This window comes from Hahella sp. KA22 (assembly GCF_004135205.1).
In the GTDB taxonomy this organism is placed as follows: domain Bacteria; phylum Pseudomonadota; class Gammaproteobacteria; order Pseudomonadales; family Oleiphilaceae; genus Hahella.
The window spans coordinates 1,855,434-2,316,806 of record NZ_CP035490.1 but is presented as its reverse complement, the minus strand read 5'-3'; the positions used below and the strand labels follow the sequence as shown (position 1 = coordinate 2,316,806).

The window sequence follows — 461,373 nt, the reverse complement described above, 5'->3', positions numbered from 1 at the left end:
ACGCCTATATCGCCGAATGCATGCCTATCGCCAATAAGTTCACGCCGGCGCTGTGGGATTCCGTCGTGCGTAAAGTGCTGGTGGCGGGCGAAGCGCAGTCCATGGAATTACACACCCGCAACACTGCGGTCCTGATATCCCTGGCGCCCATGCGCTTCACCCATTTGAACGCCAACGGCATTATCGTCAACTTCTCCGATATCACACCCATACATGAGGCCCAGCAAAAACGCCTGGAGACCATTCACTTCATCTCTCACGACCTGCGCGCGCCGCTGGCCTCACAGCTGGCGTTGCTGGACACCCTCAGCGCAGCGCTGCCCGACGCCAAACTGGCGTCCAAGATTGACGCCGCCCGTGAACTGACGCAAAAAAGCCTGGGCATGGCGGAAGCCTTCCTGCAACTGGCGCGGGTGGAAGCGGCGGACCACATTCATTTTTACGACTGCGAGCTGTTGGACATCGTGGATAACGCAGTGGACTCCATCTCACCCAGCGCTCTCACCCGCGGCATTGCGGTGCAGGTGTACTGCGAAGAGGACTCATTGCCCATCAAAGCCAATGCGGACCTGCTAGAGCGAGCCCTGGTCAACCTGTTACAGAACGCGGTCAAATTCACGCCGCAGAACCACAGCATTGAACTGAAGCTGGTAAAAGCCGACGCCAGTACTCTGATTCATTTGCGCGACCAGGGGCCAGGCATCGCCGCCTCAGAAATCCCCTACCTGTTTGAACGCTTTCGTCGCACCCACGCCTCAGAACAACAGGGCGTGCAAGGCAGCGGTTTGGGCTTGCGATTCGTCAAACTGGTTATCGACCGCCATGGCGGCGCGATCCAAGTGAATAGCGCACTGGGCGAAGGGACGGAATTCGTGATCGAGTTGCCTGACGCAGAGTGACGTCAGCGCACATTTGACAGTGTTTCACAGCAGCCCGCTTCCGTATTGGGCGTTTTCGGAGATACTTGAGGGAACTCTCCTGCAAACAGCGCTTAGATACACATAGTGTCAGCGCCAGAAAGCCCTTTTATGATCCGATTTTCGTTTTACAAAGCGGCCCTGATAGGTCTGTGCTTCATACTGGCGAGCGCCATCGTGTCCAAACTGCAGGGAACGCCGCCTATCAAGGAAAAGAGATACGATTTCAGCCTGCCTCAGGTGAACCTGGAAAAAGCGACGCCGGTCAGCGCCGTCTCGTCGATATGCGCGTATTCTGAAACCTGCAGTGAAGAAATGAAGTGGTCGCGCACGCCGACAGTCGCCCAATCAACGCCAGCCCAACCCATCAAAGCCGACAACGCCATCCGTTAGAAATACGGCGCGACGTCTGTTAACCCCACGCCGCGCCATTATCAGCTTTGCAGCAGTTTTATCAGTTCCGTCATAGCGCGGCTCAACTCATCCACCGCACTTTTGTTTTCTGTGATCATCAGCCATTTTTCATCCTGATTTTCAGGATTCCACAGCCAACAGGCGCGCTGATTCAAATCACAGCCGGTGCGAACATAGGGATCGACGCCGAACACTTTAAAGCGGGAGACATTGTGGCTGACGTTCGCACTCAGGTAATTGGTTTCCTGCAGGACGATTTCGTTCCGTGAATTAACGCTGACGCGATAAACGATGCCTTCTTCTTCATTCAGCTTGCGTATGCGGGAGGGAATGTAGACATTGGCGGCCAACAGACTGTTGATATGCTGCACCAGCGCGCTCTGATCAGATCCCGCCAGGTAAAGTCCACGCAACTTCTGCAGGTATTCGCCGCTGCCGTTCTCCACCACTTTACTCCAATCAATGGAGGTGGACTCCGCCGTCTGTTTGGGCGGCTTGAGCTGGTCATCCAGACGCGTAATGGCGCGCAGGCTCTCCTCGTAGTAATCGCCGTCACTGCCGGCGAGATTGACGTAACGAACAAAGGCTTCACGCGCTTTCTCGTATTCGCCCGATTTCATCGCCACCCGCCCCCGGTAGAAATAGTATTGGACCGTTGGCGTAATGTTGAGCTCAGCAACTTTATCCAGCGCCTCCTGCGCCTGGGCGAACCTTTCCGCTTCGATGCTCTCTTCGGCGACAAATAACAATCTGCGCATTTCATGCTCCGGCGCCAGGGAGTCCGCGTTAGCCTGACAGGCGAAGCTGAGCGCTAAAATCAATAACGTCCGACGAAACATTCTATACACCTCATACACACTTACTACCGAATTATAAGCATAGTTACAGATCGGCGGCTAAGGTTTAACGCAAATTTCATTCTATCGGACGATTACGTCACAGTACTTTCATGATTACAGCATAGGCTCTACCCTTTATTGAAAGGATGCGACGCCGCTTTCACCCTGACGACGGCGTTGCAACGCTTGGCGGACGCCTGACTGAATGGGACCCCTCAGCTTTATGTATCCGAAAATTCATTTTCCGGTTAATGAACTGAATAAAATCCAGCAGTTAATTGAACTCGGCGGCGGCAATGTCCAGCACGAAATCCTGGATACCGTTGAGTTCCGCGGCTACCGACTGCCGCTGTACCTGATCAAAGTCGGCGCCGCCGGCCCTGATAAACCCGCGCTGGCCCTCACTGGCGGCGTGCACGGTCTGGAGAAAATAGGCACGCAGGTTATCCTGGCCTTTATGGAATCCTTGCTGAAGCAGCTGATCTGGGATGAAGGACTGAAGGAAGAACTGAATCACCTGCAACTATATTTTCTTCCCGCCCTTAACCCGGCAGGCATGATGCGCAAGACCCGCGCCAACGGTAATGGCATAGACCTGATGCGCAACGCGCCGGTGGACGCGGAAGCCCGCGTCCCGCCCCTGCTGGGCGGCCATCGTCTGACCACGCGTATCCCCTGGTATCGCGGCCAGAAGGGACAACCGATGCAGAAAGAGGCGGTGGCTCTCTGTGATTTTATTCGGGAACGTCTGTTTCCCGCGCCGTTCAGTATGGCGCTGGACTGCCACTCGGGCTTCGGTTTCAACGACCAGATCTGGTTTCCCTACGCCTACAGCAAAGAGCCGATTTATCACCTGCCGGAGATCTTCGCGCTGCGCAACCTGCTGTTCGAAACCTATCCCAACCATGTCTACACCTTCGAACCGCAGTCCAGGGTCTACACCTCCCACGGCGACTTATGGGACTACCTGTACATGGAGGCGAAAGCCGGCAACCGCCTGTTCCTGCCTATCACCATGGAAATGGGGTCCTGGCTCTGGATCAAAAAAAATCCGCGCCAGCTTATCCAGTTACTGGGTTTCTTCCATCCCGTGCTTCCCCACCGGTTGCGCCGCGTACTGCGCCGCCACCTTATCTTCATCGACTTTCTGAAAAACGCCGTGCGCTCTTACGGCAATTGGCTGCCGGACAAACACCAGCGCAAACACTATGAACTGGCGGCGTTATCCCTGTGGTATGAGTCCTGACGATGAACCAGGCCCATGAGTTTCCGGCGCGAAATCAATATGACTTGATCCTGCTGCGGGGATGGATGCGCGACGGACGTCATTGGGAAGGCTTTGACGCCTTGTTGCAGGACGCCCTGGACGCAAAGGGTCTGGACGTTCGCGTGCACACCCTGGATATTCCCGGCAACGGCGTTCGCAACCAGGAGACCACCCCCGCCACCATCGCCAGTATGATCTCCGACCTGCGAGAACACTGGGAAACAAAGCGCCCTCTGGTGCTGGTGGGATTATCCATGGGCGGTATGTTAGCCACGCAATGGACCTATAATCATCCTGAAGATGTCGCGGGACTGGCGCTGATCAACGCCAGCATGCGTCCCTATGGCGCGCCGTGGAGCCGTCTGCGGCTGCGGGTATGGCCCAAGGTGCTGAAAGGCGTCGGCGTCACCACTGCCCGCAGGGAGAAACTGATTATGCAGCTCACGCTATCTCCTTTACTGCGTACTCGTGAGCGCTTGCGTGTCTGGACCGGCTGGAGCCGTAAGCGCCCAGTGCGCACAATCAATGCTCTGCGTCAGCTGGCGGCGGCGGCGCGTTTCAGTTGCCCATTTGATTTCGCGCCGAACCGGCCCTGCCTGATTGTGTGCAGTCTTGGCGACAAACTGGTGGACCCGGAATGCTCTATCGCCATGGCGCAGGCCTGGCAAACCCGTTGCGTCACGCATCCTACAGCCGGGCACGATCTGCCGGTGGAAGACCCGCACTGGTTGCGGCTGCAATTGCTCAATTGGCTCACACCTTTATGTGCGCCGGTGGAGCCCACGCGACTCCGTACTTGAGTCAGCCTATAGACAGCCTAAACAGGACACCCGCCATATTTGGCCATGATTCGTCAGCGCATTGCCCTGGAGGGCCCATAGCCGCGCCTGATTTCGTTGTTGTAATGACAATCACAAGGCAACAACAGAACAGGACAGAGACATGAAACACCCCGTACTGAACCCGAATAAATTCACCCGCATCAGCGCCACTCTGTTTTCCGTGGCCATGATCGCAGCCTGCAGCTCGCAAAATCTAACGCCTGAGTCTTCACCTTCCGAAGACTTTGCTGTAAAGTCAGCGGCCCATAACGTGGAAGTCGCCGACAATAATAGGGATGTGTCAACTTCGGAAGCCGATGAGCTGTATAGCTACGGTTTATCCCAGGCCGATGACAACCCAGAAATAACGACATCGAACGCCGCTGAAACAATAAACGCTGCAGGAACAACCACTGACAGCACAACAACCGAAGTAACAAGCGCCTCGACCACGGAGGGAAATGATATGACTGTTCTAGTACTTGACGACGCAACAGCCGCAGCCCTGGAAAAAGAGTATGGCGGCGCGAACCAGTTCGCTGGCGTCGAACCACCTCAACCCCGCGTTATCTTCTACCCATTGGAAAAATCCAATCTGAACCAGGAAGATATGTCGGCGCTGAAACAGCATGCGGATTTTCTTAGCGTGCATCCTAACTATCAAATCCAAATACACGGACATACTGACGCATCCGGCCAGGCCACCTACAACGAGCGGCTGTCTGAAGAGCGTGCGCAGCGTGTAGCGGATTACCTTTTGAACAACGGCGCCCGTCCCGAGCAGGTGGAAGTTTTCGGCTGGGGAAGCCGCGAGCCGTTGCTGACCTCCTCTCATCATGAGAAGAACCGTCGCGTCGAGTTGATTTACCTGAACGATCAGGTGGCGGTGTACGGCGCGCCCCAGATCATGGAGCATAACTCTGCGGAAGTCAGCGAAACATTCTAAGGGCTGATTGACGGAAACTGGCGGTCATCATTGGCCGCCAAAATCCACACCTTTCAACTCCCCTCGCTTTTTGTAACCGGCCCCATGGGTTGAGGTCGGTCATAGAAAAAGCCCTGCAAGACTGGAATCCCCAGCTTCACCATGCGACAGGCGATATCCCGGCTTTCCACACACTCGGCAATACAATGCATATTGCGTAAGCGGGCGATTTTAACCAGAGACTCAATCACGATTTCCGCAGAAGGGTCTTCCAGCACCCGACGCACAAAACCGCCATCCAGCTTGACGTAATTCACCGGCAATTCGCTCAAATAACCATAGCTGGCGGAACCGCTGCCGAAATCATCTAACGCAAAGCGGTACCCCTTCTGCGCCATGCTGCGGATAATCTCCCGCGTCTGGGCGATATCGGCCAGCGCTACGCTTTCAGTCACTTCAAAGCAGACACGGGAACGATCAATGCGATATTTCTCCGCCCAGCCTTCCACCTCTTTGAAGAAGCCATGGTCGTTAAATGTAGCGCCACTCAGATTTACGTTATAGATAAACTCCAGCCCCACGCTGTTGGACATACGCCGGAACAAGGTTTCCGTCACCCAGCGGTCGATGATGGGCATAAATCCAAAACGCTCCGCCACCGGAATGAAGCTGCCAGGACTGACCATCTCATCCTGTCGACGCAGGCGAATCAACACTTCACACCCCGGCATGTCCACCGCATCGCCGTTTTCATCCACACAGAAGATGCCTTGCTGGTAAAGCTCAAACTGTCCCATCTGGATAGCGTTTTTTAACTGCGACAACCACTCCAGTTCGCCGTGATAACGCAGCATAACGGTATCGCCGGCATGGTAAACCCTGACTCTGTCGCGCCCGCTTTCCTTGGCCTGATAACAGGCGATATCGGCGCGGGACAGCACGGCCTGACGGCTGTTGTCCTGATCTGTGATAAAGGTGACGCCAATGCTGGCGCCCACGGAAAACACTAAGTCTTCGTAGGCCAACTGACAGTGTGAAATGGTCTGTCGCACCTGCTCCGCCACCGCCAGCGTTTGCGCCTCCGTGACGCCCTCAATCACCAGCGCGAACTCATCTCCGCTGATGCGCGCCAGCATGCCGCGCTCCGGCGTATTCTTGCGCAGCAGGGACGACAACTTCTTCAGCAAGAGATCGCCCACCTCATGGCCGCAAGTGTCATTAATCAGCTTAAATTGGTCCAGATCGATGTACAGCAGACCCGATACCAAATGTTTGGTGTTCTCGCACAACAGCCGGTGCAGATAATTGTCCAGAGCGCGGCGATTGGGTAAGTCAGTCAGCGGATCATGCAGCGCCTGATGCTCCAATTGCCGGCGCAACCGCACTTCATCGCTGATATCCCGCAATACAATTACTGCGCCGTTGCTGAGCCTATCGCCCCGCCCTCCGCCGCCAACGACGCGGCGAATGCGAATTTCCAATGTGCGGGCGCCATCATCGGCGGACTCGAAAGCATAACTCTCTATCTGCGCATCGCGCTGCGTCTGCGCCAGGAAAAACTCCACCGGATTTGCGGGATGTCTGGGCTCTTTCAAAGTTTTGAGAGGACAGATCACCACGAATGGCTTCTCCATGGCCGCGCGCTCACTCCATCCGGTCAGCTGCTCCGCCATGGGATTCATGAACACTACATGGGCGCGCTCATCGACTTTAATGACACCGTCGCTGATGGACATTAGAGTAGTCCGCAGCCGATTACGCTCCGTGGCCAGCATACTGCGGATGGTGCGGTTGGTTTCAAAATTGGCGGTCACCACATAGGCCAGCAAAGTGCAGGTTCCAACGAACGCCATTTTCACGCTGATCATAAAGTCGCTGGAGACGCCTTGCGCGCCCTCGCCCAACACCAGCGCCGCCAGCGCAACCAGACTCAGGCTTGCGCCCTGCTTACCCAGGGTGATGGAGGTGTAGACGACATAGGGGAGCAACAGAAAAAACAATGTCCAGGCCTTGTCGGGAATAATCACGAAGGCCGCGGTGAAGAACATGGCCACCCAGGAAGTCTGAGTCAGCCAGCGCAATACCAGACGATAGCCGGACGGCGGCTCAATCCACCAGAAGCGAATCAGCGGGGTGACAATCATGATGCCGATGGAGTCGCCCAGCCACCAGGTCATCCAGGTCGCGCCGGCCTGTCCGGGAGTGATCAGCCCACTGGAGAGTTGTCCCGCCACGCCTAATCCCGCGCCGAACAGCGGCGCCAGCAAGGCGGCCAGACCAATGAAGCGCAGGCTGTCGCCGACGCTGCTGAGATAGGGGGTAATGCCAAAGTAACGGATCATCAGCATCGCGCAGGCGACTTCGCTGAGCTGGCCAATGCCGCCGATAACGCCGTTGAGAATCGACTGATGCAAAGTCATCGCCGACAGCAATTCGCCTACGATGATGACCGGCGCCCAGCGCCAGCCGCTGAACCAGATCATCGCCAGCGCCAGCCCTGAAGGCGGCCATAAAGGCGTCACGCCGCCGTAGTACACATCCAGCAGTAACCCCAGGCGTCCCCCCAGGTAATACAGCGCAAGCAACAGGACAAAGTTGATGGAGTAGCGAATTAGCTGCATGAGCCGTTGATTTCTTTCCCCGGGAAAATCATGCGTTATAAAAACTATATGTCATAAAGCCAACTTTTCTAACTTTACGCTCCCTGTTTCTGCAGTCTGCGAAAAATCATTGCAAGCTCAGCCGCAACAGGCCGTAGATTTACATAGCGGCAAGCGCTGCTCAATAGGCCATTTTGTGGTGGCGGGAAGGATAATTTTCGTCTATCTGTTAAAGACGCGCCCTTTGAAAAAAATCAAAAAGACGACAATGCTCCAAACCAACCGGACATCACTTCGGGAGACTTCTGCATGGAATTCAACCAGTATCTGACCGTTCTGGCCAAGAATGACGGGTCCGACCTCTACCTGAGCACCGGCGCGCCGCCCTGCGCCAAGTTTCACGGTAAATTGAAGCCCATCGATAAGACCCCCATTCCGCCGGGCAGAATTATGGAAATCGCCAACTCCATCATGGATGAAGAACAGCGCGAGCAGTTCGCCCATGAGCTGGAAATGAATCTGGCGTACAGCATCCCTCAGGTTGGCCGTTTCCGGGTCAACATCTTCAAACAGCGCAATGAAGTCTCCATCGTCGCCCGTAATATCGTGACCGATATTCCCAACGCTGACAGCCTGGGGCTGCCCCCTATCCTGAAAGAAGTATTGATGTCGAAACGGGGCTTGATTCTATTCGTCGGCGCTACCGGCTCCGGCAAGTCCACCTCTCTGGCGGCGCTGATCGATCACCGCAACAGTAATAGCGGCGGTCATATCATTACTATCGAAGACCCGGTGGAGTTCATTCACAAGCACAAGAAAAGCATCATCAACCAGCGGGAAGTGGGCGTCGATACGCGCAGTTACCATAACGCGCTGAAAAACACCCTGCGGCAGGCGCCGGACGTCATTTTGATCGGCGAGATTCGCGACAGGGAAACCATGGAGCACGCGCTGGCTTTCGCAGAAACCGGGCACCTGTGTATCTCCACGCTGCACGCCAACAACTCTAACCAGGCGCTGGACCGCATCATTAACTTTTTCCCGGAAGAACGCCGCAACCAGTTGCTGATGGATTTGTCGTTGAACCTGCGAGCCTTCGTCTCACAACGTTTGGTGCCGACGATTGACGGTAAGCGCACCGCCGCCATCGAGATCCTGCTGGGTACGCCCACGGTCAGCGAATTGATTCTGCGCGGCGACATCGACGGCATCAAAGAGATCATGCAGAAGTCGGAAAACATCGGCATGCAGACCTTTGACGCAGCGCTGTTCAAGCTGGTGCAGCAGGAAAAAATCAGCGTGGAGGAAGCCCTGAAAAACGCCGACTCCGCCAACAACCTGCGTCTGCGCATCAAACTGCACGCCGGGGTGGAAGTTCCCACCAGCCTGGGCGATGAAAAAGTTGAGGACGCCGGCCCCGAAGAACTGGCGGCCAAGAAGCCCAGCAGCGGTTTTTCTCTCAGCCTGCAGGAAATTGAAGAGGACGACGAGGAGGACAACGACCCCTTCAAACCTAAAAGTTGACCCTCAGCCACTCTCCCGTTTTCCCGCAAGCGAGATACAGCCGCTTGCGGGCTGCGATAGCAGTTGTCAGCCGTTCCGGCTTCCGCCAAACTGAACCGCCTCAAAGACTTAGCTTTAACTCCAGGGTTAGCTACGGGCTTTGAATTTGCATAACAACTAAAAAGCACATCACACCAGGAAGTAGACGTTATGACCCCACTCAGTCCAGTCGACCAGATATTCCTCTGGCTGGAAAAGCGCCAACAGCCTATGCATGTCGGCGGCCTTCATATTTTCAGTTTCCCTGACGACGCCGACGCCAAATACATGACAGAGCTGGCGCAGCAAATGCGCGATTACGCTACGCCGCAGCCGCCGTTCAACCGCCGCCTGCGACAACGTTGGGGGCGTTACTATTGGGATACTGACGCCCAGTTTGATCTAGAGCACCACTTCCGCCACGAGGCGTTGCCCAAGCCCGGCCGTATCCGGGAGCTGCTGGCGCATGTTTCCGCAGAACACAGCAACCTGATGGACCGTGAACGCCCCATGTGGGAATGCCACCTGATTGAAGGTATTCGCGGACGCCGCTTTGCGGTGTACTACAAAGCGCATCATTGTATGCTGGACGGCGTCGCCGCCATGCGGATGTGCGTGAAATCGTATTCTTTCGATCCCTCCGCGACAGAGATGCCGCCGATCTGGGCGATATCAAAAGACGCCAGACCGGCGCGTGACGCTCACGCCCCCACCACTGGCGACTTGGTTCACAGCCTGTCGCAACTGGTGGAAGGGGCCAGTAAGCAAATCGCCACAGTCCCCACGCTGGTCAGAGAGCTGGGCAAGAACCTGTTGAAAGCCCGTGATGACAGCGACGCCGGCCTGATCTTCCGCGCACCGCAAAGCATTCTCAATCAACGCATTACCGGCTCACGCCGATTCGCCGCCCAGTCCTACGCGCTGGAACGGTTTAAGGCGATCGGCAAGGCGTTCCAGGCCACGGTCAACGATGTCGTTCTGGCGGTATGCGGCAGCGCGTTGCGTAATTATTTACTTAGCCGTCAGGCGTTGCCCGATCAGCCCTTGATCGCCATGGCGCCCATGTCTATCCGCCAGGATGACAGCGACAGCGGGAATCAAATCGCCATGATTCTGGCCAACCTCGGCACCCACATCGCTGATCCGGTGCGGCGTCTGGAATTAACACAGGCGTCCGCGCGAGAGTCCAAAGAACGCTTTCGCCAGATGACGCCGGAAGAGGCAGTCAATTACACCGCGCTTACTCTGGCGCCCTCCGGCTTGAACCTGCTGACGGGGCTGGCCCCCAAATGGCAGGCCTTCAACGTGGTGATTTCCAATGTGCCAGGCCCGGACAAGCCGCTGTACTGGAATGGCGCGCGTCTGGAAGGCATGTACCCGGTGTCGATCCCAGTGGATTACGCCGCATTGAACATCACGCTGGTAAGCTACCGCGACCAACTGGAGTTCGGCTTCACCGCCTGCCGCAGAACCCTGCCGTCCATGCAGCGGTTACTGGACTATATCGAGCAAGGCATCGCCGAGCTGGAGAAAGCAGCGGGAGTCTGAGCCGCGATTAAGTGAAGGCGACGCAGTTGGCGCGCGCCTTCGCTTCGGTTAACCTATGCGCTCTCATCGCCGGTTAAATTCGGCAGTAGGAGAAATATTAATCCGGCAGACAAATAGCTTCCTTCTATTTGTCTGCAACGACAGGGCCTGCACAGGTCAGGCCCTGTCTCCCGCGGCTTGTCGCCGCGCAGGCGCGTCCATGCGCCTAGTGATTAACATGCCAATATCATTGCCATGTTAATCACTACATCACTAAGGAAGTGAATAATGAAAATCAAAGATATTAAAACCACACCCTACCTCGAACAGACCTCTCTCTGGCCCGCCAGCGGCAGACATATTCTGGCGCATCAGGATCAAGATACACTCATCGTTTATCAGGCTTATCGACCGGAAATCGGCGAATACGCCATCAAGAATGGTCGTTTCGGCGGCGCGTACAGTTACTCCCGCATGAGTTGGATAAAACCCAACTTCCTGTGGATGATGTATCGTTGCGGCTGGGGTTTAAAGGAAGGCCAGGAGGTGGTGCTGGGGCTGAGAATACGCAGACAGTTCTTCGAAGATACCCTGAGTCAGGCGGTTCCCTCTTCCTACAATCCCGAGGAGTTCCCAACTCAGGAAGCCTGGAAGGAAGCCGTGCAAAATTCCAACGTGCGCCTGCAATGGGACCCGGACCATGCGCCGGACGGCGCTAAATGCGAGCGACGCGCCATTCAGTTGGGACTACGTGGAGATATGCTCGCCCGCTACGGCAAAGAGGAAATTCTGGAAGTCATCGACTTCAGAGAGTTCATCGCCGAGCAACGCGCTCACGCCGCCCCGGAACGCTATGCGGAGCTGATGACGCCACAGGAACAGGTGTTTATTCCCTCTGACGCCGAAGTCAGCGCCCGTTTGCGTCTGGACTCGCCAGACTGACCCACGCTTGCCGGCAGTCACGCCGCAAGCGCCCCCTTCACCCTTCACCCTTCACCCTTCGAAGCAAAATACCAGCAACAGATTGTTCGCTGGCAGCCGCTTGAGAGTCTTCAGCTTGAAACCATAGCGCAACGCCAGCGCTTCAATGTCCGCCAGATCTTTCAGTCCTGCGTCTGGATCACGGGTTTTCACCCATTCATCCAAACCCTGATTGCCTGGACTGGTGAAGACTCCGTTTTCATTAAACGGACCATAAACGCAAAAGGGAGAACCCGCGCGCAAGCGCTTGGCGACGCCCGCAAACAACGCTTCCACAGGCGTCCACCCGACAAAATGCAAGGTGTTTGACGTATAAGCCGCATCAAAGGTTTCAGACAACTCCCAATCCCCAGTCGTCACATCCAGCGCTTTTGGCGGTAAGAGATTATCCAGGCCCGACTCCTCCACCCAGGCGCAGATCCCCGGCAAGGCCTCCGCCAGATCCGTCGGCAGCCATTGCAGATGGGGCATACGCTCAGCGATATACACCGCGTGCTGCCCGGTGCCGGCGCCGATTTCCAATACCGTTTTTACATAGGCGAACGGCTCTCGCACCGCTTCGGCGATCGGGGCCTGATTCCGCAAGCAGGCTTCAGCGACAGGTTTCACAACTGGGTCTCCTTAATGTTTTATCCGGGTTGAATCATTTCCAAATCCACCGGATATTGCAACCAATGCCGTTGGATAGAAAAGCGACAAGCAGTCAGTATAAAAAACACACTGATCATAAATTACCAAAATCTCCGCAATCCCTACAAAACAAAGGGCTCCCATCGTTTTCCAAAGAGATATCCACAGGATGTGTGGATATCTGAACTGCATTTTCAGATCGAAAATAAATCAACTCTGTCGTAATACGATCAGTCTCTCAGACGCCAGGCCGCGAAATTTAGAGGTGGAGCAACGCTGTCAGCGTCGGTATGCTTCGAAGAAGCTACTCAACTATTGAGGTCAATGTGAGTAATGGAGGTCGATGTGAGTAAACCCAAAATTCTCGTCTTCGCCGGCAGTCTGCGCAAAGAGTCCCTGAATAAAAAGCTGGCGCGCGCCGCCGGTCGTTATGCGGAAGCGGCGGGGGCCGAGGTAACCTATCTGGATCTGGCGGATTATCCCCTGCCCATTTATGACGGCGATATAGAAAGCGCATCCGGCCTACCGGAGAACGCGCTCAAGCTTAAGCAGATTCTCGCGGCCCATGATGGATTCATCCTGTCTTCCCCCGAATACAATGGCGGCATCAGCGGCGTTTTAAAGAACACTATCGACTGGGTGTCGCGCCCGCTGGAAGGCGAGCCTTCCATGGCGGCGTTCAAAGACAAATGGGTGGCGCTACTGGCGGCCTCTCCCGGCGCTCTGGGCGGCATTCGCGCTCTGCCGATGGTCAGAACCATATTGTCCGGCATCGGCTGCGTGATGATGCCCGAGCAAGTGGCGCTTGGACAGGCCAACAAAGTGATCAACGCGGAAGGCGCCATCACGGATGAAGCCGCCGCCTCACGGGTGCAACGCCTCAGCGAACGCCTGGTCCGCTTCGCCGCCAAATAACCGCATCGCGCCTTGTATCCTTTGCGGGGCGTCCCCATCTCCCTGGTGAACCCTCCATTCATTAAGGATACAAGGAGCACATCATGGCTCACGTCGTCATTACCGGCGCCAATCGCGGCATCGGCTTGGAACTGGCGCGTCTTTTCAGTCAACGGGGCGATAAAGTCACCGCTATCTGCCGACGCGCTTCCGACGAGTTACAAAAACTGAACGTGACCGTTTTGACCGATATCGACATCAGCCAGGACGCATGCGTGGAACAGATTCGCCAGGCGCTGACGGGACAAACCGTCGATATTCTCATCAATAACGCCGGCCTGCTGCACCATGAAACACTGCCCAGCCCCAACTGGGACACCATGCGCGCGCAATTCGAAATCAATACCCTGGGCCCGCTGCGCGTCACCAGCGCGCTGCTGGAGAACCTGCATAAGGGAGCCAAAGTCGGACTGATCACCAGTCGTATGGGGTCAGTGGAAGACAACAGCTCCGGCGCTTATTACGGTTACCGTATGTCTAAAGCGGGTCTTAACGCCATAGGCAAATCTCTGGCGCTGGACATGAAAAGCCGCGGCGTGGCGGTGGCGTTGCTGCACCCTGGCTATGTTATTACGGACATGACCGGACATTCCGGCGATATCACTCCCGACGTATCGGCGAAGGGGCTGGCCGCGTGCATAGACGAGCTGACGTTGGAGAACTCAGGGAAGTTCTGGCATGCGAATGGGGAATTGTTGCCCTGGTAAGCCGGACAAAAGCATAAGGCCGGGCGAGCATCGCCCGATGAGCTTGCCCTGTCCCGCAGGATGCGCAAGACAGGGCTCAGACAGCGAGCGGGTTCAGGGCAAAGAGTAAGCGACTCCTTCCTGCCGCGCTTCATGGATATCATCCGGGGTATCCACATCGCACAGCACCCCGCGATCCTCCACGTCCAAACGCAATAACGCATCACTGTATCGCTGCAACACCGACTTCGCTCCGGCGTCGCCGCCCAGAGCCATCAATTGCGGGTAAAAGCGGCGTCCGAAAATCACCGGATGTCCCTGCCGCTCGTGATAGAAAGGCGCGACGATGCGCTCTTCCTCTCCACGCTCATGCAGCGCAGCCAGCGTGCTTGCGCGAATGTAAGGCATATCCGCCAACGCCACGCCGCAAAACATCCAGTCCCGTACTTGCGACACCCCCCATGCCAATGAAGCGCCCATACCCGCCTCCGCGTGGGGACAAACCGTATAGGGAACGTCAAGGCGATCTAACAATGCAGTGACGGCGTTGTGTCCGGGTCTGACCACCACCAGCACCGGCTGCTCCGTCGCCGTCAACGCCGCCAGAGTGTGCGCCAGCAGCGCACGTCCGTCTCTCATTTTAGCCGTCAGTTTGTCCGCGCCGAAGCGGCGGCTCTGTCCTGCGGCCAGCACCAACCATCCCATAATTATTATAATCTCCCGGCTATATTCATGTTTTCAGCCGCAACGGCAGGTCGCGCAAGCGTCGTCCGGTCAGCCTGAATACGGCGTTGGCCACCGCCGGCGCTATGGGCGGCGTTCCCGGCTCTCCTACTCCGGTGGGAGCGGCGTCACCACCAACCAGAACCACATCAATTTCCGGGGTTTCATTCATGCGCAATACCGGATAATCGTGAAAGTTTGACTGTCTCACCGCACCCTGAGTATGGGTTATCTCCCCATACAGAGCTGCTGTCAAGCCGAAAATGACGCCGCCTTGCATTTGTGCGATCACCGTATCAGGATTCACCGCCAGTCCGCAGTCAACGGCGCATACAACCCGATGCACACGGATGGCGTCGTTTTCCACGGACACTTCCGCCACCTGCGCGACATAGGTTCCAAAGCTTTTATGGCAGGCCACGCCCCGCGCTCTGCCCGGCGCCGGCGGACTATTCCAGTCCGCCTTCTGCGCCGCCGCTCGTAGCACTCGCAGGTGGCGTGGATGGTCACGCAGCAGTAGTTCTCGATAGGAGACAGGATCTTGCCCCGCGTGATAGGCCAACTCATCCACAAAGCTTTCCACCACGAAAGCATTGAAAGAGTGGCCGACCGAGCGCCAATAACTGATAGGTACTCCAGAGTCCGCCTTCATATGGCGCACGCGGATGTGGGGAATCGCGTAAGGGACATCCTCCGCGCCTTCGTAGGCGCTCTGGTCCGGCGTGACCATTTTCGCCACGCCTGCGGCCATGCGCACCATGGCTTGCGGCGCCCATGTCGGAGCGACCGCCCCTGCGGCTTCCTTCGCATAATGATCGATAACCCGCGGCGCGGCGATGTCATGAGTCCAGGCGAGAGCCTCTCCCTCTGGCGACAACGCCGCCGTCAGCCGGTGCAGCGAAGCGGGACGAAATAAATCATGCTGAATATCTTCCTCTCGCGACCAGATTAATTTCACCGGACGATCAAAATGTTGCGCAATGGAGACCGCTTCGCCGACGAAATCCTGGCTCAGGCGACGCCCGAACCCACCGCCGATAAAGGTGGTGTGAATATGAATGTCGGCGGCGGATAGGCCGCATTCTCTGCGCGCCACCGCCCGCGCCACATCGGGCCCCTGGGTGGGCGCCCATACGTCGCAACGCCCGTTCCGAAACCAGGCCGTACAATTTTGCGGCTCCATAGTGGCGTGGGCGAGAAACGGAGCGCGGTACTCCGCCGTCACTCTTTGGGAGGTTGACGCCAATGCGCTCTCGACATCGCCTTCGCTGCGAACCGTATCTCCGCTTTGCGTCGCCAGCGTTCGCCGGTAAAGATCGAATACAGACTCCGTATCCAACGCCCCCAGCTCGCCGGTATTCCATTCAATCTTCAGCTTGTCCCGGGCCTGACGGGCGCGCCAGTATTTATCCGCCACAACGGCGACGCCCCGGGGAACCTGTATGACCGCCACCACCCCGGGCATACTCCGCGCTTCCACATCATCCAGTGCACGCACAGTTCCTCCCGCCGCCGGAGCGCGCGCCATCACCGCATACAACATACCCGGCAATTGCACATCGATGCCAAAGTCTGCGCGGCCGAAGCTTTTCAAAGAAGCGTCCAGACGCTGGTTGTACTTGCCAATGTAGCGGTACGCTTCCGGCGACTTTAGCGTGATGTTAGCTGGCGCGGGCTGCTTCGCCGCCAGTTCCGCCAGCTCGCCATAACTCAGCGATGGGCCGTCTTCGTGCAGCCGGCAGACGCCATTCTCAGCGAGAACCGACGATACCGGGACACTCCAGACCTGGGCCGCGGCGGCGACCAGCATGGCCCGCCCCATAGCTCCCGCCTCCCGCAATCGCACCCAGTTGCTACTCAAACTGGTGCTGCCGCCAGTGATTTGCAGACCGAAGTCAGGTTGTTCGTAGGCGGAGTCCACCGGCGCAAACACTACCTCTATGGAGGCAGGATCGACATCCAGCTCTTCCGCCAGCAGCGTACACATGCCCGTGTAGGTTCCCTGCCCCATTTCCACCCGGTCCAGGGTCAGAATAACGCGATTGTCCGGCGTGACCTCCAGCCAAGCGTTGGGTCGCAGCGAATTCGTCTCCATCCCTTGCGGCAAGGACGCGCAACCAGGCAACTGCAAAGCTACCATCAGTCCGCCGCCAGCACTGAGGGAAGCCCGAAGCAAGTCTCTACGGGATAATGCAATGGTCTCCATAACCCCTTCCCCCTCTATTTCTGGTTTGAGTTCTGATTGATTTGCGCCGCCGCTTGATGGATGGCGGCGCGAATGCGGGGGTAGGTTCCGCAGCGGCAAATGTTGCCGGACATGGCGTTGTCGATGTCCGCATCCGACGGCTGGGGATTTTTCGCCAAAAGGGCGCAGGCGGACATGAGCTGCCCGGATTGGCAATATCCGCACTGGGGGGTATTCAGCTCCACCCAGGCGCGCTGCAACGGGTGAGGCTGTTCGGGATCGCCAATGCCTTCGATCGTAGTGATCTTACGCTCCTGGGCCACAATCGCCGGAGTAATGCAGGAGCGAATGGGCTCTCCATCCAGGTGCACGGTGCAGGCGCCGCACAACCCCATGCCACAGCCGAATTTGGTTCCCGTCAGTTGCAACTCATCCCGGATCACCCAAAGCAATGGAGTATCCGGCGTCACATCCACTTCTCTTGGTTCGCCGTTCACGGTTAATTTCATAAAGACGCCCTGCTCGTATTTTGTTGTTATGATGCCCGAAAGACTAAATGACCCACGGTCATTTGTCTATGTAGTAACCGAAAGCGCTGGAGTTCACATGTAGGCGCTTACTTTCGCTCTGCGCGCTTATAACCGTGGCGCCACACAAAACTTTTCCTTATAGTTCGCGTAGTTAAAACATAATGTTTTGTCAGGTAGACCTTTGCGCTAAGGGAGTTCGCTGAGCATGAAGCCGACGTTGGCAATCAAGCGGTTTGTCTTTGTCTGTATCACATTATCCCCAGGACTCGCCTTCGCCGAGCGCCTGTCCATGACGCCGGATTTTCTGGACTATTTCTCCGTCAATCCCCCACGCACCACGCTGCCTTCCGCATCGGAAAGAGAGCTGCTGGAGCGCTATAAACCCCGTTTTTTTGCAGCGGAAGGACAGACGTTATTCATCGATTTTTATCGCGACTACATCGCCAACGGCCGTCTGTATGACAAACACGGCGCGCTGATCAGCGAGGACGTCAGCCCGGAAACCCTCAACAAATTCACCTACAATCCAGACGTCTGTTTTTTTTATGACGGCGATGGCGACACGAGTCGACAGGTCGCCTACGGCCGGGTCGACTACGACAATGTCGGGCTTGAAGACGCCAAGACCTGGACCTTTCTCACCTACAACCTGACTTTCGCTTATTCCGGACTGCCGGTAGGCATGCCGGGCTGGAAGTCCATCATGCTGAACCTGCTGGGGGATACCCGTCACTGGCGCAGCCCGGACCAATATGTCTCCGCCACCATCGCGCTGAACGACCAACAACGCCCTATCGCCATCACCTTGCAGCAGCATGATTACCTGACCACGTACATTCTGAACCAGGATCTTGAGCTGCCGGAGGATGGCCGTATCAGGCTGGACATCGCCAAGTATTCCAACGAACTGTATCCCCACTCGCCCTCCGAAGAGAGACGCCGCGCAGCCACTGCGTTGACGCCGGATGACGCGGAATATCTGATCTATGGCGCAGATCGCCCCTTTCTTGGCGGCATGGATGTGACGCACGGCCAGATAGAGATCGAATACACACTGACAGCGCTGCCGCCGGACGACGCCTTCTATCAATTCAAAGGCGAGCTGGGCGAATCTCACATGTTATGGAACCGCGATGCGCCCTCCGGCGCTGACTACAGCACCGCGCCCGCCCTGAAGCCCAAGTCCATCGCCATGGCGGCGGGATACCGACGCGAAGACGATCAAGAATACCTCCAGCTGCTGCAGGACTGGCGGGACAGCGGTTACGGCAAGCTGCCCGACCATGTCAAAACGGCCTTCATGCGCCGCTTCACCGAAGATCTACCGGCGCCATGACTTGCGCCGGACGCTATTCCACCGGATTTGTGGGCAACGGAAATACGAATTCGCCTTCCACCGGGAAGTGATCCGATAGATCCCAGGTCGTCCAGTGCTCCCATTCGATGAAACGGGGAATGCGCACTCGATTGTGGGAGTATACCGGCGCGACATGCGCGTTCGAGGTCAACACGTAGTCCAGATATTCCGTGTACTTGGAGTCTGCGAAGGTATTCACGCCGCCATCGTAGGTATGCGGATACTGGCTCTGTGACGGCGGATCAGCAACGTCCAGAATCGCCAGCATATCCTGATGCTCCACCGGAAAGTTGAGCTTATCCACATTGAGATCGCCTGCGATGATGACCGGCTCATCCGCCGCCGCCCCTTTGCTGTCGACAAAGGCTTTGTACTGCTGCAAATGCCAGCGCCGCAGAGCGACATCCTCTTCTCCGGTATAGGCGTGGGTGTGCGTGCCGAACAGATGGTAAATCTGTCCGCCCTTATCGATTTTGGCGTAATTGGCCCCTTTCGAGGCGAAGCATCCGTCATTGCGACAGCCTTCGTAGACCATCGTGTCCTGCTCCAGGATCGGCCAGCGGCTGGCGATAAAACTGCCTCCCGTCAAAATGCGCCCGAGTTTGAAGGGTATCTCCGTCAGGTACGGATACTCGGCTTGCAGGTCACTGCGAAAGCGCGCGGTAAGAATGGGGTCGAACACCTCCTGAAACACCACGGCGTCATAGCCTTTCACGGCTTCCGCCATGGTGGCGAGTCGGTTGGAGGTATTCTTTGACATCAGCCCCGGCAACAGCGCCCAGGCATTATAGGTAAGCACTTTGAGGTGATTGCTTTGCGGAACGCGCTCGCTGAGGGTCCAGTCATTGTTGATGACGTAGTAAACGTCGTCTCCGCCGGGTCTGGCGTATTGCGAGCGATACGCCAAGTGGCTGTCCACCCCGTCAAACTCTCTTGGGATGGCGTGAATGTCGCGGTCATAACGCCAGGGGTCGTCGTCCGCCGCAATCCACATTTTGCTGAAATTCCAGGTTCCTTCGAGTTTCTGCCGCAGCAGCGCCGTGCTATTGCGCCCCATTACAGTGGTGTCGAAGAAGTAGGTTTTACCCCACTTGATGCCCTGGTCACGGTTGAAGCGCAGAATTTTTACCGTGGCCAGGGGCGGAATCTCCGTCTCCAGCCGGTCCCATTCCACACCCTCCCGGATGTTGTCGTAACCGCTTTGCGCGGTGCTCAGAGTGACTGTCTCCATCGTGCTGTTGGTCAGGTAGATATAAGTCTCCGCCCAGGACCATCGCGTCAGCAGTAACAACATCGCCGCTCCCGCCAGCCATTTATATAATCGCCGCATCTCCGTCCTCCCAAGATTGTTATTTTTATCGTCTCTAAGAAGTCAGTGAGCGGAATGTAACAGAACGTCATTAACATAATCGGACCTGAATCACAGATTTAACCCCGTTAAATTAACATTAAAATGAAAACGGAATAGCCTCTGTCATGGCGTACAACACCTGAAAACATAAAAAAAACCATGTGAGACAATATGACCAGCTTCCACACCCCCATTCTTATTGGCGAGGACGGCCAACCTGCATGGGGCCGTTTTTCCCAGCCAGTCGGGCAGATCAACTATTGGGATTATGATCTGCGCACCCCCATGGACCAGGCCGTCGGCCCTTTCTTCAAGGAAAAGAGGTTCAACCAGTTTCAATTCTTCGGCCTGCTCAGTCAGGATTTGATTATCGGCGTCGCCATCGTTGACCTGAAATGGGTCTCCAACGCCTTTCTCTACTGCTTTAACGGCGCCACCGGCGAATATGAGGAATTCAGCTTCCTGCAGCCGCTTGCTCGTAAGACTCAGTTTAGCGTCACCCCGGACAACGGCGACGTGAGTTTCGGCAACGGCAAAAGCGAGTTCTACTTCAATAACTTTCCTTCCGGACACAAACTCGATGTCGTACTGCAAAGCGGACTGCAACTCTCCGCCTATCTGGATTTCGGCGTGCGCCAGGACCCACTGCGTCTGTGCTGTCCCGCCGGATACAACGGCTGGGTCTACACCCAGAAAAGCGCCGGGCTGCCAGTCAGCGGCCACCTGATCTGGAAAGGCCACAAGTACCTGCTGGAGCATATGGGCATGATGGGCTCTTCCGACTGGTCCTGCGGTTTCATGCGCAGAGAAACCGTATGGAAGTGGGCCTGCGTGAGCGGCGTGGACTCCACCGGCCGTCGTCTGGGTCTGAATCTGGCCAATGGCGTCAACGAAACCGGCATGACGGAGAACGCCATGTGGTTGAACGGCATGATGCATCCACTGGAGCCGGTGCGTTTCCGCTTCAACCGCCGAGAGCCTTTCCAACCCTGGCGAGTTTACTCTGAGAGCAAAAAAATCGACCTCACGTTCACCCCGCGAGGATGCCGCCGCGACAAAATCAATCTGTGGTTGCTGGCCTCTAATTTCCGGCAAATGTTCGGCAGCTACAACGGCCGCATCATCACCGCCCAGGGCGAAGCTATCGATATTATCGATCAGCCCGGATTTGCTGAAGATCACTATGCGAAATGGTGAGAAGAAGCGGGGTCGGCGCGAGATAGACTGAAAACACAACGCCGGCTCCTGGCCGGCTGCGTTTTCTCAAAGATTAGCGGGAGCCGAAACGTTCCCGATTATTTTGCTTTTCACGGTCGCTTTTGCGCAGCAGCACATAAACCGCGCCGGAACCGCCATGCTGTTTTTGCGCGCTGTGAAACGCCAGCACTTCATCGAATTCCCGCAACCAGCGATTTACATAACTCTTAATAACCGCTTCCTGATTCTGATTACGGTCGCCCTTGCCATGCAGGATGATCACCGTGCGTAAGTCGTAACGCAGACAGTCGCGCACAAACTGGAACACCTCTACCCGCGCTTCCTCCACCGTCTTGCGATGCAGATCCAGACGCGCTTCGATCTGGTACTGGCCGAGCCGGAGCTTTTTATACACCCCATGCTGTACGCCATCTTTTTTGTATTCCAGCAGATCGTTGCTTTTCAGTATCTCGACATGATCGTCGGAGCTGAGAAAATTAAGATCCAGCAGCTTGTGCCTGACGGCGGCTTTGCGGCGAGCTTCCTGTCCGGGCGTAGCTTCCTTGGCTTTCTTGACGTCCGCCTGATTATGGCGGGGCAACGGCTTGACCCCTGACATCTCTTCGGCAAAAAGATCATCTTTATCTTCTTGCATGGTACTACCCTCTTCTACTGTTAAGCCTGCGCCCGCATCCCTTCAGCGCCATCTTGTTTCGTTCTAACATCTTCGCGCGCGCCAGCGCAAGCCGTCCACAATACGTAGCCCTCAGCAGGGCGACTCCAGGCCGCCCACGGACAAAGAAACGGCGATGCGTTAGCGGTTCAGGAACCGTTTACTTCAGAAATCTGGTCATTCAGGGTCCAGAAATCATAAAGGATGCCCAAACCGAGCAAACCGCCGGTCAGCAGATACAGCAGACCAGTCAACCATTTGCCCATGTAAAAGCGGTGTACGCCGAAAAAGCCCAAAAAGGTCAAAAGAATCCAGCTTGCCGTGTAGCTGGTGGAGCCGTCTTTAAAGCGACGATCCGCTTCGCGGTCCATAGAGGGGATCAGGAAAAGGTCAATAATCCAGCCAATGCCCAACAGGCCGAGAGTGAAAAACCAGATAGTGCCGGTAACGGGTTTGCCGTAATAAAAACGGTGAGAACCGGTAAACCCGAAAATCCACAGGATATATCCCATGGCTTTGGAATGCGTGTCATTTTGCATATGCGTCATATTTCCGCTGTAAAGTGGATTTCCATGTTAATGAGACTGGTTAATGGGGTCGGAAGCCCATATATCAACCGGACCACCGTATTTTTACATACCTGACGACGAGACCGCCAAACGCATTGTAATCCCGTCCAGCGCCGTTAGCGGTTACAATGCCGGCAGCAGATTTGAGAGACCCCGTTCCCGATGACAGAACATGCTTCCAACCCCAACCTGTGCATGCACCCGGCGCTGGAGTTGCAGTACCAACTGCTGCGTTCCTCGCGCCGTAAATCCGTAGTGATCGAAGTGCACCGGGACCAGAGCGTCAAAGTTCGCGCGCCACTGCGCGTCAGCCAACGGGACATTCATCGCCTGCTCGGCGAAAAAATTCGCTGGATTCGCATGCAGCAGCACAAACAGGCGCTGCTGCCGCAGCCTCAACAAGCCCCAGGTTACGCCGCAGACAGTCGCCATTATTTCATGGGCGCGGAGTTCAGGCTGGCGTACCAGTCTGATTTACGCACCCTGGCGTTGACGGAGGACGGACGCATTTGTCTGCCCAGTCGCTATCAGGAAAACCCGGTCCAGGCGGAGAAATACCTGAATGTCTGGTATCGCAATCAGGCGCAGACGCTGTTGGAAGAGCGCCTGGCTATATGGAATGAGCGTATCGCCGCCTGGAATGTGGTTCAGCCCACCCTGCGCCTGCGCTTCATGCGGCGTTATTGGGGAAGCTGTAATCGCAAGGGGATGATCACGTTGAATGTGAATCTGGTGAAGATCCCACTGTCATTGGTGGATTATGTGGTGACCCATGAGTTGTGTCACCTGCGGGAAATGAACCACAGTCCTCGTTTCTATGCGCTACAGGAACAGTTATTGCCGGATTGGCGCAGTCTGCGCAAAGAAATCCGCCTTTGGGAGCAGCGGGTTTTACCCTGACGCACCTGCTCTTCAGCGAAGATCGATTTTCGTCACTCCAGCCTCTATTTCACCTTCATCGCCTTCACCAGACGATCCAGCGTATTGGCCTGAGTGTGAATGGATTTGCTGCTGGCCGCGACTTCTCCGGCGATCTGTGAGGTGTCGCGAGTGAGATTGCGCATTTCCTGCAGGTTGTCATTCATGGCGCCGACTGTCGCGCCCTGCTGTTCGACGGCGGTGGCGATCAGGGTGTTCTTCTCCAGAATATCCCGCACCAGTTCTTTCACGCCGGTCAGCAATCCGACTGTATTTTGCGCGCCGGCAAGGCAGCGTTCCGCATCTTCCCGCCCCTCCAGAATGCCCTTCTCTACTTTCTTCTCCAGATCCTGAATGGCGTTGACGATGGAGTCGATGCCCTCGCTGGCGGTGTAGGCGCGGGTAGCGAGGGTTCTCACTTCGTCCGCCACCACAGCGAAACCTCTTCCCTGCTCACCCGCTCTGGCCGCTTCAATAGCGGCGTTCAGCGCCAACAGGTTGGTTTGTTCGGAAATACTGGTGATCTCCCCGGTGGAGGACTGGATTTTCTGCGTATCCTCGTTGAGCTGATTGGTCAGGTCGACCAGCGAGTCCACTGACTTGGCCAGTTTAGCGATGGCGACTTTGGAATCCTGCGCCTCTTTCAGGCCGGATTCGGTTTTCGCGTCGGCGTTGCCTGACATCTCCCGCGTTTCATCCGCGTACTGCGCCACCTGCTGCGCCGCGTCCAGCATCTGCTGCATGGAGTCCGCCACGCTTTCGGTCTGGTTGGCCTGACGGGACATCTGATCGCGGGTTTTTGTGGAATACTGCGCCAGCAATCCCACTTCCTGCTGCAGCGTAGCGACAGCGTTATGAATCTGCAACACTGCTTCCTGATAGGTTTGCTGCATCTGATTGAAGGCCGAGGCCATTTGCCCCACTTCATCCTCACATTCGATCGGCACACGTAGCGTCAGGTCGCTCTGACTCTGCGCCTGCAGCATGATGGACTTGAGTCGGTTGACGTGACGCTCCACGAAAGCGATCAGTAATTGCGACGCCACCAGCAGCAGGCACATCAAAACAAAGACAATCCCGGCGAACGCGGGCGCCTGATCCTTGAATACTTTCCATAAACTGGGCGCAGCGCCCAGAGCCACTTTTACCTTACCGCCATCACGCAGGTAGGCCACTACCTTGTCAGGTTCCTCCGACAGAAAGGCCTCCGCCGACTGAGTCAGCGTTCGCGGTTGCGCCGCCGCGTCGCTGGAAATCGTGCGCAAGACGTCCCGCTGTAGTGTATTAGGCGGCACTTTATCTAATTCATACACGCGCAATGGACCAGCTACCTGCCCCGCCGGAGCGCGCACCGCCACCTTCAACTCGGACGCAAGCAGCTCAATACCACCGTTATGAGACAAACGCATGGAGGCCAGCACCAACGCCAGCATGATGCCGAACGAAACCGCATTGACCAGCCAAAATTTATATCTAAGACCGACATTTGTGAGCCAGGACATTCGTACCACACTTGGTTATTAGTTTTACAATCGGCCGCGCACGCCTCCGCCTGAGGCAAAAACAACGACCTCGTAGCAAGTGTAGTACAAAGGTAAAAAATTTTTTTGATTCAAGCCGTTAATCAGATTCCTTAGCGCAGCGCCATAGATAGAGCAACCCCGATCGCTGCTTCAACCAACGCCCTCCCAACCCCAGACTAACCCCGTGCGCTTACAAATAAGTTTACTTGTATTTTTAAATTAAATTATCAGCCCTTGGATATAACCTTAAATTAAATTTCAATTATTTATACATTTTCATAAATTAATTCTGAACTTTTCCCAACTATAAAAGTCGTAACCAAAGTATTAATTCCCCATTTCGACGGGAACTAATCTCAAAGATAAAAGTTAAACAAAAAGTTAAATATATAAAGAAACGGAGAATATTCGCCGCTTCACCTAATCCATTTGTTTTACAACGATCATAGTCCATTGACATCAGGCGAACCGAGGCTTGAAGGGTTGCTTTCGCCTTGTCAAAAGATAAATAGAAGGAGAGACTTATGAACTTCACCGCTTCCGTCATTCAAAAATCAGAACTTTCCCAATCTATACAGAAGTTTCGTTTAGAACCTCTGCAAGGTTTATCTCCAAAAGATCAAATAAAATTTATTCAATATGGCCAGGGCGAATATAAGAAACCGCCCTTTAGCAATATATATTTAGCCATAGAACAAAGCATGAAAACCTATGCAGATAAAACCGCCGTCGAGCACATGGGCGACAAGATCAGTTACGGCGAGCTGCAAAAACAAGTGGATTTTCTTGCCGGTGTATTGATATCCGCAGGCGTGAAAAAAGGAGACCATGTCGCTCTGTTTGTACGTCGCTCCATCCCCATGGTCGTTGGCGTTCTGGCGACGCTCAAGGTCGGTGCGGCTTACGTGCCGCAGGACGTAAAAATCTGTCCAAAAGAGCAATTAAAACTCGTCGCGCAATCCTCCGCCGCCAGGGTGATGCTGACCCTTTCTGAATACCATGACAGCGTGCCGATTCCTCCAGACTGCGAGCGCCTGTGTATCGATGAAATCCTAAGTCGCCGGACACTCGCCGATAGCGCCCCTGTTCCTCCGTCTTTTCCGACTGTAGAGGAAGATGACGCCTGCTTCGTGCTGTTCACCTCCGGCACCACTGGAGCGCCCAACGGCGTCAAAGTTACTCATGGCAATGTCTGCAACCTGCTTTTGACCGCGCCAGGCAACCTGGGCATTCAACCCGGGGAAAAAGTCGCGCAGATTTTGAATATCGCCTTCGACATGGCCGCCTGGGAGATTCTGACAACCCTCGCCCACGGTGGAGAATTAATTATCCGCGGCTGCGGTTTTCAGGAAACGGTCAGCCGCGCCAATGTGGTGATCGCGACCCCCAGCATTTTGAGTAAGCTCGATCCCGCGGCATGCCCCGACCTGCGGGCGGTCGCAGTCGCCGGGGAAGCCTGCCCGGAGCCGCTGGCGAGAAAATGGGCGACCCATTGTGAGTTCTATAACTGCTGCGGCCCCACTGAAGTCACCATTGTGAACACCATGGGACGCTACCTGCCGGACCAGGGTCAGCTGAGTATCGGAGCGCCCACGCCGAACAATACGGTCTACATCTTAAACGATTCACTAAAACCCTGCGCCATCGGCGAAGTGGGCGAAATGTGGGCCGGCGGCGCTTGCGTCACCGCTGGCTACATCAACAACGACGTGCTTAATGAAGACCGCTATCGCCACGATCCCTTTCTGGATAACGGCGGCAAAATGTTCCGCACCCGCGACCTGGGGCGCTGGCTGGAAAATGGCGAACTGGAGCATTTGGGCCGCACTGACGATCAGGTCAAAGTGCGGGGTTTCCGGGTTGAGCTGAACTCGGTTTCCTGCGCCATAGAGGCCTTGCCAGGATGTCAGCAGGCGGTGGTGATCAAACACACCAGCCGCGATCTCGCCGCATTCGTCAAACCCGCCAGCGTCAATCCTGTGCAGGTAAAACAGGCCGTCGCAGCGAAGCTCCCTTACTACTGTATCCCCGATAAAGTCATTGCTCTGGACGAGTTCCCCATGACGCCGCGAGGCAAGGTCGATAAGAAGCGCCTGGAGGAAATGCTGGCGAATATCCCCGCCTCGCAGGAGGTTCCGGCATGACAGCCTCTTTATCCAAGACGGCGTTGCAATATGCGCCCAAGGCGCCGCCGCAGAAAAAGCACATTGACCTGTCCCGCATCAAGATGCCGCCACAACACCCCTGGCACAAGTGGGCCCGTCATCCGAAGGTGATGCCTTATAACCGTCTCGCCATACTGATGACCGCCTTCAATATCGGCGCACTGTACTGGCTGACAAATGGCGGCTGGCGCATAGACCAGCTGCCGATGGAAACCGTGCTGAACGGCGCCCTTGTCAATTTCACCATCGCCATTCTGATTCGACAGCAGTATGTCGTTAATGCGCTGTTCGCCATCGCCACCAGCATACCTCCCCACTGGCCGCTGAAATGGCGCTGGGCCATGGGCAAGGTGTATCACTTTGGCGGAATCCATGTTGGAGGGTTCTTTTGCGGTACGTTGTGGTACGCCGCATTCACAGTTTTCAGCCTGCTTGGGAGCTATACCGCTCTGCCCTCGTCGGTTCCCATATTGGCGTCTGTTCATCTGAGCATACTGACTCTGATGATCATTCTGGCGTTGCCCGCCCTTCGCGCCAAATATCACGATCAATTCGAGTTCTCCGCTCGCTTCGGCAGTTGGGCGTCTGTCCTGCTGTTTTGGGCGCAGACGCTTATTCTGAGCGCGGCGGCGCACCCTGTCAGCGAGCTGCCGTCTGCGCTGGCGACCTCACCTCAGGTGTGGGCGTTGACGGCGGTGACCCTCAGCATCCTGGCGCCCTGGCTGCGCCTGCGCAAAGTGGAAGTGACCATCCACAAGCCTTCGAACCACGCCGTCATCGCCGACTTCAACTATGGCGTGACGCCCTTCGCCGGCTCATCGACGGATCTCAGTTTGAATCCGCTGTTTGAGTGGCATGCGTTCGCCAATATTCCACTGCCGGGTCGGGAAGGTTTTCAGTTGGCTATATCCCGTGCTGGCGACTGGACGGGGGCGTTTATCGATAACCAGCCCCGCAAAGTGTGGGTCAAGGGTATTCCAACCGCAGGGGTCGGCAATATCGAAACCCTGTTCAAAAAGGTGGTATGGATCGCCACGGGCAGCGGCATCGGCCCCTGTCTGCCGCACCTGGTTGCGCAAGGCGTGCCGGCGAAGCTGGTGTGGGCGACGCGCAATCCGCGCAAAACCTACGGCGATGAGTTGGTTGACGACATCAAAGCGGCTCACCCAGACGCCTTGATCTGGGACACCGACACTCATGGTAAACCTGACCTCGCCAGACTGGCCTATCTGGCTTATCGCGATACCGGCGCTGAAGCGGTTATCTGCATCTCAAACAAAAAGGTCACCTGGAACGTTGTCTATGAACTGGAAAGCCGCGGCATTCCCGCCTTCGGCGCCATCTGGGATTCTTGAGGAGATTGATTATGACTGCACTAATACAACAAACCAGCGTCAACGGCGTCACGACCTTGACGATCAACCGCCCGGATAAACTGAACGCCTTATCGCCGGCGCTTTTTGTCGAGCTGAAAACAATTTTGCTGCGCCTGCAGGAGCCGGGTTTTCCTGTTCGCGGCGTGATTCTGACGGGCTCCGGCGAAAAAGCGTTCATCGCTGGCGCGGATATCGCCGCCATGCAGCAAATGTCTCCTGAAGAAGGCGAACGATTCGCCGCCCAGGGACAGGAAATCACCGCATTACTGGAGGCGCTCCCTATCCCGGTTATCGCCTGCGTGAACGGCTACGCCCTTGGCGGCGGCTGTGAGCTGGCCATGGCCTGCGATTTCATCTATTGCACCGAGCGCGCCCAGTTTGGACAGCCGGAAGTCTCCTTAGGCCTGACGCCATGCTTTGGCGGCTGCGTGCGTCTGAGCCGTTTCGTCGGCGTCGGACGCGCCCGCGAACTGATCTACACCGGCCGTCGCATCGACGCTGGCGAAGCATTGCGAATAGGTCTGGTCAACCGCGTGTTCTCTGACGCCGACGCCATGCTGGCCGCCGCCCGGGATATCCTGCTGCAATGTAAAAGTCAGTCACCTGTGGCTATTTCTCTGTGCAAACACACCATCAACGCCAGCTACGGGCGCACCACTGCTGAAGCGCTGGAAGTCGAGAAAAACGCCTTTCGGCGCACTTTCGAAAGCGCTGACAAGCAGGAAGGCGTGCAGGCGTTTGTTGAAAAGCGTCCCGCCGTTTTTCCTGGCAGGTGAAAGAAAAGAGAGGAGTAACGGCGGATTAGCCTACTAGTGGAAACCAGTCGATCTAACGAGGCGCACGCAGTCCCGGCGCGCCTCTTCTCTCCCTCTCGCTCATTTTGTGGTCTACACTGATAAGAAGTCCGCGTAGGCCCGACATTCATCCGCAGCGAGCCCAAGGTTTTTATGAGTAGAGAAAAGCGTTCCTCCCCCCGCATCAAAGCTAACTTCCGCGTTGAGCTTTCCAGTCCGCAATTGGGCATCATTGAAACCCGGACCCGTGATGTTTCAGATAGCGGAGCCTTCGTCATCATCGCCGAAGAAACCACGCCGGAGCTGCACATGAAAGTGCAGATTCGCGTACTGGATCTGCCCGGAGAACCCGGTCAATCGGTGGAAAGCGAAGTAGTGAGAATTGAGAATGAAGGGGTAGGATTGCGATTCATTCCGAAAGACTGATTTTGCAGCCTCTCAGTTACGAGGCGGGCTCTTCAGGCGGTTCGTCCAGTTTGTTCTTTTTGCTCTTCTTGTCTTTATTCTTGCCCGGCTTGTAATCCGTCTCCGGCCATGCGGACTTAATTTCCGCCGCTTGCTGGGAGGCGGAGAACTCCTCCCACAAAATGCCGTTGCAGTCTTTATCGCAAGTGAAAAATTTGGCCTCAGAGTCTTCCCAGCCCAGGTGACGTAAACGTCCGCCTTCGCCTGGCGCAGTTTTACGAATTGAGAAGTTCAGCTCCTTGGTGCGCCATAGCGCATATTCACCCGGTACTACAACATCAGCGGGACGCCCCAGCCTTTCGTTGTACTCCTCCACCGATTGTTCGATATCGATGACGGAAATGGCCAGATGAAATTTTTTGCTCATACAATGAGGCTCCTTCACTTACAAAAATTCGAGACGTCAGTGTGATAATACAACACCGACGCACATCCAGGGTTGAACCCGCGCTGATTCCAGTAATGACAGGGGGATAATAGAACAACGGAAGGGAAGCATACCGAAAAAAATACCGGGCGGCCAGCGGAGACTCCACCTGCCTGTCCCGGTTTAACATGGACAATAACGTCCATCACTCAGCGTTCACACACCATTGAAGGTCGTTCCCGGTAGTGTCTATACGACCGGGGCACAAAAAGAACCTTGATCACTCAAGGCCCTCCCTATGCTCGCGGGAATAGCCCAGCTAGTCCCGTCGTTATAGTAGCAAAGGCCCCATACCGTAAAACCCCGACCTTAGTCTAAACCTTGGCCGGCCCAATATTTCGATCCGGTCGCGTTGCGCCATTACCGTTTTTCTCATGCAAATTGATCTGCGCCAAGCCTGGCGGCGGGACGCAGTACAACTAAAGACGTATAGTTTAGGAACACGCGCCTATTTATAAATAAGTTTAAAAAAAGGTCGCCCTATGTCCGATTCATCCCCTGACAACACGCCCAACGGACTTTCCCGGACGTCGCTGGCGGAAGCCTCTGGCTCAGACAACGCCCTCCCTCAGAACATCCGTTCCCTGATGAATTTTCTGCGCGCATTCGCGCCTTTCAAACAGATGGACGACGGCCCGCTGGCGACGCTGCTGGAAAAATCCAGCATTGAGTTTTTCCCCGCCGACGCGCAGATCATCGGACCGGACGATGGCGCGCCAGAGAAGTTCTATATCGTGAAGCAGGGGTATATCGTCGGCGAACGCGACAGCTACCGCCACGCCAACGAACTCCCTACCTTCGACATCGGCCCCGGCGCCTGTTTCCCGGTAGCGGCGCTACTTGGCGAACGCCCTACCCGCACGCTGCACAAAGCCCAGGAAGACACTTTTTGCATTACCTGTAGCAAAGAGCACTTTTCCCGCATGCTGGCGATCTGCCCGGTATTCCGCGACTTCTGTCTGCGCGGGGTCAGCAGTCTGTTGGACCAGGTCAACCGGCAGATACAGGCGCAAGCGCAGTCCACCCTGGGCGAAGACTATTCTCTCAATACGCCGCTGAGCCAGTTTATTGAACGTCAGGCCGTACATTGCGAGCCGACGCTAAGCATTCGCAAAGCGGTCAGGATTATGGATGAACGAGGCGTCGGCTCCATGGTGGTGACGGACGCCAACCGCAAGCCCATCGGCATATTTACGTTAAGAGACTTGCGTCGATTTATCGCCGGTCCCGGCGCGGACCTGGATGCCCCCATTTCCAGTCGCATGAACGCAGACCCGATTTCCTTGTCGCCGGACGCTACCGCTTTTGAAGCGGCGTTGATCATGGCGAAACATCATTTCGCCCATGTTCTGATAGCAGAGAATGGCAAACTGGTGGGCGTTGTCTCCGAACGCGATCTGTTTTCCCTGCAACGGGTCAACTTGGTGCATATCGCACGCACGCTGGCCAACGCGCCCTCGGTAGATGCTTTGGCGGCGTTGCAAAGCGATGTGGCGCGTCTGGCGGAAACCATGATCGCCCACGGCGCCAGCGCCGAGCAGCTCAACCATATTGTGACCCTGCTGAACGATTACAGCACCCGTCAGGTCATCCGGCTGATCATCAAAGAGCAAGGCGACCCTGGCGTAGCGTTTAGCTGGATCACATTCGGCAGCGCCGGCAGACGCGAGCAGACCCTGCTGACGGACCAGGATAACGGCATCATCTTCGAGCTGGAGGATTCACGCCTGTGGGAGTCGGCCCGTCAGCGTTTGCTGCCCCTGGCCTCCCGCATCAACGCAGCTCTGGATCAGTGCGGTTTTACCCTCTGCAAGGGCAACATCATGGCGGGCAATCCCAAGCTGTGCCTGAGCGCGCAGGAGTGGGACCAGCGCTTCAATGGCTTTATTGAAGCCGCGACGCCGCAGAACGTACTCAACTCCTGCATCTTCTTCGACCTGAGAACGCAGTGGGGCGATGCGACGCTGGCGAGCCGCATGTTCGCCCCTATCCGCCGCCGCATTCAACAACACACGCTGTTCCAACGCATGCTGGCGACAGCGGCGCTGGAACATCGGCCGCCACTGGGCTTATTCAAAGGTTTCGTCACCCGCAAAGAACATGGCCAGGAAGGCGTGGATCTGAAAAAGCAGGGGCTGACGCCCTTCGTCGACGCCGCCCGGGTTCTGTCCCTCGCGCACGGAGTGGAAGCCTCCAACACCATTTATCGGCTGCGCCAGCTCAGCGAAGCCAATGTTCTGGAAACCCGGGATGCACGCGCCTGGGAAGAAGCGTTCGACTTCATTCAACTGCTGCGCCTGCGACATCACCTGCAATGCAAGCGGGAAGGCAAGGAACTGACCAACCTGGTGGCCCCCGACGCGCTCAACGATCTCGATCAGCGCATTCTGAAAGAAGCGTGCCGCCAGGCCCAACGACTACAAAGGAAGCTCGCCTGGAGTTATCAATTATGACCCTGGATCAATTAACGGACTTTTTTTCCATGGACGCCAACGTCAAAGCTCTCTCTCGCTGGTCCCCGCCTCCGCCGGGGCAGGCGCTTGAAGACATACGCTGGGTGACGGCGGATGTAGAGACAACCGGCCTTAACACCAAAAAAGATGTGGTAATCGCTATCGGCGCGGTGGAAATCGATGGTCTGAGCATTTGCCTGGAACAGACATTCGAACTGGTGATCAATGCTGACGCGCGCCTGGAACGCGACAATATTCTGATCCACGGCCTGTCTCAGCAAACTCTCAGCCAGGGCGTACAGCCCAAAGAAGCGATTCACTCCTTTCTTAGCTATGCGCACGGCGCCGTCCTGCTCGCCTTTCATGCGCCCTTCGACAAGGCCATGCTGGAAAAAGAAGCCCGCGCGCATATGGGCGTCAGTTGCCGGCTGCCATTCTACGACGTGGCGGAATGGCTGAAAGCGCTCTGTCCGGAGGCGCCTTCCCATCTGCGCAGCCTGGATGACTGGTCCCACTATTTCGGCCTCTATAACGATCAACGCCATCATGCCGCCTGCGACGCCATGGCCGCCGCTGAATTGGCGTTAATCTGCCTGCAAAAAGCCCGCAGCCAGGGCGTGACAACCTGGAAAGGACTGCAGGATAAAGTCGCTGCGCGGATCAAACTGGAAAAAATGCGCGCTCATTGACAAAAAGCGAACAGGAAACAGATCCCCAGCAGTGATACCATAACGCCCTTGCGCCGGACTGCGCCTGTTCGTCACCGCGCGCCGCCCGCAATCAGTATCCGTTGCGTCATGGGAGAGCCTACGCGCCCTCTCCCGCCACAACGGACGCACACCGTTAAATACAGCGAGAATGAGTAAATTGAGTACCACGAATTTTGTGATCGGCCAGCGCTGGATCAGTAACACTGAGCCTGAACTAGGCCTCGGCATCATCACCGAAAACGATAATCGCAGAATCACCATCAGCTTTCCCGCCGCCACCGAGCAGCGCACCTATTCCGCCGCCAACGCGCCCTTGAGCCGCGTGCAGTATCAGGTAGGCGATAACGTCAGCGATAACGACGAAAAGAAATACACCGTAGCCGGGGTGATTGAGCAACAAGGCTATCTGATCTATGAGGCGCTTGACGAAAAAGGCCGCAAAGTCGAACTGCCGGAGCTGGAATTAAGCAGCTTCGTCCACTTCGTCAGCCCGAAAGATCGCCTTTTCTCCGGCCAAGTCGACAAACTCAGCAGTTATCTCCTGCGCCAGGAAACCCTCGGCTACCAGACTCGCCAGCAGGCGACCCAGGGCTACGGCCTGATGGGCGCGCGAGTGCAACTTCTCCCCCACCAGATGTACATCGCCAACGAAGTGGCGCACCGTCATGCCCCCAGGGTCTTGCTGGCGGACGAAGTCGGCCTGGGTAAAACCATTGAGGCGGGCCTGATCCTGCATCACCAGCTGTTGAGCGGACGCGCCCAGCGCGTGCTGATCGTTGTGCCGGAGAGTCTGCTGCACCAGTGGCTGGTGGAAATGCTGCGTCGCTTTAATCTTCAGTTCTCCATCCTCGACAACGAGCGTTGCGAAGCGCTGACCGAGTCCGGCGAGGAAAATCCGTTTGAATGTTCTCAGTTGGTGCTCTGCAGCCTGAACTTCATCACTGACAACGATCAGTGGCGCGAACACGCACTGAACGCCCAGTGGGATATGCTGGTTGTGGATGAGGCGCACCATCTGAAGTGGTCCCCGGAACAACAGAGTCCCGCCTACAGCCATATCGAAGCACTGGCGCAGAAAGCGCCCGGCCTGTTGCTGCTGACCGCAACACCGGAGCAGCTGGGACTGGAAAGCCACTTCGCGCGTCTGCGCTTGCTGGACCCCGCCCGCTATCATGACCTGGAGCGGTTCCGGGAAGAGGAAAGCCAGTATCAACCAGTCAACGACCTGGTCAAAGAGTTGTTGGGTGAAAGCGGTCCGAAGCGTCTGTTGGACTCCAAGGATCTGCAGGAGAAACTGGCCGGCTACCTGGGACAGGATGCGGTGGACACGCTACTGACGGAGCTACAGCAATTCGAGGTCGACGCCGATGAGGACAGCCGGGAAGAAGCCCTGCACCGGGTCGAGCGCGCTGTACGCAAACTGTTGGATCAACACGGCGTAGGCCGGGTGCTGTTCCGCAATACCCGCTCCGCAATCAAAGGCTTCCCACAGCGCGTCTTGCATTTACATCCTCTGCCCCAGCCGGAAGAGCTCGCTGCCCTGGCCGCCTCCGCAAACCTGGAGCAACGGCTGCATCCAGAGCGCCTGCTGGGCGCGGAATGGGTTAAAACCGATTCCCGCGTGGAGTGGCTGGCGCAGTGGCTGAAACAAAATCGTCTGGAAAAGGTATTGGTGATCTGCGCTCATGCGGAAACCGCCCTAGATCTGGAAGACTTCCTGCGTTTACGCGGCGGCTACCGCACAGCGGTATTCCATGAAGGTTTGTCTTTGTTGGAGCGTGATCGCGCCGGCGCTTATTTCGCGGACGATGAATACGGCGCCCAGGCGCTGATCTGTTCAGAAATTGGCAGCGAAGGCCGTAACTTCCAGTTCGCCAGGCATGTGGTGTTGTTCGACTTGCCGCAAAATCCAGACTTGTTGGAACAACGCATTGGCCGACTGGATCGTATCGGACAGCGCCACGACGTGAATATCCACGTTCCGTTCTTCGAAAATTCCGCTCAGGAACGCCTGCTACGCTGGCATAACGAAGGCATCAACGCCTTCAGTCGCCCTTGCCCCGCCGGAGCGGCGATTTACCAGCGCTTTGCCGAGCGCCTGGAAAGCGAACTGGAGCAAACGGATGATCGGGATGAATTCAATCAATTAATCGCCGACACCCACCAGTTCACGGAAGAAACGCTGCAGGCGCTGCAACAAGGCCGCGATCCACTGCTGGAACTCAACTCCTGTGATCCGCTAAAAGCGAACGACCTGGTTGAGCAGATTGCAGAAGACGAGCGCCGCAAAGAGCTGGAAGACTACATCGAACGTGTATTCAGCCAATATGGCGTGGACCAGGAGCAGCACAGCGAACGCGCGTCTATCTTCCGCCCTGGGGATCATATGCAGTGCAGCCACTTCCCCGGATTGCCGGAAGACGGCGTCACCGCCACTTTCCATCGCGATCTGGCGTTAAGCCGCGACGACATGCAGTTCCTGACCTGGGAGCATCCCATTGTGACTGGCGCCATGGATATGATTCTGTGCGGCGAGTTCGGCAACACCGGGCTATGCACCATCAAGCTGCCGCCGTTGCAACCAGGAGCTCTGATGGTGGAGACCATTTTCCGCCTCAACTGCCCGGCGCCGAAGGCATTGCAGCTTTATCGCTTCCTGCCTAAAGAACCGGTGCGCCTGCTGATCGACAGCAGCGGCAAAGAGCTGGGCAAAATCCTGACTGCCGCTCACTTGCAGCAGCTGGGGGAAAATGTGCCCAAGCGCACCGCTCAGGATCTGGTGCGTCATGCCCGCCCGCAAATAGAACCATTGATCACCCAAGCGGAAAAAACCGCCGCAGCGCAGAAAAGCGAGCTGGTAGAGCGCTCTATAGCCGTTATGCTGCAATCCCAGCAAACGGAAATTGAGCGTTTGAAAGCGCTGGCGGAGGTGAATCCGAATATCCGTCAGGATGAGATTGATTTCCTCGTCCAGCAAACGGAAACACTGGAGAAGTACCTGAAGGGCGCGCAGCTGACGCTGGACGCCGTACGTGTGGTGATCGCCACCTAAGGCGGCAATCGCAGGAATGCACACCCGGCTGTCGGATCGCTCCGCAGCCGGGTTCTTACTGTTTACATATCGTCCCAAGCACTTTTCAGCACTTCCAGAACTTCCTCAAAGTCCGCTTCCGCCGGATTGAAGATAATAGACCCATCGTCCATCGCCACATCCGCGATTTTCGGCAGCAGATCCAGACTCACTTTGCCTGTTTCCTTCAATGTTCGCGGCAGCTTACAGCGCTCGAACAGCTCATCGCGCAACTCTCTGATCGCAGCAACCGCCCGTCTCGCACGTTGTTCCGGCGGCGTATTCGCGTATACCCGCGCTCCCGCCAACGGCAGCAACAACTCCGCCAACGGCTCGCGAATTTTGCCTTTACGCAGGTTGTATTCCAGCACATAAGGCAGAAACAAACTCATGCACATTCCATGAGGCAGATGACAAATAACTCCCAGCGCATGCCCCAGCGCATGCACCAATCCGACCATGGAATTGGAGAAAGCGATGCCAGCCATAGTTGAAGCTTGCGCCAACTCCAAACGCCCCTGCGGGTCTTTCGGGTTGTCCATCACTTCCAGCAAGTGCTCACTGATTTTTTTAACGGCGGAAACAGCATAAGCGTCGCTGAGCGGATTCTTGGCCATGCAGGTGTACGCTTCCACCGCATGAGTGAGCGCATCCATCGCCGTGGCGGCAGTGATGTGCGCGGGCAATGTCAACGTCATGCGCGGGTCGATAATCGCTGCATTAGGCAGTAGAAAGGGTGAGCCGAAAGGCAGCTTAACGCCCTTTTTCCGATCGGCGATCACCGCGACAGAAGTGACTTCCGACCCGGTGCCCGCCGTCGTGGGGATGACGAAGAAGGGCTTGAGCGGACGCTTCAGCACACCGGCGCCGGAGTACTTGGCCAAATTGTCGCCCCCTTCGGAAACCAGAATGTTAACGGCTTTTGCAGTATCGATTACCGATCCGCCGCCCACGGCGATGATGGAATCCGCCCCCTGCTCCCGGTACACCGCGGCGATACTGCGCACCACCTCAGTTGACGAGTCTGGCGGCACATCGTCAAAGATAGACGCCATCTCCACACCGCCTTCGCTGCAGGCGGTAATCACATAATCCGACAGTCCCGCGCCACGCACGCCTTTGTCAGTAATCATTAATGGATTCGATACGCCCAATGCACTGAGTTCAAAAGGAATATGCTCCAGCGCAGCCTCGCCCGCGATCACTTTGACCGGGCAAAAAAATTCGTAATACCCTTTGCTCATGCTGCTTTCCTCTGCTCAGACAAAAAGTTGGTCGCCACACGCAGATATATCCGCGCGCCCTGAATGAGTTTCTCCGGGAGTGTAATAGACGGATACTCTTTGATCGCCATCTCCGCCAGCAGTTTCGGCAAGATAAAGGCCTCCAGACGATTCAAGGCTCGCACCATTCGCACCGCGCTGGAAATATCGCCATCCACCACCATACGGTCATTGGCGAACGCGGTCGCTGTGCTTTCCTGAAATGAGAGCATGCGGAAGGCGTGCTCTATGTGTTTGATATAGATGGTTAAGTCCGCTTCGCCTTCGGAGTCGGACAAGAAGTTGAATGAGCCATCCGCCGCTTTGCGCAACATCAGCCCCGGCCCTGACGGCAATACCTTCATGGCGAAGGTGAAGTTTTCCGGAAAAGCCGACAATTCCCGCTGGATTTCATTATCTTCCTGGGAAATCGCCTGCAACGCACGGCCAACCACCTGCATCATGGTCGCCACATACAGCCGTTTGGCGCGGCTGATCGCCTGACTCTTGAGTTGCTGAATTCTCACGCTCCACCCACCCTGAGTTGTTGTTATACCGCTGCTTGACTACGCGTATGGCTTAAACCGGACGAGACTGCATTTTCTAGGCAAGCCATAACGTAACAAACGAGTTAGAGCTTTTACTCTAGACAGAAAGCCCGTTTCCGTCAATAGAAGGCGGTGAAGCGCAATGAAACCGACCTAAAGCCCTTCGCAATGGCTGCGCCAATAGGCTTCAGTGGCGTCATCAAGAGGAAAGAAATGTTCGATGCGAATGTCTCTGACCGTGATATCCAAGGGCGCGCCAAAGCTGGAGATTGAGCTGAACATTCTCAGCTTCACGCCGTCCAGATTGATATTGAAGTTGATGACAGGAGTATCCAGACTCTCAAGGTTGCGCTTTTTCCAGTCAGAAGGAATGCCTTCGATGCTCAACAATTCGTAAATAAACGCTTCATCCTCCGCAGCACCCGCCTCCAACGTATGCTCTCGCCAAATACGCTGGAGCATATGACAGGCCAGCAACTCCCAATCATCAACAAAAGGCCTCAGCCCATCCTGAGCCAGAAAGACCTTCATGAAATTCGGCGTCTCGCTGATCGCCATGCCGGCAGCCATAAGTCGTTGCATCATAAATTGCTGGGCAGCGTTCGCCTGAATCAGGTTGTAATGTCGATCCAACACCACAGCGGGATACGGCATGTGCGACTGCATCAGCTGCGCCAAAGCCTTGCGCACTGGGGCCATGGATGCCGCATCCAGACGCCGCTCACCAAACACCTGGCTGTATCCAGCCAGCGTCAGCAAACTATTGGTCGTCGTCATGTCCACTCCCAATATTCGCGCCATATGCAACACCATCTCTCGACTGGGCTTGGAGCGACCCGTCTCCATAAAACTGATATGTCGCGAAGACACCTCTGCTTCCAAAGAAAGCTCAAGCTGACTGAGCCGTCGCGCTTCTCTCAGCTCCCGTAACTTCACACCAAATGCGCTCATAACTATGACTCCCGACACTGATTTCTCTAAGGCCACCCTTTCACCCGCCTCAATTTGGCCAATATGCCCGCCAGAAGCAACTACCCGCCATTACCTCAGAGGTAATTGTTTGGCGTTAGTCCCTGCTTCAAAAATAGACCCGCAGACACTTCAATCAGGAGAAGAGTTATGACCCAAGTAAAAAATCGCCAATTGCTGGCTAAAACACTTTACGTCAATGCAGCCCTTTCACTGCTTCTGGCGATCGATCTGATACTGTTCCCATCCTGGTTCGCGGCCAAGGTAGGAGGACTGGCGACAGAGGTTTACATAGGATTAGGTATAGGGCTGGCGATATGGGCGGTGGATGTTTTTCTCGTTGCGCGCTCTCCCGCCTGGCAGGATAAGTTTTCAAAGTGGATTGTTTATCTCGATTGGGCCTGGGTGCTGGCCAGCGTGCTGTTGGTTGCGGTATTCAGCAGCAGCTTCTCGGGGCTTGGCTTGTTTCTGATTGTCGCGATCGCGCTAGCGGTGACGATACTTGCGCTGCTGGAGCAGACCGCAATTGGTAAGAACGAGGCAGTAGGGAGTGTTGGAGCCTAAAGACAATAGCCGCAATTAAAACGCAGAAAGACAAAAGGCGCAGCCTCCCAGCCGCGCCTTTCGTATATCCCTATAATCCCTGACCGCTTCCTGCGGTGAAGACATCATCCTTGTTGCATCCTTGCTTCCCAATCCTTGGGTGTTCGCTTTCGTCTCCTTACGATTCACATAATACGGATTCTCGATGGGCCACAAAATAAGCTTTCTCTGCTTGGCTTGTGAGATATTCGCCCAAGATCGAAGGAAAAACATCTCCGCCCCAAAAACAAAAGGCGCAGCCTCCCAGCCGCGCCTTTCGAATTTCCCTATTTTCCCTGACCGCTTCCTGCGGTGAAGACATCATCCTTGTTGCATCCTTGCTTCCCAATCCTTGGGTGTTCGCTTTCGTCTCCTTACGATTCACATATTACGGATTCATGAGGCGCCACAAAATAAGCTTTCTCTGCTTGCCTTGTGAGATATTCGCCCATGTATCATAAGACGACGCCGTTTTTCTCAATTGCGTCCTTAAAACGCAAGAAGGCGCAGCATTCCTTGCTGCGCCTTGAGATTTGAACGCTTCCCTTGCCGATTCCTATGGCTGTTCATCGTCCTTGTCGCTTCCTTTCCTCGCATCCTTACGTCCGTCTGTGCATCTTGCGGGTTAAATATTAGTAATCTTGAGAAGCGAAAAAAATACTATATGTCTGCTCTGCGTGTAGGAAATATCTCACAAGCCTAGAAAGACCCCTTCAGCGGGTTTCAATGACTTTTGTACAGGCGGCTTTCGGCTCAGGGTTGTTCAGCTCCAGACACATACGTTTGCACCTGACGCTGGTCGCCACCGCCGGCTCGCTCTCGCAACCAAAGGTCACCGCCACAGCAGCGCCGACAACCTCTCCAACTCGATGTTGGCCGCCTTCGAAAAAGAGGGCGCCAGCGCCAGATACGTCGATAATCGCCCACTGCTGCGGTTTGTCTATCGCCAAGACGGTGGCATAACCAGAGGAAAACTCTCCAGCATAATAAAACTGAGGTGATATGGCCCATTCGCCTTTATTGTTGATATACCCCCACAATGTATCCGAGCGAGCGGGAGCCAACCCATCAGAAAAGCGACCCGCAACCTGAATCTTGCGCGGTACGGAAGCCACACGTAAGCCTTGCTCATTAATGATCCAACCAGGCTCAGTGATATCCTCGCTCTCCGTCTCCACATAGGCCAGGCCTTCGCTAAAACTGGTGATGCGTGAGAACTGAGGCGCCAGCAGCAGGCGATCTTCATCCAGGTTAAAAAATCCCCATTTACCGTTGTAGTTGACGGCGACGATTGCACTATGAGGAGTAATTTCTATGTGGTCATACACCAGCGGAATAACAATCTCGCCGCTATGGTTAATCGCACCACACCCCAAGCGCCCCATTTGCCCTACTAGACATACCTGCGCATAAGCGCCAATAAAACCGTCAACGCAGCGATCAAACCAACGGTCGCCAACTGGCAGCCCCTCCAGGGAACGATATCTGCAGCGACCTTCACGCAGTTCTTGCTCATACCTCATATCGAACTGAATTTTGTCGTCACAACGAGGCGCGCCGTCTTTGACTTCGCATTGCAGCGTGGAAACATCCACCACAGAGGGCGCAGCCCATGCCTGAGAACATACGCTAGTCGCCAACAAGGCGGCCAGGCCGATATAGGACAAGACCCTCTTCAACATGATCACACGCTCGCCAATACCAGATTTATCCGACGATTACCCTTGCCTTTATTTTCGATTTTCCCTATCACAACAGGGCCAATTTCAGCGGTGTTCTTCACATGAGTGCCGCCGCAGGGCTGTAAATCAACGCCGTCTACGTTCACCAGCCTCACCTGGCCCGCCCCCCTTGGCGGCTGCACGGACAGTGTTCGGACCAGCTCTGGCTGAGCGTCCAGTTCTTCATCGGTAATCCAACGATAACTGACAGGATAAGCCGCAGAGACCAATGCGTTAATTCGGCGCTCCAAGTCTTCCTTGTCGGGAGAGTAATCCAGATAGAAGTCCAGACGACCTTTGTCCGCAGATATATTGCCTCCGGTTACAGGCGCGTCTATCAGGGAACACAATAAGTGCAGGCAAGTGTGCATCCGCATGTGCGCATAGCGGCGCTCCCAATCGATGCGAAGCGTCAGTTCCATGTCTTCCTTCAAGCCCTCTGAGCTGTCCAGAATGTGCAAGATTCCTTCGCCGTCCGGGTCTTTGCGGGAGTCTGTCACTTTCCAGATCCGAGCATCCTGGCTTTCCAACTCTCCCGTATCGCCGGGCTGCCCACCACCCAGAGGATAGAATATTGTCTTATTCAGTAATACTGCGTTTTCCTTGATCGCTACCACCCTGGCGACACACTCTTTTGCGTATGCGTCCTCTCTGAACAGCTCCTGCGTCATCATTATCACCCTGCGCTACGTATATGTTTTTCCTGCTTTTCCGTTACCAATGCCTGCGTTTTTCTCTATAACACTCAGGCGGGCTTATCCTGCACCAGCACCCAAGGCGCTACAACAACCGCCCATAGTTCATAGCTTTCGTCATGCCAACGCTGCGCAGTCTCCGCCGTCACGCCGCCCAGCTCGCCGGATTTGATCCAGGCTTCCACCTTTTGTTTGTCGTCCTGGGCCACCGCTGCAGCCGTTTCTATCAGATCAAGCTCTGTAGACACCAGTACGACCTGCCCCTTCGCATAAAAACGCTCCAACTCGCGCCAATTAATTCTCGCTGTATCAGACACCAGCTTCGCACGTAGTTCATCAGCGGGAGACAAGGGTTCGCCAGCGTTATTAATCTCTGTCATCAATCATTCTCTAATCAGTTAACTTTCAGAATGTCAGGCTGGCGGACATTATCAGAAATGCATGGAGCAATATCCACTCCTACGGTCCGGACATGTCATTGGGAATAGTTAACAGTGACGGCTTACAGGCCAAACGCGGGGAAATAGAAACTGGGTATAAGAATTAAAACTGGAAAATATAGTAACGGGGAAAGAAGGGGGAGGGATGAGGCGGATAAGAAGTAGTCGAGTAGGGATGAGTCGTACCGAGGGAGTTGAGAAAACGGCGGAATGAGTTAACGCCACTCCCCGGCAAGCTGCCGGGTGTGGCGTTTTTGCGCAGCGCGTTTAGCGCCAGCGCTTTTCTCGTGAATACCTCCTTTACGCATCAAGGGATTAATAGCATGGGGATTTCTTGCTTTCACAATAGCCTTGCGGCCAGTTTTTTTACTCATGATTACATTCTCCAAATAACCCAAATTGGGTTTACAGTTTTCGCTTATCCTTTGATGCAGATAAGCTGTTTAAGTTCATGAACCACTTCGACCAAGTCCGACTGATTCTTCATAACTTCATCAATGTCCTTATATGCCGAGGGGATTTCATCTAATACCCCCTTATCCTTTCTGCATTCGACGCCAGCAGTTTGTCGCTCAAGATCTTCGCGAGTGAAGCGTTGACGCGCTTGCATACGACTCATTTTACGACCTGCGCCATGGGCGCAAGAGCAAAAAGATTCCGGATTTCCCTTGCCTCTCACAATGAAGGATCTGGCGCCCATACTTCCTGGAATGATGCCAAGCTGCCCCTCCCTCGCACTGATCGCACCCTTGCGGGTGACATATACGTCCGCGCCATAATGCCGCTCTTTTTGCACATAATTGTGGTGGCAGTTAATCGCCTCACACGTAGTCGTAAACGACGGCAAAAACGGCTGCATGGCTCTTAACGTCAAACCAAGCATTTCCTGCCGATTCACTCTCGCGTATTCCTGGGCCCATTCGACAGCCTCCAGATAAGCCGCAAAGTGAGGGCTGCCTTCCTCAAAGTAGGCCAAGTCCCGGTCTGGCAGATTGGCGATATGTCGAGACATATCTTTACGAGCGCGCTCGATAAAATAGCGCCCGATCACATTACCGATTCCGCGACTGCCGGAGTGCAGCATCACCCAAACATCCTGGCTTTGATCAACGCACACTTCTATAAAGTGATTGCCGCTTCCCAGGGTTCCAAGTTGTCGCACCCAGATTTGTTGCGCCCGCGGCAGCATTTTGCTCAGTTTCGGATGCCGTTCCAGCAGCCTGTCCGCCCCTGAAGCCAGAGTTTTACATGCAGCAAACCGGGACGAGACAGAGGAATGCGCGCGCTGCCCGACAGGTACTGCACGCTCAATCGCAGAACGTATCCGACTTAAATCGTCCGGCAGTTGCGACGCTTTCAGCGACAATCTGACAGCATTCATGCCGCATCCGATATCCACTCCCACTGCGGACGGAATAATCGCGCTACGAGTAGGAATCACCGAGCCGACGGTGGCGCCAATGCCGACATGCACATCCGGCATCGCCGCAATGTGAGAATGAATGATTGGCAGACGCGCCAGATTCTTCAATTGGGACATTGCTTGATACTCCACCTCTGCAGTGAAAATCTTCACCGGTGCGGAGCCTGTGCCCCCAGATTTATTTAACTCAATAAAAACAGGCATAAATTTCCTGCGCCGACACTAACAATCTAAGGGTCGACGTCCTTATATGACCTCACTTGCCCACGCCAACGCGCCGACAAGAAGGCCTTCTTCATGGAAATGAGCCAAAACGAGAGGGGGTAAAACGCAAAAACCCCGATCAACGTGAGTCGACCGGGGTTTTCGTATGGAAGGTCCCGGCTCGAAAGGCTCTATTTATTCGCCTTTCAAGCCAACGCACTTGAAAGGCTTCTAGTCTGATTTTTTGCTCTGACTGATCAACACTTTCAAATGCCTCCTTAAATTCTGGTTTCTAGATGGCTTTCTAACTATTTTGAACACAACAGGCTGTGGCCGTGTTCCCAGCGAAAGCCGCTTAACTGGGAACTGAGCGCGGCATGATACGGCATGAAATCACCCTACGCAACAGCAAAGTTACCCTAGGGGAACTCTGTGATGAATACCTTATCTATCTGTGCAAAACTCAGATTGATCCTATAGATAAAAAGCCCAACAAGATAAAGAGGATGACCGCATGTTCGATTTCACTGACATAGCACACTGGGTTCAACTGCTATTGGTGCTGGGAACTGCTTTTTCAGCTTACTTTTTACTGTTGTTCATATTAGAACAAGGGACCATTAAAAGAGGAAAACTCAAGCCTCTAAAAAACACCGACTGGGATGACGTTCGCCAGTTGCGGGATCGGGGCCAGCTATACTGGGCTATACGCCGCTTGCGCCAACTGAAGCGAAGGAAAGGGGTCCGATTAAACTACGAGGACGCCTGGAAAGCTCTGAATGACCTATAGTCAATTCGTAACCCTCTATTTCTTTGCCGATTCTCGTACTTCTGTCACAAACTGACGTTAAATGTCACTTCGCACCTAACGCCCCTAACAACAAACCTAATAACATCTTGTTTTTATTGAAAAAATAAAATTGGCACGTAAATAGCTTATTAGATGGCAAGGATTTTTCTGGAGCGCGTTAGATGGCTAAATCGACAAAAGTTATCCACATCAGCAATACCCGACCCTCGTCGGCGCTGAATGCGCTCAACCGTATTACAGGCCTGGACTGGGGCAGAATGCCCAAATCACTGGTAAATGATATTGCGGAAGCAGCGCAGCAGGAATGTGAAGAGGAGCCCAATCGGGCGCAACCCAGCCTCATGAATACCATGAAAGCCGGGTAACAAATCAGGAATGTCTTAGGAAATATCAGGCGGAGCGTTGGTTGGTCGCCGCTTGCTCGCTGGCGTGACGTTGTACGTAGAGCTCTTCCACCGCAAAGGTTTCACCGTCCCGGGTTCCACCGCAGCAGGCTTTCATATAGGTGATGTCACCCTGCACTTCCAGCGTCACACAGCCTGAAAGCATAGTTGATGTACTAGTGCTCAACTTCGCCTCGTCGACCATTACTGCAAACTCGCCACGATCATCACGATACATGATCCACAGAGAAACGGGCTGCTCTGGGGGCGTTAAAAAACGCAACCATACGGCGGCGTTAAATGTTTTCTTTACTTTGGGAGCCCGCTTTGGCGTTGGCGCTTCCGCCTTGGCGCTCTTGCGCAGCATGCGCACGAAATCAAGCCGCGAGCCTTTGTCCAGCGATCTGCTTTGTTTTGACGGATCTACGTACTCGGTACGAGGCACATCCGCCAAAACCTTCAACTTCAATAACTTGCTTGGCATCGCCGAAGACATTCCCACCTCCTGTTCATCATTGCTCTACTTTAATCATTCGGCCATCGACAAAGAGTGAGCATTCTCCCCCGCAACCTGCCCATCAGCGCACACTTTTACCAAACAAAACATGCCGCAACAGAACGTTACAACCCTGTGTTATACTGCCTCTCCATTTTTGGAGAAATAACCATGTTGAAGGTAAATGAGTATTTTAACGGCAGAGTAAAATCCATCGCTTTCCAAACAGCGACTCTGCCGGCGACGGTCGGCGTCATGATTCCTGGAGACTATGAATTTTCCACCAGTCAACATGAGACGATGACCGTTGTAAGCGGAGCCTTGAGCGTCAAGCTGCCCGGAAGCGAAAGCTGGACGCGATTCAATGCGGGCGACCGTTTTGAGATACCGGCAAACGCCACATTTAATCTGAAGGTTGCAGTTGACACCGCTTATCTGTGCACTTACGGGTAAAAGCGTATATACAGTAGCCGCCCAATACGCCCTAGGACACCCTTTTTTTTCATTTTGAAACAAGTCGTTAGCCAAGCTGGCAACATAGCAAAAATGCATTAGGGTTGAAATCGTCCATATGGCCGCCATCTAATAAAGTTAATATTCAAAACCAACCAATTCGGGACAAGACAAAATGAATGAATCTCAATCCCCCGAGATGACTATGGACGTCAATAATCTGTATCTGGAAGAAGTGATCACAGATCAGAAAATCGGCGCTATCAGACGCCTGACGCCAGTCGACGCCAACGGCGCCAAGGATGAGTCGCGCAAAGTACTGTACTACGGACAGACCCAAATGATGACTCCAGCCGGCGCCCTGCCTCTGAACTTCGAGCTGGAAGCGGACTCCCTGGAACAAGCCGTAAACATGTTCTCCGAAGCCGCGAACAAGGCTATGCACCAGACTATCGAGGAACTCAAAGAGATGCGCAGACAAGCCGCCTCTTCCATCGTTGTTCCCGGTCAGGAAGGCATGGGCGGCATGCCCGCCGGCGGTAAGATTCAGCTACGCTAAGCCGTACTTTTAAGTCAGCAGACTTTGCCCAATAAAAAAGCGCCCGAAGGCGCTTTTTTATTGCTTAATTAACTTGCCAATCAGTGACCAGCCACTGGCGCCACAGCGCCTCTGGGCACGCGAATATCCTCCACCAGATCCTGAATATGGGCGGGCGGTTCCGCAGTCATCTTCGCGACCACTGTGGAGACGACGAAGTTGAAGACCATACCCAGCGTACCGATGCCTTCCGGTGAAATACCGAACCACCAGTGCTCCGGCGTATTGGCCGCAGGATTCACGAACTTGAAGTAAACGATATAGCTGAAGGTGAATATCAGACCTGTCAGCATACCCGCAATCGCGCCCTCTTTGTTCATGCGCTTGTAGAAGATTCCCATAATGATCGCCGGGAAGAAGGACGCCGCCGCCAGACCGAAGGCGAACGCCACTACCTGAGCGACAAATCCCGGCGGATTAATGCCGAAATAGCCCGCTACAGCAATGGCCGCCGCCGCCGCAATACGCGCCGCCAACAACTCCTGCTTCTCCGAAATATTCGGCATCAGGTTGCTCTTCAGCAAGTCGTGGGAGATTGAAGTTGAGATAACCAACAACAAACCCGCCGCCGTGGACAACGCCGCCGCCAAGCCGCCCGCCGCAATTAGCGCCACCACCCAACCAGGCAATTGCGCAATTTCCGGGTTAGCCAGCACCATGATGTCACGGTCGACATACAGCTCATTGGCGCTTTCCGTCGGAGCATTAGTGAGTGAACGCTCACCGTTGACGCCGCGTTGATCTGCTGCGAATTCCGGTTTCCCCGCAAACGGAGCGCCGGCGGAATACTGAATCTTGCCGTCGCCGTTCTTATCCTGCCACGCCAGCAAGCCCGCATTTTCCCAATTCTGGAACCACCCCGGCAGCTGCTTATATTCCGCATTGTTAACCGTCTGCACCAGATTCAATCGAGCGAATGAGGCCACCGCAGGCGCAGTGGTGTACAGAATGGCGATGAACAACAACGCCCAGCCTGCGGACAAGCGCGCGTCGCTGACTTTAGGCACAGTGAAGAAACGCACGATAACGTGCGGCAGCCCCGCTGTTCCCACCATCAAAGCCAGAGTGATTGCGAACGTATCGATAGTGGATTTGGACCCGCTGGTGTATTCCGCAAACCCTAGATCAATCGAAATCTGGTTCAGCTTGTCCAGCAGATAGGTGTCCGTTCCCTGCACGGTATCTCCGAACCCAATCTGAGGAATGGGATTGCCAGTCACCAGTATGGAAATGAAGATGGCCGGGATCATATACGCAAGAATCATGACGCAGTATTGCGCCACCTGGGTGTAGGTGATGCCTTTCATGCCGCCGAGCACTGCATAAATAAACACAATGCCCATGCCGATCATGACGCCAAGGTTGATATCCACTTCGAGATAACGGGAGAACACAATGCCTACGCCGCGCATCTGCCCTGCGACATAAGTAAAGGAGATAAAGATAACGCAAACGACCGCCACCATCCTCGCCGCTTGAGAGTAGTAACGCTCTCCCACGAACTCAGGCACGGTGAACTTGCCGAACTTGCGCAAATAGGGCGCGAGACACATCGCCAGCAGCACGTAACCACCGGTCCATCCCATCAGATAAACCGAGCCGTCGCGACCAACAAACGAAATAATGCCCGCCATAGAAATAAACGACGCCGCCGACATCCAGTCGGCGCCAGTGGCCATGCCGTTCGCAATCGGGTGCACACCTTTGCTTGCGACATAATATTCACTGGTAGAACCGGCTCTGGACCAGATTGCTATCCCGATATAGAGAGCAAAGGTCGCGCCGACGACAATATAAACTAAAACCTGGGTATCCATTTAGGCCTCCTACTACGTTTATTCTTCGTGTACGTCATGTTTGCGGTCCAGCTTGTTCATACGCCAGACATACACAAATATCAGTACAACAAAGGTGTAGATGGAGCCCTGTTGGGCGAACCAGAAACCTAAGGGGAAGCCACCGATTTTGATGGTGTCCAGGGCATCCACGAAGAGAATGCCGCAGCCATAGGAGACGACGAACCAAATCGTCAATAGTGTAAACAGTAGTTTCAGGTTGGCGCGCCAATAAGCGGCCTTGGCCGAAGCTTTTTCACTCGACATACCGACTCCTCCGCGTTGTTATTTTTATCGGTGTAATCAAGATAACACCGCCGCTGCGCGAGAAAATCTAGACCTTGGTATAAGTATTTTTGCCTATAAATTTCAGGATGTTACGTATAAAGGTCAAAGACATTTCCGACCAAAGTCTACACAATTAGACATAGGTATAAACCGAAATAAATACCCTTGCGCAGGGTCAAAATAACTACACAAGTAACGAAGCGGCGCAATAAATTTCAATATACAGATAAATGCACAAGGGAAAGGAAAACTTAGAAATATCCCCCTTGCCCGCTTATCATTGAAACCCGTGCTACTAATTTCCCGCAACCAAGATAAGTCTGCTGATGATTAACGGTTTTTTGCTTTTTACGGTTTCTATTGCTTATATCGGCTTACTGTTCGCCATCGCCTACGTGGGAGATCAGAGCCCGCGCATGTATGTGAACGAGCGCACCCGGGTGGCGGTGTATAGCCTTTCATTAGCGGTTTATTGCACTTCCTGGACATTTTTTGGCGCGGTAGGATCAGCAGCGGCGACGGGGCTTGGGTATCTTCCCATCTACATCGGCCCCATGCTGGTTTTGATTTTCGGGGCGCCGCTGTTATCACGCATTATTCGCATCAGTAAACGCCACAACACTACTTCCATCGCCGACTTTATCGCCACGCGCTACGGCAAGTCGCAGACTCTGGCCGTCATGGTCAGCATTATCGCTATCGTTGGCATCCTTCCCTACATCGCCCTGCAACTCAAGGCTGTATCAACGGGATACAATGTGCTCACTGAAGGCGCTTTGCAGCCCAACCGCGAAGCACTGCCTCTGTTTCAGGACACCGCTTTATATATAGCCGGGGTGATGGGGCTGTTCACGATTTTGTTCGGCACCCGTCATATCGATGCGACCGAGCATCACCGAGGCATGATTCAGGCAATCGCCTTTGAATCCATTATCAAATTTATCGCCTTTATCGCTGTAGGCATTCTGGTGTGCTTTGTGATGTTCGATGGTTTGGGCGATCTAGTTCAGCGACTGGAGCAGTCAAAGCAGGATGGCGCCTTCAGCTTCGGCGCCATTTCACCCAGTAACTTTCTGGTGCAGACATTACTGGCGGCGTTCGCCATCATCTGTTTGCCGCGCCAATTTCACGTTACGGTGGTGGAGAACTATGAGCCTCGCGATATCTACACTGCGCGCTGGGCGCTGCCGCTGTATCTGTTTTTCCTGATACTGTTTGTCATACCTATCGCTGCGGCGGGCATTCTGACCTATCCCAACGGCGCCGTCGACCCGGATATCTTTGTGCTCAGCTTACCCGTGGTGGCGGGTCATGAATGGTTGGCGGTACTGTCGTTCATCGGCGGGGGCTCCGCCGCCACCAGCATGGTGATTGTATCCACCGTCACGCTCAGCACTATGTTTTGCAACGAAATTATCGTGCCGTTGTTGCTACGAATACAGGCGCTGGACCTGTCTCGTAAAAAGAACGTGCATTTCTGGCTGTTAAACATTCGCCGCGCCACAATTTTAGTCACGCTGTTGGCGGCTTTCGGCTACTACCGCATGATGGGCAGCCACTTCTCTCTTGCGTCTATCGGATTGCTGTCTTTCGTTGCGGTAGCGCAGTTCGCCCCAGCATTAATTGGCGGTATTGTCTGGCGACACGGCAACCGCCAGGGCGCCATTGTGGGCCTGATTTTCGGCTTCGCCGCCTGGATCTACACCCTGTTGATTCCCTCATTGATCAGCGTCAACCAGATTGATTCCGCCTTGATCAGCACTGGCCTGTTCAGTATGGAGTGGACTCGCCCCACCGCCCTGTTCGGCCTCGAAGGCATGGATACCATTACCCATGGGGCCCTTTGGAGCGTAGGCATAAATCTGTTTCTCTATATCACCGTCTCCCTGGCGACCACACAACGGGTCATTGAAAAAATCCAGGTAGCTTCGTTTTTCGACAGCGCACAGGACGCCGGCGCCAGCCCCACCACCTGGTTGAGCGAGGCCACTATCGAAGATATCGGCGCCTTGTCGGAGCGCTTTCTCGGCGAGGAACGCACGCGCGAAGCATTGCGCGACTTTTCTCGCCGTAACCGGGTCAAACTTTACCCCTCCAAGCCCGCCAGCGTGGAGCTGATCAAACATATCGAAAAACATCTGGCCAGCGCTATCGGCTCCTCGACTGCACGGGTGGTATTGAACTCCGCCCTCAAAGGGCAGGAGATGCAGATTGAAGACGTAGTGAGCATCGTCGATGAAGCGTCACAGGTCATCAAGTTCAACCGGGAATTATTGCAGGCCGCCATAGAGAACATGAACCTGGGGGTGTCGGTCGCGGATAAGTCTCTCAATCTGGTGGCCTGGAACAGCCGCTATGTAGAGATCTTTAACTACCCCAAAGGCTTTATGCGCGTCGGTCGTCCCGTGGCGGACCTGTTGCGTTATAACCTGCTGATGAACCATGTCCCCGCTCGACGGGCGCAGAAAATTGTTGAGCGACGCCTGCAAATGATGGCGGAAGGGCGCCCCCATGAGTACGAGCGCACGCGCCCGGACGGCACAGTCATTCTGATCCAAGGCAGCCCCATGCCGGACGGCGGCTTCGTCACCACCTTTTCTGACATCACCGGCATGCGCCGCACTGAGTTGGCGTTAAAAGAAACCAACACCTATCTGGAGCAACGCGTCAAAGAACGCACCGAAGAACTGTCCAAGCTCAACAAGCAGTTAGTGAAAGCGAAGTCCGTAGCGGAAAACGCCAACCTGAGTAAAACCCGGTTCCTGGCGTCGGCGAGTCATGACCTGTTGCAGCCGCTCAACGCTGCGCGCCTGTTCTCCTCCGCGCTCTCCAACAAAGTGAAAAACAATGAGGAATACAGCGAGCTGGTGAGCCATATCGACAGCTCTCTCAACGCCGCGGAAGAGATTCTCAGCACCTTGCTCGACATCAGCAAACTGGACGCCGGAGCCCTGGAACCGCACTTCACCACCTTCAGTATCAACGAGTTGTTACGCCATCTGAACACAGAGTTTACGGTCATCGCGGCGGAGAACGGCCTGACTATGCGCACACTGCCCAGCAACTGTTACGTTTATTCCGACCACCAATTATTGCGCCGGGTAATTCAGAACTTCCTGACCAACGCGATTCGCTACACCCGCCAGGGACGCATCGTCCTGGGCTGTCGTCGCCTCAAGGATCACGTGCGGATTGAAGTCTGGGATACCGGCCCCGGCATTCCGAAAGACCAGCTGGAGTCTATCTTTGAGGAATTCAAGCGCCTCAATCACGGACAGACGGAAAAGAAAGGCCTTGGTCTGGGTCTGGCGATCGTCGACCGGATCTGCCGCATGCTGAATTATCCGGTGGAGGTGCAATCCTGGGTGGGACAAGGCAGTAAGTTCGCCGTGACTATTCCGCTCGGCGTCAAACCCGCCGAGAAGCCCGCTGACGCCGCCAAGCCGACTCGCGCGCTGGGGAGCCTGAAAGGCGTCAACATTCTCTGCATTGATAACGAGCAGGTGATTCTTGACGGCATGCGCGCACTACTTGAGGGCTGGGGATGCACGGTGCGCACCGCGCGGGCTCCCGAAGCCGCCAAAGCGCTTTGCGCAGAGCAAGCGCCGGACATCCTTCTAGCGGACTATCAATTGGACGATGGTGAGAACGGGCTGGATACCATGGACATGCTGCAGGAAACCATGCCGACACAGCGGCCAGGCGTATTGATTACGGCGTTAAATACCGATGAGGTGAAGCAGGATGCGAAGGACAGGGGTTATCAGATTTTGCACAAGCCGGTGAAGCCGGCCGCGTTAAGAGCGATGATCAACAAAATGCTGGCGCGGGCCTGAGACTTGACTCAAACCCGCACTGGCAATTGCATTAGCCGGAGTGAGCGGCCTGTTGCTGCTGCTCCACTTCCATCTGCTGCACCGCGATGACCGCTTGAGTGCGGTTACGTACGCCCAGTTTGCGGAATAAGGCGGTGATGTGCGCTTTGACGGTGGCTTCCGATACATCCAAATCGTAGGCGATCTGTTTGTTCAGCATGCCTTCCGTCAACATTCCCAGCACCCGGAACTGCTGCGGCGTCAGTGTGGCCAGACGTTCGGAGAAGTCCGAGTGTTCCGCCTTGACGGAATCGATCTTGGCGGCGACATCCGCCGGCAGCCAGACTTCGCCATTCAGCACCGCCTGGATCGCCTGGGAAATCTCGTCCAACGGCGCCGACTTGGGAATAAAGCCGGAGGCGCCGTAATCGATAGCGCGGCGAATCACTTGCAGCTCTTCGCTGCCGGAAACGATCACCACAGGCAGGCCCGGATATTGTCCACGCATGAACACCAACCCGGAAAAACCGTGTGCGCCCGGCATATTCAAATCAAGCAAAACCAGATCCGCATCCGGATTGGCCACCACCGCATCCTGCAGGGTTGCGATGGATTCCACCTCCACCACGTCCACAAACCGCACCGCCTGAGTGACCGCTTGCTTGAGCGCGGCGCGAAACAGCGGATGATCATCGGCGATGATTATCTGTTGCGACATTAACATGAGCCCCCTCTTTCATTGCTCAGTTAAGAATTTCTGATCTATGTGCTTTTCATAGTCCTGCAACAGGGATAACGTCAACGCCGATATCATCCGGAAGACACGACGCTATGGCGCTCCGACACGATTGGCGATCAGCTCGTCAACGACGGACGGATCAGCCAGGGTCGATACGTCGCCCAGGTTGTCATGCTCATCGGCGGCAATCTTGCGCAGAATGCGCCGCATTATCTTTCCAGATCGGGTTTTCGGTAATCCCGGCGCCCACTGTATAACGTCAGGCGACGCCACAGGACCGATTTCTTTTCTCACCCACTGTCGCAACTCTTCCTTCAGGGCGTCAGTCGGCGCTTCGCTTACATTAAGCGTTATGTATACATATATGCCCTGCCCCTTGATGGCGTGCGGATATCCGACCACGGCCGCCTCCGCCACTTTGGGGTGAGAAACCAACGCACTCTCCACTTCCGCGGTTCCCATCCGGTGCCCGGACACGTTGATGACGTCATCCACTCTGCCGGTTATCCAATAGTACCCGTCTTCATCCCTGCGCGCACCATCTCCGGTGAAATAGGCCGCGTTAAAAGTAGAGAAATAGGTCTTCACAAAGCGGTCGTGATCGCCATAGACGGTGCGCATTTGCGCCGGCCAGCTATCTTTGATGATCAGATTGCCCTCGCCTGCTCCGGAGATCTCATTGCCTTCGTTATCCACCAGCGCCGGCTGCACGCCAAAAAACGGTCGTGTCGCGGAGCCGGGCTTAAGATCGTTCACCCCGGCGATAGGCGTGATCATGATGCCGCCGGTTTCGGTTTGCCACCAGGTATCCATGATCGGGCAACGGGTGTCGCCCACCACCCGATAGAACCACTCCCAGGCTTCAGGATTGATCGGTTCGCCGCAGCTGCCCATCACCCGCAGAGAACTGCGGTCCGCCGCCTGCGCCAACTCATCCCCCGCCGCCATGATGGCGCGTATCGCCGTCGGCGCGGTGTAGAACAGGTTCACTTTATGTTGCTCGACAATTCGCCAGAAGCGGGACAGGTCCGGATAGTTCGGCACGCCCTCGTACACCAATGTGGTGGCGCCGTTGCTCAACGGTCCATACAACACATAGCTATGGCCGGTGATCCAGCCAAAATCGGCGGTACACCAGAAAACATCGCCTTCCCGGTAATTAAAGACGTATTGGTGAGACAGCGATACATAGGTCAGATAACCGCCCGTGGTGTGCAACACCCCTTTGGGCGCGCCGGTGGAGCCAGAGGTGTAGAGAATAAACAGAGGATCTTCCGCATTCATCACTTCCGCCGGACAATCGTCGGACGCTTGCGCCATGACCTCCTGGTAACACAGATCGCGACCTTCCCGCCACGCCACGTCTGCGCCAGTGCGTTTGACCACAATCACCTTCTCCACCATGTCCAGATCTGGACGCGCCAGCGCTGCGTCCACATTGGCTTTAAGCGGAATAGTTTTACCGCCGCGCAACCCCTCGTCCGCCGTGATCACCAGTTTAGAGCGGCCATTCAATATACGACTCGCCAACGCTTCTGGAGAAAAGCCGCCGAACACCACAGAATGCACCGCACCGATACGGGTGCAGGCCAGCATGGCCACCGCGGTTTCCGGGATCATAGGCATGTATAGGGTCACCACGTCACCTTTAGCGACGCCCTGGGCTTTCAGTACATTAGCGAACCGGCACACCGCCGCATGCAATTCGCGATAGCTGATATGCTTGCTCTCGTTGGGATCGTCTCCCTGCCAGATAATCGCCGTCTGGTCGCCGCGCTGCTCCAGATGACGGTCAAGGCAGTTATGGGAAACATTCAGATAGCCGTCCTCAAACCAGCGTATATGCACGTCCGGCGCTTGAAAGGAGGTATCTTTGACCTTGCTGAAAGGTTTAAACCAGTCAAGGCGTTGCGCATGCTCGGCCCAGAACTTTTCCGGCTCCGTAATCGATTGCCGATAAAGGTCCTGGTATTTCTGTTCATCAAGAAAGGAATGTTGGATGACGTCCGCTTTGGACGGATAGATAGTAGACGCACTCATAATCTTGCACTCTCTGCTTTTATTATTGTTAAACCAGTATGTGTTGAGGCCTGAAGCCTTCTTTTTTCTACTCCCGCGAATCATCCCTCTGTATTAGACCTTGGTATATCGGCTTGCGATAAACAGCCAAATGCAAAGGCATTCAATAGATTGATGCCGTTACGACCTAAGTATTAAGCAGAGAATTTAAGATAACAGGCGGGAAAAGATCGGAAGATAGCCGGTCTGACTCAACGATATTTCAGCCAAATCTCGGGGGAGTCGCCTCCCCCTTTCAAAGACGCTTTACGCAGCGCGGCTGCGAGGTTTTGCCGCAGGCGGATTCATCTTCACCACCTTCGGCCGCAACGCGTACTTGTTCAGCCCCGCCACATGTACTTCTCGCAGGTAGTGCGCCCAGTCATAGATCCCGGCATTCACGGGGAACTCACTCTGGTCGTATTCGCCAAGACGAGTGGACAGCTCCTGCAGGCGACGGTTGCTGAAGGTATAGTTGGGAGAGGTATAGAAAGAAAACACCTTGGATAATTTCATGGTGGTTTCCATGTTGCTCAGCTTGCGCCCGGACGCTTTACGACCGAACAAGCCTTGCAGACGCGAACTCCATTTCAGCATGTGGAAGCTGATCGCCATCAAGGCATGAAACACAGCCCCTGGAATCATTACAAAGGGTTTCTTCGGCTTGCGGTAAAACAGTTTGTCGTGAGCCTGATAATTATGTTCCGCCTCCTGCTGCACATGACCGATCACCTCGCGAATCTTGATCGGGTTAGCTTCACTGCTGCAGCACTGGTAGATGCGGTGCGCGCCGGAATCCAGCAGCGCTTCCGTGGCGCTTAATATGATGCTGTTGGCCACAAGGTCCGCCGGAATGATATCGATAACCGCATTCTTCTTACCGGGAAACAAAGACACTTTTTCTCTGGCGTAAGCAAGAATAATAGCGTCCGCCACCTTCACGCCCTCAATCCAGCCTGGCGCAGGTCCCTGCAGCGTACTTTCAACGATAGAAGGACGCAGGATGGTGAGGGTTTTGCCATGCAGCTCCTTCATCAGTAACTGCTCGCCCATCCATTTAGTGAAGGTATAAGTGTCATTCCAACCGTATTTATTGGCTTCTTTGATGCCCAGGTCGATCAGATCCTTTTCCCTGCTATGGTCATCCGCCGCCGCAGCGGATACCTGCTCTACATCCTGCAGCAAACGCGCAATCAGCGGCTCAACTTCATAATAGCCGCGCTCTGAGCGCTCAATACGCTCTCCCGCAGGGTTGACGATTTCCTCTTCCATCACCCCCTTGTTAAAGCCATTGACGTAGCAGGTGGATACCTGCACAACCGGACAGTCCGCCGCGCGCCGCGACAGTTCAATGATATTTTTTAGGCACAAGGTATTGATGGTGAGAGCCTGATCCAGCGCTTCACGAAAGTTAACGCTGGCGGCTGAATTGATAATGATGTCGATGTCCGCCGCCAGATCGGTAAAGTCCTTCTCCGACAAACCAAACAGAGGTTCTGTCACCTCTCCGGTAACGCAGTGGATGCGGGTTTCGCACAACTCGTCGAAACGACTTCCCTGCGATGCCTTGAGAGTATCGAAAATAGATGAGGTCGCGATCTCATTCTGGAACCGCTTTCGCGCTGTCGGGTTCTTTGAATTACCCCGTATCAGCAAATAAATCTTCCCAATTGTCGGCACGCTGCGCAGCAGCTTCTCCAGTACCACCTTGCCGACGAATCCCGTTGTCCCCGTGATCAGTACATTCTTATTTGCAAAAGCAGTTAACGTAAGTGATTGCTTCATATTCGCTTAGACCTCTCTCTCCTTAAACACATTGCCGCTTGGCGTCCCAGCTTATGCGAGTCTTTTGATAATGATATTTACATTAGGTTACATCTGTATGTGTGACTGTCTCCGCAATTTCCCTAACGAAGGAGCCCCGCAGCGTACCCCGTGATATATCTCACAGCAAAAATCTGACCACCTTTACAACTTGGTCACTGATTGTTTTACAATCGATCGGCGAACCAATCACAAGCCAATCGGATAATCTCTGCTTTCTTCTTGTCCATATGTCCTACATGACCGCTGTCAGCGACAATATGCAGCGCTTTGGTTCCCCGCAGGCTGTCATATAAAAGCTTGGCGCTGGCGGGCGGATCAACGCGGTCCTCCGCGCCATGAATCACACAAACGGGGCACTGTACATTCTTTGTGCGCCGAAATGTGTCAACGATGAAGCATTCAATGGCGCCGGGAACGGGTAAACCTGAGTATGCCTGCACCAAATAGGGGTCGCCGACGACGGCGTCATTGATGCGCGGGTCCACCGCAGCGGGAACCGACTTCAGCGCAAAGGCGAGCGGCAGCCTGAGATCGCCAAATCCCAGGCGACGCTTGAATGAACCGACCAGATTGGCGGTTTTAAAAAACGGCCACTGCCACCAATTCAGCACGTTGCGCACGGTGGCGCTCAATGTCACCAAAGCGCGCAGAGACGCGCCCTGCGCCGCCGCTTCCAATACAGCCGTACCGCCGGAAGAAAAGCCCAAAGCGCCAATTCGGTGAGATTCTATTTCGCGGCGCGATTGCAGGTATTCCAGCGCCGCCACGACATCAGCCCGCCATGCTTGCATGTTCACATGAAAGCGGGGACCCGCCGACTCGCCATGACCGCGCATATCCAGGGCCAAAGCCGCTACGCCGCGATGCGCAAGCGCTTCCGCCAGTTCATAAAAATGTTCTTTGTAGCCGAAGGCGCCATGACAAATAATCGCCGCAGGAAAGCGCCCTTCCCTGGCGGGCAGGAATAAACGACCAACCAGCTCATCTCCCTGGGAGGAGAATTGCACCGGCTCCTGCTGCACAATCGGGAGAAGGTTCTGCATATCCATGCTTAAAACTTACCGTCTGGGCTGTTCGGTTGGCGGACATATGCGCAGAGACCGTCGTCAGTGAAAACCGCTTCCGCGAGTCGACGACATCGGAAACAAAAGACTGCATCATTCCCTGACTCAATCATCTGCAAACAGGATTGTTCGCACCGCTGGTTCGACTTCCAAGCCGCTGACCTTCATCAGCACCTTCAAACCAATACGGGCGTGGCTATGTTAAGCCCTCGCCGGTAAATATTAAATAAGTTAATTAGAGCACTTACTCTTAAATGCAATACGCCAAAAGTCGCACCCACTTAGATGCATGTGAACTCGCGCACACCTCTCGCTAACATTGTCTTACAATCCAATTTAACCATTTGAATTTTTATGGTTTTCAGCCTCATTTCGTTAATTCACGCAAGGTAAAAGTGAGGCCTGACGCACAGTCTTGTTACGATAAGTTAATTTAGTATTCCCCCATAACAATAACTAACAAGGGCGAAACACAACATGTCCACCAACGCAGTTGGCGTAAAGAACGCCAGGGATAAATATCGTCTCATCGGTCCGGTCTACGACTTCCTCAGCGCGCTGTACAGCGGCAAATCCATACACCAGTGCAAGATCGGCATGATCAATCCGGAGAACGTCAAACCCGGAGATAAGATCCTGTTCGCCGGCGTCGGACACGGCAAAGACGCCATCCACGCCGCCGAGCTCGGCGCGGAGGTCACCGTCGTTGACCTGTCCGCCACCATGCTCAACAAGTTTCAGGATGGCCTGACTGCATCCGGCAAGCAGCACCTGAAAATCCGTCAGGTTCACAGTGACATTTTCAAGTTTAACGAGGCGGAACACTACGACATGGTGGTCGCCAACTTTTTCCTCAACGTCTTCAGCGAAAACATGATGGAAGAAGTGTTGCGTCACTTGATTGCGCTGGCCAAACCGGGCGCCGCGATTGTGGTCGGCGACTTCGCCTTTCCTACCGGTAATATCGTTTCCCGCGCGTTCAAACAGGCCTACTGGTACGTCGCAGTGTCGCTGTTCTGGCTGATGGCGAATAACGCCATGCACAACATCTACAACTATCCCGAGTATATGGAGAGACAAGGACTGGATATCCGCAGCAAAAAATTCTTCAAGCTCCTGAACATGAATTGCTACTGGTCCGTCCTCGGACGCAAACAAGCCTGACCCGATTGTAAGGGTTACAACCCCCGACGCCGGCAACATACAAAATAACAACGAAGGAGTCAGGAAATGAGCAACCAGGCGATCGCGCTGGACTCGCTCGGCGAGTTAGGCGCAGGCAACTTTACTTTCTCTGAACGCGTTAATTACCTCAAAGAGTTCGGCTCCCATTCACAGGCGTTCTCCACTCTGCAACCGGATATGCAGTATTTCGATATCCGCGGCGTGGGCTACATCGCCTACATGCGCAAGTGGGGCCGGATATTCGTGTTGTCCGATCCGGTATGCGCGCCGCACAACTTCGAGTTGATGCTGACCCGTTTCCACAATCGTTTTCCACACGCCAATCACGTTCAGGCGACCAAGACAGTAGTGGATATTCTGCATCGTCGCTTCGGCATGTATGGCACCCAGTTTGGCTCCGAGTCGCGCATTGCGTTGAAAGACTGGAGCCTGAGCGGCAAGAAGAAACAGGTGCTGCGCACGGCGCTGAACCAGGCGGACAAGCAGGGCGTGACCGTGAAGGAGCGCTTCAGCGACGATCATACTCGGGAGATTTCCGAAGCCTGGATCAAGACCCGCAAGTGCAAGAGTAATGAAATCCGCTTTCTGATTCGTCCGATGGAGATGAACTACAAAGAAAATGAACGCCATTTTTACGCGTACCAAAATGGCGAAGCAGTGGGCTTTATTTATTTCGATCCCATCTATTACAAGAATGAGATCATCAGCTACGTGCCCAACATTTCCCGCGCCAGCGCCAATTTCAAACAGGGGCTTTTTTACACCATCATGGCCCACGCCATGGACGTGTTTAAACAGGAAGGCGTTCCCTATCTGGATTTGGGCTTGATCCCGTTGATGCTATCTGCGGATGACGAGGTTCAGGAAGCCAGGTTGCTGAAGAAGATGCTGCGACTTGTCTACGCCAAAGGCAACTTTCTCTATAACTTCAAAGGCTTGGAGTTCACTAAAACCCGCTTCCGCGGCGAGGTGGAGAAAACGTATTGCTGCCACCACAAGGCGACGCCGCTGTTGGAGTTTTTTTGTATATTCAAGTTGACCCGGCTATTTTAAGCCCGATCGACTTCACTTCGTTGACGCATGGATCGCGTCGTTCTTCTCCCGCCACCTTTTACAATACAATCTGTTCCGCGGAAGAAAAGCCTAACGCCGCGGCGCCCCGCTCCCATTCTCTATCCTGGTTAGCGCCAGAATAAAACGCTCGATGGCTCGTCGACCCTACGCCTCTTGACTCTATTCCTCTCGCCCCTGCTCTATCGCCGCCCTGTTGCGACTGAAGAAGGTAAGCCACCCTACGCGCAATGGCCTCGCCGGAGTCTACCCAGTTGATATCCGGAGCCAGTTGGCGAAGAAACGGTTTCAATAAAGGAAAGTGCGTGCAGCCAAGCACCACCTGATCCGCCTCCGCATCCAGAAACGGCTGGATGATGGCGCGCAGTCGCGCCATGTCCGGACTATGTCCGCGAACCCAGTCCTCTCCCCACTGCACCAGATCCGGCGCGCCAACTTTAATAACCTGACAATGGCTGGCGAAGTCCCGAATCAGTTCGTCGGTATACGCCCGGCGTACGGTTCCCTGGGTCGCCAGCAAGCCTATGACCTGCTTTTTGGTGTGCGTCGCCGCCGTCTTGATCGCCGGCACCACGCCAACCACTGGCTGCTCGAAGCGGGCGCGCAAATGATCCAGCACAACTGTGCTGGCGGTATTGCAGGCGACGACAATCAACTGTGCGGGGTAACGTTCGCTAACCTGCTCCACAATATGACGCACGCGGGTTTCTATCTCCTGCTCGCTTTTATCGCCATAAGGATAAAAGCCGAAGTCAGCGAGATACAAGGTGGGTAGCCAGGGCGTGTGGCGACGAATATGCCCCCAAATAGAAAGACCCCCGCTGCCGGAGTCGATAATCAACGCCGGCGCGATGGAGCCTGTCATATCATGCGCGTTCGCCGTCATTTCAGGCGATCACCGGAACTTGGCCACATAAGCGTCGATCAGGCGACCGGCGATGGTTTTCATCGGTGAGACCGCAGGCAACTGGTCAACTTTGAACCAGGCCGCTTCTTTCAGCTCCGTCGTGTCGATATTGAGGTCGCCGGACACATAACGGGCGTGATACCCCAGCATCAACTGATGAGGGAATGGCCAGGCCTGGGAGGTGACATACTCGATATCGGACACCAGTACCCCGGACTCCTCCATCACTTCTCTGACCACCGCTTCTTCCGCGCTCTCTCCCGCCTCAATGAATCCAGCCAGACAGCTGAACGTAGGCAGTTTGCTGAAGGAACGATGAGAGCGCGCCAGCAGAATCTCGTCACCGCGGTGCACCACCACGATGACACAGGGAGCCACCTTAGGATAGGAAATGTAACCGCAACCATGGCAGCGCAGGCCACGGTCTTTTTCGTTGAAGCTCAAACGCTCCCCGCAGCGGCTGCAGAAGTTTTGAGTGCGTAGCCAGTAGAGCAACTGAGAGGCGGCGTTAACCACCCGAAAATCTTCAATGTCCGCGCAGCCAAGCAGGTAGTCCCGCAAGCCCACCTCTGTCCATCCAGCCGGCGTCTGCTTGAGACTGCCGACACTGCAACTGACGCCGTCGACTTCTCCTAACAGAAACACCGGGCCTTCCGGGTTATCGACTTCTTCCGCATCCCAGGGCTGAGCATCCGGCGCGGGCAGCAATAGCTTGTCGTCGTGAAAATAAATATGGCGACGGGCGCCGCTTTCCAGACCGCTCACCAGCGCAGGATGATAACTAAACGAAACCGCCACCGCCTGTCTCCTTCAACTTCCGATATTTTATTAAACGCTTTTTTTGACGCCGCGTCTGCGCCACAACATCACGATCAATGCGAGAACCGTTAACGCCAGCGGTGCCATCAGGATATTGACCAGCTTCAACTGCCGTCCGAGATCATCGATATCTCGATCCAGGTTATGTTGCACATCCCGCAGCGCTTTGCGAATACGCAGTTTCTCCTGCTGGAAGTCCTGCAGCGCCTTTTCCTGTTCCGGCGTCAGCAATACGCCGCCGCCGGCTTCGTCGCCACCCTGTCGCGCCTGTTGCAGCTCCGCCAGTTGCTCCTCCGTTTCCGAGAGACGATCCTGCAGTTCACGCTGTTGATCTGCGAACTTCTCCTCGGCAGTGCGACGCAGCTCATCCACTTTCTCAAACGGACGGGTAAAACGTCCCCGCGAGCGGATATTGATTAAGCTGGGGTTGCCAGCCAAATAGTCCAGCGCATTCACCACCAGATCGCCATTGTTCGCCCAGGGGCTGGCGATGCGTTGTCCAAAAAACTCCTGCACCTGCACCCAGAGACGATCCGTCAGGATGTCCGTGTCGGCGATAACGACAACATTGATGTTATCGCTTTGAGTGACGCCGGGGGCGACGTGCCGAGTTACGGTTTTGGGCTCAGCAGGAGCGGCCTCTTCACCCTCAGCGCCATTTTTCGTCGGATCATCCTGCGCCGCTTCGTCTTTTACTTCTTCGGTAACGTCGATACCGTCAGGAAACGCCGTCTTGGCCGGCCCTTCCACTCGGGCGGCCATGGCGTATTGTTCACCAGTGGCTTTGAACTTTTCGAACAGCGACTCAGGGTTCTGTAAATTGGCGAACGCGCTTTCTTCAATCGGCGCGGACTCGTCGCTGGAAGTCAGCAAAGGCTTGAAGCTTGTGCTCGCGCCTTCGACTTTCTCCAGTATCCCTGGCGTGGAGACGTTAATACTCTCCAGACCCGCCAGCATAATGTCGCTCTCAGTCATACTGTCTTCCGCCAGCCCCAATAACGCCAGGTGCCGCACCGGCGTACGCGCCTGACCGACGCCAACCACCATGCTGTTTTTGAAGTCCGCCAGCACCGCGTTCTCTTTCAGACTGACGCCCCAGGCTTTCAGCAATGAATCCAATTGGCTGCGCCGAGGCATATTCGCCGCCATCATTGGCATACCAGGTTGATCCTGCTCTGCATTAGGATCGACGAACACCAGAGCGCGCCCCCCCTTCAACACAAACTGATCGATAGCCAGTTGCGCCTGCTGGGACAAGTCTTTGGGATGCACGATCATGAGAACGTCCACATCCTCATCAATCGCGTCGAAATCCTCCGGCAGCCAGCGCACGTCGAACAAGTCTTCAATCTGTTGCATGACAATCCAGGCCGGTTGCTGGGATTGCTGATACATATCGAAGCCGCCGTTGATCTGCAGGCTGGAAATGACGCCGACAACCGGCGGCTGCGCGCGATCCAGGTTGTAGATCAGCTTGCTCAGTTCATACTCAAGAAACTGCTCTTTATTAGGCTGGAAGAATGCAATGATTTCTTCTTTGTCGCCGGCCTTGCCCACCAGTCCGAAAAAGACATTATCCCCCGCCACGCCGACGGGAATCGCCTGCAGGCCTGCGGCGGTGGCTTCGTCCTCTTCTTCCGAGAAGGGAACCGGATCGACTTTCTTCAGGGTGATTTTCCCACCGCTGAGTTGCTCAAATTCTTCCAGCAGCTCCTGCACCCGACGCGCGTAGGCGCGTAACGCCGGCAGATCCTTGGAGGCGCCTTCGGAGTAGTACACCGTCAATTCGATGTCTTTGGAAAGCCCGCCCAGAATGGAGCGCGCGCCATCCGACAGGGTGTACAGACTGTTTTCAGTGAGGTCCCAGCGGAACCCGCTCATGCCCCGCTGCACCGCCAGATTAAACAGCGCCAGGGCGGCGATCACAACGATTACGACAAAACCCGCTCGCTTCATGACGTCTCCTTAGTTTGATGCCGTACGCTTGACCAGATGCGCCGTGGCCCAGACGCCCAGCACAATAATCGAGCCGAAATAAAGCACATCGCGCAGATCGATGACGCCTCGGGAAATGGCTTCGAAATGACGGAAGAAACTGAGGTCCGCCACCAGATCCAGTACGCTATTCGGCGCCCAGGCGGAGAAGAAGTCCTGCACCATGGGGAAACCGGACGCCACCAGCAGGAAGCACACCACCAGCGTAAGGATAAAGGCGATCACCTGATTCTTGGTGGCGGCGGAAAACATGGAGCCCAGCGCCAGAAAGCCGCCCGCCATAAACCAGCTGCCGATATAGCCGGCCAGAATGGCTCCGTTATCCGGGTCCCCCAGATAATTGACGGTAAACCAGAACGGCGTGGTCAGCGCCAGCGCGCCGGCCAAATACACCCAGGCCGCCATGAACTTACCCAGCACCCACACGAAAGGCTGCACGGGTAAGGTCAACAGCAATTCAATCGAGCCCGTGCTGCGCTCCTCCGCCCATAAGCGCATGGTCAAAGCCGGCACCAGCACTACGAACAACCAGGGGATGTAGTTGAAAAAGGCTTCCAGATCCGCCTGTCCGCGCTCAAAAAAGTGGCCCAGATAGAAGGTGAAGATGCCGCTCAACACCAGAAAAATGACCGTAAACAGATACGCCAGTGAGGTCGAGACGTAACTCAGCAGCTCACGTTTGAAAACAATGCCTACGCCGTTCATGCCGCCTCCATGGTCAAGCGACGGAATACGTCATCCAGTCTGCCGCGTTCTACGTGAAGCTCCTCCACATCCCAGTTGCGGGAGTGGATAAGCTGATTGACGGCGTGCAGCGGCGCTTTATCCGGCGCTGCGAAAAGCAGATAGCTCGCATCGTCCACCTGTTCAACACTGCCGACTTCCGGCAACGCCTCCAGCGACGCCAGCGCCTCATAGGCCTGGGAGAAGCGCAGGAATATCGCCTTGTGGAAACGGGACTGCGTGGCCAGTTCGGCCGGCGTGCTATTGGCGACGATACGACCCTTGGAAATGATCACCACGCGGGAGCACAGCGCATCGACCTCTTCCAATATGTGTGTGGAGATCACCACAATCTTGTCTTTGGAGAGATTCTGGATCAGTTTGCGCACTTCGTGCTTCTGGTTGGGGTCCAGTCCGTCCGTGGGCTCGTCAAGAATCAGCACCTGCGGATCATGAATCAGCGCCTGCGCCAGTCCGACGCGACGCTTGAAGCCCTTGGACAGGGTTTCAATCGGTTGTTGCATGACGTGCTGAAGGGAAACCTGAACGACTACCTGCTCTATGCGCTGTTTCAGCTGCGCCCCGCGCAGACCGCGCACCTTACCGACAAAATTCAAGAAGGCCGCCACGGTCATTTCCCCGTACAAGGGCGCGCCTTCCGGCAGATAGCCCATAATTCGCTGGGCCTGTTGCGGCGCCTGGGCCACATCAACGCCCATCACGCTGACGGAACCGCCGCTGGGTTGCACATAACCGGTAATCATCCGCATGGTGGTGGTTTTGCCCGCGCCGTTTGGACCTAAAAAACCTAAAACTTCGCCAGGAGCAATATCAAAAGAAATGCCGGATACGGCCTGAATATCGCCGTATTTCTTTTCCAGATTCTGAATTTTTATCATTGAAGGGTCTCGCGTTCGCTATATAAAGGAACGAGCGCCAAAGAGGCGGCGCATAAGTTGTTTAAAACACACCTTGCCACATTCCATTCGCCAATAATCCAGTCCTCACAACAGATTGAAGTTAAATGAAATGTTTGAAAGTTAAGCCGCAACAGGAGGACGCAAAGAGAAAGAAGAATAAGGAGTCACATCCCGCTTTGCAAGATTCCCATTTCGCTTCTACATTACATTGCAGAAAGTTTGCGCAAACCCAATCCTCGCGGAATATAGCCACTGAAAATCAAGCATTTCCGAGCTTTGCCAGTCTATGGCGGAGTCGTTAAACTAGCGGGCACTTCGCCAGGGCTAAACGGTATTTTACATGCTCGGAATCACTTCTTTTTTCTTTAACCTGCTCCGCAAAGTTCTATTTTTATGGGTCAGGACGGATGTTATCGGCAACGACGCCAAGCAGTTGGGGCTGGACCCGGAGAAACCCGTGGTCTACGTCCTGCAGCACAGTTCGCTAAGCAGTCGCCTGGTGCTGGAGCAGGAGTGCCGCCTCGCCGGCCTGCCCTCCTCCCAGGCGCCGCTGACATTGCGGGACGCGGTCCTATCGCGCAGCCACTTCTTTTTATATGAGAAGCGCGGGCAGATGTTTCGACGTCGCCATACCCCAATAATCACAGAGCGTCTGAAGCAATTGGTAAGCGCTGCACAGAAAGACCCCGGACTGGACGTGCAGATCGTGCCGGTCTCTCTGTTCTGGGGCCGGACGCCTGAGAAAGAGCGTTCCCTGTTCAAGCTGATGCTGGCGGACACCTGGTCCATCGCCGGCCGTTTGCGCCAGTTCCTCACTATTATGATTCACGGGCGCAATACTTTTATTCAGTTCAGCAAACCAATTTCCCTGCGCTATATCGTTGACGACACCCAGGACCCGCAACGCGCCAACCGTAAACTGGCGCGCTTGCTGCGCGTTCACTTCCGCCGCATGCGTCAGGCGGTGGTCGGTCCTGACCTGTCTCACCGTCGCACCCTGGTGTCCACGCTGATTCGCAGCCCAGCCGTCAAGGACGCTATTCGGGAAACCGCCCGGAAAGAAAACATCCCCCCTCAGAAAGCGAAAGAGCGGGCGCGTAAATACGCGGACGAAATCGCCTCCAACGTTTCCATCGCCGCGGTGCGTTTTCTCGACATCATCCTGACCTGGGTCTGGAACAAGATTTACAACGGCGTCAACATCAACAACATTGACGCCGTGAAAGAAGCCGCCAAGTCCAGCGCGGTAGTCTATGTGCCCTGCCATCGCAGTCACATCGACTATTTATTGCTCTCTTACGTGCTGTACAGAAATGGCCTGATGGTGCCCCATATCGCCGCCGGCATTAACCTGAACATGCCGGTAGTGGGACCGATCCTGCGTCGGGGCGGCGCCTTCTTCATGCGCCGCAGCTTCAAGAACAACAAGCTGTACACCGCCGTATTCAATGAATATATGCATTCCATGTTCACTCGCGGCCATCCAGTGGAGTATTTCGTGGAAGGCGGGCGCAGCCGCACCGGGCGCACGTTGCAGCCGAAAGCAGGCATGTTGATGATGACCGTGCGCAGCTATCTGCGTAACTACAAAAAGCCGATTACCTTCGTGCCGGTATATATCGGGTACGAGAAAATCCTGGAGGCGCGCTCTTATCTTGGCGAGCTGCGCGGCAAGAAGAAAAAAGACGAAAACATTTTCGGCCTGTTCAAATCCCTGCGTAACCTGCGCAACTCCTTTGGACGCGTCAGCGTCAACTTCGGCGAGCCCTTCGCACTGTCCGATGTGCTCGATAAAGTACAGCCGCACTGGCGCGAGCAGGCCTACGATCAAGAAGCGCGTCCCAAGTGGCTGCCGCACATGATTGACGAACTGTCGGAAATGGTGGCCACCCGCATCAATAACGCAGCGGCGCTCAACCCCATTAACATAGTCGCCACCCTGTTGCTGGCCACGCCTAAACAGGCGATGGACGAAAAAATGCTGGCGGACCATTGCGACGCGGTGGTGTCGCTGCTGCGTATGCACCCCTACAGCAACGAAATGAGTTTCCCGGAAGGCTGCGGCGCGGACTGGGTCAAATACACCGAAAGCATGGGTCTGGCGCTGCGTCAGAATCAAAAGCTGGGCGACATCATCAGCCTGGAAGGCTCCAGCGCTATTTTGCTGACCTACTATCGCAACAACATTCTGCACTTCCTGGCGCTGCCCGCGCTGGTCGCCAGTTTGTTCCAGAACAACAGCACCATGGATCGCACCAAGCTGGTGTGGCTGGTGAGTTCGATCTACCCCTACATCAAGTCAGAGCTGTTCCTGCGCTGGCACAAGGATGATGTGGACCCGGAAATCGAACGCTGGATAGAGACGTTGTGTGAAAGCAACCTGCTGCTGAAAGACAAGAACAACCTGTATCGCCCCATGGCCGGCTCCCGCGAATTCGTTCTGCTCAACGCGCTGGCGAAAACCATCATCCCGACTCTGGAGCGTTACTACATCGCCATCGCTATTCTGCGTCGTCATGGCAAAGGCGCGATCACCGCCAATGCGCTGGAGGAGCAGAGCACGTCTATGGCGGAGCGCATGTCCATCCTGTATGGCCTCAACGCGCCGGAGTTCTTTGATAAAGCCTTGTTCCGCAACTTCATCAACAATCTGAAAAGCAACGAAATCATTCAGGTGGATGAAGAAGGACATATCGTTTACGACGAAGACCTCGACAATATCGCGGAAGATGCGCGCCTGGTGCTGAATGCCGAGCTGCGCCAGAGTATTCTGCAAGTCGCCATTGAAACACAATCGACTCAGGCGCCCGCCGCCTGACGACATCCCGCCATCCCAGGGCGCGCCTTATGCGCCCTGGGGCCCTCGTCCTTTCTCCTACAGGGCGCGCCACACAAACCGATGCGCTCAATGACTACTCTCCCGCATCCCATTCTGTTCCCAAAAACTAGCAATCGTTCACTGTTCAGGGTTTTTATCGGCGTATAATTTTTGGTTCATAACAAAAAGAAACGGCGCCAAACGGCGCAGGGAGAGTCAACGTGAGCATAAGCGCCTCTTCAGCGGTATTTGTACCAAATCATCTACGGGTCCTGGTGATTGACGATCACCAGCTTGTTATCGACGGCCTGCGCGTCGCCCTCACCGCCCAACAGGTTCCCATTGACCTGGTGAACGCCTTCAACTGTCAGGCGGCGCAGACCTTGCTGGAAACCGACCAAAGTTTTGACCTGATACTACTGGATCTTTCACTGCCCGACGGGCGCGGATTCAAATTTCTCCGCTACCTGACCTGTAAGCGTATTTATATCCCTGTGGCCATTCTTTCCGCCTCTGAGGATATCGAAGATGTGGAACTGTCCCTGCGCAGCGGGGCCATTGGTTTTATCAGCAAGTCCTCCAGCGCCATGGAGATCAATCTGGCGATTCGTCAGATTCTCAACGGCAAACAATACGTGCCGAACTTCTATATCCATCGCAACCAAACGCCGGTTCAGGACAGCCAGTTGCGTCTCGACTCCATTACTCCCCGGCAAATGGAAGTGCTGCAATTGCTGGCCAAGGGGTTACCCAACAAAAGGATCTGTTCGGAGCTAAGCTTGACGGAAGACACGGTGAAATCACACTTAAAGGCATTGTTCATGCACCTCAACGTGCACAATCGGACGGAGTGCGTCAGCGTGGCGACGCGACTGCATCTGGTGGACGCCTGACGCGTATTTATTCCGCTGCGTTCTCAACCACAGCGCGAGCGGACTCCCGGCTCAGAATCAGATACAGGCGCGCCGGTGTTACTGGCTTGGCGACGAAAATAATGCTGGGATAACGTCCGGCCTCCACCTGCAGCATTTCCACATCGGCGGAAATAATCACCGCGGGAATGTCGCGCCCGCTTTGGCGTCGCAACGACAGCACTACATCCAGCCCTGAAATAGCGCCGCCCAGACGATAGTCCGACAAAATCATATCCGGCGTTTCATCATGCAGCCTGCCCATCGCAGTTCTGGCGTCAGCGAACGCCGCCACCTGCACGCCCCAGGCGTCCAATAGCTGCCGCATGGCTTCCCGACTGGGTTGATCGTCTTCCACCAGCCACACAGACATGCCGCCAAGAGTTCGAGTTTCCGGATAGGCTTCTGGTTGCGGAGCCACCAGGTGGGCGCGCCCGCACGCAATCGTGAAACTGAAATCCGCGCCGGCGCCGGGAGAAGACTTCACCGACAACGCGCCGCCCAGCAATCCCGCCAGTTGCCGCACAATCGCTAACCCCAGACCAATGCCCGTACGCGGTCTGCCTTCCTCATCGCCGCCCTGTTGAAACTCTTTAAATATGCGCTTGATGTCTCTGGAGGGAATGCCGACGCCATCGTCAACCACATGGATTTCAAGCACATTATTGAGCCGGCGGCAGTTAACCCGAATCGCTTTGGCGTCGGCATGCTGCAGCGCATTAGTGATCAAGTTGCGCAGCATGCGCTCCAGGAGGATAGGATCAGAATAGGCGACCAGCTCTTCATCGCATTCCGTTTCTATACGTTCCGGACGGGATGATGGGATGTCTATGGCGTCAAACTCCATCGCCACCCGACGCACCAGCTCATGTAGATAAAAATGACGCGGGTTCGGCTTGACCACCCCCATGCTGAGTTGCGACATGTCCAGCAGCGATTTGAACAAATCGCTCAACTGACTGAGCGAACGACGCAGTTTGCCGACAATAATCCCCTCTTCCGAGTTGCGGTCCATCTTGGCGGATAAACTCTCCGCCAGCATACTCATGGCGTTCAGAGGTTGCCGCAAGTCATGACTGGCCGCGGCCAGAAAACGGGTTTTAGAGCGATTCGCGCGTTCAGCCTCGCGCTGCGCAATTTTGACCAGCTGCAGGTTCAGAAACAGCGTCCTTTGCGCATGTTCCTGAATGTATGAGCCCACGGCTCCGATCAGGTTGGCGCCAAACAGAAAGAACGCGTTAAATCCTAGCGTCGCGCCGTCCATACCGACATCCAGCTCCACTAACAGATAGGCGCCGTATATCAGCGTGGAAATCGTCGTGGCGACATAGAAAGGAATCGCCATAAGAAAGTAACCGTAGATCAATACCAGGAACAGGCCGTCGTAGGGCACCATGACGCTTTGCGAATGCGCAATCCAGATAATCGCCACCACGCTCAGCCCTCCCAGCGCATAAGTGCCGTTATAGAGAGGCATAAACCAACGCCGCGGCCAGGAATGCATGCCCGCAAATAACGCCAGTGCGATAATCGGGCATACCAGAAACAGGCGAATGGGAATAGTCCAACTGGCGATCTGCTGAGGGAACAGATAGTAATCGAGCAAAGAATAAATGATGATGAACGCCAGCGCCGTCGCATGCACGAGGGGCAGACGCGCTTGTACACGCTGATTGTGGAAGGCGCGATAAGCCTCCTCCACAGGAGGGGCGAACTTAAGCCACTTAAAACCGCGTTGTAATTCTTGTTGTATCAGTTTTTCGTCCATGGGCTTTAGATATATACATCAGCCTCCTAACAAGCAAGCTTTGCTTTCACGCTATCTAATCCATGTCACGTATTTGTTGCGGGCCTTGCCCCGCCTGCAAGTCATACAGCGCTGGCGGCGCATTCGGGCTGATTCCAGACAGCAGTCCGGGGCGATTGAATTCAAGCTCCATAGAACGATGCATCCATAACCAAATAGCCATCGCCAGCATAATAAAACAAAGCGCCAACGTGGCCCGATATAGAGTCTTGCGCAACATGCTTTTCTACTATGTCTTACATGATGGAAGTGTTTGAGGAAATTGACGCCGCAGCAGCGTCTACCGCAGTCCGTTAACGCTTCAGCATCGCTGCGTTCTCCGCGAAGCGCGAGCCAAAATCGCAATGGACTTCGGGAATTATGCAAGGAAGGGAGAGTCTTGAAATCACCTGTTTGGGTGAATAATACTTGGCGGAAAGCCTCAGGAACGAGGCCCTCCGCCATGAGGCTCAGACGGGATATCGCCTAGCGCCGGGTTTAACCGGGCTACTGCGACCCTGCGCGAATTAATCCACCCAGTCCATGTTGATCCAGCACTTCATTCAACATGGCGCGAATCTCTTTCTCATTGCGCATGCGCGAGGCCTTTTTCCACAGTTTCTCCGCCGTCTGATGAGAGACAGAGCGAATGACCCACTTGGTTTTCGGCAGGTTGTAAGCGGACAGGCTGAGCATCTCCACCCCCATGCCCAGCAACAACAATACCGCCGCAGGATCGGACGCCATTTCGCCGCACACGCTGACAGGAATATCGTGCTTTTTCGCCACTTTCACTACGCGGCCAATGGAGCGCAGCACCGCCGGGTTCAGCCAGTCATAGAGGTCAGACACTTTGGCGTTGTTACGGTCCACCGCCAGCATGTACTGGGTGAAGTCATTACTGCCGATGGAGAAGAAATCCACCATCTGCGTCAGATCCTCCAACAGCACCATGGCCGAGGGAACTTCAATCATAGCTCCGACTTGCGGCTCATCGACGTCCACGCCGGCTTCTCTGAGCTGCCCAATCGCTTCTCGCAGCAGGCTTCTGAAGCTTTCGATTTCGTCCAGGCGGCTGACCATCGGCAACAAAATCTTCAGGTTGCCGAGGTAACGCCCGGCTTTCAGCATGGCGCGAATCTGGCTGATGAAAATACCGGTGTTATCCAGGGTGAAGCGGATTCCCCGCCATCCCAGAAACGGATTTTCCTCGGTAAAGCTGAAATAAGGCAGGTTCTTATCGCCGCCGATATCCAGGGTGCGCATGTACACAGGTCTTGGGGCGTAGGCTTCCAGCACTTTGCGATAGATCTGCACCTGTTCTTCTTCCGAGGGGAAGGACTCGTGCACCATAAATGGAATTTCCGAGCGATACAGGCCCACGCCTTCCGCGCCGCGTAAAAGTCCTGGGGAAATATCCGCCAGCAACCCTGTATTGGCGAACAGTTTGACGCGAAAGCCATCCGGGGTTTGCGCCGGTAAATCGCGCAGCTCGTCCAGCCCTTTGATCAGCTTCTTCTCTTGCTTGGCAAGGCGTTTGAATTCTTTGCGCAGGGCGTCCACCGGGTTGAACACCACCACGGCCCGATAGCCGTCCACCACCGCTTCCGCGTTTTCGATCAGCGCGGGCTTGATGTCGCCGATCCCCATGACGGCGGGAATCCCCAGCGCATTCGCCAAAATCGCGATGTGCGACAAGGAAGAGCCGCTGGTGCATACCAGTCCCGCCAGATATTCCGGCGGAAACTGGGCGACGTCGGTAATGCTGAGGTTGTTCCCCACGATGATAGTGGGCTCGCTGACGGCGATAACGTCCGGGCTGTCGACGCCACGCAGGTTGGCGTAAATGCGATTGCCGATATGACGGATATCGTCCGCCTTGGCGCGCAAATAGGCGTCGTCCATTTTCTCGAATACGCGGGCGTGCGCTTCGACGGTTTTACGCAAGGCGGAAGAGGCGCACAACCCGGAGTGAATGTGATTGACGGTTTCGGTGGTCAGCTCCTGATCTTCCAGGATCATGCGATACACGCCAAACAGCGCCAGCACATCTTTTGGCAGCGTGCCCGCCATACGCTCGCCGCTGGCGTTCAGTTCCTCTTTCGCCAGCTCTAATGCCTTGCTGAAACGGGCGATTTCCAGTTCGGCGTCTTTACCTTCCCGATCCGGCGCTGACGCCAGGTCATGGCCTTTGCCAATCCAATGCACGCGCCCAATCGCCATTCCCGCGGCGCCTTTGACGCCACGAAATTTCAGATTCGCTTTGAACTTATCACGGCATACTTCGCGGTCAAACACGCCGTCCTGCTGCACCCATTGGCTTAATGGGCCGGCCAATTGGGCGGCGATCGTCACGACGAACGCTTCCTGCTCATCACTGAAGTAGGCGGCTTCTTTCTTTTGCACCGCGATCACGCCGATATTCTTACGGAAGTTGATAATCGGCGCGCCCAGAAAAGCTGAGAAGCGTTCTTCGCGGGTTTCCGGGAAATATTTGAAGTTAGGGTGCTTTTCCGCGCTGTCCACGTTCATCAAAGACTGATGCTGCGCGATATAACCCACCAGCCCCTGCCCGACAGGCAGGCGCACGCGTCCCACGGATTCAGGGTCTAACCCCCGAGTCGCCATCAACACCAATTCCTGGGAGGTTTCATCCAACAAATAAATACTGCATACATCCGCCCGCATAGCGGACTGCACACGGTCGACAATCAGTTCAGACAGGTCTTTGGCGGCGTGTAAATCAGCAGCCTCCTGAAATATTTCCCTAAGAATTTTTAATGGCTCAAGCATGGCAATACTCTGGAGAATCAAGCTACGGCAAACTTAACTAGCTCACCAGTGGTAAACAGGCAGGGATAACTATAAGCGCCAGCCCGTCATATTACCAAGAGGGAATTTCCACTGTTTTCGCATATTTGACATAAATCGGCTTATATCCTGCATGCTGTTTGTTACGATCACGTCATCTCCGACCAAACTTACCCAATACCCACTGGATTACAGTCTAAACTTGCCATAGGCGTCGCCATTACGCTGAGGCTGCTATGTGTGGAAGATTCAACGTCACCGACTCCCCTGTCGTGATCGCCCTGATGGACTCGCTCGGATTCGACACCACCGGATTGAAGTCGCATTTTTACCAGGATGATTTGCTCAATATCGCTCCCACTGAGGAAGTGATGGTGGCGGTGCAGGAGGAGCTGAAGAATTTTTTCAGGGGCATGCGCTGGTGGCTGACGCCAGGCTGGGCGCCGGAGCCAACCGCCAAGTACAACATGTTCAACGCCAAGGCGGAGACCATTGAAACCAGCAAGGCCTTCAAAACATCATTCCAGCGCCGCCGCGCCATTATTCCCGCCAGCGGTTTTATCGAATGGAAGCTGGAAAACGGCGTCAAGCAGCCTTATTACATCAAGCCGGAATCCGGGCGCTGCTTTTTCGGCGGCATCTGGGATATCTGGAGCAAAGGCGACGTCTACCTCGAATCCTGCGCCATCATCACCACCGAAGCCTCTCCCTCGTTACAGGCATTACACCACCGCATGCCCGTGCTACTGACGCCAGACCAGTTTAACGCCTGGCTGAACGCCGACACGCCGCTAGTAGATATCCGCCCGATGCTGGCGCCGCGAGAGCTGACAAACTGGGTGTATTATCCGTTGAGTAGGGCTGTTAATAACGTTAGAACTAAGTCACGCCAGGCAGTGGAACCCGCTGACTCGCCCAAACTACTAACGGATAAGTGATCAGATCTTCCCCCTCAGCGGTGCTGGGCAAGATCATATGGTCGCAGGACAGGTTTTGACATTTCACACGCGCAGTCATGACTGGGACTCTCATTGCAGTTGATAAAGAAAAGGAGCTGCAGCTCGCTTTTGTTCTTCATGGCGGAAAACTGTAATCTGGCCGCCGGCTCCTGACACAATGCTGTCAGTAGCAGACAGGTAGTATTGTCGTGTCGGGGTTAAAGCTGTGACGAAACCAAAGCCGTTGCAAAACATACGATAAAACCAAGTAAAAGTCAGAGGGATACTACATGAGCGAAAGCAAGACTATCGCCGGACCATTAACCGGCCAATGCCTGTGCGGCGCAGTGAAAGTGGCCGCGAGAAACGTTAATCCTGAATACCATGCCTGCCATTGCGGTATGTGTCGGCGCTGGAATGGCGGACCTTCCATGGCGATCTCCGCGCAGGAAGCCGTATTCGAAGGCGAAGACAGCATCACCGCTTACGATTCATCGGAGTGGGCGCAGCGGGCGTTCTGTAAACACTGCGGAACCAACCTGTACTATCACCTGAAGCCAACGGGCGAGAAGTATCTCTGGAGCGGTCTGTTCGATGACCAGTCGCAGTTCAAAATGGCGGGCGAGATTTATATTGACCACAAACCTGCGGGCTACGCCTTCGCGGGAGATCATCCAAGAATGACGGAAGACGAGTTCTTGAAGTCCATTGGCATGAAATAGCCGCCCTTCGCGCACGATGACCGCGTGTTTTCATCGTGCGCTCCATTCCCCCCTCAACGCCTAGCCCATGGGCTTCATCAAATACTTGCCTAACCCTTCCCCGCCACGCTATGGTGGAGCGGCGAACGCTTTGCAAAGAGCTAAAGGACTGAACTCACACTACGAGCATAAAGCGTATGACTGCCCCGATAAAAGAAGAAACCAACGCCCTCACCCTTGCAGACAAGGCGAATTTTCCTTTCCCGACGCCTGAAGGTCTCGTCTACGAAGCGCATTTCACCCGAGACCAGGAATATCTGGCCTTCTTCAGCGAAGATTGCCCCTACGAAGAAACGCTGCATATACAACACCTCGACAGCAGCGGTCACGTAAAAGAAGAAGTCACGCTCTCCGCCGAATACACTGGGGGTGTATTTCAATTCATTGACGCAGGCGCCAATCACATCGATTTCATCTTCTGGCCGGGTCTCAAGATCCGGGCGGAGTGGTTACTGGAGCCGCGCTTTTTGTGGAAAGCCGAAGCGGTTCCCGGAGTTCAGCGCTCCGACAAATTTTTCCGACGCACACAGATAATCATTACTCGACGCGACTAAGCGACTAAGCGACTAAGCGACTAAGCGACTAAAAGGAACCTAGTATGCCGGACACTCAATCCAACAATAACAGCGCGCATGACGCCATCAGGCAGTTTGAAATCCAGGCCGTCAATTTCGGGCAACGCTTTATCCAGGACAGCAACGTCCGCCGGATGTACATGGAGAAAACCAAAGCCTACGCGGAATCGTTGAAAGATCTCGTCAACAGTCGCCAGATGAGCCCCAGCGAAGCGGCGCAAGCCGCCAACCAGATGCGTAATGAAATCATGGAGTGGGCCAGAACCAAATCCAGCGACATCGGACGCGCCAAAGCCCGCGCCCTCAAAGCGAAAGGTCTGGATTTGGATGTGCTGTGCGACAAGTACGCCAAGCGTCTGTTCAGCAAATCCTTCTCGCAGCTGAGCAAAGCAGACCAGGATCACGTCTTTCTGCAGATTGTGGAAAGTTCCGGCAGAGCGAACCCCAAGGTTTCGGCGAAAGCCATTCGCCTGGGTAAAGCCGGTCGCGCCCTCTGGTTGTTAAGCGCCGGGATCGCCATCTACAACATCGCCTCCGCCGAGGACAAAACCCGGGCGACAGGCAGAGAAGCAGCCAATCTTGGCGGCGGCTTCGCCGGCGGCGCAGCGGGAGGCGCGGTGGCGGGATTGTGGGCGGGCCCGGTGGGCGTCGCCATTGGCGCCGTAGTCGGAGGTGTTCTGGGCTCCATTGTTGCAGACGAAGCCTACATTGAAGTCGCCGCCTCCAACGATCCGTTCGTGAAAACCTTTCTGGATAAACATACACAGATGTTCAACACCGACGAGGAAGCCATCGCCCGCGACCTGGTGGAAAAGTGCAGCTACGAAATGGACAAAGTTTACAGTGTCTTCAAAGAGCTGGACTGGGCGTACAACTCGGATGCGGACGACGTGGCGTTGCTGTACGTCAACCGGGTGCGCCGATCGACGCCCATCATCAAAAGCAGCCTGAAAGCGCATACGCCGCTGCGCAACTTGCTAACGGCGATATTGGAAGACGGCTGGACCACGTCCAACGAACGCGACGCGATCCGTTACGTGCAACAACTATAACCGCCCTATTTTCCCTTCATAGCAGGCCGACTGCTTCTTTGCGGTCGGCCACAGAGCCACACGATAGCCACTTTCTAAACTCTCAGCCTAAACCAAAGCTTAGTCGCCGCGCATACAAAACAGTCTCTCACTTCCTTTATAATCGAACTCTGATCTCATCGCTGTAATCACGTTTGCAACCCCATTCAGGACTGGCGGCTCGCCTAAAACAGGAAGGAGTGATTATGTCGAAGCCTTCGCCCACGGAACCACATTCGTTTCTCTCTGGATCAAAAACTATCAAATTGTTCGCCACCGTCGTCTCTATCCTCGCCGGCGTTGTGACGATCATCTTCAGCATCAGCCGCGACCCGACCGCCAGTCAGCACAACAGCGGCGACAATAACGTTATGGTCGGCGGCAATGTAGGAGGAGATATCAGCATCCGCCAGGAGGACTCGCCTTCCTATCGTGTCGACATCATCGGCGAAAAGATGATCAAGCCTGGGGAAAAAGTCTTGGTGAAGCTGGACGCGGAACGTCGGCAGCATCTGAGCGGGATGACCTGCCACTGGCAGGTGCTCGGCAAAGAGGGTTCAGTGTTGAAGCAGACGCCGGATAATTGCCAGATGGAATTGACCCTTGTATCGATCAGTGAAGCGACCGACTTCAGTCGGGTCAGCATTGTGGTGGAGGCCACCAGTTCCAACGGTAAACGCTACAGCGCCGTCAACGAGCTAATGATCAGACCAGATCCGAATTCCAGCCAGTACATTGAACAGCAGCAGGAGACACTGCGGGAAAATATGACCAAAATGTTCAACGCCACCGGCGATACAGTGAACAGTGCGCAGGCTGACGCGATGAAGTTGAAGGACAGGCTGCAACAGTTTCAAACCGACGTACGCCGCAACGGGCTTGCCAGCAAACTGGAACGCCGGCCGGATAGAGTGTTCGAGTGCTCCCCGGGCGGCTGCAAGGTGGATGCGCGTGAACTCTGCGACGCCCAGGCGGCCGGGCTGGCTTTCGGCCTCACGCCGAGGGAGCGCTTATTTCAGATGTCAATTGACTGTCGCGACGTGGAGGCAGGCGGCGCCAGCGAGCTTTGTCTCACGCCGCCGTTTGACATTATCGGACTGAAACCCGGCGCCGAATTGTATGGCGATATCCTCTTTGCAGACGCCGCACCCATACCATTCAATATCAAAGTCAGTTACAACGCAGACAGTTACGATCATCAGGACCCCAGTTGGACGCCGCTGCGCGCCCAAGGCGCAAACGCCGCCAAAGCGCCATTCGCCGCGCTTAAATTCGAAGCATATGGCAGATCGTTTCAGCTGTTCCTGGGAGCGTCCGCCGCTCAGTGTTATGGCTCCAGACCCAATCTGGAGATCGCCTACGACTCCGATGGAAAAGGTTTCATCAATACCTCCCAGGAAGGACAAACGCAAAATGTCTTTGCCATCGTTCCGCCTCAGGGCGACGCGATTAAGGTGCGAGTCAGCCATAATGGCGAATCCAGGGAGTTCAGCTACGCCTTCAATCTGGACCAGATCATACGTCAAACCGCCGCCAACCTGGGGCGCCCACAATTGAATTGCCACCGCAACGCCGATGTCATCGGCTGCGCCTTGCCAGACCAGGACCCGCTGGTGATTTGGGCGAACGTGCAAACGATTCGCTATAGCGCCAATAGCGACCAACTCGAAAACAGCCTGCCCGTGAGCATCAACGGGAAACAGATCTTTGAGAAAAACCCGCGAAATATTCTCAGCGCATACCGATTTACCGTACCGGGCGACTGGAGCGACATATTTTACCAACTGGAGTTCAAAGACGGCCGTTTAGGCAATGTAGAGCGGATTCCGATGTGGCTGAGCGTTTGTAACTTGGGAGTATGTCGCTCATTACGTCGGTAATTTTTACAAAAGCAAAACTTAACGCAAGAAAGACAGCAACGAATGAATACATAATGCGGCGTCTTTTATTTATAATTGACGTTCGCTTACTTGAGTGTCGGGACAACATGTACTACGGCGGTATGGGTTCAGATAGCAAAGACAACCGCAAACGCCGTGGAGTTGCTCCAAACGTCAGCAATGTTTACAAAAATATAAGTTGCTGTAGATTGACCTCACAGATAAAGCCTATGCCGACAGGGAATATGGAAGATGGCACGCATTATGCGTAACACGTTGAATTAAAGGGTACTTTTTACAAGGAATTCTCATGAAGAAAGTTTTGCTTTTCTTAACCGTCCTAACGCTTTCCTCCGCGGTTCGCGCCACTCCCATTACCTATCAGTTTTTAGGAAGCCTTGAAGACGTCAGTAATGTATTTGACCCTTCTTTTCCGGAAAGGGATTTTCCCAAAATTGGGACCTCTATGCTTGGCAGCTTCACTTATGATCTCAAAGGACCGCCTGAAGATCGCAAAATTGTGATTAGCGCCTGGAATCTAAAGGTAGGCGATTATGCTTTTGGTCAGTCAGGAGAGAGTACAACCCCTGCTTTTGAAATGAAGGCCAATATCACGAAAAATAGCTTTAGTTTCATTGATGAAGTGCCTGCGGATAATATTCCTTATTTCTATTTTGATGTTGCTGACATTGAACTTAACTTCGGCGCAACTCTATCTCCGCTCTTATTCCAGTTACCCATCGACATATTCGACTCAGGCAGTTTGACGCTTGATGGCGCTGCTACAGTGAAGTTCAATATAGCCAGCATCCAAAAGGTTCCCGAGCCAGCCACTCTGGCCTTATTCGGCGCAGCGCTTTTGGGACTGGCGGGAAGAGCGCGACGCAAATCTTAGTCGTTTAACCTTTCCGCGCTTTCTTCATCACGCCCTGACAAAAACGGCTGATCTTGAAGATCAGCCGTTTTTGTTACTGCCATACAATCAACATCAGGAGAATATCTTCTGCCGCGTTTCGTGCTTGGATTGCTCGATAGCGGACAGCTTGGATCTCACGTCGTCCATGATTTCTTTCATGGTCTGAATGAAGTCCTTGGCTTCGTCGATATTCGCCGAATGCTTCTCGGATTCAGCTTCGTACTGCTTCTGCTGCTCCAGATCAAGCTTGGACTCATAGGTCAACGGCGCCGAAATGAGCGTGCCGGCGCCACCCGCCATCTGGGTGAAGGTCTGTCCCAGGTTAGTCAGGTTCTGTGGCACCTGCAGTTTCAACTGTAACTGCGCAGAATCAAGCTTGGTGTCTTTCATCAGCGCACTTGTCTGCTGCGTCGACTTAATCGTCAGTTTTACAGAAACAGCGCCGCCTGCGATCTGCAATGCGCCCTGCACCAGCGACGCAGCCAGCTCTTTACCGGCGGAGTCGCGCAGTTCCTTACCTGCGCTTTCCAACGACTGCCACTTCTGCTGATACTCGCCGTGACGAATGTCGCGGGCGCCTTTCTTCTGCGTCTGCGCCAGTTCGTGGATCAGGCTCATGATGGCGAAAATATCCACTTCCAGGGTCGCTTTGGCTTCCGACAACTTCCCGTCAAACTGCTTGCCTGGCGTTCCGGCTTTGCTGTCAGGACTCTCCAGTTGCGGCTGGTAGGTCTCGCGACTGAAACGTATCAACGGCACATCATGCTTGCCGTCGCTGAGCACCAGAGAAGCTTCCTGCTTGGGACCTTTGACCGGAGCGGAGCCCTCCATATCAATAGAAAAAGCGAATGTATTATTCGCTTCGTTTATCGGGTTAACACTCATAAAAAGTCTCCTATACCATATTCCTGCTGATCTGCATGCGGGTGCTGTGGTCGTTCCCCATGATCTGCAGGATGCGACTGACTCCCTCATTCAGCTTGGAGATGACTTCCTTCAAGCGATCCTGCTCCGCTTCCATGGCGGCCTGCAGTTTGGCGAGTTCCTTCTTCATGTCCATTTGATTGGCTCGCGCATCGGTCGCCTGCTTCTTGTATACGCCAGTGGTTATCTGGGACGCGCCGCCGCCGATTGCAGAAGTTCCAGCGGTGGCCGAGGCGACGTTCTTCACCTGAGCCCCAGCCACTTGAATCTTCTGCATCTGCTCCGGCGAAGACGCCAGTCTGGTGATCAACCCTGAACCCGCTTTGGCGGCTGACGCCATACTGGCGCCCACGCAGACAGCGATCGTTACGGCCGCGGTGACGACGCCAGCAACAATGTTGGCGACACTCTCGTCCATTCCCATGGCCTGTAACCCCTTGGCTATACCTTTGGTCATCTCGCCCATCAGGCTGTGACCGGTGGCCGCACCCACCATTGAATCCACCGCCAACGCCAACATGGCTGCGCCCGCAATGGCTCCCACCCCAGTTGCGATCATGACCGCGCCGGCGATCGCCGTCGCGATGTTGGCTATCCATCCGAAAATCTTGCCGAATAAACCGCCTTTTTTGGCTTTGTCACCGGCTTCAATGGACTTCTGAATTTGCTCCATCATATCCGCATGCTTTTGATCTTGTTTGGTCCTATTCAGCTCAATATCCTGCTGGGAGGAAGCAATCTGCTCATTGCTGGATTTGGACTTTATCGTTAATAACAACGCCACCAACTCATCGGATGAGCGGGGTTGCGGCCGCTCCAGGTCGGGAGCAAAAGACTTGCCCGATGTATTTTGCGTTGAGCCGGACTGCGGGTCCTGCAGGTTAAATGAGACCTGCGGGGAACCGACCCTTTTCTGACCAGGCCCCTGAATGTCCTGATCTTCTGAGTTGCCTATCGGATAATTGAAAGGTTGATTTTCAACCGCCGTTACCATTGGCCAGGCCCTCCTTTTTCTGTTGCAGTACCGAGCGTAAAAGCTCAGCCTTGGCGCGCACCTGGGAGTATTGCTCCTTATCGCCCGCCCAATGCAACGCGGCTTCAATACCGCTTTCCGCCTTCTCCAGATCGTTCAAAGCCAGATAGCAAAACGCCGCATGCATAGGGGGATGAGGATTCTCTACATCCAGAATGGCCATGTATGAATACGCCTGCACAGCTTCCTCATACTTCTGCTGTTGTTGCAGACAGGCGCCCAGCCCCATCCAGAACCGCTTGTCTAAATGCCCATACAGGCACAGGAAACGGAACAATTTCTCCGACTCCCCATTGCGATTCTGTCGATACAGGTTGTACGCCACCGTGTAGACCGCCTCCAATTCATTGTCGGTGATCCCCTTGATCTCGCCCAAGGTTGCGTGACCATGCACCACCGACTCCACCAGGGCTTCAAAACGGGCCTCGGCGTCCGGTTGTATTGCTTGTGCTGATTCAGCCACGGAATGTCTCCTTTACTGATTAAGTTCTGTGAGTTCAGAACACACTCAGGCCATCAGTTGATCTTGTTGATGGTCGCCATGATGGTGTCGTGCTCTTTCTTCTGAATGTTGGTCATCAACTGATAAGCCTGCTGCTGCTTGTTGATCAGGCCCTGCAGGCGAATCATTTCCATCTGAGAGTCGTTATTGAACCCGTCCCGCTTTTGTTTCAGGTCTTCCGCAAAAGAGTTGAGCTGCGCTTTGGTAACTTCTTTACCGGGTACATCAACTCCCTTCGCTTTAAGTTCCGTCACCATCTCTTCCGACAAGGTGACCTTGCTGTCGTCTTTCTTTAGCTTCGCTGCTTCAGTATTCACCTTGGAAATGGTGCTTCCGTAATCCTTAATATTGCTATTAATACTCTGCATCTTTTCGCTTTGGGATTTAACCTGGCCATCCAGTAAACCAACGCGCTCTTCCTGCAGCAGCATGATTCGTGTAAATGGGTCCATATTGGCGTCGTCGAATTTAGACGCATTCTTGGGATCGCCGGTCGGCGTGGCGCTCTCATATGGGTTGACGCTTGGGTTGTAGCTTGGGGTGACTGTACTCATATCAATTTCCTCGTATTAAATTTGTAAGACCGAAAAAGCTGAGGGCTAAATCGCCAGATAATTACGGTTGGACTTTTTGCGTTTGATGGGAGTCGTGGTACGGCTACCGGTCTTCATGATCTCGGTAATTTCATCCCGCCATTCCTGTAGTTGCTCCATTCCCTGCTGCTTGAACCCTTCGGAAGCCAATGGGTGATTCAATATCTTCTGAGCGCTGCCTCGGGGAATTCCCAGGGATTGAAACAACTTGTCTCCCTGCTCACGCATATTTTCCGCTTTACGGATCAACGCTTCGGACTCCGCCAGCGTTTTCTCCACCTCTACATCCGTAAATGTCTGGCTCATAGCTTTAACCTCACTTTGATTTAGTCATGAATACCCCTCTCGCCACGCCGCTTGGGGATCACCGTCGCGACTAACGGAAAGGATCATTAGTTGAGTAACGGAAAGACGCAAAAAGTCGCTGTTTTTGGGAATATTTGCGTCTAATTTGGGAATTGCGGCGCGGCTTGGGCGAGGTGGGAAGAGGTTGATGTGGGGAGAGGTTAAAGCAGAAAGAAAAAGAGCGCTGGAGGAGTTCCACCGCTCTCGGTAATCAGCTCGAGGAGGATTACAGACAAATACGGCTGATCGGTTGCACCGTGATGTCCTGGGTGAGTTCTTGATAGGACAGCACGCACAGCTCGAAGAAATCGCGCTCGATCATCTTTCTGACATAACGTCGAATGTCCATGGACACCAGCAACACCGGTTTATGCGGCAATGCGTCCAGGTCCCCGACTTCCCGATGCAGTTCATTGATGAAATTCTGCGTGGTGTCCGGGTCGAGGGCCAGATAAGCGCCGGAAGAGGTCTGCCTGATGCCGCCGCGAATGGATTCTTCCAGATCCTGATCCAGCATATAGGCGGGCAAGACATTCTGACCGTTGCAGAATTTATAGCTGATGTAGCGGCTCAGACTCTTGCGTACGTACTCCGTCAGCAACACCGTGTCTTTTTCCTTTTGGCCCCATTCCACCAGCGCCTCCATGATGGCGCGCAGATTACGGATGGAGATATCTTCCGACACCAGTCGCTGCAGGATCTCCGCAATGCGCTGAATCGGCACCACACGCTGCACCTCTTTCACCAGATCGCCATATTGCCCTTCCATCTGATCCAACAGATAGCGGCACTCCTGCAAGCCGATAAATTCGCTGGCGTAGCGCTTCAGAATAAAAGACAAGTGGTAAATCAACAGTCGCGGCGCATCCAGGTATTCAATACCCGCGTTTTCCATGGCGGGAGCATGGGTCTTTTCCACCCAGTAAGGGTTGGCGGACATCGCCAGCTCGCCCTGTTGATGAGGGATGCCAAGAATGTCCAACTGCTCCTGGTCCTGCAGCACCACGACCTTATCCGCCGGCAAACGTCCCTGCGCCACGGGCACTTCGTGCATCAGAATAGTGTACTCGCCATCTTTCATGCTTTCGTTGAAGCGCAGGTGAATGCCGGGAAACGGAACGCCGAGATCCAGATACAGGGCGCGCCTCACTCTGTATAGCTCAGCGTTCAGTTCAGAGGGTTTCAGCATTTGCTGGCAGGACGCCGCCACGTCCAGCAACAGGGGCACCGTCGGAGAAAAGTCATCCTTCTCTGGCGTCTTGCTCTGAGCTCGAGTCTGCCCCGCCGCCGCCATAGCGGGAATATCGTCATCATCCGTCTCGGAATGTTTGGCTTTGCGACTCATGATGAAGCCGACGGAGCTGATCAGCCCCGCCAGCACCAGGAACGTCATGGTTGGGAAACCAGGGATCATGGCGAAGCCCAGCAGCAAGGCGCCGCCGATAAATAACGCCTTCGGCTGCGCTCCGATCTGGCCGCCGATATCGCGCCCCAGGTTTTCCGACTCGTCCGTGGACACGCGGGTGACGATAAAGCCCGCGGTGATCGAGATAAACAGAGCAGGAATCTGCGCCACCAGACCATCGCCGATGGTCAACACCGAATAGATGGCGGCGGCGTCGCCGGCGCTCAGGCCATTTTGCGTCACCCCAACCAGGATACCGCCGAGAATGTTAACCGCGGTGATGATCAAGCCCGCAATCGCGTCGCCTTTAACGAATTTCATGGCGCCATCCATGGAACCGTATAGCTGGCTCTCCTTCTCCACTTTAGCGCGTCTGATGCGCGCCTCGTCCATATCGATAACTCCGGCGCGCATGTCGCCGTCGATACTCATTTGTTTACCAGGCATGGAGTCCAGAGAGAAACGCGCACTGACTTCCGCCACCCGCTCGGAGCCCTTGGTGATCACCAGGAACTGCACGATGGTCAAGATAAGGAAGATAACGCCGCCCACCACCAGGTTACCGCCAACGACGAAGTTACCGAAGGTGTAAACGATCTGCCCCGCATCCGCCTGCAGCAGAATCAAGCGCGTGGTGGTGATCGACAGCGCCAGCCGGAACATGGTCGTGATCAGCAACATGGAAGGAAACACGGAGAAATCCAGCGGCGATTTGATATACAGCGCCAGCATCAGAAGTATCACCGATACCCCCATGTTGAGGGCGATCATCACATCCACCAGCATGGTAGGCATGGGCAAGATCATCATAAAGATGATGCCCACCAGGAAAATCGCCAGCACCACGTCGTTGCGCTGGCTGAGCGCGCTCAGGACAGAAGCTCCTCTACTCATACGACAGAGTTCCTTGTTAGTTGATGATATTTCTTCAGGCTTTTACGCGCTTCCTCCGGACGCTCCAGCGCCCACAGCGCGTGACTGCGTATCAATAGAAACGGCGCGGTCTCCTGTTTCACGCCCAGCTCCCGCAGGCTACGGTCGCTCAGAGTCAGCGCATCCTTGTAACGCGCCGCCTTCAGGCAGGCGAAAGCGAGTCCGCGCGTCACATAGGCGTCCTCAGGACAAAGTTTGGCGGTGGCCTGCAACAGGGTCAGCGCCTTTTTGTGATGATTCTGCTGGAGATACACGAACGCCAGCGCCAGCAACCATTCACGGTTGGCGGGACTGAGGGAGAGTGGCTCGCTCATCCGTCTAGGCCTCGATTAATGCATTGCGGTACTGGTTGAGGTAACGGATATCGTCCTGATTATCCCGCAAGATCTTCTCCGCCTTGCTGAACAACTCACGATCCTCCGGGGACTGCTGCGCCAGCTTTTGGAACAGCCCGCGCACTTCCCCGTACTGACGTTCAAAATCCACCGGCGACAACAGGCTTTCCGAGCTGACCCGGGGGCGGATGAATGAATCCAATAAAGAGGATTCTTCCCCTTTGCTGTACAACTGGCGCAGATGCGACACCACCTGACCGCCGGCGGGGGTGAATTTCTTATGCGACGGCAGCTGACGTTCGTCCGCTGCGTTATAAAGGGAAAGCCCTTCAATATTGGAGCGCAAAGAGATGTTGGTCATGCGACAGCCTCCTCGTCCGTCCCGTTTTTAAACCAGTGGTCGAGCCCGGTCAGTCTGAGCGCCTCCAGCAGATTTTCCTGCGCGTCGATCACCCGCCATTGAGGCGGCCCGTAGGGCGCCAGGTGGGCGATGTTCAGCAGCAGCGTCAGCACCCGGGTGGAAGGATGCGGCGTCTCATCACAGCGGATAAGCACCCGCTCTTCGCCCTGCTCCGCCAGCTCGCGGCAGCGCATCAGAAACGCTTTCTCCGCTTCTGGGCGCAGGGGCCAGGGCATGCTCAGAATGACATCCATCAGAGATTACCCAGCTTGCCGGTCAGTTCCTGATAGCGATAACGCAGTCGGCGGATAGCGCCGTCCAGGAAGTCAATGGACGCCTCAGAGACACTCATGCAAATCGTCATCACTAGACGTCTTTCCCCCATCAGACCAGGCTGGATCTGATAATCCGTAGACGTTTGATAGTGGGTCAGTTGCAGCAGCTTTTCGGCGACTTCGTCCACTTCAAACTCCGGTAATTCATAACTGAGCGACACCGCCAGACAATCGTCGCGCTGGTCCAGGGTGATGCGCTCGCCGGTTTCGTAGCTCAGTGCGGTGACGCCTTCTCCCACGCCATTGACGCCCATGCTGCGACCATAGGCGTTCAACATGTTGTGAATCGCATTCATTATGTCGACTTACTCCTGTTCTGAATTGATCGTCGCCCCGCTCTCATTCTTCCTGCTCCTTGATAAACAGCTGCTCAAGGGCTTCTCTGGAAACGCCCAGCAGGCGTTCCCGGTCGGCGGGGTCGTTGTAGGTTTTTTCGGGAATTTCGCGAAACACCGTGTCCACTTCCCGTAACAGGTAGATCTGGTTTTCAATGCCCAGCACATTCATTTCCATCGGGATGGAGGCGATCTGGGACGGCTGCACCCAGTCCATGTCCTTGATGTCCAGCACTTTTCCCATCAGGTCCTGGCCGTCTTTACAATCGCGCTGCTCGTAGATATCGCGCATGGTTCCCATGATGTCGCAGCATTGCTCATGCACGCCGCCCAACAGCTTGAGCGCATACATGTCATCCATGATGGCCTTGAGGCGCGACGGTTCAATGGAAGGCCCCTGCGCGTTGTAATCGGCGCCCAGGGCTTTCATCAGGAACTTGCGCACGGTTTCAAAGGGACGCCCTTTATGACGCTCGACAATGGTGCGATAGGTCTGGGTAATGCCGCCGTAGTTCAACACCGCATCGCGATAGGCGTCCCGCAGCATCTGGACGTCCGTTTTCAGGCGGTCGGCGAATTCAGACGCAGTGAGCGAGACGTTCAGTCCCGCTCGCACCGACTCGCCTTTAGTGTTCATCAGTTCAGTAGCGGCGCTTTGAATCAGCTTCAACTGCTCCGCTTTATCCGCGCCGCCGGACTTGGCTTCTTTCTCCAACACCTGCAAGGCCACGAACTGCAATGTCGGGTCTTTGGAGAACTCCTCCAGCCGCCGCATCAATTGCTGTGGGGTGGAAGGAAAATTACTGGCCATGCGCTCAATGAGCACTTTCATTTTGACGTTCTTCAGCAAGTCGGGAACCTGATCCATCATCTCCCGAATTTTCTCGATCAGAATCTGCTGAGTGTTCTCTTTCTTGCCGGTGGACATTTCCCGCCGCGCCAACGTTTTCTCCGCTCGCTCCTTGAACAGAAGGGTCACTTCCTCTTTGGCGTCTTCCAATAAAGAGGACGCGCTCTGCTTCACCTGCACATTTTCCCCGTGCAGCTTGCCCTGTCGGGTAACCGCTTCATTCGTGGACATCGACCCGCTCTGCAGGACAGGAGCGCTGGTTCGGTTGACGATTTGCTCACTCAAGTTTGCGATCTCCGGCAATTGAACATGCAACTTTCTCCCTGTTGGTAACACCCATAAGAAGAAAGTTTTTCCGCGAAAGTTAATTTCCGCTTAAAGGAGTCAAACGTGAGCCAGTTGAGCCATGTGTTATCAGACCTGCGCTCGGCCATCGCCGAGGTGCAACCGGTCGGCCTGCGCGGCCGGGTGACCAACGTGGTCGGCACCATCATCCGGGCGATCGTTCCCGGCGCGCAAATTGGCGAGCTTTGCTATCTGGAGTCCGAAGGCGCCCCGAGATTGCTCGCCGAAGTGGTGGGGTTTCAGGAAAAAGAAGCGCTGTTGACGCCGATGGGAGACATGCTGGGCATCTCCACCGCTACAGAAGTGATCACCACAGGACAATCCCATCAAATCGCCGTCGGCCCCCACCTGCTGGGACGCGTACTGGACGGCATGGGCAATCCGATGGACGGTAAAAACGCGGATTTTCCATCCGACCTGCAACATTATCCGGTCTACGCCGATGCGCCCTCCCCCATGATGCGCCGTATGATCAGCGAACCACTCAGCCTCGGCGTGCGCGCCCTGGACGGCTTGCTCACCTGCGGCGAAGGCCAGCGGATGGGCGTATTCGCCGCCGCTGGCGGCGGTAAGAGTACGTTGCTGTCCATGCTGGTCATGGGGGCGGACGTGGACGTTATCGTTATCGCCCTGATCGGGGAACGGGGCCGCGAGGTGCGGGAATTTATTGAACACAACCTGGGGCCGGAGGGTCTGGCCCGTTCAGTGTTGGTGATCTCCACGTCGGACCGCCCTTCCATGGAGCGCGCCAAGGCCGCTTACGTAGCCACTACCATCGCCGAATATTTTCGCGACCAGGGCCAGAGAGTGTTGTTGCTGATGGATTCAGTAACGCGTTTCGCCCGGGCGCAACGGGAAATCGGTCTGGCGGCGGGCGAACCGCCCACCCGACGCGGTTTTCCGCCTTCCGTGTTCGCCACCCTGCCCAAGCTGCTGGAACGAGTGGGCTTCAACGACAAGGGCTCCATTACCGCGCTCTATACAGTTCTGGTGGAAGGGGATGATATGTCCGAACCCATCGCCGACGAGGTGCGCTCCATTCTCGACGGCCACATTGTGCTCTCGCGCAAACTGGCCTCAGCCAACCATTATCCCGCCATTGACGTGCTCGCCAGCACCAGCCGGGTAATGACCGCCATCACCAGCCTGGAGCACCGTCAGGCGGCGGGCAAGATGCGCGAGCTGATGGCCAAGTATGTGGATGTGGAGCTGCTGGTGAAAATCGGCGAATACCAGCGCGGCAGCGATCCGCTGGCGGATGAGGCCATCGCCAAGATCGACCGCATCCGCGGCTTTCTGAAACAGGCGACAGATGAAAAATGCGATTTCCAAACCACTCTGAACGCCCTGGCGCAAACGGTGTAAACCATGCTGTCAGCACTGGCCGACATTAAAAAGCTGCGCGAGCGCAACGCACAGGCGGAGGCGCTAAAAAAGCGTCAAATGCTGGCGCAAAAGCAGGCGCAGGTAGAGGAAGCCACACGCGACCTGCAGCAGTTTGAGATATGGCGAGTACAGGAAGAGCATCGTCTCTACGACGGCATTATGGGGTCGGAGGTCGGCCTCAAGGAAATCGACAAAGTCAAACATCAGATCGGCATGCTGCGCTTGAAGGAAGTCTCTCTGGCGGAGCAGGTAGAAAACGCAAAACAAGAGCAAAAACAAGCGGAAGCGGCGTTGCGTCAGGCGGAGCACGCCCTGGCGGAAGCCGGCAAAGCCGTAGAAAAGTGTCAGATGCTTATTGAGCAGGTGACTGCCGAAGCCAACGCGGAAGCCCAGCGACTCGAAGACCTCGAGCTTGAGGAAGCCAGCGAAACCAATTTTTCACGCCCCCAAAACTAAACACAGAAATCCAGAATTATTATGAGAATATCCAATCGCACGTCAGGTTCCTCAGACAGGGAAAAAGAGTCGGAAGCGGTCGCGGAAAGCTCCCTGCAACAATTCAGCAAATTAATGGAGACCAAGTCCGTCAACCCGGATAAGTTCCGGCAAACGGAAGAGCAGTCACAGGAAAAACCGGTGCCGGATAAAGTTCGCAACGCCATGATTGAAATGGTGAAAAATGCGTTCAAAGCGACGGAAAACCTGGCGCAGCCCTCCAAGCCCGGTCAGATGGAACCCAAGACCTCCATCCCGTCTTTGACGCAGACTTTCGCCCAGAAATCCCCGACCGGAGAAAAAGGCGGACTTCTGGATAAACCCGAGCTGGCGCAGCCCAAGCAATCATTGCCGCAAGAGCAAACGCCAAGGGAGCTCAGCCTTTTCGCCTCCCAAGACAACAATGGCGCTGAACTCAGCCAGCTCGGCGCGTTACAGAACAAGCTGCCTGGAGATAAACCGGAGCTTTCCCCACCCAAAAACGATGAACAGTTCGGTCAGCTCAAGTCGGAAACCACCGTCCCGGAGTACGCCAAGTCGAACCCTGACGCTCAATCTTCACCCTTACCAAATAACCCGGATAAAACCATATCGGAATCACCTCGGGCCCCCAAAAGCACGCTGCATGAAGCCAAGCCCGACTCATCCGGGCGCAAACCCGCTCAGCTTGAAGGCGACCAAGTCCAAGCCAAACTTGAGACCATCAATGACCCCAAAGTCGCCTCAGACAAACTACCGCCGAAGTCGGAAGCACAACCCAGGCTGGAAGAGCCGGTTAAGTCAGAGTCCGCACAATCCAAACTGGACGCCAAGGCCGAACAAAACCCAATCGCCAAGGAGCCATCACCAACCAGGAGGGAAAACAAAGCGGACAACCAGCCTAAGTCTGAGGTAACCAACAAATCAGAGCCTGCTCAGACAAAGCCCGAGAACACGCCGCATAAAACGGACGGTCAGGCCAAGACCGAGCCTACTCAGGCTAGTCGCGATACCGCCCAACCGAAACCGGATAGCAAAGCGGATACTCAGCCCAAGCCTGAGGTGACGAACAAGTCAGAACCAGCACAGCCAAAGCCTGAAACAACTCCGTCTAAAACAGACGCCCATGCTAAAACTGAGCCGACACAGCCAAACCGTGATCCCACTCAACCGAAGCCAGAAAACAAAGCAGACGCCCAAGCTAAAACTGAGCCAACGCAGCCCAACCACGACCCTGCTCAACCGAAGCCAGAAAACAAAGCAGAGACTCAGCCCAAGCCTGAGGTGACGAACAAGTCGGAACCAGCACAGCCAAAGCCTGAGACTACTCCGTCTAAAACAGACGCCCACGCTAAAACTGAGCCAACGCAGGCTAACCGCGACCCCGCTCAGCCGAAACCGGAAAGCAAAGTAGATACTCAGCCCAAGCCTGAGGTGACGAACAAGTCGGAACCTGCTCAGACCAAGCCTGAGACCACTCCGTCTAAAACAGACGCCCAGGCTACAGCTGAGCCAACTCAGCCCAACCGCGATACCGCTCAACCGAAGCCGGAAAACAAGGCGGATATCCAGCCTAAACCTGAGGTAACGAACAAATCAGAGTCTGCTCAAACCAAGCCTGAGAACACGCCGCCTAAAACAGACGTTCAGGCTAAAACTGAGCCAACTCAGCCTAACCGCGATCCCGCTCAACCGAAGCCGGAAAACAAAGCAGACACTCAGACTAAACCTGAGGTAGCCAACAAGTCAGAGCCAGCTCAAACCAAGCCCGAGAACACGCCGCCTAAAACGGACGGTCAGGCTAAAACTGAGCCAACTCAGTCTACCCGTGATTCGGCTCAATCGAAGCCGGATAACAAAGCAGATACTCAGCCCAAATCAGAGGTAACCAACAAGTCAGAGCCAGCTCAAACCAAGCCCGAGAACACGCCTCCTAAAACGGACGGCCAAGCTAAAACTGAGCCCACTCAGCCAAACCGTGATCCAGCTCAACCAAAGCCGGAAAACAAAACAGACATTCAGCCCAAACCTGAGGTGACTAACAAGTCCGAACCAGCTCAGACAAAACCTGAGAACACACCACCCAAAACGGACGGCCAGGCTAAAACTGAGCCGACGCCGCCAAACCGCGACCCCGCTCAACCGAAGCCAGAAAACAAAGCAGACACTCAGCCTAAAACCGAGGTAACCAACAAGTCAGAACCAGCTCAAACCAAGCCTGAAAACACGCCGCCTAAAACGGAGGTCCAGGCTAAAACTGAGCCGACTCAGCCTAACCGCGATCCCTCTCAACCAAAGCCGGAAAACAAGGCGGATATCCAGCCTAAACCTGAGGTAACGAACAAATCAGAGTCTGCTCAAACCAAGCCTGAGAACACGCCGCCTAAAACAGACGTTCAGGCTAAAACTGAGCCAACTCAGCCTAACCGCGATCCCGCTCAACCGAAGCCGGAAAACAAAGCAGACACTCAGACTAAACCTGAGGTAACCAACAAGTCAGAACCAGCTCAAACCAAACCTGAGAACACGCCGCCTAAAACAGACGCCCAGGCTAAAACTGAGCCGACGCAGGCTAACCGCGACCCCGTTCAGCCGAAGCCGGAAAGTAAAGCAGACACCCAGCCTAAACCTGAGGTGACAAACAAATCAGCGCCTGATCAAGCCAAACCTGAAAACACGCCGTCTAAAACAGACGGCCAAGCCAAGACTGAGCCCGCACAGCCTAATCGCGATCCCGCTCAACCGAAGCCGGATAGCAAAGCGGATACTCAGCCCAAATCTGAGGTAGCCAACAAGTCAGAGCCAGCTCAAACCAAGCCCGAAAACACGCAGCCTAAAACGGACAGCCAAGCCAAAACAGAGCCGACACAGCCTAACCACGATCCCGCGCAAACCAGGCCAGAGAGCAAGACTGATTCGTCGTCAAAAGGCGATCTTCAATCTAAAGCGGAAACACAGGCCAAGGTCGATCATATCCGTCCACAACAAGCGCCATCACAGGCCAACCCGGATGGGCATAACAAACCTCAATCCCATGTCAAATCCGGGCTGCCGCAAGAAAAAAGCGCTTCGCGCCAGCCTGTAAACGGTCCACCTGAGCATCCTGCGTCAACGCTGAAGAAGGTGGATAAAACAGGCCAAGGGCTTGAGCCCGCCGCGAAGTCAGGGGCTCAACATGGCGACCCGGATTCATCCGAGCGCCAGTCAACCGTCATAAAAACGGGAGTCCCGGGCTCAGAGGGCGATAAGTCGCATAAAGCGGCTGCGTCCGGTCCTCATCAGGTTGATCAGAAAGCGGATCAGCCCGGACTTACCACCGAGCACGCCAGCAAGACTCAACCGACGCCCCACTCCAAGGCCTCCCCCATAGACTCCAGTGTGCTTCAGGCGGAGAGCAAAGCAGAGCCGAAAAGACAGGAAGGCGGCGTTCACAGCAAAGTGGAAACAGGCAAACCTGAGCTGCACGCCGGCGAGTTCCAGCGTCCAGGCAGCCATCTCGCCAACAAAGTGACGAGCAAGGGCTCCGCCTCCTCCGACCATCAGGAGCGCCGCGAGAAGCCCTCAGCGCCGCAGAAAAACAAAGAGAAAACAGAACAACCACAGGAGCGTCGCGAAGGTCAGGTGGAAAGCTTCCAGGTGCAGCCAGCACAGCAGAACCCGTCCCGCGACCCCGTCGCCAACGCCAGCGCAACGGAGACCAGCAAGGTCTCCACGCAGGAGAAAGTGGCGGAAATGCAGAAGATCGTCGATCAGATCGTGAGCCGCGTGATGATCAGCAAACCGGGCTCGGGGCAGCCGGAAGAGCTGCGTCTGATGCTGAGTTCCGGACCGCTGAAAGGCACGGAAATCGCCATCATGCGCAAACATGGCGACATTCAGCTGAGCTTTAATACTCCTAATCCTGAAACTCAGGCCTTCCTGGTGTCACTAAAGGGAGAGATGAGCACATCCCTGAGGAGCAAGCTGCCTAATGAACGTTTCGAGGTCAGGATTCAAGAAAGCAAAAAAGCCAGCCCATACGGTAAGGCGCCGGTGCGCCGCGCCAAAGGCCAGCAGCAATGATTAAGCCGCTGAAGCTACCCCGGCTGGGGCGAACGCAGGTGGATCTGGATAACCTGATCTGCGCCCGCCGCCGCCCGTTTGCGGCGCAATTGCCTGAGCATACCGCCCAGGTCAATCTGCGCCGACTGGAGATGCTGGAGACCTACGCCAGCATCGCCTTTTACGCCGAGGGGCGTCGCGGCCATCTGCATTTGGACATCCGCGCCGTCAGCGCGCTGCTGGGAGAGAATCAGGACGCCTCCGTCTATCCGGAGCCCCTGCTCTCAGCCTTACTGGCGGCGCAACTGAATGGTCCTCTGCAGGCGCTTTCCTCTGTATTACAGACTGAGCTGGAACTGGATGAAATCAGCCAGGACAGCACCATGGTTCTGGCCGGCGTCCGTATCGGCATGCAAATTAGCGCCCCCGGCAATACTGGGCTGGGGCTGTTGACGCCGCCACCGCACCTTGCCGAACGCATCGCTGCATTGCTCGCCACCCTGCCCGCCGAAACAGCGCCAGCGCCGATCACGCCATTGGCGTCGGCGCAACTGCTGCTGGCGGAGCGCCGGATGTCTCTCAACGACTTCAAAGGCCTGGAGTCCGGAGACGTGTTGATGCTGCCGCCAGGCGCGTCAGCGGATCTGGTGACGCTGCGCCTGCCCGGATACGGCGCCTGCCGCGCCCGCTTAGATGATCACAAATTAGTACTGGTGACGCCCATGACTTCAGAAACACAATACACTTCCGAACCTCTCGACGCCCCATCCGAACTGGGCAATCTGGAATTGAAGCTGGAGTTTCATCTCGGCTCTCTCAACCTGACCTTGGCCGAGCTTTCGCAAATGACTGAAGGCGCCGCCTTTGATCTCGGCCTGAGCCTGGAAGCGCCAGTAGCGATGAAGGTTAACGGACAAACCCTGGCCCGCTGCGAGCTGGTGGAAATCGATGGGCGTCTGGGGGCGCGCGTAGTACGGTTGACCGGCGGCGACAGCGAGGTCGGCGGGCATGACTGATATACAGGCGATTCCTCTTATCGGGACACTGGTCCTGCTGTCGCTGATCCCGTTCATCGCCATCATGACCACCTCCTTCATCAAGCTCGCCGTCGTGTTCAGTTTGCTGCGCAACGCTCTCGGCATCCAGCAGATTCCACCCAACATGGCGCTGTACGGGCTGGCCATTGTGCTGTCGATCTACATCATGGCGCCGGTGGGCTATCAGATTGCGGACACCGTGAAAGAAAAAGGCTTCGACATGAGTCAGTCGGAGTCGCTCAAGGAACTGGCCAACAGCGCCATTAATCCCATGTCCGACTTTCTGACCAAGCACTCTTCCGAAAAGGAGCGCGGGTTCTTTCTGGAAAGCGCGGAAACCCTGTGGCCGAAAGAATATGCGGCGCGCCTCGACACCAACAGCATGCTGGTGCTGGTGCCGTCTTTCACCATCAGCGAGCTTAAATCCGCATTTGAAATCGGCTTTCTGCTGTACCTGCCCTTTATCGCCATCGACCTGATCGTCTCCAACATCCTGCTGGCCATGGGGATGATGATGGTGTCGCCGATGACGATCTCCCTGCCCTTTAAATTACTCCTGTTCGTGCTTCTGGACGGCTGGACCCGATTAACCCATGGCCTGGTGTTGAGTTACCAATGAGCGAAGCGGAAGTCATTCATTACGCCAGTCAGCTGCTGATGTTGGTGCTGGTGCTGTCGATGCCCACCGTCATCGTCGCGGCGGTGGTGGGCACGCTGGTGAGCCTGGTGCAGTCGTTGACCCAGATTCAGGATCAGACCCTGTCCTTCGCCATCAAGCTGATTGCGGTGTCCATCACCATCATGCTCACCGCGCGCTGGCTGGGCATTGAAATCTACCATTTTTCCATGAACATCCTTGACCACATTGAGTTGATCGGCCCCTCATGATGACCCATCTGATGAGCGACACGCTGACGCTGTTCATGTTCACCGTGCCGCGTCTGCTGGCGGCCATGTCGGTCATGCCGTTCCTGAGCAAAAGCTTCTTCGGCGGCACCTTGATCCGCAACGGCGTAGTGCTCAGTTTATCCCTGTTTCTGTTTCCAATAGTGGACGAAGGCTATAAGCCGGAAACCATGGAGCCGTTTATGTACGCGCTCATTATTTTCAAGGAAGTGATCATCGGATTCTGTCTTGGCTGGCTGGCGGCGCTGCCGTTCTGGGCGCTGGAGGCGGTGGGGTTCTTTATCGACAACCAACGCGGCTCCACCATGGCCAGCGCCATGAACCCGCTGACCGGTTCTCAGGCTTCCCCTGTAGGCATTCTGTTCGTACAGACCTTCACCACCCTGTTTTTTCTGGGAGGCAACTTCCTCACGCTGATGGGCGCTATTTACGCCAGTTATCACGCCTGGCCGATCTTCTCATTTTTCCCAAGGATCGAGCTGTCGGCGGCGGGCTTTTTCTTCGCCCAGCTGGATTACTTCATGAGTATCGTGGTGTTGTTCGCCGCCCCGCTGATCGCCTGCATGTTTCTGGCGGAGTTCGGCCTGGGCCTGGTCAGCCGCTTCGCGCCCCAGCTCAATGTTTTCTTCTTGTCCATGCCGGTAAAAAGCCTGGTGTGCATGGTGATGCTCACTTTCTATGTGGGCGTGTTGATGCGTATTTTCGACGAACGTTATCTGCGCACCTTTGATCTGTTCAAGCAGCTCAACGTGCTATGGGGGTCATGACGCATGAGCGATGAAAAGACCGAAAAGCCCACCCCCAAAAAGCTCCGCGACGCCCGTAAAAAAGGCCAGGTCGCCCATAGTAAAGACGTGGTGTCCACCGCCACTATCTGCGCGATGTTTCTGTTGCTGCTGGCCACCTCCGACACCTATCTATCGCACTTGAGCGTCCTGATCGAACTGCCCGCGCAATACATGGACAGGCCATTTCTGGAAGCGCTGCCCATGGTGGTCGACAATGTGCTGCATGAGCTGATTTATCTGACGCTGATGCCCATCGGCGTGGTCATGGTCTCCGCTATTCTGGCCAACTTTCTGCAAGTCGGCGCGCTGTTCGCCGTGGAGTCGCTAAAGCCCGACCTCAAGAAGCTCAATCCGGTGGAAGGCTTCAAGAAAATCTTCTCCGTTAAAAACCTGATCGAGTTCGTCAAATCGCTGATCAAAGTGGGCGTGTTGTCCTATCTGGTCTATATGCTGATCAAGGAAAACCTCAATGACTCCGCCCGATTGCACTACTGTGAAGTGGAGTGCATCCCGAACTTTGTCGGGACATTGCTGAAACAGCTCATTCTGTATTCCGCCATTACTTTCATCGCTCTCGCGGCGGCGGACTTTTTCATCCAGAAACAACAGTTTATCAAGCAGCAGAAAATGAGTAAGGACGAGGTCAAACGGGAATACAAACAGATGGAGGGCAGCCCGGAAATCAAGGGCAAGCGCAAACAGATTCACCGTGAAATGATGAACACGTCTATTCCGGCGCAGGTGAAGAAGTGCTCCGCCATCGTCACCAACCCCACCCACCTGGCCGTCGGCATTTACTATGAAAAAGGCGTGGAGGACGTGCCCAAAGTCATGGTGAAAGGCGCGGATCAAATGGCCAAGGTCATCCGTAAGATCGCCGAAGAAGAAGGCATCCCCATGATGGAAAACGTGCCGCTCGCCCGAGGACTATGGAAACGAGCCCAGGTCAACGACTACGTGCCTCCTGACCTGTTTGAAGCCGTTGCGGCGGTACTGCAGTGGGTGGACAGTCTCGATCAGCAGAAACAGCAACGCTGATATCTGAAATAGCTAAAACAGCTGAGTATGCATTTTCACGCCCTAACTATTGGGCGCCTTGCAGGATTCCTTCTAAACTTAATTAACCAACCTCACTGATGTAGCTGCGTCATGTCCAAGTCCACCGTCCTGGCTATTGGTCTGCTGCTGTTACAAGGATTGTGGACGCCAGCCGCACTTGCGGAGCCGCCGCCCATTCGGATCTGCTATGAAATAGATCCCATGCCCCCCTATTCTCTATCCGATGCGGACGCCCTGCGTGATCGGGCTGGCGTCTTGCCGGAGCTGATTCATCTCGCTGCAGAGCGAGCCGGTCTGCAGTATAAGTTTTACCGCCGTCCCTGGAAGCGCTGCATTCGCGATCTGGAAGAAAACCGTCTGGATGCGCTTTTCGCCGCCATCTGGCTGAAAGAACGGGAAGCCTGGGGCGTTTACCCCAACATCAATGGCGAGCTGGACGCCAACCGACGCCTGTGGAGCTCTATCTATCCCATTTTCATCGCCAATGACAGCAAACTCCAATACAGCAATGGGGAGTTTCGGGGACTCAAGTTTGGCGTCGGCGCGCCTGTCGGCTACGTCGCTTATCAAAAGCTGGAAAAGATGGGCGTTCTGGCGCCCAGCAGCCTGACGCCAGATATCGGCTTCGAGCTTCTCACCCGTAACCGGCTCGACGGCTATGTCATCGACCAGTCCATTGGCCGCACCCTGGCGAGAAACATGGGGCTCAGCGACGCGATCACGACCCTCCCGGAACCCTTTCTCATCTCCGACTGGTATCTGGTCACCTCCCACAAATTCTACGAAGAACGCGGGCAGGACGCTGAAGCCCTTTGGAACTCTCTGGCGCAATCACGGGAGGAAGCGGGAGATTATCTGCTGGAGAAATACATGCGGGATGAATAAGCGACGCAGAAATGTCTGGACAGTAGAATAGGAGCCCCTGACAACAAAAACACGTCCTGCACTCGTGAAAACATTGCTCGCTTATTCCCCTCACTACGATTTTCAGCTCCCAGGCATCGCCGCGCTGCATCCATTTGACGTCAAAAAATACAGCCGGGCCTGGGGCGTTCTTATACAACGCTTCGGCGACGATCTCGCCAGAAACAGGCTCCAGATCAACGCGCCGGTTTCACTGGAAACACTCGGTCTGGCGCATTCTCACGAATATCTGGCGTCCCTGAATCAGGCAGCCGCTATCAGCAGAGTGGTGGAAAGTTCACTGGTGCAATGGCTGCCAGCCTCACTACTACAAAAAGGCTTGCTCACCCCCGCCAAATACGCCGTGGCGGGAACCATCACCGCCGCCCGTAAAGCCATTGAGGAAGAGGCAATTGTTTTCAACTTGGGAGGCGGCTTCCACCATGCCTTCAGAGATTGTTACTCAGAAGATCGTGAACACGTTCTGAGAAAATAAAGCCTGTACTCGGCGTTAGCCGGACAGGCCTCAGGGAGTGGTCCTACTGGTTGGGCATCATTGAAGAGATATTAGGTGAAACGTGGCAAGCCCAGAGATGGGCATTTGCCGTTCATCCTATCCATAACTCGACTAGACCGAATGGGAGGAAACAAGGCTAGCCCCGGTCTTTATTCTTCGCGTCCGCGTCGGATTGCTTCTTTTCCTCTTCCGGCGGCACGTCCATAAATTGAGCGAGTTCTTCGGCGGTAAATTCAACCATAAGCGGCTTAGCATCTGGATTGTTCCTCTCCTCTTCCATCGCCTGCTCCATCAGTCGAGTAAGCTCTTCCGCCGAGGCGTTCATCAACTTCTCTTCCAGCGCCCTCACTTCAGGCTTGTTCCCTTCCTCTCTTATTTCCTTAAAACGCTGCTTTCTTTCCGCTTCCTGTCTTTGATATTCCTCCCACTCGGCGTCTTGCTCCGGCGTACTCCATTTCAGGGGCTTGACATCCTGGCTCAGTTTGGAGTCGGGGTAACTCCGCTTTATTTTTTCGATCTCTTCCCTCAAGGACGCAGAAGGCTCCAAGGTGATGCTGTTGATGATCTGCCAAGTCAACTCGTAAAGAGGTTCGGGAGAAATCGCAGCGTCCTTTTGAGAAAGACTTCCGGGCTCATACTGACCAAACCCGAAATTAAATAAAACGCAAACATCGTGATCAAGGGAAAACTCAAAGTACACTCTTCGAGAATGATCAGGGCCCATCACTGGACGCAACTCGTAACTCATAGAGGGAACAGGCAGATGGTCGTGAACTTGCCAGTTGTATGGCGCTTCATAGGTACTTTTACCGTGATAAAAGTCATGACCATAATTTCTTGTAATTTCACTCAATACATAGCTTTCAAACGCACAGGGAATTAAAAGCGACTTATCCCGAGCGCAGGGGGGGCGCTTCTTGACGGTCACCGCCAATTCCAGGTGGCCAACATAGCTGGAAAAAACCGCCTTCCGAAACTTCCCGCACCACGTCAACAGCCGAAAGTATTCAAAATCAGAGGCAATTTCCTTCTTGTACGCCGCATCGGTAAATATGTTGTAGCTCTGTTTTGGCTTTACTTGTGGCTCGGAAGGCACGATTGGCGTATGCCGGTTCAAGCAAACCGACAACTTCGAGCCGGACAAAAGCGTGCTTTCCCGCTTCGCGCTTTTAAAATTAGGCCCTATGGGAATACAAGGCCCGCTTTCTTTTTGCTTCCGATTGAAAAAACCCATCGTTACATTCTCCCGCCTATCATAGCGTTAGGCGTTACTTTCTAAATCCTGCTATCCAGGCTTCCAGTTTCGGTTTGACCATCCCCTCAATCGCCGCCTGATTGCTCGGCCATTGCGCCATCGAGCGCATATTGTCGACAAGGAAGGGCACCGTCACCCCTGCGCCTGCACCAACGGCTGTGACGACAGCCGAGAGGCCGCCATAGTACGCGGCGACGCCGGAAGTCACCGCCACGCCTATTTTCCACACATTACCGGCGGAGCCGATCGACCCCCATACCTCTTTACAGTAGTCGAAAGCCTTGTAGCTGTCGTCTTTCCTCAGGCGCTTGATGCTGGTGGTAACGCCCCAAAGATTTCCCGCCCCGGCCGCCAGCTCATTCAGGTTATTGAAGTTGTTGTGGGAAAGCTTGGCGTTCAACGTCATGCCCAATTCCTGGCTTAAATTGTAGGCTTTGTCCGGGTTGGTCAAGGGGCGACTCAGGTAAATGGTTTGCTTGCTTAACATAAGCCCGCGACTGCGGACGATGCTCATGGCCTGAGTGAGATAGGCCGAGCCGGCTTCGTGGGAGACCCAAGCGACCTTGACGCCCGCTTTTTCCGCCTGCTGCATTGCATCGGCAAGTATATAGGACGTTTCCATCAGGCGCTCGACATACTCGGGATTCAGGGCCTCCCTGAGGCTAATGCATCCGCCCACTTTTCCTTTGTCCCCTGTGCCTGGGGTATACATCAAGTTGAAGCCGTAGTCACCGACCTTGTTGTCGTTGAAAGGGCTGTTCTTTATATGAGCCAAGCCCAGATCTACCGCAGTCAAAATTTCTTCTTCGGGCGCGCCAATACTCACCAGGGCGTTATCAGCGGCATCCATGGAATGGGAATTGGGCAATCCGGCCTGCAGATTGAAAATACGATCCTTAATGGCGAGCTGAGCTTTATTAAGAAACTTGAATGCCCAGGTACTGTCTGGCTTTTTATAGGCATAATGCATTCCGGGCTTAGCGCCCTTTTCCTGAAGCGCAAAGTAATCGTCATTTACTTCAAGATGCGCAATGTAATAGCCGCCGGGAAGCTCTTTAACCGTCGCCTCACAGCCGGGCAACTTGAGGAAAAAGGTCTCCACTCCACCGGGAAAAGTCTGGCGCTTGACGTAAACATGGTTGTGTCCCAGCTTGCCGGATGTCAGCCGAACAAGTTCATTCTGCACCATGGTGGCCCAGTAATTGCCCTTTTTACACAGTTCTTGTATATCAACATAAGCACGGGCGGCTCGCCCGACGGCATAAACCGGTTTTCCCGCGCCAGGAACGCCGACCCGGGTAAAGTTGGAAGAGGCTTGACTCATAATTAATCCTTAAAATTCCTTGTGTCATATTGATAGTTGGTCTTCAGCCCAACAGGCTCCCCGCTCCGGCAAACAGGCGAGGGCACCCAGCGGCATAGAGCCGGGACGAGGTTATGGTGGCGGCGAATAGTATTGAGTTGTGCGCAATGAAAATTGCTTATAGCTGAAACAAAAGTTAACAAAGCCGACTCCCCTACACAAGGCGCCAGAGGGGTTATGCCATGTGGTCTACGGGGGAGTCCTTGGGTAATTATTACTGTTGAATCATCAGTCCTGATAAATCTGGCGGTGGAAGCGCGCCATCTCTCCCAGAGGCATTTCTTCCCATTGAATTGGCGTCCCCTCCCAATGAAAGGCTGCTTCCGTCATTTCCCTGATGAAGGAAACACTTGTTAGGGGTTTGCCAGCGGCGATACCGGCTGCGGCTTGCCTTAACAATTCGATTTCTTTCGGACTTTTCGACTGTTGTTGAAGGAAGTACGCGGACAATAGGAAACGCTCCCGCCATATATCCCGCTGAGCCTCAAAGCGCTCCTCGATCAACGCCTCGCTGGAGGGGTGTTCTCTGGTCCACTCGGGTCTTATCCATGAATGAGCCAGCTGGCGCATATCCTTGGCGAAGTCCCACTGATCAGCGGGCAGTTCTCCAACATCTTCCAGAGCATCCGCTATCTCCTCACAGTTCATTGACTCTGGCGACGACCACTCTCCCTCTACATGACTGATCAACCAAAGTAGCTCAGGGGCTGGTAAGCTTCCAGATTCTCTGTTATACAGCAGAAAATGACGGAGAACGGCTTGTATCGTCTTGAGTGGCGTCGTCTCCAGACGCAAATGGCGGATACCATGCGCAATCTGTCTGTCCAATTCCTCACGGTCAGGGAACGTCAGCAAGCCGCCCTTAGTGACCCCTTCTCCCTGCTGTAGACGGGCGCTCCAGATTTTCCAGCTTCCTTCAAACCACAGCACAAGCGATATATAAAACGCACCCAGTGAGTCGAATGGCGATACGTAACACTCGCACACCTGAGCCTTTGTCGTTTGTGCGACTATTCCGCCTATGCGCAGGCGTTGCAGGTCTTTGATGATGGCGTCGACAAACTGCCTTTCAGGTTCTGGCAACCACTTCCTAGCCGCAACCAGTCGCGCCAGATCAGCTTCGTTGGCGAGCGCTTGGCACTCCTGCTGCAGCCATGCGCCTATGGCGCTTTCCCGAACTTTACGAACGGGATCTATGGTGAGCATGACGGCGCAATCCCGCCATGGCGCTTCAAGGTGCAACAGGGCTCCCACATATAGAGCCGCCGCCCCTTCCGGCATTTGAGCGCCTAAGTGGGTCAGCGTATGCAGCAGGTCCCATTCGGTCTGGCACTGATTATCCCTAATGATCATACGCATCGCCTCGATCAGCGATTTCATAGTGGGGGTTCCAATGACGGGCGGATAATCCTGGCTCACTCTACTGTTTAATTGCGCAATGACTTCTTCGCCTATTTCGAATCTGGCGTAGGTGGCGCATTGAATGACTTTGCGAATCAGCGTTACGTCAACATCGTCCTGGAGCGCGAGCATCAAGCGACCGTCAATCCATTGATTTATCTCAACAAATCTGTCACGGGCTGGACAATTGTCGGCCACAACGTTCAGGACGGCCAAAAGCGACATGAACAGAATATTGGCGATCGCTTCGCTTTCGTAAGGCAGATTAGTTACAAGCGAAATGTCCACCAGTTCCTGAAGCAGATGCCTCTCGTTGTCTGCGAGTTGCTCCAACGCGTGAAGCGTCTGAATAATTTCGTATTGGCTTCCTTCCTTTTCTTGTTCCTCGGCGGAAGCTCTGAAGATATCGCAAATGAGTTCTTGAATGAGTTTTTGTTGAGAGTCTGTCACGTATGTGTTCCGGCGCTTGATTCTGAGACTGGAGACCATAATCAAGCGGGAACGGCGTTGCAATAGACAGGGAGCGTCCACCCTTGTGAGCAGACAGCCTTCTTTGAACCAAGCTATAGAGGGTCGATCTACCATCTTCAAGTATGGCTCCGCTTCAATAGCTGTCAATCACGTTGCTTTCACAAACGACTGACTCACGGAAAGAAGCTTCTCTCCGCTTCCCACCTTGGATATCCCGCCCTGGTAATTGCGCCTAAGAACGTGTTCACGATCTTGTTTGTATCTGAGAAGATGAACGGATGCGAACCAAGAAACACCCGAGCGACATCAGTCGCGAACAATTCGAGAAGATTCAGCCGTTGCTGGAGCAGGCGCGGCGCAAAACCAAGCCTCGAACGATAGATTTGTATGAGGTGTTTTGTGGGGTGCTGTATCTGCTGCGCACCGGTTGCCAGTGGAGGGCCCTGCCCAGCGACTTCCCCAAGTGGCGCACGGTGCACTCGTACTTTGCCAAGTGGAGTGAACCTGATGAAACTGGAGTGAGCCTGCTTGAGCGGGCGTTAAAAAAATCAGGTTGGCGAGAAACGGGAGCGCAACGCCTGCAGCACGCTCTTGATCGTGGACGCGCAGAGCGTGAAGAACACGGACACGACAACCGTCAAAGGCTATGACGCAGGCAAGAAGGTTTCGGAGATCAAGCGCCACATTGCGGTTGATATGCAAGGGCTGCCGCATGCCGTGGCGATCAGTACGGCCGAGGTGACCGACCGCAAGGGGGCGTTGCAGGCGCTCGAGCGCTGCAAACCGGGTCTGAACCGCGTGCAAAGTCTGTTGTGTGACAGCGGCTACACAGGGGAGCCCTTCGCCCAGGGAGTACGAGACATACTGGATGAGCATGTCACAGTGCAAATCGCCAAACGCAGCGAATTACACACCTTCAAAGTCATGCCCAAGCGCTGGATTGTAGAGCGCAGCTTTGCCTGGCCCGACAAAAATCTGCGGCTGTGGAAAAACTGCGAGCGCTGGCTTAACACCAGTCTGCAGTTCGTCCATTTGGCGTTCTTGGTCTTGTTACTCAGAAGATCGTGAACACGTTCTGAGAGAAGAACTCCCTCGTCTCTTTAACCATGTCAAACAGCCCAAGCTGGCTTTTTACAATGCAGGAACGGATATATTGAAAGGCGACAAACTGGGTGGCCTGAGCGTTGATTATAACGGGGTGAAAGCGCGGGACCATTTCGTTCTGGACATGCTGGCCACACACAAGATTCCAACGGTCATTATGACCAGCGGCGGCTATTCCAAAGATTCTTACCGGCTGATCGCAGATCTGGCTCAGCACTTATTGGAAATGCCTTAATGACTCGCATGCGAGGCGAATGTGTCCCCCGCCGCTCAGGTAGAGAATGAGCCGCCATTGCAACGGCTCGGCTTCGCCTACAACTCGATCGTCATAAACAAGCTATTGGGATCTTCGATATAGTCCGCAAACGGGCCGCACAGAGTAAAACCATAGTGCGCGTAGAGTTGGTGGGCGGGTTGAAAGGCCGCCATAGAGCCGGTTTCCAGGCTGACGCGACGGTAATTACGCTGACGCGCTTCGTCTAGAATATGACGCAACAAATGAGAGGCGACGCCTTTGCGAAGGTGGGTAGTCGCCGTGCGCATGGATTTCAACTCGCCGTGCCCCGCGTCCAGCTCTTTCAGCGCTCCGCACCCCATCAACTCAGCGCCGTCCCAGACAGTCCAGAAGGTTACCTCAGGCTTTTTAAGGCCCGTCAGATCCAACGCATGAATGCTCTCCGGCGGCGAATTCTCCGCCATTCCCCGAAGATGTTCCTGTAACAACTCAGCCACTTCAGGGCCGCTTAGATCATCAATCCTGATTTCCATAACAAACCATTGCATTAAGTGGAAAACAACGCAGGCGCAATCGCCGGCAGGTTATACAACCCTGTACGCTCGGAACATGTGCAGAAATTTATGATTATTGCGACGGGAGTTTAATATAGCGTCGCGCATTTGGCGACGCTGCAGGGCAAGAACGCTCGATTCAGCGTTGAAGTGGATTACAAAGTCTGACTTTCCAATATTCGGCTGTTCATCGCCTGAGTCAGCGCTTCCATTTGATCGTCCACATTGGCGCGGATGACGCCGAAGTTGCTTTCGATCTGGCAATCGCCGTCGCCCAGGTTTGGGTCGGCGATGACTTCGAACTTTTCCAGGCCCGGGTAGAACTCCAGCGCCTCCTTGATCTTGGCGCGTACTGGCGCCGCCACGTCGGTGGCGATCTTGACCGTTACCTGCGCGCCTTCGCCAATGTGGTAGAGCGCTTTACGCACCACCTGATAGGCAAGCTCTTCTTTGTCGAATTCATTAAGTATCTTGCGCACGGACTCAATCACCAGATTGGTCAGCGTCTGCTCTATTTCCTGATAGGAGTGAATGATTTGCGCGGCGTTAGCGAGCATCAGCTCCACTTGCTTATGACGCGCCTCGCGCAGACCTTCCTCGAAGCCTCGCTTTTTCTCTTCCTCATAGGCTTCCCGCGCCTGCTGCATAATCATGTCAGCCGAATGCCGCGCCTCAAGTATGGTCTGCTCAGCATCTCTTAGCTGGCGATAATCCTCTGACTTGAGTACACCTGCGGGGCCAAAGTCAGCCTGGGAGTCGTTCAATCGAATAACAGAAAGCATGATGGGTCAATCTCCCGGTAGAGTTTAAGCATGAGGCGTTGCGCTTCCTGAATCTGCTCAGGCGCAGCCTGTCGCATGAATGCCGCGTCGCACATGCCGCTAACTGCATGAGGTAATTTCAACGCCAGACGTTTGACAACGGATTGGGGAACGCCGGTCAGCGCACAGGCCAGCATATTCAGGCCTGCGGAGCGCAGTCCTTGGGACACGGCTTGCTGATCCATCCAGTCCGCAATCCCGAGATCAATACAAAAGGCCGGCGCATTTCTGGCCAGAAACGGCGCTTTCGACACCGCGAAACGATGCAGTTCCGTCGGCGCCGCCACCGCTTCTGCACGTTTGGGAATGCGCGCCGAATAGGCTAAGGCGCCCCCCAGCATGATCATGCGTTGCAACGCCTCCCCCGCCAGCAAAGGCAGTCTCTGATGAGAGGCGGCGAAGTCACAATCCATGGTTTTGACCAGCCCGCAACGCTGCAGAATATAGTCGGACATAACTTTGCGGCTGTCCGGCCGCCGCCACAGGCGCTCAATCGCTTCCCAATGCGGATCATCGCTCAGCCAACTGGAATCCAGATAGTCCGCCGGGTAGCGATAAAAATCATGGACCTGTCGCAACATCAGGTTACGGTAACGGGCCGAGGTGGGAATAAGGTCGATCATGCCAGTTTCTGGATGGCCGGAGTCTGAATTTTACGAGGAATCCAACCCGCTCTCACCGCGTAGTACAAGGCGCCGACAAGCAGCAGCACCAGCAACGCGCCGATACCCGCCCACAAATACATCATGCCGCCATTGGATACTTCCTCAGGAGACGTGATCCGCTTCAGGCTCGATGGAAACAAAGCGACGGAGACTTGGTCGTAATCCAGGCCGAGAATACTGTTGGAGACCAGCGCCTTAATCTTCGGCGTCAGGGTTTCGATTGGCGCATCCTCGACGTATTTGATAAATACCGAGGCAGTGCTGGGCTTGGGATTCTTGTCGAATTTATCCCCTTCCTGCATCACCACATGCACCCTCGCCACCAACACGCCGTCGATGTTCGACAATGTGTGCGACAACTCCTGGGAAATGGCGTAGATGAAGCGCGCTTTCTCTTCAGTGGGCGAAGAGATCAGGCCGTCTTTAGCAAAGATATCCCCCATGGTGGCGAAATGCTGCTTTGGATAGCCTTGTCTCTGCAACACGCTGATGGCGCGGGCCACCTGCTGCTCAGGCAGCTTCAGACGCACGTTCTGGTCTTTACCGGCGCCCAGCACTTCCATCTCCACGTTAAATCCCGTGGAACGGAGAATCGCATACATCTCATTGCCTTCCTGCTGGCTCAAACCGCTGTACAGCTCGGTCTTGCAACCGCCCAGCAGCAGTAACAGCAAACACAGTCCGGACCGCCAAATCTGTCGCTTTTTCATAGCATACCCTTCAGTCTATTGCGCTCTTAACAGGCTTTCCGCATTTTTGTTGACCTTACTGGTCACCGCCAACGCCATCTGCTGCTGAATGGAAATCTGACTGACTTCAAAGAACAGCTTGTTGGCTTCCGCCGGCGAGCTGACAGGCTGATTCATACGTTGCTCCAACGCGTGAATACGATCCTGATAACCCTTACCCATGGCCTGCAATTTGTTCAGAATAGTGTCGCCCAGGCTGATGAACGGTTTTTCCGCGTTCTGAGTAGCATAGGTTTGATGCACCACCTGCACATTGCTCGCCGCATGCGGACGTCCTGCTTCCATTACCTCTGTAAAGCGGGCGATTTCATGAGCGTTGGCGCCGGAGCTGACCGGTTGCGCAAAGTCTTTCTGAAGCGCCTGATCCGGCGCAACGGCGGCTATTGCTGCATCCATCGCTTACCCCTCCGCCGCCAGCAGAATTTCTTCCGCCAGGGAACCCTTGAAGTCAGGGTTAGAGGTCAGACGAGGTATCAGCTCTTCCGCATCCTGCGTGCGCCCGGACCGTTTCATGGCGAACACCAGCAGCGCCAGCGCATCCATGTTTTCATAGTCCAGCGCGGCCAGATTATCGGACAGCAGCTTGACGCCGCTTTCAAAATCGCCGCCGGCGATCTTGGTCGCCGCCATACCCAGTCCTGCGGCAGTATGACTGGTTACGTCGTCGGCGATCGCCGCCACGCCGCCGAAAATCACTTCAGCGTCCTGTAACCTGCCCTGCTCACAAGCCAGTACGCCGATTTCCGACACCCGCTTGATGAGATTTTCAGGATATAACATAAGCAAATCCTCTCAATTTTCCTGATATTCCCGCCGCCACTCTCATCAGAAAGCCTGCGGCGGGGATAACCGGGCCCAAAATAAGCCGGGCCCGAGAATCGGATAGCGTTAAGCTGCCTGACCGATCTTTTTGATGGCGTCCATGATCAGCTTGTGAATCAAAGACAGAATTTCTCTTTCCATCGCATTCTTCTCAGCCTGGGCATACAGATCCTTCAGCATGGCGTTCATCGCTTCAGGAGAATCCGGCACAGCGAAGTTGGATGCGTCGTCAAGAGTCATGCTGGTGAAGTTATTGCTTACTTCCGCCATAGTGTTTTCCTCACTAAATATTCAAGTTTCTATCGAGATTACTCTTCGCCCGGTAGGGCTTGTGCTTCAACAAACGGTCTTCCAGACCGTCTAACGCTGAAGTTTGGACCAGGTCTGCTCCAGCACGACGATGGCGCGGTCAATACTTTCTTTAAAAGCATTGTGGCGTTTGAAGTCGTCCTGATTCAGACCGGAGTTCAGTTTGCGCCGCACGCTGGCGGACGCATTGGTTAATTCATTGATCACGTTTCTCAGCATGACTCCGCCAGAGTCCTTACTGATATTTTCCGCATTGATTTCGGTGTCTACGGGTTGATTTCTTAACATCGGATTTAACATGCCTAGTCCACTCCTAATCGATATTGGATCAGTTTGTCTCCTCTGCGGAGCTGCAACATATGAGGGGTGATTTCCTCCACGCGGTAGCCATAGTTGAGCTGGCTGCCGACGAAGTACTTTTCCCCGTTGCTGAGTACGAAGAACGGGGTTTTGCCCATGTAAATGCCTTTCACCACCAGATTGGGCAACGGCGCCAGCGCCATCTTGGTGTCTGCGGTGACCAGGTCTTCGAACCCGATAACCCCTGGCACGTCCACTTGCAAACGTCCACGGTTCTTTTTCCACGCGACGTCATCGTCCACGTTGCCTTTCAGCACCAGAAAGCCGGGGCGGTCCCCCTTGAACACAGACACGTTGGAGTAGCCAAGGGCGGTCAGCGCAATTTCGGCGCCTTTAATCAGCTCATCGGTCACTTTCACCTTGAGCGTGGCCTGTAGTTTTTTCGACTCCAGCCAGCGCGCCAAGCGATTTAACTCTCCGGCGTCGTTCACGTAGCCTTCCACCAGCCAGCTCATCCCATCCGCAAGCGCGAGAACTTTCACATTGGACAATCCCAGTGTTTGCGACAGCTCGCTTTGCAGGTTGGCGCGGTCAGCGGCGACAACGCCTTCTTTGGATTTCTCCGCATTGGACATGGAGCCTACCGCCAGCATCATCAGCAGACCGGCGCAGGCGCCCATCACGCCCAGCCCAACCTTCATGCGATTGAAGGTTTCCGACCAGCTGCGACTGGGCAGCGGCGTTGTTGGCGCACTGGCGGGAGCATCCGCAGCAGCTGCGCCAGACGCGGGCTTAGGCTGCGCCGCCGGCGCTGCGGGGACCAACGGTTGCGGCCATTCCGCCGGACCGTTGGCGACGGCGAACTGGAAGTCATCGACAGCGACCGGAGTCACTTCTTCCACCACCAAATCTCGTTGCTCGGACACTTCGCCATTCAGTAACAAGCGGCTACCCTCCTGCAGCAGAGTCAGGCGTATTTGCTGTTCTTCGACTTGCAGTGAAAAGTGCGCCGCGAGCAGGTTAGGCTCCTGAAACACCAGATCATCGTTATCGTCGCTACCACACACATACTTGCCAACGACCAGATCCAGTTCGCTTCCTGCGTGAGCTCCGGAGAGAATTTTCAGCTTCCAGTCAGACATACGCGCTCTTACCAGTTATTTACCTGTTGCCGGTCAGTTCACTGCTTGCAGTCACTTAACCGTTGAATCGCTCATTCATTCCGCCGTTCCGCCGCGCCCGTTGTATCAACGGGTCAGCGGGTGGCAGCTGTTAATCATGCTGGCGTCGCCTTTCAATGCGTCAGGGAACGCCTTCGCTACTCTTTGAGTGTCATCGCAGCGGGAATAGTTTCCGATGGCGACGGAATAAATTGGCTTTTCTCCGTTTTTCTCGACTTCCATCTGAGTAGGGAAACCGCGCGAGTCGAAGTACTCACGAATCGCCACCGCGCCTTCTTTGTTGGAGCTGCCCACCTGGAAGGCGTAGCCGTAGATCTTGCGGCCGTTAGAAGCCAGTCCGCCGGTAGGAATATCGATGATCTTTGGCGTCATCAGGAACAGCTTGACCATCTTCTTGCGGTTATGGTTGGTGGTGCGGAACAGCATGCCCAACAGCGGGATATCCTTAAGCAACGGCACGCCACCGACGGACTCGCTCTCATAATCCTGGAAGAAGCCGCCGATCAGCAGACTCTGCCCCAGCCCCACCACGGTTTGCGTATTGATGCTGCTGGTCTTGATGACGGGAATTCGATCCACCTCTTCACCGGTTTGCTGCCCGTCTTCAATGGTGACTTCCAGGTTGATGCCTTTCTGTTCCTCACCACGCTGAATATGCGGCGTCACACGCAGAACCGAGCCCACCGTGACAGGAAACAGATCGACCTGTTCATTACCCTGCACACGCACATGGAAGGTCGTGCTATCGTCCAGCACCGCTTCCAAATGCTCGCTGGTGACCACGGAGGGTCTCGACACCACCTGCGCATCGCCATCCTCCACCAAGGCGTTTACCTTGGCGATGAAGTAATCCAGGCCGGAATCCAAGACCGTGGAGAAAGTCGCGTCGGCGCCGCCCAGGATCGCCAGCTGGTTTTTGTTTGGCGCGGGAGTCTGCTTGTCGATGCCGCCGTATCCGAATTCGCCCAGCTTCCGGTCGCGGGCCTGCCAGCTCACTCCCAGCTCTTTCAGGTTGGTGGCGCTGACGCTGATAATGGAGACATTCACTTCCACCTGTTCAGAAGGCTGATCCAGATTGCGCACCAGAGCCTTGTACATGGGCATGCGCTCCAGACGGTCGTACACGATGATGGAGTTAGTGCGGCCATCCGCCTCTACCCAGGCGCGCTCGCCGGTGCCCGGCATATCCGACGTCACCGGGCTGGATGTTCTCTTACCTTCCAGGACGCCAACAGGCCCGCCAATGCTGGTTTCTCCGCTTTTACCCTGCCCTGCGGCCAAAGCGCCCCGCAATACGGAAGCCATCCCGGGGACCACCACTTCTTTGCCGCGATAGCTTTGCACACGATCCGCCGCCGTGGCGTAGCGCAGACGGAACATCTGCATGGAGTACTGATCGCGACGGGGCATCGTCACCACCTGGCTTTCCAGCACAGAGGCGGTTTCCTGAATCAGATCCACCATGGAGGACGGGCCGGAGATATAGACCATGCCTTTGTCCGGCATCTCCTTCCAACTGAAGCGTTCGTCCCAGATGCCGACTTTCTCCACCGCACTGCGTAGTTGCGACGTTTTGATGTTAGTCAGCGTAATGATGCGGCTGACGATCTCATCACCGCGGAAAAAGTGCAGCGTCGAGCCGTCGTAGTACCACTCAAACTCAAAGGATTTGCCCAAGATGTCCAGGAACTGACGCGGCGACTCTCCTTTGAAACTGCCGTTAACCGTCCCTGCGATGCGGGAGCTCACCGTTACCGGAATACCGTAACTGGCGGCGAAGTTCTTCAATACGTCCGTCAGCGATTCACCGTTGGCGTACAACTCATAAGGCGAATTGTTCCAGCGGGGTTCAGCGGCGAATGCGCCGGAGCAAACCAATGTCAGCAACAGAGCGATCAAGCCTTTAAATTTCATGCCTTACTTCCATCAATGTCTTTAGTTACTATTTTTCAGGAAGACAAATAGCTTCCTTTTATTTGTCTACAACGACAGGCCTTGTCTCCCGCGGCTAGCCGCCGCGCAGGCGCATCCATACGCCTGATTATTCTGAAGTCATTCCATTCAGAACCGGGTATGCGGGGCCAGCACAGGAATATCTCGGCGAGCGTAGCCGCCAATAGCGCCGGTAATCTCAGTCATGCAATCCAATGCGTGCATGAAGGACTCCAGCAGTTTTTCAAAATCGAACAGGGACAATTCTTTCGACGCCATACAGCGATACAGACACAACGCATCCTGATTGACGTCGATATAGAGGGATTCACGATGGGAGTCGGCATTGGCCAGCGCCGCCTTCAATGCGGTTCTGACGCACTCGCCGCGCTCTCGCTTTTCATCCGGTAGCTTGCGCACCTGGGCGGCGACGTAGATCTTGCCGGCGGACTCAAAAAACCGCACCGGATTGGCGTCCACATACCATTCAAAATGGCCTCCCGGAGTCTGCTCCAGATCCGGCATGCCGTATTTCTTCGCAAACTCTGCAATCAGTTTGTTGAGTGTCGTGCTCATAGTTCTGTCCCGTTTCGCCTGATGCCTTAGGTCTATCGGATTGGTAACGGCTAATCGCGAACGGTTGCGAAAATTTTTACACGACCACTTTTTCCTGATCTCTGCGCAACTTCACCGGCGCAGTGGTTACTCACCTTGCGGAAGCAGTTGTAACTCCAAACGGAATATCTAACCCATGACAGGTCGGGTCCGCAGGTATTTGATGCAACAGCGGTCCGGCATTACTTGCTAAAGGCCGCTTTTATGAATATCGATACTCTGATCGCCGACCTGGCGAAACAGCTGCAGTTAGAAGATTCACTGCAACTGGACGAACATGGCTACCTCTCTCTGGAAGTGAACGACACCCTGGTTGTGAATCTGCAGTGGCATGCGGCGGACGAGCATCTGATCATTTTCTCCCCTTTGTTCAAACTTCCTGACGACAGCGAAGAACCTGAGACGCTAAGAAAGCAGAACGCCCTATTGAAAATGTTGCTGGGCGCCAATTTGTTCTGGCAGGGGACGGAGGGAGGAACCCTCTCTCTGGACAATGATTCCGGCTGGCTCTGGTTAATGGACAAGTATCCGTTCAGCGTCATTGCGCCTCCCGGCGTGTTGAGCCAACGCCTGCTCCAGCATATTGAAACGGTGAAAGCCTTCGCGGAAAAAGGCCATGATCCGGCGCCCACGCGCAAACAGGCTGGCGATGACTCTCAGGCCAACAAACAGTGGATTCAGGGTTAAAGGAGCAGGAAATGGAAGTCAACCGTCCCTCCGTACCCGTCCCCCAGAATGTTGGCCCAGAGCAGATACCATCACAAAACACCACCTCCGTCCCCGTATGGCTCGGGGAAAACACCATTCGTCCCGCCTCCGCCGAATCTGCTCCGACTCTAACGACGCCAGAGAAATTCAAGGCCTGGGCGGAAAATCATGACCTAAACCTGACCGGCTACCCGCAGGCAAAAATAGAACGCTACAGCGAAATTATCATTCAGGATCTGGAGCGAAAAAATCTTGCAGAAGTGCTGGAGCAACCAAAGTCCTCCGCTGGCAATGAAGCCATTGTTAAGAACCTTTTCGAAAAGCTTAATCTGCAAGAATTCATGGGCAAAACGCCAGACCCAGGTCTGGATCTCTCCACGCCCAAAGAAATTGGCAAACTCACGCAAGCGTTACAGGACATCTTGGCCAGTAAGCTTGATGAGCCGCAGCGAAGGGTCTTTAACGAAAAGTTCAACCCTCCCCGGGAAATCCAGACCGCCACGGATCACCTGGAAGTGCTGAATCAGATGAACTTCGCGCTGAAAGAGGTCAACCAGCTCATTCCGTCCAGGTTCAGCGTAGAAACCGCTGCAGTGACCAAGCCACTCGCCAAACATGTCGCCAACCGCATCGTCCAGCAAGAGCGCGAAAAAATAAAAGAAGAGGTGCTGGATAAACTGAAATACCTCAACAATTCCGGCGCCAGCAACAATCTGGCGGTGGAAATGGATTTGGGCGTGAATATTCTGCACACGCCGCTCAAAGCAACAGTCAACCTCAGTCACAAAGAGACAGCGCAAACCTCACAGGCGCTTGGCGTGCTGCGGGAAAGAACCGATGCAGGCAAGTTCGGATTTGAAATCAAGCTGCCAATCATTGAGGCGGGTCCATCCGTCGGGGCGACAGTCAACCTGTCCCGCACCTCAGGCAGAGGGTTCGATAACGTCAGCGACTTTGTCGATCACTTCACTAACAGCGTGCTGGATCTCACTTTGAGTTCTCCTGGGGCGGCCAAGTCAGCCAAAGCGCTCAAGAAAGCCGTGGCCAGCGATAGTGATATTCTCACTCAAAGCGATCAAATGAAGCTGAAATTGCAGGACTTCCTGAGAGCTCACGGCGAGGGCGCATCCAATTTAGACGAGTTGCGAGACTGGCGTAACGGATCAGTCGAGCTGGCTTTGCCGGAACCGCGCAGCATACCCGCCTCTGCGGCTTACAAAGTCAATTCTCTCTCCTACGGCGGCTTCGGCAAGCTTGGATTCAAGGCCGCGGATGTGAAAGTCAATTATGAGCACAAACATACTCACATTCATGTCAAAGGAGAGACCTCGCTAACCAAAAAGATGATGGAAGACGAGGATCTACTCAAATCCCGAACGGAAAAGTTTGAGAATCGCGCTCAAGACGACTTTTTTGAGCGACTTGGCGCGCTTAAAGAGCACATATCCCGTATTGAAAACGCTTCCACAACCTCAGAAGAAACTCATACTCAAAACCCGGTCAACGCTCTGCCTCTCACTGCAGCAAATCTTGAATTATTCGGAAGGTCTCTGAATCGCAGCCCTTCCGCCGCCTCCGAAGAAAGCTTTCACACCGCGTTGCAGGAGCCCCCTTCCCCGGGCAGCCTTTCCGGCAGAGCCAGCTCGGAGTCGCTGAACTCCATGGATGCGCTGAGCAACAACGAAGTAATCGTCAATCGCAGTCCAACCGTTGTAAGCGGGGAGTCCTTTTACACCGCCAGCCAGGGCGGCCCTTCGGTCATCAGTGAAACCAGTTCTATTGCGAGCTCAGAGGAGCGGCCAGCAATCGATCTGGTTCGCGATCAACTCAAAGACATGGCCTTGGAAAACTTTGACAAATTACTGCAGTACGAAGGAAATACACGCTCACATGACACGTTGACCAAGGGCTTCGGACGCGTTGAGCATAACCTGCGCAAAGTGGTTGGCATGGGGCCCAAGCATCTTGAATCTGCAATCAAAAGAGAGATGGAGAAAGAAGTCGGCGTAAAAGGCAGAGCTTCCCTGGTGGAAGGCCTAACCGTTCGTCACGCCAATATCTTCAACGAGTTCGTCAAAACTTATCGAGAGGAGGCGGGGGAAGCGCCGGAGACTACACTGAAGAAAGCGCGTGAACAGGCGCCGGAAACCATCATGGCGTTTGAGACCATCAGCAAACACCTGGAAACGCCGCAAATGAAGTTCAGCAAAAACGACTTCGCGCAAATTCGTGCGCTGGAATACAGCCAGCCAAAGGAAACAAGCCACAAAACCACCCTCACCCTGGACATCGCCTCAACTGCTACAGCCACAATCGAGCATACCCGTCGTAAAATGCGCAATAACGCCAATATCAACTACAACGGGGCTTTTCACGACATAAAAATCACCATCAAGGGCAGCGTAAGCCCGGATGCTATAGAGAAAATCAAAGAGCTCGCCAGTAAAAAGGCGCCAGGATTAGAAGACGCGGAAGTCACGGAGATACTTTCCAACGCGGCGGAATCAGCTTCAGGCGCAGCGACGGGTTCTGGAGCCGCCACAGTTTCAGCCTACTTTGAACTGAAAGACGGGGGCATGAGTTTCGGGAGGGTGCTGGTCGGCGGCGAGCTGAAGGTCGGCGGCAAAGCAACGATTCCTACAGACACGGTAACTCTGGAGGTAGGCGGCAGCGTCGCCGCGACCCACGAACGCCCCATCAAAGAGTTCATTGGCAAAGACAACCTCAATTACTTCAAAACCCAGTTTGACGGCCTGGTAAGCCGTAAGACCATAGCGGAAACGCCTCGTACGGGCGATGGCTGGGAGGAACTCACGAAAAAATTTGATGGGCATCTGGACGCCATGATGACCAATATGGCGACCCCCACCAGCAAAGTGCGAAAACAGGTGGATGAGCTATTTGCAACCTGTCAGCCTCATGCTCAAAAAGAACATATGGAAAAAGCCGAAAAGGCGCGGGATGAATTCTTTGTCGCATGCGAAAAAATGGCTCAGGGAGCGCAGGAAGGCTCATCTGCGACAGCGGACGACTTGAAAAAAGAAGCTTTGAGCGCTTTCCGTCTGTTCCTCTATGACTTCAAGGATGGCGTTCAGAAAGATTATGAAAAAGCAGTCAAGAAATTGAGTTAAGGCGCCTTAGGTCTCACAGGGTGATCCCGCGCCCATGATCGCGGGATCACTTGTCTCCTAAAAGGGGAGCTTACATTAGCGGCATTACCGATTCCTTCAGCGACGTCCGCGCCCGAAACAGGCGGCTTTTCACACTGGGAACAGTGATGCCCAGTTCATCCGCAACGCGCTGATAGGGATAGTTTTCAATCGCCACCCATTCAACAATCTGCTGTACGTCCTTCGGCAACATGCGAATGCTGTATTCCAACTGCTTGATGCGATGCTCCTGCTGCAGACTGGCTTCCGGCGTGTCGGATTCGTTGTGCGCCTGATCCAGCACATCATCGGAAACAAAGTCATATTTGTACTCGGGAGAGCGATTGTAGTGATTGCGAATCAGGTTGTTGGCGATCCCCAAAATCCAGGTGGAGAATCGGGATTTTCCTTCAAAAGAACCGAGTCCCTGCTGCGCCCAAAGGAAGGTATCCTGCACCAAATCTTCGATATCCTCCTGGCGCGACACCCGGTTGCGGATAAATCTGTGCAATTTGGGACGCTGTTCACGAAAAAGCATATCCAATGAATTCGGGCAACCGCTTCTGGCCTGACTAACTAACTGATTGGTCTCATCGTATTTTATTTCCATCGTTCCCATTCCTTTTGTTGACGGGGGGTGATGGAAACGATGGTCGGTCACACGGGCTTTTGAACCAGTTTCAGATAAGCGTCAGATTCGACGCAGATGCATCTGATCCCTTGAACTGAACCGATCTGACACTGACGGTTCATTTATTCAATAAAAAGTGAACCTGACATAATGAACTTAATCCGATATACGCGCGCAAAGATATAAATGACTGTCGGTCAGTGTTAGAAAATATATCGAAAACTCAAACTTCAATTAAAACCGGCATGCATTTAACTTTTTGTAATTAAAAAAGAAAAAACATTACCGCCATATTATTAATATATTTCTTAAGTAACGCGAAACCCCGCGAAGTTTCTGGGCCGTATAGATATATGGTTAGTACGATAGACTTAAATGGCCTAACCAGTGGACTATTTGCATAGGCCAAATTAAGCATTTAAATAATCTCTCTGAGGGATAATCCTATGGCTTTGTAACGGAATGTAAGGCCGACTTCGTATAAAAACGTATTTTTCGCCTTTTGTATCCTAAGTAACTTGATGTACTGTTAGGTTTCGTTACACAAAGAAGGTCTGTTGTTTCGAACGATAACAGGGAGCGCATTCATACGATCTCTGTGCGGCGTTGATGTCTGGAACTCTATTACTCGCGTCGCTTTACACTGGAACAGCCACACTCCGCCTTCTGTAAAACAGATAGAAAAAATAGCGGAAAGCTAAGCGTTATCAGCGCCTCATACAGGCGCATTTCGAGGCGCAACTCTGAAAAATATTGATAGTTTTTATTGAAAGAGAACATCTGAAAAGTCAATGACGTTTTTGTTGTTCTCGTGTCGCTTACCCTGATAACTTCCGAATGAAAGCGTATTCATAAAAAGCTCGGAAGCCAGGATAAAAGTCCCTGAAAACAATGGTGTATGGGAATTTCAAGCTCACAAAAACAGGAAGCGTTTGAGGTGATTCGGAGAGAGACCGAACAGCAGTCGTCAGCGCTCAACGTAGTAAAGGATAACAATATGCGCCAGAGTTGCAGACCCGGCAGGGTCCGTTTGCATCGAAACCGCTTGTTGGAGCTTAGACAAGGCCTGGGACTGAGTCAGGAACAGGTCGCTGACGAATGCCAACAGCAGAGACTGTACGTGTCCGTTTCATCCCTGAAGCGGGCGGAATTGCAGCGCTATGTATTGCTGCGCACAGCTCATAACCTGTCACGCTTCTACAACGTGCCAGTGGAAGAGCTGATTGTCGCGGAAGACGCCTCTGAGCCGGAGACGCCAGCCTCCCCCACAGAAACGCCAGCCGTGGTTCAGCGTGAAAGTTGTGATCCAGTAAGCATGCCCATTCACAGGAAAGTGCTTGGTTTGTGCCTCGCGGGCGAGCTGGACCTCAGTAGTCTCGCTCCCATGATGGATGAGCTGGACGTCGCTGTGCACTATTCTTCGCCGTCATTCCATGTGTTACTGCTGGGCGCCGCAAACGCCCATCAGAAGCCAACCGCTTATGCGATGCGAGTCATCCGCGCCATCGCCCGACGCCATCCGGATATTGTCGCGCTGGTGAAGCCCATCCAGGCCGAATTCAGCCATCACGGAGCCCTGCATTGCCAGGCGCGCCTGCCGATGAGCGAACGCCTTGGCATTGAACGCTTCGCCAAGCAGCAGTTATCCGGCGTGGTTCTGGTGCACAGCGAGTTGTTTCATTGCAGTCGCCTGGAATACAGCTTTGTCTATAAATCCAATCCGGCCTACGCGCCCGGACCATGGTATGCGCTGACGGAATCCGCGCCGCCGGTGCTGCATACCATCGGTCGCGATCAGGAACGGGCGTATTTTCAGTCCCTGCTGACCCAGCTAAAAGCAGAGGGCGAAGGCGCCTGGTGCAATATCAGCGGCGTGGCGGGCATTGGTAAAACCCACTTGGCGTTAGCCTTCGTGGAAGAGGCCGCCAAACAGAATCTCAGTCGCGTCGTTCTGCGCAACACCTGTGATGACAAGTCCAAGCTGCATCCAGGCGCAGAGTTGATCCGCCGACTGGCGAACTTGCAGGAGGTGGACGAAAACAGGCTGCTGAACCTGTTGGTCAATTTCTGTATCGATAGCCACTGGTATCCGTTCATCTATCATTTGTTCGGAGTCAAACGCAACGATCCACATCCCAACGACTGGATGGTGGCGAGTATGTCCCCTTACCTGTTCCAGAAGAGTTGCCAACAGGCCCTTGAAACCCTGCTGATTGCACTGCTGGGACAACGAGAGCTGATCGTTGTGATAGAAGAGATACATCAGCTTGACGAGGACATGCGTCTCACTCTAGAGGCTTTGGCGAATCTGACGCCTTACTGTCCGCTCTTGCTGATCACCAGCAGCTATACGGATTTCATCGCCGGCTTCGACCAGCATGACGTCAAAACCATCCGGCTGTTCCCTCTCACGCAACCTCAGGCGAGAGAGCTGGCGCACGGCCATGGCGCAGCCAGCGAAGAGTGGCGCGAGCACTGTGTTTTAAAAGCGCAGGGGCATCCGTCATTCTTAATCGATTTACTCAATCACGAGCATTTAGGCGACGAATTGCCCTTTAGCATCACCAACATCATCGCCGCCAAAACCGAGCGCTTGTCCGCCCGCCTCAAGTGCGCGCTGGAGCTGATTTCCGTCAGTCAGGACGGTTTTACGCAACCCCAGTTGGAAGAGTTGATGAACGGCCCACTGGAGCGTTTCGCGACACTGCTTAGTCTGGGTGTCCTGCACCCTCATGGCGAACGCTGGTTCTTCACTCATAATCTGTTGCGGGAAGCGGTCTACCAGTCCATGCCGGAACAGGTTCGCCGCGAACGTCACGCCATGGCGGCGGAGTGGATTCGTGATCGCGACCCGGTGCAATACGCTATCCATCTCGCTAAATCCGGCAGCGATCAGGCATTGCCGGAATTGCTGGCGGCGGCGGAGCGGCTGATTCAGGACCAGCATTTCAAACAGGCCAAACAGCTGCTTCTGCTTGCCGAGCCGTTTCTACAGGACGCCAAGTGCAAATGTAAAACCTATCGCATGCTGGCGTTAGCGCTAAAGTCACTGGGAGAGACGGATAAAGGCGTCAAAGCCATTCTGTCCGCCATAGATCACTGTTCGGATGAGCGCGACGCCAGCCACGATTGGCGCATCCTGGCGGAGATGTATTATCAGCTCGGCCGCACTGAGGATGCTCTTCACGCCCTGAACTGTGCGGAAATTCTGACAGAGCGCTATCACCAGCATGAGCTGGGCGCCAGACTGTACGAGCTGCACAGCGAAATACTGCTCAGCAAAGGTCATGTGGTGGCGAGCCAGGAATACCGCAAAATCGCGATGAAAACCGCCATGAAAAGCGATCATTGCCCCCCCAAATGCGATATCAGACAGGAGGGGTTCAGCCCCTACGGTGGATTGGGGCCCAATATGCCCAACTTCGCCCCACAGACGTGCATGAATAAGTAGATAGATAAGTTAATAAATTTAATAAGTTAATAAATATAAAAATCGCCCCCAACTGCGTCTCAGTATTACTTGTCGGTGAGACGTTGAATTAATCGCCGCAACCTTCGTAGCGCAACGGTTACCCAACAACAATAACAGGGTTAACCTGAACCGCCGAAGGTGACGATATGTATCCGCTCTCGAATATACTGGCCCGCGAGGGCATCCCTACACGCCCATACTCCCTCTTGCCCGGAACCCGCCCCATTGGCGAAACCGCTTGTTTTCAACACGCCGAAATCACCTATCGCCAGGAAGAAGACGTGCTGACGATCATTCTGTACCGACGCCTGCAACGCACAAAGGGTCTTGGCAACGCATTTGCGGAAATGAGATGGCTGCTGGACGTTATTCGCAGACACGCGCCGGACATCAGAAAACTGGTCACCACCGCGATGCGCATAGAGCATGAAGACGGAGGTCCCGTTCCCTCCCCGGACAAACTATTGACGTTCTATAAACGCTATTTCAACGCTATCGACGACGGACGCCGGGATGGGCAGGATTGGTTAAAGCTGGAACTGAGGACGGCGGAAGCGCATTAAGCGCATCCGCTCAGAGTTCAGGACGCTCCAGAGACGCCCTCACGCTCGCCAATTCCGTGGCGACGACGGCGGGATTCGGTTCGATTTCCGCCAAAACCTGAGACCCGACGATAATCATCCGGATCATACGCTCCAGTTGATCGCTGATCTCGGCATGCTTTTCGAAAGGGAGATCCAGTGCGGTGGCGGCCACTGCGAACACCAACCGGGTGATCGCCTTGGACACCAGCTCCGGCTGCATAATGCCCGTGCCTTTGGATTTGGCGAGGCGCACCAAGTCTACGCAAAGCTCTTCTTCAAAGAAGCACAGTTGGCGTTCTACCGCGTATTTAAATGCATCTGAGCCGACATTGCCTTCTCGGAGCAGGATATGTAGAAATTTTTCATCGGCGCTTAGCTGTTCGACAAAGGCCTCGACGGAAGAGCGCACCACACTGGTGTCCGAGCGCGCGCGATTGCGGGCTTCGCCAATGATTTTCCTGAGAGAGGTTCCGGCGCGTTCTATAAGAGCCACCGCCAATTCATCAATATCTCTGAAATGCCGGTAAAAACTGTTGGGCGCAATGCCCGCTTCCCGGGCGACTTCACGCAGACTTAACGTGGACACGCTGCGATGCGGCCCGGCCAGCTTCAATGCAGCTGAAATTACATCTTCCCGCGAGATAACCGCCTTACGTCCCTGTGGCGTTCTGGTTGCGACAGACTCAAGTTTCTGCTCCTGATTCAATGCACTGCCCTTACTGACATGAAAAGGAGCTATATCCTAGCCTTGTTGCGGCGAAGAATATAGGCTTTAGCCGCCGTACGCCGATTTTCTGTGAAGAAAAGAGCGTTTTCGCCGCCACTTTTAAATCTACGCCAAACAAGAGTCGCCCACTTCGTCATTACGAAAAAGGAAATCGTCATGTCTGATCTACTGCTCACACTCGCCACTCATCCAGGCGCCTACAAACTGCTGAAAAAACTGGGACTGCCCGCTCCGGTTGCTCTTCAGCGCTCGACGCAGGCGATCCCCGACAGTCCACTGCATGGGGCTACTGCGTTGATCGGCGGCGTCACCGAAAGTCGGGCATTGGATGTCGTGCGCGCCCGACTACAGGAACTTGGAGCGCAGGTATGCGAGGACATGCGGACAAGCGAAGCAGCGCCGATCATCGCCCTGTTCAACGCCACCGGCTGCCGCAGTAGTAAGGATTTGGATGCGTTATACCGTTTCTTCCATCCCCTCATGGCGCAATTTCCCCGCCATGGGCGCGCACTTTTATTAGCGTCAACCCCCGAGCAAATGAACGACCCCGTGGCGGCGGCATGCGCCAAAGCCGTCGAAGGATTCACCCGCTCTCTTGGCAAAGAGTTGGGTAAGCGTGGAGCCACCGCCAATTTGATTTATCTGGAGGCAGGTCAGGAGGACCGCCTGACAGGGCCGCTCGCATTTTTCTGCTCCCCAACCAGCGCCTACGTGGACGGTCAGGCGATCAGGCTTAGCGCCGCAGTGAAAGCGCCAACTTCTCAACCACTGCCAACCCCCTACCGGCCACTGCAGAATAAGGTCGCCCTGGTGACAGGCGCGTCCCGTGGCATCGGTGCGGCGACAGCGCGCAGGCTCGCCGAGGAAGGCGCTACAGTAGTGTGCCTGGATATACCCTCCGCCAGTCGCGCCCTGACGACGTTCGCCACTGATATTAACGGCGTTCCCTTACCCATGGACATTACCACACCGGATGCGCCACAAACTCTCGCGCAATTCTTTCTGGAGCAATATGGCGGTGTCGACATTCTCGTGCATAACGCCGGAATCACGCGCGACAAAACCCTGGCGAAGATGTCAGAAGAGACTTGGAGCCGCGTGCTGGATGTTAATTTTCGGGCTGTCGTCGCCATTAACGACGCTCTGCTGAAGACAAAGGCGCTGCGCACTATGGGGCGCATTATTTGTCTGTCATCGATCAGCGGCGTCGCAGGCAATTTTGGGCAGACTAACTACGCGGCCAGTAAAGCGGCGCTGATCGGTTACGTGGCGGCGCTGGCGCCTCAGCTGGCCTCCAAAGGGGTCACTGTCAATGCTGTCGCGCCCGCATTTATTGAAACGGATATGACGGCGCAAATGCCCCTGTTGATGCGGGAAGCCGGTCGTCGCCTGAACTCGTTATCACAGGGCGGCCATCCCGAAGACGTCGCAGCGTTGATTGCATTCCTCGCCACGCCCGGGGCCTATGGAATCACCGGCGCGACCATAAGAGTGTGTGGGCAGGCCCTGATCGGCGCTTAGGACCACTCAGGCGCTTTCCGGCGTGGCTTGTACAGAGGCGTCAGTCTTTCCGATGCGCGCCGCCGGCCACAGAGCCGCGATGGCGATGACGCCCAGCAGAACAAAGGCTTCGGTGTAGCTCAGCATGGATGCGACGTGACGCCCATCGCCCGCTTCACTCCCCCACTCCAGCATGACCGCCAGGATATTGATGCCCATAGCGCCGCCAAATTGTCTGGCGAAGTTAATCATCCCCGACGCTTGCCCTAACTGCGCATCGCTGACCTCCACCAGACCGCCGGTGCTAAGCGCCGGCATCATCAACGCCAGTCCAACACGCCCCACTAACACCAGCGCAGCCAGATAGAAAAACGACGGCGCCAGGCCGATAAACACCCACAGCAGACTGGCTCCGGCAAACAAAGCAAGCCCCGCGATCACCAGGCGATGAGGCGCGCCTTTATCCGCCGCCCGTCCGCTGAAGGGAAACAGTATGCCCAGCGCAATACCGGCCGGAGCCATCATCATGCCCGCCTCCGTCGCGCTATAGTGCAGCACAGTCTGAACAAAAAGAGGAATGATGTAGGTGGAGCCGAACAAGGCCATGCCCAATCCTAACGCCACCAGAAATGCGCTGCGAAAGCTGGGAACGCGCAGCAACGCAAGCTCCAGCAGAGGGCTTCGGCTATGTCGCTGCCGCCGTACAAACAGGATGAGCGAGGACACCGCCAACAAGGCTCCCACAGACTGCCAGAGCGGCTGCACAAGTCCATGCTGTAACCGGGTCAATCCATCCAGCGCGCATCCGATAAACAGGCAGAGATAAAAGAAACTGATCCAATCGAAACCATGCTGCTCAACCTCCGGCTCCCTGTGAGGCATGTAGCGTAGCGCCATCAGAAAGCCAGCCATGGTAATAGGCAGCGGCGCAAAGAAGATATAACGCCAGTCGAGCTGGTCCACGATGACGCCGCCCAACACCGGCCCCAGAGCCGGAGCCAGAATCACGCCCATACCGTATATGCCAATAGCGCGCCCGCGTTCATTACGGGGGAAGACCCTGAACAACACATGCATCGCAATCGGTTGTAACATGCCGGCGGCGGCGCCCTGCAGCACCCGCGCCAGGATCACAGACTCCGCATTCGGCCCGAGGCCCCCTAATACAGAAGCGCCAGCGAACAGCAACATGGCGAATCCCAGCGCGTGACGCAGACCAAAGCGTTGCGTCAACCAGGCGGTGGTCAGCATGGTTGTAGTCATGGCGGCGAGAAAACCGGTGGAAAGCCAATGGGCGACGCCCTGGCCAATGGAAAAGTGGTTCATGATGTCCGGCAAAGCCACATTGACGATAGTCGACGTCAATACGGCGGAGACCGTCCCCATCATGACAGTGAGCATGGCCAGCCAGCGATAGGCCGGTCCATGACGATCAAAGAGAGCCTGCAACAACGTATCAGACATGTAAATGCTCCGTAATCAGTCTTCGGAATCCCCTTGCAAGCGTGAGCGATGCGTCATCCAATCGCCGAGGCGGCGGTCAGTTTATTTCCGATGCATTCTTTTCTATCCGCGCAAAAACCTGCAGGCACAGTTCGAGATCCTGTGGCGAAACGCCAGCAAGCATCTCGCTCCGCAATGCGGCGGCGCGCTCATTCACCGTTTCCAGATAACTCTCCGCCGCAGGAGTCAGGCGAATGCGTTTGGCGCGACCGTCTTGTCCACACCCAGTGCGGGTGACCAGCCCGGATTCCTCCAGGCCATGCAGCAGTCGCACCAGGGTTGGCGATTCAATGGACAGAGCGTTCGCCAGTTCTTTCTGAGTCAGATCGCCGCCCAGCCTTTGCAGATAAAGCAGCGTCACCCAGCGGGATTGAGTCAGCCCCAAATCACTGAGCCGATCATCCAGCAGTTTTCGCCAGCGTCGGTTCAGACGCGCCAATGTGAAGGAAAATAACTCGCTCATGATATTTCGCTTGTTAGAGAATTTAAATTAATTAGCTAGCTAACTATTAGTGTAAGACAGAGCCATTAATAAGCCATGCGTAATAGCCGAGAAACTTTCTCGTGAAGGAGTCGTGAACGGCCGTCCTACAGATAGCCCAGCGGCAGCTCCGTGTTATCCACCACTCTGCGCAGGACGAAACTGGAGTGAACGCCGCTCACCCCGGGAATACGGGTGATCTTATTCAAAAGGAACACTTGGTATGCGTCCATGTCCGGCACCACTACCTTCAGCATGTAGTCCGCCTCCTGCCCGGTTATCAAGTAGCATTCCTGAACTTCCGGGGACTCTTTAACCTGATTTTCAAACTCTTCGAAGCGTTCCGGCGTGTGGCGATCCATGCTGATTTGGATAACCACCGTCAAGGACAGCCCCAGCTTCTTACGCTCCAATAAAGTCACCCGGCGCAGAATAATGCCGGCCTCCTCCAGCGCACGCACGCGGCGCAGACAAGGCGACGGCGATAATCCAACTTTTTCCGCCAGTTCCTGATTGGATAACCCACCATCCTTTTGCAAACATTCCAATATTTTGCGATCAATTCGATCTATTTTGACAAGCTTCTCTTTCATTTGGATATTTAATTTCACAAAAATGTTTATTTTTAAAATTATCTATCAATTTTCATTAAAATCAAGTCAACAACGCAAACTCATTGCGCGCCATTCTCGGTATTATTGCTTTCCTGACTGCACTTCTCTTTAAGGCGCACCCACCTTATTACGAGACGTCAGCCGGCCTGGCTCACAAGGCGAGGCGGCTTAACGGGCCACAAGCTCAAGCGAACAGAGCCATTGCGCTCAAAACCTAAATGGATGCGGGAAACGCTAACACCCGCTCAATTCGAACAGGAAGACTTACGAGGCTGATTTCCATGGCTTTCGACCACCGCAAATATCGTCCATACACTCCCATCCGTAAGGCGGACCGCCGCTGGCCGGATCAGGTTATCGAACAAGCGCCCATCTGGTGCGCAGTTGACCTGCGCGACGGCAACCAGGCTTTGATCAAGCCAATGAACGTTAGCCAGAAGCAGCGACTGTTCGACCTCCTGGTGAAATGTGGGTTTAAGGAAATCGAAATCGGCTTCCCCGCCGCCAGCCAGCCTGACTTTGATTTCTGCCGCAAACTGATTGAAGAAAATCGTATTCCGGACGATGTCACTATTCAGGTGCTGACGCAGGCGCGTCCCGAGCTGATCGCACGTACTTATGAAGCGCTGCAGGGCGTCAAACAAGCGATCGTTCACGTTTATAACTCCACATCCACTGTTCAACGCGAGCAAGTATTCGGGTTGGATCGCGAAGGCATCAAAGCCATTGCGGTGCGCGGCGCCCAGGAAGTGCTGGCGCACGCTGAAAAGCATCCGGAAACCCAGTGGAGTTTTGAGTATTCTCCAGAAAGCTTTACCGGTACTGAACTGGACTTCGCCCTGGAAGTCGTCAACGCAGTGAACGCCGTATGGCGCCCGGAAAACGGCCGCAAAGTCATCATCAACCTTCCCGCGACGGTTGAGATGGCGACTCCTAACGTCTTCGCCGACCAGATCGAATGGATGTGCGATAACATCCATCAACGGGAACACGTTATTGTCAGCGTGCACACCCACAATGACCGCGGCTGCGGCGTAGCCGCGGCGGAACTGGCGGTGATGGCGGGCGCTGACAGAATCGAGGGAACCCTGTTAGGCAACGGCGAGCGCACCGGCAACATGGATTTGGTCACCATGGCCATGAACCTGTACTCCCAGGGCATCGATCCTATGTTGGACCTGTCCGACATGTCAGAGATTATCGACACTGTCGAGGCTTGCACTGAGATCAGCACGCACCCGCGCCATCCTTACGCTGGCGACCTGGTCTTCACCGCATTCTCAGGCAGCCACCAGGATGCGATTCGCAAGTGTCTGCATAAACGTAAAGAGGACGACGTCTGGAATGTGGCGTACCTGCCTATCGATCCTTTCGACCTGGGCAGACGCTACGAAGAAGTGGTTCGCATCAACAGTCAGTCCGGCAAAGGCGGCGTCGCGCACGTACTGGAGCGTGATTACAACATCAGTCTGCCACGCTGGTTACAGATCGAGTTCGCGAAAGTCGTGCAACATGAAGCGGAGTCTGAAGGCGGCGAAATTGACTCCCGCACCATCCATCGCCTGTTTGAAGAGCGCTACCTGAGCACGCCCAAAGGATGGCGGTTACGCACCTACGATATGCATAGAACTGACGAAGCCGTGCAGGTGCAAATTGAATTCGGCGACGACGCCATTATCTCCGGCATCCGCGGCCAAGGCCATGGCGGCGTGGAGGCGGTGGCCGCCGCACTGGAGAGTCGCTACCGGATCAGCATCGCAGTAGAGGCTTACGATGAATTCGCGCTTGGCGAAGGCACAGACGCCAACGCCCTCGCCTGCATCAAGGTCATGATTAACGGCGCGCCATTCAGCGCCGCCGCATTGGCGGAAGACACCACCACCGCCACCCTGCAGGCGTTGTTGTCGACCGTGGGCAGACACGCCCAGATCACTGCCGACAGCAGTCAAAGGGAAGCCGTCTAACTCTATACCCCATTGGGCCCTGCATCAGGGCCCTTTTTTTATTCCTATCCCGTTTCACCCTCATCGCAACCTCTCTTGTCTATCATCTGACACAGTGGCGCCTGATATTGCTGGAAGCTGTCGACAGTGGCTGGTCATTTACGGAGAATGTCCGCTTCAGAACAAATAATCAGGTGAGTCCCTCAATGAAATACGTCACCAACGTCCGTTTACGCGGCCAGGACGGTTTACACGCCATTCAGATTAAACAGGGCGAAATAAGCGCCATATTGCCCATGGCGGAGCTTCCGCAGTCGGACGTGGAAATTTTGCTGGACGCCGGCGAGCGTCTTGTCAGCGCCCCCTTCGTCGAACCCCATATCCATCTGGACGCAACAGGCACCGCTGGCGAACCACGCTGGAATATGAGCGGCACATTATTTGAGGGCATTGAGTGCTGGGCTGAACGCAAAGCCATGGTGACCCATGAGGACGTTAAACAGCGTACGCGCCACACCCTGAAAATGCTGACCCAATATGGCGTGCAGGCGGTACGCTCTCATGTTGACGTTACTGATCCAACGCTGACGGCGCTGGAAGCCTTGCTTGATATTAAACAGGAAGTAGCGCCCTGGATTGAGCTGCAGCTGGTGGCGTTTCCACAGGAAGGTATTCTTTCTTACCCCAATGGGGTTCAGTTGATGGAAAAGGCCGTAGAGATGGGCGTCGATGTGGTCGGCGGCATCCCCCATTTCGAGTTCACCCGCGATTATGGCGTGGAATCAGTCAAAATCCTTATGGATCTGGCGCAAAAATACGACCGCCTTGTCGACGTGCACTGCGACGAAATAGACGACCCCGGCTCCAGGTTCCTGGAAGTGCTGGCGGCGGAAGCATTGAAACGGGATATGGGCCATCGGGTAACCGCCAGCCATACCACCGCGATGCATTCCTACGACAACGCTTACTGCAGCCGTCTATTCCGCCTGCTGAAAATGTCACAGATAAACTTTGTATCTTGTCCGACAGAGAGCATTCATTTGCAAGGCAGATTCGACAACTTCCCCAAACGTCGCGGCGTTACTCGGGTGAAGGAGCTGTTAGAAGCAGGTCTTAATGTCGGTCTCGGCCAAGACTCCATTCAGGACCCATGGTACTCCCTCGGCAATGGCAATCTGCTGCGCACCTTGGATTTCGCGCTGCACATATGCCACATGATGGGCTATGACGACTATCGCAATGCGCTGGACCTGATCAGTCATAACAGCGCCAAAGTGCTGAACATTCAAGACCGTTACGGCGTAGAAGTCGGCAAACCCGCCAACTTCATCCTACTGGACGGACCTGACGACTATGAAGTCTTGCGCCGCCAAAGCGTGGTGACAGCCTCCATTCGCGCAGGCGACATCATCATGCAACAAACACCAGCTATAGTGACGCAAAATATACAGCTTTAGACTGTTTACATCTAAGGGACGCTGACAACGTCCCTTCTCATCAGCCCTTGCCGGCTATCGCCCGCACTTTGCCGCTGTCTTTAACCTTGGCGTTCTCTTTAGTCTCTTCTTCTGTGCTGGGAGCAGACTCTGGCGACTCTTCAAACAACACGTCAACTTTGCCTTTGAACGCGGTTGCAAACGCTTCCTTGTGATTAGCGACCAGCATGCCGATTTCTTCCGCTAAACCTTCATTCAAAGAAGTCAGGCGTTGCGCCAGGAAATGAGATACGCCTTCGGCAAGCTCAAGCTTTTTATCATGATCGTCAGCTTCTTTCTTGGATTTAAACATCTGTTGTGATGGGTCTCTGTCACTCATATACAGGGTCACTACGGCCATTTTGTCGCCTCCTAAAATTAGCCTCTGTATATTCATACAGTTTCAAAGTCAGGTCAAGAGCGTCACACAAGATTCATCCAAATACAGTAACCACCTGAAAATAAAGGCGCAATGAGTTGATTTTTACTGCAAACACAAGAGATAACCAAATGGTAATAGTCCGAATATATGATTGCGCCTCGTCGCGCAAGGCATTTAGGATATCCGCCAGTTTGACGTTCGGATTAAGCGGCATTCTCGCTCATCAGCATTAGGGAGTGCGAGGTTTAATCCAGGTATCTGACAGTGCAGGGAGGACAGAAAGATGCTTATGTTAAAAAACAGGCTTGCAGCCAATGCGTATCAGCCTGACATCATTGCGTACAAGGAGCCCAAAGCCGCCAACGCCTCCCATGGCGGTGAAAAATATCCGCTCTTGAACGCCCTCCCCTATCCCACCGCCGTGCATTCTCGTCAAGGCGAATTCATCGCCTGCAACACTTTGTTTCTACGTGAGTTTAGTAGCGGCGGAAAAACACAATCCCGGCTGACGTCTCATCGCGACTCATTCCTACAACTGTTCCAGCCTGTTGAATGCAAAGAGGCGCACTTAAAAGGCGACGCGTTTTCACTGCAGGCGCATTACCCGGAAACCGGCGCTTTTTATACGCTAAACAGCGCGCCGTTTCATGACGCCGAAGGCGTGAGATTAATGTTATCAGTACAGAAAGTAGATGAGCCTTCACTGCTGCTGCTAAGACCTGAAGACATGCACGCCCAGTTGCAGCAAGCCTCCAAAAGTATGTCGATTGGCGAGATGGCGACCGCCCTGACCCATGAGCTGAACCAGCCCATCGGCGCTATTCTCAATTACCTTAACGCCGCCAAGCTACTGCTTGAAAAACATACCGGCGTCGATAAGCCGGAAGAAGCAGTGCAACTTGCGATTCGGCAGGCCCATCAGGCAGCGGCTGTGGTTGCTCGCATACGCAAATTCGTCAACTCACGAGAGCCTCGCGCAGATGAAATCTCACTGCGCCAGTTAGCTAGCGGCGTGCTGGAGCTTCTGCAACTCGAAACCCATAGACGCCAAGTGAAAACCCGATTGCAGATAGCGGCGGACATACCCAATGTCTGTGTGGATAGAATCATGATCGAGCAAACCCTGGGAAATTTGGTCCGCAACGCTATGGACGCCATGCGCGACACGCCTATCCATGAGCGCGAGCTCATTGTTGGCGCTCAGGTCATTTCAGCCGACTGGGTCGAGGTAAGCGTGACGGACAAAGGCTGCGGAATACCACAGCGCCTCCGCAACCGACTGTTCACCCCCTTCTTCACCACCAAGCCTGATGGGATGGGTGCGGGTCTCGCTATCAGCAAGTCCTTCATCGAGCTTCATCATGGAACTCTGGGATTTAAAGACAACCCTGACGGCGGCTCCGTCTTCTCTTTCACTCTGCCGCTAGCCCCATCTGCGACGCCTGTACGCCCTCCTGACTAAATGATTGCGAGCCGCCAGAAGCGCGGCATTCCAAATTATTTTTGTGGATACATCTTTTCGAAGAGACAAGCATGAACGCAGCACAAATTTTACTAGTAGACGATAACGAAGACTTTCGCCGCTCCACCGTCTGGATGTTGGAGGCAGCCGGCTTACAGGTAGAAGATTTCAATCGGGCCGCAGGCCTGTTAGCGAGACTTCAGCAACTGGAAGATGCAGCCATTCCATTAAGCGATAAATGCGTCGTGACCGACCTGCGCATGCCTGATATGAACGGGCTCGAACTGATGGAGGAATTACGCTCGCGTCGTCTTTCCATTCCGGTCGTCCTCATAACCGGACACGCCGACGTCACTCTGGCCGTCAGCGCCATGCGCATGGGCGCAGCGAACTTTCTGGAGAAGCCTTTCGAAAATTCCATTCTGGTGGAAACCGTGAAAAGCGCTATTTCAGAACCCGGTTCCGCATTACGCAATCCACAGGCGGCCAAAGAAAAACTGGGGCGCTTATCTCCAAGAGAGCGCCAAGTATTGACCCATGTGTGCGCCGGAAAGCTAAATAAAACCATTGCGGATATCCTTGGCATTAGCGTGAAAACCGTGGAACTGCATCGCGCCAACATGGCGAGCAAATTGGGCGCGCGCAACGTACAGGATCTAGTCAGACTATCTTTGGGCTACGAGTAAAAGAACGGATGGCTGTGCGTCCCTGCACGGCGAAATTACTTACGAGCGACCAAGCCGCCCTCAGCGGAAATCGTAACCAGCTCCGGGTGAATTTTACGCGCTTTGAGATCACGCTTTATGTAGCCTTTGACCTCATCCAGCTTCCAACCGGGAGTTCCAGCTTTGGCTTGCTGATAGTCGTTGGCGGCGAGCGCAGAATACCAGTACAGCGTCTCCGCCGTAATTTGCTTGTCGCGATCCGAAAGTTCGGCAAGTGAAGGGTTTGTCGCAATCACTTGGCGAAACTGCTTCCATACCGCACGATCTTCAGCGTCGTTGGTTTCCTGATCATTGAGGATACTAAAGGACGTGGTGACCCAGGCAGCCATCGCCAAAGCCAAGTCATTGGCCTGATAACCGTCTTTCTTCACCGCATCGCCCATCAACTGCAGAATATCGATCTCAGCGAATGCCGCACGCAATTCAGCTTCCTTGTCAGCAGGCGCCTTCTTAAGCATTTCCGAAATCATTTTTTCTTTGATCTCAGCGCTGACTTCTTTTGATGGGGTGAAAAAAGCGCCCTTTTCAGGCACAGCCCCATTATCGCCGCCAACGGTTGAAGCAGTATTGTCAGTCTCACTCAGCGCCATTTCAAACGCGGAGTTCATCGAACCGGCGATATCATCCAGTGCATCACCGGACGCCTTGACGGTATGCCCCCAAAGACACAATAACGGTAAAAATAGGGAATATAGAATTCCAGGAATTCTCATTTAAAGTCTCCTCATTAGGCTGACGCAAACCCGGCGAAGTGTTGCAATAGAAACGCAGCGACAGCAAACACAGCTCACCTCAATTACATTCGCCGACACGCCAGAGCTTTGATGCGAGGCAATACGGTAAACGATTTAATCAAAAGGAAAACACCTGGGAGAAACCCTAGTTTATCTATTGCCCTTCATTTGGTTAGTTTTACCGGTCCACTACCTGAAAATGCTCTCGCCAAGTTCAATGACTTCGACAAGATTTAACATCAGACCCCAGGCCAAACCTGCTCCTTTTTCGATGCTGCTTTGCGCGCTTGTGTTTCTGAGCAGTCCGCCTGGCGCTTCTGCTTTTGCGTCGGAGCCCCCCCAGCGTGGAAACGGTTATGACGCTTTACACCCCAGTGCTAACCATGGACATCCTGCGCCGCCTTTGCGGCGTCAAGGCGAGCTCGCCGGATTACCAGTCCTGGCGTACGCGAAATCAGGCGGACCTGATTGACGCGTCAGTAGACAGCCTGAAACGGCGCACTCCAGGCATCGGCAGTAGTCTGTTGCAGGTAGAAGATAAACTGCGCGCAAAGCTGACTGAGCATCAAGACTTACTCTGTAATACATTCTCAGACGTGCTTGAGGACGATCGTTTCAACCCAATGCGCATGCACCCTGAACTGTACGCAGCCATTACGGACCAGCCTCATAAACAATCGCCAACAGATTCACCCGGATATAATCAAACAGTACAGCAACATTCTGCGCACCCGGTCCTGCTTTCACAAAGCGCTTTGTCCTGCGCCTCTACTGACGCCGGCCCTGAAAGCAGTGACATAGAAAAAATCTTCGCCGTTCGTGAACATCGCTACAACGGCAGCATGATGTTGATCCATTTCCAGCCTTACACTTTATTCAAAAACGGCGAGCTGTATCGGGATATGGACGCAGCGATCGCAGATCTCGACATAGCCGCCTGCAAACAGGCCCGGAAAAAAGACTGGGGCCATTGGCGAGCGCAAGGGTCGGGATATCAGTTTCAACTGCCGAACGGGAAGCCGCGGGAAATCAAGCCGGACGACATTTATCCCGTATTCCCAGCCGACGCCGACGAAACGCTGGAAGGAACCTGGAAAATGTTAGGAACATTTGGCGCACAAAGCGTCAGCGGACTTAGTAGCCAGGTATTCGTCGCCAGAGACATCACCTTCCATCAGAATGGACGCTTCGAATTGAATAAATCCGCTGGCGGCGTCAGCCAGACTATGGTCGCCAAAAGCGACTCACGGCATTCAGGCGTTTACCGCCTGACAGGATATCAGGCTGAATTCAGCTTCGACGATGGCCGCAAAGAGCGCATGGGGTTCTTCTTTTTCCCGAACAACAACCGGAAAGACACCGGCATGTTCAACCTGGGCGGGACCAGCTACACACAACAAGATGAATGATGCAAAAGGCGGTAGCGGCTTAAACCACTGAAGGGCTCAAGTTCAACTGGGGATTTCCCTAGTTGGCGCATTCAGGGTTTATGTGTGAAATACCTTGCAACGGGGGTCAAACGGACAAACTGTTCTGACATCCGCTAAAGCCACATTACGTTAGGTCATGTAACCATAGCGTTTTGAGGGCGGTCTCCACCGCCCTACTTTTCAACCTGGGACTACTTAATTAGCCGATACGGATCAGACGTGCTCGGCGCAAACCAACTCTGCAAGCTGCTCCCATAAAATCCGAACTTCTTCCTGCTTTGACTCCAGTTCGGCTTTATCTTTTTCCAACTCGGGAGAATACTTGCTCATATCCAAGGTCAGTTGATATATCTCGTCGATCAGAGCGGACGTTTCCTGGCGCATGGTTTCCTCGCTGACGAAGTGATTTCGCCGCCAATTGTAGGGAAGGATGACAAAGGTAACAATCCCATACTTATGGGAAAATTTGATCCCTGACAGGTATTCGCCAGCCCGCTCTATGCATAGTGACTGACACAACGCCGTCATACATGGCTATCAGCCTGTATAAGCTACTCCAGCGATCAATGAAAAAATTGTTCGCTCCGTCTCGGCGCAAATTTTGATCTCTACGCATTGACTGATTAAGGCGACACAGTGAACGGACTTCATACTCCTCAACGCCCCTCCCCCGCTCCTGGCGAGATCATTTCAGGCCTCCCGCATGTGACGCCGCCAGACTGCTGGCATGCATCCCCCATCGAGAAAACGCTGGCCGCCATGAAAACCGATACAGATGGCCTTAGCTCCAGCGAGGCGGAAGAGCGATTGCGCCGTCATGGCGAAAACATCATCGCAGAACAGTCAGGGGAAAGCGCCTGGCAAAGGCTGCTGCGCCAGTTCAACAATCCACTCATTTACGTCCTGCTGCTGTCCGCCGCCATTACCCTGATTATGCGCCATTGGCTGGACGCCAGTGTGATCTTGATGGTGGTGGTCATTAACGGGCTGATCGGCTATCTACAAGAAGGTCGCGCCGAGAAGGCCTTACAAGCCATCAGGCGCATGGTGACCTTTACTGTCAGCGTACGCCGGGACGGGCGTCTGCAATCTCTCCCGGCCAGCGTCCTGGTCCCTGGCGATATCGTACTCCTGCAAGCTGGCGATCGCGCTCCCGCCGATATGCGCCTCATTCAAACCAGTGATCTGCATATCAGTGAAGCGGTGCTGACAGGCGAGTCGGAAGCGGTGAGCAAGCAAACACAGCCTGCCTCGCCGGACACGGAACTGGCCGGTCGCACCTGTATGGCGTACGCGGGCTCCCTGGTGACTCGCGGCCAAGGTCATGGCGTTGTCGTCGCCACCGGAGAAAACACAGAGTTCGGCAAGATCAGCGCCTTGCTGCGCCAGGTCAACGCCGTTGAAACGCCGTTGCTGAAGCAGATGGCGGAATTCAGCGCAAAATTATCCTGGTGGATTCTTTTGCTTTCCGCCGTGTGTTTCATGACGGGGTACTGGCTACGCGACTACAGCGCGGCGGACATGTTTCTGGCGGCGGTGGGACTGGCCGTCGCAGCGATCCCGGAAGGACTGCCCGCGATCCTCACTATCACACTGGCCCTCGGCGTCCAGATGATGGCGAAACGCAACGCGATCGTACGTCGCATGCCTGCGGTGGAAACACTGGGGGCTGTCACCGTTATCTGCACTGATAAGACTGGCACGCTGACGAAGAATGAGATGACGGTGGTCAGTCTCGATGCTGGTGAAAACAGCATGGAGGTTTCCGGGGCCGGCTACGACCCACATGGAGAAATCACCTTTGATGAACGTCTGATCAGCGCTCAGAATCACCCACAACTGGCGCGCCTGAGTCTGACGGCATTGCTCTGTAACGACGCCGACATTCATAAGCAGGATGATATCTGGACGCCTCAGGGAGACCCTACGGAGGCGGCTCTGGTGACGTTCGCGGCCAAAGCCGGCTGGGACGGCGCGCAAGCACGTAAAGACCACCCCAGGCTGGATGTGCTGCCGTTTAGCGCCGACAACCTGTACATGGCGACGCTCCACCACGATAGTAACGGCAGCCACTTCATCTGCATTAAAGGCGCCCCGGAAAGAGTTCTGCAACTTTGCTCGGCAACGCTGTCCGAAGAAGACACTCAGCGCTGGAGCACGCGCTTCAATCAACGCGCCGCGCAAGGACAACGCCTGCTGGCCTTCGCTTACATCACAACGCCTGACGCCATTGCCGCACTGCCGCCCCAGCTACCACTGGCCAACATTCAGTTTCTCGGCGCCGTCGCGATGATCGATCCGCCACGGGAGGAAACAGCTCCTGCGCTGGCGAAAACCTTACAGGCTGGCATTGTGGTCAAAATGATCACTGGCGATAACCCTAAAACTGCGCAGGCCATCGCTGAATCCATTCATCTTCCAGTTGGGGACGGCGTCATTACTGGCGCAGACATTGACAACCTGGATGACGAGGCGTTGAAGGCGGCGGCGCTGCGTTGCAACATCTTCGCCCGCACCACGCCATTGCACAAATTGCGGCTGGTGGAAGCGCTGCAACAGTCGGGAGAGATCGTCGCCATGACTGGCGACGGCGTCAACGACGCGCCTGCGCTGAAACGAGCGGGAATTGGCGTCGCCATGGGACGCCAGGGAACCGAAGTCGCCAAGGAAGCTGCTCAAATTATTCTGCTGGACGACAACTTCTCCACGATCACCGCCGCCGTGGAGGAAGGCCGCCGCATCTTCGACAACTTCAAAAAGGCGATTGTCTTTGTGCTGCCTACCAGTTGCGGCGAAGCCTTGATGATACTCGCCGCCGTCGTGCTCGGCGTCGCCATGCCAATTACGCCGGTGCAGATTCTCTGGATCAACATGGTCACCGCTGTGACCCTGGCGCTGGCGCTGTCTTTCGAGCCGGCGGAGCCCAATATCATGGCGCGCCCTCCCAGACGGCCCGGCGAGTCGCTGCTTGACCCTCTGCTGTTATGGCGAGTGCTCAGTGTGTCATTGATTATGGTGCTCGGATCTTTCGGATTGTTTGGGTGGACGCAATCCACCGGCGCGTCTTTAGAACACGCTCGCACAGTGGCGGTGAATACGCTGGTGATGTTTGAGATTTTTTATCTTTTCAATACACGCATGCTCATGGAAAACATTACGTCCTGGCGTCAGCTAACCAGCAACCGGATGGCGCTCTACTCCGTCGCCATCCTGCTTCTTTTCCAACTGCTTTTCACCTATGCGCCGCCGATGCAGCGCCTGTTCAGTTCCACCGCCTTATCGCCGTCGGACTGGCTCGCCATCGCCCTCGTAGGCTCCAGCGTCTTTATCATCACCGAGATAGAGAAATTTGTTATGCGTGTCGTTAAAGGTCAAAAAAACAGCGATTAGTCCTGGAATTAGGTTGAATATTCAAATATTTCCCATGATAGTTGCAGGACATTATCAGGTTATTTCTTGTGCTGAACGATAGAGAAATAACCTGTCGCGAAAGGGATTCCGGATGCATCGACTGCCTGCCGGTTTCAACGAAAAATATATAACGCTTGGCTTATCACACTGGAGTAACACAATGGCAAAAAAAGAGAAGGGCATCGTCAAAAAGAACATCGAAAAGTTAGGAGACGTAGTTTCCAAAGAACTGCATAAAGCCACTGAACAGATACAGGCGATTCTTGCGGATTTCTATAAGCAAGCGGAAGAAATTCAAAAGCAAATTAAAGAGCCGGTGATGAAACTGATTAAAGAACTGGAGGAGCTGCGGGAAAAGGAGCTCAAAAAAATCCAGGCTGAATATCAGAAGGTGGTCAACGAAATCAATGCGCTACAGGAACAGTTCATGGACCGTCTGGGCCTGGCCTCGCTAAAGAAACCAGCGCCGGTCGCTGTGTTGACGGCGAAAGCGCCAGCAAAAACGTCCACCGCGAAAAAAGCCTCGACAACCAAAACCGCCACCCGCAAGCCAGCAGCGAAAAAAGCGCCCGCCAGCAAACCGGCGGCGGCAAAAACCACCGCCAAGAAAACAGGTTCAACGGCGGCGACCACCACAGCCAAAAAACCAGCCGCCAAGAAAGCGCCCGCTAAAAGTACTGCGCGTAAAGCGCCGGCGAACAAAGCCAGCACGGCCAAGACCTCTGCAAGCAAACCTGCTAAAGCCGCAGCGCCCAAAAAACCCCGCGCGCCTCGTGCGAAAAAAGCGGAATCCGCCACCACACCCAACACAGCGCCAGAAGAGACCAAATAACGTTCAGCTTTCTTCAGGGACGGCGCACCCGCGCCGCCCTTCTTCATCACGCAGCGCATAAGCGGCCAAATACCCCGACATACTTGACCTACAGCCTGATTAACCGCTTTCCAAAATACCTTCTCAAGGCCATTTTTGCCTTTGACGGTTAGATTAAGGGTTATCTTTTCGCGCCATCATCAGGGCTCAACATGACAACTTATCATGAGCCAATTGCAGGTCAAAAAACCTACTTATACGATACAGAAGCCTGTTCTTTTTGAATTTTTTTAATTCAATCCGCATAGGCCAACAACAAAAATAGTAAAAGCTGACGCGAGGTAAAATAAGTATGAGAACCGCAAAGCTGTATGCAAAAGTGTTAACCGGGCTGTGTCTCACAGCCGGCCTCGCCCACGCGGGAGACACTATTCAATCTTACACCAGCACTTTGTACGAATTGGATGACAGCGACGCCAGGAGCAAACGTATCCGGCTCGTTTACACCGTACAAAACGCCTGGAACCAGTCGCACTATCCTGAAGGGATCAAGGAAGTAAAACTGGTGCTCAACGGAGGCTCGGGGTTCGATATGACCAACGTGCCTTCCCGTCAGACTCTGTATGAGTCAGGAACCAGCGCGGACTACCGTTATACGGTGCCGACGGCGTTCCAGCTAAAAGTGGGATATCAGGACGGCTCCAGACTGCGCCACCTGAGTCACGCTCCCTCCAACACCATCTCCAGCGCTCAGGTGAGCGAATCAACGGACTTCAACCTGGGCTTTACGCTCAACGAGGAATCGCCAAGCATTAATGGCGGCGTCTCCTGGAGCACACGGATTACCTACAATCAGGACGAGTTCAAGACGGTGACCGATTTTGACCAGGGCAACGAAGGCGTGACCTGGAATATCGTCAGCCAGACCATCAAACACCGCACACCGCCGAAAGATAACCTGCTCTACGCATGGACTTATCTGTTCTGGGGCTGCGGCATCAACAACCTCATCCCGACCAGCGAATTGCCGACAGTGATGACTTCGGACTTCAAACCGGAAGCGGTGGTGCTGTACCGCAAGTATGATTTGAACGACGGCGTCGACTACACGCGCTTGAAGCTGGAAGCGAACTGGCAGAAGACTCATTACCACTTCGCTCGCGACTGGTGCTCTTTCCATTCCAATTTCAGCTGGAAGGGCTACCACGATTACAGCGAGTGGACCAAAGCCAATCGCGTCGTGTCTATCTCATGGAAGGACGGCCTGTACCACTAACGGACCCCATCAGGCTGACGGCTCCCCCACGGGGAGCCACTTCCAGCGGACATGACAAGTAGAAGGTAATCATTATGTCAGTAAAAAAATTGGTTTTATGGGGCGCGCCCTTGTGTCTGGCGGCGGGCTTTTTTCTCTACCACGCGAGCAGCGACGACGCTGACGCGAACCCTGCATCGCAACCCACGGCGACGCAAATCCAGGCGGACAGCCAGGACCCGACGCTGACAAGCGTGTCTCCCGAGTTTATGGAAGAAGCCGCGCCACAGACAGAGGACGAAGCGGTTCCCGAGGCGGAAGAGCCTGTGCAGGACACGGGGCCATGGGTATCGCAGGCCTCCACATCGCTCAGCGCAGAATTGTATGATTTCATCGAGGCGGAAGGATTACGTTACGTCGACACCAGCAACTTCCCTTTTGATCCGCAAACCGAAAGGCTGCTGCAGAAACTTTCTCAGTCAGGCGAGATTCTTCTTTTCGACAACACGGAAGCAGAGCGGCTTGGCGGCCTGACGGAGAAGCCGTCGGATATTATCGCCGATTACTATGGCGCAGCGACTGAGGGCGACGCCATTATCGCCACCAGTGTGACCAACGCCGACGGCAGCGTACATTTCATGGTGTTGCCGGTGCATAAGAAAGGCGAGGACAGCTCACTGTCCGAAGACGTCAAACTGGCGGTGGCGTTATTGAAACAAGAAAAAGAAACCAAAGAGACGCTATAACGACAAACCCGGCTGCAGCGACAGCGCCACAGCCGGGTTTGAGTTTTGAAAGATAAGCTTATTCGTGCGCCCACCGGTCAGGTGGAATCGGTTCGGATCAATGCCGAGCCGGTCTCTGCGCTCCCGTCTGGCTGGAATGCAGCGCTTTAATCAGATCCGCCTCCGCCCTGGTCAGGCCGCAGGCTTTCACCAGATCCTCCACTTCCGCGCCCAACGCCAGCAAGCGGGCCGCTTCATTGTAAGACACCTTTTGCACATCCATGGTTTGCAGTTCTTTCTGTTTGAGTTCAGCGGCTTTCAGACGCTGATCAATGGAAACCACCTTTCGGCCCACGCCAATGCCGCTGTCGGAGAGCATATTGAGCTTATCCCGCATCTGCCCGACTTCGATTTCCAGACGTACAATGCGCTTGGCCTGCATCCGACATAATGTGAAACAGGCGATAGCGACAACCAGCCCGAAACACAGGGACACAAGCAGCTCCCAACTCATGAATTGCGGATTCATAACTTATCCTCCCGCGCCAGCTTATTGGGTGAGACTGATCACAAGGACGCCACCTCGGACCACTCTTCTTCTGACATCATTTTTTCGAATTCAACCAGAATAATCAGTTCTCCATTCTTATTGCATACGCCTTGAATGAACTTGGCGCTTTCCTCGTTGCCGACATTTGGAGCGGTTTCCATTTCCGACTGCCGCAGATAAACCACTTCCGCCACAGAATCCACCAGAATGCCCACGACTTGATTATCCACTTCAATCACCACAATCCGGGTGTGGTCGCTAACCTCCGCTTCCGACAAGCCAAACCGCTTGCGGGTGTCGATGACCGTGACGACATTGCCGCGCAGATTGATGATGCCGAGAACGTAGTCCGGCGCGCCAGGCACCGGGGCGATTTCCGTATAGCGCAACACCTCCTGGATCTGCATAACATTGATGCCGTAAGTCTCATGATCCAACTTGAAGGTCACGTATTGCAGAATCGGATCTTCTGAACTTTGGCCCTGCCCTGAATAGGATGCCATAGCGTTTAACCTCTTTCTCCCGACGCTGAGCGTCAAATTTCTAGCGTTTGTACTTAATTAATATAGAACAACGCAGGATCTATGCCAGCCGATTTTGCCAACCTCTCCCGGTCCGACGCCGTTTCCGCGTCAGCCTTTTTTACCGGCTTTGGCGGATGACTGATTCAACTGCCGCTCCAGTCCATCCACATCCAGCAGCGCGCACATATGCGTCACGACCGTGCCGGCCAGCCACGGACGCTTGGAGCGCTCGCTGCGCCAGCGCACCTGATCCGGGTCCAGAGTAAACGCTTCCGCGATAAAGTCGCAGCCGAGCCCCCACTCAGAGTCATGCAAGCGAATGACATAACGGATATTTTCCCGGTATTGCGACTTGTAGCGGTCAGGCATGACCCATTGCGCCGTATCCACGACTCTCACATTCATGCCCGCTACAGGTATCAGCCCGACGAACCAGGAGGGCATGCCGAACAGCGGCGTGGTTTCATGATCCATTGCATGCACGCCGCCAAGAGAAATCAGCGGCACCGCCAGTTTCAGACCCGCCACGTTAAACAGAAGACACTCAAAACGCTCCTGCGCCCACACCGGCCTGCCGTTAGCGGCCCAACCATCCGGCGCGCCGCCGGATCCCGCCTCAACGTCAACCTCCTCCTGCTGCGCTGCTTCCGGCTCCACCACCGTCGGCGCGTCACGTTCTTGACGCCTTGCTTCAACTTTTTGACGCGCCAGCGACTGCGGCTCAGGCTCTTCTTCTTTCTGTTCCGAAACACGCCATTGCTTTAACTTTTCCCGTAACGCCGCGCTTCGTTCCGCCACCGACGGCTTTTTCTCCGTCTCCGTCGGCGCTGGCGGCGGAGCCACCTTGGGCATCGGCATCACCAGCCTGGGCGGTTCCTGCAACGCCAGACGCGCCTGCTCCGCCTGACGGGCGAGCATACGCTGGCGCGCGAGGGTCATGCGCCCCTGTTCCAATAACGCCTCCGCTGCGGAATGCGTCGGCGCGCTGTCTTTCTCCGCCGTGTTCATGTCCACCTCCTTCCCTGGCGCAACCGCTTTATGACGCGGCGCTGCTATAGCGCGCTCGTTGTCAGGCGTCTCCGGTGGCGGCTTCGTTGCTTGCGGTTTTATGGGTTGAGACAGAGTCTGCTCTGGGTCATTCGCGGTGGACGAGGTTTGTCCACGCCCATGGGTCTGGTTTGAGGCCTCAGTGCTCTCAGTTTCCGCCGGAGACGCTGGCGTAGCGACAGACTTCGCCTGTTGCGCCGACGAGTCAGCGTCAGAAGGCTCACCGGCGGTCTCTGGCGCAGGCTTTAGCTCCGGCGCAGGGGCGCGCAGCAGATCGTCAATGTAATCGAGGACTGCCTTATCATAGTTATCAGGATCGGCGAACTGCTTATCTGCCATTACTCAACAAATATCCTTTAATGCCTGCGGCGACCTCCGCCGCCTTTACGTTACACCGCACCGCCCGCCTGGGCCTGAGTCGGCGGATTAAATCCCACGTTGGCTTCCAACAGGTCGTGCAACAGTTTTTCATAGCCGCGCACGCCATGGGTGGCGGCGTCGTACATGGAAGGAATCACCCCCGCCCGGCTGGCGTCACGGAATTTGGTGTCCACGGGGATCGCATAGCGCCAGACCACATCGCCATACTGATGCCGCAGGGTGCGGAAGGTCTGCACCGACGCCTGCGTGCGACGATCGAACATCGTGGGAATGACGGTATAGGAAAGCGGATTCTTCTGACTCTTCATCACCATGCCCAGGGTGTGCAGCATGCGCTCCAGCCCCTTCAGCGCCAGAAATTCCGTCTGCACCGGAATCAGAATATGCTGGCAGGCCGCCAGCGCATTAATGAGCAATACGCCAAGCACCGGCGTGTTATCCAGAAAGGCGTAATCAAAGTCGTCCCACAAGTGCGCCAGCGCCTTGGAGATGATTAATCCCATACCTTCCACGCCCACCATTTTCCGCTCCAGCGTGGCTTGCGCCGTAGACGCCGGCAGCAGCTTAAGATTGGGATGACTGGTGTCGCGGATCAGCGTGCGTGGCAAATCCACCGGCACTTTGCCCTCATGCATGAATAAGTCGTAAACGCTGCCGCGAATACTGTCCGGGTCATATTTGAAATAAGACGTCAGCGAGCCGTGCGGATCAAGGTCCAGCAACAGCACCCGCTTGCCTTGTTGCGCCAGAATCCCGCCGAGGGCGACGGCGGTGGTGGTTTTACCCACGCCTCCTTTTTGATTCGCGACGGTCCAGATTCGCACGGTAGATACTCCCCGCGTTGATGTTCAGATGAGTGACGACAGCGCGTCACAGTGTCTCTGCGGCGCGCCTTCGTCATGCCGCAACAGAACTCCTAATGACAGTATAGAAGCTCACAGTGACGGCCATTAATGACAATCCTTATGCACAGCATCGGCAAGCCAGCGCCGCAATCCGTCTCTCCCTGTTACGCCATGGAAAGGCTGCACGATATGTGCCAATGCCTGGCTCTCGCGGCCTGATTCAGCGGGATAAATGGTCAACTGGCGGGCAAACTGCGCGTCCGCCCTGAGCCGGTCAGCGCCGCATGGTGAGACGGACTTTGGCGTCTTTGGCCACCAGCAATACTACCCGACGGTTTCTTTGCCGCCCCTCGGAAGTATCGTTACGGGCGACCGGCTGATATTCGCCGTATCCCACCGCCGCCAGACGCTTTGGGTCAACGCCGCCGATAATCAACAAGCGCGCCACCGCCGCAGAACGCGCAGAGGAAAGCTCCCAGTTGGAAGGATAAATCGAACTGCGAATGGGCACGTTGTCCGTGAAGCCCTCCACCAGAATGGCGTTGGGGTAGTCTTTGAGGATGCCGGCGATGCCGTCGATCAGATTGAACGCAGCGTCCACCGGCACGGCGTCGCCACTGTTGAACAGCAGATTGTTGCGCAGGGACAGCTCGATCCAGTTGTCGTTCTCGTTGATCGACACCATGCCTTGCCCAATCAACCCTTTTAACCGGTAGTTGAATCGATTGGCGATTTCCCGCAAGCGCTCCCCGGCCTGCTCTTCCGTCGTCTCGCCGGGCTGGTTTTCCGGGCTGTTGAAAGGTTGTATCGCGGGCGAATCACTTTGCGGAGGCGCCGCCGTCTGCTGTCCGACCTGAATAGGATTAATGCTGCGCTGAGTGGCGTTGAACACCCCTTCCAACGTTTCAGACAGGACTTTGTATTTGCCTTCGTTCACAGAGGAAACCGAATACATCACCACAAAAAACGCAAATAGAAGCGTGATGAAATCCGCATAGGACACCAGCCAGCGTTCGTGGTTATGGGACTCTTCCCGGTTGCGGCGGCGCTTTCTCATGGCAGGCGGCTCCCGCTTATCGACATGGAGGGTTAACAACGGGCGTCATGACAGAAACCCTTTCAACTTCAATTCTATTGCTTTGGGATTCTCTCCTTCGGCGATGGCGACGATACCCTCGATCATCATTTCCCGCAGCAGCGATTGCTCGTGCACGATGCCTTTCAATTTATTAGCGATAGGAAAATAAAAAAGGTTGGCCAGCGCGACCCCGTAGATAGTGGCGACAAACGCGGTGGCGATGCCAGGTCCCAGCATGGAAGGGTCCTCCAAATGACGCATCACCTGGATCAATCCAAGCACGGCGCCCAGAATACCCAACGTAGGCGCATAACCGCCCATGGCTTCCCACACTTTGCTGGCGTCCAGATCACGCTGCTCGCGGCTGTTAAGCTCCAGCTCCATGATGCTGCGGATGGATTCCGGTTCAGCGCCGTCCACCAGCAGTTGCAGCCCTTTGCGGGAAAATGGGTCGCGTTCTTTTTCCGCCACGGATTCCAGCCCCAGCAGCCCTTCCTTACGCGCGACCATACTCCAGGAAATGACCTTCTGAATGTCGTCTTCAAAGCTTAGATAGGGAGGAAAAAAGACCCAGAGAAACTGCTTAAAGGAACGCTTCAATACCTTGCCGGAATGTTGCAGCACTATGGCGCCGAACGTGCCGCCAATGACAATCAGCGCCGCCGGCAGATTCATCAGGGAGGAAACATCGCCGCCTTCGATCAGGTTGCCGCCGATGATCGCCACCAGGGCGATCAGGACGCCCACGATGCTGAGTAAATCCATTATCCGACACCGTCAATCAACCGCGGCGCAAATTCATCCAGGGCTAAGACTTCATCCGACAGACCGGCGGTGGCCACCGCCATCGGCATACCATAAATCACACTGGTCGCTTCATCCTGAGACCAGACCACGGAACCGCTTTCTTTCAGCATGCGGCAGCCTTCGCGGCCGTCCGCGCCCATACCGGTCAAGATGACGCCCAGTACTTTGCCGGGAAACATCTTGGCGCAGGAGCCGAAAGTCACGTCCACGCAGGGTTTGTAGTGCAAGCGCTCGTCGCCGTCGAGAATTTTGACCCGCGCCTGGGCGCCGACGCGTTCGATCAAAGTCTGTTTGCCGCCAGGGGCGATATAAGCCCATCCGGGCTTGAGGATCTCGCCGTTCTCCGCCTGTTTGACGGACAGTTGCGACAGACGATTCAGACGTTCAGCAAACGCTGGCGTAAAAGAAGCCGGCATATGCTGCACCAGCACCAGCGGCGCTGGGAACGCGCCTGGTAGCCGGGTGAGAATTTTTTGTAGCGCCACCGGACCGCCGGTGGAAGTGCCGATCAGCACCACTTTATAGTCCTGACGCGGGGTGCGTCGGGTTTTCATCGCCTTCACTTCCGGTTTTGTTTCCGGTTTGGCTGGCGGCGCTTTGGCGCGTGGTTCAGCGGCGCGCGGCGTCGGCGCAGCGGGTTTGGGCGGTTCGCGCGCGGGAGTCGGGGCGACTGGCCTGGCGGGTTCCGGAGCGGCGGCGGGCGCCGGCGCGGACGCTCCAGACATACGATATTTCGCCCGCGAAACTTCTTTAATGCGGTCATGCAGCAAACGTTTAATCTTGGAGGCGTCGCCGGACATCGCCTCGAAGCTCTTCGGCAGGAAATCCACCGCGCCTGCTTCCAGGGCGTCAAAGGTCACTCGGGCGCCTTCGTAGGTGAGAGAGGAAAACATCAAAACCGGCGTGGGCTGAGCCCGCATGATTTCCTTGACCGCGGTAATGCCGTCCATGACCGGCATCTCGTAGTCCATGGTGATGACGTCGGGTTTCAGTTTAAGCGCCATCTCCACGCCTTCGCGACCATTGCTGGCCGTGCCGACGACATCGACATCGCTTATGGAGTTCAGGATCTCGCAAAGGCGACGTCTGAAAAATCCCGAATCATCTACTACCAGGACCTTTAAGGCCATTCATCGGTCTCCCGTTTTTGGAAATCACTCCGCCGCTGCGCCTTATGGCAGGCGCTTAGCCTGCGGAAGCCGCGGGCTCCGTTTCATCAGAGTCCGTCACCAACTGACTCTTCCTGAACGTCGGCCGACCGTATACTTTGCTGGACTTGGCGTAGCGTCCAAGCATGCTGGGAATGTCCAGTATCAGCGCAATGCGCCCGTCTCCCGTGATGGTGGCGCCGGCCATTCCCGGCGTGCCGTGCAGCATTTTGCCCAAGGGTTTGATGACCACCTCTTCCTGGCCGACCAGCTGGTCGACCACAAAGCCCACGCGCTTGGTGCCGACGGAAACAATCACCACATGACCGTTCTCTTCGGTGGGCTCGAATTGCGCGCCCTTCACCAGCCAGCGTTTAATGTGGAACAGCGGGAACACATTCTCGCGCACCACGATACATTCCTGCCCATCGACGATATTGGTCTGGGTCAGGTCAAGGTGGAATATTTCCACTACGCTCACCAATGGGAAAGCGAACGCCTGATCTCCCAGCATCACCATCAAGGTCGGCATGATGGCGAGGGTCAAGGGCACTTTGATCACAATGCGCGACCCGCGCCCCAATTCGGATTCAATATGGATGGTGCCGTTCAACTGGGTGATCTTGGTTTTAACCACATCCATCCCGACGCCGCGACCGGACACATCGGATATTTCCGTTTTGGTGGAGAATCCCGGCGCGAATATCAGGTTATACGCTTCGTTATCGGTGAGACGCTCCGCGGCGTCCACATCGTAAATACCTTTTTCCACTGCTTTCTGACGCAACACCACCGGGTCCATACCGGCGCCGTCATCTTCGATGGACAGCAGAATATGATCGCCTTCCTGCTCCGCCGCCAGCACCACGCGTCCAACCCGCGGCTTGCCTTTTTTCTCGCGCGCCTCGGGGGACTCAATACCGTGGTCCACGGCGTTACGCACCAAGTGGACCAGTGGGTCGGACAAAGCTTCGACCAGATTTTTATCCAGATCGGTGTCTTCCCCACGCAATACCAGATTGACTTCTTTGCGCAGGTTGCGCGCCAGATCCCTGACCACGCGGGGGAAACGGCCAAATACTTTTTTGATGGGCTGCATCCGCGTCTGCATGACGGCGGACTGCAAGTCGCTGGTGACCACGTCCAGATTGGACACGGCTTTACTCATGTTCTCGTCGGCGAACTCTTCGCCTAAACGCTTGAGACGGTTACGCACCAGCACCAGCTCGCCGACCATGTTCATGATGTCGTCGAGGCGCTTGGTGTCCACCCGCACTGTGGTTTCCGTCGCGATGCTGGCCTGGGCGTCTTTCCCTCCGGCGGCGCTCGCCGCGGGCTGACGCCGTTCTTCGTCCGGCTCGGCGCGGGCTGGAGCTGGCGCGGGCTTGACGACTTTCGGCGGTTCTTTCTTGACCGGCTCCTTCTTGGCGGGCTCTTTTTTCACAGCCGCTTTTTCCGCCGGTTTTGCGGCGGCGGGCTTGGCGTCGCCAGTAGGACTGGGCCCCTTGCCGGAGCCGTGCAACTCATCCAGCAGTTTTTCGAATTCGTCGTCGGTAATCAGTTCGGAGTCGCCGGCGGCGGCTTCCTCCTTTTTCTCTACTTTCTTTTCGGGCGCTGCTTTCGCTGCCGGCTTGCCTTTCTTCTCCGCGGCAGGGGCTGACTTCTGCTCAGCCCCGTCAGAGACGGCGCCGTCAAACTTGCCTTTGCCATGCAGTTCATCCAGCAAGGCTTCAAATTCATCATCGGTGATTTCATCGCTGTCGCCGGCGGACGCGGCTTCAGCCGCTTCATCTTGTGGAACCGGAGCGGATTCAGGAGCGGCCTTGGCGGGTTTACCTTCCTGGGGACCACCGAATTTGCCGGGTCCATGCAGTTGATCCAGCAGTTTCTCAAACTCGTCTTCGGTGATTTCATCACCTTCGTCTTTCGAGCCAGCCGCTTCCGCTTTCTCGCCGCCGTCTTCATCCAGGGCGTTGAGCAGATTCTCGAATTCGTCGTCAGTGATATCGCCATCCGCCGACGCAACGGGTTCTTCAACTTCTTCAGCAGCGTCTTCTTCGTGCTCTTCAACGGCTTCTTCTGGCTCGTCAGCCTCTTCCGCCACGGAGGCGGATTCGCCGCTGGCCAGTCGCTCCAGGGCGGCCATGAGTTCGGGCGCGGCGGGGGTCAGTTCCTCCCGCATCTTCACCTGGGAAAACATCTCGTTGACGGCGTCCAGCGCCTGCAGCACGACATCCATCAATTCGGAGTCGACGCTGAGCTGACCGTTACGCAACAGGTCGAAGACGTTTTCCGCCACGTGGCAGCATTCCACCAAAGCGTCTAACTGAAGGAAACCGGCGCCGCCTTTGACGGTATGAAACCCACGAAAAATGGCGTTCAGCAGATCGCGGTCGTCCGGGTTCTGCTCCAGTTCCACCAACTGCTCTGAGAGCTGTTCAAGAATTTCTCCCGCTTCGACTAGAAAGTCCTGCAGGATTTCTTCGTCCGCTTCAAACCCCATTCATGTGCTCCTCAGAAACCAAGGCTGGAAAGAAGGTCGTCCACGTCGTCCTGGCTGGCGACGACATCTGAGCGTCCTTCGGTCTGGATCTGCGGGCCGTGCCCTTTTGTAATAGACTCTTCTTCGGCTTTCATCTCATGCTGAATGCCTGTTATGCGGTCAACCTTGCCCGCCATGGCGACCAGTTTGACCAGATTCACTTCTACTTCCTTGACCAGGCCGGTAACCTTGTTGATGACCTGTCCCGTGAGATCCTGAAAGTCCTGAGCCAATAATATTTCCGACAGATTGGTGTACACCCTGTCGCTGTTAGCGGCCAGATCCACCAAAAACTTATCGATGCGCTTATACAGCTCACGGAACTCAGAGGGGTCCATTTCCCGACGGCGCAGTCGTCCCCAGGCTTCCTTCAGCTCATGGGCCTCCTGCTTCATCTCTATCGCCACGGGCATACTTGCTTCCACCATATCCATGGTTTTGTTAGCGGCTTTGTTGGTCATATCGACCACATAGGAAAGGCGATCAGAGGCGTCGGCGATTTTCGACAGCTCCTCCTCCTGATTCATCTTCACATTGCCCATGTCGATATTGAAATTGCGTATGGCTTCGTGCAACGAACGGGTTAACTTGCCCACTTCGTGGTACAGCGTACGGTCCCGAGTGTCATTAAGGTCGGAAATTACCCGCAACGCTTCGCCAAAGTCCCCCTTACTAACGTGCTCCATCAAGCTCGCCGCCTGCTCGCTCAAGCGCGTCTCAATTTCGTCTTGGGAGGAGGATGGTGGCTGCTGTTCATTGGTCATAGTAATTCCTGCGGTTTTATTATGAGTCGATCCGCTCGAAGATTTTTTCTATCTTTTCCTTCAGCACGGCCGCAGTAAACGGCTTCACCACATACCCGTTAACACCCGCCTGCGCCGCTGCGACAATCTGATCCCGCTTGGCTTCCGCCGTCACCATGAGCACCGGCAGGTTTTTCAAACTATCATCGGCGCGAACTGCCTGGAGTAATTCGATTCCCGTCATTCCGGGCATATTCCAGTCAGTGACCAGAAAATCAAACTTCCCGGTTTTTAACATCGGCAGCGCGGTGGACCCGTCATCCGCTTCATCGGTATTGGTGAAGCCCAAATCCCGGAGCAGGTTTTTAATAATCCGCCTCATTGTTGAAAAGTCATCTACAACGAGGATTTTCATGTTCTTGTCCAATGTAACCTCCACAATGGCGACGCTGGAAACCCTTTGATTTCATTACTCTACTGAGTAAGTCTAGCTGGTCGCGCCGTACTATCCAGTTTTTTGATACAAGTTGTTTTAGAAAACATGACCGCAGGATGCTGATTTCGAAAAAACATTAACCTGCGCAGGCAATGGCTTGATTTAGCTGTTTTTCCAGTCTGAGAGACGGGATCGCAGTCGCAAGGTCGCCTGGGAATGAATCTGACTGACCCGGGACTCGCTGACTGAGAGCACCTGGCCGATTTCCTTGAGGTTGAGTTCTTCGTCATAGTAGAGAGACAGCACCAGCTTCTCCCGTTCCGGCAAACCGTCTATCGCGGCGCTCAATTTTTCCAGAAAGGCGTTTTGTTCGATGTCGCTGAGGGGATTATCGGTGGTTAACGTTTCATCGTCAGAGCCGCCCTCCCCGTGAATGCCCAGCTCATCCAGGCTGAACAGCTTCCCCGAACTGGCGTCGCGCAGGCTGGCGTGGTATTGCTCCAGGGGTACGCCCAGCTCGGCCGCCACTTCCGCATCCGACGCGTCTCGACCGGTGCGTGCTTCAATAGTGTGTATCGCTTCCGCGATATTGCGGGCGTTGCGGTGCACGGAGCGCGGCACCCAATCGCCTTTACGAATTTCGTCCACCATGGCGCCGCGAATGCGGATGCCGGCGTAGGTTTCGAATTTGGCGCCTTTGCCGGCGTCGTATTTCTGCGCGGCTTCCAGCAATCCGATCATGCCCGCCTGAATCAGATCCTCCACCTGCACGCTGGCGGGCAGACGGGCGATCAGGTGATGCGCGATGCGCTTGACCAGAGGCGCGTATTGCCTGACCAGAGTGTCGGCGCGCTCCGCCCGCGTCTCGCTATACATCATATAAGTATTCGCCAGTGACATGAATTTGCGCGCAAGGCCTGCAATAAACCGGATGATTTCAACAAAAACGTTCTCATGGGTGTTTGAGGATATGTCCGGCGCAACCGTCACGCCTTATCGCAAGCGCCCGGGATATAGCCGCCGGGCGAGCCCTCGCATTCCGTCCGGCGCGTGTCTAACTGTGCACCAGACGCTCCACAAAGAATTCCAAATTGCCTCTCGGCGCCGTCGGCAACGGCCAGTTGTCCACTTTTTGCGCCAGCTGGCGGTACGCCAACGACGCTTTGGCGCGCGGATAGGCTTCGTACACAGGACGTTGCCGTTGCACCGATTTGCGTACGGCTTCGTCGAATGGAATGCTTCCTACATATTGTAGCGCAACTTCCAAAAAGCGTTCGGTTACCTTGGATAATTTACCGAACAAATGCCGCCCTTCCTGCTCGGAGCGAACCATGTTGGCGAGCACCCGAAAACGGTACATGTCGTGGTTCTTGTTAAGCAGTTTGATGACGGCATAGGCGTCAGTAATGGAGGTGGGCTCGTCGCACACCACCACCAGTGCTTCCTGCGCCGCGCGCACGAAGGAAAGCACTTGTTCGGAGATGCCCGCCGCGGTGTCGATCACCAGCACGTCCAGGTCGTCGCTGATATCGCTGAAAGCGTTGATCAGGCCCGCATGTTCAAGAGGAGACAGATGAGTAAGATGCTGGGTGCCGGATGACGCCGGGACGATCTTTATTCCCCCCGGACCTTCAATCATGACTTCCCGCAGGGTGCAATCCCCCGCCAGCACATCCCCGATATTGCGCGAGGCGGTGACGCCGAGCAACACATCAATATTCGCCAGTCCGAGGTCCGCATCCAGCAGCACGACGCGACGTCCCAAGTCCGCTAACGCGAGGGACAGATTTATGGAAACATTGCTCTTGCCGACACCCCCCTTTCCTCCGGTGACTGCAATAACTTGAACCGGATGTACTTTACTCATACCGGTAGATATCTCCTGTTATTAGACGGCGCGGCGTTGACCCCGCACTCAATAGTTTAGACCACCAGTTCCGCAGCGAAGCGACTGGTGTTATTAGTTTGTTCGGTCTCCCGCCGGGTCCGCCGCCACATTGCGTCCGCGCGCGCCACCAGGACATGCGCTTTCGCCGGATGAATGTCATCGGGTATTTTCTGTCCGTCGGTGACATAGGCGACCGGAAGCCGGTTCAGGATGGCCATGCTCAACACTTCACCCAGACTGAACGCTTCATCCAGTTTGGTCATGATACAGCCGGAAAGCCCCAACATCTTATAGTAATGATAGGTGGATTTCATGACCTGCGGTTGGTTAACTGCCGACAACACAAGATAATTTCTGATGCGGTGACGGGTCACTTTCAAGTCTTTCTGTTGACGCTCCCAATTGGGGTCCTGGGGCGTCAATCCGGCGGTGTCCACAAGCACCAGACGTTTGTTGGCGAGACGGTCAAGCAGATCGTCCAGGCTGTTCTCCTCATCCACCACGTACACCGGCACGTTCAGCAAGCGCCCAAAGGACTGCAATTGCTGCTGACTGGCCACCCGGAAACGATCCGTCGTGATCAGCGCCAGTTTTTCGGCGCCGTAGTGAACCACGAAACGCGCCGCGAGTTTGGCGAGAGTGGTAGTTTTGCCGGAACCGGTCGGCCCCAGCAACGCGCAGACTCCACGCTGATGAATCAGCTCTTCGTTTTCCGCCTTTAAACCATGCGCCAGCCGCGCCATCAGGTTGCGCCATTGCTCCTGCGCGCCTTTGCGCGGGTCCGCTTTCGCGGTGAGCGCGTTTTGCAGCTCACGGAAGATGCCCATTTCCTGCATGCGTTCGATCAGCTCGCGATGGCCGGGATTCTCTTCCGGACGCGCGGCGACCACAGGCTGACGCATGATGCTTTTAAGCTGCATGATCTCTTCGCGCATTTCCGCCAGCATACGTGAGGTTTCCGGTTCCCCGGCGCCGATTTGCCGGGAAGCCGTCGCCGCCGGTTCAGCAGCGGCAAAAGCCGGCGCCGGCTCCGCTTTGGGCCTGGCGTTGCTTTTCAGCGTTTCCAGCCGGTCGCGCACCCGCGACATTTCATCTTCCAGGCGACGATGGCGATCCGCCGTCTCCCGGGCCACTGCTGAGGGCGTCGGGCGTGGGCCTTCCTGCTCAGGCATGCTGCTGCGCTGATCGTCCTCGTTATAATCCAGCGCACAGATCACCTCCACGCCATCCCCCGTTTTACTGGTGGACAGAATGACGGCGTCCGCGCCGAGATCTTCACGGATATCCTTTAAAGCCTGTTGCATTGACGCTGCAAAAAAACGTTTCACTTTCATAATGTTAGTCTCCCGGCTCCACGAGCCCGCACGGGATTACCCACTGATTGTCGCCACGATGGTGATTTGTTTGTTGTCCGGCACTTCCTGATAAGCCAGGACATGCATGCGCTCCACACTGAGTCTGATGAACCGCGCCAGAACCGGGCGCAGGCTGTTGGACACCAGCAAGACCGCCGCTTTACCGAGCATTTCCTGACGCTGCGCGGCTTCCGCCAGTGAGCGTTGCAGTTTTTCCATCATGCTCGGTTCCAAAATCAGACCGATGTCGTCCATGCCGCCGGCCTGTTGCGCTTGTTGCATAGATTTAAGCAGTAATTGTTCCAACCCTGGGTCCAGAGTGATCACAGGCAGCTCAGGCTCCGCCCCGACTATGTTCTGGACGATCAGGCGACGCAGCGACGCCCTGACCGCCGCCGTCAAAATACCGGCGTCCTGAGTCTTCGGCGTAAAGTTGACGATGGCTTCCGCAATGCTGCGCATATCCCGCACCGGCACATCTTCCTGCAACAGGTTCTGCAGCACCTTCAACAGGGTGCTGAGCGAGACGGTATTGGGAACCAGCTCTTCCGCCAGCTTCGCCGCCTTCTTGCCCAGTTGCTCCAGCCACTGTTGCACTTCTTCATGGCCGATCAGCTCATAGGCGTGACGGCTGAGCACCTGATTCAGATGCGTCGCCACCACTGTGCTGGAGTCCACCACGGTGTATCCCAGCGTCTGCGCCTGTTCTTTCTGGGAAGGATCAATCCACACCGCCTCCAGACCGAAGGCCGGGTCTTTGGTCTGAATGCCGTCCAGCTTGCCGAAAACCTGACCGGGATTGATAGCCATTTCCCGGTCCGGATGAATCTCCGCTTCCGCGATGGTGACCCCCATCAGGGTGATGCGGTAAAAGTTCGGCATTAAATCCAGATTGTCGCGGATATGCACGGAAGGCATGAGAAAGCCCAGTTCCTGGGACAGTTTCTTACGTACGCCCTTGATGCGGGCCAGCAACTGTCCGCCTTGTGACTTGTCCACCAGCGGAATCAACCGGTAACCTACTTCCAGGCCGACAATATCCACGCTGGCCACATCGTCCCAGCCCAGCTCTTTGGTCTCGGGTCCACGCACCGCCGGCGCGCTCTCGCCGGGAGCCAGTGCGGGTCCGCCGCCGGGTTGCTGCGTCACGCCTGGACGCCTGGGTCCAGGCGTGACGCCTTCGTCCACCACTTCCGACTGTTGCTGGCGTTTCCACATGAAATACGCTCCCGCGCCAAACACCGACGCCAACCCCAGAAACGCCATGTGCGGCATGCCTGGAATCACGCCCATGATGAACATAACGACGGCGACAATGGCCAGCGCCCGAGGGGAGCCAAACAACTGGTTGATGACCTGACTGGACATATCCTGCTGAGTGCTGACGCGAGTGACCATGATGGCCGCTGCGGTGCTGAGCAGCAGTGAAGGAATCTGCGCCACCAGACCGTCACCGATCGTCAGCAGCGCATATTTTTGGACAGCGTCGTTGAACTCCAGATCGTGCTGCATGATGCCGATGGCGAGACCGCCGATCAGGTTGATGGCCAGAATCAGCAGACCCGCGACGGCGTCGCCGCGAACGAACTTACTCGCGCCGTCCATAGAGCCGTAGAAGTCCGCTTCCTGAGCCACTTCCGCCCTGCGCGACTTGGCCTCTTCCTGGTTGATAATGCCTGCGTTCAGATCCGCGTCAATCGCCATCTGCTTGCCCGGCATGGCGTCCAAGGTAAAGCGGGCGCTCACTTCAGAGACGCGCCCGGCGCCTTTGGTGACCACCACGAAGTTGATAATCATCAGAATGGCGAACACCACCAGACCGACTGCATAGTTGCCGCCGATCAACACTTCGCCGAAAGACTGGATAACTTTACCCGCCGCATCGCCCCCTTCATGACCTTCCAGTAGCACCACCCGGGTGGATGCGACGTTCAAAGCCAGACGCAGTAAGGTCGCCACCAGCAATACAGTCGGGAAAATGGCGAACTCCATGGGGCGCATGGCGTACACGCACACCAGCAGAATGACCAGGGACAAGGCGATATTGAAGGTAAAGAAGACGTCGAGCAGGAACGGCGGCACCGGCAACGTCATCATGCCCAACAACACCATCAGAAGCACCGGGATACCCAGGTTGCCGTGGGTCAGGGCCTTCAGGTTGTTGATCGCGGCAGCTCGTTCCATAACTCTCCAAACGACAAAAGGTTGACGGAAAAAACCGTTTCCCTAGTGTGTCTGCAGGAACTGTGCCGCTCTATGGAAAAGCGAGGCCGGACAGCGGTTATTAATCAGGCAGACAAATAGCTTCCTTCTATTTGTCTGCAACGACAGGGCCTGCACATGTCAGGCCCTGTCTCCCGCGGCTTAACGCCGCGCAGGCGCGTCCATGCGCCTGATGATTAACATGCCAATATCATTGCCACGTTAATAACTCAACTCACTGATCCCGGCGCAGATGGGAAGGTATCTTGAAGTCAGGCATGCCCTGGGGCTTCTTGCCGTAGCCGCCGCGGTAACGACGCAGCTGAAAGACATACGCCAGCACCTGCGCCACGGCGAGATACAGACCTGAAGGAATTTCGTCCCCCACTTCCGAGTGGTGGTAGATGGAGCGGGTCAAGGGCGGCGCCGAGACCAGCTCAATCTTGTGCGCCTTGGCGATTTCACGGATTTTCATGGCCATGTGGTCTGCGCCTTTGGCCAGCACAATGGGCGCCGCCATTTTCTTGGCGTCGTATTTCAGCGCCACGGAGTAGTGTGTCGGGTTGGTGATGACCACATCCGCTTTGGGCACATCCTGCAACATGCGACGACGGCTCATTTCATATTGCACTTCCCGCACCCGGCGCTTCACTTCCGGCTTGCCTTCCGTATCCTTGTACTCGTCCTTGATCTCCTGCATGGTCATGCGCAGATTCTTTTGGTGGTCATAGATTTGAAAGGGCACGTCCACCAAGGCGATCAGGATCATCGAGCTGGCCAGGAACAGAAAGCTCCACGCCAGCAGCGAGCAGGCATGACCCATGCTCACCATCGTATCCTCCCCTCCCATCGCCAACAGATCCGGAATGGAGTGGTTGAGAATAATGAGCGCCACACCGCCTACCACCAGCGTCTTGGCGATGCCTTTGATCAATTCCACCAGCGACTTCAGCGAGAACATCCGCTTTATGCCTTCCAGCGGATTGATGCGGCTGAATTTCGGCGCCGCCGCCTTGCCGCTCATCATCCAGCCGCCCAGGGCGATTGGCCCCAACAGAGACGCCACCAGCAGCACCAGCATAAAGGGGATCAGGGCGATAGCCATATCCAACGCAGCCATGCCGAGATGAATCATCGGCTGGTGGGCGTCAAAGATCTCTTCCCGGGTCAAGGTAAAGCCGGCGCGAAAAACGCCTTCCAGCGCCTTCGCGATGGTCGTTCCAAACACCAAAAGACCCACGGCTCCCGCCAGCAACACCGCCGTCGTGTTGAGTTCGCGGGAACGGGGAATCTGTCCCTCCTCCCGCGCCTTCTCGATCTTTCGGGGGGTGGGTTCTTCGGTTTTTTCCTGACTGGTGTCGTTGTCGGCCATCGTCCGTCACACTCGTCTTAACTTCGGTTTACGCATCCAGAACAGAGCTGTCGCCGCGTCCATGGCGTCTACTATCTACACCACCTGCTATCTACACCGCCTGCTATCTACACCGCTTACTATCTACACCGCCTATTCTTCACACCGGTTTAGGGTGGAGCGGGTTGCAGCATGACCTGCATGAAATCAAAGGTGTTTTCGCTCAACACCGTGAACTGCGGCAAAACGCCGCTGATACTGATCCAGAACACGATCAGCCCGAACAATACGGTCATCGGAAAACCGATAGAGAAAATATTCATCTGCGGCGCCGCCCGGGTCATGACGCCAAAGGAAATATTCACGATCAACAGCGCCGTCACCGCCGGCAAGGCGATCATCAATGCGCTGGCGAACATCCAGCTGATGCGCGAGGCCAGATACCACCAGGACAAGGCATCCACTTCCTGCGCCGAGATAGGCAGAAAACGGAAGCTTTCCACCACTGTCTCGAACATCACCAGATGGCCGCCCATAGCGAGAAACAATAAAGTCACCAGCATCAGATAAAATTGGCTCAGCGCAGTCACAGTAATGCCGTTGGTGGGGTCCACCATGGAGGCGAAGCCCAGCCCCATGTTCATCGCCACCATTTGCCCAGTCACCACGAACAACTGGAACAGCAACAGTACGGCGAAGCCCATGGCCAGACCGATCAGCACTTGCTGAATAATAATCGCCACCGAGCTGACGGACAGTGGGTCCACTTCCGGGACGGGCGGCAATGAAGGCACGATCAGAATTGTCATCAGCAGCGCCAGCGTCAGCCGCACGCGGGCAGGTACGATCTGAGTTCCAAGAATCGGCGTCGTCATCATAAAGCTGGAGATGCGAAACAAAGGCCACAGGTGCATGCCCACCCAGGCGCCGATCTGTTCATCCGTCCACTCGAACACCGTCCGGCTCCTTATCCGATCACGTCAGGAATGCTGGTAATGAGCATTTCGGTGTACTCCATCAACTGCGTCAACATCCAGGGACCGGCGATGATGATCACGATCAGGGTCACCAGCAGTCGTGGCAGGAAGCTCAGGGTCTGCTCGTTGATCTGTGTCGCCGCCTGGAAAACACTGACGATCAGACCGATCACCAGACTCGGCGCCACGATCAGCGTCACCAGGGTGACAATCAACCATAAGGCTTCACGAAAAATATCCAGCACCACTTCAGGCGTCATAAGCGTTCTCCTCGTTTGATCGGGCTAAACCCCGAAACTGGCGGCCAGGGTGCCCATGATCAGGGCCCACCCGTCCACCAGCACGAACAGCATGATTTTGAACGGCAGTGAAATAATGATCGGCGATAGCATCATCATCCCCATGGCCATCAAAACGCTGGCCACCACCATGTCGATAATCAGAAAGGGAATAAAAATCAGAAAGCCGATCTGAAATGCGGTTTTCAGCTCACTGGTGACGAACGCCGGCATCAGAATCGTGAACGGCACTTCTTCCGGGTTGGCGTATTTGTTTTCATCCCCCGCAAGACGAATAAACAAGCCCAGATCGCTCTCGCGGGTCTGGTGCAGCATGAATTCGCGGAAGGGTTCGCTGGCTTTGGCCACCGCTTCCTGCGCCGTCAGTTTCTCGGCGAGATAAGGCTGCAGCGCCATTTCATTGGCCTGCTTAAAAGTCGGCCCCATGATGAAGAACGTCAGGAACAGTGCGATGCCCACCAGAATCTGATTGGACGGCGCCTGCTGCAAACCCAGCGCCTGACGCAGGATGGAAAATACAATGATGATGCGGGTGAAAGACGTCATCATCATCAGGAAAGCCGGTATGAAAGTCAGCGCCGTCATCAGCGCGAGAATTTGCAGGGTGACGGAATATTCCTGGGTGCCGTCCGGGTTGGTCACCAGTTTGACCGCCGGCAGGATGGCGTCCTGGGCCGACCAGGCGACTCCAGGAAGCATCAAAAAAAAGATCAGGTAAGTTAACCGCAGGACCCTATTGCGCGCCATTCGCTTCGCCTTTTGCTTCGTTTTCAGTACGACGCAAAAGGCTCTGCAACTTCCGTGCAAACTCGCCGCTATGTGGCGACAGTTCTAGCGGCTCGTCCAATGTGAGCAGGTTAGTGATTTGATGTTGAGTAATGCCGACGATTATTTGACGATCGCCGATCTGCAATAACGCGATGCGCTCGCGGGTTCCCACGGGCAGCACCGCCAGCATTTTCAGGTGTTGCTGTTGCTGCGGCGCCAGTCCGGTAAAGCGGCGCATCATCCAGGCGGCTCCGCCAATCAGCGCCAGCACCAGCACCAGCGCGCCGCCGACTTGCAGCAGTTGTCCCGCCTCCACGCCGGCCACCGGCTTCTTGGCGGCGGCTTCCTCCGCCGCCCGCGCCAGTCCCGGCGCCCATAACCACAGGCTCGTGGTCATGGCGACGCATAGCGTAGTTAAGTTAAATCCAGAACGTTTCAACCCTACCCCCGCAGCTTCTTGATGCGTTCGGAAGGACTGATGACGTCCGTCAGACGAATGCCGAATTTTTCGTTGACCATCACCACCTCGCCATGGGCGATCAGCGTGCCGTTGACCAACACATCCAATGGCTCCCCCGCCAGACGGTCCAGCTCGATAACCGAGCCCTGGTTGAGCTGCAGCAGGTTGCGAATGGCGATCTGGGTATTGCCGACTTCCATGGAAATGGTCACCGGTATATCCAGAATCACGTCCAGGTCCGGCGCTCCCGGCGCGCTGGTGGGAAGCGTCTCGTCAAAGGTTTCAAACGAAGCCGCGCGGATGTCGTCATCAGCGCCTTTCCCTTTGGCTTCCGCACTCTCCGCCTCCGCCATAGCAGCGGCCCATTCATCCTCTCTACCGCCGTCAGCGTCAGTCGCTTCCTGTTCACCCAGCGCAGCAGCCCATTCGTCCGCCAACGCCTCGTCTTCGGACTTCGTATCGTCTAAATCGTTTTCTTTATTGTCGTCGTCTTCAGCCATTGCGCCTCCTTAGTCGGCGTCGCCGCCGACCGCTTAATCTTATCTACAATCTTGAGCGCCAGATTGCCGTTGCACTGCCCTACCTTGGCGATGAAAATCGGCACGCCGTTCGCTGTCACCGTAATGGTTTCCGGCATATCGACCGGAATCACGTCTCCAGGCTTCAGCCTCGACAGAGAGCGCAAAGAAATCTTTTGTCTGACCACGGCGGCGTTAAGCGGCACCCTGGCTTCCAGAATGTCCTGCTGTAAAGCGCTGATCCAGCGTTCGTCGACATCGTCGACGTCGCTCTGCACGCCAGCGTCGAGCACCTCGCGAATGGGCTCGATCATGGAGTACGGCATGGCCACGTGCATGTCTCCGCCGCCGCCGTCCAGCTCAATGTGGAAGGTGCTCACCACCACTACTTCACTGGGGCTGACGATGTTGGCCATGGCCGGATTAACTTCTGAGTTGACGTATTCGAAGTCCACCTTCATCACCGCATTCCAGGCTTCCTTCATGTCATGGAACACCTGTTCCAGCACCATCTGTACGATGCGGATTTCCGTCGGCGTGAATTCCCGTCCTTCGATTTTGGCGTGACGGCCGTCGCCGCCGAAAAAGTTGTCCACCAGTTTGAACACCAGTTTGGCGTCCAGAATAAACAGGCCGGTTCCCCGCAAGGGCCGAATCTTCACCAGATTAAGACTGGTGGGCACGTAAAGCGTATGAATATATTCTCCGAACTTCAGGATCTGCACGCCGCCGGAGGCCACATCCGCATTGCGGCGAAGCAGGTTGAAAAGACTGATGCGGGTATAGCGGGCGAAACGTTCGTTGATCATCTCCAGCGTCGGCATGCGACCGCGGACGATGCGGTCCTGGCTGGTCAGGTCGTAACTGCGCACCCCCGCCGCATCGACATCCTCCTCGGTGTCGACGTCGCCATCGTCCACGCCATGTAAGAGCGCATCAATTTCGTCTTGAGATAATAAATCTTGCACAGCCCTACACCTTGACCCAGGGTCTAACAGGAAATGTTATGCATCTAGTTCTATCACCTGAGACGGGCCTATAACAAGTCCCGCCTGCAGGTCTGACAGCGTTTCAGCGCGGCGATTCGATACACCGCGCCCGCGGTTACTGCAACACGAAATTGGTGAACAGCACCTGCTCAATTTCTCCATTCACGCCCTGTTCCTTCAAGGCTGTATTGATGACTTCCTTCGACTCCGCCAGCAGATCCTGGCGGCCCTGGTCCGTCTGTACGCCCTCGAAATCCTTGCCGCTGTAAAGGTTGATCAAGCGATTGCGAATCACCGGCATGTGCAGCTCCACGCCGTCCAGCACCCCTTGATTGCGCGCCAGCAGACTAATGCTCGCCTGCAGAAAGCGTTGTTTGCCTTTGTAGTCGAAAGTAACCACCAGCGCCGGACGCATGTCGTAATAGATAGCCTCCGCCTTCACCGGCGCGGCAGGCTCGCCGCCCTCAGCAGGAGTATCTCCACCACCCTCATCGGGAGAAGACTTGAGCAGCATCATGGTCACTCCCACACTGGCCCCGATGGCGATCACCAGAATCAGTACGATAATAATGAGCAGCTTCTTGCTCATGCCGCCTGATTTGCCGGTCTCCTCGCCGCCTTCTCCACTATTGTCTTTCGCCATAACTTAGTTTCCACCATCGACAGATAAACAGGTCACTGGGGAAGCCGCCGCCTCCTTGTCGATAAGTGTAGTTCATTCCTTTGATTTTTCAGTGAAAAACCATCAGACGTAATAATCCACCATGCGATCCGTGGCCAGCGCCTGTTCGATTCCCGCCACGCTTGCGCCGTCTTCGTCACCCTCGCCGGCAAACAGTCCGCCATCGGCGCCGCCGGATTCCTGACCACCACTGGCGCCCCCCTGTTGCTGCTGACTGGAGACGTCAAACTGAGATAACTGCAGGCCTTGCTCCGCCAGCAATTCTCGGAGCCGGTGCGCCGCGCCTTCCGCCATGTCGCGGACGATGGCGTGAGGGCTTTGAATCTGCACATGAGCCTGATCTTTCTGCACATGAATTTTCATTTCGATGGGACCCAGCTCCGGCGGATTCAAGTGTACGCTGGCGGATTGAATCTTCTGCCCCACGAACCAGACCACTTTCTGCGCCATGCCCTCGCCCCAGTCATCTCCCTGCACCGGTTGCTGCAGTGTGGTGACATAGGGCGGCGCTGCCGCATCGACTTTAAATTCCGCTCGTATGTTGGCGGCGACTCCATGCAAGGCGTTAGGCTTGGCCGCGCTCTGTGACTCCGCCAGCTTCAGCAGCGCGGCGTCCAGCGTCTCGCCATCGGCGCCAGCTTCCTGTTCGCCGCCATTGCCGTTTGCGGCAAGCGCCTGAGTCAGTTTGATCAGTTCGCCGCCCTTTTTCTCGCCCACCTTCTCTTCATCGCCCTCAACGGCGTCATGCACCGCCCGCGCCAGAGGCGTCAGCGCATTTTGTCCGGTAGGGTCCGCCCCTTCCTCTTTATCCCCCGTCAATTCAGCCAGGGCCATCGCCTTGATGGACTCTTCATCGCCTTCCACTGAGGTTTGTTCTCCTGACGGCAATTTCACTCCGCTCTGCGGCGCAGTCTGATCTATATCCGTCAGCGCTGCTTGGGCGACAGCCACTGCATCCTCCGATGTCTTATCGTCATCAGGCGCTTTTTTCTCATCGCCTTTTGCCGCTTTGACGTCTTTCTTATCCACTTTGTCCGTCTTGTCCGCGACTTCCCGGTCCAACACCTCAGAGAAGCGATCTTCCTTATCATTCATAGCGTTAGCCTCATCCCTCTGATTGCCTGACGGCCTCGGAGTCGATTTCGGCGCGACTTTGGGTATATCAATAAATGCCACTGAGCTGTCCATTTACTGTCCTCAAATCCAAGTTACAACTTACCTGCGGATGCAACGGGTCTCACCAACGCCAACGCGGCAATCGCTGTCGCGAAAGCGGCAAAACCATTGTTTTGAGGGATAAATGCACAGATCAGGCCAAGTTACGCCCGAGCGGAATCAAAGCTTTATAGAGAAGACAGAGAGGAGGAAAAATATAGGCGGGAGTTTTTACGACGACAACCGATCCACACCGCCGACGGGGACGATGCAGCGCCTGCTACACCTGTTCCCGTAACAAGGACTGCACGACTTCAAATTCCTGCTCAATGGAGTCAAACACTTCCCGCGCTTTCTCCATTTGCTTGAACTTGCCGATCAACTCTCCTTGCCGGCACAGTTCGGACAACGCCGGCAAGCCCAGATTGGTGGCGCTGCCTTTGATACTGTGACAGCCGCGGCTGAATGCGTCCGGGTCATTGCCGTCCAGCGTCGCGCGAATGGCGCGCATACGTTCGACCGTATCACCGATAAAGGTCTCCACCAATATCTGAAAGTCGTCTTCCATTACTTCCCGCAGTTCCGCCAGGGCGCCCATATCAAGGTGAGACAGATCGTTCGAACTCATATTCAAGCTTGCCACTCATAATCCACTTCAACGATGTTGCCCTGACCGAAGTACTCCACGCGGCTGCACATGGAGAGCAGCAGGGCCGTGCCACGACCACTATAACAGGTCGGACCCGGTAATTTACCGTCGAGTTTCTGATAATCAAAGCCTTTTCCACTGTCTTCCACTCGAATCGTCAATACGCCTCCGGCGACCGCGCCTTTATGACGAACGTCCACCTTCACGAAATGACCATCCAGCTGGCGAATACGCTCCTCGCGCAGGCGATAGTATTCCGCAAATCCGTCCGGGCTGGCCTTGAGCTTGGAATGCAGGCCCAGCACGCCATGCTCCAGAGCATTGGTGTAGAGTTCGCTGAGAATGGTGAACATCTCGCCGTTGCGCGTGCGCAGTCCGGGCACTTCCATGACGATCTGCAACAGCAGCGGCACCGGGTCGAACACCGCCAGGGAGTCGCTACACAGCTCGTACGCCATACGCCAGTGCTGCGGACCTTTGAGGCCGGTATTGGTGAGATAGTTGTTCTCTATCCCCAGCTCCTTCTCCGGCATCATGGTCAGCTCCACCAGCGTCAGATCGTCGCTGGGACCACCCTCCCCCATGAAATCAACCACGGAGCGGCGGATTTTTTCAAACAGGTTCGGCTCCTGCAGATTATCCTCAAAAACCTGCTGCAGACGTTTTTCGCCAAACATCTCCCCCTTCGCATTGGTTGCTTCGACAATGCCGTCCGACCACAAATACACCCGATCGCCATGTTTCATTTCAAAGCGATAGGTGCGCGCGTCGAAGGCCTCGCCTTTGAGGATGCCAAGGGGCAATCGGTTGGAGGCGACCTTGAGCAACTGATCGCCCTGCACCAGATAACAATCCGGCAAACCGCCGATCCAGATCTCGATTTCTTCCTGCTCGAAGTTCAGCTCCGCCATACAGGCGCAGCAGAAAAAGCCCACAGGCAGGATTTTACGCAGCTTCTGATTCACTTCCCGGAGGATATCTCCCAGCGCATAACCTTTGCTGGTCATGCCATAGAAAATCTCCGCCAACGGCATGGCGCCGATCGCTGCAGGCAAGCCATGGCCAGTGAAATCTCCCAACAGCACATGCATGCCGCCGGACGGTTTCTGACAGGCTAACAACACGTCGCCGTTAAAAACCGCCAGAGGCGAAAGCAAATGCTTGATGTTGTTGGCGCCGAGGCAGCCCACATGGGCCACGTTGTCGAACACGGTTTTGGCGACCTGCTGCTCACGCACCATATGGTCGTTGTGTTCCGCGATCTGGTCCCGTTGCCGCAACAGGGTTTTATGCATGATCCGCATGCGGTTGAACGCGTTGATCTTGGCTTGCAGGATAATGCGGTTATAGGGTTTTGACAGAAAGTCGTCGCCGCCCGCCTCAAGGCATTTGGCGAGCGATTCCGCGTCGCTGAGTGAGGTGAGAAAAATAATGGGAATCAAGTCTTCGCCGGCCAGCAACTTGATCTTCCGCGCCGCCTCAAAGCCGTCCATGCGGGGCATCAAGGCGTCCAGCAGGACGATGTCCGGCCGGAACTCGGAGAATTTCTCGATGGCGTCGACGCCATCCACCGCCGTCGCCGTATCATGTCCCTGCTTTTTGACGATATTCTGCAGGATCATGCGATCCGACTGATTGTCGTCGGCGATGAGAATTTTTAGCGTTTTCTGGGACCCAAGAACGGACGAGGCCATTTCTGAGTCCAGGGATTGTTTCATAGCAATACCCGATAGGCGCATAAATGGCGGAAAGTCCGTTTCAGGCGCCCGAAAACTGCGGGCGCTTTATTGAATAACAAACAGTTGTTCAAAATTGGAAATCGTCAATATCTTCCTGACATCATTGTTGCAGTTCGTGATGCAGATTTTAGCGTTGTCGCCGCCTGCATAGTCCCGCAATAACAACAGCATCCCCAAGGCGGAGCTATCCAGATACGTCGTCTCCGTCATATCGATCTTGTACTGCTCGAACGGTCCCTCAGGGTTTTCGTACGCATCCCTGAATTCCTGGTGGGAACTGAAATCAAATCGCCCTTTAATGCGAATAGTCAGTTCGGCATTATCGTCAGAGCGGCTTGTCGTTATAGACATATTGCCTCCTTCTGTTGGCGCTCCCCTAATCAAACCATCAGGATCGGTTAGATCCATTCTGTGTTCTTTTTATTTGAAATTCAGGATATTACGAATAGTACGCAGTGAATTTCAATACTCATATTCTTACTAATTCATCAATAGCTGATTTTTACTAAATTTCCAGTTTTCATTCACTTGGCCGCTATTTATCCGCAGCCAAAAACTGACTTTCAGGCACATTTTCCGCCTGTTTCAGCTAACTCGCTAAAACCAAAAAACTTTTTCTACTGTATCTTAATGTCTGTTGTGATAGGCGCGTCGACCGACAGCATCGTCCAGGTTGCGCTGTTGCTTCTTGTCCTCGTAATAGGCTTCCTCTTTTTTGCAACGATCAATAAAGTCCTGCATGTTATTTTTTTTCTGATACGCCGCCCGCCACACTTCCGTTTGTTGCGACAACTGCTGTTTCAACAGCAATAACTGCTGTTGCTGCTGCTCGATGGCCGAGCCCAGCCTGCTGATGAAGACATGATAGGTTTGGATATGACGCACTGAACGTACGCCGTTTTGAGTACCCCTTAATTCATCCTGATAATCACGCTGATAGGCGACCAGTTGCTCCAGCTTGCCTTCCGCCTGCTCCACTCTGCGTCGAATCTCGCCCATTTTCTTGCGCTCGTTTTCCTCGTCCCGCTCCGCCAGATCAAGCACCAACGACAACCTTTGCGACTTCTTTTTCTCCGCCACGTTAAAGCACCTGAACTAAAGTGGAGTAACCCTATGGTTTCGCCGGGGCTCTGGGCGCAGCGCCTTGCGCCGGAGCCGGGGTGAACAATTGATTCAACCCTTGTGCGCTATCATTCAGCGTAGCGCGTTCCCGCAGACTTTGCTGTAAAAATTTGCGCATGTGGGGAAATCTTTCAATTGCGTAATCGGTTTCTTTATCGGAGCCGGGAACGTATGCGCCGACGCTGATCAGGTCACGCGTCTGCTGGTAGCGGGCGTATAACTGCTTGAAGCGCTGCGCCCTTTGCAAGTAGTCCGGCGTCGTCACCTGAGGCATGACCCGGCTGATGGAGGCCTCGATATCAATGGCGGGATAATGCCCCTCCTCCGCAAGACGTCGGTTCAGTACGATATGGCCGTCCAGAATCGCTCGCGCGGCGTCGGCGATAGGGTCCTGCTGGTCGTCCCCTTCCGTCAGCACCGTGTAAAAGGCCGTAATGGAGCCGCCGCCGGGCTTGCCGTTGCCCGCCCGCTCCACCAGTTGCGGCAGTTTGGCGAACACTGAAGGGGGATAACCTTTGGTGGCGGGCGGCTCGCCCACCGCCAGGGCGATTTCCCGTTGCGCCTGTGCATAGCGCGTCAGGCTATCCATCAGCAACAGCACGTTCTTGCCCAAGTCGCGAAAATACTCGGCGATGCGTGTCGTCAGGACCGCCGCACGCAAACGCATCAACGGCGAATCGTCAGCGGGAGACGCCACGACCACCGCGCGACGCAAGCCTTCTTCGCCAAGAATATCTTCAATGAATTCTTTCACCTCGCGGCCACGCTCTCCCACCAGACCCACCACAATGATGTCCGCCGTCGTGAAGCGGGTCATCATGCCGAGCAGCATACTCTTGCCCACGCCACTGCCTGCGAACAGTCCCAGGCGCTGACCAATGCCTACCGTTAACAGCGAGTTGATAGCGCGAATGCCGACGTCGAGTTTTTCCCGGATAGGCGCGCGGTGCAAAGGATTGATCGGCGCGCCGAACAGTTCAACATGATGCTCCGCCTGCAAAGGGCCGCGGCCATCCAAGGGCTCGCCGGCGCCGTCCAGCACACGCCCCAACAGACAAGCGCCCACGCCAATACGCCCTACTCCAGACATCGGCTTCACTTTGGCGCCGGGTTGCAGGCCTTCCACCGCCGCCAGCGGCATCAGGTAGACTCGTTCATCAGAAAAACCGACTACTTCCGCCTCGACCATGCGACCGCCGCGCACTTCGATCAGACAGCGCTCTCCCAGAGTCATCGGACAGCCGACCGCCTCCAGCGTGAGCCCCACCACGCGGGTCAGGCGACCATTCAGCTCAGGACGCGCCTGAGCCGGTACGAAGCGCTCGTAGTTGCGTAGACGCTCAACCAGACTCATCGTCGCCCTCCGGCGTTTCCTGGGTCTCTGACGACGCCTGCTTCAACTTGTCGGCCTCTCCCTCTTCGGCCTTGGACGGTTCAGTGGCCGCTTCAGGGGCTGGCTGCGACGCTTCCGCGTTTTTCTCCAGCAAATCCCGATGCAGATCGCTCATTTCGCCCATCTGATCGGTGAAATCTTTGGTTTCCTGCATGGAGACGCCATCGCTATGACGGGACAGCATTTGCTGCACCGTGGTCTGGAAACGTTTTTCAACGGTGAAGTCCAGCAACGTGTGACGAGTCTCCACGCGACACCCGCCTTCCATCAGAGCGGCATCCGCCTGATAACGGGTTCCTCTTTCCGGCGGTAAGTGTTCTTTGGCGAACGCCAGGTCCTGCGGATGCAGATAGATCGTGACCAGCTCTTCTGTGTTAGGCAGCGCCGCCAGGGCCTCCTGCAACACGCGCAAAATTTGCGAGCGGTCCACTTTCAATTCACGGAACACTACCGCCCGGGAGATCGCCAGCACCAGATTGAGCAATGCTTCCTCTACTTCGTCCTGGTGTTTGCGGATCGGCGTTTCCAGTTCCGCCGCCAGCTCTTCGAAGTGGCTCAAAGCCTTGTCGATGGCGGCGCTCTTGGACTTCACCGCCTCGCTTTCGCCAGTCTTGCGCCCCTGCTCCAGTCCTTGTTGCTCGCCTTTGCGTTTACCTTCGGCATGGCCTTGTTCAAAGCCTTTCTGAAAGCCTTCTTCTTTGCCTTGTTCAAACCCTTCCTGATAAGCGCTCTGACGAATGTTTTCCAATTCCGCCGCCGTCGGCGGTTTGATCTTGGGAGTTTCCTGCTGCTCCCCCATAACCGGCAATTCCCAACGCTCGTAGGCCGTCAGTTTTTCCTTGGGGATGGTTTCGGGTTGGTCTTTCATCGGCTGGCTCTGTTAGTGTGGCTTAGCACAGGCGGCGTGCTTACAGCATTTCTTCGCCGCCGCCGCCCAGCATGATTTCGCCGGCTTCGGCCATGCGCCGCGCGATAGTGAGAATTTCTTTCTGCGCCGCTTCCACTTCGCTGATGCGAACGGGACCGCGCGCCTCCAGATCGTCGCGCAGCAGCTCCGCCGCCCGCTTCGACATATTGCGGAAGATCTTTTCCTGCAGATCCTCTTCCGCGCCTTTCAACGCCAGAATCAGGTTATCGGACGACACCTCGCGCAACAGGGATTGAATGCCGCGATCGTCCACATCCTTGAGGTTGTCGAACACGAACATAAGATCTTCGATCTGGCTGCCCAGGTCGGCGTCCACATCCTTGATGGATTCCATCAACGGCGCCTCCAGGCTGGAGTCCATAAAGTTCATGATATCCGCCGCGCGTTTGACGCCGCCGATCCTGCTGGTTTGCGCTGATGAGCCGCCGGAGAACTGCTTCTCCAGAATATTGTTGAGCTCCTGCAAGGCTTGAGGCTGGATGGTCTCCAGCGCCGCTACGCGCATGATGATGTCCAGTCGCACTTTTTCATCGAAATTGGATAGCACTTCCGCGGACTGGTCAGGATCAAGATAGGAGATGACGATGGCTTGGATCTGAGGGTGTTCGTAGCGAATGATGTCTGATACCGCCCGCGCTTCCATCCACTTCAGCGTATCCAGGCCAGTCGTGTTGCCGCCCAGAAGAATACGATCAATCAGGCTGGCGGCTTTGTCCTCACCCAGGGCCTGGGTGAGCATCGTGCGAATATAGTCGTCGGCGCCAATGCCCAAACCGGTCTGACCGCCGACGGCTTCAAGAAATTCAGTAGTGACGTGTTCGACAACGTCCTGAGTCACGTTCTGCAGTTGCGCCATTTGCGCGCCCACACGCTGCACTTCCTTGGGCCCCATGTGTTTTAGAATCTGAGCGGCGTCCGCTTCGCCAAGAGACATGAGCAAAATCGCCGCCGATTCCACGCGGGAGACTTTGCGTACCGGTTTTTTCTCACCTTTCTCGTCACTCATCAGCCATTACCCATTGGCGAACAACCTGGGCCACTCGGCCCGGATCTTCAGCAATCAGTCCTTTGAGCGCGTTAATCTTTTTCTCATATCCTTCAGAGGAGCCGGGCAGTAAAAAATCGCCCGCTGCGTTTAAGCCTACACTTTCTCCCTCACCTACGCCAGAGCCCAGACTTTCCAGCTCCGCCAGCCCGTCTTCATCGCCGGCCAGCGCCAGATTCTTGGCGTCAGCGCCACCGCTGGAGAGGTTCTTGAAGGTCGGACGAATGACTCCGAACACCAGTATCAATACGATCAGGAAAGCCACACCCCATTTGATCAGTTCACGTATCCAGGGCTGCTCCCACAGCGGCGCTTCATAGTCGCCAATCTCGACTTCCTCCGCCATGAAAGGCGTATTGATGACGTTGACGCTGTCGCCACGGGCGGCGGAGTAACCGACTGCATCCCGCACCAGGACAGTCAGCCGTTGCAACTCCGCTTCCGGCCAGGCTTCAGTGGTGACTTTTCCGTCCGCGCCGACCCGACGCAAGTCGTCCACGACCACCGCCACGGTGAGACGCTGGACTTTACCCTGATGTTGTTTAGTGTAGCTGACGGTGCGGTCCACCTCGTAGTTACGCACGGTCTGTTTGCGGATATCCGTAGCCTGACTATTGGCGGTTGCATTCGCGGCGGCGCCAGCGACGCCCGCCTGCTCCGGCACGCTGGCAACGCCCGGAGGCTGATTGGACAACGCGCCGGGAACTCCCTGATTGCTGCCGGCGATACGCTGCTCGCCAATCTCCTGCTCGCTGCGCACGGCCTGTGGATCAGGATTGAAAGTTTCCTGCGCCTGCTCCACGGCAGTGAAATCCACGTCGGCGGACACTTCAGCGCGGAACCGCCCTGGCCCTAATATCGGCTCCAGAATGCTGTTCACCCGACCGGTCAACACTTCCTCCATACGGCGCGCATACTGGAACTCACGGGACGTTCTCAAATCGTCTTCGGTTAAATTGTTCTGCGATAACAGGTTGCCGCGCTGATCCACCACAGTGACGTCGCGCTGGTCCATCTCCGGTACGCTGCCGGCAACCAGGTTAACGATAGCTTCCACCTGATCCTGATGCAGACTGCGCGACCCGGTCAGCTCCACCAGAACAGACGCGGACGGTTTGCGTTTGTCGCGCACAAATACGCTTTGCTTGGGAATCGCCAAATGGACGCGCGCGCTTTTCACATTGCGCAGACTGGAGATAGTGCGTGATAACTCGCCTTCCAGACCACGACGATAACGGGTGGACTCCATGAACTGACTGGCGCCGAGTCCCTGGTCTTTGTCGAGCAGTTCGTAACCGATGGTTCTGTCCTGGGTCACGCCTGCGGCGGCCAGACGCATTCTGGCGGCGCTGACGTCTTCCGCCGCCACCAGCAAGGCGCCGGATTTGGGTTCTACTTTGAAGTGAATATTGCTCTGATTGAGGATGTCCGAGACTTCCGAGCTGTCGTACACGCTCATGTCCGGGTATAACGGCTGATAGGCGGGCTCATTCGCCCACAGGATAATAGCGGCCCCCATGGCGATACTGGCGGCGACGCCCACCATCAACACCAATTGGCGCAACAGTGATAAACGGTTGAACCCCAGCATCATATCGCTGCGGTTCTCCACCATATCCACGTCGTTATTCTGTCCGCCCTGGGCGTCGACCTGTGCGGGAACGCTAGCCATTGTCCACCTCGATGCTTGTTTACTGCTTTATTAGAATGACTGAGCCGATCAGATAGGCATTTTCATGATGTCTTCGTAGGCCTGGACCACCTTGTTGCGCACCTGGGTCAGCGCCTGAAACGCCACCGACGATTTCTGCGAGGCGATCATCACCTTGGTCAGGTCCGCTTGCGGGTCGCCCTGCTCATAGGCGGTTCTGAGATCTGACGAGGTTTTCTGCAGGTCGTTGACGTTGTCCACCGCCTGCTTGAGCATCTGGCTGAACTCGGGAACTTCTTCAGGCTTGCGGGTGGGCTTCAACTGCTCAGCGGACAGTTCCTGCTCGACGCGCGCTGACTGCCGCATCTGCGCGCGCAGGTTGCGAATATCCGCCAGCACATTGTTGATATCGACCCGATTTGTCATAACCGCCTCCACATTCCCAAGCTATCGAAACGCCTTGTCAAAATGTCGTCGAAAGCCGTTTCGTTTAAACTAGTTCTGCAGAAAACATACCAGTTTCAGCGCTTTCGCCATGCTAACCACGACGTTAGCAAGCCCGCGCCATTTGTTCGTCGATGTCGATGCCGGACTCACGCATACGGGCGATTTTGTAGCGCAACGTGCGCGGTGAGATGCCCAGCTTCTCCGCCACTTTATTGCGGCGTCCGCCTTCGCTTTTCAGGGTGTCGAGAATGATCTGAAATTCCCGCATGCGCATCTCCTGCCCCAATCCGCTGACGTCATCCATGTCCTCCATTTCGTCCATCGGCTCTGACATCGCCATCCCCGGTGCAAAGGGCGCGGCCAGGCTGTCCATACTGACGCCTTCCAGACACACATCCGCGGCGGTGATCTGACCGTTTTGCTGCAGAATCAGGGCGCGTTGAATGGCGTTATCCAGTTCGCGCACATTACCCGGCCAATCATGGCTATACAGCGCCTGACGCGCACCGTCGTCAAAACGCACGAAAGACAGTTTCATTTTCTGCGCGTGGTTGGCCAGCAGGTGTTCCGCCAGAGGCACGATGTCCGCGCGACGCTCGCGCAGCGGCCGCCAGTGGATCGGAAATACGGACAAGCGGTAATAGAGGTCTTCCCGGAAGCGGCCTTCCTGCACGTAGGTTTTCAGATCCCGGTTGGTGGTCGCCAGCACGCGCACGTCGAGATGAATGCTCTTGCGTCCGCCAATACGCTCCACCTCCCGCTCCTGCAATACACGCAACAGTTTGGCTTGCAGGCCCAGGTCCATCTCGGAAATTTCATCCAGCAGAATGGTGCCGCCGTCCGCCTGTTCAAATTTGCCCGGCATGCTCGCGTAGGCCCCGGTAAATGCGCCCTTCTCATGCCCAAACAAAATCGCTTCCAACATGTTTTCTGGAATGGCCGCGCAGTTGATCGCTACGAAAGGCGCATTTTTGCGGGCGGATTTACGATGGATATAACGCGCCAGTACTTCTTTGCCGGTGCCGCTTTCGCCGGAGATCAGCACGGTGGAGTCCGTCATCGCCACGCGCTGCGCCAACTGGAATATGCGCTTGCTGGCGCCGTCCACCGCCACCGGCTCGTCGGCGCTGGAATCGCCGCCGGCGCCGCCCATGTATTTTTCAATGGTGTCCAATAGCGTTTGCGGCTCGAAGGGTTTGACCAGATAGTCCGCCGCACCGCTTTGCATAGCCGCCACCGCTTGACTGATCTGTCCGTAAGCCGTCATCAGTACGACCGGAACGCCAGGATATTGACGCCGCACGTCCAGCATCAACTCAAAGCCGTTCATGCCCGGCATGTTGACGTCGCTGATGATCATATCTACGGCGCGCTGCTCCAGAACGCTCAAGGCTTCTCTGGCGGAATCAACGCCGATATAGTCATACCCGTTCATTTCCAGCGTAGTGGTGAGCGCGTCCAGTAATTCCAGATCGTCTTCCACTATCAGCAGGGTCGGTTTATTCATGGCATGTCTCCTTCAAAGATTCGTGAGTCAGGCGGAGTGACGCGCCGGCAAGGTCAGAATAGCCCGGGCGCCCAGACCCGGACCGCCGGAGGTGATGAAAAAGCGCCCGTGATGGGCCTGCGCCACGCCTTGCGCCACCGCCAGGCCAAGACCGGTGCCGTGGGATTTGGTGGTATAGAACGCCTCCAGCAGACGGGGACCGTCTTCTGGGTCAAAGCCGACGCCGTTATCGCGCACTTCCAGGCAGATGAATCCTTGCCCTGGAGCGCTCAAATTCACTTCTACCTGAGGCTGATCCGCGCTTTTTACCGCTTCCAGCGCGTTATTGAAGAGGTTCAATACTGCGCCGACCAAAGCGTCTTTATTGCACAGGATTTCCCGTTCACCGCAGTCAATGCTCCATTGCACGGGCGCCTGCTTGCGTTGCGCTTCAGGCTCCGCCGCCGCCTGAATTTCAGAGAATAATTCCTCGCAGGTAATGCGCTGCGCCAGGGGTGCGTCGCCTTTGGCGAAAATCAGCATGTCGCGTACTTGCTGCTCCAGATGAGTGAGCCGGGACATCAGTTTCTGCGCGCATTTCACTCGCAGAGAACCATCCAGCTCAGGCTGTGAGAGGTGCCCTGCATACAGCATGGCGGCAGACAGTGGCGTGCGAATCTGATGCGCCAGAGAGGCCACCATTCTGCCCATGGAAGACAGACGCTCACTGCGCGACAAACGGGATTGCAACTCGCGGGTTTCAGTCAGATCAGACAACACAATCAACTGGCCCGGGGCGTTCTCCAGCGAGCAGGTTTGAATGCTCAAGCGACGACCGTCCTTTAATGAAACCTCATGCCCATCATCCGCCTTGGGCGCAAAGCAGCGCTGAATAATCTCCACCCAACGCTCCCCTTGCAGGGGTTCGCCCAGCAGGTCCACCGCAGCGGGATTGCACTCCTGCACAGAGCCACGGGCATCCAGCACCACAATCCCCACCGGCAAGGCTTGTAACAGCGTTTTCAGGCGGTTGGCGATGTGCGCCTTGTCTTCAAATTCTCTTTGCCGATTAACGCTGACGGAATCCAGCTCATTGGCGAGACGATTCACCCGCCCGCTGAGATCCTGATAGGTTTGAGAAATCTGATCAGCGATAGCGCCGAACATACTCATCGCCCGGTCCAAGCCCGGGTCTGCGGACGCCGCATAAGCGCCGTCGTCAAACCCGGTATGCTTGGGGGCCAAATGGTGGATCACCGCTACCGGCTGCTCTTGATCCGCCGGCGACAAAATTTTCGGTACGCTCATATTGCCTCTCCGATCACTTGTCCGTATCGCTGGAACATTGACGAAAAACCTGTCTTAAACGTAATCAATCATTTTTTGTGCCAGCCCTGATTAATGCAGCAGTTTCATGCAGTTAGGACAAATGGACTAAGCGCCACGCCGAAAAATTGACGAGCCAACGGCTTTCGCGCCAGAGTTCGCAGGAGGCATCCATGCCCCTAACCAAGCCGGTTTCTTGATAAGCATGAAGCGCCGGGAGTTAAAACGACAAAGCCCGGACAAAGCCGGGCTTAGCAGGAAATGAAATCAGAATTTACAGGGCAAGAAGTTCGCGCTATTCGTCAGCGTTGAGATTGTACTTACGTACTTTTTCCACCAGAGTCGTACGTCGAATATGCAAGCGTTCCGCCGCGCGGGCGACGACGCCGCCGGAATCATCCAGGGCCTGTTTGATCAGACTCTTCTCCAGGTTAGCGAGATACTCTTTCAAGTCCAGCCCATTCACGGGCAACACCGCTGGAGAATTCAGCCCCACCAGACCAGGCTCCCCTGAGTAGCCTTCCTCCAGGTCTTCCATGCCCTGCTCGATATCCTCCACGTGACGGAATTTCAGCGGCAGCTCCTGCACGCCAATCACACCGTAGGGATGCATGATGGCCAACCGTTCCACCAGGTTCGCCAGCTCTCTGACATTGCCGGGCCATTCATGGCGGCACAGGCTCAAGATCGCCGCAGAGTTAAAGCGGATAGAGCCGCGTTTTTCTTTCTCCATGCGGGAGATCAATTCGTTGATCAGCAGCGGCACGTCTTCCGCTCTCTCCCGCAAGGGCGGCATTTCGATAGGAAAAACATTGAGGCGATAGTAGAGGTCTTCCCGGAAGTCGCCCCGCTCGATCATATCCTCAAGATGTTTATGGGTCGCGGCGATGATGCGTACATCGGCCTCCAACGTTTTACTGCTGCCCACCCTTTCATAAGTGCGCTCTTGCAGCACTCTTAAAATCTTGACCTGCATGTGCAGCGGCATATCGCCAATCTCATCCAGAAACAGGGTGCCGCCCTGCGCCAGTTCAAAACGACCGACTCGGGATGTGATAGCGCCGGTAAACGCGCCTTTTTCATGACCGAAGAGTTCGCTTTCCAGAAGTTCCGCAGGAATCGCGCCACAGTTAACGGGAACAAAAGGTTGATTACGGCGATGGGAGTTGTAATGCAGGTTACGCGCGACCACTTCTTTACCTGTGCCGGATTCGCCGGTGATCAGCACGCTGACTTCTTTATCCGCCACCTGGGACATCAATTCACGCACTTTCTGCACACTGCGGCTGGTGCCGACCAGACTGCGAAACAACAGGATTTCCCGTTGTTTGCCGCGACCGCTCTTGGCCGCATACTGTTCACGATAGACTTGCGCGCGATACAGACTATCCATGAACTTATTGTAGTGAGGCAGCTCTTCGAGCTGAACAATGACCTTGCGACGCAAGTCCTCGTCGATTTCAGACAGGTCGCGCTCCCCCAGCATCAGCACAGGCAGGCCCGGATCCCATTCCTCCAGCTTCGCCAGAAAAGCTTCCACGTTGGTCACGCTGGCGTCCATCAACGCCACAGCCATGTCCATCGCGCTCAATGAGGCGTCCTTACACGCTTTTACCCAGTTGTCCGCATCCGTGGCCAGAGCAGGCTCGCCCAGAAACGCCAGTATCACTTCTATGGCCTGTCTACGCGCATCGTCATCGCAGACCAAGAGGACAGTGCTGTCTTTGCTTGTCATGTAACCTCAGTACTACATTTGTTGAAATGTCCTGAGCCTCCATCTCGGTCACCCGGTTCCATATTGCGAGGAGTAACCTTTTCTTTCCCAAGAATTAAAGTACGCTTTCCGTGAGTGGTCAAATAAATGACGCAAATAGTCGAATTTCGAAATCTGAATAAAAAACGTTCAAAAAATTGTCGCCAGTGCGATTGAAAATGGACAGCCGCTGAATGGGGAGGTTAAAACTTGGAGGTGTTTAGATAGGACTGCGCCGCCTTCAAGCTACGACGGACGCTGGTGAGTTCCTGGGCGGACTCGGAGCGATTAGACCCGGCGTGTTGCACCGCGTCGGCGTATATGCTGCGTAATCGGGTCAGCGTGGCGATAAGTTGAGGCTTATCGTCTTCGCTGGTCTGCGCTACGGTCGCTTGCACCGCGTCACGTAAAGCAGGCTCCAATGCCACCAGATCATCCCACTTGGACTGTGAGGCCAGTTGTTCGATCTGTTCCGCTAGCTTTTCCAACTGCGACATTTAGGCTTCGCCCTATGCTGGATTGAGACACGCCATCTCGGGCTAGTGTAGCATTCCGACAGGCGCTTTTCCGGCGCGGGTATTATTTTTATTCTTCGCGCCGGAAATTCAGAGAGGCTTGATCAGCTCAGGAACTTGATCATGACGCCCGCCGCTACCGCCGATCCGATAACGCCAGCCACATTCGGCCCCATAGCGTGCATCAGCAGGAAGTTTTGCGGGTTCGCTTCCAGACCCACCTTATTGGAGACCCGCGCAGCCATCGGAACAGCAGATACGCCAGCGGAACCAATCAGCGGGTTGACCTGGGTTCCCGGGAGCTTATTCATCAGCTTCGCCATCAAAACGCCTGACGCAGTGCCCACGCAGAACGCCAGCATGCCCAGCACCAAGATGCCCAGCGTCTGCACGTCCAGGAACTTGTCAGCGGACAACTTACTGCCCACGGAAAGACCCAGAATGATGGTGACGATGTTGATGAGCGCGTTTTGCGACGTATCGCTCAAGCGATCCACCACCCCACACTCACGCATCAGGTTGCCGAAGCAGAACATACCCAACAGCGGCGCTGCGTCTGGCAGGAACATGGCGACCAGAATCAGCAGGATAATCGGGAAAACGATTTTCTCCGCCTTGGTTACATGGCGCAGCTGCTCCATCTTGATCTTACGCTCTGCGTCGTTGGTCAGCGCTTTCATGATCGGCGGCTGAATCAACGGCACCAAGGCCATGTAGGAGTACGCCGCAACCGCAATGGCGCCCAATAAATGCGGAGCCAACAGCGTCGCCACATAAATGGAGGTTGGACCGTCAGCGCCGCCAATGATGCCAATCGCCGCCGCTTCCTTAATGCTGAAAGGAATCATGCCGGAAGCATCCAGCGCCGCCGCGCCAAGCACCGTACCGAAAATACCGAACTGCGCCGCCGCGCCAAGCATCAGCGTCTTCGGATTCGCCAGCAACGGGCCAAAGTCAGTCATCGCGCCAACGCCCATGAAGATAAGCAGAGGCGCCACGCCGCTCATAATGGCGACATTGAAGAACTGATACAGCATGCCGCTGGTGAAACCCATGTCCTGAGCAGCGAAAGAGACCGCCTGATACATCGCTGCATGAGCGCCCTTGTACGCCACGATGAACTCGTGCCGGATCTCCGGCGTCACCGCCTGCGTGACGTCAAAAGGAATATTCAACGCCGCCGCCAGGTTGGCCAGCTGTTCGGGAGAGCCCAGGTGAATCGCGTTCTCAACCGCCGACATCGCCAGACCGGCTTCAGGAATATTCGCCAACAAACCGCCGAAACCAATCGGCAGCAGAAGCAAAGGCTCAAAGCCTTTGCGTATCGCCAGGAAAAGTAAACCCAGGCAGATGGCCATCATGACCGCCTGCCCCCATTCCAGGTTATACAGGCCGCTGCCGTATACCAGCTGGGACAATCCGTTCATACAACGCTACCTCTTAAGCCAGTTTCAACAGAGACTGGCCGACCGAGACCGCATCGCCCACTTTGACATCGATGCTGGCGACATGTCCGGCTTTCGGCGCACGGATTTCCGTCTCCATCTTCATCGCTTCCAGGTATAGCAGCACGTCGCCTTCCTGAACGGTTTGTCCCGCCTGTACAACCAGACGCAGGATAGTTCCGCCCAGCGGCGCAGGGATAGGCTCGCCTCCGCCAGCTGGCGCCGGTGCAGGCGCTGCGGCAACAGGAGCTGGAGCCGCTCCAACAGACGCAACCTGAGTAATATCGCCGCCTTCTGACACTTGCGCCACATAGGTCTGACCATTAACAACGATGGTGTACACCTCTGGGCCGCCAGCAGGCGCCGCAGTTTGGGCGGCTGGGGCTGCAGGCTTAAGGTCGTCAGCGCTGGGAACCGGCTCAAACGCCGCAGGGTTACCGCGATTCTCCAGGAATTTCAAACCAACTTGCGGGAACAGCGCATAGGTCAGCACATCGTCGACCGCCTGCGCCGCCAACTTCACGCCTTTCTCGGACGCCAGCTTCTTCAGCTCATCCGTCAATTTATCCATTTCAGGTTCTATCAGGTCGGCGGGGCGACAGGTGATAGGCTGAGCGCCTTCCAGGACCCTGGCCTGCAGCTCCGCATTGAAGGGCGCCGGCGCAGAACCGTACTCCCCTTTCAACACGCCAGCCGTTTCTTTGGCGATGGATTTATAGCGCTCGCCCGTCAGTACATTCAGTACCGCCTGAGTGCCGACGATTTGCGACGTGGGCGTCACCAGGGGAATAAAACCGAGGTCTTTGCGCACGCGCGGAATTTCTTCCAGCACAGCGTCCAGCTTGTCGATAGCGCCCTGCTCACGCAGTTGGTTTTCCATGTTGGTAAGCATGCCGCCAGGAACCTGCGCTACCAGAATGCGGGAGTCCACGCCTCTAAGGCTGCCTTCAAACTTGACGTACTTCTTACGTACTTCTCTGAAGTAGCCGGCGATTTCTTCCAGAAGGTTAATATTCAGACCTGTATCGCGGTCCGTCTCCTCCAGAATTGCGACCAATGCCTCCGTAGGAGAATGGCCGTAGGTCATGCTCATGGAAGAAATGGCGGTGTCTACGTTGTCGATGCCGGCTTCCGCCGCTTTAAGCGCCGTAGCCGTGGACATGCCAGTAGTGGCGTGACAATGCATATGAATAGGCACGGAGCATTCTTTCTTCAGACGGCTGACCAACTCAAACGCCACGTAGGGCTTCAACAGACCCGCCATGTCTTTGATGGCGATAGAGTTCGCGCCCATGCTCTCAATTTTCTTGGCCAGCTCCACCCACATATCAATGGTATGCACGGGACTGACGGTGTAGGACAAGGTGCCCTGCGCGTGTTTGCCGACTTTCAGCACCGCTTTGATCGCGGTCTCGAGGTTTCGAGGATCGTTCATCGCGTCGAAGACACGGAATACGTCAACGCCGTTAACCGCAGCGCGGTCTACAAAGCGCTCAACAACATCGTCCGCGTAATGTCTGTAACCCAGCAGGTTTTGCCCACGCAACAACATTTGCTGAGGCGTGTTTGGCATCACTTTTTTCAATTCGCGAATGCGTTCCCATGGATCTTCCCCCAGATAGCGGATACAGGAATCGAAAGTCGCTCCGCCCCAGGACTCAATGGACCAGTAGCCGACTTTATCAAGCTTCTCGGCAATGGGGAGCATGTCGTCTAAACGCATGCGTGTGGCCAGCAGCGACTGATGCGCATCACGCAATATTACGTCCGTAATACCTAGTGGTTTTTTCGTTGTTGTCATGGGTTATTAGCCTTTCGTTTACTCTCGCGAATTTCCTTGCGTTCACTTCTTGTGGCGTGAACGGTGTTTAGCGATTGCGGCTGCGATAACAGCCATCGTGTCGTTATTGTTATTCGGAGGCGGCGTGGGGTTGCCTGCGGTGGGAGGGGGGACTACCTGAATTTCCGGCGCCAGGCGATTGACGACTTTCGACATCAAATTGGTTGCGCCGACCAGTATAGCCAGGAATACGAATACGAATCCCATTCCCGCTACCATCAGGGTGACCGCCTGCTGAAAAAGCTCATTCATATGATCGATACCTGTCTTTGATATACCAGCATGAAGACGCCAACGAAGAGGCATTCCATGTGCTTAAAGAACAAACGCAGGGCCGCTTCTCGGCGGCAAATCTTGCGTAAGATACCGATAAAACCAGGGGTGCGCAACCGTAAAACTTCGGTTTTCCCCTATTGACGAAAAAACCTAAAAAAACTGAGAACTCAACACCATAGCTTGAAAAACAATGATGCGCCGGTGAAGAAAAACGGCATTAAAGAAAGGAGATTGAACTGGATTGAAAATTAAAAAATTTGGTTTGTAGATATCTTACCCTGAAGCCGCGATTGGCTTCCTAACATCTACTTTTTTAGATACTGCAAAAAACAGTTAAGAGATGGCGCGCTCGGGAGGATTCGAACCTCCGACCGCCTGGTTCGTAGCCAGGTACTCTATCCAGCTGAGCTACGAGCGCGCAACAAATTGACAACTTATAAGATTTTAAATGGCGCGCTCGGGAGGATTCGAACCTCCGACCGCCTGGTTCGTAGCCAGGTACTCTATCCAGCTGAGCTACGAGCGCGCATCAAAAACTTAAAGTGGCGGAGAGAGAGGGATTCGAACCCTCGATGAGGTTTCCCCCATACGCCCTTAGCAGGGGCGCGCCTTCAGCCTCTCGGCCATCTCTCCGCAAAAGCGGGGCGTATAGTACCACAAAATTTTAAGAATGATAGTCCTTATTCAAAAAAAGTTTGTGGTACCGTCAATTAATCGTCCTGATGGTCCGACTCGCCAGCCTGAGCAGACTTCTCACGCTGGATACGCTGATAAATTTCTTCGCGGTGTACAGCTACTTCTTTCGGCGCATTAACGCCGATACGCACCTGATTACCCTTCACCCCCAGAACGGTAACGGTTACATCATCACCAACCATCAGAGTTTCGCCTACACGGCGGGTTAAGATTAGCATCTTATTCTCCTTAAAGAACGACCTATTCCAAAAAATGACCTAATTGTCGATTACTTGTAGATTTACTGCGCTCTACAAGCCCTTCGTCAACCTACTGCACTTTTTTATTATTATCGAGAATCCGATTTTTAAAAGGACGGTTAATAACCGTCGTTAAGAAATTGCGGATTCCGGTTGATCTTTTTCTATATTTACGTGCGACCTGCATCACACAGGTCGCCTATTTTAGTTATTTCCAGGCAAAAGCCAATGTTTTATCCAAAATTACGCCGGTTTTTCGCTCAATTCGAAAGCGCCGTGCAGGCTTCTAACCGCCAATTCCAGATATTTTTCATCGATCACGACAGAAACTTTGATCTCTGAAGTGGAGATCATTTGGATGTTGATGCCTTCTTTGGAAAGCGCCTCGAACATCGTGGTGGCGACGCCTGCGTGAGAGCGCATGCCGACGCCGACGATGGAGACTTTGGCGATCTTGCTATCCCCCTTCACCTCTCTGGCCTCAAGCTCCTTACAGAGCTTCTCAAGGATTGCTTTGGCCTTGTTGAAGTCATTGCGGTGCACAGTGAAAGTGAAGTCTGTGTGATTATCTTCACCCACGTTCTGCACGATCATATCCACCTCAATGTTAGCGTCGCTGATCGGCTTCAGGATCTTTGACGCCACGCCAGGAATATCCGGCACGCCGGATACGGTCAGTTTGGCTTCATCGCGGTTGAAAGCTATGCCCGATACTATGGGTTGCTCCATATTCTCATCATCCTCTGTTGTTATCAGCGTGCCCGGACCGTCTTCAAACGATGAAAGGACACGTAAGGGAACGTTATATTTGCCGGCGAACTCCACCGAGCGTATTTGCAAAACTTTGGAGCCCAGGCTCGCCATCTCCAGCATTTCCTCAAAGGTAATGCTGTCGAGTCTGCGCGCGCTGTCCACGACGCGCGGGTCCGTGGTGTAAACGCCGTCCACGTCGGTATAAATCTGACACTCATCCGCCTTCAACGCCGCCGCCAGAGCAACGCCGGTAGTATCCGAGCCGCCGCGGCCAAGCGTGGTGATATTGCCGTTCTCGTCTTCGCCCTGGAATCCAGCTACGACAACTACACGACCTGCATCCAGATCAGCACGAATGTTGTTTTCGTCAATTTCAAGAATGCGGGCCTTAGTGTGGGCGTTATCCGTAAGGATGCGAACCTGTCCGCCGGTATATGAACGCGCTTCGCAGCCGCGCTTGTGCAGCGCCATACATAGCAGCGCGATGGTCACTTGCTCGCCGGTGGAGACCAGAACGTCCAACTCTCTTGGAGTCGGCTCATCCATTATGTCCTTGGCCAGCCCGATCAGCCGGTTGGTTTCGCCGGACATCGCCGACACCACCACCACCAAGTCATGACCTTCTTCTCTAAACTTTTTTACTTTGTCCGCGACCTTCTCGATACGCTCCACGCTACCGACAGAAGTGCCTCCGAACTTTTGAACCAGTAGGGCCATAATGTTTCTATCTTTCCGTCTTAGTAATTACATTTTTTCGTCACACACTTCCCTTTGCTCGGGGCGTCGCCCTGGGCGCGCCCGCTTATTCTCCCTGCCTTCGTCTTTCGAATGCGCGGAATTAACCCAGTTGCGCTTCCACCCACGCATTGACAGAGGCCAGCGCCGCATCAAGCTTATCCAGCTCCACGCCGCCGCCCTGGGCCATGTCCGGACGCCCACCGCCTTTGCCGCCCAGTTGCTCAGCTACCATTTTCACCAGATCTCCGGCTTTTACTTTCGCAGATTCCGCTTTCGTAACGCCAGCCACCAACGACGCTTTACCGTCTTCAACAGACGCCAGCAACACAACGGCCTGCCCCAGCTTGTTTTTCAATTGATCGACAGTGTCCATTAATGCCTTGCGATCAACGCCATCTAACTTGGCGGCAAGCACTTTGAGGCCTTTTACGTCTACCGCGGAAGCCGCCAGATCGCTGCCTGCGGAACTGGCCAGTTTGGCTTTAACCTGATCCACTTCTTTCTCTAACTGACGGGACCGTTCAATCAGGGCGCGAACTTTATCCGCCGCCGTCTCGCGATTGCCTTTCACCAACGCGGCGATATCCCGCAACAATGCGTCACTGGACTGCACCCAGTTCTCCGCCGGTTGCCCCGTCAACGCTTCAATACGACGCACGCCAGCGGCAGTCCCTGCTTCACTGGCAACCACAAACATGCCGATATCGCCAGTGCGCTCAACGTGAGTACCTCCACACAGTTCGATAGAGAAATCGCTCTCGCCCATCGCCAGAACACGCACGGTATCGCCATACTTTTCACCGAACAGCGCCATTGCGCCACGTTCCCGCGCGGCATCCATTCCCATAACTTCCGTAGAAACCGGCGTATTGGCGCGAATCTGCGCATTAACGATGGATTCCACCTGACGAATCTGCTCCTGCGTCATCGGCTCAAAGTGCGCAAAGTCAAAACGCAAACGCTCTGGATCTACCAAAGAGCCTTTCTGGGCGACATGGTCTCCCAACACTTTACGTAAAGCCGCGTGCAACAAGTGCGTAGCAGAGTGATTGAGCGCCGTGGCTTTACGCTTATGACGATCTACTTCCGCCGTTGCAGTTTGATCCGCTTTGATTTCCCCTTCGGTGACCGCGCCGATATGCACAATCGCCGAACCTTCTTTTTTGGTGTCTTTGACGATAAATACACCGGTATCGGTTTTCAGCACGCCGGTATCGCCCACCTGACCGCCCGACTCCGCGTAAAACGGCGTCTTATCCAGCACGACCACGCCTTGTTGACCAGCAGTCAGGGCGTCAGCCTTGTCTGAACCGGCGAACAAAGCCTGCACCTTATAGCTGCCGGCAAGTTCGGTATATCCCGTGAATTCAGAGGACACGTCTATGTTCAGGCCGGCGTTGTAGTCCACTCCAAAAGACCCTGCTTCGCGCGCGCGCTTACGTTGAGCTTCCATTTCTACTTCGTAGCCATCCATATCCATCGCCAGACTTCTTTCTCGTGCGATGTCGTTGGTCAGCTCCACCGGAAATCCATAGGTATCATAAAGAGTAAAAATCGTTTTACCCGGAATGGTGGAGCCTTTGAGCTGCTCCAACTCGTGCTCCAACAACTTCAAGCCCTTATCCAGCGTCTTGGCGAATTGCTCTTCTTCCAACAGCAGAGTCTTTTCAATCTTGCTTTGAGATGATTTAAGCTCTGGATAAGCGTCGCCCATCAACGCCACAAGCTTAGCGACCAACTTATGCAAGAAAGGCTCAGTCGCGCCCACTTTGTTTCCGTAGCGGGCGGCGCGCCGAATAATACGGCGCAATACGGAGCCACGTCCGATATTTTCAGGCAGCACGCCATCAGCAATCAGGAACGAGCTGGAACGAATATGGTCAGCGATAACCCGCAGCGCAGGCTCCTCTGTAGAGGCGCCGCCAAGCACCTTGGAAGCTTCGGCCAACAACTCCTGGAAAAGGTCAATCTCATAGTTAGAGTGCACGCCTTGCATCAGGGCTGAGATCCGCTCAAGGCCCATCCCGGTGTCCACAGACGGCTTGGGAAGCGGATGCATCTCACCATCGGCGGTGCGATTGAACTGCATGAAAACCACGTTCCAGATTTCAATGAAGCGGTCGCCATCTTCATCCGGGCTGCCAGGAGGTCCGCCCGCGATGTGCGGTCCGTGGTCGTAGAAGATTTCGGTACAAGGGCCGCAGGGGCCGGTGTCGCCCATCTGCCAGAAGTTGTCCGACGCATAGGGCGCGCCCTTGTTATCGCCGATACGAATAATGCGCTCTTTCGGCACGCCAATTTCATTGGCCCAGATATCATAGGATTCGTCATCGGAGGCGTAGACCGTCACGGTCAACTTGCTCTTATCGATATTGAGCCAGTCCGATGAAGTCAAGAATTCCCATGCATAATTGATCGCTTCGCGCTTGAAGTAGTCGCCAAAGCTGAAGTTGCCCAGCATCTCGAAGAATGTGTGGTGACGAGCGGTATAGCCGACATTCTCCAGGTCGTTGTGCTTGCCGCCTGCGCGCACGCACTTTTGCGAAGTGGTCGCCCGGTCATAACTACGCTTATCCTTGCCCAGAAATACGTCTTTGAACTGATTCATGCCGGCGTTAGTGAACAGCAATGTAGGATCATCCGCCGGAACCAGCGAACTACTGGCGACAACTTCGTGCCCGTTACGCTGAAAATACTTTAAAAAGGCGCTGCGTAATTCTGAACTCTTCATACCTGTTCCGTTCTGGGTGATTTCAATAGTGAGACCCGCGCGATGACTGAGTTGCGCGCAAAAGGCTGAGCTGCGTACTCTACCATAGAACCTGCGGGGTAAAAAACGGCCCTGTAGATTATGAAATGCGCAATTTTACATATAGCGATGAATGGTGGCGGGGCTTAATACGCAAACGGCGCAGCTTGGTTAAGCTGCGCCGTAGTAAAAGGCGAATTTCGCTTACGCGGACATGCGCTCCAGCAACTCTTTCGCGAAGTCCACGTACTGTGTCTGGTAGGCGGGAGCTTCATCCTGACGGGTTTGCAACATCTGGCTCAGGAACTCATGCACCAGTCGAGCCGGATCAGCGAACATAGAGGCTTTATTCAAAGAGTCCGCCAACATATCCCGGTGTTTCGCCAAAGACTGGAAGGCGTCGCCAGCGCCTTCAGTGCGGCGGTATGCTGTATCCACACGCTCATACTGCAGACTGCGCATATTGATGGCGTAATTAGCGATTTCACTGCCATCTACGTTCATCTCCATTGCCGCGGAAAAGGCTGCGTCCATATCACCGCCGAAGAAAGAGGCGGCAATCCCCTCAACTTGCTGCAGCATATCCGCCAGCGCATTCAGCTCATCCTCATCCAACTCGCCATCAACGGAGAACTCAAAAGAGCCGACTCTGAAGCTGTTGCTGGAGAACTGCATGGCCTCGCCATTTTCTCCACGACGATAATTCAGTGAGGACTGTGAACCGGATGCTTCCACCATGCGAATGCGCACGTTATCGCCATCCTGAGTCTGCACGTTTATGCCAACATTCGCGGCGTAAAGAGATGAACGTCTGGCGGACAATGCTTCAGCAATACCGCCAAGGCGGGATGGGGCATCGCCGCCAGTCTGAGAAGCGCTGGAGTCAGAATCTGAATTTGAGCCCTGAGGGCCGTTATACCCGTCAGGAACGTAAATGACATCCGGCTCGCCATATCCCGGCGGCACATAGACCACATCAGGCTCTTGCGTTTGGGGCTGAGGATCAGTGGGACTGTCTGAAGGCAGAAAGCGCTCGCGCAATCCCGCCAGGCCATCCTGAATCAGCTGATATCCTGCATCGATATCTTCTTGCAGCTCATCCGTAATCAAGCCGCGGGCGTCCAATTCCTCCAGCGCTTCTGCGTATCCGCGATCAACGCCTTCAGCAGCTTGAGCAAACAGGCTTTCCAAATCTTCCGGCGAGGCGCCGTTACGGGCGGCGTTTTCAATTCTCTTTTCTACAAAGCCCAGAACTTTGTTAGCAACATCTTGGGGAGTGGGAACTTGTGGCTGATAAGAGTCATTGGCGGGCTTTACTCCAAAGCTGGCGAGACGCCCCGACATCCTGGCCTCAAAAACACGAACGGAAAAATCCCGTCCGCCGCCGCTTTGGCTATAGGAAACTTCTGTGCTGGAGTAACTGAAATCATATGCGACGATATTGCCGCCCGCGCCCTTGCCATGACGCATCTTCTCAGATGCTTCAGAACCAGAGCCATGATTGGAACCAGAAAGCAGATTATTTATCGCCGGCATTGCAAAGTGCATGTAAACGCCCTCCCCCAAAACTATTTACGCCCTCCCGTAAAGCCATTTTCAACGAGGGCAATATAGTTAGCGTCAGATAGCGCGTTTTCTTTAACGACTTTGCATTATTAAAAGTTAATTTTTAGGAGTTTTTGATTATGCTTGCAGGTAACCATTTGATAATCCTAAAGCTATGACAGCCGCAGCCTCCTCGACGACCCACAAATACAAATTCACCTCAGCATTACGGCCATTTTCCCTGATCATCGCCGTCGCCTGCTGTAGCATCGCTTTCGCCCGCACATACTCTGACACCGACTTCTCAGTACTACTCTCTGCTCTGACTTTCACTGCAACACTGCTGGCGCAATGCGGAGTAAACCTCATCAATGACTGGAGCGATCAACGCCAGCCCGAGCTGCGCCTATGCTCCGACCAGATTCACGCCATTCGTCACAATTTCGCCCTGGGAATGGCCTGCTTCGCCTTCGCTGCGATTCTGGGAGGCGTCATTATGTTTATGAGAGGGCCAGTAATCGCATTATTAGCCATAGCCGGTTTTGCGGGGTGTCTGGCGTATACCATTGAACCTTTTAACCTGAAACGCCGGGGCTTGGGGTTAATATTGGTTTTTGTATTGATGGGCCCGCTTTTGATTACCGGCGCGGGATTCAGCGCGACAGGAAATTGGTCGCAAACGTTGCTTTTGGACTCAATAGCCTTCGGACCACTAATCTCCCTGGTGTTAATGGCGAATGAAATCCGGGATATAGAAAAAGATCTGCGCCATGGCGATCGTACGCTTTCTTCTATATTGGGACTCCCCCGAGCCAAAATGGCGTTTCTGGCTCTTCTGGGATTAACCGCCGCCGGGTATATCACTCTGATGTCTTTGGGCCACTTGAACTCGCCACTGTGGATGACAGGCTCGCTCGTTCCCGCCATGTTTCTCACGTATCGACTCCTGCAGATGCAAAGCGCCGCGTCCCGCCATAACCTGCCGCAATTGGCGGGCAGACTGACAGGCGTCACCGCGCTGTGCCACATACTTTCCATTTGATCGCGCCGGGACAGAAAAAGTCACCTGTGGTATAGTCCCGCCGCAGTTTTCAGTCGCCTTGAGAGTCCTCACTTTTATGCTATCGAATCGCTTTCCGGAAGACCCCGCGCAGCTCCAACCCGCCCCTCTGTGGCGCCGCCTCGCAGCTATGTTTTATGACGCCATTTTGCTGATTGCGGTCTGGCTGGTGACTACCATGATTTATATGCTTCTACGCGGAATGGTTATTGGCTCTGAGGCGATGCAGATGGAGGCTGACGCAGGCAAAAATATCGGCGATCCGCTGCTTTCCAGCAGCCTGTTCCTGGCTACTTTCTTCTTTTTCGCCTATTTCTGGCGACGCATCGGACAGACTCTGGGCATGCAAGTCTGGCGCATTCGTATTCAGAACCCGGACGGCTTCAAAGTGAACTGGAGCCAGTGCCTGCTGCGCTTCTTTGGCGCAGCAGCCTCTGCAGTTTGTCTTGGTCTGGGATATCTCTGGGTTCTTTGGGATAAAGAAAAACTAAGCTGGCATGATCGTTTCTCTTTGAGCAGGGTCGTTTATGTCCCCGCCAAGCCCTCCGAAAAGAAAAAAAAGAAGTAGCATTTCCTATTTCCCCACTTTTTCCACCCATTCAGACATTTCAACAATCCCCCATTTGTCCGATTACACCGTCGAAACGCCAATTTAACGAAAATATTCGGGCGCTCGGCGGCACCCAGAAATCTACCGCAAAAACAAAAACATACAGAAATCAACAAACTCCAAACCAATAGCCATTTAAAAATTTAACGACGAATCTATAGGTAATTTCCGCAGTCAGCGCTTGGTTGACATTAAAATTCTTTTCGGATGGAATACGGAGGAACCGCTAGTTCAAAAAGCGTGATTTGTGATAATAACAACAGACAGAACAACAAGACTCAGTTCTAAAAACAAGAAAGCATCCTGTGCACGAGCAAGCACTATGGATCAAATAGAAGTTAAAGCGGTCTGGCTCATATGATGGTTACAGAATATTCCCAACAAATTTGCGTACGCTTCTGCAGCTCGCTACTTATTGGGATCTGTATGTCCTACCTCGATGATTTCCTCGCCACTCGCCTATCCCTTAGCGAAGTCCTAGATGAGTAGCTTCTAAGAGACTACCCTGGCATGAAAGGCTCAAATGCCACATTCTATTCTCACAACAAGCAAAGAATAGGTGGTCGCCGGAGCTAACTACTATTATTAAGTCGATTTGTCGGCATCGCCCACTCTCAACCGGAGGTTTACATGGCTGAAAAAGCCCCCCTGGTAGTCACAGACGTACATAAGAAGTTTAATGACCTGGAAGTCTTGAAAGGGGTTTCGCTTAGAGCCGTAAAAGGTGACGTAATCTCAATGATAGGTTCGTCTGGTTCAGGCAAAAGTACTTTTTTAAGATGCATCAACCTGCTTGAAATCCCCACCTCAGGTGAAATAGAAGTTCACGGCGAACAGATCACCTTCATCACCAGTCGAAACGGAGAACGCAAGCCTGCGGACATCAAGCAGGTGGAACGCATGCGGTCCCGACTGTCCATGGTATTTCAAAGTTTCAATCTTTGGTCGCACATGACCGTGCTGGAAAACATCATTGAAGCGCCCATTCATGTGCTTGGCGTCCCCAAAAAAGAAGCCTTAGAGAGCGCAGAGCGTTACCTCCAGAAAGTCGGTATCTGGGAGCGCCGCAACTACTATCCCGCACAAATGTCCGGCGGACAGCAACAGCGCGCAGCTATCGCCAGAGCGCTGGCGATGGAGCCGGACGTCATGTTGTTTGACGAGCCCACCTCCGCGCTTGACCCAGAGTTGGTCGGCGAGGTGCTGAAAGTCATGCGCTCGCTTGCGGAAGAAGGCCGCACCATGATCGTGGTGACCCACGAAATGGCCTTCGCCCGCGACGTTTCCAGCCAGGTGGTGTTTCTTCACCAAGGCAAAATCGAGGAGCAAGGCTCTCCTGATAAAGTATTCAACAACCCGGATTCCGAGCGGGTTCGACAGTTTTTGGCTCCGAAGTATTAATCCTATACAGGGCCAATTAAACCGTGCGCGACGTCCTTCGGTTCATCGCTGCACTTTCGCAGAAAATGGGGTTTAGAAAACGGTGGCCAAGCCATCAGTCAGATAATAAATGTTGAGGAAATTTCATGAAAAAGTTACTCATTACCTTGGTGTCCGTACTGGCTTTTTCGTCAGCCCAAGCTAAAGACTGGAAAGAAATCCGTATTGGCGTTGACGCAACCTACCCTCCCTTCGCCTCCAAAAACGCCGCTGGCGAACTGGAAGGCTTCGATATCGAAATCGGCAACGCGCTGTGCGCGGAAATGAAAGCGAAATGTGAATGGGTAGTGCAAGATTGGGACGGCATCATCCCCGCACTGCTGGCTCGTAAGTACGACGCCATCCTGTCATCCATGTCCATCACCGAAGAGCGTCGTGAAAAAGTTCTGTTCACCGACAAATACTACAACACGCCTTCCGGCTGGGTAGCCAAAAAAGGCGCAGGCATTGATCCTTCCGACATGAATCAGCTGAAAGGCAAATCCGTTGGCGTTCAGCGCGGCACCATTCAGGACACCTATGTCAGCGAAGAACTGAAAGACGTCGTCAACATCAAGCGTTACGCAGGCCAGGACGAAGCCTACCTGGATATGAAAGCTGGACGTCTGGACCTGCTGTTCGTTGACGCGCTGGCTGCCGACGGCGGCTTCCTGAAAAAAGAAGCAGGTCAGGACTTTGAGTTCGCTGGCCCAATGATCACTGAACCCGTCCGTATCTTCGGCGAAGGCGCTGGCGTCGCTGTGCGTAAGCGCGATACCGACCTGGCTAACAAATTCAACGCCGCCATCAAGAAAATCCGTGGCAATGGCGTGTACAAGAAAATCAACGACAAGTACTTCGAAATCGACGTTTACGGCAAGTAAGCATCTTAAGGGAGGCTCCGGCCTCCCCTTATCATCAATCGATCAGGCGATTTTATGTTAGATCTGAAAGGTTACGGCCCCACTATCCTCAAAGGATCATTGGTTACCATAGAAGTAGCCATACTATCTCTATTGCTCGCCTTGCTGTTGGGATTGTTGGGCGCAACCGCAAAACTATCCAGAAACCCGGTTTCCAAAGCAGTAGGCACCGCGTACACCACCGTGATCAGGGGCGTGCCCGATCTGGTTCTGATGCTGCTGATCTTTTATGGCGGCCAGATAATGATGAACAGCCTGTCAGACTGGCTTTACGACCAGTTTGAAATTGACACCTACATCAACATCAACGCCTTCGTCGCCGGCGTGTTGACCATAGGCTTTATTTTCGGCGCCTATATGTCAGAAACATTTCGCGGCGCTTTCCTCGCCGTCGAACGCGGTCAAGTTGAAGCTGGCCTGGCTTACGGAATGAATCGCTGGCAGATTTTCAAACGCATTATGTTTCCACAGATGATGCGCCACGCCCTTCCCGGCCTGGGCAATAATTGGCTGGTTATGCTGAAAACCACTGCACTGGTTTCGGTCATTGGCATGGAGGATATGGTGCGAGCCGCTCATCAGGCTTCCGCCGCACTGCAAGCGCCATTCATGTTCTTTATTCCCGTGCTTTTAATATTCCTGGCGCTGACATCCATTTCCGAGTTTTTCTTCAAAAAGCTGGAAACTCACTATCATGTTGATTCCAGGAGAGCTTCCCAGTGATTGAGACACTTACCACCTGGCTCAACCAGAATAAAATTTTTAACGTCGGCACGCTGGAATACTACGGGGATGGCTTAACGGTCACCGTTCAACTGGTCTTCCTGTCATTGCTGATTGGCTTGGTTATCGCCGTTCCACTAGGCATATTGCGCACCAGCAAGAACCCCTGGATAAACAAACCTATCTGGCTCTATACCTATATATTTAGAGGCACGCCACTGCTGATCCAGCTTTACCTGATCTATTACGGCTTGCCTGCGCTTCCCGGCGTGAAAGATTCTTTCATCTGGCCCTTGCTCGCCAATGCGTTTTACCCGGCCTTGCTCGCCTTCATTCTGAACACCGCTGCGTACACGACAGAAATCATTCGCGGCGCGATTCAGCAAACCCCTCAAGGGGAAATCGAAGCCGCCAAGGCATACGGTATGTCCTGGTGGTTAAGCATGCGTCGCATCATTCTGCCCAACGCCTTCCGCCGGGCCCTGCCAGCGTATAGCAACGAAGTTATCTTCATGTTGCACGCCAGCGCCATCGCCAGCGTGGTGACGATTATCGATCTGACTGGCGCAGCCCGTTATATCTATTCCAAGTACTATGCGCCTTTCGAGGCCTTCACCTTTGTCGCCATGATTTACCTGTGCCTGACCTTCACCATCATTTATATCTTCAAGCGTCTGGAGCACAAACTCATGGCCCACTTGAGACCTGTAGGAAGCTGATTTGTCTATGAGCGCTTTATTCGCCCCTCACAAGGACTTCTTATCCGCCACGCTGGCTGACATCCCTGAGGGGCGGGAAGCTGCGCAAGAAAGGGAAGTCGCAGAAAATAACGGTGTGGTGTTCCGCCTCACCGGCCACGGCGCGCTGACGTGCGCCCCCTCCTCTCCAGTCGGCCCAAAACTGGTCTTTTCCGCAGGCGTGCACGGCAACGAGACTGCGCCAATAGAAATCATGAACGAGATCGTTTCCGAACTATTGGAAGGACTTCATCCTGTACGTAGAGAGTGTCTTTTTCTACTCGGAAATCCTCCAGCCATGAAGGCGCAGGAGCGCTTTATTGACATCAACCTCAATCGCCTCTTCAAGGAAAGCGCCACTGCAGGCCCAGGATATGAGCCTAATCGGGCGGCGGAACTCATCGCACAAGTACAAGACTTTGTCCCAGCTGAAGAGACCTGTTGGCACTATGACCTGCACACAGCAATTCGGGGCTCGCAGATCGAAAAGTTCGCCGTTTATCCATTCCTGCCAGCCCGGCAGTGCCCCACGCTGCAGCTTAAGCTGTTGGCGGCCAGCGGAGTGGAAGCTGTCCTGCTGCAAAACAAACCCGCCGCAACATTCTCAGGCTGGAGCGCAGCTGAGTACGCGGCGGAGAGTTTCACAGTGGAATTGGGCAAAGTGCATCCGTTTGGTGAAAACGACCTGGCGGGACTCGCCAATCTTAAAAATCAGCTTCTGGCGCTGATCGCCGGCGATGACGCCGCTATCAAATCCTACGGCGGAAAGCTGCCTGAGCAGTATCAAGTCGTTGACGAAATTATTAATACAGGCAAGAACTTCCAGCTGAACATCGCGGAAGCCACCCCCAACTTTACTGAGCTGGAGGTGGGTTATTCAGTTTGGAAGGATGAGGAGACGGAATACGTTGTTTCCGGCAGCCCTGTGCGCATTGTTTTCCCTAATTCCAAGGTAGGGCCCGGTCAACGCGCGGGACTGCTGGTCAGGCCTTTGCCTGCCATATTACTGAGCTGATGCAGCGGGCTGATCCCGCTTGCCTACCGGCTTGCTACGCACCGGCAGCGTAAAATAAAAAGTGCTGCCGCCACTTTCTCCCGGCCTGAAGCCAATCTCGCCGCCATGAGAGTGAATGATGGACTGACACAACGTCAGACCAATCCCCATCCCAGACTTTTTCGTAGTGAAGAAAGGACTGAACAAATTGTTCTGATGCTCTTCCGCGACGCCGGGTCCTTCATCCGTCACTTCGAATAAAATACCCTTACCATTGGCCTGAGCGACTTTAAACTTAACAGCACCGCGCATATTCGCGTGCCCCATCGCCTCCATGCCGTTACGCAACAGATTCAAGGCCACCTGCTGCACCTGCACCGGCTCAATATAGAGTTCCGGCAATGAGGGCTCTATATTCGCGCGCAACTCAATGCCGTGCTCCTTGGCCTCTATTTCCGCCAACTCCAGAATGTCCTTAGCGAGCGTGTTGGCGGACAACATTTCTTTGCCCTGCAAAGGCTTCTTAACGAAATCGCGGATATGCTGAATGACCTGACTGGCGCGCAAACACTGACTTTCTATTTTCTTCAGCGTTTCGTCCATTAGCGCCTTGTCCAACTGCTCCGCCTTGGCAATGCGGTTGGCGACGCGGATGTAATTGACGATGGCGGTAAGAGGTTGATTTACTTCATGAGCGATACCCGCCGCCATTTCTCCCATCATACTCAAACGAGAGATATGCGCGAGCTGGGAACGTTGCGCCTCAGCGCTTTGCCGCGCAGCCTCAAGCTCTTCAGCCTGCCTGATCTCATCCGTAGTGTCGTGAAACACAACAACAGCGTGAGTTGCGTGATCATCACGCGCCGTCGGCGTAACCGTAAAGGCGACGGGATAAACAGAGCCATCCGGTCGGGTAAACAAAGCGTTTCCGATACGTAACGCCTCATTTTTACTTAATACACGTTGTAGACGCTCGGTCATACGATCCAGATCGAATGCGTTTTCACCCTCAGGGTTTTCCGCCTGACTGAAATGCAATTGCACAAAGGAACGCCCGAGAAGGCTGTCTTCGTCGCACGCATTCATGCGTCCCGCCGCCGAGTTAGCGAAAATGATTTCACCACGGCGACTCAGCCCGTATATGCCCTCGCTCATGGCGGACAGGATGCTCGCCTTGTCAATCTGCAGCTCGCGATTACGGGCTTCCAGCTGCTGTTCTAAACGATGGATCTTCAGGTGAGTCTCCACCCTTGCGATCACTTCTTTGACCTGAAACGGCTTGGAAATGTAGTCCACGCCGCCAGCATCGAAGCCCATCACTTTGGAGTCCGTGTCATCCAGCGCGGAAAGAAAAATAATCGAAGAGGATGCGGTGGCCGGGTCTTGCTTCAAGGTACGACACACCTCGAAGCCATCCATGCCAGGCATCATGACATCAAGAAGAATCAAGTCTGGGTGGGATTTACGAACGATGCTAAGCGCTTTCTCGCCGCTATCCGCCACTAATAGCTTATAGCCGCGACCATCCAACGTTTCGTAAAGGATTTTCAGGTTAGCCGGATTATCATCCACCAGCAGAATCTGGTCCTGTCTGGATAGCTTGGATACTGCTTTGTTATCTACCGTCGCCATGCTCCACCGAGAAAAATGCCGGAACTTGCGACTATAGACAGCCGTATCATCCCGTTTAATACGCGATAACCCTTACAGACTTGAGGCGACTTTCACCTCTGGGAAAGCTGCGGCGGAAGCCGCAGAAATCAACTTCTTGCGGCCAGCACCATCTGCACCAACTGCGCCAGAGAATGCGTTCCCATCTTCTGCATGACGCGGGAACGGTGGATTTCCACGGTTCTCTGACTGATATTCAACTCAATGGCGATCACTTTATTAGCATTGCCTTCAATCATCATTTCCATGATTTCAAGCTCGCGCGGCGTCAGAGACTCTATTTTTTGACGCAGTTTCTCTTTGTGGCGCAGCGCTTCTTTCTGTTCGGCGTCCATCGCCAAAGCGCCTTTCACCTTCTCCAACAGGTCTTCTTCTCGGTAAGGCTTCTGCACAAAGTCCACCGCGCCAAGTTTCATCGCTTCCACAGCCATGGCCACATCGCCATGCCCGGTTACGAATATCACTGGCAAGGCGCAACCCAGCTCAAGCAGTTTTTTGTGCAGCTCCATGCCTGTCATACCAGGCATACGGATATCCAGAACCAGACAGCCATTCAGATCGGCGACTTCCTCTTCCAGGAAGCTTTGGGCGCTGGAATACCCTTTGGTACTGTAACCTTCCGCCCGCAACAGGAGCAGCAGAGAGTCGCGAACAGCTTCGTCGTCCTCGACTACATAGACTATCTGGTTCATTACATTCATCTTGGCTAATTACCTATTTTTCTTGCAGGTTCTTGTTGCTCATCATTTTAGGTTCCGACGCCAGCAACAACGCCGGATCGAGCCTGGTCTGAAACCAGTTTATCCGCCAGTCCAGATGCGGGCCTGTGGCCCGCCCGGTAGAACCGACTTTGGCGATTTCCTGTCCCTGTTCCACTTTGTCGCCCACTTTCACCAGAATCTTATCCAGATGGATAAAGGTGGAAGACACACCATAACCGTGATCAATCACCAGGGTTCCTCCTGAAAAAAACATATCCGGGTGCGTGAGCGTTACTTCTCCCGAGGCTGGCGCAATCACGGAAGCGCCTCGCGGCGCAGCGATATCCAAACCATAGTGCGGGCGACGCGGCTCGCCGTTGAAATAACGCTGACTGCCATACACTCCCGTGATCGGCCCTTTTGCCGGAGAAATAAATCCCTCTAAAAAATAGTTTAGTCGGGAATCGCGTCCCCGCGCACGGGCTACTTGAGCGTTCTCCTCCCGAATGCGTTTCAAATCATTCGGGTCGGGTTCCATCATCTTCTTGGGAATGCCCTCGATATACTGTATGTCGTAATCTCTGGCGGAGATAGTGACGGGTTGCGTCCATTCCTGTCCATCCGCCAAACGGACCTTCAGGCTGTGGTTTAAATCGTCATCGCGCTCGAAACCAAACACAAAATGACCATCTTTCGTCAGTTCAAGCTTATGGTCGTCATACCAGACCTGAGCATCGGCAGCGATTTGGCCGACGACCAGACCACCTTGAGTTAAGTCGCCCTTGAGTTCAATAGGAGACGCCGCCCAGACACGGGCGCAGAGAGTAAGAGAAAGAAGAAGCATCCAATGCGGAAGGCTTCGCAGAAGTCTGATTAACATCATTTTTAACGATAAGACCGCGCGCAAAACAAATGGCGAACCACTTTGTGGTATTCTCGTTATCATAGCCGTTAGTGGAAGCGGGTAAAACCGTTTATCCGCCCGATAGCTGACAAATGTAAGCGGAGGCAGGCGTTTCTAACCTGATTTTAATGATGGCCCAGCTCCAACCGCCCCTAAACCACCCTACTCGCTACTGGCATCAGCTGGATGATGGCCGCATTCAGTGCGATATCTGCCCTCGCGCCTGCAAACTGCATGAAGGACAACAAGGCTTATGCTTTGTGAGAGCGCGAGAGAATGACGCCATCGTTCTCACCAGCTACGGCCGCTCCAGCGGTTTTTGTATCGATCCTATAGAAAAGAAACCGTTGAACCACTTTCTGCCGGGCACGCCAGTACTGTCTTTTGGCACCGCCGGTTGTAATCTCGCCTGTAAATTCTGTCAAAACTGGGACATGAGCAAATCCAGAGAAATGGATACTCTCGCCGCCACCGCCATGCCGCAACAGCTGGCTGAGGCCGCCCGGCATTACGGCTGCCGCAGCATCGCCTTCACTTATAACGACCCCGTCATTTTTCACGAATATGCGATCGACGTGGCCCAAGCCTGCCATGAAGTAGGCGTAAAATCCGTTGCTGTGACGGCAGGCTTTATGTGTCCAGATCCCCGCAAAGAGTTCTACCGCTACATGGACGCAGCCAATGTTGACCTGAAAGCATTTACGGAACGCTTCTACCATAAAATTTGCGGTGCGCATTTGGCGGAGGTGCTGGATACCCTGATCTACCTGAAGCAAGAGACATCAGTCTGGTTCGAAATCACCACGTTATTGATTCCAGACGAAAATGACTCCTCTCAAGAGTTGGAGGACATGACCCAGTGGGTGGTGGAACACCTTGGCCCAGATGTTCCCATGCATTTCTCCGCCTTCCATCCAGATTGGAAAATGCGGGACAAACCCCACACGCCCCCAGAAACGCTCACCCGAGCCAGAGATATCGCAATGAAGAACGGAGTACGCTATGCGTATACCGGCAACGTTCATGATAGCGAAGGCGGCAGCACATGGTGCGCGAACTGTGGAGAGTTACTGATAGAACGAGACTGGTATCGCCTTGGTAAATGGGGGTTAAATGAACACGGGGAATGCGCTCATTGCTGCGCCGCTTTACCGGGTGTATTTGAGTCACACCCTGGCCACTGGGGCCCCCGTCGCCAACCCGTAAGGATTAACTAGAACGCATGCAGTTACGCCCACATCCAGACCTCCAAATTGAGCCCATTACGATAGCCAATGGCGCGCTCACCCTTGTTCATCCAGTACTGACGGACGCTGACGCAGCCTCTGTTATGGAGGACTTAACCCAGCATTTGGCATGGCGCCAGGACAGCCTGCGCATACAAGGCCGCATAATTCCCATTCCGCGCCTGCAAGCCTGGTATGGAGAAGCGCATTGCCATTATGCTTATTCCGGCCTACGCCTGAGTCCCGTTCCATTCTCCCCACTGCTGCAACAGTTGCGTCACATCGCTTCTGAACACGCCGCCGCCGAGTTCAACTGCGCTCTGTGCAACCTGTATAGGGATGGCCAGGACAGCGTTTCCTGGCATGCAGATGATGAGCCCGAGCTAGGGCCTGCTCCCATCATTGCTTCTTTTTCTTTTGGCGCAACACGCAAGTTTCAGATTAAGCCCAAACGGGGCGGCCAAACCCTGGCGATAGAGCTGATGCATAACTCGCTGCTGATTATGTCAGGAGATATGCAGCGCCACTGGCGCCATCAACTGCCAAAAAGCAAGACGCCAGTGGGTCCGCGAGTGAATCTGACTTATCGACATATTCTCGTCGCCTGATTACCCTCAGCTCGGATGACTATGGCGGCTCACCAGTAAACGGTTGCGCATCCTCAATGATGAATTAGAATCTGCGGCGTGGTTATCCGTTAAACCAGTTTCGAGAAAAACATGTCTATTAACGACAAGCTGCGCAGGCAGCTTTATATCATTATTTTTCACGCTGACACCCCGGCCGGCAAAGCCTTTGACATAGCGCTCATCGGCGGCATTCTTATCAGCGTTTTAACGGTGATGCTGGACAGCGTTAGTGAACTGCGCATGAAATACGGCGACTGGTTCGTGGCCGTTGAGTGGCTTTTCACCATCTTGTTCACCACTGAGTACCTGCTGCGAATCTACTGTGTAGACAAACCCATTCGATATATTTTCAGCTTTTACGGCATCGTCGACCTGCTCTCCATCATCCCCACCTATTTAAGTTTGTTCGTGGGCGGCGCTCACTATCTGCTGGTTATCAGGGTGCTTCGAGTTCTGAGGGTGTTTCGTATCCTGCGGCTGGCGAAGTATGTTTCTCAGGCCAATCTACTGTTGCACGCGATTCGCCAGAGCAGGCAAAAAGTGACTGTGTTTCTGTTTTCCATCCTGGTGCTGGTCACTTTGTTCGGCTGTATGATGTATCTGATAGAGGGGCCCGCTAATGGTTACACCAGCATTCCGCGTAGCATCTATTGGGCTATCGTCACCCTCACCACCGTGGGATATGGAGATATCGCCCCGAGGACAGACCTTGGTCAAGGCATGGCGGCGATGGTCATGGTGATGGGTTACGCTATCATCGCCGTGCCAACAGGAATTTTTACCGCAGAACTTTCCAACGTATTGCGCAACAACTACCTAAGCCTGGCCTGTCGTTCCTGTGAAAAAGATTTACATGAAGCGGAAGCCCGTTTTTGCAGCCACTGCGGCGCACGGCTTCCTTTAGGGACGGTAGTAAAGCCAGTTAAGGCTCAGAGTTGAGGCATGCGGCCAGAGACGCCGCACGCCTTTTAGTGCGTAGTACGGATACTATGGATAGTACGGAGGGACGCCCTAGTGACGTCTCTCCGCAATTTTCAGTTGCTTGAGCTTCTGCTGAACCATGCCAAATAACGTATTGCGGCTATAGGCGCCTTTTTCGTTTGGCTGCCCAACACGCAGGCCAGTCAATATCTCCAGCGCCTCTCCTACATTCCTGACGGAATAGATGAAGAATTTCTTCTCCTTGCAGGCGTCCAATACACGTTTGTTCAGCATCAGATTGTGCTCGTTGGAAGCGGGAATAATTACGCCCTGCTCCCCACTTAACCCTTTGATGCAACAGGTTTCAAAGAAGCCTTCAATCTTCTCGTTGACCCCGCCAACCGGTTGAGAATCGCCAAACTGGTTCATTGAGCCGGTAATCGCAATATTCTGTTTGATCGGCGCATCAGCAATCGAAGAAATGATCGCGCAAAACTCCGCCATTGAAGCACTGTCGCCATCGACTTCGCTGTATGACTGTTCAAAGGCGATACTGGCGGAAATTCTGATCGGGCCATTCTTACCGAAAATAGAAGCCAGATACGCAGACAGAATCATCATGCCCTTGGAGTGAATAGCGCCAGCCAGCTTGACGTCACGCTCGATATCGATCACTTCGCCATCGCCATAATGCGTGGTCGCAGTCACTCGGCTCGGCACGCCAAACTCATGATCGCCAGTACTCAATACCGACAGCGCGTTGATTTGGCCCACCTTCTCTCCGATTGTGGAAATCAGCGTAGTGCCGTCGCGAATACTGTCGAACACTTGGTCACGAATTCGACTGGAGCGATATTCCGCGCTCCGCAGCGCTTTATCGACATGCTCTGAATGGATCATTTTCGCTTTGGCGTCGTTTGCCCAGTAGTTACTCTCACGCAATAGGTTAGCGATATCCGCCGCATGCAAAGACAACCGGTTCTGATCTTCCGCGACGCGAGCGCTATGCTCCAGGATTCTCATCACCGCGTAGCGGTCACAAGGCATCAGCCCCTTCTCGCGCACCAGGCTGGTAATAAAACGGGCATAGTGCATTTGCGTCTCAGGAGTACGAGAAATCTCACTTTCAAAGTCCGCCGTCACCTTAAACAGCTCGCCGAAGTCCGGATCATACTGCTGCAGCAACAAATAAGTATCTCTGTCGCCGAACAGCACAATTTTCACTTCCAGCGGCATTGGCTCCGGCTCCAGAGAAATCGTACCGGACAGTGTGATCTCTTTCTCCAGCGCATTCATGACCACATTGCCTGAGCGCAACGTGCGCTTGATTGCATCCCAGACAAAAGGCTGTTCCAGCACTTTGACGGCGTCCATCAGGAGATAACCGCCATTGGCGCGATGCAGGGCGCCGGGCCTGATCAAGGTAAAGTCGGTAAATACGGTGCCTTTATAAGTCACGTTCTCCACCGCCCCAAACAGATTGAAGTAGTTGGGGTTGTCTTCCACAACGATCGGCGCATTGCCATTGGCGTCATGATGCACCATCACGTTAACCTGATAACGTCTGGGCAGCTTGTTATCCATAGTGGCGGCGGCCAGAGCGGCCTGCTCTTCGCCGTCATCCAGAAAAATCTCAACGTTCTTCAGCAAGTCCGCCTGAATTTGTTCCAGGTGTTCGACGACTTCCAGATGCTCGCGATACTTTTTCTTCAGGTTGTCGATCAAATGCTGAGAAACCGCCAGCGCAATCTCTTCATTCAGCGCTTGCTGTTTATCCGCATATTCCTGTTCCCACTGGCTGAGTCGACGCAACACCGTGCGGAGCTTTTTCTCCAGCTTGTTGATTGCGTCTTCAAACTCCTGTTGGCGAGCTTCCGGAAGCTCTGCAAACGTGTCCGCGCTGTATGGTTTCTCGCCGTCCGTCGCAACCAGACGATAACCGCCCGGCGTCGTCACAGTCAGGCTGATTTGCTGTTTTTTAGCCGCGTTGGCGATGCGGCTCAGCGATTTTTCCTGCTTCTGACTCAGCTCGTTTTTAATCTGCTCTGCACGCTCGTAGTAAGATTCGTTGTCAAACGCCTGCGGTATGCCCTTTTGCAGGCGCACCAACAATTGTTCCAGATCTTTCTTTAACGGCATTCCCAGACCGGCAGGAAGACGCAGCACTTTTGGCGACCGCACATCGTCAAAGTTGTTGACGTAGCACCAGTCGCTGGCGACCGCATCAGAACGTTTTTTCTCCAGGAAGCGCATGATCATTGTCCGCTTACCCAGACCGTTGCGGCCAATGGCGTATATGTTGTAGCCAGCATCCGCCATGGATATAGCGAACTGCACCGCCTCCTGGGCGCGATTCTGCCCGAGAATGCCTTCCAGCGGCTCCAGCGCGCGGGTGCTGCTGAATTTAAAATCTTTTGTCAGACAGGGTTTGTAGAGCGATTGGATTGGTAGGGGCTTTTTCTTACTCATAGACTCCGCCCGATGCTAAATCGGGGCGTCAAAATGCGTGTATAGATCGCTGCTCGCCACGCCGGCTCACCTGCGACTTCCCAAAAAAGGGTCAAGTTTAACCAAATCGGCTTTAGCGCAAAACCGCTTTTACACATTTATCCAAGATGCTCCCCGCCACGCCCGCCAACGCTACAAGACCCACAAAAGCGCTGACGATTGATCAGGCGGATTAAAGTTTTTCCTACACCCGCCGTTATAAGTTTAGCGTAACTCCGGTTACAGCGACGCGTGCCGGAAACAGGGCTAAGCGCAATAATTCAAGGCGAGTTAATACAGCAATAGGGAATGATTGAAAAAATGAAAGACAACCTGTTAGAGGAAAACCAGACATGTACATTAATGACGCCAGAAACAGGCCCTCCCCCCCAGCTCCGCCTCCTTGAAGCAGGCTGCTCAGGTGGAGTCCACACCGGCGCAGGCGCCCCTGTCAGAAGGTGAGCTGCATGACCGCCGCATACGCCCAGACCGCCGGCGCAGCGATGAAAACGACTACGACGGCAAGGAGCGCCGCAAAAGAAGAGAGCGGCGCACCCCCAAACTCCTCGGTGCGCGAGACGGGCAGCCGGAAGAGCTGGAGAGTAGAACAGGCAGGCTGGTGAATACCGCCGTTTAACCCTCGCTGTTAACCGCAGGGGTTGCGCCAGCTCACAAATCACGAAGCTGAGCGTTTATTATCCAAACCCAACCAATAAAATGAAAAGCCCGATAAAGGGAATCCATCGGGCTTAACGCTATTACCCAAAAGATACAGACTCAGCATAAGATCATGCAGGAAGTGACTTTCCCCAACCAAACAGAACGCCGCATCAAAATACGGCATACCACGTCAGCCCTGACGGCGATGGTTTGCTTATCAGGCTTGTTCAACCGTTCCAAGACTCGCATCGTCGTTAACTGCATAGACTTCAATCGCTATGGCATGGCGTTTCACAGTAGTCAGAAATTTCGTCTGGGCGAGAAGATTGAACTTTGTTTCCGTGGCCGCTACATTGCTGAAAATGGCATTCAGGCACAGATTATTAACTGCCGCGAACATGAGCATGGCTTCAGGTACGGCATCCAATTCGCTTACTGCGCCTCCAGCAGAGATTACTCCAGAGAAGTTGATAATGCTTTGTCCCGTATTGAAGGTTTATTCAGCAAAGCGCAGGAAGTCTGCCGCTCAAGGGCTTCATGACTGAGCTGTCAACGATGTTGGATTGCGACGGCCTGATTCTCGCGGGCGGTAAAGGGCAGCGGGCGGGCGGTAATGACAAAGGGCTGCTATCCTGGCGCGGCCAGCCTCTCGCCCAGCATATACACGCTACATTCACCAAAACCTGCGAAAGGATTCTAATCAGTTGTAATCGCAACAGGGCGCAGTATCAGCGCATGACGCCTTTTGTCTTTTCCGATGACTGGGGAGAGTTTGCCGGCCCTCTGGCGGGCATCTGTTCCGCCCAACCCTATATGAGTAAAGAGTGGCTATTGGTCAGCCCCTGCGATACGCCTCTTCTCCGACCTGAATACGCGCGTCGCATGTTCGCCAGCAGACGCGACAACCTGATAAACATCGCCTGGGATGGAGAACGATTGCAGTATCTGCACTGCCTGCTTCCCGCCAGCAGTTTTGAAGATATTCTTCGCTATTTACAAAGCGAGGGACGAAGCGTCAAACGCTGGCTTGATTCACGCCCCCTGCAACAAATCGACTTCAGCGACTGCCCAGAGATGTTCTACAACATCAATACACTGGAAGAACTGGCGAATCTGGATAAGTCTCAAGAACAATAACCGAAATACGCCCGCTGCTCGTTTCGTCCGAAGCTATTCTGACTCAGAACTCCACTCACCCGCCCTGGCCTGATCGCTTTCCTTCGCCTCCACCCAGTGCTCTCCTTCCGCTGTCAGCTCCTTCTTCCAGAATGGAGCCTGCACCTTTAAATAATCCATGATGAACTCACAGGCGGCGAAAGCATCACCACGATGAGCGCTGGCGACCACCACCAGGACGATCTGGTCTCCCGCCCAAAGCTCACCCACTCGATGGATGACTCGCACCCCATTCAAATCCCAGCGCTGAGAAGCTTCTTCTGCGATTTTAAGCAACGACTTTTCCGTCATGGCCGGATAGTGCTCCAGATAAAGTCCTTTCACATCAGGCTTATCACTGAAGTCACGCACCAGGCCGACAAAGCTGCAAACCGCGCCAACACTGGTGTCGCCATCCGTCAATCGACGCGTTTCTTCTCCGAGATCAAAGTCGCCCGTTGTCACATCGATGTTTATGTTGTCGCTCATCGTTCAGAAACCACCTAATGAAGGCTGCGCGTAACGCGCAATAGATAAAGAAATGCTGACTAACACTTTAAGTTTTTAAGGAAAGAATTTCTAATAGGCGGCCGTCGTTTAAACAAACCGAAATAAAAAAGAAGCTGTGAAAGGAGCCCGTCATGAGCTATATGCTGCTCAAACACATTCATATGACCTGCGTTGCGTTGACCTTTGCGTCATTTACCCTGCGCTTTATATGGATGATCCTGGAAAGTCCGCTCTTACAGCGCAAGTTAAGCAAGATTCTTCCACACATTATCGACACAGTGCTACTGCTGAGCGCCATAGGACTCGCGCTCAAGCTCCAGCAATACCCTTTCCATAGTGGATGGCTCACCGCAAAAGTGGCGGGATTAATCATTTATATCGCGTTAGGCGTTTTCGCGCTCAAGAGAGGCAAGACAAAAGGGGCTCGCATCCTGTTCGGACTTGGCGCCTACACAGCGTTCGCCTATATCGTCATGGTCGCTCTGACTAAAAGCAGCTGGCCCTTACCGCTTTAAACCTTCCGCCAAATTAGTATTGCGTGCCGCTTTTATCCTCGGGTTCTAGGTCACCCGGCTTAGGTGGCGTCACGTAATAACGCTTCTGGTCAAGCTCTTTGACTTCAGGATCGCTCACAGGGTTTCGTCTCCGACTATTAACCACCCAAATCACGACCGCGACCACGATAGCTAGCAATACGACCCACTTCATATTCGTTCTCCCTCTCCACAACAGCTCAAGTTACATTTTCGATTCTACAATGACTGTCGCCAATTGCAGACAATCTAACTATTTGAAATTTATAACAATAATTTCAAACACCGGCGTTCTGGTAAGAAAAAGGCAACCCTTTTCACAATAGTCCAAATCCAGAAAGAGATAAACAAAAAGCTTAACTCTTTGTTTTTTAAACAAATTACAAACACCCCGCCATTATTGGCACGAATCCTGACTAAGAGCGCGGGGCGTTATCTGTTTATAACGTCAACTTATAACTCTAACTCTACTAATAGGGGAATGATTTGAATCAAGTTAACTTTGAGGTCAAAGCCCTTTCATACTTAAAAAGTATTTTTCACCGCGCCAAATCAAATTGTAGATCCATCACCGCTATTTTTAGCTTCACTCTAGCAAGCGCTGCCTTAACCGGGTGTGGCGGTGGTGGAGGGTCTGGAAGCGACTCTTCCAGTATTGACGGAAGTACCCCCCAAATCGCCGCAGCGAAGCAGTCAACGAACTACGCCCGTAGTGCGTTTATCATCTGGGAACCGCCATATACTCGCGAAGACGGTAGCGATATCGAGCTATATGAATTAGAAGGCTACCGCGTGTACCACCAGCATGAATCAGACAACGACTGGAAATACGTCGAAGTTGGAGATCATCAGTTTGAGTATGCGTTTTCCAATCTGGAAAAAGGCGTTCACTATTTCGCAGTCACCGTTCTGGATATAAACGGAATGGAAAGCGAGCCTTCCAAGATTATGACTAAGAAGATCCTATAACGCAGATCAACGACCTATCCGACAAAGGACAATACTCGATACGGAAAAATAGAGAGAAGGAATATGGACAAGGAAACGCAATAAGGGCGGCTAAAAGGCCGCCCTTATATTTTGTATTGAGCAAACAGGCTCTTGGAAGAACTGGCTTTATTCAGCCTCAACAGGAGCGACGGGCGTTTCTTTCTCTTTGGCTGGCATCTTCGGCATCAATTTATCTCTGATCGCGGTTTCGATTTCTATCGCAATCTCAGGGTGCTCTTCCAGATATCTTGAGGAGTTCGCTTTACCTTGACCGATCTTGTCGCCTTTGTAGCTATACCAAGCGCCAGACTTATCAACAAAGCCTTCCTTCACGCCCAGATCGATAATCTCTCCAGTGCGGTAAATACCACGCCCGTACATGATCTGGAAATCCGCCTGTCTAAAAGGAGGAGACACTTTGTTTTTCACCACTTTCACGCGAGTCTCGTTACCAACGACTTCTTCTCCTTCTTTCACAGAGCCAACGCGGCGAATATCAAGACGGACGGAAGCATAGAACTTAAGCGCGTTACCGCCAGTAGTGGTCTCTGGCGATCCGAACATGACACCGATTTTCATACGAATCTGGTTAATGAAGATCATCAAGCAATTCGCCTGCTTAACGCTGCCGGTCAACTTTCTCAGCGCCTGTGACATCAAACGGGCTTGCAGACCAACGTGGGAGTCTCCCATTTCGCCCTCAATTTCCGCCTTTGGCGTTAGCGCAGCAACGGAGTCAATGATGATGACATCAACCGCGCCGGAGCGTACCAGCATATCGGCGATTTCCAGAGCCTGTTCGCCCGTATCGGGCTGAGAAACCAGCAATTGGTCGATATTAACGCCAAGCTTCTCTGCGTAAATAGGGTCCAGCGCATGCTCCGCATCAACGAACGCACAGGTTTTGCCCTGACGCTGCGCTTCTGCGATCACCTGCAAAGTCAAAGTAGTTTTACCGGAACTCTCAGGTCCATAGATCTCGACAATACGTCCATATGGCAGGCCGCCGATGCCAAGAGCGATGTCCAACCCAAGCGAACCAGTAGAAACGGAAGGAATAATTTCTCTTGGCTGTTCACCCATCCGCATAACTGCGCCTTTACCAAACTGACGCTCAATTTGTGATAAAGCGGCCGTCAACGCCTTCTTACGATTGTCATCCATTCTTAAACACCCTTTATTTCATTTAACCGGTACGAGTTGTTATTTCAACCCAGAATTACTGTATAAATTGACAGCATTATTCCATAACCCGACGGACAAAGTCACGCTTAAATTTTCTACAAATTGCTTTCCAGCATCGCTATCGCTCCCCGCAATCCCTCGACAATGGATTGCAGACGCACCTGCTCCCTATCCCCAGAAAAATGAAAGCTCCGCGCCACAACCAAGTCCCGAAATCTCCATGCAACCCAGACCAGCCCGACGGGCTTTTCTGCGGTTCCGCCTCCAGGGCCCGCTATTCCGCTCACTGCGATAGCAAGCTGCGCCTGCGTATGCTGCAAGGCGCCAAGCGTCATCTCTTTCACAACCTCTTCGCTGACTGCGCCACATCGCATCAGAGCCTCCGACGACACCTGTAAGCGCGACTGCTTGGCGTCATTGGAGTATGTGACCACGCCTTCCTCAAACCAATTAGAACTACCCGCAACGGAGGTAATCGCATAGGCGATTCCACCGCCGGTACAAGACTCCGCTGTCGTCACCGTCAGGCCCCGCTCACCCAGGACTACGCCTAAACGCGCCGCCAGACTCTTGATCTCATCGTTCATTCCGTCACCATCAACCCCAATTTAAATACAGGAAGGGCGCGCATTACGCTCCGGGACAATGATCGGCCTCCTTTATTAAGGCCATGGCTTTCCCTTACAATCCCGCCTTCATTCATAAAATTACACAATCCTTTTGTTCTGTCATGTCCGCTATTGAATCCGCAATCAAACCCCAACACACGCCAATGATGCAACAGTATCTTGGCATCAAGGCGAAACATCCTCACCAGCTCGTATTTTATAGAATGGGCGACTTCTATGAGCTGTTCTATGAAGACGCCCGTCGCGCCGCTGAGCTGCTGGATATCACCTTGACCCAAAGAGGCCAGTCCGGCGGACAACCTATTCCGATGGCGGGAGTTCCCTTCCATGCCGCGGAAGGATATATCGGCCGTTTGGTTCGCCTTGGCGAATCTGTCGTAATCTGCGAGCAGGTTGGCGACCCCGCCACCAGCAAAGGGCCGGTAGAACGCAAGGTCGTCAGGGTCGTCACGCCGGGTACACTCAGCGATGAAGCCTTTCTGGAAGAGAAGTCAGACAACTTACTGTTAGCGATAAGCGCTTATAAGGATTTATTCGGCCTGGCGACGCTGGATATCGCCGGCGGACGCTTTTTGATCCAGGAAGTGCGCGGAGCCGAAGCGTTAGCCAGCGAGCTGCAACGCCTGCGACCTGCTGAGATTCTGGTCAGCGAACAGTTCCCTTTTCTGACGCTACTGGAAAACTACACAGGCGTGCAAAAGCAGCCCCCCTGGTATTTTGAGCAGGAAACTGCCCAGCGCCTGTTATGTCAGCAGTTTCGCACCAAAGATCTGGCTGGATTCGATTGCGAAGGCATGAGCGTCGCCATACAAGCCGCAGGCTGTCTGTTTCAGTATGCCCAAGAGACGCAGCGCTCTCAGCTTCCCCATATTCGAACCATGATTCGGGAGCGGCGCGAAGACTCCATCATTCTTGACGCCGCCAGCCGCAGAAATCTTGAAATTGACGTTAATTTGGCGGGAGATTCCAGGCATACGCTGGCATGGGTCATGGACAAGTCGGCCACCGCCATGGGTAGCCGCATGTTGCGCCGTTGGCTGAATCGTCCATTGCGCAGCCAGGAAGAAGTGCGTCAGCGTCAAAACGCCATTAAAGAACTGCTGGAAGGCTACCAGTTCGAAGCATTACACGAAACGCTCAAACAGATTGGCGATAGCGAACGCATTCTGTCTCGGGTAGCGTTACGCTCGGCGCGCCCCCGCGATCTCGCCCGCTTACGGGATACGCTAACGCTCCTGCCTGATTTGCAAAAGCAGATGGAGGAACTGAGCGGCGCCCACTTGCGCAGTCTGGCCAAACAAATCAGTGAGTTTCCTGACATCGCAGACCTTCTCAGCCGCGCCATAGAAGAAAACCCTCCTGTCGTCATTCGTGATGGCGGCGTGCTTCGCCAGGGATTTGATGAAGAGCTGGACGAATTGCGCGGAATCAGTGAAAACGCAGGCGATTATCTGCTGGAAATTGAGAAGCGCGAAAAAGAACGCACGCAGCTATCCTCTTTAAAAGTGGGCTATAACCGCGTTCACGGTTACTTTATCGAGCTGAGCCGCACACAATCCGACCAGGCGCCCGCGGACTACATTCGACGCCAGACATTGAAAAACGCCGAGCGCTTTATTACTCCTGAGCTGAAAACTTTTGAAGATAAAGCGCTGAGCGCCAAGAGCCGCGCATTGAGCCGGGAAAAGCTGCTTTATGACCAGATTCTGGAAACCATCGCAGAGCAGCTTGCCCCTCTCCAAGACAGCGCTCGCGCTCTATCGGAGCTGGACGTGCTGTCCAACTTTGCGGAAAGAGCGCTGACTTTGAATCTGGTCTGCCCGGAGCTGACAGATGAACATATGCTGCATATCGAAGGCGGCCGTCATCCAGTTGTTGAGCAAGTCAGTCAGGAGCCGTTCGTCCCCAACGATCTGGATCTGCAGGACAGACATCGCATGCTGATCATTACCGGCCCGAACATGGGCGGTAAATCCACCTACATGCGCCAGACCGCATGTATTGTCATCCTGGCTTACTGCGGCAGCTTTGTGCCCGCCGCTCAGGTTGTCATCGGCCCGATTGATCGCGTATTCACCCGTATGGGTTCCTCGGATGACATCGCTGGGGGACGCTCTACTTTCATGGTGGAGATGACCGAAACCGCCAACATTCTGCACTATGCTACCCGTCAGAGTCTGGTCTTGATGGATGAGGTCGGCCGCGGCACCAGCACCTTTGACGGACTCTCGCTGGCCTGGGCCTGCGCCGAGCACTTAGCTCAGGAAATTCAGGCCTTTACCTTGTTCGCCACACACTACTTTGAACTGACTGCGCTGCCCAAGACACACACAAATGTCGCCAACGTGCACCTGACCGCAACGGAGCACAATGACAGCATAGTCTTCCTGCACACCGTACACGAAGGCCCTGCGAGCAAGAGCTACGGAATACAGGTGGCGCAACTGGCGGGAGTGCCGCCTCAAGTTATCAATCAGGCGCAAAAGCAATTGAAACAGCTGGAAAGCGGCGGGTCCAAGCCCGCGCTGACGGCCCCTGCGCCATCGCTTCAGGACGATTTGTTCGCTCGAATCGAGCCTAGCGAGGTGGAGACCCGCCTGCAAAAACTCGACGTGGATTCTCTTTCTCCGCGAGATGCATTAAATATGCTGTATGAGCTGAAATCGATAAGTAAGAACGCCTGAAAACTCAGGTATCCCGGGCGTTGCAAGAACGCCTCGGGTTGCTTGCGCCGAAAGGGTTTTCTACAATACTAAATCGCGCGGCCCAACGGTCACTGAGCAATCGCGCAGAGTTTCATAATAAGGGATCAGACCATGACTTTTGTTGTTACCGAAAATTGCATCAAGTGCAAATACACCGATTGCGTCGAAGTGTGCCCGGTGGACTGCTTTTACGAGGGTCCTAACTTCCTCGTCATCGATCCAGACGAATGCATCGACTGCGCGCTGTGTGAGCCAGAGTGCCCCGCCGAGGCCATTTTTTCCGAGGATGAATTGCCGGAAGATCAAAAGGAATTTATCGCGCTGAATGAAGAGTTGTGCCGCGTCTGGCCGAATATCACGGAGAAAAAAGACGCGCCTGCTGATGCGGATGACTGGAAAGGCGTTAAGGGCAAACTTAAAGATCTGGCGCGCTGATCAAAAATTAGCGTCCAGCTTCAGACATAAAAAAGAGGGCTTCAAGCCCTCTTTTCTTTTTAACGAATACTATGGCGCGCACTTTTCTTGATATAGCGCCTGCAACTTACTGCGTCGCTGAGCAATTTCTTCGTCAGAGACATACTCAGGCGTGCCGTCATCTTTAATGCGGGCAAAGGCGTATCCCTGATCAATCTGATTAATATCCTTTCTAAGCTCCGCACAGTAGTTATCTAATTTAGCTTTCTGAGCCGCGCGTTCTTTTTCATGAGCGACCCGCGCAGCTTCCTCAACTTTATACTGCTCATAGATACGCTGGTAGCGCTGCCCGACCTGCTCCGCATCACGCTTTTGCGCATCAGAGACATTGGGCTGAACCTTGATGACTTTGGCGTCCTTATGCTGGCGCGTATCGCTGAAATGCACTTCGCCATGCTCATCGACCCATTTATAGATTTCCGCCTGCGCAGACGCGCCAAAGCTGAATAACAGCACAGCGACGATGGCGCTGATGGGATGATTTCTAACGATATGCCTAGCCACTTTAGTCACCTTGCAATAACTGCTGCACCGGCTTATAGCTGCGCCGATGTATTTCCGTCACCCCCAGCTCCTTCAACGCGGATAAATGCTGAGCCGTTGGGTACCCTTTATGCCCCGCCAGCCCGTATCCAGGGAATATTAAGTCTAATCTATCCAGTTCTTCGTCACGCTCTACTTTAGCTAGTATAGAAGCCGCTGCAATGGCCGCCACTTTGCTATCGCCTTTAACAATCGCTTCTGCCGGCATATCCAACTTAGGGATCTTGTTACCGTCTATCAGAGCCAAATCTGGTGTAACCTGCAAGCCTGCTACGGCGCGCTGCATCGCCAGCAATGAAGCCTGCAAGATATTAATTTGATCAATCTCTTCGACAGTCGCCCATCCCGTCGCCCACGCCAGCGCTTTTTCTCTGATTTCCTGTGACAACGCAACCCGTTGACGATGACTTAGTTTTTTAGAGTCATTCAGGCCTTCGATAGGCTTTTCCGGATTTAATATCACTGCCGCCGCTACGACAGGGCCAGCCAAAGGGCCCCTGCCAACCTCGTCGACGCCTGCTACAAGCTCTCCAGTTTCCTGATCGAACAAGCCAATCTGCGAATGATTCATGTCATTGTCCTTCTTTGGCGCCTTGAACCTCGACACGCCCTTTTTCAATTAACTCTGCAATGGCCTGCGCCGCGACCACACTGGCGTTTTGCCGTATAAGCTTGTGCAGTCCTTCAAACTCGCCTTCAAGGCTTCTCCGCCGCTCCACGTCCAGCTCTTTCAGTAACGCCCCTCCCAGCTTGGAAGGCGTAGCGTCGTGTTGAATCAGTTCAGGGACTAAAACTCTATCCGCCAGCAGGTTCGGTAAAGAGATGTACTTTGCTTTCAGTAAGCGCCGCATAATCCAATAGCTGAGCGTCGCAAGCTTATAGGCTACTACCATGGGACGCTTCACCAACATCGCTTCAAGCGTCGCTGTTCCAGAGGCCAACAGTATAGCGTCCGCAGCCATCATGCATTCACGTGAATGCTGATCAATCAGAGTAACAGGTAGTCGGCCGCCATGAGATTGCAGCTGCCGTTCTATTTGCACTCTTCGCGCCTGATTGGCGGCAGGAATCAAAAATCGAATATCAGGGCGCCGCTGGTGCAGCCAAGCAATGGTTTCAATAAAGGTAGGCCCCAAGCGAGAGACCTCACCGCCTCTGGAGCCTGGCAACACAGCGACAACGTCACCCGATGCATCAATACCAAGTTCGTGACGCATTGCCACTTTATCGGGATGAAGCGGAATAATTTCCGCCAAAGGATGGCCAACAAATTTTACCGGCACATTATGCTCGCGGTAAAAACGCGCTTCGAAGGGTAGCAGCGTCAGCATCAGGTCAACCGCTTTGGCGATTTTGAAGACACGATTCTGTCGCCAGGCCCACACAGAAGGGCTAACGTAGTGAGCAGTTTTAATTCCTGCCCGACGCAGCTTTAATTCGATGCCAATAGTGAAATCTGGGGAATCAATACCAAGAAAAAGATCGGGAGGATTCGCTGTAAAGTGCTCAACGATGCGGCGGCGCATAGCCAATAATTCCGGCAGCCTGCCAAGCACCTCAACCAATCCCATAATTGAAAGGCGCTCCATTTGAAAGAAGGTGTTAAACCCTTCTTTCAACATCCGTTCACCGCCGATACCTTCAAAAGTCGCCTGAGGGTATAGGACCTTTAATTCTTGCATCAAGCCCGCCCCCAACAAGTCGCCGGAAGCCTCTCCGGCGACAATGCCGATGCGAATCGGTCGTTGTGATATGGGCGTCATCTTAGGAATTTATCTAACGATGCCTCGGGCTGAGGATTGTACGCTGCGAAGGAAGACGCCTACTTCCGCAAACTCTGCGGCCGGCGCTTTAAGCTTCTCTATTGCTTGCTCAAGCGTTAGGCCTTGTCGGTACAGCGTCTTATAAGCACGGCGCAACTCCAGGATTATCTCACTGGAGAAGCCACGACGCTTCAATCCCTCGACATTCAGACCATGAGCCTTAGCGGATTGTCCTCCCGCCATGATATAAGCAGGGATATCCTTTAAAACGATACTACCGCCTGCGCACATGCTGTGCTCGCCAATTTTGCAGAACTGGTGCACCATAGTGCCGCCGCCGAGAATCGCCCAATCGCCAATATACACATGCCCTGCAAGGGTAGTCATATTCGCCAGAATACAGTTATCCCCAACCACACAATCATGGGCGACATGAACGTACGCCATGAACAGGTTATTACTGCCAATCCTGGTAGCGCCGAGATCTTGAACTGTCCCACGATGAATCGTACAGCTCTCACGGATGACGTTATTGTCGCCAATCTCTAAAACGGTAGGCTCGCCATTGTACTTTTTGTCCTGGCATTCCTCTCCTACGCTGGCGAATTGAAAGATACGGTTGTTCTTTCCTATCTTTGTGGGGCCTTTGATCACTACGTGAGAATTGACCACTGTCCCAGAGCCGATTTCAACATCGGCTCCGATATAACTCCATGGCCCAATCTCCGCATCAGCGGCGATTTTGGCTCCCTGTTCAACAATCGCCTGAGGGTGAATGGACATTAAAGCCTTCTCTCAGCAGTTAAAATTTCCGCGCTGCAAACGATATTTCCATCGACTAAAGCCCGGCAGGCGAATTTCCATATGCCGCGCTTGTCAGTCACAATTTCCGCTTCCAAACGCAATTGATCTCCCGGAACGACTGGCTTTTTAAAGCGCACTTTGTCTGTCCCGGCCAAGTAGTAGGTATAACCGTCCGCCGGTTTTTTACCTGTGGTGACAAACCCAAGAATTCCAGCCACCTGAGCCATTGCCTCAATAATAAGCACGCCGGGCATAATAGGATGCTCAGGGAAGTGACCGGTAAATTGCGGTTCGTTGTAAGTGATGTTCTTCACACCAGCAATAAACTCGCCCGGCTTAATCTCCAGCACCCGGTCCACTAACAGGAATGGGTATCTGTGAGGTAAGTATTCTTTAATTTCATTAATTTCCATATTTGGAAAGCCTCAACAACATGATTGCACAATGCCGGATAAGTTTATGATATCGATTATACAGAGCCGTTGGCCCGGATTCTCGATCCTTTACAGTTCGCTTTCAATCCGCATCGGACTTTCGGCGGCCGCCCTGCTCCAGCACCCTGACCCTACGCGCCAACTGATCCAGCTGTCGGAAACGGGCCACATTTTTTCGCCACGAAACATTGGGCTCAACCGCAGTGCCAGAAGAATAAACTCCTGGCTCCTTAATATTATGAGTCACCAATGTCATTCCCGTAATTTGCACTTGATCCGCTATTTCCAGGTGGCCGGCAATGCCTACGCCGCCACCGATCATGCAATGTTTGCCTATCGACGAGCTTCCCGAAACGCCTACACAGGCGGCAATAACAGTATATGCGCCAACTCTGACGTTGTGGGCGATTTGTATCTGATTGTCCAACTTCGCCCCGGTTTCGATGACCGTGTCATCCAGTGCGCCGCGGTCGATTGTTGTATTGGCGCCTATTTCAACATCGTCACCAATAACAACACCGCCAAGCTGGGCGATTTTGGCCCAGTCTCCCCTAATGGGAGCAAAACCAAAACCATCTGAGCCAATAACAGCTCCGCTATGGATAAGTACTCGCGCGCCAATACTCACGCCGTGGTAGACAGTAACATTTGGACGTAACTGAGTATTCGCTCCAAGGACAGAACCCGCGCCGATGTAACAACCGGGGCCAACAACCACCCCATCGCCAATCTCCGCGTCATCTTCAATGACTGCATTTGCTCCAATGGCCACGCCATCACCAAGCTTGGCGCTTTCTGATATAGCGGCGGAGGGAGATATTCCACTCATATTCGACCATTGAGGGGAAAACAACTGACTACAAAGAGCATACCCGAAGTATGAGTTTTCCATCACCAGTACATTGGTCGAACACTGATCAGCGAGGCTGGATGGAATGATGACAGCGGAGGCGCAAGTATCTTTCAAATGCTTCAGATAGTTCTTGTTAGCCAAAAAACTGATCTGTCCAGCCTGAGCCTTCTGCAGCGTCGCCAGCCCTTTCACCTCTACTGAGCCATCGCCCCGCAGCTCAGCGCCAATCCGAGAAGCGATATCCGCCAGAGTGTATGAAAGGTCTGTCTTACCCATGAACGCCAGCCTCTGAAAATTATTTGGCGCTGTTAAGCGCTTCGATCAGCTTTGCAGTCAAATCCAGAGAAGGATTAGCATACACCGCCAATTTGCTGGGTAAGATGACATCCACTTTCTCTTTTTCCGCTATTTTCTTCAGCGCGTCGTCAACCTTGGGCTTGGATTCCTGCAAAAACAATTCTTCCCGCTTGGAGATCGCAGATTGATATTTGTTTTTCAGAAAATTGAATTCCTGCGCTTTTTCTTCCAGCTCTGCATTCAGTTTAGTGCGCTCAGTTTCGCTCATGATGGCGGAGTCTTTTTTCAAACGCTCCTGCATTTTCTGCGCCTGCTCGCCAACTTCTCTTAATCTGGCTTCTTCGTCAGCAAAATCTTTCTTAAGATTCTCGCCAAATTTTTTGGCTGCTTGAGAAGAAAGCAGCGCTGTACGTAAATCAACTACCGCCACTTTCTGAGCCGCACTCACCATTCCAGCGTATCCTGTGCTTACTAACGCCAGCGCCAAAGCGGCAATTCGAATCAATTTCATATTGGGCTCCTTAAACTTAAACATTTATCTCTATCGGCTGACTGGAAACCACCAGTGAGGACGCAGAGTTTATAGAGTTCTGCGTAACTTGGCTAACACCGCCAAGCCTTCACTGTTTCGGTTATATGCCGCAAAGACCAGAAAAATCCTGCGCGCGCACTAGACAGCGCGCCAGGAAAAATCATTTCGTTCTTTAGAACGTTTGCCCCAGCAAGAACTGGAAGAATTGGGTTTTATCGCCCTCCTTATCGTTCAGCGCTCTTCCCAGACTGAAGGACAAAGGACCGATAGGCGTTACCCATGTCATCGCGACGCCAGCAGAAAAACGAAGCTCGTCGAAGGAGGGATCGTATCCCCTGGCTGTGTCGAACACATTGCCGCCATCCAAAAACACCACGCTACGGATCTGAGAGCGGTCTTTTACAAAGATAAAAGGCACTATCAGCTCAAGGCTGGACTCAACCTGTACATTACCGCCAAAGGGGTCCTGATCTCTGTCTGGATTACCAGGATGCGGCGTACTCTTTGGCCCTAGCGTATTGGCCTTGAACCCGCGTATTGACCCAAAACCGCCAGCATAATAATGCTCAAAAAACGGTAAGCGATCATTGTCGCCGTACCCATCGCCATACCCTAAGTCAGCCCTTAATTTCAGCGCCCATTCCTGGTCTTCTGACAATGGGTAATACTGGGTATTGTTGTAGTTCAACTTGTAGAAGTTATAGTCACTCAACTCTGGTAGCGTGACCTTCACAGAGAAAGACTGCGAGTTACCTGAAGTTGGGAATAACCCCTTGTTTAGGGTGGAGCGACTCCACCCGGCGGACAAATCAAAGAAGCTGTAGCTAGACCCAAACTCGTTAGTGAAATCAGAGATTTCCTGAACAGGATACTTAGGCAGCTTAATGCGGGTGTGCGTATAACCTGAGCTAAAGGTCAGCCTTGAGAATCGATCTATTGGATAACCAAAGTTAACGGAGCCACCCATGCTGTCTTTCAGATATGCGGCAACATCATTGTCATCATCGTCATAGTCTGTTTCCTTGTAAAACAGACTGAAACCTCTGCTTACCCCATCAACGGTGTAATATGGGTTGGTGTAAGAGAAGTTTGCGCTCTGAACGCTCTTGCTTTTGTTAACCCCGAATGACACCCGACGGCCCGTTCCCAGGAAGTTCTTCTCCGCCACGCTGGCGCCGACAGTCGCGCCGCCGTCCTGCGAGTAACCCAAACTTGCGGAAAGGCTGCCGGTAGGCTGCTCTTCCACAGAATAGTTCACGTCTATCTGGTCATTGGTTCCAGGAACCAGAGGCGTTTCTACAGTAACAGTTTTGAAGAACCCTAAACGCTCCAGTCTCGATTTGGATGCTTCAATTAAGTCTGTCGAAGCCGCCGCAGACTCCATCTGCACCATTTCCTGACGCAGCACCTCATCGCTGGTAGAAGTGTTGCCGCTGAAGCTGACTCGACGTACATAGGTACGACGACCAGGCTCAACGTAGAAGGTAACCGAAGCAGTGTTATCGTCATGCGGCTCAGGAATAGCATTCACGCTCGCGAATGTATAACCATCATTCCCCAGACGCTTGGAAATGATGTCCGATGTTACCGTAAGGAGCTGACGGGAGAATGTATCGCCAGGTTTCACTACAATCAGCTTGCGCAGCTCTTCTTCTTCGACTTTCAAATCGCCCTTTAAAGCGATGTCGCGAATTTTGTACTGAGGCCCTTCATTTACGTTAACCGTAATGAATACTTGCTCTTTATCAGGAGAAACGGAGACCTGCGTAGATTCGATACTGAACTTGATGTATCCATTATCCAGGTAGTGTGAGCGAATACGCTCCAAGTCGCCATTCAACTTCTGCTTGGAGTACTTATCACTGCTGAAAATGGACGCCCAGAACCCGGTCAATTTGAGCTGCATGAGATCCCGCAACTCGTCATCCGCAAAGGCGTTATTGCCGACAAAATTAATATGCTGGATGGCTGAAACCGGACCTTCCTTGATTTTGATATTCAACTGCACACGGTTACGTGGCAACTCCTCCACTTCCGCTTTTACAGAAGCATTGTAACGCCCCTGCGCCACATAGCTGCGCAGAATTTCCAGCTCGATACGCTCCAGCGTCGAACGCTGAAACACTTCCCCTTCCGAAAGCTTGGCTGACTTAAGGCCTTCCATTAAATCTTCGGTGGGAAGATTTTTATTTCCCTCAACTTCAATTTTGCTGATTGATGGACGCTCAGTCACGTTGATGATCAACACATCGCCTTCCCGGCTCAGCTTGATGTCGGTAAACAGTCCCGTCTTAAAGAGCGAGCGGGTAGCATCCGCAAGCTTCTTTGAGTCAACGCTCTCTCCCACATTGACAGGGAACGCGGTAAAAACGCTTCCAGCGGACACTCTTTGCAAACCATCTACTCGAATATCGGAGACGTCGAATTGATCATTTGCAGCGTAAGAAAAAGCGGCCGTCAGCCAAACAAAGATAAAAAGCAATACTCTCATGTAATCAACACACGTGATGGGAGCCGAAGGTTCAGCATTATTTACTACAATTTGGAGAGGTCGTTATAGAACGCTAACAACATTACGAAAGCAATGAGGGCCATCCCGACTTTTATCCCAAGCTGTTGTTTTTCTTCAGATAAGGGTTTGCCCCGAATAAGTTCGACAAAATAATACAATAAATGCCCGCCATCCAATACCGGTATTGGCAACAAATTCAGGATACCCAGACTAATACTTAAATATGCAAGAAAGCCAAGAAAAGCCTCCAATCCAGATTTAGCAGAGATTCCCGCAGCCGAAGCTATAGTGAGAGGCCCACCAAGATTTTCAACCGAAATCCGTCCGGTGACGATTTTTTTCAGCGCGGTCAACGTTAGTAGAGAGATATCCCAGGTTTCTTCCAACGCCTTGCCTACCGCCACCAATGGTGAATATTTCACATCGCGCAACATTCCAGGCGGCCATTCAGTCGCTTTCGCTTCCGCACCAATTACGCCGTAGGTCTCACCATTGTGCTCCCTTGCTTCGGGACGAACACTAATATCCAGTGACCGTCCAGCCCTTTCCAGGGACAACGTTAGCTGTTTTTCAGGGGACGCTTTTATTTCTCGAACAAAGTCAGACCAGTTGCCAATAGGCCGTCCTTCAACCGCCACGATTCTATCACCAGGCTCAATTCCTCCCTGTTGAGCGCGCCCCCCCTGAATCACACCGTGAACCACTGCAGGGGCATCAGGAACGAAGCTTTTCATCCCCAGTTCCAACACTGGGTTAGGCTCAACTTTTCCTATAAGCCAATCATTAATCGGCACAGTCGCATCGTGAGGGAGACTTTCGTCAGGGAGGCTATAACCAAATTCAATAGAGCCGGAGTCACCAAGACGCCCAACCAACTTCATGTTGACGTCGCCCCAGCTATATACCGGAGAACCATCAACGCTAGTCAGCTCCGCGCCAGCGACAATCCCCGCCTGCTGCGCAGGAGAATTGTTAGAGACGCTTCCTACCACTGGCGCCAGTGTTTGGATACCAAGCACAAACATACACCAGTAGGCGAAGACAGCGAATATAAAATTCGCAACGGGCCCTGCAGCCGCAATGGCTATACGCTTGCCCACCGCCTGCTGGTTGAAGGTCAGATGTCTTTCTTCAGCAGAGACATCGCCTTCCCTTTCATCCAGCATTTTGACGTAGCCGCCCAAAGGTAAGGCTGCAATCACAAACTCAGTGCCTTGCTTATCCCGCCATGTCAAAAGAGGAGATCCAAAGCCGACAGAGAACCGCAAAATTTTGACACCACAACGCCGCGCCACCCAAAAGTGACCGAATTCATGGATGGTGACAAGCACCCCCAATGTAACTATAAACGCTAAGGCTTTTTGAAAAAATTCCATGCTCTCTATTGTAAATATATCTGAGCGACCTTCTAGTGAGGCTTACGGAACAACAACTCCGCCAGCCAACTCATTAATGACTTCCGAGGCATATTGACGGGCTACTCTGTCAGCTTCAATTACAGTTTCGACAGAATCCGCTCGCACAATAGAACCTTTCAGCAAACTCTTTTCAATAACAACGGGAATATCGACGAACCGGATACCCCCTCGAAGAAACGCATCTACCGCCATCTCGTTAGCAGCGTTAACTACCGCCGGCGCAGTTCCACCAAGCGCAAAGGCTTCTTCAGCCAATCTCAAACAGGGAAAACGCTCTTTATCCGGTTTTTCGAAATGCAGCTTCCCAATAGAAAACAGATCTAATGGCTGAACGCCTGCATCGATCCGTTCCGGCCACGCCAGCCCGTAGGCGATGGGCGTGCGCATGTCAGGGTTGCCCATCTGAGCCAAAATAGAACCATCCACATACTCAACCATGGAGTGAATGATCGACTCAGGATGTAAATGTACTTGAACCGAGCCTGGAGCCAGATCGAACAACCAGCATGCCTCGATCAACTCCAACCCTTTATTCATCAAGCTCGCGGAATCAACTGAAATTTTACGGCCCATAGACCAGTTCGGGTGCTTACACGCCTGCTCCGGCGTTACCTGCCTTAATTGCTCCCGAGAAAAGTGCCGAAATGGCCCTCCTGACGCAGTCAGCAGGACGCGAGTAACCCCATGCGCAGCAAGTGATGCAGAATCGTTTAAGCGTTGCGCCGCTTCTGGCAGGCATTGATATATCGCATTATGCTCACTATCAATAGGAAGGAGTTCAGCGCCATGCTTTCTCACAGCGTCCATGAACAACCCACCAGTCATTACCAGCGCCTCTTTGTTGGCGAGCAGTATACGCTTTCCAGAGTTCACCGCTGCCAGCGTTGGAGTCAATCCAGCCGCTCCGACTATAGCTGCAACGACAATATCCACATCATTAGCGGAAGACGCATCGCACATAGCCTCAACGCCCACTCTAACCTCTGTGGCGAGACCTTCGCCATGAAGGCGCCGCTTAAAATCCGCTACGCCCGCATCAGTCGCCAATATAGCGAATTTTGGTCGATGCTTAATGCAGATAGAAAGTAACTCGTCCAGGTTACTATGGGCTGTGGCTGCGTAAAGCTCATACCGATCTGAGTGACGGGCCATCACATCCAGGGTACTGCGTCCAATAGAGCCCGTGGCGCCTAAAACCGTAACTCGCTTCATAAACCTACCCCTGCATCCAGCCTGAAAAAATAGCTAAGACCAGGAATACAGGAGCCGCAGCCGTAACACTATCAATACGATCGAAAATACCGCCATGCCCAGGAAGAATTTGACTGCTGTCCTTCAGGCCAACAAAACGCTTACCCAGGCTCTCGATCAAATCGCCCACAATGGAAAAAATCGCAGCTGACAGGGTCATCATCCAAAGCACAACAAGCTGAGGCAAGGTAAGAGTCAAAAATGAATTCATTGCGAAAGGCAAAACCGAAACAGCCAGCATCCCACCCACTGCGCCTTCCCATGACTTTCCAGGACTGACATGAGGGGCAAGCTTATTCTTACCGAATGTCTTACCAGCAAAGTAAGCGCCAATATCGGCAAACCAAACGATGAGAAAGATATAGAGGATAATCCACTTCGTATCGAAGCCCGGCTCAAGCACAAACACCCCGCCGCGAATCGCCACCAGCGCCTTCCAAGCCGGAGCCAGGATCAACAACCCAGCGACAGCCCTGGTCATAGGCGGCGTCCAGAAAGCTTTAGATGCAGGATATGTCAAAACTATCGCCAATGCGCCTATCCACCAAATCAACGCAATGGAGAGAGTCAGGATCGCGGGCAAGTGAGAGCAGGCAAGCAACACTACCGCCGTCATGGCTGCGTAACTCGCTCGGGAAGTCTGTGACGTTAGACCACAGATCTGCGCCCATTCCCAAGCCGCCAATGTAACAATCGCCCCAATAAAAAGAGAAAAACCGAAAACATCGGTCAGCGCCACTCCCGCCAGAAATAAAGGCAGGAGAATCAACGCGGTGATTATTCTTTGTTTTAGCACAATTAACGCTTTGCAGCTGGATTAGTGGCGAATTCGAAAGAGGAGGGATGCTCAGCCTGAGGCCCGCCATCTTCCGCCAAGCGACGATCAACCTGGTCGTCAGTTTGCCCAAACCGTCTTTTCCGATGGCTATAAGCAGCTAACGCCAACTCCATCTGCTCCGTACGGAAATCCGGCCAGAACACATCCGCGAAATACAGCTCCGTATAAGCAAGCTGCCATAAGAGGAAATTACTGACTCTCTGCTCACCCGCAGTGCGGATACACAGATCAGGGGGCGGAAGGTCACCCAACTCAACATACTGCTGAATCAAGTGATCATCAATATCAGCAGCGCGAAGCTCGCCCCGCTCAACTTTTTCAGCAAGACGACGGGCAGCTTGAGTAATATCCCAATGCCCACCGTAGTTAGCCGCTATTGCCAGCGTCATACCTGTATTGCCGGCGGTTAAACCTTCTGCATCCTGCATATGTTGCTGCAGAGTAGAGTTAAATTTAGAACGGTCACCAATAATTCGCAGCCGGATATTGTTGCGATTAAGTTTACGAACCTCGCGTTGCAGCGCCACAAGAAACAAGCGCATCAGTGCGCCCACCTCTTCTTCAGGACGACGCCAGTTTTCGCTACTGAAGGCGAACAACGTCAGCACCTCTACACCGTGACGGGCGCAGGTTTCAACAACAGCCCGCACAGAATCAACGCCCGCTTTGTGGCCTGCAACTCCAGGGAGCCGACGCTGCTTCGCCCAACGATTATTACCATCCATGATGATCGCCACATGGCGAGGTTTGCTGGTTCCAACCAAAGGAATATCAGCCGTCGACATTTAACCCTCCAACATCCAGCCGCCCTTCATGACTTATACAGCCATCAGGTCTTTTTCTTTTTCAGCAAGAACGCGATCGACTTCAGCAATGTACTTGTCAGTCAGCTTCTGGATATCGTCCAGCCCGCGCTTCTCTTCGTCTTCAGAAATTTCTTTGTCTTTCAGCAGTGTTTTGATATCTGCGTTTGCATCGCGGCGCAGATTACGAATCGCCACCCTGGTGTTTTCCGCCTCTCCGCGAGCTGTCTTCACCAGCTCCTTACGAGTCTCTTCCGTCAACGCAGGCATTGGCACCCGAATGACTGTACCAGCGGTAGATGGGTTAAGCCCCAAGTCAGACTTCATGATGGCCTTTTCGATTTGTGGCACCATGTTTTTTTCCCATGGTGTTACGCTCAGAGTTCTGGCGTCTTCAACCACCACATTGGCGACCTGCGTCAAAGGCGTATCAGAGCCGTAGTATGGAACCATGACCGATTCAAGAATCGCAGGGTTTGCCCGACCAGTCCGAATCTTAGCGAAGGCATGACCAAGCGCCTCCATGGACTTTTTCATTTTTTGTTCAGATTGTTTCTTAATATCATTAATCACGGCTTTACCCTCGCTCTATCAATGTACCTTCTTCCATACCCACCACGATATTGATAAGCGCGCTGGCCTTATTCATATCAAATACCCGCACAGGCATACCGTGGTCGCGACACAAACAAATCGCAGTTAGATCCATGACTCCAAGCTTACGCTCAAGCACTTCATCATAGGTGAGTCGATCATATTTTACCGCATCCGCCACTTTCATAGGATCGTCGGAGTATACGCCATCCACTTTAGTGGCCTTCAAGACTACGTCCGCGTCAATTTCGATACCGCGAAGACAGGCAGCGGAATCAGTTGTAAAAAACGGGTTGCCGGTACCAGCGCAGAAGATCACCACGTCGCCTTCTTTTAAGTCACGAATAGCACGGCGACGATCATAATGCTCAACAACGCCGCTCATAGGTATGGCGGACATAACACGGGTCGCGATATTGGAGCGCTCCAGCGCATCTCGCATAGCCAGCGCATTCATTACAGTCGCCAGCATTCCCATATGGTCGCCGGTCACTCTGTCCATACCTGCATCCTGCAGCGCTTTACCGCGAAAAAGGTTTCCTCCCCCAATAACCAGACCGACCTGAACCCCTATACCAATTAGCTGACCAATTTCCAACGCCATGCGATTGAGCACTTTCGGATCTATTCCAAAGTTCTCTTCTCCCATGAGCGCCTCACCAGAGAGTTTTAGCAGTACACGCTTATATTTGGGTTGAGTTTGAGCAGACGGGGGCATATGTAGTTTCACCTGTGTTGCACGCTAGCTTGGCAAGTTGAAGAAACGCTAAGAGGCTGTTTGCAGCCTCCGGATACTAATGTGGCGAGAGCAGAGTATACCGCCCTCGCCACAAATTCATACAAAAAGAAGAAATTAGCCTTTCAGCTGAGCAGCAACTTCTGCAGCGAAATCCACTTCTTCTTTTTCAATACCTTCACCAACCTCGTAGCGCACCATAGCAACTACCTGAGCGCCGGCTTTCTTCACCAGATCGCTAACTTTAACGTCAGGATCTTTAACGAAAGCCTGCTCCAGCAAGCTAATTTCCGCCAGGAATTTGTTGATACGGCCGTCAACCATCTTGTCGACGATCTCTGCAGGCTTACCGCTCTGATCAGCTTGCGCCTTGTAAATTTCACGCTCTTTAGCGATCACTTCATCGCTAACGTCATCACGAGAAATGAACTGCGGATTCACTGCGGCGATGTGCATTGCAATATCTTTCGCCAGCTCAGCGTTGCCGCCATTCAGAGCAACCAGAACGGCAATACGGTTGTTGCCGTGAACATATGCGCCAACCACATCGGAAGACAGCATAGAAGCACGACGAACATTGATATTTTCACCAATTTTCTGAACCAGAGCCTGACGCTTCTCTTCCAAACCAGACTCCATCAGAGCCGCAACGTCAGCGGACTTTTTGTCAAAGGCGGCGCCAACAACGTCGCCAACAAAGCCCAGGAAGTTTTCGTCGCGAGCAACGAAGTCAGTTTCACTGTTCACTTCAACAACAACTGCGTAGCTGTTGTCATCGCTAACTTTAACTGCAACCACGCCATCCGCGGATACACGACCAGCTTTCTTAGCTGCCTTCATGCCGCTGCTTTTACGAAGGTCTTCAATCGCTTTCTCGATATCGCCTTCTGCTTCAACAAGCGCCTTCTTGCACTCCATCATACCCAGACCGGTGCGCTCGCGCAGTTCTTTTACCATGGATGCTGAAATAGCCGCCATCTTTTAATCCTCACTTGTCAGGTTCAGAAAAATTGAAAAAAAAGGGGAGATCATCCCCTTTTTGATCATTCTATATGCCTAAGATTACTCTGACTTTTCGGCAGCTTCTTCGGCGGAAGCAGCTGCTTCGTTAACTTCTACGAACTCATCGCCATTACCCGCCGCTGAGGACAGACCTTCCAGGCAAGAGTCAGCAACAGCCTTGGCGTATACTTGAATTGCGCGAATGGCGTCGTCGTTACCAGGAATAACATAGTCAACGCCGTCTGGATCGCTATTGGTATCAACTACGCCGATAACAGGAATACCCAGCTTGTTGGCTTCCTTGATAGCGATACGCTCATGATCCACATCGATCACGAACAGCGCGTCAGGCAGACCGCCCATATCTTTGATACCGCCGATGCTTCTTTCCAGCTTGTCCATCTCACGATGCAGCATCAACACTTCTTTTTTGGTCAGCTTGTCGAAAGTACCATCTTGGCTCTGAGTTTCCAGATCACGGTAGCGACGGATAGATTGACGGATGGTTTTGTAGTTAGTCAGCATGCCGCCCAACCAGCGATGGTTGACATAAGGCATGCTGGCGCGATCCGCTTCTTCTTTAATGATCTTACCGGCTGCACGCTTGGTGCCTACGAAAAGAATTTTATTTTTCTTTTCGGCCAGATTGGAAACGAAACGCAGAGCATCATTCAGAGCAGGTACAGTGTGCTCCAAATTAATGATATGAATCTTGTTGCGCGCACCGAAGATATATTTGCGCATTTTGGGGTTCCAGAAACGAGTCTGGTGACCGAAGTGAACGCCCGCCTTCAGCAGGTCTCTCATTGAAACTTCTGACATATCTTTTACTCTTTAAAAAAGTTTGGGTTTAACCTCCATGCATCCCATGCTCCAACCGCATCTAAGCGGCACCCGAAACATGTGTCGACGCATGTGTGTTTTTATGGCTTCAACGCTCCTGATTTTCAGGATGCATTTCAATCCGGCGCGCTTTATACCACAAACCCCCGTTTTTTTAAAGACCAAAATCACCCTCCACCCCTCCAGCACAGAGCCTGCAGCGGCCCAGGCACGCAGAAAAACGATAGCCTAGCAAAGAACTCGGATTTTTATTCACTCTACGAACCGGTTACAATACGGCAGCGTCTAATATCAACAGAATCACACTTTGCCCTTGCAGGCAGTTGGAACCCTCAGAAGCGAGCATGAAAGTTACCATCAAAACCCCTGAAGAAATCGAAAAAATGCGCATCGCCGGCCGTCTTGCGGCTGAAGTGCTTGAAATGATTGAAGAGCATGTGAAACCAGGAGTCACTACCGGCGAGTTGGACGAGATTTGCCATAAATATATCACCGAAGTCCAACAGGCCATACCTGCTCCGCTGAACTACAAGGGGTTCCCCAAATCCATCTGCACCTCAGTCAACCATGTGATTTGTCACGGCATCCCCAGCGACAAAAAAGTACTGAAAAACGGCGACACCGTTAATATAGACATCACGGTAATAAAAGATGGCTATCATGGCGACACCAGCAAAATGTTTTTTGTCGGCAAACCCACCATTGCTGCTGAAAGGCTGGTGCGCGTCACTCAAGAATGCCTTTATAAAGGCATTGAACTGGTCAAGCCTGGTGTTCGCCTTGGCGACATTGGCCATGTCATCCAGCAATATGCGGAAAGCCAGCATTATTCTGTTGTGAGGGAGTATTGCGGTCACGGTATCGGCGCGGTATTCCACGAAGAACCGCAGGTAATGCATTACGGCACGCCGGGAACAGGCACGGTGATCAAAGAAGGCATGACTTTTACCATTGAACCGATGATCAACCAGGGCAAGCGCCACTGCAAACTGCTTCCCGACGGCTGGACAGTCGTCACCAAGGACCATAAGCTTTCAGCTCAGTGGGAGCACACCATCCTGGTGACCGCAGACGGATACGAAGTTCTTACCAAGCGTAGCGAAGAGTCTTTCTAGTCAATAAATCCGATTTATGACTGAACAAAGCGACCAGGTATTAACAGAAGCGCCGCCAATCAGGCTGGATCCGCGTCTCATTTTTGACGCCGACGCCTACGCCACGCTTCTGAGAGAAGGAAAGCCCACTTTGGGCTTCCTGAAGCAATCACTACAGAGCGCCACTGAGCGACTGCACGAACAGTTCAAGTCCGGCGCGCCCATCAGAGAACTGGTTTCTGGTCGGGCAGCTTATATCGATCAGGTGCTCAAAGCCTTGTGGCTAGGCGCAGACTGGTCTGATCCAGATAAAATATGCCTTCTTGCGGTAGGTGGGTACGGACGCAATGAGCTCCTCCCCCACTCAGACATTGATTTATTGATTCTGCTTGATGATGACGCCGATATCAGCGAATTCGGTCCAGCGATTGAAGGGCTCATTACCCTGCTGTGGGACCTCAACCTCGATATTGGCCATAGCGTCCGCACGGTAACGGAGTCGATAGCCAAAGCGGCGACAGATATCACCATCGCCACCAACTTACTGGAAACCCGCACCCTTGCCGGGGAGCCAGAACTTCGGAGCCGGCTCAGTCGTCGCGCTTATTCAGATGAATCCTGGACCGATCAGCGCTTTTTTAGCGCCAAGCGCGACGAACAGCTCGAAAGACATCAAAAGTACGGCGATACCGAATACAATCTTGAACCCAATATCAAGACATCCCCAGGCACACTGCGCGATATTCAAACCATCGGATGGATCACCAAACGCCATTTCTGTAATGAAAGTAGCGACAGCGAAACGGCTTACGACTTCCTGACCGCCGATGAGTACAGCACCTTGCGCGAGGGCGAAGCCTATCTTTGGCGCTTAAGATACGGCTTGCAAATGCTGGCGGGGCGCAACGAAAACAGGCTGCTTTTCGACCATCAGCGCTCACTGGCCAATCTATTGGGATATATCGACCGTGACGATGAGCTCGGCGTCGAACAAATGATGCAGGAGTACTACCGCTACGCCATGGCGCTAGGCGAGCTTAACGATGTGGTGCTGCAATACTTCGACGAAATTATCCTGCATGCAGATGACGAGGAAGTCATCGTACCGCTTAACCGGCGCTTCCATATCCGCAATGACTATATCGAAGCCATTAACAACCAGACCTTCGCCTACCAGCCTTTCGCCTTAGTCGAAGTTTTTCTGCTGATGGCGCAAAGCCCTCAGGTCAGAGGTATTCGAGCCAACACCATCCGGGCAATCAGAGCACATCGACATCTGATCGACGACAAATTTCGCAGCGACCTAGCCAACACATCTCTATTTATGGAGATTTTAAAAACGCCTCACGCCCTGCATCGCACACTCTCGTCCATGAAACGCTATGGTGTGCTAGGCAAGTATCTTCCTGAATTTGGTCGTGTTGTCGGCAAAATGCAGCACGACTTATTCCATATTTACACCGTGGATGCGCACACCATTCATGTTATTCGCAACATGATCCGCCTGCGCAACCCCGAAAGCGTCAAAGATTACCCATTGGCGACCCGACTGGTGTATCGACTGCCCAAGCTCGAGCTTCTATACATTGCCGGCATATACCATGACATAGCCAAAGGACGCGGCGGCGATCATTCGGAACTGGGCGCAGAAGATGTTGAAGCCTTCTGTAAAAGGCATCATCTCAGCCAGCGGGACACCAGTTTGGTGGCCTGGCTGGTGCGCAACCATTTGTTGATGTCGATGACAGCGCAACGCAAGGACCCCTCAGACCCTGAAGTGATTCATGAGTTCGCCAGCAAGATCGACTCGCAAATACACCTGGACTACCTCTATACACTGACTGTTTGCGATATCAGCGCCACCAACCCCAAATTATGGAACACATGGCGCGCAGCTCTTTTGCGACAGCTCTACAGCGAAACCAAACGTGCAATCCGACGCGGCCTGGATACGCCACCCGATCGCAGTCAGTGGGTGGCGGACACTCAGACCGAAGCGCGCGAAATACTACATTCGCAGGATTTTGGCGACGATAATATCGACGCGATCTGGGACGCTCTGGAAGAAGAGTACTTTTTGCAGGACTCCACCGGCGAGATAGCGTGGCAGACCGCCGCTATCATCCGGCATGGCGACTCCACCGAGCCGCTGGTATTAATTCGCGACGCCAAGGGCGGTGAAGCAGAAGGCTTCATGCAAATCATGGTGTACCAGCGGGCTCGCGACGACTTATTCGCCGCCACCACAGCCACGTTGGAGCAACTACGCCTGAACATTGCCGAGGCCCGCATTAACTGCGCCACAGACAGATTCAGCCTTGGCTCGTTTGTAGTCAGTAGCGCCGACGCGGATACAAGCGGCTCTGTCAGTAAGAAGCAGATCTCCCAGCGCCTGGAGAGAGAATTAAGCAACCCTGAACACTACCCTAATGTCATTAAGCGGCGCACCCCCCGGCAGCTGAAGCACTTTTATTTTCCAACTGAAGTCACTTTCAGTAATGACACCGTCAACCAACGCACAGTTATGGAGATCATCACTCCAGACCGTCCAGGCCTGCTCGCCCGTATCGGCAGCATTCTGCTGGAACACGAGGTCGAACTTGTCACCGCCCGCATCGCAACGCTTGGCGAGCGAGTGGAAGACGTTTTCGTTCTGACAGATATTGATGGGGCCCCCTTGAGCGACCCCGAGCTATGCCGAACATTGCGCGACGATATTTGCGGGCAATTGGACCAACAGAACAGCAAAGAACTATAGTCGTCCGTCCAATTTGACGGCAGGCTCTGGAGTAACGACAAAGATATGAACCCAAACCTATCTCGTCTACAGCCGTACCCTTTTGAAAAACTGGCGCAGCTGAAGCAGTCCGCCCATCCACCTGCTCACCTGCCCCATATAGCGCTTTCTATAGGCGAACCCAAACACGCGCCACCAGAGTTCGCCCTGGAAGTACTGCGGAATAATATGAGCGCTCTCTCACGCTACCCCACAACCAAGGGAGAACCCGAACTCCGCAAAGCCATCGCAGGATGGCTGGAGAAGCGCTTTAACCTGACCGGAGGAATAGACCCGGAGTCACAGGTCTTACCAGTCAATGGGACTCGCGAGGCCCTCTTCGCTTTCGCACAAGCGGTTATCGATCCTACCCAGAACGCCCTCGTCGTCAGCCCAAATCCGTTTTACCAGATATATGAAGGCGCCGCTTATCTGGCGGGGGCGGAGCCCTATTTTCTGCCTTGTGACGCAAGCAATAGCTTCATCCCTGACTTTGACTCCGTCCCGAACTCCATTTGGCGACGCTGCCAGCTCCTGTTTCTTTGCTCGCCTGGCAACCCAACCGGTCGCGTCATCCCTATTGAGACGCTACAGAAACTGATTTCGCTGGCTGACGAACACAATTTCATTATTGCTTCGGACGAGTGTTATTCGGAGATCTATTTCAATGAGTCCACTGCGCCCATCGGCTTACTAGAAGCTTGCGCTAAATTGGGCAGACACGATTATCGCCGCTGCGTTGTATTCCACAGCCTGTCAAAGCGCTCAAACGTTCCCGGACTCAGGTCTGGTTTCGTTGCGGGGGACGCGAGCATACTTCGAGAGTTTCTTCGTTACCGCACTTACCATGGCTGCTCAATGCCCATCCCAACGCAGCTTGCCTCCATCGCACTTTGGAGCGATGAAGAACATGTACGACAAAATCGCACCCAGTATGTGAGCAAATTTCATAGCTTTAAGGAGATACTTGCTCCGTGCTGGCCACTTGAGATGCCTGACGCCGCTTTTTACTTCTGGGCGCACACGCCTATTCCTGATGATGTCTTTGCACAACGTCTTTATGCGGAGAAAAACCTCACCGTTTTACCCGGGCGTTTTCTGGGACGTGAGCAACAAGACGTCAACCCAGGAGCAGGACGCGTCCGCATGGCGCTAGTCGCCTCAGTGGATGAGTGCATTGAGGCCGCTCAACGCATCAAGTCATTTATAGAGTCACTGTGAACGGCGCATTGCGAGCGCGCAACTCAAAGCAGGGACAACCGTAAAACAACAGGTGAAATGATCCAATGAGTTTGAAAGTGTACGGCATCAGCAACTGCGACACCGTAAAAAAGGCCCGAAAGTGGTTGGAAGCCAATCATATTGAATATACTTTTCACGACTTTAAAAAGTCTGGCGTTCCCCAAGACAATCTGGAAGCCTGGCTTAACGCAGTCGGCGTGGAAACATTAGTCAATAAAAGGGGAACTACTTGGCGCAAACTCTCGGACTCAGATAAGTCCGATATAGAATCAGGAGCCAAGACAAAAGAATTACTGTCGGAGCACAGCTCCGTTATCAAACGCCCGGTGATCGAGACGCCATCAGGAGACATCATTACAGGCTTCACAGCATCCCAACTGGAAAAATACGCCTGAACGAGTTGCAGTCTCCCGACACCGGAGCAACAGACATTCCAAGACATTAAACACTAAGCAAAGAAGGTACTATCATGTTGGCATTTGGCATTGGCGTAGGCGCCAAGAACAGCAAAGGAGACTGGCTTGAAACCTATTTCGCCGCTCCCTTGTGGAATCCTGCAGCGGAAGTAAAAGAGCTGTTGAAGGACTCACTGGGCTACGCCGGCGGTAACCAGACCCTGGAGCTTGACGCCCAAAAGCTGGAAGCCCTGGCCGCAGCGTTCGACAAAGCGAACCAGCCCACACAAGCGCAAACCGCCAAGGCGTTACGCGATTCGAAACGCCCGACAGTAGCCGTCATGATTGAAGAAGACGGCAAAGCCTCTTCCACACCCGAAGTATATTTAAAGCTGCAATTGATATCCCATCGCTTTGTGAAACCCCATGGGATTAATCTGGAAGGTATTTTCGCCCTGCTTCCCAATGTGGCCTGGACATCACAAGGCGCTATCGACATTGAGGAACTTTCATCACGTCAACTGAGCGCGCGCGCCAATGGCGAAACCCTGCGCGTATTTTCCGTAGACAAATTCCCACAGATGACTGACTACGTAGTACCCAAAGGCGTACGTATCGCTGATACCGCTCGCGTCAGGCTCGGCGCCTATGTCGGTGAAGGCACCACCATCATGCACGAAGGCTTCGTCAACTTTAACGCTGGCACCGAAGGCGCATCCATGATCGAAGGCCGCATCTCTGCAGGCGTAATGATCGGTGAAGGCTCCGATCTTGGCGGCGGCTGCTCCACCATGGGCACACTGTCCGGCGGCGGAGCTATCATTATATCCGTCGGCAAGAACTCACTGATCGGCGCCAACGCAGGAATTGGCATCCCTCTGGGCGACCGTTGCAAAGTTGAGGCCGGCCTGTACATCACCGCTGGCTCCAAAGTGGCGGTAATGGACGACAAAGGTAAAGTTGCAAAAATCGTCAAAGCCCGTGAACTGACTGGCCAAAACGACTTATTGTTCCGCCGCAACTCTGAGACGGGCAGAATCGAAGTCGTCACTAATAAAACCGCAATTCAGTTGAACGAAGCGTTGCACGCCAATAACTGATATCAAGGCGGCTGGAGACCACCTCCCCCCTCGAATGATATAAAATGCAGCAAGGCGGACAGACTCTCAGTCGTCCGCCTTATTTTCAATCGCAACCCATTACTCGTTGAGCGCATCATGACCGATCCCCTTTCCCCTACCCTGGAACTGGCTGTGGACCTTATCAAGCGCCCTTCCGTCACTCCTCATGACGCAGGCTGTCAGGATCTATTAAGTCAGAGGTTGCAAACCATCGGATTTGAAATAACAGACCTTCCTTTCGGAGAGGTGCAAAACTTTTGGGCCAAACGCGGCTCTCAAGCCCCACTGGTTGTTTTCGCCGGCCACACCGATGTCGTCCCTACAGGACCGGAAGAAAAGTGGGAGCATCCCCCCTTCGCCGCAGAGGTGAAAGATGGCGTGCTACACGGTAGAGGGGCCGCAGATATGAAGGGAAGTCTGGCGGCCTTTATGACCGCCTGCGAGCGCTTCGTTGAAAAACACCCCAACCATCGAGGCTCCATAGGCTGGCTGATCACCAGCGACGAAGAAGGCCATGCAGTAAACGGCACGGTAAAGGTTGTGGAGTACTTGGTCGACAAGGGCGAAGTCATTGATTGGTGTATCGTCGGCGAACCTTCCAGCACACACACTGTGGGCGACGTCATCAAGAACGGTCGTCGCGGCTCCATTGGCGCCACACTGATAGTGAAAGGCGTTCAAGGGCATGTCGCATATCCTCATCTTGCCGACAATCCGATTCACAAAGCCGCACCAGCACTGGCGGAATTGACAAATGAAAAGTGGGACGAAGGCAACGACTTCTTTCCCGCCACCAGCCTGCAGATCTCGAATATTAATGGCGGAACCGGCGCCACCAATGTAATTCCAGGCGAACTCAATGTCATGTTTAATCTGCGTTTTTCGACCGAACTAAACGCAGACATCATCAAGCAAAGAAGTGAAGCGATTCTTCAAAAGCATGGCCTGGACTACGATATAGAATGGCGCTTATATGGCGAACCCTTCCTGACAAGTAAAGGGCCATTAATCGAAGCCACCCAGAAAGCGATCAAACATGTTCGCGGTTCTGAAACCACACTTTCCACCAGCGGCGGAACATCAGATGGACGCTTTATCGCACCAACCGGCGCACAGGTGGTGGAGTTAGGGCCTTGCAATGCAACCATACACCGCATAAATGAGCAGGTTCTGGTCAGCGAAATTGACCAACTCAGCAGTATTTATGAACATATTCTGGAAGAATTACTGGTAGTCGAGTCTAAGTAGATTCGGTAACAAGCAGGCCGGAGCTGAGCCTATGACCTCGTCTCATCCCAGCATCATGAAGCGACTGATGCAGCGATTGCGAAAACGGGATTACGACCAGGCGCGCGCTTTTCAGTGCTTTCTGTGCGGAGGCATTACAGCAGTATGCGCCATGGCGACGCTGGTGATCTCTGATGCTACGCACCCCGCCACACTGGCTCAGGACCTGCTTAACCTGATCGTGCTTGCGCTGCTTATTTTAGGCCTAGTAATGGCGGCGTATGGCTATATTCGCTTACTTATTATACGTTTATCTAATTTCTCCAATGACAGTGGCAACCGGAAAGAGTCCTGATATATGCAAAATCCCCCCCGCTATCCCGATATCGAAATCTATATTCTGGATACAAATCTCCCAGATATATGCGAATGGCTGAAGAAACATCTGACGATTGAAGGAGCCCCCCTGGTGGAGGGAAACACACACAAGATCCACACCAACTATAACGGCGCCGACATTCCTGTCATCGTTGTTGAAAAAGCTTCCGGTAAACGCTTCACAAGCGTTTGGTTCGACTCCTCCGCCACCCCTTGGGAAACGGATCTGGACTGTGCTCGCAGCGCATTCTCGGCCCTCAATAAAGAGGTGCGCTGCTCTGCAAGCGGCTGGATCGAAGAAGAGGAAGAAGATGCGCCGGATCTATGGTGGAAAATCAATCAGCACGGCGAGAAACAGTGTAACTGGAAAGATTAAAGGGCGGTTAAACCGCCCTTTTAACATCTACCAGTAAAGTAGCGATCAGCGAACGGGAGAAACATCCTCCGCCTGAAGACCTTTGTCCCCTTCCACTGTCCGGAACCTCACTTTCTGTCCCTGACGCAAAGAACGATGACCTCTGCCTCGAATAGAGCGGAAGTGAACAAATATGTCATCGCCACCTTCGCGCGTGATAAAGCCAAATCCCTTATTCGGGTTAAACCACTTAACAATACCCGACTCGCGCTCGTCATTGGCGTTATCTTCCTCATAAGCCTCTTCCGAGCTTCCAGACAATATCGCTGGCAAAAAGCCAGCCAGAATGAATAGCACAGCGGTGATCAAATAAACGCCAATGCCTGCGCCAGAAGTTAAGAGGCTCGTTAATCCACTGCCGTCCGCCATGAAGGAAAAAGTGGGCTGCATACCGAAAAGACTCAGCGCAACGCCAAGCACGATAGGAAGAATAAGACCGGCAATCACTGCAATCATCATTTTTACTGAATTATTATCTTTCATTTATTAACTCTACAAATAATTATTTTGGAACAAAAAACACCCCAATGGCTGTGATGGAGAGACTTACGAGTGTGTTTCATATCATTCCGAAAACGGCATGGATGATACCGAAAGCCCCCTCCACCAAGCCTAAACACCAGAGCGCCGGTTCGGTCAGCATATAGACCCGGGCGGAAATCTTTAGAAAACCAGCTAGACTAAAAAGCGACCGACAAAATAAAAAAGGCTTCTCCGAACGCTCTGCTCTCGATGATTTAGAATCGAAATCATCTAAGAAGTCCTTATAATAGCAAATCGAGACATATATTACGTAGTACGCGGGTACAACTTTATGACTTATGGCCTATATTTTTTGGCCGCCCGCTCCTACCAGACGTTCGACTGAGGCTAAGGGCTAACGAATGGAACAACGAGTCACCGACCTGGAAACCAAGCTTGCTTTCCTGGACGACCTGATCACATCACTCAACGATACGATTTACCAGCAAGACAGGCGGATTGAAAAACTAGAGAGCCAGCTGGACAACCTGCGCGAACAACTTGAGAGCGTGAGAGAGCTGTTGCCTGAAGATGGGGAAGAAGGGCCTCCTCCGCATTATTGATTCGCTTAGATGCGGCTAATCTGCTGTTTACACAATAAAATTGTTAAATCAGTAAAATTCTCTAATCATGTATCCTAGACAAATGACTCAGCCTTATTCACAACGAGCGGAAGTATAATTTAGTGTTTTCTATAGTCATACCAGCTAAAAATGAATCAGCAGGCCTCTCAACCTTTCTTCCAGAACTTCGCAGTCTATACCCTGAAGCTGAAATTATTGTTATTGATGATGGCTCAACAGACAATACTAGAGAAGTCTGTATTTCAAATAATGTCAATGTCATTAGCCACCCATATAGCAAAGGCAACGGCGCAGCAATTAAAACTGGAGCACGAGCAGCAACACAGGATGTAATCGTGTTTATGGATGGTGATGGCCAGCATAATGCAAAAGACGTAAGGCAGTTGCTGGCCAAAATAGATGAGGGGCACGATATGGTCATCGGCGCCAGGCAAGGACTCCAATCGCAAGCTAATATATCGAGAGGCGGGGCAAATGCGCTTTATAACTGGCTAGCCACATTAATTGTGGGACATAAAGTTGAAGACTTAACTTCAGGCTTTCGTGCAGTACGAGCGGATAAGTTTCGTGAATTTCTATATCTATTGCCAAATGGTTTTTCATACCCTACAACCTGCACAATGGCTTTCTTTAGAGCCGGCTACTCAGTCTCATATATACCAATTCTTGCCAATAAGCGCTTAGGAAAAAGTCATATTCGGATTATCCGAGACGGCGTACGCTTTCTATTAATAATATTTAAAATTGGCACACTCTACTCGCCTCTAAAGGTCTTTTTCCCAACATCTTTACTATTTTTTAGCTTAGCAAGCATTCACTATGCTCACACCTACATAGACCAGGGTAGATTCACAAATATGAGCGCACTGCTTTATATAACTTCTGTATTGATATTCGCCATGGGGTTAATTTCAGAACAAGTGACATCCCTAATGTACCAGAAAAAGTAAGCCCTTCATAAAATGAACAATAATTTTGACTTTATAATCCGGCCAAATAAAAAAGTAACCACCTTTATTAGTGAGATATGGGAATACAGAGATTTATTCTACTTTCTAGCCCTACGAGATTTCAAAGTCAGGTATAAACAAACTATAGTAGGGTCTCTCTGGGCTATTCTAAGACCACTGATGACAATGCTAGTGTTTACTATTGTTTTTGGAAAAATAGCGGCTTTGCCAAGCCAAGGTCAAGCGCCATATTCTATTTTAGTATTTTCAGCAATGCTGCCATGGTTCTTTTTCTCTAGTAGCTTTCAAGATGGAAGTAATGCACTTGTATCAAACGCCAATATGATTTCAAAAATTTACTTCCCAAGAATCATTATTCCAATTAGCAGCCTCTTTGTTAATGCAGTAGATTTCATCATTTCATTTTTCTTACTTCTGCTGCTAATGATATTTCTTCAATACCCGCCGACATACAAAATAATTGCACTTCCTGTATTTTTCCTGATCTCCGCAGCATTCACTGGCGCCGCAATAATTTGGATGTCTGCTTTAAATGTAAAATATAGAGACATAAGATATATTATCCCATTCATTGTTCAATTTGGATTATTCATATCACCAGTTGGATTTTCATCAACCGTCATGTCAAACGAATGGAGATACGTATACTCCCTGAATCCTTTGGTGGGGATTATTGATGGGTTCCGCTGGTCAATTCTAGATGAGAACGTCAGCTTTTATTGGCCTGGATTTTTCTTATCTATATTTGTAACTATCGCCCTATTATTTACAGGCTATCTTTATTTCAGAAAAACAGAAAATAAATTTGCAGATATAATATAGTGTAATAAATGTCAATTGCAATCAAGGCACAAGAAGTATCAAAGACCTATCTGATTACCCACCAGATGTCTCCTAGATACCTTACATTTTCGGAAAAGCTTTCTTCAGTAGGCAGGCAAATTTCGACCAAAATTAGACACCCAATGTCAAAAGGTGCTGACAAGGAAGAATATGAACTATTCTCCGCTCTGGACAATATAAGCTTTGAAATAAAACAAGGTGATCGTATTGGTATACTAGGGAGAAATGGAGCTGGAAAGTCGACTTTATTAAAGATTCTGAGCCGCATTACTGAGCCCTCATCAGGCTGGATAGGAATCAAAGGTAGAATTGCGAGTCTACTAGAAGTAGGCACAGGGTTTCACCCAGAGTTAACTGGAAGAGAGAACATCTTTCTAAATGGCGCCATACTTGGCATGACCAAACGCGATATAAAGCGTAAGTTTGATGAAATAGTAGATTTCTCTGAAGTAGAAAAGTTTCTCGACACACCGGTGAAGCGCTACTCCAGCGGCATGTACGTTAGATTGGCTTTCTCCGTGGCAGCCCACTTAGAGCCGGACATATTTATTGTTGACGAAGTATTAGCCGTTGGCGACGCTCAGTTCCAAAAAAAATGCATAGGAAAAATGAATGAAGTCCAATCGGGGGGAAGAACACTACTTTTCGTTAGCCATAATGTCAGCCAATTACAAAGCCTTTGTGATAAAGGTTTGTTATTAAATCAAGGAAAACTTGAGAGCTTTGATAGGTTCGAGCATGTACTTTCAAGATACTCGGAATTACTAACTGTTGGCGTCAAATCCTTTTATGAAGCCCCAAGTAGTAGCCCTATCATCACACGAGTTGATATCTTTTCTGAGAAATATGGAAGTTCAGGACATGTTGCGACAGGAGAGAGCTTAGAAGTAGTAATAACATATAAGTCATATGAGAAAAGACTCAATTACGCCGCCATAGGAATTAATGACTCTCATGGAGTAAGGGCCCTAACCTCTAGAAATTATTTTGATGAAAAGTGTATAGAGGAGTTTCCTAATGGTGGAAAGATACATTGCAAGTTAGAAAGCTTACCTTTAAAAGAAGGTATTTATTACCTTGATATAGCAATTGGGCAAAGATTAGTTGGGTTCTTAGATCGAGCTAATAGCTGCTTAAAAATTGAGGTGCTATTCGACAACTATTTTGGTAACGGTTCAAAACTTTTACCGGGCGAAGGTGTTATTGTTGCGAAAGCCGCGTGGACAGCTCAACCATAAAAGTATCAGCAAACAATTCCTGTCTATTTCGGAGCCAATGTGAAAATCATACAAAAAATTCGCAAAAAATTGTTGGGATTTGATAAAAACCACTTACTAGCTCAAGTAGAGCAACAGAAACAACAGATTGAACAGCTAACAACGATAGTGTGTGGAATAAGTGGCAGCAGCAGTAGTGCGTGGCTGTTAAAGAATAAAGATGAACGCATGGATGCTACAGACGAACTTTTTGACGAAGCGAGACGAAATTTTCATTTGATGAGATATGAGTTTGCTAGTAACTATTGCAATGGCCTAGATGTAGCAGACATAGCTTGCGGAACAGGCTACGGTTCTGAAATCTTAGCGCTAGAAGGAAAAGCTAACAGCGTTACCGGCATAGACATAGATAGTTCCGCAATATCATATGCAAAACAGAAGCATGGTCCGGCTAATACAAGTTATAAAGTAGCCTCAGCAGACGACACAGGCTTACCTTCTGCCTCTCTAGATCTCATTGTATCCTTTGAAACCATTGAACACCTTCCTCCTAGCGTAGATATTCTAAAAGAGTTCCATAGAGTTCTTAAGCCAAGTTCTACTCTTATCATTTCCACCCCCAATAATTGGCCACTAACAAAACATCATCTAAGAACATATAACTTTTCTTCTTTTAAAGAAGACATCGAAAAATATTTTCGCATTGAAATAATTTACAATCAAAACTCTGGCTCGAAATCAGAATACAACCACAATCAGCCTGCAGGAATAACACACACAACAATAAAGAATCAAGATTTAGCAGAATGCTTTATTGCTGTATGCAGAAAAGATAATTAGATGACAACATACGATGATCAGAATACTATGCTTAAATACAAAAGATGATGCGGCAAGAATATACGGAAACACTCTACACTGCCCTGATTTTGAGTTTATTTTTGATATAGCACACTCATTTATTCCTGAAGACTTTTTAAACAAGCACTCTCCAGACATTTTATTATTAAGTTTAGAGTGGATCCCTTTTTACAGGCTGGTCTCCGCCGAGGCTAGAAAAAAGTCAATACCTGTTATTTATGTAATGGATGGCATAATCGAATGGACATACATTTGGAACAATCATAGCTATATTTTCGATGATGGCACATTTATGCAGCCATTAGTCGCCGATCACTTGTGCACCATAGGAAGAAATCCCTCAAGATACTTATCCTCTTTAGGCCTTGCTGATAAAATAAATGTTATAGGACTTCCCAGGCTAGACAACTATGAATTTTCCAGAAAGAGAACAAGCCAACCAACCATACTAATATGCACAGCAAACACATACTCTCATAATCTTTCACATAATTTATACGTACTTCAAGCACTAAGAGACTTAAAGAGTTTTTTTGATCGCAACAAGTCTTTTATCCCTATATGGCGAATTCCTAAAACGCTAGCGGGTCAATTAGACATAGCATCATATGTTGAAGGCGAGACATTCAAAGAGTCACTATCTCGTTCAAATGCGCTAATTTCATTTCCATCAACTTGTCTTATCGAAGGCATGCTTGCTGATATACCAACTTGCTTAATTGAGTATAGAATAGAGCCTCTACTATTTAATTCTGCTTGGCAAATACGCTCTAAAGATCATATTGAAAGCGTAATTCATGAGCTCCTTTTTCCTCCATTACAAAAATTAGCCTATCAAAGGCTATGTATCCAAGACGAACTTGAAGAAGGTAGTGCATCCGAGAAACTTATTAAGTTAATAAAAGATATTGCAAATGGAGAGCATAATCATGAAGCTCTACAGAAGCAACAAAATGGCCCTATCGATTACAAGTCGATCCACTCTCAGCTCAGTGCATTTTCAATAGACTCACAGTCACTCTTACAATACGAGCTGGAGGCCTATTCAAAGCATCTGAAAAAGTTAAAGCTAGATTTAGCTGATAGCATTAAAACAATTTACAGCAGCCCTTTCATCAGACTCTTGCTCACACTGAAGAATATACCGGGATTTAAAAAGGTAAACAGAGCCATTTTGAAGCTTGTCGGTGCAATTGGAGTTAACGTTCACAGATAGTAGCTTTGGTGCTAACAATGACAACCACTTTCCTAAATAAATATAGAAATATACTAGATAGCTACGAAATTATATCTCTTGATGTTTTTGATACTGCTATAACTAGGAGTCTTACAGAGCCTACTGACATTTTTTCCATTCTAGAGTCTTTGTACAACAACCCCGACTTCAAGAAATTCAGGGTAGATGCAGAAAAACACGCCAGAGAAACTAGAGCCTCGCATGAAGATATCACTTTAGGGGATATATATAGCACCCCGCTTTTAGACGATGAATATATTGAGAAAGAAATCGAGATTGAACTCAAATATTGCAAAGCAAATAATGAAATAAAGGAGGCATACGATTATTTAATAAATAAAAACAAAAAAGTTATCTTCACATCCGACATGTATCTACCACAAAAAATAGTTGAAAAAATATTAAATAATAACGATTACACAAACATTTATCGCCTTTACGTTTCCAGTGAGACTGGCGTTACAAAGTCAACCGGAAATGCATACAAGGAGATACTAAGCGATTTTCCTAACAAAAAGATACTTCATATTGGCGACAACTTTAATTCCGACTATAAGTCAGCAAAAAAAAATAGGATAGATAGTATTCACTATAACTTTTCAAATTATTCAGAAAGGGCCTGCCAACACCCTTACGTAAGAAGCTTATTTAATTATGGAACAACAGCGGAAAAAAGCCTAGCTTCTCTCTACCGAGATATTTACATCTCCCAAAAAAGTGGGTGGTTCATTATAGGCTATATTTATCTAGGCATTATACTAAAAGGTTTTACCTCCTGGATTGAAAAAAAGTTACATAAGATGGCCCCAGACACTGTACTCTTTTTATCTCGGGATGGCTTTCTCCCCTATGCTTGGATTGAGAAAGAGAGCCTATCCTTCAATAGCAAGTATGTTTACTGCTCTAGAAGGATGATGTCTATCGCTTTGCTAGGAAAGGAAAAAGATCAAACCGTTGTAGCTAGATCACTTGGGCTGAGAAAAAAGATTCATCCATTTATTGAAAGCCTTAATATTCCAACTCTTAAAGATGGCAAGAGCATTGATATTAAAAGTATTGAAATAGAAGGTACGAATATAGAAAATTACTATAAAAAATTTATTAGCAGAAACTCTAAAGTTGCAATTATAGATATAGGGTGGAAGGGCACATGCCAAGCAATGTTAGAGGCGATATTCAAGTCTCAAAATATAACCTTTCAAGGCTACTATTTGGGAGTATCTCCAAACCCAAGAACTGAAAATGTTGAAGGCTACTACTGCGACAAAGGATTCCCGAGGATGGAGAGTTTGTTAGTAGAGAAAGGGTGTGAAGTTGCAGAACTTCTATTCACCGCACCTCATCCTTCAGTAAAGAGTATCGATAGTAAGGGAGCTCCAGTATTCTATAACGACAATAACATTGACTACAAAAATATTGAGGAAATGCATGCCGGAGCTATGGCCTTTCTAGACGACTTAGAAGCACTCCAAGCCAAGACAGGTCTAGTAATAAACCATCAGTATCAAGGAAGAAAGGCACTAAGCTTTTTGCTAAGCAGTCCTGGCCACTCTGATGCAATGATACTAGGGACAGCCTTTCACACACGTCTAGCTGGAGAGGCGAAGCAAAAAATGCTGATCCACAATGTACATAGAGCAAACGGAGGTGCTTATGATAAAGTTATTTTTACTCTGACAGCTTATAAAAGTTTCTGGATTGAAGGAGCAATTGCTCTCTTACCTCGCAAAATAAAACCGCTGGCAAGCATTTACTTTGCACTCTTCAGAAAATATGAGTATTTACTATTCTTTATACAAAGGAAAGGAGTATTTGAGGCTGTTCGGGCTATTACTAGAAAAATAAAGTCTCTCATTCCCTATAAGAGAAAAAATTAAAACCGGTTATAGTCAATGAACGAAGATAAAGAAGTAAAAGTGTATTCTTTCGACATATTCGATACATGTATATCAAGACGCCAGCACCAACCCTATGACCTTTTCATTGAACTGTCTTATAATATGGAGAGTAACGGATCACACCTACTCCATGACCTAAACTTTCCAAAGCTACGTCACCAAGCTGAACAGTCAGCGCGCATGAATTCTAATAGACAAGATGTTCTATTAGATGACATCTATGAAGAAATGTTAAAAAAAATCAACGATAGATCTCTTTTAGATGAAATAAAGGGCAAAGAAATTGAATTGGAAATTACTTCAGCCCACCCCATAAGGCCGACTCTTGATCGTTTTCATAAACTGCGCGCTGAAGGCGCTAGAGTTATCTTTATTTCTGACATGTATCTTCCAAAGGATGTGTTGAGCGCAATTCTTCTTAAATGTGGCTACAATATACAAGGAGTTCCAATATACTCATCAGGGGAAGTTGGCCTAACAAAAAGATCTGGGGCGCTTTTTCAGCATATTCTCAAAAAGGAAAGTATAGAAGCAAATGAGCTTTGCCATATTGGCGACAATATTTTATCAGACATCAAAGTTCCAAGAAGCCAAGGAGTCAATACGGTTCATGTTGAGGAAAGCAGGCTTGCTCGAAGGTATATCAATATACTGCAGCATAAAACCTCGTGCTTAGACCTTTTAACGGACCTACTTCAGAGAAAATCCAAACTCTATAGAAAGCTCTACAAGCACCCTTTAGACAAGCTAAATATACAAAATAGACTTGCTCTTTCGACATCTCTTGGAGCATCAAGACTAGTTTCACACTCAAGCGAACTCAACGGCCCTCTTCAGATCATTTCCTCTTATATTTCTGCGCCTCTGCTCAATAGCTTTGTATCATGGTTAATCAATCAAGCACAGCAAGATGATATAAAAAGACTATATTTTGTGGCGCGCAACGCCCAAATTTTTTATAAAATTGCAAAGGGTATTTTTAAAGATAGCAATATCGAGTGTCACTACATATATGGGTCAAGAGCTGCTTGGTATCCTGCATCGTTTAGCACTTTAGATGAGGAATTCACTCAACTTATACTCAACAAGTATCCAAATCGTTCCATGCAGCAAATTTTAAGTGATCTATCAATACCAGAGGATTACTGCAGAAAGATATTAGACAAGTTAGAAAGTAAGCACCAAAAATTAATAACCACTACCAACAAGGAAAACGTCAAAAAATTACTTACATTTCTGGCAGAGTCGGAAGAATCCACCCTATTACTTAACCACTTCGCGAGTCAACGGGCGTACATAAATGAATACCTCTCAACCATGGGAGTATTTGAGCCAGGAAATATTGCTATTGTCGATATAGGCTGGCATCTCTCATCCCATAACGCACTATATAAAATAGTGAAAGATAACAAAAAGGATGCGCTTGTAGGGTACTACTTCGGAGTGGGAAAAAAGCATCCTCAGACTTTGGCTCCGTTTAAGGCATTCATAACTAACGAAGGAGCCCCCGAATATAATTGGCTATTTAAGTTAGGGCCAATGACATTATTAGAAGAAGTATTCTGCGCCGCGGACCATGGGTCAACAAAGTGCTATGAATATAAAAATTCAAGGGTAGAACCAAAACTTAAAGAAACTCATAATAGCGACTACACTATCTATATTGATAAACTACAAGAAGATGCACATCGATATTCCAAGCTATTCAGCCTAGAGCAGTTTTCTCAGCTTTACTTGATTAGAGAGGAGGCAATCGAAACATTCGAGCTGTTTTATAAGTTTCCTAAGCGTTTAGAGGCACTGTCAATTTGTGAAAGTCGTATATTTGCGTTAACCAGCCACGATGCCAGCCAAGAAAGAGTACTAGCTCACCCACTTTCTTTTCCTGAGCTTATTAAAGTTTTTTTTGCAGCATTACTGCTCAATAGACAGATCTCACCAAAATGGACATGGTTCCAGGGCTCCACGTCTATATCCAGACCTTTAGTGGCTTTTGTTGGGCGAATATTATCGCGCATTGAGTCTACATCCAGTAAAATTGAAAAGAAAAGCAAGCCCCCTTTATCATGAGCAAGAAAAATACAGAGACGGTGATAACTTTCGGTACTTTCGACGTATTTCATGTTGGCCACCTTAGACTCCTTATGAGAGCGAAGTCCATGGGCGCACAGCTAATTGTCGGAGTTTCCACCGATCAGCTTAACTATTCAAAGAAAGGCCGCTACCCAGTTTACTCTGAATCTGAAAGGTTAGAAATCATATCTGCCTTAAAGTGTGTAGACGCGGTATTTTTAGAAGAGTCCTTAGAAAAAAAGAGAAACTATATACTTGAACAAAATGCTCACATATTAGTCATGGGTGACGATTGGAAAGGAAAGTTCGATGACCTTAAAGATATTTGCAAAATCGTCTATCTTGATAGAACACCTGCGATATCAACAACTGAAGTTATAGAGAAAATCCGTTTATAATAGCCTCTATACGCCGAAGGCCTCTGACGCTCGCTTCACCGTCTGCTAAATCGGCATATAAATCAGCTTTTACATTCTCGCAGCCCACACCATATAAGTCCCAATACGAACCTGGATTATCAATATACATATCCAAGGCATGTAGCATCTCACCTTGATCTCCTACAATTTCCCCAAATCTATACTCAGGACCAAAAGAAAATCCATTCTTAAATGGAGGGGGAACATCTAAAAATATAGTTGGTCTATCGAGCAACAGAAAATCGAAAGCTATAGAAGACCAATCGCAGACCATTATATCCGACACAAGTAGTATTTCTTCCGTGTTAGGAAAGTCCGCATGCGGCAAGAAGTATATATTTCTGTAGTTACTCGAAGTTAGTATTTCGCCAGAGTTTAAATGGGTACGAAATGCGACGATGCACCCCTGACTAGCACAGAGATCCTCTAACTTTTTAAAATAGCTCTCACTACTTTCGCCAAATGGGATAACACTTCGCCCCTCATGGTCCTGCCGCCAAGTTGGCGCAAACAAGATTACTTTTTTATGATCAGGGAGACGCAATCTAACTTTTAGTTTATTAATATCCAGGCTTTTCTTTATTAAAATATCCGTTCTAGCGTAACCAGTAACTTTTACATGCTCCTCTTCAAACCCGAATCTACTTGTATACATTTCCTTTACTTTTTCAGAAGTCACCCACACTTCGTCGTACTCTCTCTGCACCGAGAAATCGTCCGGAATAAATCCCTTGAACGGAATACCATGCCACACATCTACAAATTTTATGGATGTCAACTTTAATAATAGACTCATCGCATGCAAGCCATGGTCTGACACTACACAAACTGTACTTGCTAGAATAGACGCAGACGAAAGTTTAGTAAGCAATATAGACCTTACCCCATTCTCTATTAACCCCTCATGGTACTTTTCGTCCATCGTAAGAAAGATAAGTTCGGCCCCATTCAGCTTGTTAGCTTCGTTAGCCCAGTATAAAGCCCCTAAATTCCCGTTAAGCTTGTGTCCATAAAGAGCAACATATTTATTCCGTTTACCTACATTAATCCAGCGAATAAGAAGAGAAGCTACTACCACAATTGCTGATAGTATCAGTGCTTTCCAGTGAGAAGGATTAGATTTATCAATCTTCATATCGACATCAAATGATCAACAATTATTTCTGATGGACTTCTTTCATAGTCAACATGAAAATTTATATCAGGAGACGAACTAGCGTGCTTTCGCACAAACTCGGCTATAACAGCTTCCTTATATTTTGACAAAACCACATTTGTTCCCAGGCCTTCCTGCCTTTCTGTGTACTCCCGCATTAACAGACAAGGTAACCCGATGTACGACGCCTCCTCCTGATTGCTCCCCCCATCTGTAACAAGAAAGTTAGCGCCGCAAAGCAGCGATACAAACTTTAGATAGTCCATCCTTGGACACAGTTCAACTTCTGACAAAAGTTGGAGCTTAGCCCGCCAGCCAGAAGAGTCGAGCTTTGATCTTGTTACCGGATGAAGTACGAATTTAACTCGTATTTGCTTCGAAATAGATACAACTTGCTCCATAATAAAGTTAAATCTTTTATCGTTACTGACATTTTCTGTTCTATGCAGCGAAATTACAGCATATTTTTCTAAGAGACGCCCCCCTTCTTGATTGTATACAAGTTTAAGGGAGTCAACTAGTGTGTTCTGAGCCGTGTCAATAATAACTCCTTTACTTCTTATATTTTCCACAGCCCATTTACCAGGGCAATAGTGAAATTGGGAGAGTTTTGAAACACAAACACGAATTATTTCTTCAGGGAACGGGTGCATATAATTAAAGGATCTTAGTCCTGCTTCTACATGCGCCACTGAAATATTATACTTCCAGCCAATATAAGCTCCCAATAAGGTTGACATAGTATCGCCGTGGACGAGTATGGCTTTAATATTTATGTCACGAAAGTATGATCGTGATGAGGCGGCTTTAGTCGCACAGCATAACCATTTAAAAAGCTTCGGTGCCGAGTCCGCTTCACCTAATGTATACAAACTGTCTTCTGGGGCTCGAATGCCAAACGAAGAAACGAGGTCTTCCATAGTTTCTGAGTGCTGACCTGTTAATATAAATTTAAACGGTTGCGCTCTCTTTTCTAGCTCCCTAATAACCGGCGCCATTTTTACCAGCTGAGCTTTAGTGCCAACAATAACTATAAACACCTAACAACCTCTCATCTTTTGGGTTCAAAGGGTCAGTTAAGGTCTTCCTGTATCTTAGCCTTAAGTCCATCAATCTCCATCTGATAATCAAAGTCACTTCCCCAAAGTTCTTTAAGGGTATACATTTTTTCATATTTAATAAGCAGCTCAAGCGCTTCGGACCGAAAGCCTCCCGAAGCTAACATAGCAACTGATAGCAAGCCGGTGTTTATAGAGCGGAGCTTTAGTACAGCTCGATCAAACCTGTTAACTGAATTAGCTACATCTCCTCTGCTTAGAAAATACTGCCCAGCGAGAACATCCAGTCTACTATATGTTTTTGAACCCTTAATAGCGTTTGCACTCTGATACGCATCTATTAAGCCTACAACATCTAGACCTTTACACTGTTCATAGTCGCTAATACTAACAATAGTCTCAAAATATCGAAGCAACGTCCCACTTTCTTTAGCATCTTCTAAGGACGTTATGGCATTAGTAAGATCCACATCAGAAATTTTCTTTGATAAACTGCAGTCAAGTATTATTTTCCAAAGCCATGCTTCGCCGGATTGGGGGTGGTACAGAAGAGCGTTTGACAAGTATTTGTAAGTCTTTGACAAATCCCCTTCCTCGTAGCTAGCACGAGAAGCTTCAAGCTGGCTTCTTAAAGAAGATACATCATGCAAAGCCCATGATTTAACTAAAGTTGAATATGTCCCCCACATATCAACTCTGATAAACAGAAGTAGACTTTCAATAGAAATACACAAGCCAAATAGAGCTGCAAGAACCGTTTTCTTTCTTATTCGGGTAAACAGTTCGAGCAAGCAGACCGAAAGCATAGCTCCTGGCAAATAGTTCCTATGCTCAAAGTATAGTTCCAAGGGTATGACTGTGGATTCAATAAGGTGCCCTGAAAAATATCCTAGCACTCCTATTGCCAGGAAAGGCAGTCTTTTACGCAGAACATAAACCAGCAAACATATCCCTAAAATGGCCAACCACCCAAATAACCCACCAAGGGGAGAAAATGCACCTTTAGAGGCAGATATCTCAACGAATAGTCCAGATGAGTACGCTTTAGGTATTAACAAATCATATATATACATCCATAACACTCTACCCTCAGTCCAGAAGCGCTCACCGACCGTAAAGTCACGCCGTGAACTTTCCAAAGACCAAGCTGGAACGCCGCGGTAGAGTAGATACCCAATGACAAAAAAACAACCCAGAGTCAACAAGCACCTAACAAGCATCCATGAGCGCCGACTATTCCTATTCGCTGCCTGCAAAACAACATCAACACTCAAGAACAGGAAAGGCAATACTGCAGCACTCTCTTTAGAGAATACCGCCAAAATTGACAAGATAACGCACAAAAAAGCATAGCAGAGAGCCTTCAGACTAAACCCATCTTTTGAATCCACGCATCGGAGCTTAAGAAATGTAATTAGCGCCGCCAAACTAAACGTTGTCGCTAATGTCGCCATCCGCTGAATAACGTATAGAACAGAGGAAACCCAAAGAGGGTGGAGCAGCCAAACAGCAGCGCATACAAGCGCCAGTACTGCCGCCGAGCATGTCTTATCGACAGTAACTAACGAGAGGAGTAAATAGGCAAACCATGCTAATAAACAACAATTAAGAAGGTGTATAAGGACATTTGTCTTCTTGAACGAGAACGGATCTGCAGGCCAGCTCTGAGCGTCAATTAAGAAACTAGCCATTGATACCGGGCGCTTAGTTGGCCCAGCAAAACCGCTATTAAGGTAAACTTTAAGCTTATTTAGTGAGTCGATCGTCCCTTGGTTTCCCAACACACTTAGATTTGGGACGTCATCGAACATAAACTCCCCTTGCATACCAGGAGCATAAAGCTTATACCCCCCCACAAGGAGAAACGTCAGAGTGAGCAAAAAAAGAAGGCTAGTGAGAGTGCTTTTCAAGGCAGATTTCCAAATCCCAAAAACAAAAAGGCCAAGGGTTTAACCTTGGCCTTTTATTGCGCTAGGCTGCTACTATATTATTAGCTGCAGCTCTTAGGCAGATACTTAACGTCGATTTTGGTAGCGGCAGCGCCTGCTTTACAAGCCCACTTGATTGAGCCAACGCCAGTAACAGGGCTGATGTTATAAGTTTTGCCTTGGATAGCTTGAGCTACGCCGGTGCTCTTCATCGTAATAGTCACCAAACCATCAGTAACGTTCACTTTTTCGACATATTTGCCGCTGATGTCTGACTCAGCTGCAATACCGGAGCTACCACTGTCTGCAGTAGCCAGAGAACCTTCCTGAGTCCAAATCTCAGTAATAGTAGTTTTCAAACCGCCAGACAGCGACAACCCTTCTGATATCTGAGCGCGAGCAGTGTAATCCTGATAAGCAGGAATCGCTACAGCGGCCAAAATACCAATGATCGCAACAACGATCATTAATTCAATAAGGGTAAAACCTTTTTGCATGCTCTTCATTTATCTCTCTCCTACCACGTCTTTCGACACTATTGAATTTCGGTTTCGCGCCCGAAGCCGCCACCTTGATTTAGATGGATGCACACCCCGTGCCACATTTAACTCTTACTTCGATAAAGTATGTTATTCAGTGCCTTACCAATCCAGCCCTTAGCCATTGTAGGCCAAAGGACCTATGCGCACTTATGACAAAATGCGACCACACATGACAATAATTGTCACCTTACAATAAAAACCACTATAACGCCTTTCCAAGTTCCTTGATTGATTCTAAACTTCTGAAAGGCAATTGTTTTTAGTCACAACGCATATCATTTGTAATGAATACACAGATTTCCCCGCCATTAACAGGGTTAGCGCGTCGCTTCGTTCAGGATGGGCTGCTAGAAGAGAGCGTAGCACGTGAGGCGCAAGCCAACGCGCAAAAGTCCAAGGACCCTTTTGTTAGCTATATCGTCAAGCAAGGTCTAGCCAACGCCACACAACTCGCTTATGCGGCTTCCGCTGAGTTTGGGGTCCCTCTTATGGATCTCTCTGGCCTCTCTATCGAACAGATACCTGACAAAATCGTTGACGAAAAGCTCATTCGCAAACACCACGCACTTCCTATATTCAAAAGAGGAAATCGACTCTTTCTGGCGGTCGCAGATCCCACTAACTTGCAAGCGCTTGACGAGATCAAGTTTCATACCGGTCTTGGTACCGACGCCATTCTAGTGGAAGAGGATAAGCTTTCTGCGTTAATTGAAAAATACTTGGACTCACATGAGCAACCTTTGGGAGACCTTGGAGATACCGAACTTGATGATATTGATATTGACGCTGGAGATGAACCAGACAGAGCTGACGACTCTGGGCCAGAGCAAGACGATGCGCCAATAGTTAAGTACATCAATAAGATGCTCCTTGATGCGATCAAAGGCGGGGCTTCAGACATACACTTTGAGCCTTACGAAAAGTCATATCGTGTAAGGTTTAGGACAGACGGCATATTGAACGAAGTATCTAAGCCTTCTATAAAGCTAGCCGCAAAGTTAGCAGCCCGCTTAAAAGTTATGTCTCAGCTCGATATATCTGAACGTAGGGTGCCTCAAGACGGCAGAATAAAAATGAAGCTTTCGAAAACAAAGGCTATCGATTTTCGTGTCAACACTCTTCCTACCCTATGGGGAGAAAAAATCGTTTTAAGGATTCTTGACCCAAGTAGCGCAAAACTGGGAATAGACGCATTAGGGTACGAAGAAGACCAGAAAAAGATGTATTTGGATGCTCTCGCGCAGCCGCAAGGTATGATTCTAGTAACAGGACCTACCGGAAGTGGAAAAACAGTCTCTTTATATACAGGTCTAAATATACTCAATACAACAGAGCGAAATATTTCCACAGCAGAAGACCCAGTTGAGATAAACCTGGAAGGAGTAAACCAAGTAAATGTCAACACAAGAGTAGGCTTGGACTTTTCATCCGCTCTAAGAGCTTTCTTACGCCAAGACCCAGATGTAGTTATGGTTGGGGAGATTCGGGATTTGGATACTGCCTCCATAGCAATCAAAGCCGCCCAGACTGGACACTTAGTCCTATCAACTCTCCATACCAATAGTGCAGCGGAAACTCTAACTCGTTTAAGAAATATGGGAGTGCCAGCGTTTAACATAGCTACTTCTGTAAGCCTCATAATTGCTCAACGATTAGCCAGAAGGTTATGCTCCGAATGCAAGGAGACCATTACTGTTCCAAATGATGTGCTAAAAGAGGAAGGCTTCACAGACAAACAAATTGAAACAGGCTTTAAATTGTATAGGCCCAAAGGCTGTGATAAATGCAAGGATGGGTATAAGGGACGTGTTGGTATCTACGAGGTGGTAAGGATCACCCCTGCTATGCAAGAACTTATTATGAACGAAGCCAGTTCGCTAGAGTTGGCGAAGCAAGCGCAAAAAGAAGGCTTCCGTAACCTCCGACAGTCTGCGCTCAGAAAGGTAATAGAAGGCGTAACCAGTCTAGAAGAAGCAAATCGCGTAACGAAGGATTAACGTATGGCTCAAGCAGCAAATAAAAGCTCCACCTTCGTTTGGGAGGGCACAGATCGAAAGGGGAATAAAACAAAGGGTGAGACTAGCGGAGCCAATGTGGCTCTGGTTAAGGCTCAGCTTAGGAAACAGGGAATAAACCCAACCAAGGTCAAAAAGAAAGCAGAAAGCATATTAGGAAAACGAACAAAGACGATTACTCCCTTCGATATTGCCATCTTCACCCGACAGATGGCGACAATGATGAAAGCCGGTGTGCCACTCGTACAGTCTTTCGACATTGTAGCGGATGGTTTAGAGCACCCGTCACTGAGAGAGCTAGTTTTAGACATAAAAAATGAAGTCGCGGCGGGGAATAGTTTTGCAGGTGCGCTGGCAAAGCATCCAAGACACTTTGATGACCTATTTTGCAACCTCATTGACTCAGGAGAAAAATCCGGGGCCCTTGAGACTATGCTGGACCGAGTTGCAAGCTATCTGGAAAAAACAGAAACTCTTAAGAAAAAAGTTAAAAAGGCCCTTACTTATCCTATTGCTGTAATAGTTGTGGCTATTGTTGTTACCGGTATACTTCTCGTAAAGGTTGTACCCCAGTTCCAAGAGTTATTCCAAGGTTTTGGGGCAGACTTACCAGCATTTACTCAAGTGGTCATCAATCTTTCGGTCATAATGCAGGAGTATTGGTTTGTATTCCTCATAAGTATTGTCGGATCAATTTTTGCCTTTAAAGAAGCAAAAAGACGATCAGAAAAAGTATCAAATGCTGTAGATAAATATATTCTCAAGCTGCCTATTGTTGGGGATATCCTCTATAAGTCTACTGTTGCAAGATTTGCCAGGGTCTTATCTACAACTTTCGCAGCCGGTGTACCTCTGGTTGACGCGCTAGACTCAGTAGCAGGGGCCACGGGTAATGCTGTATTCAAGCAGGCCGTCCATAAAATCCGTGATGATGTGTCCTCGGGAACTCAACTACAGTACAGCATGAAATCTACAGGGGTTTTCCCCGTAATGGCTATTCAGCTAACTTCGATTGGCGAAGAGTCAGGCGCACTCGATGATATGCTTGAGAAAGTTGCAGATCATTATGAAGCGGAAGTTGATGACGCAGTCGACAACCTTACAGCCTTAATGGAACCAATGATCATGGCCGTCCTCGGCGTGCTTGTTGGTGGGTTGATCGTCGCAATGTACCTTCCTATATTCCAATTGGGCTCCGTGGTCTAATCAAATACCTATCCCCAAAAGACCTCGCGCTCGCGAGGTCTTTTTTTAACAGTACTCATATAACCGATGTTAGAAATTTTTAGTCAGTTCAATCATAACCCTGCGCTGCTTTATACCACGGTCATTGTTTTCGGCTTGGTTGTCGGCAGCTTTTTGAATGTCGTGATTCTGCGAAAGCCGAAAATGCTCGAGCAGGAGTGGCGGGCTCAGTGCGCTGAAATTCCAGGCTGCGACTGCCCTAAAACAGATGAACCCCTGATCACGCTTTCCAAACCCGATTCAACCTGCCCTAAGTGCGGACATAAAATCAGGGCCTGGGAAAATATTCCGGTAATCAGTTATTTGTTTCTTGGCGGCAAGTGCTCCTCGTGCAAAACGGGTATTTCTATTCGCTATCCGCTAGTGGAAATCGCCACCGCTTTATTAGCGGTCATTGTCGTCTGCTATTTCAAGATGAGTTGGGCGGGACTGGCGGCCATCGGCTTAAGCTGGACATTGCTTACTTTGTCATTGATTGACTTCGACACCCAGCTACTGCCTGATGACCTGACGCTGCCTCTGCTTTGGGCGGGATTGTTAATCAATATCCAAGGTATTTTCGCCCCTCTATCAGAAGCTGTGATTGGCGCAGCCATTGGCTATTTGGCTTTGTGGTCGGTTTACCACTTATTCCGCCTTTTGACCGGCAAGGAAGGTATGGGTTACGGCGACTTCAAGCTGCTTGCCGCTCTTGGGGCCTGGCTGGGCTGGAAAATGCTCCCGCTCATTATTCTGCTTTCATCACTGGTTGGAGCCGTTATTGGCCTGGCGATGATTATTACCTTGGGTAGAGATAAAAATATCCCGATCCCATTCGGCCCCTATCTGGCAATCGCCGGCTGGATAGCCGTGATCTGGGGAAATGATATCGTGTCCGCCTATTTGGGGATGTACCCTGCGCCTTAGCCGCAGTATCTTTCCCTACATGAACCAGACTACTCAATCTAACCCATTAATTATCGGACTTACCGGCGGCATCGCCAGCGGAAAGTCCGCAGCAGCGGCTAAGTTTGTCGAATTAGGCGTTCCCTGTATCGACGCCGATCAGGTAGCCCGCGATGTAGTCGAGCCCGGCGAGCCTGCTCTGCAACATATTGCAGAGCATTTCGGCTCCGCCCTGATCACGCCGAATGGTGCTCTGGATCGCTCAGCGCTTCGCAAGCTGGTGTTCCATGATCCTGAACAGAAGAAGTGGCTTGAGAAGCTGCTACATCCGCTCATCAATCAGCGCATCCGCGATTGGTTAAATACATGCGCGAAACCTTATTGCATCCTGGCATCGCCTTTATTGCTGGAGACCCGACAACGCGAGCTGGTGGATCGCATACTGGTCATAGATGTTCCTGAGCCAGTACAAGTCGCCAGAGCGATGGCGCGAGATCAAAATAGCGAGGATTTGGTCCGCCGGATTATTGCGACTCAAAGCGGCAGAGAGTATAAACGCCAACATGCGGATGATATCATCCTGAACGATAAGGACTTGGCCCATCTCAATCAGGAGATCGCCAGGTTGCACGAATACTATTTAGAACTGGCGCAGCATGATCGATAAATCTTCTACCTCTTCAGCCACACGCACTTCCCTGAAAGTGGATTGCCCAACCTGTGGAAACAAAGTCACGTGGATTCAGGAAAATGAATTTCGTCCATTCTGCAGCAAGCGCTGTCAAATGATCGACCTGGGCGCCTGGGCGTCCGAAGAGTATCGAATCCCTGAAGCTGAGGAGAAAGACAAGTGGTCTGAAGCCGACGACGATCGGCCCAAGGACGCTCATTGATATCCAACCTCTGCGACCTTTCCTATTCACATAACAGGATGTATTAGCCGGTGACGTTCGCGTACAAATACCTTTGTGCGGCCCTTGCCGCCGTCTCATTTCAACTCATATCCCCTTCCCTTTCTTACGCCAAAGAAACAGAAGAAGCAATTGAAACTAAGACCGCAGTCCCTGCCGAGGAGAGCGCCCCAACGACGGGGGAAGATGCAGAACAAGAGACCATGACCGAGCGCTCGTTCAGTTGGATCGTCGATCAGCGCAACGCCTGGTCAAATAGAATCGGCTCTCTTGGACGCAATATAGACGGTTTTTTTGGCGGCAAAGAAGCTGAACTAAGCGCCAACGGCAGCTTCATGAAGGTAGGCTTGTTCGGCGTTTGGCGAAAAGAAGAAGGCATTGATCCTGAACCACGCTTCAAATTTCGTTTGGACCTTCCTTATACTCAGGACCGGTTCAAACTGGTGATCGAGAACGACCCGGATGAAACCAAAACCTTGGCGGAAAAAAACCGGAATAGGGTGTTAAAGGAAAATGAAACCACCAACACCACCAGTACTGGCTTCTTTCGCTTAATTGCCGCCCTGAAAGAGTGGAAGCTCAAGGGCGACCTGGGCATCAAGCTGGAAATTCCACTGGACCCTTTCGCCAGGGCTAAAGCGGAGAAAGAATGGGCGCTCTCTGACACCTGGGCCTTCCGGGTAGACGAATCGATTTATTATTACCATTCCGACGGCTGGGGTCACACCAGCGCCTTCTACTTTGAAAACGCCATTTCAGACCATTGGTTCTTCCGTTCCAAGTCAGAAGCGCAGTGGGTTGACAATCGGGATGGCTGGGAGTTTGCGGAAGTTCTTTCCCTCTCTCAAAAGATTGATGAAAAACGAGCGATGAATCACCAGTTGGGATGGCTGGGTGAAAGCCGCCCCAACCCACGCACCAGCGCCTATTTTATAAACACCACCTACCGTCAGCGGCTTTATAGTGACTGGCTATTCCTTGAGAGCACGCCGGAACTGCTGTTTCCCAGAGACGATAACTTCAAGCCAAACCCATCGCTGACACTGGGTATTGAGATGATCTTCTCCGAGTAAATCATAGCGATGGAAGATCTAGTCTACCGCCCCATAGGCCATATCCGCTCCTGCTTCCCAGAAAAGTTTGGAGCGCCGCGCCAACCCGGGTTGATCAAACACGCCATTACGGAAATCGTGCTCACACAGGAATTTTCTTCCGTAGAGGCAGTGTCGGGGCTGACGGCATTCAGCCATATTTGGGTTCTTTTTCATTTTCATAAAACCGCCGCTGCAGGCTGGAAGCCGAAAGTGCGTCCTCCAAGGCTCGGCGGCAACAAGTCTGTCGGCGTATTCGCCTCCCGCTCGCCATTTCGCCCCAACCCTATTGGACTCTCCGCCGTGCGTCTGCTCTCCGTTCAGGAGAGAGGGGGGCTACAAGTGCTCAGCGTGGAAGGGGGCGACTTCGTAGACGGAGCCCCTGTGCTGGACATTAAACCTTATATTCCCTACGTGGACGCAATAGAGGCGGAAGGCGGCTATGCGGTTGAGAAGCCGGAGCCTTGCCTGGAAGTACGCTTTACAGAGGAAGCAAAACAAAGCTTGCGTCAGTTAAGCCCTCAATATCCCAAGCTTCGAGAGCTGATCATTGAGACCATTGGACTGGACCCGCGGCCCAGCTATAAAAAAAGCCAAGCCGACGCAAAAGTCTATGGCTTGGCTTTATACGACCTGAATATTTCCTGGCGTGTCTATGACGATTACGCACTTATCAGCGCTGTCGCGCCCCTGGCAGTTAATGAGTAGTCACTTCCGGCCCTGATTCAAACTCGGGGAAATCCGGCGCATGCTTTTCAATCCACTCTCGCGCCGCCTCTTCCCCTGACATACGACGACCTTCCGTCGCCAGCACTTCCCGTTTGTAATGTTCAATGTGGCACACCTGCTCCACCATCCGAGCGGCGAATGCGTCTTTTTCGCTCATGAAACGCAGCCCGATTTCAAAACCGTTATCCACTTCATTGCACCAGATAACCTGAGCAGGCGTTCTAAAGGTTGGGCGTACAAAAGCGATAACCACCATCACCTTCTCTCCCACCTCATAGGAAATTGGCGACATACAGCAAACTCCGCCACAACTTATGTTCTGCATACAGTGTGAAGACGCGGCGGGACAACAACCGACGCCCACGGTGGCGGGGCTCTTATGGATTATGGTGTCATGACTGACACCGGATTGAGGGTATGAATCTTCTTTTGAAGGACGTTTCTTTTCAAGCAGAATAGGGATATCTGTAGGATGACGTATAAACTGACGCATCGCTGTATCTCCAGTCACAAACATGTTCATAAGCACATCGCCTATTCAATGTCAGCGTTAAATTGACCTTCTTACAGCTCATCCGTTGGCGTTCGTGTTCAGTGTAAAACTCTGCGCTTCTCCTTTGCCATACTGCTCCCACTTCTTGACGCTTGAAGCTGAAGGCCCATAGAACACAGCTTCTGACGCACGACAACAATCCTTAACTTAAGATTTAGGGGAAAAAGCAGTCTTTTTCAACCAGACTCACTCACTTACAGGGATTTTTTTGATTAATTTTTCAAAATTTAACAGCATCAGCCGACAATCTGTCACCAAAAACTATCAAGCCTGTTCCAGCACTTTCTCTTCAAAGTGACGAACTATGGCGCTGAGTTCCTCGAAACGGATGGGCTTGGTCAGAAAGTCGTCCATCCCGCACTGCATACATTTCTCTTTCTCGCCGGGGAAGGCATTCGCAGTAAGCGCCACAATAGGAATATGGGAAAAGCTTTGACCGCTATCACGGATACGCCTGGTCGTCTCATAGCCATCCATAACCGGCATCCAGCAGTCCATAAATATCAGATCGAAGTGAGTTGAGCCCAACTGTTGGATGGCGATTTCGCCGTTTTCGGCAAAGTCCACTCGGCAACCGCACTTCTCCAACATCTTGCGCGCAAGGTTGCGATTGACGGTATTGTCCTCAACCAGCAGAACACGCAACCCAGAGCGCCTTGAATCCCTGCGATCCTCAAAGGTCATCAGACTGGGAGAAAGGATAATCGAGGTTTCATTCGGCTCCTCCACCAAAACCGAGTACAAAGCGTCGCGTAAGTGCGACTCTCTGTCCAGCTTACTGAGATAGCCGGATACTCCCGCGCCTTTCAATTCAGACACATGCTCTCTTTGCGGGTGTGAGGACAGCGCCAAAATCGGCGCGTTTTTCTGCAAGTCCAAGGATTTGATGGACTTAATCAGATCAATAAAATCATCACCCGGCAGCGACTCGTCCAGAATCATCGCGTTGTACGGAGCTTTGGAGTCCACTGCCTGGTTTACCAGCGCCCTGACCTCTTCGGAGGTTTTAGCAATATCACAATGCAGCAGGGACTCTTCGGAGAAAATATCCAGAGTGGCCTTGAGACTCAGCTCATTGGCGTCCGCCACAAGGATGCGACTTTCTCTGAAAATATTCTCTTCATTGAGAATTTGCGGACTGTAACTTTGCACACGCTGACAGGACAGTTGCGCCCAATAGGTCGTGCCTTTACCTTCCTCACTTTCGATACCGAAAGAGCCGCCCATTAACTCGACGAACTGTTTACACAACGCCAGCCTTAACCCTGTGCCGACTTCGTTGAGCCCCTGCGAAACAGGCGCTTCAAAGGTGTTGGACAGCAAGGTATCAATTTCATTGGGGCTGATTCCCGGACTGCTGTCTTCTACAGTAAAGCGTATACGCACCCGATCTTCGTCAAACGCCACCGGATGCACATGCAGCACCACCTGGCCTTTTACCGTGACCGTAATCGCAACGGAGAGCAGGCTTTCCAGCACGCGCAACAGAATATTGCGATCCGTCAGCACCCGCGTCGGCAGGCCTGCATCCACAAAGGTTTCAACGTTCAGGCCTTTGGCTTCCGACACCGCCGAAACACGCGCCACCGCCGCCTGCAGCAATGCTCGCAATTCGGTAGGCGCCAAATCCACTTGCGTCGTGCCGGCTTCCAGTTTGGAAAGGTCCAGCATATCGTTAAACAGGGTCAACAAAGACTCTGAACTCTGTTGCACCGCCAGCAAATATTCACGTTGCTCCTGAGAAACGGGGGCATCCAGCAGTAGGCCGGTATAGCCAAGAATGTTGTTCATCGGTGTGCGCAGCTCGTGGCTGATATTGGCGATAAACACGCTCTTGCTTTGATTCGCCTTTACCGCCTGGGAGCGCTCGACTTGAGAGCGTTGCTCGGACTGCCGCAAAATGCGCGTCTGCTCCAGCATGCGAATACGCAGATTATTAATAGCGGTGACCACCTGACTCAGCTCGTCAGATGAGGACGGCGGCTTGCGGTCCAGGGTTAATGTCGCCGTCGGGTTATCAATCTCCAACCTGCGGCAATACTGCGACATCTTTTCCAGATGCCGACTGACCAGCAGCCAGAAGATCAGCAAAAAGAAAATAGCGACGACAAAGGTTTTGACGCTCTGGGTAATCAGAATAATAAGCAACCGATCCCAGATTTTGTGCTGGATCGGCTCCAGTGTGGCGATGAGCGTCAGGTCGCCGAGCCAGTAATTGTCCATGCCCGGCTGATAGATGGGATACACCTTACTGAAGGAAGGCTCGCCGGATGGCGGCGTGCCTGCGGTAAACACATCCTGGTAGTTGGTGACCAGAGAGACATTGTAAATTTCCGGCAGGCGTAGCAGTCCCCGCAATAACACATCCAGGTTATCGTGATTGATGCTCCAAAGGCTATTCGCCAGTCCCGGTTCGAACGTGCTGGCGACATCGTCCAGCCTGGTGTTGAGCGCCGCCACCTCCGCACGGTAATCCAGCCACAACTGTACGCCGGTGGAGACCAGGGCGACGGCTGTGCTGAACAGCAGGACGCTCGCCACGACCTTCGATCCTAAAGGATACTTTCGCAGCCGTTTACTAAATTTACCCCACAAACCCCTAAACTCCCTGTTTGCCTACTACCGTTGAGAGCGCTATCGATATTGTAGCAAAACCTTACTTTGACACTTTTGACGTCCAGTCGCCTATACGCCACCCGCCCCTGGGACAGCGACAACTCTATATATGTTCCCGTCAATAATCCATCCCGCCTACGTATTCAACAGCGGCCAAAAGCGCAGAGCGACGCGTTGTTCAAACCACAACCGCATCGGCTTTAAGCTGGCCACACCAGGGATCAACTGCTATCTTTAGCGGAAAAACTGACTGCTAAACCTCAACTCTTCCGGTTCGGAGCTCCCCTTTTGAACGAACATGTCGTCGTAGCCCTCGCCGCCATCCTGTTTTTCGGCGTCGCATCTCAGTATATAGCCTGGAAACTGAAACTGCCTTCAATACTGTTGTTATTGCTGAGCGGTATAGTTCTGGGCCCAACGACCGGCGTACTGAACCCTGACGAAATTTTCGGCGACTTCCTGTTTCCAGCTATTTCCTTTGCTGTCGCCATCATCCTGTTCGAAGGCGGCCTCAGTCTTAAACTGGCGGAGCTCAAAACCAGCTCAACCGCTGTCCGCAGCCTTGTCAGCGTGGGGATACTGATTACCTGGTTTCTCGCATTTTTCCTGTCCTGGCTTACTCTCGACGTTCCCTGGATTCTCGCTCTGCTGATCGGCGCGATTCTTACCGTCACCGGCCCCACCGTGGTGCTGCCTTTGTTGATGCTGATTCGCCCCAAAGGTCAGGTTAACTCTATCCTGAAATGGGAAGGCATTCTCAACGACCCCATTGGCGCACTTCTGACCGTATTGGTCTATGAGGCCGTCGTGTCCACCAGCGTGGGCAAAGCGACGACCCTGTTTTTATCCGGCTTTTTGTTGACCGTCGTAGTAGGCGGCTTGATGGGCTTGATTGCCGGCATGCTGGTGGCGACAGCGCTACGTCATCACTGGATACCGGAGTTTCTGGGCAACACTTTCACCCTCGCGATGGTCATGTGTCTGTTTACCGCCTCCAACCTGATACAGCATGAAAGCGGTCTATTCAGCGTCACTATTATGGGGATCTATTTAGGCAACCAGCGCCTGGTGTCGATACGCAACTTGGTGGGCTTTAAAGAGGACCTCCGCGTACTGCTGCTTTCCTCTATGTTTATCGTTCTCGCCGCCCGTCTGGATGTGAAAGACCTGGAGCACATCCATGCTGGTAGTTTCGCTTTCTTGCTGCTGCTGGTGTTTCTGGTGCGTCCGGCGGCGGTTTGGGCTTCAACCGTAAAAAGCAATCTGAGCTGGAAGGAAAAGGTCTTCTTATCTTCCATGGCGCCTCGAGGCATCGTCGCCGCGGCGGTGGCCTCTCTATTCGCCGTACGCCTGCAAGGCATCGGTTATGAAGAGGCGGAAGCATTACCCCCCACCATGTTTCTGATCATCATGGGGACGATTCTTATCTACGGGCTGGGCGCCAGACCGCTGGCGAAAAAGCTGGCGCTGTCCGACGATAACCCGCAAGGCTGTATTATTCTTGGCTCCAACGCCTTCACCAATGCGCTCGCCAAAGCGTTGAAGAATGAAAATGTGAGCGTGCTGATCGTCGACGCCCGCTGGAGCAACATTAAAGAAGCCCGTATGGAAGGCACGCCGACACTGCTGGGCAACGTCCTGTCCGAGCAGTTACTGGAGCGCGTCAACTACACCGGAATGGGACGCTTTCTGGCGTTAACGCCTAACCTGGAGTTGAACTCTCTCGCCTGCATACGCTTTTCCGACATATTCGGCGTCAAAGAGGTCTATCAGCTCGGCGAGCCTGAAGATAAGGACAAGCCCGCTCAGTGGATTCCCGAAGACTTGTCCGGGGTTGCTCTGTTCTCCACTCAGGCCACGTTCAATCACATCATGAAGCGGCTGAATCACGGCGCCGTCATCAAGCGCACACCTCTTACCAAAGACTTCACCTACGAGCAATTTAAAGAAAAGAACCAGGATCAGGACCCATTACCACTGTGTCTGGTAAGTGAAAACGGGGGGCTGAATTTCTTCACTGTGAAGAAAAACCTGCAACCCAAGCCAGGACAAGTGCTGATCAGCCTCGTTGGCTAGCGTCTGCTGCTAAACTTTCTAAAGCGCTCTTTTTAGCTCAAGATCATGCAGATACTGACGCTTAAAGAGCCTGTTTACACAACTTGGCATGACATGAAGGAATCATCCAACCGATGACGTCGTTAAAAAAAATAACTCACGGTATTGTTTACCCCTGCGTCTGCGCACTTTTATCTTCCCCTGCGATGGCCCTCTCTCCCAAACCTTTTGAAGTGGCGAACTACTCTCCTCTCGCGCAGATATTTGGACTGCCGTCTATTCAAACGGCCCTGAACACAGCGCCATCCGGCTTTGAGGCAAACCTGCAGCACTCCACCGCAAACACCTATGTCACACACGAAAACATCAACGAAATTTCCTATTTTGACGGCGAGGTGGCGATAACCTCGTTATCGCTGCGCTGGCGCTTCAAAGACGACGCCGAGCTCACCTTGAGAGCGCCCTATGTCGACCACAGCAAAGGCCTGTGGGACGACTTCATCTACGATTGGCACGAATGGTTCGGCCTTCCTCAGGGCGGCAGGACGCAGGACACCAACGATCAATTCGCCTATGTATACCAGCGCAATGGCGAAAGGCTGCTGAACTTTCGCGAAGAAGCCGCCGGGATCGGCGACATTCGCTTTGGCTACTCCCAACAGTTGCATTTCTGGGAACAGGATTGGCTGGCGCAACTGGAAGTTAAAGCGCCGACAGGAAATGCAGACAAGCTCACCGGCAGCGGCGCCTGGGATCTCTCTGCAGGCGTAGGCTGGGAGGGTTCAGTTGATAGCCCCGACCAACGCTTCATTCCATTCGCCGGCGCCGCTGTCAGCTACCTGGGCGATAGCGACCTCAATCTTGCGCCACTGCAGAAAAACTGGGCGCTGTCCCTACGGGCTGGAGGCCATTGGCGCGCGCTGCCTTATCTCACGCTTACGGCGCAGATAGACAGCCACTCCGGGCTTTACCACAGCCAGTTGCGCGAGCTAAGCAATTTCTCCCTGCAGTTGACGACCGGGGGACAAATCACCCTCAGTGATTCGCTGGTATTGAATATCGCAATCGCAGAGGACCTCAACACCACCATTACGCCGGACTTCGTCGCCATTCTGGGCATGACCTACGGCTGGTGATTGAGTCAGAGCTCCAGATAACCTGTTATTAATTTGAGCCGACATTCGCCTGTGGTTAAGATGTCGGCTTGTCGCCTTTAGCGCCTGAGGGCGTATTTCCGCAATCCGCTACAAAATATTCCGTAGATGGACACATTCCGCAAACGGAAGTTCGCCGGAAACTTTTTCTCAGAATGATTAAACCAGGAGCAACTATATCCATGAGATTTTTAGGGCTTAACGCGGCTATCGGCGCCGCCGCACTGTTGGGAGCCAACATCGCAACCGCTTCCGAATTAGACTTCAACATTGGCGATGAGTCCGTTAATGTACAGGTCAATATGCTGCCGCAATCCAGAGATTTTGAAACAGGCCTGGGTTACCTCTATCACAAAGGCGGCGGTCACCTGCTCAACGGCGACCTGCATGCACGGGGACAAACGGCTATCGGCAACCTGCCGACAACGGTTGGCATTGGAGCCCAGCTGGACGCTTTTACCGAAGGTGACGTCGACGGCTCAGCCATTGCATTAGGTGGATACGCGCACATCAAAATTCCCGCCGTTCCAGGATTGGGAGTCAAACTCGCAGGCCATTTCGCGCCGTCCATTACGTCCTTTCAAGACGCCGAGCAGTTCTCCCGTTTTGATGTCAAAACCACTTACCGCGTGATTCCCAACGCCGATATTTATCTGGGATACCGCGTCATCAAAGCGGACATTGAACGCAATAATGACATCACACTGGACGAAGGCGTAAACGTCGGCTTCGCCCTGCAGTTCTAAGTCTGTGTAAACGACTTATAGCGTTTACCAAGACAATCTCTCGCCGCAGAACGCGCCTCTTCGTCGTCTGCGGCGATTTCACCTCGCTCATTCCTATGCATCCCCGGCTGGGACTGCTTCACAGATTCCTCAAGCCAGGGTTTTCCGCCCTCCGTAAAAACCCTTAGACTACCCCCCAACAGCCTCAATAAGAATCAACAATGGAATTGCCTATGTCATTGCGCGAGCTGAAAAAAGTTTCAGGGCTCCTGCTGCTTGTGTCCATACTCTCCGCCTGTGGCGGCGGTGATGAATCTCTGGATGGCAACGGCGGTTACACGCCGCCCAAGAACGATAACAAAGTTGATCCTCCAGCCGGCGACGCCAGCGGGGAAACGCCCCCCGATCCCATTGACGCCAGACAGGTCAACGTCGCAGTGCTCGCCACCCCTGGCATGCAAGAAGCCACTATCGCCCAAAAAATTCTGAGCGCTTTCCTGCCGGCGTCAGCTTACGCCATCTCAGCCGGAGACAAGGTGGCGGCCAATCTGAGCATTCAGCAACTGGATTATCGCGGCAATGTTATTTCCGGCGGCGTAATCACAAACAATGACTATTCCGTCAACCGCTCCAGTGACGGCAGCTACACCATCACCTTTGACGGCTCCATTCCTCAGAGAATTGACTTGGTTATTGCGGCGGAACTTAGTAACGGCTCGGTGATTCGCACCGGTCTGCCCAACGCAAACAAAGGGATACTGATCACCGCCGCGTCAGAATATACAGTCAGAGATTTCTTTAGCAGTCTGAGTTCCCAGGCCGAGCTGGACGGAATGATGCCCTGCAACGACGGTACGGACGCCTGCGGCTCACAGGCCGACGCACGCATGCTGAACTGGGCTGCGTTGATGAACGGCGTGCAGGATTTCGAAGTCACCTTACCGGACAATGCTGACCTAGAAGAGACGATGGCGTTTCTTGGCGACAACGTATTATTTGACGATTTCGTCGACCAGTTCATCGCCATTATCCGTGAGAAAAAAATCGACGGCACAACATCAACCAGTATTGCGCCAGTGTTGGAAAACCGAGCCGGCCTGTACAACTCTGTATTATTCGCCGCCGGACTGAACCAAGGCCTGCCCAACGGCGCTAAAACCGTGGTGTTCTCCAACCGCATCGCCACGATCAAAACCAATACGTCCGCGGAAGTCACGACCTATTCCTACCCCATCGCAAGCTTTACCGCCACCGTATTGGGCATCATCAATAACATTATCGTCGAACAGGTCCCCTGGGAGCGCCATAGCCTGACTCAAGTCTCCGACGACGTCTTCAACCAGGGCGCGCAGGCGGAAGAGGATGATATTAACGCCCATGTCGGTTCAACACTGACCTATCTATCTCCGGGCGGCTTTTTCGATATGGCGCGCCTGCAAACCCAATACATTACCCGGGAAGACAGCGCAAGCCCTACCGGCTGGCTGACCAATCCCTTCTATACTCGCCTGTACACCACCAAGTCGACCAATGACGACAGCGCTTCCTCGCCCTCCATGGCTTCCGCTTACTTGAGCGATGGATTTGCGATTGAACTGGCCTCCAAGTCAACGGGAGGGTATAGCCGCGAGCTGACGCTGGAAAAACTGAACACTTTCGGCTGGCTGTTCCATAGCAAACAATCCTCAAACTTCAGCACGGACGTGATCAATGGCGGCGAATACGGCGTGATCAGCCTGCGCCAGAACCTGTCCACCGACCCAGTCATGACTGTCGTTGGCGCGATTCACCACTGGCAAGCGACTGCTAGCGATATTGCGCAAACTCAACCTGCTCCGGTTGCTGGCGATCCCGACATCTACCATACCTATCAGGTGAGCCGTAGCGCAGACGGCTCCGCCTCAGGCGTCGGCATGTCAACGGAAACCCCCGCGTCTCTGGCGCTGGAGCGACTGCCGACTATCAAGTACAACAACGCCGATAAAGTCTATGAAACACAATATACCGGACGCATCAAAGCCGGCTCAGCAAGCGGCGTCAGCGATCCTTCCGGCAATGTACTGTCATTCAACCTAGACAGCGATACGGACGGCCAAGGCATCATTCATGCGGTGAAGTTGTCAGACACGGACATCAATTACGCAGGCGCCAGCTATGTGTTATATGGCAATAGCCTGGGCATCAGCGGAAACGCAACCTTGTTCGGGAATCATAACCTGTCCACCTTGACCTTCGACGACGCCTCTGTCGCGACCTTGCGTCTGAACGAGCGCCGGGTGACACAGACCATTGGCAGCCAAACACTCAGCGATATTGAAAATCACGATGCAGATTACTCTTTAACGCCACAAGCGTCTCCCGCCGCCAACACGGGAGCCGACAGAAACCTGCTCAAGCTGGATTTCACCGATCCGCAACCCGCAGGAGGAGAAACGTTGACGATGGAAGGATTCGCCGCCAGCGGCGGCAATCTGCTGATTTTACTGGTGCGTTACGGCGACCGTATCGGATTGGTATACGGCTTCAAGCAACAAGCGTTGACCGCAAACTCAGATTAAACGTCCCTCCCCTGTTCTCCGCAATGACATTGTGGAGAGCAGGCCATAGCTAGCCCTCCTTCCATCCCAAAGTGTTGAATCAGCTAAACTAAATACGCAAAATAAAATCTGCTAGCAAAAACGATGGGTAGTACATGAAGAATTACCGCAGCTATGCCGTTATTGCCTTTAGCGGCGCATTAGTTTGGCTTTTTACATTTTCATTCTGGTATGACTTACATGCTCTAGTGGTTAAGGATGACAAAAAAGAGCTCAAGGCCACAAACGCCAACCTGATACCGACCGAGCCTCTTCCCGATTTCAGCAGCTATGAAGATGTCGGTGAGAAGAAAGATGCGTTTTTCTCTTATTTGCTGCCATTGGTACAACAAGCCAATCGACAAATCAAAGAAGAACGCCAGTTCATCCAAAAGATGCAGCGCCAGACCACGTTCTCGACGGAAGATACCGCTCGCCTGCAACGCTTGGCGGAAACTTATCGAGTGCCGTTTGATGACGCCTTCAACAACAATTTTTTTAAACTGATGCTGCGCAGAGTGGATACGATTCCGCCCTCTCTAGTGCTAGCGCAGGCCGCCAATGAGTCCGGCTGGGGAGGCTCCCGCTTCGCCCGTGAAGGCAACAACTTATTCGGACAATGGTGCTTCAAGCCCGGATGTGGCATAGAACCCGCGCAACGCGCATCTCACCTGCAGCATGAAGTGGCGCGCTTCGATACGGTCTACCATTCCGTGATGAGCTACATGCGCAACCTCAACCGGAATCTGCACTATATTGACCTCCGCAAGACCAGAGAAAAACTCAGGGCCCAAGGGCTCGCGGTCACTGGACAAAGCCTGACTCCAGGCCTGGCGAAGTACTCTACCCGGGGAGAAGCTTATATTGCGGAAATACAGGGGATGATCCGCGCCAATGACTTGGAGAAATACGACCAACCCAGTGACGCCGCAACACTTTGATCAATCGGGGTTACCGAATGAAAACGCGACCATTGGTTATTTAACTCAGAAAATCCTGCCGAGGTTGCGTAAAATGAAACGGATTCCAGCCGACCATGGGACACACTATGAGCATCAACCTAGCCCGTAACCGCTTCTCCGAGACAGCTCGATACGAATCAGAAAATCCTCCGTCGGTTTCTGGCGCCCAGTTGTGGAAAAAGTTGGGCGCGGCCGCCTCCGCCGCGGGAATTACGACGGTAGAGCATGCATTGACGCTCTATTACACCGCCGCTTCCCCCAACACGCCGGTATGGTGCAAAACCGTCATTTACGGAGCCCTGGGGTATTTTATATCGCTGATAGACGGCATTCCTGACCTGACGCCCATTCTGGGCTATACCGACGACCTCGCAGTTATGGCCGGCGCTATCGCTACAATCGCCGCGCATATCACTCCTGAAATACGACGCCAGGCGCAGGAAAAAACGGCAGCCTGGTTCAAAACCGACAAGAAGCAGACATCTCAGCAAGGGAGCAATTGATGGCGGTACCGCAAGCACACTGACCCACACCACACAAAAACCGGAGGGCGACTCGCCAAGCCGGAGAATAAGCGCCGAAAGAGCGACAGGCGATTTAAATACATTTGCCTGGATAATCAAAAATCAGACTTCCTGAAAACACAATAACGAGATATTTCGACTAATGTTGAGCTTTCTTCCACATTGGCTAAGAGGCGTTCTAGCCGTCCTCTTGATCCTGCTTTCAACGACTATTTTATTTCCTTTCGTACTGGCGCTGGCCTTTATCAAGCTGCTGATACCGATTAGCGTTACGCGTAAATACTGCACCGTCCTGCTGATCGGCATCGCTGGACTGTGGATCAATATCAATAACGGGCTGCTGTATCTTCTTCACGACATTCAATGGGATGTGGAAGGCGATAATGATCTCAACCCCAATGACTGGTATTTGGTCACCTGTAACCATCAAACCTGGGCCGATATCCCCATTGTGCAAAGGGTCCTTAACGGCAAAGTTCCAATGCTGAAGTTTTTCCTTAAGCAGGAGTTGATATGGGCGCCGTTAATTGGCGTGGCTTGGTGGGCGCTGGACTTTCCGTTCATGAAGCGCTATTCCCGGGAACAAATTGAACGCAATCCCGCATTGAAAGGCAAAGATCTGGAAACCACCAAAAAAGCCTGTGAGAAGTTTAAATACACTCCTGTCACCGTATTCAACTTCCTGGAAGGCACGCGCTTTACCCAGGCCAAACACGATCATCAAAAGTCGCCCTATAAACATCTGCTAAAACCCAAAGCCGGCGGCGCTGCGTTCGTGCTGGGAGCGATGGGAGAGCATCTGCACACGATGCTCAACATTACTATTCATTACCCCGGCAAAGCGCTTGGATTTTGGGGGCTGGCGTCAGGGCGAATCAAAAAGGTAGTGATCCGCATTGAGAAAATCCGTATTCCCGATCAGTTTCTCAGCCGGGACTATATGAACGATGCTGAGTTTCGCTCAGAGTTTCAGGAATGGATCGCACAGTTATGGCGAAAAAAAGACGAGCAGTTGGAGCAGCTTCACCGGCAATACGCATCTTGAAGCCAGCAAATAGGCTTTGTGGAAGTTAATAACCTGAGCTCGATTATTCACACTCAAAGCCGACACTAAAAACCAAAAAAGGAGGGATAACCCTCCTTTTTCTAAAGTTGCTTCATAGCGCTTATTTTCTTCCTGACCGTCTCAACGCTGCGGGAGTAAAGTCCTGAGAGCTGGCGTCCAGATTGAACTCATAGCCCTTCGGCTCTTCATTAGTTAAACCCAGAGCCAAATAGCGTCCAGAAAGCAGGTCATATAGCACTTCTGCGGAGAACCAGGAAATCTTCTGGTCGTAGAAGTAAACATGATGTCCTTCCGCAACGCGCCACAGTTCGCCACGGCCGTCATAATGATCCGCCAGACCGATTTGCCAGGTATCCTCGTCAACATAGAAGACGCGTTTTGCGTAAATATGTCTGGCTCCAGGCTTCAGAGTGCCTTCGACCACCCATACGCGGTGTAATTCGTAACGCGCCATATCCTGATTCAAATGACCAGGCTGCACCAGCTCGGAGTACTTCACTTTTTTCGAGCTGAGGTCGTAGGCGTTGTAAGGCAGATAAATTTCCTTCTTGCCCAGAACTTTCCAGTCATAACGATCCGGCGCGCCGTTGAACATATCGAAGTTATCGGTGGTGCGCAGACCGTCTGATGCGGTGCCAGGACCATCATAGGCGACCTGAGGGGCGCGACGCACGCGACGCTGACCTTCGTTGTAGATCCAGGCGCGACGCGGCTCCTTAACCTGGTTCAGTGTTTCATGCACCAGCAGTACGTTGCCCGCCAGTCGCGCGGGAGACTCTATTTCCTGCTTGAAATAGAAAATAACGTTGGGATCCGCGCCAGACTTGTAGTCAGACAATGAGCTGACATAGCTTAACTGTTCGGAGAATATAACTGGCGTGAAATCGCCGCTCGCCAAAGGCGTCACCTGCGCCACGCGTCGACTCAAAGAGCCGCCGCGCCAACGGGTGATGTGGTTCCAGATAATCTGTTTGGCCTGATCGGATGAGCTGCCGCTCAAGATGGGAAACGCCACCGCCATCTGGTAGTCGGTGATGCCGTTGCCATCGGCCACCAACTCTACAGAAGCAGCGTTGTGCTTCGCCGCATCATAGACCTTCTGATCATAGGCGGAAGTACGGTGGGTGGGATACACCTTGATCTTGTAACTGCCCGGGTATTTCTTCAGCATCGCCATCTGGCCGGCGGACAGGTGGTCTTTATACTGATCCGCATTGGACGCGCTGATCACGAACTTGGGCTTTTCAGCCGCGAACGGATTAATGTAATCAACGCCGTCATAACCAGCAGGAATCGCCTTTAACCCACCATCCCAGGCTGGAATGGTTCCGTCAGCATTACCTGCTTTTTCCGCACCAATGGGCGTCAAAGTATCGCCCAATTTAGAGACTTCACCCGCCGGAGCCTTGGCCCAGGAGAAAGAAGACGATATCGCCAACGCTAAAGCACTGAGTTTTATTATTGCATTCAATCTCATTGAGGCTACCTCATAAACCTTAAATAACTTGTCTAAACCCTAAAATGATACCGATACGCTTGCAGAAACGTTGTCCCGGTCATTGAGGTAATTGTACGGCTCGCCCCCGAAGAAGTTGGTGTAGCCAATGGAGGCGGAGTATTTGTTAAGATAGACGCCCTTCAGAGTCAGACCTACCGCTTTGGAGCCTTCTTTGAAAGGCGCTCCGGGCTCCGGCGCATAACCTTTAACGTCGTGACTCCACGCCAGTGACGGCTCTAAGTTGATGCCTGCGAAAACATTCGGATAATCAAGCGTGAAGCGCATGCGATAGCCTGCGGAGAAGTCGGTGACGAAACCTTCGTCCTCACAGAAAGAAGGATTAAGGTTCACCGCCTCACAGCTTGCGCCGGAATCGTTCACAACCGGCCCTGTACCATATGTGCTATCGCGCCCATAGCGAGAGTCATTCGGCAGGTCATGCACAAATACTGCGCCAATCTCCGAGACAAACGTCAGCCTGCTTGCTCCAAGAATCTGGTCAATAAACTTGATAAAGGTCACTTGAGCCTGCGTTACCGCGAACTCATCATATCCTCGGATAGTATCCCCCGCAGAAGCGCCAGCATCGTAAAAAGCGCTATAGGGCTGATTCTTACTCGCTGCAGTTAACTCAAATGAGTTCTTCTGGATGGGCAGTTTAGGCCTGTGAGTAACCTCACCGCCTATTGACCAGCCACTATCAGTACTAGTGTTAAAGCTGATACCGAAAAGCTGTATGTCTTCAGGGAACTCAATAAAGTACTTGGCGCCAACACCATTACTGCCTGAGCCTTTCACGAAAGAGGCGTAGGGCAACCTGCTGTGATAGTTAATGTAGTAAAAGCCAAATTCAGTATCACCTAAATCTGCCGCATACCAACGCACCGCCAAGCCATATTGGCCATTATTATCAGGCTCTCGATCTCCAAGCCTTTCGTTTACAAAAGAGCCAACTCCCGCGTCCCAATTAACTACCTGAGATTCAGGGAATTGCGCAAAAGTAACGATACCTCCGCAACCATCAGCGGCGGAATCACTATTAGAGAAGAAAGTGCCGCAAGGGTCAGCTTCAGCTTTTTCCCATTCAATTTGATAAAAGAACTCAGTAGTAAGATCTTCAGATATGCCGACAGAGGTGTAGAACATGTTAACGGGAAGCAGAACATCCTTAACCTCCGCTCCCGGAGCTCGGGCGGCTGAGGCGTCTATCGGGTTGATTATATTAACGCCGCCAAGAATAAATGTGCTTTCCCCCCAGCTGACCACCTGCCGGCCAAGTCTGGCGTTCACTGGCGTATCGCCAAAATACCAGTCACCCCAGATATAAGCGTCTAAAAAGCGCACATCCGCGCCAGCCTGCTCCAATGCCTGATCGTTCAAAGGGCGTGTCTGGCCGACTTCATCATACGCTCGGCCTTCATCCATTAATTCTTTGTCGTAGAAGTAACGCAGACGAGTAAAACCACCGTAGTCGCCGTAACGCAACATCAGGTCAGAAGTGCCTTTGATAATTTTCGAGTAAGTCTCGCCTTGCTTGAAATTCCAGTTGCCATTATCACTATTGTGAGAGGAAGCAGCATCTGAGTATGGACCTGCGCAGCTAGCGCCTTCGCAACGCCCCTGATTACCGGGACTCAATTGATTCTTATCGCGATCGGATATCCGCCAGCTTGCTCCGGCGGTGAGGGTGGTGTCCAGCGAGCCTTCAATGTCGCCCAGATAAAATTGAAACGCCTGCGCCGGAGCAGAGACTGTCGCCGCCACTGCGACGGCCAAAGGTAATTTGGTCCACTGACGCCAACGTTTATTTTTATTTATCATCGAACGCTACTCCGTTATTTTTCTTAGATCTTCATGCCATGCAGGAAGACGTTCTGTGTAAACCCAATTTTTGTTTGTTTTATTATCGACCCCTAGAAGATGTAAAAGACGTGAAATCACGGCGGAATCTTCTACGATGAAAGTCTCATACACTATAGACGCTAATGCCCGGATTCACCAATAGTCTAAATAAAAAACGCAAGTTATGAAAAAATAAGAAAGTTATGGGTTTTATTAAGGATTTTCAGGCGGCAAACAAATAGCAAATTCGACCTGTTTTAGCATGGGTATTTTTTACGGTATTTATGTCATATCAAAATTGATAAACAGGTCGCAAAATCTATCTCATTCACCTATCTATTTATGCTTTAGCCCTAACGAAAACTATCCCGCGCCCTCACGTTGCATTTGCAACGTAAGGGAGACATGATGAATCCAAGGTCAGACGGCTAAGCCGTCAACAAAAAAACAAGAGAAACACACCAAAAACAATAGGAGAAAAACATGAATGCGAGAGAGGTTGTAATTGTGTCGGGAGCCAGAACCCCAATGGGCGGTTTTCAGGGCTCCTTGAGTTCATTGACTGCTGTAGAGCTGGCCGCTGCGTCCATTAAAGAAGCAATTTCCCGCGCCAGCCTGCAACCTGAAGACATTCAGGAAGTCATCATGGGCTGCGTTCTTCCCGCAGGTCTGAAGCAAGGCCCCGCGAGACAGGCCATGCTGGACGCCGGCATCCCCAACTCTACAGGCGCCACCACAATCAACAAGCTATGCGGCTCCGGCATGAAAGCCACCATGCTCGCGCATGACCTGATTGTCGCCGGGACTAACGAAGTCATGATTGCCGGCGGCATGGAAAGCATGAGCAACGCGCCTTACCTGCTGCCAAAGGCCCGTTCAGGCTATCGCATGGGCCATGGTGAAGTAAAAGACCACATGTTCCTTGATGGACTGGAAGACGCCAAAACCGGACGCCTGATGGGCTCATTCGCTGAGGAAGTCGCCGGTAAGTTCGGCATCACCCGCGAGCGGATGGATGATTTCGCCATCAGATCGTTGAAACTTGCCCAGGAAGCGATTGAAAGCGGTGCGCTGAAGGACGAAATTGTTCCTGTCACAGTATCGTCGCGCAAGGGCGACTTTCTGGTAGAGCATGACGAGCAGCCAGGCTCAGCCAATCTTGAAAAGATTCCCACACTGAGACCCGCATTTCAGAAAGATGGCTCCATCACTGCCGCCAACTCCAGCTCTATCTCCGACGGCGCTTCCGCCATGGTATTGATGAGTCGTGAGGAAGCTGACCGCCGCGGCGCGAAACCTTTCGCCAAGATCGTCGCCCATAGCACCCATTCCCAGGCTCCTTCAGAGTTCACTATCGCACCTATCGGCGCCATTCAAAAGGTTCTGCAGAAAGCGGGCTGGTCTAAGGATGAAGTCGATCTGTTTGAAATCAACGAAGCTTTCGCCATGGTGACCATGCTGGCGATTCAGGAGTTGGGCTTGGATGGAGAGAAAGTCAATGTCTTCGGCGGCGCCTGCGCTCAGGGTCACCCTGTCGGCTCAACCGGCTCACGAATCATTATTACCCTCATGCATGCACTGAAGCGTCTGGGCAAGAAGCGCGGCGTAGCGGCGCTCTGTATCGGCGGAGGCGAAGCAACTGCAGTCGCCATTGAGCTTATCTAAGTAGATAAAGCCCATTTAATATAACAAGGGGCCGAACTCGGCCCCTTGTCACTACTGAGGAATCTCAAGGTCGGTGTGGCGACGCCAGATATTCCTGAGACTGCATTTCCAGCAATCGACTCTCTGTTCTCTCGAATTCAAACCTGAGACGCTCGCCCTGATATATCTCATTAATGGCTGCAGCGGCGGAAATAATCATTTTTACCCGGCGATCATAAAACTCATCCACCAAGTTAATAAACCTCCGCGCCTGATCTTCTTTATTAGCTTCAAGCACTGGGACGTTGCTTACGAGCACAGCGTGAAACTCACGCGCCAGCTCTATATAGTCGTTCTGACTGCGAGGGCCATCACACAGCTCTTTAAAGTCAAACCAGATAACGTCATCCGCCCGACGTATTGCGTTCAGCTTGCGGCCATTAATCAGAATATCGGTTTGGTGAGCCCCGGCTTCCACAGCCAAACGCTCATAACTTTGCGTCAGGCTCAACTGAGCCTCTTCATCCAAAGGATAATGATAGAGCTCCGCCTGTTGTAGCGTTCGCAGGCGATAATCCGTGCCGCCGTCGACATTCACCACTTCCGTATGCTGATTCAACAGCGCAATCGCCGGCAGGAATCGTTGCCGTTGCAGGCCGTCTTTATACAGCCCGTCAGGCACGATATTCGAAGTGCACACCAATGAAACACCCCGCTCAAACAAGCCTTCAAGCAAGGTGGCGAGAATCATGGCGTCGCCAATATCCGTGACAAAGAACTCGTCGAAGCAGATGACCCGCGCATCACGACTGAAGTGATCAGCGACGATCTCCAGCGGATTCTTTTCCCCTTTAAGCTGCTTCAACTCCTGATGCACCCTCTGCATAAAACGATGAAAGTGCACGCGCATTTTGCGTTTAAAAGGCAGACACTCATAAAAAGTGTCCATCAGGTAGGTCTTGCCGCGCCCGACGCCTCCCCAGAAGTACAACCCCTTCTCGGGAGTCGTATCCGCTTTCGTCAACCCGATCTTCCGCGCCAGACGCTGAATACGGCTAGCCTGAAGACGTTTGCTTTCCGCCGCCGTCAGGCGTTCAAACAACACCTGCAGCTTTTCAACCGCCATTTCCTGAGCGGGGTCATAGGAGAAATCCTGGCGTTCGAGATCTTGTCGATACTTTTCAATTGGAGTCGTCACTGCCTGACTCGCCTCACTGATAAATGATGTTCAAGTCGCCCACTAATTATAGTTGGCCGAAATTGCGCGCTTATTTTGCCTTTTTCTAAACATATTGACTACACAGGTAAGGGATATTCCCGACCCCTTCACATGCCGCGTCGTTGCGAGGGTCCAGTGCGACCAAAAGCTACCCGCCAGCAATGGAAATCGAGGCGCTTTTGTCGGTATACTACTTCACTCCTCCGGTTCACAATTCCTTGCAAATTTTAAGTGTTGAAAGAATTATGGGATCTACCATTGTTATAGCGGCGGTAACTTTTCTGGTCGGTTTAGGCCTGGGCGTTCTGCTGCACAAGCTGTTGCACTCTGAAACCGCTAAAAACCGGCGTTTGGAACGCCAGATCGATCATCTGCAAGATCAACACACCCGCTATCAAGCGGAAGTCGCTGAGCACTTCTCGCGCACAGCGGAGATGCTGGGCAAGCTTAACGCCAACTATCGCGACATATTCAATCATCTGGCTGTCGGCGCCGAGCGTCTGTGCAGCGACAGCGAGTTCAAATCACTGGTGTCGTCCGCCACGCCTTCGCTATCCGTGAAGCGTAAAGAGGGTAAAAGCAAAGCTGAAGAAGATACCGTCTTTGAGCCGCCTCGGGATTACGCCCCCAAAGCTGATCCTAAAGAAAAAGGCACTTTATCGGAGGATTATGGGTTCGAGAGCCGTTCGCATAATTCACCAGAAGCCGCTTCTGAAGGCGAGAAATACTAGTCCGCCTTTATGCGCGATAATCCGGTTAAACCGGGTTATCGCCATCGAAGAAACTCACTTCCACGTCTACGCTGTCAGCAAGCCCTTTACCAAGAGCCTGCACGCCATAACGCTCCGTAGCATGATGCCCGGCAGCGACATATACAATTCCCTGCTCTCGGGCGCTGTGCACAGTCTGCTCTGAAATCTCGCCACTTAGATAAACGTCCACCCCCATACTTACCGCCTGATCTATAAACCCTTGCGCCCCACCAGTACACCAGGCGACAGTGCTGACCTTTTGGTGTGGGTCATCATCAATAATCAAAGGCGCACGCTGTAAACGGTTGGCAAGATGTTCGGACAAGGCGCTGACAGTCATTGGCTGAGGCAAAGCGCCCCGCCATAACAACCCTTCCACATCCCCTGCTTTCACCCTGCTTTCAACGGTAAAGCCCAGGTGCGCCGCCAACGCAGCGTTATTGCCATAGTCAGGGTGAATGTCCAGCGGAAGGTGGTAAGCGATCAGGTTAATGTCGTGCTGTAACAGTTTGGCGATGCGCCTGCGCTTCATACCGACAATAGCCGCGCTTTCGCCTTTCCAGAAATAACCGTGGTGCACCAGCACCGCATCAGAGCCCTGCTCAATCGCAGCGTCCAGCAACTGCTCGCTGGCCGTAACGCCGCACAGTATTTTGCGAACGTTCTCGCGCCCTTCCACTTGCAAACCATTAGGGCAGTAATCCCTGATCCGGTCCGGTTGTAACCAGTTGTTCAGCAGTGTCATTATTGTTGAGATATCAGTCATGGCCTACTCCTCCATCGTTGCAGTTATGTTAACATTCCGCGCCAGTGCCGCCAAAGAACGAGAGAAATGAGACAGTTAGCAGCCTATGGAATCGCCGTGGCAATTGGTTTGTTAGCCGCTGGCGCTTATCTCTTTTTTATAAAGCATCCGACATCGCAGTCCCAGCCGGTATTGACTTCATTCGCCGACGCCGTTGAGCAGACGCTGCCTTCCGTTGTCAACATCTACAGCGAAGAGCCCAACCCCGCGCTATCCGACGCTATTTGGAAGAACCCTTTATTCTCCAACTATTCCAAGAATATTACGCCTCCTGAACCCACGCTAAGTAGACTGGGTTCCGGCGTCATTATCGATAAACAAGGGCATATCCTGACCAATTACCATGTGGTCAAATCCACGGAACTGATCAGGATCATGCTGTCCGACGGCCGGGAGACTCCCGCAGAAATTGTTGGCCTGGACAGTGAGGCTGACCTCGCCGTACTGAAACCCAAGCAGGACGGACTTCAGCCGATCCCGGTCAGCCAATCTCAACCCCGAGTGGGAGATATCGTACTGGCGATTGGCAACCCGTTTGGCGTTGGTCAGGCTGTAACGCAAGGCATCATCAGCGGCCTGGGGCGATCAAACCTGGGGCTGGCCACCTATGAGAACTACATTCAGACAGATGTCGCCATCAACCCGGGGAATTCCGGCGGCGCTTTGATTAACGCCAAAGGCGAACTGGTCGGCATCGTCACCGCGGTGTTCTCAACCACGGGCGGTTACCAGGGCATTAGCTTCGCCATTCCCGCACAGTCAGCCATGACGATAGCTCAGGACTTAATCCAATACGGGCGGGTGATTCGCGGATATCTGGGGGTGGAAATGCATGAGCTGGCGCGTCATGAAGCGGATTTTTTTGGCCTCACGGACACCAATGGATTACTGATAACAGGAGTCCAGCCAGACAGCCCTGGTAGTAAAGCAGGATTAGAAGCTGGCGATGTCCTCCTGATGATCAACGACATGCCTATGAGGACATCACAACAAGCCAGGGACTTTGTTTCACACAACAAGCCAGGGGATCAGATTAAGTTGACGGTGTTCAGGCGCGGTCAACCTGTAAATCTAACCGCCACCTTACAACAGCGCGCAGGCAATGAAGGGGATTAACCTGAGGCTATCCCCTTACCGCCTCCAAGGACTCTATTAGCGCTTTCAGCATTGCCTCATTTTCTTCGCGGCCGCCAACCGTCAAACGTAAGCATCCTGCGAGCTTGGGATGCCCGCCATCCAACAACTTAATCAAAACGCCGCGTTTTTTCATTTCGTTGAAGACAGACTTGGCCGACGGGTCCAAACGCACCAAAATAAAGTTCGCCTCGCTAGGGTAGACTGTCACGCCAGCCACCTCGCCAAGCTGGGCGTTCAACCAGCTGCGCTGCTCACGCAGCGCTTCTGTCTGCTTCACAAACTCTGGAAAATGCCGAATAGCCGTCAGTACCGCGTTTTGCGTCAGGCAGTTGATGTTGTACGGAAGGCGCACTTTATTCAGTTGTTCAATCCATTCCTGCGGGCCAAACAGCATACCGAAACGCAGCCCCGCCAACCCAACCTTCGAGAAGGTTCGCATTATCACAACATTGTCGTATTCGCTGGCCCAACTCATATAATCCGCGTCGGTAAAAGCCGTGTACGCCTCATCGATCACCACCAGCCCAGGGCTTGCTGCAACAATCTGACGCAGCGTTTCATCATCAAACAGATTGCCTGTTGGATTGTTAGGCTGAGCAATGAAAACCAGGGCGGGTTGATGACGCTTGATCGCGTCCAGCGTCGCCTGAGCATCTATCTGGAATTCGTCATTCAGCGGAACGCCCACATACTCCGCGCCTATGAATGTGGCAATCATCTTATACATGACAAAGCTGGGCTCAACGGAAAGTATTGTCCGCCCTGGCCCAGCGACCGCCATAGCGAGAATCTGGATGATCTCGTCCGAGCCGTTGCCGAACAGCATATCCACAGCATCAGGCAGGCTATAGAGCTCCCTTAACGCCGCTCTGATGGCGCCAGCGTCAGGATCTGGATAGCGATTAATAGCCGCATCGCGCAAATCCGCACCTAGTTCGGCCTTTAGCGCAGCGGGAAAGTCGAAAGGATTTTCCATTGCATCCAGTTTGATCAGGCCTGCGGCATCCGCAACGTGATAGGCGGAAAGCGCCTGGACTTCAGGGCGCACCCACTGGGTAATTCTGTCTTTAACGGACATAAGCCTATTCCTCGACTATCCGATACTCTGCGGATCGGGCGTGGGCGGTCAGCCCCTCGCCACGTGCAAGCACCGAAGCAATGCGCCCGGCGTCAGAGGCGCCGCGACTGGAAAAATTGATCAGGGAAGAACGCTTCTGGAAATCATACACACCCAAAGGGCTTGAGAAGCGTGCGGTGCCCGACGTCGGCAATACATGGTTCGGCCCAGCGCAATAGTCCCCTAATGCCTCCGCCGTATAACGCCCCATAAATATGGCGCCGGCATGCCTGATATCAGGTAATAACGCATCAGGATCAGCAACCGAAAGCTCCAAGTGTTCCGGCGCGATAAGGTTAACCACATCAACAGCATCTTTAAGATCAGCGACTTTAATAAAAGCCCCCCGCTCTTTTAAAGACACAGAAATAATATCCTTACGCTCCATACCCGGCAGCAGCTTCTCGATTGAGGCTTTCACCGCAAACAGGCAGTCCGCGTCAGGAGAAATGAGAATCGCCTGCGCATCCTGATCGTGCTCCGCCTGAGAGAACAGGTCCATAGCAATCCAGTCTGGGTCCGTACCACCATCGCAGATCACGCAGATTTCCGAAGGGCCGGCGATCATGTCGATGCCAACGGTTCCGAACACCATACGTTTCGCCATGGCCACGTATATATTGCCGGGACCGACAATTTTATCGACCTTGGGAACTGTTTCCGTGCCGTACGCCAGCGCCGCTACGGCCTGCGCGCCGCCAACGGTAAACACCCGATCAACGCCTGCTACCGCCGCAGCAGCCAGCACCAATTCGTTCACTTCGCCACGCGGCGTCGGTACGGTCATAATAATGGAGCCGACCCCCGCTACTTTAGCGGGAATCGCATTCATCAGCACTGAAGATGGATAAGCGGCCTTGCCGCCTGGAACATAGATGCCGACGCGATCCAAGGGAACAACTTGCTGCCCTAAGACTGTTCCATCTTCCTCTTGATAGGTCCAGGAAGGCTGAGCCTGCTTTTCATGGTAACGACGAATGCGCTCGGCGGCGCTTTCCAGCGCGCCTTTCAACTCAGGACTAATGGAGGCGAGCGCCTGTTGCAGGCGATGATGCGGGACTTCCAAAGCGCTCATTGAGGTTGCATTCATATGATCAAAGCGATTTGTATATTCCAGCACCGCTTCATCACCACGAACGCGCACATCTTTCAGCACGCTCTCCACAACGCGATTCACTTCCGCGCTATCGTCTTCCTGAAAAGCCAGCAAAGCTTCCAGCTGCGACTTAAAATCCGCCTGACTGCTATCTAATTCACGCATATCTGCAGTTCGCCTCATCCGCTACTTCATTAGTGTTCGCCCACACCACCCTCAGCTCAAGCAAGGGCTCATCAAATTACTCTGCGCCCACCGCCTGCGCCAGTTTCTCGAGTATTGGCTGCAAACTGGCGTGTTTCATTTTCATTGAGGCGCTATTGGCAATCAGCCTGGAGCTGATATCGCATATCTTCTCGCGCGGCTCCAGCCCATTGGCCACAAGGGTATTGCCTGTATCGACAATATCTACAATTTCATCCGCCAGCCCCATCAGCGGCGCCAGTTCCATACCGCCATACAACTTAATGATGTCGGCCTGGATACCTTTACCCGCGTAATAACGCTTGGCGATATTGACGAACTTGGTCGCCACTTTGATACGTCCCGATTTAGGCGTTGCGCCCTTCATCGCCGCCGTCATCAAACGACAGGTGGCGATTTTGAGGTCTAACGGCTCATAGAGGCCATCATAGCCGTGCTCCATCAGCACATCCTTACCCGCCACGCCCAAATCAGCCACGCCATGCTGCACGTAAGTTGGAACATCTGTGGCGCGCAACACAACCAGCCGCACATTGGGCTGGTTGGTGGTGAAGATCAGTTTGCGGCTTTTCTTGATATCGTCTTCCGGCTCAATACCGGCCGCCGCCAACAGCGGCAATGTGTCGTCCAGGATACGCCCCTTGGACAGGGCGATGGTGATGATCGCACTCATTACAGGATTCCGGATATTGGTGAATTGCTTCAGCCCGGCAGCCGACGAATCTTCGCGCCTAACAACTGCATTTTTTCTTCAATACACTCATAACCACGGTCGATATGATAAATGCGGTCTACAAGGGTATCCCCTTCCGCCACCAATCCGGCGATGACCAAGCTGGCGGAAGCGCGTAAGTCCGTCGCCATTACCGGAGCGCCGGTCAAAGACTCCACGCCCTCAACGATAGCAGTATTGCCTTCGAGCTTGATCTTCGCGCCCATGCGGCGCAGCTCCTGCACGTGCATGAAACGGTTTTCAAATACGGTTTCAACAATGGCGCCCGTACCTTCCGCTACGGTGTTCATTGCAACGAACTGCGCCTGCATATCCGTTGGGAAAGCGGGATAGGGAGCGGTGCGCAAGCTAACAGCTTTCGGCCGGGCCCCTTTCATATCCAGCTCTATCCAGTCTGGGCCAGTGCTGATATGTGCGCCGGCTTCATCCAGCTTCAACAGGACCGCTTCCAAAATGTCTTCGCGAGTGTCTTTCACTCTGATCCGACCGCGGGTCGCTGCGGCGGCGACCAGATAAGTCCCTGTCTCGACTCGATCCGGCAATACGTTGTAACGGCAACCATGCAGACGCGGCACACCGTTAATTTCAATAGTTGAAGAGCCATGGCCGCGAATATCAGCGCCCATTGCAATCAAACACTCGGCAAGGTCAATGACCTCAGGCTCACGTGCGGCGTTTTCAATAACTGTTTTACCATCCGCCAGCGTCGCCGCCATCAAAAGGTTCTCCGTGCCGGTCACCGTCACGGTATCCATGTAGATATGCGCGCCTTTCAGACGACCATTGGTTTTTGCTTTGATATAGCCGGCTTCGACCAGAATATCAGCGCCCATGGCCTCCAAACCGCGAATGTGCAAATCAACAGGTCTGCTGCCGATGGCGCAACCGCCAGGCAAGGAAACTTCGGCCTCGCCAAAGTGAGCCAGCATCGGCCCCAGCACCAGAATGGAAGCCCGCATGGTCTTTACCAGCTCATAAGGCGCAGTCAAATGCTTGATGGTATTGGCGTGCACTTCCACGCACATTTTTTCGTCGATCATCAACTCAACGCCCATGCGGCCCAACAGCTCAATCATGGTGGTGATGTCGTTAAGGTGCGGCAGGTTGCCTATGGTGACGGGCTCGTCCGCCAACAGTGTCGCAGCAAGGATTGGCAATGCGGAGTTTTTCGCACCGGAGATACGAATATCCCCATTAAGCGGCTTGCTACCGCCGATCAATAATTTGTCCATTAAACTTACCTGGGTTGGAAAACGAATTATTTATTCGCGGCGGCCCACTCATCGGGAGTGTATGTTTTGATAGAAACAGCGTGTACGGTGCCGTCAGCGATCAGATCATGGATGCAGCTGTACACCGCTTGCTGTTTTTTGACGGGAGAAAGGCCGGCGAAACGCTCACCGACGGCAACAACCTGATAATGATAGCCATCACCTTCTACACGGACTTCACAGTCGGACAGCTTTTCTTGCAAAATTTCTTGCAATGCTTCGGGTTGCATGCGCCCACTCCTCGTTATTCGTTGGCTGAACTAAACGAGACATTTTACCCCAAGCAGGGGCCAGGCCCAAGTTATGGATTGGAAACAATTTGCAGCGACCGCCGCAAATTGTTTTTTTTGAAGGGATATTTATTTATTAACATGGCAATGATATTGGCATGTTAATCACCAGGCGCATGGACGCGCCTGCGCGGCGACAAGCCGCGGGAGACAGGGCCTGACATGTGCAGGCCCTGTCGTTGCAGACAAATAGAAGGAAGCTATTTGTCTGCCTGATTAGTTGCAGACAAATAGAAGGAAGCTATTTGTCTGCCTGATTAATAGCTAGACTGCCTCATCCGCCAATGGCAAAACAGTTTCCACTCCGCTAACCCGCGCAATATCGAACATTTTACCGGTCAAACCCGAAACGCTGACATTCAGGCCTTTTGCTTCCGCCGCCGCAACCAGGCGCAGCAGCAATGATATCAGCACACTTTGCGCATTTTCGACGAGAGAGACATCTATGCGCAGCGGGGAGGTCGCATCCGCAGCTTGCACCGCCTTTTCGCCCTCGGCCAACAAGTCAGCCACATTAGAGAGATCAACCGTCCCCGAAATACTGAGCGCCATCTCTTTGGATTGCGCATCCTTAGCGCAGGTCAATCTCGCAGACATTATTTCGCCTCGCCAGTCAATTCACCTTCTTCAATCCGACTGGACCAGCTATCTACGACCTTGGTGATATCGCCATTGTGCACGTTAACTTGCTGCTCAAAGCGGTCCTTGAATGCAAGCCCTATATTCACGCCATTAACGATGACATTTTCCAGCAACCATTTATTATCGCGATTCTTATACATTGAATAGATAACCGGATACTTGTTGCCAGACGCGGAGATCACTTCCAAATCCACGCTTGCGCGCCCTTCATCTCTTGGATTGATGGTCGCAGCCAATACGTTGACTTTGAACTCGCCACTCTCCACTAGCGCTTTGCCATAAGCATCAAACAGACTCTTTTTGAATACTCCGACAAACTTTTCTTTCAGCTCATCACTGGCTTCTCTGCGATAACGCCCCATGACCCGCGCGGCAATCCGCTCAAAATCAACCAAATTTTGAAGCGCGCCTTCCATCACCCCATAAAACTTTTGCGGGTTCTCATAATAAGTCTGCTTTTCTGACTGCAATTTTGTAACCAGCATTTTGGTGCTGTCCTGCACCACACTCATCACTTCCTGCTGCGCGTTGGCCTGCGCCACAACTGCAAACGCCACCATCGCCATGGCTGCGAACATGCGCCCAATATTCTTCACTGTTAACATCATGTTAATTGCCTAACTATTTCTTTGCCTGACTAGTACTAACCCAAATTCACAACTTCATTTTGAATTCAGAGATACAGCGACTTACTTACTGGTTGCAAAGTCACTTATCAGCTTCTCTAAATTAAGCGCCCCCTGCGTGCTGTAAAAGAAGTCCCCTTCCTTTAGGGCTTCCTCGTCTCCGCCAATGGAGACATTGATATACTTCTCTCCCAAAAGGCCTGCAGTACTAATAACTGCGACACTATCCGCACTTAGATAGTTCACATCCGCATCAATATCCATTTCCACTACAGCCTTGGACGACTTGGGATCCAGCGAAATACTGTTGACGCGCCCAATCGTGACGCCGGACAAGGACACTTTACCCCGCACTCTCAGCCCGCCCACATCAGTAAATTCCGCATACAACTTGTAGGTATCCTGCGTTGGACTCAGTGACAACCCGCTTACTTCCAGCGCCAATAGGAACAACGCCCCAATGCCGGCGACAATGAACGCCCCTACAGATATCTCCAGCGTACGAATCCGCATATTAAAAATCTCCAAACATTACGGCGGTCAAAAGAAAATCCAATCCCAGCACAGCTAACGATGAGTAAACGACTGTCTTGGTGGTCGCGGAGCTGATGCCCTCAGAAGTAGGGACAGAATCATACCCCTGAAACACGGCGATCCAGGTACACACGACGCCAAACACAATGCTCTTGATAATCCCATTGAGGATGTCATCGGAAAAGTCCACGGACGCCTGCATATTGCTCCAAAAGGAACCTTCATAGACGCCCAGCCATTCTACTCCCACCATTTTGCCGCCCCAGACGCCCACCACGCTAAATATCATGGCCAACATCGGCATAGCGATAAACCCGGCAAGCAGTCGCGGCGCAATGATCTGCCGCAATGGGTCAACCCCCATCATTTCAAGGCTGGACAATTGCTCAGTCGCCTTCATTAACCCGATTTCCGCAGTCAGCGCAGAGCCGGCGCGTCCAGCAAATAATAACGCGGTTACTACCGGCCCCAACTCGCGCACCAGCGTCAGAGCGATCATCTGGCCAATGGCCTGCTCTGAACCATAGTCCACCAAAATATTGTAGCCCTGCAGGCCAAGCACCATGCCGATGAACAGCCCACTAACGACAATAATCACCAGCGAGAGGACGCCTACGGAGTAAAGCTGCTTGAGTAATAGCGGCAAACCTTTCATACGTGGAGCGCCCATTAGCGACCCCACCAAGAATATTCCCGCCCGACCTAAGGAGCCGAGCGAAAGCAGGCCGTTTCTACCAAGCCTTTGCAGAAAATCCAGCATCCTGGTCTCCTCGTAACAAATCCTCCGCATAGTCTGTCGCGGGAAAATGGAAAGGCACGGGTCCATCCGGCAAACCATTGAGAAACTGCTTGACGAAAGCATTCCCGCTGGAACGCAATTCTTGTGGACTACCCTGCCCCATCACCTTACCGTCGGCGACAATGCAAAGGTGGTCAGTAATACTCAATGACTCCTGAATATCATGAGACACGACCACACTGGTCAGCCCCAACGCATCATTGAGCAAGCGAATCAGCTGGACAATAACCCCCATAGCAATAGGGTCCTGGCCGGTAAAAGGCTCATCATACATAACCATTTCCGGGTCCATAGAGATAGCCCGCGCCAAAGCCACGCGACGAGCCATACCGCCAGACAATTCGCTTGGCATCAATTCACGCGCGCCGCGCAGCCCCACTGCATGCAGCTTCATCAACACCAAATCACGAATCATTGCCTCCGGTAGCTGAGTGTGAATCCGCAAGGGAAATGCGACGTTCTCAAAGACATTGATATCCGAAAAGAGCGCGCCAGATTGAAACAACATCCCCATGCTCTCGCGCAATTCATATAACTCTTTGCGCTTCAACTTCGGCACATTAAAGCCGTTCACCCAGATGTCGCCTTTGTCGGGCTTCAATTGGCCGCCGATCAGTTTAAGTAGAGTGGTCTTACCCGTACCGCTGGGCCCCATGATGGTGGTGACCTTGCCTTTGGGTATATCGATGTCTACGTTATCGTAGATAAGCCTGTCGCCTCTGGCGAAGGTAAGCCCCCTGACTTCCACGTAATTGGAGGGGTTTTGCGTCATCTAAAATCACCTTAATCGCCCAGCCCGCGTAAACGCTCCCTTCCTGGAAGCATTAAGTATCCTAAAAACATAACCTTACGGCGGCTTTAGCGTTTCTGCCAAAAATAGCCTAAACAGCTGCGGAATATATCAGAAGATGTTTTAACTGCCCACATCTTTCCCGGCAAGTTGCAGCAGTCCCCGAGCGTCGTATAATACGCAGGCCTCGCCGAACGCCACTTTTTCGCAAGACTGTTTAAACAAGGCGGCGCAGAAGCATTACCGCGACGCAATATCCGCCACTGCCAACGCCATTAGGAACGCCAGATTAATGAGCCATCACGACCACGAATACATAAAGGCCGCAAGACGCACCATAGAAATGGAGATTCAGGCGGTTCAGGCGCTCAGCAGCCGGATTGACGATGCGTTTGTTAAGGCCTGCGACCTGATGCTGAACTGCAAAGGGCGCGTGGTGGTTACCGGGATGGGCAAGTCAGGTCACATAGGCAATAAAATTGCCGCCACCCTTGCGTCCACGGGTACGCCGTCGTTTTTTCTTCACCCCGGTGAAGCCAGCCACGGCGACCTCGGCATGGTCACCCCCGACGACCTTGTATTGGCGATATCCAACTCAGGCAACACGGCGGAAATTGTCACCATACTCCCCCTTTTGAAAAGAATGGGAGTCCCATTGATCAGCATGACCGGCAAGCCGGACTCTACTCTTTCTCAGATTGCAGAAGCTAACATTGACGCCAGCGTTGCCACAGAGGCCTGCCCTCTGGGACTCGCCCCCACCTCCAGCACCACGGTTTGCCTGGTGTTAGGAGACGCTTTGGCGATTGCGCTGCTGGAGGCGCGTGGTTTTACAGCAGAGGACTTTGCATTCTCTCACCCTGGGGGAGCTCTGGGCCGCAGGCTATTGCTGAAAATTTCCGACATCATGCATTCTGGCGATGCAGTCCCGGTAGTAAAAAGTGGAGCATCTTTGAGTGAGTCGCTCCTGCAAATGTCGCAGAAAGGCCTGGGCATGACTTGTATCGTCGACGCAGACGACAAGCTTCTCGGCGTGTTTACTGACGGCGATTTACGCCGCACTCTAGATAAAAACATTGACATTCGGAGCTGCGCCATTGATACGGTTATGACGGCAAACTGCAAGACTGTCACCAAAGACATGCTCGCCGCTGAAGCTCTAGGGTTGATGCAGGAGAAAAAGATCAACGCGCTGCCTGTCGTCGATGCTGACAGAAAAGTCATTGGCGCTTTCAATACCCAGGACATGCTACGCGCAGGAGTCATTTAATGTCGCCAACTTTGACCGAACAACAAATGCGAGCTTTGCAACCGATTAAGCTCTTAGCGCTGGACGTAGACGGCGTTCTGACAGACGGGACTCTTTACTTCGGCGAATCTGGAGAGCAATTCAAACCCTTCTCCATACTCGACGGTCTTGGCGTCAAGCAATTGCAAAAAGCGGGAGTAACCGTCGCCATTATTACTGGTCGTAAGTCAGCCATGGTCGCCAAAAGAGCTGGCGACCTGGGCATTTTAGAGTTACTGCAAGGCCGCGAAGACAAGCTTGTCGGGCTCAATGAGATTCGTAGCAAGCTTGGTTTAGAGTTGGATGAATGCGCCTATGTCGGCGACGACCTGCCCGATCTGGCGGCCATTCGCAGCTGCGGATTTGGCGTTACCGTGCCGAACGGTCACTGGTTTGTCCGTCAGCACGCCACTTACTGCACCGCAACCCAGGGCGGCAAAGGCGCGGTCAGAGAGGTATGCGATATGATTCTGGCGGCAAAAGGCCTGCTCCACACCTCCTTGGAAGCCTACCTATAACTTCATGACAGAACTGTTCAGACAATACAGCAAATGGCTCTACGCGGCTTTGGCGGCGCTTTTGGTTATTTATCTGGTCGCCTATCAGGACGAAGCCAGCGTCCCGTTCTTCGAGGAAGAACCGCTCCTGAAAGACGAACCTGACGCATTTGTCATCAACGCGGTTTACACCACCTACAACAAAGAGGGCGCACTCACCAGCCGCCTGCAAAGCCAGCTGGCGAAGCACTATCCTGATACAGACACCGGCGTACTCACGCGCCCCAATCTGGAGATCTTCCAGCAAGGGGAGAAAAGCTGGCATGTGGAGTCCCTGGAAGGCGAGCTGCTGATCAAGCAGGACACCCTGAAACTGCGTGGGGACGTGGAAGTAAATGGCGCTTCCAACGACGGGGCGCCAATTCTCATGCAAACGCAAGCGCTCGACTACAACAACAAGTCGCGCTTTATCAGCACCGATCAACCCGTTAAGATAACTTCAAATATCAATCAGTTAACCGCTGTCGGAATGGAGGCGGACATTGATAAAAAGCTTATTGTATTACTTTCTCAGGTAACCGGCGTTTATGCACAACCCAAGTAAACTATTCACCGCGGCGCTGTTATTGAGCCTTATGTTCGCCCCGCTTAGCCATGCTTTGGATCTTCTTAACGGCAGTGACGAACCAGTGCGCATCAAAGCGGGACGTTGGGAGAGAGATGGCCAAAAAGGCATCGACACCTATATCGGCAATGTCGTCATTACCCAAGGCAAATCCAGCATTGAGGCGGACAAAGTCATTTTATACACCGACGACAATGGCATCAGCCGCTTCCAGGCGACCGGCAAACCCGCTCATTTAGTGCAGTTTGACCAAGAAAAACAAACTGAAACCCACGCTTACGCAGAAAGCATGGATTATGACCGCAGCCAGAGTAAAGTCGTTATGCGTAACCATGCGCGCATTCTTCAGGACAATAGCTCAGTGGAAGGCGAAGAAATTATTTATTTCACAGACAAGCGTTTAGTCACGGCAAAGGGAGCCTCATCGGGCAATCAAACCGAGCAGGTTGAAATTATCTATCATCCGCCCAAATCTAATAAACAATGAGCACTCTCACCGCCAGAAACCTGGCCAAGGCCTACAAGAAACGGCCCGTAGTAAAAGATGTGTCCGTTGAAATCCGCAGCGGCGAAATCGTGGGCCTCCTCGGCCCTAACGGCGCAGGAAAGACCACCTGTTTCTATATGGTGGTAGGACTGATCCCCAGCGACAAAGGCAGCGTATTTATTGACGAAACGGAAATCACCGGCCTGCCAATGCATGGGAGAGCGCGCAAGGGCATTGGCTATCTGCCGCAGGAAGCATCGGTCTTCAGAAAGCTGTCAGTAGAGGACAATATCTACGCCATTCTTGAGACCAGAGCAGATCTCAGCCGCAAGGAGCGTAAGCTTAAGATGGAGGAGCTGCTGCAGGAATTTCACATCACCCATATTCGTAAAAGCCTGGGCATGAGCCTCTCAGGCGGCGAGCGTCGACGCGTGGAAATTGCTCGCGCGCTGGCTACGGAGCCCAAGTTTGTTTTACTGGACGAACCTTTCGCCGGGGTGGACCCTATTTCCGTCAATGATATCAAGCAGATTATCGAGCATCTCAAAAAGCGCGGCATCGGCGTTTTAATTACAGACCATAATGTGCGCGAGACCTTGGATATTTGTGAACGCGCCTATATTGTCAGTGAAGGATTTATTATCGCAAGCGGCGCCCCAAGTGATATCCTTGCCAACCCAAAGGTTCGAGAGGTCTATCTGGGTGACCAGTTCAAACTTTAGTTTAACCGGCGGCCTCCATCCAAGATGGACCCCAAGGCTCAAGAGCTTAGGATTAAAGCACCTAATAACTATGAAAAACTCACAAGATCTGTGCCTGAATCGGTGGTAAGCATCAGATGGTTATGAAAACTTCATTGCAGTTAAAGCTGGGTCAACAGCTGACCATGACCCCGCAACTGCAACAAGCAATAAAACTTTTGCAGCTTTCAACACTGGATTTACAGCAGGAGATTCAACAAGCGCTTGAGTCCAACCCCATGCTGGAAGTGTCTGAAGAAGACGAATCTCCCAACCACGTTCAGAACGATACGATCAGCGACATGCTCGCTAATAACTCCAGCAAGGAGCGAACGCAAGAGTCGGGCATGGATGAAGGAGGATTCGCTGAAGAGGACAACTGGTCCGATTCTATTCCGAACGACCTCCCCGTCGATACCGCCTGGGATGATGTCTTCCAGAGCGGATCAAGCAGCTACAGCGGCGGCGAAGATGACGAGTACGACTTCGAATCCCGCAATAGCAAAGGCGAAACCCTGCAAGACCACCTTCTCTGGCAACTGAACCTTACCCCCATGTCCGACATTGACCGCATGATCGCTGTTGCGATAATCGATGCAGTCAATACCGACGGCTATCTCTCACTCACTCCTGACGAAATTCATGGCGGACTGCAAACTGAGGGGGAAGAGGAAATTGAGCTGGACGAAGTACGCGCCGTCTTAAAACGCGTGCAGCAGTTCGATCCTCCAGGAGTCGCCACCTGCAACTTACAGGACTGCCTGCTGAGCCAGTTGAACCAACTGCCTAAAGACACCCCCTGGCTTGGACAGGCCAAGCTGGTGGTCAGCCACTATATCAATCTGCTTGGCAACCGTGACTACGCCCAGTTGATGCGCCGCAGCCGTCTAAAAGAAGACGATCTGCGGGAAGTGCTCAAACTGATTCAAAGCTTGAACCCAAGGCCAGGCGAAGGCATTCAGGAAAGCAATACCGAATACGTGGTTCCTGACGTTATCGTCAAAAAAGCCAACGGCCGCTGGCTGGTGGAACTGAACCCTGAAATCGCCCCGAAGATCCGCATCAACCCTGGCTATGCAGGCCTGGTGAGACGGGCGGACAACAGCTCAGATAACACTTATTTGCGCGACCAGTTACAGGAAGCCCGCTGGTTTATCAAAAGCTTGCAAAGCCGTAATGAAACTCTGTTGAAAGTCGCCTCACAAATCGTCGAACATCAGCAAGGATTCCTTGAGTACGGCGAAGAGGCGATGAAGCCACTGGTGCTGCACGATATTGCGGAGGCGGTGGAGATGCATGAGTCAACGATTTCCCGGGTGACCACCCAGAAATACATGCACACTCCTCGCGGCGTATTTGAGCTGAAGTACTTTTTCTCCAGCCATGTCAGCACAGATACGGGTGGCGAGTGTTCTTCGACCGCTATTAGAGCTATTATCAAGAAGTTAGTCGCGGCGGAATCACCAAAGAAACCATTGAGCGACAGCAAAATTGCTGCGCTGCTTGGCGAACAGGGCATCAACGTCGCCCGTCGCACGATCGCAAAGTACCGGGAGGCGCTTTCCATTCCGCCTTCCAATGAACGTAAGCGGTTAATTTAAAAGGAGGAATGCAGGCATAAGACTTAAATCAAATAGTCACAAATTGGATGTGCTAGTATTTTTCATGGAAGTGCAAAATTCATAATGCACCGTATATTGGCATTAGGAGCAAAGTATGCAAATGAACATCACCGGACATCAAGTCGAGTTAACTGAAGCACTGAAAGACTACGTTAACAACAAGTTCGACAAGCTCGAACGACACTTCGACAGTATCAGTAATGTCCAAGTTACGCTCTCCATTCAAAAACAGCGTCAGATTGCGGAAGCAACCATGCACATAAGCGGCGCTGACCTGCATGCCAATGCTGAACACGAAGATATGTACGCGTCAATTGACGCACTGGTGGACAAATTAGACCGCCAGATCCTCAAACACAAAGAGAAGCACGTTGATCGGATGCACGGCGCATCCGCCAGATAACAGAACATGGCCCAAACCACACTAACTATTGAGTCAATTATCTCGCCCGCCCTCACACGCTGTGGGGTGTCGGGCTCGAGTAAGAAGCGCGTTCTCGAATATATCGCCAATCTGATTGCGCAACATTTTCCGTTTTTGGACGAGAACGCCATTTTTACCAACCTGATATGCCGTGAAAGACTCGGCAGCACTGGTATCGGCCAGGGTATCGCGATACCCCATTGCCGCTTGGAGAACTGCGACCGCATCATAGGGGCCTTGCTTACGCTCAAGGACAAAATCCCTTTTGACGCCATAGACAACGAACCCGTGGACCTGCTGTTCGTTCTGATCGTGCCTCAAGAGGCCACCAGCGAACACTTGGACCTACTGAGCCAGCTGGCCCAGAAATTCAATGACCGTCGCTTCTGCGAACACCTGCGCGACTGTGACAACGACGAAACCCTGTTCAGGAGGGTGCTGGAGAAATAATCCAGCTTCGATGGAAAGAGGAAGACATGAAGCTGATTATCGTAAGCGGTCGTTCAGGCTCCGGAAAAAGTACGGCGCTCCATGTTCTGGAGGATATGGGCTATTACTGCATCGATAACCTGCCTATCGGTCTCCTCTCGCCTCTCACCCAAGAGGTGCTGGACCAGGGAAAGACCCAGAATCAGCAACTCGCCGTCAGCATAGACGCCCGAAATCTTTATAGGGATTTATCGGATTTCCCGTCGATTTACGCCACTCTGCAAGCGCACAATATTGATGTGGAAATCATCTATCTTGACGCTAATGACGCCACCTTGATCAAACGTTTTCATGCAACGCGTCGCAAGCACCCGCTCAGCAGCAAAAGCACATCGCTGAAAGAAGCCATCGCCAAAGAGAAACAGCTGCTGGAGCCGATCGCCACTCTGGCGAACCTATATATAGACACCAGTGATCTCTCCATTTACCAGCTAAGGGATCAGGTGAAGATCAGGGTTATCGGGCACAAAACCCAGGAACTGGCCCTGCTCTTCCAGTCGTTCGGCTTCAAGCATGGCGTGCCGTCGGATTCCGACATGGTGTTTGACGTGCGCTGCCTTCCTAACCCTTACTGGGACACCGCACTGCGCGGCTACAAAGGCACAGATCAGGAAATCATCGAATTCCTGAAGCAGCATCCGGAACCGGAACAGATGCTGCAGCACATTATCAGCTTTCTTGAGACCTGGATTCCGCACTTCCAGAACAGTAATCGCACCTATATGACAATCAGCATCGGCTGTACTGGCGGGCAACACCGCTCGGTCTATATCTGCGAGTGCCTGGGAGAGCATTTCAAGAAAAAATATGATAATGTCCAAGTGCGCCACAAAGAGCTGGCGCAATAAGGTTTTAACAATAAGAAGCCACTGTCGCTTAACAATTAAACCGGCCTGAATCCAACATTCGGGAAACTTCAAACTTTTATACTCATCGCGCCCCATGATCCAGGAACAAGTCACTATTATTAATAAGCTTGGCCTGCACGCCCGAGCGGCGGCCAAATTCGTGTCCACCAGCGGCCGATTCGCCAGTAAGATCAGAGTAGCCAAAGAAGGCCAGGAAGTTGACGGAAAAAGTATAATGGCGGTCATGATGCTCGCCGCCAGCAAGGGAACGCTTCTTACGCTGAAAATAGAAGGTCCGGATGAAGAGGAAGCTTTTCACGCCATCAAGGCTCTGATCGAGGACTATTTCGGAGAGGGTGAGTAACCCTACCGCTTTAGGGGCGCTTCGCCCCATCCCTTCCAAGCATGCCAAACAATACAAACCGCTTGAATAAAGTAAGACAATTCCCTGATTTTCCTTAGACTATTTTTCGTCTTAACTTACACTTTATAGTGGGCTCGCTTATACTGGCGCCACAACGGCGCAGAGCCCGTCTCTGTATTTTATCCGGCAAATTCCTCGCTGCCCGTTGCGGGCCGCCCTAAACGCGGATGTAAGTCTATGTCTCAAGCGACCGAAAAAAGCACTGCCAAGGTCCGTATGCGCTCCATTGCGGAAGCGCTGGAAAGCGGTTCTTTGCAGCAGGTCGCGCGCATCCTGAATGGCGGCCTCTCCCCCAGCGACATCGCCCACTTGCTGGAATCATCTCCGCCCAATGAGCGGAAGTTACTCTGGCAGTTAGTCGATGACGAACTGGATGGCGAAGTTCTTCAGTATCTGAGCGATGAAATCCGTTCCGACTTCCTGAGCGAGATGAATGCCCAGGACGTTATCGAGATCGCCGAAGACTTCGAAGTCGACGACCTCGCCGACTTGTTACAGCAATTACCGGAAGCCGTCATCCAGGAAGTCCTGGAGACCATGGACGCCCAGGACCGCCAACGTCTGGAAGAAGTCCTGGCCTATCCCGAGGACTCCGCCGGCGGTCTGATGAACACGGACATGATCACCGTGCGCCCGGACATAACCGTCGATGTTGTGCTTCGCTATTTGCGCAGCCACAAAAGTCTGCCCAACATGACCGACAGCTTGCTGGTGGTGAACCGAAAAGATGATTTTATCGGCGTACTCCCTGTCACTACGCTATTGGTGTCCAGCCTTAGCTCAACCGTGCGTGAGATCATGCGCACGGATGTGGAGCCGATTCCTGCGACTGTTGCCGATAAAGAAGTCGCCACCCTGTTCGAACGCCACGATTTGGTTTCAGCGCCGGTCGTCAACGATAAGGGCAAGCTTGTAGGCCGTATCACCATCGATGACGTGGTTGACGTTATCCGTGAAAACGCCGATCACGAAATCTTGAGTATGGCGGGTCTGGACGAAGAGGAAGATATGTTCGCCCCCATCATGAAGACGGCTAAAAGTCGCGCCGTCTGGCTGGGGATAAATCTGATCACCGCGTTTCTCGCTTCTGCGGTCATTGGCATTTTTGAAGCGACCATTGCAAAAGTAGTCGCTCTGGCCGTATTGATGCCCATTGTCGCAAGCATGGGCGGCATCGCAGGCAGCCAGGCGCTCACACTGGTAATCAGAGGGATGGCCACGGGCAAGGTCAGCTCAAGTAACATTCGCTGGCTGATGAACCGTGAGTTTCTGGTGGGAGCCTTCAACGGCTTACTCTGGGCTTTCGTGGTGGCGACCGCCGCTATGGTCTGGTTCAACGACGTCACTATTGGCGTCCTGATCGCCTCAGCGATGCTAATCAATCTGACCGTCGCAGCTATCGCCGGCACCGCTTTACCTCTGATACTAAAAACCCTGAAAATAGACCCCGCTCTGGCCGGAGGCGTCATCCTGACAACAGTTACGGACGTGGTTGGGTTTATGTCATTTCTGGGACTCGCCACAATCGCCTACGCCTGACTAGGCGCAAGGCGAATGCCTGTCTATTCTTATCTTACTTGAGCGCTGTGTTACCATTTTAGTTTCCGAGAGTTGATTCGAGCATTTCAATGAGCCATTCACATCACGACGACGATTTAGAAGACGATTATTACGACGAAGAGGATCTGCCCCCCAGTAAATCCAGCCGCAAACGGGCGATGGAGGCGCTGCAACAGCTAGGGAAGAGATTGACGGAACTTAAAGCAGACCAACTCAGCCAGCTTTCACTGACTGACCGACTGCTGGATGCGATCCACACCTATAACAAAATCGGCAGCCACGAAGCCAAACGCCGTCAGCTGCAATTTATCGGCAAGTTGATGCGGGATGTGGACGAGGAGGAGCTTCGCTCATTTCTCGACAAGTTCGACCAAGGCTCCGTACAACAGGCTGCGGAGCATCATCGCCTGGAGCGCTGGCGGGAGTCCCTGATTTCAGAAGGGGATCAAGCGGTGACTGAATTTATGAATCAGTATCCGAACACCGAGGCGCAACACCTGCGACAGCTAATCCGCGCAGCGCAAAAAGACATTACGGAAAACAAGAATCGCGGCGCCGCCAAAAAGCTGTATCGCTACTTAAAAGAGGTTGTCGACGACGCCTGATTGCAGAGCGCTACTTGAGTCTGCGATGAGCGAGTACGGGCATTCTGGCCCGTACTTCCTGCAGCTCAGCCTTATCCAGAGTGGAGAGAAAAACGCCTTCTCCTTCTTCCAGCCCTCCCATAACCTTCCCCCAGGGATCGATAATCATCGAGCGCCCATAGGTGCGTCGAGATTCTGAATGGCGCCCTCCCTGATTGGCGGCGGCGATAAACACCTGATTTTCTATCGCCCGCGCCCTCAATAGGGTTTCCCAATGCGCCTCGCCCGTCACATAGGTGAATGCGGAAGGAACCGTCACCAATTCCGCCCCCTGCTCAGTCATCGCCCGATAAAGTTCGGGAAAGCGTAAATCATAGCAAATCGACAGGCCGACCCTGATCCAGGGCGTATCAATCACCACCACCTTTTCGCCTGGCTCGAATATGGCGGACTCACGATATGCGCCATAAGCGTCTTTTACATCCACATCAAATAGATGGATCTTATCGTAACGGGCAACCGTAGCCCCGCTATCATCGAACACCCAGCAGGCGGAGCGCACGCGCCCATCAATGAGAGCGCCGTCAGGACGTTGCGCACAAGGCAAGGAGCCAGCAATAATCCAAACCCCAAAACGTTTCGCCAGCCCAGCAATAAATCCTCGTATTGGGCCCTCTGCATCCGCCTCCGCAGCCCCGATATCCAACGAACGCTTGCTTTCGAACAATGCAAAGTTCTCCGGCAGCAACACCAGCTGCGCACCGCCACCTGCCGCTTCCGCCACCCAGTGCTCCACTCGGGCAAGGTTCTGCGCTATATCACTGGTGCTGACCAACTGCACTATCGCCAGTGTGAACTCGCTCATCAATCCGCTCTCCTTCTCTGCGAAGCCGAGCCGCCGCTGGTGTTATCAAATATCTGCTGCAGGCTGACTTCAGGGTTATCCAATGTACCTTTGATTTTATACGTGGCGCTGGTCATCCGACTGAGGGGATCGCCCAGTAGCTTGTCGATCAGAAACAATGCGCCCCCCACCTGGGGAGCCCCCACCAAAACCGCCGCCAGCGGCAGGTTTTTCGTTACCGGCAGCACGACCACCATTTGCATATCCAGAGTGTCATCAACCAGGCTGGTCTTGCCGGTTATCTTAAATCCGCTGGAAAGAGTCTGGATCGCGAGCGGACTTTCAAAGTTCATCACCCCCTCTTCAATGCGCGCCTCTCCTTCAATCTGGTCATAAGCCAAGCCTTTACGATACAGATCAGAAAAGTCCAAACGCAAACGCCGGGTAATTGAGTCCGTGTTCAAGATACCAAACACCCGGAAGATATTGGCCGAGTTGGACGCTTCACGGAATACGCCATTGCTCATCTTGAAGCTGATTTGCCCCGTCACGTCCTTCCACTGAAACTCAGTGGGGCCGCCCTGCCAGACTATACCCGTATTGAAGCTGTAATCTTCTGCGGTCAGCGGCGCGTCTTCCGCCAGATTCTCATAAAAGCGATCAAAGTTAGCGCCTTTCAGATCCCCAGTGAGAATCGAAGTCTGGTGACCCGTTTGCGGGTCCATCAGCCAGCTTAGTCTTGCCGTCACAGTTGCGCCGGCGAGGCGCCCAAACATATTACTGAATACCACGCCATCTTCCCGGGGCTGTGTTACCCAGGCCCAGCTTCCCAGCTGTTTCCCCCCTAAGCGCAGGTCTTCGATATCCACCTGCGCCAGAGGCACATCCGCAGGCGTCATACGCTTTTCCACGGCGGTGGCGGCGCTATCAGAGATATACAAACGCCGAAACTTCGCAAAGGGCGGCTTGCTGACGTCATCGTGGATAGACAAAGTCCCCGTCAGCCTCTCTCCGTCATCAAGTGAAATATCGAGCCCATCAGAACGCCGTTGCAGTCGCGCATCCACTTGACTGAACCACTCGCCGGCGACCTCCAGCCTCCCAACCTGCATCGACACGCGATTCAGCCAATCCGGCGCACTTGCTGACTCATCTCCCATATCCGCGCCGAGGAACTCTTGCAGATAAGTGCGCCACTCAGACACCGACAACCGCGATAGTTGCCCCGACACATTGACGCCGCGCGCAGGCAGCTCCAGCCCTTCGGGGGCGTTATCCCCCGTGACGAACGCCAACGCGCCCCGGTTGATCGCCCCGTCACTGACTTCAAAACGCGCTTTCAGCAGATCTTTCACGGAGACAGACCAGTTTTCACGACTCCCCTCCGCTTCCCAGTCGCGTACGACAGACAGAGGAGAGCTATCCTGTATCGTCTTGCCGAAAGGGGCTGGAGCCCGAATGTCAGCGCCCATCAGCTCACTGTCCAGACGTAGCCTGAAGCGACTTTTATCAGTGTGATCGAGATCCAGGGCAAGGCGATAGGGTAGCTGGCCAGACAGCGGAACCGTCCGCTCGATCTTGAGCCAATCCAGCAGCGTAGACGCCTCTATTTTACTCGCCAGCTTTAACGCCAGCGTCTTGCGTTGCTCCGACCAGTTTGATGTTGTCACGTCCAGATTTGCAGGCTGCCCAAATATCGCCCCTTGCATGCCTCTCGCCCGAATGCCATCAGCGGTGCTAAAGGAAAGGTCGCCCCGTAAATCCGTCAACGCCAGATCATTGCGCTCAGACCGCAAATTCAATCCGGCTGTTTTCAACTTGAGATCAATACGAGGGGGGCCCACTCCGACCGTATCTAACGTCAAGTCCAGCACGCCAGAACTGGCGCCACTGACAGACCAGTCTTCCACAACCGGCGCAGTCACATTGGCGATAGGCGACTTCTTCAACCAATAATCCCAGTCGCTTTTCTGTGGGCGAATATTCGCGCTGATATGGAGCAGTGAGCCAGGCCCTCCTCCGCCGTCACGCTTCACCTTCACCGAGCGAACCCGTGTGCCGGCGATCGTCCCCTCGCCGACAATTGCGCTCAATTCGCCTCCGATAATCGCGAGACGCGCATCAAAATTTTCCAACTCAGGCCAGCCGTCTGCGTAATGCAAACGCCCGTCTTTCAGATTAAAAAACATCTGCGAGCGATGATTGGTAGCGGTCGCCAGAGGGCCCACCACACCGGAATAGAAGTAGCCGCCGGTCGTCACCTGACCGCCTTTTACCGCCTGCCGCAGCCAACGATTGAGCTCCGGCGGAATGATATGTCCCGGCACAAGCAAAGACGCCACCCGAGCATCCGCACTCTCCACTCCGATCGCCAGCTCCAGGTTAAGCTCACGGGTCTTGTCATGCGGCAGCAGTATGCTAAAAGCGCCGCTTAGTTCCGCTTGCAGTCCATTAATCTCTTTCAGCCGCAGACCGTTGCCGAAAACATAGACATAATCCTCGTTACCACGCCATTCAACACGCCCCTCGCCAGTGGTGAACGTCCACCCCGCGTGATAAAGCTCCGGAAAGCTCAGTTGCATCTCTGATCCCTTGAAGATGACCTTGCCGCTATGATTACGCACTTGCAGAAAACCATCGATACCGGCGCCGCCGGGCGCTCCGCCATGTGCCGCAACCCTGACTTGGTCGAGCTGCGCGAGCACCTCAAACTGCCTGTTCGCATCAAGATTAAAGCCTATGTTGCGCAGTGCGCCTTCCGGCTGGTAACTCGCAAGACGCCGCGACGCGTCTTCGGGCAAGACGCCAGCGGCGACGCTCAAACGCCCCAATAGACCCAGATTCAAATCATCCAGGGCCATCCGGACCGCGCCTTCCGCGTTAACATCCACCAATGCGCGCGCACCACGCCAGCTGTCCCCCGCCCAATCCAGGCCAAGATCATAAGCGGTGACCTTCCAGCCGCCTTGTTCAGTTAGCGCCGCGGTGAATCGCGCCCTGATATTCTGCAAAGGCGCCAGAGTGGTTTGCTCATCCGCCCAGGCTAATCGGGGGATATCCAAATCTCCTGCCATATCGACAAGGCGATTGTCCTCCAAAGTCAGCCAAAGAGCCCCTGCGGCTTCGATATCCGTAGCTTGTACGCCATGTTCGGAAATCAGGTTTAACAGGGGGTCCAGCGCCTCCCCCCTGCGCCAGCTCAGGTAAGCTTCGCCATTGAGCTTCCCGGAGTTAAGCAAATCATGCGCATTGACGGAAAACAGCCCCAGATCCGTATGACCTCCCGCCCGCAGAATTCTCCCCGAGGCAGCCACGTTATTTTCTTCAACTTGAATTGTCAGCACCGGAATCAGCCAACCCGCCACCTGACTGTCGCGATAACGCCAGTGCAGCCGGATTTCTCGAAACTCCAGCACCGGTGAAGCCAGATAATCCGCCAGACGCCGCCAGTCCAGAGCCCCGCCACTATTCGCTTTCTGCTCCAATCCTGGAAGTCGCCAGCCGCCGCTCAGGCTCTGTTCCAGGTTAACGGAGACATCGCCGATTTCCACTCGACTCAAAGCCAGTTTCATCGAGAACAGTGATTTGACCATATCAGGCTGGACAACGAGGGAATCCAGTGTCATCGCGCTGTCGACTTTATTGGGGTCGGTTAGAGTAACGTTTTTGAGGGTAACGACGGGATCGAAGCCGTCCCAGCTTCCTTCCAGCGCCTCCATTTTGACTGTTGCGCCCAAGGAAGCGGACAGGCGTAACTCCAGATCTTCCTTGAACACAGACACTGCGTCGAAGAAGTTACGCCCAATAGAAAGGTAAGTAGCAACAAGGACCAGCAATGCGATAGCCACATACCATATCCATTGCGTGATCTTGATTAACACGGATTTGATGGTCATGACTGGATCGGGCCGCCGGCGGTATACGTCTATGCTTAATTAGTCGGCGCCGACGACAAAAACTCAGTATCGCCGCCGGCCGGTAATATCTACGGAAAGTGTGCGCTGCAATCTATTGCAGAACAACATCAAACTGCTCCTGGGTATACATCACTTCCACCTGAAAGCGGATACGCTTGCCAATGAAAGTTTCCAGATCGGCGACGCTGTCGGACTGCTCATCCAGCAACAGATCCACCACTGCTTGCGCCGCCAACACTAGATAACCCTGGGCGTCATAGGTGCGGTTAATCCGCAAAATTTCACGAAAGATTTCATAACACACGGTTTGCGCCGTTTTGACCGTACCGCGACCATCACAGGCAGGGCATGGCTCACACAGCATCTGCCCCAGACTTTCAGTGGTGCGTTTGCGAGTCATTTCCACCAACCCCAACTCGCTCACGCAACTGATTTTGGTTTTGGCGTGATCGCGCTCCAGCATTTTTTCCAACATACGCAGCACCTGGCGCTTATGCTCCTCGTCCTCCATATCAATGAAGTCGATGATAATGATGCCCCCCAGGTTTCGCAGCCGCAGCTGTCGCGCAATGGCGCGCGCCGCCTCCAGATTGGTTTTGAAGATGGTCTCTTCAAGATTGCGATGCCCGACAAACGCGCCCGTATTGACGTCAATGGTCGTCATCGCCTCAGTCTGGTCGATAATCAGGTAGCCGCCAGACTTCAATTGCACCTTGCGACTCAGCGCCTTCTGAAGCTCATCTTCAACGCTGTACAAATCAAAAATCGGCCGCTCGCCGGGATAGTACTCCAGCTTATTGCGAATCTCAGAGACGAATTCATCAACAAACTTCAGCGCCTTATGGAAGCTCTCTCTGGAGTCGATGCGTATTTTTTCGGTATAGGGGCGAACAAGGTCGCGCAGAGTGCGGATGTAGAGCGGGAGATCTTCATATATCGGCCCGGGAGCCGGTGAAGTTTTGATCTTCTCCCGTAAAGACAACCAAAGCTTTTGCAGGAAAAGGATATCGGATTTCAACTCTTCCGAACCGACGCCTTCCGCGGCCGTGCGGATGATAAAGCCAGCGCCATCGGCGGAATTGGCGTCTTCAGTGGTGACGCAAAGCTGAATAAGCTCCTTGAGACGGTCACGCTCAGCGTCATCCTCTATACGCTGGGAGATTCCGATATGATTGTTATCGGGCATATAAACCAGATAACGAGACGGAATAGATAGCTGAGTGGTGAGACGCGCGCCCTTGGCGCCGATTGGATCTTTGGTGACTTGAACGACCAGAGACTGGCCTTCCCGCAGCAAAGAGCTGATATCGGGGTGCTTATTGCCGCCGTTGCGATCCTCTCCGGGGTTCACGGTGGTGACGTCCGAAGCATGAATGAAAGCTGCGCGCTCCAATCCAATATCAATAAAAGCCGCTTCCATACCAGGCAATACACGGATGACTTTGCCTTTGTAGATATTGCCGACAATGCCCCGCCGCTGACTTCTTTCGATATAAACTTCCTGCAGCATGCCGTTCTCGACGACAGCGACGCGAGTTTCCACCGGAGTCACGTTGATTAAGATTTCTTCACTCATGCAGTTAGTCCGACCAGATCTTGATTCCGAATTCCTTTAACAGCACGACGGTCTCGCAAAGAGGCAGCCCAACAATGGATGAATAACTGCCTTCCACGCGCTCCACGAAACTCCCGGCCAACCCCTGAATGCCGTATGCGCCCGCTTTATCAGCTGGCTCACCGGAATCCCAATAGCGCTGAATTTCCTGCTCGGACAACTCTCGAAATCGCACCCGACTCAAAGTCGTCGTCACCTTGCAACCTTCCGCCGCCACCAAGGCCACAGAAGTCAGCACCTCATGCCATGTCCCTGAAAGCCTGCGCAGCATGGCCCGGGCGTCGTCAAAATCAACTGGCTTGCCGAGAATATCGCCTCCCGCCACAACCGTGGTGTCAGCGCCCAACACCACTATATCCTGTTGATCCTTACGCTCTGCAAATACTGTATTCGCTTTTTCTCTGGCGAGGCGCTCCACATAATCCGCCGCTGCTTCAGAAGGCAGAACGCTTTCATCAATATCCGCGCTGGCGATAGAAAACTCACACCCCAACCCGGCGATCATTTCGCGCCGACGAGGAGATCCCGACGCCAGCACAAGGCGACGCCCTCCAGGGTTACCGTCAAACATTTTCCAGTTTTTCCATCAATAGCGAAAACAATGGCCACAACAGCGCCGAAGTCAGGGCCCCTATTAAATAGGCCATATCCGTCGCGGGCTGGGCAAGCATGCCGTTAATCCAGCGGAACAGCATTAGTACGATGCCTACAATAATGAACACAACAAATGACTGCTGAATCAGAGGGAACATTTGCAGTCGTTGCAGCATCGTCAACACTAGATAGGCTTGTAGCGCCAGCGCCAGCGCATGCACGCCCAAAGTGCTTCCCATCAACACGTCCCATAGCAGCCCTACGCACCATCCAACCAGAATGCCGCAAGCGCCGGGATGCTTCAACGTCCAGTAAAACATCACCATGCATATGGACTCGGGCCTGAAATAAGCAGCGTAGCCACCCAAAGGAATCAGGCTGACGCAAAACGCCAGGAACAGGGTGAATACGAACAAGACTGGGCGAAACTCATCTCTGGGCATAAGGCCTACTGAGTTTCTTCAGGCGAAGGTTCGTCGGAAACCCTGTCTCCCGCCTCCGACGATTTCTTCTTGAACACCAGCAAAACGTGTCTGCTGCGATTCAATTCAGATAACGGGTGCGCTTCGATTCGAGCAAAGGGTTCTCCCGGGTCATGCACCACCGCAGTGACTTTCGCAACGGGATAGCCCGCCGGGAATTTTCCACCCAAGCCGGAACTCACCAACAAGTCGCCAACAACAATATCAGCGGTATCGGGAACGTTTATCAGTTGCAGCCGGTCCAATACGCCGGAGCCGACAAGTATGCCGCGCACCCCGTTGCGATTAACCTGAATCGGCACGGCATGATTACTATCGGAAATCAGAAGAACACGGGAGGTCAACGGCGACACTTGCGTCACCTGCCCCATCAAACCTTGCGAATCGAGCATAGGCTGCCCGACGTAAACGCCGTCGTCAGAACCTTTGTTGACGACCACCTCATGCATATAAGGATCAGGGTTGATGCCGATGATCTCGGACACCAGCACAGAATCATCCACCACAGACGAAGCATTCAGCAACTCACGCAGACGATTAACTTCCGCAGTCAAAGACGCCAGACGCTGCGACTTTGCCTCAAGAATCAAAAGCCTGTTGCGCAGCGCGTCATTTTCCTGCTGTAAATCGCGGCGTGATTTAACCGCGTCTTCAGTCCAGTCGACCACGTCGGAAGGAGCGCTGACAACCCATTGCACAGGGGCGACGAGAGTCGCCAGCGTTTCGCGTAACGAAGATAAGAGATCGAGGTGATAATCCGCAAATCCGATGGCGATGGAGAGCACAGCCACCAATATCATTCGTGCGCCTAAAAATGGGCCTTCAACGAAGATATTTTTAATGTCGCAATCTCCCCAACAGTCCGGAAAGGAATTTATCTACAAACACAGAAAGCTACCATAAAACATGGCGAAAACAAGTGGCCAACTCCGTTAAAGAGTTGTTATTCCATAAAGAATAGACCACTGCCGCGTTTGTCGATAACTTCCAGCGCACGACCGCCGCCCCTTGCGACACAGGTAAGCGGATCGTCAGCAACGATCACCGGCAAGCCGGTTTCTTCTGTCAGCAAACTGTCCAGGCCACGCAACAGGGCGCCGCCGCCAGTCAATACAATACCTCGCTCAGCGATATCGGACGCCAATTCAGGCGGCGACTGCTCCAATGCGCTCTTGACCGCCTGCACGATGGTGGCCAAAGCTTCTTGCAGCGCTTCGAGGATTTCTTCGCTGTTCAAAGTGAAACTACGGGGAACCCCTTCCGCGAGGTTGCGGCCACGTACGTCGATTTCACGCAGCTCCAGACCTTCGTATGCGCAACCGATTTCCTGTTTGATTCGCTCTGCGGTGGCGTCGCCAATCAAACTACCGTAATTGCGGCGCACATACGCGGTAATCGCCTCGTCAAATTTGTCTCCCCCCACTCTTACCGAGTCGGCGTACACAATACCATTCAGGGAGATAATGGCGATTTCAGTGGTTCCACCACCGATATCCACCACCATGGAGCCGTTCGCTTCTTCAACAGGCAGACCGGCGCCAATGGCCGCCGCCATAGGCTCTTCAATCAAAAATACTTCTCTGGCGCCCGCGCCAAGGGCGGACTCTCGAATTGCTTTACGCTCAACCTGGGTGGATCGACTGGGGATACAAACCAGTACGCGAGGACTGGGGGTGATGAAACTGTTTTCATGCACTTTGTGGATAAAGTGCTGGAGCATCTTTTCAGTAACGTGGAAATCGGCGATGACGCCGTCTTTCAATGGTCGGATCGCGGTAATGTTGCCCGGCGTCCGTCCCAGCATCCTCTTCGCTTCGGCGCCTACCGCCGCAACGCTTTTCTGTGCGCCCTGGTTACGAATTGCGACCACAGAGGGCTCATTGAGCACAATTCCTCTTCCACGAACATAAATCAGTGTATTGGCGGTCCCCAGATCGATCGAAAGATCGCTGGAAAACAAACCACGTAATCGTTTAAACATTGAACGTTTGAATCCGTATTCTTTTTAGGGTTGGGCATGCTGCGGCAACTTTAACAGTGGCGAGTGGTCAGGGCAAGAATCATTTAGCCCCGCCAGGGCCTAGCCGCAAGCCATTAAAAAATTGTCATCAGAAAGGTCTGTTTTAGGGCGTTTTACAGGGAAAAAATCGCCAATTCATTTACAGACTGCACGCAAACCCTCTTATAATAGCCCTCTTTAGTTTCCGGTGCGATCAGGAGCGCTGCAATGGCGTTCACCAGCCCGGATTCAACATCGAATTATCGGATCAGATCCGAATCAAGCCAACCGCAACGCCCAGCAGGAGAATAATGTGACTATCCAGTCGGAACAGTTGGAGACTATCGCCAAGCTAGCGAGATTGGAAACGCCCGGCGACCAAGTGGCGAAACTGACTCGCGACCTGGGACAGATTCTGGACTTCGTCGAGCAGATGCAGAAAGTGGACACCAGCGCTGTAGAGCCTCTGTCCAATCCGCTGGAAATGACTCAGCGACTGCGTAAAGACGAAGTGACGGAAAGCAATCAGCGTGAAAAGTTTCAGGCTATCGCGCCAGCCACCGAAAATGGCTTGTACCTGGTTCCCAAAGTCATCGATTGAAGCGACTGGAACGCCCGCCGTCATCAGAACCCATTGCGAACGCCTTGCCGGCTATAGATAAGTAAGAGATACGCATGTTGCCACATACTATTAGCGAGATCATAAGCGGACTCCGGGATAAGCAGTTTTCATCCCGTGAAATCACCCAGGATTACCTGACCAGAATCAAACGTCTCAACCCAGAATTGAATTGCTTCATCACCATTACTGAAGATCTGGCTCTCTCTCAGGCGGAGCAGGCAGACGCCCGTCTCAATGCAGGAGAAGCCTCTATTCTGAATGGCGTACCTCTCGCGCACAAAGACGTCTTCTGCACGGAAGGCGTGACGACGACATGCGGCTCCAGAATGCTGGAAAGATTTGTTCCGCCTTACGAGTCCACTGTCACCCGCAAGTTTATGGAAGCCGGTGCTGTCACATTAGGCAAGACCAACATGGACGAGTTCGCCATGGGCTCATCCAATGAGAACAGCTACTTTGGTCCGGTACGTAACCCTTGGGATACCGAGCGAGCGCCCGGCGGCTCTTCAGGTGGTTCCGCCGCAGCGGTTGCAGCCGGACTTTGCGCAGCGGCGACCGGCACAGATACAGGCGGATCAATTCGTCAGCCTGCCGCATTTTGCGGCCTGACTGGACTCAAACCAACTTACGGACGCGTATCTCGCCTCGGCATGGTAGCTTTCGCCTCAAGTCTGGATCAGGGCGGCCCTTTCGCCCGCACGGCGGAAGACACGGCGCTGCTAATGAATGTCATGGCCGGACACGACCCAATGGACTCCACCAGCGCCCTGAACCCCACGGAAGATTACACTTCAGCACTGGCGCAACCGCTGACTGGCGTCACTATCGGCTTACCAAAAGAATACTTCAGCAGCCAGCTCAATGCCGAGCTTGAAAAAGCGCTGCAGGAAGCGATAAAAGTGTACGAATCGCTGGGCGCTTCCTTCAAAGAAGTCTCCCTGCCCCATACAGAGCTGTCCGTACCCGCTTACTACGTTATCGCACCCGCAGAGTGCTCAACCAACCTGTCGCGTTTCGACGGTGTTCGCTACGGCCATCGCTGTGAGAATCCCAAAAATCTCGAAGATCTGTATCAACGCTCTCGATCCGAAGGTTTTGGGGACGAAGTAAAGCGCCGCATCCTGATCGGAACCTACGCACTGTCCGCTGGATATTACGACGCCTACTACCGGCAGGCGCAAAAAATCCGCCGCCTGATTAAGAATGATTTCGTGTCTGCGCTGAACGAAGTCGACGCGTTGTTATGCCCGACCACGCCCGATGTCGCCTTCAAACTGGGCGAGAAAACGTCAGACCCGGTACAGATGTATCTTGAGGACATCTTCACCATTCCCGCCAGCTTGGCTGGTCTACCTGCGCTTGGACTGCCTTGCGGCTTCAAGGGCGGCCTGCCCGTAGGAATGCAGTTGATCGGCAACTACTTTACTGAATCCCGGTTATTGAACCTGGGACATCAATATCAGTTGAACACTGACTGGCATAAACGCAGTCCGGCCCTGGGCGAATAAGCCCACCCGCACTACATAAAGATTACGCAACCATTAGCGAAGAGGTCATATCATGGAATGGGAAGCGGTTATCGGGCTGGAAGTTCATGTTCAGCTCGCCACCAAATCCAAAATATTCTCCGGCGCAGCCACCACTTTTGGCGCAGAGCCAAACACTCAGGCTTGCGCTGTAGATCTGGCCATGCCTGGCATGCTGCCGGTAATGAACGAAGAAGCCGTGCGCATGGCGGTGATGTTCGGCCTGGCCATCGGTGCCGAAATCAACACACGCTCGGTCTTCGATCGCAAAAACTATTTCTACCCTGATCTGCCCAAAGGCTATCAAATCAGCCAGCTGGACCACCCAACCGTCAAGCAGGGCAAATTGGACATCCAGCTTGAGAGTGGCGAGAAGAAGACGATCAACGTCACTCGCGCCCACTTGGAAGAAGACGCCGGAAAAAGCCTGCATGAAGACTTTCACGGCATGACCGGCATCGACTTAAACCGCGCAGGGACCCCCTTACTGGAAATTGTATCTGAGCCAGAACTTCGCAGCGCCAAAGAGGCGGTCGCGTATTTGAGAAAGCTGCACTCCATCGTCACCTATCTGGGTATCTCCGATGGCGACATGTCCCAGGGGTCCATGCGCTGCGACTGCAACGTTTCCGTTCGTCCAAAAGGTCAGGAAGAGTTTGGCGTTCGCACAGAGATCAAAAACGTCAACTCCTTCCGTTTTGTCGAAAAGGCCATTCAAGGTGAAATTGAAAGGCAAATCGACCTAATAGAAAATGGCGGCAAGGTCAAACAGGAGACGCGCCTGTATGATGCGGACAAAGACAACACTCGCTCCATGCGCAGCAAGGAATTCGCCAACGATTACCGCTATTTTCCAGACCCTGATCTGTTGCCCATAGAAATAGACGAAGCCTATATAGAAGCTGTTCGTGACGCCCTCCCAGAGCTACCAGAGCAAAAGCTGGCCCGTTTCTGCTCTGAGTACGGCTTATCTGATTACGATGCAGGCGTACTAGTTAGCTCACGCGCACAAGCGGATTACTTTGAAGCCGCAAACAAAATTGCCGGCGACGCCAAACTGACAGCGAACTGGATAATGGGAGAACTGGCCAAACGCCTGAACCAGAACTCTCTGGATATATCTCAATCTCCCGTCGCCGCTGAAGGGCTTGGCAAGCTGCTGCTGCGCTTGAAAGACAACACCATCAACGGCAAAGCCGCCAAGGATGTGCTTGAAGCCATGTGGAACGGCGAAGGCGAAGCAGATGAAATCATTGAGAAGAAAGGCCTGATAGCCGTTACTGACGACGGCGCCATTGAAGCTTTTGTTGATGAGGTCCTGGCGAATAACGCTGCCCAAGTCGAACAATATAAAGCCGCAGATGAAGCTAAACGCGGAAAAATGATCGGTTTCTTTGTCGGCCAAACAATGAAAATCTCAAAAGGCAAAGCCAACCCGCAACAGGTGAACGAGATACTCGCCAAAAAGCTGAGTTAAGCCTAAAAAAAGAGCCCTAAACGGGCTCTTTTTCATTCTGACTGCAAGGGCCGGTTATACTGGACGCCCCCACAAGTCATATTCGTCCGCATCCTCTATCTCCACCGTAACCATGTCGCCCGGCTTCAGATGAGTCTGGTTGTCCAAAAACACTTGTCCGTCGATTTCCGGCGCATCCGCTTTGGAACGACAAACCGCCCCTTCTTCCACCACCTCGTCCACAATCACATCCATACGCTTGCCGATTTTCGCCTGCAGACGACCGGCGCTGATACGCTGCTGCACTTCCATAAAGCGCTCCCAGCGCTCCTGTTTGACAGCTTCTTCAACAGGATCAGGCAACTCATTCGCCGTCGCGCCTTCCACCGGAGAATATTTAAAACATCCAACTCGATCCAACTGCGCTTCTTCAAGGAAGTCGAGCAACGTCTGGAAATCGTCTTCAGTTTCCCCAGGAAAGCCGACTATAAAGGTGGAGCGCAGAGTAATATCCGGACACTGCTCACGCCACCTGCCAATTCTGTGCAGCACCTTCTCTGCATGGGCTGGACGACGCATATTTTTCAGCACAGACGGAGAGGCGTGCTGAAATGGAATATCCAGATAAGGAAGAATTTTACCGTCCGCCATTAACGGAATGACGTCATCAACATGGGGATAAGGATACACATAGTGCAGTCGCACCCAAACCCCCATGCGCCCAAGCTCGTCACAAAGCTCTTTCATTCGCGTTTTTACGGGGCGACCTTCCCAAAAGCCAGTGCGATACTTAGTATCCACGCCATAAGCGCTGGTGTCCTGAGAGATCACCAGCAACTCTTTAACGCCGTTATTCACCAGGCGTTGCGCCTCGCCCAACACATCACCGATAGGACGGCTCTCCAAGTCACCGCGGAAGGACGGAATTATGCAAAACGTACAACGGTGGTTACAGCCTTCAGATATCTTCAGATAGGCATAATGCTTGGGCGTGAGCTTAACCCCAGTATCGGGCACAAGGTTGAGGAAGGGGTTGTATTCAGGCTTCGGAGCCACTTGATGCACTTGGTTCATCACTTCCGAATAAGCGTGCGGGCCACTTACCGCCAGCACTTTCGGGTGCACTTCACGGATCACATCCTCTTTGGCGCCAAGACACCCGGTCACGATGACTTTGCCGTTCTCGCGCAACGCCTCGCCAATAGCGTCCAGAGACTCTTGCACAGCACTATCGATAAAGCCGCAGGTGTTCACCAAAACGACATCCGCATCTTCATAGCTGGCCGATATCTCGTACCCCTCCGTACGCAGTTGCGTCAGAATGCGCTCCGAGTCTACTGTGTTTTTGGGGCAGCCAAGGCTGACGAAACCCACTTTGCCGCTAGAAGAGGACATCTACCATCACCTGTCTATTCAGAAAAAGGCCGCCATTCTACCTAAGCTCAGCTCGAGAAAATAGATCAAATATCGCTCAAACTTCAACCAACAACAAAGATTACACTCCGTAACAAAATTCCCACATTGTTACAAAAAAATCGTGCTCTCTATGCCAAAAAGATTAATTTTAAATCAAATTCAATTTGGTACACTTAGCCTTCCATGTTGAATGTTAGTATCATTACTTAACCGACTATGATTCAAAGCAGTCCAACCGTCATGCAAAGAAATCTGAGGCATCATCTGCGCATTCCAACGGATTTCGTCGCACATATCACTACACGCGACCAACGGGAATGCGACGCGGCCATCCACAACATTTCCAGAACAGGCCTCATGCTTGAATGCGATCGCTGCATCTTGGAGACGTTGACGCCAAATGCCTTAAATTTTGCGCCATTACGGCCAGTCTGCATCAACATTCGCTTCACTCTGCCTCTGGGCAAGAAAGATGTTGTCGAAGTAGAGACAGAGATGCTGGTCATATACACTCGCCGACTGGCTCGTAACGCCTTTCACGTAGGCTTACAATTTAAAGAGTTGACGCCAGAGCAAACCCACCAACTTGAGCAGTATATCGCCGAGAATAAGCTGCGTTAGAAATTCGCCGCCGGATTTTCCAGGTTTTCATCTTAAACTTTCTATTTGGAGCCAACAGCTCAAATAGGATGGAACCCCGAAAAGTTCGCCAAAAACAGCTCGCTATAGGCAGCGCCGCTTACTTGCGTGAATCAGAAGCTACTAAAAGGCCATAGAAAACTATATCGTCAGAATAAACTCTTCTAAAAGCCATTCTTCTTATAATCACCAAGTGTTTGGTATAGTAGATGTAGCTTTTTAACCCAATCATCCTCGGACATCAGCCTTACCGGAGACCCCTTACTAAGGAGTGCAGTTGAAAAAATGACTGATTACAACCTCACCCATCTAAAACAGCTGGAAGCTGAAAGTATCCATATAATCAGAGAAGTCGCCGCCGAGTTTGAGCGCCCCGTCATGCTCTACTCCATCGGAAAAGACTCTTCGGTGATGCTGCATTTGGCGCGCAAGGCCTTCTTTCCCGGCAAACCGCCCTTTCCTTTGATGCACGTGGACACAACCTGGAAATTCAAGGATATGATCACTTTCCGTGATCAGCAGGCGGCGAAATTTGGACTGGACTTGATTGTCCACATAAATGAAGACGGCGTGCGCGAGGGCATCGGCCCCTTTACACACGGCAGCGCCAAGCATACCGATGTCATGAAGACCGAGTCTCTGAAACAGGCTCTCAATAAATATAAATTCGATGCAGCCTTTGGCGGCGCCCGTCGCGACGAGGAGAAGTCCCGCGCGAAAGAGCGCGTCTATTCTTTCCGCGACTCCAATCACCGCTGGGATCCGAAAAATCAGCGCCCTGAGCTGTGGAACCTGTACAACGGAAAGATCAATAAAGGCGAAAGCATCCGGGTGTTCCCTCTGTCCAACTGGACCGAACTGGACATCTGGCAATACATCTATCTGGAGAACATTGAGCTCGTCCCTCTTTACTTCTCCGCCAAGCGCCCAGTTGTCGAGCGCGATGGCACGATGATCATGGTGGACGATGACCGCATGCCTTTAAAGCCGGGCGAAACCCCGATGATGAAAGACGTGCGCTTCCGTACTCTGGGCTGCTACCCGCTGACTGGAGCTATCGAATCTACGGCGACCACGTTGCCGGAAATTATTCAGGAAATGCTGCTAACCACCAGCTCTGAGCGTCAAGGTCGCGTCATTGACCATGATCAGGCTGGCTCGATGGAGCAAAAGAAACGCGAAGGCTACTTCTGATCCATAGAGAGAAGAAGCGCCTTCAGGGAAGCATTCATTTAGCAGAGTTCAATTGAGTACGGTCCATGTCACATCAATCAAACCTAATCAGCGAAGACATTCTCGAATATCTGAAGCAGCACGAACACAAAGAGCTGCTTCGCCTTTTAACCTGCGGCAGCGTTGACGACGGCAAAAGCACCCTGATCGGCCGATTGCTGCACGACTCCAAGATGATCTATGAAGATCAACTTGAAGCCATCAAAAAAGACAGCGCCAAATCCGGCAATGCGGGCGAAAAGCTCGATTTATCCCTGCTGGTTGACGGACTTCAGGCGGAGCGCGAGCAAGGCATCACGATTGACGTCGCCTATCGCTATTTCTCCACCGCCAAGAGAAAGTTCATCATCGCCGACACCCCAGGCCATGAGCAATACACGCGCAACATGGCCACAGGCGCCTCCACTGCGCAACTGGCCATCATCCTGATCGACGCCCGTCACGGCGTTCTGAAACAGACCAAACGCCACACCTTCATCGCCTCACTGCTGGGCATCCAGCACATTTTGGTGGCGGTGAACAAAATGGACTTGGTGGACTACAGCGAAGAGCGCTACGAAGAGATCAAACAAGAGTATCTGAATTTCGCTAAAGGCCTGACTCTACACGACCTGAAATTCGTACCGATCTCAGCACTGGATGGCGACAACGTGGTCTCCAACTCCCCAGCGATGCCTTGGTACAAAGACAAGCCGCTGATGGAAATCCTGGAGACAGTGGAAATCTCCCGCGACAAGAATTTGTCCGATTTCCGCATGCCAGTGCAGTACGTCAATCGTCCGAACCTGGACTTCCGCGGCTATAGCGGCACAGTATCCTCGGGGATTATCCGCAAAGGCGACCCCATCATGGCGCTGCCTTCCCGCAAAACCAGTACGGTAAAGTCCATCGTCACCTTCGAGGGCGAACAGGAAGAAGCTTTCTCTGATCAGGCCGTGACGCTGACATTAGCCGACGAGATCGATATCAGCCGCGGCGACGTACTGGTTCGCCCAGATAACGTCCCCTGCGTATCCAACCGGATGCAGGCGCATATAGTCTGGATGAGCGAAGCGCCGTTGCTGCCGGGCCGTCAATACTACATCAAGCAGGCGACGCATCTGGCGACCGGTTCTGTTAGTCGCATCCATCACCAGATCGACGTCAATACGCTGGAGAAGAGCGAAACCGATACGCTGCAGCTGAACGAAATCGGCTCCTGCGAAGTCACGCTCAACCAACCGTTGGTGTTTGATCCCTATTCCCGTAACCGCACTACCGGCGCTTTCATCATCATTGACCGCCTGACCAACGTCACTATCGGCGCAGGCATGATCGAAAGCGCTGTAGACGATGCGGACATCGCTGCTTTCGCCCCCATCACTGACGCAGAACGTGAAGCCCGTAACGGTCACAAGCCCGGTCTGATTAAAGTCGAAGGCGAGCTGGCGGACAAACTGGCTTACGCACTGGAGCGCAACCTGTTTGAGCGTGGTAAATCTGTAGTGGTTGTCGAGGAAACTCTGGCTGAAGCCACATTAACCGCCCTACTGAAAGCCGGCCTGCTGGTCATCGCCACCCAAAGCGTTGAATCGTATGAAGGTGAAGTCGCCGCTACGGTAAGCGCGGCAGACGAGAAAGAGCTTTCAACACAGGTTAACCGCGTCATCGGTGAGCTGGTGGAGAAGCACTACTTCGTGTAAAGCTTTCTTAGCCAAATATAGGCCTCAAAGCGACTTTCGCCTTGAGGCCTTTTTATTTTCGGTTATTTCAACGCCCTCAAACACTCATCCAGAGCGCTTACCGCACGATTCGCACATTCCACTGTGGCGTTATTTCCCATTAGTCCAATACGCCAGATTTTCCCTTGCAGCGGCCCAAGTCCAGCGCCAATCTCCATGTTGTAATCTGTCAGCAGCTTCGTTCGCACAGCCGCCTCATCAACACCTTCCGGCACTTTGATCGCATTCAACATTGGCAGGCGGTAAGGCTCATCCACCAGGAAGGACAGCCCCAGCGACTCCACGCCTCTCACCAAGGCTTCATGAGCCGTTCTATGCCTCGCCCAGCGATTCTCCAACCCTTCGTCCAGGACCAGGCGCAACGCCTCATGAATCGCATACAGAGTATTAACTGGCGCAGTGTGGTGATACGCCCGCTGGCCACCTTCAGCCCAATAGGCCATTACCAGGCTCATATCCAGAAACCAGCTTTGCACGGGCTTGCTCCGAGTACGGATTCGGTCCGCCGCCTTTTCACTGAAAGTCACTGGGGCAATACCCGGCACAGCAGAGAGACACTTTTGCGCGCCACTGTATACTGCGTCGGCTTTCCAACCGTCTACGTCCACCTCTATACCGCACCATGAAGTAACCATATCAACGACGGACAGTACGTCACGCTCATGCGCAAGACGACACAGGGTCTCAGCGTCGGAACGCGCGCCAGTGGACGTCTCCGCATGCACAAACGCCAGCAGCCGCGCGTTGGGGTGCTCGTTCAGAACTTCCTCGATACGCTGCGGATCAACCGGGCTCCCCCACTCAAATTCAACGACAATCGGTACGCCGCCCGCACGAACAACGTTTTCCACCATACGTTTGCCGAACACGCCATTGATCGCGACAATCGCCTGATCCCCCGGCTCCAGCAAATTAACCAGGCAAGTTTCCATGCCAGCGGAGCCCGGCGCTGAAACAGGCATCGTCAATCTATTCTGCGTCTGGAATGTCGCCTGCAACATCTGCTTGATCTGATCCATCATCTCGATAAAGACAGGGTCCAGATGACCAATAGTCGGTTGCGACATCGCCGCAAGCACGCTGGCGGGCGTGTTCGAAGGCCCGGGCCCCAGCAGTAACCGGTTGGGAATAGTAAAACCTGTACTCATGCTTGGTTCCTTGAATCATTGTTATGGATAAAGGAAGTCTACAAGACAACGCAACATATCTCACGGTTACTGAGCAAAACTCAGAATGCCCGTACAGCAGCCTTGCACTCTTTACTGGGGCGATTACAATCCGCCTTTAACTAGGACACGGCTTCGTCCGGCGTCCCCCGCACACTCAGGCTCGATTAAGGCTTACCTACTATGGCGATTAGCGAACTCAGCATTCAGGTACTGGAAAAATTCTCCGAAGACGACGCCAGCCAGACCCGAATTCCGCAACAACTGCCCAAGACCGGCGCGGACAATGAGGCTGTTTTTCATACCTTACGTCGATTGTTCGCCGCAAAAACGGGTAAGGCTTTTGGGCGTATTAATCTTCACGCTGAAGGCCAAAGTTTTGGCCCCCGGCTAAAGGATTGGTACGAAGGAAAAATGTCCTTCCAGCAGTTAACCGAAAAAGGCTTGGCCGATTTCAAAGAAAAGCTGGACGTAATTCCACTCACCACACAGAGCTACTTATTGTGGATCCACGACCAGCAGGGCGACGCCCGCACCCTTTATATTTTTGTTCTGGAAAGCAGCGTCACCAATGTCGTTACCAACGAATTGCAAATAGAGCCCATTGAGCATCTGGACCCACAAGCCATCACTTTCGCCCTGCGTATCGAACTGGACCCACTTTTCACCAGCAATCAGCCGGACTGCGCCAGCGTCTATCTCCAACGTAACCTGCGCAAGATAGGCGAAGCGGGCTGCCATAGTTTTGGTTTCGCCACCCATGTGGACACCGCCAAAGAAACAGAAGTGGTATTGAGCGGCCTGGAGCGCTTCGCTGAATCATTAGATCCGAAGAGCGCCGCCAAGCTGAAGAAAAAGGCGGTTGAGTTCTGCTCAGACCAGGAGAAACTGGGGGAAGCCGTACAAATTGAGGAATTGTCCATCGCCATGGATGAACAAAACCCCGACAAGTTCGCCCACTTCATGCGCGAAGCTATACCTGAAGCCCCGGCAGCGTTGCGCCCGGACAGTCGCAAGCTGAAACAACTCGTCCGCTTTGCAGGCAGAGGCTCCGGCATGAGCTTGTCGTTCTCTTCCGAAGCAATAAATGAAAGCATTATTTACGACAGCGAGAAAGACGCACTCATTATTATGGAGATCCCCAAGTCTTTGAAAGCGCAGTTAAAACGCTACCTAAGCCCTCAGGAAGAGCAGGAACAGAATCAGGACGACAACGACGAATAGGCCAGGAGCGAACACACAAGCGTGGAAAGGTAGCGACAGCGCCGGGGACACGGCGCCGTCATCAGTGCTAGCGATCCGTTTTCACTGGGGGACGAGGAAAGCTGGCCACTGTTCCTCCGGACTTGCCGGAGGAGATCTTTGCGGTTCCCTGCTGCTCCACTTCGTCGATACGGATAATAGACGTCATAGGAATGAAGGAACGACTTACTCCTGCAAACTCCCCTTTGAGTTTCTCCTCCGCAGGATCAACCAGTAACTGGGAGCGCTCACCGAACAACCAGTTCTCCACCTCAATAAACCCATACAGCTCGCTGGAATAGACTTTACTCGCGTACAGCTCGAATACCTCATCCTGATTAAAGTAAACGACCCGAAAAACTTTTTTACTCGTCTTATTCGACATAAACACACCTGTAAATTCAATCGCTCAACTATCCGTATCGCCCTCGTAAGCCTTGAGAACAAAGGGGAGACGCTGAAAACCGGCGCAATCATATCACAGCCGCCACCGAGCTCTGGAGTCCATACTGCTAACTTTTTGAACGCCCCCCTACACTAGAGTCCGCCTAGAACGTATAATACGCGGTCCCAATTTTTAAGTTCGCAGATTCTTCGGGTGGTTTTGAATGGCGCAAAAACTCTTTATTAAAACCTATGGCTGTCAGATGAACGAGTATGACTCCTCGCGCATGGCTGACTTATTAGGCGAGAGTCATAGCGTTGAACTCACCGACAACCCCGATGAGGCGGACATTTTACTGCTGAACACCTGTTCTATCCGGGAAAAAGCCCAGGAGAAAGTGTTTCATCAGTTAGGCCGCTGGAAAACGCTCAAAGAAAAAAATCCTAATCTGCTGATCGGCGTCGGCGGCTGTGTCGCCAGCCAGGAAGGCGATGCTATTCGCGACCGCGCGCCTTACGTGGATATGGTGTTTGGCCCGCAGACCCTGCACCGCTTGCCGGAAATGGTCAACTCCGTCGCCCATCAAAAGATTCCCATGGTGGACGTCACATTCCCCGAAATTGAAAAGTTCGACCGCCTGCCTATGCCCAGCAGCGAAGGCGCCAGCGCCTTCGTCTCCATCATGGAGGGCTGCAGCAAGTACTGCACATTCTGCGTGGTGCCCTACACTCGCGGCGAAGAAGTCAGCCGCACTGTAGACGACGTGATCGCGGAAATCGCGCATTTGGCCGGACAAGGCGTGCGGGAAGTCAACCTACTCGGCCAGAACGTCAACGCATACCGGGGACTGACGCACGACGGCGATTATATGGATTTGGCGGAGCTGATCACTTATGTCGCCTCGGTCGACGGCATTGACCGCATTCGCTACACCACTTCGCACCCGGTCGAATTTTCCGACTCGCTAATCGATGTCTACGCCAGCGTTCCCAAGCTGGTTAGCCACCTGCACTTACCCGTGCAAAGCGGCTCCGACCGCATACTGAACCTGATGAAGCGCGGCCACACTGTCGCTGAATACACAGACAAGCTGCGTCGTCTGCAAGAGATTCGTCCTGACATCAGCCTGTCCTCTGACTTCATTGTTGGCTTCCCAGGGGAAACTGACGCGGATTTCGAGGAAACCATGAATCTGATCAATGAGATAGGCTTTGACCACTCATTCAGCTTCGTTTACAGCGCGCGTCCAGGCACTCCTGCCGCCAACCTGGAAGACAACGTCTCCGAAGAGGCCAAGAAACAGCGTCTGGCGATTCTGCAGCAGCGCATCTTGCAGTTCGCACAGGACATCAGCCGTAAAATGGTCGGCTCCACCCAGCGTATTTTGGTGACAGGCGTATCCAAGAAAGATCCTGGCGAACTACAGGGGCGCACCGAAAACAACCGTGTAGTGAACTTCCGTACCGACAGTCATGACATTATCGGGCGTTTTGTCGATGTCACCATCACTGCCGCCCTGCCCAACTCACTGCGCGGCGAACGCGTTGATGGCCTGGACTATTAAGTCACAGGCCCATATCACACTATCAGGCGATATATTTTGAACGAACCAGCCATCAGCTTTAAGCTGGAACCTGCTGACCCCATCAGACTGCAAGCGCTATGCGGGCAGTTTGACGAAAACCTGCGCTTAATCGAACGCCGCCTGAAGGTGCGCGTCGCCTACCGCGGGCATTCATTCACGCTGTTTGGGGAAGAAAAGAACGCCCAGGCGGCGGCGGAAATCATCCGTCACATTTACCGGGAAACCGAAGCTTCCTCCACCATTGAGCCCGACACGGTCCATCTGTTTATTCGTGAGTCCGGGGCCGAGGAAGAAGACGAAACAAGCAGCTCTTCCGGTGGCGTTGTCATCCGTACACCAAAGCTACATATCCGGCCACGCGGTCAAAACCAGATTCATTATGTAAAGTCCGTCCTGCAGCACGACATTAACTTCGGCGTTGGTCCTGCTGGAACAGGCAAGACCTACCTGGCGGTCGCTTGCGCAGCGCAAGCGCTGGCCGATGATCAGGTGAAGCGCATTCTGCTAGTGCGTCCCGCGGTTGAGGCTGGTGAAAAGTTAGGATTCCTGCCCGGTGATCTGGCGCAGAAAGTCGACCCTTATCTACGCCCTCTGTACGACGCGTTATACGAGATGTTCGGTTTCGAGCAGGTCAATCGACTACTGGAAAAAGGGCTGATCGAAATTGCGCCGCTGGCCTTCATGCGCGGCCGTACGCTTAACAACGCCTTCATCATCCTGGATGAAAGCCAGAACACTACGCCAGAGCAGATGAAAATGTTCCTGACCCGGATCGGCTTCGGCTCAACTGCTGTAGTTACTGGAGACCCCACTCAGGTCGATCTGCCGAAAGGCGTTCCGTCCGGCCTTGTACAAGCATTGAAAGTGCTGGAGGACGTCAAAGGCGTCAGCGTCACCAAATTCCTGAGCAAAGACGTCGTTCGTCACCCTCTCGTACAAAGAATTGTTGATGCGTACGAAGCATTTAACAAAAATTCCATTTGAAAATCGTCGCCGAAGCCCATATAAACGAAGCAAACGCATCTAAATAAAGCAGTTTATGAGTCTCGACGTCGATATCCAGATAGCCTCGGAAGAGGCTGACCTTCCAAGTGAAGAACAGCTGATTCTGTGGGCGCAAGCAGCCCTGCGCGAAACGGGCGACCGTGAGGTGACCATCCGCATCGTTGACGCGGAGGAAAGCCAGGAGCTAAACGCGCAGTATCGCGGCAAAGACAAGCCGACCAATGTCCTGTCCTTCCCTTTTGAAAACCCGCCTGGATTAACTTTGCCCCTGTTGGGCGACTTGGTTATTTGCGCGCCGGTAGTGTTCAACGAGGCCGTTGAACAACAAAAAACCGCCGCTGCGCACTGGGCCCATATGGTCATTCACGGGATGCTGCATTTACAGGGATACGACCATATAATTGACGAGGAAGCAGAGGTTATGGAAAGTCTCGAAACCGAACTGGTGACCAGTCTGGGCTTTCCCCCTCCTTACGCCACCAACAGTTCTTTAGCTGAAGGGTAACACAACATCAATGAGTGACGATCATTCGGGTAGCCAGCAAATCTCTCGCTCATGGCTTGACCGTATAACCCAGGCCTTTTCCGATGAACCGCAAAACAAGGAAGAACTCCTGCAGATTATGCGGGAGGCGGAAAACCGCAACATCATAGACCCCGACTCCCTGAGCCTGATTGAAGGCGCCATGCAGGTGACCGACATGCAGGTCAGGGAAATCATGATTCCTCGCGCTCAAATGAGCGTCGTCAAGGCTTCTCAGAGCCCTCAGGAATACATGGACGAGCTGCTTGAGTCCGCTCATTCCCGCTACCCTGTCATCGGCGAATCCAAAGACGAGGTAGTGGGCATTCTGCTGGCTAAAGACCTGCTTGGACTGGCGCTGAAAAACGAATTAAACAAAAGCAAAGTACAGGACATTCTGCGCCCCGTATGGTTTATTCCTGAGAGTAAGCGCCTGAATCAGCTGCTGAAAGAGTTCAAGGAAAACCGCAACCATATGGCGATAGTGGTGGACGAATATGGCGGAGTAGCCGGACTGGTGACCATCGAGGACGTGCTTGAACAGATTGTGGGCGAAATCGAAGATGAACATGACTTCGATGAAGAAAGCCTCATCAAATGCACCGGCCACAATCAATATGTCGTTAAAGCGCTGACCCCGGTGGAAGAGTTTAACGAGTACTTCACCACCAAACTGGACGAAGAAGAGTTCGACACAATTGGCGGGCTGGTCATCAAGCAGTTTGGGCGCCTGCCCAAACGGGGTGAAACGGTCTCCTTTAACGGCTTCGATATCAAGATACTCAACGCGGACAGCCGCCAGATTCGTCTGATCCAGGTCAGCCGCACGGCATGAAGTCCGCTTTGCTGAAAAACTGGGTGGCCCCGGCCGCCGCAGGCGGGCTGCTCACTCTGTGTTTCGCCCCCTACAACCTGTGGTTCTGCGCCTTTCCCGCCGCCTTGATCCTGCTGAATGTATTTCAATTCGGCAAGGTCAAACCAGCCCTGGCGCAAGGTTGGGCGTTTGGCCTCGGACTGTTCGGCTCCGGCGCTTCCTGGGTTTACGTCAGCATCCATGAGCACGGCAACGCCAGCGCAGTGCTGGCCTTTATCCTGACCGCCGCTTTTGTCGCAGGCATCGCCTTATTCCCCATGCTGCAATTTGCGATAACCGCCCGCTTGACCCGGAAACGCTTATCGCCCGGCCTGGAAGGGCTTGTGTTTATCGCCATGTGGGTTTTGTTCGAATGGGTCAGATCCTGGTTACTGACAGGCTTCCCCTGGCTGTTTCTGGGCGTCGCCTTTATCGAAACGCCATTAGCCGGTTGGGCGCCGATACTGGGCGTCTATGGCGTGGCCTTTTTGCTGTGGTTGTCCTGCCACGCTTTAAACCTCAGCTATCGTAACCGCAAATCTCTGACTACTCTCGCCTGCGCAACAGCGCTAATCGTCGGAGCTTGGGGCGGAGGAGCCTTGTTACAGCCAATTGAATGGACGACTCCACGAGGCGAACCTATTCAGGTCAGCATGGTGCAGGCGAACATTGCCCAGGAAGTAAAATGGCTTCGCGAGAATCGTGAAGTTATTACAGAGACTTATCTCACTCTCACCGAACCACTCTGGGACAGCGACCTGATTATCTGGCCGGAAACCGCACTCCCTTACTTCAGCAGTCAGGCGGGACCGCTGCTCAAACAGCTGGACAAGCAGGCCAAAGAAAACAACGCCGCCTTGATGATGGGTATTCTCAGCGCGGATAGAGGTGAAGACGCCAGGATAAATATTTACAACAGCTTTATAGCGCTGGGCCAAGGCGAAGGCTCATACAACAAGCAAAAGCTGGTGCCCTTTGGCGAATACGTACCCTTGGAGTCATGGCTGCGGGGGCTTATCGACTTTTTTAATTTACCTATGTCCAGCATGCAAAAGGGGTCGCCAACACAAACCCCGATTCGCTTTCGGAACGCAACCCTGATGCCTTTCATCTGCTACGAAGTGGTGTATCCAGACTTTGTAGCAAAGCTGGCGCAAGAGCCTGAGCTATTGGTGACTGTCAGCAATGATAGCTGGTTCGGCGCCTCTATCGGCCCGCACCAGCATCTGCAAATTGCACAGATGAGAGCGCTGGAGAACGACAAATACATGTTACGCTCCACCAATAACGGCATTACCGCCATCATTGATCCGCACGGTCGCATTGCCTCCCGCGCACCACAGTTTCAGGCGACCACATTAAGTGGAAAGGTAGAATTGCGCCAAGGCGCTACGCCCTTTTCGCGCTTGGGCTCCTGGCCAATTCTGATTATCGCGACGTTATTGCTGGCTGGCGCATTGTTATTAGGACGGCGCGAGCAGACTGAAGCTCCCGCCGCCGCATTGGAACAGGCAGGTTAGTCTCCGCCTTCTGGAGCGACATCTCCTTCAAGCTCAGGTTCGTAGGGCCAACGGGATGTAAGCCGCTGAAAGTAGATGCCTTGGCACCGGTGACAGGTGTCGATATGCGACGTCTCCACCAGGCAAACCATTTTGCCGCACTGATCGCATTTAAGTACGCCCGGGCAAGCGACTTCGCCTGCAACATAGGTTCCCGGATCATGGTGCAGCTGGTAATCCAGCTTTTCCAAATCCACCAGGGTTTTATCCGCAATAGACAGTAACGCGTCGCCGATGCGCTGCTCAATCAGGTCAATGTCCAGCCTCAACCACTCACGCAACCCTTTGCCGGTTTCCGCTACAAAGTGGTAAAGCTCTTTCATGTCGCGTTTGACGTATGCCTCCAGGAGATTCCACTCCTCCTTGGTCAGCTTCGCTAATCCCTGCTCAAACTCGACAGCCTGATCAATCTCCTGCTTAACAGTCTCCCATGTCTTCACTTCAACATCGGCGAGAGATTTCTCAACGCGCTGCAGAATATTGTTGTACGCCTGCACGACATGTTCAGGCGCTTTATCCTCCTGCTTCATACCATAACCTCCCGGATATGCGAGATCTTGTTTTCAACCCTACTCCAACCCTATCTGTAGTCAACACTATTAGGTTAGAATAAACGGCTTTCATGGCGGAAAGCCCGCCATTAACCCATTGTGTTTACACGCCCCAGCGCCTTGCCGACGCAGAGTCCATCAGTAAGGATTATGTCACGCTTGCAAGCCGACGTTTTTGATCCGGGGCGATAAACCTTAATTAAAGCGATCAGGCGAAAAAAGACGACCGATGGAAGAACTGTACCACCCAAAAAAAGTTGAGCAGGAAGCGCAAAAGTTCTGGGAAGAAACCGATGCATTCAAAGTGGACGAAGAGCCAGGCAAAGAGAAGTTCTACTGCCTGTCCATGTTCCCCTATCCCAGCGGCAAGCTCCACATGGGCCATGTCCGTAACTACACCATCGGCGACGTCATCTCCCGCTACCAGCGGATGCAGGGTAAGAACGTTCTCCAACCCATGGGCTGGGACGCATTCGGTCTACCGGCGGAAAACGCCGCGTTGAAAAACAACGTGGCGCCAGCCAAGTGGACTTACGAAAACATCGCTTACATGAAAAACCAGTTGAAGCTGTTGGGCTTCGGTTATGACTGGAACCGTGAGCTGGCCACATGCCGCCCTGAATACTACAAATGGGAGCAATGGTTCTTCACCCGCCTTTACGAGAAAGGGCTGGTCTACAAAAAAATGTCCACGGTCAACTGGGACCCAGTGGACGAGACTGTATTAGCCAATGAACAGGTTATCGACGGCAAGGGCTGGCGCTCCGGCGCAGTTGTGGAGCGTCGCGAAATCCCGCAATGGTTCATTAAGATTACGGATTACGCGGAACAACTGCTCAATGATCTGGACCAGCTGGAGAATTGGCCCGAACAGGTCAAAACCATGCAGCGCAACTGGATCAACAAGTCTGAAGGGGTTGAGTTCCACTTCAAGCTGAAAGAGCACGATGGCGACCTGCTGGTATACACTACGCGCCCTGACACCATCATGGGCGTGACTTACGTCGCAATCGCACCACAGCATCCGTTAGCGTTGGAGGCCGCCGCCAATAATCCTGAATTGGCGAAGTTCCTGGACGAGTGCAAAAACACCAAAGTCGCAGAAGCGGACATGGCCACGATGGAAAAGCGCGGCATGGACACCGGCTTCTTTGTCATCCACCCGCTTACAAACGAGCCTGCGCCGATCTGGGTCGCCAACTTTGTCTTGATGGACTACGGTTCTGGCGCAGTCATGTCAGTGCCCGGTCACGATGAGCGCGACCACGAGTTTGCGCGGAAATACGGCTTGCCCATCAAGCAGGTTATTTCCGTCATCGACGCCGATGAGGCGGATATTCAGGAAAAAGCCATTACCGAGAAAGGCATCCTGGTCAACTCTGGCGAATTTACCGGCATGACTTCCCTGGAAGCGTTTGATGCAGTCGCCGAAAAGTTGACCGCCATGGGAATCGGTGAGAAAAAAGTCAACTATCGTCTGCGTGACTGGGGTGTATCCCGTCAACGTTACTGGGGTGCGCCAATCCCCATGATGACGCTGGAAGATGGCTCGGAAGTTCCCGTTCCTTTGGCCGACCTCCCCGTGAGGTTACCTGAAGACGTGGAAATGGACGGCGTCAAATCCCCCATAAAAGCAGATCCCAACTGGAGCAAGCGCAGCTACAACGGCCAGCCAGCCACCCAGGAAACCGACACCTTCGACACTTTCATGGAGTCCTCCTGGTATTACGCGCGCTTCTGCTGCCCCAACCTGGAATCCGCCATGTTGGACCCCGCAGCCGCCAACTACTGGCTGCCCGTAGACTACTACGTAGGCGGAATCGAGCACGCCATTCTGCACTTGCTGTACTCTCGCTTCTTCCACAAATTGCTGCGTGACGAAGGTTTAGTGGACAGCGACGAGCCATTCAAGAAGCTGTTGTGCCAGGGCATGGTGATCGCAGAAACCTTCTACCGCGAAGATCCATCCGGCAAGAAAATCTACTTCAACCCCAAAGACGTTCGCATTGATCTTGATACTCAAGGCAACTCTCCAAAGGCCTTCCTCAATGAGGATGGCCAGCCCGTCATCATTGGGCCCAAGGAGAAAATGTCCAAGTCCAAGAACAACGGCGTTGACCCGCAAGAGCTGATTGACAAGTACGGCGCCGACACTGTTCGCCTCTTCACCATGTTTGCGGCGCCGCCTGAGCAATCACTGGAGTGGTCAGAGTCCGGCGTTGAAGGTCAACATCGTTTCCTGCGCCGCCTGTGGAAACTGGTGCACACACACGTTGAGAAGAAAGGGGCTGCGCCGCTGAATGTGGCCGAACTGAATGAAGCTCAGCGCACACTGCGTCGCAAGACTCATGAAACCATCAAGAAGATGACCGATGAGTTTAATCACCGCATGGCGATCAACACGGGCATCGCTATGGTGATGGAGCTATTGAATGAGTTAAGCCGTTTTGAAGACGAATCGCCCCAAGGCTTGGCGGTTGTACAGGAAGCGCTTGAAACAGCCGTGTTGGTGCTGGCTCCGATTGTACCCCACATTAGCCACGGTCTGTGGCGCGAGCTGGGACACGAAGACATCGTCATGAACGCTCCCTGGCCAAAGCTGGACGAAAAAGCGCTTGAGAAAGACAGCATAGAGCTGGTTGTTCAAGTGAACGGAAAGTTGCGCGCACGCATCCAGGCGGCGGCAAACACCAGCAAAGATGAGCTTGAGAAAATGGCGTTCGATGATGAGAACGTTCAGCGCTTCATGGAAGACAAGACCGTCGTTAAAGTCATCGTTGTACCAGGAAAACTGGTCAATATCGTGGTGAAGTAAAGCGATGCGAATCGGTATAAGACTAATCTTGGCGGGGATGGCCAGCCTCCTCGTCAGCGGTTGCGGCTTTCATCTGCGCGGCCAGATGGAACTCCCTTCGTCTCTCCAGGCGCTCAATTTGAGCTGCCCGGAGGGCGACGCCAGAGTGCTTTGCGGACAGGTGCGCGAACGCCTGCAGCAAGCCTCAGTTCAGGTCAGCGAGGGAGGAGCGGATGCTCCCACCCTGGCGATCGGGAGCGTTGAAAACAGCCGTCGCGCCGTGAGTCTGGACAGCAGCGCCAACGCCGCCGAATATGAGCTTTCCCGCAAAGTCACTTTCAGCCTGACTGACACGCAAGGCGAGCCATTGATTCAACCGACGTCGCTACAGCAGTTCCAGTCTTACCAATATGACAAGCTCAGCGTGCTTGGCAAAGAGAAAGAAGAGAACAGCATCCGCGACGACCTGGACAAGCTGCTCGCCACAGAAATTCTCAATCGTCTGGCGGTATATAGCGAACAAGCTTCGGCGCCGGCGGCGAACTGAATTTTTCTCATGCGCATTAAACCAGAGCAGCTGCAAAGCAACCTGAACAAACATCCCCCCGCCGTTTTTGTGGTGAGCGGGGATGAACCACTGTTGCGCCAGGAAGCCTGCGACGAGATTCGCGCTTACAGCCGTAAACAGGGGTTTAGCGAGCGCATCGTCTTTCACGCCCCCAAGAACTTTGACTGGAGCGCTCTTGATGAGCACACCCAGTCTTTCTCCCTCTTCGGCGAAAAAAAGCTACTGGAAATTCATCTGGACAGCCTGCCAAATGATGGCGGCAAAAAACGTCTCGCCGCCTTTAGCGAGAACCCACCTGAAGACTGCCTGATGCTGATCATCAGTGATCGCATTGAGTCCTCCACTCTCAATACAAAGTGGTTCAAATCCATTGAGACGCACAGCCTTCACGTTCAGGTATGGCCGGTCAGCCACGATCAATTGCCCAACTGGATAAATCAGCGACTGCACAAACTAGGGTTCACTCCTACATCCGGCGCTGTAAAGGCATTATGCGATCATGTTGAGGGTAATTTACTGGCGGCCCGACAGGAGATGGAGAAACTGCGTCTACTGTCCGACGACGCCAATCTGGACGAAGAGCAAGTCCTGCGCGGCATATCCAACAGCAACAAGTTCACCGTATTTAATCTGGTGGACGCCTGCCTGGAGCGCAACCCCAAACAGGCGCTAAAAGTGCTACAAACGCTACAGGCGGAATCCTTTGAACCGACCATCGTGCTTTGGTCTCTGGCCCGCGAGGTGCGCCTGATCGCCAAACTCTACAAACATTCGCAAACTTCCCAGGGCCTGGAGCAGGCGCTGCAGAAGGAAAGAGTTTTCAAGAATCGCTGGGCCCTGTACAAACGCTTCATTCCACGCTTTAACGCCGCCCGCCTTCGAGACATTCACCAGGCCTGTCAGGCCGCGGACAGATCCATAAAAGGCTTGGATAGCACTCCTGTTTGGTCTACCCTGACTTACGCCGCATTGGAGCTGGCGGGCGCAGGATTATCCACATCCTGATTGATCTCCCGCCACGGGAAAGCCACCCTCAGGTTGATGCAGATCAACCAGTTAACGCTGTTGCTGTCTATGATTAATGGAACCTAAATCATCGGGAGAGATGAAGCATGAGCACACTGCAAGACGAGATCAAAAGACTCAAAGACTCACTTAAACAGGAAAGGGACGAGTTGCGGCTACAGCTGAATCTGGCCAAGGCGGAAGTCCGGGACGAGTGGGAGGATCTTGAAAAAGACTGGGATAAGTTCGTCGGCAAACTGCAGCAGGCAGGCAAGGAAGCAGGCCAAACCGGCAAAGAAGTCAGCGAAACCGCCAAGAAAATGGGCGAAGAGTTACGCTCCGGTTACCAACGCATCAAAGATCGCCTCAAGTAATCCCTAGCCTGGGGTTAACCCCCTACGCTTAGCCGCTACCGGCCCCCTATCATAGGAAGCGGCCCTGTTTACACTGTACTTTGCTGACAATTTGTAATATAGGTGTAAATGGGTCCGCTTAGCCCTGACCATGTCAGCGGCCCTGCGAATCACCGAATAAAAACAATCAGATTACGGATCCGCAAATGAGGAACACAGTCACCGTCCTACTGGGTGTTTTCATGGCGGGCTTGCTTAACGTCACCCACGCCCAAACCAAATTCAACGATCCCAAACAGACACTCAAGGAAGAATTCTGGGGCAAACTGTACGCCAATGGCGGCAAGACGTTCTTTTGCAAAAAAGAGTTCAGCAAGAAAAGCATCCTCGTCACTGAAAGTTATATCTATTCATCGCTTTGGATCAGAGACAACCTGGAGTGCGGCACTCCTCGACAATGCAGGGAGAACAACGAGGCATATCGCCGCATGGCGTCTGATTTGCACAACATCTACCCAGAAGACGCCCGCTTTGAACTAGAGCGCCGCGCGGCAAAATTTGAAGAGCTAGGCAATGAAGTCAAAGCCAATGAGTGCGGCATCCGTCAGGTATTCGGCATTATCGACCCTCCTGACGACATAAAAGGCGACATCGCTCGAAGCCTTCTTTACATGCACACCACTTACAATCTGCCTTTATACGGCAATCTGGACCAACTAAAACGCTGGTCACGCGCCGACCCTCCTACTCCAGAGGAGATCGCTCGAGATATACAGATTCGAGAGCTGCAGGGCAACAGCAACCCCTTTATTACCCATCCCGAGTCCGCCGACCAAGTCATGCAGAACCGCTGACGCTTCTTTACAGCCTAGACGCACATTTGAGTCAGACAGCCACAAAAAAAGCCCGCATCGCGGGCTTTTTCGGCTATTCCTCAGTGCAATTTAAAACTGCTCTACATCCAGCGCCATCATATCGCCGCTACCTGACTTGATAGACTCAGCCAAAGACACTGTACGCGGCAGAAGTCGACGGAAGTAATAGCGAGCAGTTTTCAGCTTGGCGTCATAGAAACCAGAGCTGTCGCCAGCTTGTTTCTCAATCGCTACTTTCGCCATCATTGCCCAAACGTGCGCAAATGCGACGTAGCCGAACAAATCCAGATACTCAACACTGGCTGCGCCGACAGCGTTAGGGTCCTGCGCAACCGTCTCCAACACATACTCCGTCACATCTGACAGACGCTCAAGGACGCCCGCCAGCGGCTCTATAAATTCCTGCAGTTCGCTGCAATCGCGGTTAGCCTCAATAAAGTCGGCCACTTCGCCAGCGTATAGCTCGACGAATTTACCGCCGTTCATCGCCACTTTGCGCCCCATCAGGTCAAGCGCCTGAATGCCGTTAGTGCCTTCGTAGATCTGTGCAATGCGCACATCGCGCACCAGCTGCTCTTGACCCCATTCACGGATGTAGCCGTGACCGCCAAAGACCTGCTGGCCAAGCACAGTGCTATCCAGACCACGATCCGTCAAAAACGCCTTGGCGACAGGCGTCAACAGAGCCACCATCGCTTCAGCGTGCTGTTTCGCAGCGGCGTCGTCAGAGTACTTGGAGATATCCAGATACTTCGCCACATAGGTGGAGAACGCCCTGCTGCCCTCAATCAGAGCCCGCATGGTCATTAACATCCGACGCACATCTGGATGCACAATAATAGGATCAGCCGCTTTTTCCTTAGCAACCACACCGGTGGCGGCGCGCCCCTGAATACGGTCTTTCGCGTACTCAACTGCGTTTTGGTATGAGCGCTCCGCCGCCGCCAGGCCTTGTACGCCAACGCCCAGGCGCTCGTAGTTCATCATGGTGAACATGCAGGCCAAGCCTTTATTCGGCTCACCGACCAACCACCCCTGCGCGCCATCAAAATTCATGACACAGGTAGCAGAGGCTTTAATGCCCATCTTGTGTTCGATTGAACCGCAAGACACTGGGTTGCGCTCACCAACGCCCCCCTCTTCAGTAACTTTGAATTTAGGCACCAGGAACAGAGAGATACCTCTTGAACCTGCTGGAGCGTCAGGCAGCTTCGCCAATACCAAATGAATGATGTTTTCACTCAGGTCATGCTCGCCGCCGGTAATAAAAATCTTTGTGCCAGTGATAGCGAAGGAACCATCGCCATTAGGCTCGGCTTTGGTTCTGATAATACCCAGATCTGTTCCTGAGTGTGGTTCAGTCAAACACATGGAGCCCGCCCATACGCCTGAATACAGGTTCGGCAAATAAGTTTGCTTCAGCTCATCAGTTGCGTGAGCATCGATCGCCAAACAGGCGCCAGCCGTCAACATGGGGTACAAACCAAAAGAAATATTCGCGGATTGCACCATCTCTTCAACCTGGGCGCCCAACATCTTCGGCATCCCCATGCCGCCGAAGTCGGGATTACCGCCCAACCCACACCAACCACCTTCGATAAAGGTGTTATAGGCCTCCTTGAAGCCCTTTGGCGTCGTCACCACTCCCTCGTTCCATTGGCAACCTTCTTCATCTCCGCTCCGGTTGAGAGGCGCCAGCAAGGAAGACGCTATTTTGGCGGCCTCCTCCAATATGGCGTCCGCAGTATCCGGGTCAACAGTGTCGCGCGCGCCCGGCAAGCTGAGCCAAAGTTTATCGGCTTCAAACACTTCTTTGAGTAGAAACTGCATGTCACGAAGCGGCGCAGAATAATCAGCCATGGTTACTCCCTCGAGCTAAATCGCTTTGTCTGAATGAATGTCTTTCTGTTTGTGTTTATTGTCGCGCTATTATCTGGCTATTACGAATCCGGCCACATACCGGTTCGCATCGGTATGTAAAAAAGCCCGCAACAGCGGGCTTATTTTGTCCCTATACGGAATCAGAACGCAAAGTTTTCCACTTCCATATCCATCATGCAGTTAGCGCCGTTGAGTGCGGACTGTGCATGAGACAGAGTGCGAGGCAGAATGCGCTTGAAGTAAAAACGGGCAGTTTGCAGTTTCGCCGTATAGAAGCCAGTTTCAGTGGTTCCTTCCGCCAGCTTCTGCTGCGCCACCAGCGCCATACGCGCCCAGAAATACGCCAGCACAGCGTAGCCTGAGTACATCAGGTAGTCCACAGAGGCGCCGCCCACTTCGTCGCGGTTCTTCATCGCAGCCATACCAATCTTCATAGTGAGGTCGCCCCACTCTTTGTTCAGCTTGGCCAACGGCTCTACGAACTCGCTCATATCCGCATTTTCCGCCTGATCTTTGCAGAACATATGAACCAGCTTGGTGAAGCGCTTCAGTGATTCACCCTGAGTCATCAGGATTTTACGACCCAACAGGTCAAGCGCCTGAATACCAGTGGTTCCTTCGTACATCAACGCGATACGAGTGTCGCGAACGATCTGCTCCATACCCCACTCGGAGATGAAGCCATGACCGCCATAAACCTGCATTCCCAGGTTAGCGGACTCGTAACCAATTTCGGTCAGGAACGCTTTAGCGATTGGAGTCAGGAAGCCCATCAACTCGTCTGCTTCATTGCGAACTTCTTCAGTAGCGCCATGGTGAACGAAATCGCCTTGCACTGCGGTGTAATAAATCAGTGCGCGTGAACCTTCAGTGAACGCCTTTTGCGTCAACAACATACGACGTACGTCAGGGTGTACGATAATAGGGTCGGCAGGTCCATTTGGATTCTTCACGCCCGACAAAGAACGCATGGCCAAACGGTCTTTTGCGTAGGTCAAAGCGCCCTGGAAGGACAGTTCAGACGCGCTCAAGCCCTGAATAGCGGTTCCCAGACGCGCGAAGTTCATGAATGTGAACATGCACGCCAAGCCTTTGTTCTCTGGCCCGATCAGGTAACCTTTGGCGCCATCGAAGTTCATGACGCACGTAGAGTTGCCATGAATCCCCATTTTATGTTCGATAGAACCGCAAGTTACGCTGTTGCGCTCTCCCAGACTGCCATCATCATTCACCAGGAACTTGGGAACGATGAACAGTGAAATGCCTTTGGTGCCTTGTGGTGCGTCTGGCAAACGCGCCAAACAGATATGAACGATGTTTTCCGCCATGTCATGTTCGCCAGCGGAAATAAAAATCTTGGTTCCAGTGATGCTGTAGCTGCCGTCAGCATTAGGTTCAGCTTTTGAGCGCAGAATACCCAGGTCGGACCCACAATGCGGCTCGGTCAGACACATTGTGCCGGTCCACTCACCGCTGACCAGTTTGGGTAGATACGCCGCCTTCTGCTGTTCAGAGCCGTGCAGGATGACAGTGTTAACCGCGCCATGACTCAAACCTGGGTACATCCCCCAAGCCCAGTTGGATGACCCGACCATTTCACTCATAACCAGACCGAGAGACTCGGGCAAACCTTGTCCGCCGAATTCTTCTGGCGCAGTCATTGAAGGCCAGCCGCCTTCCACGTATTGCTGGTAAGCTTCTTTGAAGCCAGTAGGAGTGGTTACGCCGTCTTCGCTCCAGGTACACCCTTCCTCGTCTCCCACCCGATTAAGGGGGGAAAGGACCTGCTCACAGAACTTTGCTCCTTCCTGGATTATTGCGTCCACCATGTCTGGGGTCGTCATTTCCGCACTCGGTAATTCCTTGTAATGAGACTGCACATTCAGCAGTTCATCCATCACAAACCTGATATCGCGTAAAGGAGCTTTATATTCCGGCATAACGTTTACCTCAATCTCTACTCGGCGCAGCAACACGAGGCCGCCACTTTTTATTCCATGTTCTGGATTTTTTTCACAGTGAGCCACAATACTCACCGATATATCAAACAAGTGTTTGAAACATACGTTTGCTTACGGGGATTGTCAAGAACGATTAGAGTTAAAGTTCCAATTTTTAATAGCCGTTTATCGAGGCGTACGCAACAATACTTACAAAATAAAATTAAACCATTTAAAAACAAATAGTTATGCAACACAGCAAACGATAACAAACACAAGTCAGGAAATGATAAATGAGTAATATTTTGTAAGTAACGGCCTTTGCCTAAGCGGCGCAAACCAGCGCTCGGCAAGGTTAAGAATCAGTAAAGAGAGTCTAGATCACTTCATCCAATTGAATGCTGGGTTGCAGCCCCTGCTCAAAAGCTTGCCCAATGCGAATCAGGTCAAGATAGGTGCGAATGGCTTCACTTTCACGCTCACCGGAAGAACCGCGACTGTCCTCTTCTTGCTGCCGCTGCTCACGCTCCTGCTGTTGCTCAGCCCGCAACTCCGCGCGCCCATCCGACTGTTGCTGCACAAGCTCAGAGCGCGCCTGCAAAATGGCCTGAGTCGCACGCGCTGCGACAGACCGATCCTGAGAAGAGGGTTCTGCCGGAGCCAACGCCGCCCTTCGGACCTGCTCCATCTTCCTTATCGTCGCCTCAGGATTACCGGGCACTGACGACACATCAATCGGCACTTCGCCGCCGACGGCGTATGAGCGCCCATCTGGTCCGCGAGAGTAAGAATATTGCGGAGCCCCTGCATAGAGGCCGCCAACAGCCACATGCGCCTGCTCATGTTGCCGCACTTCCAGATCCCGTTGCGACAATTGAGAGATTGCAGCTAAATCACTTTCACTCAATCCGCCACCGGAGTCGCCGGTAGCCGACCGCCTGGGCTGCTCATCCTGGCTAGGCGCGGAAGCCCCTCCAGCTTCACCGCCACCTTCCTGGATAGCTCCAGACGCCCCCTCAATTACACGGTCAACCGCTTCTCCTCCATCACCATTTGGTGATACAGGCACGGTCTCGACAGCAGGAGCTTCCTGACCAGCAACCGCCGCCCCATCCGCCTCCGTAGTTGAAGGCTGGACTACCTGAGGCGTCACGCTTGAAGTCTGCGCGAAGCGATTGTAAATAACAGTAGGAAAAGAGTTGGAGGAGGAAGAAGGCGCACTGGGCTCCAATGGCTGGACAGGAGGCAGAGTGGATTCCAGGTCGGAAATAGCGACAGCGGAGCTGCTCACCTTCGTGGGAGGCGAGTATGGGGTAACAGAACTGATGGCGGGTTGTCCCGCTCCGGCTACCTGCACCTTATGCTCCCGTTCACCTCGCTAAGCCTCGTCGCGACCGCAACTACTCAGGCTTTGATATCCAGTAGCGTTCCCAGGGTTTCGTCGGCGCTTTTAATGACTTTCGCCGAAGCTTTAACGCCATTTTCGTACAGCTTAAGGTCCACAATGGACTCAACGACATCGTCGACTGTACGCACCTCACCAGAATCCTCGGCGGGTTGACCTGCTTTGGCGATTTCAGTCGCCGCTTTTTCCATTCCCTGGAGATTTTGCTTTACACCTTGCACACCGCTTTGCAAAACGCTTGAAATCATCGCATTACCACTCGGCGATCAGACTAACTCAACCTTGATTGTACCCATCAATTCGTTCAATTTTCAACCAGCGACAAAATTTCTTCACAAAGTCGCAGCCCAACCGTACCTTTTGGCGCGCCTATGCATCAGTCAAACAATGAAGCTAGCCGCAAGGAGGTCTGAACATTGGGACTATCCGGCGCTTCCGCCCTGGGAATAACGCCCAGGCAGGGCGCAGAAATTCTGGCGCTCAGTGTTTCAAGGTTATCCGCCAGTTGGGGCATGACTTCCGCTGACAACTGATTGGCCACCCACCCCGCCAACCTCAGGCGCCGACCACGCAGCGCTTCCACGGTCAGTAAGGCGTGATTGATGCACCCTAAACGCATGCCCACCACGAGAATGACAGGAATATCCAATATTGCGGCGAGGTCACTTAAATATTCACGCGGATTCAAGGGCGTCAACCAGCCGCCCGCGCCCTCAACCAAAGAAAAGTCATGAGGCGTCATCAAGGCGCCACGACACAGCCCAGCCAATCGAGGGGCAGACAAAGTGCGTCCCGCCTGCTGCGCGGCGATATGAGGAGCTATCGCAGGCTCCAGAGCAATGGGATTTACTTGAGCATACGGAAGCTTCACTGTGGCGTAGCGCAGCAACGCCAGTGCGTCTTCATTTCGCAGTCCATCCGGGGTCTGCTCACAACCGGAGGCAACCGGCTTCAAGCCCAGTGTACGCCTCCCCTGGGCACCAGCCGCATGCAGTAACGCAGCCGATACAAAGGTCTTGCCAACCTCTGTATCCGTCCCTGTTACAAAAAAAGTCTTCGCCATGAATTAGATCCTGCTATATACGCAGACCCCAACATGATAGGTGGCGGGCACCCCTTGTTCCTGTCTGCATTTTTCATAGTTTTCAAGCACCTGTCGCAGCCGTCGCTTGCCAGTCAGGCCTTGCGGGCGCTCCGATTGAATATTGTGGGCGCCAATGCCTTTAAGCTCTTTCATAACACCGAGTGCGGAGTCATGAAAACGCACATGCAGGGATTCTCTACATTCTCCTTGCAATCCACAGGAAGCCGCCGCCTCAGCGATCTGTTCCGCGTCCAGAAAACGGTTGACGTGCCTATCTCCATCCACTCCACCCCATGCCTGCTCCAGCTCAAACAACGTTTGCGTCAGCAATGTGGAGCAAATCAGTCGCCCTCCCGGCCGAAGCACTCTGCTCGCTTCAGCAAACCAAACACGGGGGTCGTCCAGCCACTGCATCGCCATATTGCTGAACACAAGATCCTGACTGGCGTCCGCCACAGGTAGCGACTCCATATCAGCCACAGCCCAGAGCGCCGCAACATCACCGTGATGCGCACGGGCGTACTCAATCATCCCTGGCGACAGGTCATAAGCGCACAATCTCGCTTCCGGAAAGCAGTTCTTCAGACGCTGAGTCAGCCATCCCGTACCACACCCCACATCGATAATATCCTGTGGAGCACTTTCTCGGATGAGCGACACTAGGCTTTCGCCCACTTCTTTTTGCATGCCCGCCAAGAGGTCATAGGTCGCAGCCGCGGCGCTAAACGACTCAGCTACCTTGGATTTATCCATGACGCCACGCTCCAAATCAGCAAAAGAGGAAGTCGACACAATGGATTTAAACGTTACTGCATGATTCATCGAGTTGGTCCACGCTTTTTCATCCTGACTGCAGACATTCCGCAATGAAACGGCTTGCCTCTGCATCGGGGAAGTGGCTCATGCCACTGATTATTTTCACTTGGTGGGCGGGGTAATTTTGCTGAAGGGGTTGCGCCAGATCTACCGGGGCAATCGCGTCCGCCTCCCCTAGAAAGTGAACGACCGGGATATCAAGGCGCGCTAATTCATCACGCAGGTCCCAGCTCCGCAACCACTCCAGAGATGCGCTCAACTGTTGATCTGACCAGGACTCAATTTCAGAGGCGAAGCCTAAAGTCTGTCGAGCTTGCGCTCGCGCCGCAGTGGCGCCTTGGGTCTGCAACAGATTAAAGCGCCTCAGTAATCGTCCACGATCCGCTTTCAAGTCTTCCGCGAAGCTATCGAGCAATTCCAGGCCGACGCCGGGCCAACAACCGTCACCAGAGAAAAATGGATTGCAAGCCACCAACGCCAAACCCGCCACCATCCTGTTTTCCTCAGCCAATCTGCGAATCGCCAAAGAACCGCCTAACGACCATCCCACGATAAGGGTTCGCTCATTCCACTGGGCGGATAGCTGGGTAGCAAGCGCAACATAGGAATCATTCAGCGTCCAGGTCGTAACCAATGAAGCGCCGCCAAATGCCTGCTCCAGAGGCCCCAGCGCCGACTGCGGTTGCGCCCAACCGCCAATCAGATGAACTGACTCAAAGCATCCGTCAAGCATTCACCGCTCCAGTAACAATGGCGGCGCCACGATATCTATAGAGGACTTCCAATAATTGGTTCAGGTCATCATCTGTATGGGCGGCGCTAAAGGTCACGCGTAGTCGCGAGGTGTTTGCTGGGACCGTTGGAGGGCGAATTGCCGTTATCAGAATGCCTTCTTGGCGTAACGCTTGGCTCAACTCCATCGCTGTAGCCGCGTCGCCTATTAAAATGGGTTGTATCGGAGTGGAAGAGGCCTCCAGCTGATAGCCCATTCCTATTGCCTCTTTACGGAAGCGCACCACCAATTCATTCAATCGTTCACGACGCCAGGATTCTTCACGACTGATACGTAAACTGACGCGCGTCGCAGCAGCGATCGCCGGGGGCATGGAAGTTGTGTAAATATAGGTTCTGGCGAATTGCACCAGTGTTTCAATCAGTTCTTCCGGGCCGGCGACAAAGGCCCCGGCTGCGCCATAGGACTTGCCAAGTGTTCCCATCAGAATTGGGATATCGCTCTGGTTCAACCCAAAATGGGCCGCACACCCTCCGCCCTCGGCTCCCAGCACGCCAAAACCGTGAGCGTCATCCACCATCAGCATGGCGTCTTTGCTATGGCATATCCGGGCTATGACGTCTAACGGAGCAATATCTCCGTCCATGCTGAATACACCATCCGTGATCACCAGGGCCCGGCTGTCGCCCACCTCATCCAACCGCGACGCCAGATGCTCTGAGTCTGCATGGCGATAGCGCAGCAGTTTTGCGCCAGACAAGATCCCCGCATCTAGTAGCGAGGCATGGTTGAGTTTGTCCTCAATGACGTAGTCGCCTCTGCTCAACAGTGCAGACGCCACGCCAAGGTTAGCCATATAACCGGTTGAAAATAGCAAGGCGCGATCGCGCCCCGTGAATTCGGCCAGATCTAACTCCAGTTCATGATGGGCGCGATGGTGACCGATAACGAGATGAGAAGCGCCACCGCCAAGGCCATACTCACTCAGGGCCTGCTGCGCGGCGGCGATGACGCGAGGGTCGTTGGCCAACCCTAAATAGTCATTGCTGCAGAAGGCGAGATATTCTCGGCCCTCAATCATAACCCGAGGCGCTTGCGGGCTGTCTATCGTCAAGCGGCTGCGGTAAAGAGCCTGCTGTTTCCGCGCCGCCAGCGTCTGCGCAAGATGCCCCCATTTAGACATGAGGTTTACGCAGTTTTTGTCGCGTCGTAGAACATGCTTTCCATGCGTTGTTGCTGGTCATGCGCCTGAATGGCGTCATGCAGATACGCCTCCTGCTGATCCTCCGAATGCGCTTGTTCGCGCTGTTCCGGACGAATACCCAACTTCTTGAACAGCATCATATCCTTATCCGCTTCGGGGTTAGGCGTAGTCAGCAGTTTCTCGCCATAGAAAATAGAATTGGCGCCCGCCAGGAAGCACATCGCCTGCATCTGCTCATTCATGTCCTCACGCCCTGCGGACAAACGCACGTGAGACTTGGGCATGAGGATTCGCGCTACGGCGATAGTGCGGATAAAATCGAACGGATCTATGTCCTCCTGCACTTCCAGAGGCGTACCTTGCACTTTGACCAGCATATTGATCGGCACGCTTTCAGGATGGCTTGGCAGATTCGCCAATTGAGCGAGTAATGCAGCGCGGTCACGGGCGCTTTCCCCCATACCCATTATGCCGCCGCAACAGACTTTCATACCCGCGTCCCTAACATTTTGCAGCGTTTCCAGACGATCGGAGTAAGTCCGCGTGGTGATAATTTCACCGTAGTAATTTTCAGAAGTGTCCAGGTTATGGTTGTAGTAATCCAAACCTGCGCCAGCAAGCTCCAACGCCTGATCCGCCGTCAGCATACCCAGAGTCATGCAGGTTTCCATCCCCAGAGATTTAACCTGCTTGACCATCTCAAGGACGTAAGGCATATCTTTGGCGCGAGGGTTTCTCCAGGCCGCTCCCATACAAAAACGGCTGGCGCCTTTTTCTCTGGCGGCCTTGGCCTCGTTCACTACCTTTTCCACTTCCAGCAGCTTCTCTTTTTCAAGGCCGGTATTGTAGTGGCCGCTCTGAGGACAGTACTTACAGTCTTCGGGGCAGGCGCCGGTCTTGATGGAAAGCAGAGTGCTGACCTGTACTTCATTCGGATCGAAGTTTTGCCTGTGCATGACTTGCGCCTGAAATAATAAGTCATTGAAAGGTAAAGCGAAGAGAGCTTCGACTTCTTCCAGAGACCAGTCATGGCGGATAGGTGATTGCATAGTTGCTGTCATATCAAACTCTTGCTGTTATACAAAACTAGCCGGGGCCTGAGATATAATCCGCCTCGACACAGGAATGTGGACCCAAAAACGAGAGAAATTCATGGAAGACATAATAAGCCGAGCCCAAAAGCTGTCAACCTTTCTCAGAGAAAAGGTTAACAGCTTACAACTAAAGCATTGCTTGCTTTGCCTCGAATCAGGGTGCGTTACTCATATTTGCTCCGCCTGCGTCGCGGATTTAACCGCCCCCAAACACCCCTGCCCCCGTTGCGGAATCAGTCGGGTGGCTCCCGATACCGCCCCCTGCGGGCGTTGTCTTCGTCAACCGCCATCTTTTGACGCCAGCACCAGCGCTTTCGACTACTCCTTCCCATTGAGTCAAGTCATTGGGCAGCTAAAGTATGGAGATAAACGATATTGGGCCAGGGCGCTCGCACAGGCGGCTCTCCCTGCCTTTGTACAAGCCTGCGCGCACATTTCAACCCCCGTGCTGATTCCCGTGCCAATGCATAAGAGCAAGCAGCGTAAACGCGGATTCAATCAGGCGGAACTGCTGGCGCGAAGCCTGGCCCGCTACGCCAATGCGAAGTTCAGCAGTAAGCTGTGCCGCCGGATCAAGGCCTCTCCACCTCAAACCGGACTGAATCAAAAAAACAGACGCAGCAATGTGAAAAATAGCTTTGCGGCGTCATCCAAGCTCCCTCAGCAACCGCTGATTATTATTGATGATGTCGTCACTACAGGCAGTACGGTGGATGAGCTGGCGCGCACGCTGAAATTGGCGGGGGCGCTTGAAGTCTATGTTTTCAGTATTGCCAGGCGCTCAATGGATTGAGCCTCTTAACCATTTAATACACGCTTCACCACCGTCTCCGCTAATGCAAGCGATGCGGTCAGTCCAGGCGACTCAATGCCAAACAGGTTATACCAACCTGCAACGCCATTTTCTTCCGGCGTATTGATGACAAAGTCCTCAGCGCGCGCGCCCTGTGGCGACAACTTGGGACGGACACCCGCATACGCCGGCTGCAGCATGCCCTCCGGCAACGCAGGCCAGTAATTGCGTATAGCCTGGGCGAACTTGGCTATCCTTTGCGGGTCCACACTGAACTCAGGCTGATCGACCCACTCAACATCAGGACCAAAACGCGCCTGCCCCCCCATATCCAGAGTCAAGTGCACACCCAGTCCACCGTTCTCCGGCACTGGGTATATCAGGCGCTGAAAAGGGCTGCGCCCCGATAGCGAAAAGTAACTTCCTTTGGCGAAATAGATTGGAGGAATTCCAGCAGATGGATAGCCGTCCACGTTAGCAAGCACTCTCATTGCATCCAATCCAGCGCAATTTACAACCACTTCCGCACGCACCTGACAGGGCGCAGCGCCGCCAACGTTCAAGGTAATCCGCCCCGTTTCAATAAACCCGCCCAGCAGGGGCGCGTTAAACGCCGCAATCCCGCCCGCGCGTTCAAAGTCGCCCTGCAAAGACAACATGTACTGATGGCTGTCGATAATGCCTGTGGAGGGAGAATACAGAGCGCCAACAGATCTTAATTCGGGCTCCATCGCCAAAGCTTGAGCCTGAGTCAACCACTGTATATCCGCCACGCCATTGGCGGCGGCCGCCTCATATATTTGCTGCAGGGCGCCTATCTGTTCAGGGTGGGTTGCAACGATGAGCTTTCCGCAACGCTTATGAGGAATCCCCCGAGAAGCACAGTATTCATACAACAGCGCCTTACCCCTCACACAGGTTTCAGCTTTCAGGCTGCCTTGCGGATAGTAGAGGCCAGCATGAATCACTTCACTATTGCGAGATGATATGCCGGAACCAATAAGGCTCTCGCGCTCCAACAGCAGCACATCTTGCCCGCCTTCAGCCAACGCTTTGGCCACGCTTAGCCCCACGACACCAGCGCCAATCACTACAATGGATGTTTCAAAAAGCTCCATAACAAGTTCGTCGCTCTCATCTGCTTAATGATTGATATAAACGGAAAAATTGGCCGAACAGATAGAATTTATCCTAGAATTGGAGGCCTCGGAAGCCCTGATAGCAGGGTCCGGTGTTCTCCCGCCTTGCCAGCAACTCAAAAGGACCCGCGCAGTGAGCGACGTCAACGCCTCTGATTCACTCTTTTTTCGAATAGCGCCTTACTTGGGATTGGCGGGAACATCATTATTTTGGGCGGGTAATGCTCTGGTAGCGCGGGGCTTCAATGACAGCATCCCACCGTTGGCGCTGTCTTTCCACCGCTGGCTGGTTTGCGCGCTCCTCATTTCACCGTTTATTTTGCGGGCGTTCCTGCGCCACAAAGACACTATAAGGCAGCATTGGCTCAAGATCAGCGTGCTCGCTTTTCTTGGCGTGGCGACTTACAACTCACTGCTTTATACCTCTGCGCAATTCACCTCTGCACTTAATATCACGTTAGTGAACTCGCTGTTGCCGGTAGCCACTCTGGTTTTAGCGATGCCTTTGCTTGGTCAGCGCCTGAATATTAAAAGCGGGGCCGGCGTGTTGCTCGCCTTTCTCGGCGCCTTATACGTGATACTGCATGGAGAACCAAGCGCACTGCTCTCTTTGCAGATGAACGCCGGCGACAGCATCATGGCGGCGGCGATGGTTATTTGGTCACTATATTCAGTGTTGCTGAGAAAATGGGCCATCCCCATCCCAGGCTTCGACTTGTTCGCTATTTTGCTGGGATTGGGGCTACCGATGATCCTGCCCTTTTACGCTTTGGAGCATCATTTTAAAGGCGGATTTGAGTGGAGCTATGACTTGGCGGCGGTTATCGCCTACGTCGCGATATTCCCGTCGCTCTGTGCATACCTGCTATGGAACTACGGCGTCACTAAGACTTCGCCCAGTACCGCCGCTTTATTCGCTTATTTGACGCCGCTGCTTACCGCCCTGTTATCCATCCCTTTTCTTGGCGAGCATCCAGAAACCTACCACCTTATCGGCGGTGGAGCGATTTTGGCTGGATTGTGGCTCTCTCAGGATATGGGCAAAAGTGTCAAGCCGCTGGCTCCAAAACCTCGAACTTGACGCCTCTTTGCTGCAATCGATCCATCAATGGACGCCCCATCGCCATGACCGGCGTGATCACGCCGTAAGATTTTGGTAATTTGCGTCGATCGAGCGCCAGACACAAGCCGCTTTCCGCCAGCATTTTTGAGGTTTCTCCATAACCTGGGTCGCCCCCACTTACCTGCGTCTTTATCTGGCGACCATCACAGGAACCAATAAACACCACCTTAAACCAGCCCCGGCTACGCTGCTCAGGCGTGGGCCCCTGCCCGGCGGGCTTGAGACTTAAAAGCCAATTACGCGTAGGCTTGAGTTGAGCCAACGCAAATACGCCGCCGACAAACGCGGCGCCTGCAATAACCCGGGGCAACTTTTTCACCTGGACATAATGGCCATACTTAAACTCCTGACCATACTGCTCAAGCGCCCTGGCGCTACGCTTCACCACTTGGGGATCAATAGTAGGGAAAGGACACGCCCAAGCGTTGATTTCCTTACGGAAACGCAAATTGAAATCCACACTGCCGACTTTACGGGGAGATTCTGACATGTGAGGTCTGTTGCGCTTATCGGCCCGCGCCTGTCGGGCTCTCGAAAATGCGTGCACGGCGGAATGCCAGGTTCCGCCGGAAAAAGCGCCGCCAGCGCGAACAAACCCTTCCAGCTTAACGGGGTTGGCGGCCAGAGCGTCTGCAGGCAAGCCCTGGGTTAATTCAGTCACCGTATAATAAGCCCCCAGATCATGGGGAATGCTGTCAAAGCCACAACAATTTACTATTCGGACCTTATTACGCTTGGCGACCTCATCGTACTGGCTGATCATCGCGTCTACGAATTCAGGCTCTCCTGTAAGGTCTGCATAATCTGCGCCCTGGGTAACACAGGCCTTGATCACTGGTTCGCCGAACTTGATATAGGGACCAACTGTATTGATTACCGCCTTCGCGTCTTTCGCCATCGCATCCAGGCTGGCCTGATCTTCGATATCCGCCTGAATCACATGTAAACGACTACGCACATCCGGATTAACAGAACACAGGCGCTTCTTTAATCGCTCCAGCTTTTCTGGATTTCGTCCGGCAATCGCCCAAACGAAGTCCTCCCGCATCATCGCCCTCGCCAGATACTCGGCGGTCAACTCTCCTGTGTATCCCGTCGCACCAAATAGAACCAGATCATAAATTTTCTTGTTCGCCATGTGGATATCCTTGTACCGACTTGACAGTATGCCTAGCGCCACGCGTTAATAAGCCGTTCGACCTAGGACGCGAGAATCCGTCAATTCTCACCCGAATGCAAATACATACATTAATAATCCGGTTATAATACCCCCCGCCCAAGGTAAAACAACAGACAATCCGGGGGCTTAACGCTAATGAAACTTGGAATAGAATTACCGACATGTCGGATAAAAAACAATTTGCCATAGTGATGCTGGTATCGGCGCTGTTTGTATTATGGATTTTATACGGCAGCCTGGAGATAGTTTTCATAAACGACGAGCTCAAAGAAGACCCCGTACTTTCAAAGTACCCCTATCATTTCAGGGTCATAGAGAAAGATGGCCGCGTCGCCGTCATGGGCACCCTGCATTCCAACCAGAAGACTCTTTCGAAAGCGTTGCGCATTGTCTTCCCTGAGCTAAAGGACGAGAGGGACAACTCACGCGCCCTGCTACAGGCGGAAAAAGATTTCGCCAGAATGCAGGCTTATGCGCAGGACCTTGTGTTGAAGAATGAAGCTTTCGACTTTGTTCGTTGGGAGCTTGATGAAAATTGGCTTCGAGTTCAGGGCATACCTTTTGAAATGAAAGGCCCGGACGCCGCTTCCCCCATGGCTGACGCCAACGCCAACTAGGCACGCATACGAAAAACGCCCCGATGGGGCGTTTTTTATATCTCGCAAAAAAGGATCAAAGCCCCTTTAAACTATGCTGAGAAAGGATGTCTCAATATGATCGTCTCATTACGATCCGGGCCAGTGGAAATGACATCGATTGGCGCTTCAATCTGCTTCTCCAGGAAGGAGATATAGTCTTGCGCGTTCTTTGGCAGATCCTCTACACGCTTAACGCCAAAAGTGCTCTCTTTCCAGCCTGGCAGCTCTTCGTAAACTGGCTCTACTTCACCAAACGCTTCGCAATCGATCGGCGGACGCGTAATCTCAACGCCATCTGCGGTGCGATAGCCAACGCACACTTTCACAACATCCAGACCATCCAGAACGTCCAGCTTAGTCAAACAGACCCCGGAAACACTGTTGATTTGGATCGCGTGACGCAGAGCAACCGCATCAAACCAGCCACAACGACGAGGACGACCAGTCGTTGCGCCAAACTCATTGCCTTTCTTCGCCAAATAGGCGCCAACGTCATCGAACAGTTCCGTCGGGAATGGGCCTGAGCCTACGCGCGTTGCATAAGCCTTGGTGATGCCCAACACATAATCCAGATACATCGGACCAAAGCCGCTACCGGTCGCAGTACCGCCCGCAGTGGTGTTGGATGAGGTAACGAAGGGATATGTGCCCAGGTCGATATCCAGCAAGGAGCCCTGAGCGCCTTCAAATAGAACATTCTCGCCGCGCTTTCTGAACTCATGCAGCATGTCGGTGACGTCCGCCATCATCGGCAGCAACTCTTCCGCCATCTTCAGCGTTTCGTCGAGCGTTTTCTGATAATCGATCGGAGCGACCTTATAGTAGTGCTCCAGAACAAAGTTCTGGTACTGCATGATTTCTTTCAGCTTCTCAGCAAAACGCTCTGGCTTCGCCAAATCACCAAGACGCACGCCGCGACGCGCCACTTTGTCTTCATAGGCGGGACCAATTCCCCGGCCAGTCGTGCCAATTTTCGCAGAACCCAAGCGCTCTTCCCGCGCCAAATCCAAGGCCTTATGGTAAGGCAGAATCAGAGGACATGCAGGGCTCAGGAAAAGACGCTGACGAACAGGTACGCCTTTGTCTTCCAGGGTCTTGATCTCAGACAGCAACGCATCCGGCGCCAACACAACGCCATTACCTATAAGGCAGGCGACATTGCTGCGCAAAATTCCAGAGGGAATCAGGTGCAGAACGGTTTTCTGTCCGTCTATCACCAAAGTGTGCCCGGCGTTGTGTCCGCCTTGGAAGCGAGCCACCGCAGCGACTTCTTCCGTCAGCAGATCTACAATCTTACCTTTGCCCTCGTCACCCCATTGAGTGCCGAGAATGACCACATTTTTGCCCATGATGATTAAATCTCTATTTAACGTGATTAGGATTGAATTCGGTTAAGGGCGTTACGATCCATTGCCCCGACTCGTCCCGTACGATTTGGCGATCGCAGTGGGAAGCCCAGTGGCCGGCTTCCTCACCGGGCATCAGTTGTATAACTCTGTCGCTCCGCCGCAACTGCCTGATCAGCTCCCATAACTCTGCATCCTGACCGTTTGGAGCTAAAATAGCGCCCGCCGGCTGCGCCCATTCGCGCCTGCCCATGCGGTATAAAGCTTTCAAATCCACACTGAAGCCCATTGCAGGGCGTCCCCGACCAAAATCGCGCCCTACTTCGTCATAGCGGCCGCCTTTCGCCACCGCCTGTCCCAGGCCTTCGGTATATGCAGCGAACACCAGACCGGTGTAATACTTGTAACCGCGCATTTCACAGAAATCGAAGTAAATCTCCACTTCCGGATAACGCTCGCCAATAACTGCGGCGACCTGGCTCATTTCGTCCAGCGCGTATTCAATATCTGGATTGCCCGCAAAAATTCTGCGCGCTTCTTTCATTTTCTCTTTGCCGCCAGCCAGCCTAGGCAGCGCCATTACTTTTTGACGAATCGCTTTATCTGGGATAGTAGCAGCGATTTCATCAACTTCAGGAATCGCTTTCCTGCGTAACGCCTCAAACAGCTCATCAGACTGAATTTTGGACAGTTTCGCTTCCGCCAGTATCGCCTGATAGACGCCCACATGAGCAATATCCATGTGCAGCGGACTGATCTTAGCCAGATTCAGCGTTTCCAGCATCAGAGAGATAATCTCAATATCTGCGGCTGAACCCACTACGCCATAAAGCTCGCACCCAGTCTGAATAGGCGTGCGCGAAGAAAACATACTGGGAGATTTTGTGCGCAAAACGCTGCCGATGTAACAGAATCGACTGGCGACATCATGGGAGCGGCGTGAGTCTATACGAGCCACCTGGGGCGTCATATCCGCTCTAATTCCCATCAGCCGTCCAGTAAGCTGGTCCGTCACTTTGAACATCTCCAACTCCAGATCGCGTCCGACGCCGATAAGCAGAGAGTCCAGGAACTCCAACAGGGGCGGTACGATCATTTCGTAACCCCAAGAGTGGTAAAGGTCCAGCAACTGTCGTCTCAATTCCTCAATGCGCTTGGCCTCTGGCGGCAATAACTCTTCCACGCCATCAGGGAGAAGCCATAAATCAGATTCGGACATTGACTGCGTATCGCCAAACATTCATTTCACCTTTTGGTGCGCAACGTTTTGTGTGAATGGAAGATCACTGTCTGATCAGGTATAAAAGGGCGGTCCCCACAAGCATGCTTACAAGTCCGGCCAGCCGCATGATTCCATCATCGACCTGCGCCAACCTGACCACCATGTTTCGCCAGCGTCGCGGATACAGAAAAGGAAGGACGCCTTCCAACACCAGCATCAGACAGAGCGCAATTCCCAGTTCCCGCCACATTGGAACCCCTCATCGCTTTGCTTTGCACCATTCAAACCAAGGCGCAAAGCCACACAAAATATATACAGTTGCCAGTATTTAATCACAAAAAAACCGGGATAGTTCCCGGTTGCAGAATATTACCACTATTTCGGCGGCTTCCCAATGCTTTTTAAGGCTGGGTTAATTCCCCTGGGAAGCCCCTCGCGGTTGTTTCAGGTACCTAAGAAACTCGCTATCCGGTTGCAGGATCAGCAAGTCTCCCTTACTGGAGAAGGTCTGCTCATAAGCACCCATGCTCCTGTAGAAAGAGTAAAACTCAGGATTTTTACTGAATGCGTCAGCGTAGATTCTGGAAGCGACGGAGTCGCCTTCGCCTCGAATCTGCTCTGCTTCTTTATACGCATTTGCGTCAATAACAGTTCTTTCAGCATCCGCCGCCGCACGTACAGCTTCAGCTTGCTCCTCACCTTGTGAACGATGCTGCTGAGCAATTTTCAGACGCTCAGACTCCATCCGTTCGTAAACAGAGTCACTGACGCGAGTTGGCAGCTCAATCGCACGAACGCGGATGTCGTTGATTTCAATACCAAACTCTGTGCGAGCGATCTGATCCAGACTCTTGGTCAACTCTTCCATCAGCTCTTCACGCTCACCCGCCACGACTTCGTGCATAGTGCGGCGACCAAACTGGTCGCGCAGACCGTTATCAATACGCGACTCCAGCAGGCGTACTGCATTATTCTCATCGCCGGCAGTGGAACGATAGAACTGCCCCACATTCACTATGCGCCATGTTGCATACGAGTCGACATCCAGCGGCTTTTGCTCACCGGTAAGGTAACTCTTGGTTGGCAAATCCATTACCAGCACACGGATATCGAACTTACGAGCCACATCCACAAAGGGAATTTTGAAGTGAAGCCCGGCTCCGATATCGGATTCAACCATACCGCCAAAGCGCAATAATACGGCTCGATGAGTTTCTGGAACAATGTATACGCCTTGCATGACGACAATGATGGCCAGCAAGATAGCGCCGAGAGAAATTGCAAATCTTGTAGTCATTATTGGCCCCTGCTTCTGCTCAGAATTTCGTTACGGGAACGGAAATCCTCCACCGCACGGGAAGAACCGCTGGAGCCCGTATCGACATTACGCGGAATAATAGCGCCCGCTGCGGGAGCCGCATCTGCGCGATTCAGCATTTTATCCAATGGAAGATACATGATGTTGTTCCCTTGCCCTTGATCCACCAACACTTTGCTGCTGCCGGACAGAACTTTCTCCATCGTATCGATATATAAACGCTCGCGAGTTACCGCTGGCGCGCTCTCATAGATCTCGAGCACCTTTAAGAAACGCTGGGTTTCACCTTCAGCCTGCGCAATCACCTGATCCCGATAAGCTTTAGCTTCTTCAATGACCCGCTGCGCCTTACCTCGTGCTTCAGGCACGACCTGATTTTTGTACGCTTGCGCGCGGTTGATAACCTTCTGCTCATCCTCTTTCGCGCGTTGAACTTCTTCAAACGCGGACTTAACTGCGGCAGGAGGCTGCGCGGCGTTGATGTTAACCTTCTTCACCTCAATGCCAGAGCCATAAAAATCAAGGTAACGCTGCAAACGGTCCTGCACGTTAATCGCCAGAATCGCACGCCCTTCCGTCAGAACCTTATCCATAGACTCAGAGCCAACCTCGTGACGCAGAGCACTATCGATTGCAAAGTCCAAGGTCGTGACTGGGTCGCGCATCACCAGAGTATATTTACGCAAGTCGCCAATGACGTACTGAACGGTCAGATCAATATCAACGATATTTTCATCTTCCGTCAGCATGTGACCTTTTTTCTTCTGATTGCGAACCGAGGTGACTTCCTCGATAAAGACTTGGTCGATCAGGGGGATCTTAAATTGCAGACCAGGCTGGCGCGTATCCAGATACTTACCAAAGCGCAGCACAATTGCGTTTTCTTTTTCGTCTACGCGGAAAACAGAACTGGAGATAGCAAGCAGCACTAAGACAACGATGATAATCGCCGCCACGCCGCCAGAAACTCCACCACCGCCGGAAGAGCCGCCTCGAGGCTTGCCGCCAAACAATCCACCGACTTTCTCCAGACCTTTGCGAATGACTTCATCCAGATCCGGCGGTCCGTCATTTTTGTTGCCGCGACGGCCTGAGCCCCATGGGTCCTGATTATTATTTCCGCCTGGTTCATTCCAAGCCATTTTATTCCCCTTCGTTGTGAAGATTTAAAGCTTGCGCGTAATACTATTTATCTATGTCTCGATCGGCAAGGTTCTGAAATGTAATTAAGATAACGCCGACATACAATGCAGCGCGCTCAGATGGTCGATACGCACAACTTCTGAGCTTAGCAGACATGTCCGGTAAGCTGCTCAAGTTTCACGCCTTCCTTATGCGCTATTTGCAGCCAGTCGGTTTTCGGCATCTTTATATGTACAGAAAAGGAGCCATCCTCCTTCACCTCTTCCGACAACACCGCCTCTCTTTCATAAAGCTTGGCTCGCAACCGACCCAACGCAGGCGGAATGCAAAGCGTCTCGTCAACCATGTCAGCGCCCAACAACTTTCCAGTCGCCTGCTCCAGCAGTTCAAGACCGTCTCCGGTAACTGCAGAAACCCAAACACGAACTGGCTCGCCATTTTCATTTAACTCCAGGCGAGGTTCGGCTGCTTCCAACCGATCGACCTTGTTGAAAACAAAGAGGGAAGGAATATCGTCAGCGCCGATTTCCTTTAAAACATCCTCAACTTGCTCGATGTTTTCCCTGCGCTTTGGGTCACTCGCATCCACGACGTGGAGCAACAACGAAGCGTTGCAGGTCTCTTCCAACGTCGCGCGAAACGCGTCGACCAGTTTGTGAGGGAGATGCCGGATGAACCCGACCGTGTCGGCCAGAACCACAGGACCGTAGTTTTCCAGGTTAATACGCCGCAGAGTCGGATCAAGAGTTGCGAACAGCTGATCCGCAGCATAAACATCGGACAAGGACATACGATTAAAGAGGGTAGATTTGCCGGCGTTTGTATAGCCAACGAGTGAAATGGTCGGCACTTCCGCCCGACGACGCGCGCGCCGGCCTTGTTCGCGCTGCTTGCGAACCTTCTCCAAACGCTTGTGTATAGATTTAATACGACCACGAATGAGTCGTCTATCGGTTTCGAGCTGGGTCTCACCCGGCCCACGCAAACCGATACCGCCTTTCTGACGCTCAAGGTGGGTCCAACCCCGCACCAGTCGCGTAGACAAGTGCTCAAGCTGAGCCAGCTCCACCTGAAGCTTACCTTCATGAGTTCGCGCTCGCTGGGCGAAGATATCCAGTATCAGGCCCGTCCTATCCAGAACCCGCACTTGCAGATCCTTTTCCAGGTTTCGTTCCTGACTAGGAGTAAGAGAATGATTGAACAGTACGACTTCCGCTTCGTGCTCAATTACCGCCGCCCTGACTTCCTCCAGCTTACCGCTGCCGACAAAATACCGCGGACTGGGCTGATTACGGGTTCCGGTGACCAGCGCAACAGGCTCTGCGCCGGCCGATAAAGCTAATTCCGTAAGCTCGCGAGGGTCTTCTCGATCTTTTTCTTCCAGCATATCCAGGTGAACAAGTACAGCCCGCTCACCCGCTTTAGGACGCTCAAACAATCAGGCGCTGCTCCGCATTAAGCGTTAGATGCTTCGTTCTCTCCTTCGCCTTGAGCGGCGATACGTACGTTCCGGGCAGGGACGACGGTGGAGATAGCGTGCTTGTAAACCATTTGGCTGACGGTGTTTTTCAACAGAATTACAAACTGATCAAACGATTCAATTTGTCCCTGCAGTTTGATGCCGTTTACCAGGAATATGGATACCGGGATGCGTTCCTTCCGTAGCGCATTTAAATAAGGGTCTTGTAAAGACTGCCCTTTTGACATTGGAATTCTCCTACTTTTAGTTCTAATTATCGGTGATTAAATTACTAACTCGTGTATGTATTATCACCAGGGACGGTTTGCCAGCACTTTGGACAGCATTGAGTAATAGTATAGCGCTAACCTGCGATCTGACCTATAGTGGATTACACGATTGTAACCGTTGTGAAATCAGTCGCATAGCGGCTTCGACTAATTGTGTATCATCTGCAGACAACCAATTTATCTCGGGCCAGGAACGCAACCAGGTCATTTGTCTTTTCGCCAACTGACGAGTGGCGGCAGTCGCTTTTTCAACCATTTCTTCCCGACCAAACTCACCTTCGAGATAAGACCACACCTGACGATAACCTACCGCCCTGATAGAGGGCAGCTCCACACTCAAGTTTCCACGCTGACGCAACTGCTCGACTTCATCCAGCAACCCTTGCTCCAACATGATCTGAAAGCGCTTGGCGATACGGGCGTGCAAATCCTCTCGCTTAACGGGCGCCAGAGCTAAGTTTAGCGCATTGTAAGGCAAAGCTGCGCCATTCACACTGTCCCAATTGAGCTCATTTTCCGGATTCGCCCCGTCTGCCGCCCAATAATGCGAGAGCGGCCTTCCTGTCAGTCGAAACACCTCCAAAGCGCGCTGAATGCGCTGACGGTTATTCGGGTGAATTTTGGCCGCTGCTACTGGATCGACTTGGCGCAGCTGCTCATGCAGCGCAGGCCAGCCAATCTGTTCGGCTTCAGCCAGTATCTCCCCCCGCACATTCTCGTCTGCGCTGGGCATATCGCCCAATCCTTGGCACAAAGCTTTATAGTACATAATAGTGCCGCCTACCAGCAGAGGAATGCGTCCGGCATTCACGCTTTGCTCCATCAGGCGCAGGGCGTCAGCACGAAACTCTGCAGCGGAATAGGGTTCAGCCGGGTCGCGAATATCAATCAAATGATGAGGGTAGCGCGCCAACGTTTCAGGATCAGGCTTAGCGGAGCCAATATTCATTCCGCGATACACCATGACGGAGTCCACGCTAATCAAGTCACAGGGCAGACGCTCGCTCAGGGCCATAGCAAGGTCCGTTTTACCGGACGCGGTTGGCCCCATTAACAGTATGGCAGGCGGCAGCGCCTTTTTCTCCGACACTATCGACCCCGCAAAAACAGTTTATCCAGCTCAGACATCGTCAACTGCACCCATGTTGGTCGGCCGTGGTTACATTGCCCGCTGCGCTCAGTATCTTCCATATCCCGCAATAGCGCATTCATTTCAGCGATGGTCAGCTGCCTGTTGGCTCTAACCGCACCGTGGCAGGCCATAGTGCCCAACAGCTCATTCATGGTTTCCTCCACTTTGCGAGTGGAACCATGCTCCGCCAATTCTGCAATGACGTCCCGCACCAGAGCTTCAACGTTTGCATTCCGCAATAACGCCGGGACTTGCCGAACAATTATAGACTCTACGCCAGCGACGGTGATTTCCAGCCCCAACTGCCGCAGTGTCTCTGCATTTTCTTCTACAGCCAGGGACTCACGGCGGCTGACAGCCAGATTCATCGGCACCAGCATGGGCTGAGTGGTCACACCGCTATTATGTAGTGAGCGCTTCATCCGCTCATAGACAATCCGTTCATGGGCCGCATGCATATCGACCAGAACCATACCCTGCGTGTTTTGGGCCAGCACGAACACGCCGTGTAATTGCGCTATCGCATACCCCAGAGGGGCCTCTGCGACATTATCCATGGCAGGCGCAGCTCCAGACTGAGCAGACCCAAACATACCGCCAAGCCCTGAATTATCATGTAATTGCCCGTAGGCGGATATTTGCTCCTTCACAGCACCTGCAGAGGGCGCCCCCGACATCGAAAAACCAGATGCAGCGGGCTGTTGCCTTAGAGGCAATACATCCTGCGTTGGCCACTGCATTTCGGGGCGCACCTGCTCCACCTCCGCAGCAGGCGTAGCCTCCGCCGCTGCAACCTGTGGCTTCACTTCGGCCAGCGCCCTGTGCAAACTGCGAAACAGGAAATCATGAACCATGCGGCCTTCACGGAAACGCACTTCGTGTTTGGTTGGATGCACATTCACGTCAACAGTGGCGGGGTCCAGCTCCAGATAGAGCACAAAGGCGGGATGACGTCCATGATAAAGCACATCCTGATAGGCCTGTCTCACAGCATGCGCCACCAGCTTATCGCGAATCACGCGTCCGTTGACGAAAAAGTACTGCAGATCCGCCTGACTGCGAGAAAACGTGGGTTTGGCCACCCACCCGCTCAATGACAACCCTGATGCTGAAACATTGATAGGGATCGCGCTCTCAATAAAGTTTGCGCCGCAAAGCTGTCCGATGCGACGAACGTGATCCTCTTCCGAACCGGCTGGACGCAACTGGTGCACGACCTTCTGATTATGCCGCAAGGTAAACGCGACACTTAGCCGGCCCAGCGCCTGCCGCTTGATAATTTCTTCAATATGCCCGAACTCTGTTTTTTCCGTACGCATAAACTTACGGCGCGCCGGGGTATTGTAAAACAGGTCACGGACTTCCACTGTGGTGCCGGGAGTATGGGCCGCCGGTGAAATTTCCGACTTCATGTCACGCCCTTCCACTTCCACCTTCCAAGCCTCGCCCTGATTTTGCGGACGCGACGTCAAGGATAGACGGGACACTGAGCAGATACTGGCGAGCGCCTCGCCCCGGAAGCCCAATGTCGCCACGGCCTCCAAGTCTTCCAGCGTTTCAATTTTACTGGTGGCGTGACGAGATAGCGCCAGCGGCAGGTCTTCCCGCTGTATCCCTCCTCCATCATCGCGAATTCGAATCAATTTGACGCCGCCACTCTCAATATCGATTTCTATTTTGCGCGCGCCAGCGTCCAGCGCATTCTCCACCAACTCTTTCACCACTGAGGAGGGTCTCTCGACAACCTCACCCGCAGCAATCTGGTTAGCCAATCGAGGGGAAAGTAAATGAATCTTCGACATCGGGTATTTCGGCAAATTATCAGGAAGTGAGTCGCCTCTGCGCTAAATAAACCATGTCTTAGCGTAGGCGAGCAATTGCCGCAGATGGTAACAGATGTGCAAGGACAACAGAACCGGCGCTCCAGGCGCCAGCTCATCTAGGTGAGGCGTTATCAGGTAGCAGGTATCATCAGGACCTGGCCAATTCGCAGAGACTCAGTGGTCAGTCCATTATGATTCATCAGATCGTTAAGACTGATGTTGTTCCTCTGGGCGATGCTGCTGAGCGTATCGCCTTTCTCAATGACATACGTCTGCCCCACCTTGCCTTGTCCAGACTGCTTCTGCCAGGCCAGCAATGTGCCCGGAGGCGGCGCGTCGACGAAATATTTTTGCAGCCCGCCATATATCGCCGTCGCAATTTTCTTTTGATACTTACTGGTTTTCAGTCGCTGCGCTTCAGACGGATTAGAGATAAAGCCCGTTTCCACCAAAATGGAGGGAATATCCGGCGACTTCAACACCACGAATCCCGCCTGCTCCACTCTTTTCTTGTGTAAACGGGAAACCCCGCTTACGGATCTCAATACGCTGTCGCCCACAGTTAGACTGGCCTTCAAGCTGGCGGTCATGGACAAGTCCAACAGCACGCCAGCCAACACCTGATCCTTATCTTCCAGGCTTACGCCGCCAACGCCGCCAATCAAGTCGGATGTATTCTCCTTCTCCGCCAGCCAACGCGCCGTTTCACTGGTGGCGCCGCGCTTGGAAAGCGCATAAACCGAGGCGCCGCTGGCGTCAGGGCTCTTGAATGCGTCAGCATGCACCGAAACCAGCAAGTCGGCATTGTACTCGCGAGCAAGTGCAGTACGGTTACGCAAAGGGATAAAGTAATCGCCTTTACGGGTCAGCCGGCTGGAAAAGCCGCGCTCCTGATCCAGTAACGCCTGCAGTTCACGGGAAATCGCCAGCACCACATCCTTTTCGCGAATGCCTTTGGGTCCAAGAGCGCCAGGGTCTTCACCACCATGACCGGCGTCAATCACAACCACGATATCGCGTTTCTGCGCATGATCGTCAGCCTGCTTTTTAACTTGCTGCGCCCCACCTGATCCGTACAGATCAATAACTAAACGATGCCCATACTGATCGTTCGGCTGCAACGCAAAGCTTTTCGGGTTTACGCTTTCCCGGAGGTCCAGCACAACACGCAGGTCTTTAGAGCCGCGGCGGGCGCTACGAATGCGTTGAATCGGCGTCCCTTCGTAACTGACAGCGGTGAAGTCAGTCTCCAAAGAAGCCTGCGAAATATCAATCACCAGTCGATCCGGCTTCGACAGAGCGAACACCTTGTGATCTACCGGTCCACTCATATCAAAAACCAAACGAGTATGATCAGGCGCCGGCCAAACACGGACATTACTGACCGTGGCCGCTCCCGCAACGGAAGAAATCAGTATCACACTGAGTAATATCAGTCTGAGCGCTACTGTCATCTTGTAAACCTCATTGCCCAGTATAATCGTTACTCCCGGGACTGCTTTGCATCATACGCCTCCAGCCACTGACAGCCTCGCGCGGTGTGCGCCAGCAGTTTGATTCTGCGGCCTTTCATCAGCACTTGAATATCGACCGTCAAGTCAGGCTCTGGCAACAATGGAGCGCCTTTATCGGGCCACTCCACCAAACAAATCGAATTTTCATGGAAATAATCGCGGATACCGAGAAACTCAAGTTCCTCCGGGTCCGCCAGTCGATACAGATCAAAGTGAAAAACCAGCCTGTCTTCCAACTGATAGGGTTCGACCAGAGTATAAGTGGGACTCTTAACCAAACCTGAATATCCCATGCCACGCATCATGGCGCGCGTCAGCGTGGTTTTGCCTGCGCCTAATTGTCCCTGCAGATAGACTACCCCGGGCGCAGCGAAGCATTGCGACAACTCATCGCCCAATATCGCCATCGCCTCTTCATCAGGAGCGACTACCTGCCTGGATGAAAGCATCTGCGTCATACCGTCGCCTCGCGCATTACCGACCCTAACTGCTTTAATAAGTCGCCGGCCATCAAAGAAGCCTGCGCTACACTTTCCGTTGCGGAGTCCGCCGCTGCGCCATGCCAGGCCGCCGCTAGTTCCGCCGCCGCCAACGGCTTCATGCCCTGCGCCAGCAATCCCGCCGCAAGGCCTGTTAACACATCGCCCATACCACCGCACGCCATTCCCGGGTTACCCGCCTGTACGACAACCTGTTCTTCCTGGTCCGGAGCCGCAAGCACAGTACCGACTCCCTTCAACAAAACATGACAATTATAGGTCTTCGCCAAATCTCGCGCCGCCGCAAAACGGTCACGCATCACATCCGCCACCGAACACTCCAACAAACGCGCCGCCTCTCCTGGATGCGGCGTCATTAAGGAGTGAGGACTGAGCTGATGCTTGCGGGCGGCGATCATATTCAGGGCGTCAGCGTCGACGACCATGGGTTTACCAGCATCCAGGCATGTTTGCAGACACATTTGCCCCCAAGGCTCCTTACCCAATCCAGGGCCCAGAGCGATCACATCCGCCGATTCCAGCATGACTAACAACTCTCCCCGACTGTTGATTTCCCGAAACATGACCTCGGGGAGTCGAGATAGCCCTGCGCCGACATGTGCGGCGCGGGTGGCGCATGACACCAAGCCACAACCGGCTCGGTATGCGGCTTCCGCCGCCATGATCGCAGCGCCGCCAAAGCCAGAATCGCCACCAACTACCAGAACACGACCGAACATGCCTTTGTGCGACGATGACTTTCTGGCAACCGCTAATTTAACCGCCAGTGAAAAATCAGAACGGCGGCAGGCCGGGGGGATTTTACTATAAATATCAGTGGGGGCATCCAGCTCGTCAAATACAAGCTCGCCGGCATAGTCAGGCGCCTCGCCCGTCAGCAGCCCTCGTTTCATACCAATAAAGGTCACCGTCATCGCCGCATTCACGGTAGCCCCAAGAGGCATACCGGTATCCGCGCACAAGCCGGAGGGGATATCCAAGGCGATGATTGGCTTACCGGCGGCATTGATAGCGGTAATCGCGGCAGCATAGTCGTCACGCACCTCACCGGATAATCCCGTTCCCAGCATGGCGTCGACAATGATATCGCCGCTTATAGAGGAAACAGGAGACCACATAGTCACGTCAACGCCAGCCGCACGGCAACTCGCGAAGGCCTGAGCCGCCTCACCTTGCAAATTTTGGGGGTCGCTCAACGCAAATATTTCGACCTGCAAATTATGACGAAGCGCCAGCTCCGCCACCACATAACCATCGCCGCCGTTATTGCCGCCACCGCAGAACAGGGTCAACCTCTCCGCTTCAGGCCAACGACGCATCAGCGCGCGAAACGCTGAACGCCCCGCACGTTGCATGAGTTCATAGCCGTTTTCAGCCGCCATGGACTGTATGGCCAGCGCGTCGAGCTGACGCACTTGCGCCGCCGTGTATAGGTCCTTCGGCATAGGATGGGAGACCCGCACAGGTGACATTTCAAGAATCCACTTCAATTAATAGCGCTATACGTATGTAAATTTTAGCAAAATACTCGAAAAAGACCATTTCGTAAACAACCATGCGCCGATGTGTCACAATAGCCCCCTGGATTAAAGCGGTAACTTATGACGAACGATACTTACAGCCAATCTCAACTTAGCCAGTTGGCGGGCGACATCAAACAGTGGGCGCAAGAGCTGGGATTTCAGCAATGCGGCGTTACCGATGTCGACCTCGGCCGTCACGAAGAGGCGCTCAGGGACTGGCTGAGTAAGGGCTATCATGGCTCCATGGGTTATATGGCCGACCATGGCGACAAACGCAGCCGCCCAGCCGAGTTGTTACCCGGAACACTGCGCGTCATCAGTGTGCGCATGGACTATTGGCCGGAAAAAAAGGGGGAGGCGCAAGCACGACTTGAACAAGATCAGTCCGCCTATGTCTCCCGCTACGCTGTGGGTAGAGACTATCACAAGCTCATGCGCAAACGCCTCGCTCAGCTGGGCAAGCGCATACAGGAAGAAATTACGGAGTCCGCCTATCGTGTTTTCGTCGACAGCGCGCCGGTTCTGGAGCGGGCATTAGCGCAGAAGGCCGGCTTGGGGTGGATCGGCAAAAACACCATGCTGATAAACCCCAAAGCGGGATCTTACTTCTTCCTTGGCGAGCTGTTCACCGACCTGCCCCTGCCGGTCGACCCACCCTATCCCAAAAACCATTGCGGAAGTTGCAGCGCCTGTATGGATTTCTGCCCCACCAAAGCATTTGTGGCGCCCAATGTTCTGGACGCCCGCCGCTGCATTTCCTATTTAACGATAGAGCTAAAAGGCAAAATCCCTGAAGACCTTCGGCCGATGATGGGAAACCGCATCTTCGGCTGCGATGATTGTCAGATGGTTTGTCCCTGGAACAAATTTTCCCGGCTTACCGGCGAAAAGGACTTCTCGCCGCGCCATCGTCTCGACAGTGCGGAATTACTGGAGCTGTTTGCATGGACGGAGGAAGAGTTCCTCAGCAACACGGAAGGGTCAGCGATACGCCGTACCGGGCATGAAAGCTGGCTGCGCAATATCGCTGTAGCGCTAGGCAATGCGCCAACCTCACCAGCCATCATTGCTGCATTGAAGGAAAAGCTTCTGCACCCTTCCGCTATTGTTCAGGAGCATGTGCGCTGGGCGCTGACGCAACATGGCGAGCCGCTCGCGGATATGGCGGAGCGGCAAGAAGCGGAAAAAACGTCAGTCCGTTAAACGCAGGAAGTGTTCGCGGTAGTAACGCAGCTCTTCGACTGATTCTCTGATGTCCTCCAACGCCTGATGAGAGCCTTTTTTCTTGATTCCAGCGGCCACTTCCGGCCGCCAGCGACGGGCCAGCTCCTTCAGCGTACTGACATCCAGGTTACGGTAATGGAAGAACTTTTCCAGATCCTTCATGTAGCGGGCGAGAAAGCGGCGATCCTGGCCAATGGAATTGCCGCACATAGGGGAGCAGCCCGCATCCACATGCTGCGCCAGAAAATCCAGCATCTGTTTTTCCGCCTCAGCTTCTCCGATTGTGCTGGCCTTGACCCGGTCCGTCAGTCCGCTGGTCCCATGTGTATTGCGATTCCAGTCATCCATGAGCGCCAATACGCTGTCTGGCTGATGCACTGCGATAACCGGCCCTTCGGCGACCAATTCCAGGTTGCTGGTGGTGACGACCACCGCCATTTCAATAATTCGGTCCGAGTCCGGATCCAGTCCGGTCATCTCCAAGTCGATCCAAATCAGGTTATCGCGACGTGACATAACTTCTCCATCGTTTTACAGTAGCACCGGCGTCAAACGGCGACATCAGAAAAATCAGGCAGTGTAGCGGCATCCATAACCGTTTGTAAGCCTTACGTCGCCAGCCGCACGCATACCCAAGGCCATCAGGCTGTATATTAAACTAGTGTAGTTCATAGGATAGTTAAGCCCCCCGATTATGGCGAAGCGAAAACTCAGCAAACAGCAAAAATGGCGCATCCAGAAGATCCAGGACGAGCGCACCAAACGTGCGACCCGCAAGGAAACGCAACTGGAAAGCCAACTGAGCGGAGGAGAACTGTCAGCGGAGCAAGAAGGGCTTATCATCGCCCATTACGGCCAGCAACTTGCTGTCGAAGCACTGGAACCGCCACATGCAGGTCAGATATTTCGCTGTTACGTCCGCGCCAATATTGACTCCCTGGTCACTGGCGACCAAGTGATCTGGCGCGCCGGCCCGGACAATTCCGGCGTCATTGTCGCCCGCCAGCCTCGCGAGTCAGCCTTAAAGCGCCCAGACAAGTTCGGTCAGCTGAAACCTATCGCCGCCAATATTGATCAGATTCTGATTGTCATCGCCGCGGAGCCTGAGCCTCATCACAACCTGGTTGATCGCTATCTGGTGGCGTCGGAAGCGGTTGGCATTCCCCCGTTGATCATTCTCAACAAGCAGGACCTGATCAACGACGCCAACCGCGACACGCTGCAGCAGTTCAAAGATCAGTACCAGCAATTGGGCTACGAATGGATCGACGCATCCACCAACACGCAATCCGGCCTGGATGACCTCAAGAGACATCTGGCGCATAAGACCAGCATCTTTGTGGGTCAATCAGGGGTTGGGAAATCCTCATTGATCAAAATGCTGTTACCGGATGAAGACGTCAAAGTTGGCGACCTGTCGGAAAATGTTCGCAAAGGCACGCACACCACCACTACAGCCAAGCTGTTTCACCTCCCCTCCGGCGGCGACTTGATCGACTCCCCCGGCATCCGGGAATTCGGCTTGTGGCATATTGATGAGCGCACTCTGGAGGATGGCTTCGTCGAATTTCGCCCCCACCTCGGCCATTGCCGTTTCCGCAACTGCCGACATCTTCAGGAGCCCGGTTGCGCCCTGCAGTCAGCGCAGGAAAGCGGCGAAATTCTGGCCAGCCGCATGGAGAGTTTTCTGCGCATCAGGGAATCGCTGCAGGAACAGGACATCCATGAGGAGAACCTGTAGGACTGTTTACCAGGTCAGCCCGTCCGTGTTCGGCGCGGGCTTATCGTCTACCGGCAGATCTTTATCCGGATCGAATTCCGGTTTGCGGCCCTGACGATCCAGTGTACGGTCCAACTCTTCTAATAAATCTGAGGTGGAGATAGCGCTGTCCGCTTGTTCAGCGCCTTCGATATCCTCTTGCGTCTTTTTGTTCAGCACCAGAATAGAAATACGGCGGTTGACCGGGTTGTAAGGGTCTTTTTCATCGAACAGCACTGATGACGCCAACCCGACCACTCGCGCCATGCGGGTTTCTGGCAGCCCTCCTTCCACCAGGGCGCGGCGGGCAGCGTTGGCGCGGTCAGCCGAAAGCTCCCAATTGCTGTAGTTGTCCCGGCCAAGAAATGGCTGGGCGTCGGTGTGACCGGAAACGCTGATCTTGTTCCTGACTTTGGCGATGCTTTTCGCCAGTTCAAATAAGATTTCTTCAAAATAAGGTCGGAGTTCCGAGCGGCCGCTGTCAAACATGGGGCGCTGCCGTTTATCGACTATCTGAATGCGCAAACCTTCATCTGTGATATCCAGCAACAGCTGATCCTTAAATGCATTCAGCTTGGGGTTTTTCTCAATCTGCGTCATGATTTCCTGCATCAACCGGGTCAGCTTCTGCTGCTCAAGTTGCGCTGCGAGGTCCTGAATGGTGTCCTCACGCATGCGCACTTCGGGCTGATCCTGTGGCTTACCGGCAGTGTCCTGGGTCACTGTCACCGTGACGCTGCCTTCGAGGTCGATCACATAAGGACTGCCGCCCTGTTCAAAACCAATCGGATCGGTGAAATAGCCAGAGATCGCCTCTTTCTGATCTTCAGTGGCGGCCTCGCTCAGCCATAACACCAGAAAGAAAGCCATCATGGCGGTGGCGAAGTCCGCGAACGCCACCTTCCAGGCGCCGCCATGAGCGTGATGCCCCTTGCGGACACGACGAACGATAATCGGCGGGCGTTCCTCCATCATATCCCGCCTCCGTTGTATTCAAGCCAGCGCGTTTCAGACATGATCGCCGCCACCTATTTGGAGCGGACGTAATCATTAAGCTCCTGAAAACTGGGACGTACGTCCGAGTTCAGGGCCTTGCGCCCAAATTCGATGGCCAATTGCGGCGCCAGGCCGGTCATGGTCGCCAGTATGCTGACCTTGACGCACTCGTAGGCTTTAATTTCTTGCGCCGCCAGGTGGTGCATAGCGTGCGAGGTTGGACCGACAAAGCCATAGGCCGCCAGTATCCCCAGAAACGTCCCCACCAAAGCGGCGGCGACATGCACGCCCAGCTGGTCAGGCGGTCCTCCCAGAGATTTCATCGTGATAACAATCCCCAATACCGCAGCGACGATCCCAAACCCCGGCAGGGCGTCCGCCACGCGATTTACCGCATCGGCGGGCTTTTCCAGCTCCTGCATTCGGGTTTCCAGCTCCAGATCCATCAAACCTTCCAGCTCATGAGGCGCCATGTTGCCGGTACTGACAATGCGTAGATAATCGGTAATGAAGTCTCGCAATTTATCCATCCGCACGATGGCGGGATAACGATTGAAGATCTCGCTGTTAAGGGGGTCGTCCACATCCGCTTCTATCGCCATGACGCCCGAGCGCCGCGCTTTATCAAACAAATCGTAGAGCAAGCTGAGCAGATCCATGTAGACCACCCGGTTAAAAGGCGACCCCATGATCATTTTCGGAACGGCTTGGAATATCTGCTTGATGACTTTGAACGGATTGGAGATCAGGAAGGCGCCCAGCGCCGCGCCGCAGATGATGATTAGTTCGAAAGGTTGCCACAGGGCGGCCAGCTCCCCGTGCGACAACACATATCCGCCCAACACGCTGGCCAGAACGACGATCACTCCAAGAATTAAAAGCATACCAGGAACATTCTCTGCTTAAGTGACAAGGCTGCCACTATTAACTACTTTTATATTGTTAGTTAAGATCAAAACCGGCGATTTCACAAATACTTATGCAGGATACCGCACCGCCCCAACAATCCATGGCGTGGGTGGATCAGTTGGTTAAAAAACCGCTGCCTCCCGTTACCGCCACCAATAAAATTCTGTTGGGACTGCTCAGCAAATCAGCCTTGTCCTACCAGGGGATGAGCGACTTCATCAAAAACGACCCGGTATTAGCGCTAACCGTGCTCGGTAAAGCCAATGTGGCGATTCGCAGCGACGAAAGCCTGGTAAAGACGCTGGCCCACGCCATCAGCCTGCTGGGAGTGGAGTTCCTGGAAAAGCTGTTAAAGGAAACACCTCCGCCGGAGTCGGATAAAGAAGAGCCGGTGAGACGCTATCATCAGGCTATCGCCACCAGCTTTTTCGCCGGCCATCTCGCCTCCTATATCGCAGCCCATAAACATAAAGGCAAAGAAGAGGAATATTTCTGGGGCGGCCTGTTCTGGGGCGCGCCAACCTGGTATCTATGGCGCTTCACGCCCAAGAAAATGCAGGCTTGGACGCAGAGGCTCGAACATTCTTCGACACATCGCCGCTCGGTTGAAGAAAAAGTGTTTGGGGCCCCCTTTATTGAAGTCTGGAGCAAAATCCAGGAGGCGTTCGCCTTGCCGCAAACGGCCGTTGACGAACACTATCTGCATGACCTGCCTTTGATGAAGCAGCTCGTGCGCATCTCCCGACGCTATCAAAGCACCGGGTCCGGCGACCTGTCAGAGGACCGCGATCTGCGTTTATTTGTAAACAGGCCTAAATTCATTGTCGGCTTAAGCAACCTCATCGCCTTTCATGCCCAGCTCGACTGGCGCAGCAGCATATTCAACCGTCTCAGCAAAGTGTTGGCGGTGTATCTGAACTGCTCTCTCAGCGAGGTCATTCGGCAAACGCATCTGATCGCTGTCGAATCAGCGCGTCTGCACCCCTTAGCATCAGGCGCCCGGCTGGCGGAGTCGCTCCTGTGGGATCCAAAGACTCCCGTTCGCCAGGAGGAGGAAGCCTCCCTTGTCACCTCTCCCTCGCCGGCTCAGGAGCCCAGGCCCGCCCCACGAAAAGAGCCGGAAATCATCGCGCCTCCTCCGCCACTTGTTGAAGAGGAGGATACAGAAGAACCCTTTGTCCACGCGCAAACCAAACCCCGAGAAAAAACCGTTCCGCCTCCTCGTCAGACCGCCCAGGCCGATGTCAGAAAGCTACGCCATGGCAATCGGGATCTTTACGCTGAACTGACCAACATGATGCTGCAGTCGCCACATCAGTTTAAGGACATTGCCTTCCTCATGAACAACGCCGCCCGCTGCGTAAAATACGGGGTGGGCCTGCACACCTGCGTCATCGCCCTGATCAATACAAAGCGCACGCGCCTCAAGGGATATTACGCCGTCGGCGCGGAAGACCGCACCGACCTGCCCCGCATAGACCTGGACCTGACGGAAGCCAACCTGTTCAGCAAGCTGATGGAGAAGCCCTCCAGCCTTTGGGTCAAACCCGGCAGCTCTCCCAAAGTAAAAGCCATGATTCCCGACAGTTTCAAGGCGCTCAATAAAATGGACGACTTCTTCCTCATGTCCTTGTTTGTGAAGACCCGTCCCGTCGCGCTGTTTTATGCAGACGCCGGCCTGGACAGCCTGCCGCTCAGCGAGTATGAGTACGAAAGCTTCAAGCACGTCTGTAGCTCGGCCTCTCATGTTCTGCACCATTTCGCCGTGCGCAATCAGCAGAATAAGAATCAGGAGAGCTAGCCTCTGAAAGCGCTATGCGCTTATAGCCGCTTTTGCTAACATCCGAGGCTTTCAACCGCTGTGCGTCCTGCCACGCAGCGGCGTCTCTTTATATACAAACGCCCGACCAAGAGAGAGCATCCCGATGGCGAATACCCTGGACTCCCTGCCGTTAATTCTTGAACCTGAACAGCTTGAGCCGCTACTTGGCTCGCCCGGGCTGATTCTCGTCGACCTTTGCCGCACTGAGAACTATCAGGCGGCGCATCTGCCGGGAGCGATTCATATTCCACCAGGAGCGACTCAATATGCCCGCCCGCCAGCGCCAGGGCTGTTACCAGACGAGTCTCAGCTGCAAGCCATTGTTCAACACATCGGGTTACGTCATGACAGCCACGTAGTGGTGTATGACGATGAAGGCGGCGGCTGGGCCGGCCGGATGATCTGGCTGCTCGATAGCATCGGATTTCAGCGTTACAGCTATTTGAACGGCGGTCTGGTCGCCTGGCATGACGAAGGTCGCCCGCTCACTCGAGAGGAGCCCAGCGTCACTCCCAGCGATTACGAGATTCAGTTGCGCTCAGAACCCACAGCGACTCTGGACCAGTTACAGGCTGAACTGGGCGACCCCGCACTGGCGATATGGGACGCGCGATCGCCTCAGGAATACCAGGGAGTGCGCCAAACCGCCGCGCGCAATGGCCATATCCCCGGGGCCGTTAATTACGAGTGGACTCGGGCGATGGACCCGTCCGCGGGCTTGCGTCTACGCGACCTGACGGCAATCAAAGAGGAACTGGAAGCGCTCGGCCTTAACGCGGATAAACGCATCGTCACTCACTGCCAGTCCCATCACCGCTCTGGACTGACTTATTTGCTCGGGAAGGCGTTGGGCTTTAATATGCGCGCCTACGCTGGGTCTTGGGGCGAGTGGGGAAACCACCCCGATACGCCGATCGACCAGCCCTGACAGGCCGCGCTTGCGGTGGTTTTACGCACGGAACACAACATGTCCTTATTTGACCGTCTTTTTATTCTGAGCCAGCATCTGACTCCACAGCACGCGCTATCGCGCGCCATTGGCAAGCTGGCGGATTCCAGGACGCCGTTTATAAAGAACACCTTCATCAAGTGGTTCATCAAGCGTTATAACGTGAACATGCAGGAAGCGTTACTTCCGTCGGCGGAAGACTATACCTGCTTCAACGACTTTTTTACCCGGGCGTTAAAGGATGGCGCACGCCCTATCCACCCGGACGCTTCAAGACTGGTGATGCCGGTGGATGGCGCTGTCTCGCAGGCTGGCTCCATTGACTACGGCAAAATCTTCCAGGCCAAAGGCCATAGCTTCAGTCTCGTCGAGTTATTGGGGGAGACCTGCAAAGAGCGCAGCCATTTATTGGCGGTGAGTTCGCCACCATTTATCTGTCCCCCAAAGACTATCACCGCATCCACATGCCAATTGACGGCGAACTGCGCGAGATGATCTTCGTTCCCGGCAAACTCTACTCGGTCAACCCGCTGACCACCGAGAACGTGCCTGCGCTGTTCGCGCGCAATGAACGCGTCGTGTGTATTTTTGACACGCCATTGGGACCGATGTCCATGACGCTGGTTGGCGCCATGATCGTCGCCAGCGTAGAAACGGTGTGGGCCGGCCGCGTGGCGCCAATGGGCAAAACGGTGCGCAGTTACACCTATAAACCAGGCGAAGTCACGATCAAACGTGGCGAAGAAATGGGACGTTTCTGTCTGGGCTCAACCGTTGTGATGACCTTCCCTAAAGGCTCCATGCGCTGGCGCGAAGGCTTCAAAGCAGAGACGCCAGTGCGCCTGGGCGAAGACCTGGGTGAAATTTTGCAGACCGTTACGGCCGTTGACGAGCAAATAACGGATTAATATGACGACGGGCGACAGGCCGCTTCGGTCTGTCGCCGCGACGCTTCAGCTAGATTCTATCCGCCGGAAACCCCAACACATCCTCTAACCGGCATTTCCCTTCGAGCACCATAAACAGCCGATCCACGCCCAACGCAATGCCAGAGGACTCCGGCATATCAGGCAGCGCCGCCAGTAAACGCTCGTCCACCGGAATAACCGGTTTCTTCGCCGCTGACCTGGCGAGATTGTCTTCTTCAAAGCGCCGTCTTTGCTCAACCGGGTCTATCAACTCGTCATAGGCGTTGGCGATTTCGACTCCATTGATGTACAGCTCAAAGCGGAAAGCCACCGCGTCGCCTTCGGCGTCTTCACCGACTCTAGCCAGGGCCGCCTGGCTCGGCGGATAGTCACGGATAAACACCGCACCCAAGGGTTTCAACGCCGGCTCAACGCGGTGAGTCATCAGCACATCCAACGCCTCATCCCGGCTCAGTTCTGACGCCGCCATGCCGCTGGCTTGCGCCGCTGCCTCCTGCAGCGCCGAGGTTTCCGCCCGATACGGGTCCAGATCGACAAAGCGCTGGAACGCCTGCCGATAACTCATGCATTCCGCTTTTTCTTCATAGCCCAGACTGGCCAGAAGCTCCTCCACCTCACGCAGCAGATCCTGGAGCGAAAACCTGGGACGGTACCACTCCAACATGGAGAATTCCGGATTATGACGAGTCCCGAACTCGCCGCGCCGAAACGCCCGGGTAATCTGGTAGATGGGCCCTGAACCCGCGGCGAGCAGGCGCTTCATCGCATGCTCCGGTGAGGTGAGCAGATAGCGAGGTTCAGGGTCCGCACTGATGACGTCAAAACTGTCCAGATTGAGGTCGGTCGCAGTAACGCTGCTCAGCAAAGGCGTATCCACTTCCAAGACCTGCCGGTCATCGAAAAAAGCGCGTAAGCGCTTGATGAAGTCAGCTCTTTTGCGAAGGGTGTCAATTGCGGCGCTTGGGCGCCAGTCGGGCTGTTGCATAGTCGAATAAGAAAGAATTCAGTCTGAAACAATAAAAAAAAGGCGGATTCCAACGAATCCGCCTTTCCATGAGTCAACGCGCGGCCTTAAAAAGGCCTGTGCGGCGTTATCAGCTCTTAACGCGGCTCACGTATTCGCCGGAACGAGTGTCGACTTTGATCATTTCGCCCTGGTTAATGAACAGAGGCACAGCCACCACCGCGCCAGTGGTCAATTTGGCTGGCTTGCTGCCGCCCTGAGCGGTGTCGCCACGCACGCCGGGATCAGTTTCAACGATTTCCAGCTCAACAAAGTTTGGCGGAGATACTGACAGCGGCGCGCCGTTGTATAAAGTCACAGTGTAGACGTCCTGCTCTTTCAGCCACTTAGTGGTGTCGCCAACAGCGGAAACGTCCGCCGCGTGCTGTTCGAAAGAGCCGTCAGTCAGCATGAAATGGTAGAATTCGCCGTCGGTGTACAGGTATTCCATATCCAGATCAACAACATCTGCGCCTTCTACGGAATCACCGGACTTGAACGTGCGCTCGCCGACGCGGCCAGATTTCAGGTTACGGAACTTGACCCGGTTGAACGCCTGTCCTTTTCCGGGTTTGACAAACTCGTTCTCAATAATGGAACAAGGGTCTCCGTCCAGCATAATCTTGAGACCTGATTTGAATTCGTTGGTAGAATAGTTGGCCATACTTCCTCTTGAAACAGAATGATCGCCAGACGGCGACGCATGTTAAAATTCGGTCAGAACCTGACTTGTGGTGCAAATTTGTAAATGATAGCCCGAAATCCGGTTGCAGTAGAAGTCTGCGACGCGAAACTTGACGCCCAATCCGCCCCCTCACTCTCCTGGAGCCAGCAAATCGCCGACATGATCAAGTCGCCGCAGGAACTGCTGTCGCTTCTGGAGTTGCCGCAAGCGCTATTGCAGGACGCGCTTCCCGGGCATGCGCAGTTTCCGGTGCGGGCGACTCGCGATTACGTGCGCCGCATGAAGAAAGGCGACCCGAACGACCCGCTATTATTACAGGTGCTGCCTCTGCATCTGGAACAGCAGGAAATGGCCGGCTATAGCGCCGATCCATTAAGCGAAACAGATTACACTGCATCCAAAGGCATCTTACAGAAGTATCACGGCCGCGCCTTGCTCATTACCACCAGCGCCTGCGCCATCCATTGCCGTTACTGCTTCCGACGCCATTTCCCCTATAGCGAACATCGCCAAAGCCGCGCGCAATGGAAGGAGGCTTTGGCGAGCTTGCCGGGCGACGGCAGCGTCAGTGAAATCATTCTCAGCGGCGGCGATCCGCTTATGCTGAATAACTCGGTTCTTGATGAGTTGCTCACTCTCATCGCAGAACTGCCGCAGATCAGCAAGGTAAGGCTCCATACGCGTCTGCCAATCATGCTGCCTGATCGCATTGATCAAGGACTACTGGACCTGTTTTCGGACCGTCCATTCAAAACCATCATGGTTATCCACGCTAACCACAGCGCAGAGCTGGACGACTCCGTGGAAAAGGCTTTGGCGCGGCTGCGCCCTGCTGTCCATATGTTGTTGAACCAAACCGTTCTGCTTAAGGGCGTTAATGACGAGGCCCCCACCCTGGCCGCTCTTAGCGAGAGATTGTTTGAATGCGGCGTTACGCCCTATTACCTGCATCAGCTCGACAAAGTTCAGGGCGCAGCTCACTTTGACTGTGGCGACGAACGTCTTTCTTCTTTAATGCAAACGTTAAGAACCCAACTACCCGGTTACCTAGTCCCTCGTCTGGTCAGAGAAATCCCCGGAGCCCCCTCCAAAACGCCCATTTTCGCTTAATCAGAGCCAAAGGGGCGGCGCAAAAAAATTTTGACAGGGATGACTGGTTATGTAACTTTTTGTCGCTTTGTGTTACACCCATGTTAATCGTAAAAGTTTGCAAAAGAAGGGATTTTGGAGGCCCCTCCACTCCCTTTGAAGAATCTTTGCTATTCTAAAAGCAAGAATTTTCATTTATTTTGAAAAAACGCGCGTATCCCGCTGGATTCATTGAGTTATCGGCAGGCATGCGTTCAGGTCACCACGAAAACTATAATGGTTGTCATGCATGGACGGTCAAAGTACTGCGCCGAAAATAACTGTTCCTGAGCTCAAGCTCACCTCGCTGTCCTTCTGCGAACCTAACGTTAAGCAGTTGGAGCATTGGGTGAGCCAGCTGCCGATCGCCAACATTGGTGAAACCGCCAAACGGCTATACCATGCGATTATTGAACTCAACCAACTGATTACCGCACCCGCTAACCGCTACCAGTTAATGGAAGTCATCCGTGGACCTATCTATTACGTCTGCACGGAGTTATCAAAACACTTTCTTAACCACTCAATCGTTCTGCCGGAAAAACAGCGCAAAATCGCCAACCTTGCCCAGGCCCTGCAACTGCATCTGGCTAATGGCTATAAACTGGTGATTCACGATCAGCTCAGCGCCTCCATGTCGGACCGCGCCAAAAAGTCTCTGGCGACAGCCTGTCATCGCGCCATCAGTGACCTTTCCCGTTGCGTATTACGCGCCTGCCAGCTGTATTGCCAAAGCCCAACCAATGTTTGGCTGGAAATTCATCAGCTTTATAAATTCGCGCACAACTTTAAGTTCGCCAACGCCAAAGTGCGTGATGAACAGTCAAAGTTATTTGAAGAAACCTCGCTGGAGCATATCTACAAGCGCGTACTGTTGCTTGGCTGCTGCAAACCCAACCAGATGCGCCAGAATGATATCGCCGCCGCTTTCGAGGCCTTCGAATCCTGGGCGCAGTTTACGGATGTGTTGGACGACGCAGAGACAACCGCACTGTTTATCGTCAATCCCGGCGCAGATGCGGCGCCTCACTATCGCAGCTTGCAAAGCGCGGCGCCCAGCCTGGATTCTTTCGGTTTCGACACCGCCCGTCTGGTTGACAGACTGACGGACTACATAGCTTACGTAAACACGCACAAAAAGGCGCCGGAAGGCGTATTGGACATGCCTGTGCGGATGACTGACAACGTCTTGTCATCGCTGAGTCAGGCGTTGGGCATTCTAACGAAACGCACCTTTAAGCGTATGTCCAGCACCGGTCGCGTATTCCTGAGCGTCGGCCTCTCCGCCACGCACTTTTTCTGCGCTAACGGCGTTGAATTCAATACCCTACTGATGTCGAAAAACGACGACGACAATGACGTCAACTACTTCATGCAGCGCGCACGTAAAACCGATGTCTGGAATTCCTCTTTCGACGCCGGCCCCACTCGTGACGATCGCGGCCGCGCCGCTGAAATGTCGCCGATAAATTATCCCGGCATCAATCGCATTAAACAGACGGAAACCAAGTCCAACTACATGCAGCATATCGTGCCCCTGGTGAACACCAGTCCGGGCGGCTACTGCATTCAATGGGTGGGCGACGTGCCCGGCAATGTTCAGGCCGGCGAATTGCTTGGCGTGCGTGAAGATGAGTCTCACCCTTGGAGTATTTCCGTCATCCGCTGGATTCGCCAAATCAAACAGCACGGCACCCAGTTCGGCGTTGAGTTGCTGGCGCCAAGCGCCAAGCCTTGCGGCGTACAGCTCACGCAGAAAACCGGCGAAGGCAGCGAGTTCTTGCGCGGACTGCTGTTGCCGGAGCTTCCCTCTATCGGGCAACCTGCAACGCTCATCACCCCACGCCTGCCGTTCCAGGTGGGTCACAAAGTCATCATCAACAAACAGGGACGCGAAACCAAAGTACAGCTTTGTCGTCGGGTGTCCGCCACCGGCAGTTTCAGCCAGTTTGAGATTAAGTTTTTAAATCAATCGCTTAATCAAGCTCAAGAAGAAGTGAAAACGACGGGCGCGAGCGAAGATGATTTTGATTCACTGTGGCCGTCCTTATAGGAACGAACGTCAAATTACTTAACATATTTCCTTGTCGCATAATAAAGAGCGACCTAGAATAACTTACATATATAAAACTTTGTAAAATCTAGGCTGTAGGGCGTTCTTTAGGTGCGTTCGGCGGCAAGGTTTACGCCAATTGACTGGAGTTTGATCAATTCACGTTCATGCAAAAAAAAAATCCAACGGTACATTTGCTGATCCTGGACGCCTCGCAAAATGATGCCGAAAAAGTAGTCAGCCTACTTCGGAATGCAGGGAGAGCCACGCGAGCTCACCGAGTCACCAGTCTGGAGGATTTGGAAGAGTCGCTAAACTCTCAGGTGTGGGATCTGTTCATCGCCAAAGAAGTCGACGGGGAAGTCACCTATAAGCACTGCCTCGAACAAATCAAAAGACTGGAAAAAGACCTTCCTTTTATCCTTCTGACACAGACCTTCGATGAGGACTCAGCCCTGGAAGGACTGAAGCTGGGCGCACGTGAAGTGTTGCCGGTGGACGCGCTTCCGCGAATGGTGTTTTCCATCAAGCGAGAGCTGAACGACCTGGAAGAACGTCGTCGTCGCCGCAACATCGAAGTGCATCTGCGGGAAGCGGAAAAACGCTGCAACCTGTTGCTCGAAAGCTCCATGGACGCTATCGCTTACATCAACGAAGGCATGCACGTTTTCGCCAACAAAGCTTACCTGGAACTGTTCGGTTACGAAGACATCGACGAATTGATGTGTATTCCCGTCATGGACGTTCTGTCCAGCGGTAGCCAGGAATCCTTCAAGGACTTCCTTAAAGCCTTTAATGACATCCAGCAAAATCAGCAGCATAAAGAACTGACCTGCACTATTCGCAAGAGCGACGACTCCGAAGTCGAGGTCGTCATCAGCTGCTCTCAGGCGACGTATGACGGCGAAGCCTGCACTCAGATAATCGTGCGTCCGGAAGTCGACCCCGAACTTGAAGAGAAGCTGCGCAAGTTCAGCAGCGAAGACTTATTGACCGGTCTCTACAACAAGGTGCACTTCATGGAGCACCTGGAAGGAGCGATCGACAAAGCGCTCAACAATGATCTGCAAGGCAGCCTGCTGTATCTGGAACTGGACGAGTTCTCCGTCGCCCGCAACGAATATGGCATTCCAGGCTCAGACAGCATCCTTGGCGACTTCGCCAACATGTTGAAATCCATTTGCCCGGACAACTACTCCCTGGCCCGTCTTGGCGATGATACCTTCGCTATATTGGCGTCCCAGGTCGACGACAAAGGCTCCGAGCAGCTGGCGGAGAATATACGCAAGCAGACGGAAGAGCATTTATTCGAAGTCGGCGACCGCACTGCGCAGGTCACCGTCAGTGTCGGCATCGCCCGCATCAACGAAAATGCGCCGAAAGCGGAAGAGCTGATGAGCCGCGCTCACAAAGCCTGCTCACATGTTCACAACCTGGAAGGCAAGAAAAAAGGCAATGGCGTTTACCTGTATAACGCCGTGGACTTCGACGCAGCGCAGCCTATGGATGAGGACATGGTCGCCGTACTGCAGCGCAGCCTGGACAACGGCCGCTTCCGCCTGTTGTTCCAACCGATCATTGGTTTGCGCGGCGAAGGCGAAGAGCATTACGAAGCCTTCCTGCGTATGCTGAACGACAAGAACGAAGAAATCAGTCCATCCGAGTTTTTGCCCATCGACAGCAACGCAGAGCTTGCGATCAAACTGGATCGCTGGGTAATCCTGCAGAACATCAAGAGCCTCAGCGCACATCGCGCCAAAGGACACGACACCAAGCTGTTCTTGAACATCACCCCCTACACGGTGCTGGATAAAACCTTCGTGCAGTGGTTGGGCCTGGCGTTGAAGGCAGCCAAGCTGCCCGGCGGCGCACTGATCTTCCAGATCGCCGAAGAAAACGCCATTGAGTACCTGAAACAGGCCAAAGAGTTCGCTGCCGGCATTAAACGCCTGGGCGGCAAGATTTCCATTGGACGTTTCGGCTGCGCCTTGAATCCGTTCAACACTATCAAGCACGTTGAATGCGATTACATCAAGATGGATGGTTCATTCACCGAAGAGATTCAGAAAGACGAGCGCTCCAGAGAGAAGCTGAAGGAAATGATCACTCAGCTACAGGAATTGAAGAAACTGACAGTGGTGCCTTTCGTGGAAAACGCTTCCGTACTGTCCACACTGTGGCAGGCGGGCGTCAACTACATTCAGGGGTACTATCTGCAGGAGCCCTCACCGGAAATGAATTACGACTTCAGCGAAGGCGAATAGCCTCGCGGACGACGACATTCGTTCCTTTTGCTGTGTTCACGGCGGGCTTGAGGCCCGCCTTTTTTGTTTTGGATGACCCGTCCTGAATAGAGTTGGCGCCTATTCAGGACTAGACAGGAGAGTAGCTTACTCGCCTCCCACCAACAAAGCCGTATCGCTTTCCCGCAACCCCAGCAAATAGAGGATGCTGTCGAGCCCCAGATTGGAGATCGCATGTTTGGCGGACTCTTTCACCAGAGGTTTGGCGCGGAAGGCGATACCCAATCCAGCCACACTCAGCATCGGCAGATCATTGGCGCCGTCGCCCACCGCAATTACCTGCTCCAGACGCAAGCCCTCTTTTTCCGCAATCTCCCGCAACAGTTCTGCTTTACGCGCGCCATCGACAATCCTGCCAGTCACTTCGCCCGTGACTGCGCCGTCTTTAATATCCAGCTCATTGGCGTAGACATAGTCAATGCCCAACTTGGCCTGGAGTCCCTTCGCAAAGTACGTGAAGCCGCCAGATAAAATCGCTGTCTTGTAGCCCAGCATACGCAGATGGGAAATCAGTTTTTCTGCGCCTTCCGTCATCACCAGTCGCGCCTGCACTCTTTCCAGGACGCTTTCAGAGAGGCCTTTCAATAACCCCACCCGCTTACGAAAGCTTTGCGAGAAATCCAGTTCGCCGCGCATGGCCCTTTCGGTGATTTCAGCGACCTGTTCGCCAACGCCCGCCTCTTTGGCCAGCTCATCAATGACTTCCGCTTCGATCAGCGTGGAGTCCATATCAAAGACCACCAGACGACGATTACGGCGATAGATATCATCTTTCTGAAACGCGATATCCAAATTCAGGTCGTTCGACACATGCAGGAATTCCGCTTTTAACGCGTCCAGATTCTGAGGCGTCCCACGCACGGCGAACTCTATGCAGGCCTGAGCGTTTGTGCGGTCCTCGTAGAGTGACAGGCGGCTCGACAAACGGCTGATATTGTCGATATTCAAATGATGGTCCGCAGTGATGCCGGATACCCGTGCGATCTGCTCTGCAGTGATCTCACGCGCCAACAGCGTGACAATATAGCGCTCCTTGCCCTTGCCTTTCGCCCAGTCAGAATACTCCTGCTCTGATACCGGCTTGAACTGCACCTGCAAATTCAAAGCGTGAATGCAAAACAGCAGCTCCTTCAGCACATTCGCGGATTCTTCACTATCAGGAATCTGCACCAATATGCCCCAGGTCAGGTAATCGTGAATGACGGCCTGGCCGATATCCAGAATAATCAGCCCATGCTCAGCCATGATCCGGGTAATCGACGAAGTCAGTCCCGGTTTGTCATATCCAGAGACATTAATCAGTAGTATTTCGCTCACGGCGTCTTCCACCTCAATCTAACTGCTTAGCTATGAATTATTGCGTTCATCGCGCGCCCGGACGGGCGCGTGCAGAAGTGATTCACTCGCCTTCCGGGGATACCGGTTCGGCGCTTTCATCAACGATGATTTCCACTCGGTCGACCCGTTGCAGGCCACGGGGCAATTTATGCCCACGGCGACCGCGCTCGCCCAGATAATGGCTCAAATCATCGAAAGTCAGTTTGAGGAAACGTTTGCCAGCGTGCAGCACCAAGGTGTCTTTTTCACCCACCACCGCCAGATTGCTCATGACTTCTTCACGAGCTTGCGCACGAGCACTGGGGATACCGATGATCTTGTTGCCCTTGCCTTTGGCCAGCTCTGGAAGTTCACTCACAGGAAACACCAGCATTCGTCCTTCATTACTGATCGCCACCAAGTGAGGATTGTTTTGCCTTTCCAACAGAATCGGCGGCGATACGCACGCGCCTTTCGGCAAGGAAATCAAAGCCTTGCCAGCACGATTCTTCGATTGCAAATCTTCCAGCTTGGCCACAAAGCCGTACCCCGCATCTGACGCCAGCACCACTTTCATGGAGTCAGGTCCCATCAGCACATGGGTAAAGCCCGCGCCGGAAGGCGGATTGACCCGTCCGGTAAGCGGCTCGCCCTGCCCTCTGGCGGACGGCAGCGAATGCGCCGCCACACAGTAGGAACGTCCGGTATCGTCAAGGAAGATGGCATTCTGATGACTGCGCCCCTTGGCGGCGGCGAGAAACTTGTCGCCGGCTTTATAGCTAAGGCCTTGGGCGTCGATATCATGGCCTTTGGCGGCCCGCACCCAGCCCTTCTCCGACAACACCACGGTGACCGGCTCAGAGGCGATCAAGTCAGTTTCGCTGAATGCCTGCGCTTCTTTTCGCTCAACAATGGGAGAACGGCGCTCGTCGCCAAACGTCTCCATATCCTGTTTCAGCTCCGTCTTGACCAGCTTGCGCAGCTTGGCTTCAGACCCCAGGATGTCTTCAAGCTTTTTGCGTTCTTTCTCCAGCTCATCCTGCTCCGCCCTGATTTTCATTTCTTCCAGGCGGGCCAGTTGCCGTAACTTCGTATCCAGAACGTACTCAGCCTGCACATCGCTCAAGCCAAAACGCTCCATCAGGACCGGCTTCGGCTTGTCTTCGCTACGAATGATGGCAATGACTTCATCGATATTCAGGAACGCGACCAACAAGCCTTCCAAAATATGCAGGCGCGCCAATACTTTCTGTAAGCGATACTCCAGTCTGCGCCTGACTGTTTGCGTGCGGAACGTCAGCCATTCCTGCAGCAGCACGCGCAGGTCTTTGACCGCAGGACGTCCGTCCAGGCCCACTACATTGAGGTTGACCCGATAGTTCTTTTCCAGATCAGTGGTGGCGAACAAATGCGCCATCAGAGGCTCTGCGTCAATGCGATTGGAGCGAGGAATAATGACCAGTCGAGTCGGATTCTCATGATCGGACTCATCCCGCAGGTCCGCCACCATGGGCAGCTTCTTGGCCTGCATTTGCTGGGCGATTTGCTCCATGATGCGGGCGCCGGACACTTGGTGCGGAAGCTCGGTGACGACGATGTCCTGACCTTCTTTTGTGTATTTCGCACGCATTTTGACGGAGCCGCGACCCGTCTCGTAAATCTGCCGCAGATCGCTGCGAGAGGTGACGATTTCCCCACCAGACGGAAAGTCCGGTCCTTCTATATATTCACACAGCTCTTCCACTGTGGCTTTCGGGTGATCCAACATATGGATACAGGCTTGGGTCACTTCCCGCAGGTTATGGGGCGGAATGTCCGTCGCCATACCTACGGCGATACCTGTAGTGCCATTCAATAACAGGTTGGGTAGTCGGGCGGGCAATAAAGAAGGCTCGTCCAGGCTGCCGTCGAAGTTGGGAACCCAATCAACTGTGCCCTGCCCGATTTCGCTCAACAACACTTCCGCGTATTTCGCCAGACGGGCTTCGGTGTAACGCATGGCGGCGAAGGACTTGGGATCATCCGCGGAGCCCCAGTTGCCCTGCCCATCAATCAATGGATAACGATAGGAAAAAGGCTGCGCCATCAACACCATGGCTTCATAACAGGCGGAATCGCCGTGAGGATGGAATTTACCCAACACATCCCCGACAGTACGGGCGGATTTTTTGTGCTTGGAGGCGGCGCTCAGGCCAAGTTCGGACATGGCGTAAACAATGCGCCGTTGCACCGGCTTCAGGCCATCGCCGATATGGGGAAGCGCCCGATCCAGAATGACGTACATGGAATAATCAAGGTAGGCTTTTTCCGTATATTCCTTTAGCGGACGACGCTCAATCCCCTCTTCAAACATCATGCTCATAGATTCTTAAATGCTCGCTCAGCTCGTCATTCGAATTTGTCAAAACCCGTACTCTACGCAAGGTCTGGCCCAAGATAAAGTCAAATTCGCATTGCTACGTAGCGGCTTGTACGCATTTTGAGCAAGGTCCGCAATCACTAAGATCGCCTCACTCCATTTAACAAAGGAGGCTAACTTGTTATTCAAAATTTTCGTGCAACAGAAAGAGCAGTTGGCCGCAGCTAAGCCTTCCGCTCCACAGCTTCCAGCAAAATTTCCAGTGCTCGGAGCCAAACTGGCCCCGTTCCTGTTTCCATTTTGCATGAGTGCGTTCCTGGTGATGATGGCGATGGATTATCTCATTTCAGGACATTGGCAGGCGGCGCCTTACTACTTAAGCGCCAGTATCGTTTTGGCGAGTATTATCGCCGCAGTAAGAACCATCAAGAAAAAGCAGTAGCCGGATTTATCCGCCCTCTCATTCATAATAAGAGCTTATACGCTCATTCCTAACGTCACTTTCCACAGGCTGGAAACCCGAGTCACCGCAGGCGACTAAAAACAATAAGCCTACGCGGGCCGACCGGAAAGTCTGGCGAACTCATCCATATAGCGCATTACTTTTCTGACGTACTGGTACGTCTCCGTGGGCGCGTCCTGCTGCAGCGCTTTTAACACTTGCTCCCGAGTTTGTACTGGGGACTTTCCAACGATTTTACGTCGTACATTGCTTGGTCCCCAGTTGTAGGCCGCCAGAACCAGCATGGTCTGCGCCGTTCGATCTTCAACCTGACCAAAATAGCGATGTCTCAGAATTTTCAGATAAGCGCCGCCCAGTTTGAGATTGGTATAAGGGTCAGCCAGTTCTTTTTCCGTAGGATTTCGCGACTTTTTGTACAGACGCTTGTAGGCTTCACGACCTCCCGCTCCCGCCACCACCTGCATCAGGCCCATAGCGCCCTTTTCGCTGCGCACGTCTGGACGCAAACTGGATTCCGTTCTGGCGACGGCGTATAGCAGACGTTCTTCCATATCCAGCTCCACCGCCACCTTGCGCACTTCTTTGGCGTAAGCGTATTGAGGCACATGACCAGGAAAGCGATCCGCATCGTGAATAGGATCAGCATTGGAATAGTAGGCGGCGTGCAAGGCGTCGGCGTCTGGCAGTAACTGTCCATGACTGGGTTGAGCATTAAACAGACTCTGCATTCCCCCAAAGCGCCAGGCGCTAACTACCAGGCCGAGCATACAGGCGGCGATAAATGCGATAAACAGTGGCGTGATATATTGTTCAATTAAAGGATGAGCGGCGACAACTTTCTGCTTCATTCCCACTTTCTCCATCACATCTATATGGAGCCATTCTAATTTTCGGGGGAATTTAAGCTGTTTAAGCCGCGTTGGTATTTTGTTATTGAAAATTAAGCAAAAGCAAAATAATTAAAAACCTCGCCGGCGCGATAGCGTCGGGCCGGCGGGCTTATCAGACAATTAATACCAGTCTGTGAGCAGCACTCCAAAACCAATCCTTTGCGTGCGGTGGTTATAGTCAATCAAACTCTCGCCATAGCCATCGTAATACTCGATGTAACCTTTCAAACGCCCCTGCAGCGGAAAACTATAGGACAGTTGCACCGTCGTGTGGTTGTCATCGCGGCGGAAGTTGTTGAACAGGCGCATGCTGGCCACGTTCTCATTATGTTTATAGGTCGCCCCAAACTCGGCGTACCCCATATAGTTGTGGATATCGGGGTTGTCGTCGTCATCCCCGCTTTCCGGCAGACGCCACCAGGGTTTGACGCTGAAAGTCATACTTCCCTGATTGAACAGGAACGCCGTGTAGATGCGATTCCAGCTCCGCGACGTCGGTTCGGTGCGCCCATTCGACTGATGGCTCAACCCCAGCACATAATGCTCGGAGGTATAGCCAAACAGGCTCAGGTTATTACGGAACAAAAAGATCAGTTCGGGCTCGTAATTAGTTTCCCGGAAAGGTGCGGACAGAGACTGGTTATACAGCTGCCAAAACGAGACCTGGGTATAAGCGAACCAGAGGCTCATAGGCTCGGGGATAAAGTTACGCGCCAATTGCACTTTGAAACTGATCTGGAATTTGGTCTCCGAATGCTTTTGGCTCTCCAGGTCCATACTAGGCTCTCTGGTCGGGCTGTATGGCATCTCGTTGGGGTCGTCCACATAGGAGTACAACAGCAGATAGTTGGGCTTGTGGGGGATAATAAGGAAACGGTTGTCGGAGAAAGTCGTTTCAAACTCCAGGCGCTTATCGATATCGCTGGGCTGCCGGATATCGCCGAGGGGATCATCGTTCTGGTCCTCTACCCCGCCCGTTTGGGGGGCGTCTTCCTTACCCAGGGATTTGGCTACGCTGTCATAACAAATCAGGCGTTGCTGTACATCCTCCAGCTCATAGCACGCCAATATAGGCGTCTCGTTTTCTTCGGCGAAAACCGTCGCCGCCCCGAGTAGCAAAAGACACAATCCCCAACGCATTAAATCACCATTTCATCCTAACCCACTGAAGCCAAAGCGTATTTAACATCATACGCGAAAGCTTACAATCATTTATGTTTGAGCCCGAAATTACGATCCGAACATACCGCAGAAAATTCCTGTTGCCGTCCCCAGACAAAATACTGTACATTTAAACAGTATCTTGGAGGCAGGTTATGCAATACGGCGAAGCAAACAAAGGGCGTGGAACCGGGACCAATCCACACAATCGTTTTCACCCGCAACGCAGCGAGAGCGATCCCGCTGAAATCGCCGCATGGAGTGAAGTCCACGACGAAGCTTATCAGAAGCACCCGCAAACGGAATATATCCAGCAAAGCTGTCAGTCCATTGTCAGCAAGAATAATTCCCCCGATATTCCCTTCACCTACTCCATCAATCCTTATCAGGGATGCGAACACGGATGCGTCTACTGCTACGCCCGCCCCAGCCATGAGTATCTGGACCTGTCGCTGGGCCTCGACTTTGAAACCAAGATCTACTGCAAAACCAATGCAGCGGAAAAGCTGCGCATCTTTCTGGATCAGCGCAATTACCGCTGCGAAACCATTGCTATCGGCGGCAACACCGACCCCTATCAGCCCTCCGAACGGCAACTAAAAATCACCCGCAGTCTGCTCAATGTCATGGTCGACACCAAGCACCCGGTTACGCTGATCACCAAGAGCAACCTCATACTGCGCGATATTGACCTGCTGCGGGAGCTGGCGTTTCAGAATCTGGTCAAAGTCATGATCAGCGTCACCACCATGGACGTGAAGCTGAAAAATATCCTGGAACCCCGCGCGGCGAGCCCCAAAGCGCGTCTCAAAGCGATTGAGACCTTACGCCGGGAAGGCATCCCCGTTGGCGTCATGGTGGCGCCGGTAATCCCCGGCATCAACGACCCGGAGATTGAAGATATCGTCACCCAATGCGCCAACGCCGGCGCGCTCAATGCCGGCTATATCCTGTTACGTTTGCCTCATCAGCTAAAGGAGCTTTACGAAAGCTGGCTGCAACAGCACTATCCGCTGCGCAAGGAGAAAGCGCTCAACTTACTGAGGGAGTGCAGAAATGGCGAGCTGTATCAGTCCGATTTCCGTACCCGCCAAAGCGGCGTAGGACACTTCGCACGTCTGATCGAACAACGCTTCAGCATTGCCGCCAAGCGCAATGGACTTAATTTACGACGGGATTCCCCATTGCGTACGGACTTGTTCACGCCGCCCGGCGCATCCAGACAGATAGACCTGTTTTCCTTGTAGAGCGAGCCGCACGGCTCGCTCGGCAGGGCTTAGCCGAATACCGTTACGGTCTGCTGGCTGAGCGCCACCAATTCGCCGTTGGCGTTCCACAACTTGGAGCGGGTATAAGCATACCCTTCCGAAGCGTGCTCAACGTAAGCCTTATACAGACACAGCTCATCCGGTTGTATGGTTGGCGTTGGCTGCGGGAACTGGATAGACCAGGTCAGCGTACTGGCGGGAGCCGGCGTTTTCACCCAGGGCAATGTCGCTGGCGGCCAGGCGTCCACCAACCCAAGAATGTGACCCAGAGTCATCGCTGGCTCCGGCTGACGGAAGCGCACCCATCCCCCCATTTCTCTCGACTGCACGCCGGAGAACGGCAGGTTGCCGTAGGCGTAGTAGTAGTTGAAATGCTGCGTAAATTCGGGCGTGACGCCTTTGATGTATGGCATTTCAATACACTGATCGGGAACCTTCGCTTCTGGCGTCGCTTCGCCGGACGCATTGATGATGGTGTCCCGCGCCTTGCCGAAGCTGGCGAAAGCAGTGGCTTTCACTTCCCCTTGTTGAATTGCGCGGCCCAACACTTGGCTGACTGAACCGCCTTCGCGCAATAACTCACTGGCGACGGTTAATCTAGTTGGGGCGACGGGGGAGACGAACGAGATATTAAATTCACGCAGAGGGCGATCCTCGGAGAGCGACTGGCGCATGGCTTCGTAGATAAACGCCGCCACCAGCCCTCCAAAGGTCGAGCGACCTTGGGACCAGTCCTCGGCGATTTCTACATCGCATACTGAGTCGCTAACTTCTCCCAGGAGCTTGGAAAAAAGCATTGGAATTCACCTTTATTGCTTACATTGCTTCATGACGAAAAATGTCCTGGCCTCCTGACGTCATACTGCTACACGCCAACAGGCGCACACAGGATCGGGCGTTATTCGCCGGTCGCCGTCATCAGCGACCGAACGATGTTTACAACATTAACTTTAAATTGCAAGGCTCCACCGATTCCCTTCCAGCCGGTTTCGATTCCACCGACTCAAAGCTGAAAGCCGAAGCCTGTACGGGCGGGACATCACCTTTTCCCGCCCGCTACGACACAAAGCCTGTTACAGGGAGCCCTGTGCGGCCATGTCCATATATTTACTGGTAAAGCGCAGCTTGACGTTCTTCTCGTCACCCAGCACTTTGCCGTTATCGAACTCAATGCCGACAAAGTCAGCCGACTGCGCGGTAGCGCCAAACAAACCTTTGTCGAAGCTGAACTGACGCACGTATTCCATGGTCTTCTCAATTGCGTCGGATTTAGTGTAGTCGCGGGCTTCGGCGGGTGTGTAGAACATCGCGGTGGTGCGCAGTTGGGCTTTAAACTCAGGAACCGTCGCGCCAGTGGCTTCCGCCATATGCTCAACCGCTTCTTTACTGCCGGCGCCGCCGCTTATGATCGCCATGGTTTCATACCAGGCGCCGGTAAGCGCTTTTTTGAAGCGCTCATCAGCGTCTGTCTTCACAAATGTGATATCGAGAATTTCACCTGGAATCATGGAAGAGTCAAAAATCATCTGTGCGCCTTTGGCGTTGCGCGCCTGCTGCAAAGGTGGATTCCAGGTCACTACCGCGCCCTTGGAACTGGAAATGAAGGCGCTGGCGATGTCCGCATCGGAGGTATTCACTACCTTGACGTCTCTTTCAGACATGCCGTTTTTATCCAGCGCACGCGCCAGCATGTAGTGGGAAACGGAGAATTCCACCAGATTGATTTCCCGCCCTTTCAACTCCGCCACGCTGTGCGCGCTTTTCACCACGATGCCGTCGTTGCCGTTGGAATAATCGCCTACGATAATCGCCTGGGTATCCACGCCGCTGACGGAGGGAATCGTCAACGCATCCATATTGGTGGCGGTGACTGCATCGAAGTCGCTGGCGGTATACAGGTTGATGGACTCGACGTAGTCATTGATCAACTGCACTTCAATTTCAATGCCGTACTTGTCCGCCCACTTTTTGACGATGCCTTGATCCGCTGCGTAGCCCCAGGGTTCCCAGCCAGTGTAGTGGGACCAGGCCAGTTTGAACTTATCCGCCGCTGAAGCGGAGGCGGATACCGCCAGACACATCATGATGGAGGTTATGCTTCGTACCATAAATTTTTTTCCTTGTTGCAAAGTATTGCGTCCGTCATCAGTAACGGACAGCCGGTTATTCTTTATTGATATCAATAATTTCAATGGCGTCTTCCAGAGAAACGCGGGCTTCTTCCGCCCCTTCCATTTTCTGGATGGATTTCTCCATTTTGCCGCTCAGGTCATCCATATCCACAATAGACTGCGCCATCTTGGGCAAGGCGTTGCGACGGAAGCTGCTGAGTTCTTCCAGAGCGGCCTGTACATCAGTAAAGGCTTTCTTCAAAGTATTGATGTCCAGCTGCGCCTGAGACGCCTGCTTTTGAATCTCCACGCCCTGAGTGCGCAGCGTACTGGCGGTTTCGGCGATCAGGTCATTGGTGGTTTGAGTCACCGCCTGCACGCCTTTCAACACCTTCTTCTGCGCCTGTAACGCCAGCGCCAGCGTGGAAGCCGTGGACAACGCCGTCACCGTGACATTGCAGGCGCGATCAACGCCGCGAACCAGCTCCTGGTTGTTGCGGATGATAACTTCAGTGGACAACACGCCTTGCTGGTTTACCGCCAGCATCTGCTGCAAATCGATAATGCGTTGACGCAACGGAAACAGTACTTCCTCTTCCAGAAACTTACGCTTCTCCTCATCTTCCTGACGCTCTACCTGAGAAGTCAGTTGTCTATCCAGCAGTTGCCCCAGCTTGATGTAGTCCTGCAGCAGGAAGGTCAGCTCGCGCATGCGCTTCTGATCGTTGCGCAAGGTGACGTTATCCCGCTCCAGCTGCGACTTGCCGTCTTTCAGCGTCGCCACGATATCCTGAATCACGCCTTCAACGCTCTGATAGCGAGCGAACCAGCGCGCCAGAGGCGTACCTACGCCAGGGATCATCGACAGCAGTCGACGAATACCGCCCATATTGAAATCAACCCGATTCGGGTTGATGTCGGTCACTTGCTCCTGCAACGTCAACAGTCCTTGCGCCACCGGGCCGCCGTCCTGAGCGTCACGCAACAGATTGGCCATAGGCTGTTTCAACATCGCGCTTTGCTGCGCCATATTGCGAGTGACGGTTTCACCCAGATTGGCCACAGCCCGCGCCTGGGCGTCACGCTGGTCCAGATTGCGAAGATCGATGCCGACCAATTTCTCCACCAGCTCGTCAGCCTGCGCCTGTAGCTTGGGATCAACCTCTTCAGATTTGGAGGTTTCCGCAATGACCTGCTTCTCTATTTTCTCTTTCTCGGTCAGGATTAAATTGCTCACTGGTTATTCCTCATCACTTTTTTTGCGCATATTGCTGCGAGTTTTCAATTAGTGTGGTCAGTTCCTTGATCGCTTGCTCCATATCCATGGCGGCGCGACCGCTACTGAAATCCGTGTTGGCGAGGCGGGCGCTGACCTGATCCAGTTTGGTCAAGGCTTCCTCGTTTTCCGCATAAAGGGAGCGCACCCGCTGCATTTGCTCGTCGAACAAATGCAAGCGACCGCGCAGCTGCTCACGGGTTCTTTCCGCTTCCGCCGAAACAACGCCATCCATGCGCTGCAGCTTGCTTTCGATAGCGACCCGATCAATCGCGCTGACTGACTGGAGGGACAGAGAGACGCCTTCCAGATTATCCAGGCCGTTCAGATACACCTGCTCCGCCATGGCCAGATAGCGGTTATATGTCAGTTCCGTGGACTGCAGTTTGCGATTGAGCACCTGATTGAAGATCTCAAACTTCTTCTGAAATAACTGTAGTTGCTGGATAGCGTCGTCCGCATTCAGTTTAGACAACTCCGTATTAAGGTGAGCGATGGCCTGTTTGCGCTGCGCTTCCAGCGCTTTGCGGTACCGCTCAATGTAGCGATTGGCGTGAGTTCCGCCTTTGGCGAAATACTCCCAGGACCAGCCGCCCAGCGCCAATACGGCGCCGCCCACCAGGGCGCCCAGCGTCGCGCCGCCCACACCGAAAAGCATGGTCGCAGCGCCGCCCAAAAAGCCGACCAAAGCGGGATATAGCGTCACCGGTTGGGTCAGCGAGGTTTTCAGCGTCTCCGCTTTGATTTTGGCGGGTTTGATCGCTTTGGTGTCAAAGGTCATACCTAGATTTCTCCGCTCACCAGAACGATTTCCACCCTCGGCAGGCGGTAGTTGTAGGCGCGCAACGATTCGTTCGGCAGTTGCGGCAGTGGTTTTTCACCGCCAAAACCAACAAAGCGGAACCGGTTCGGATCGATTTCATAGGTGACTTCGATATAGCGATACACCGCTTCGGCACGGTCCAGGGAAAGCCGTTTGTTCGCTTCCGCATCGCCCCTGACGCCAGTATGTCCGCGAATTTCCACGCGGAAGTTCGGGTAGTGCTGCAGGTTTTCCATCAACAGATCCACTTCACGCTTGCCTTCCAGGGTCAGCTCTGACGTTCCGCTGGCGAAGATAATCGGACGCACTTTCAGCGCGCCGAACTCCCGCAGGCGTTCCCACTCCGACGCGGCCAGCGCGCGAAAACGCGCTTTCTCCGCAGAACTGCTTTCGCCGGCGAACTCACCCGTGGCCAGGGTGTCGTAAAGCTCTTTGATGGGGGCGCTGGTGAGCAGTCGATAAGGATCGTTGTTCGGTATGGGATTGCGGCTGAACACTTTGTCGTCGAGCAGAATACCCACCGCCGACTCGATGGTGTCCACCAGATACTCGCGACCCGCGTTGCGGCGTCCAACGCCAAACCAGTCTTCCGCATTTTCGGTCAGGCTCTTCCATTCCACACCGCTCAGGAGTTCTTTGGACTGTTTGGCGTCGAGGTCATATTCGTCACGCAGCGCTTTCACCAGCTCATCCTGATTGCGACGATAATGCTGCAGCGTCTGGTAATACGCTTTCAGGAACACTGACACCATCTCCGGGTCCTTACGCAGCACCGTGGCGTTGGCCACCAGCACATCCACAATCAGCTTCTGGGTGTCCTCGGTGCCCAACAGACGCACAATGCCGTCGTTGGACAAGGCCCGGGTCACTTCAGGCTCCCACACCACCGCCACGTCAGCCTGCCCTTTGAGCAGCGCGTCCAGCGCCTCGCCGGAGCCGTTGGTCGGCAGTTTCCAGGAGGTCGACTGATTCAACGCGGTCAGGTCAAAATGGCTGCGAATCGCCCTTAACAGATGTTCACTCGGCGAGTTCGGCGTAAACGCCACTTTGACGCCGTTTGCGCTTCGCAAATCCTCAATGCCCGCCACTTTGGACTGACGCGCCACAATAGCGTCGCCGCCCTTGCTTTCGTCGATGACAGAGATAATAGGGCCGGGATAGTTCACCCCCGCCCCGTTTTGCACATAACTGTCCACCGTGGCGACGATAAAGGTGTACTCGCCTTTGCTCAGGCGCTTGAAACGGTCCTGATAGTCGGCCTGGTCATCCACGCATTCGAGCAGATAGCCCAGGCGGCGCAGGCGCGCATTCATTTCCGGCGAACACAAGGGGAAGTAGCCCACCCAGCTATCCCTGGCCAGGCGAATGGTCCCCTTGGTGTTCTTGGCGTCTGTGGTCTGCAGTTGACGGTCCTCCTGGGATTGCAGCAGGAATATTTTGACTCCCGCCATCACCAGCAGCCCGCCCAACAGCAGGATGATTACTATCTTAACGTGCGCTTTCATGCATCCAGTCTCTACTGCCTGAGGTCGCCTTGCGTTCTATTGTTGAAATTCCAGGAGCGTGAAGTCCGGCGCTTCGGCCAATACTTCATTCAGCCCCGCCATCAGACTGTCCGGGTCGCTCGCAGAGCGGTAAAAGGTCAACCCGGGCTGATGTAAGGAGTGATCGTCGCCGATACAGAATCCAATAGTGTGAATATTAATCGGCGTATTCTGCAGAATAGACTGCACCGCCCCGTCGGTTTCATAACCGCGGCTGGCCAGTCCGTCAGTGATGATCACCAAGTGATATTCGCCATATCCCAGCTGCTTGCCCGCCTGCGCGGTCAACGCGGCTTCGCCGTCCTCCAGGCCAGCGGACAGCGGCGTACCGCCGCCGGCGACCAACTGGTCAATCATCTGTTTCACTACCGGACGATTCTCCGTGGCGAGATGGGTGCGTTCGCCAACGCCCTGCCCGTCAAAAGCGTAAACTCCCACATTGGCGTCAGCCGGTAGCTGTTCAACAAACTTTTTCACTGCGGTTTTAGCCACATCCAGCTTACGCTTGCCGTCGCCGCAATCGGTATTGTCCATGCTGCCGGAGCCGTCGAACACAATGTAGTAGTTCTTCGCCAGCAGGTTGTCGCTCAATTCGCTTTGTTCCCTTGTCGCCGGCCAAAGGTTATCCGCCGGGCGCATACCGTAAAGCGCCGTAGGTTTAGCCGCCTGCGCAGGCTTCGTCTCGGCTGTCGCCGCCGGAGCGGAGGACGAGGCCGGCGAGGAGGAGCTATCGCACCCCGCCAGCGCCGCCAGGGCGATACAGACTGAAAGTTTCTTCAACATCGCATATCCCCTTACAGCGGCATGAATACGTCGGATTCAGCTTCAACCTGAATAATGCGGAACTCGACCCGCATATTCGAACGCCATTCCTGCTGGTTTTTGGGCGCGCAGGGCTCCGCGCCGCAAATACCGGTTTTCGGGTTGGCGATGCCGTTGCCCACCACCGCGAACTGGGATGGGTCCAGACTGATATTCTTGCCCGCCGCATATTGAATGATGTTGTCGCGTACTTCCTGCGCGCGAGCCAGACTCAGGTTGCGGGCGGACTGTTTGATGCGTCCCAGCACTACCGCCTGCTCGCCTTTTTTCTTGGCGCGCAGGTACTCCATCGGGTCGGAGTTGCCTTCCACAGTGATGATGGCGCCGCCATAGGTGCTGGCCAGCTCGACCACCTTATCAAAGGAGTCCTGATACAGGTCGATAGAGAAGGACTTCTGGTTCGGTTGGAAGAAGACCTCGAAAGAGAACAGTTCTCCCTCAGCCAGACTCTGTTGCTGCTGACGCTGATTCACCAGCTGCGCTACCTTCTCCTCATCGAAACGGGGCTTGGCTGCTTCCGCTTTGACATTGACCGCCGCGCCCAGGAAACCATAGTCGAAGGCCGCTTTCGCCAGCGTCGCCGGCTTGCTTAGAATACCTGCCTGTTGCAAACCGGTTTGTACTTCACTGCTCAGGGCGTCGAAGCGACGGGGGTAGTTGCTATCGGTAAAGAATTGCTTGTTACCTTGCAGGCCGACAAAGGTCGCGTCCGCGAACAGGCCTTCCACATCAGCGGTGGCTTCTTCGCTGTCCAGCAGCAGTTTGCCCGACGCCGCCAACATGGTCCGGTAAGGTTTGACGTCTTTGGTTTTGTTCTGGAACAGCTTGCCCAGCGCCTCTTCGCCTTCGAGCAGGCCGGCGACAAAGGCTTCCACTTCACTGCGATGGGCGTCGAAGTAGTCCTTTCTTACCGCATAGACGTCGGCGATAACCTTGTCCGCAGTACGGGTGGACAACAGAATGCGCGCGCCTTTTACCGAATCTTCAGAGCCGGAGCCGACATTGCCGCCGGAGGTCAGCGCCAATGCGTCAGGGATAATGACGAACGCCGCGTCCACATCCTGCTCATAAAACGCCGCCATGGGCGCATTGTTGGTGCCGGTCAGGTCAGGCAGCCAGCGAACGTTGACGTCTTTGAAGCTCAAGCCTGCATCTTTGAGAATACGAGCGGCGTAATCCACATGGGGACCATACGCCTGAATCGCGATGGTTTTACCCTTCAAGTCCTTGGCGTTGCGAATATTGGACTTCACTACCAATGCATCGCCGCCCGAAGACCAGGTCAGTTGATAAATCACCACCGGCTGCGTGCGCGGGTCTTTATTCAACAGCTCCGCCGCCGCGCTGATCATGCCTACCGTGCCACGCAAGAAAGGCGTTTCGCCGGCCACATAGCTTTTAACCTGATTGACGAAGGCGTCTTCCCGGTAAAGTTTCAGTTGCAGGCCTTTCTTGTCGAAAATGGAGCCTTTCGCGGTTTGCGTCTGATTGCCATTGGCCAGCAGCGTGGCGATATCGCCGCCCCAGGTAATGACCGGCGCACTGAGGCTGCGGGTGTTCACTTCACCCACATTGAGCTTGACCACTTCGCTGATCGGCTTGTAGTCAACGTAAGTGGGTTTGGCGTGGGAAAGCACGCTGAAGGCGGTAGCCAACAGCGCCAGTACCGAAATAAGAGAGCGTTTAACCATAATGGATTCCTTATAACTTACCGTCGATATTCCGCATCCAGCAAGGTTTGGAATGAGTCCGGATGTTTGAGGTTGAAATCTTTGACGTGTTGCAGGTATTCAGGATCAAACCCTTCCTGCTTCACTTGTTCTATTAATTCTTTGAAGGCGTCCGTGTGCATGACCTCACGGCTGGTGGCCACCTTCGGCAGGGGGTGATCCGCAACGATTTTGCCGCCCCGGCCGACGAAGTGGCGATCGCCCCGGTCATCAGAATAATACTGGGACAGCACCAGCAGCCGCGTCCCCAGCAAGCAGGCCTCATGCATGTCGTGAGTCACGAAGAACACCGTCAGTTGTTCCTTTTCCCATAACTCCAACAGATGCACCTGCAGGTCCGCGCGGGTGTCCGGGTCCAGAGCGCCAAAGGGTTCGTCCATCAACAGAATGGGCGGCTTCATGATCAGCGCCTGGGCGATGGCCACCCGTTGCTGCATGCCGCCGGACAGTTCATGGGGATACTTGCGCGCCGCATCCGTCAGGCGCACCTGGGCCAGCATCGCCATCGCCTCTTCTTCGTGGGCCTTGTTGCGATACCAGGGATTCCACCATTGCCCCTGCGTCAACGTCTTGCCCAGCATGACGTTTTCCAGCACGGTGCGATTGGGAAACAGGGAGTAACGTTGATACACAATGCCGCGACTGAGGTCCGGCAACAGCGCAGGCTCCCCGGCAATCTCCACTTTGCCGGCAGTCGGCTGCTCCTGCCCGAGGATGAGTCGAAGCAGCGTGGACTTACCACAACCGCTGGGCCCAACCACCGTACAGAACTCCCCTTTGCGCACCGACAAATCAATATTGTCGAGCACCTGTTTATCACCGTACTGCTTGTATACGTCTTCTATGTGAAGCAATGGCTGCATCGTTTCCAATCCTAAGATTCAAGCGTCGCCGGTCTGCGCCGGTCCGTTCCGCTATGTCCGCATTCAATCAGGGTAGTCCGCAAACGCGGGTCCCGCTCGATTCCCGCTATTGTTCGTACCACTTGTAACGCCACTTCAATATCAAGCGCAGCGCCCAGTCCATCAAAAAGCCCAGCAAAGTGATCCATATAACGTAGGGAATGATCACATCCATGCTCAGATAGCGCCGCACCAGAAAGATGCGGTATCCCAACCCTTCCGTCGCCGCAATGGCTTCAGAGGCGATGAGAAACAGCCACGCGGAGCCAATGCTCAGACGTAACGCTGTGATCAGGCGCGGCATCATTTGTGGCAGCAGTATTTTGTAAACCACCGCCAGATCGGAAGCGCCCAGAGTCTTGGCTTTCACCACCTGTTCGCGAGGGAAGCTGCGCACGGACAGCGCCATATCCCGGGTCATGATGGGAAATACCCCGATAAAAATAAGCGCGACCTTACCCAGCTCGCCAATGCCCAGGGAAATGAACAATATCGGCAGCAGCGCCAGCGGAGGAATCATCGCAATGAAAGTAAGAATGGGGTTGCCCAGAGAATAGAGGCCATTGAACGCCCCCATGTTGAGGCCAATGATCAGCGCCACCAGGGTAGAGAGCGCCAGCCCTATCGCCAGACGTTGCAAACTGGCCAGCGTATCGGCCCAGAACACATAATCGCCGCTGCGCCGGTCCGGCTCAAAGGCGAGTCGGTAAATGGCGTCCCCCATCTGTTGCAGGCTGGGCAGCAGTTTGTCGCTGGGGTTATCGGCCAGGCGGATATCGGAAGCAATGAGATAGGTCGCGATCAATATCACAAATGGCGCCAGCGCCAGAACCACGTTCAACAGTCGCGGCGGCTGGGCGAACAGGCCCAGCATGGCGGGTCTTTTCATCTAAATCCCTTATTAATAATTATTGAATGATGGCTGTCGGCGTCCGCCGTTTAAAGGTTCCGCTGCGACTCCCGGCTGTCCGGATAACGCTTTTTCTCGATGGCGTAATACGCCTTCAGCAGGTCGGCCTCCAGGCCAATCGCCTCGCGGGCCTCCTTCAGGGTGTAACTTGAATACTGTTCAAAATCCACCGTATCCAGAGGCGTACAGTCAGATACATAGCCCAGTCGCACGGCGTCTTTGTATACCTGCAGATCTTCGTCATTCATCTGATAGACCTTAGGGTACAGATACTTGGCGAAGAAGCTGTATAAACGTTCTTCCGTCGTCGTCACCCGGTTGGTGCTGCCCATGGTGAAGCCAAGCACGAAGGCTTCGTCTTTTGGCGCCACGCCACGCCCCAGCAGGATGTGGATATAATCATGCGCTTTCAGGCCGGTGGCGCCGTTGAACAGATTGACGCCAGGGATGTCAAATTTGGGGTTCTCCACCAACTGAATGATCAGCGGGATGTCTTCCTGTTTCAGAGCAATGCTCTGAATGCTGGCGAATGCTTCCGCCACAGTCATTTGGTCATCGTCCAGCTTGATGTGCCATTTTGCCACACGTTCGGGTAATGCCATGGTTGTCTCCATGAGTTTGAGCGAGCTAGCGAATGTTTATACGTCAGTTACACAGTATAGGCCGGGCGTCTGGAGATGAGACGACGCACGGGCATAAAGCGCCGTTTCTCATGACTTTCCGTCATTTAATTATAAATTTCAATCGCATATGCGCTTATAACGCACCTGCACCAGCCCGCTGGAGAAGGTTTCCGCCAACTGAAAGTCCAGGCGCGCGCAGGCGTCTACAGGGGGAAAAAGCGGAATTCCCCGGCCCAGCAAAACGGGCACATAGGAAATAATGTACTCGTCCACCAGGTCTTCTTCCTGGAAGGAGGCCAGCAGCTCACCGCCGCCCACCAGCCAGATTCGTTTGTAATCCAGCGCCCGGAAGTGCGCCAATAAGGTTGAAGGATCGCCAGCGCAACGCTCCACTCCCGGGGCGAGCTTTAAATCCTCCTGCCGGGAGAACACCCATACCGGTTTCCCCTGGTAGGGCCAGGCGCCCAGCTCCAGCACTTTGAGGTATGTCTTGCTGCCCATGACCAACGCATCGACGCCGTTGTAAAACGTCTCGTAGCCATAGTCTTCATTTTCATCCGCCACAGACGCCAGCCAATCCACCTTTCCTTGAAGATCGGCGATGTAGCCGTCAAGACTGGCGGCTACGTAATACACTATTTCCATACACGAAAGACCTTAACAGTTTTCAATGGTTATCGGTTGTCGCCAAATAAAACCGCGCCGATTACACGCTCTCCGGGAATACAGCTAGAATTAAATGCAAGACAACGTCACATGCTTAAGTCCGGAAATAATAAGCTCCCAAGAGCGCTCTGTTTTTCTGGGCAAGTAATGCCTGTTTTTTAGCGCATGACGAAGGGGCGATGATAGAACAATGAACTTTATTAATCATCCGTGGCGCCGCGCCGTATTGCTGGCCGTCATCGCGCTATGGTTTCTTGTGTCCCCGACCGTTCATGCGCAGGACGCCCAGACTAACGCACCGGAAAGCAGGCTGATCAGGTTCAATATGAGCGATGGCGGCGGCTTTCCTCCGTTCACTTACTATGACGAACATAACCAGCCGCAAGGCATCATGTATGAAGTGCTGGCTACCGTGGCCAACCGGCGCAATTACCAGCTCAAGCTAATGGCCTTGCCCCGCAAGCGACTTGACAGCATGCTCGCAACCGGCGATGTGGATGTGGTGACTCTGGCGTGGGAATGGACGGACGCGCCAACGAAGTTTCTGTGGTCGAAGCCGGTCATCCCCCATCGCGACGTGATTTTTTCCCTGCGCGATCGCAACCTGCAATTCAAGAAAGTCGATGAGTTGGTAGGCATGACCCTGGTGGTGCGCTTCGGTTACCACTACCCTTTGCTGGACCCTTACTTTGAGGATGGCCTGATCAAGCGTCAGGAAGATTACAGCGAGACCATCATGCTCTCGCATCTGTTGAAGACGCCGGACCGGGTCGACGGCGCGGTGATAAATGAGCTGGTTGGCCTGTGGTTGATCAAAGAGAAGCGTCTGGGCAATCAGTTCGTCCTCTCCGAGCAGGATGTCAGCACCGTGTGGTTTCGCTTCGCCGTGACGCCGCAGCGCAAGCATTTACTGGCCGATATCGACGCCGTGCTGCAGGATCTGAAAGATTCCGGCGATCTACAGGAAATTATCGCCCGCTATCAACCCTGAAAGCGCTGCTAACTACGCAGCGAACTCCGACACCCGATACTCCGCTTTGATGACGACCTCCAGATAATCCGAGTGATTCATCGCCAGTTCAAAGCCTTCACTGTCATCGCCTCCGCCGGGCCCTCGCGCTTTCATCAGACTGCGGCTGCGCGTCAGCCCCGCCATCGCCTGACGGTTAGGCTCGTCCCATTTCGGATAGAGACTGTGTACGGCGATCAGGCGCACGCCCAAAGCGTCCGCCAGCTCCAACGCCTGCTTCTTGTTTTCCCTGGCGGCGGACTTCATGATCTCCAGCTTCCTGGTCTCCAGATAGGAATACTCCCACTGGATATCTTCCAAAGAGATGTTTTTTGTGGTCGCCGCCAGCGCCAGAGTTTGCGGTACATCGGCGATCGCCAGTGACTGCAGCTTGAGCGTGAACGTCACCGAGGAAGCGCCGGCGAACATGCCGGATTTAGAGGTCACGCGAATATTTTCAAGGGATAGCTTGCTTTCATTCACCCCCAGCCGCTTCAAGCCATCGATAAGGCTTTTGACATCCTTCAACTTCTTCAGCGCTTCGGTGGTGAACACCGATGATTCCCCCGATACCTTGAGCGCCAGCGTCGCCGCGTCAGGCGACACTTTCACCTTCTCCACGGTTTCCATGGTGATTCTATCGGGATATTTTTCGCTCATGCTCAAGCTCTCCAGTTATTGCAGCATGTCCCGCAACGGAATCAGGCTGCGCTCACCCTCGGGCGACACAATCGCCACAGTTTGGGCCGGTATGACTGACTGCCCCGTTTTACGTTCCTGAGAGGAAAAATTCGCGGTAATCGTCACGCCATCCGCAAAGTGGGTGGATTGCAGCAGACGATCCTGAGACAGGAACTCAAACCCCGTCATGCGCGTGCGGTAAAGCTTTTCATGCCAGGGACGGAACACTTTATCGTAGGCGGCGATCACAGGCAGGTCGCGCTTCTGATTCGCCGCGTTCAGATGGTACATCGGCGGAATCATGTACAACAACTGCAGCAGCCCCACATCCACGCGGGTTTCTTTGAACTTCAGCGAAGGGTATTCCCAGTGCAGGGTCGCCACGACGCTGTCATGCAACGCCAGCTGATATAGCGGCAGGCGATAGGCGGGATTGTAGTAAATATTGCGCAGCGCCGGCTTGATCGGCTTGGTTTCAAAGAACAGCGAGGGCGCCTCGGGCGGCCAGTAGTTGCCACGATAATAGGTGGACTGGCGGTTTTTACCGGTATCCGGGTCTGTCCAACTGAACGGTGTGATGGTCATACCGTGAGCGAACTCAATGGCGTTCGCAAACAACGCGGAGCCGCCTTCGCTCCCCGTGACCAGCGCCAGTTCTTCCCGTGGGAAATTCAATCGTTGCGTACGCGCCGCCACATCCTGAGCTTCGCTGGTTTTGCGGCCTTCCGTGTAGTCCTCGTAGATCATGCCAGTGGCGTCCACATCCAGGAACAGACTGTTGAGCTTGGCCTCACGCGTCACCGCTGTCATACGCTGCTCCGCATACTTTTCAATCGCCACTGGGTTGGCGTAGGCGCCCACACTGGAGAAACCGGAGACAACACTGCCGTCTTCCCGTCGATATGGCGCCTTTTCCCAGTTTTCACGGCCAACCTGGGCGGTCAGCCAGGTGCGCGGCTCATCCGGCGCGTGAATGCTGCCGTAGCTGTCATAGACTCCCACCAGATAGCCCGCCGCCTTCGCAGCTTTCACCGATTGCGGATGCCATAAGGTATCCAGCCAGTCGTTGGCTCCCAGCCAGGCGCTGGTCAGCCCGGCCTTGCGCAGCGCGGCGATGGTGTCCGTGGAGAAACCGCCGCCCCAGGACTCCGGCTTGGTCATCATGGAGCCGAACGTCTGCTGCATGGCCGTGCGCATCGCGTCTCCCCGCAGCACTTCCATCGCCGGATCATGTCCGCCCGGTAAGGGATGCTGCGCCGGCGCATCGATGGCTTTGATCAACGCTCCATTCACCGCCCTGACGATGGCGTCGCGAGAATAGTTCGAGACAAACCCGGCATCGCCCTGCGCTTCCTTGAAGGCCTGGGTAAACATCTTGCGCGCTTCTTTATCACATTGCGCCCAAAGTTTTTGCGCGAGATGACCCTGCGTCTGATATTTGGCGGCGAATTCACGCACGAAGGGACGCCAGCTCTTGATATCCTCGGGCTTGATCAGGCCGCTGCTCCACAGATAGATATGTGGCGCGCCCGCCAGCTTGGCCACATTGGGGTTTTGCGCGAGCTTATCATCCAGCGTCAGCAACCCCTGACGCTCCAGCAGCTCGCGATAAGCCAAGGCGCCAGTGACAGGCGTAGCCGCGCCCTTCTGCAAACGCAGCAGATAAGGCCGATCCGGCATCAGCGGCGAAAATTCATGGCTCACGCCCAGACGCAATGCGCCCTCATCCCGATCGAAAGTCATGGCGGTATTGAAGGGATTCTCCAATGTCCAGGTCAGAGAGTAGCCTGCTTTTCCGTCAGCGCCGGTGCGCACTTCCGTCCAAAACGGCATGGACAGCAGTTCAGTCAGCGCGGACTCGTCGTACTTTTCCTGCAACCAGTCCGCCCACGCCGCATCATCGGCCGGAATATAAAAGCCCTCGCCCAACGGCAGGCCATAAGCGGACACCTGACGCGCCGCCGACACCGGCCAGTCAATATGCGTCTTCGGCTTATCGGCGCTGATGGCGAAAGTCAGAGCGCCATGATCAACAGCGACTTTCACATCAAACGCGTTGTCCGCCAGGGCAATACGCCAATGGCGCTGATCCCCCTCCACAAACACTACATTTTTGACGTCTTCTGCAGCAAACGCCGCCGCTGAAGCGGTAGACTGGGTTTGATTCATCTGCACCGTCACCGCCAGCGTGACGGGATCGATCAGATACAGGTCGTCGCCAACGGCTACTTGCACCGGCTGCGTATTCACCGACGCCGCCCAGCTTGGTTGCAGCGCCATGGATAACAGCGCCGCCAATACGGATATTCGTTTCATAATTGCGTATAACTTGAATAGAAATTGGATCGAGGTATCGCTTTAAGTCACGTTAGTTCCTGCTGAGGAGCTACAGGGAGCATTTGGGCGCGGGCTTATAGGTAAGTCATTGATAATGGAAGCCGCCATGCCCCGGGAAACTTAAACGTGTAAGCTCGATCCACTATAAAATAAAAGTTTCCCGGTTTCTGCATGATAAAGACGCATCCGTTCCGCCGATAACCCTGAATCCCTTGGCCGCGTAAGACTGACGAAGTTATGAAATTTTCTTCATGAGGGTGAAGCGACTAAAACCCATATCTCAACGCCACGTAGAGATTGCTGTTGTCCTTGAGTTGGCCAAAGAAAGTTTCCTCTCTTTCTCCATAGAAGACATTGGCCCCGCTCTCCACCCGCCAGTGATCGTCCACTTTGTAGTTCGCTTTCAGACGCAGGTAGCCGTCTTCTTCATTGGGGCTCCAGAAGTTGAACAGCGACAGGGTCAGATTCTGGTTCATCAGCAGCCTGGTCAGACGCAATGTCACTACCTGACGATGCTCGTCCTTGATATAAGCGCTCGGCGGCTGCGAGGCCTTGAAGGCGTCGTAATCCTGCATGGACTCAATGTAGAACTGCACCGCGCCAGTCAACTCCGGCAGCAGCTCGCGTTCATAACCTATTAAAGCGCGCCACTCACTGTTGCGCACCCAGGGGTCGTCTCCGCGATCATCCTCCAGGCTGTCATAATAGCCCAGCTCCGCACTGGCTACGCCGCCGGCGACAGGACCACGCACACTCGCACCCCACACCTGCAGCTCAGGAAACGTATACAGGCCGCTGCCTGGATTAACGCCCGCCGGACTTTTCCAAAAGCCGCGATAATAATAGGCGGCCAGTTCGTAGGGCCCCAACAGACGATACGCCCGCAACGCCAGTTCATCATCCTGCAACGCGTTTTGACGCCCTTCCACCCGTACGGGCTCATTGCGTCCAACCACTTCACCGGAGCCTGCGCTGTAGTAGGAAATCCGCTCGCCATCAATGTATCGGTCCGCATCGAATTGCGGCGTGTACACCCAGTCCAGATTCACTACATCACTGAAGAGGGATATCTTGGCGGCGTCCGAAGGCGCTTTCAGGTACTCCTCGTCACGGCCAATCATCAGCGCGTTCCAGTCCTTGGGAAAGAGGTCGTTGATGAACAACAGATCGCCGGTTCCCCAGGTGAGAATCTGACGTCCCAGCTTGATATCCATCGCATCCACCGGGCGTACCATAAAGTTGGCTTCGCGCAAGTCCAGCCAGCCTTCGCCGCGCTCAAGATCGATACGATGATGGTCCAATACCGGGTCGTACAGGAAATCCGCCACGCTCTTAAACGTGACCGACTCCAGAAACGCCTCAGCCTGCCATTGCGCGCGCGCTTCGCCAATAGACGCCCGTTTTTGCGTCGGATCATCCTGCAACCGGGCGCCGAGACGGGTTTCCGCAAAGCCGGACATTTGCAATGGAAACGCAGTCAGCCCTGCCTCTGTCCCCTGATCCTTACCATTCGACTCGGGCTCAGCCAGTTCCAGGCCGAGAGGTAGATCCGGCTCATTGGCGGACGCTTTAGCAGGCTCTTCCAACCCTGTCGGCAGTTGTGGCTCCTCCGCTCCCAGCCCCATAGGCAACGCGGGCTCTTCACCCCAGGCGCGGGCGCTTAAAAGCAGGATGGCGACGATGCGAAGCGGTGTTTTCATCAGTGCTCCCGCCTTCCCTCAGCGTAAATACTGCCGCGGTGCGCTACGCAAATAACGTTCGCTGAAAATATCTTCTGGAATATCCACGTCGTAATCGACTTTGCTGTAGCGCATCTGGGTGTAGCCGCCGATTCGGGTGTCGCTCATTTTGGATTCCGTGACCGTCTGGTAACCGTCCACCATTTCCACCCGTGTCGCCTGATAGGTGCGATAAGCCCGATCCGATGCATCGTAAAATTCGGTTTTCACTGGGATAAAGGAGGTCTTGTGAACCCAGTTTTTGTAGTAGGCGAACTCCACATTGCCGGCGTTTTTTGGCGTGCTTTTCAGCACGTAGTAGTTATCTGTCTCTTCGAGCAACACATGATCGTCTTCATCCGGGGTGCGCCCGGACACATCTTCGTAGAAAAAATGGGAGCCCATGAAGCTGGTGCGCTCATCACTGGCGGAAATGCGTTTCACCAGATCCAGCGCCGGCAGATAGAGCCAGCGGTCGTCATCGCCCTTCACATGTTTCCAGACCAGAAAGGCGCTTTTACTCACATCAGCCGGACTGTGAAAGTACACATAGAACTTTTGGTCGCCATCGCCGGCGTCGTCAATGTCTTTCCGCAGGATGGTGAACTCCCGCGAACGCTCCCGGTTCTGCGCATCGAAGATACGCATATCCACCCGCGCCTTGCCGTCCACGCCCTGATAATAGGCCGCGTGGCTGGCCTTGCGTACGATGTCATCCACCTGCGCCTGATCCGCAGCGCCCGCCTGTGTCGCCGAAATCCCCGTCATGGCGAATAACCAGATCGCCGCCCACCATTTGAATGAAAGACTCATGCCCCAGCCTCCCTTGTTGATTGCAGATTTTTAAACAGAAAGCGATCAAACGCCGTCAGCAGTGCGGGCAGGATCAACAAGGTCGCCACGCCTGCGAACAGCAAAATGGAAGAAATAAACACCCCGACAGTCTGGTAGGGAATCAACGGCGCCGCCAACAACGGCAGAAACCCCACGCCAATAACAATCACATTGCGGGTAATCGCACGCGCCGGCTCGCCAAACACCGCGTCCACCGTCTCCCGCCAGGAGCCGGTCTGCCGATACAGAAAGCGACTGCGAGCCAGAAAGTGAATGGCGTAATCCACCGCCAGTCCCAGACTCAACGCCGACAGCACCGCCACCGGCATATCGTAATCTTTGCCAATCCAGCCGATGACGCCGTAGATCGCGCCAATCGTGACCGTCAACGGCAACATGCTGAGCAGCCCCCACCACAGAGAACGGAATAAAAACGCCATCATCGCCAGCACAATCAGGAAGCTGCCGAGAAACGCCTCCAGCATCCCGCTCACCATTTTTTCCTGCCACACCACGTTGATATAGGTCAGCCCAAACCATTCATGCTTAAGGGCCGTCGGCCCCGGATGCTGCGCGAAAAATTGGTCAACCGCGGCGACCACCGCCGCCATATTCTTGTTGTCCCCGCTTTTCAGTTGTATCCACAGATTGGTATTGCGATAGTCCGGCGTCACGAAGCGCCACAAATCCTGAGGACGGTGACTACTCTGATAGGTTATCAGCGTCTGCCCCACGGCAGCGGCGCTGGCGGGGATGCGAAACGCCTCCGCTTCCCCCTGCATGAGTTCTCTGTGCACAGTTTTGACAATGTCCGGCAACGCATTGCTCTTACCCACCAGACCAGTTCCCTGCAGGTACTTTTGCAGGGTTTCGATATATGCCAGGGTCTCAGGCTGTTTGAAGGTTTCAGCGCTTTGCCTCACGGCGTCCAGCCCTTGCCCCAGCGCATCCCAGGCGTCCCATAACGCATCGGTGTCCGCCTGTTCGCGGGCGTCCGCCACGACGTCCTGCAGCTCACGCAACCATTCGTCTCGGGTTTGCGCAGTCACTGCGGCGATAAGGGCGCGAGCCGGCGCCTGAATGGCCGTATCCGTCTCGTCCAATAACGCGGCGACCCGGCTGCGGGCGTCCTCTAACGTGGCTGGCTCCGCCGGCTGCAACGCCAGATAGGCCATATAAGTTCCCGCAAAACGCTCATTCAACGCTTGATCCGCAACGCGAATCGGATGACTTTCCGCAAACCATTTCACCGGGTTGTCATTAATCTGAATTTTGCTAATGCCGTAACCTGCGCCAACCGCCACCAACAAAGTCGCTACCAGCACCAGTTTGGCGCGGCGGTAGGTGAAGCGTCCCAGCGCATGAAGAAACCGCGCCAGCGCCGTATGCTCCTCTCCGTCTTTGTCCGTGTTCATACCAAATCCCTGCAGGGAGTTTTCCGGCATCAGCATGATGTAGGCGGGGACCAGCGTCACCGTCAACAACCAGGCCAGTCCCACTCCAATGGAAACGAATACGCCGAACACCTGCACAGGAGGAATCGGCGTGAACGCCAATGATGCGAAGCCCGCACAGGTGGTGATCGAGGTGTACAGCATCGGCGCCGACAGTTCTTCCATCACTTCGCGAATCGTTTTGTTGCGGTCGCGAATGCGGGGATAGCGGTCAAAGAAGTCTGACAGGATATGCACCGCGTCCAGCACCGCGATAGGCATGATAAAAATAGGGATCATCGAACTCATGATATGCACGGTGTTGCCGGTGACCACCAGCAACCCCATGGTCAGGATCACGGAAATCATGGCCACCGCCAGCGGCGCCAACACCAAACGCAGATGGCGGAAAAACCACCACATCAGCAGGAAAATCAACAGCATCGCCAGCGGCGCGGAAATCGCCATCTGCTTGAACATCTCCACGCCAAACTGATCCTGCGCCACCGGCAGCCCGGTAATGTGGTACTCATCATTTGAGTCGAACTCAGCGACCTTGGCGCGCAGCTTCTCCGCGATCTGGTAACTGATGTCCTTTGAGGTGATGGGAACGTAAAGCGCCAGCGCTTTCTGGTCCGATGACACCAGTGTGTCGCGCAGCATGGGGATACGCATGGCTTTTTCTGCGACCTGCAAAGCGGCGGCGTCGTTAGCCGGGGGCGACGGCATCAACCATTCGAAACGCACCGTTCCCAGTCCGGCCTGCTCAATATTATCCACCGTGGACGGAGCCATCAGATCCACGCCCACCACGCCTTGCTCGCGTCCGTTCTCCTCCCAGCGCAGACCTTGCGCGAATGACGCCAGGTCGTACACGTTTTTCAGTGAGCGCGCATTGAATACGCCCTGGGGATGCTCGCGGTTGATCACCCCCACCACGACAACATCGTACAGGCTGAATTCCTGTTTCAGGTGGTTGTGAGTCACCCTGACAGGCTCATCCTCCCGCAGCATGTTTTCCGGGTCGGTATCAATGTGTAGAGGGTTCAGGAAGGAAAACGTCGCGGGGCTCAGTGTTGGAGCCGCCGCCAGAAGAATCAGCAGCAGGCAAAGAGCCCCGCTCAGGCGGAACCAAAACTTGGGGTTTCGGGAGGCATGTTCTGATAAAGTCAGCATAGCAGGGCCTCAGTGAAAGGCGCTTCCGGGATGGAACCCCAGTTTTTTCAACACCATGGCTAACGGACAAAAGCCGGTGAACGCCGCCTGAAGCATATTCAGGCCGACAAAGGCGGAAAGCAGGAACCAATAGGGACTCACCCAGTAACCCAGAATCAAACCGAGAGAAACCATGAAACCTGCGAATGCGAAGACCAGTCGATCAATGTTCATAGCGACCTACTCCTGTTCGGATGGCTGAAAGCTTAGCTGCTGATCACTTATTTAGAATAATCTAAATGATTTTTTTCTAATTTAGATTATTCTAAAATATTAGTCAATTCATTAGATGTGTGACTTCAAATTATGCTGGATAACGAATTTGACCCCGAAGGTTTTGAAAAGGCTTTGTCGTTAATCAAGTCCATGGACAATCGCAATCGATTGTTCATTCTCTGCCTGCTGTGCGACGGCGAGCGTACGGTGACGGAAATGGCGGAGGCGGCGGAGCTGAGCCTGTCCGCCATGTCCCAGCATTTAAGCGTGCTGCGTCAGGCGGATCTGGTGGAGACGGAGAAATATCAGCAGAGCGTGACTTATCGCCTTAAGGGCAATGAAGTCAAACAGATGATTGCGCTGCTGAAAAAGCTGTACTGCGACAGCGCCGCCCAATAGCGGCGCCTGCGATGTCGATGCGTTAGTGAGCGCCTTGAGGCGCGCCAACGCCGCTGCGGGGTAATGGCTTCAGCTTCCATACCAGAGGAATCAGCAGCGCAAACAGGATCGCCAGCATCTTGAAGCTGTCCATGAATGCGATAAACCGGGCCTGCTCGGCCACCTGCTGATTGGCCATCATCAACGCGCGAGTGGCGTCGCCAGTGATCTGCTGCAACTGCATATAATGCTGGCTCCAAACCTCGCTGACCGGGCTGGTGTTGGCCACCAGATGACCGCGATTCACCGTCGCAACACGATCCAGAAACGTCATCAACAAGGCGATGCCGACGCCGCCGCCCAGATTACGCATGAACGACAGCATGGCCGCCGCCTGATTATTCGCCGAGGTAGGCAACCCTACATAAGCGCTGGATGTCGTAGGAATGAACAGGAACGCCAGTCCCAGCGTCTGCCACACCCTGGCCAACGCCAGTTGATCCCGGTTCACCGACAACGTCAGGTCCCCCAGATTCCAGAGCGCCAGACTGCTGACGGTCAGTCCCAGCGTCAGCAGAATACGGGAATCCACAGCGCCAACCAGGCGCCCCACGATGGGCATCATAAACATGATCGCGAACCCGCCCGGCGACAGCACCAGACCAGCATCGAAAGCCGAATACCCCATCAGCGTCTGCATCAGCAGCGGCAACAACGCAGTGGAGCCGAACAGCACAAAGCCCATCATAAACATGATGACATTGGCCATCGCAAAGTTGGGGTAACGGTACAACGTCAGGTCGACGATAGGGTTCTTCTGGTCGAAAGAACGCACGATATAGGTCAACAGCGCCACCACCACAATCACCGCCAGGGCCACGATCTGCGGCGAATCGAACCAGTCTTCGCGCTGCCCGGTGTCGAGCATCCATTGCAGACAGCCCAGGCCGATGGCGATCAGAGCAAAGCCAAAATAATCCACCTTGGAGCCGTCATGGTTGGCGGGCTCGTCCGGCAGAAAGCGTTTAACCAGCATGATCAAGACGATGCCAACAGGCACGTTGATCAAAAAGATCCAGCGCCAACTGAACTCATCCGTAATCCAACCGCCCAGCGTAGGACCAATCGCCGGCGCCGCCACCACCGCAATGCCGTACATGGCGAACGCCATGCCACGCTTTTCCAAAGGAAAACTGTCCGCCAGTATCGCTTGCGACACCGGCTGCAACGCGCCGCCGGCCAGACCTTGCACCGCGCGAAAGATAATCAGCATTTCCAGCCCCGGAGCCATACCGCAGGCCAAAGACGCCAGCGTAAAACCGATTATGCTGCCGATAAAAAAACGCGTACGCCCAAAATAATCGGACAGCCAGCCGGCGATGGGCAACGCGATAGCATTGGTGACGAGGTAGGACGTCAGTATCCAGGTGGTCTCTTCCGGTCCCGCCCCCAGGCTGCCGGCAATATGCTGCAGCGAGACGTTGGCGATGGAGATGTCCAGCACCTCCATAAAAGCGGCGAGCGCCACCAGCGGCGCAATCAGCCAGGGATTAACGGTTTTCTGCATGGATACCCCAGACGCTTGGCGATTCCGATTGGCGGCGCATGGCGCTTGCTCCTGTCTTTACGGGCATCAGGAGCCGCTGACATAGACGGTGGGAATAACCGACATGCCCGGCCACAACTGCACCCCGTCGGGGACTTCATCAAAAATGATTTTCACCGGCACCCGCTGCACCACTTTCACATAGTTGCCAGAGGCGTTTTCAGGCGGCAGCAGACTGAAACGGGAACCCGTGCCGGGCTGGAAAGACTCAACGCGAGCGCTGAAGGTGACGCCAGGATAAGCGTCGACTTCAACGCTGACTTTATCGCCCACTTTCACATCGCCGATCTGAGTCTCTTTGAAGTTGGCTTTCACCCAGGCCTCGCCGGTAACTTCAATGGCGAAGTTGGTCTGCGGACTGACAAAACTGCCAGGATGCTTATCCACTCGGCTGATCCAGCCATTGGAGGACGCGCGGATTTCCGTCCATTGCAAAGCCAGACCGGCGCGCTCTTCATCCGCCTGCGCCTGTTTGAGCGCCGCCTCACTCTGGCCGATAGCCGCTTTCAGAACCGCTATATTGCGCTCATCGGAAGCGACGGTTTTCTGTTGGGAATGGGCAGCCGCCACCTTGCTGGAGGCAACGTCGATGGAGGCTTTTACAGTCTCCCGTTCCGCACGCAGGGTGGCCAGATTGGTTTTTGCATCTTCCAGCGCCTGCTCGGAGACCTGCTTGCGCCCGGCCAGGCGCTCATAGCGATCCACATCTCGCTGCGCCTGCGCAATTTGCGCATCCAGACGCGCCAGATTGCTTTCATGATGCTGTTTCTCAGCTTTGGCGACGTCCACTTGGGCCAAAGCATCCTGTTTACGCGCATCCAAACGCGCCATAAAAGCGTCCAGATCCGCCTGCGCCTTCACCATCGACGCCTGCTGCATGGCGACGCGGGCGGATGCGCTTTGCAATTCAGCTTCGTAGGGTTTGGGATCGATGCGGGCGAGCAGGTCTCCCGCCGACACTTTCTGGTTATCGCTCACCAACACCTCCACTAACGTGCCGGAAACCCGGGGCGTCAGGAAGATAACGTCGCGCTCGACAAACGCATCGTCGGTTGAGACCTTGCCGGCATGCCACAGGTAATAGCCGCAACCAGCAATGCCGGCCAGGCTGAAAAACAGCATCAAACGGATCATTTTCTTTGACATGGCGCAGTCCCAAGTTCGCTATACAGGTTCAGGATAAAGACGGGCCCGCGGGCGGGATTTCTGAGTAAAGAGTCGGACTTTGGCCCCAACTTCTGATTTTCAGCCGCCGCCGGGTTAAAATTATGTCGATTGCAATTTATAAAACTGAACCGTACAGTTCAGTTTTTGCATTCTACTCTGATTTGACGGATAAGCACAAAGGCAATTTAACGACCACCATGGCACTAAACCCACAACGCACCGAACAGATACTTGAAGCCGCCAAGAATGTTTTTCATCAAAGCGGATACGCCCGCGCCTCCATGGACCGGGTGGCGAAAGAAGCCGGCGTATCCAAGGCGACGCTGTACAATCACTTCAAGAGCAAAACGGTGTTATTTCAGGCCGTGGTGTCCAGCGCCAGCGCCAGATTCATTCAAGAGTTGAGCGACCTGCAGATGGATGAGCGCCGTCTGGAGCCCGCCCTGCGCATCGTCGCAGAGCGCTTTCTCACCTTCCTGCTCTGTCCGCATAATCTGGCGGCCATCCGCATGATCCTGGCGGAGATTCAGGCGGACCCGGAACTGGGGGAAGCCTTTTACAGATCCGGGCCCGCCGTCGGGGAAAGCGCCGTCGCTCATTTCCTGGAAAAGCGCATGCAGAAAGGGGAAATCCCTCAGACAGACCCCGTTCGCGCCGGCCGTCACTTCATGGCGTTACTGCGGGGAGATCTGTTCTGGCGCGCCCTGCTCGGCGTCGCGCTGCCCCAGGAAGAGATCAACGCGCACCTGGACAGCGTCGTCAAACAGTTCATGCAAGGGGTCGCCGGGATGTCCGCCAGTCACGGCAGTGCTGATACTCGTAACAGTCCAGCGTCCGATTCTTGAGAGTCGCCGCTTCAGGAATCAGGCCAGCCTGACGGAAGCCGCACTTTTCCAATACCCGGCTCGATGAGGGGTTGGCGACGGAGACAGCGGCGAGCAGACGACGCAGTCCCAGCCGGTTATAGGCTTCGTCCATCAGATGCCTTACCGCACCGGTGGCCAGGCCGCGCCCGCAATAGTTCTCCGCCACGCGGTAGCCTATCCAGGCGTCGCCACTGTCATGGCTAATTCCCCGCAAATTGGCGCGCCCCACTACAATCTGATTTGCAGAGCCTGACGCTTCATCGCCCCACAGTAAAAATGGAAGCTGACGCCCCTGCGCCCATGCCCGGAGATAATCTTCGATATGTCCTTCTACGCCCCGACGGGTGTAGAAACCGTCGGGACGAGGTTCAATATGGGCTTCAAACCAGGTCCGGTTAGTCAGCTCGAATTCAAACAAGGCGTCCAGGTCGTCCCAAGTCAGTAATCTGCAATCCATGAAATGTCCTTACTGATTTTTTCCTGCTTTCTTTCCAGTTTTTCTTTCCAGTTTTTCTTTTCAGCTTATCTTGCCTGACGCGCTGCTTCTGAGCGGCGCCATGCGCAGAGAAGGCGAAGCCGGTTCTCTCCCGGCCTGTTTCTCTCATATACTGTGCGCGCTCAAGCATACACAGGACCCGATACGCCATGAAAGTCATCCGTAGCAAAGCGTTCACTGCGGACCGCGCCTGGGGCGCGCTCGACATCGCCAATATGAGCGGCGTCACCTGCCGCCTGCACTGGACGGATCAGCCGTACAAGTGGCATGTTAATGATGGCGAAGAAGTTTTCGCCGTATTGGACGGAATAGTGGATATGCATTACAAGGACCAGGGAAAGGTTAAAATCGCCACACTGCAATGCGGCGACATATTCTACGCCACAGTCGGAACCGAACATGTCGCACATCCCATCGGAGCCGCCAGAATTCTGGTCATAGAAAAAGAGGGCTCCGTATAAGCCGCCCTCCTTTTCCCACGGATAAAACCACATACAGCAAGAGGAATACATGACGGATATCAGCATCAGGACCGCCACCGCGGACGACGCCGCGCTCATTCTGCAATTCATCACGGAGCTGGCGATCTATGAGAAAGCGGAGCACGAAGTAAAAACCAATGCGGCAGAGATTCAACGCTCCCTGTTTGGTCCCGACTCCACCACCCACGCCCTGATTTGCTCAGTAGATGGCAAGCCCGTGGGCTATGCGGTTTACTTCTTTAACTATTCCACCTGGCTGGGCAAACACGGCATCTATCTGGAAGACCTGTACATATCTCCTGAATGCCGGGGATGCGGCGCAGGCAAGGCGCTGCTCCGTCACATCGCCAAAATCGCCGTCGCCAGAGGATGCGGCCGCTTTGAGTGGAGCGTCCTGGACTGGAATGAGCCCGCCATCAACTTTTACAAATCCATCGGCGCCAAGCCTATGGACGAATGGGTGATCTACCGTCTGACCGGCGACGCTTTGACAGACTTCGCCAAAGGTTAACCAGAGACGACGCCCATGCAACTCGCCGCCGCCGCAATCCACGCCCGTCTGCAAAGTCTCGGCAATGAGACAATTGCCGCGCACTCCCTGCGCTTTTTCAAAACCGGGCCGGGAGAATATGGCGCTGGCGACCAGTTTCTGGGCATCAGGATGCCCACCTTGCGCAAGCTGGCGTCCGAGTTTCGCGGCGTTAGTTTGTCGGAAACCTTGCGGACCCTGCAGTCCTCCTATCATGAAGAACGCATGCTCGCCTTATTATTGCTGGTGACGCTGTTTCAGAAAGGGGGCCCAGAGCAAAAGCAGGCGGTATACGAGGCCTATCTGGCCAACACACGCCTTATCAACAATTGGGATCTGGTGGACGGCTCCGCGCGCTTTATCGTCGGACCATATCTTGAAGATAAAGATCGCAGTCAGCTCTATACACTGGCGGCGTCACCCGATTTGTGGGAACGGCGCATCGCCGTGCTGGCCACTTACCACTACATCACCCGCCATGATTTCACAGACATTCTGCAGCTCGCAGAAATTCTGCTACAGGACAGCGAGGACCTGATCCAGAAAGCCGTTGGCTGGATGCTGCGGGAAGTGGGGAACAGGGATAAAACATTGGAGGAAACATTCCTGCTCAAACATTACCGCAATATGCCTCGCACCATGTTGCGCTACGCCATTGAGAAATTCCCAACGGAGGAGAGAAAGCAATATCTCCAGGGGTTGCGCTAACCCTCTGACGTTAAGCCCTCTGGGCTAACCAGGCAGCTCCGCGAAGCCCGGCGCGATATGTCCGGACGCCGCAAGTTGCGACCAGAAGTAACTACTAAGGAACAGTATGTACACACGATATTCCAAAATCGCCCTAGTGTGGGCCGCCGCGTTATTCGCCACCCTGGTGGCTTTCAACAACCTGACGGACTACGGCTCCAATTTCGCCTTTGTCTCCCATGTGTTAAGCATGGACACCACCTTCCCGGATAATCAGGGCATGTGGCGCGCGCTGACTTCTCCCATGATTCACCACGGCGCATACGCTCTGATCATCGCGACAGAATCTTTGGTTGCGATTCTGTGCTGGATGGGCGGCTACCGTCTGCTCAGAAGCGCGAAAGACACGGAACGCTTCAATCAAGCCAAAGGACTGGCCATTGTGGGCCTGACCCTGGGCGTGATCCTCTGGTTCACCGGCTTTATCGCTGTCGGCGGGGAATGGTTTTTGATGTGGCAGTCCAAGATCTGGAATGGACAACAAGGCGCCTTTCGCTTCACGGTTATTCTTGGCGTCACTATGATCTATCTCAATATGCCGGACACAAATACACAGTCTTGAGTCTGCGGATTTTGCAGCGCTCCCCTTTCTTTGCTATACCTTGAGCAGGGTTTAGGCGAGCGCTGAACACACACTTTTGGGACCCAAGCATGCCACCACCTACGCAACGCCCGCGTTTTCAGACGCTGTTCCTGCTTTTACTATTGAGTTTCCCCGCGGCGGCGGACCATGAAGTTGTCTTCTACCTTGAGGATGAGCCCATTTACACCAGTAAGTCCGTGCAATCTCCCGGCTTTCTGATGGAAGTGGTGGGAGAAATGAACAAGACCATGAAGCTGAAGGTAAGCGCCAACTTCCTGCCATGGAACCGGGCCCAGTATATGGCCATTAAAACGCCCAACGCCGTTATCTTTCCACTCAGCCGCACTCAGGAAAGAGAGCCCAAGTACACCTGGATCTGCAAAGTGTTCGATGTACCGGTGATGTTCATCACCAAGGAAGGGCGTCCACCCATCAACGACTTTCATACCGCTCGCGAAATGCGGGGAATCGGCGTCATCATCGGCACGCCACAGGAAGAAATGCTCAAAACCGAGGACGTGCCTTACATCGCGCTTACCGGCAAGCAGTTATATGAGGCTTTGGCCGAAGATCAGGTCAAAGCCATCTACACCGCCAAACCTGAAGCTATATTGGGCTGGAAGCAAGGCGAATATTCGCAGAGCCTGCAATATGGGCAAACACTGCAGACGCTGCCCCTATGGATAGCCGCCAGCAAGTTATCCCCTAACGTCAAAGTACAGGAATGGAACGATGCGCTTGAGCAGCTAAAAACGTCAGGCATATTCGACAAGCTGCGAAAGAAGTACTTCGGCGACGACCCGAAACTGTTCAACGCGGCTCAAGGCGCTTCGTCGCCCAGCAACTGAGGATACTTGCGTAATGCGGCGCGCAGCTGATGATAGGTCAGCCCCAGCGCGTCGGCGGCCCGCTTCTGGTGAAACTGATTGGCGGCGAGCGCTTCGGAAATCAGACGCTGCTCGAACTGCGCCACGCGACTGCGCATATCCAGGTTCTCAGCCTCTCCTGCTGTTTCCCGCCCAGCCTGCACGGCTATTATTGGCTCAGTGGGCGGTGCAACTTCTTCGATAGACGCACAGGCTGAGGGTCGCCAAGGGCTCTCAAAAGGATCGATAACCACTTCCCTCAGCATTTGTTCCTGGGCGCCATGTCGATAGACGCTGCGTTCGACAACGTTTTTCAGCTCGCGGACATTGCCCGGCCAGTGGTAATTCATCAATTGAGCCATGGCTTCGGGAGCGAAACCCGCAAACCACTCATATCCCAGCTCAATACTCATTTTCAGCGCGAAGTGCTCAGCCAGCTCACGAATATCGTCTTTGCGAAAACGTAGCGGGGGCAGGCTGATAACATCGAAGGCGAGACGATCCAGCAGGTCGCCGCGGAAGCGCCCGTCCTGCGCCATAGAGGGCAAGTCCGCATTAGTGGCGGCGATGACTCTGACATCCACATGCAGCGTCTTGTTGCCGCCGAGGCGTTCAAAACGGCCATATTCAATCACCCGCAACAGCTTTTCCTGCACCTGCATGGAGGCGGTCGCCAATTCGTCCAAAAACAGCGTGCCGCCATCCGCCCTTTCAAACAACCCCGCCCGGCCCCGCGTAGCCCCCGTGAAGGCGCCCGCTTCATGACCGAACAATTCAGACTCCAACAACGACTCGCTCATGGCGGCGCAGTTCACTTGCAGATAAGGCTGCTCCCAACGGGAAGAGAGGTAATGCAGACGCTCCGCAATCAATTCCTTCCCCGTTCCGCGCTCACCGATCACCAGCACAGGCCGGTTCAGCGGAGCCACCTGAGATACCTGCTGCAGCACGCGATGCAGCTCTTCCGAACCGCCAATCAGTGTTTGTCGTCGACCATCCATAAAAAACCATTTATTAGCCAATTAAGCTAAAAATAAGCCTTAAAGACTACTTAAGACAACCTGTGAATGCAGAAACATCGCCACAAAATCAAACAAATCCAATATTTTCATATGGTTACAAAAACTGGCACAGGACTCGCTAAGGTCATGGCAACGTTACAACCTACTTCAAAAGCCATAGCGCGCTTATAGAGAGTACGCAGGCGACACAGCAAAGGAGATTGATTTATGGGTATTTTCTCTCGTTTCGGCGACATCATTAATGCAAACCTGACCGCTCTGCTCGATCGCGCGGAAGATCCCGCCAAAATGATTCGCATGATGATTCAGGAAATGGAGGAAACGCTGATCGAAGTGCGCACCACCTCCGCCCGGGTCATAGCGGACCGTAAAGAATTGGAACGGCGCATGGATTACCTGCGTCAGGAATCCGAAAACTGGGAAGGCAAAGCCCGCCTGGCCCTGAGTAAAAACCGCGAAGACCTCGCCCGCGCCGCCCTGGCGGAAAAAAGCGCCATCGAAGAAAACCTGCAGATCGCCGGCAAAGAGTTGAAAGCCATCGAGGAACAACTCGAAGTGCTGCACGAAGAAATCGCCCAACTGCAGCAGAAACTGGACGACGCTAAAGCCAAGCAGAAATCCCTGGTGGTGCGCGAGCAAACCGCCCGCTCCCGCATGGATATCCGTCGCTCCAGCAATCGGGATAAACTGGAGGAGGCCTTCAACAAATTTGAGGCCTACGAGCGCAAAATGGATGACCTGGAAGCCCAGGTGGAATCCTATGATCTCGGCCGCACCGGCTCTCTGATGGATGAGTTTTCCGAGCTGGAGCGCAACGATAAGGTTGAGCTGGCGCTTGCCGAATTGAAGGCGCGCATGGATGCCGATAACGGGAGTAAAAACTAATGTCGTCCATTATGGTTTTCTTTTTCGTGCCGACGGTGATCTTTCTCAGTCTCGTCGCCCCGATCTGGCTGATCCTGCATTACCGCACAAAAAGCAAGATCCGCCGCAGCCTGTCCGAGGATGAGCGCGACTTGCTGGAAAGCGCGTTAAAAACGGCGGTGCGCCTGGAGCAGCGCATCAACGCGCTGGAAACGATTTTAGATGCGGATCATGGCGGCTGGCGCACCTACGACAACCGTCATGATCGTCCGCAGCACCATTAAGGAGTCCACCATGAGCGAAGCCAACAAGCAAAACGGCTACAACCGCAACCTGTATCGCGACCCTGACGCTGGCTGGATCGCCGGCGTCTGCGCCGGCCTGGCGGAGAGTTACGGACAACCGGTATGGCTGGCGCGCATCATCATGCTGTCGGTCTTCATTTTTAGCGGCAGCCTCGGCGTTCTGCTTTACATCGCAGGGGTAGTCCTGCTGGCAAAACGGCCGCGTAACAGCCATACGCCGAGCCATGGCCGCCCTTTATTTGATTACGGTGAAAGCGCCTCGGATCGCGCCCGACAACTCAAAGAGCGCATGCGCGCGCTGGAAATGCGCCTGCAGTCCATGGAGCGTTATGTGACGTCCAACCGCTTTAACGTTAACAAAGAGCTCAAGAACCTTTAACGCGGCGGCGGAAATGCGGGGGATATGGGCAAGAGGATGGACTCATGAAGCCCGTAAAACATCAACGGGGCGCATTGAGCGCCCCGTTTTCATAGGCGTCGACTTATTTGGATTTCTTTACGTATTTGGTAAGAATCACGATCTGCTGGCCGTTGACCCGGCCTTCAATATGCTCAGGATTGTCCGCCACCAGTGATATGCCACGTACGGCCGTGCCGCGCTTGGCGGTGAAGTTGGCGCCTTTCACGTCCAGGTCTTTGATCAAAGTGACCGTATCCCCCGCTTCCAGCACAGCGCCATTGCTGTCCAGGTGACGCACCGCCTCTTCCTTGGCTTCGCCCTCACCCGTCGCCTTCGCCCACGTCAGCGTATCCTCATCCAGATACAACATGTCGCTCAAATCCTGGGCCCAAGGCTCCGCACTCAAACGCTTTAGCATGCGCCAGGCCACGACCTGCACAGCGGGAACCTGACTCCACATGCTGTCGTTCAGGCAACGCCAGTGATTAACTTCCAACGTATCCGGCTCATCCATCTGCCCCTGACAAACCGCACAAGCCAGAATGCATTGGTCGGCGGAACCGTCGGAAGCCGGCGGCACCGCATAGACCCCGAGATTATCCGTCGCGCCGCAAAGTTCGCATTTTGATTCGCTGCGCGCATGCAATGTTTGTTCTGTACTCATACCTTATCACTCACATCTGAATTTAAATCCGGGACCAGCGCCGAGCGCCGACAAGGGGCGCAACGATAGCAGATTGGAGCCATATTTTGACATCGATTTAATGAGGATAGACGCAATCCAGATCAATAAACGCAGCTAAAATCGGTCGAAACGCTTTCCTGTATCTGAAGCCGCCCTATAATGCCCCCTCAAACAAGGCCGACCATGGATCTGGCCCACGATCAGAGGATATTACATGCGCCCACAATACAAAGCCGCCGTCACATTTCTCACCACGTTACTACTGACGGGCTGCGACAGCCTGATCGGTTTGGCTGGAGAAAAGCTGCAGAAAACACATCTTATAGATACCTGCGGCGAAGACGACCCCGCCTGCATCTCCGCCGTGGAAGCTCAGTTCGACGCCTGTCATACCAAACATAAAGAACACTGGAACGCTTTCATGAAAGCAACAAGCGAAAAAGAAGAAGACCTCCACTTAGAGCGCTACTCGCTAGGCTTATATGATTGCATCGTTGACGAAAACGGCGCCCCCTATTTTTATTATGATCCTGATGCTTGAGGCTTTCTCACTTGCAAGATTCGCTTAGCCGCCCCGCCTCCCACTTCAAATGACTTAGCCCTTATAGCCGATTCAGTCCCGTTGCCACCAGACTTACAATTTCAGTTGCTTTATTTCAGTTTGTAACCCTTGCAAACCAAACGCGCACCAGTTCCTCCTCAGCTTAGGATTAGACGTCGGAGAAGTGTTAATGAAAGAAATCCCTTGCTTTCAGCAGTTGCAACATAGTTGTCCTGGTTATCGTCACTATTATGCACTGGCGGACTGCGCTATAGACGACTCAATTTATCAAGCAATTCTACGTAGCGATAACGATAGCATGTGTCTCTTTCGCGATGTCGGAAGCACATTACGTGCAGCATCACCCCACCTGATCGAACTTGGCGCAAATACATTCACACAATGGTATTTTCATAAAGGCTGGGGAAGAAACTGGGGGATATTCATTGCTAGCTATAAACCAATCCAAGCCTTAGCCCATCACTTTAGAAAACTCAACCGGGTACTCGGGCCTAATAATGAAAAGTGGCTGTTTCGTTATTACTCCCCTAACATCTTACGTGAATTCTTACCTATCTGTGATCAAGAACAGTTAGAAAGGATTATGGGGGATATTGGATCTTTCTGGATGGAAGATAAAGACGACGCTTATTCGTTATGCTACCAGCGCAATTTCAAAAACCTTCGTCAAACAAGACAAAGTCTTGATAGCGCCTCGTTTGAGCAAACCGATATAACTCTCTCATCAGCACATTCCGCTAGCAACAACGATACCTATCTAAAAATCACCCAATACCAACATGAGCGCCTAGCTGAAATTCCCCGACGAAAGTTTATATATAAACTAGCAACAGACTTTAAAGATTGCTATCCACAACGTCTGCAGTGTTATAACCTGAATACATTACAAAAGCGTGTTGAAACGGCCTTAAATCAAATGAATATATTAGGCTTGAAAGCACGCCATGAAGCTTACTACTACATATATGCTTGCATAACTTTCGGTTGGGACTTTCTCTCGAACCCTGAATACGCCTGGATCAGAAAGCGTTTTATTGATAATTGGGAGCTAGGCTCAAAGAGTTCCCGAGTTGAAGCGCTATACCGCTTTTGCCGCAGCCTCCCCACACAAAAGGAGGCGCTATCACTATGAGCGTCAAAGACCTTGAAACAATAATTGCAGAAGAGAGACAAAATCCAAATGAGATTGACAGTGGGGTACAGCAGTGCAAATTAAATAATGCCTCCACTGCCATTCCCAAAATTTCCTACCCCACACCAATGGAGCTGAGCCCAACTCGCACGCCATTACCATCACAGCTTGAGGGATTTGGTAAAATTCCAGCTAACGACCCAAGATGGACAACATCTCTCAGAGGGATAGCTAGCGCCTTTGGCAGGGTAGCCAGTACGACAGCAGGAGTAGTCGCGGGCGTCTTGATTACAGACAATTCCGTCTTCACCCAAGAATGGACTGAAGGAGATATATCATACGCCTATAATGAAGACGACTTTACATTGATTGGTACTGACGCCAATGGGACCGCCACTCAATACAAAGTCTACCCAGATGGCGAAATATGGTCGCAAGATGGAGTGATAGTTGGGACAGCGGATGAAAACGGAAAAATCTTCCCCGTCGACCCTCAGGATGACGTAAATTATCGAATGTGGGTAGCAAATGGTGGGGAAGATAGTTTTGAGGTATGGAAGGCTAAGGGCAAACCTAAGAGCACAATCGAACTTGAAGATAACTCGGCAGCCACAGGCAATAATATTGCAAATGATATTGATAAAAAAATTTATAGCTTTTTCCCACAGCAGTCCACAAAAATTAAAAACGTCGACCACAACTTAGTCGATGATGTTTTTAAAAGTAAGGATTCGGGAAAACTGATAGAATTTTTTAAGAAGTTAAGAAAGGAAAATGGCCTAAATTCTGCAAAATCAAGCAGGGCAAACCTAGCACTAATAGATTTTGACTTTGGCAATGGTTATAAAGGAAATGTTGTTATTCAAAGCGGAATAGACGTAGTCCCAATAGAGCAGAGAAAGTTACTTGATGGACTCAACAACTACAACAACAAAGAAGGTTTTTTCACGTACATTGAAGACCCAAGAGGTGTTCGAGTTCAAGACAGAATAAATGACTCAGAAAGAATTGGCCTGGAATCTTTATTAAACATAATAGAGAAAAACAAATTCGATTCATCAAAAATCAGAATATTATCCGAGTTAGAAGTATGCCAGCAGTGCGAAAGTGCGGTAAGCAATTTTAACAAAACAAATGGCGACGCACATAAAGTTACTGAAATATTAACCTCTGGCCACACTGCAAAAACGCCAGATGTGAAACGCCTTTTCACGGAGTAAAAAATGACTATCAGCTTCAAAAAGCAACTCAATGATAATTTGGAAAAACTGATAAACAAGCATTTAATAAGAGAATATGCCGGCTTAGATGAGAAAGAAATTCATAACCTAGAAGAATATGCTTGCGGAAAACTTCCACAAATTTATAAAGAATTCCTTATAACTTGCGGAAAGGAGCCATCCGGCTATTTCAAGGAAGTTTCCATTGATCTGTACCCTGACTTATTAGAACTCAAAGATGTATTTGACGAAGCTAACTCAGAAGCAAAATCCCCTGTGACGCTAGAAAGCGACGTATTTCTTATTGGCGAATACTCCGGCGAGCAATTCTGGTATTTCAAATTGAGCGATGGTAACGACCCTGCTGTATACTTTTTATCAATATGGGACAACCATACATACAAAGAAGATGAGCATCTATCAAACTTCCTGCTATCGATTTCTGGTGTAAGAACATAGCAGGGTAGCCTGAATCTAATGCAATTCAACTTACCGACAAATACTTGGCGATACAAGATAGGGCTAGCATGCTGGGATCTAGAGGTAATGCACTCTGAATTTATAAATAGTGATTCAGATAAACAAACTCTCCTTAGAACATCTGTCTCAAGCATAATCAGTTCTCTTGGCGACTTCGCCACACTGGGAAGCCTGTCAATTACGACAAACTCTGTAGGAGAGGATGCTGCGCAGTTTAACCCTGATGCCACTGAAGAATCACTGGAAAACTTCCTGCTCAATTACCACGATATTTTGGAGGTAGAGGCAGACTTGGATTTAAGCCTAGTCGGCAATGATGGCATTGAAAACTGATTAAAAGGAGGAGTAACGCTCTGGTTCCAGTTAGAATATGAGACAGATAGAAGCTCACCTCTGCGTTTACTCATGTCCTTAAACGTAGATATTTATTTTTCAAAAACATCTGGCGAAATAAAAGACAACCAAGCCCTTTCATTAGCGAATGCGCCTCGACTTAACAATTTCTTAACCAGACTGACAAAAGAACAAGCAAAAATAATGGATATAGATGCGCCAGGATACTTGGACCAAATTGATAAAAGGGGGTTAATAAAGCCAACATGACCCCAGGCGAATTTAAAATAGCAATTATCGAAAATGAGTTAGCTACCGCAGATGAGCTAATTGGCGCAGCGCCCAGCGATATTATAAACCTAGAAAAGTCGTTTTCCGTCCAACTTCCAGATAGTTATAAAAACTTCCTTCTTTGCTGAGGTAAGAATATGGGGAGGCTTGGCTCCACGCTAATTTTATCTTATCCCGACATACTGAACCTAAGAGACTCATTGGATAGCTTAATAGAAGAAGAGGAATTGGGAATAAGAACCCCTAAAAAGTCATTTGTTTTTTCTTCTTTTGATGAGTTGATATTTGACTTTTTATCTGCAACGGAAATCCAGACCCTGTTGTATATAGAATAGACGAAGGAAGAAGCCACATAGAAGATAGAGGGTCAACCTTCACTGACTATTTTTTCAGGCTAATTGAAACCTGTGACAAATCAAAAAGTAACGGAGCATTTAAGTACTATTGCAATGGCGAAAGCGTTATCAAAGAGCCTTTTAAGTAGCTCCTTCTTGCATACATCCTCTTATACCAAAATAACACTCACATTTTATCACCACCATTAACCAACCTCCTGTAATTGTTCGCAAAAACAACGTACACAATCACCAAAGCACCTCCATATACTTGGGCATTCCCATTGATATATCCACGATAAAGCATTGCGCCAAGAAACAGATACATAATCACCTGCATAAGACGCCCAAACGCCAGGTAGGCGGCGTAGGCTTTAAATGGCAGGCGTTGTTTCAGGAACTGGTCCGCTTTGTTTAGGCATGTTCCCACTAGATACAGTGCGGCAAGGGCGCTGACAATGATTAAGATGACTTTCCAAAAACTCCAGGAGATTAGCCAGGAGAATGACGAAAGCTTCAGTTCGAGTAAAAGCGGAATGATGAAGCCAAAGAACAGGATCAGGGAGAACACGCTGATAAATACTATCAAGGTTTTTTTCAGTGCGGAGACAACTTGTCTTCTTGTATATTTGTCGCTCATAAAATCTATTAAAGGCGGACCGAATTCAAACCAGGTAACGTAAAGCGCTTTTGTGATTTAGAAACGCATTCCCATCCAGATTACGGCTTCCGTGCATTGGCTGATAATGTTGTAGTAGGGACGATAGAAGATGCAGTCCTGATTAGCTTCCATTCCAACTTGCTGGTGTTCTTCTTCGTCTTTAACGATCTTGGCTACGGCGTCATAGGCGGCTTGGTCGCCCAGTTTTTCCAGCGCCTGAAGTTGCTCGCGTAAGTGTTTCAGAACAACGGTTTCCACTGCGGCGGTGCAGGCCAGCACTGAATTTTTGCCCAGCAGGCCGGAGATCAACCCCAGTACAAAACCGCCGACGCCACATAGCCAAAGACTGGGACAACGACGAATGCCCCGGCGTTTGAGCTCTGCTCCAAAGATGCGGTGATGCTCTTTTTCGTGGGCTAAAAATTCTTCCAGAAGCCCCAGGTGTCTGGCGCCAGTGAGGCGTGCGACGGCGATCTGCGCGCGATAGATGTTAATGGCGCCGAATTCACCGGCGTGATTAACCTGAAGAATTTTACCCGGCGTATTTTTAGAGCCATCTGCGACGGAGGTGAGGTCCATGATTGACTGCTACTTCTGTTTACGACTACTGAGCCGCACACAATATCCGCAGCCTGGATATTAAACAAGCAAAGGCGCCGTTTAGGCGCCTTCTGAATCGCACTGATCTATTCAGTAATGACGGTTACAGACCAAACTGCTCGAAGTACGCCTTATGGCTCTTGGAGAATTCGTAGTCGTTGAACTTGTCCCAGTTAATAGACCAGGTCATCAGCCCTCGCATATTGGGGTAAACGCCTTTGGGCTGGTATGTTCCGCAGTTCTCTTTCTTCATCAAGCAGTCCAGCGCAGTTTGCACATCCTGCACGGAGGTGAAGCCGCCGCCGGCGTTAACGCTGGATGGCAGGCCAATCGCGATTTGGCTCTGCTTGAGCGCAGGGAACATCATGTTGGAATCTTTCTGCACCGGGAAGCCCGCCAACAACATATCCGTCATCGCCACGTGGAAGTCCGCCGTGCCCATGGTGTGGTACTGGTCGTCCAGCCCAACGATTGGCCCTGAGTTGTAATCCTGCACATGCAGTAACGTCAGATCGTTACGCATCGCGTAGATCACAGGCAAATACGCGCCACACCGAGGATCGGCGCCGCCCCACTTACCGCTGCCATAGAAGCTGTAACCGTTCTGCACGAAGAAGGTCTCCGGCGCCATGGTCAGCACGAAGCCCGCGCCATACTTGGCCTTGAGTTCTTTCAGGGCAGCGATCAGGTTGACGATAACCGGCGTGGTCGGATTACGGAAATCATTGTCGCCGGAATCCAGATATAACGAGTGTCCTTCAAAGTCGATGTCCAGGCCGTCCAGACCATACTTATCGATAATCGCTGAAACGGAACGCACGAACGCATCTTTCGCTTCTGAGCTGGTCAATTGCACCTGCCCGTTGGCGCCGCCGATGGAAATCAGCACTTTTTTGCCCTTGGCCTGCTTGGCGCGAATTGCGGCCTTGAATTCCGCTTCGGATTCCACATTGGCGCACTCGGATACCGGGCATAAATGGAACTCCACCTCACCCGAGGTTGGGGAGGTCGGTTCTGCGAATGACAGGTTAATCACATCCCAGTCATTGGAAACGTCGGCCATGCGCACATAGCCTGAGCCATTGGCGAAGCTCGCATGCAGATAACCGATCAGGGCGTGTTTGGGCAACCCGCTGTCAGGACCAGGGCCGCCGTCGTCAGGATTGTCTCCATCGCCATCGCCTGGGTTATCTCCATCTCCATCCCCCGGTGTATCGCCATCACCATCGCCGGGATTATCCCCGTCGCCATCTCCGGGATCGTTTCCCCCATCATCACACTCCCCTTTTTGCTCCCACAAGGTTGGCGTGGAAGCAGGGTTCCAATTGGCGCCCACATGCGCGGTGTGAGTCACCAAAGCGGTGTATACGATGTTGCTGTACGACACCACATCGCCTGCCTGATACGTCACGCCCTCCCGCCATACTGCGCAGCTGGATGGGTCCGCAGGGTCAGTTGGATCAGTCGGGCCGCCTGGGTCGGCAGGGTCCGTCGGATCAGTTGGGTCCGTCGGCGCGCCGCCATCATCATCGCAAGCGCCCACTTCTTTCCAGACGCCCCATTGGCCGGACTGAGAAGGCGTCTCGCCTTGAGTCCACCATTTCGCCTCGTAAATCTTGCCCTCATAACTCACTTTCATGCCCTGGGTGTAAACCGCAGAAGCGCTCCAAACGGCCACATCGCAGGCGCCCGGATCAGTCGGATCAGTCGGATCAGTCGGATCGGATCGGTTGGATCGGTTGGATCGGTTGGATCGGTTGGATCGGTTGGATCGGTAGAACCGCTTACCACATCCCATATGGTTTTCATCAAGGATGTGTCGTCATGAGTATCCTGGGAAATTTCCCAGAACATCACGCCCCCGGCCTCCGCCAGAGCCAGCTCCGCTTTGGCGCGAATGGTAGGCTGGCCGTTGTAATCCAGGCCGCCAGCGTCATCACGCTGGGCTGCGGAAGCGCCGTAGCGGGCGATCACGTCTTTATAGGCCACCCAGTCTTTATGGGAGTAGAAAGGCACGCCCAGAACAGCTTTCTCCTGCGGCAGACCTTCGTTGAATTTCCAGTGGCTTAACGCGCTCTGAGCATGCTCATAGGTGGAGTGCGGATAGCCCAGGTCGTACACCATCAAATTCAGAAAATCGACGCTGCTGATTACGTCAGCATCTATGCTGCCGGGAAAATCTGTGGCGGTGACGGCGGCGGTCAGAATTTTGCCTTTCGCGTGCAACGCCTCACCAAGCTCCCGCATCAGGACTTTGAAGTTATTCGCTTCGGCGCCCGCTTCAGGATATTCCCAGTCCAGATCCACACCGTCCAGACCGTACTGATCCACCATGTTCATGATGTTCTGGATAAACGTAGCGCGGGCGCTGCTGTTCGCTGACAGCGCAGCGAAGGCGGAGTCGTCGCCGTCGTTCCAACCGCCGACAGCGATCTGTACTTTCACGCCAGCGGCGTGCGCCTGCTGCACCAGGGCGCTCAAACGTTGCGTACCGCCTTCAAGCGGTTGTAACCCGCCACTGGCCGTGGGCAGCGCAAAGGAATAATTGATATGAGTGACTTTGTCGTAAGGAATGCTGTTCACATCCCCTTGCCAAGTGGGAAAGTAGCCCACCACCTTAAACTCCGCCAGCGCCTGACCAGCCATCAACCCGGTCGTCAACGCCAGAGAGAGCATACCTGTTCTCTTAAGTGGATTCATCTCATCACCCTTCCATTGTCTGTTTTCGTATCATTGGTACGCCAATGGTCATACATTAAACAACCAATTGGTATCATCCGGAGTTATGATTTTTTATATGCTATTTGGGTGATGACCTGCCTGCGCCCTTCAAGCCGTGAGGCGCGCCGCAGCGCCTTTGGGTATGAACTACACTTGTTGGAGATTTTCCGCGTATATAACAATTACATTCTGAACAGACAGTCATAACGTAAAGGAATTCCCGCGACGCCTGCATGCGCAAAACTTCCAACCGAATACTCTCCGCGCTGTTGCTGATCACAATAGTCGCGCTGGGAGCTACGCTATTCCAGCACTGGCAGTTGCATTTCGTCAGCGACATGTCGAAAAAAATCATCGATCAGGACCGGCTTCTGTTCAAACATCTCGATCAGGTGGGGCTGGGTTTTGCGCGTATTTACGCCATGTTGGAGCGCATTCCCATGGAGGCTAATCAGGACGCCCGCGATGCGGCGCAAAAACAGTTTTTGGAAAACTATCGCACTCTGTCAGAACTGATAAATCGCTCTCCTTCCCGAGCCATTATGGAAAACACTTCAGCAATTGAAGATGAGCTGAACGGACATTTACGGGAGATCGCCCTGCTTGGCGAACAAATGTTTCAGGCCATGGAGACAGCGACGCCAGGGACCGCCATGACTATCCTGCACGAAAAAATATCTCCCTTGCGCGATGAAGCGGTTAATTTGCTATACCGGCAACAAGAGATTTCAGATCAGTACGTGCACCGCTCCTCTCTCAATATTGAGGAAAGACTGCATTTTATCGAAGGCATCACCTTCATCAGCGTCGCCATCTTGCTCGTCACCTGTCTCGGCGCGGGTTTCCGCCTGACTCACACCATCATTCGCCCTTTCAGGCGGGTCACCCGTCATCTGCGCGCCATGCAGGACCAACCTCAGTTCATCAATCTGCCGGAAAAGGACCGCGATGACGACCTGGGACTGTTCATACGCACGCTGCATAACCTGTTGCAGCGCCTGCAGCAGGCCAATCAATTGCTGGCGGGCGCCAAAAATGTGGCGGAAAGTGAAGCGGAGAATCGACGCGAGGCGGAACGACAGACGCGAGTGCAGAAAGACATGCTGGCCAGCATTATCGACCACATCCCTGTCGCCGTATTCGCCAAGGACGTAAAGAACAACTACCGCTTTTTGATATGGAACAGCCAGGCGGAAAAGCTGTTCGAAGCGAGCCGGGACGATATCATCGGCAAGACCGACTACGACATTTTCCCCAACAAGGCGGAGGTGGATTTCTTCCGCAGCATCGATGAACAAGTCATGCAGTCTGGAGAGGTGGTGAACGTGGAGGTGGAGCCAATCACAACCTCTCGCGGCACCTGGCTGGCGCATACTACCAAGGTGCCCATCTTCGATGACAAGGGCGAGCCGGAAACGCTCCTCGGCATACTGGAGGACATCACAGAAAAGCAGCGCGCGGACGAGCAGTTGCGAGAATATGCGCAGCAACTGGAGCGACAAACCCGTGAGCTGACCGCCGCAAAGGAAAAAGCGGAGCGCGCCAACCGGGTAAAGTCACAGTTTCTGGCTAACATGTCACACGAACTGCGCACCCCGGTGCATGCGATTCTAGGCTTCACCAGCCTGTGCCTGAAACGGGTGAAAAATTCGGATGAGCTGGTTTACGAACACCTCAGCGAAGTCAAAACCAGCGCCGAAGGTCTGCTGGAGCTGCTGAATAATCTACTGGATCTCGCCAAGCTGGAATCCGGTCGCATGACTTACACGTTCAATCTGGTGGATATCCTCGCCATACGGGACAGGCTTCTTAAGGAGCTGCGTCCGCTTTGGGGCAAAAAGGAGCTGCAGATTCATACCGAAGACTTGTTGGACTCCTCTTTTGTTGTGTGCGACGGCCCCAAAATGACTCAGGTCTTGCGCAACCTGCTCAGCAATGCGATCAAGTTTTCCCCGCAACAAGGCCATATCACGCTGCGCATCGCCCATCGCACGCCGGACATGTATGAGTTGCTGGCTCTGCACGGATTGACGCTGGAGCGATTAAACGAGAAGACCGCGCTACTTTTGCAGCAACCAGACAAGCTCATAGAACTCTTCACTTCCCCCGCCCCCTGCCCGAGTGAATCCAGCGCAGCCGAATTTCCCTACTGGCCTTTTCAGGAAGAGAACTGCCTGACCGAGACCCTGAGAAGGTTGAACAGGGAGTTGCCCTGGGATGAAAGCCATTCCGCCATCTATTTAATTCAGGAGGGCGACGTCATCGCCCCCACTCACCTGGAAGGCGCGCGCCCACACCCCGAGGCCGCTCAAACCAGCGCTTACGCCAGCAACTGGCGCCGCGTCGGCGGACTCAGCGAACGCAAGGCCGAGAAGCTGGCGAAGCTGGCGCAAGAGGCCGGAGCCCTGGAGCGCCCATGCTGGAAACTGGCGGATGTGGGCGAGCTGCAGAGGAAGATTGTGGGATTAACGCCGCTTCCTCATGGATCGCAAAACAACATATTGCTGCTAGAGTTATCCTTGATGGATACGGATGAGCCTGTGTTCGCCTTCAGCGTTTCCGACCAGGGAGACGGTATCCCTGATGCGGAGCTGGAAAGCATCTTCGACAAATTCGTCCAGAGCAGCAGTACAGACACCGGCGCAGGCGGAACCGGGCTCGGTCTGGCGATATGCCGCGAAATCATCAAAGCTCATCGCGGGGTCATATACGCCCGCAACCATGAACAGGGCGGCGCCGACTTCATTGCGCTGATTCCAGAAGCGGAGCCCTCGCCCACCTGACAGCAAGGACAAGAGCGCTCAGCATGCATGAACAAATACTTGCGATAGACGACGATGAACGCAATTTACGCCTGATCCGAGCCTATCTGGCCGATACCGGTTACGAACTTATCACCGCCGCGGACGGCGTCGAAGGCTGGTCAACGCTGGAGCGCCACCTTTTCAAAGTGGATCTGATCCTGCTCGACCGCATGATGCCGAAGATGGACGGCCTCGCGTTTCTGCAGCTACTCAAGGAACACCCAAGAGCTAAAGAGATTCCGGTAATCATGCAGACCGCGGCGGCGGAGTCAGGACAAATTCGCGAGGGCATCGACGCCGGCGCTTACTACTACCTCACCAAGCCTTATGAGGAAGAGGTGCTGATTTCCATCATCAAGGCCGCGCTGGAGTTCGGCAAAGAGTCCCACAAGCTCATGACCGAGCTGGGGAAAAATGAGTCTCTGCGACATATGGCGCGCCAACTTACGTTGAGTTTCGCTACCGTGGAGGAAGCCGAGCAGGCGTCGATTCTGCTGGCGGACCTGTTTCCCTTTCCCCCCAAGGTCGTCACCGGTCTGGCGGAACTGCTGGTGAACGCCGTGGAGCATGGCAACCTGGGCATCTCCTATGACGAAAAGACCGACCTCAACCTGCGCGGAGAGTGGATGAATGAGGTGCAGCGGCGCCAGAAGCTTCCAGAAAACCAAAACAAACGCGTGCAGGTGGAGTTCACTAGAACCGACGACGCCATCACCGTCGCCATCACCGATCAAGGACCAGGATTCAACTGGCGCGAATACCTGCAGATCAGCGTCGAGCGGGCCACAGATAACCATGGCAGAGGCATCGCCATGGCCAATCTGCTCAGCTTTGACGACCTGACATATGAAGGGGATGGCAACCGGGTTATTTGCAAAGTGCTCGTTTAAAAACCGTCTCTGCAGGCCCCAGAACTATTTGGTGATCGATTAGAGAAAAACATCCGCGTCTCCGTGAATAATACCATTCACACAAACGCAAATAAGAATCATTATTGACAGAGAATCAATTTTGTTAAATGATAATCATTATCATTTAACTGTCGATAGTGGTTGTTCGTGTCGCATACATCTCACCCTTTTCTACTTGTCACACTCACTGTTCCCCTCACTCTCGCGCTGCCGCAGCAGGCGCTGGGCGATTCGACCGCGCCGGAAACGGTGCTCGATACCGTCGTCGTCACCGGCACTCGCAGCGAAAAGCTGCTGATGGAGACGCCGGTGCGCACCGAAGTAGTGACGCGTGAGGAAATCGAACGCAAACACGCACGGGACGTCAAAGAAGCGCTTGAAGACGTCCCCGGTCTGCTGCTGAAAAGAATCCACGGCAAGAGCGGCTATGAAGTCTGGCTGCAGGGATTGGACAGCAACCGCGTCAAAGTGCTGATTGACGGCGAACCGGTCGCCGCCAGCACCGGCTCCAGCGTCGACGTCACCCAGATCGGCAGTCTCAATATCGAACGCATAGAGGTCGTCAAAGGCGCCACCTCCGCGCTCTATGGCAGCGCCGCCATGGGCGGGGTCATCAACATCATCACCCGTGATATTGAGCAGGGCCTGCACTACGAAGCCCTGGCGGAAGCCAGCAGTTTCGGCAAAGACAATATCGGCAGCGAGACGGCGGATATCGGCGCGCGCCGCGCTTCAGCGCGACTATCCGCCCGCGACGGAGCCTGGTATGGCGCGCTCAGCATGGACTATCGCGACAGCGACGGCTTCGACGCCACGCCAGAAAACTGGACCACACAAGGCGCAGAAGGCGAACGCGGCGACTGGTCGGCCCGTCTGGGCTGGAAGCCCGACCAGAACCAGTCCTATGAGCTGCTGGGCGGCTACTATCGTGAAGACCTCAACAACCGCATCTCCGCTGACGCCGCCGGTAAGGAAATCCGTAAGGTCAAAGAGGAAGAAGCCGAGCGCACCCGACTAAGCGCGTCCGCCGTCTGGCGCACCGCGATGGGTGATTTCCAGGCCCGACTGCTACAGGAGCAATTCGACGACGTCACCTATCAGGACGCCATCGCCACCGCCGTTAAGGAAGACCGCCGCAGCGCCAGCATGGAGACCCGCAGGGCGACCCTGGATTGGTCCTACGCCATGAATGACGATCATCTGCTTTCCGCTGGCCTGGAAGGGTTCGAAGAGACGCTTGAACAACGCCATGACGACGCCGTCGAAGTGCCCGCCGGCACGGATCGCCATAGCATCGAGGCATATCTTCAGGACGACTATTTCATTAGTGACCGCCTGGAAATTACTCCCGGCGTCCGCTTACAGCGAGACAGCGATTTCGGCTCTTACGCCGCGCCCAAAATCAATACGCGCTATGAACTCCTGCGCGAAGACAACCTGACCCTGTTCCTGCGCGGCGGCGTAGGCCGTGGATATCGCGTACCCAATTTGAAAGAACGTTATTACGTGTTCGATCACAGCCACCTGGGATACATGGTGTTGGGCAATCCGGACCTGCAGCCGGAGAAATCCACCAGTTACCAGTTAGGCGTCGGCGCTTATGGCGACCAAGGCGCCTACGTGGATATCAATCTGTTCTACAACGACATCACCGATCTGATCGAAACCGCTTTTGACCCGGACGCCACAGCGGATCGGGGCGACGGCGTCGCCATTCACCGCTACACCAACATCGCCGAAGCCAGCACCAGGGGCGCGGAAATCAGCGCCGCCTACCCACTGTCAACGCAATGGAAAGTTCACGGCGGCTACACCTGGATGGACAGCGAAGACAAACGCACCGGCCTGGAACTGCCGAAGCGCCCGCGCCATCAGGTGAAACTGGGCGCAGATTACACCTTGGCCGCCTGGGGAACGCAGCTGTCTTTAGACGGCGTATTTCAATCCCGGGAGTTCATCGACATCGCCGGCTCCATGGAGTCGCCATCCTGGAGCACGTTCGATTTCAAAGTGAATCAACCTCTGCCCCGGGGCGTCACCCTGTTCGGCGGCATCGACAATCTGACGGACACACAGCGGGACTTCAGCGACGCCAGCGATTTCCGCCCGGACGAAGGCCGATTTTTCTACCTGGGCGTACGCATCAAAGGCTGACGCCGGCGCCCGGACATCACTCAGCACAATCACGCAGCACTATGGCAATAACCCACTCACACACCCAAAAAACACATAAAGGCAACGCTATGAAACCAGTCTCCCCCACCCTTGCAGTCAAATCCGGCGCCATCGCCGCCGCTCTGATATTACTCAGCGCCTGCTCCGGCGGAGGAGGCTCCGGCGATCCCGACAACAATACGCCAACCAGTGGCGGCGACAGCGGCTCCACTCCTGATAATGGCTCCGGCGCGGCTTACACGTCTCTGATCGTCGACGCCAGCAGCCGCGACGCTTACACCTACGTCAACCTCGCCACAGGCCAAACCCTGTCGCTGACGGCAGCGGAAGCCGCTTCTTCCACTGACTGGCATATCGGTTTTCGCCGCACTGGCGTCGTACTCAACGGCGGCGCTTCCGGCTCCGGCCAGGTGCGCGGCGCGCTCGCGGTGGCGCAGCAGGATTTCTACACAGATAGCGGCGATCCCAACGCCAACGTATTTCTCAACGCCACGCCGGACTCGGAAGAAGAGCACCTTCTCGCTGCCGTGAACACCGCTGATCTGACCTTCACCAGCGATAGCGTGCTGAGCGCCATCACCGCTTCCGGGGACAGAACCGGCAACGTCATGGACCTGGGCTGGTACAACTACGATATCTCCACTCACATGGTGTCGCTGAACGACGCCAACGGCTGGTTGCTGCGCTCCAACTCAGGCGCCAGCTACGCCCGCTTCCACGCTACCTCATTGACCTATAACCCCAGCGCCAATATAGACGTCACCTTCAGCTTCGACGTACAACCCTCCGATGCAACGGGCTTCACCGGCGACGCCACCTTCGCCGCCTCCGTTCCTTTCAGCGGCGGCAGCCAATGCTTTGATTTCGATGCTGACGCAACCGTCGACTGCGCCAACGCGGCCTGGGATCTAAAACTGGAGATCAAGGGCTTCAACTGGACGCTCTGGACCAACAGCGGCCCCTCAGGCAGCGGCGCCGGCGGCGCTTTCGGCCCGCTCCCTGTCGCGGACCTGAACAACTATGTCTCCGGCACGCAGTCCGACACTGGCGCGGACATCAGCATGCACTATGTGGCCGACGCCACCGCGGGCATATTCGAAGGCTCGCCCTGGTACGCCTATAACCTGCAAGGCCAGCACAAAATCTGGTCCAACTACCGCGTCTACGTGATCGAAACCCAAAACGGCGGCGATGACGCCACCAAGTACAAGCTGCAGATTACCAATTACTACTCCGACGCGGGCGCAAGCGGGCATCCCAATATCCGTTTCATGCCAGTCGCCAAATAATCCACGCGCTCCACAGGAACCATTGCACATATATCGCACATATAACGAGGTGAACACATGACGGCTCAAGCGGTTCTCAGCAGAGACGCGGCGATCAAACAACCTGCTGAGGGATTGAAAGAATCCTGGACGCAAATGCGGCGGGAGCAACCCCGTCTGCGCATCCGCAATGCGGCGGAACAATTGGGAGTGAGCGAACTGGCGCTGTTGTTGACGCAGATGGAACAGCGCGTCCAGCCCCTTGGCGACGACTTCGCGGAGATGCTGACGTCCATCGAATCAGTGGGACGGGTAATGGCGCTGACCCGCAACGACCAGGCCGTGCACGAACGTCACGGCGTCTACCATGATTTCAAGGCTAACGCGGCTGGCGTCATGGGCCTATGTCTGGGCGAGATCGATCTGCGCGTCTTCTTCAAGCACTGGCGTCACGCTTACGCCGTTACCGAAGGCGCCGACGAGCAGCCCCGCCGCAGCATTCAGTTTTTCGACGCCTCCGGGACGGCGACGCACAAAATCTACGCCACCGAACACACGGATATGGCGGCCTGGGACCAGTGGATTAACGCTCACCTCGCTGTCGACGCGGAGCTGTTTTTCATGCCCGAAGCGAAGACGCCGCCGAATTACCCCAATGCCGGCAAGGTGACGGAAGACGACATGCGTCAGCCCTGGTCGGAGTTGAAAGACGTCCACCACTTCAACGCCATGCTGAGCAAACTGGGCATTGATCGTCTGGAAGCGCTGCAACTGGCGGGTCAGGAATACGCCCATCGTCTGCCGACGGACGCCATGGAGCAGGCGTTGCGATTCGCCGCCAATTGCCAGCTGGAGATCATGACGTTCGTCGGTAACGACGGCGTCGTGCAGATCCATACCGGGACCGTCAACAAACTGTTGCGCACCGGCCCCTGGTTCAACGTGCTGGACCCGGACTTCAACCTGCACCTGAACACTGAGCAACTGACGAGCTGCTGGGCGGTGCGCCGTCCCACCAGCGATGGCGTGGTGACCTCCCTGGAATGCTTCAACCAAGAGCGCAAGTTAGTACTCACCTTGTTCGGCGCCCGTAAGCCCGGCAAGCCGGAGCTGACTGAGTGGCGCGAACTGGTGGCGTCGGTGGAGAACCTGTCATGAGCGTGGCCGGCTTCTCAGTGCGTGACTGGAGCGCGCGCCTGGCCGGCGTTGCATTGCTGTGGATCGCCAGCGTGGCGGCCCAGGCTGCGACGCCGTCTCCCGAACGCATGCAGCGCATCCTCTCCATTGGCGGAGCCGTGACGGAGATTGTCTATGCGCTGGAACAGGAACAGCGTCTGATCGGCTCCGACATCACCAGCTATTACCCGCCCGAAGCGGAGAATATGCCGAAAATAGGGTATGAACGCTCCCTCTCCGCCGAGGGTATTCTCGCGTTGCGCCCGGATGCGGTGCTGGCCAGTGAGGATGCAGGCCCCCCCTCCGTTCTGCGACAGCTGAAAAGCGCCGGCGCCACTTGGTTAACCGTCCCGACCGCGCAGGATCTGGACGGGGTTTACGCCAATATTCGTCAAATCGGTTACCTGCTTGGAGCAGAGATTCAAGCGGATAAGCTGGTGACGGACATGCAGGCGCAACAACAGCAACTGGAACAGGAGAAAGCTCAGGACCAACGCAGCGCGCGGGTGATTTTCATCCTTCAGCACGGCGGCGGCGCGCCCATGGTGGCGGGCTCCAACACAGCGGCGGACCGCATCATCCGCCTGTCCGGAGCAGTGAACGCGCTGCAAGGTGTGGAAGGCTACAAACCCATGACGCCGGAGTCTCTGGCGCAGGCGCAACCGGACCTGATCCTGACCACTAACCTGGGGATGGAGCAGGCCGGAGGCATCGATGCTATGCGCGACATTCCCGGAGTCAGGCTCACGCCGGCGGGACGCAATGACAAAATCGCCGCCATGGATGGATTGTTGCTGCTCGGTTTCGGTCCCCGCACGGTGGTCGCCGCCAGACAGCTTCGTCAAACCTGGATGGAGTAAACACCTGTGCAGACCCTCTCCGCCATGCCGTACAAATCCACCCGCATCTGGTTATTGCTGGGCGCCAGTCTGACCGTCGCCACTCTCGGCGCGGTGATGCTGGGCGCATATTCTCTGACCTGGCGCTCCGTGCTGAACTTTGACCTGAGCAGCCAGGACTGGATGATTCTCTGGCATATCCGCCTGCCCCGAGTGCTTCTGGCCGGCGTGGTGGGCGCCGCCCTGGCGGTCAGCGGCGCAGCCTTGCAGGGATTGTTTCGCAATCCGCTGGCGGACCCAGGACTAATCGGCATCTCCAGCGGCTCAGCGCTGGCGGCAGCGTTAGTCATCGTATTGTTCCCTTTCAGCACCGGCTGGATGGGACTGTATGGGCTCAGCGTCGCCGCCTTCCTCGGCGGCGCGGCCACCTGCTGGCTGATCTTCAAGGTCGGTCAGCTTGGCGCCGCTTCCAGCTTGGCGCATCTGATTCTGGCCGGCATCGCAGTCAACGCGATGTGCGCCGCAGCGGTAGGCTTTCTCACCTATCTCAGCACTTACGAGCAACTGCGTACACTGACTTTCTGGACAATGGGCAGCTTCGGCGGCGCGCTATGGCCGTCAGTGGGGGTGTCGTTCACCATCACGCTGCCAGTGATCGGCATGCTGATGCGTCAATCCGGCGACTTGAACCGACTGCTGCTTGGCGAGCAGGAAGCCCGCTATCTGGGCACGGACACAGAGAAACTGAAAACCCGCGTCATCACGCTTTCCGCCGTCGCCGTGGGCGCCGCTGTGGCGGTATCCGGCATCGTCGGTTTCATCGGGCTGGTGGCGCCGCATTTGGTGCGCCTGCTCTGGAAAGCGGATCATCGCGTGTTAATCCCCGCTTCCGCCGTCCTCGGCGCCGCGCTGACGATCTCCGCCGACACTCTGGCGCGCACGCTGTTCGCACCGGCGGAAATGCCCGTAGGCATACTGACCAGTCTGATCGGCGGCCCGTTTTTCTTGTGGTTGTTGCTGAGCCGGAAATCCGGGGTGCGTTCATGATGCATTCCACGCTCCAAGATAACCGAGAAAAGCAGAGGGTCCCGCTATGATTCACGCCTTCGCCGTGTCCGTGATACGTCAGGACAAAACCTTGCTGGAGCAAATAAATTTCAGCCTCAGTCCTGGAGAACTGGTAGTGACGCTAGGGCCAAACGGAGCAGGCAAGTCCACGCTGCTAAAGACCCTGGCGGGCGAGCTTTCGCCCTCCCGCGGACACGTATTGCTGGACGATGAACCCATCAGCCAGTTCAGCCTGCCGCAGTTAAGCCGCCGACGCGCGGTTTTGTCCCAGTCCGTGCATCTCGACTTTCCCTTCAGTGCGATGGAAGTCGTGCTGATGGGCGCGCAACGCTCAGTATCTGGGGGCGATCCATTTCGTCTGAGTCAGGAAGCTCTGAAAGAAGTAGACGCCAGTCATATTGCGCAGCGAAATTACCAGGATCTCTCCGGCGGCGAACGCCAGCGTGTACAGATCGCCCGCGCCCTCACTCAGCTCTGGACGGGAGTCGGCGCCGGTCCCCAATACCTGATGCTGGATGAACCTACTTCCGCACTGGACCTGAAGCATCAATGCGCCTTATTGAAACTGGCCCGCAGGCTTGCGGCCAAAGGCGTAGGCGTATTCTGCGTGCTACATGATCTGCATCTGGCGGCCCAATACGCCGACCGTCTGGTGCTGATGAATCATGGGCGCATCGTAGCGGAAGGCGCGCCAGAGCAATTGATTACGTCGCAGAACGTCAGGGAGGTTTATCAGGTGGAAAGTCGCATCATGCCGCATCCCATTACACAGCGGCCCATGGCGATGATCGACTGAGACCGCCGCGCAAAGCGCGGCGGCTGAAGGAGGTACTGCTTACTTTTTTAACTACTTACTTTTTATAACTACTTACTTTTTGTATTCGCCGCGGCGGGAGGCCTCTATCATTTTGTCGTATTCGCCGCTGTCTTTCAGCTTCTGCAAACCGCGGTTAAAGGCTTCCATCAGCTTTTTGTTTTCCGGTTGCGTCTTATTCAGAATCAAGTGATAAGATTTCTCTTTGATCGGCTTGGAATGTACTTCAACTTGATCCATCACGCCCATGCTGTTCATTAGCTCGCTGCCCACATCCAAGTCTTCCATGTAGGCGTCCAACCGTCCCGCCAGCAGCTTTTTCACGTTAGCGTCCGCGCTGGACACCCGCTCAATGCTGACCATTCCGGACTTTTCCTCTTCATCGAAGCCGTAGCTATAGCCGGTGACGCCTCCCAGTTTTTTGCCTTTCAGCGACGCGGCGTCACTCCAGTCGAAACCACTGCCCTTCTTGTAGAAGGCGACCGTCTTCAAGTCGATAACCGTGTCGCTATAGTCGAAATCCTTCTCCCGGTCTTCGGTGCGACTCCAGATCAGCGAGCCATTAAGCTTGCCGTTCTTGGCGTCTTCATAACCCCGCTTCCAGGGCAGGAATACATATTCCACCTCAATATTCTCGTTGGCGAAGGCTTTCTTCACCACATCGGAAATTACACCATATTCTTTCAGACTTTCAGATAGATACGGCGCCCACTCGCCATTGGCGAGGGTCACTTTTTCTGCGGCGCAGGTCCCGGAAAAGACCACAGCGGCGGATAAAACAAGCACATTCATCAGGCGGTTAAATAACGTCTTTTTCATTTGTTTACCTTTCATTTTTGACTACGGATAGGCTCCGCAACCTATTATTGGTTATCGCAGATAAGGCTAGCAGAAGACATTAAAGCCGCCAGTGAGGACGCACGCGTCAATGGGCCAGTTCACAATCTGTGAAATTCGGGCGATATTCTGAATAAGCGCTATAATGTCGCGTATCTGTATGAGTTCGGGCGCAAAACGCCCCTAACCGAGATTGGAAAAATAGGACATTGCAGTGGAAGGGTTTGACAATTTTTTACAAAAACACGGCTTAAAGGAGTCCCATATCTACCTGCTTGAGCTGATTCCCCTGATTGAAATGATCTGGGCGGATGGCCGTTGTCAGGACGCCGAAGTGAAAATTCTCTACCGTTACACCATCGAGCATCTGAGTCGGGTCAGTCGCGAGTCTCCGGATATCGAATTCATTTCAGAAGATGACATTAACGCGTTTCTCGACCGCTTCACGCAAAGCCGTCCCGATCCTGAAATGCTGCGTGAGCTCAGAGACCTGTGCCTGGATCGAATGGAGAGCAAATCCAAATATCAGAACCAGATGGAAAGCAAACAGGCCATGATGAATTATTGCCTGGATATCGCCGCCGCCAGCGTCAGCAGCTACCCCTACAGGTTCAACGAACGCATCATCGCCGAAGAGAAAGAGCTGCTGAAAGAGCTGTTTCACGCCCTCTCCTCCCGCTGATTTTTCATCATGAGTCGTAGTAAGCCGTCGCTGGCGAAAAGCATACATCCGTCGTGGTTCAACGCGCTGTCACGCCGGGTCAGGCTCGGCAATAAGGTGAAAGCCGCAGCAGCCTGCCTCTGGTTCGCCGCGGCATTATCCGCATACGGCGGCTCCTATGAAGCGATGGATCAGTCACCCTCATTATGGCCGGTCGGCCTGCTGGGAGCGGCATTACTGCTGCAGATCGTCAGTCTGATTTTTTTTAATGCTAAACATAGTGTGTCGGAATAATGCAGGACGACGTAGAAACCTATCAGGTCGTCACTCGCGGCAAGCTCGCCAGCGGCCAGGAACTTAATCAGGTTCAGCGTAACTTAAAAGCGCAGTTACGTCTGAACGACGCCATGACCGCCAAGGTATTCGCGGGCGCACCGCTGAAACTGAAAAGTAATCTGACCTGGCGACAGGCTCAGGGCTGGCGGAAAAAGCTGCATCAGCTTGGTTTGCAGACGGAACTGGCGCTGCAATTAAACCCCGCCTGTCTGCAAGCAGGCTTACAAGCCGCCCCGCAGGAGCCAGACCAAGAGGAGCAGGATGATCAAATACTGCTGTTCGAAGCCGGCAAGCTGACGCCTCATCTGGTTCATTTCTCCGAATCTCTCACCCTGTCCAATGAGTCCGAGACGGCGGTCGCCCGCATCGTCAATCACAACGCGTATTGGAGCCCGCTGGCGTTGGTGCTGGCCTCAACCGGACTGGCCCTGACGCTGCAGAATCACCTGTTGCGGGTGATGACGCACTATCTGCAGTGGGGCGCTCTGGCCAGCGTCCTCAGCATCGTTTTCCTGCTGCTGGCCATCGTCTGTCTGCCCCGACTCCTGCAACCGCGCATGCTGCAGTCCATTGCTGACGCCCGTGGCGCACATCGTATTTATCAGCAGGAGCTTCCCGTCTTTTGGGTCGGCGCGAAAAAGCATCGGCTAATCGATGCGGAGCAGCATGACCTCGGCGTCATTGAGCGCAAACAACAAAGCGCGACCTTGACGGATGCGCAAGGCGACCTCGTTTATGAATGGCGGCAGGCCGTGCGCGTTCACGAAAGCAGCAAAGACGCTCTGGGCAAGATTCAGGAGAAACTGGTGGAAGACACCGCATTGGGCCCTGTCGCCGAATACCTGGGGCATGCGAAGAAAGTTCTGGACTTCCTCAAGCGTAAACGCGCCAAGTCTGCGGCCTCTCCTTCCCGGGACCCGCAGAACGCCATGGCGGTGCTGGACCAGGAGGGCAATTTGGCGGCGCTGGTGTACGCCACGCCGGAGCCGGCTGCGCAAATTCGTAAACCCGACCTCTCTCCACAGGAAAGACTGCGTCTGCTGGCCTTCTGCGCCTGTTTGCTCAGGAGTCCGCTTGTATGAAGCAGGTATAAAGCGGTTATGAAACAGTATTCCTTCGAGTTCAGAGGCCAGCTTTCTCCCGGGGCGGATCAAGCAAAAGTCCAGGCCGGACTGGCGAGTTTGTTTCAAGCCGCTCCTGCGGAATTAGCGTCCATATTCAACGGCGAAAAGATATTTCGTCGCGAAGGATTAAACGAGTTTACCGCTAAGTCCTATCAGCAGCAGTTCGCCCGCGTCGGCGCCGTTGGCGCAGTGAGAGAACAGACGGAGAACACCGCCACTCCCTCCGTCGCAGCGAATACAACGCAGCATCACAACTATGCGCCCGGCTCACCGACAGCGTCGCCACAGGCGGCGGGAATGCAGCCCAAGACGGATGACCGCTCCCGTTGCCCGAAATGTCAGTCACAGAATATCGACGCCACTCAGTGTCTCGATTGCGGCGTCATTCTGGAAAAATATCGCCAGATGCAGGAACGGCTGCAAAACCCTCCGCCGCAGCCAGCCCCTGTTCAGGCGGAGCCGTTTCGACTGGAAGAAGCGGACCGTGAGCAGAAACGGGCGGCGAAGTGGCTGTCCTGGGCCGGACTGATCCTGACTATTGTGTTTGTCTCCGACAGCTATCTGCTGAAGATCAACTTTCTCTATTCCGCTGGCATAGATCTGGGCTATATCCCCTTCTTCATTGGTCATCTCGTCTTGCTGCGCGGCTGTATTCTTTATGCGGAAAGCAAAGGCTACAGCATGCTGGTGGGGCTGTTGGGATTATTCAGTCTGGCGGGGCTTTCCGTTCTGATGCTGCTGCCGGACCATCGGCGGGATAAGTCCGGCGTTACCGGCAAACACCTCGCTACCTCCGGCGTCTGCATTCTGGTCTGTGTGGTGTGGGCGGTTGGATTTTTCAACAAGTTGCACGATATGAGTGAAATCGTCAACGAAGGCCGTCAACTCATCGCAGGCCGCCATGAATACCCCGCCCCCGAACTGGACAGCGCAGCGGAAATCTACGAGCGTGAGCAGAAGGAAATGCGGGCTTATCTGGAAAAGTCGCTGAAAACCATCAAGGACGGCTCATTCCGCCCCAGCGAAATCACCACACTGGCGGACGTCATGTTCGGCGCGCTGGCGCGCTACGAGGCCTGGCGCAACTATCAACGCTACCGTCATGTGGCCGAACAACAACCATTGCCGACACCACTGGAGTCAGACTGGACCAAGCAGAACCAGAAGCTGTTCGCGACCCTGTTGTATAAAAATATTGATCGCGAAAAGCAAAGACGTCTGTATACCGAAAAGCAAAACTGGCTGGTGGGCGTTCACCCGGATCAAGTCGGCCCGTTTTGGGATAAGTTCAGCCGCTACCTGTTCGATGTTCTGAGCGCCTATATGTCCGCTTACCAGAATGAGTTGTATCGCCAGCCATTCAACAAAGACAAGAACGCGCCTCCTCCTGTTACCAAGCTTGATCTGCGCGAGATTAGCCTTCCCGATTACGCAAAACTGCGCAAAGAAGTCACCGTGGACACCGTCACCTACAGCGCCACGCTGGGCCAGCTGTCCCACACGCCGCTAACCGTCGCCTTCTACCTGGAGCCCTACACCAAACGCTTCGGCAAGCAAGGCGTACTCGCAAAAGGCGTTGTCATCTCCCCCGACTTTCCCAACAAATATCTATACGGACACTTTAATCTGTTCAGCCGTTATCCGTCGGAACAGGAATTGAAGGAGCAATAAAGCCGTGACTCAACCAGCCCAAACCACGCACTACGAAAATGCGACCAATCAGGACGGCGACGCCCTCGCTGAACTCAGGGTCCAGGCGATGCAACCCAGCCTGGAAGCCGTGGGGCGGTTTGATGAAAACAGAGTGAGGAGACGTTTCCTGGACGCATTCGTTCCGGAGGAGACTTTCAAGATCATAGAAAACGGAGAGCTGGCGGGTTTCTTCGTCCTGCGCAACAAGCACGACCACCTGCACCTCGATCACCTCTATATTCATCCCGATTATCAAAACCGATCAATCGGCGGAAAGGTAATTGCGAAAGTAAAGTCGGAAGCCGCGAATAAAGATCTGCCAATAAGACTCTGCGCGCTCCGCGACAGCAAAGCCAACAACTTTTACCGGAAACACGGCTTCGTCAAAACTCACGAGGGCGAGTTTGATATTTATTATGAATTCAACCAGCGCTGAAGCGCGCCTTAACTGCTATACACGCTGACTCAACAGCACCCCTCCGCCCATGGTGATAAACAATCCACCCGAGACTTTTGATATTTTCCGCTCTAGATCCCGTGCGAGAAAACGTTGCCCGACTCGGCTCATTAACATGGCGTAGCCCAAGTGAACGCAGGTGACAATCACGCATATAGAGACATACATAACGCCAAACTGCTCCAGATGCGACTGCTCCGTATTAATGAATTGAGGTAGAAAGGCGGATAAGAATATTAAAGTCTTAGGGTTACTTGCGGAGACAAGAAAAGCCTCAATGTAGAGCTTGCGTGAGCTGAAGTGCGCGCCCGGTCCCGTTTTATCCGGTAACGATAAGTTAGACCCGCCACCCGCCCTTAAGCTTTTGAAACCGAGATAGATAAGATACGTCCCACCCAGTACTTTCAGCACAGTGAACCATATCGGAAGCTGCTCAAGAAGCTCCCCCACGCCAATCGCGACAAGGCATACGATCACAAACTGGCAGGACAGATTTCCCAGCACCGTCACAAACGCGGACTTCCACCCATATTGAAAGCTGTTCTTGACTACCAACAAAACATTCGGCCCGGGTGATAATGTGGTGACCAGATAGGCCAACGCAAACATAAACCAGATATCCAACCCCATCATTCACTCCTTTACCACGCCAACATAGACGTACAGCCTAAAAACAGGGCGAATCCACGCGAGCCGCCGGTCGATCAAAATAGTAGTTACTTCAATCAATTGAATCCAATTGAGTTTTTAGCCTATTTAATTAAAAAAGACGGCCTGTGGGATTTGACCAGAACACTATCGGCACACCACTATTAATAAGCGAGTCAATTTTACACATAGTGATGCACTTATTGGTTGAATCCAATAATTACACAGACAGAAATGGTTATTCCAACAGGAACACAGGAAACAATATGTACAAAGGAAGCTGCCTTTGCGGTCAGGTCAAAATTGAAATACAGGGGCCGGTTGAGTCGATTATTCATTGCCATTGCTCCAAGTGCAGGAAGAGCAGCGGTACGGCTTACGCCACCAATGGGTTTGTAAATACGTCGGACTTGATAGTTCAGGAGGGCGCGGAAAACTTGGCCTTTTTTGAAATGGCGCCCGGACGCAAACGCCACTTTTGCCGGATCTGCGCCTCCCCGATATTCAGTTCAAATGATGCCGCGCCTGATCGGGTGAGATTACGTCTGGGAATTCTGGATTCAGACATTGTCGAACGCCCCCTCTCCCATAACTTCGTCACATCCAAAGCAAACTGGGACGATCTGGACGCCCGGCTTCCCCGGTATGAAGCGCATGAGCCCGGGCGTGACGGTTAGCTCAAGTACAGCGTATGGCAAATGATAATAATGTGGACAATCTAAAAACCGGCTTTATTGTGAGAGAAAAGCCTGAGTTAATAGAATGGCTAAAAAGTAATTCTATTACTGAATCAGACTATCACTTTATTCCAATAGTTTTGACTTCGGATATTCTATGTCAGCCATTAAAACCAGGGTCAGTAATATTTATCTACCAAGACCTAAAGGGCTTTTTCATTCAGCACGAATTCCTTATCTGAGTATTTAGACGTGAGAACATAGAAAAGATATTTGGCTCATTTGAATGCAAGTCTGAACTATTTGACCGCTTTTGGAAGTTAGATGAAGTATTGTGTGTTGACGTACCTATAAAATATGAAGTCAAAAACTAAGCCACAAAAAATTAAAAGGGAGACAAAGGCGCTCCCTTTAAGTTAAATTTTATTATTTAATTCGGCAACGCTCTTAAATTACGGAACTTGTATATTTCCGCCAGGAATAACCCCCAGTTGTCCGCATTATTAAGTGACGCCCGCTTATCAGATCCTATCGCCAGCCTGACACACTCATGCTCTCCATAAGCGATATCTATAGTGTCCAGAATTCGGTGGCTAAGTTCGTGGGCGACGCAACGGAACTTAAACCATTGTTCGTCATTTCTATCATTTTCATCAAAGTTACCACTCAGGTAGCCAGGCGTCAGGTAGATTCGCAGCCCGCTTTGCACGTTAACGTATCCACAGTTGGCTCTGAAAGTGCCTGTCGTTTCCTTGACTGTATACTTCTTGCTTTGGGGCGCATTGTTATTAAGGCGATGGAAGAAGTTATCATTGTTTCTATGGGAAGATTGCCCCAGTTGATTGTCAAAGTCGGAGTCGTAAGGGTTCAACCCCACTTTAACCATCGGTCTGACCCAGCCAATATAATCTTTAGGGTGTCGAGGTGCAGAAACAAAAGTCAGGCTAGTGCATTTCCTTGTTAAATACTTATGCATATTATTCAAGCCTTCAAGAACTGACTTGATATTCCCTCCACCAAACCATCTATTTATCGAGCTGCATTTTGGAAGAGTAATAGACTCCGCCAATATTGTTTCCAACATTCCTAGTGCATTGTTTATTTTTAACTGTTCGCCGTTATTAAAAGGGGTTGCATCGCCCATGGTTTCAAATCTTACTGTGTAAGCCATGATTTAACTCTCCGAGTAGTTCTATGTTGTTATATATTCTTCACTCGGGAAAGCGACCTAGGACATTTTTCCCCTTATAAGCAATAGTGCTTAGTCCGTTTTTTTTTCAGCGGCCATCATTATGCCAATTAACTAAGGAGCCTCTATAAACGTTGACAAAGCGGCCAACTTTTGACGCCGTAATGGCAAGGTTGGAAGTTATTCAGAGGTTCCCTAAATTGTCATCGCAGCAACAGGAGAGACGCATCACAACGTCGTCAGCAGAGATAAAAAGCCAAGTCATGGCGCCGTTCGGAAAGACAGCGCCATGCGCTCTTATTTTATTCCTTGTACTCCGGATTTCCCTCAATAAAACGCCGCAAGTTTCTATCTGCGGTCGCCTGCACTTTATCCCGCAACATGTGCGACCACCCCAGCATCCAACCGGTTACGCCCAAGGCATGACGGGACCAGCGCCAGAAGTCGAAGCGATCGCGGTGGCGATATATTTTGCCGTCCTTGAACTCAAATTCGGCGCGTAGTTTGTTGAGCACATAACGCCCGGTCGTGGAGAAGGTATAACCCGCGCGCCAGCGGGCGGAGCCGCGCTGTTCGTCGGCTTCGACATGATGGTAGTGCAACGACAGGTCCGCCCCGCGTTCACACAGCATATGCCACATGGCCCCGATTTCCTTGCCCTTGAGGGTGAACACTTCATCCTGAAACTCAGCTTCGTCGTGATAGCAGGCTTGCATGGTTCGATAATCTTTGTCCTTAAAGGCGTCATAAAAACGGGTCACCAGTTCGGCGTTAGGGTGCATACCTTGTGTCCTTTTATTCTTGTGTAAGCGGCGGCGGATGTTGCGCCGGCGCAAACTCCTCCTCGGGTTCGCCGACGACCGCCCTGGTCAGACCGAAGTCTTCAAGGATCGTATACACACAAGGGATGACAAACAATACCAAAAGCGTGGATGCGCCCACGCCGAACACAATACTGGTGGCCAAAGGAATCAGAATCTGCGCCTGCAGGCTGGTTTCAAACAACAGCGGCGTCATTCCCGCCATGGTGGTCAGGGAGGTCAGCAATACCGCGCGAAAGCGGTCATGGCTCGCTTTGGCGGCGGCGTCATGCACATTCATGCCCTGCCCCACACGCATCTTGACGAACTCCACCAGCAGAATGGAATCATTGACGACAATGCCCGCCAGCGACACAAATCCCAACAGCGACGGCATGGTGATATCCATCCCCATCACCACATGCCCCACAATCACGCCGATAAACGCCATCGGAATGTTAAGCATCACAATGACCGGCTCTACATAGGATTTGAACTGGAAACTCAGCAGAATAAAGATGCCCGCCAGTCCCATCAGGAAGCCAAGTTTCATCGAGCCCTGAGTGGCTGCGCCTTCTTTGATTTCGCCCTGAATGCTCAGCTGAATGTCTGGATAACGTTGTTGCAGTTGCGGCAGGAAGTGCTTCTGCATGTCGCCGATCACCGCCTTGGTGTTGTTCAGACTGATGTCGACATCGCCATACACCGTGACCGTGCGCTGGTTGTCCACCCGATTAATGCGCGAGTAGCTGCGGCTGGGAATGATCTCCGCCACGTTGGATAGCGGAATCAGCGCCTTGCTGGCCGGATGCACAATGGGGAAGTTGTCGAAATCCGCCAACTCATCACGGGACTCATCATCCAGACGCACCACCACCTCATAGGTTTCCAGGCCAACGCTCGACTCCAGCACCGTCACGCCCTGAAATGCGGCGCGCAATTGCGCGGCGATGGTTTGCGCGTCCAGTCCCAGATCATATGCGCCGGACTTCAAGTGCAAGGTGAACTCCGGCTTACCCGGGCGCAGATCGTCCAGCAGGTTGATCACGCCGGGATAGCCCGCCAGCCAGTTCTGCAACTCATGAGACGCCAGCGACAATGACTCCAGATCGTCGCCGCGCAGACGTATTTCAATCGCGCGTCCACCCGGCCCGATCGTCGGCTCTTTGAACAACACCGACCAGACGTCCGGCGTTTCCCCAGCCAGTTCACGCCAGCGTGACGTAAAGGCCTGCAAACTGAAGTTGCGGCGCTCGGCGGTGAGCAGGTCGACGCTGATAGTGGCTAAATGGGGACCGGTTTCGAAGGCGTCCGCATTCTGTCCATAGTTCACAGTCACGGAACCTATCGCAGGCTCATCCTGTTCCTTGTTGAATTCAGAAGCGGTTTGCTCCAGCGCCTGAGAGTAATGGGCCACCATAGCCTCAGTACGCGCCTGCGAGGTCCCGGTAGGCATGATTAGGCGCGCCTGTACGATATCCCCCTCTAGATCCGGGAACGCAGAAAACTTGATAACGCCAGAGGCCAGCAGACTGACGCACAGAATGAATGTGGCGATAACGGCCCCGACAAAGCCGTAACGATGTTTGATCAACACCGACACGCGCCGATCAAGTCCTTGCCGGATCTTCTCAAAACGCTGTTCAAACCCTACGCGGAAACGAGAGTCTTGCTGTTTCTCCGCATGGGCGAGCGAGTGTTGCAAGTGATGGGGCAGAATAAAAAACGCTTCGATCAGTGAGAGGGTGATAACCGAAATCAGCACGATAGGCACGACCACCAGAACCTGACCAATATCGCCTTCCAGGAACAACAATCCGGTGAACATGCACAGGGTCGTGAGAAATGACGAAAACACCCCTTTCGCCACCATCAGCGTTCCGTCCACCGCCGCCTGCAGAGGCCGTTTGCCCTTGCGCATCTCCGTACCGATACTCTCACTGATAACGATGGCGTCATCCATAAGAATCCCCAGCGCCAACAGCAACGCCACCATGGAAAGCATGTTAATGCTCACGCCCATATGTCCCAGCACAAAGGCGCTGGCGAGGAATGACACCGGCAATCCCATCACCACCCAAAACGCATAGCGGGCGCCGAAAAACAGCCACATCACCGCAAACACCAATACCAGACCCTGCCAGGCGTTGCTGCTCAACATGCTGATCCGGTCTTTGACGACGCTGGTGTAATCCTGGGTCAGACTCAGCGTCACTTCCGGCGGCAAACGCTGGCTCTCTTCTGCAATGAACGTCTCCACTTCCTGCAGAATACGCAGACTGTCGTCACGGGTGTTTTTGGATATTTTCAAAAAGGCGGCGGGCTTGCCGTCGAAGGTGGATTTGTTCTCCTCCAGCTCAAACTCGTCGACAATTTTGGCGATGTCGCCCAGACGCACTTCCGCCCCATTACCACCCCGCAGCACCACCAGATTCTCCAGATCCGTGACAGTGCGTTTTTCGTCGCTGAAGCGAATCTGATAGTCGCGGTAATCTGTTTTCACATCACCCGCCGGCAGGTCCACATCCTGTTTCGCCACCAGATTGGCGATGTCCTGCAAACTCAGGCCGTATTGACGCAGATTGCTTTCCGGCGCCTGAATCTGAAACTGCCGATCAGAGAACCCCTGTATGTCCACCAATGGGATATCCGGGTTACGCAGGATGCGCTGTTTCACCTCTTCCGCCAGGGTTTTCAGTTCGCTGCGCGGCAGGTCGGCAGTCAGGGCGATGGTCACTACGTTTTGCGTGCGACCCAGCTCCTTGACCACCGGTTCTTCCGACTGATCCGGCAAGGAGCTGATCTCATCCACGGCGCTTTTTACGTCATCGATGAAATCGTCAAAATCGCCGTCTTCCAGCATTTTCAAGGTCATCAGCCCCATGGAGTTACGGGCTTCGCAGCGCACTTCCTCCATGAAGCTCACGCCTTCCACCGCTTCCTCCAGCGGCTTGCAGACGGACAGCTCGATATCCGTCGGCGTAGCGCCGGGATACGCGACTTTCACCTCGACTTCATAGCTTTTTATTTCCGGGAAAGTTTCCCGCTTGATCTGCGGCAGCGTCATCACGCCGATGAACATAAAGAAGCCCATCAGCAGATTCGCCGCAGTTGGATGCGTGGCGAAGAAGCGGATCATGGGGTTTGCCTTCCTTCCGCCCATTGCTCGATCAGCGCTTCGGCGTCTTTATCTTCCTGCGGCGTCACCAACATGCCCGCCACGGCGGGGAACAGGTCGGTAGTGACGACGCGTTCGCCCTCGTGAATAACGTTATCGCCCTCGCTGTCCTCCTGCCGGATCAGCAGCATGGCGCCCTGGGTTTTGTAATGGGGTTTGATTCGACGCAGGCGATTATCTTTATCCACCACATACAGCTCATGCTCCCGCAAGGCGTCCCGTGGCAGCACTAAAAACGGCTGCGGCGCGCCTTGCAGCTCCACCTTGGCGTACATCCCTTCTATCAGCGGCGGTCGCACGCCAGGACGGGCGGTGCGATAAGGATTATCAACGCCGACGATCACGCCCAGCGTACGCGAGGCCGCTTCCAGATTATTGCTGATGCGCTCTACTTTGGCGTCCCAGTGTGTATCGCCATCTTCCGCCAGCGCGACACTGGCGGTGAGGTCCAACTCCGTGAAAATATTGCTGGCGGCGTCCTGCTCCAGAAACTTCTGAAACAGATCCTCCAGATTGGCGAATCCCTCCGCCAGCAGACGGAACTGGCTGAGCGGAAACTGGGCGTTGACCAACACCTTATCGATAGTCTGAGCGCCATACAGCGAGGCGCCCACACCGACGAACTGGTTCTCCTCCACTGACAGGCGGGTAATGCGGGCGTTGAACGGCAGGCTGATGTGAGTGCGCGCCAGATTGCGCTTCTGCGTCTCCATCGCCGCTTCGGCGATATCCTGCCTGGCTTGCAGCACCTGTAATTGATACGGCAGGGTTTGCAGTTGATTACTCAGTTTCTGGGTTTCCTGCCGCAACTGCAGCACAGCGGACTGCTGCGCGTCGTAGTTGGATTGCGAGGCGGAGCCTTTCTGCAACAGCCGCCCGATACGCTCCTGCTCCTTCCTGGCGATCGCCAGTTTTTCCTGGGCCAGTTTCAGGTCCTGCTCCGTGTCCTCTATGTTCAGCCGCATCTCCTCCAGGTTCGCGCGACTGACCGCCAGATCCGCTTCCGCCTGCTTCAACGCCAGTTGATAATCGCGATCGTCAATGCTGACCACCAGCGTTCCCGCCGGCAATATGGAGCCCTTCTTCAGCAGCGGGTGCACATAAGTCACTTTGCCTGACACCTCCGCCTTACTGTCCAGCACCACATCCGGCGCCACCTCACCAAACCCGGTAATACGCGGCCTGACCTCATAGCGCCTGGCGGACACCACCTTCACCGCCGCAGGCAGCTGCGCTTTATCCGCATGCTCCATCGCCGGACGACTCTTGATAATCGCCACCGCCACCGCGACGCCGGTCGCGACTACCAAGGGCAACGCCCATCGACGCTTCATCCAGGCCAGGCTCATAGTCAGTCCTCTTTCGTATTGTCAGGTTGTGAATGGAGGTGTGAATGGGAGTGTGGGCGAGCTTGTGAATGGGATTGAGGCGCTGCGCCACAGCCGGAGATAAACATGCGGTAGACATGCTCGATCCATTCATCGCTGCTCACCAGTTCATCGGACATATCCCAGGCCCGCCTGCGCACGGGCCCGCCGATGAAAGGCGTAATAATCAGATTCACCAATGAAAACGCCGCCCACTTGGGGTCCACGTCCGCGCGCAAATTGCCCTTTTTCTGTTCTGCTTCGATTAGCTTGGGAAGAAACATCGCCATGCGACGGGGCATCAGATCAATAAAACGATCCTGCAACCTGCCACGCTCCGACAGCACCTCATCGATGATGAAAGTAATCAAAGGCGGACAGTCGACGATTCTGGTGATGGCGGCGCGGATAAACCCACGAATGGGGTCAGGCTGGGTGACGACCTCAATGATGCGACCGAACTGCTGTTCGCCGAGACGCTCAATCAAGGCAATAAACAGGTCTTCCTTGCCGCCGAAGTAATAACTGATCATCGCGGACTTCATGCCCGCTTTCTCCGCGATATCGCGAATGGTGATGCTGCGATAGCTTTTCTCCCGCAGCAATTCAAAGGCGGCGTCCAACAGATCGTCTTTGCGCTGCTGCTGCAGCGCCGGGTCCAGAGGGCGACCACGCTTGTTTTCCGGCTCTTTAGCCTCAGTTTTCTTGCGCATGCATAGCCAATTAATTTATCAATTGATTAATTTAATCGGATGATAAATTAATTATAAGAAATCAGAAAGCGAAATTTTTGAGAAAGAGATTCTCGCTAACGATCAGCGTGATTAAGGTGGCGTCTTTTACTCAGCCGCCGCCTTTCGAGGGAGAGTCGCTACATTGGCGATAAGAATCAGAACAACGCCGATAAACTCGGGGCGATTCAGGCAAAAAAGGAAGAAAGGCTGTTGGAACACAGCATTGAGTTAGCTCAGCGTCTCATCCACCCTGGCGGCAGAATGAATAGGCTGGAATGCGCTAGAAGCCAGAATCTCCGCCGCTGTCGCCACCGTCAAATCCACCATCGGAACCGCTGTGGCTTGAGTCACCACTCCAAAAGAAGGAGCCTAACGCCAGTGTCATTCCGAAATCTCGCGCAGATTCATAAGTCACAGCTTGGTCGATCGAGGTCTGGTGATGATTAGAATATTTGACGAAGTCCGCTTCTTTACAATAAAGCGCGATAGCATAGGCGAGGTATTTTTCAGATAAGCCGAGCTCCTTCACCAAAGCCCTGACTTTTTTCACCGGGTATACTCTCCGGCGTCCACTCCTCTTTGCTAACGCCGGCCCCAACACTCTGATATAGCTCTTTACCGCCGCCCGGCGTCGCCACCAATTTCTAGTAAACATCCTAAACTCCCCTACCCACTTCTTATAACTCATCGCCACCGCTTAAAGTCAGGCGCCTTTTGTCCATACCGGAGACAATGACGTGACTTGCGGCGGCCCGGACAGCAGCACTGAAGATGACTGCAAAAGACGTCATTCCATTACTTCTGTGATGAGGTTATTCGTATCCACTTAATACAATACAGAAAGGCGTACTATGAAGGTCCCGGACACTAACGTCTACAAATCAGGGCTTAGATTACCGCTCCAACTCCAAGCGCCTGACTTGTTCATCTTCCATTCTGCGCATGGGCCAACAAAGAACAAGTGCGGTCAGAATCGCCAACGAGACTATCAGACTGACTACCAGGTAAGGCCATGTAAACTGTAAGCCCGCAATAACCAGCCAGGTTAAGGATAGAGTTACAAAAAGCTGAGTCACGCCATAGTAACCAGGAAAGAGATAAGAATACTTTCCACATTGAGCGCAACGAACGGGACTCTCTTTAGAAGCCCCCGCTCCTTTAATGGATATCTTGTTTTTACAATGAGGACACACTCTCATTTGCTCACCAATCAAATTCGCTCACTGGTATCGTCGAGGCTACCAAAGGCTTTGATATTTCTGTGATAAGTAGCGAGTACATTTTTAATCCTTGGCGGCAGATATGGACTTATCAAAATACAACAAAAGACAAGTTTCCAATATCGTCAGAAAAGACTAAATACAACTTGAATTGCCAAACTCCATCGCACTAAGAACCTCCCATAGCCCATTTCTCAACTAGGCTATACTTACTCGATAGACCCGCTGCGGCGGGTTCAGGCCAACGGAGTGTCACAGGCCTCCGCCGGTGTCGGCGGCGCCAGACGGACTCAGGTGATCGTCCAGCGTCAGACAATTTCCGGAGGCTTTGCATGCTCCGTTTGTGTGCTTTATTGATATTGCTCTTCCCTCACGCCGTTTTGGCTGAAACGGTGCTCGCTTTTACGCGTCTGGTTCCCTATCACTACAACGAAAACGATATGCCTCGAGGCATCAGTGTCGCGCTGGTGCAAGAAGTGTTCAGGCGTATGGATGAGCCGGTGAAGCTGGTCGAGCTGCCCTGGAGCCGGGCGTTGCGCTATCTGGAGAACGGCGAGGTGGACGGCGTGTTTGAGCTGTTGAAAACGCCAGTACGGGAAACCTATTCGGATTATTCATCACTGGTGTTGATGATGGAAAACGTTTCCCTGTTCGTGCCGGAGAACAGCCCCATTCAGTTCGATGGCGACCTGCAGCAACTGGCCCAGTTTCGCTTTGGCGGCCTGCAGGATTTCAGCTATGGCGAAAAGTTCGACGCCTTTCGCAGCACGGAATTGAACACGGAGTTCATCACCGCCGTGAGTCTGAACGACCTGTTTTTACGCCTGATCAACGACAACATAGATATTATTATCGGCGATCAACGCGGCGTTCTGTTGGAGTATCGGCGTCTGCAAGGCCAGAAAGTGCGATCTCTGCCACAAGTCAAACGCCTGCAGCCAAATGTGGAGGAAACGCCCAGCTACATCGCCTTCTCCAAAAAATCCCAAGGCGTCAATTTGCGTGAACGCTTCGATCAGGCGCTGGCGAATATGATTGCGGAAGGCGTGTATTCGAAAATCATCGAGAATTGGGCGGACTACTGAACGCAGTCCGCGCGAACTTTGGCGAACCGACTACTCCAGCGTCTCAGGCGCGAATTGCGTACTGATGCGGGTTCCCGCCTCTCCTGTAATCATGGCCTCGATATCTCGCAACGAACCAATCACTGCCGGCTTACCGGTAGCGCGGGCGAATTCGCAGGCGGCCTGTACTTTCGGCCCCATGGAGCCGGCAGGAAACGCGTCCGACGGCAAAGCGTCCGGGTGCGCTTTCGCAATCGGGCGGGAGTCAGGCGTTCCCCAGTTTTGATACACCGCGTCCACGTCGGTGGCGATAATCAAAAGATCCGCATCCAGTTGCTGCGCCAGCAAAGAGGAGCACAGGTCTTTGTCGATCACCGCCTCAACGCCCTGCAACTTGCCATCGCGGTTATACAGCGTAGGAATGCCGCCGCCACCTGCGCAGATGACTACTGTGCTTTTCTCCAACAGCCATTGAATGGGCCGGATCTCAAAGATACGCCGCGGCCGCGGACTGGGAACGACGCGGCGGAACTTGTCGCCATCGCGGGCGATGCTCCACCCCTTCTCCGAGGCCAGCGCCTCGGCTTCCTTCTCTTCGTAGACGGGCCCGATAGGTTTGGTGGGATGCTGGAAAGCCGGGTCGTCCGGGTCCACCTCCACTTGAGTGAGCACGGTAGCCAGCGGCGCCTCCGCAGGCAATAAATTGCCCAGCTCCTGCTCGATCATGTACCCGATCATGCCCTCGGTTTCCGCCCCCAGCACATCCAGGGGATACGGCGACACCGACGCATAGGCCGCCGCCTGCAACGCCAGCAATCCAACCTGCGGACCGTTGCCGTGAGCAATCACCAATTCATTACCTGCCGCCACAGCGGCCAGACGCTCCGCCGCCAGACGCACATTAAGGCGCTGATTATCCGCCGTCAGGGGCTCCCCCCGACGCAACAGGGCGTTGCCGCCCAGAGCCACTACTATCCTCATCGCTGCGTCCCCCGATCAGATATCCGCTAAGGTAGAGACCAGCACCGCCTTGATGGTATGCATCCGGTTTTCCGCCTGATCAAACACGATGGACGCTTCCGACTCGAACACATCGTCTGTCACTTCCACGCCGTTGTGCAGGCCATATTGCTCGAATATCTGTGCGCCCACCTTGGTCTCAGCGTTGTGAATCGCCGGCAGACAATGCATGAACTTTACACGGGGATTATTGGCCGCCGCCAACAAAGCGGCGTTCACTTGAAACGGCAGCAGCATGTTGATGCGCTCGCCCCACTTCTCCGGCGCTTCTCCCATGGACACCCATACGTCAGTGTGAATGAAATCTACACCGCGAACGGCTTCCCTTGGTTTATCGGTCAACGTCATACGGGCGCCGGTGCGGGCGGCGATCTCACGGCATTGCTCGATCAATTCATCCTTGGGCCACAACTCTCGGGGAGCGCCCAGACGCACGTCCATACCCAGCTGGCAGCCAATGATCAACAGGGAGTTGCCCATGTTGTTGCGGGCGTCGCCAACATAAGCGTACGAAATGTCATGCAGCGGCTTGTCGCTGAACTCACGCATCGTCATGACGTCCGCCAACATCTGCGTGGGATGGTATTCGTCGGTCAAACCGTTATAGACCGGCACGCCGGCGTATTGCGCCAGTTCCTCCACAATATGCTGATGGAAACCGCGGTATTCGATGGCGTCATACATGCGCCCCAGCACCCGCGCCGTGTCTTTCATGGTTTCCTTGTGCCCGATCTGCGAGCCGGTCGGGTCGATATAGGTCACATGCGCGCCTTGATCGTAGGCCGCTACTTCGAATGCGCAGCGGGTGCGAGTGGAGGTCTTCTCAAAAATCAGCGCAATATTTTTGCCTTTGAGATGCTGACGCTCGGCGCCAATATACTTGGCCCGTTTCAGGTCTCTTGCCAGATCCAGCAGAAATTTAAGTTGTTGGGGAGTGAAGTCCAACATACTGAGAAGGCTGCGGTTATGCAGGTTACGCGACATAAGAAATCTCCTTGTTACCTAAAAAGTTAACGCCTAAACCGGATCGCGAATAATGGGACAGGTCATGCAATGGCCGCCGCCTCTGCCACGCCCCAGTTCACCGGCGGTAATGGTGATGACTTCCACGCCGGCTTTACGCAGCAAAGTATTGGTGTAAGTGTTGCAGTCATAGGCGATGACCACGCCGGGCTCCAGCGCCACCACGTTATTGCCGTCATCCCATTGCTCCCGCTCTTGTTCGTAGCTGTCGCCGCCGGTCTGCACCGTGCGCAGTTCAGGCAAGCCAAGCGCCTCTCCAACCACCTCCACAAAGGGGGCTTTTTCCGGGCGAATATCCAGACGTCCATCCGCACCGTTATCGCCGGGACGGATTGAAAAAGTTTCGATTCGGTTGACCACCTCTGGAAACACCGTCACCAGATCGCGGTCGCAGAAAGTGAAAACCGTGTCCAGGTGCATGGCGGAGCGCAATTTCGGCAAACTGGCGACAATGACTCTCTCCGCAGCGCCATGGCGAAACAATGACTGAGCCACCAGCGCAATCGCCTGACGGGAAGTACGCTCGCCCATGCCGATCAGCACAACGCCATTACCCACCGGCATAACGTCGCCGCCTTCAAGCGTGGCTGCGCCGTGATCTTTTTCAGGATCGCCCCACCACACTTTAAAATCCGCTCCAGCGAAATCTGGATGGAACTGGTAAACGGACGCAGCCAGCAGAGTTTCCTGTCTGCGCGCCGGCCAGTACATGGGGTTCAGCGTCACGCCGCCATAAATCCAGCAACTGGTGTCGCGGGTGAATATCGAGTTGGGCAACGGTGGAATGACAAACCCGGAACGTCCCATGAACTCACGGAACAAGGCCATTTCCCGGCTATCGAAGTCTTCCGGCAGATCGCCGCCGACCACACCGCCCAGCAACAGCTCCGCCAGAGTAGCCGCAGGCAGCTCGCCCATCCAGGCGCGCACGTCGTCCGCCAGTCCCACACCTACGTTTTCGTCAGTAATTTTGCGATCCAACAGCCACTGACGGGCTTCCGGCAGCGCCATGGTCTGCGCCAGCAAATCATGCATGTCCACGACATCCACGCCACGGTCCTGCATCTTGCTGACGAAATCATAGTGATCCCGTTTCGCCTGCTGCACCCAGATCACATCATCGTAAAGCAGCTCTTCGCAATTACCCGGCGTAAGACGCAGGTGCGCCAGCCCCGGACGACATACCATCACTTTGCGTAGCTTACCCACTTCCGAAAATACGCCCAGGCGCGTTGCAGCAGTCATAGCCTATCCTTCCTTTGCTTACCCATTGATTTGAAAAGGCGAACTCTATTGATCACGCCGCTACAGCGACAGATATCCCATATACAGCCCAGCTATTCCCGCCAGAGCCGCCATAATTAAGACAACCAGCACCCCGGTTTCAAGGGGAGTAAATACGCGTTCGCCCTGCTCTCTCCTGGCGATGGCGAAAACCACCGCGCCCGGCGCATAAAGAATCGAGCTGAGCAGCAGGTATTTCACGCCGCCTGCGTACACCAGCCAAAGGCTGTACAGCACGGCGACCAGCGCGATGGCGAAGTCTTTCCCGCGCACGCGATCATTGTCGCCATAGGTTTCTCCCCGCAGACACAGCATCAATGCATAAAACGCCGTCCAGAAATAAGGCAGCAGAATCATGGAGGAGCCCAGGTACAGCAGATCCAGATAGGTGCCTGACGAAAACAGGGTAATGATGAGAAATACCTGGATCAGAGTGTTGCTGAGCCACAGCGCCCCCCGTGGCGAACCACGAGAATTGGTGCGCGCCAAGGCCTTCGGCATAGCGCCGTCTTTCGCCGCAACGCACAGAATCTCCGCGCTCAGCATCGTCCAGCTCAACAAAGCGCCGCACAATGAAATAATCAGGCCAACATTGATCAGCTTGGAGCCCCAGGCGCCAACCACCACTTCCAGCACGCCCGCCATGGAGGGGTTCTTCAGCCCCGCCAATTCAGCGCGACTAAGCACGCCCATGGACAGCACGTTGACCATCACCAGCAGAGCCAGCACGCCAATAAAACCAAGCACTGTCGCCTTGCCGACATCAGCGCGATTCTGCGCGCGGGACGAGTAAACGCTGGCGCCTTCAATACCGATGAACACCCACACCGTCACCAGCATCATATTGCGCACCTGATCCAGTACGGACCCAAGAGCAGGCTCCTCGCCGCCCCAGATGTCAATGCTGAACAGGTCCGCCTTGAAGCCGACCAGCGCCAGGACGACGAACATAATCAGCGGCACAATTTTGGCGACAGTAGTGATAATGTTGATAAAAGCGGCCTGGCGCACGCCGGAGAGCACCATGGCGTGCACCAGCCAGAGCAATACGGACGCGCAGATCACTGCCGTGGGCGTATTGCCCTCGCCGAAAGCGGGAAAGAAAAATCCTAAAGAGCTGAACAGCAACACGAAATAACTGACGTTGCCAATCCAGGCGCAAATCCAATATCCCCAGGCGGAGTTGAATCCCATATAAGCGCCGAAGCCCGCCTTAGCGTAGGCGTAAACTCCCGCGTCCAGTTCCGGTTTACGTCGCGACAGCGTCTGAAACACAAACGCCAACGCCAGCATACCGACGCCGGTCACCAACCACCCCAACAGCACAGCTCCGGCTCCAGCGCTCGTTGCGATGTTCTGCGGCAGCGAGAAAATCCCTCCACCGATCATCGAACCCACCACCAACGCGATCAACGCCCCAAGCCTCAGCCGTTGCGGCTGCTTATCCGACACAGTCATTAACCCCTCCCCCTCACGGGCATTAACTTCGCCAAGTGTGGCGACACCTATAGACACAAACCAGCGTGACCCGCCGGCAAATTGAGGCAGATCATACGGATTTCGGAAACCCGATACAAAAACTCTATAAAATCAGATAAGTGGGGTATTTTTTATACAAAAAAGCCCGTCACGGAAGGTGACGGGCAAACATGTCTGAGGGAGCCGCGCAAGTGCGCGGCCACAACCGGGGGCTGGGGACGCCGGTTATAACTTCTTGGCGAAGTCGTCAACTTCGCGTTCGGCCTGATCTTTCGCCATGCCATAACGCTCTTGAATACGACCGGAAAGCTCAGTGCGACGGCCGCGAATTACGTCGAGATCGTCATCCGTCAATTTGCCCCATTTCTGCTGGGCTTTACCTTTAAACTGATCCCATTTGCCTTCAATTTGGTCCCAATTCATAGTCTTTCTCCTTAGCTGGTTCTCGAAAAGTCGCTTTGCGTATCTCGTTGCAAAGCTCTCATTCCTACTAGAGCAGAAAGCGGGCCAACTCAATATAAGCCATTGATTTATATGAAAACAAACACAAATAAGAGTAAGAAATAAGCGCCAATATTCAGTGCAGAAAAGGCGCTTTCTACAAAGCTGTTGTAAAAAATACGCCGGAAGTTCAGAGAGGCGAGATCATGAAACCTCGTTGCTTTCCTGTTCGATCAATTTGGCGCAATGCTTCATCACTAGCCAGCCGCCCAGCCCACCAAGCGGCGCAATAAAAGGAAGCAGTTTTACAACAATAAGCGACGCGCCAACCATGCCTAGGAGAGCGATGCCCAAGCCTGACTCAACGCTTTTCAGCGCGATGACTCCCGCCACCCCAGCCAACAAACTGAAAGTGACCGCCGTCAAAAAAGAAACGATGCAGGAGGTGAGTAATTTCACGAATAAAGACCGGTTTTTTTCGAGCGGTAGATACCAGTGTCCCAACAATTTCCCATAAACATAGGCAAGCGCCATACTCTCCAGAATAATTGGCCCCCAATCAACCAGGAGCCTCTTGGACGCCGGTAAAATATCTACGCTGGATGTAAAAAGGCCATATACAAAAAACGGTATAAGAAACAAACCGCATAAAAAGGCATGAAACCAAGCGCTAAGCTGACGCGCTTTGGCGATAACTTGGGGAGACACGCATACTCCTTAAGCAGAGATTTAAGCGGGCTTAACCGCCTGATTTAAGTCCGCCGCCAATTTGTTAAGTCGCCGGGTCAGCGCCAAGCCGCCCAGCCCACCTAAAATCAATATCAGCGGCAGCGCGCAAAGGTATCCGGCCAGTCCAGCGAATAGCCCGATAGAAAATCCATCCATCCCTTCCCATACGGATGAGATCAGACCAATACATACTCCTGTACTGATAGCCGCTAAAAAGGACACCACGCAGGAAGCGCATACGATCTCAAATGTCGGTTTTTCACCGTCGACAGGTAAATACCAGTCCCCGAACTTTTTTCCGTACAGATAAGCGAACGCCATCGCTGTAAGCCCATAGGGGGCAGCCTCCAGAGTGATAGCCCACAGCCGCTGATCTCCCGCGCCTATAGCTATCGCCAGCGCGAGCCAAGGTGGAAACAGGCACAAGCCGCACAAAAGGACATGAAACCAGGCGCTTAGCTGGCGCGCTCTGGCGACTAGGGTGGAAGACAAACGTAACTCCGGTGGTAGCTATAATTCCATAATTTGCATCGCATGCGGAGCATACATCGGGGGAGGTGGCGGGGTAAATTCCAAGGCCGATTCCATATAGGCGGCGAAAGTTCTGTAAGGCGCTTCGAATACGCCGCTCAAGCAACATTCGCTGGTTGCCTGCAGGCCAAATTGGTCGTGGAAGCGCTTATCCGCGCCTATATATATACGACCAGGCCCATCGATAAACTGGTCTGCGGTGATATCGACGATCAACGCCCCCATTTCCAACCAGGCGTGTGGTTCCTCGCCACGCAGGCCGCTGACGAAGTTCACATTGTCATAGCCATGCGCCGTCAACCAGGTGCCGAGCATGTCGCTCGCAGCGCGACAGGCGCAGTAGGGAAAGCGTCCCAGATAGGTGTCGCTGATTTCCCGGCCATGGGCTTCAAATACGGTTCTGGCTTTACAAACTTGCTCTTCTAATTTTTGTAAGTTCATAGGAACCTCAACAAGCGTTTGCAATTCAATATTTCTGCTTGCCACGGCTTTTCCCTATTCTTCCTTGAGCCGGCGCCGACACTCTCACACCCCGCCGCCAAACTCCGGGAAAGCCACTTCCTGTGGCCGCCTCCGCCCTGATCTGAATTCAGGGCAGACGCAACACTCTATCAACATAACCCGACTTTTCCTGTCGTTCACCCCGTTTTCAAGGGATTTTGCGAAAATGCGCTCTTCGTCATATTTATTCAGGTTGCGTCGAAAAGATGAGGGATACAGGGCTCACCACAGGCTGGTTCCGACGTTCACAGACAAAGAGGAGGGACTCTATTGATCTGTCGAATGAACAGCCTTGATCTCGGACAATAAAGCCTGCGTTAGGCCGGCGCCGAGAACATAACTTTTACTCTCAATTGTTTTCCCAGGCCATATTCGTAAGAATAGCCCCTTTTCCGTTCGCATCGTCCCGACAGGCACGTCTTTTCCATTGCGCAGATGTTTCAGCCATGAGTAAACAGTTCAGTTTCCCCTTCTATAACACCATCCTTACCCACGAAAGCGGCGTCACACTCACTCTTCCTGGCAATATGACCGAAATTGCCTGGCTGAACGCCCCTAGCGCCCATGTTGCCCGCCAGTTTCAAAAGCGTGCGCAGAGAAAACTGCTGAAACAGGGCGAATATGTAGAGCTGCTGCACTACCTGCCGGAAGGCGAGACGGAAGTGCGACAGGTGAAAGTAAAGGTCCCGGCCTCCAGAGACGGCGGCTATACAGGACATGAGATTACGTTCGAAGCCGTTATCTGGCGCTTGCGCCAAGGGGAAATCCTCGGCGTGGTTCCAGCCTTGGCCGTCGCCTGCCTCTGCTGGGACGAAGAACAGATCATGCAGCGGGTAAGCGAGTGCATTCAGCTGGAGATGCTGCGTAATAAGCGGTTCGACAGCGCGCGCTCGCTCATCGCCTGTCAGTGGTATGCGTCCCCTAAAGTCGTGCGTGAGGAAGTGATGCTGGAGTTCTACACGCCAGCCGAACTGGCGGACCTGCGTCGCCAGCAGGACGAGCCGATGATCGCAAAGACCGCACGCCGCATGCATCGCAGCCGCGCCAGCGTGTTTGGCCTGGACGCTTACGTAGACACGTTAAACCGCAACCTGCTTGGCGAATTCCGCCAAAGCGTGCTGGTGGTTGGCCCCAGCGGCTGTGGCAAGACCGCGCTCATCAACGAATTTGTGAAGCGACACTTCACCGGCGCCAACAGCAACAAGATTCCCTGGCGCACTACCGCGGCGCAAATGCTGCAAGCCCTGACGCAACAGGGCGGCTGGCGTCACGCACTGGGCTTGTGGGTGCGCGAAGCCCGCGCTAACAGCGAACTCATTTACCTGGGCAACTTTAGCGAGCTGTTCGAAGTTGGCCAGTATCAAGGCAACAGCGTCAGCATCGCCGAAGCCCTGCGCGATCCGCTGACACGCAATGAAATCACCCTCATTGCGGAAGTGACGGAAGAGCAGTTGGCCGCCATTGATTTGCGCGCCCCGGGTTATAGTCAGCTCTTCCATATCGTGCGTTTCACCGAACGCGGCGAGGAGGAGGAAAACCAGATTGCGCGGCAGGCGATTCAAGCTCAGGCGGAACTTTTCAACATTCGCATCGCCCCCCACGCCATTGAACGCATCATCCTGTTGCAACGCCGCTATGCGCCTTATTCCGGCTATCCTGGCAAGATCATCCGCTTCTTTGAAAACATGATCCTGGCGGCCCGCAAAGACAGCAGCGCCATCACTGAAAATGAAGCCATCGCCGCCTTTTGTGAAGAGAGCGGTATGCCGCGTTTTCTGGTGGATCATCAGGCGCGTCTGGACGCAGATAAAGTCCGCGAACATTTCCGTCGCCGCATCGTCGGTCAGACTCAGGCCGTGGAAGCCCTGGTGCGCGCCATCATTACCGTCAAAGCCGGTTTGGCGCCTCGCGGCAAACCCATCGCCTCGCTGCTGTTTGTAGGCCCTACCGGCGTCGGTAAAACGGAAATGGCGAAAACCCTGGCGCAGTTTATGTTCGGGGATGAAAAACGCCTATTGCGCTTCGATATGAGCGAATACAGCGATCCTTATTCCGTCACCCGACTGACCGCCACCGGCGAAGCCAGTCTGGTGACCAAAGTGCGTCAGCAGCCTTTCTCGGTGTTGCTGTTCGATGAAATTGAGAAGGCCGATCCAGCGTTTTACGACCTGTTGCTGCAGGTGCTGGGAGAAGGACGGCTTACCGACGACCACGGCGAGTCCGCCAACTTTTGCAGCGCGCTGATCATCATGACCTCCAACCTGGGGGCTCAGCAGTTCATGCAAAACAGCGTCGGCTTCAGCACGGAAGATAAAACTGACGCCGCCGCCCAACGCCATTTCGAACAGACGGCGGCGAAATACTTCCGCCCGGAACTGTTCAACCGCATTGATCAGGTCGCGCCTTTCTTCGCCCTCACGCAGGAAGAGCAAATGGTCGTGCTGCAAAAAGAAATGCGACGCTTAGAGGGCGCCGCCGGGCTAAGTAATCGTCAGGTCAGTTTGAACTTCGAGCCCCCTGTCTGGAGCCACCTGAACAACCTGCCCTCGGACCCGCGCTACGGCGCCCGCTCTGTGCAGCGACTCTTGCGCAAGCATGTCACCGCCCATCTGGCGCCGGCGCTCAGCGCCCGCCCCCACGAAGATCCCCTGGAGATCACCGCCACCGTCAGCGCAGACGCACTGAGCTTCGACGCCCGCGTCACCCATCTGGAGAAACGCGCCAGAGGCTACTTTATGGAGCTGACCGAGAAGGTCGCCGCCCACCGCCGCGATCTGCAGGCGCTACAGGAGAGCCCCACCTGGATTTCCTGCCTCAGCGAACTTGACCAGATGGACGCGCGCAAACGCCGCAAGCGTAATTCGTTTTGGGAGGACCCGGAGCAAACCCGGCGCTATGGCGAGTTGTTCAACCTGCGCGAAGCGCTTACGCAACGCATAGAAGACGCCTACGCACTGGAAAATGAGTGCCTCAGCCAATTACTGGATCAACAAAGCGCCATGCTCTCGGAAGACTATGAAGAGACATTGCGAGAACTGCAGACGCGCTTTGACGACTTCCTGATCGAAGTCGAGAGCACGCTCAACCCGCACTATAACCAACATCTGCTGTTCGTATACGGCGGCCAGCCTCAACTCGACCGTCTGTCCCTGTGGTACGAGCGCTGGTTCGAAAAATTAGACCATGACTACACCCGGGTATGGATCTATTTAGACCCCGACTTGGACGCCAATCCGATAACGGAGGCCGTCCCCCACGGCGAGTTTGTCAAGCTGGTGACGCTGCCGCCCTATAAAGTCAGCAAAGAAATGCTCACTCAGGAAGAACTGCCTCTGATCGGCATGGGCTGGGTTTTATCCGGCGCCTGCGCGCAATATTTCTGGCGTCATGACCATGGCAAAGTGGACTGGGCCACGGAAGAAGACAAAAACGCGCCGATGTACATCGATTTCAATGACGCCAAGCTTGACGAATATGAGGTTCCCGCCGGCATTCACCGCATGAAGTTTTACAAAGACATGAAAGCCCATCGCAAAGTCCGCGAAGAAGAATATCAGGACGAACGCTTCGGCGACCCGCAGACCTATCAGGATCTTTCCGGGCACTCAGAGCGGGTCAAACACAAAGCCGCCCGATCCCTGCAGGACAAGCTGCTGGCCCGCCTCGTCATCCGTCAGGAAAAGAAACCGGAAGACAAAAAGCGCGACGCTAAATCCGCCTATGACGATGCCGCAGGAGGGCTGCAGGAATGACGTTACTGCGACTCGAATTTCCCACGCTGGTGGAAAGCCGCAATGGCGAGTTCACCCTGACGCCGCTGCTGACGGAGGGCTTTATCGTCAGTCGACGCCGCTATGGCGACGCCCTGCGCAGCTATCAATCCTCGCTCAAAAAGACCTTCGACGATCGACGCCTGGACCGGGACAGCGTAGAACATTTGCTCTGGTTATGCTTCCAGCCGGACTATCGGTTCGAGTTGATACACCTGACGTTCAAGTCCGGCATGCACTTGGTGGACGGCCTGTTTGCGGTGGCGCAATATCAGGTGCGCGAGCATCGCTACCTCTGCCTTCCCAAGCTGAATTATCAGACGCTGCTCATCCCTGACGATGTAGAGACACGCCCACAGCTGATTGAATTTCTGGTGGGAAGAATTGGCGCCTATATTCGCAGTCAGCGCAAAGCGGATGAGTCCTTCGACATCAAACGTCTACACTCTCAGGCCGGCGATTCCGCCACCACTATCGGCGTCTCCGTGAATGTCGAACAGAGCGACTTCCCCTTCGAACAAAATGCAGCGTCGCTATTTTCCTTTTTCTCCGCCAGCCGCGAATTCAGCGGCGCCTATGAACTGAAAAAGACAGCGGAAGATCTCGCACAATTTTATCCAGATGACCTGGAAGGCTCGCTGCATCGCGATAGCGAAGCCGTCTGGCTGGAACGCGCGCTGTTCTCCGGCGAACCGCAACCCGTCGTCATCGTCGGCGCGCCCGGCGGCGGCAAAAGCAACCTGATCCAGCACACGCTGGCCCAGTACATGGCGAACAGCGACGTCAAAGCGCCGGAGCGACTGCAAAAGCTCTGGCTGCTTGATCCATTACGGGTAATCGCCGGGATGAGCGTGGTTGGCGAATGGGAGCGGCGCTTTGAAGCGATTCTCAGCTGGGTGAAGAAGCGCCTGCAGAAGACCTACGCCATCCGCACCCCGGACGTGCTCTACATCGATAATCCCGTGGCGCTATTCCGCATCGGTAAGAGTTCGCAAACCAGCCTTACGCTCAGTCATGTGCTGAAGCCGTATCTGGAGCGCCGGGAAATCGGCCTGGTGTTGGAGGCGACGCCCTATGAATGGCGCCGCATTCAACAACTGGACCGTGGCTTCGCCGACCTGTTCCAGGTATTGCGACTGGAGCCGCTGCCGGCGGAAAAACTGTCGCAAATTTATGTGCGCCGACGCGCGCAATGGGAGCGCGAATACAACTGTGAAATCGCCTCCCAGGCGCTGCTTACCCTGCTGGGACTGGAGCCGGGCTTTCGCGGCGACAGCGCCCTGCCCGGCTCGGTATTGTCCGTCATGCGCGACATCGCCGTGAAGCATCAAGGCAAACGCGCCGATGAGCAAGCGGTGTATCAGGCGTTCCAGACCAACTTCCATTTCCGCAGAACGTTGATCGACAAAAACGCCACGCTACAGGAAAACGAAGTACGCCGTTTCTTCGAACAGCGTCTGGTGGGGCAACCGCAGGCGCAGGACGTGCTGACGGACACAGTGATGACCATCAAGGCGCAGCTGACGCCCTTGGGCAAACCGCTCAATACCCTTCTGTTTATCGGTCCTACCGGCGTAGGTAAAACTGAAGCGGCGAAACTGCTCACACAACGATTGTTCAACAACAGCGACTGTCTGGTGCGCATCGATCTGAACGAGTTCGTCGACGCGGGCTCCGTACACCGCCTGATTGGCGATG

At 53.6% G+C, this 461,373-nt stretch carries 427 protein-coding genes, 3 tRNA genes and 1 pseudogene (2 of these 431 running past the window's edge); 188 read left to right on the top strand and 243 right to left on the bottom strand.

Going from position 1 to position 461,373, the window contains the following annotated elements; genetic code table 11:
• Positions 1 to 899 carry the final stretch of a CHASE2 domain-containing protein gene (locus tag EUZ85_RS10415; protein WP_127969235.1) on the top strand. It extends 1,708 nt beyond the left edge of the window, so the window shows 899 of its 2,607 coding nt (coding positions 1,709-2,607); its start codon lies beyond the left edge, outside the window; it ends in the stop codon at positions 897 to 899.
• Between the two features lie 129 nt (positions 900 to 1,028).
• Entirely contained in the window at positions 1,029 to 1,310 is a 282-nt protein-coding gene (locus EUZ85_RS10410; protein ID WP_127969234.1) for a hypothetical protein, read from the top strand.
• 41 nt (positions 1,311 to 1,351) lie between these two features.
• Here EUZ85_RS10410 and EUZ85_RS10405 read toward each other — a convergent pair whose 3' ends face one another.
• Positions 1,352 to 2,170, bottom strand: coding sequence for a tetratricopeptide repeat protein (locus EUZ85_RS10405; RefSeq protein ID WP_127969233.1), 819 nt, complete (start codon positions 2,168 to 2,170; stop codon positions 1,352 to 1,354).
• 205 nt (positions 2,171 to 2,375) lie between these two features.
• On the opposite strand from EUZ85_RS10405, the gene EUZ85_RS10400 reads away from it, so the two are divergent.
• The 3 genes from EUZ85_RS10400 to EUZ85_RS10390 all read left to right on the top strand — a co-directional run bounded on the left by EUZ85_RS10400 (position 2,376) and on the right by EUZ85_RS10390 (position 5,204).
• Entirely contained in the window at positions 2,376 to 3,416 is a 1,041-nt protein-coding gene (locus EUZ85_RS10400; RefSeq protein ID WP_246842226.1) for a M14 family zinc carboxypeptidase, read from the top strand.
• A gap of 2 nt (positions 3,417 to 3,418) precedes the next feature.
• A complete protein-coding gene (locus tag EUZ85_RS10395; RefSeq protein WP_127969231.1) occupies positions 3,419 to 4,237 on the top strand; it encodes an alpha/beta fold hydrolase in 819 nt (272 codons plus the stop codon).
• Between the two features lie 142 nt (positions 4,238 to 4,379).
• Positions 4,380 to 5,204, top strand: coding sequence for an OmpA family protein (locus EUZ85_RS10390; RefSeq protein WP_127969230.1), 825 nt, complete (start codon positions 4,380 to 4,382; stop codon positions 5,202 to 5,204).
• A gap of 53 nt (positions 5,205 to 5,257) precedes the next feature.
• On the opposite strand, the gene EUZ85_RS10385 is transcribed toward EUZ85_RS10390, so the two are convergent.
• Complete coding sequence (locus EUZ85_RS10385; protein WP_127969229.1) at positions 5,258 to 7,804, bottom strand: EAL domain-containing protein; 2,547 nt, start codon at positions 7,802 to 7,804, stop codon at positions 5,258 to 5,260.
• A gap of 288 nt (positions 7,805 to 8,092) precedes the next feature.
• Here EUZ85_RS10385 and EUZ85_RS10380 point away from each other — a divergent pair, with 288 nt between their 5' ends.
• The 3 genes from EUZ85_RS10380 (at position 8,093) to EUZ85_RS10370 (ending at position 11,794) form a co-directional block, all read left to right on the top strand.
• Entirely contained in the window at positions 8,093 to 9,307 is a 1,215-nt protein-coding gene (locus EUZ85_RS10380; RefSeq protein ID WP_127969228.1) for a PilT/PilU family type 4a pilus ATPase, read from the top strand.
• 189 nt (positions 9,308 to 9,496) lie between these two features.
• On the top strand, positions 9,497 to 10,873 hold the full coding sequence (locus EUZ85_RS10375) for a wax ester/triacylglycerol synthase family O-acyltransferase (protein ID WP_127969227.1): 1,377 nt from the start codon (positions 9,497 to 9,499) through the stop codon (positions 10,871 to 10,873).
• Between the two features lie 267 nt (positions 10,874 to 11,140).
• Entirely contained in the window at positions 11,141 to 11,794 is a 654-nt protein-coding gene (locus EUZ85_RS10370; protein WP_127969226.1) for a DUF4291 domain-containing protein, read from the top strand.
• 51 nt (positions 11,795 to 11,845) lie between these two features.
• Here the strand turns inward: EUZ85_RS10370 and EUZ85_RS10365 are convergent, their stop codons facing one another.
• Positions 11,846 to 12,442, bottom strand: a complete 597-nt coding sequence (locus EUZ85_RS10365) for a DUF938 domain-containing protein (protein WP_127969225.1) — start codon at positions 12,440 to 12,442, stop codon at positions 11,846 to 11,848.
• Between the two features lie 366 nt (positions 12,443 to 12,808).
• On the opposite strand from EUZ85_RS10365, the gene EUZ85_RS10360 reads away from it, so the two are divergent.
• Together EUZ85_RS10360 and EUZ85_RS10355 are read left to right on the top strand one after the other, a co-directional pair.
• A complete protein-coding gene (locus EUZ85_RS10360; protein ID WP_127969224.1) occupies positions 12,809 to 13,378 on the top strand; it encodes an NADPH-dependent FMN reductase in 570 nt (189 codons plus the stop codon).
• 83 nt (positions 13,379 to 13,461) lie between these two features.
• Positions 13,462 to 14,124 carry an SDR family oxidoreductase gene (locus EUZ85_RS10355; protein ID WP_127969223.1) on the top strand — a complete coding sequence of 221 codons (663 nt, stop codon included), beginning with the start codon at positions 13,462 to 13,464 and terminating at the stop codon, positions 14,122 to 14,124.
• 93 nt (positions 14,125 to 14,217) lie between these two features.
• Here the strand turns inward: EUZ85_RS10355 and EUZ85_RS10350 are convergent, their stop codons facing one another.
• The 3 genes from EUZ85_RS10350 to EUZ85_RS10340 are packed head-to-tail and all read right to left on the bottom strand — an operon-like array spanning position 14,218 to position 17,520.
• On the bottom strand, positions 14,218 to 14,808 hold the full coding sequence (locus EUZ85_RS10350; RefSeq protein ID WP_127969222.1) for an NTP transferase domain-containing protein: 591 nt from the start codon (positions 14,806 to 14,808) through the stop codon (positions 14,218 to 14,220).
• A 25-nt stretch (positions 14,809 to 14,833) separates the two neighbouring features.
• A complete protein-coding gene (locus EUZ85_RS10345; protein ID WP_127969221.1) occupies positions 14,834 to 17,032 on the bottom strand; it encodes a xanthine dehydrogenase family protein molybdopterin-binding subunit in 2,199 nt (732 codons plus the stop codon).
• Positions 17,033 to 17,046: 14 nt separating this feature from the next.
• Positions 17,047 to 17,520 (bottom strand): (2Fe-2S)-binding protein, encoded by a 474-nt coding sequence (locus EUZ85_RS10340; protein WP_127969220.1) that lies wholly within the window; start codon positions 17,518 to 17,520, stop codon positions 17,047 to 17,049.
• A 226-nt stretch (positions 17,521 to 17,746) separates the two neighbouring features.
• Here EUZ85_RS10340 and EUZ85_RS10335 point away from each other — a divergent pair, with 226 nt between their 5' ends.
• Positions 17,747 to 18,877, top strand: a complete 1,131-nt coding sequence (locus tag EUZ85_RS10335; RefSeq protein WP_127969219.1) for a hypothetical protein — start codon at positions 17,747 to 17,749, stop codon at positions 18,875 to 18,877.
• A 13-nt stretch (positions 18,878 to 18,890) separates the two neighbouring features.
• On the opposite strand, the gene EUZ85_RS10330 is transcribed toward EUZ85_RS10335, so the two are convergent.
• Positions 18,891 to 20,228, bottom strand: a complete 1,338-nt coding sequence (locus EUZ85_RS10330; protein ID WP_127969218.1) for a sphingomyelin phosphodiesterase — start codon at positions 20,226 to 20,228, stop codon at positions 18,891 to 18,893.
• 192 nt (positions 20,229 to 20,420) lie between these two features.
• On the opposite strand from EUZ85_RS10330, the gene EUZ85_RS10325 reads away from it, so the two are divergent.
• Positions 20,421 to 21,446, top strand: a complete 1,026-nt coding sequence (locus EUZ85_RS10325) for a DUF2804 domain-containing protein (RefSeq protein WP_127969217.1) — start codon at positions 20,421 to 20,423, stop codon at positions 21,444 to 21,446.
• Positions 21,447 to 21,519: 73 nt separating this feature from the next.
• Here the strand turns inward: EUZ85_RS10325 and smrA are convergent, their stop codons facing one another.
• Entirely contained in the window at positions 21,520 to 22,101 is a 582-nt protein-coding gene (gene smrA, locus EUZ85_RS10320) for a DNA endonuclease SmrA (RefSeq protein WP_127969216.1), read from the bottom strand.
• Between the two features lie 167 nt (positions 22,102 to 22,268).
• Positions 22,269 to 22,658, bottom strand: a complete 390-nt coding sequence (locus tag EUZ85_RS10315) for a TM2 domain-containing protein (protein ID WP_206618041.1) — start codon at positions 22,656 to 22,658, stop codon at positions 22,269 to 22,271.
• Positions 22,659 to 22,850: 192 nt separating this feature from the next.
• Here EUZ85_RS10315 and EUZ85_RS10310 point away from each other — a divergent pair, with 192 nt between their 5' ends.
• Positions 22,851 to 23,588 (top strand): M48 family metallopeptidase, encoded by a 738-nt coding sequence (locus tag EUZ85_RS10310; protein WP_127969214.1) that lies wholly within the window; start codon positions 22,851 to 22,853, stop codon positions 23,586 to 23,588.
• A gap of 44 nt (positions 23,589 to 23,632) precedes the next feature.
• Here EUZ85_RS10310 and EUZ85_RS10305 read toward each other — a convergent pair whose 3' ends face one another.
• Positions 23,633 to 25,108 (bottom strand): methyl-accepting chemotaxis protein, encoded by a 1,476-nt coding sequence (locus EUZ85_RS10305; protein ID WP_127969213.1) that lies wholly within the window; start codon positions 25,106 to 25,108, stop codon positions 23,633 to 23,635.
• A gap of 722 nt (positions 25,109 to 25,830) precedes the next feature.
• Here EUZ85_RS10305 and EUZ85_RS10300 point away from each other — a divergent pair.
• The 4 genes from EUZ85_RS10300 (at position 25,831) to EUZ85_RS10285 (ending at position 29,890) form a co-directional block, all read left to right on the top strand.
• On the top strand, positions 25,831 to 27,273 hold the full coding sequence (locus EUZ85_RS10300) for an AMP-binding protein (protein WP_241567007.1): 1,443 nt from the start codon (positions 25,831 to 25,833) through the stop codon (positions 27,271 to 27,273).
• Complete coding sequence (locus EUZ85_RS10295; RefSeq protein ID WP_127969211.1) at positions 27,270 to 28,649, top strand: hypothetical protein; 1,380 nt, start codon at positions 27,270 to 27,272, stop codon at positions 28,647 to 28,649. Before EUZ85_RS10300 ends, EUZ85_RS10295 begins: the two co-directional genes overlap by 4 nt.
• Before the next feature lie 11 nt (positions 28,650 to 28,660).
• Positions 28,661 to 29,446 (top strand): enoyl-CoA hydratase/isomerase family protein, encoded by a 786-nt coding sequence (locus EUZ85_RS10290; protein ID WP_127969210.1) that lies wholly within the window; start codon positions 28,661 to 28,663, stop codon positions 29,444 to 29,446.
• Between the two features lie 171 nt (positions 29,447 to 29,617).
• Positions 29,618 to 29,890: a PilZ domain-containing protein gene (locus EUZ85_RS10285; RefSeq protein WP_127969209.1), complete on the top strand. Its 273-nt coding sequence runs from the start codon at positions 29,618 to 29,620 to the stop codon at positions 29,888 to 29,890.
• A gap of 16 nt (positions 29,891 to 29,906) precedes the next feature.
• Here the strand turns inward: EUZ85_RS10285 and EUZ85_RS10280 are convergent, their stop codons facing one another.
• Positions 29,907 to 30,296 (bottom strand): hypothetical protein, encoded by a 390-nt coding sequence (locus EUZ85_RS10280; RefSeq protein ID WP_127969208.1) that lies wholly within the window; start codon positions 30,294 to 30,296, stop codon positions 29,907 to 29,909.
• Positions 30,297 to 30,838: 542 nt separating this feature from the next.
• Here EUZ85_RS10280 and EUZ85_RS10275 point away from each other — a divergent pair.
• The 3 genes from EUZ85_RS10275 to rapA all read left to right on the top strand — a co-directional run bounded on the left by EUZ85_RS10275 (position 30,839) and on the right by rapA (position 36,571).
• The gene (locus tag EUZ85_RS10275; protein WP_127969207.1) at positions 30,839 to 32,809 is read left to right on the top strand and encodes a putative nucleotidyltransferase substrate binding domain-containing protein; all 1,971 of its coding nucleotides are present in this window, start codon (positions 30,839 to 30,841) and stop codon (positions 32,807 to 32,809) included.
• Entirely contained in the window at positions 32,806 to 33,498 is a 693-nt protein-coding gene (locus EUZ85_RS10270; RefSeq protein ID WP_127969206.1) for a 3'-5' exonuclease, read from the top strand. Before EUZ85_RS10275 ends, EUZ85_RS10270 begins: the two co-directional genes overlap by 4 nt.
• A gap of 169 nt (positions 33,499 to 33,667) precedes the next feature.
• Positions 33,668 to 36,571 (top strand): RNA polymerase-associated protein RapA, encoded by a 2,904-nt coding sequence (gene rapA, locus EUZ85_RS10265; protein WP_129498735.1) that lies wholly within the window; start codon positions 33,668 to 33,670, stop codon positions 36,569 to 36,571.
• A 62-nt stretch (positions 36,572 to 36,633) separates the two neighbouring features.
• On the opposite strand, the gene EUZ85_RS10260 is transcribed toward rapA, so the two are convergent.
• The 3 genes from EUZ85_RS10260 to EUZ85_RS10250 form a co-directional block, all read right to left on the bottom strand.
• Positions 36,634 to 37,833 (bottom strand): iron-containing alcohol dehydrogenase, encoded by a 1,200-nt coding sequence (locus EUZ85_RS10260; protein WP_127969204.1) that lies wholly within the window; start codon positions 37,831 to 37,833, stop codon positions 36,634 to 36,636.
• A complete protein-coding gene (locus EUZ85_RS10255; protein WP_206618040.1) occupies positions 37,830 to 38,378 on the bottom strand; it encodes an SCP2 sterol-binding domain-containing protein in 549 nt (182 codons plus the stop codon). Before EUZ85_RS10255 ends, EUZ85_RS10260 begins: the two co-directional genes overlap by 4 nt.
• 174 nt (positions 38,379 to 38,552) lie before the next feature.
• The gene (locus EUZ85_RS10250) at positions 38,553 to 39,350 is read right to left on the bottom strand and encodes a helix-turn-helix domain-containing protein (RefSeq protein WP_127969203.1); all 798 of its coding nucleotides are present in this window, start codon (positions 39,348 to 39,350) and stop codon (positions 38,553 to 38,555) included.
• 168 nt (positions 39,351 to 39,518) lie between these two features.
• Between EUZ85_RS10250 and EUZ85_RS10245 the strand changes: the two genes are divergently transcribed.
• On the top strand, positions 39,519 to 39,932 hold the full coding sequence (locus tag EUZ85_RS10245) for a hypothetical protein (RefSeq protein WP_127969202.1): 414 nt from the start codon (positions 39,519 to 39,521) through the stop codon (positions 39,930 to 39,932).
• Positions 39,933 to 40,663: 731 nt separating this feature from the next.
• Here the strand turns inward: EUZ85_RS10245 and EUZ85_RS10240 are convergent.
• From EUZ85_RS10240 to EUZ85_RS10225, 5 genes are all read right to left on the bottom strand, one after another.
• Complete coding sequence (locus EUZ85_RS10240; RefSeq protein WP_127969201.1) at positions 40,664 to 41,632, bottom strand: WG repeat-containing protein; 969 nt, start codon at positions 41,630 to 41,632, stop codon at positions 40,664 to 40,666.
• A 2-nt stretch (positions 41,633 to 41,634) separates the two neighbouring features.
• Positions 41,635 to 42,345 (bottom strand): alanyl-tRNA editing protein, encoded by a 711-nt coding sequence (locus EUZ85_RS10235; protein WP_241567006.1) that lies wholly within the window; start codon positions 42,343 to 42,345, stop codon positions 41,635 to 41,637.
• Between the two features lie 71 nt (positions 42,346 to 42,416).
• The gene (locus tag EUZ85_RS10230) at positions 42,417 to 42,746 is read right to left on the bottom strand and encodes a DUF2288 domain-containing protein (RefSeq protein ID WP_127969199.1); all 330 of its coding nucleotides are present in this window, start codon (positions 42,744 to 42,746) and stop codon (positions 42,417 to 42,419) included.
• A gap of 275 nt (positions 42,747 to 43,021) precedes the next feature.
• Positions 43,022 to 43,180: a hypothetical protein gene (locus tag EUZ85_RS31130; protein ID WP_164887156.1), complete on the bottom strand. Its 159-nt coding sequence runs from the start codon at positions 43,178 to 43,180 to the stop codon at positions 43,022 to 43,024.
• Between the two features lie 44 nt (positions 43,181 to 43,224).
• Positions 43,225 to 44,346, bottom strand: a complete 1,122-nt coding sequence (locus EUZ85_RS10225; protein ID WP_305000041.1) for an RtcB family protein — start codon at positions 44,344 to 44,346, stop codon at positions 43,225 to 43,227.
• A 1,059-nt stretch (positions 44,347 to 45,405) separates the two neighbouring features.
• Here EUZ85_RS10225 and EUZ85_RS10220 point away from each other — a divergent pair.
• Positions 45,406 to 45,609: a hypothetical protein gene (locus EUZ85_RS10220; RefSeq protein ID WP_127969197.1), complete on the top strand. Its 204-nt coding sequence runs from the start codon at positions 45,406 to 45,408 to the stop codon at positions 45,607 to 45,609.
• Positions 45,610 to 45,634: 25 nt separating this feature from the next.
• Here EUZ85_RS10220 and EUZ85_RS10215 read toward each other — a convergent pair whose 3' ends face one another.
• Positions 45,635 to 46,123 (bottom strand): hypothetical protein, encoded by a 489-nt coding sequence (locus tag EUZ85_RS10215; protein ID WP_241567005.1) that lies wholly within the window; start codon positions 46,121 to 46,123, stop codon positions 45,635 to 45,637.
• A gap of 171 nt (positions 46,124 to 46,294) precedes the next feature.
• Between EUZ85_RS10215 and EUZ85_RS10210 the strand changes: the two genes are divergently transcribed.
• Positions 46,295 to 46,576 carry a pyrimidine/purine nucleoside phosphorylase gene (locus EUZ85_RS10210; RefSeq protein WP_127969196.1) on the top strand — a complete coding sequence of 94 codons (282 nt, stop codon included), beginning with the start codon at positions 46,295 to 46,297 and terminating at the stop codon, positions 46,574 to 46,576.
• A 175-nt stretch (positions 46,577 to 46,751) separates the two neighbouring features.
• Positions 46,752 to 47,135 (top strand): hypothetical protein, encoded by a 384-nt coding sequence (locus tag EUZ85_RS10205; RefSeq protein ID WP_127969195.1) that lies wholly within the window; start codon positions 46,752 to 46,754, stop codon positions 47,133 to 47,135.
• A gap of 80 nt (positions 47,136 to 47,215) precedes the next feature.
• Here EUZ85_RS10205 and EUZ85_RS10200 read toward each other — a convergent pair whose 3' ends face one another.
• Both EUZ85_RS10200 and EUZ85_RS10195 read right to left on the bottom strand, forming a co-directional pair.
• A complete protein-coding gene (locus EUZ85_RS10200; RefSeq protein WP_127969194.1) occupies positions 47,216 to 48,991 on the bottom strand; it encodes a sodium:solute symporter family protein in 1,776 nt (591 codons plus the stop codon).
• Between the two features lie 18 nt (positions 48,992 to 49,009).
• On the bottom strand, positions 49,010 to 49,276 hold the full coding sequence (locus EUZ85_RS10195; RefSeq protein ID WP_127969193.1) for a DUF4212 domain-containing protein: 267 nt from the start codon (positions 49,274 to 49,276) through the stop codon (positions 49,010 to 49,012).
• A gap of 347 nt (positions 49,277 to 49,623) precedes the next feature.
• On the opposite strand from EUZ85_RS10195, the gene EUZ85_RS10190 reads away from it, so the two are divergent.
• Positions 49,624 to 53,133 (top strand): NahK/ErcS family hybrid sensor histidine kinase/response regulator, encoded by a 3,510-nt coding sequence (locus EUZ85_RS10190; RefSeq protein ID WP_127969192.1) that lies wholly within the window; start codon positions 49,624 to 49,626, stop codon positions 53,131 to 53,133.
• Positions 53,134 to 53,164: 31 nt separating this feature from the next.
• On the opposite strand, the gene EUZ85_RS10185 is transcribed toward EUZ85_RS10190, so the two are convergent.
• From EUZ85_RS10185 to EUZ85_RS10170, 4 genes are all read right to left on the bottom strand, one after another.
• Positions 53,165 to 53,836, bottom strand: coding sequence for a response regulator transcription factor (locus EUZ85_RS10185; protein ID WP_216734866.1), 672 nt, complete (start codon positions 53,834 to 53,836; stop codon positions 53,165 to 53,167).
• Between the two features lie 105 nt (positions 53,837 to 53,941).
• On the bottom strand, positions 53,942 to 55,891 hold the full coding sequence (acs, locus tag EUZ85_RS10180; RefSeq protein ID WP_127969191.1) for an acetate--CoA ligase: 1,950 nt from the start codon (positions 55,889 to 55,891) through the stop codon (positions 53,942 to 53,944).
• 285 nt (positions 55,892 to 56,176) lie between these two features.
• Positions 56,177 to 57,694, bottom strand: coding sequence for a fatty acyl-CoA reductase (locus EUZ85_RS10175; RefSeq protein ID WP_127969190.1), 1,518 nt, complete (start codon positions 57,692 to 57,694; stop codon positions 56,177 to 56,179).
• Between the two features lie 206 nt (positions 57,695 to 57,900).
• On the bottom strand, positions 57,901 to 58,779 hold the full coding sequence (locus EUZ85_RS10170; protein WP_241567004.1) for an alpha/beta hydrolase: 879 nt from the start codon (positions 58,777 to 58,779) through the stop codon (positions 57,901 to 57,903).
• A gap of 498 nt (positions 58,780 to 59,277) precedes the next feature.
• Between EUZ85_RS10170 and EUZ85_RS10165 the strand changes: the two genes are divergently transcribed.
• The gene (locus EUZ85_RS10165) at positions 59,278 to 59,964 is read left to right on the top strand and encodes a class I SAM-dependent methyltransferase (RefSeq protein WP_127969188.1); all 687 of its coding nucleotides are present in this window, start codon (positions 59,278 to 59,280) and stop codon (positions 59,962 to 59,964) included.
• 66 nt (positions 59,965 to 60,030) lie between these two features.
• Positions 60,031 to 61,038, top strand: coding sequence for a DUF2156 domain-containing protein (locus EUZ85_RS10160; protein ID WP_127969187.1), 1,008 nt, complete (start codon positions 60,031 to 60,033; stop codon positions 61,036 to 61,038).
• A 58-nt stretch (positions 61,039 to 61,096) separates the two neighbouring features.
• Here EUZ85_RS10160 and murI read toward each other — a convergent pair whose 3' ends face one another.
• The 5 genes from murI to EUZ85_RS10135 are packed head-to-tail and all read right to left on the bottom strand — an operon-like array spanning position 61,097 to position 66,399.
• Positions 61,097 to 61,942: a glutamate racemase gene (gene murI, locus EUZ85_RS10155; protein WP_127969186.1), complete on the bottom strand. Its 846-nt coding sequence runs from the start codon at positions 61,940 to 61,942 to the stop codon at positions 61,097 to 61,099.
• Positions 61,943 to 61,951: 9 nt separating this feature from the next.
• A complete protein-coding gene (gene nudC, locus EUZ85_RS10150; protein ID WP_127969185.1) occupies positions 61,952 to 62,761 on the bottom strand; it encodes an NAD(+) diphosphatase in 810 nt (269 codons plus the stop codon).
• A 30-nt stretch (positions 62,762 to 62,791) separates the two neighbouring features.
• Positions 62,792 to 64,738 carry a Gldg family protein gene (locus tag EUZ85_RS10145; RefSeq protein WP_127969184.1) on the bottom strand — a complete coding sequence of 649 codons (1,947 nt, stop codon included), beginning with the start codon at positions 64,736 to 64,738 and terminating at the stop codon, positions 62,792 to 62,794.
• A 9-nt stretch (positions 64,739 to 64,747) separates the two neighbouring features.
• Positions 64,748 to 65,482 carry an ABC transporter permease gene (locus tag EUZ85_RS10140; protein ID WP_127969183.1) on the bottom strand — a complete coding sequence of 245 codons (735 nt, stop codon included), beginning with the start codon at positions 65,480 to 65,482 and terminating at the stop codon, positions 64,748 to 64,750.
• Positions 65,479 to 66,399, bottom strand: coding sequence for an ABC transporter ATP-binding protein (locus EUZ85_RS10135; protein ID WP_127969182.1), 921 nt, complete (start codon positions 66,397 to 66,399; stop codon positions 65,479 to 65,481). The genes EUZ85_RS10140 and EUZ85_RS10135 overlap by 4 nt, the downstream gene beginning before the upstream one ends.
• A gap of 361 nt (positions 66,400 to 66,760) precedes the next feature.
• Here EUZ85_RS10135 and plsB point away from each other — a divergent pair, with 361 nt between their 5' ends.
• On the top strand, positions 66,761 to 69,238 hold the full coding sequence (gene plsB, locus EUZ85_RS10130) for a glycerol-3-phosphate 1-O-acyltransferase PlsB (RefSeq protein ID WP_127969181.1): 2,478 nt from the start codon (positions 66,761 to 66,763) through the stop codon (positions 69,236 to 69,238).
• Positions 69,239 to 69,459: 221 nt separating this feature from the next.
• A complete protein-coding gene (locus tag EUZ85_RS10125) occupies positions 69,460 to 70,131 on the top strand; it encodes a response regulator transcription factor (RefSeq protein WP_011398833.1) in 672 nt (223 codons plus the stop codon).
• A gap of 7 nt (positions 70,132 to 70,138) precedes the next feature.
• Here the strand turns inward: EUZ85_RS10125 and EUZ85_RS10120 are convergent, their stop codons facing one another.
• From EUZ85_RS10120 to ptsP, 3 genes are all read right to left on the bottom strand, one after another.
• Entirely contained in the window at positions 70,139 to 71,917 is a 1,779-nt protein-coding gene (locus EUZ85_RS10120; protein ID WP_127969180.1) for a hybrid sensor histidine kinase/response regulator, read from the bottom strand.
• Between the two features lie 55 nt (positions 71,918 to 71,972).
• Positions 71,973 to 72,176, bottom strand: a complete 204-nt coding sequence (locus tag EUZ85_RS10115) for a hypothetical protein (protein WP_127969179.1) — start codon at positions 72,174 to 72,176, stop codon at positions 71,973 to 71,975.
• A 266-nt stretch (positions 72,177 to 72,442) separates the two neighbouring features.
• On the bottom strand, positions 72,443 to 74,728 hold the full coding sequence (gene ptsP / locus EUZ85_RS10110) for a phosphoenolpyruvate--protein phosphotransferase (protein WP_127969178.1): 2,286 nt from the start codon (positions 74,726 to 74,728) through the stop codon (positions 72,443 to 72,445).
• A gap of 254 nt (positions 74,729 to 74,982) precedes the next feature.
• Here ptsP and EUZ85_RS10105 point away from each other — a divergent pair, with 254 nt between their 5' ends.
• From EUZ85_RS10105 to EUZ85_RS10080, 6 genes are all read left to right on the top strand, one after another.
• Positions 74,983 to 75,684: an SOS response-associated peptidase gene (locus tag EUZ85_RS10105; RefSeq protein WP_127969177.1), complete on the top strand. Its 702-nt coding sequence runs from the start codon at positions 74,983 to 74,985 to the stop codon at positions 75,682 to 75,684.
• A gap of 290 nt (positions 75,685 to 75,974) precedes the next feature.
• Positions 75,975 to 76,406, top strand: a complete 432-nt coding sequence (locus tag EUZ85_RS10100) for a GFA family protein (RefSeq protein WP_127969176.1) — start codon at positions 75,975 to 75,977, stop codon at positions 76,404 to 76,406.
• 176 nt (positions 76,407 to 76,582) lie between these two features.
• Complete coding sequence (locus tag EUZ85_RS10095; protein ID WP_127969175.1) at positions 76,583 to 76,999, top strand: hypothetical protein; 417 nt, start codon at positions 76,583 to 76,585, stop codon at positions 76,997 to 76,999.
• A 44-nt stretch (positions 77,000 to 77,043) separates the two neighbouring features.
• Complete coding sequence (locus EUZ85_RS10090) at positions 77,044 to 78,072, top strand: hypothetical protein (RefSeq protein ID WP_127969174.1); 1,029 nt, start codon at positions 77,044 to 77,046, stop codon at positions 78,070 to 78,072.
• Positions 78,073 to 78,296: 224 nt separating this feature from the next.
• A complete protein-coding gene (locus EUZ85_RS10085) occupies positions 78,297 to 79,970 on the top strand; it encodes a hypothetical protein (RefSeq protein WP_127969173.1) in 1,674 nt (557 codons plus the stop codon).
• A 310-nt stretch (positions 79,971 to 80,280) separates the two neighbouring features.
• Positions 80,281 to 80,865 (top strand): PEP-CTERM sorting domain-containing protein, encoded by a 585-nt coding sequence (locus tag EUZ85_RS10080; protein ID WP_127969172.1) that lies wholly within the window; start codon positions 80,281 to 80,283, stop codon positions 80,863 to 80,865.
• A gap of 93 nt (positions 80,866 to 80,958) precedes the next feature.
• Here the strand turns inward: EUZ85_RS10080 and EUZ85_RS10075 are convergent, their stop codons facing one another.
• The 11 genes from EUZ85_RS10075 to sctW form a co-directional block, all read right to left on the bottom strand.
• Positions 80,959 to 81,771: a hypothetical protein gene (locus EUZ85_RS10075; RefSeq protein ID WP_127969171.1), complete on the bottom strand. Its 813-nt coding sequence runs from the start codon at positions 81,769 to 81,771 to the stop codon at positions 80,959 to 80,961.
• A 10-nt stretch (positions 81,772 to 81,781) separates the two neighbouring features.
• On the bottom strand, positions 81,782 to 82,804 hold the full coding sequence (sctE, locus tag EUZ85_RS10070; RefSeq protein WP_127969170.1) for a type III secretion system translocon subunit SctE: 1,023 nt from the start codon (positions 82,802 to 82,804) through the stop codon (positions 81,782 to 81,784).
• The gene (locus EUZ85_RS10065) at positions 82,788 to 83,306 is read right to left on the bottom strand and encodes a SycD/LcrH family type III secretion system chaperone (RefSeq protein ID WP_127969169.1); all 519 of its coding nucleotides are present in this window, start codon (positions 83,304 to 83,306) and stop codon (positions 82,788 to 82,790) included. Before EUZ85_RS10065 ends, sctE begins: the two co-directional genes overlap by 17 nt.
• A gap of 53 nt (positions 83,307 to 83,359) precedes the next feature.
• On the bottom strand, positions 83,360 to 83,899 hold the full coding sequence (locus EUZ85_RS10060; RefSeq protein WP_127969168.1) for a hypothetical protein: 540 nt from the start codon (positions 83,897 to 83,899) through the stop codon (positions 83,360 to 83,362).
• 45 nt (positions 83,900 to 83,944) lie between these two features.
• A complete protein-coding gene (locus EUZ85_RS10055) occupies positions 83,945 to 84,244 on the bottom strand; it encodes a hypothetical protein (RefSeq protein ID WP_127969167.1) in 300 nt (99 codons plus the stop codon).
• Between the two features lie 265 nt (positions 84,245 to 84,509).
• Positions 84,510 to 86,582: a type III secretion system export apparatus subunit SctV gene (gene sctV, locus EUZ85_RS10050; protein ID WP_127969166.1), complete on the bottom strand. Its 2,073-nt coding sequence runs from the start codon at positions 86,580 to 86,582 to the stop codon at positions 84,510 to 84,512.
• Positions 86,579 to 86,935: a M48 family metallopeptidase gene (locus EUZ85_RS10045; RefSeq protein ID WP_127969165.1), complete on the bottom strand. Its 357-nt coding sequence runs from the start codon at positions 86,933 to 86,935 to the stop codon at positions 86,579 to 86,581. Before EUZ85_RS10045 ends, sctV begins: the two co-directional genes overlap by 4 nt.
• 4 nt (positions 86,936 to 86,939) lie before the next feature.
• Positions 86,940 to 87,317, bottom strand: coding sequence for a hypothetical protein (locus tag EUZ85_RS10040; RefSeq protein WP_127969164.1), 378 nt, complete (start codon positions 87,315 to 87,317; stop codon positions 86,940 to 86,942).
• Positions 87,314 to 87,610 (bottom strand): hypothetical protein, encoded by a 297-nt coding sequence (locus EUZ85_RS10035; RefSeq protein WP_127969163.1) that lies wholly within the window; start codon positions 87,608 to 87,610, stop codon positions 87,314 to 87,316. The genes EUZ85_RS10040 and EUZ85_RS10035 overlap by 4 nt, the downstream gene beginning before the upstream one ends.
• Positions 87,610 to 87,987 (bottom strand): hypothetical protein, encoded by a 378-nt coding sequence (locus tag EUZ85_RS10030; RefSeq protein ID WP_127969162.1) that lies wholly within the window; start codon positions 87,985 to 87,987, stop codon positions 87,610 to 87,612. The genes EUZ85_RS10035 and EUZ85_RS10030 overlap by 1 nt, the downstream gene beginning before the upstream one ends.
• Positions 87,988 to 88,030: 43 nt before the next feature.
• Positions 88,031 to 89,107 (bottom strand): type III secretion system gatekeeper subunit SctW, encoded by a 1,077-nt coding sequence (gene sctW, locus EUZ85_RS10025; RefSeq protein ID WP_127969161.1) that lies wholly within the window; start codon positions 89,105 to 89,107, stop codon positions 88,031 to 88,033.
• Positions 89,108 to 89,266: 159 nt separating this feature from the next.
• Here sctW and sctN point away from each other — a divergent pair, with 159 nt between their 5' ends.
• From sctN to EUZ85_RS09975, 10 genes are all read left to right on the top strand, one after another.
• Entirely contained in the window at positions 89,267 to 90,586 is a 1,320-nt protein-coding gene (gene sctN / locus EUZ85_RS10020; RefSeq protein WP_127969160.1) for a type III secretion system ATPase SctN, read from the top strand.
• Positions 90,587 to 90,589: 3 nt separating this feature from the next.
• Positions 90,590 to 91,063: a type III secretion protein gene (locus EUZ85_RS10015; protein ID WP_127969159.1), complete on the top strand. Its 474-nt coding sequence runs from the start codon at positions 90,590 to 90,592 to the stop codon at positions 91,061 to 91,063.
• A gap of 21 nt (positions 91,064 to 91,084) precedes the next feature.
• The gene (locus tag EUZ85_RS10010) at positions 91,085 to 95,143 is read left to right on the top strand and encodes a hypothetical protein (RefSeq protein ID WP_127969158.1); all 4,059 of its coding nucleotides are present in this window, start codon (positions 91,085 to 91,087) and stop codon (positions 95,141 to 95,143) included.
• Positions 95,140 to 96,138, top strand: a complete 999-nt coding sequence (locus tag EUZ85_RS10005; protein ID WP_127969157.1) for a FliM/FliN family flagellar motor switch protein — start codon at positions 95,140 to 95,142, stop codon at positions 96,136 to 96,138. Before EUZ85_RS10010 ends, EUZ85_RS10005 begins: the two co-directional genes overlap by 4 nt.
• Positions 96,131 to 96,778 (top strand): type III secretion system export apparatus subunit SctR, encoded by a 648-nt coding sequence (sctR, locus tag EUZ85_RS10000; RefSeq protein ID WP_127969156.1) that lies wholly within the window; start codon positions 96,131 to 96,133, stop codon positions 96,776 to 96,778. Before EUZ85_RS10005 ends, sctR begins: the two co-directional genes overlap by 8 nt.
• On the top strand, positions 96,775 to 97,047 hold the full coding sequence (sctS, locus tag EUZ85_RS09995) for a type III secretion system export apparatus subunit SctS (protein ID WP_011398858.1): 273 nt from the start codon (positions 96,775 to 96,777) through the stop codon (positions 97,045 to 97,047). The genes sctR and sctS overlap by 4 nt, the downstream gene beginning before the upstream one ends.
• Complete coding sequence (sctT, locus tag EUZ85_RS09990) at positions 97,044 to 97,832, top strand: type III secretion system export apparatus subunit SctT (protein WP_127969155.1); 789 nt, start codon at positions 97,044 to 97,046, stop codon at positions 97,830 to 97,832. Before sctS ends, sctT begins: the two co-directional genes overlap by 4 nt.
• Positions 97,833 to 97,835: 3 nt before the next feature.
• Positions 97,836 to 98,891, top strand: coding sequence for a type III secretion system export apparatus subunit SctU (sctU, locus tag EUZ85_RS09985; RefSeq protein WP_127969154.1), 1,056 nt, complete (start codon positions 97,836 to 97,838; stop codon positions 98,889 to 98,891).
• Between the two features lie 111 nt (positions 98,892 to 99,002).
• Positions 99,003 to 99,797 carry an ABC transporter substrate-binding protein gene (locus tag EUZ85_RS09980; RefSeq protein ID WP_127969153.1) on the top strand — a complete coding sequence of 265 codons (795 nt, stop codon included), beginning with the start codon at positions 99,003 to 99,005 and terminating at the stop codon, positions 99,795 to 99,797.
• A gap of 64 nt (positions 99,798 to 99,861) precedes the next feature.
• A complete protein-coding gene (locus tag EUZ85_RS09975) occupies positions 99,862 to 100,311 on the top strand; it encodes a hypothetical protein (protein WP_127969152.1) in 450 nt (149 codons plus the stop codon).
• 157 nt (positions 100,312 to 100,468) lie between these two features.
• Here the strand turns inward: EUZ85_RS09975 and EUZ85_RS09970 are convergent, their stop codons facing one another.
• From EUZ85_RS09970 to EUZ85_RS09960, 3 genes are all read right to left on the bottom strand, one after another.
• The gene (locus EUZ85_RS09970; protein ID WP_127969151.1) at positions 100,469 to 101,566 is read right to left on the bottom strand and encodes a hypothetical protein; all 1,098 of its coding nucleotides are present in this window, start codon (positions 101,564 to 101,566) and stop codon (positions 100,469 to 100,471) included.
• 34 nt (positions 101,567 to 101,600) lie between these two features.
• Entirely contained in the window at positions 101,601 to 102,911 is a 1,311-nt protein-coding gene (locus EUZ85_RS09965; protein WP_127969150.1) for a hypothetical protein, read from the bottom strand.
• Positions 102,912 to 103,178: 267 nt separating this feature from the next.
• The gene (locus EUZ85_RS09960; RefSeq protein WP_127969149.1) at positions 103,179 to 104,801 is read right to left on the bottom strand and encodes a hypothetical protein; all 1,623 of its coding nucleotides are present in this window, start codon (positions 104,799 to 104,801) and stop codon (positions 103,179 to 103,181) included.
• Positions 104,802 to 105,100: 299 nt separating this feature from the next.
• Between EUZ85_RS09960 and EUZ85_RS09955 the strand changes: the two genes are divergently transcribed.
• A protein-coding gene (locus EUZ85_RS09955; protein ID WP_241567003.1) for an IS5 family transposase occupies positions 105,101 to 105,890 on the top strand; the annotation gives its coding sequence in 2 pieces (ribosomal slippage) (positions 105,101 to 105,364 and positions 105,366 to 105,890; 789 coding nt in all).
• Positions 105,778 to 106,161 carry a hypothetical protein gene (locus tag EUZ85_RS09950; protein WP_241567002.1) on the top strand — a complete coding sequence of 128 codons (384 nt, stop codon included), beginning with the start codon at positions 105,778 to 105,780 and terminating at the stop codon, positions 106,159 to 106,161. Before EUZ85_RS09955 ends, EUZ85_RS09950 begins: the two co-directional genes overlap by 113 nt.
• 77 nt (positions 106,162 to 106,238) lie before the next feature.
• Here EUZ85_RS09950 and EUZ85_RS09945 read toward each other — a convergent pair whose 3' ends face one another.
• The 11 genes from EUZ85_RS09945 to EUZ85_RS09895 form a co-directional block, all read right to left on the bottom strand.
• Positions 106,239 to 106,694, bottom strand: a complete 456-nt coding sequence (locus EUZ85_RS09945; RefSeq protein WP_127969148.1) for a GNAT family N-acetyltransferase — start codon at positions 106,692 to 106,694, stop codon at positions 106,239 to 106,241.
• Positions 106,695 to 106,870: 176 nt separating this feature from the next.
• Positions 106,871 to 107,497, bottom strand: a complete 627-nt coding sequence (locus EUZ85_RS09940; RefSeq protein ID WP_127969147.1) for an HrpE/YscL family type III secretion apparatus protein — start codon at positions 107,495 to 107,497, stop codon at positions 106,871 to 106,873.
• On the bottom strand, positions 107,476 to 108,159 hold the full coding sequence (locus EUZ85_RS09935; RefSeq protein ID WP_127969146.1) for a SctK family type III secretion system sorting platform protein: 684 nt from the start codon (positions 108,157 to 108,159) through the stop codon (positions 107,476 to 107,478). The genes EUZ85_RS09940 and EUZ85_RS09935 overlap by 22 nt, the downstream gene beginning before the upstream one ends.
• On the bottom strand, positions 108,156 to 108,911 hold the full coding sequence (gene sctJ / locus EUZ85_RS09930) for a type III secretion system inner membrane ring lipoprotein SctJ (protein ID WP_127969145.1): 756 nt from the start codon (positions 108,909 to 108,911) through the stop codon (positions 108,156 to 108,158). The genes EUZ85_RS09935 and sctJ overlap by 4 nt, the downstream gene beginning before the upstream one ends.
• A gap of 15 nt (positions 108,912 to 108,926) precedes the next feature.
• Complete coding sequence (locus EUZ85_RS09925; RefSeq protein ID WP_127969144.1) at positions 108,927 to 109,346, bottom strand: hypothetical protein; 420 nt, start codon at positions 109,344 to 109,346, stop codon at positions 108,927 to 108,929.
• 3 nt (positions 109,347 to 109,349) lie between these two features.
• On the bottom strand, positions 109,350 to 109,730 hold the full coding sequence (locus EUZ85_RS09920) for a hypothetical protein (protein WP_011398870.1): 381 nt from the start codon (positions 109,728 to 109,730) through the stop codon (positions 109,350 to 109,352).
• A gap of 108 nt (positions 109,731 to 109,838) precedes the next feature.
• Positions 109,839 to 110,042, bottom strand: coding sequence for a hypothetical protein (locus EUZ85_RS09915; protein WP_011398872.1), 204 nt, complete (start codon positions 110,040 to 110,042; stop codon positions 109,839 to 109,841).
• A gap of 90 nt (positions 110,043 to 110,132) precedes the next feature.
• Complete coding sequence (locus EUZ85_RS09910) at positions 110,133 to 110,381, bottom strand: hypothetical protein (RefSeq protein ID WP_011398874.1); 249 nt, start codon at positions 110,379 to 110,381, stop codon at positions 110,133 to 110,135.
• A 2-nt stretch (positions 110,382 to 110,383) separates the two neighbouring features.
• Complete coding sequence (gene sctD, locus EUZ85_RS09905; protein WP_127969143.1) at positions 110,384 to 111,523, bottom strand: type III secretion system inner membrane ring subunit SctD; 1,140 nt, start codon at positions 111,521 to 111,523, stop codon at positions 110,384 to 110,386.
• 105 nt (positions 111,524 to 111,628) lie between these two features.
• Entirely contained in the window at positions 111,629 to 113,476 is a 1,848-nt protein-coding gene (sctC, locus tag EUZ85_RS09900; protein WP_127969142.1) for a type III secretion system outer membrane ring subunit SctC, read from the bottom strand.
• A gap of 147 nt (positions 113,477 to 113,623) precedes the next feature.
• A complete protein-coding gene (locus EUZ85_RS09895; protein ID WP_127969141.1) occupies positions 113,624 to 114,070 on the bottom strand; it encodes a CesT family type III secretion system chaperone in 447 nt (148 codons plus the stop codon).
• Between the two features lie 243 nt (positions 114,071 to 114,313).
• Here EUZ85_RS09895 and EUZ85_RS09890 point away from each other — a divergent pair, with 243 nt between their 5' ends.
• Both EUZ85_RS09890 and EUZ85_RS09885 read left to right on the top strand, forming a co-directional pair.
• Entirely contained in the window at positions 114,314 to 114,796 is a 483-nt protein-coding gene (locus EUZ85_RS09890; protein ID WP_127969140.1) for a type III secretion system chaperone, read from the top strand.
• Positions 114,797 to 114,807: 11 nt separating this feature from the next.
• Positions 114,808 to 117,948 carry a hypothetical protein gene (locus tag EUZ85_RS09885; RefSeq protein WP_127969139.1) on the top strand — a complete coding sequence of 1,047 codons (3,141 nt, stop codon included), beginning with the start codon at positions 114,808 to 114,810 and terminating at the stop codon, positions 117,946 to 117,948.
• Positions 117,949 to 118,018: 70 nt separating this feature from the next.
• Here EUZ85_RS09885 and EUZ85_RS09880 read toward each other — a convergent pair whose 3' ends face one another.
• Positions 118,019 to 118,576, bottom strand: a complete 558-nt coding sequence (locus tag EUZ85_RS09880) for an RNA polymerase sigma factor (protein WP_164887215.1) — start codon at positions 118,574 to 118,576, stop codon at positions 118,019 to 118,021.
• A gap of 1,018 nt (positions 118,577 to 119,594) precedes the next feature.
• Here EUZ85_RS09880 and EUZ85_RS09875 point away from each other — a divergent pair.
• Both EUZ85_RS09875 and EUZ85_RS09870 read left to right on the top strand, forming a co-directional pair.
• Complete coding sequence (locus EUZ85_RS09875; RefSeq protein ID WP_127969137.1) at positions 119,595 to 122,048, top strand: AAA family ATPase; 2,454 nt, start codon at positions 119,595 to 119,597, stop codon at positions 122,046 to 122,048.
• Positions 122,049 to 122,215: 167 nt separating this feature from the next.
• On the top strand, positions 122,216 to 122,632 hold the full coding sequence (locus EUZ85_RS09870; protein ID WP_127969136.1) for a hypothetical protein: 417 nt from the start codon (positions 122,216 to 122,218) through the stop codon (positions 122,630 to 122,632).
• 10 nt (positions 122,633 to 122,642) lie between these two features.
• On the opposite strand, the gene fabR is transcribed toward EUZ85_RS09870, so the two are convergent.
• Positions 122,643 to 123,359: an HTH-type transcriptional repressor FabR gene (gene fabR / locus EUZ85_RS09865; RefSeq protein ID WP_127969135.1), complete on the bottom strand. Its 717-nt coding sequence runs from the start codon at positions 123,357 to 123,359 to the stop codon at positions 122,643 to 122,645.
• A 177-nt stretch (positions 123,360 to 123,536) separates the two neighbouring features.
• On the opposite strand from fabR, the gene EUZ85_RS09860 reads away from it, so the two are divergent.
• A complete protein-coding gene (locus EUZ85_RS09860) occupies positions 123,537 to 124,901 on the top strand; it encodes a 3-oxoacyl-ACP reductase (RefSeq protein ID WP_127969134.1) in 1,365 nt (454 codons plus the stop codon).
• Positions 124,902 to 124,907: 6 nt separating this feature from the next.
• On the opposite strand, the gene EUZ85_RS09855 is transcribed toward EUZ85_RS09860, so the two are convergent.
• From EUZ85_RS09855 to EUZ85_RS09845, 3 genes are all read right to left on the bottom strand, one after another.
• The gene (locus EUZ85_RS09855; RefSeq protein ID WP_127969133.1) at positions 124,908 to 126,344 is read right to left on the bottom strand and encodes a DHA2 family efflux MFS transporter permease subunit; all 1,437 of its coding nucleotides are present in this window, start codon (positions 126,342 to 126,344) and stop codon (positions 124,908 to 124,910) included.
• A 76-nt stretch (positions 126,345 to 126,420) separates the two neighbouring features.
• Positions 126,421 to 126,846 (bottom strand): transcriptional regulator SlyA, encoded by a 426-nt coding sequence (gene slyA, locus EUZ85_RS09850; protein WP_127969132.1) that lies wholly within the window; start codon positions 126,844 to 126,846, stop codon positions 126,421 to 126,423.
• Between the two features lie 125 nt (positions 126,847 to 126,971).
• Positions 126,972 to 127,457, bottom strand: a complete 486-nt coding sequence (locus tag EUZ85_RS09845; RefSeq protein WP_127969131.1) for an Lrp/AsnC family transcriptional regulator — start codon at positions 127,455 to 127,457, stop codon at positions 126,972 to 126,974.
• Between the two features lie 302 nt (positions 127,458 to 127,759).
• Here EUZ85_RS09845 and leuA point away from each other — a divergent pair, with 302 nt between their 5' ends.
• Together leuA and codA are read left to right on the top strand one after the other, a co-directional pair.
• Positions 127,760 to 129,442, top strand: coding sequence for a 2-isopropylmalate synthase (gene leuA / locus EUZ85_RS09840; protein ID WP_127969130.1), 1,683 nt, complete (start codon positions 127,760 to 127,762; stop codon positions 129,440 to 129,442).
• A gap of 185 nt (positions 129,443 to 129,627) precedes the next feature.
• Positions 129,628 to 130,878 (top strand): cytosine deaminase, encoded by a 1,251-nt coding sequence (codA, locus tag EUZ85_RS09835; RefSeq protein ID WP_127969129.1) that lies wholly within the window; start codon positions 129,628 to 129,630, stop codon positions 130,876 to 130,878.
• A gap of 40 nt (positions 130,879 to 130,918) precedes the next feature.
• Here the strand turns inward: codA and EUZ85_RS09830 are convergent, their stop codons facing one another.
• On the bottom strand, positions 130,919 to 131,257 hold the full coding sequence (locus EUZ85_RS09830) for a YebG family protein (RefSeq protein WP_127969128.1): 339 nt from the start codon (positions 131,255 to 131,257) through the stop codon (positions 130,919 to 130,921).
• 304 nt (positions 131,258 to 131,561) lie between these two features.
• Here EUZ85_RS09830 and EUZ85_RS09825 point away from each other — a divergent pair, with 304 nt between their 5' ends.
• Both EUZ85_RS09825 and EUZ85_RS09820 read left to right on the top strand, forming a co-directional pair.
• Positions 131,562 to 132,740, top strand: a complete 1,179-nt coding sequence (locus tag EUZ85_RS09825; protein ID WP_127969127.1) for an ATP-binding protein — start codon at positions 131,562 to 131,564, stop codon at positions 132,738 to 132,740.
• 71 nt (positions 132,741 to 132,811) lie between these two features.
• On the top strand, positions 132,812 to 133,426 hold the full coding sequence (locus EUZ85_RS09820; RefSeq protein WP_127969126.1) for a response regulator transcription factor: 615 nt from the start codon (positions 132,812 to 132,814) through the stop codon (positions 133,424 to 133,426).
• A 35-nt stretch (positions 133,427 to 133,461) separates the two neighbouring features.
• On the opposite strand, the gene EUZ85_RS09815 is transcribed toward EUZ85_RS09820, so the two are convergent.
• Positions 133,462 to 134,178 carry a DUF6683 family protein gene (locus EUZ85_RS09815; protein WP_127969125.1) on the bottom strand — a complete coding sequence of 239 codons (717 nt, stop codon included), beginning with the start codon at positions 134,176 to 134,178 and terminating at the stop codon, positions 133,462 to 133,464.
• Positions 134,179 to 134,555: 377 nt separating this feature from the next.
• Here EUZ85_RS09815 and EUZ85_RS09810 point away from each other — a divergent pair, with 377 nt between their 5' ends.
• The gene (locus EUZ85_RS09810; RefSeq protein ID WP_127969124.1) at positions 134,556 to 135,608 is read left to right on the top strand and encodes a hypothetical protein; all 1,053 of its coding nucleotides are present in this window, start codon (positions 134,556 to 134,558) and stop codon (positions 135,606 to 135,608) included.
• 234 nt (positions 135,609 to 135,842) lie between these two features.
• Here the strand turns inward: EUZ85_RS09810 and EUZ85_RS09805 are convergent, their stop codons facing one another.
• Positions 135,843 to 136,157 carry a hypothetical protein gene (locus tag EUZ85_RS09805; RefSeq protein ID WP_127969123.1) on the bottom strand — a complete coding sequence of 105 codons (315 nt, stop codon included), beginning with the start codon at positions 136,155 to 136,157 and terminating at the stop codon, positions 135,843 to 135,845.
• Between the two features lie 108 nt (positions 136,158 to 136,265).
• On the opposite strand from EUZ85_RS09805, the gene EUZ85_RS09800 reads away from it, so the two are divergent.
• The 4 genes from EUZ85_RS09800 to EUZ85_RS09785 all read left to right on the top strand — a co-directional run bounded on the left by EUZ85_RS09800 (position 136,266) and on the right by EUZ85_RS09785 (position 141,852).
• Entirely contained in the window at positions 136,266 to 139,019 is a 2,754-nt protein-coding gene (locus EUZ85_RS09800) for an HAD-IC family P-type ATPase (protein WP_241567001.1), read from the top strand.
• Positions 139,020 to 139,200: 181 nt separating this feature from the next.
• Complete coding sequence (locus tag EUZ85_RS31125; RefSeq protein WP_164887214.1) at positions 139,201 to 139,872, top strand: hypothetical protein; 672 nt, start codon at positions 139,201 to 139,203, stop codon at positions 139,870 to 139,872.
• 331 nt (positions 139,873 to 140,203) lie between these two features.
• Positions 140,204 to 141,127: a leukocidin family pore-forming toxin gene (locus EUZ85_RS09790; RefSeq protein WP_127969121.1), complete on the top strand. Its 924-nt coding sequence runs from the start codon at positions 140,204 to 140,206 to the stop codon at positions 141,125 to 141,127.
• A 74-nt stretch (positions 141,128 to 141,201) separates the two neighbouring features.
• On the top strand, positions 141,202 to 141,852 hold the full coding sequence (locus EUZ85_RS09785) for a hypothetical protein (protein ID WP_127969120.1): 651 nt from the start codon (positions 141,202 to 141,204) through the stop codon (positions 141,850 to 141,852).
• A 97-nt stretch (positions 141,853 to 141,949) separates the two neighbouring features.
• Here the strand turns inward: EUZ85_RS09785 and EUZ85_RS09780 are convergent, their stop codons facing one another.
• The 46 genes from EUZ85_RS09780 to EUZ85_RS09555 all read right to left on the bottom strand — a co-directional run bounded on the left by EUZ85_RS09780 (position 141,950) and on the right by EUZ85_RS09555 (position 188,914).
• Positions 141,950 to 142,360: a DUF2802 domain-containing protein gene (locus EUZ85_RS09780; protein WP_127969119.1), complete on the bottom strand. Its 411-nt coding sequence runs from the start codon at positions 142,358 to 142,360 to the stop codon at positions 141,950 to 141,952.
• A 38-nt stretch (positions 142,361 to 142,398) separates the two neighbouring features.
• Positions 142,399 to 142,884, bottom strand: a complete 486-nt coding sequence (locus EUZ85_RS09775; RefSeq protein ID WP_011398905.1) for a chemotaxis protein CheW — start codon at positions 142,882 to 142,884, stop codon at positions 142,399 to 142,401.
• Positions 142,885 to 143,013: 129 nt separating this feature from the next.
• On the bottom strand, positions 143,014 to 144,291 hold the full coding sequence (locus tag EUZ85_RS31350; protein WP_206618038.1) for a chemotaxis protein CheW: 1,278 nt from the start codon (positions 144,289 to 144,291) through the stop codon (positions 143,014 to 143,016).
• 50 nt (positions 144,292 to 144,341) lie between these two features.
• On the bottom strand, positions 144,342 to 145,157 hold the full coding sequence (locus EUZ85_RS09765; RefSeq protein ID WP_127969118.1) for a ParA family protein: 816 nt from the start codon (positions 145,155 to 145,157) through the stop codon (positions 144,342 to 144,344).
• A 295-nt stretch (positions 145,158 to 145,452) separates the two neighbouring features.
• Positions 145,453 to 146,235: a flagellar motor protein MotD gene (motD, locus tag EUZ85_RS09760; RefSeq protein ID WP_127969117.1), complete on the bottom strand. Its 783-nt coding sequence runs from the start codon at positions 146,233 to 146,235 to the stop codon at positions 145,453 to 145,455.
• A 45-nt stretch (positions 146,236 to 146,280) separates the two neighbouring features.
• Positions 146,281 to 147,021, bottom strand: a complete 741-nt coding sequence (locus EUZ85_RS09755; protein WP_127969116.1) for a flagellar motor protein — start codon at positions 147,019 to 147,021, stop codon at positions 146,281 to 146,283.
• Positions 147,021 to 148,193 carry a chemotaxis response regulator protein-glutamate methylesterase gene (locus EUZ85_RS09750; RefSeq protein WP_127969115.1) on the bottom strand — a complete coding sequence of 391 codons (1,173 nt, stop codon included), beginning with the start codon at positions 148,191 to 148,193 and terminating at the stop codon, positions 147,021 to 147,023. The genes EUZ85_RS09755 and EUZ85_RS09750 overlap by 1 nt, the downstream gene beginning before the upstream one ends.
• Positions 148,194 to 148,248: 55 nt before the next feature.
• Positions 148,249 to 150,714 (bottom strand): chemotaxis protein CheA, encoded by a 2,466-nt coding sequence (locus tag EUZ85_RS09745; protein ID WP_127969114.1) that lies wholly within the window; start codon positions 150,712 to 150,714, stop codon positions 148,249 to 148,251.
• Between the two features lie 11 nt (positions 150,715 to 150,725).
• Entirely contained in the window at positions 150,726 to 151,517 is a 792-nt protein-coding gene (locus EUZ85_RS09740) for a protein phosphatase CheZ (RefSeq protein WP_127969113.1), read from the bottom strand.
• Between the two features lie 19 nt (positions 151,518 to 151,536).
• Positions 151,537 to 151,923, bottom strand: a complete 387-nt coding sequence (cheY, locus tag EUZ85_RS09735; RefSeq protein ID WP_127969112.1) for a chemotaxis response regulator CheY — start codon at positions 151,921 to 151,923, stop codon at positions 151,537 to 151,539.
• Between the two features lie 171 nt (positions 151,924 to 152,094).
• Positions 152,095 to 152,832, bottom strand: a complete 738-nt coding sequence (locus EUZ85_RS09730; RefSeq protein WP_127969111.1) for an RNA polymerase sigma factor FliA — start codon at positions 152,830 to 152,832, stop codon at positions 152,095 to 152,097.
• Between the two features lie 154 nt (positions 152,833 to 152,986).
• Entirely contained in the window at positions 152,987 to 153,799 is an 813-nt protein-coding gene (locus EUZ85_RS09725; RefSeq protein ID WP_127969110.1) for a MinD/ParA family protein, read from the bottom strand.
• Positions 153,800 to 153,855: 56 nt separating this feature from the next.
• Entirely contained in the window at positions 153,856 to 155,154 is a 1,299-nt protein-coding gene (gene flhF / locus EUZ85_RS09720) for a flagellar biosynthesis protein FlhF (protein ID WP_127969109.1), read from the bottom strand.
• A 36-nt stretch (positions 155,155 to 155,190) separates the two neighbouring features.
• Positions 155,191 to 157,359, bottom strand: coding sequence for a flagellar biosynthesis protein FlhA (gene flhA / locus EUZ85_RS09715; RefSeq protein WP_127969108.1), 2,169 nt, complete (start codon positions 157,357 to 157,359; stop codon positions 155,191 to 155,193).
• A gap of 253 nt (positions 157,360 to 157,612) precedes the next feature.
• Complete coding sequence (gene flhB, locus EUZ85_RS09710; RefSeq protein ID WP_127969107.1) at positions 157,613 to 158,749, bottom strand: flagellar biosynthesis protein FlhB; 1,137 nt, start codon at positions 158,747 to 158,749, stop codon at positions 157,613 to 157,615.
• A gap of 149 nt (positions 158,750 to 158,898) precedes the next feature.
• A complete protein-coding gene (gene fliR / locus EUZ85_RS09705; protein ID WP_127969106.1) occupies positions 158,899 to 159,684 on the bottom strand; it encodes a flagellar biosynthetic protein FliR in 786 nt (261 codons plus the stop codon).
• Positions 159,685 to 159,695: 11 nt separating this feature from the next.
• Positions 159,696 to 159,965: a flagellar biosynthesis protein FliQ gene (fliQ, locus tag EUZ85_RS09700; protein ID WP_127969105.1), complete on the bottom strand. Its 270-nt coding sequence runs from the start codon at positions 159,963 to 159,965 to the stop codon at positions 159,696 to 159,698.
• 24 nt (positions 159,966 to 159,989) lie between these two features.
• A complete protein-coding gene (gene fliP, locus EUZ85_RS09695; RefSeq protein ID WP_127969104.1) occupies positions 159,990 to 160,751 on the bottom strand; it encodes a flagellar type III secretion system pore protein FliP in 762 nt (253 codons plus the stop codon).
• Positions 160,738 to 161,169: a flagellar biosynthetic protein FliO gene (fliO, locus tag EUZ85_RS09690; protein WP_148212649.1), complete on the bottom strand. Its 432-nt coding sequence runs from the start codon at positions 161,167 to 161,169 to the stop codon at positions 160,738 to 160,740. The genes fliP and fliO overlap by 14 nt, the downstream gene beginning before the upstream one ends.
• Positions 161,170 to 161,213: 44 nt before the next feature.
• Positions 161,214 to 161,732: a flagellar motor switch protein FliN gene (gene fliN / locus EUZ85_RS09685; protein ID WP_129498732.1), complete on the bottom strand. Its 519-nt coding sequence runs from the start codon at positions 161,730 to 161,732 to the stop codon at positions 161,214 to 161,216.
• The gene (gene fliM / locus EUZ85_RS09680; protein WP_127969101.1) at positions 161,696 to 162,718 is read right to left on the bottom strand and encodes a flagellar motor switch protein FliM; all 1,023 of its coding nucleotides are present in this window, start codon (positions 162,716 to 162,718) and stop codon (positions 161,696 to 161,698) included. Before fliM ends, fliN begins: the two co-directional genes overlap by 37 nt.
• Before the next feature lie 136 nt (positions 162,719 to 162,854).
• A complete protein-coding gene (gene fliL, locus EUZ85_RS09675) occupies positions 162,855 to 163,382 on the bottom strand; it encodes a flagellar basal body-associated protein FliL (RefSeq protein ID WP_206618035.1) in 528 nt (175 codons plus the stop codon).
• A gap of 102 nt (positions 163,383 to 163,484) precedes the next feature.
• Positions 163,485 to 164,516: a flagellar hook-length control protein FliK gene (locus EUZ85_RS09670; RefSeq protein ID WP_164887213.1), complete on the bottom strand. Its 1,032-nt coding sequence runs from the start codon at positions 164,514 to 164,516 to the stop codon at positions 163,485 to 163,487.
• Between the two features lie 340 nt (positions 164,517 to 164,856).
• Positions 164,857 to 165,204 carry an Hpt domain-containing protein gene (locus tag EUZ85_RS09665; RefSeq protein ID WP_127969099.1) on the bottom strand — a complete coding sequence of 116 codons (348 nt, stop codon included), beginning with the start codon at positions 165,202 to 165,204 and terminating at the stop codon, positions 164,857 to 164,859.
• 2 nt (positions 165,205 to 165,206) lie between these two features.
• Positions 165,207 to 166,943 carry a SpoIIE family protein phosphatase gene (locus EUZ85_RS09660; RefSeq protein ID WP_127969098.1) on the bottom strand — a complete coding sequence of 579 codons (1,737 nt, stop codon included), beginning with the start codon at positions 166,941 to 166,943 and terminating at the stop codon, positions 165,207 to 165,209.
• A 66-nt stretch (positions 166,944 to 167,009) separates the two neighbouring features.
• Positions 167,010 to 167,315, bottom strand: a complete 306-nt coding sequence (locus tag EUZ85_RS09655) for an STAS domain-containing protein (RefSeq protein WP_011398930.1) — start codon at positions 167,313 to 167,315, stop codon at positions 167,010 to 167,012.
• Positions 167,316 to 167,591: 276 nt separating this feature from the next.
• Positions 167,592 to 168,044, bottom strand: a complete 453-nt coding sequence (fliJ, locus tag EUZ85_RS09650; RefSeq protein ID WP_127969097.1) for a flagellar export protein FliJ — start codon at positions 168,042 to 168,044, stop codon at positions 167,592 to 167,594.
• A 31-nt stretch (positions 168,045 to 168,075) separates the two neighbouring features.
• The gene (gene fliI, locus EUZ85_RS09645; protein ID WP_127969096.1) at positions 168,076 to 169,440 is read right to left on the bottom strand and encodes a flagellar protein export ATPase FliI; all 1,365 of its coding nucleotides are present in this window, start codon (positions 169,438 to 169,440) and stop codon (positions 168,076 to 168,078) included.
• Entirely contained in the window at positions 169,427 to 170,347 is a 921-nt protein-coding gene (locus EUZ85_RS09640) for a flagellar assembly protein FliH (protein WP_127969095.1), read from the bottom strand. Before EUZ85_RS09640 ends, fliI begins: the two co-directional genes overlap by 14 nt.
• A gap of 40 nt (positions 170,348 to 170,387) precedes the next feature.
• Positions 170,388 to 171,413 (bottom strand): flagellar motor switch protein FliG, encoded by a 1,026-nt coding sequence (gene fliG, locus EUZ85_RS09635; protein ID WP_127969094.1) that lies wholly within the window; start codon positions 171,411 to 171,413, stop codon positions 170,388 to 170,390.
• Positions 171,406 to 173,124 (bottom strand): flagellar basal-body MS-ring/collar protein FliF, encoded by a 1,719-nt coding sequence (fliF, locus tag EUZ85_RS09630; protein ID WP_127969093.1) that lies wholly within the window; start codon positions 173,122 to 173,124, stop codon positions 171,406 to 171,408. The genes fliG and fliF overlap by 8 nt, the downstream gene beginning before the upstream one ends.
• A gap of 48 nt (positions 173,125 to 173,172) precedes the next feature.
• A complete protein-coding gene (gene fliE, locus EUZ85_RS09625; RefSeq protein ID WP_127969092.1) occupies positions 173,173 to 173,529 on the bottom strand; it encodes a flagellar hook-basal body complex protein FliE in 357 nt (118 codons plus the stop codon).
• Between the two features lie 124 nt (positions 173,530 to 173,653).
• On the bottom strand, positions 173,654 to 175,057 hold the full coding sequence (locus EUZ85_RS09620) for a sigma-54 dependent transcriptional regulator (RefSeq protein ID WP_127969091.1): 1,404 nt from the start codon (positions 175,055 to 175,057) through the stop codon (positions 173,654 to 173,656).
• A 27-nt stretch (positions 175,058 to 175,084) separates the two neighbouring features.
• Positions 175,085 to 176,344, bottom strand: a complete 1,260-nt coding sequence (locus tag EUZ85_RS09615) for a PAS domain-containing sensor histidine kinase (protein ID WP_127969090.1) — start codon at positions 176,342 to 176,344, stop codon at positions 175,085 to 175,087.
• Between the two features lie 313 nt (positions 176,345 to 176,657).
• Positions 176,658 to 178,097, bottom strand: a complete 1,440-nt coding sequence (locus EUZ85_RS09610) for a sigma-54 dependent transcriptional regulator (RefSeq protein ID WP_127969089.1) — start codon at positions 178,095 to 178,097, stop codon at positions 176,658 to 176,660.
• A 221-nt stretch (positions 178,098 to 178,318) separates the two neighbouring features.
• Positions 178,319 to 178,612 carry a flagellar protein FliT gene (locus tag EUZ85_RS09605; RefSeq protein WP_127969088.1) on the bottom strand — a complete coding sequence of 98 codons (294 nt, stop codon included), beginning with the start codon at positions 178,610 to 178,612 and terminating at the stop codon, positions 178,319 to 178,321.
• A gap of 122 nt (positions 178,613 to 178,734) precedes the next feature.
• The gene (locus EUZ85_RS09600; protein ID WP_127969087.1) at positions 178,735 to 180,057 is read right to left on the bottom strand and encodes a sodium ion-translocating decarboxylase subunit beta; all 1,323 of its coding nucleotides are present in this window, start codon (positions 180,055 to 180,057) and stop codon (positions 178,735 to 178,737) included.
• A gap of 13 nt (positions 180,058 to 180,070) precedes the next feature.
• Complete coding sequence (oadA, locus tag EUZ85_RS09595; RefSeq protein WP_127969086.1) at positions 180,071 to 181,876, bottom strand: sodium-extruding oxaloacetate decarboxylase subunit alpha; 1,806 nt, start codon at positions 181,874 to 181,876, stop codon at positions 180,071 to 180,073.
• A 42-nt stretch (positions 181,877 to 181,918) separates the two neighbouring features.
• A complete protein-coding gene (locus EUZ85_RS09590) occupies positions 181,919 to 182,167 on the bottom strand; it encodes an OadG family protein (protein WP_127969085.1) in 249 nt (82 codons plus the stop codon).
• Positions 182,168 to 182,532: 365 nt separating this feature from the next.
• Positions 182,533 to 182,609: transfer RNA gene (locus tag EUZ85_RS09585), tRNA-Arg, on the bottom strand.
• Positions 182,610 to 182,640: 31 nt separating this feature from the next.
• Positions 182,641 to 182,717 (bottom strand) — tRNA-Arg (locus EUZ85_RS09580).
• A 17-nt stretch (positions 182,718 to 182,734) separates the two neighbouring features.
• Positions 182,735 to 182,824, bottom strand: a tRNA-Ser gene (locus tag EUZ85_RS09575).
• Positions 182,825 to 182,901: 77 nt separating this feature from the next.
• Positions 182,902 to 183,105 carry a carbon storage regulator CsrA gene (gene csrA, locus EUZ85_RS09570; RefSeq protein ID WP_011398946.1) on the bottom strand — a complete coding sequence of 68 codons (204 nt, stop codon included), beginning with the start codon at positions 183,103 to 183,105 and terminating at the stop codon, positions 182,902 to 182,904.
• A 264-nt stretch (positions 183,106 to 183,369) separates the two neighbouring features.
• Complete coding sequence (locus EUZ85_RS09565) at positions 183,370 to 184,596, bottom strand: aspartate kinase (RefSeq protein WP_127969084.1); 1,227 nt, start codon at positions 184,594 to 184,596, stop codon at positions 183,370 to 183,372.
• A 121-nt stretch (positions 184,597 to 184,717) separates the two neighbouring features.
• On the bottom strand, positions 184,718 to 187,348 hold the full coding sequence (gene alaS / locus EUZ85_RS09560) for an alanine--tRNA ligase (protein WP_127969083.1): 2,631 nt from the start codon (positions 187,346 to 187,348) through the stop codon (positions 184,718 to 184,720).
• Positions 187,349 to 187,570: 222 nt separating this feature from the next.
• Positions 187,571 to 188,914: a DUF5610 domain-containing protein gene (locus EUZ85_RS09555; protein WP_127969082.1), complete on the bottom strand. Its 1,344-nt coding sequence runs from the start codon at positions 188,912 to 188,914 to the stop codon at positions 187,571 to 187,573.
• 172 nt (positions 188,915 to 189,086) lie between these two features.
• Here EUZ85_RS09555 and EUZ85_RS09550 point away from each other — a divergent pair, with 172 nt between their 5' ends.
• The 7 genes from EUZ85_RS09550 to astE all read left to right on the top strand — a co-directional run bounded on the left by EUZ85_RS09550 (position 189,087) and on the right by astE (position 195,398).
• Complete coding sequence (locus tag EUZ85_RS09550) at positions 189,087 to 189,953, top strand: prenyltransferase (RefSeq protein ID WP_127969081.1); 867 nt, start codon at positions 189,087 to 189,089, stop codon at positions 189,951 to 189,953.
• A gap of 76 nt (positions 189,954 to 190,029) precedes the next feature.
• A complete protein-coding gene (locus EUZ85_RS09545; protein WP_127969080.1) occupies positions 190,030 to 190,539 on the top strand; it encodes an RDD family protein in 510 nt (169 codons plus the stop codon).
• Positions 190,540 to 191,211: 672 nt separating this feature from the next.
• A complete protein-coding gene (locus tag EUZ85_RS09540) occupies positions 191,212 to 191,982 on the top strand; it encodes an ABC transporter ATP-binding protein (protein WP_127969079.1) in 771 nt (256 codons plus the stop codon).
• 125 nt (positions 191,983 to 192,107) lie between these two features.
• Complete coding sequence (locus tag EUZ85_RS09535; RefSeq protein WP_127969078.1) at positions 192,108 to 192,884, top strand: ABC transporter substrate-binding protein; 777 nt, start codon at positions 192,108 to 192,110, stop codon at positions 192,882 to 192,884.
• Between the two features lie 54 nt (positions 192,885 to 192,938).
• Positions 192,939 to 193,646, top strand: coding sequence for an ABC transporter permease (locus tag EUZ85_RS09530; protein ID WP_127969077.1), 708 nt, complete (start codon positions 192,939 to 192,941; stop codon positions 193,644 to 193,646).
• A complete protein-coding gene (locus EUZ85_RS09525) occupies positions 193,646 to 194,365 on the top strand; it encodes an ABC transporter permease (RefSeq protein ID WP_370454960.1) in 720 nt (239 codons plus the stop codon). Before EUZ85_RS09530 ends, EUZ85_RS09525 begins: the two co-directional genes overlap by 1 nt.
• 7 nt (positions 194,366 to 194,372) lie before the next feature.
• A complete protein-coding gene (gene astE / locus EUZ85_RS09520; RefSeq protein WP_127969075.1) occupies positions 194,373 to 195,398 on the top strand; it encodes a succinylglutamate desuccinylase in 1,026 nt (341 codons plus the stop codon).
• Here the strand turns inward: astE and EUZ85_RS09515 are convergent.
• The 3 genes from EUZ85_RS09515 to EUZ85_RS09505 all read right to left on the bottom strand — a co-directional run bounded on the left by EUZ85_RS09515 (position 195,387) and on the right by EUZ85_RS09505 (position 198,593).
• Positions 195,387 to 197,009: a response regulator gene (locus EUZ85_RS09515; RefSeq protein ID WP_127969074.1), complete on the bottom strand. Its 1,623-nt coding sequence runs from the start codon at positions 197,007 to 197,009 to the stop codon at positions 195,387 to 195,389. The genes astE and EUZ85_RS09515 overlap by 12 nt on opposite strands.
• A 128-nt stretch (positions 197,010 to 197,137) precedes the next feature.
• Positions 197,138 to 197,740, bottom strand: coding sequence for a response regulator transcription factor (locus tag EUZ85_RS09510; protein WP_241567000.1), 603 nt, complete (start codon positions 197,738 to 197,740; stop codon positions 197,138 to 197,140).
• A gap of 22 nt (positions 197,741 to 197,762) precedes the next feature.
• Positions 197,763 to 198,593 (bottom strand): M23 family metallopeptidase, encoded by an 831-nt coding sequence (locus EUZ85_RS09505; RefSeq protein WP_241566999.1) that lies wholly within the window; start codon positions 198,591 to 198,593, stop codon positions 197,763 to 197,765.
• Positions 198,594 to 198,781: 188 nt separating this feature from the next.
• Here EUZ85_RS09505 and amrS point away from each other — a divergent pair, with 188 nt between their 5' ends.
• The 3 genes from amrS to EUZ85_RS09490 all read left to right on the top strand — a co-directional run bounded on the left by amrS (position 198,782) and on the right by EUZ85_RS09490 (position 201,447).
• Positions 198,782 to 199,870, top strand: a complete 1,089-nt coding sequence (gene amrS, locus EUZ85_RS09500; RefSeq protein ID WP_127969071.1) for an AmmeMemoRadiSam system radical SAM enzyme — start codon at positions 198,782 to 198,784, stop codon at positions 199,868 to 199,870.
• Positions 199,871 to 199,875: 5 nt separating this feature from the next.
• A complete protein-coding gene (locus tag EUZ85_RS09495; RefSeq protein ID WP_127969070.1) occupies positions 199,876 to 200,487 on the top strand; it encodes an alpha-ketoglutarate-dependent dioxygenase AlkB in 612 nt (203 codons plus the stop codon).
• 111 nt (positions 200,488 to 200,598) lie between these two features.
• On the top strand, positions 200,599 to 201,447 hold the full coding sequence (locus EUZ85_RS09490) for an ion transporter (RefSeq protein WP_127969069.1): 849 nt from the start codon (positions 200,599 to 200,601) through the stop codon (positions 201,445 to 201,447).
• Positions 201,448 to 201,519: 72 nt separating this feature from the next.
• Here the strand turns inward: EUZ85_RS09490 and EUZ85_RS09485 are convergent, their stop codons facing one another.
• Complete coding sequence (locus tag EUZ85_RS09485) at positions 201,520 to 203,898, bottom strand: Lon protease family protein (protein WP_127969068.1); 2,379 nt, start codon at positions 203,896 to 203,898, stop codon at positions 201,520 to 201,522.
• 421 nt (positions 203,899 to 204,319) lie between these two features.
• On the opposite strand from EUZ85_RS09485, the gene EUZ85_RS09480 reads away from it, so the two are divergent.
• The 3 genes from EUZ85_RS09480 (at position 204,320) to mobA (ending at position 205,713) form a co-directional block, all read left to right on the top strand.
• The gene (locus tag EUZ85_RS09480) at positions 204,320 to 204,553 is read left to right on the top strand and encodes a hypothetical protein (RefSeq protein ID WP_129498731.1); all 234 of its coding nucleotides are present in this window, start codon (positions 204,320 to 204,322) and stop codon (positions 204,551 to 204,553) included.
• Positions 204,554 to 204,706: 153 nt separating this feature from the next.
• A complete protein-coding gene (locus tag EUZ85_RS09475; protein WP_127969066.1) occupies positions 204,707 to 205,117 on the top strand; it encodes a PilZ domain-containing protein in 411 nt (136 codons plus the stop codon).
• Positions 205,114 to 205,713, top strand: a complete 600-nt coding sequence (mobA, locus tag EUZ85_RS09470; RefSeq protein ID WP_127969065.1) for a molybdenum cofactor guanylyltransferase MobA — start codon at positions 205,114 to 205,116, stop codon at positions 205,711 to 205,713. Before EUZ85_RS09475 ends, mobA begins: the two co-directional genes overlap by 4 nt.
• Positions 205,714 to 205,746: 33 nt before the next feature.
• Here the strand turns inward: mobA and moaE are convergent, their stop codons facing one another.
• Complete coding sequence (gene moaE / locus EUZ85_RS09465; protein ID WP_127969064.1) at positions 205,747 to 206,220, bottom strand: molybdopterin synthase catalytic subunit MoaE; 474 nt, start codon at positions 206,218 to 206,220, stop codon at positions 205,747 to 205,749.
• 152 nt (positions 206,221 to 206,372) lie between these two features.
• On the opposite strand from moaE, the gene EUZ85_RS09460 reads away from it, so the two are divergent.
• Positions 206,373 to 206,756, top strand: coding sequence for a SirB2 family protein (locus EUZ85_RS09460; protein WP_127969063.1), 384 nt, complete (start codon positions 206,373 to 206,375; stop codon positions 206,754 to 206,756).
• 13 nt (positions 206,757 to 206,769) lie between these two features.
• On the opposite strand, the gene EUZ85_RS09455 is transcribed toward EUZ85_RS09460, so the two are convergent.
• The gene (locus EUZ85_RS09455; RefSeq protein ID WP_127969062.1) at positions 206,770 to 206,949 is read right to left on the bottom strand and encodes a hypothetical protein; all 180 of its coding nucleotides are present in this window, start codon (positions 206,947 to 206,949) and stop codon (positions 206,770 to 206,772) included.
• A 311-nt stretch (positions 206,950 to 207,260) separates the two neighbouring features.
• Here EUZ85_RS09455 and EUZ85_RS09450 point away from each other — a divergent pair, with 311 nt between their 5' ends.
• On the top strand, positions 207,261 to 207,743 hold the full coding sequence (locus tag EUZ85_RS09450; RefSeq protein WP_127969061.1) for a fibronectin type III domain-containing protein: 483 nt from the start codon (positions 207,261 to 207,263) through the stop codon (positions 207,741 to 207,743).
• A gap of 147 nt (positions 207,744 to 207,890) precedes the next feature.
• On the opposite strand, the gene recA is transcribed toward EUZ85_RS09450, so the two are convergent.
• Complete coding sequence (gene recA / locus EUZ85_RS09445; RefSeq protein ID WP_127969060.1) at positions 207,891 to 208,928, bottom strand: recombinase RecA; 1,038 nt, start codon at positions 208,926 to 208,928, stop codon at positions 207,891 to 207,893.
• A gap of 116 nt (positions 208,929 to 209,044) precedes the next feature.
• Positions 209,045 to 209,536 (bottom strand): CinA family protein, encoded by a 492-nt coding sequence (locus EUZ85_RS09440; protein WP_127969059.1) that lies wholly within the window; start codon positions 209,534 to 209,536, stop codon positions 209,045 to 209,047.
• 143 nt (positions 209,537 to 209,679) lie between these two features.
• Between EUZ85_RS09440 and mutS the strand changes: the two genes are divergently transcribed.
• Both mutS and fdxA read left to right on the top strand, forming a co-directional pair.
• Positions 209,680 to 212,262: a DNA mismatch repair protein MutS gene (gene mutS / locus EUZ85_RS09435; RefSeq protein WP_127969058.1), complete on the top strand. Its 2,583-nt coding sequence runs from the start codon at positions 209,680 to 209,682 to the stop codon at positions 212,260 to 212,262.
• Positions 212,263 to 212,394: 132 nt separating this feature from the next.
• Positions 212,395 to 212,718 (top strand): ferredoxin FdxA, encoded by a 324-nt coding sequence (fdxA, locus tag EUZ85_RS09430; protein WP_011398974.1) that lies wholly within the window; start codon positions 212,395 to 212,397, stop codon positions 212,716 to 212,718.
• Between the two features lie 69 nt (positions 212,719 to 212,787).
• Here the strand turns inward: fdxA and EUZ85_RS09425 are convergent, their stop codons facing one another.
• The 16 genes from EUZ85_RS09425 to rpsB form a co-directional block, all read right to left on the bottom strand.
• Entirely contained in the window at positions 212,788 to 213,261 is a 474-nt protein-coding gene (locus EUZ85_RS09425) for a DUF4124 domain-containing protein (protein ID WP_164887212.1), read from the bottom strand.
• Position 213,262: 1 nt separating this feature from the next.
• On the bottom strand, positions 213,263 to 213,871 hold the full coding sequence (gene rnhB, locus EUZ85_RS09420) for a ribonuclease HII (protein WP_127969056.1): 609 nt from the start codon (positions 213,869 to 213,871) through the stop codon (positions 213,263 to 213,265).
• 1 nt (position 213,872) lies between these two features.
• Entirely contained in the window at positions 213,873 to 215,063 is a 1,191-nt protein-coding gene (gene lpxB / locus EUZ85_RS09415) for a lipid-A-disaccharide synthase (protein WP_127969055.1), read from the bottom strand.
• Between the two features lie 9 nt (positions 215,064 to 215,072).
• The gene (gene lpxA / locus EUZ85_RS09410; protein WP_127969054.1) at positions 215,073 to 215,846 is read right to left on the bottom strand and encodes an acyl-ACP--UDP-N-acetylglucosamine O-acyltransferase; all 774 of its coding nucleotides are present in this window, start codon (positions 215,844 to 215,846) and stop codon (positions 215,073 to 215,075) included.
• Positions 215,846 to 216,280, bottom strand: a complete 435-nt coding sequence (gene fabZ / locus EUZ85_RS09405; protein ID WP_127969053.1) for a 3-hydroxyacyl-ACP dehydratase FabZ — start codon at positions 216,278 to 216,280, stop codon at positions 215,846 to 215,848. Before fabZ ends, lpxA begins: the two co-directional genes overlap by 1 nt.
• A 103-nt stretch (positions 216,281 to 216,383) precedes the next feature.
• Positions 216,384 to 217,430, bottom strand: coding sequence for a UDP-3-O-(3-hydroxymyristoyl)glucosamine N-acyltransferase (gene lpxD / locus EUZ85_RS09400; RefSeq protein WP_127969052.1), 1,047 nt, complete (start codon positions 217,428 to 217,430; stop codon positions 216,384 to 216,386).
• A gap of 19 nt (positions 217,431 to 217,449) precedes the next feature.
• Entirely contained in the window at positions 217,450 to 217,962 is a 513-nt protein-coding gene (locus EUZ85_RS09395; protein WP_127969051.1) for an OmpH family outer membrane protein, read from the bottom strand.
• A gap of 193 nt (positions 217,963 to 218,155) precedes the next feature.
• Positions 218,156 to 220,474: an outer membrane protein assembly factor BamA gene (gene bamA, locus EUZ85_RS09390; RefSeq protein ID WP_127969050.1), complete on the bottom strand. Its 2,319-nt coding sequence runs from the start codon at positions 220,472 to 220,474 to the stop codon at positions 218,156 to 218,158.
• Between the two features lie 44 nt (positions 220,475 to 220,518).
• The gene (gene rseP, locus EUZ85_RS09385) at positions 220,519 to 221,871 is read right to left on the bottom strand and encodes an RIP metalloprotease RseP (RefSeq protein ID WP_127969049.1); all 1,353 of its coding nucleotides are present in this window, start codon (positions 221,869 to 221,871) and stop codon (positions 220,519 to 220,521) included.
• A 42-nt stretch (positions 221,872 to 221,913) separates the two neighbouring features.
• Positions 221,914 to 223,125, bottom strand: coding sequence for a 1-deoxy-D-xylulose-5-phosphate reductoisomerase (gene ispC, locus EUZ85_RS09380; protein ID WP_127969048.1), 1,212 nt, complete (start codon positions 223,123 to 223,125; stop codon positions 221,914 to 221,916).
• Positions 223,126 to 223,129: 4 nt separating this feature from the next.
• Positions 223,130 to 223,960 carry a phosphatidate cytidylyltransferase gene (locus EUZ85_RS09375; RefSeq protein ID WP_127969047.1) on the bottom strand — a complete coding sequence of 277 codons (831 nt, stop codon included), beginning with the start codon at positions 223,958 to 223,960 and terminating at the stop codon, positions 223,130 to 223,132.
• Between the two features lie 2 nt (positions 223,961 to 223,962).
• On the bottom strand, positions 223,963 to 224,787 hold the full coding sequence (gene uppS / locus EUZ85_RS09370; RefSeq protein ID WP_127969046.1) for a polyprenyl diphosphate synthase: 825 nt from the start codon (positions 224,785 to 224,787) through the stop codon (positions 223,963 to 223,965).
• Between the two features lie 33 nt (positions 224,788 to 224,820).
• Positions 224,821 to 225,378, bottom strand: coding sequence for a ribosome recycling factor (gene frr, locus EUZ85_RS09365; protein WP_127969045.1), 558 nt, complete (start codon positions 225,376 to 225,378; stop codon positions 224,821 to 224,823).
• A 4-nt stretch (positions 225,379 to 225,382) separates the two neighbouring features.
• Positions 225,383 to 226,117, bottom strand: coding sequence for a UMP kinase (gene pyrH, locus EUZ85_RS09360; protein WP_011398989.1), 735 nt, complete (start codon positions 226,115 to 226,117; stop codon positions 225,383 to 225,385).
• A gap of 135 nt (positions 226,118 to 226,252) precedes the next feature.
• A complete protein-coding gene (gene tsf / locus EUZ85_RS09355; protein ID WP_127969044.1) occupies positions 226,253 to 227,113 on the bottom strand; it encodes a translation elongation factor Ts in 861 nt (286 codons plus the stop codon).
• Positions 227,114 to 227,197: 84 nt separating this feature from the next.
• Entirely contained in the window at positions 227,198 to 227,959 is a 762-nt protein-coding gene (gene rpsB / locus EUZ85_RS09350) for a 30S ribosomal protein S2 (protein ID WP_127969043.1), read from the bottom strand.
• A 365-nt stretch (positions 227,960 to 228,324) separates the two neighbouring features.
• On the opposite strand from rpsB, the gene map reads away from it, so the two are divergent.
• The 8 genes from map to EUZ85_RS09310 all read left to right on the top strand — a co-directional run bounded on the left by map (position 228,325) and on the right by EUZ85_RS09310 (position 236,589).
• The gene (map, locus tag EUZ85_RS09345) at positions 228,325 to 229,095 is read left to right on the top strand and encodes a type I methionyl aminopeptidase (protein WP_127969042.1); all 771 of its coding nucleotides are present in this window, start codon (positions 228,325 to 228,327) and stop codon (positions 229,093 to 229,095) included.
• Between the two features lie 16 nt (positions 229,096 to 229,111).
• The gene (locus EUZ85_RS09340; RefSeq protein WP_127969041.1) at positions 229,112 to 231,832 is read left to right on the top strand and encodes a [protein-PII] uridylyltransferase; all 2,721 of its coding nucleotides are present in this window, start codon (positions 229,112 to 229,114) and stop codon (positions 231,830 to 231,832) included.
• Between the two features lie 45 nt (positions 231,833 to 231,877).
• A complete protein-coding gene (dapC, locus tag EUZ85_RS09335) occupies positions 231,878 to 233,071 on the top strand; it encodes a succinyldiaminopimelate transaminase (RefSeq protein ID WP_127969040.1) in 1,194 nt (397 codons plus the stop codon).
• Positions 233,072 to 233,136: 65 nt separating this feature from the next.
• Positions 233,137 to 233,487 (top strand): ArsC family reductase, encoded by a 351-nt coding sequence (locus EUZ85_RS09330; protein WP_164887211.1) that lies wholly within the window; start codon positions 233,137 to 233,139, stop codon positions 233,485 to 233,487.
• A 74-nt stretch (positions 233,488 to 233,561) separates the two neighbouring features.
• Positions 233,562 to 234,587 (top strand): 2,3,4,5-tetrahydropyridine-2,6-dicarboxylate N-succinyltransferase, encoded by a 1,026-nt coding sequence (gene dapD / locus EUZ85_RS09325; RefSeq protein ID WP_206618033.1) that lies wholly within the window; start codon positions 233,562 to 233,564, stop codon positions 234,585 to 234,587.
• A 117-nt stretch (positions 234,588 to 234,704) separates the two neighbouring features.
• Positions 234,705 to 235,856, top strand: coding sequence for a succinyl-diaminopimelate desuccinylase (gene dapE / locus EUZ85_RS09320; protein WP_127969038.1), 1,152 nt, complete (start codon positions 234,705 to 234,707; stop codon positions 235,854 to 235,856).
• A gap of 31 nt (positions 235,857 to 235,887) precedes the next feature.
• On the top strand, positions 235,888 to 236,190 hold the full coding sequence (locus EUZ85_RS09315; protein WP_127969037.1) for a hypothetical protein: 303 nt from the start codon (positions 235,888 to 235,890) through the stop codon (positions 236,188 to 236,190).
• Positions 236,191 to 236,193: 3 nt separating this feature from the next.
• Positions 236,194 to 236,589 (top strand): hypothetical protein, encoded by a 396-nt coding sequence (locus EUZ85_RS09310; protein WP_127969036.1) that lies wholly within the window; start codon positions 236,194 to 236,196, stop codon positions 236,587 to 236,589.
• Between the two features lie 45 nt (positions 236,590 to 236,634).
• Here the strand turns inward: EUZ85_RS09310 and EUZ85_RS31900 are convergent, their stop codons facing one another.
• Positions 236,635 to 237,111, bottom strand: coding sequence for a cold-shock protein (locus tag EUZ85_RS31900; RefSeq protein WP_305000040.1), 477 nt, complete (start codon positions 237,109 to 237,111; stop codon positions 236,635 to 236,637).
• A gap of 401 nt (positions 237,112 to 237,512) precedes the next feature.
• Between EUZ85_RS31900 and EUZ85_RS09300 the strand changes: the two genes are divergently transcribed.
• The 9 genes from EUZ85_RS09300 to EUZ85_RS09260 all read left to right on the top strand — a co-directional run bounded on the left by EUZ85_RS09300 (position 237,513) and on the right by EUZ85_RS09260 (position 247,232).
• A complete protein-coding gene (locus EUZ85_RS09300) occupies positions 237,513 to 237,713 on the top strand; it encodes a SlyX family protein (RefSeq protein ID WP_127969035.1) in 201 nt (66 codons plus the stop codon).
• A 122-nt stretch (positions 237,714 to 237,835) separates the two neighbouring features.
• Positions 237,836 to 238,684: a glycosyltransferase family 2 protein gene (locus EUZ85_RS09295; protein WP_127969034.1), complete on the top strand. Its 849-nt coding sequence runs from the start codon at positions 237,836 to 237,838 to the stop codon at positions 238,682 to 238,684.
• A 12-nt stretch (positions 238,685 to 238,696) separates the two neighbouring features.
• The gene (locus EUZ85_RS09290; RefSeq protein ID WP_127969033.1) at positions 238,697 to 239,527 is read left to right on the top strand and encodes an ABC transporter permease; all 831 of its coding nucleotides are present in this window, start codon (positions 238,697 to 238,699) and stop codon (positions 239,525 to 239,527) included.
• Positions 239,528 to 239,535: 8 nt separating this feature from the next.
• On the top strand, positions 239,536 to 240,786 hold the full coding sequence (locus EUZ85_RS09285; RefSeq protein ID WP_127969032.1) for an ABC transporter ATP-binding protein: 1,251 nt from the start codon (positions 239,536 to 239,538) through the stop codon (positions 240,784 to 240,786).
• 39 nt (positions 240,787 to 240,825) lie between these two features.
• Entirely contained in the window at positions 240,826 to 241,605 is a 780-nt protein-coding gene (locus EUZ85_RS09280; RefSeq protein ID WP_127969031.1) for a bifunctional 2-polyprenyl-6-hydroxyphenol methylase/3-demethylubiquinol 3-O-methyltransferase UbiG, read from the top strand.
• Between the two features lie 13 nt (positions 241,606 to 241,618).
• Positions 241,619 to 242,842: a hypothetical protein gene (locus EUZ85_RS09275; RefSeq protein WP_127969030.1), complete on the top strand. Its 1,224-nt coding sequence runs from the start codon at positions 241,619 to 241,621 to the stop codon at positions 242,840 to 242,842.
• A 17-nt stretch (positions 242,843 to 242,859) separates the two neighbouring features.
• Positions 242,860 to 244,740, top strand: a complete 1,881-nt coding sequence (locus EUZ85_RS09270) for an HAD-IA family hydrolase (protein WP_127969029.1) — start codon at positions 242,860 to 242,862, stop codon at positions 244,738 to 244,740.
• A 15-nt stretch (positions 244,741 to 244,755) separates the two neighbouring features.
• A complete protein-coding gene (locus EUZ85_RS09265) occupies positions 244,756 to 246,831 on the top strand; it encodes an HAD-IA family hydrolase (protein ID WP_127969028.1) in 2,076 nt (691 codons plus the stop codon).
• On the top strand, positions 246,828 to 247,232 hold the full coding sequence (locus EUZ85_RS09260; protein WP_127969027.1) for an adenylyltransferase/cytidyltransferase family protein: 405 nt from the start codon (positions 246,828 to 246,830) through the stop codon (positions 247,230 to 247,232). The genes EUZ85_RS09265 and EUZ85_RS09260 overlap by 4 nt, the downstream gene beginning before the upstream one ends.
• Here EUZ85_RS09260 and EUZ85_RS09255 read toward each other — a convergent pair.
• The 4 genes from EUZ85_RS09255 to EUZ85_RS09240 form a co-directional block, all read right to left on the bottom strand.
• Positions 247,210 to 248,388, bottom strand: a complete 1,179-nt coding sequence (locus EUZ85_RS09255; protein ID WP_127969026.1) for a CDP-glycerol glycerophosphotransferase family protein — start codon at positions 248,386 to 248,388, stop codon at positions 247,210 to 247,212. The genes EUZ85_RS09260 and EUZ85_RS09255 overlap by 23 nt on opposite strands.
• On the bottom strand, positions 248,385 to 249,449 hold the full coding sequence (locus tag EUZ85_RS09250) for a UDP-N-acetylglucosamine 2-epimerase (protein ID WP_127969025.1): 1,065 nt from the start codon (positions 249,447 to 249,449) through the stop codon (positions 248,385 to 248,387). The genes EUZ85_RS09255 and EUZ85_RS09250 overlap by 4 nt, the downstream gene beginning before the upstream one ends.
• Before the next feature lie 32 nt (positions 249,450 to 249,481).
• The gene (locus tag EUZ85_RS09245) at positions 249,482 to 251,278 is read right to left on the bottom strand and encodes a hypothetical protein (protein ID WP_127969024.1); all 1,797 of its coding nucleotides are present in this window, start codon (positions 251,276 to 251,278) and stop codon (positions 249,482 to 249,484) included.
• Between the two features lie 179 nt (positions 251,279 to 251,457).
• Positions 251,458 to 251,901, bottom strand: a complete 444-nt coding sequence (locus tag EUZ85_RS09240; protein WP_127969023.1) for a pilin — start codon at positions 251,899 to 251,901, stop codon at positions 251,458 to 251,460.
• Positions 251,902 to 252,221: 320 nt separating this feature from the next.
• On the opposite strand from EUZ85_RS09240, the gene pilB reads away from it, so the two are divergent.
• From pilB to tsaA, 7 genes are all read left to right on the top strand, one after another.
• Positions 252,222 to 253,934 carry a type IV-A pilus assembly ATPase PilB gene (pilB, locus tag EUZ85_RS09235; RefSeq protein WP_127969022.1) on the top strand — a complete coding sequence of 571 codons (1,713 nt, stop codon included), beginning with the start codon at positions 252,222 to 252,224 and terminating at the stop codon, positions 253,932 to 253,934.
• A gap of 3 nt (positions 253,935 to 253,937) precedes the next feature.
• The gene (locus EUZ85_RS09230; protein WP_127969021.1) at positions 253,938 to 255,158 is read left to right on the top strand and encodes a type II secretion system F family protein; all 1,221 of its coding nucleotides are present in this window, start codon (positions 253,938 to 253,940) and stop codon (positions 255,156 to 255,158) included.
• Positions 255,159 to 255,224: 66 nt separating this feature from the next.
• Complete coding sequence (locus EUZ85_RS09225; protein WP_127969020.1) at positions 255,225 to 256,103, top strand: A24 family peptidase; 879 nt, start codon at positions 255,225 to 255,227, stop codon at positions 256,101 to 256,103.
• A gap of 19 nt (positions 256,104 to 256,122) precedes the next feature.
• A complete protein-coding gene (gene coaE, locus EUZ85_RS09220) occupies positions 256,123 to 256,749 on the top strand; it encodes a dephospho-CoA kinase (RefSeq protein WP_127969019.1) in 627 nt (208 codons plus the stop codon).
• A complete protein-coding gene (gene yacG / locus EUZ85_RS09215) occupies positions 256,739 to 256,975 on the top strand; it encodes a DNA gyrase inhibitor YacG (protein WP_127969018.1) in 237 nt (78 codons plus the stop codon). The genes coaE and yacG overlap by 11 nt, the downstream gene beginning before the upstream one ends.
• Before the next feature lie 221 nt (positions 256,976 to 257,196).
• Positions 257,197 to 258,066: a hypothetical protein gene (locus EUZ85_RS09210; protein WP_127969017.1), complete on the top strand. Its 870-nt coding sequence runs from the start codon at positions 257,197 to 257,199 to the stop codon at positions 258,064 to 258,066.
• A gap of 9 nt (positions 258,067 to 258,075) precedes the next feature.
• A complete protein-coding gene (tsaA, locus tag EUZ85_RS09205; RefSeq protein ID WP_127969016.1) occupies positions 258,076 to 258,792 on the top strand; it encodes a tRNA (N6-threonylcarbamoyladenosine(37)-N6)-methyltransferase TrmO in 717 nt (238 codons plus the stop codon).
• Here tsaA and EUZ85_RS31120 read toward each other — a convergent pair.
• Positions 258,782 to 259,138, bottom strand: a complete 357-nt coding sequence (locus EUZ85_RS31120; protein ID WP_256372771.1) for a PilZ domain-containing protein — start codon at positions 259,136 to 259,138, stop codon at positions 258,782 to 258,784. The two genes, tsaA and EUZ85_RS31120, sit on opposite strands and share 11 nt — an antisense overlap.
• A gap of 492 nt (positions 259,139 to 259,630) precedes the next feature.
• Positions 259,631 to 261,907, bottom strand: coding sequence for a response regulator (locus EUZ85_RS09195; protein ID WP_164887209.1), 2,277 nt, complete (start codon positions 261,905 to 261,907; stop codon positions 259,631 to 259,633).
• Positions 261,908 to 262,270: 363 nt separating this feature from the next.
• On the opposite strand from EUZ85_RS09195, the gene EUZ85_RS09190 reads away from it, so the two are divergent.
• From EUZ85_RS09190 to EUZ85_RS09160, 7 genes are all read left to right on the top strand, one after another.
• Positions 262,271 to 264,058, top strand: coding sequence for a sodium:proton antiporter (locus EUZ85_RS09190; protein WP_127969013.1), 1,788 nt, complete (start codon positions 262,271 to 262,273; stop codon positions 264,056 to 264,058).
• Positions 264,059 to 264,171: 113 nt separating this feature from the next.
• The gene (locus tag EUZ85_RS09185; protein ID WP_127969012.1) at positions 264,172 to 265,173 is read left to right on the top strand and encodes a DUF3187 family protein; all 1,002 of its coding nucleotides are present in this window, start codon (positions 264,172 to 264,174) and stop codon (positions 265,171 to 265,173) included.
• Between the two features lie 200 nt (positions 265,174 to 265,373).
• Positions 265,374 to 265,937: a YfaZ family outer membrane protein gene (locus EUZ85_RS09180; RefSeq protein WP_127969011.1), complete on the top strand. Its 564-nt coding sequence runs from the start codon at positions 265,374 to 265,376 to the stop codon at positions 265,935 to 265,937.
• A 200-nt stretch (positions 265,938 to 266,137) separates the two neighbouring features.
• Entirely contained in the window at positions 266,138 to 268,474 is a 2,337-nt protein-coding gene (locus EUZ85_RS09175) for a hypothetical protein (RefSeq protein WP_129498730.1), read from the top strand.
• A gap of 134 nt (positions 268,475 to 268,608) precedes the next feature.
• Positions 268,609 to 269,433, top strand: coding sequence for a glucosaminidase domain-containing protein (locus EUZ85_RS09170; RefSeq protein ID WP_127969009.1), 825 nt, complete (start codon positions 268,609 to 268,611; stop codon positions 269,431 to 269,433).
• Between the two features lie 107 nt (positions 269,434 to 269,540).
• Complete coding sequence (locus tag EUZ85_RS09165) at positions 269,541 to 269,957, top strand: YkvA family protein (protein WP_206618031.1); 417 nt, start codon at positions 269,541 to 269,543, stop codon at positions 269,955 to 269,957.
• A gap of 163 nt (positions 269,958 to 270,120) precedes the next feature.
• Positions 270,121 to 271,023 carry an acyltransferase gene (locus EUZ85_RS09160; RefSeq protein WP_127969007.1) on the top strand — a complete coding sequence of 301 codons (903 nt, stop codon included), beginning with the start codon at positions 270,121 to 270,123 and terminating at the stop codon, positions 271,021 to 271,023.
• A gap of 121 nt (positions 271,024 to 271,144) precedes the next feature.
• Here the strand turns inward: EUZ85_RS09160 and EUZ85_RS09155 are convergent, their stop codons facing one another.
• On the bottom strand, positions 271,145 to 272,521 hold the full coding sequence (locus EUZ85_RS09155; RefSeq protein WP_127969006.1) for a DUF1329 domain-containing protein: 1,377 nt from the start codon (positions 272,519 to 272,521) through the stop codon (positions 271,145 to 271,147).
• 39 nt (positions 272,522 to 272,560) lie between these two features.
• Complete coding sequence (locus tag EUZ85_RS09150; protein WP_127969005.1) at positions 272,561 to 274,363, bottom strand: DUF1302 domain-containing protein; 1,803 nt, start codon at positions 274,361 to 274,363, stop codon at positions 272,561 to 272,563.
• A gap of 504 nt (positions 274,364 to 274,867) precedes the next feature.
• On the opposite strand from EUZ85_RS09150, the gene EUZ85_RS09145 reads away from it, so the two are divergent.
• A complete protein-coding gene (locus tag EUZ85_RS09145; RefSeq protein ID WP_127969004.1) occupies positions 274,868 to 276,049 on the top strand; it encodes a thiolase family protein in 1,182 nt (393 codons plus the stop codon).
• A 64-nt stretch (positions 276,050 to 276,113) separates the two neighbouring features.
• On the opposite strand, the gene zapE is transcribed toward EUZ85_RS09145, so the two are convergent.
• Positions 276,114 to 277,226, bottom strand: coding sequence for a cell division protein ZapE (gene zapE / locus EUZ85_RS09140; protein ID WP_127969003.1), 1,113 nt, complete (start codon positions 277,224 to 277,226; stop codon positions 276,114 to 276,116).
• 266 nt (positions 277,227 to 277,492) lie between these two features.
• Between zapE and EUZ85_RS09135 the strand changes: the two genes are divergently transcribed.
• Entirely contained in the window at positions 277,493 to 277,978 is a 486-nt protein-coding gene (locus EUZ85_RS09135; RefSeq protein ID WP_127969002.1) for a YhcB family protein, read from the top strand.
• Positions 277,979 to 278,003: 25 nt separating this feature from the next.
• Here EUZ85_RS09135 and EUZ85_RS09130 read toward each other — a convergent pair whose 3' ends face one another.
• Complete coding sequence (locus EUZ85_RS09130) at positions 278,004 to 278,765, bottom strand: Nif3-like dinuclear metal center hexameric protein (RefSeq protein WP_127969001.1); 762 nt, start codon at positions 278,763 to 278,765, stop codon at positions 278,004 to 278,006.
• A gap of 66 nt (positions 278,766 to 278,831) precedes the next feature.
• Between EUZ85_RS09130 and EUZ85_RS09125 the strand changes: the two genes are divergently transcribed.
• The gene (locus EUZ85_RS09125) at positions 278,832 to 279,920 is read left to right on the top strand and encodes a S1C family serine protease (protein ID WP_127969000.1); all 1,089 of its coding nucleotides are present in this window, start codon (positions 278,832 to 278,834) and stop codon (positions 279,918 to 279,920) included.
• A 7-nt stretch (positions 279,921 to 279,927) separates the two neighbouring features.
• Here the strand turns inward: EUZ85_RS09125 and hisC are convergent, their stop codons facing one another.
• The 10 genes from hisC to EUZ85_RS09075 all read right to left on the bottom strand — a co-directional run bounded on the left by hisC (position 279,928) and on the right by EUZ85_RS09075 (position 288,025).
• Positions 279,928 to 281,019 carry a histidinol-phosphate transaminase gene (gene hisC / locus EUZ85_RS09120; RefSeq protein WP_127968999.1) on the bottom strand — a complete coding sequence of 364 codons (1,092 nt, stop codon included), beginning with the start codon at positions 281,017 to 281,019 and terminating at the stop codon, positions 279,928 to 279,930.
• Between the two features lie 4 nt (positions 281,020 to 281,023).
• Positions 281,024 to 282,319 carry a histidinol dehydrogenase gene (gene hisD, locus EUZ85_RS09115; RefSeq protein WP_206618030.1) on the bottom strand — a complete coding sequence of 432 codons (1,296 nt, stop codon included), beginning with the start codon at positions 282,317 to 282,319 and terminating at the stop codon, positions 281,024 to 281,026.
• Between the two features lie 76 nt (positions 282,320 to 282,395).
• Positions 282,396 to 283,031, bottom strand: a complete 636-nt coding sequence (gene hisG / locus EUZ85_RS09110; RefSeq protein ID WP_127968997.1) for an ATP phosphoribosyltransferase — start codon at positions 283,029 to 283,031, stop codon at positions 282,396 to 282,398.
• A 29-nt stretch (positions 283,032 to 283,060) separates the two neighbouring features.
• On the bottom strand, positions 283,061 to 284,323 hold the full coding sequence (gene murA / locus EUZ85_RS09105; protein WP_127968996.1) for a UDP-N-acetylglucosamine 1-carboxyvinyltransferase: 1,263 nt from the start codon (positions 284,321 to 284,323) through the stop codon (positions 283,061 to 283,063).
• Positions 284,324 to 284,349: 26 nt separating this feature from the next.
• A complete protein-coding gene (locus EUZ85_RS09100) occupies positions 284,350 to 284,592 on the bottom strand; it encodes a BolA family protein (protein ID WP_127968995.1) in 243 nt (80 codons plus the stop codon).
• 324 nt (positions 284,593 to 284,916) lie between these two features.
• Complete coding sequence (locus EUZ85_RS09095) at positions 284,917 to 285,249, bottom strand: lipid asymmetry maintenance protein MlaB (protein ID WP_127968994.1); 333 nt, start codon at positions 285,247 to 285,249, stop codon at positions 284,917 to 284,919.
• Positions 285,249 to 285,902 carry a phospholipid-binding protein MlaC gene (locus tag EUZ85_RS09090; RefSeq protein ID WP_127968993.1) on the bottom strand — a complete coding sequence of 218 codons (654 nt, stop codon included), beginning with the start codon at positions 285,900 to 285,902 and terminating at the stop codon, positions 285,249 to 285,251. The genes EUZ85_RS09095 and EUZ85_RS09090 overlap by 1 nt, the downstream gene beginning before the upstream one ends.
• An 81-nt stretch (positions 285,903 to 285,983) precedes the next feature.
• A complete protein-coding gene (gene mlaD, locus EUZ85_RS09085) occupies positions 285,984 to 286,433 on the bottom strand; it encodes an outer membrane lipid asymmetry maintenance protein MlaD (protein WP_127968992.1) in 450 nt (149 codons plus the stop codon).
• Between the two features lies 1 nt (position 286,434).
• Entirely contained in the window at positions 286,435 to 287,214 is a 780-nt protein-coding gene (gene mlaE, locus EUZ85_RS09080) for a lipid asymmetry maintenance ABC transporter permease subunit MlaE (protein ID WP_127968991.1), read from the bottom strand.
• Positions 287,186 to 288,025: an ATP-binding cassette domain-containing protein gene (locus EUZ85_RS09075; RefSeq protein WP_127968990.1), complete on the bottom strand. Its 840-nt coding sequence runs from the start codon at positions 288,023 to 288,025 to the stop codon at positions 287,186 to 287,188. Before EUZ85_RS09075 ends, mlaE begins: the two co-directional genes overlap by 29 nt.
• A gap of 310 nt (positions 288,026 to 288,335) precedes the next feature.
• Between EUZ85_RS09075 and EUZ85_RS09070 the strand changes: the two genes are divergently transcribed.
• The 12 genes from EUZ85_RS09070 (at position 288,336) to yjgA (ending at position 297,652) form a co-directional block, all read left to right on the top strand.
• Complete coding sequence (locus tag EUZ85_RS09070) at positions 288,336 to 289,313, top strand: SIS domain-containing protein (protein WP_127968989.1); 978 nt, start codon at positions 288,336 to 288,338, stop codon at positions 289,311 to 289,313.
• Entirely contained in the window at positions 289,313 to 289,849 is a 537-nt protein-coding gene (locus EUZ85_RS09065; RefSeq protein ID WP_127968988.1) for an HAD family hydrolase, read from the top strand. The genes EUZ85_RS09070 and EUZ85_RS09065 overlap by 1 nt, the downstream gene beginning before the upstream one ends.
• Before the next feature lie 4 nt (positions 289,850 to 289,853).
• Positions 289,854 to 290,432, top strand: a complete 579-nt coding sequence (gene lptC, locus EUZ85_RS09060) for an LPS export ABC transporter periplasmic protein LptC (protein ID WP_127968987.1) — start codon at positions 289,854 to 289,856, stop codon at positions 290,430 to 290,432.
• On the top strand, positions 290,416 to 290,940 hold the full coding sequence (gene lptA / locus EUZ85_RS09055) for a lipopolysaccharide transport periplasmic protein LptA (RefSeq protein WP_127968986.1): 525 nt from the start codon (positions 290,416 to 290,418) through the stop codon (positions 290,938 to 290,940). Before lptC ends, lptA begins: the two co-directional genes overlap by 17 nt.
• Positions 290,937 to 291,662 (top strand): LPS export ABC transporter ATP-binding protein, encoded by a 726-nt coding sequence (gene lptB, locus EUZ85_RS09050; protein WP_127968985.1) that lies wholly within the window; start codon positions 290,937 to 290,939, stop codon positions 291,660 to 291,662. Before lptA ends, lptB begins: the two co-directional genes overlap by 4 nt.
• A 122-nt stretch (positions 291,663 to 291,784) precedes the next feature.
• Positions 291,785 to 293,281, top strand: coding sequence for an RNA polymerase factor sigma-54 (locus tag EUZ85_RS09045; protein ID WP_127968984.1), 1,497 nt, complete (start codon positions 291,785 to 291,787; stop codon positions 293,279 to 293,281).
• Between the two features lie 115 nt (positions 293,282 to 293,396).
• Entirely contained in the window at positions 293,397 to 293,705 is a 309-nt protein-coding gene (hpf, locus tag EUZ85_RS09040; protein WP_011399058.1) for a ribosome hibernation-promoting factor, HPF/YfiA family, read from the top strand.
• 6 nt (positions 293,706 to 293,711) lie between these two features.
• Positions 293,712 to 294,176, top strand: coding sequence for a PTS IIA-like nitrogen regulatory protein PtsN (gene ptsN, locus EUZ85_RS09035; RefSeq protein ID WP_127968983.1), 465 nt, complete (start codon positions 293,712 to 293,714; stop codon positions 294,174 to 294,176).
• Between the two features lie 26 nt (positions 294,177 to 294,202).
• Positions 294,203 to 295,063 carry an RNase adapter RapZ gene (rapZ, locus tag EUZ85_RS09030; protein ID WP_127968982.1) on the top strand — a complete coding sequence of 287 codons (861 nt, stop codon included), beginning with the start codon at positions 294,203 to 294,205 and terminating at the stop codon, positions 295,061 to 295,063.
• 94 nt (positions 295,064 to 295,157) lie between these two features.
• On the top strand, positions 295,158 to 295,427 hold the full coding sequence (locus EUZ85_RS09025; RefSeq protein ID WP_011399061.1) for an HPr family phosphocarrier protein: 270 nt from the start codon (positions 295,158 to 295,160) through the stop codon (positions 295,425 to 295,427).
• Between the two features lie 237 nt (positions 295,428 to 295,664).
• Positions 295,665 to 297,026 (top strand): magnesium transporter, encoded by a 1,362-nt coding sequence (gene mgtE / locus EUZ85_RS09020; RefSeq protein ID WP_127968981.1) that lies wholly within the window; start codon positions 295,665 to 295,667, stop codon positions 297,024 to 297,026.
• 89 nt (positions 297,027 to 297,115) lie between these two features.
• Positions 297,116 to 297,652 carry a ribosome biogenesis factor YjgA gene (gene yjgA, locus EUZ85_RS09015; RefSeq protein ID WP_127968980.1) on the top strand — a complete coding sequence of 179 codons (537 nt, stop codon included), beginning with the start codon at positions 297,116 to 297,118 and terminating at the stop codon, positions 297,650 to 297,652.
• 10 nt (positions 297,653 to 297,662) lie between these two features.
• Here yjgA and EUZ85_RS09010 read toward each other — a convergent pair whose 3' ends face one another.
• The 7 genes from EUZ85_RS09010 to EUZ85_RS08980 form a co-directional block, all read right to left on the bottom strand.
• On the bottom strand, positions 297,663 to 298,496 hold the full coding sequence (locus EUZ85_RS09010) for a carbon-nitrogen hydrolase family protein (RefSeq protein ID WP_127968979.1): 834 nt from the start codon (positions 298,494 to 298,496) through the stop codon (positions 297,663 to 297,665).
• A complete protein-coding gene (locus EUZ85_RS09005; RefSeq protein ID WP_127968978.1) occupies positions 298,496 to 302,371 on the bottom strand; it encodes a YhdP family protein in 3,876 nt (1,291 codons plus the stop codon). Before EUZ85_RS09005 ends, EUZ85_RS09010 begins: the two co-directional genes overlap by 1 nt.
• A 112-nt stretch (positions 302,372 to 302,483) precedes the next feature.
• Positions 302,484 to 303,968, bottom strand: a complete 1,485-nt coding sequence (gene rng / locus EUZ85_RS09000) for a ribonuclease G (RefSeq protein ID WP_127968977.1) — start codon at positions 303,966 to 303,968, stop codon at positions 302,484 to 302,486.
• 4 nt (positions 303,969 to 303,972) lie between these two features.
• Positions 303,973 to 304,578: a nucleoside triphosphate pyrophosphatase gene (locus tag EUZ85_RS08995; RefSeq protein WP_127968976.1), complete on the bottom strand. Its 606-nt coding sequence runs from the start codon at positions 304,576 to 304,578 to the stop codon at positions 303,973 to 303,975.
• A complete protein-coding gene (gene mreD / locus EUZ85_RS08990) occupies positions 304,571 to 305,044 on the bottom strand; it encodes a rod shape-determining protein MreD (protein ID WP_127968975.1) in 474 nt (157 codons plus the stop codon). Before mreD ends, EUZ85_RS08995 begins: the two co-directional genes overlap by 8 nt.
• A gap of 5 nt (positions 305,045 to 305,049) precedes the next feature.
• Positions 305,050 to 305,916: a rod shape-determining protein MreC gene (gene mreC, locus EUZ85_RS08985; protein ID WP_255509319.1), complete on the bottom strand. Its 867-nt coding sequence runs from the start codon at positions 305,914 to 305,916 to the stop codon at positions 305,050 to 305,052.
• 110 nt (positions 305,917 to 306,026) lie between these two features.
• Positions 306,027 to 307,064, bottom strand: a complete 1,038-nt coding sequence (locus EUZ85_RS08980; protein WP_011399070.1) for a rod shape-determining protein — start codon at positions 307,062 to 307,064, stop codon at positions 306,027 to 306,029.
• 331 nt (positions 307,065 to 307,395) lie between these two features.
• Here EUZ85_RS08980 and gatC point away from each other — a divergent pair, with 331 nt between their 5' ends.
• The 3 genes from gatC to gatB all read left to right on the top strand — a co-directional run bounded on the left by gatC (position 307,396) and on the right by gatB (position 310,707).
• Positions 307,396 to 307,683 (top strand): Asp-tRNA(Asn)/Glu-tRNA(Gln) amidotransferase subunit GatC, encoded by a 288-nt coding sequence (gatC, locus tag EUZ85_RS08975; RefSeq protein ID WP_127968973.1) that lies wholly within the window; start codon positions 307,396 to 307,398, stop codon positions 307,681 to 307,683.
• Positions 307,684 to 307,757: 74 nt separating this feature from the next.
• Positions 307,758 to 309,212, top strand: coding sequence for an Asp-tRNA(Asn)/Glu-tRNA(Gln) amidotransferase subunit GatA (gene gatA / locus EUZ85_RS08970; RefSeq protein ID WP_127968972.1), 1,455 nt, complete (start codon positions 307,758 to 307,760; stop codon positions 309,210 to 309,212).
• A gap of 52 nt (positions 309,213 to 309,264) precedes the next feature.
• A complete protein-coding gene (gatB, locus tag EUZ85_RS08965) occupies positions 309,265 to 310,707 on the top strand; it encodes an Asp-tRNA(Asn)/Glu-tRNA(Gln) amidotransferase subunit GatB (RefSeq protein ID WP_127968971.1) in 1,443 nt (480 codons plus the stop codon).
• Positions 310,708 to 310,761: 54 nt separating this feature from the next.
• Here the strand turns inward: gatB and rimO are convergent, their stop codons facing one another.
• A complete protein-coding gene (rimO, locus tag EUZ85_RS08960; RefSeq protein ID WP_127968970.1) occupies positions 310,762 to 312,081 on the bottom strand; it encodes a 30S ribosomal protein S12 methylthiotransferase RimO in 1,320 nt (439 codons plus the stop codon).
• 261 nt (positions 312,082 to 312,342) lie between these two features.
• Between rimO and EUZ85_RS08955 the strand changes: the two genes are divergently transcribed.
• From EUZ85_RS08955 to cysN, 3 genes are all read left to right on the top strand, one after another.
• Positions 312,343 to 312,723: a PilZ domain-containing protein gene (locus tag EUZ85_RS08955; RefSeq protein ID WP_241566998.1), complete on the top strand. Its 381-nt coding sequence runs from the start codon at positions 312,343 to 312,345 to the stop codon at positions 312,721 to 312,723.
• 303 nt (positions 312,724 to 313,026) lie between these two features.
• A complete protein-coding gene (gene cysD, locus EUZ85_RS08950) occupies positions 313,027 to 313,935 on the top strand; it encodes a sulfate adenylyltransferase subunit CysD (protein WP_127968968.1) in 909 nt (302 codons plus the stop codon).
• Between the two features lie 65 nt (positions 313,936 to 314,000).
• Positions 314,001 to 315,656 carry a sulfate adenylyltransferase subunit CysN gene (gene cysN / locus EUZ85_RS08945; protein ID WP_129498729.1) on the top strand — a complete coding sequence of 552 codons (1,656 nt, stop codon included), beginning with the start codon at positions 314,001 to 314,003 and terminating at the stop codon, positions 315,654 to 315,656.
• Between the two features lie 62 nt (positions 315,657 to 315,718).
• Here cysN and EUZ85_RS08940 read toward each other — a convergent pair whose 3' ends face one another.
• Positions 315,719 to 316,843: an alanine--glyoxylate aminotransferase family protein gene (locus EUZ85_RS08940; RefSeq protein ID WP_127968966.1), complete on the bottom strand. Its 1,125-nt coding sequence runs from the start codon at positions 316,841 to 316,843 to the stop codon at positions 315,719 to 315,721.
• 201 nt (positions 316,844 to 317,044) lie between these two features.
• Here EUZ85_RS08940 and EUZ85_RS08935 point away from each other — a divergent pair, with 201 nt between their 5' ends.
• A complete protein-coding gene (locus EUZ85_RS08935) occupies positions 317,045 to 318,085 on the top strand; it encodes a nucleoid-associated protein (RefSeq protein ID WP_127968965.1) in 1,041 nt (346 codons plus the stop codon).
• A gap of 67 nt (positions 318,086 to 318,152) precedes the next feature.
• On the opposite strand, the gene EUZ85_RS08930 is transcribed toward EUZ85_RS08935, so the two are convergent.
• Positions 318,153 to 318,488: a DUF1820 family protein gene (locus EUZ85_RS08930; RefSeq protein ID WP_011399083.1), complete on the bottom strand. Its 336-nt coding sequence runs from the start codon at positions 318,486 to 318,488 to the stop codon at positions 318,153 to 318,155.
• Positions 318,489 to 318,711: 223 nt separating this feature from the next.
• Here EUZ85_RS08930 and miaB point away from each other — a divergent pair, with 223 nt between their 5' ends.
• Genes miaB through lnt form a run of 5 tightly spaced genes read left to right on the top strand, consistent with a single transcriptional unit; the run spans position 318,712 to position 323,974 of the window.
• On the top strand, positions 318,712 to 320,052 hold the full coding sequence (miaB, locus tag EUZ85_RS08925) for a tRNA (N6-isopentenyl adenosine(37)-C2)-methylthiotransferase MiaB (protein ID WP_127968964.1): 1,341 nt from the start codon (positions 318,712 to 318,714) through the stop codon (positions 320,050 to 320,052).
• Between the two features lie 36 nt (positions 320,053 to 320,088).
• The gene (locus tag EUZ85_RS08920; protein ID WP_127968963.1) at positions 320,089 to 321,057 is read left to right on the top strand and encodes a PhoH family protein; all 969 of its coding nucleotides are present in this window, start codon (positions 320,089 to 320,091) and stop codon (positions 321,055 to 321,057) included.
• A 55-nt stretch (positions 321,058 to 321,112) separates the two neighbouring features.
• Positions 321,113 to 321,583 carry an rRNA maturation RNase YbeY gene (gene ybeY / locus EUZ85_RS08915; RefSeq protein WP_127968962.1) on the top strand — a complete coding sequence of 157 codons (471 nt, stop codon included), beginning with the start codon at positions 321,113 to 321,115 and terminating at the stop codon, positions 321,581 to 321,583.
• Between the two features lie 10 nt (positions 321,584 to 321,593).
• A complete protein-coding gene (locus tag EUZ85_RS08910; RefSeq protein ID WP_127968961.1) occupies positions 321,594 to 322,436 on the top strand; it encodes an HlyC/CorC family transporter in 843 nt (280 codons plus the stop codon).
• Entirely contained in the window at positions 322,433 to 323,974 is a 1,542-nt protein-coding gene (gene lnt, locus EUZ85_RS08905) for an apolipoprotein N-acyltransferase (protein WP_127968960.1), read from the top strand. Before EUZ85_RS08910 ends, lnt begins: the two co-directional genes overlap by 4 nt.
• Here the strand turns inward: lnt and EUZ85_RS08900 are convergent.
• Entirely contained in the window at positions 323,971 to 324,543 is a 573-nt protein-coding gene (locus tag EUZ85_RS08900; RefSeq protein WP_127968959.1) for a zinc ribbon-containing protein, read from the bottom strand. The two genes, lnt and EUZ85_RS08900, sit on opposite strands and share 4 nt — an antisense overlap.
• A 250-nt stretch (positions 324,544 to 324,793) precedes the next feature.
• Between EUZ85_RS08900 and leuS the strand changes: the two genes are divergently transcribed.
• The 5 genes from leuS to EUZ85_RS08875 all read left to right on the top strand — a co-directional run bounded on the left by leuS (position 324,794) and on the right by EUZ85_RS08875 (position 330,138).
• The gene (leuS, locus tag EUZ85_RS08895) at positions 324,794 to 327,379 is read left to right on the top strand and encodes a leucine--tRNA ligase (protein ID WP_127968958.1); all 2,586 of its coding nucleotides are present in this window, start codon (positions 324,794 to 324,796) and stop codon (positions 327,377 to 327,379) included.
• Between the two features lie 4 nt (positions 327,380 to 327,383).
• A complete protein-coding gene (lptE, locus tag EUZ85_RS08890; protein WP_127968957.1) occupies positions 327,384 to 327,905 on the top strand; it encodes an LPS assembly lipoprotein LptE in 522 nt (173 codons plus the stop codon).
• 9 nt (positions 327,906 to 327,914) lie between these two features.
• Positions 327,915 to 328,931: a DNA polymerase III subunit delta gene (holA, locus tag EUZ85_RS08885; protein WP_127968956.1), complete on the top strand. Its 1,017-nt coding sequence runs from the start codon at positions 327,915 to 327,917 to the stop codon at positions 328,929 to 328,931.
• 107 nt (positions 328,932 to 329,038) lie between these two features.
• The gene (locus EUZ85_RS08880) at positions 329,039 to 329,305 is read left to right on the top strand and encodes a hypothetical protein (protein WP_127968955.1); all 267 of its coding nucleotides are present in this window, start codon (positions 329,039 to 329,041) and stop codon (positions 329,303 to 329,305) included.
• 185 nt (positions 329,306 to 329,490) lie between these two features.
• Positions 329,491 to 330,138, top strand: coding sequence for an endonuclease (locus EUZ85_RS08875; protein WP_241566997.1), 648 nt, complete (start codon positions 329,491 to 329,493; stop codon positions 330,136 to 330,138).
• A 90-nt stretch (positions 330,139 to 330,228) separates the two neighbouring features.
• Here EUZ85_RS08875 and EUZ85_RS08870 read toward each other — a convergent pair whose 3' ends face one another.
• From EUZ85_RS08870 to bioB, 9 genes are all read right to left on the bottom strand, one after another.
• Complete coding sequence (locus EUZ85_RS08870) at positions 330,229 to 332,019, bottom strand: acyl-CoA dehydrogenase C-terminal domain-containing protein (protein WP_127968954.1); 1,791 nt, start codon at positions 332,017 to 332,019, stop codon at positions 330,229 to 330,231.
• Between the two features lie 161 nt (positions 332,020 to 332,180).
• Entirely contained in the window at positions 332,181 to 333,980 is a 1,800-nt protein-coding gene (locus EUZ85_RS08865; RefSeq protein WP_127968953.1) for an acyl-CoA dehydrogenase C-terminal domain-containing protein, read from the bottom strand.
• 376 nt (positions 333,981 to 334,356) lie between these two features.
• Positions 334,357 to 335,337, bottom strand: a complete 981-nt coding sequence (locus tag EUZ85_RS08860; protein ID WP_206618029.1) for a putative metalloprotease CJM1_0395 family protein — start codon at positions 335,335 to 335,337, stop codon at positions 334,357 to 334,359.
• Positions 335,338 to 335,384: 47 nt separating this feature from the next.
• Complete coding sequence (locus tag EUZ85_RS08855; RefSeq protein ID WP_127968952.1) at positions 335,385 to 335,633, bottom strand: flagellar biosynthesis protein FlgE; 249 nt, start codon at positions 335,631 to 335,633, stop codon at positions 335,385 to 335,387.
• A gap of 128 nt (positions 335,634 to 335,761) precedes the next feature.
• Entirely contained in the window at positions 335,762 to 336,448 is a 687-nt protein-coding gene (bioD, locus tag EUZ85_RS08850; RefSeq protein WP_127968951.1) for a dethiobiotin synthase, read from the bottom strand.
• Between the two features lie 3 nt (positions 336,449 to 336,451).
• A complete protein-coding gene (gene bioC / locus EUZ85_RS08845; RefSeq protein WP_164887208.1) occupies positions 336,452 to 337,291 on the bottom strand; it encodes a malonyl-ACP O-methyltransferase BioC in 840 nt (279 codons plus the stop codon).
• A gap of 19 nt (positions 337,292 to 337,310) precedes the next feature.
• The gene (locus EUZ85_RS08840) at positions 337,311 to 338,018 is read right to left on the bottom strand and encodes an alpha/beta fold hydrolase (protein ID WP_127968949.1); all 708 of its coding nucleotides are present in this window, start codon (positions 338,016 to 338,018) and stop codon (positions 337,311 to 337,313) included.
• The gene (gene bioF, locus EUZ85_RS08835) at positions 338,011 to 339,201 is read right to left on the bottom strand and encodes an 8-amino-7-oxononanoate synthase (RefSeq protein ID WP_127968948.1); all 1,191 of its coding nucleotides are present in this window, start codon (positions 339,199 to 339,201) and stop codon (positions 338,011 to 338,013) included. Before bioF ends, EUZ85_RS08840 begins: the two co-directional genes overlap by 8 nt.
• Positions 339,202 to 339,206: 5 nt before the next feature.
• Positions 339,207 to 340,283: a biotin synthase BioB gene (bioB, locus tag EUZ85_RS08830; RefSeq protein WP_127968947.1), complete on the bottom strand. Its 1,077-nt coding sequence runs from the start codon at positions 340,281 to 340,283 to the stop codon at positions 339,207 to 339,209.
• A gap of 274 nt (positions 340,284 to 340,557) precedes the next feature.
• On the opposite strand from bioB, the gene EUZ85_RS08825 reads away from it, so the two are divergent.
• Entirely contained in the window at positions 340,558 to 341,109 is a 552-nt protein-coding gene (locus EUZ85_RS08825) for a ComF family protein (protein WP_127968946.1), read from the top strand.
• Positions 341,110 to 341,114: 5 nt separating this feature from the next.
• Here the strand turns inward: EUZ85_RS08825 and EUZ85_RS08820 are convergent, their stop codons facing one another.
• Positions 341,115 to 342,227 (bottom strand): NAD(P)/FAD-dependent oxidoreductase, encoded by a 1,113-nt coding sequence (locus EUZ85_RS08820; RefSeq protein ID WP_127968945.1) that lies wholly within the window; start codon positions 342,225 to 342,227, stop codon positions 341,115 to 341,117.
• 154 nt (positions 342,228 to 342,381) lie between these two features.
• On the opposite strand from EUZ85_RS08820, the gene EUZ85_RS08815 reads away from it, so the two are divergent.
• Positions 342,382 to 343,329 (top strand): DMT family transporter, encoded by a 948-nt coding sequence (locus EUZ85_RS08815; RefSeq protein WP_127968944.1) that lies wholly within the window; start codon positions 342,382 to 342,384, stop codon positions 343,327 to 343,329.
• On the opposite strand, the gene EUZ85_RS08810 is transcribed toward EUZ85_RS08815, so the two are convergent.
• Positions 343,298 to 344,509, bottom strand: coding sequence for a trans-acting enoyl reductase family protein (locus tag EUZ85_RS08810; protein ID WP_127968943.1), 1,212 nt, complete (start codon positions 344,507 to 344,509; stop codon positions 343,298 to 343,300). The genes EUZ85_RS08815 and EUZ85_RS08810 overlap by 32 nt on opposite strands.
• A gap of 203 nt (positions 344,510 to 344,712) precedes the next feature.
• On the opposite strand from EUZ85_RS08810, the gene EUZ85_RS08805 reads away from it, so the two are divergent.
• Positions 344,713 to 345,168, top strand: a complete 456-nt coding sequence (locus tag EUZ85_RS08805) for a hypothetical protein (protein ID WP_127968942.1) — start codon at positions 344,713 to 344,715, stop codon at positions 345,166 to 345,168.
• 71 nt (positions 345,169 to 345,239) lie between these two features.
• Here the strand turns inward: EUZ85_RS08805 and EUZ85_RS08800 are convergent, their stop codons facing one another.
• The 12 genes from EUZ85_RS08800 to EUZ85_RS08745 form a co-directional block, all read right to left on the bottom strand.
• Positions 345,240 to 346,538 (bottom strand): adenylosuccinate synthase, encoded by a 1,299-nt coding sequence (locus EUZ85_RS08800; protein WP_127968941.1) that lies wholly within the window; start codon positions 346,536 to 346,538, stop codon positions 345,240 to 345,242.
• A gap of 13 nt (positions 346,539 to 346,551) precedes the next feature.
• Complete coding sequence (locus EUZ85_RS08795; RefSeq protein ID WP_206618028.1) at positions 346,552 to 347,775, bottom strand: ATP phosphoribosyltransferase regulatory subunit; 1,224 nt, start codon at positions 347,773 to 347,775, stop codon at positions 346,552 to 346,554.
• Positions 347,776 to 347,818: 43 nt separating this feature from the next.
• Positions 347,819 to 348,007: a DUF2065 family protein gene (locus EUZ85_RS08790; RefSeq protein ID WP_127968940.1), complete on the bottom strand. Its 189-nt coding sequence runs from the start codon at positions 348,005 to 348,007 to the stop codon at positions 347,819 to 347,821.
• A 162-nt stretch (positions 348,008 to 348,169) separates the two neighbouring features.
• A complete protein-coding gene (gene hflC / locus EUZ85_RS08785; RefSeq protein WP_127968939.1) occupies positions 348,170 to 349,054 on the bottom strand; it encodes a protease modulator HflC in 885 nt (294 codons plus the stop codon).
• Positions 349,054 to 350,217 (bottom strand): FtsH protease activity modulator HflK, encoded by a 1,164-nt coding sequence (gene hflK / locus EUZ85_RS08780; RefSeq protein ID WP_127968938.1) that lies wholly within the window; start codon positions 350,215 to 350,217, stop codon positions 349,054 to 349,056. Before hflK ends, hflC begins: the two co-directional genes overlap by 1 nt.
• A 146-nt stretch (positions 350,218 to 350,363) precedes the next feature.
• Positions 350,364 to 351,656, bottom strand: coding sequence for a ribosome rescue GTPase HflX (hflX, locus tag EUZ85_RS08775; protein WP_127968937.1), 1,293 nt, complete (start codon positions 351,654 to 351,656; stop codon positions 350,364 to 350,366).
• Between the two features lie 17 nt (positions 351,657 to 351,673).
• The gene (gene hfq / locus EUZ85_RS08770) at positions 351,674 to 351,925 is read right to left on the bottom strand and encodes an RNA chaperone Hfq (protein WP_011399116.1); all 252 of its coding nucleotides are present in this window, start codon (positions 351,923 to 351,925) and stop codon (positions 351,674 to 351,676) included.
• Between the two features lie 133 nt (positions 351,926 to 352,058).
• Positions 352,059 to 353,057, bottom strand: a complete 999-nt coding sequence (gene miaA / locus EUZ85_RS08765; RefSeq protein WP_127968936.1) for a tRNA (adenosine(37)-N6)-dimethylallyltransferase MiaA — start codon at positions 353,055 to 353,057, stop codon at positions 352,059 to 352,061.
• Entirely contained in the window at positions 353,057 to 354,901 is a 1,845-nt protein-coding gene (gene mutL, locus EUZ85_RS08760; protein ID WP_127968935.1) for a DNA mismatch repair endonuclease MutL, read from the bottom strand. Before mutL ends, miaA begins: the two co-directional genes overlap by 1 nt.
• Before the next feature lie 152 nt (positions 354,902 to 355,053).
• Positions 355,054 to 356,376, bottom strand: a complete 1,323-nt coding sequence (locus EUZ85_RS08755; RefSeq protein WP_127968934.1) for an N-acetylmuramoyl-L-alanine amidase — start codon at positions 356,374 to 356,376, stop codon at positions 355,054 to 355,056.
• Positions 356,377 to 356,405: 29 nt separating this feature from the next.
• Entirely contained in the window at positions 356,406 to 356,885 is a 480-nt protein-coding gene (gene tsaE / locus EUZ85_RS08750; RefSeq protein WP_127974439.1) for a tRNA (adenosine(37)-N6)-threonylcarbamoyltransferase complex ATPase subunit type 1 TsaE, read from the bottom strand.
• A 5-nt stretch (positions 356,886 to 356,890) separates the two neighbouring features.
• On the bottom strand, positions 356,891 to 358,381 hold the full coding sequence (locus tag EUZ85_RS08745) for an NAD(P)H-hydrate dehydratase (RefSeq protein WP_127968933.1): 1,491 nt from the start codon (positions 358,379 to 358,381) through the stop codon (positions 356,891 to 356,893).
• Positions 358,382 to 358,537: 156 nt separating this feature from the next.
• Between EUZ85_RS08745 and queG the strand changes: the two genes are divergently transcribed.
• Positions 358,538 to 359,662, top strand: a complete 1,125-nt coding sequence (gene queG, locus EUZ85_RS08740) for a tRNA epoxyqueuosine(34) reductase QueG (protein WP_127968932.1) — start codon at positions 358,538 to 358,540, stop codon at positions 359,660 to 359,662.
• Here the strand turns inward: queG and orn are convergent.
• Positions 359,651 to 360,199, bottom strand: coding sequence for an oligoribonuclease (gene orn, locus EUZ85_RS08735; protein WP_127968931.1), 549 nt, complete (start codon positions 360,197 to 360,199; stop codon positions 359,651 to 359,653). The two genes, queG and orn, sit on opposite strands and share 12 nt — an antisense overlap.
• A 178-nt stretch (positions 360,200 to 360,377) precedes the next feature.
• Between orn and rsgA the strand changes: the two genes are divergently transcribed.
• The gene (gene rsgA, locus EUZ85_RS08730; protein WP_127968930.1) at positions 360,378 to 361,424 is read left to right on the top strand and encodes a small ribosomal subunit biogenesis GTPase RsgA; all 1,047 of its coding nucleotides are present in this window, start codon (positions 360,378 to 360,380) and stop codon (positions 361,422 to 361,424) included.
• Positions 361,425 to 361,430: 6 nt separating this feature from the next.
• On the opposite strand, the gene motB is transcribed toward rsgA, so the two are convergent.
• Positions 361,431 to 362,417, bottom strand: coding sequence for a flagellar motor protein MotB (gene motB / locus EUZ85_RS08725; RefSeq protein ID WP_127968929.1), 987 nt, complete (start codon positions 362,415 to 362,417; stop codon positions 361,431 to 361,433).
• Positions 362,418 to 362,470: 53 nt separating this feature from the next.
• Positions 362,471 to 363,322, bottom strand: a complete 852-nt coding sequence (gene motA, locus EUZ85_RS08720) for a flagellar motor stator protein MotA (protein ID WP_127968928.1) — start codon at positions 363,320 to 363,322, stop codon at positions 362,471 to 362,473.
• A gap of 95 nt (positions 363,323 to 363,417) precedes the next feature.
• Between motA and EUZ85_RS08715 the strand changes: the two genes are divergently transcribed.
• The 3 genes and pseudogenes from EUZ85_RS08715 to asd all read left to right on the top strand — a co-directional run bounded on the left by EUZ85_RS08715 (position 363,418) and on the right by asd (position 367,026).
• A complete protein-coding gene (locus EUZ85_RS08715) occupies positions 363,418 to 365,148 on the top strand; it encodes an HDOD domain-containing protein (protein ID WP_127968927.1) in 1,731 nt (576 codons plus the stop codon).
• 124 nt (positions 365,149 to 365,272) lie between these two features.
• A complete protein-coding gene (locus tag EUZ85_RS08710; RefSeq protein ID WP_127968926.1) occupies positions 365,273 to 366,097 on the top strand; it encodes a sulfurtransferase in 825 nt (274 codons plus the stop codon).
• Between the two features lie 39 nt (positions 366,098 to 366,136).
• Positions 366,137 to 367,026: pseudogene (gene asd / locus EUZ85_RS08705) on the top strand (archaetidylserine decarboxylase).
• 49 nt (positions 367,027 to 367,075) lie between these two features.
• On the opposite strand, the gene epmA reads toward asd, so the two are convergent.
• Both epmA and efp read right to left on the bottom strand, forming a co-directional pair.
• Entirely contained in the window at positions 367,076 to 368,032 is a 957-nt protein-coding gene (gene epmA, locus EUZ85_RS08700) for an EF-P lysine aminoacylase EpmA (protein WP_127968924.1), read from the bottom strand.
• A gap of 109 nt (positions 368,033 to 368,141) precedes the next feature.
• Positions 368,142 to 368,714, bottom strand: coding sequence for an elongation factor P (gene efp / locus EUZ85_RS08695; protein WP_011399132.1), 573 nt, complete (start codon positions 368,712 to 368,714; stop codon positions 368,142 to 368,144).
• An 84-nt stretch (positions 368,715 to 368,798) separates the two neighbouring features.
• Between efp and epmB the strand changes: the two genes are divergently transcribed.
• From epmB to EUZ85_RS08680, 3 genes are all read left to right on the top strand, one after another.
• Complete coding sequence (gene epmB, locus EUZ85_RS08690; RefSeq protein ID WP_127968923.1) at positions 368,799 to 369,845, top strand: EF-P beta-lysylation protein EpmB; 1,047 nt, start codon at positions 368,799 to 368,801, stop codon at positions 369,843 to 369,845.
• A gap of 268 nt (positions 369,846 to 370,113) precedes the next feature.
• Positions 370,114 to 371,916: a GTPase gene (locus EUZ85_RS08685; RefSeq protein WP_127968922.1), complete on the top strand. Its 1,803-nt coding sequence runs from the start codon at positions 370,114 to 370,116 to the stop codon at positions 371,914 to 371,916.
• A 167-nt stretch (positions 371,917 to 372,083) separates the two neighbouring features.
• Entirely contained in the window at positions 372,084 to 374,180 is a 2,097-nt protein-coding gene (locus EUZ85_RS08680) for an EAL domain-containing protein (protein WP_127968921.1), read from the top strand.
• A gap of 126 nt (positions 374,181 to 374,306) precedes the next feature.
• On the opposite strand, the gene serB is transcribed toward EUZ85_RS08680, so the two are convergent.
• Positions 374,307 to 375,536 carry a phosphoserine phosphatase SerB gene (gene serB, locus EUZ85_RS08675; RefSeq protein ID WP_127968920.1) on the bottom strand — a complete coding sequence of 410 codons (1,230 nt, stop codon included), beginning with the start codon at positions 375,534 to 375,536 and terminating at the stop codon, positions 374,307 to 374,309.
• 82 nt (positions 375,537 to 375,618) lie between these two features.
• Positions 375,619 to 377,898, bottom strand: a complete 2,280-nt coding sequence (gene parC, locus EUZ85_RS08670; RefSeq protein ID WP_127968919.1) for a DNA topoisomerase IV subunit A — start codon at positions 377,896 to 377,898, stop codon at positions 375,619 to 375,621.
• A gap of 175 nt (positions 377,899 to 378,073) precedes the next feature.
• Between parC and EUZ85_RS08665 the strand changes: the two genes are divergently transcribed.
• A complete protein-coding gene (locus tag EUZ85_RS08665) occupies positions 378,074 to 378,337 on the top strand; it encodes a hypothetical protein (RefSeq protein ID WP_041598903.1) in 264 nt (87 codons plus the stop codon).
• A gap of 110 nt (positions 378,338 to 378,447) precedes the next feature.
• On the opposite strand, the gene EUZ85_RS08660 is transcribed toward EUZ85_RS08665, so the two are convergent.
• Positions 378,448 to 379,206: a transglycosylase SLT domain-containing protein gene (locus tag EUZ85_RS08660; protein ID WP_164887207.1), complete on the bottom strand. Its 759-nt coding sequence runs from the start codon at positions 379,204 to 379,206 to the stop codon at positions 378,448 to 378,450.
• A 162-nt stretch (positions 379,207 to 379,368) separates the two neighbouring features.
• Positions 379,369 to 380,388 carry a phospholipase A gene (locus tag EUZ85_RS08655; protein ID WP_127968917.1) on the bottom strand — a complete coding sequence of 340 codons (1,020 nt, stop codon included), beginning with the start codon at positions 380,386 to 380,388 and terminating at the stop codon, positions 379,369 to 379,371.
• 176 nt (positions 380,389 to 380,564) lie between these two features.
• Between EUZ85_RS08655 and EUZ85_RS08650 the strand changes: the two genes are divergently transcribed.
• A complete protein-coding gene (locus EUZ85_RS08650) occupies positions 380,565 to 381,656 on the top strand; it encodes a PA0069 family radical SAM protein (protein ID WP_127968916.1) in 1,092 nt (363 codons plus the stop codon).
• A 29-nt stretch (positions 381,657 to 381,685) separates the two neighbouring features.
• On the opposite strand, the gene EUZ85_RS08645 is transcribed toward EUZ85_RS08650, so the two are convergent.
• The 11 genes from EUZ85_RS08645 to EUZ85_RS08595 all read right to left on the bottom strand — a co-directional run bounded on the left by EUZ85_RS08645 (position 381,686) and on the right by EUZ85_RS08595 (position 393,063).
• Positions 381,686 to 382,474 (bottom strand): acyl-CoA thioesterase II, encoded by a 789-nt coding sequence (locus EUZ85_RS08645; protein ID WP_127968915.1) that lies wholly within the window; start codon positions 382,472 to 382,474, stop codon positions 381,686 to 381,688.
• Between the two features lie 276 nt (positions 382,475 to 382,750).
• Positions 382,751 to 383,785 (bottom strand): putative urea ABC transporter substrate-binding protein, encoded by a 1,035-nt coding sequence (locus EUZ85_RS08640; RefSeq protein WP_127968914.1) that lies wholly within the window; start codon positions 383,783 to 383,785, stop codon positions 382,751 to 382,753.
• Positions 383,786 to 383,840: 55 nt separating this feature from the next.
• Positions 383,841 to 385,025, bottom strand: a complete 1,185-nt coding sequence (locus tag EUZ85_RS08635; RefSeq protein WP_127968913.1) for a toxic anion resistance protein — start codon at positions 385,023 to 385,025, stop codon at positions 383,841 to 383,843.
• Between the two features lie 13 nt (positions 385,026 to 385,038).
• Positions 385,039 to 385,845 carry a hypothetical protein gene (locus EUZ85_RS08630; RefSeq protein ID WP_127968912.1) on the bottom strand — a complete coding sequence of 269 codons (807 nt, stop codon included), beginning with the start codon at positions 385,843 to 385,845 and terminating at the stop codon, positions 385,039 to 385,041.
• A 2-nt stretch (positions 385,846 to 385,847) separates the two neighbouring features.
• The gene (locus EUZ85_RS08625; protein WP_127968911.1) at positions 385,848 to 387,392 is read right to left on the bottom strand and encodes a phosphate ABC transporter substrate-binding/OmpA family protein; all 1,545 of its coding nucleotides are present in this window, start codon (positions 387,390 to 387,392) and stop codon (positions 385,848 to 385,850) included.
• 36 nt (positions 387,393 to 387,428) lie between these two features.
• The gene (locus EUZ85_RS08620) at positions 387,429 to 388,214 is read right to left on the bottom strand and encodes a VWA domain-containing protein (RefSeq protein WP_127968910.1); all 786 of its coding nucleotides are present in this window, start codon (positions 388,212 to 388,214) and stop codon (positions 387,429 to 387,431) included.
• Between the two features lie 11 nt (positions 388,215 to 388,225).
• Entirely contained in the window at positions 388,226 to 389,944 is a 1,719-nt protein-coding gene (locus EUZ85_RS08615) for an ABC transporter substrate-binding protein (RefSeq protein ID WP_127968909.1), read from the bottom strand.
• Positions 389,945 to 389,961: 17 nt separating this feature from the next.
• A complete protein-coding gene (locus EUZ85_RS08610) occupies positions 389,962 to 390,846 on the bottom strand; it encodes an ABC transporter ATP-binding protein (protein ID WP_127968908.1) in 885 nt (294 codons plus the stop codon).
• Between the two features lie 106 nt (positions 390,847 to 390,952).
• The gene (locus tag EUZ85_RS08605) at positions 390,953 to 391,774 is read right to left on the bottom strand and encodes an ABC transporter permease (protein WP_127968907.1); all 822 of its coding nucleotides are present in this window, start codon (positions 391,772 to 391,774) and stop codon (positions 390,953 to 390,955) included.
• Between the two features lie 50 nt (positions 391,775 to 391,824).
• Positions 391,825 to 392,397, bottom strand: coding sequence for a hypothetical protein (locus EUZ85_RS08600; RefSeq protein WP_127968906.1), 573 nt, complete (start codon positions 392,395 to 392,397; stop codon positions 391,825 to 391,827).
• 138 nt (positions 392,398 to 392,535) lie between these two features.
• Entirely contained in the window at positions 392,536 to 393,063 is a 528-nt protein-coding gene (locus tag EUZ85_RS08595) for a dihydrofolate reductase family protein (protein WP_127968905.1), read from the bottom strand.
• Positions 393,064 to 393,274: 211 nt separating this feature from the next.
• Here EUZ85_RS08595 and EUZ85_RS08590 point away from each other — a divergent pair, with 211 nt between their 5' ends.
• Positions 393,275 to 394,075 (top strand): ABC transporter substrate-binding protein, encoded by an 801-nt coding sequence (locus EUZ85_RS08590; RefSeq protein ID WP_127968904.1) that lies wholly within the window; start codon positions 393,275 to 393,277, stop codon positions 394,073 to 394,075.
• Between the two features lie 12 nt (positions 394,076 to 394,087).
• Here EUZ85_RS08590 and EUZ85_RS08585 read toward each other — a convergent pair whose 3' ends face one another.
• The 6 genes from EUZ85_RS08585 to EUZ85_RS08560 all read right to left on the bottom strand — a co-directional run bounded on the left by EUZ85_RS08585 (position 394,088) and on the right by EUZ85_RS08560 (position 402,485).
• A complete protein-coding gene (locus EUZ85_RS08585; protein ID WP_127968903.1) occupies positions 394,088 to 394,753 on the bottom strand; it encodes an SIMPL domain-containing protein in 666 nt (221 codons plus the stop codon).
• Positions 394,754 to 394,768: 15 nt separating this feature from the next.
• On the bottom strand, positions 394,769 to 397,090 hold the full coding sequence (locus EUZ85_RS08580; RefSeq protein ID WP_127968902.1) for a glycoside hydrolase: 2,322 nt from the start codon (positions 397,088 to 397,090) through the stop codon (positions 394,769 to 394,771).
• A 287-nt stretch (positions 397,091 to 397,377) separates the two neighbouring features.
• Positions 397,378 to 398,811 carry a DUF1302 family protein gene (locus tag EUZ85_RS08575; RefSeq protein ID WP_127968901.1) on the bottom strand — a complete coding sequence of 478 codons (1,434 nt, stop codon included), beginning with the start codon at positions 398,809 to 398,811 and terminating at the stop codon, positions 397,378 to 397,380.
• An 18-nt stretch (positions 398,812 to 398,829) separates the two neighbouring features.
• Positions 398,830 to 399,642, bottom strand: a complete 813-nt coding sequence (locus tag EUZ85_RS08570; RefSeq protein ID WP_127968900.1) for an outer membrane lipoprotein-sorting protein — start codon at positions 399,640 to 399,642, stop codon at positions 398,830 to 398,832.
• Positions 399,639 to 402,272, bottom strand: a complete 2,634-nt coding sequence (locus EUZ85_RS08565) for an RND family transporter (protein ID WP_127968899.1) — start codon at positions 402,270 to 402,272, stop codon at positions 399,639 to 399,641. The genes EUZ85_RS08570 and EUZ85_RS08565 overlap by 4 nt, the downstream gene beginning before the upstream one ends.
• A gap of 9 nt (positions 402,273 to 402,281) precedes the next feature.
• The gene (locus EUZ85_RS08560; RefSeq protein WP_127968898.1) at positions 402,282 to 402,485 is read right to left on the bottom strand and encodes a DUF2892 domain-containing protein; all 204 of its coding nucleotides are present in this window, start codon (positions 402,483 to 402,485) and stop codon (positions 402,282 to 402,284) included.
• 132 nt (positions 402,486 to 402,617) lie between these two features.
• On the opposite strand from EUZ85_RS08560, the gene EUZ85_RS08555 reads away from it, so the two are divergent.
• Positions 402,618 to 402,926, top strand: coding sequence for a helix-turn-helix transcriptional regulator (locus EUZ85_RS08555; protein WP_127968897.1), 309 nt, complete (start codon positions 402,618 to 402,620; stop codon positions 402,924 to 402,926).
• A 22-nt stretch (positions 402,927 to 402,948) separates the two neighbouring features.
• Here EUZ85_RS08555 and EUZ85_RS08550 read toward each other — a convergent pair whose 3' ends face one another.
• Together EUZ85_RS08550 and EUZ85_RS08545 are read right to left on the bottom strand one after the other, a co-directional pair.
• Positions 402,949 to 404,472, bottom strand: coding sequence for a DHA2 family efflux MFS transporter permease subunit (locus EUZ85_RS08550; RefSeq protein WP_127968896.1), 1,524 nt, complete (start codon positions 404,470 to 404,472; stop codon positions 402,949 to 402,951).
• Positions 404,473 to 404,538: 66 nt separating this feature from the next.
• Entirely contained in the window at positions 404,539 to 405,657 is a 1,119-nt protein-coding gene (locus EUZ85_RS08545; protein WP_127968895.1) for an HlyD family secretion protein, read from the bottom strand.
• Between the two features lie 218 nt (positions 405,658 to 405,875).
• On the opposite strand from EUZ85_RS08545, the gene EUZ85_RS08540 reads away from it, so the two are divergent.
• Positions 405,876 to 406,523, top strand: coding sequence for a TetR/AcrR family transcriptional regulator (locus tag EUZ85_RS08540; RefSeq protein ID WP_164887206.1), 648 nt, complete (start codon positions 405,876 to 405,878; stop codon positions 406,521 to 406,523).
• On the opposite strand, the gene EUZ85_RS08535 is transcribed toward EUZ85_RS08540, so the two are convergent.
• Complete coding sequence (locus EUZ85_RS08535) at positions 406,447 to 407,001, bottom strand: GNAT family N-acetyltransferase (RefSeq protein WP_127968893.1); 555 nt, start codon at positions 406,999 to 407,001, stop codon at positions 406,447 to 406,449. The two genes, EUZ85_RS08540 and EUZ85_RS08535, sit on opposite strands and share 77 nt — an antisense overlap.
• A gap of 188 nt (positions 407,002 to 407,189) precedes the next feature.
• Here EUZ85_RS08535 and EUZ85_RS08530 point away from each other — a divergent pair, with 188 nt between their 5' ends.
• The 5 genes from EUZ85_RS08530 to EUZ85_RS08510 all read left to right on the top strand — a co-directional run bounded on the left by EUZ85_RS08530 (position 407,190) and on the right by EUZ85_RS08510 (position 410,229).
• The gene (locus EUZ85_RS08530) at positions 407,190 to 407,501 is read left to right on the top strand and encodes a cupin (RefSeq protein WP_127968892.1); all 312 of its coding nucleotides are present in this window, start codon (positions 407,190 to 407,192) and stop codon (positions 407,499 to 407,501) included.
• Between the two features lie 49 nt (positions 407,502 to 407,550).
• Complete coding sequence (locus EUZ85_RS08525; RefSeq protein WP_127968891.1) at positions 407,551 to 408,033, top strand: GNAT family N-acetyltransferase; 483 nt, start codon at positions 407,551 to 407,553, stop codon at positions 408,031 to 408,033.
• Between the two features lie 15 nt (positions 408,034 to 408,048).
• Positions 408,049 to 408,759 (top strand): DNA alkylation repair protein, encoded by a 711-nt coding sequence (locus EUZ85_RS08520; RefSeq protein WP_127968890.1) that lies wholly within the window; start codon positions 408,049 to 408,051, stop codon positions 408,757 to 408,759.
• Between the two features lie 106 nt (positions 408,760 to 408,865).
• On the top strand, positions 408,866 to 409,360 hold the full coding sequence (locus EUZ85_RS08515) for a DUF2165 family protein (protein WP_127968889.1): 495 nt from the start codon (positions 408,866 to 408,868) through the stop codon (positions 409,358 to 409,360).
• 89 nt (positions 409,361 to 409,449) lie between these two features.
• Positions 409,450 to 410,229 (top strand): ABC transporter substrate-binding protein, encoded by a 780-nt coding sequence (locus EUZ85_RS08510; RefSeq protein WP_127968888.1) that lies wholly within the window; start codon positions 409,450 to 409,452, stop codon positions 410,227 to 410,229.
• Here the strand turns inward: EUZ85_RS08510 and pspF are convergent.
• Positions 410,202 to 411,248 (bottom strand): phage shock protein operon transcriptional activator, encoded by a 1,047-nt coding sequence (gene pspF / locus EUZ85_RS08505; RefSeq protein ID WP_127968887.1) that lies wholly within the window; start codon positions 411,246 to 411,248, stop codon positions 410,202 to 410,204. The two genes, EUZ85_RS08510 and pspF, sit on opposite strands and share 28 nt — an antisense overlap.
• Before the next feature lie 228 nt (positions 411,249 to 411,476).
• Here pspF and pspA point away from each other — a divergent pair, with 228 nt between their 5' ends.
• The 3 genes from pspA to pspC are packed head-to-tail and all read left to right on the top strand — an operon-like array spanning position 411,477 to position 412,817.
• Positions 411,477 to 412,154 carry a phage shock protein PspA gene (pspA, locus tag EUZ85_RS08500; RefSeq protein WP_127968886.1) on the top strand — a complete coding sequence of 226 codons (678 nt, stop codon included), beginning with the start codon at positions 411,477 to 411,479 and terminating at the stop codon, positions 412,152 to 412,154.
• Positions 412,154 to 412,417: an envelope stress response membrane protein PspB gene (gene pspB, locus EUZ85_RS08495; protein WP_127968885.1), complete on the top strand. Its 264-nt coding sequence runs from the start codon at positions 412,154 to 412,156 to the stop codon at positions 412,415 to 412,417. The genes pspA and pspB overlap by 1 nt, the downstream gene beginning before the upstream one ends.
• A 10-nt stretch (positions 412,418 to 412,427) precedes the next feature.
• Positions 412,428 to 412,817: an envelope stress response membrane protein PspC gene (gene pspC, locus EUZ85_RS08490; protein WP_127968884.1), complete on the top strand. Its 390-nt coding sequence runs from the start codon at positions 412,428 to 412,430 to the stop codon at positions 412,815 to 412,817.
• 103 nt (positions 412,818 to 412,920) lie between these two features.
• Here pspC and EUZ85_RS08485 read toward each other — a convergent pair whose 3' ends face one another.
• Positions 412,921 to 413,502: an alkylphosphonate utilization protein gene (locus EUZ85_RS08485; protein ID WP_127968883.1), complete on the bottom strand. Its 582-nt coding sequence runs from the start codon at positions 413,500 to 413,502 to the stop codon at positions 412,921 to 412,923.
• Between the two features lie 235 nt (positions 413,503 to 413,737).
• On the opposite strand from EUZ85_RS08485, the gene EUZ85_RS08480 reads away from it, so the two are divergent.
• The 6 genes from EUZ85_RS08480 to EUZ85_RS08455 all read left to right on the top strand — a co-directional run bounded on the left by EUZ85_RS08480 (position 413,738) and on the right by EUZ85_RS08455 (position 417,520).
• The gene (locus EUZ85_RS08480) at positions 413,738 to 414,064 is read left to right on the top strand and encodes a hypothetical protein (protein ID WP_127968882.1); all 327 of its coding nucleotides are present in this window, start codon (positions 413,738 to 413,740) and stop codon (positions 414,062 to 414,064) included.
• Positions 414,065 to 414,254: 190 nt separating this feature from the next.
• Positions 414,255 to 415,217 (top strand): DUF4123 domain-containing protein, encoded by a 963-nt coding sequence (locus EUZ85_RS08475; RefSeq protein ID WP_127968881.1) that lies wholly within the window; start codon positions 414,255 to 414,257, stop codon positions 415,215 to 415,217.
• Complete coding sequence (locus tag EUZ85_RS08470; RefSeq protein WP_127968880.1) at positions 415,214 to 416,437, top strand: hypothetical protein; 1,224 nt, start codon at positions 415,214 to 415,216, stop codon at positions 416,435 to 416,437. The genes EUZ85_RS08475 and EUZ85_RS08470 overlap by 4 nt, the downstream gene beginning before the upstream one ends.
• Positions 416,438 to 416,440: 3 nt before the next feature.
• Positions 416,441 to 416,896, top strand: a complete 456-nt coding sequence (locus EUZ85_RS08465) for an SMI1/KNR4 family protein (protein ID WP_127968879.1) — start codon at positions 416,441 to 416,443, stop codon at positions 416,894 to 416,896.
• An 87-nt stretch (positions 416,897 to 416,983) separates the two neighbouring features.
• Entirely contained in the window at positions 416,984 to 417,250 is a 267-nt protein-coding gene (locus EUZ85_RS08460) for a hypothetical protein (protein ID WP_127968878.1), read from the top strand.
• A gap of 72 nt (positions 417,251 to 417,322) precedes the next feature.
• On the top strand, positions 417,323 to 417,520 hold the full coding sequence (locus EUZ85_RS08455; protein WP_127968877.1) for a hypothetical protein: 198 nt from the start codon (positions 417,323 to 417,325) through the stop codon (positions 417,518 to 417,520).
• Positions 417,521 to 418,063: 543 nt separating this feature from the next.
• Here EUZ85_RS08455 and EUZ85_RS08450 read toward each other — a convergent pair.
• The 4 genes from EUZ85_RS08450 to EUZ85_RS31345 all read right to left on the bottom strand — a co-directional run bounded on the left by EUZ85_RS08450 (position 418,064) and on the right by EUZ85_RS31345 (position 421,837).
• Positions 418,064 to 418,516 carry a hypothetical protein gene (locus EUZ85_RS08450; protein WP_127968876.1) on the bottom strand — a complete coding sequence of 151 codons (453 nt, stop codon included), beginning with the start codon at positions 418,514 to 418,516 and terminating at the stop codon, positions 418,064 to 418,066.
• Between the two features lie 57 nt (positions 418,517 to 418,573).
• Positions 418,574 to 419,116 carry a demethoxyubiquinone hydroxylase family protein gene (locus EUZ85_RS08445; protein ID WP_127968875.1) on the bottom strand — a complete coding sequence of 181 codons (543 nt, stop codon included), beginning with the start codon at positions 419,114 to 419,116 and terminating at the stop codon, positions 418,574 to 418,576.
• A gap of 124 nt (positions 419,117 to 419,240) precedes the next feature.
• Positions 419,241 to 420,815, bottom strand: a complete 1,575-nt coding sequence (locus tag EUZ85_RS31585; protein WP_210408477.1) for a chitinase — start codon at positions 420,813 to 420,815, stop codon at positions 419,241 to 419,243.
• Positions 420,773 to 421,837, bottom strand: a complete 1,065-nt coding sequence (locus EUZ85_RS31345; RefSeq protein ID WP_129498727.1) for a glycosyl hydrolase family 18 protein — start codon at positions 421,835 to 421,837, stop codon at positions 420,773 to 420,775. The genes EUZ85_RS31585 and EUZ85_RS31345 overlap by 43 nt, the downstream gene beginning before the upstream one ends.
• 254 nt (positions 421,838 to 422,091) lie before the next feature.
• Between EUZ85_RS31345 and EUZ85_RS08430 the strand changes: the two genes are divergently transcribed.
• The 8 genes from EUZ85_RS08430 (at position 422,092) to EUZ85_RS08395 (ending at position 432,895) form a co-directional block, all read left to right on the top strand.
• Positions 422,092 to 424,641 carry an ATP-binding protein gene (locus tag EUZ85_RS08430; RefSeq protein WP_127968873.1) on the top strand — a complete coding sequence of 850 codons (2,550 nt, stop codon included), beginning with the start codon at positions 422,092 to 422,094 and terminating at the stop codon, positions 424,639 to 424,641.
• Positions 424,642 to 424,664: 23 nt separating this feature from the next.
• Positions 424,665 to 425,552, top strand: coding sequence for a response regulator (locus tag EUZ85_RS08425; RefSeq protein WP_127968872.1), 888 nt, complete (start codon positions 424,665 to 424,667; stop codon positions 425,550 to 425,552).
• 168 nt (positions 425,553 to 425,720) lie between these two features.
• Positions 425,721 to 427,727: a TonB-dependent siderophore receptor gene (locus EUZ85_RS08420; protein WP_127968871.1), complete on the top strand. Its 2,007-nt coding sequence runs from the start codon at positions 425,721 to 425,723 to the stop codon at positions 427,725 to 427,727.
• An 89-nt stretch (positions 427,728 to 427,816) separates the two neighbouring features.
• Positions 427,817 to 429,037, top strand: a complete 1,221-nt coding sequence (locus EUZ85_RS08415) for an HmuY family protein (RefSeq protein WP_127968870.1) — start codon at positions 427,817 to 427,819, stop codon at positions 429,035 to 429,037.
• Positions 429,038 to 429,094: 57 nt separating this feature from the next.
• Positions 429,095 to 430,174, top strand: coding sequence for a hemin-degrading factor (locus EUZ85_RS08410; protein WP_127968869.1), 1,080 nt, complete (start codon positions 429,095 to 429,097; stop codon positions 430,172 to 430,174).
• Positions 430,135 to 431,052 (top strand): hemin ABC transporter substrate-binding protein, encoded by a 918-nt coding sequence (locus EUZ85_RS08405; protein ID WP_241566996.1) that lies wholly within the window; start codon positions 430,135 to 430,137, stop codon positions 431,050 to 431,052. The genes EUZ85_RS08410 and EUZ85_RS08405 overlap by 40 nt, the downstream gene beginning before the upstream one ends.
• A gap of 6 nt (positions 431,053 to 431,058) precedes the next feature.
• Positions 431,059 to 432,078 carry an iron ABC transporter permease gene (locus EUZ85_RS08400; RefSeq protein WP_127968868.1) on the top strand — a complete coding sequence of 340 codons (1,020 nt, stop codon included), beginning with the start codon at positions 431,059 to 431,061 and terminating at the stop codon, positions 432,076 to 432,078.
• 46 nt (positions 432,079 to 432,124) lie between these two features.
• The gene (locus EUZ85_RS08395; protein ID WP_127968867.1) at positions 432,125 to 432,895 is read left to right on the top strand and encodes a heme ABC transporter ATP-binding protein; all 771 of its coding nucleotides are present in this window, start codon (positions 432,125 to 432,127) and stop codon (positions 432,893 to 432,895) included.
• 72 nt (positions 432,896 to 432,967) lie between these two features.
• Here EUZ85_RS08395 and EUZ85_RS08390 read toward each other — a convergent pair whose 3' ends face one another.
• Positions 432,968 to 433,732, bottom strand: coding sequence for an ABC transporter substrate-binding protein (locus tag EUZ85_RS08390; protein ID WP_127968866.1), 765 nt, complete (start codon positions 433,730 to 433,732; stop codon positions 432,968 to 432,970).
• A gap of 232 nt (positions 433,733 to 433,964) precedes the next feature.
• Between EUZ85_RS08390 and EUZ85_RS08385 the strand changes: the two genes are divergently transcribed.
• Genes EUZ85_RS08385 through EUZ85_RS08365 form a run of 5 tightly spaced genes read left to right on the top strand, consistent with a single transcriptional unit; the run spans position 433,965 to position 437,999 of the window.
• Complete coding sequence (locus tag EUZ85_RS08385) at positions 433,965 to 434,432, top strand: hypothetical protein (RefSeq protein WP_127968865.1); 468 nt, start codon at positions 433,965 to 433,967, stop codon at positions 434,430 to 434,432.
• A 9-nt stretch (positions 434,433 to 434,441) separates the two neighbouring features.
• Complete coding sequence (locus EUZ85_RS08380) at positions 434,442 to 434,705, top strand: hypothetical protein (RefSeq protein ID WP_127968864.1); 264 nt, start codon at positions 434,442 to 434,444, stop codon at positions 434,703 to 434,705.
• On the top strand, positions 434,705 to 435,829 hold the full coding sequence (locus EUZ85_RS08375) for a hypothetical protein (protein ID WP_127968863.1): 1,125 nt from the start codon (positions 434,705 to 434,707) through the stop codon (positions 435,827 to 435,829). The genes EUZ85_RS08380 and EUZ85_RS08375 overlap by 1 nt, the downstream gene beginning before the upstream one ends.
• An 18-nt stretch (positions 435,830 to 435,847) precedes the next feature.
• Positions 435,848 to 437,542, top strand: coding sequence for a hypothetical protein (locus tag EUZ85_RS08370; RefSeq protein WP_127968862.1), 1,695 nt, complete (start codon positions 435,848 to 435,850; stop codon positions 437,540 to 437,542).
• Positions 437,543 to 437,546: 4 nt separating this feature from the next.
• Positions 437,547 to 437,999 (top strand): GNAT family N-acetyltransferase, encoded by a 453-nt coding sequence (locus EUZ85_RS08365; RefSeq protein WP_241566995.1) that lies wholly within the window; start codon positions 437,547 to 437,549, stop codon positions 437,997 to 437,999.
• A 15-nt stretch (positions 438,000 to 438,014) separates the two neighbouring features.
• On the opposite strand, the gene EUZ85_RS08360 is transcribed toward EUZ85_RS08365, so the two are convergent.
• Positions 438,015 to 438,650 carry a LysE family translocator gene (locus EUZ85_RS08360; RefSeq protein ID WP_127968861.1) on the bottom strand — a complete coding sequence of 212 codons (636 nt, stop codon included), beginning with the start codon at positions 438,648 to 438,650 and terminating at the stop codon, positions 438,015 to 438,017.
• 284 nt (positions 438,651 to 438,934) lie between these two features.
• Between EUZ85_RS08360 and EUZ85_RS08355 the strand changes: the two genes are divergently transcribed.
• Positions 438,935 to 439,345: a GFA family protein gene (locus EUZ85_RS08355; protein ID WP_127968860.1), complete on the top strand. Its 411-nt coding sequence runs from the start codon at positions 438,935 to 438,937 to the stop codon at positions 439,343 to 439,345.
• A gap of 430 nt (positions 439,346 to 439,775) precedes the next feature.
• On the opposite strand, the gene EUZ85_RS08350 is transcribed toward EUZ85_RS08355, so the two are convergent.
• From EUZ85_RS08350 to EUZ85_RS08325, 6 genes are all read right to left on the bottom strand, one after another.
• On the bottom strand, positions 439,776 to 440,516 hold the full coding sequence (locus tag EUZ85_RS08350; protein WP_127968859.1) for a M35 family metallo-endopeptidase: 741 nt from the start codon (positions 440,514 to 440,516) through the stop codon (positions 439,776 to 439,778).
• Between the two features lie 320 nt (positions 440,517 to 440,836).
• Positions 440,837 to 441,316, bottom strand: coding sequence for a nuclear transport factor 2 family protein (locus EUZ85_RS08345; RefSeq protein WP_127968858.1), 480 nt, complete (start codon positions 441,314 to 441,316; stop codon positions 440,837 to 440,839).
• Positions 441,317 to 441,329: 13 nt separating this feature from the next.
• Entirely contained in the window at positions 441,330 to 444,473 is a 3,144-nt protein-coding gene (locus EUZ85_RS08340; RefSeq protein WP_127968857.1) for an efflux RND transporter permease subunit, read from the bottom strand.
• Entirely contained in the window at positions 444,470 to 445,861 is a 1,392-nt protein-coding gene (locus EUZ85_RS08335; RefSeq protein WP_127968856.1) for an efflux RND transporter periplasmic adaptor subunit, read from the bottom strand. The genes EUZ85_RS08340 and EUZ85_RS08335 overlap by 4 nt, the downstream gene beginning before the upstream one ends.
• Before the next feature lie 2 nt (positions 445,862 to 445,863).
• A complete protein-coding gene (locus EUZ85_RS08330) occupies positions 445,864 to 446,592 on the bottom strand; it encodes a TetR/AcrR family transcriptional regulator (RefSeq protein WP_241566994.1) in 729 nt (242 codons plus the stop codon).
• 301 nt (positions 446,593 to 446,893) lie between these two features.
• Entirely contained in the window at positions 446,894 to 447,268 is a 375-nt protein-coding gene (locus EUZ85_RS08325) for a DUF6559 family protein (protein WP_370454926.1), read from the bottom strand.
• Positions 447,269 to 448,165: 897 nt separating this feature from the next.
• Between EUZ85_RS08325 and EUZ85_RS08320 the strand changes: the two genes are divergently transcribed.
• Positions 448,166 to 448,918: an ABC transporter substrate-binding protein gene (locus tag EUZ85_RS08320; RefSeq protein WP_127968854.1), complete on the top strand. Its 753-nt coding sequence runs from the start codon at positions 448,166 to 448,168 to the stop codon at positions 448,916 to 448,918.
• A gap of 30 nt (positions 448,919 to 448,948) precedes the next feature.
• Here the strand turns inward: EUZ85_RS08320 and arcC are convergent, their stop codons facing one another.
• From arcC to EUZ85_RS08280, 8 genes are all read right to left on the bottom strand, one after another.
• Complete coding sequence (gene arcC, locus EUZ85_RS08315) at positions 448,949 to 449,878, bottom strand: carbamate kinase (RefSeq protein WP_127968853.1); 930 nt, start codon at positions 449,876 to 449,878, stop codon at positions 448,949 to 448,951.
• 15 nt (positions 449,879 to 449,893) lie between these two features.
• Positions 449,894 to 450,901 (bottom strand): ornithine carbamoyltransferase, encoded by a 1,008-nt coding sequence (locus tag EUZ85_RS08310; RefSeq protein WP_127968852.1) that lies wholly within the window; start codon positions 450,899 to 450,901, stop codon positions 449,894 to 449,896.
• Between the two features lie 33 nt (positions 450,902 to 450,934).
• A complete protein-coding gene (arcA, locus tag EUZ85_RS08305; protein ID WP_127968851.1) occupies positions 450,935 to 452,185 on the bottom strand; it encodes an arginine deiminase in 1,251 nt (416 codons plus the stop codon).
• 60 nt (positions 452,186 to 452,245) lie between these two features.
• Positions 452,246 to 453,682 (bottom strand): arginine-ornithine antiporter, encoded by a 1,437-nt coding sequence (gene arcD / locus EUZ85_RS08300; protein WP_127968850.1) that lies wholly within the window; start codon positions 453,680 to 453,682, stop codon positions 452,246 to 452,248.
• Between the two features lie 246 nt (positions 453,683 to 453,928).
• Positions 453,929 to 454,126 carry a CsbD family protein gene (locus tag EUZ85_RS08295; protein WP_127968849.1) on the bottom strand — a complete coding sequence of 66 codons (198 nt, stop codon included), beginning with the start codon at positions 454,124 to 454,126 and terminating at the stop codon, positions 453,929 to 453,931.
• 222 nt (positions 454,127 to 454,348) lie between these two features.
• Entirely contained in the window at positions 454,349 to 454,852 is a 504-nt protein-coding gene (locus EUZ85_RS08290) for a hypothetical protein (RefSeq protein ID WP_127968848.1), read from the bottom strand.
• Between the two features lie 21 nt (positions 454,853 to 454,873).
• On the bottom strand, positions 454,874 to 455,365 hold the full coding sequence (locus EUZ85_RS08285) for a hypothetical protein (RefSeq protein ID WP_127968847.1): 492 nt from the start codon (positions 455,363 to 455,365) through the stop codon (positions 454,874 to 454,876).
• A gap of 18 nt (positions 455,366 to 455,383) precedes the next feature.
• Positions 455,384 to 455,845 carry a hypothetical protein gene (locus EUZ85_RS08280; RefSeq protein ID WP_127968846.1) on the bottom strand — a complete coding sequence of 154 codons (462 nt, stop codon included), beginning with the start codon at positions 455,843 to 455,845 and terminating at the stop codon, positions 455,384 to 455,386.
• Between the two features lie 506 nt (positions 455,846 to 456,351).
• Here EUZ85_RS08280 and EUZ85_RS08275 point away from each other — a divergent pair.
• Positions 456,352 to 459,657: an AAA family ATPase gene (locus EUZ85_RS08275; protein WP_127968845.1), complete on the top strand. Its 3,306-nt coding sequence runs from the start codon at positions 456,352 to 456,354 to the stop codon at positions 459,655 to 459,657.
• Positions 459,654 to 461,373: the 5' portion of an AAA family ATPase gene (locus EUZ85_RS08270; protein WP_127968844.1), read on the top strand. 1,577 nt of this gene lie beyond the right edge of the window; only the first 1,720 of its 3,297 coding nucleotides appear in the window; the start codon lies at positions 459,654 to 459,656; its stop codon lies off the right edge, out of view. The genes EUZ85_RS08275 and EUZ85_RS08270 overlap by 4 nt, the downstream gene beginning before the upstream one ends.

Bases quoted from the DNA above. Each gene is read 5' to 3' on its own strand.
- EUZ85_RS10410 (WP_127969234.1), top strand. From the start codon at position 1,029: ATGATCCGATTTTCGTTTTACAAAGCGGCCCTGATAGGTCTGTGCTTC.
- EUZ85_RS10405 (WP_127969233.1), bottom strand. From the start codon at position 2,170: ATGTTTCGTCGGACGTTATTGATTTTAGCGCTCAGCTTCGCCTGTCAG.
- EUZ85_RS10400 (WP_246842226.1), top strand. From the start codon at position 2,376: ATGGGACCCCTCAGCTTTATGTATCCGAAAATTCATTTTCCGGTTAAT.
- EUZ85_RS10395 (WP_127969231.1), top strand. From the start codon at position 3,419: ATGAACCAGGCCCATGAGTTTCCGGCGCGAAATCAATATGACTTGATC.
- EUZ85_RS10390 (WP_127969230.1), top strand. From the start codon at position 4,380: ATGAAACACCCCGTACTGAACCCGAATAAATTCACCCGCATCAGCGCC.
- EUZ85_RS10385 (WP_127969229.1), bottom strand. From the start codon at position 7,804: ATGCAGCTAATTCGCTACTCCATCAACTTTGTCCTGTTGCTTGCGCTG.
- EUZ85_RS10380 (WP_127969228.1), top strand. From the start codon at position 8,093: ATGGAATTCAACCAGTATCTGACCGTTCTGGCCAAGAATGACGGGTCC.
- EUZ85_RS10375 (WP_127969227.1), top strand. From the start codon at position 9,497: ATGACCCCACTCAGTCCAGTCGACCAGATATTCCTCTGGCTGGAAAAG.
- EUZ85_RS10370 (WP_127969226.1), top strand. From the start codon at position 11,141: ATGAAAATCAAAGATATTAAAACCACACCCTACCTCGAACAGACCTCT.
- EUZ85_RS10355 (WP_127969223.1), top strand. From the start codon at position 13,462: ATGGCTCACGTCGTCATTACCGGCGCCAATCGCGGCATCGGCTTGGAA.
- EUZ85_RS10350 (WP_127969222.1), bottom strand. From the start codon at position 14,808: ATGGGATGGTTGGTGCTGGCCGCAGGACAGAGCCGCCGCTTCGGCGCG.
- EUZ85_RS10345 (WP_127969221.1), bottom strand. From the start codon at position 17,032: ATGGAGACCATTGCATTATCCCGTAGAGACTTGCTTCGGGCTTCCCTC.
- EUZ85_RS10340 (WP_127969220.1), bottom strand. From the start codon at position 17,520: ATGAAATTAACCGTGAACGGCGAACCAAGAGAAGTGGATGTGACGCCG.
- EUZ85_RS10335 (WP_127969219.1), top strand. From the start codon at position 17,747: ATGAAGCCGACGTTGGCAATCAAGCGGTTTGTCTTTGTCTGTATCACA.
- EUZ85_RS10330 (WP_127969218.1), bottom strand. From the start codon at position 20,228: ATGCGGCGATTATATAAATGGCTGGCGGGAGCGGCGATGTTGTTACTG.
- EUZ85_RS10325 (WP_127969217.1), top strand. From the start codon at position 20,421: ATGACCAGCTTCCACACCCCCATTCTTATTGGCGAGGACGGCCAACCT.
- smrA (WP_127969216.1), bottom strand. From the start codon at position 22,101: ATGCAAGAAGATAAAGATGATCTTTTTGCCGAAGAGATGTCAGGGGTC.
- EUZ85_RS10315 (WP_206618041.1), bottom strand. From the start codon at position 22,658: ATGCAAAATGACACGCATTCCAAAGCCATGGGATATATCCTGTGGATT.
- EUZ85_RS10310 (WP_127969214.1), top strand. From the start codon at position 22,851: ATGACAGAACATGCTTCCAACCCCAACCTGTGCATGCACCCGGCGCTG.
- EUZ85_RS10305 (WP_127969213.1), bottom strand. From the start codon at position 25,108: ATGTCCTGGCTCACAAATGTCGGTCTTAGATATAAATTTTGGCTGGTC.
- EUZ85_RS10300 (WP_241567007.1), top strand. From the start codon at position 25,831: ATGAAAACCTATGCAGATAAAACCGCCGTCGAGCACATGGGCGACAAG.
- EUZ85_RS10295 (WP_127969211.1), top strand. From the start codon at position 27,270: ATGACAGCCTCTTTATCCAAGACGGCGTTGCAATATGCGCCCAAGGCG.
- EUZ85_RS10290 (WP_127969210.1), top strand. From the start codon at position 28,661: ATGACTGCACTAATACAACAAACCAGCGTCAACGGCGTCACGACCTTG.
- EUZ85_RS10285 (WP_127969209.1), top strand. From the start codon at position 29,618: ATGAGTAGAGAAAAGCGTTCCTCCCCCCGCATCAAAGCTAACTTCCGC.
- EUZ85_RS10280 (WP_127969208.1), bottom strand. From the start codon at position 30,296: ATGAGCAAAAAATTTCATCTGGCCATTTCCGTCATCGATATCGAACAA.
- EUZ85_RS10275 (WP_127969207.1), top strand. From the start codon at position 30,839: ATGTCCGATTCATCCCCTGACAACACGCCCAACGGACTTTCCCGGACG.
- EUZ85_RS10270 (WP_127969206.1), top strand. From the start codon at position 32,806: ATGACCCTGGATCAATTAACGGACTTTTTTTCCATGGACGCCAACGTC.
- rapA (WP_129498735.1), top strand. From the start codon at position 33,668: ATGAGTAAATTGAGTACCACGAATTTTGTGATCGGCCAGCGCTGGATC.
- EUZ85_RS10260 (WP_127969204.1), bottom strand. From the start codon at position 37,833: ATGAGCAAAGGGTATTACGAATTTTTTTGCCCGGTCAAAGTGATCGCG.
- EUZ85_RS10250 (WP_127969203.1), bottom strand. From the start codon at position 39,350: ATGAGCGCATTTGGTGTGAAGTTACGGGAGCTGAGAGAAGCGCGACGG.
- EUZ85_RS10245 (WP_127969202.1), top strand. From the start codon at position 39,519: ATGACCCAAGTAAAAAATCGCCAATTGCTGGCTAAAACACTTTACGTC.
- EUZ85_RS10240 (WP_127969201.1), bottom strand. From the start codon at position 41,632: ATGTTGAAGAGGGTCTTGTCCTATATCGGCCTGGCCGCCTTGTTGGCG.
- EUZ85_RS10235 (WP_241567006.1), bottom strand. From the start codon at position 42,345: ATGATGACGCAGGAGCTGTTCAGAGAGGACGCATACGCAAAAGAGTGT.
- EUZ85_RS10230 (WP_127969199.1), bottom strand. From the start codon at position 42,746: ATGACAGAGATTAATAACGCTGGCGAACCCTTGTCTCCCGCTGATGAA.
- EUZ85_RS31130 (WP_164887156.1), bottom strand. From the start codon at position 43,180: ATGAGTAAAAAAACTGGCCGCAAGGCTATTGTGAAAGCAAGAAATCCC.
- EUZ85_RS10225 (WP_305000041.1), bottom strand. From the start codon at position 44,346: ATGTCCCAATTGAAGAATCTGGCGCGTCTGCCAATCATTCATTCTCAC.
- EUZ85_RS10220 (WP_127969197.1), top strand. From the start codon at position 45,406: ATGGCTAAATCGACAAAAGTTATCCACATCAGCAATACCCGACCCTCG.
- EUZ85_RS10215 (WP_241567005.1), bottom strand. From the start codon at position 46,123: ATGTCTTCGGCGATGCCAAGCAAGTTATTGAAGTTGAAGGTTTTGGCG.
- EUZ85_RS10210 (WP_127969196.1), top strand. From the start codon at position 46,295: ATGTTGAAGGTAAATGAGTATTTTAACGGCAGAGTAAAATCCATCGCT.
- EUZ85_RS10205 (WP_127969195.1), top strand. From the start codon at position 46,752: ATGAATGAATCTCAATCCCCCGAGATGACTATGGACGTCAATAATCTG.
- EUZ85_RS10200 (WP_127969194.1), bottom strand. From the start codon at position 48,991: ATGGATACCCAGGTTTTAGTTTATATTGTCGTCGGCGCGACCTTTGCT.
- EUZ85_RS10195 (WP_127969193.1), bottom strand. From the start codon at position 49,276: ATGTCGAGTGAAAAAGCTTCGGCCAAGGCCGCTTATTGGCGCGCCAAC.
- EUZ85_RS10190 (WP_127969192.1), top strand. From the start codon at position 49,624: ATGATTAACGGTTTTTTGCTTTTTACGGTTTCTATTGCTTATATCGGC.
- EUZ85_RS10185 (WP_216734866.1), bottom strand. From the start codon at position 53,836: ATGTTAATGTCGCAACAGATAATCATCGCCGATGATCATCCGCTGTTT.
- acs (WP_127969191.1), bottom strand. From the start codon at position 55,891: ATGAGTGCGTCTACTATCTATCCGTCCAAAGCGGACGTCATCCAACAT.
- EUZ85_RS10175 (WP_127969190.1), bottom strand. From the start codon at position 57,694: ATGAAGCAATCACTTACGTTAACTGCTTTTGCAAATAAGAATGTACTG.
- EUZ85_RS10170 (WP_241567004.1), bottom strand. From the start codon at position 58,779: ATGCAGAACCTTCTCCCGATTGTGCAGCAGGAGCCGGTGCAATTCTCC.
- EUZ85_RS10165 (WP_127969188.1), top strand. From the start codon at position 59,278: ATGTCCACCAACGCAGTTGGCGTAAAGAACGCCAGGGATAAATATCGT.
- EUZ85_RS10160 (WP_127969187.1), top strand. From the start codon at position 60,031: ATGAGCAACCAGGCGATCGCGCTGGACTCGCTCGGCGAGTTAGGCGCA.
- murI (WP_127969186.1), bottom strand. From the start codon at position 61,942: ATGACGGCGAACGCGCATGATATGACAGGCTCCATCGCGCCGGCGTTG.
- EUZ85_RS10145 (WP_127969184.1), bottom strand. From the start codon at position 64,738: ATGAAGCGAGCGGGTTTTGTCGTAATCGTTGTGATCGCCGCCCTGGCG.
- EUZ85_RS10140 (WP_127969183.1), bottom strand. From the start codon at position 65,482: ATGAACGGCGTAGGCATTGTTTTCAAACGTGAGCTGCTGAGTTACGTC.
- EUZ85_RS10135 (WP_127969182.1), bottom strand. From the start codon at position 66,399: ATGATAAAAATTCAGAATCTGGAAAAGAAATACGGCGATATTCAGGCC.
- plsB (WP_127969181.1), top strand. From the start codon at position 66,761: ATGCTCGGAATCACTTCTTTTTTCTTTAACCTGCTCCGCAAAGTTCTA.
- EUZ85_RS10120 (WP_127969180.1), bottom strand. From the start codon at position 71,917: ATGGACGAAAAACTGATACAACAAGAATTACAACGCGGTTTTAAGTGG.
- EUZ85_RS10115 (WP_127969179.1), bottom strand. From the start codon at position 72,176: ATGTTGCGCAAGACTCTATATCGGGCCACGTTGGCGCTTTGTTTTATT.
- ptsP (WP_127969178.1), bottom strand. From the start codon at position 74,728: ATGCTTGAGCCATTAAAAATTCTTAGGGAAATATTTCAGGAGGCTGCT.
- EUZ85_RS10105 (WP_127969177.1), top strand. From the start codon at position 74,983: ATGTGTGGAAGATTCAACGTCACCGACTCCCCTGTCGTGATCGCCCTG.
- EUZ85_RS10100 (WP_127969176.1), top strand. From the start codon at position 75,975: ATGAGCGAAAGCAAGACTATCGCCGGACCATTAACCGGCCAATGCCTG.
- EUZ85_RS10095 (WP_127969175.1), top strand. From the start codon at position 76,583: ATGACTGCCCCGATAAAAGAAGAAACCAACGCCCTCACCCTTGCAGAC.
- EUZ85_RS10090 (WP_127969174.1), top strand. From the start codon at position 77,044: ATGCCGGACACTCAATCCAACAATAACAGCGCGCATGACGCCATCAGG.
- EUZ85_RS10085 (WP_127969173.1), top strand. From the start codon at position 78,297: ATGTCGAAGCCTTCGCCCACGGAACCACATTCGTTTCTCTCTGGATCA.
- EUZ85_RS10080 (WP_127969172.1), top strand. From the start codon at position 80,281: ATGAAGAAAGTTTTGCTTTTCTTAACCGTCCTAACGCTTTCCTCCGCG.
- EUZ85_RS10075 (WP_127969171.1), bottom strand. From the start codon at position 81,771: ATGAGTGTTAACCCGATAAACGAAGCGAATAATACATTCGCTTTTTCT.
- sctE (WP_127969170.1), bottom strand. From the start codon at position 82,804: ATGGTAACGGCGGTTGAAAATCAACCTTTCAATTATCCGATAGGCAAC.
- EUZ85_RS10060 (WP_127969168.1), bottom strand. From the start codon at position 83,899: ATGAGTACAGTCACCCCAAGCTACAACCCAAGCGTCAACCCATATGAG.
- EUZ85_RS10055 (WP_127969167.1), bottom strand. From the start codon at position 84,244: ATGAGCCAGACATTTACGGATGTAGAGGTGGAGAAAACGCTGGCGGAG.
- sctV (WP_127969166.1), bottom strand. From the start codon at position 86,582: ATGAGTAGAGGAGCTTCTGTCCTGAGCGCGCTCAGCCAGCGCAACGAC.
- EUZ85_RS10045 (WP_127969165.1), bottom strand. From the start codon at position 86,935: ATGAGCGAGCCACTCTCCCTCAGTCCCGCCAACCGTGAATGGTTGCTG.
- EUZ85_RS10040 (WP_127969164.1), bottom strand. From the start codon at position 87,317: ATGACCAACATCTCTTTGCGCTCCAATATTGAAGGGCTTTCCCTTTAT.
- EUZ85_RS10035 (WP_127969163.1), bottom strand. From the start codon at position 87,610: ATGGATGTCATTCTGAGCATGCCCTGGCCCCTGCGCCCAGAAGCGGAG.
- EUZ85_RS10030 (WP_127969162.1), bottom strand. From the start codon at position 87,987: ATGAATGCGATTCACAACATGTTGAACGCCTATGGTCGCAGCATGGGC.
- sctW (WP_127969161.1), bottom strand. From the start codon at position 89,107: ATGTCCACGAATGAAGCGGTTACCCGACAGGGCAAGCTGCACGGGGAA.
- EUZ85_RS10015 (WP_127969159.1), top strand. From the start codon at position 90,590: ATGCTGTCAGCACTGGCCGACATTAAAAAGCTGCGCGAGCGCAACGCA.
- EUZ85_RS10010 (WP_127969158.1), top strand. From the start codon at position 91,085: ATGAGAATATCCAATCGCACGTCAGGTTCCTCAGACAGGGAAAAAGAG.
- EUZ85_RS10005 (WP_127969157.1), top strand. From the start codon at position 95,140: ATGATTAAGCCGCTGAAGCTACCCCGGCTGGGGCGAACGCAGGTGGAT.
- sctR (WP_127969156.1), top strand. From the start codon at position 96,131: ATGACTGATATACAGGCGATTCCTCTTATCGGGACACTGGTCCTGCTG.
- sctS (WP_011398858.1), top strand. From the start codon at position 96,775: ATGAGCGAAGCGGAAGTCATTCATTACGCCAGTCAGCTGCTGATGTTG.
- sctT (WP_127969155.1), top strand. From the start codon at position 97,044: ATGATGACCCATCTGATGAGCGACACGCTGACGCTGTTCATGTTCACC.
- sctU (WP_127969154.1), top strand. From the start codon at position 97,836: ATGAGCGATGAAAAGACCGAAAAGCCCACCCCCAAAAAGCTCCGCGAC.
- EUZ85_RS09980 (WP_127969153.1), top strand. From the start codon at position 99,003: ATGTCCAAGTCCACCGTCCTGGCTATTGGTCTGCTGCTGTTACAAGGA.
- EUZ85_RS09970 (WP_127969151.1), bottom strand. From the start codon at position 101,566: ATGGGTTTTTTCAATCGGAAGCAAAAAGAAAGCGGGCCTTGTATTCCC.
- EUZ85_RS09965 (WP_127969150.1), bottom strand. From the start codon at position 102,911: ATGAGTCAAGCCTCTTCCAACTTTACCCGGGTCGGCGTTCCTGGCGCG.
- EUZ85_RS09945 (WP_127969148.1), bottom strand. From the start codon at position 106,694: ATGGAAATCAGGATTGATGATCTAAGCGGCCCTGAAGTGGCTGAGTTG.
- EUZ85_RS09940 (WP_127969147.1), bottom strand. From the start codon at position 107,497: ATGCTTTCTGTTATTCGATTGAACGACTCCCAGGCTGACTTTGGCCCC.
- EUZ85_RS09935 (WP_127969146.1), bottom strand. From the start codon at position 108,159: ATGATCGACCTTATTCCCACCTCGGCCCGTTACCGTAACCTGATGTTG.
- sctJ (WP_127969145.1), bottom strand. From the start codon at position 108,911: ATGAAAAAGCGACAGATTTGGCGGTCCGGACTGTGTTTGCTGTTACTG.
- EUZ85_RS09925 (WP_127969144.1), bottom strand. From the start codon at position 109,346: ATGGATGCAGCAATAGCCGCCGTTGCGCCGGATCAGGCGCTTCAGAAA.
- EUZ85_RS09920 (WP_011398870.1), bottom strand. From the start codon at position 109,730: ATGTTATATCCTGAAAATCTCATCAAGCGGGTGTCGGAAATCGGCGTA.
- EUZ85_RS09915 (WP_011398872.1), bottom strand. From the start codon at position 110,042: ATGGCGGAAGTAAGCAATAACTTCACCAGCATGACTCTTGACGACGCA.
- EUZ85_RS09910 (WP_011398874.1), bottom strand. From the start codon at position 110,381: ATGTTAAATCCGATGTTAAGAAATCAACCCGTAGACACCGAAATCAAT.
- sctD (WP_127969143.1), bottom strand. From the start codon at position 111,523: ATGTCTGACTGGAAGCTGAAAATTCTCTCCGGAGCTCACGCAGGAAGC.
- sctC (WP_127969142.1), bottom strand. From the start codon at position 113,476: ATGAAATTTAAAGGCTTGATCGCTCTGTTGCTGACATTGGTTTGCTCC.
- EUZ85_RS09895 (WP_127969141.1), bottom strand. From the start codon at position 114,070: ATGAGCACGACACTCAACAAACTGATTGCAGAGTTTGCGAAGAAATAC.
- EUZ85_RS09890 (WP_127969140.1), top strand. From the start codon at position 114,314: ATGAATATCGATACTCTGATCGCCGACCTGGCGAAACAGCTGCAGTTA.
- EUZ85_RS09885 (WP_127969139.1), top strand. From the start codon at position 114,808: ATGGAAGTCAACCGTCCCTCCGTACCCGTCCCCCAGAATGTTGGCCCA.
- EUZ85_RS09880 (WP_164887215.1), bottom strand. From the start codon at position 118,576: ATGGAAATAAAATACGATGAGACCAATCAGTTAGTTAGTCAGGCCAGA.
- EUZ85_RS09875 (WP_127969137.1), top strand. From the start codon at position 119,595: ATGCGCCAGAGTTGCAGACCCGGCAGGGTCCGTTTGCATCGAAACCGC.
- EUZ85_RS09870 (WP_127969136.1), top strand. From the start codon at position 122,216: ATGTATCCGCTCTCGAATATACTGGCCCGCGAGGGCATCCCTACACGC.
- EUZ85_RS09860 (WP_127969134.1), top strand. From the start codon at position 123,537: ATGTCTGATCTACTGCTCACACTCGCCACTCATCCAGGCGCCTACAAA.
- EUZ85_RS09855 (WP_127969133.1), bottom strand. From the start codon at position 126,344: ATGTCTGATACGTTGTTGCAGGCTCTCTTTGATCGTCATGGACCGGCC.
- slyA (WP_127969132.1), bottom strand. From the start codon at position 126,846: ATGAGCGAGTTATTTTCCTTCACATTGGCGCGTCTGAACCGACGCTGG.
- EUZ85_RS09845 (WP_127969131.1), bottom strand. From the start codon at position 127,457: ATGAAAGAGAAGCTTGTCAAAATAGATCGAATTGATCGCAAAATATTG.
- leuA (WP_127969130.1), top strand. From the start codon at position 127,760: ATGGCTTTCGACCACCGCAAATATCGTCCATACACTCCCATCCGTAAG.
- codA (WP_127969129.1), top strand. From the start codon at position 129,628: ATGAAATACGTCACCAACGTCCGTTTACGCGGCCAGGACGGTTTACAC.
- EUZ85_RS09830 (WP_127969128.1), bottom strand. From the start codon at position 131,257: ATGGCCGTAGTGACCCTGTATATGAGTGACAGAGACCCATCACAACAG.
- EUZ85_RS09825 (WP_127969127.1), top strand. From the start codon at position 131,562: ATGCTTATGTTAAAAAACAGGCTTGCAGCCAATGCGTATCAGCCTGAC.
- EUZ85_RS09820 (WP_127969126.1), top strand. From the start codon at position 132,812: ATGAACGCAGCACAAATTTTACTAGTAGACGATAACGAAGACTTTCGC.
- EUZ85_RS09815 (WP_127969125.1), bottom strand. From the start codon at position 134,178: ATGAGAATTCCTGGAATTCTATATTCCCTATTTTTACCGTTATTGTGT.
- EUZ85_RS09810 (WP_127969124.1), top strand. From the start codon at position 134,556: ATGACGCTTTACACCCCAGTGCTAACCATGGACATCCTGCGCCGCCTT.
- EUZ85_RS09805 (WP_127969123.1), bottom strand. From the start codon at position 136,157: ATGACGGCGTTGTGTCAGTCACTATGCATAGAGCGGGCTGGCGAATAC.
- EUZ85_RS31125 (WP_164887214.1), top strand. From the start codon at position 139,201: ATGGCAAAAAAAGAGAAGGGCATCGTCAAAAAGAACATCGAAAAGTTA.
- EUZ85_RS09790 (WP_127969121.1), top strand. From the start codon at position 140,204: ATGAGAACCGCAAAGCTGTATGCAAAAGTGTTAACCGGGCTGTGTCTC.
- EUZ85_RS09785 (WP_127969120.1), top strand. From the start codon at position 141,202: ATGTCAGTAAAAAAATTGGTTTTATGGGGCGCGCCCTTGTGTCTGGCG.
- EUZ85_RS09780 (WP_127969119.1), bottom strand. From the start codon at position 142,360: ATGAATCCGCAATTCATGAGTTGGGAGCTGCTTGTGTCCCTGTGTTTC.
- EUZ85_RS09775 (WP_011398905.1), bottom strand. From the start codon at position 142,884: ATGGCATCCTATTCAGGGCAGGGCCAAAGTTCAGAAGATCCGATTCTG.
- EUZ85_RS31350 (WP_206618038.1), bottom strand. From the start codon at position 144,291: ATGGCAGATAAGCAGTTCGCCGATCCTGATAACTATGATAAGGCAGTC.
- motD (WP_127969117.1), bottom strand. From the start codon at position 146,235: ATGAGAAAGCGCCGCCGCAACCGGGAAGAGTCCCATAACCACGAACGC.
- EUZ85_RS09755 (WP_127969116.1), bottom strand. From the start codon at position 147,021: ATGGATTTACTCAGCATCGTGGGCGTCCTGATCGCCCTGGTGGCGATC.
- EUZ85_RS09750 (WP_127969115.1), bottom strand. From the start codon at position 148,193: ATGGCCTTAAAGGTCCTGGTAGTAGATGATTCGGGATTTTTCAGACGT.
- EUZ85_RS09745 (WP_127969114.1), bottom strand. From the start codon at position 150,714: ATGGGGTTTGAAGCGGACGAAGAAATCCTGCAGGACTTTCTAGTCGAA.
- EUZ85_RS09740 (WP_127969113.1), bottom strand. From the start codon at position 151,517: ATGACCAATGAACAGCAGCCACCATCCTCCTCCCAAGACGAAATTGAG.
- EUZ85_RS09730 (WP_127969111.1), bottom strand. From the start codon at position 152,832: ATGTCACTGGCGAATACTTATATGATGTATAGCGAGACGCGGGCGGAG.
- EUZ85_RS09725 (WP_127969110.1), bottom strand. From the start codon at position 153,799: ATGAGTAAAGTACATCCGGTTCAAGTTATTGCAGTCACCGGAGGAAAG.
- flhF (WP_127969109.1), bottom strand. From the start codon at position 155,154: ATGAAAGTGAAACGTTTTTTTGCAGCGTCAATGCAACAGGCTTTAAAG.
- flhA (WP_127969108.1), bottom strand. From the start codon at position 157,359: ATGGAACGAGCTGCCGCGATCAACAACCTGAAGGCCCTGACCCACGGC.
- flhB (WP_127969107.1), bottom strand. From the start codon at position 158,749: ATGGCCGACAACGACACCAGTCAGGAAAAAACCGAAGAACCCACCCCC.
- fliQ (WP_127969105.1), bottom strand. From the start codon at position 159,965: ATGACGCCTGAAGTGGTGCTGGATATTTTTCGTGAAGCCTTATGGTTG.
- fliP (WP_127969104.1), bottom strand. From the start codon at position 160,751: ATGGCGCGCAATAGGGTCCTGCGGTTAACTTACCTGATCTTTTTTTTG.
- fliO (WP_148212649.1), bottom strand. From the start codon at position 161,169: ATGACCACGAGCCTGTGGTTATGGGCGCCGGGACTGGCGCGGGCGGCG.
- fliN (WP_129498732.1), bottom strand. From the start codon at position 161,732: ATGGCTGAAGACGACGACAATAAAGAAAACGATTTAGACGATACGAAG.
- fliL (WP_206618035.1), bottom strand. From the start codon at position 163,382: ATGGCGAAAGACAATAGTGGAGAAGGCGGCGAGGAGACCGGCAAATCA.
- EUZ85_RS09670 (WP_164887213.1), bottom strand. From the start codon at position 164,516: ATGAATGATAAGGAAGATCGCTTCTCTGAGGTGTTGGACCGGGAAGTC.
- EUZ85_RS09665 (WP_127969099.1), bottom strand. From the start codon at position 165,204: ATGAGTTCGAACGATCTGTCTCACCTTGATATGGGCGCCCTGGCGGAA.
- EUZ85_RS09660 (WP_127969098.1), bottom strand. From the start codon at position 166,943: ATGAAACAATCCCTGGACTCAGAAATGGCCTCGTCCGTTCTTGGGTCC.
- EUZ85_RS09655 (WP_011398930.1), bottom strand. From the start codon at position 167,315: ATGTCTATAACGACAAGCCGCTCTGACGATAATGCCGAACTGACTATT.
- fliI (WP_127969096.1), bottom strand. From the start codon at position 169,440: ATGAGTCTGGTTGAGCGTCTACGCAACTACGAGCGCTTCGTACCGGCT.
- EUZ85_RS09640 (WP_127969095.1), bottom strand. From the start codon at position 170,347: ATGAAAGACCAACCCGAAACCATCCCCAAGGAAAAACTGACGGCCTAC.
- fliG (WP_127969094.1), bottom strand. From the start codon at position 171,413: ATGAGTGACGAGAAAGGTGAGAAAAAACCGGTACGCAAAGTCTCCCGC.
- fliF (WP_127969093.1), bottom strand. From the start codon at position 173,124: ATGGCTAGCGTTCCCGCACAGGTCGACGCCCAGGGCGGACAGAATAAC.
- fliE (WP_127969092.1), bottom strand. From the start codon at position 173,529: ATGACAAATCGGGTCGATATCAACAATGTGCTGGCGGATATTCGCAAC.
- EUZ85_RS09620 (WP_127969091.1), bottom strand. From the start codon at position 175,057: ATGAATAAACCGACCCTGCTGATAGTGGAAGACGATCTGGAATTACTG.
- EUZ85_RS09615 (WP_127969090.1), bottom strand. From the start codon at position 176,344: ATGAGCGTACCGAAAATTTTGTCGCCGGCGGATCAAGAGCAGCCGGTA.
- EUZ85_RS09610 (WP_127969089.1), bottom strand. From the start codon at position 178,097: ATGACAAGCAAAGACAGCACTGTCCTCTTGGTCTGCGATGACGATGCG.
- EUZ85_RS09605 (WP_127969088.1), bottom strand. From the start codon at position 178,612: ATGTCGCAGTTGGAAAAGCTAGCGGAACAGATCGAACAACTGGCCTCA.
- EUZ85_RS09600 (WP_127969087.1), bottom strand. From the start codon at position 180,057: ATGAACGGATTGTCCCAGCTGGTATACGGCAGCGGCCTGTATAACCTG.
- oadA (WP_127969086.1), bottom strand. From the start codon at position 181,876: ATGACAACAACGAAAAAACCACTAGGTATTACGGACGTAATATTGCGT.
- EUZ85_RS09590 (WP_127969085.1), bottom strand. From the start codon at position 182,167: ATGAATGAGCTTTTTCAGCAGGCGGTCACCCTGATGGTAGCGGGAATG.
- csrA (WP_011398946.1), bottom strand. From the start codon at position 183,105: ATGCTAATCTTAACCCGCCGTGTAGGCGAAACTCTGATGGTTGGTGAT.
- EUZ85_RS09565 (WP_127969084.1), bottom strand. From the start codon at position 184,596: ATGGCCCTACTGGTTCAAAAGTTCGGAGGCACTTCTGTCGGTAGCGTG.
- alaS (WP_127969083.1), bottom strand. From the start codon at position 187,348: ATGAAGAGTTCAGAATTACGCAGCGCCTTTTTAAAGTATTTTCAGCGT.
- EUZ85_RS09555 (WP_127969082.1), bottom strand. From the start codon at position 188,914: ATGCACTTTGCAATGCCGGCGATAAATAATCTGCTTTCTGGTTCCAAT.
- EUZ85_RS09550 (WP_127969081.1), top strand. From the start codon at position 189,087: ATGACAGCCGCAGCCTCCTCGACGACCCACAAATACAAATTCACCTCA.
- EUZ85_RS09545 (WP_127969080.1), top strand. From the start codon at position 190,030: ATGCTATCGAATCGCTTTCCGGAAGACCCCGCGCAGCTCCAACCCGCC.
- EUZ85_RS09540 (WP_127969079.1), top strand. From the start codon at position 191,212: ATGGCTGAAAAAGCCCCCCTGGTAGTCACAGACGTACATAAGAAGTTT.
- EUZ85_RS09535 (WP_127969078.1), top strand. From the start codon at position 192,108: ATGAAAAAGTTACTCATTACCTTGGTGTCCGTACTGGCTTTTTCGTCA.
- EUZ85_RS09530 (WP_127969077.1), top strand. From the start codon at position 192,939: ATGTTAGATCTGAAAGGTTACGGCCCCACTATCCTCAAAGGATCATTG.
- astE (WP_127969075.1), top strand. From the start codon at position 194,373: ATGAGCGCTTTATTCGCCCCTCACAAGGACTTCTTATCCGCCACGCTG.
- EUZ85_RS09515 (WP_127969074.1), bottom strand. From the start codon at position 197,009: ATGGCGACGGTAGATAACAAAGCAGTATCCAAGCTATCCAGACAGGAC.
- EUZ85_RS09510 (WP_241567000.1), bottom strand. From the start codon at position 197,740: ATGAACCAGATAGTCTATGTAGTCGAGGACGACGAAGCTGTTCGCGAC.
- EUZ85_RS09505 (WP_241566999.1), bottom strand. From the start codon at position 198,593: ATGCTTCTTCTTTCTCTTACTCTCTGCGCCCGTGTCTGGGCGGCGTCT.
- amrS (WP_127969071.1), top strand. From the start codon at position 198,782: ATGATGGCCCAGCTCCAACCGCCCCTAAACCACCCTACTCGCTACTGG.
- EUZ85_RS09495 (WP_127969070.1), top strand. From the start codon at position 199,876: ATGCAGTTACGCCCACATCCAGACCTCCAAATTGAGCCCATTACGATA.
- EUZ85_RS09490 (WP_127969069.1), top strand. From the start codon at position 200,599: ATGTCTATTAACGACAAGCTGCGCAGGCAGCTTTATATCATTATTTTT.
- EUZ85_RS09485 (WP_127969068.1), bottom strand. From the start codon at position 203,898: ATGAGTAAGAAAAAGCCCCTACCAATCCAATCGCTCTACAAACCCTGT.
- EUZ85_RS09475 (WP_127969066.1), top strand. From the start codon at position 204,707: ATGCAGGAAGTGACTTTCCCCAACCAAACAGAACGCCGCATCAAAATA.
- mobA (WP_127969065.1), top strand. From the start codon at position 205,114: ATGACTGAGCTGTCAACGATGTTGGATTGCGACGGCCTGATTCTCGCG.
- moaE (WP_127969064.1), bottom strand. From the start codon at position 206,220: ATGAGCGACAACATAAACATCGATGTGACAACGGGCGACTTTGATCTC.
- EUZ85_RS09460 (WP_127969063.1), top strand. From the start codon at position 206,373: ATGAGCTATATGCTGCTCAAACACATTCATATGACCTGCGTTGCGTTG.
- EUZ85_RS09455 (WP_127969062.1), bottom strand. From the start codon at position 206,949: ATGAAGTGGGTCGTATTGCTAGCTATCGTGGTCGCGGTCGTGATTTGG.
- recA (WP_127969060.1), bottom strand. From the start codon at position 208,928: ATGGATGACAATCGTAAGAAGGCGTTGACGGCCGCTTTATCACAAATT.
- EUZ85_RS09440 (WP_127969059.1), bottom strand. From the start codon at position 209,536: ATGAACGATGAGATCAAGAGTCTGGCGGCGCGTTTAGGCGTAGTCCTG.
- mutS (WP_127969058.1), top strand. From the start codon at position 209,680: ATGTCCGCTATTGAATCCGCAATCAAACCCCAACACACGCCAATGATG.
- fdxA (WP_011398974.1), top strand. From the start codon at position 212,395: ATGACTTTTGTTGTTACCGAAAATTGCATCAAGTGCAAATACACCGAT.
- rnhB (WP_127969056.1), bottom strand. From the start codon at position 213,871: ATGAATCATTCGCAGATTGGCTTGTTCGATCAGGAAACTGGAGAGCTT.
- lpxB (WP_127969055.1), bottom strand. From the start codon at position 215,063: ATGACGCCCATATCACAACGACCGATTCGCATCGGCATTGTCGCCGGA.
- lpxA (WP_127969054.1), bottom strand. From the start codon at position 215,846: ATGTCCATTCACCCTCAGGCGATTGTTGAACAGGGAGCCAAAATCGCC.
- fabZ (WP_127969053.1), bottom strand. From the start codon at position 216,280: ATGGAAATTAATGAAATTAAAGAATACTTACCTCACAGATACCCATTC.
- lpxD (WP_127969052.1), bottom strand. From the start codon at position 217,430: ATGGGTAAGACAGACCTTTCATACACTCTGGCGGATATCGCTTCTCGG.
- EUZ85_RS09395 (WP_127969051.1), bottom strand. From the start codon at position 217,962: ATGAAATTGATTCGAATTGCCGCTTTGGCGCTGGCGTTAGTAAGCACA.
- bamA (WP_127969050.1), bottom strand. From the start codon at position 220,474: ATGAGAGTATTGCTTTTTATCTTTGTTTGGCTGACGGCCGCTTTTTCT.
- rseP (WP_127969049.1), bottom strand. From the start codon at position 221,871: ATGGAATTTTTTCAAAAAGCCTTAGCGTTTATAGTTACATTGGGGGTG.
- ispC (WP_127969048.1), bottom strand. From the start codon at position 223,125: ATGAAGCGAGTTACGGTTTTAGGCGCCACGGGCTCTATTGGACGCAGT.
- uppS (WP_127969046.1), bottom strand. From the start codon at position 224,787: ATGTCGACGGCTGATATTCCTTTGGTTGGAACCAGCAAACCTCGCCAT.
- pyrH (WP_011398989.1), bottom strand. From the start codon at position 226,117: ATGCCCCCGTCTGCTCAAACTCAACCCAAATATAAGCGTGTACTGCTA.
- tsf (WP_127969044.1), bottom strand. From the start codon at position 227,113: ATGGCGGCTATTTCAGCATCCATGGTAAAAGAACTGCGCGAGCGCACC.
- rpsB (WP_127969043.1), bottom strand. From the start codon at position 227,959: ATGTCAGAAGTTTCAATGAGAGACCTGCTGAAGGCGGGCGTTCACTTC.
- map (WP_127969042.1), top strand. From the start codon at position 228,325: ATGAAAGTTACCATCAAAACCCCTGAAGAAATCGAAAAAATGCGCATC.
- EUZ85_RS09340 (WP_127969041.1), top strand. From the start codon at position 229,112: ATGACTGAACAAAGCGACCAGGTATTAACAGAAGCGCCGCCAATCAGG.
- dapC (WP_127969040.1), top strand. From the start codon at position 231,878: ATGAACCCAAACCTATCTCGTCTACAGCCGTACCCTTTTGAAAAACTG.
- EUZ85_RS09330 (WP_164887211.1), top strand. From the start codon at position 233,137: ATGAGTTTGAAAGTGTACGGCATCAGCAACTGCGACACCGTAAAAAAG.
- dapD (WP_206618033.1), top strand. From the start codon at position 233,562: ATGTTGGCATTTGGCATTGGCGTAGGCGCCAAGAACAGCAAAGGAGAC.
- dapE (WP_127969038.1), top strand. From the start codon at position 234,705: ATGACCGATCCCCTTTCCCCTACCCTGGAACTGGCTGTGGACCTTATC.
- EUZ85_RS09315 (WP_127969037.1), top strand. From the start codon at position 235,888: ATGACCTCGTCTCATCCCAGCATCATGAAGCGACTGATGCAGCGATTG.
- EUZ85_RS09310 (WP_127969036.1), top strand. From the start codon at position 236,194: ATGCAAAATCCCCCCCGCTATCCCGATATCGAAATCTATATTCTGGAT.
- EUZ85_RS31900 (WP_305000040.1), bottom strand. From the start codon at position 237,111: ATGAAAGATAATAATTCAGTAAAAATGATGATTGCAGTGATTGCCGGT.
- EUZ85_RS09300 (WP_127969035.1), top strand. From the start codon at position 237,513: ATGGAACAACGAGTCACCGACCTGGAAACCAAGCTTGCTTTCCTGGAC.
- EUZ85_RS09290 (WP_127969033.1), top strand. From the start codon at position 238,697: ATGAACAATAATTTTGACTTTATAATCCGGCCAAATAAAAAAGTAACC.
- EUZ85_RS09285 (WP_127969032.1), top strand. From the start codon at position 239,536: ATGTCAATTGCAATCAAGGCACAAGAAGTATCAAAGACCTATCTGATT.
- EUZ85_RS09275 (WP_127969030.1), top strand. From the start codon at position 241,619: ATGATCAGAATACTATGCTTAAATACAAAAGATGATGCGGCAAGAATA.
- EUZ85_RS09270 (WP_127969029.1), top strand. From the start codon at position 242,860: ATGACAACCACTTTCCTAAATAAATATAGAAATATACTAGATAGCTAC.
- EUZ85_RS09265 (WP_127969028.1), top strand. From the start codon at position 244,756: ATGAACGAAGATAAAGAAGTAAAAGTGTATTCTTTCGACATATTCGAT.
- EUZ85_RS09260 (WP_127969027.1), top strand. From the start codon at position 246,828: ATGAGCAAGAAAAATACAGAGACGGTGATAACTTTCGGTACTTTCGAC.
- EUZ85_RS09255 (WP_127969026.1), bottom strand. From the start codon at position 248,388: ATGAAGATTGATAAATCTAATCCTTCTCACTGGAAAGCACTGATACTA.
- EUZ85_RS09245 (WP_127969024.1), bottom strand. From the start codon at position 251,278: ATGTTCGATGACGTCCCAAATCTAAGTGTGTTGGGAAACCAAGGGACG.
- EUZ85_RS09240 (WP_127969023.1), bottom strand. From the start codon at position 251,901: ATGAAGAGCATGCAAAAAGGTTTTACCCTTATTGAATTAATGATCGTT.
- pilB (WP_127969022.1), top strand. From the start codon at position 252,222: ATGAATACACAGATTTCCCCGCCATTAACAGGGTTAGCGCGTCGCTTC.
- EUZ85_RS09230 (WP_127969021.1), top strand. From the start codon at position 253,938: ATGGCTCAAGCAGCAAATAAAAGCTCCACCTTCGTTTGGGAGGGCACA.
- EUZ85_RS09225 (WP_127969020.1), top strand. From the start codon at position 255,225: ATGTTAGAAATTTTTAGTCAGTTCAATCATAACCCTGCGCTGCTTTAT.
- coaE (WP_127969019.1), top strand. From the start codon at position 256,123: ATGAACCAGACTACTCAATCTAACCCATTAATTATCGGACTTACCGGC.
- yacG (WP_127969018.1), top strand. From the start codon at position 256,739: ATGATCGATAAATCTTCTACCTCTTCAGCCACACGCACTTCCCTGAAA.
- EUZ85_RS09210 (WP_127969017.1), top strand. From the start codon at position 257,197: ATGACCGAGCGCTCGTTCAGTTGGATCGTCGATCAGCGCAACGCCTGG.
- tsaA (WP_127969016.1), top strand. From the start codon at position 258,076: ATGGAAGATCTAGTCTACCGCCCCATAGGCCATATCCGCTCCTGCTTC.
- EUZ85_RS31120 (WP_256372771.1), bottom strand. From the start codon at position 259,138: ATGCAGAACATAAGTTGTGGCGGAGTTTGCTGTATGTCGCCAATTTCC.
- EUZ85_RS09185 (WP_127969012.1), top strand. From the start codon at position 264,172: ATGACGTCGTTAAAAAAAATAACTCACGGTATTGTTTACCCCTGCGTC.
- EUZ85_RS09180 (WP_127969011.1), top strand. From the start codon at position 265,374: ATGAGATTTTTAGGGCTTAACGCGGCTATCGGCGCCGCCGCACTGTTG.
- EUZ85_RS09175 (WP_129498730.1), top strand. From the start codon at position 266,138: ATGGAATTGCCTATGTCATTGCGCGAGCTGAAAAAAGTTTCAGGGCTC.
- EUZ85_RS09170 (WP_127969009.1), top strand. From the start codon at position 268,609: ATGAAGAATTACCGCAGCTATGCCGTTATTGCCTTTAGCGGCGCATTA.
- EUZ85_RS09165 (WP_206618031.1), top strand. From the start codon at position 269,541: ATGAGCATCAACCTAGCCCGTAACCGCTTCTCCGAGACAGCTCGATAC.
- EUZ85_RS09160 (WP_127969007.1), top strand. From the start codon at position 270,121: ATGTTGAGCTTTCTTCCACATTGGCTAAGAGGCGTTCTAGCCGTCCTC.
- EUZ85_RS09155 (WP_127969006.1), bottom strand. From the start codon at position 272,521: ATGAGATTGAATGCAATAATAAAACTCAGTGCTTTAGCGTTGGCGATA.
- EUZ85_RS09150 (WP_127969005.1), bottom strand. From the start codon at position 274,363: ATGATAAATAAAAATAAACGTTGGCGTCAGTGGACCAAATTACCTTTG.
- EUZ85_RS09145 (WP_127969004.1), top strand. From the start codon at position 274,868: ATGAATGCGAGAGAGGTTGTAATTGTGTCGGGAGCCAGAACCCCAATG.
- EUZ85_RS09135 (WP_127969002.1), top strand. From the start codon at position 277,493: ATGGGATCTACCATTGTTATAGCGGCGGTAACTTTTCTGGTCGGTTTA.
- EUZ85_RS09130 (WP_127969001.1), bottom strand. From the start codon at position 278,765: ATGACTGATATCTCAACAATAATGACACTGCTGAACAACTGGTTACAA.
- EUZ85_RS09125 (WP_127969000.1), top strand. From the start codon at position 278,832: ATGAGACAGTTAGCAGCCTATGGAATCGCCGTGGCAATTGGTTTGTTA.
- hisC (WP_127968999.1), bottom strand. From the start codon at position 281,019: ATGTCCGTTAAAGACAGAATTACCCAGTGGGTGCGCCCTGAAGTCCAG.
- hisD (WP_206618030.1), bottom strand. From the start codon at position 282,319: ATGCGTGAATTAGATAGCAGTCAGGCGGATTTTAAGTCGCAGCTGGAA.
- hisG (WP_127968997.1), bottom strand. From the start codon at position 283,031: ATGAGTGCGATCATCACCATCGCCCTGTCCAAGGGGCGTATCCTGGAC.
- murA (WP_127968996.1), bottom strand. From the start codon at position 284,323: ATGGACAAATTATTGATCGGCGGTAGCAAGCCGCTTAATGGGGATATT.
- EUZ85_RS09100 (WP_127968995.1), bottom strand. From the start codon at position 284,592: ATGCAACCCGAAGCATTGCAAGAAATTTTGCAAGAAAAGCTGTCCGAC.
- EUZ85_RS09095 (WP_127968994.1), bottom strand. From the start codon at position 285,249: ATGTCTGCGAGATTGACCTGCGCTAAGGATGCGCAATCCAAAGAGATG.
- EUZ85_RS09090 (WP_127968993.1), bottom strand. From the start codon at position 285,902: ATGATGTTAACAGTGAAGAATATTGGGCGCATGTTCGCAGCCATGGCG.
- mlaD (WP_127968992.1), bottom strand. From the start codon at position 286,433: ATGCGGATTCGTACGCTGGAGATATCTGTAGGGGCGTTCATTGTCGCC.
- mlaE (WP_127968991.1), bottom strand. From the start codon at position 287,214: ATGCTGGATTTTCTGCAAAGGCTTGGTAGAAACGGCCTGCTTTCGCTC.
- EUZ85_RS09075 (WP_127968990.1), bottom strand. From the start codon at position 288,025: ATGACGCAAAACCCCTCCAATTACGTGGAAGTCAGGGGGCTTACCTTC.
- EUZ85_RS09070 (WP_127968989.1), top strand. From the start codon at position 288,336: ATGAGCCATCACGACCACGAATACATAAAGGCCGCAAGACGCACCATA.
- EUZ85_RS09065 (WP_127968988.1), top strand. From the start codon at position 289,313: ATGTCGCCAACTTTGACCGAACAACAAATGCGAGCTTTGCAACCGATT.
- lptC (WP_127968987.1), top strand. From the start codon at position 289,854: ATGACAGAACTGTTCAGACAATACAGCAAATGGCTCTACGCGGCTTTG.
- lptA (WP_127968986.1), top strand. From the start codon at position 290,416: ATGCACAACCCAAGTAAACTATTCACCGCGGCGCTGTTATTGAGCCTT.
- lptB (WP_127968985.1), top strand. From the start codon at position 290,937: ATGAGCACTCTCACCGCCAGAAACCTGGCCAAGGCCTACAAGAAACGG.
- EUZ85_RS09045 (WP_127968984.1), top strand. From the start codon at position 291,785: ATGAAAACTTCATTGCAGTTAAAGCTGGGTCAACAGCTGACCATGACC.
- hpf (WP_011399058.1), top strand. From the start codon at position 293,397: ATGCAAATGAACATCACCGGACATCAAGTCGAGTTAACTGAAGCACTG.
- ptsN (WP_127968983.1), top strand. From the start codon at position 293,712: ATGGCCCAAACCACACTAACTATTGAGTCAATTATCTCGCCCGCCCTC.
- rapZ (WP_127968982.1), top strand. From the start codon at position 294,203: ATGAAGCTGATTATCGTAAGCGGTCGTTCAGGCTCCGGAAAAAGTACG.
- EUZ85_RS09025 (WP_011399061.1), top strand. From the start codon at position 295,158: ATGATCCAGGAACAAGTCACTATTATTAATAAGCTTGGCCTGCACGCC.
- mgtE (WP_127968981.1), top strand. From the start codon at position 295,665: ATGTCTCAAGCGACCGAAAAAAGCACTGCCAAGGTCCGTATGCGCTCC.
- yjgA (WP_127968980.1), top strand. From the start codon at position 297,116: ATGAGCCATTCACATCACGACGACGATTTAGAAGACGATTATTACGAC.
- EUZ85_RS09010 (WP_127968979.1), bottom strand. From the start codon at position 298,496: ATGAGCGAGTTCACACTGGCGATAGTGCAGTTGGTCAGCACCAGTGAT.
- EUZ85_RS09005 (WP_127968978.1), bottom strand. From the start codon at position 302,371: ATGACCATCAAATCCGTGTTAATCAAGATCACGCAATGGATATGGTAT.
- rng (WP_127968977.1), bottom strand. From the start codon at position 303,968: ATGAGTGAAGAAATCTTAATCAACGTGACTCCGGTGGAAACTCGCGTC.
- EUZ85_RS08995 (WP_127968976.1), bottom strand. From the start codon at position 304,578: ATGTTTGACGGTAACCCTGGAGGGCGTCGCCTTGTGCTGGCGTCGGGA.
- mreD (WP_127968975.1), bottom strand. From the start codon at position 305,044: ATGCCCAGAGATGAGTTTCGCCCAGTCTTGTTCGTATTCACCCTGTTC.
- EUZ85_RS08980 (WP_011399070.1), bottom strand. From the start codon at position 307,064: ATGTTTAAACGATTACGTGGTTTGTTTTCCAGCGATCTTTCGATCGAT.
- gatA (WP_127968972.1), top strand. From the start codon at position 307,758: ATGTTGCCACATACTATTAGCGAGATCATAAGCGGACTCCGGGATAAG.
- gatB (WP_127968971.1), top strand. From the start codon at position 309,265: ATGGAATGGGAAGCGGTTATCGGGCTGGAAGTTCATGTTCAGCTCGCC.
- rimO (WP_127968970.1), bottom strand. From the start codon at position 312,081: ATGTCCTCTTCTAGCGGCAAAGTGGGTTTCGTCAGCCTTGGCTGCCCC.
- EUZ85_RS08955 (WP_241566998.1), top strand. From the start codon at position 312,343: ATGCAAAGAAATCTGAGGCATCATCTGCGCATTCCAACGGATTTCGTC.
- cysD (WP_127968968.1), top strand. From the start codon at position 313,027: ATGACTGATTACAACCTCACCCATCTAAAACAGCTGGAAGCTGAAAGT.
- cysN (WP_129498729.1), top strand. From the start codon at position 314,001: ATGTCACATCAATCAAACCTAATCAGCGAAGACATTCTCGAATATCTG.
- EUZ85_RS08940 (WP_127968966.1), bottom strand. From the start codon at position 316,843: ATGAGTACAGGTTTTACTATTCCCAACCGGTTACTGCTGGGGCCCGGG.
- EUZ85_RS08935 (WP_127968965.1), top strand. From the start codon at position 317,045: ATGGCGATTAGCGAACTCAGCATTCAGGTACTGGAAAAATTCTCCGAA.
- EUZ85_RS08930 (WP_011399083.1), bottom strand. From the start codon at position 318,488: ATGTCGAATAAGACGAGTAAAAAAGTTTTTCGGGTCGTTTACTTTAAT.
- miaB (WP_127968964.1), top strand. From the start codon at position 318,712: ATGGCGCAAAAACTCTTTATTAAAACCTATGGCTGTCAGATGAACGAG.
- ybeY (WP_127968962.1), top strand. From the start codon at position 321,113: ATGAGTCTCGACGTCGATATCCAGATAGCCTCGGAAGAGGCTGACCTT.
- EUZ85_RS08910 (WP_127968961.1), top strand. From the start codon at position 321,594: ATGAGTGACGATCATTCGGGTAGCCAGCAAATCTCTCGCTCATGGCTT.
- lnt (WP_127968960.1), top strand. From the start codon at position 322,433: ATGAAGTCCGCTTTGCTGAAAAACTGGGTGGCCCCGGCCGCCGCAGGC.
- EUZ85_RS08900 (WP_127968959.1), bottom strand. From the start codon at position 324,543: ATGAAGCAGGAGGATAAAGCGCCTGAACATGTCGTGCAGGCGTACAAC.
- leuS (WP_127968958.1), top strand. From the start codon at position 324,794: ATGGAAGAACTGTACCACCCAAAAAAAGTTGAGCAGGAAGCGCAAAAG.
- lptE (WP_127968957.1), top strand. From the start codon at position 327,384: ATGCGAATCGGTATAAGACTAATCTTGGCGGGGATGGCCAGCCTCCTC.
- holA (WP_127968956.1), top strand. From the start codon at position 327,915: ATGCGCATTAAACCAGAGCAGCTGCAAAGCAACCTGAACAAACATCCC.
- EUZ85_RS08880 (WP_127968955.1), top strand. From the start codon at position 329,039: ATGAGCACACTGCAAGACGAGATCAAAAGACTCAAAGACTCACTTAAA.
- EUZ85_RS08875 (WP_241566997.1), top strand. From the start codon at position 329,491: ATGAGGAACACAGTCACCGTCCTACTGGGTGTTTTCATGGCGGGCTTG.
- EUZ85_RS08870 (WP_127968954.1), bottom strand. From the start codon at position 332,019: ATGGCTGATTATTCTGCGCCGCTTCGTGACATGCAGTTTCTACTCAAA.
- EUZ85_RS08865 (WP_127968953.1), bottom strand. From the start codon at position 333,980: ATGCCGGAATATAAAGCTCCTTTACGCGATATCAGGTTTGTGATGGAT.
- EUZ85_RS08855 (WP_127968952.1), bottom strand. From the start codon at position 335,633: ATGATTTCAAGCGTTTTGCAAAGCGGTGTGCAAGGTGTAAAGCAAAAT.
- bioD (WP_127968951.1), bottom strand. From the start codon at position 336,448: ATGGCGAAGACTTTTTTTGTAACAGGGACGGATACAGAGGTTGGCAAG.
- bioC (WP_164887208.1), bottom strand. From the start codon at position 337,291: ATGAATCATGCAGTAACGTTTAAATCCATTGTGTCGACTTCCTCTTTT.
- EUZ85_RS08840 (WP_127968949.1), bottom strand. From the start codon at position 338,018: ATGCTTGACGGATGCTTTGAGTCAGTTCATCTGATTGGCGGTTGGGCG.
- bioF (WP_127968948.1), bottom strand. From the start codon at position 339,201: ATGTCTAAATGGGGGCATCTTGCGCAGACGCTGGCGGCGCGGAAACAG.
- bioB (WP_127968947.1), bottom strand. From the start codon at position 340,283: ATGACAGCAACTATGCAATCACCTATCCGCCATGACTGGTCTCTGGAA.
- EUZ85_RS08820 (WP_127968945.1), bottom strand. From the start codon at position 342,227: ATGGAGCTTTTTGAAACATCCATTGTAGTGATTGGCGCTGGTGTCGTG.
- EUZ85_RS08810 (WP_127968943.1), bottom strand. From the start codon at position 344,509: ATGGCGAACAAGAAAATTTATGATCTGGTTCTATTTGGTGCGACGGGA.
- EUZ85_RS08805 (WP_127968942.1), top strand. From the start codon at position 344,713: ATGTCGGATAAAAAACAATTTGCCATAGTGATGCTGGTATCGGCGCTG.
- EUZ85_RS08800 (WP_127968941.1), bottom strand. From the start codon at position 346,538: ATGGGCAAAAATGTGGTCATTCTCGGCACTCAATGGGGTGACGAGGGC.
- EUZ85_RS08795 (WP_206618028.1), bottom strand. From the start codon at position 347,775: ATGTTTGGCGATACGCAGTCAATGTCCGAATCTGATTTATGGCTTCTC.
- EUZ85_RS08790 (WP_127968940.1), bottom strand. From the start codon at position 348,007: ATGTGGCGGGAACTGGGAATTGCGCTCTGTCTGATGCTGGTGTTGGAA.
- hflC (WP_127968939.1), bottom strand. From the start codon at position 349,054: ATGACTACAAGATTTGCAATTTCTCTCGGCGCTATCTTGCTGGCCATC.
- hflK (WP_127968938.1), bottom strand. From the start codon at position 350,217: ATGGCTTGGAATGAACCAGGCGGAAATAATAATCAGGACCCATGGGGC.
- hfq (WP_011399116.1), bottom strand. From the start codon at position 351,925: ATGTCAAAAGGGCAGTCTTTACAAGACCCTTATTTAAATGCGCTACGG.
- mutL (WP_127968935.1), bottom strand. From the start codon at position 354,901: ATGTCGAAGATTCATTTACTTTCCCCTCGATTGGCTAACCAGATTGCT.
- EUZ85_RS08755 (WP_127968934.1), bottom strand. From the start codon at position 356,376: ATGACAGTAGCGCTCAGACTGATATTACTCAGTGTGATACTGATTTCT.
- tsaE (WP_127974439.1), bottom strand. From the start codon at position 356,885: ATGCTTTCATCCAGGCAGGTAGTCGCTCCTGATGAAGAGGCGATGGCG.
- EUZ85_RS08745 (WP_127968933.1), bottom strand. From the start codon at position 358,381: ATGCCGAAGGACCTATACACGGCGGCGCAAGTGCGTCAGCTCGACGCG.
- queG (WP_127968932.1), top strand. From the start codon at position 358,538: ATGACGAACGATACTTACAGCCAATCTCAACTTAGCCAGTTGGCGGGC.
- orn (WP_127968931.1), bottom strand. From the start codon at position 360,199: ATGTCACGTCGCGATAACCTGATTTGGATCGACTTGGAGATGACCGGA.
- rsgA (WP_127968930.1), top strand. From the start codon at position 360,378: ATGGCGAAGCGAAAACTCAGCAAACAGCAAAAATGGCGCATCCAGAAG.
- motB (WP_127968929.1), bottom strand. From the start codon at position 362,417: ATGATGGAGGAACGCCCGCCGATTATCGTTCGTCGTGTCCGCAAGGGG.
- motA (WP_127968928.1), bottom strand. From the start codon at position 363,322: ATGCTTTTAATTCTTGGAGTGATCGTCGTTCTGGCCAGCGTGTTGGGC.
- EUZ85_RS08715 (WP_127968927.1), top strand. From the start codon at position 363,418: ATGCAGGATACCGCACCGCCCCAACAATCCATGGCGTGGGTGGATCAG.
- EUZ85_RS08710 (WP_127968926.1), top strand. From the start codon at position 365,273: ATGGCGAATACCCTGGACTCCCTGCCGTTAATTCTTGAACCTGAACAG.
- epmA (WP_127968924.1), bottom strand. From the start codon at position 368,032: ATGCAACAGCCCGACTGGCGCCCAAGCGCCGCAATTGACACCCTTCGC.
- efp (WP_011399132.1), bottom strand. From the start codon at position 368,714: ATGGCCAACTATTCTACCAACGAATTCAAATCAGGTCTCAAGATTATG.
- epmB (WP_127968923.1), top strand. From the start codon at position 368,799: ATGATAGCCCGAAATCCGGTTGCAGTAGAAGTCTGCGACGCGAAACTT.
- EUZ85_RS08685 (WP_127968922.1), top strand. From the start codon at position 370,114: ATGGACGGTCAAAGTACTGCGCCGAAAATAACTGTTCCTGAGCTCAAG.
- EUZ85_RS08680 (WP_127968921.1), top strand. From the start codon at position 372,084: ATGCAAAAAAAAAATCCAACGGTACATTTGCTGATCCTGGACGCCTCG.
- parC (WP_127968919.1), bottom strand. From the start codon at position 377,898: ATGAGCATGATGTTTGAAGAGGGGATTGAGCGTCGTCCGCTAAAGGAA.
- EUZ85_RS08660 (WP_164887207.1), bottom strand. From the start codon at position 379,206: ATGAAGCAGAAAGTTGTCGCCGCTCATCCTTTAATTGAACAATATATC.
- EUZ85_RS08655 (WP_127968917.1), bottom strand. From the start codon at position 380,388: ATGCGTTGGGGATTGTGTCTTTTGCTACTCGGGGCGGCGACGGTTTTC.
- EUZ85_RS08650 (WP_127968916.1), top strand. From the start codon at position 380,565: ATGCAATACGGCGAAGCAAACAAAGGGCGTGGAACCGGGACCAATCCA.
- EUZ85_RS08645 (WP_127968915.1), bottom strand. From the start codon at position 382,474: ATGCTTTTTTCCAAGCTCCTGGGAGAAGTTAGCGACTCAGTATGCGAT.
- EUZ85_RS08640 (WP_127968914.1), bottom strand. From the start codon at position 383,785: ATGGTACGAAGCATAACCTCCATCATGATGTGTCTGGCGGTATCCGCC.
- EUZ85_RS08630 (WP_127968912.1), bottom strand. From the start codon at position 385,845: ATGACCTTTGACACCAAAGCGATCAAACCCGCCAAAATCAAAGCGGAG.
- EUZ85_RS08625 (WP_127968911.1), bottom strand. From the start codon at position 387,392: ATGAAAGCGCACGTTAAGATAGTAATCATCCTGCTGTTGGGCGGGCTG.
- EUZ85_RS08620 (WP_127968910.1), bottom strand. From the start codon at position 388,214: ATGTTGAAGAAACTTTCAGTCTGTATCGCCCTGGCGGCGCTGGCGGGG.
- EUZ85_RS08615 (WP_127968909.1), bottom strand. From the start codon at position 389,944: ATGGTTAAACGCTCTCTTATTTCGGTACTGGCGCTGTTGGCTACCGCC.
- EUZ85_RS08610 (WP_127968908.1), bottom strand. From the start codon at position 390,846: ATGCAGCCATTGCTTCACATAGAAGACGTATACAAGCAGTACGGTGAT.
- EUZ85_RS08605 (WP_127968907.1), bottom strand. From the start codon at position 391,774: ATGAAAAGACCCGCCATGCTGGGCCTGTTCGCCCAGCCGCCGCGACTG.
- EUZ85_RS08600 (WP_127968906.1), bottom strand. From the start codon at position 392,397: ATGGCATTACCCGAACGTGTGGCAAAATGGCACATCAAGCTGGACGAT.
- EUZ85_RS08595 (WP_127968905.1), bottom strand. From the start codon at position 393,063: ATGGAAATAGTGTATTACGTAGCCGCCAGTCTTGACGGCTACATCGCC.
- EUZ85_RS08590 (WP_127968904.1), top strand. From the start codon at position 393,275: ATGAACTTTATTAATCATCCGTGGCGCCGCGCCGTATTGCTGGCCGTC.
- EUZ85_RS08585 (WP_127968903.1), bottom strand. From the start codon at position 394,753: ATGAGCGAAAAATATCCCGATAGAATCACCATGGAAACCGTGGAGAAG.
- EUZ85_RS08580 (WP_127968902.1), bottom strand. From the start codon at position 397,090: ATGAAACGAATATCCGTATTGGCGGCGCTGTTATCCATGGCGCTGCAA.
- EUZ85_RS08575 (WP_127968901.1), bottom strand. From the start codon at position 398,811: ATGAAAACACCGCTTCGCATCGTCGCCATCCTGCTTTTAAGCGCCCGC.
- EUZ85_RS08570 (WP_127968900.1), bottom strand. From the start codon at position 399,642: ATGAGTCTTTCATTCAAATGGTGGGCGGCGATCTGGTTATTCGCCATG.
- EUZ85_RS08565 (WP_127968899.1), bottom strand. From the start codon at position 402,272: ATGCTGACTTTATCAGAACATGCCTCCCGAAACCCCAAGTTTTGGTTC.
- EUZ85_RS08560 (WP_127968898.1), bottom strand. From the start codon at position 402,485: ATGAACATTGATCGACTGGTCTTCGCATTCGCAGGTTTCATGGTTTCT.
- EUZ85_RS08555 (WP_127968897.1), top strand. From the start codon at position 402,618: ATGCTGGATAACGAATTTGACCCCGAAGGTTTTGAAAAGGCTTTGTCG.
- EUZ85_RS08550 (WP_127968896.1), bottom strand. From the start codon at position 404,472: ATGCAGAAAACCGTTAATCCCTGGCTGATTGCGCCGCTGGTGGCGCTC.
- EUZ85_RS08545 (WP_127968895.1), bottom strand. From the start codon at position 405,657: ATGTCAAAGAAAATGATCCGTTTGATGCTGTTTTTCAGCCTGGCCGGC.
- EUZ85_RS08540 (WP_164887206.1), top strand. From the start codon at position 405,876: ATGGCACTAAACCCACAACGCACCGAACAGATACTTGAAGCCGCCAAG.
- EUZ85_RS08535 (WP_127968893.1), bottom strand. From the start codon at position 407,001: ATGGATTGCAGATTACTGACTTGGGACGACCTGGACGCCTTGTTTGAA.
- EUZ85_RS08530 (WP_127968892.1), top strand. From the start codon at position 407,190: ATGAAAGTCATCCGTAGCAAAGCGTTCACTGCGGACCGCGCCTGGGGC.
- EUZ85_RS08525 (WP_127968891.1), top strand. From the start codon at position 407,551: ATGACGGATATCAGCATCAGGACCGCCACCGCGGACGACGCCGCGCTC.
- EUZ85_RS08520 (WP_127968890.1), top strand. From the start codon at position 408,049: ATGCAACTCGCCGCCGCCGCAATCCACGCCCGTCTGCAAAGTCTCGGC.
- EUZ85_RS08515 (WP_127968889.1), top strand. From the start codon at position 408,866: ATGTACACACGATATTCCAAAATCGCCCTAGTGTGGGCCGCCGCGTTA.
- EUZ85_RS08510 (WP_127968888.1), top strand. From the start codon at position 409,450: ATGCCACCACCTACGCAACGCCCGCGTTTTCAGACGCTGTTCCTGCTT.
- pspF (WP_127968887.1), bottom strand. From the start codon at position 411,248: ATGGATGGTCGACGACAAACACTGATTGGCGGTTCGGAAGAGCTGCAT.
- pspA (WP_127968886.1), top strand. From the start codon at position 411,477: ATGGGTATTTTCTCTCGTTTCGGCGACATCATTAATGCAAACCTGACC.
- pspB (WP_127968885.1), top strand. From the start codon at position 412,154: ATGTCGTCCATTATGGTTTTCTTTTTCGTGCCGACGGTGATCTTTCTC.
- pspC (WP_127968884.1), top strand. From the start codon at position 412,428: ATGAGCGAAGCCAACAAGCAAAACGGCTACAACCGCAACCTGTATCGC.
- EUZ85_RS08485 (WP_127968883.1), bottom strand. From the start codon at position 413,502: ATGAGTACAGAACAAACATTGCATGCGCGCAGCGAATCAAAATGCGAA.
- EUZ85_RS08480 (WP_127968882.1), top strand. From the start codon at position 413,738: ATGCGCCCACAATACAAAGCCGCCGTCACATTTCTCACCACGTTACTA.
- EUZ85_RS08475 (WP_127968881.1), top strand. From the start codon at position 414,255: ATGAAAGAAATCCCTTGCTTTCAGCAGTTGCAACATAGTTGTCCTGGT.
- EUZ85_RS08470 (WP_127968880.1), top strand. From the start codon at position 415,214: ATGAGCGTCAAAGACCTTGAAACAATAATTGCAGAAGAGAGACAAAAT.
- EUZ85_RS08465 (WP_127968879.1), top strand. From the start codon at position 416,441: ATGACTATCAGCTTCAAAAAGCAACTCAATGATAATTTGGAAAAACTG.
- EUZ85_RS08460 (WP_127968878.1), top strand. From the start codon at position 416,984: ATGCACTCTGAATTTATAAATAGTGATTCAGATAAACAAACTCTCCTT.
- EUZ85_RS08455 (WP_127968877.1), top strand. From the start codon at position 417,323: ATGTCCTTAAACGTAGATATTTATTTTTCAAAAACATCTGGCGAAATA.
- EUZ85_RS08450 (WP_127968876.1), bottom strand. From the start codon at position 418,516: ATGAGCGACAAATATACAAGAAGACAAGTTGTCTCCGCACTGAAAAAA.
- EUZ85_RS08445 (WP_127968875.1), bottom strand. From the start codon at position 419,116: ATGGACCTCACCTCCGTCGCAGATGGCTCTAAAAATACGCCGGGTAAA.
- EUZ85_RS31345 (WP_129498727.1), bottom strand. From the start codon at position 421,837: ATGAATCCACTTAAGAGAACAGGTATGCTCTCTCTGGCGTTGACGACC.
- EUZ85_RS08430 (WP_127968873.1), top strand. From the start codon at position 422,092: ATGCGCAAAACTTCCAACCGAATACTCTCCGCGCTGTTGCTGATCACA.
- EUZ85_RS08425 (WP_127968872.1), top strand. From the start codon at position 424,665: ATGCATGAACAAATACTTGCGATAGACGACGATGAACGCAATTTACGC.
- EUZ85_RS08415 (WP_127968870.1), top strand. From the start codon at position 427,817: ATGAAACCAGTCTCCCCCACCCTTGCAGTCAAATCCGGCGCCATCGCC.
- EUZ85_RS08410 (WP_127968869.1), top strand. From the start codon at position 429,095: ATGACGGCTCAAGCGGTTCTCAGCAGAGACGCGGCGATCAAACAACCT.
- EUZ85_RS08395 (WP_127968867.1), top strand. From the start codon at position 432,125: ATGATTCACGCCTTCGCCGTGTCCGTGATACGTCAGGACAAAACCTTG.
- EUZ85_RS08390 (WP_127968866.1), bottom strand. From the start codon at position 433,732: ATGAAAAAGACGTTATTTAACCGCCTGATGAATGTGCTTGTTTTATCC.
- EUZ85_RS08380 (WP_127968864.1), top strand. From the start codon at position 434,442: ATGAGTCGTAGTAAGCCGTCGCTGGCGAAAAGCATACATCCGTCGTGG.
- EUZ85_RS08375 (WP_127968863.1), top strand. From the start codon at position 434,705: ATGCAGGACGACGTAGAAACCTATCAGGTCGTCACTCGCGGCAAGCTC.
- EUZ85_RS08370 (WP_127968862.1), top strand. From the start codon at position 435,848: ATGAAACAGTATTCCTTCGAGTTCAGAGGCCAGCTTTCTCCCGGGGCG.
- EUZ85_RS08360 (WP_127968861.1), bottom strand. From the start codon at position 438,650: ATGGGGTTGGATATCTGGTTTATGTTTGCGTTGGCCTATCTGGTCACC.
- EUZ85_RS08355 (WP_127968860.1), top strand. From the start codon at position 438,935: ATGTACAAAGGAAGCTGCCTTTGCGGTCAGGTCAAAATTGAAATACAG.
- EUZ85_RS08350 (WP_127968859.1), bottom strand. From the start codon at position 440,516: ATGGCTTACACAGTAAGATTTGAAACCATGGGCGATGCAACCCCTTTT.
- EUZ85_RS08345 (WP_127968858.1), bottom strand. From the start codon at position 441,316: ATGCACCCTAACGCCGAACTGGTGACCCGTTTTTATGACGCCTTTAAG.
- EUZ85_RS08340 (WP_127968857.1), bottom strand. From the start codon at position 444,473: ATGATCCGCTTCTTCGCCACGCATCCAACTGCGGCGAATCTGCTGATG.
- EUZ85_RS08335 (WP_127968856.1), bottom strand. From the start codon at position 445,861: ATGAGCCTGGCCTGGATGAAGCGTCGATGGGCGTTGCCCTTGGTAGTC.
- EUZ85_RS08330 (WP_241566994.1), bottom strand. From the start codon at position 446,592: ATGCGCAAGAAAACTGAGGCTAAAGAGCCGGAAAACAAGCGTGGTCGC.
- EUZ85_RS08325 (WP_370454926.1), bottom strand. From the start codon at position 447,268: ATGTTTACTAGAAATTGGTGGCGACGCCGGGCGGCGGTAAAGAGCTAT.
- EUZ85_RS08320 (WP_127968854.1), top strand. From the start codon at position 448,166: ATGCTCCGTTTGTGTGCTTTATTGATATTGCTCTTCCCTCACGCCGTT.
- arcC (WP_127968853.1), bottom strand. From the start codon at position 449,878: ATGAGGATAGTAGTGGCTCTGGGCGGCAACGCCCTGTTGCGTCGGGGG.
- EUZ85_RS08310 (WP_127968852.1), bottom strand. From the start codon at position 450,901: ATGTCGCGTAACCTGCATAACCGCAGCCTTCTCAGTATGTTGGACTTC.
- arcA (WP_127968851.1), bottom strand. From the start codon at position 452,185: ATGACTGCTGCAACGCGCCTGGGCGTATTTTCGGAAGTGGGTAAGCTA.
- arcD (WP_127968850.1), bottom strand. From the start codon at position 453,682: ATGACTGTGTCGGATAAGCAGCCGCAACGGCTGAGGCTTGGGGCGTTG.
- EUZ85_RS08295 (WP_127968849.1), bottom strand. From the start codon at position 454,126: ATGAATTGGGACCAAATTGAAGGCAAATGGGATCAGTTTAAAGGTAAA.
- EUZ85_RS08280 (WP_127968846.1), bottom strand. From the start codon at position 455,845: ATGAACTTACAAAAATTAGAAGAGCAAGTTTGTAAAGCCAGAACCGTA.
- EUZ85_RS08275 (WP_127968845.1), top strand. From the start codon at position 456,352: ATGAGTAAACAGTTCAGTTTCCCCTTCTATAACACCATCCTTACCCAC.